The 454451-nt window shown below is 71.0% G+C and carries 428 protein-coding genes, 9 tRNA genes and 1 pseudogene (2 of these 438 running past the window's edge); 274 read left to right on the forward strand and 164 right to left on the reverse strand.

Translation table 11 applies throughout. The annotated features are described in order from the left end of the window. The 3 genes in view from KE274_RS02145 to KE274_RS02155 are tightly spaced (each overlapping or abutting the next) and all read right to left on the reverse strand, a layout consistent with a single transcriptional unit that may run on beyond the window. Positions 1 to 468, reverse strand: partial view of a heme ABC transporter ATP-binding protein gene (locus KE274_RS02145; protein ID WP_211540750.1) — the 5' portion only. 306 nt of this gene lie to the left of the window's left edge; the window shows 468 of its 774 coding nt (coding positions 1-468); its start codon is at positions 466 to 468; its stop codon lies off the left edge, out of view. Beyond that, on the reverse strand, positions 465 to 1538 hold the full coding sequence (locus tag KE274_RS02150; protein WP_211540753.1) for a FecCD family ABC transporter permease: 1074 nt from the start codon (positions 1536 to 1538) through the stop codon (positions 465 to 467). The genes KE274_RS02145 and KE274_RS02150 overlap by 4 nt, the downstream gene beginning before the upstream one ends. Further along, entirely contained in the window at positions 1535 to 2641 is a 1107-nt protein-coding gene (locus tag KE274_RS02155; protein ID WP_211540763.1) for a heme/hemin ABC transporter substrate-binding protein, read from the reverse strand. Before KE274_RS02155 ends, KE274_RS02150 begins: the two co-directional genes overlap by 4 nt. A 161-nt stretch (positions 2642 to 2802) precedes the next feature. Between KE274_RS02155 and KE274_RS16730 the strand changes: the two genes are divergently transcribed. Together KE274_RS16730 and KE274_RS02165 are read left to right on the forward strand one after the other, a co-directional pair. Beyond that, positions 2803 to 6495: an HtaA domain-containing protein gene (locus tag KE274_RS16730; RefSeq protein WP_211540765.1), complete on the forward strand. Its 3693-nt coding sequence runs from the start codon at positions 2803 to 2805 to the stop codon at positions 6493 to 6495. A 67-nt stretch (positions 6496 to 6562) separates the two neighbouring features. Next, positions 6563 to 6880 (forward strand): potassium transporter Trk, encoded by a 318-nt coding sequence (locus tag KE274_RS02165; RefSeq protein WP_211540773.1) that lies wholly within the window; start codon positions 6563 to 6565, stop codon positions 6878 to 6880. 2 nt (positions 6881 to 6882) lie between these two features. Here the strand turns inward: KE274_RS02165 and KE274_RS02170 are convergent, their stop codons facing one another. After that, positions 6883 to 7488: a zinc-binding alcohol dehydrogenase gene (locus KE274_RS02170; RefSeq protein WP_211540776.1), complete on the reverse strand. Its 606-nt coding sequence runs from the start codon at positions 7486 to 7488 to the stop codon at positions 6883 to 6885. 153 nt (positions 7489 to 7641) lie between these two features. On the opposite strand from KE274_RS02170, the gene KE274_RS02175 reads away from it, so the two are divergent. The 8 genes from KE274_RS02175 to KE274_RS02210 all read left to right on the forward strand — a co-directional run bounded on the left by KE274_RS02175 (position 7642) and on the right by KE274_RS02210 (position 14183). Beyond that, positions 7642 to 8484, forward strand: coding sequence for a hypothetical protein (locus KE274_RS02175; protein WP_211540779.1), 843 nt, complete (start codon positions 7642 to 7644; stop codon positions 8482 to 8484). Further along, positions 8481 to 8897, forward strand: coding sequence for a phage holin family protein (locus KE274_RS02180; RefSeq protein ID WP_211540782.1), 417 nt, complete (start codon positions 8481 to 8483; stop codon positions 8895 to 8897). The genes KE274_RS02175 and KE274_RS02180 overlap by 4 nt, the downstream gene beginning before the upstream one ends. Further along, complete coding sequence (locus tag KE274_RS02185) at positions 8894 to 9460, forward strand: DUF3618 domain-containing protein (RefSeq protein ID WP_211540785.1); 567 nt, start codon at positions 8894 to 8896, stop codon at positions 9458 to 9460. The genes KE274_RS02180 and KE274_RS02185 overlap by 4 nt, the downstream gene beginning before the upstream one ends. A gap of 134 nt (positions 9461 to 9594) precedes the next feature. Beyond that, entirely contained in the window at positions 9595 to 9936 is a 342-nt protein-coding gene (locus tag KE274_RS02190) for a hypothetical protein (RefSeq protein ID WP_211540788.1), read from the forward strand. Between the two features lies 1 nt (position 9937). Beyond that, the gene (locus KE274_RS02195) at positions 9938 to 10228 is read left to right on the forward strand and encodes a hypothetical protein (protein WP_211540791.1); all 291 of its coding nucleotides are present in this window, start codon (positions 9938 to 9940) and stop codon (positions 10226 to 10228) included. Positions 10229 to 10278: 50 nt separating this feature from the next. Further along, positions 10279 to 11394 (forward strand): phosphoribosylformylglycinamidine cyclo-ligase, encoded by a 1116-nt coding sequence (gene purM, locus KE274_RS02200; RefSeq protein WP_211540793.1) that lies wholly within the window; start codon positions 10279 to 10281, stop codon positions 11392 to 11394. A gap of 6 nt (positions 11395 to 11400) precedes the next feature. Further along, on the forward strand, positions 11401 to 12873 hold the full coding sequence (gene purF / locus KE274_RS02205) for an amidophosphoribosyltransferase (protein ID WP_211540802.1): 1473 nt from the start codon (positions 11401 to 11403) through the stop codon (positions 12871 to 12873). Further along, complete coding sequence (locus tag KE274_RS02210) at positions 12870 to 14183, forward strand: MFS transporter (RefSeq protein ID WP_211540804.1); 1314 nt, start codon at positions 12870 to 12872, stop codon at positions 14181 to 14183. Before purF ends, KE274_RS02210 begins: the two co-directional genes overlap by 4 nt. 10 nt (positions 14184 to 14193) lie before the next feature. On the opposite strand, the gene KE274_RS02215 is transcribed toward KE274_RS02210, so the two are convergent. Next, positions 14194 to 15228 carry a LacI family DNA-binding transcriptional regulator gene (locus KE274_RS02215; RefSeq protein ID WP_211540806.1) on the reverse strand — a complete coding sequence of 345 codons (1035 nt, stop codon included), beginning with the start codon at positions 15226 to 15228 and terminating at the stop codon, positions 14194 to 14196. 93 nt (positions 15229 to 15321) lie between these two features. Here KE274_RS02215 and KE274_RS02220 point away from each other — a divergent pair, with 93 nt between their 5' ends. The 4 genes from KE274_RS02220 to KE274_RS02235 all read left to right on the forward strand — a co-directional run bounded on the left by KE274_RS02220 (position 15322) and on the right by KE274_RS02235 (position 22900). After that, positions 15322 to 17139: a glycoside hydrolase family 35 protein gene (locus KE274_RS02220; protein ID WP_211540809.1), complete on the forward strand. Its 1818-nt coding sequence runs from the start codon at positions 15322 to 15324 to the stop codon at positions 17137 to 17139. A gap of 181 nt (positions 17140 to 17320) precedes the next feature. Next, entirely contained in the window at positions 17321 to 22117 is a 4797-nt protein-coding gene (locus tag KE274_RS02225) for an endo-alpha-N-acetylgalactosaminidase family protein (protein ID WP_307872123.1), read from the forward strand. Between the two features lie 166 nt (positions 22118 to 22283). After that, positions 22284 to 22517 (forward strand): hypothetical protein, encoded by a 234-nt coding sequence (locus KE274_RS02230; protein WP_211540812.1) that lies wholly within the window; start codon positions 22284 to 22286, stop codon positions 22515 to 22517. Further along, positions 22514 to 22900, forward strand: coding sequence for a type II toxin-antitoxin system VapC family toxin (locus tag KE274_RS02235; RefSeq protein ID WP_211540815.1), 387 nt, complete (start codon positions 22514 to 22516; stop codon positions 22898 to 22900). Before KE274_RS02230 ends, KE274_RS02235 begins: the two co-directional genes overlap by 4 nt. Here the strand turns inward: KE274_RS02235 and KE274_RS02240 are convergent. From KE274_RS02240 to KE274_RS02250, 3 genes are all read right to left on the reverse strand, one after another. Then, positions 22897 to 23820, reverse strand: coding sequence for a carbohydrate ABC transporter permease (locus KE274_RS02240; protein WP_211540818.1), 924 nt, complete (start codon positions 23818 to 23820; stop codon positions 22897 to 22899). The genes KE274_RS02235 and KE274_RS02240 overlap by 4 nt on opposite strands. Beyond that, entirely contained in the window at positions 23817 to 24797 is a 981-nt protein-coding gene (locus KE274_RS02245) for a carbohydrate ABC transporter permease (protein WP_211540821.1), read from the reverse strand. Before KE274_RS02245 ends, KE274_RS02240 begins: the two co-directional genes overlap by 4 nt. A gap of 87 nt (positions 24798 to 24884) precedes the next feature. Then, complete coding sequence (locus KE274_RS02250) at positions 24885 to 26198, reverse strand: ABC transporter substrate-binding protein (protein WP_211540824.1); 1314 nt, start codon at positions 26196 to 26198, stop codon at positions 24885 to 24887. Positions 26199 to 26535: 337 nt separating this feature from the next. Here KE274_RS02250 and KE274_RS02255 point away from each other — a divergent pair, with 337 nt between their 5' ends. Beyond that, positions 26536 to 26841, forward strand: a complete 306-nt coding sequence (locus KE274_RS02255) for a hypothetical protein (protein WP_211540827.1) — start codon at positions 26536 to 26538, stop codon at positions 26839 to 26841. 55 nt (positions 26842 to 26896) lie between these two features. Here KE274_RS02255 and KE274_RS02260 read toward each other — a convergent pair whose 3' ends face one another. Further along, a complete protein-coding gene (locus KE274_RS02260; RefSeq protein ID WP_211540830.1) occupies positions 26897 to 27088 on the reverse strand; it encodes a DUF3073 domain-containing protein in 192 nt (63 codons plus the stop codon). 149 nt (positions 27089 to 27237) lie between these two features. Here KE274_RS02260 and KE274_RS02265 point away from each other — a divergent pair, with 149 nt between their 5' ends. Then, positions 27238 to 27780 carry a universal stress protein gene (locus tag KE274_RS02265; protein ID WP_211540832.1) on the forward strand — a complete coding sequence of 181 codons (543 nt, stop codon included), beginning with the start codon at positions 27238 to 27240 and terminating at the stop codon, positions 27778 to 27780. Between the two features lie 66 nt (positions 27781 to 27846). On the opposite strand, the gene KE274_RS02270 is transcribed toward KE274_RS02265, so the two are convergent. Both KE274_RS02270 and KE274_RS02275 read right to left on the reverse strand, forming a co-directional pair. Next, the gene (locus KE274_RS02270; protein WP_211540835.1) at positions 27847 to 28473 is read right to left on the reverse strand and encodes a PadR family transcriptional regulator; all 627 of its coding nucleotides are present in this window, start codon (positions 28471 to 28473) and stop codon (positions 27847 to 27849) included. Continuing rightward, positions 28470 to 29312, reverse strand: a complete 843-nt coding sequence (locus KE274_RS02275; protein WP_211540838.1) for a DUF4097 family beta strand repeat-containing protein — start codon at positions 29310 to 29312, stop codon at positions 28470 to 28472. Before KE274_RS02275 ends, KE274_RS02270 begins: the two co-directional genes overlap by 4 nt. A gap of 144 nt (positions 29313 to 29456) precedes the next feature. Between KE274_RS02275 and KE274_RS02280 the strand changes: the two genes are divergently transcribed. From KE274_RS02280 to KE274_RS02290, 3 genes are all read left to right on the forward strand, one after another. Beyond that, positions 29457 to 30254, forward strand: a complete 798-nt coding sequence (locus tag KE274_RS02280) for a MerR family transcriptional regulator (protein ID WP_211540852.1) — start codon at positions 29457 to 29459, stop codon at positions 30252 to 30254. A gap of 187 nt (positions 30255 to 30441) precedes the next feature. Continuing rightward, positions 30442 to 30813, forward strand: coding sequence for a hypothetical protein (locus KE274_RS02285; protein ID WP_211540856.1), 372 nt, complete (start codon positions 30442 to 30444; stop codon positions 30811 to 30813). Between the two features lie 4 nt (positions 30814 to 30817). After that, positions 30818 to 31618, forward strand: coding sequence for a nitroreductase family protein (locus tag KE274_RS02290; protein WP_211540858.1), 801 nt, complete (start codon positions 30818 to 30820; stop codon positions 31616 to 31618). 3 nt (positions 31619 to 31621) lie between these two features. On the opposite strand, the gene KE274_RS02295 is transcribed toward KE274_RS02290, so the two are convergent. Then, the gene (locus KE274_RS02295) at positions 31622 to 33148 is read right to left on the reverse strand and encodes an FAD-dependent oxidoreductase (RefSeq protein ID WP_211540861.1); all 1527 of its coding nucleotides are present in this window, start codon (positions 33146 to 33148) and stop codon (positions 31622 to 31624) included. Positions 33149 to 33235: 87 nt separating this feature from the next. Between KE274_RS02295 and KE274_RS02300 the strand changes: the two genes are divergently transcribed. The 9 genes from KE274_RS02300 (at position 33236) to KE274_RS02340 (ending at position 43393) form a co-directional block, all read left to right on the forward strand. Then, positions 33236 to 33610 (forward strand): CrcB family protein, encoded by a 375-nt coding sequence (locus KE274_RS02300; RefSeq protein ID WP_307872124.1) that lies wholly within the window; start codon positions 33236 to 33238, stop codon positions 33608 to 33610. Continuing rightward, the gene (locus KE274_RS02305) at positions 33607 to 33966 is read left to right on the forward strand and encodes a fluoride efflux transporter FluC (protein ID WP_211540867.1); all 360 of its coding nucleotides are present in this window, start codon (positions 33607 to 33609) and stop codon (positions 33964 to 33966) included. Before KE274_RS02300 ends, KE274_RS02305 begins: the two co-directional genes overlap by 4 nt. Before the next feature lie 110 nt (positions 33967 to 34076). Then, a complete protein-coding gene (locus KE274_RS02310; RefSeq protein ID WP_211540870.1) occupies positions 34077 to 35339 on the forward strand; it encodes an ABC transporter substrate-binding protein in 1263 nt (420 codons plus the stop codon). Between the two features lie 4 nt (positions 35340 to 35343). Next, complete coding sequence (locus KE274_RS02315) at positions 35344 to 36306, forward strand: carbohydrate ABC transporter permease (protein WP_211540873.1); 963 nt, start codon at positions 35344 to 35346, stop codon at positions 36304 to 36306. Then, on the forward strand, positions 36299 to 37189 hold the full coding sequence (locus KE274_RS02320) for a carbohydrate ABC transporter permease (RefSeq protein ID WP_211540876.1): 891 nt from the start codon (positions 36299 to 36301) through the stop codon (positions 37187 to 37189). Before KE274_RS02315 ends, KE274_RS02320 begins: the two co-directional genes overlap by 8 nt. Positions 37190 to 37192: 3 nt before the next feature. Continuing rightward, the gene (locus tag KE274_RS02325; protein WP_211540879.1) at positions 37193 to 38248 is read left to right on the forward strand and encodes a LacI family DNA-binding transcriptional regulator; all 1056 of its coding nucleotides are present in this window, start codon (positions 37193 to 37195) and stop codon (positions 38246 to 38248) included. A gap of 40 nt (positions 38249 to 38288) precedes the next feature. Then, on the forward strand, positions 38289 to 39470 hold the full coding sequence (locus tag KE274_RS02330; protein ID WP_211540882.1) for a Gfo/Idh/MocA family protein: 1182 nt from the start codon (positions 38289 to 38291) through the stop codon (positions 39468 to 39470). A gap of 106 nt (positions 39471 to 39576) precedes the next feature. Further along, the gene (locus KE274_RS02335; protein ID WP_211540885.1) at positions 39577 to 40164 is read left to right on the forward strand and encodes a TetR/AcrR family transcriptional regulator; all 588 of its coding nucleotides are present in this window, start codon (positions 39577 to 39579) and stop codon (positions 40162 to 40164) included. A gap of 16 nt (positions 40165 to 40180) precedes the next feature. After that, positions 40181 to 43393 carry an efflux RND transporter permease subunit gene (locus KE274_RS02340; RefSeq protein ID WP_211540895.1) on the forward strand — a complete coding sequence of 1071 codons (3213 nt, stop codon included), beginning with the start codon at positions 40181 to 40183 and terminating at the stop codon, positions 43391 to 43393. Positions 43394 to 43483: 90 nt separating this feature from the next. Here KE274_RS02340 and KE274_RS02345 read toward each other — a convergent pair whose 3' ends face one another. Then, positions 43484 to 44380 carry an aldose 1-epimerase family protein gene (locus KE274_RS02345; RefSeq protein ID WP_211540898.1) on the reverse strand — a complete coding sequence of 299 codons (897 nt, stop codon included), beginning with the start codon at positions 44378 to 44380 and terminating at the stop codon, positions 43484 to 43486. Positions 44381 to 44641: 261 nt separating this feature from the next. Here KE274_RS02345 and KE274_RS02350 point away from each other — a divergent pair, with 261 nt between their 5' ends. Continuing rightward, complete coding sequence (locus KE274_RS02350) at positions 44642 to 46795, forward strand: DEAD/DEAH box helicase (protein ID WP_211540905.1); 2154 nt, start codon at positions 44642 to 44644, stop codon at positions 46793 to 46795. A 76-nt stretch (positions 46796 to 46871) separates the two neighbouring features. Here KE274_RS02350 and KE274_RS02355 read toward each other — a convergent pair whose 3' ends face one another. Next, positions 46872 to 47411 carry a YaeQ family protein gene (locus KE274_RS02355; RefSeq protein ID WP_211540908.1) on the reverse strand — a complete coding sequence of 180 codons (540 nt, stop codon included), beginning with the start codon at positions 47409 to 47411 and terminating at the stop codon, positions 46872 to 46874. Positions 47412 to 47457: 46 nt separating this feature from the next. Continuing rightward, positions 47458 to 48543 carry an Rv2578c family radical SAM protein gene (locus KE274_RS02360; protein ID WP_211540911.1) on the reverse strand — a complete coding sequence of 362 codons (1086 nt, stop codon included), beginning with the start codon at positions 48541 to 48543 and terminating at the stop codon, positions 47458 to 47460. A gap of 74 nt (positions 48544 to 48617) precedes the next feature. Here KE274_RS02360 and KE274_RS02365 point away from each other — a divergent pair, with 74 nt between their 5' ends. The 14 genes from KE274_RS02365 (at position 48618) to KE274_RS02430 (ending at position 62502) form a co-directional block, all read left to right on the forward strand. After that, on the forward strand, positions 48618 to 49550 hold the full coding sequence (locus KE274_RS02365) for a M15 family metallopeptidase (RefSeq protein ID WP_211540914.1): 933 nt from the start codon (positions 48618 to 48620) through the stop codon (positions 49548 to 49550). Positions 49551 to 49701: 151 nt separating this feature from the next. Then, positions 49702 to 50865, forward strand: a complete 1164-nt coding sequence (locus KE274_RS02370; protein WP_211540917.1) for an acyl-CoA dehydrogenase family protein — start codon at positions 49702 to 49704, stop codon at positions 50863 to 50865. Between the two features lie 127 nt (positions 50866 to 50992). Further along, a complete protein-coding gene (locus KE274_RS02375) occupies positions 50993 to 51214 on the forward strand; it encodes a ribbon-helix-helix domain-containing protein (RefSeq protein WP_211540928.1) in 222 nt (73 codons plus the stop codon). Further along, positions 51211 to 51582 carry a type II toxin-antitoxin system PemK/MazF family toxin gene (locus KE274_RS02380; protein WP_307872125.1) on the forward strand — a complete coding sequence of 124 codons (372 nt, stop codon included), beginning with the start codon at positions 51211 to 51213 and terminating at the stop codon, positions 51580 to 51582. The genes KE274_RS02375 and KE274_RS02380 overlap by 4 nt, the downstream gene beginning before the upstream one ends. Positions 51583 to 51848: 266 nt before the next feature. Then, a complete protein-coding gene (locus tag KE274_RS02385; protein WP_211540929.1) occupies positions 51849 to 52664 on the forward strand; it encodes a GntR family transcriptional regulator in 816 nt (271 codons plus the stop codon). Between the two features lie 40 nt (positions 52665 to 52704). Then, complete coding sequence (locus KE274_RS02390; RefSeq protein WP_211540931.1) at positions 52705 to 53724, forward strand: NAD(P)-dependent oxidoreductase; 1020 nt, start codon at positions 52705 to 52707, stop codon at positions 53722 to 53724. Beyond that, entirely contained in the window at positions 53712 to 55316 is a 1605-nt protein-coding gene (locus KE274_RS02395) for an FGGY family carbohydrate kinase (protein ID WP_211540933.1), read from the forward strand. The genes KE274_RS02390 and KE274_RS02395 overlap by 13 nt, the downstream gene beginning before the upstream one ends. Before the next feature lie 41 nt (positions 55317 to 55357). Next, a complete protein-coding gene (gene lsrF / locus KE274_RS02400) occupies positions 55358 to 56248 on the forward strand; it encodes a 3-hydroxy-5-phosphonooxypentane-2,4-dione thiolase (RefSeq protein ID WP_211540935.1) in 891 nt (296 codons plus the stop codon). Next, positions 56245 to 56619 (forward strand): cupin domain-containing protein, encoded by a 375-nt coding sequence (locus tag KE274_RS02405; RefSeq protein ID WP_211540937.1) that lies wholly within the window; start codon positions 56245 to 56247, stop codon positions 56617 to 56619. Before lsrF ends, KE274_RS02405 begins: the two co-directional genes overlap by 4 nt. 72 nt (positions 56620 to 56691) lie before the next feature. Beyond that, positions 56692 to 58017, forward strand: coding sequence for an ABC transporter substrate-binding protein (locus tag KE274_RS02410; RefSeq protein ID WP_211540939.1), 1326 nt, complete (start codon positions 56692 to 56694; stop codon positions 58015 to 58017). A 29-nt stretch (positions 58018 to 58046) separates the two neighbouring features. Then, positions 58047 to 58952, forward strand: a complete 906-nt coding sequence (locus KE274_RS02415; RefSeq protein WP_211540940.1) for a carbohydrate ABC transporter permease — start codon at positions 58047 to 58049, stop codon at positions 58950 to 58952. 2 nt (positions 58953 to 58954) lie between these two features. Then, positions 58955 to 59890 (forward strand): carbohydrate ABC transporter permease, encoded by a 936-nt coding sequence (locus KE274_RS16735; protein WP_211540941.1) that lies wholly within the window; start codon positions 58955 to 58957, stop codon positions 59888 to 59890. A gap of 56 nt (positions 59891 to 59946) precedes the next feature. Next, positions 59947 to 61041 carry a serine hydrolase domain-containing protein gene (locus KE274_RS02425; RefSeq protein ID WP_211540942.1) on the forward strand — a complete coding sequence of 365 codons (1095 nt, stop codon included), beginning with the start codon at positions 59947 to 59949 and terminating at the stop codon, positions 61039 to 61041. A gap of 99 nt (positions 61042 to 61140) precedes the next feature. After that, complete coding sequence (locus KE274_RS02430; RefSeq protein WP_211540943.1) at positions 61141 to 62502, forward strand: HNH endonuclease signature motif containing protein; 1362 nt, start codon at positions 61141 to 61143, stop codon at positions 62500 to 62502. Between the two features lie 85 nt (positions 62503 to 62587). Here KE274_RS02430 and KE274_RS02435 read toward each other — a convergent pair whose 3' ends face one another. The 4 genes from KE274_RS02435 to KE274_RS02450 form a co-directional block, all read right to left on the reverse strand. Continuing rightward, entirely contained in the window at positions 62588 to 63463 is an 876-nt protein-coding gene (locus KE274_RS02435; RefSeq protein WP_211540944.1) for a siderophore-interacting protein, read from the reverse strand. A gap of 12 nt (positions 63464 to 63475) precedes the next feature. Beyond that, positions 63476 to 64297, reverse strand: coding sequence for an energy-coupling factor transporter transmembrane component T (locus tag KE274_RS02440; RefSeq protein ID WP_211540945.1), 822 nt, complete (start codon positions 64295 to 64297; stop codon positions 63476 to 63478). Then, a complete protein-coding gene (locus KE274_RS02445) occupies positions 64294 to 66102 on the reverse strand; it encodes an ABC transporter ATP-binding protein (protein ID WP_211541672.1) in 1809 nt (602 codons plus the stop codon). Before KE274_RS02445 ends, KE274_RS02440 begins: the two co-directional genes overlap by 4 nt. 88 nt (positions 66103 to 66190) lie before the next feature. After that, a complete protein-coding gene (locus KE274_RS02450; RefSeq protein ID WP_211540947.1) occupies positions 66191 to 66736 on the reverse strand; it encodes an ECF transporter S component in 546 nt (181 codons plus the stop codon). Positions 66737 to 66924: 188 nt separating this feature from the next. Here KE274_RS02450 and KE274_RS02455 point away from each other — a divergent pair, with 188 nt between their 5' ends. The 8 genes from KE274_RS02455 (at position 66925) to KE274_RS02490 (ending at position 78010) form a co-directional block, all read left to right on the forward strand. Further along, the gene (locus tag KE274_RS02455; RefSeq protein WP_211540949.1) at positions 66925 to 70095 is read left to right on the forward strand and encodes a S8 family peptidase; all 3171 of its coding nucleotides are present in this window, start codon (positions 66925 to 66927) and stop codon (positions 70093 to 70095) included. A 212-nt stretch (positions 70096 to 70307) separates the two neighbouring features. After that, positions 70308 to 72593 carry a carbon starvation CstA family protein gene (locus KE274_RS02460; protein WP_211540950.1) on the forward strand — a complete coding sequence of 762 codons (2286 nt, stop codon included), beginning with the start codon at positions 70308 to 70310 and terminating at the stop codon, positions 72591 to 72593. Position 72594: 1 nt separating this feature from the next. After that, positions 72595 to 72840, forward strand: a complete 246-nt coding sequence (locus KE274_RS02465; RefSeq protein WP_307872126.1) for a YbdD/YjiX family protein — start codon at positions 72595 to 72597, stop codon at positions 72838 to 72840. Positions 72841 to 73015: 175 nt separating this feature from the next. Further along, on the forward strand, positions 73016 to 74008 hold the full coding sequence (locus KE274_RS02470) for an Abi family protein (RefSeq protein WP_211540951.1): 993 nt from the start codon (positions 73016 to 73018) through the stop codon (positions 74006 to 74008). Positions 74009 to 74274: 266 nt separating this feature from the next. Then, entirely contained in the window at positions 74275 to 75456 is a 1182-nt protein-coding gene (locus KE274_RS02475) for a sensor histidine kinase (protein WP_211540952.1), read from the forward strand. Positions 75457 to 75465: 9 nt separating this feature from the next. After that, entirely contained in the window at positions 75466 to 76185 is a 720-nt protein-coding gene (locus tag KE274_RS02480) for a LytR/AlgR family response regulator transcription factor (protein WP_211540954.1), read from the forward strand. Then, complete coding sequence (locus KE274_RS02485; RefSeq protein ID WP_211540956.1) at positions 76182 to 76556, forward strand: heavy metal transporter; 375 nt, start codon at positions 76182 to 76184, stop codon at positions 76554 to 76556. Before KE274_RS02480 ends, KE274_RS02485 begins: the two co-directional genes overlap by 4 nt. Next, positions 76553 to 78010: a sodium/solute symporter gene (locus tag KE274_RS02490; protein ID WP_211540957.1), complete on the forward strand. Its 1458-nt coding sequence runs from the start codon at positions 76553 to 76555 to the stop codon at positions 78008 to 78010. The genes KE274_RS02485 and KE274_RS02490 overlap by 4 nt, the downstream gene beginning before the upstream one ends. Before the next feature lie 37 nt (positions 78011 to 78047). Here the strand turns inward: KE274_RS02490 and KE274_RS02495 are convergent, their stop codons facing one another. The 3 genes from KE274_RS02495 to KE274_RS02505 all read right to left on the reverse strand — a co-directional run bounded on the left by KE274_RS02495 (position 78048) and on the right by KE274_RS02505 (position 81405). Continuing rightward, positions 78048 to 78965 (reverse strand): pirin family protein, encoded by a 918-nt coding sequence (locus tag KE274_RS02495; RefSeq protein WP_211540958.1) that lies wholly within the window; start codon positions 78963 to 78965, stop codon positions 78048 to 78050. Beyond that, positions 78962 to 79357, reverse strand: coding sequence for a GNAT family N-acetyltransferase (locus tag KE274_RS02500; protein WP_211540959.1), 396 nt, complete (start codon positions 79355 to 79357; stop codon positions 78962 to 78964). The genes KE274_RS02495 and KE274_RS02500 overlap by 4 nt, the downstream gene beginning before the upstream one ends. Before the next feature lie 152 nt (positions 79358 to 79509). Continuing rightward, entirely contained in the window at positions 79510 to 81405 is a 1896-nt protein-coding gene (locus KE274_RS02505; RefSeq protein ID WP_211540960.1) for a hypothetical protein, read from the reverse strand. A gap of 282 nt (positions 81406 to 81687) precedes the next feature. On the opposite strand from KE274_RS02505, the gene recQ reads away from it, so the two are divergent. The 17 genes from recQ to KE274_RS02590 all read left to right on the forward strand — a co-directional run bounded on the left by recQ (position 81688) and on the right by KE274_RS02590 (position 111347). After that, complete coding sequence (gene recQ, locus KE274_RS02510; protein WP_211540961.1) at positions 81688 to 83715, forward strand: DNA helicase RecQ; 2028 nt, start codon at positions 81688 to 81690, stop codon at positions 83713 to 83715. A 138-nt stretch (positions 83716 to 83853) separates the two neighbouring features. Then, positions 83854 to 85920: an acyl-CoA dehydrogenase family protein gene (locus tag KE274_RS02515; protein ID WP_211540962.1), complete on the forward strand. Its 2067-nt coding sequence runs from the start codon at positions 83854 to 83856 to the stop codon at positions 85918 to 85920. A gap of 55 nt (positions 85921 to 85975) precedes the next feature. Next, on the forward strand, positions 85976 to 87022 hold the full coding sequence (locus KE274_RS02520) for an NAD(P)-dependent alcohol dehydrogenase (RefSeq protein WP_211540963.1): 1047 nt from the start codon (positions 85976 to 85978) through the stop codon (positions 87020 to 87022). 28 nt (positions 87023 to 87050) lie between these two features. Beyond that, entirely contained in the window at positions 87051 to 87620 is a 570-nt protein-coding gene (locus tag KE274_RS02525) for a DNA-3-methyladenine glycosylase I (RefSeq protein WP_211540964.1), read from the forward strand. 146 nt (positions 87621 to 87766) lie between these two features. Beyond that, on the forward strand, positions 87767 to 93814 hold the full coding sequence (locus KE274_RS02530) for an Ig-like domain-containing protein (RefSeq protein WP_249185821.1): 6048 nt from the start codon (positions 87767 to 87769) through the stop codon (positions 93812 to 93814). A gap of 37 nt (positions 93815 to 93851) precedes the next feature. After that, on the forward strand, positions 93852 to 94823 hold the full coding sequence (locus KE274_RS02535; RefSeq protein ID WP_211540966.1) for an AAA family ATPase: 972 nt from the start codon (positions 93852 to 93854) through the stop codon (positions 94821 to 94823). Further along, complete coding sequence (locus KE274_RS02540; RefSeq protein ID WP_211540968.1) at positions 94823 to 96085, forward strand: DUF58 domain-containing protein; 1263 nt, start codon at positions 94823 to 94825, stop codon at positions 96083 to 96085. The genes KE274_RS02535 and KE274_RS02540 overlap by 1 nt, the downstream gene beginning before the upstream one ends. Further along, complete coding sequence (locus tag KE274_RS02545; RefSeq protein WP_211540971.1) at positions 96082 to 98502, forward strand: transglutaminase family protein; 2421 nt, start codon at positions 96082 to 96084, stop codon at positions 98500 to 98502. Before KE274_RS02540 ends, KE274_RS02545 begins: the two co-directional genes overlap by 4 nt. Beyond that, positions 98499 to 99773 (forward strand): RDD family protein, encoded by a 1275-nt coding sequence (locus tag KE274_RS02550; RefSeq protein ID WP_211540973.1) that lies wholly within the window; start codon positions 98499 to 98501, stop codon positions 99771 to 99773. The genes KE274_RS02545 and KE274_RS02550 overlap by 4 nt, the downstream gene beginning before the upstream one ends. Continuing rightward, a complete protein-coding gene (locus tag KE274_RS02555) occupies positions 99770 to 100588 on the forward strand; it encodes a PP2C family protein-serine/threonine phosphatase (protein ID WP_211540975.1) in 819 nt (272 codons plus the stop codon). The genes KE274_RS02550 and KE274_RS02555 overlap by 4 nt, the downstream gene beginning before the upstream one ends. Continuing rightward, positions 100588 to 101967, forward strand: a complete 1380-nt coding sequence (locus tag KE274_RS16625) for an FHA domain-containing protein (protein WP_211540976.1) — start codon at positions 100588 to 100590, stop codon at positions 101965 to 101967. The genes KE274_RS02555 and KE274_RS16625 overlap by 1 nt, the downstream gene beginning before the upstream one ends. After that, positions 101964 to 103652, forward strand: a complete 1689-nt coding sequence (locus tag KE274_RS02565; protein ID WP_211540981.1) for a serine/threonine-protein kinase — start codon at positions 101964 to 101966, stop codon at positions 103650 to 103652. The genes KE274_RS16625 and KE274_RS02565 overlap by 4 nt, the downstream gene beginning before the upstream one ends. Beyond that, complete coding sequence (locus KE274_RS02570) at positions 103649 to 104374, forward strand: hypothetical protein (protein ID WP_431806607.1); 726 nt, start codon at positions 103649 to 103651, stop codon at positions 104372 to 104374. The genes KE274_RS02565 and KE274_RS02570 overlap by 4 nt, the downstream gene beginning before the upstream one ends. Continuing rightward, positions 104371 to 108843: an FtsK/SpoIIIE domain-containing protein gene (locus tag KE274_RS02575; protein WP_211540983.1), complete on the forward strand. Its 4473-nt coding sequence runs from the start codon at positions 104371 to 104373 to the stop codon at positions 108841 to 108843. Before KE274_RS02570 ends, KE274_RS02575 begins: the two co-directional genes overlap by 4 nt. Positions 108844 to 108955: 112 nt before the next feature. Further along, complete coding sequence (locus tag KE274_RS02580; RefSeq protein ID WP_210676532.1) at positions 108956 to 109252, forward strand: WXG100 family type VII secretion target; 297 nt, start codon at positions 108956 to 108958, stop codon at positions 109250 to 109252. A gap of 265 nt (positions 109253 to 109517) precedes the next feature. Beyond that, positions 109518 to 110270, forward strand: coding sequence for a hypothetical protein (locus tag KE274_RS02585; RefSeq protein WP_211540985.1), 753 nt, complete (start codon positions 109518 to 109520; stop codon positions 110268 to 110270). A gap of 471 nt (positions 110271 to 110741) precedes the next feature. Further along, the gene (locus tag KE274_RS02590) at positions 110742 to 111347 is read left to right on the forward strand and encodes a hypothetical protein (RefSeq protein ID WP_211540989.1); all 606 of its coding nucleotides are present in this window, start codon (positions 110742 to 110744) and stop codon (positions 111345 to 111347) included. 110 nt (positions 111348 to 111457) lie between these two features. On the opposite strand, the gene KE274_RS02595 is transcribed toward KE274_RS02590, so the two are convergent. The 5 genes from KE274_RS02595 to KE274_RS02615 form a co-directional block, all read right to left on the reverse strand. Next, positions 111458 to 111934: a recombinase family protein gene (locus tag KE274_RS02595; protein WP_211540990.1), complete on the reverse strand. Its 477-nt coding sequence runs from the start codon at positions 111932 to 111934 to the stop codon at positions 111458 to 111460. A gap of 59 nt (positions 111935 to 111993) precedes the next feature. Beyond that, a complete protein-coding gene (locus KE274_RS02600) occupies positions 111994 to 112275 on the reverse strand; it encodes a hypothetical protein (protein ID WP_211540991.1) in 282 nt (93 codons plus the stop codon). Then, entirely contained in the window at positions 112272 to 112871 is a 600-nt protein-coding gene (locus tag KE274_RS02605; RefSeq protein WP_211540993.1) for a hypothetical protein, read from the reverse strand. Before KE274_RS02605 ends, KE274_RS02600 begins: the two co-directional genes overlap by 4 nt. A 2-nt stretch (positions 112872 to 112873) precedes the next feature. Beyond that, positions 112874 to 115165: a hypothetical protein gene (locus tag KE274_RS02610; RefSeq protein ID WP_211540995.1), complete on the reverse strand. Its 2292-nt coding sequence runs from the start codon at positions 115163 to 115165 to the stop codon at positions 112874 to 112876. Between the two features lie 99 nt (positions 115166 to 115264). Beyond that, entirely contained in the window at positions 115265 to 116254 is a 990-nt protein-coding gene (locus tag KE274_RS02615; protein WP_211540997.1) for a malate dehydrogenase, read from the reverse strand. Positions 116255 to 116305: 51 nt separating this feature from the next. On the opposite strand from KE274_RS02615, the gene ypfJ reads away from it, so the two are divergent. Both ypfJ and pip read left to right on the forward strand, forming a co-directional pair. After that, entirely contained in the window at positions 116306 to 117187 is an 882-nt protein-coding gene (gene ypfJ, locus KE274_RS02620; protein ID WP_211540999.1) for a KPN_02809 family neutral zinc metallopeptidase, read from the forward strand. 71 nt (positions 117188 to 117258) lie between these two features. Then, on the forward strand, positions 117259 to 118221 hold the full coding sequence (gene pip, locus KE274_RS02625; RefSeq protein WP_211541001.1) for a prolyl aminopeptidase: 963 nt from the start codon (positions 117259 to 117261) through the stop codon (positions 118219 to 118221). An 18-nt stretch (positions 118222 to 118239) separates the two neighbouring features. On the opposite strand, the gene KE274_RS02630 is transcribed toward pip, so the two are convergent. Genes KE274_RS02630 through KE274_RS02655 form a run of 6 tightly spaced genes read right to left on the reverse strand, consistent with a single transcriptional unit; the run spans position 118240 to position 124125 of the window. Continuing rightward, on the reverse strand, positions 118240 to 120033 hold the full coding sequence (locus tag KE274_RS02630) for an aldehyde dehydrogenase family protein (RefSeq protein WP_211541003.1): 1794 nt from the start codon (positions 120031 to 120033) through the stop codon (positions 118240 to 118242). A gap of 26 nt (positions 120034 to 120059) precedes the next feature. Further along, entirely contained in the window at positions 120060 to 121448 is a 1389-nt protein-coding gene (locus tag KE274_RS02635) for an MFS transporter (RefSeq protein WP_211541005.1), read from the reverse strand. Positions 121449 to 121478: 30 nt separating this feature from the next. After that, positions 121479 to 121742, reverse strand: coding sequence for a glutaredoxin family protein (locus KE274_RS02640; RefSeq protein WP_211541007.1), 264 nt, complete (start codon positions 121740 to 121742; stop codon positions 121479 to 121481). 9 nt (positions 121743 to 121751) lie between these two features. Next, a complete protein-coding gene (locus tag KE274_RS02645) occupies positions 121752 to 122651 on the reverse strand; it encodes an alpha/beta fold hydrolase (RefSeq protein WP_211541009.1) in 900 nt (299 codons plus the stop codon). After that, a complete protein-coding gene (locus KE274_RS02650) occupies positions 122648 to 123625 on the reverse strand; it encodes a cation transporter (RefSeq protein WP_307872127.1) in 978 nt (325 codons plus the stop codon). The genes KE274_RS02645 and KE274_RS02650 overlap by 4 nt, the downstream gene beginning before the upstream one ends. Next, positions 123622 to 124125, reverse strand: a complete 504-nt coding sequence (locus KE274_RS02655) for a hypothetical protein (protein ID WP_249185824.1) — start codon at positions 124123 to 124125, stop codon at positions 123622 to 123624. The genes KE274_RS02650 and KE274_RS02655 overlap by 4 nt, the downstream gene beginning before the upstream one ends. 115 nt (positions 124126 to 124240) lie before the next feature. Here KE274_RS02655 and KE274_RS02660 point away from each other — a divergent pair, with 115 nt between their 5' ends. Then, positions 124241 to 124633, forward strand: coding sequence for an SIP domain-containing protein (locus KE274_RS02660; RefSeq protein ID WP_211541011.1), 393 nt, complete (start codon positions 124241 to 124243; stop codon positions 124631 to 124633). Between the two features lie 76 nt (positions 124634 to 124709). Here the strand turns inward: KE274_RS02660 and KE274_RS02665 are convergent, their stop codons facing one another. The 3 genes from KE274_RS02665 to KE274_RS02675 form a co-directional block, all read right to left on the reverse strand. Next, positions 124710 to 128534 carry a fibrinogen-like YCDxxxxGGGW domain-containing protein gene (locus KE274_RS02665; protein ID WP_211541013.1) on the reverse strand — a complete coding sequence of 1275 codons (3825 nt, stop codon included), beginning with the start codon at positions 128532 to 128534 and terminating at the stop codon, positions 124710 to 124712. A 39-nt stretch (positions 128535 to 128573) separates the two neighbouring features. Continuing rightward, on the reverse strand, positions 128574 to 132185 hold the full coding sequence (locus KE274_RS02670; protein WP_211541015.1) for a fibrinogen-like YCDxxxxGGGW domain-containing protein: 3612 nt from the start codon (positions 132183 to 132185) through the stop codon (positions 128574 to 128576). Between the two features lie 247 nt (positions 132186 to 132432). Next, positions 132433 to 132888, reverse strand: a complete 456-nt coding sequence (locus tag KE274_RS02675) for an adenylyltransferase/cytidyltransferase family protein (RefSeq protein ID WP_211541017.1) — start codon at positions 132886 to 132888, stop codon at positions 132433 to 132435. Positions 132889 to 133055: 167 nt separating this feature from the next. Here KE274_RS02675 and KE274_RS02680 point away from each other — a divergent pair, with 167 nt between their 5' ends. The 3 genes from KE274_RS02680 (at position 133056) to KE274_RS02690 (ending at position 136640) form a co-directional block, all read left to right on the forward strand. Further along, positions 133056 to 134228, forward strand: coding sequence for a glycosyltransferase (locus KE274_RS02680; protein WP_211541019.1), 1173 nt, complete (start codon positions 133056 to 133058; stop codon positions 134226 to 134228). A 125-nt stretch (positions 134229 to 134353) separates the two neighbouring features. Continuing rightward, a complete protein-coding gene (locus KE274_RS02685; protein WP_211541021.1) occupies positions 134354 to 135613 on the forward strand; it encodes a phenylacetate--CoA ligase family protein in 1260 nt (419 codons plus the stop codon). A gap of 100 nt (positions 135614 to 135713) precedes the next feature. Continuing rightward, on the forward strand, positions 135714 to 136640 hold the full coding sequence (locus tag KE274_RS02690; protein WP_307872128.1) for a Wzz/FepE/Etk N-terminal domain-containing protein: 927 nt from the start codon (positions 135714 to 135716) through the stop codon (positions 136638 to 136640). Between the two features lie 66 nt (positions 136641 to 136706). Here the strand turns inward: KE274_RS02690 and KE274_RS02695 are convergent, their stop codons facing one another. The 3 genes from KE274_RS02695 to KE274_RS02705 all read right to left on the reverse strand — a co-directional run bounded on the left by KE274_RS02695 (position 136707) and on the right by KE274_RS02705 (position 140439). Next, positions 136707 to 138299, reverse strand: a complete 1593-nt coding sequence (locus KE274_RS02695) for a glycoside hydrolase family 16 protein (protein ID WP_211541024.1) — start codon at positions 138297 to 138299, stop codon at positions 136707 to 136709. A 119-nt stretch (positions 138300 to 138418) separates the two neighbouring features. Beyond that, positions 138419 to 139315, reverse strand: coding sequence for a hypothetical protein (locus tag KE274_RS02700; protein ID WP_249185826.1), 897 nt, complete (start codon positions 139313 to 139315; stop codon positions 138419 to 138421). Then, a complete protein-coding gene (locus tag KE274_RS02705) occupies positions 139312 to 140439 on the reverse strand; it encodes a Gfo/Idh/MocA family protein (protein WP_307872129.1) in 1128 nt (375 codons plus the stop codon). Before KE274_RS02705 ends, KE274_RS02700 begins: the two co-directional genes overlap by 4 nt. Positions 140440 to 140635: 196 nt before the next feature. Between KE274_RS02705 and KE274_RS02710 the strand changes: the two genes are divergently transcribed. The 3 genes from KE274_RS02710 to KE274_RS02720 are packed head-to-tail and all read left to right on the forward strand — an operon-like array spanning position 140636 to position 142563. Beyond that, the gene (locus KE274_RS02710) at positions 140636 to 141547 is read left to right on the forward strand and encodes a glycosyltransferase family 2 protein (RefSeq protein ID WP_211541029.1); all 912 of its coding nucleotides are present in this window, start codon (positions 140636 to 140638) and stop codon (positions 141545 to 141547) included. Positions 141548 to 141550: 3 nt separating this feature from the next. Next, on the forward strand, positions 141551 to 142000 hold the full coding sequence (locus KE274_RS02715; protein WP_211541031.1) for a UDP-N-acetylglucosamine--LPS N-acetylglucosamine transferase: 450 nt from the start codon (positions 141551 to 141553) through the stop codon (positions 141998 to 142000). Further along, on the forward strand, positions 141997 to 142563 hold the full coding sequence (locus KE274_RS02720) for a glycosyltransferase (protein ID WP_211541038.1): 567 nt from the start codon (positions 141997 to 141999) through the stop codon (positions 142561 to 142563). Before KE274_RS02715 ends, KE274_RS02720 begins: the two co-directional genes overlap by 4 nt. A gap of 21 nt (positions 142564 to 142584) precedes the next feature. On the opposite strand, the gene KE274_RS02725 is transcribed toward KE274_RS02720, so the two are convergent. From KE274_RS02725 to KE274_RS02750, 7 genes and pseudogenes are all read right to left on the reverse strand, one after another. Beyond that, positions 142585 to 144096: a lipopolysaccharide biosynthesis protein gene (locus tag KE274_RS02725; RefSeq protein ID WP_211541040.1), complete on the reverse strand. Its 1512-nt coding sequence runs from the start codon at positions 144094 to 144096 to the stop codon at positions 142585 to 142587. Continuing rightward, a complete protein-coding gene (locus KE274_RS02730; RefSeq protein WP_211541042.1) occupies positions 144086 to 145426 on the reverse strand; it encodes an O-antigen ligase family protein in 1341 nt (446 codons plus the stop codon). The genes KE274_RS02725 and KE274_RS02730 overlap by 11 nt, the downstream gene beginning before the upstream one ends. Before the next feature lie 16 nt (positions 145427 to 145442). Further along, entirely contained in the window at positions 145443 to 145805 is a 363-nt protein-coding gene (locus KE274_RS16450) for a hypothetical protein (protein ID WP_249186108.1), read from the reverse strand. Positions 145806 to 145860: 55 nt separating this feature from the next. Beyond that, positions 145861 to 146148: pseudogene (locus KE274_RS16455) on the reverse strand (CDP-alcohol phosphatidyltransferase family protein); the annotation flags it as partial. After that, on the reverse strand, positions 146145 to 149840 hold the full coding sequence (locus KE274_RS02740; protein ID WP_211541043.1) for a fibrinogen-like YCDxxxxGGGW domain-containing protein: 3696 nt from the start codon (positions 149838 to 149840) through the stop codon (positions 146145 to 146147). The gene KE274_RS02740 and the pseudogene KE274_RS16455, both read right to left, overlap by 4 nt. A 122-nt stretch (positions 149841 to 149962) precedes the next feature. Then, complete coding sequence (locus KE274_RS02745; RefSeq protein ID WP_211541044.1) at positions 149963 to 150649, reverse strand: hypothetical protein; 687 nt, start codon at positions 150647 to 150649, stop codon at positions 149963 to 149965. Beyond that, entirely contained in the window at positions 150649 to 152175 is a 1527-nt protein-coding gene (locus KE274_RS02750; RefSeq protein ID WP_211541045.1) for a sugar transferase, read from the reverse strand. The genes KE274_RS02745 and KE274_RS02750 overlap by 1 nt, the downstream gene beginning before the upstream one ends. Positions 152176 to 152537: 362 nt before the next feature. Here KE274_RS02750 and KE274_RS02755 point away from each other — a divergent pair, with 362 nt between their 5' ends. Further along, positions 152538 to 153686 (forward strand): low temperature requirement protein A, encoded by a 1149-nt coding sequence (locus KE274_RS02755; protein ID WP_211541677.1) that lies wholly within the window; start codon positions 152538 to 152540, stop codon positions 153684 to 153686. A 12-nt stretch (positions 153687 to 153698) separates the two neighbouring features. On the opposite strand, the gene KE274_RS02760 is transcribed toward KE274_RS02755, so the two are convergent. After that, positions 153699 to 154313, reverse strand: a complete 615-nt coding sequence (locus KE274_RS02760; protein WP_211541047.1) for a TetR/AcrR family transcriptional regulator — start codon at positions 154311 to 154313, stop codon at positions 153699 to 153701. A gap of 452 nt (positions 154314 to 154765) precedes the next feature. Here KE274_RS02760 and KE274_RS02765 point away from each other — a divergent pair, with 452 nt between their 5' ends. Continuing rightward, positions 154766 to 155032: a hypothetical protein gene (locus KE274_RS02765; protein ID WP_211541048.1), complete on the forward strand. Its 267-nt coding sequence runs from the start codon at positions 154766 to 154768 to the stop codon at positions 155030 to 155032. Between the two features lie 76 nt (positions 155033 to 155108). Here KE274_RS02765 and KE274_RS02770 read toward each other — a convergent pair whose 3' ends face one another. The 3 genes from KE274_RS02770 to KE274_RS02780 all read right to left on the reverse strand — a co-directional run bounded on the left by KE274_RS02770 (position 155109) and on the right by KE274_RS02780 (position 157569). Further along, positions 155109 to 156518 carry a DivIVA domain-containing protein gene (locus KE274_RS02770; protein ID WP_211541049.1) on the reverse strand — a complete coding sequence of 470 codons (1410 nt, stop codon included), beginning with the start codon at positions 156516 to 156518 and terminating at the stop codon, positions 155109 to 155111. 201 nt (positions 156519 to 156719) lie between these two features. Then, a complete protein-coding gene (locus tag KE274_RS02775) occupies positions 156720 to 157241 on the reverse strand; it encodes a hypothetical protein (RefSeq protein WP_211541050.1) in 522 nt (173 codons plus the stop codon). Between the two features lie 22 nt (positions 157242 to 157263). Continuing rightward, positions 157264 to 157569 (reverse strand): DUF7882 family protein, encoded by a 306-nt coding sequence (locus KE274_RS02780; RefSeq protein WP_211541056.1) that lies wholly within the window; start codon positions 157567 to 157569, stop codon positions 157264 to 157266. Positions 157570 to 157736: 167 nt separating this feature from the next. Here KE274_RS02780 and KE274_RS02785 point away from each other — a divergent pair, with 167 nt between their 5' ends. From KE274_RS02785 to KE274_RS02805, 5 genes are all read left to right on the forward strand, one after another. Further along, on the forward strand, positions 157737 to 157997 hold the full coding sequence (locus tag KE274_RS02785) for a hypothetical protein (RefSeq protein WP_211541057.1): 261 nt from the start codon (positions 157737 to 157739) through the stop codon (positions 157995 to 157997). A gap of 131 nt (positions 157998 to 158128) precedes the next feature. Continuing rightward, entirely contained in the window at positions 158129 to 159454 is a 1326-nt protein-coding gene (locus tag KE274_RS02790) for a VCBS repeat domain-containing M23 family metallopeptidase (protein ID WP_211541058.1), read from the forward strand. Between the two features lie 24 nt (positions 159455 to 159478). After that, entirely contained in the window at positions 159479 to 160324 is an 846-nt protein-coding gene (locus KE274_RS02795) for a transposase (protein ID WP_211541060.1), read from the forward strand. A gap of 73 nt (positions 160325 to 160397) precedes the next feature. Next, positions 160398 to 160802 (forward strand): hypothetical protein, encoded by a 405-nt coding sequence (locus KE274_RS02800; RefSeq protein WP_211541061.1) that lies wholly within the window; start codon positions 160398 to 160400, stop codon positions 160800 to 160802. Between the two features lie 69 nt (positions 160803 to 160871). After that, entirely contained in the window at positions 160872 to 161744 is an 873-nt protein-coding gene (locus tag KE274_RS02805; RefSeq protein WP_211541064.1) for an SDR family oxidoreductase, read from the forward strand. An 85-nt stretch (positions 161745 to 161829) separates the two neighbouring features. On the opposite strand, the gene KE274_RS02810 is transcribed toward KE274_RS02805, so the two are convergent. The 3 genes from KE274_RS02810 to KE274_RS02820 all read right to left on the reverse strand — a co-directional run bounded on the left by KE274_RS02810 (position 161830) and on the right by KE274_RS02820 (position 162148). Beyond that, positions 161830 to 161902: transfer RNA gene (locus tag KE274_RS02810), tRNA-Phe, on the reverse strand. Positions 161903 to 161970: 68 nt separating this feature from the next. After that, positions 161971 to 162044: transfer RNA gene (locus KE274_RS02815), tRNA-Asp, on the reverse strand. Positions 162045 to 162075: 31 nt separating this feature from the next. Continuing rightward, positions 162076 to 162148 (reverse strand) — tRNA-Glu (locus KE274_RS02820). A 229-nt stretch (positions 162149 to 162377) separates the two neighbouring features. On the opposite strand from KE274_RS02820, the gene KE274_RS02825 reads away from it, so the two are divergent. Next, positions 162378 to 163709, forward strand: a complete 1332-nt coding sequence (locus KE274_RS02825; protein ID WP_211541066.1) for a M23 family metallopeptidase — start codon at positions 162378 to 162380, stop codon at positions 163707 to 163709. A gap of 61 nt (positions 163710 to 163770) precedes the next feature. On the opposite strand, the gene ppa is transcribed toward KE274_RS02825, so the two are convergent. Next, complete coding sequence (ppa, locus tag KE274_RS02830; protein ID WP_211541068.1) at positions 163771 to 164262, reverse strand: inorganic diphosphatase; 492 nt, start codon at positions 164260 to 164262, stop codon at positions 163771 to 163773. A 43-nt stretch (positions 164263 to 164305) separates the two neighbouring features. Continuing rightward, positions 164306 to 164962 (reverse strand): TMEM175 family protein, encoded by a 657-nt coding sequence (locus tag KE274_RS02835; protein ID WP_211541070.1) that lies wholly within the window; start codon positions 164960 to 164962, stop codon positions 164306 to 164308. A 74-nt stretch (positions 164963 to 165036) separates the two neighbouring features. Between KE274_RS02835 and tilS the strand changes: the two genes are divergently transcribed. Then, positions 165037 to 166029, forward strand: a complete 993-nt coding sequence (tilS, locus tag KE274_RS02840) for a tRNA lysidine(34) synthetase TilS (protein ID WP_211541072.1) — start codon at positions 165037 to 165039, stop codon at positions 166027 to 166029. 30 nt (positions 166030 to 166059) lie between these two features. Here the strand turns inward: tilS and KE274_RS02845 are convergent, their stop codons facing one another. Continuing rightward, positions 166060 to 166650, reverse strand: a complete 591-nt coding sequence (locus KE274_RS02845; RefSeq protein ID WP_211541074.1) for a DUF937 domain-containing protein — start codon at positions 166648 to 166650, stop codon at positions 166060 to 166062. Positions 166651 to 166785: 135 nt separating this feature from the next. On the opposite strand from KE274_RS02845, the gene KE274_RS02850 reads away from it, so the two are divergent. The 13 genes from KE274_RS02850 (at position 166786) to KE274_RS02910 (ending at position 178093) form a co-directional block, all read left to right on the forward strand. Continuing rightward, complete coding sequence (locus KE274_RS02850; protein ID WP_211541077.1) at positions 166786 to 167052, forward strand: hypothetical protein; 267 nt, start codon at positions 166786 to 166788, stop codon at positions 167050 to 167052. Continuing rightward, a complete protein-coding gene (locus tag KE274_RS02855) occupies positions 167049 to 168950 on the forward strand; it encodes an alpha/beta hydrolase (RefSeq protein ID WP_211541079.1) in 1902 nt (633 codons plus the stop codon). Before KE274_RS02850 ends, KE274_RS02855 begins: the two co-directional genes overlap by 4 nt. An 80-nt stretch (positions 168951 to 169030) precedes the next feature. Then, on the forward strand, positions 169031 to 169453 hold the full coding sequence (locus KE274_RS02860; RefSeq protein WP_211541081.1) for a hypothetical protein: 423 nt from the start codon (positions 169031 to 169033) through the stop codon (positions 169451 to 169453). Positions 169454 to 169507: 54 nt separating this feature from the next. Then, positions 169508 to 170059, forward strand: a complete 552-nt coding sequence (gene hpt / locus KE274_RS02865; protein ID WP_211541082.1) for a hypoxanthine phosphoribosyltransferase — start codon at positions 169508 to 169510, stop codon at positions 170057 to 170059. Between the two features lie 81 nt (positions 170060 to 170140). After that, entirely contained in the window at positions 170141 to 172141 is a 2001-nt protein-coding gene (gene ftsH / locus KE274_RS02870) for an ATP-dependent zinc metalloprotease FtsH (protein ID WP_211541085.1), read from the forward strand. Between the two features lies 1 nt (position 172142). After that, positions 172143 to 172751, forward strand: a complete 609-nt coding sequence (gene folE / locus KE274_RS02875) for a GTP cyclohydrolase I (RefSeq protein ID WP_211541087.1) — start codon at positions 172143 to 172145, stop codon at positions 172749 to 172751. Beyond that, positions 172751 to 173560, forward strand: coding sequence for a dihydropteroate synthase (folP, locus tag KE274_RS02880; RefSeq protein ID WP_211541089.1), 810 nt, complete (start codon positions 172751 to 172753; stop codon positions 173558 to 173560). The genes folE and folP overlap by 1 nt, the downstream gene beginning before the upstream one ends. 33 nt (positions 173561 to 173593) lie before the next feature. Continuing rightward, a complete protein-coding gene (gene folB / locus KE274_RS02885) occupies positions 173594 to 173989 on the forward strand; it encodes a dihydroneopterin aldolase (RefSeq protein ID WP_211541091.1) in 396 nt (131 codons plus the stop codon). Then, the gene (gene folK / locus KE274_RS02890; protein ID WP_211541092.1) at positions 173986 to 174525 is read left to right on the forward strand and encodes a 2-amino-4-hydroxy-6-hydroxymethyldihydropteridine diphosphokinase; all 540 of its coding nucleotides are present in this window, start codon (positions 173986 to 173988) and stop codon (positions 174523 to 174525) included. The genes folB and folK overlap by 4 nt, the downstream gene beginning before the upstream one ends. Beyond that, on the forward strand, positions 174522 to 175004 hold the full coding sequence (locus KE274_RS02895) for a DUF3180 family protein (protein ID WP_211541093.1): 483 nt from the start codon (positions 174522 to 174524) through the stop codon (positions 175002 to 175004). The genes folK and KE274_RS02895 overlap by 4 nt, the downstream gene beginning before the upstream one ends. After that, a complete protein-coding gene (locus tag KE274_RS02900) occupies positions 174955 to 175536 on the forward strand; it encodes a PH domain-containing protein (protein WP_211541094.1) in 582 nt (193 codons plus the stop codon). Before KE274_RS02895 ends, KE274_RS02900 begins: the two co-directional genes overlap by 50 nt. Continuing rightward, entirely contained in the window at positions 175533 to 177398 is a 1866-nt protein-coding gene (locus KE274_RS02905) for a PH domain-containing protein (protein WP_307872131.1), read from the forward strand. The genes KE274_RS02900 and KE274_RS02905 overlap by 4 nt, the downstream gene beginning before the upstream one ends. 5 nt (positions 177399 to 177403) lie before the next feature. Next, on the forward strand, positions 177404 to 178093 hold the full coding sequence (locus KE274_RS02910; RefSeq protein WP_211541678.1) for a DUF2520 domain-containing protein: 690 nt from the start codon (positions 177404 to 177406) through the stop codon (positions 178091 to 178093). 6 nt (positions 178094 to 178099) lie between these two features. On the opposite strand, the gene KE274_RS02915 is transcribed toward KE274_RS02910, so the two are convergent. Then, on the reverse strand, positions 178100 to 180001 hold the full coding sequence (locus tag KE274_RS02915) for a DUF2207 domain-containing protein (RefSeq protein ID WP_211541095.1): 1902 nt from the start codon (positions 179999 to 180001) through the stop codon (positions 178100 to 178102). A gap of 80 nt (positions 180002 to 180081) precedes the next feature. Between KE274_RS02915 and lysS the strand changes: the two genes are divergently transcribed. After that, a complete protein-coding gene (gene lysS, locus KE274_RS02920; RefSeq protein ID WP_211541096.1) occupies positions 180082 to 181614 on the forward strand; it encodes a lysine--tRNA ligase in 1533 nt (510 codons plus the stop codon). 11 nt (positions 181615 to 181625) lie between these two features. On the opposite strand, the gene KE274_RS02925 is transcribed toward lysS, so the two are convergent. Beyond that, entirely contained in the window at positions 181626 to 182738 is a 1113-nt protein-coding gene (locus tag KE274_RS02925; RefSeq protein ID WP_211541097.1) for a DUF4192 family protein, read from the reverse strand. A gap of 109 nt (positions 182739 to 182847) precedes the next feature. On the opposite strand from KE274_RS02925, the gene KE274_RS02930 reads away from it, so the two are divergent. The 3 genes from KE274_RS02930 to KE274_RS02940 all read left to right on the forward strand — a co-directional run bounded on the left by KE274_RS02930 (position 182848) and on the right by KE274_RS02940 (position 185371). Next, positions 182848 to 183021, forward strand: a complete 174-nt coding sequence (locus KE274_RS02930) for a hypothetical protein (protein WP_168387235.1) — start codon at positions 182848 to 182850, stop codon at positions 183019 to 183021. 86 nt (positions 183022 to 183107) lie between these two features. Next, positions 183108 to 184568 carry a cardiolipin synthase gene (gene cls / locus KE274_RS02935; protein ID WP_211541099.1) on the forward strand — a complete coding sequence of 487 codons (1461 nt, stop codon included), beginning with the start codon at positions 183108 to 183110 and terminating at the stop codon, positions 184566 to 184568. A 56-nt stretch (positions 184569 to 184624) separates the two neighbouring features. Then, positions 184625 to 185371: a hypothetical protein gene (locus KE274_RS02940; protein ID WP_211541101.1), complete on the forward strand. Its 747-nt coding sequence runs from the start codon at positions 184625 to 184627 to the stop codon at positions 185369 to 185371. A 16-nt stretch (positions 185372 to 185387) separates the two neighbouring features. Here the strand turns inward: KE274_RS02940 and KE274_RS02945 are convergent, their stop codons facing one another. Continuing rightward, on the reverse strand, positions 185388 to 186386 hold the full coding sequence (locus KE274_RS02945; protein ID WP_211541102.1) for a diacylglycerol/lipid kinase family protein: 999 nt from the start codon (positions 186384 to 186386) through the stop codon (positions 185388 to 185390). 56 nt (positions 186387 to 186442) lie between these two features. Between KE274_RS02945 and serS the strand changes: the two genes are divergently transcribed. The 4 genes from serS to KE274_RS02965 all read left to right on the forward strand — a co-directional run bounded on the left by serS (position 186443) and on the right by KE274_RS02965 (position 189974). Continuing rightward, entirely contained in the window at positions 186443 to 187747 is a 1305-nt protein-coding gene (gene serS / locus KE274_RS02950) for a serine--tRNA ligase (RefSeq protein ID WP_211541110.1), read from the forward strand. Beyond that, entirely contained in the window at positions 187744 to 188565 is an 822-nt protein-coding gene (locus tag KE274_RS02955) for an HAD family hydrolase (RefSeq protein ID WP_211541114.1), read from the forward strand. The genes serS and KE274_RS02955 overlap by 4 nt, the downstream gene beginning before the upstream one ends. Positions 188566 to 188607: 42 nt before the next feature. Continuing rightward, positions 188608 to 188692: transfer RNA gene (locus KE274_RS02960), tRNA-Ser, on the forward strand. A gap of 52 nt (positions 188693 to 188744) precedes the next feature. Then, entirely contained in the window at positions 188745 to 189974 is a 1230-nt protein-coding gene (locus tag KE274_RS02965) for an LCP family protein (RefSeq protein WP_307872132.1), read from the forward strand. 88 nt (positions 189975 to 190062) lie between these two features. Here the strand turns inward: KE274_RS02965 and KE274_RS02970 are convergent, their stop codons facing one another. The 3 genes from KE274_RS02970 to KE274_RS02980 form a co-directional block, all read right to left on the reverse strand. Next, complete coding sequence (locus tag KE274_RS02970; RefSeq protein ID WP_211541117.1) at positions 190063 to 191565, reverse strand: Ig-like domain-containing protein; 1503 nt, start codon at positions 191563 to 191565, stop codon at positions 190063 to 190065. A 325-nt stretch (positions 191566 to 191890) separates the two neighbouring features. Then, positions 191891 to 192805, reverse strand: a complete 915-nt coding sequence (locus tag KE274_RS02975) for an alpha/beta hydrolase fold domain-containing protein (protein ID WP_211541118.1) — start codon at positions 192803 to 192805, stop codon at positions 191891 to 191893. A gap of 96 nt (positions 192806 to 192901) precedes the next feature. Beyond that, complete coding sequence (locus tag KE274_RS02980; protein ID WP_211541122.1) at positions 192902 to 193612, reverse strand: potassium channel family protein; 711 nt, start codon at positions 193610 to 193612, stop codon at positions 192902 to 192904. A 161-nt stretch (positions 193613 to 193773) separates the two neighbouring features. Between KE274_RS02980 and KE274_RS02985 the strand changes: the two genes are divergently transcribed. The 3 genes from KE274_RS02985 to KE274_RS02995 all read left to right on the forward strand — a co-directional run bounded on the left by KE274_RS02985 (position 193774) and on the right by KE274_RS02995 (position 195675). Continuing rightward, positions 193774 to 193862: transfer RNA gene (locus KE274_RS02985), tRNA-Ser, on the forward strand. A 62-nt stretch (positions 193863 to 193924) separates the two neighbouring features. Beyond that, positions 193925 to 195544: a sodium-dependent transporter gene (locus tag KE274_RS02990; RefSeq protein ID WP_211541124.1), complete on the forward strand. Its 1620-nt coding sequence runs from the start codon at positions 193925 to 193927 to the stop codon at positions 195542 to 195544. Next, positions 195541 to 195675 carry a methionine/alanine import family NSS transporter small subunit gene (locus KE274_RS02995; RefSeq protein ID WP_211541129.1) on the forward strand — a complete coding sequence of 45 codons (135 nt, stop codon included), beginning with the start codon at positions 195541 to 195543 and terminating at the stop codon, positions 195673 to 195675. The genes KE274_RS02990 and KE274_RS02995 overlap by 4 nt, the downstream gene beginning before the upstream one ends. A gap of 31 nt (positions 195676 to 195706) precedes the next feature. On the opposite strand, the gene KE274_RS03000 is transcribed toward KE274_RS02995, so the two are convergent. Next, positions 195707 to 196225 (reverse strand): hypothetical protein, encoded by a 519-nt coding sequence (locus KE274_RS03000; protein WP_211541130.1) that lies wholly within the window; start codon positions 196223 to 196225, stop codon positions 195707 to 195709. A gap of 177 nt (positions 196226 to 196402) precedes the next feature. On the opposite strand from KE274_RS03000, the gene KE274_RS03005 reads away from it, so the two are divergent. The 9 genes from KE274_RS03005 (at position 196403) to KE274_RS03045 (ending at position 203301) form a co-directional block, all read left to right on the forward strand. Further along, positions 196403 to 197266 (forward strand): AraC family transcriptional regulator, encoded by an 864-nt coding sequence (locus tag KE274_RS03005; RefSeq protein WP_211541132.1) that lies wholly within the window; start codon positions 196403 to 196405, stop codon positions 197264 to 197266. A 98-nt stretch (positions 197267 to 197364) separates the two neighbouring features. Further along, positions 197365 to 198000: a GyrI-like domain-containing protein gene (locus KE274_RS03010; protein ID WP_211541136.1), complete on the forward strand. Its 636-nt coding sequence runs from the start codon at positions 197365 to 197367 to the stop codon at positions 197998 to 198000. Positions 198001 to 198067: 67 nt separating this feature from the next. Next, positions 198068 to 198871: a DUF1206 domain-containing protein gene (locus KE274_RS03015; protein WP_211541139.1), complete on the forward strand. Its 804-nt coding sequence runs from the start codon at positions 198068 to 198070 to the stop codon at positions 198869 to 198871. 48 nt (positions 198872 to 198919) lie between these two features. Continuing rightward, positions 198920 to 200227, forward strand: coding sequence for an aminotransferase class V-fold PLP-dependent enzyme (locus KE274_RS03020; RefSeq protein WP_211541141.1), 1308 nt, complete (start codon positions 198920 to 198922; stop codon positions 200225 to 200227). Continuing rightward, entirely contained in the window at positions 200224 to 200658 is a 435-nt protein-coding gene (gene sufU, locus KE274_RS03025; protein WP_211541142.1) for a Fe-S cluster assembly sulfur transfer protein SufU, read from the forward strand. The genes KE274_RS03020 and sufU overlap by 4 nt, the downstream gene beginning before the upstream one ends. A 59-nt stretch (positions 200659 to 200717) precedes the next feature. Beyond that, a complete protein-coding gene (locus KE274_RS03030; protein WP_211541143.1) occupies positions 200718 to 201359 on the forward strand; it encodes an NADPH-dependent F420 reductase in 642 nt (213 codons plus the stop codon). 79 nt (positions 201360 to 201438) lie between these two features. Beyond that, positions 201439 to 202101 (forward strand): GntR family transcriptional regulator, encoded by a 663-nt coding sequence (locus KE274_RS03035; RefSeq protein WP_211541144.1) that lies wholly within the window; start codon positions 201439 to 201441, stop codon positions 202099 to 202101. 94 nt (positions 202102 to 202195) lie between these two features. Next, positions 202196 to 202441 (forward strand): hypothetical protein, encoded by a 246-nt coding sequence (locus KE274_RS03040; RefSeq protein ID WP_211541145.1) that lies wholly within the window; start codon positions 202196 to 202198, stop codon positions 202439 to 202441. Then, positions 202438 to 203301 (forward strand): hypothetical protein, encoded by an 864-nt coding sequence (locus KE274_RS03045; RefSeq protein ID WP_211541147.1) that lies wholly within the window; start codon positions 202438 to 202440, stop codon positions 203299 to 203301. Before KE274_RS03040 ends, KE274_RS03045 begins: the two co-directional genes overlap by 4 nt. A gap of 13 nt (positions 203302 to 203314) precedes the next feature. Here the strand turns inward: KE274_RS03045 and KE274_RS03050 are convergent, their stop codons facing one another. Further along, positions 203315 to 204154: an SDR family NAD(P)-dependent oxidoreductase gene (locus KE274_RS03050; protein ID WP_211541150.1), complete on the reverse strand. Its 840-nt coding sequence runs from the start codon at positions 204152 to 204154 to the stop codon at positions 203315 to 203317. 131 nt (positions 204155 to 204285) lie between these two features. Between KE274_RS03050 and KE274_RS03055 the strand changes: the two genes are divergently transcribed. Then, complete coding sequence (locus tag KE274_RS03055; protein WP_211541154.1) at positions 204286 to 204870, forward strand: asparagine synthase; 585 nt, start codon at positions 204286 to 204288, stop codon at positions 204868 to 204870. Positions 204871 to 204934: 64 nt separating this feature from the next. After that, positions 204935 to 205007 (forward strand) — tRNA-Arg (locus KE274_RS03060). 71 nt (positions 205008 to 205078) lie between these two features. On the opposite strand, the gene KE274_RS03065 is transcribed toward KE274_RS03060, so the two are convergent. Further along, positions 205079 to 206023, reverse strand: coding sequence for a LysR family transcriptional regulator (locus KE274_RS03065; protein ID WP_431806685.1), 945 nt, complete (start codon positions 206021 to 206023; stop codon positions 205079 to 205081). A 71-nt stretch (positions 206024 to 206094) separates the two neighbouring features. Here KE274_RS03065 and KE274_RS03070 point away from each other — a divergent pair, with 71 nt between their 5' ends. Beyond that, on the forward strand, positions 206095 to 207825 hold the full coding sequence (locus tag KE274_RS03070) for an L-aspartate oxidase (protein WP_211541158.1): 1731 nt from the start codon (positions 206095 to 206097) through the stop codon (positions 207823 to 207825). Between the two features lie 65 nt (positions 207826 to 207890). On the opposite strand, the gene KE274_RS03075 is transcribed toward KE274_RS03070, so the two are convergent. Then, complete coding sequence (locus tag KE274_RS03075) at positions 207891 to 208259, reverse strand: hypothetical protein (RefSeq protein WP_211541162.1); 369 nt, start codon at positions 208257 to 208259, stop codon at positions 207891 to 207893. 144 nt (positions 208260 to 208403) lie between these two features. Here KE274_RS03075 and KE274_RS03080 point away from each other — a divergent pair, with 144 nt between their 5' ends. From KE274_RS03080 to KE274_RS03095, 4 genes are read left to right on the forward strand one after another with little or no spacing between them, the layout of a single operon-like run. After that, entirely contained in the window at positions 208404 to 209900 is a 1497-nt protein-coding gene (locus KE274_RS03080; protein WP_211541163.1) for an L-serine ammonia-lyase, iron-sulfur-dependent, subunit alpha, read from the forward strand. Between the two features lie 57 nt (positions 209901 to 209957). Then, complete coding sequence (locus KE274_RS03085) at positions 209958 to 210563, forward strand: TetR/AcrR family transcriptional regulator (RefSeq protein ID WP_211541166.1); 606 nt, start codon at positions 209958 to 209960, stop codon at positions 210561 to 210563. Positions 210564 to 210595: 32 nt separating this feature from the next. Continuing rightward, positions 210596 to 211378 carry an ABC transporter ATP-binding protein gene (locus KE274_RS03090; RefSeq protein WP_211541167.1) on the forward strand — a complete coding sequence of 261 codons (783 nt, stop codon included), beginning with the start codon at positions 210596 to 210598 and terminating at the stop codon, positions 211376 to 211378. After that, positions 211375 to 212109 carry an ABC transporter permease gene (locus KE274_RS03095; protein WP_211541169.1) on the forward strand — a complete coding sequence of 245 codons (735 nt, stop codon included), beginning with the start codon at positions 211375 to 211377 and terminating at the stop codon, positions 212107 to 212109. Before KE274_RS03090 ends, KE274_RS03095 begins: the two co-directional genes overlap by 4 nt. A 185-nt stretch (positions 212110 to 212294) precedes the next feature. Here KE274_RS03095 and KE274_RS03100 read toward each other — a convergent pair whose 3' ends face one another. Together KE274_RS03100 and KE274_RS03105 are read right to left on the reverse strand one after the other, a co-directional pair. After that, the gene (locus KE274_RS03100) at positions 212295 to 213902 is read right to left on the reverse strand and encodes an SPFH domain-containing protein (protein WP_211541171.1); all 1608 of its coding nucleotides are present in this window, start codon (positions 213900 to 213902) and stop codon (positions 212295 to 212297) included. Between the two features lie 166 nt (positions 213903 to 214068). After that, positions 214069 to 214497, reverse strand: coding sequence for a MarR family winged helix-turn-helix transcriptional regulator (locus tag KE274_RS03105; RefSeq protein WP_211541173.1), 429 nt, complete (start codon positions 214495 to 214497; stop codon positions 214069 to 214071). A 253-nt stretch (positions 214498 to 214750) separates the two neighbouring features. On the opposite strand from KE274_RS03105, the gene arsB reads away from it, so the two are divergent. From arsB to KE274_RS03125, 4 genes are all read left to right on the forward strand, one after another. Beyond that, entirely contained in the window at positions 214751 to 215854 is a 1104-nt protein-coding gene (gene arsB / locus KE274_RS03110) for an ACR3 family arsenite efflux transporter (RefSeq protein WP_211541175.1), read from the forward strand. After that, entirely contained in the window at positions 215851 to 216843 is a 993-nt protein-coding gene (locus KE274_RS03115; RefSeq protein ID WP_211541178.1) for a metalloregulator ArsR/SmtB family transcription factor, read from the forward strand. Before arsB ends, KE274_RS03115 begins: the two co-directional genes overlap by 4 nt. Positions 216844 to 216863: 20 nt before the next feature. Beyond that, positions 216864 to 217268, forward strand: coding sequence for an arsenate reductase ArsC (locus tag KE274_RS03120; RefSeq protein ID WP_211541179.1), 405 nt, complete (start codon positions 216864 to 216866; stop codon positions 217266 to 217268). A 153-nt stretch (positions 217269 to 217421) separates the two neighbouring features. After that, positions 217422 to 218072, forward strand: coding sequence for a GntR family transcriptional regulator (locus KE274_RS03125; RefSeq protein ID WP_211541180.1), 651 nt, complete (start codon positions 217422 to 217424; stop codon positions 218070 to 218072). Positions 218073 to 218135: 63 nt separating this feature from the next. On the opposite strand, the gene aspS (KE274_RS03130) is transcribed toward KE274_RS03125, so the two are convergent. Further along, the gene (gene aspS, locus KE274_RS03130; protein WP_211541181.1) at positions 218136 to 219437 is read right to left on the reverse strand and encodes an aspartate--tRNA(Asn) ligase; all 1302 of its coding nucleotides are present in this window, start codon (positions 219435 to 219437) and stop codon (positions 218136 to 218138) included. 357 nt (positions 219438 to 219794) lie between these two features. On the opposite strand from aspS (KE274_RS03130), the gene KE274_RS03135 reads away from it, so the two are divergent. Both KE274_RS03135 and KE274_RS03140 read left to right on the forward strand, forming a co-directional pair. Beyond that, a complete protein-coding gene (locus tag KE274_RS03135) occupies positions 219795 to 220808 on the forward strand; it encodes a TerC family protein (RefSeq protein ID WP_211541182.1) in 1014 nt (337 codons plus the stop codon). Between the two features lie 94 nt (positions 220809 to 220902). Further along, positions 220903 to 222186, forward strand: a complete 1284-nt coding sequence (locus tag KE274_RS03140) for a hemolysin family protein (protein WP_211541183.1) — start codon at positions 220903 to 220905, stop codon at positions 222184 to 222186. 27 nt (positions 222187 to 222213) lie between these two features. Here KE274_RS03140 and KE274_RS03145 read toward each other — a convergent pair whose 3' ends face one another. From KE274_RS03145 to KE274_RS03165, 5 genes are all read right to left on the reverse strand, one after another. Continuing rightward, positions 222214 to 223119, reverse strand: coding sequence for an arginase family protein (locus KE274_RS03145; protein ID WP_211541184.1), 906 nt, complete (start codon positions 223117 to 223119; stop codon positions 222214 to 222216). A 39-nt stretch (positions 223120 to 223158) separates the two neighbouring features. Further along, the gene (locus KE274_RS03150) at positions 223159 to 224031 is read right to left on the reverse strand and encodes an SDR family NAD(P)-dependent oxidoreductase (RefSeq protein WP_211541185.1); all 873 of its coding nucleotides are present in this window, start codon (positions 224029 to 224031) and stop codon (positions 223159 to 223161) included. Between the two features lie 25 nt (positions 224032 to 224056). Then, positions 224057 to 224704: a cation transporter gene (locus tag KE274_RS03155; RefSeq protein ID WP_211541186.1), complete on the reverse strand. Its 648-nt coding sequence runs from the start codon at positions 224702 to 224704 to the stop codon at positions 224057 to 224059. Then, entirely contained in the window at positions 224704 to 225039 is a 336-nt protein-coding gene (locus KE274_RS03160) for an ArsR/SmtB family transcription factor (RefSeq protein ID WP_211541187.1), read from the reverse strand. Before KE274_RS03160 ends, KE274_RS03155 begins: the two co-directional genes overlap by 1 nt. Before the next feature lie 84 nt (positions 225040 to 225123). After that, the gene (locus KE274_RS03165) at positions 225124 to 225675 is read right to left on the reverse strand and encodes a small multidrug efflux protein (RefSeq protein WP_211541188.1); all 552 of its coding nucleotides are present in this window, start codon (positions 225673 to 225675) and stop codon (positions 225124 to 225126) included. Positions 225676 to 225831: 156 nt separating this feature from the next. Between KE274_RS03165 and KE274_RS03170 the strand changes: the two genes are divergently transcribed. The 13 genes from KE274_RS03170 (at position 225832) to KE274_RS03230 (ending at position 240587) form a co-directional block, all read left to right on the forward strand. Beyond that, the gene (locus tag KE274_RS03170; RefSeq protein WP_211541189.1) at positions 225832 to 227031 is read left to right on the forward strand and encodes a sensor histidine kinase; all 1200 of its coding nucleotides are present in this window, start codon (positions 225832 to 225834) and stop codon (positions 227029 to 227031) included. Then, positions 227028 to 227630 (forward strand): response regulator transcription factor, encoded by a 603-nt coding sequence (locus KE274_RS03175; RefSeq protein ID WP_211541190.1) that lies wholly within the window; start codon positions 227028 to 227030, stop codon positions 227628 to 227630. The genes KE274_RS03170 and KE274_RS03175 overlap by 4 nt, the downstream gene beginning before the upstream one ends. Before the next feature lie 222 nt (positions 227631 to 227852). Next, the gene (gene erm / locus KE274_RS03180) at positions 227853 to 228629 is read left to right on the forward strand and encodes a 23S ribosomal RNA methyltransferase Erm (protein ID WP_211541191.1); all 777 of its coding nucleotides are present in this window, start codon (positions 227853 to 227855) and stop codon (positions 228627 to 228629) included. A gap of 99 nt (positions 228630 to 228728) precedes the next feature. Then, positions 228729 to 230132 (forward strand): threonine synthase, encoded by a 1404-nt coding sequence (thrC, locus tag KE274_RS03185; protein WP_211541192.1) that lies wholly within the window; start codon positions 228729 to 228731, stop codon positions 230130 to 230132. 56 nt (positions 230133 to 230188) lie between these two features. Further along, positions 230189 to 230908, forward strand: coding sequence for an ABC transporter ATP-binding protein (locus KE274_RS03190; RefSeq protein ID WP_211541193.1), 720 nt, complete (start codon positions 230189 to 230191; stop codon positions 230906 to 230908). Then, complete coding sequence (locus KE274_RS03195) at positions 230905 to 232191, forward strand: ABC transporter permease (RefSeq protein ID WP_211541195.1); 1287 nt, start codon at positions 230905 to 230907, stop codon at positions 232189 to 232191. Before KE274_RS03190 ends, KE274_RS03195 begins: the two co-directional genes overlap by 4 nt. A gap of 3 nt (positions 232192 to 232194) precedes the next feature. Continuing rightward, positions 232195 to 232782, forward strand: a complete 588-nt coding sequence (locus KE274_RS03200) for a TetR/AcrR family transcriptional regulator (RefSeq protein ID WP_211541198.1) — start codon at positions 232195 to 232197, stop codon at positions 232780 to 232782. A 130-nt stretch (positions 232783 to 232912) separates the two neighbouring features. Continuing rightward, on the forward strand, positions 232913 to 234253 hold the full coding sequence (locus KE274_RS03205) for a purine-cytosine permease family protein (RefSeq protein ID WP_211541199.1): 1341 nt from the start codon (positions 232913 to 232915) through the stop codon (positions 234251 to 234253). 34 nt (positions 234254 to 234287) lie between these two features. Next, positions 234288 to 235835 (forward strand): hydantoinase/oxoprolinase N-terminal domain-containing protein, encoded by a 1548-nt coding sequence (locus KE274_RS03210; RefSeq protein WP_211541202.1) that lies wholly within the window; start codon positions 234288 to 234290, stop codon positions 235833 to 235835. Between the two features lies 1 nt (position 235836). Beyond that, complete coding sequence (locus tag KE274_RS03215) at positions 235837 to 236937, forward strand: DUF917 domain-containing protein (RefSeq protein ID WP_211541203.1); 1101 nt, start codon at positions 235837 to 235839, stop codon at positions 236935 to 236937. Then, positions 236934 to 238037: a DUF917 domain-containing protein gene (locus KE274_RS03220; RefSeq protein ID WP_211541208.1), complete on the forward strand. Its 1104-nt coding sequence runs from the start codon at positions 236934 to 236936 to the stop codon at positions 238035 to 238037. Before KE274_RS03215 ends, KE274_RS03220 begins: the two co-directional genes overlap by 4 nt. Positions 238038 to 238047: 10 nt before the next feature. After that, a complete protein-coding gene (locus KE274_RS03225) occupies positions 238048 to 239076 on the forward strand; it encodes an S-methyl thiohydantoin desulfurase domain-containing protein (RefSeq protein ID WP_211541210.1) in 1029 nt (342 codons plus the stop codon). Then, positions 239073 to 240587, forward strand: a complete 1515-nt coding sequence (locus KE274_RS03230) for a helix-turn-helix domain-containing protein (RefSeq protein WP_211541212.1) — start codon at positions 239073 to 239075, stop codon at positions 240585 to 240587. Before KE274_RS03225 ends, KE274_RS03230 begins: the two co-directional genes overlap by 4 nt. A 12-nt stretch (positions 240588 to 240599) precedes the next feature. Here the strand turns inward: KE274_RS03230 and KE274_RS03235 are convergent, their stop codons facing one another. Continuing rightward, positions 240600 to 241010 carry a VOC family protein gene (locus tag KE274_RS03235; RefSeq protein ID WP_211541213.1) on the reverse strand — a complete coding sequence of 137 codons (411 nt, stop codon included), beginning with the start codon at positions 241008 to 241010 and terminating at the stop codon, positions 240600 to 240602. Positions 241011 to 241099: 89 nt separating this feature from the next. Then, a complete protein-coding gene (locus KE274_RS03240; RefSeq protein WP_211541214.1) occupies positions 241100 to 241840 on the reverse strand; it encodes an SDR family oxidoreductase in 741 nt (246 codons plus the stop codon). 123 nt (positions 241841 to 241963) lie between these two features. Here KE274_RS03240 and sigJ point away from each other — a divergent pair, with 123 nt between their 5' ends. From sigJ to KE274_RS03255, 3 genes are read left to right on the forward strand one after another with little or no spacing between them, the layout of a single operon-like run. Next, entirely contained in the window at positions 241964 to 242845 is an 882-nt protein-coding gene (sigJ, locus tag KE274_RS03245; RefSeq protein WP_211541218.1) for an RNA polymerase sigma factor SigJ, read from the forward strand. A gap of 25 nt (positions 242846 to 242870) precedes the next feature. Continuing rightward, a complete protein-coding gene (locus KE274_RS03250; RefSeq protein ID WP_439957706.1) occupies positions 242871 to 244211 on the forward strand; it encodes a M20/M25/M40 family metallo-hydrolase in 1341 nt (446 codons plus the stop codon). A gap of 54 nt (positions 244212 to 244265) precedes the next feature. Further along, a complete protein-coding gene (locus tag KE274_RS03255; RefSeq protein WP_211541220.1) occupies positions 244266 to 245729 on the forward strand; it encodes an MFS transporter in 1464 nt (487 codons plus the stop codon). Positions 245730 to 245756: 27 nt separating this feature from the next. Here KE274_RS03255 and KE274_RS03260 read toward each other — a convergent pair whose 3' ends face one another. From KE274_RS03260 to KE274_RS03270, 3 genes are all read right to left on the reverse strand, one after another. Then, positions 245757 to 246056 carry a hypothetical protein gene (locus tag KE274_RS03260; protein ID WP_211541221.1) on the reverse strand — a complete coding sequence of 100 codons (300 nt, stop codon included), beginning with the start codon at positions 246054 to 246056 and terminating at the stop codon, positions 245757 to 245759. 132 nt (positions 246057 to 246188) lie between these two features. Continuing rightward, positions 246189 to 246590: a VOC family protein gene (locus KE274_RS03265; RefSeq protein ID WP_211541222.1), complete on the reverse strand. Its 402-nt coding sequence runs from the start codon at positions 246588 to 246590 to the stop codon at positions 246189 to 246191. A gap of 31 nt (positions 246591 to 246621) precedes the next feature. Then, positions 246622 to 247389, reverse strand: coding sequence for a siderophore-interacting protein (locus tag KE274_RS03270; protein ID WP_211541224.1), 768 nt, complete (start codon positions 247387 to 247389; stop codon positions 246622 to 246624). Positions 247390 to 247489: 100 nt separating this feature from the next. Here KE274_RS03270 and KE274_RS03275 point away from each other — a divergent pair, with 100 nt between their 5' ends. From KE274_RS03275 to KE274_RS03290, 4 genes are read left to right on the forward strand one after another with little or no spacing between them, the layout of a single operon-like run. After that, entirely contained in the window at positions 247490 to 248485 is a 996-nt protein-coding gene (locus KE274_RS03275; RefSeq protein WP_211541226.1) for a siderophore ABC transporter substrate-binding protein, read from the forward strand. Positions 248486 to 248535: 50 nt separating this feature from the next. Further along, positions 248536 to 249522: an iron chelate uptake ABC transporter family permease subunit gene (locus KE274_RS03280; RefSeq protein WP_211541228.1), complete on the forward strand. Its 987-nt coding sequence runs from the start codon at positions 248536 to 248538 to the stop codon at positions 249520 to 249522. Next, entirely contained in the window at positions 249515 to 250558 is a 1044-nt protein-coding gene (locus KE274_RS03285) for an iron chelate uptake ABC transporter family permease subunit (protein ID WP_307872134.1), read from the forward strand. The genes KE274_RS03280 and KE274_RS03285 overlap by 8 nt, the downstream gene beginning before the upstream one ends. Next, complete coding sequence (locus tag KE274_RS03290) at positions 250555 to 251310, forward strand: iron ABC transporter ATP-binding protein (protein WP_211541230.1); 756 nt, start codon at positions 250555 to 250557, stop codon at positions 251308 to 251310. Before KE274_RS03285 ends, KE274_RS03290 begins: the two co-directional genes overlap by 4 nt. Here the strand turns inward: KE274_RS03290 and KE274_RS03295 are convergent. The 3 genes from KE274_RS03295 to KE274_RS03305 form a co-directional block, all read right to left on the reverse strand. Next, complete coding sequence (locus KE274_RS03295; protein ID WP_211541232.1) at positions 251307 to 251504, reverse strand: hypothetical protein; 198 nt, start codon at positions 251502 to 251504, stop codon at positions 251307 to 251309. The two genes, KE274_RS03290 and KE274_RS03295, sit on opposite strands and share 4 nt — an antisense overlap. Before the next feature lie 50 nt (positions 251505 to 251554). Beyond that, the gene (locus tag KE274_RS03300; RefSeq protein ID WP_211541233.1) at positions 251555 to 252514 is read right to left on the reverse strand and encodes a DNA-3-methyladenine glycosylase family protein; all 960 of its coding nucleotides are present in this window, start codon (positions 252512 to 252514) and stop codon (positions 251555 to 251557) included. Positions 252515 to 252621: 107 nt separating this feature from the next. Next, positions 252622 to 253344 carry a winged helix-turn-helix domain-containing protein gene (locus KE274_RS03305; protein ID WP_211541234.1) on the reverse strand — a complete coding sequence of 241 codons (723 nt, stop codon included), beginning with the start codon at positions 253342 to 253344 and terminating at the stop codon, positions 252622 to 252624. A gap of 331 nt (positions 253345 to 253675) precedes the next feature. Between KE274_RS03305 and KE274_RS03310 the strand changes: the two genes are divergently transcribed. The 3 genes from KE274_RS03310 (at position 253676) to KE274_RS03320 (ending at position 258243) form a co-directional block, all read left to right on the forward strand. Next, positions 253676 to 253984 (forward strand): GNAT family N-acetyltransferase, encoded by a 309-nt coding sequence (locus KE274_RS03310; protein WP_211541235.1) that lies wholly within the window; start codon positions 253676 to 253678, stop codon positions 253982 to 253984. Between the two features lie 110 nt (positions 253985 to 254094). Beyond that, positions 254095 to 255264 (forward strand): exonuclease SbcCD subunit D, encoded by a 1170-nt coding sequence (locus tag KE274_RS03315; RefSeq protein WP_211541236.1) that lies wholly within the window; start codon positions 254095 to 254097, stop codon positions 255262 to 255264. Then, on the forward strand, positions 255265 to 258243 hold the full coding sequence (locus KE274_RS03320) for an AAA family ATPase (RefSeq protein WP_211541237.1): 2979 nt from the start codon (positions 255265 to 255267) through the stop codon (positions 258241 to 258243). A 6-nt stretch (positions 258244 to 258249) separates the two neighbouring features. Here KE274_RS03320 and KE274_RS03325 read toward each other — a convergent pair whose 3' ends face one another. Then, positions 258250 to 258807: a phosphorylase family protein gene (locus tag KE274_RS03325; protein ID WP_211541238.1), complete on the reverse strand. Its 558-nt coding sequence runs from the start codon at positions 258805 to 258807 to the stop codon at positions 258250 to 258252. Positions 258808 to 258917: 110 nt separating this feature from the next. Between KE274_RS03325 and nadE the strand changes: the two genes are divergently transcribed. The 3 genes from nadE to KE274_RS03340 all read left to right on the forward strand — a co-directional run bounded on the left by nadE (position 258918) and on the right by KE274_RS03340 (position 264104). Beyond that, positions 258918 to 259736, forward strand: coding sequence for an ammonia-dependent NAD(+) synthetase (gene nadE / locus KE274_RS03330; protein WP_211541240.1), 819 nt, complete (start codon positions 258918 to 258920; stop codon positions 259734 to 259736). An 88-nt stretch (positions 259737 to 259824) separates the two neighbouring features. Continuing rightward, a complete protein-coding gene (locus tag KE274_RS03335) occupies positions 259825 to 263304 on the forward strand; it encodes a TM0106 family RecB-like putative nuclease (RefSeq protein WP_211541241.1) in 3480 nt (1159 codons plus the stop codon). Next, complete coding sequence (locus tag KE274_RS03340) at positions 263301 to 264104, forward strand: hypothetical protein (protein ID WP_211541242.1); 804 nt, start codon at positions 263301 to 263303, stop codon at positions 264102 to 264104. Before KE274_RS03335 ends, KE274_RS03340 begins: the two co-directional genes overlap by 4 nt. A 34-nt stretch (positions 264105 to 264138) precedes the next feature. Here KE274_RS03340 and upp read toward each other — a convergent pair whose 3' ends face one another. Beyond that, positions 264139 to 264771 carry a uracil phosphoribosyltransferase gene (upp, locus tag KE274_RS03345; protein ID WP_211541243.1) on the reverse strand — a complete coding sequence of 211 codons (633 nt, stop codon included), beginning with the start codon at positions 264769 to 264771 and terminating at the stop codon, positions 264139 to 264141. 80 nt (positions 264772 to 264851) lie between these two features. Here upp and tadA point away from each other — a divergent pair, with 80 nt between their 5' ends. Then, positions 264852 to 265307: a tRNA adenosine(34) deaminase TadA gene (tadA, locus tag KE274_RS03350; RefSeq protein WP_211541244.1), complete on the forward strand. Its 456-nt coding sequence runs from the start codon at positions 264852 to 264854 to the stop codon at positions 265305 to 265307. Between the two features lie 28 nt (positions 265308 to 265335). Here tadA and KE274_RS03355 read toward each other — a convergent pair whose 3' ends face one another. Continuing rightward, positions 265336 to 266307: a cation diffusion facilitator family transporter gene (locus KE274_RS03355; protein ID WP_211541245.1), complete on the reverse strand. Its 972-nt coding sequence runs from the start codon at positions 266305 to 266307 to the stop codon at positions 265336 to 265338. Positions 266308 to 266366: 59 nt separating this feature from the next. Here KE274_RS03355 and proC point away from each other — a divergent pair, with 59 nt between their 5' ends. After that, entirely contained in the window at positions 266367 to 267206 is an 840-nt protein-coding gene (proC, locus tag KE274_RS03360; protein ID WP_211541246.1) for a pyrroline-5-carboxylate reductase, read from the forward strand. Between the two features lie 16 nt (positions 267207 to 267222). Here proC and KE274_RS03365 read toward each other — a convergent pair whose 3' ends face one another. The 4 genes from KE274_RS03365 to KE274_RS03380 form a co-directional block, all read right to left on the reverse strand. Further along, positions 267223 to 268815: a hypothetical protein gene (locus KE274_RS03365; protein ID WP_211541247.1), complete on the reverse strand. Its 1593-nt coding sequence runs from the start codon at positions 268813 to 268815 to the stop codon at positions 267223 to 267225. After that, entirely contained in the window at positions 268797 to 269573 is a 777-nt protein-coding gene (locus tag KE274_RS03370; protein WP_211541248.1) for an ABC transporter ATP-binding protein, read from the reverse strand. The genes KE274_RS03365 and KE274_RS03370 overlap by 19 nt, the downstream gene beginning before the upstream one ends. Before the next feature lie 64 nt (positions 269574 to 269637). Next, the gene (locus KE274_RS03375) at positions 269638 to 270309 is read right to left on the reverse strand and encodes a potassium channel family protein (protein WP_136031985.1); all 672 of its coding nucleotides are present in this window, start codon (positions 270307 to 270309) and stop codon (positions 269638 to 269640) included. Next, complete coding sequence (locus KE274_RS03380; RefSeq protein WP_211541249.1) at positions 270302 to 271732, reverse strand: TrkH family potassium uptake protein; 1431 nt, start codon at positions 271730 to 271732, stop codon at positions 270302 to 270304. Before KE274_RS03380 ends, KE274_RS03375 begins: the two co-directional genes overlap by 8 nt. 92 nt (positions 271733 to 271824) lie before the next feature. Between KE274_RS03380 and KE274_RS03385 the strand changes: the two genes are divergently transcribed. Then, positions 271825 to 272241, forward strand: a complete 417-nt coding sequence (locus KE274_RS03385; RefSeq protein WP_211541250.1) for an ArsR/SmtB family transcription factor — start codon at positions 271825 to 271827, stop codon at positions 272239 to 272241. 189 nt (positions 272242 to 272430) lie between these two features. Here KE274_RS03385 and KE274_RS03390 read toward each other — a convergent pair whose 3' ends face one another. Together KE274_RS03390 and KE274_RS03395 are read right to left on the reverse strand one after the other, a co-directional pair. Then, the gene (locus KE274_RS03390) at positions 272431 to 273255 is read right to left on the reverse strand and encodes an ABC transporter permease (RefSeq protein ID WP_211541251.1); all 825 of its coding nucleotides are present in this window, start codon (positions 273253 to 273255) and stop codon (positions 272431 to 272433) included. Next, a complete protein-coding gene (locus tag KE274_RS03395) occupies positions 273252 to 274157 on the reverse strand; it encodes an ATP-binding cassette domain-containing protein (protein WP_211541252.1) in 906 nt (301 codons plus the stop codon). Before KE274_RS03395 ends, KE274_RS03390 begins: the two co-directional genes overlap by 4 nt. Positions 274158 to 274255: 98 nt before the next feature. On the opposite strand from KE274_RS03395, the gene KE274_RS03400 reads away from it, so the two are divergent. The 11 genes from KE274_RS03400 to KE274_RS16740 all read left to right on the forward strand — a co-directional run bounded on the left by KE274_RS03400 (position 274256) and on the right by KE274_RS16740 (position 281092). Beyond that, positions 274256 to 275188, forward strand: coding sequence for a TetR/AcrR family transcriptional regulator (locus tag KE274_RS03400; protein WP_211541253.1), 933 nt, complete (start codon positions 274256 to 274258; stop codon positions 275186 to 275188). A gap of 38 nt (positions 275189 to 275226) precedes the next feature. Next, a complete protein-coding gene (locus KE274_RS03405; RefSeq protein WP_211541254.1) occupies positions 275227 to 276153 on the forward strand; it encodes a cyclase family protein in 927 nt (308 codons plus the stop codon). A 75-nt stretch (positions 276154 to 276228) separates the two neighbouring features. Continuing rightward, on the forward strand, positions 276229 to 276420 hold the full coding sequence (locus KE274_RS03410) for a helix-turn-helix domain-containing protein (protein ID WP_211541255.1): 192 nt from the start codon (positions 276229 to 276231) through the stop codon (positions 276418 to 276420). A 118-nt stretch (positions 276421 to 276538) separates the two neighbouring features. Continuing rightward, a complete protein-coding gene (locus KE274_RS03415) occupies positions 276539 to 276637 on the forward strand; it encodes a 30S ribosomal protein bS22 (protein WP_003792170.1) in 99 nt (32 codons plus the stop codon). A 75-nt stretch (positions 276638 to 276712) separates the two neighbouring features. Further along, positions 276713 to 277015 carry a rhodanese-like domain-containing protein gene (locus tag KE274_RS03420; RefSeq protein WP_136035875.1) on the forward strand — a complete coding sequence of 101 codons (303 nt, stop codon included), beginning with the start codon at positions 276713 to 276715 and terminating at the stop codon, positions 277013 to 277015. Continuing rightward, complete coding sequence (locus tag KE274_RS03425; RefSeq protein WP_211541256.1) at positions 277012 to 277308, forward strand: glutaredoxin family protein; 297 nt, start codon at positions 277012 to 277014, stop codon at positions 277306 to 277308. The genes KE274_RS03420 and KE274_RS03425 overlap by 4 nt, the downstream gene beginning before the upstream one ends. Next, positions 277305 to 277607 carry a Dabb family protein gene (locus KE274_RS03430; RefSeq protein WP_211541257.1) on the forward strand — a complete coding sequence of 101 codons (303 nt, stop codon included), beginning with the start codon at positions 277305 to 277307 and terminating at the stop codon, positions 277605 to 277607. Before KE274_RS03425 ends, KE274_RS03430 begins: the two co-directional genes overlap by 4 nt. Positions 277608 to 277751: 144 nt before the next feature. Beyond that, on the forward strand, positions 277752 to 278570 hold the full coding sequence (locus KE274_RS03435; RefSeq protein ID WP_211541258.1) for a basic amino acid ABC transporter substrate-binding protein: 819 nt from the start codon (positions 277752 to 277754) through the stop codon (positions 278568 to 278570). Positions 278571 to 278604: 34 nt separating this feature from the next. Then, the gene (locus tag KE274_RS03440; RefSeq protein ID WP_211541259.1) at positions 278605 to 279402 is read left to right on the forward strand and encodes an amino acid ABC transporter permease; all 798 of its coding nucleotides are present in this window, start codon (positions 278605 to 278607) and stop codon (positions 279400 to 279402) included. After that, a complete protein-coding gene (locus KE274_RS03445) occupies positions 279399 to 280154 on the forward strand; it encodes an amino acid ABC transporter ATP-binding protein (RefSeq protein ID WP_211541260.1) in 756 nt (251 codons plus the stop codon). The genes KE274_RS03440 and KE274_RS03445 overlap by 4 nt, the downstream gene beginning before the upstream one ends. Before the next feature lie 305 nt (positions 280155 to 280459). Beyond that, a complete protein-coding gene (locus KE274_RS16740; RefSeq protein WP_307872136.1) occupies positions 280460 to 281092 on the forward strand; it encodes a hypothetical protein in 633 nt (210 codons plus the stop codon). Between the two features lie 65 nt (positions 281093 to 281157). Here KE274_RS16740 and KE274_RS03455 read toward each other — a convergent pair whose 3' ends face one another. The 5 genes from KE274_RS03455 to KE274_RS03475 form a co-directional block, all read right to left on the reverse strand. Next, a complete protein-coding gene (locus KE274_RS03455) occupies positions 281158 to 282249 on the reverse strand; it encodes an ABC transporter ATP-binding protein (RefSeq protein WP_211541261.1) in 1092 nt (363 codons plus the stop codon). Beyond that, entirely contained in the window at positions 282246 to 283037 is a 792-nt protein-coding gene (locus tag KE274_RS03460) for an ABC transporter permease (RefSeq protein WP_211541262.1), read from the reverse strand. The genes KE274_RS03455 and KE274_RS03460 overlap by 4 nt, the downstream gene beginning before the upstream one ends. Next, positions 283034 to 283972 (reverse strand): ABC transporter permease, encoded by a 939-nt coding sequence (locus KE274_RS03465; protein ID WP_439957707.1) that lies wholly within the window; start codon positions 283970 to 283972, stop codon positions 283034 to 283036. Before KE274_RS03465 ends, KE274_RS03460 begins: the two co-directional genes overlap by 4 nt. Continuing rightward, positions 283969 to 285114, reverse strand: coding sequence for an ABC transporter substrate-binding protein (locus KE274_RS03470; protein ID WP_211541264.1), 1146 nt, complete (start codon positions 285112 to 285114; stop codon positions 283969 to 283971). The genes KE274_RS03465 and KE274_RS03470 overlap by 4 nt, the downstream gene beginning before the upstream one ends. A 310-nt stretch (positions 285115 to 285424) precedes the next feature. After that, positions 285425 to 285937 (reverse strand): GNAT family N-acetyltransferase, encoded by a 513-nt coding sequence (locus KE274_RS03475; protein ID WP_211541265.1) that lies wholly within the window; start codon positions 285935 to 285937, stop codon positions 285425 to 285427. A gap of 107 nt (positions 285938 to 286044) precedes the next feature. Here KE274_RS03475 and KE274_RS03480 point away from each other — a divergent pair, with 107 nt between their 5' ends. Beyond that, a complete protein-coding gene (locus KE274_RS03480) occupies positions 286045 to 286830 on the forward strand; it encodes a sulfite exporter TauE/SafE family protein (protein ID WP_211541682.1) in 786 nt (261 codons plus the stop codon). A gap of 21 nt (positions 286831 to 286851) precedes the next feature. On the opposite strand, the gene aspS (KE274_RS03485) is transcribed toward KE274_RS03480, so the two are convergent. After that, the gene (gene aspS, locus KE274_RS03485; protein ID WP_211541266.1) at positions 286852 to 288633 is read right to left on the reverse strand and encodes an aspartate--tRNA ligase; all 1782 of its coding nucleotides are present in this window, start codon (positions 288631 to 288633) and stop codon (positions 286852 to 286854) included. Between the two features lie 132 nt (positions 288634 to 288765). On the opposite strand from aspS (KE274_RS03485), the gene KE274_RS03490 reads away from it, so the two are divergent. Together KE274_RS03490 and KE274_RS03495 are read left to right on the forward strand one after the other, a co-directional pair. After that, positions 288766 to 289155, forward strand: coding sequence for a DUF5684 domain-containing protein (locus KE274_RS03490; RefSeq protein WP_211541267.1), 390 nt, complete (start codon positions 288766 to 288768; stop codon positions 289153 to 289155). A 1-nt stretch (position 289156) separates the two neighbouring features. After that, complete coding sequence (locus KE274_RS03495) at positions 289157 to 289798, forward strand: histidine phosphatase family protein (RefSeq protein ID WP_211541268.1); 642 nt, start codon at positions 289157 to 289159, stop codon at positions 289796 to 289798. 39 nt (positions 289799 to 289837) lie between these two features. Here the strand turns inward: KE274_RS03495 and KE274_RS03500 are convergent, their stop codons facing one another. Next, positions 289838 to 290743: an NAD(P)/FAD-dependent oxidoreductase gene (locus KE274_RS03500; protein ID WP_211541269.1), complete on the reverse strand. Its 906-nt coding sequence runs from the start codon at positions 290741 to 290743 to the stop codon at positions 289838 to 289840. A gap of 53 nt (positions 290744 to 290796) precedes the next feature. Here KE274_RS03500 and KE274_RS03505 point away from each other — a divergent pair, with 53 nt between their 5' ends. Genes KE274_RS03505 through ccsB form a run of 5 tightly spaced genes read left to right on the forward strand, consistent with a single transcriptional unit; the run spans position 290797 to position 295472 of the window. After that, positions 290797 to 291201, forward strand: a complete 405-nt coding sequence (locus KE274_RS03505) for a MerR family transcriptional regulator (RefSeq protein ID WP_211541270.1) — start codon at positions 290797 to 290799, stop codon at positions 291199 to 291201. A gap of 56 nt (positions 291202 to 291257) precedes the next feature. After that, positions 291258 to 291908, forward strand: coding sequence for a TlpA family protein disulfide reductase (locus KE274_RS03510; protein WP_211541271.1), 651 nt, complete (start codon positions 291258 to 291260; stop codon positions 291906 to 291908). 16 nt (positions 291909 to 291924) lie between these two features. Next, positions 291925 to 292683, forward strand: coding sequence for a cytochrome c biogenesis CcdA family protein (locus KE274_RS03515; RefSeq protein ID WP_307872137.1), 759 nt, complete (start codon positions 291925 to 291927; stop codon positions 292681 to 292683). Between the two features lie 37 nt (positions 292684 to 292720). Beyond that, positions 292721 to 294487, forward strand: a complete 1767-nt coding sequence (gene resB, locus KE274_RS03520) for a cytochrome c biogenesis protein ResB (RefSeq protein WP_307872138.1) — start codon at positions 292721 to 292723, stop codon at positions 294485 to 294487. A 4-nt stretch (positions 294488 to 294491) separates the two neighbouring features. After that, positions 294492 to 295472 (forward strand): c-type cytochrome biogenesis protein CcsB, encoded by a 981-nt coding sequence (ccsB, locus tag KE274_RS03525; RefSeq protein ID WP_211541273.1) that lies wholly within the window; start codon positions 294492 to 294494, stop codon positions 295470 to 295472. Positions 295473 to 295571: 99 nt separating this feature from the next. On the opposite strand, the gene KE274_RS03530 is transcribed toward ccsB, so the two are convergent. Further along, on the reverse strand, positions 295572 to 297545 hold the full coding sequence (locus tag KE274_RS03530; RefSeq protein ID WP_211541274.1) for a YhgE/Pip domain-containing protein: 1974 nt from the start codon (positions 297543 to 297545) through the stop codon (positions 295572 to 295574). Beyond that, the gene (locus tag KE274_RS03535; RefSeq protein ID WP_211541275.1) at positions 297542 to 300367 is read right to left on the reverse strand and encodes an MMPL family transporter; all 2826 of its coding nucleotides are present in this window, start codon (positions 300365 to 300367) and stop codon (positions 297542 to 297544) included. The genes KE274_RS03530 and KE274_RS03535 overlap by 4 nt, the downstream gene beginning before the upstream one ends. 135 nt (positions 300368 to 300502) lie before the next feature. Between KE274_RS03535 and KE274_RS03540 the strand changes: the two genes are divergently transcribed. Continuing rightward, positions 300503 to 301126 carry a TetR/AcrR family transcriptional regulator gene (locus KE274_RS03540; protein ID WP_211541276.1) on the forward strand — a complete coding sequence of 208 codons (624 nt, stop codon included), beginning with the start codon at positions 300503 to 300505 and terminating at the stop codon, positions 301124 to 301126. Here the strand turns inward: KE274_RS03540 and KE274_RS03545 are convergent. Then, complete coding sequence (locus tag KE274_RS03545) at positions 301123 to 302118, reverse strand: o-succinylbenzoate synthase (protein ID WP_211541277.1); 996 nt, start codon at positions 302116 to 302118, stop codon at positions 301123 to 301125. The genes KE274_RS03540 and KE274_RS03545 overlap by 4 nt on opposite strands. Before the next feature lie 118 nt (positions 302119 to 302236). On the opposite strand from KE274_RS03545, the gene KE274_RS03550 reads away from it, so the two are divergent. From KE274_RS03550 to KE274_RS16745, 11 genes are all read left to right on the forward strand, one after another. Then, the gene (locus KE274_RS03550; protein WP_211541278.1) at positions 302237 to 302569 is read left to right on the forward strand and encodes a PadR family transcriptional regulator; all 333 of its coding nucleotides are present in this window, start codon (positions 302237 to 302239) and stop codon (positions 302567 to 302569) included. Between the two features lies 1 nt (position 302570). After that, positions 302571 to 303557 carry a permease prefix domain 1-containing protein gene (locus KE274_RS03555; RefSeq protein WP_211541279.1) on the forward strand — a complete coding sequence of 329 codons (987 nt, stop codon included), beginning with the start codon at positions 302571 to 302573 and terminating at the stop codon, positions 303555 to 303557. Between the two features lie 80 nt (positions 303558 to 303637). Beyond that, complete coding sequence (locus KE274_RS03560) at positions 303638 to 304558, forward strand: 1,4-dihydroxy-2-naphthoyl-CoA synthase (protein ID WP_211541280.1); 921 nt, start codon at positions 303638 to 303640, stop codon at positions 304556 to 304558. Between the two features lie 23 nt (positions 304559 to 304581). Further along, positions 304582 to 305736 (forward strand): AMP-binding protein, encoded by a 1155-nt coding sequence (locus KE274_RS03565; RefSeq protein ID WP_211541281.1) that lies wholly within the window; start codon positions 304582 to 304584, stop codon positions 305734 to 305736. Positions 305737 to 305777: 41 nt separating this feature from the next. After that, a complete protein-coding gene (locus KE274_RS03570; RefSeq protein WP_211541282.1) occupies positions 305778 to 306569 on the forward strand; it encodes a methyltransferase domain-containing protein in 792 nt (263 codons plus the stop codon). Between the two features lie 59 nt (positions 306570 to 306628). Further along, positions 306629 to 307810, forward strand: coding sequence for a sensor histidine kinase (locus KE274_RS03575; RefSeq protein ID WP_211541283.1), 1182 nt, complete (start codon positions 306629 to 306631; stop codon positions 307808 to 307810). Beyond that, positions 307807 to 308442, forward strand: a complete 636-nt coding sequence (locus KE274_RS03580) for a response regulator (RefSeq protein WP_211541284.1) — start codon at positions 307807 to 307809, stop codon at positions 308440 to 308442. Before KE274_RS03575 ends, KE274_RS03580 begins: the two co-directional genes overlap by 4 nt. Before the next feature lie 96 nt (positions 308443 to 308538). Then, the gene (locus tag KE274_RS03585) at positions 308539 to 309300 is read left to right on the forward strand and encodes an ABC transporter ATP-binding protein (protein ID WP_211541285.1); all 762 of its coding nucleotides are present in this window, start codon (positions 308539 to 308541) and stop codon (positions 309298 to 309300) included. Further along, complete coding sequence (locus KE274_RS03590; RefSeq protein ID WP_211541286.1) at positions 309297 to 310757, forward strand: ABC transporter permease; 1461 nt, start codon at positions 309297 to 309299, stop codon at positions 310755 to 310757. The genes KE274_RS03585 and KE274_RS03590 overlap by 4 nt, the downstream gene beginning before the upstream one ends. An 18-nt stretch (positions 310758 to 310775) precedes the next feature. Further along, positions 310776 to 311435, forward strand: coding sequence for a 2-phosphosulfolactate phosphatase (locus tag KE274_RS03595; RefSeq protein ID WP_211541287.1), 660 nt, complete (start codon positions 310776 to 310778; stop codon positions 311433 to 311435). A gap of 74 nt (positions 311436 to 311509) precedes the next feature. Further along, a complete protein-coding gene (locus KE274_RS16745; protein ID WP_307872139.1) occupies positions 311510 to 312085 on the forward strand; it encodes a DUF3054 domain-containing protein in 576 nt (191 codons plus the stop codon). Positions 312086 to 312104: 19 nt separating this feature from the next. Here KE274_RS16745 and KE274_RS03605 read toward each other — a convergent pair whose 3' ends face one another. The 4 genes from KE274_RS03605 to KE274_RS03620 form a co-directional block, all read right to left on the reverse strand. Beyond that, positions 312105 to 312593: a SprT-like domain-containing protein gene (locus KE274_RS03605; protein ID WP_211541288.1), complete on the reverse strand. Its 489-nt coding sequence runs from the start codon at positions 312591 to 312593 to the stop codon at positions 312105 to 312107. A gap of 46 nt (positions 312594 to 312639) precedes the next feature. Beyond that, entirely contained in the window at positions 312640 to 313167 is a 528-nt protein-coding gene (locus KE274_RS03610; RefSeq protein ID WP_211541289.1) for a hypothetical protein, read from the reverse strand. Between the two features lie 82 nt (positions 313168 to 313249). Continuing rightward, on the reverse strand, positions 313250 to 314110 hold the full coding sequence (locus tag KE274_RS03615; RefSeq protein WP_211541290.1) for a spermidine synthase: 861 nt from the start codon (positions 314108 to 314110) through the stop codon (positions 313250 to 313252). Positions 314111 to 314139: 29 nt separating this feature from the next. Then, entirely contained in the window at positions 314140 to 315402 is a 1263-nt protein-coding gene (locus KE274_RS03620; RefSeq protein WP_211541291.1) for an LCP family protein, read from the reverse strand. 149 nt (positions 315403 to 315551) lie between these two features. On the opposite strand from KE274_RS03620, the gene KE274_RS03625 reads away from it, so the two are divergent. Genes KE274_RS03625 through KE274_RS03645 form a run of 5 tightly spaced genes read left to right on the forward strand, consistent with a single transcriptional unit; the run spans position 315552 to position 321053 of the window. Continuing rightward, a complete protein-coding gene (locus KE274_RS03625) occupies positions 315552 to 316841 on the forward strand; it encodes a sugar ABC transporter substrate-binding protein (RefSeq protein WP_211541292.1) in 1290 nt (429 codons plus the stop codon). A gap of 15 nt (positions 316842 to 316856) precedes the next feature. Then, positions 316857 to 317831, forward strand: coding sequence for a carbohydrate ABC transporter permease (locus tag KE274_RS03630; protein ID WP_211541293.1), 975 nt, complete (start codon positions 316857 to 316859; stop codon positions 317829 to 317831). Next, on the forward strand, positions 317828 to 318661 hold the full coding sequence (locus tag KE274_RS03635) for a carbohydrate ABC transporter permease (RefSeq protein ID WP_211541294.1): 834 nt from the start codon (positions 317828 to 317830) through the stop codon (positions 318659 to 318661). Before KE274_RS03630 ends, KE274_RS03635 begins: the two co-directional genes overlap by 4 nt. Continuing rightward, a complete protein-coding gene (locus KE274_RS03640) occupies positions 318658 to 320169 on the forward strand; it encodes a glycoside hydrolase family 3 protein (RefSeq protein WP_211541295.1) in 1512 nt (503 codons plus the stop codon). Before KE274_RS03635 ends, KE274_RS03640 begins: the two co-directional genes overlap by 4 nt. 14 nt (positions 320170 to 320183) lie before the next feature. Beyond that, complete coding sequence (locus KE274_RS03645) at positions 320184 to 321053, forward strand: MurR/RpiR family transcriptional regulator (protein WP_211541296.1); 870 nt, start codon at positions 320184 to 320186, stop codon at positions 321051 to 321053. Between the two features lie 19 nt (positions 321054 to 321072). Here KE274_RS03645 and KE274_RS03650 read toward each other — a convergent pair whose 3' ends face one another. After that, complete coding sequence (locus KE274_RS03650) at positions 321073 to 321996, reverse strand: sugar kinase (protein ID WP_211541297.1); 924 nt, start codon at positions 321994 to 321996, stop codon at positions 321073 to 321075. 167 nt (positions 321997 to 322163) lie between these two features. Between KE274_RS03650 and KE274_RS03655 the strand changes: the two genes are divergently transcribed. From KE274_RS03655 to KE274_RS03730, 16 genes are all read left to right on the forward strand, one after another. After that, positions 322164 to 323837: an ABC transporter substrate-binding protein gene (locus KE274_RS03655; RefSeq protein WP_211541298.1), complete on the forward strand. Its 1674-nt coding sequence runs from the start codon at positions 322164 to 322166 to the stop codon at positions 323835 to 323837. Positions 323838 to 323995: 158 nt separating this feature from the next. Continuing rightward, positions 323996 to 325000, forward strand: coding sequence for an ABC transporter permease (locus KE274_RS03660; RefSeq protein ID WP_211541299.1), 1005 nt, complete (start codon positions 323996 to 323998; stop codon positions 324998 to 325000). A 34-nt stretch (positions 325001 to 325034) separates the two neighbouring features. After that, positions 325035 to 326000: an ABC transporter permease gene (locus KE274_RS03665; protein ID WP_211541300.1), complete on the forward strand. Its 966-nt coding sequence runs from the start codon at positions 325035 to 325037 to the stop codon at positions 325998 to 326000. Further along, positions 325997 to 327709 (forward strand): ABC transporter ATP-binding protein, encoded by a 1713-nt coding sequence (locus KE274_RS03670; RefSeq protein ID WP_211541301.1) that lies wholly within the window; start codon positions 325997 to 325999, stop codon positions 327707 to 327709. Before KE274_RS03665 ends, KE274_RS03670 begins: the two co-directional genes overlap by 4 nt. Positions 327710 to 327917: 208 nt before the next feature. Then, entirely contained in the window at positions 327918 to 331421 is a 3504-nt protein-coding gene (gene rpoB / locus KE274_RS03675) for a DNA-directed RNA polymerase subunit beta (RefSeq protein ID WP_211541302.1), read from the forward strand. Between the two features lie 81 nt (positions 331422 to 331502). Further along, positions 331503 to 335378: a DNA-directed RNA polymerase subunit beta' gene (rpoC, locus tag KE274_RS03680; protein ID WP_211541303.1), complete on the forward strand. Its 3876-nt coding sequence runs from the start codon at positions 331503 to 331505 to the stop codon at positions 335376 to 335378. Between the two features lie 82 nt (positions 335379 to 335460). After that, complete coding sequence (locus KE274_RS03685) at positions 335461 to 336390, forward strand: PfkB family carbohydrate kinase (RefSeq protein WP_211541304.1); 930 nt, start codon at positions 335461 to 335463, stop codon at positions 336388 to 336390. Positions 336391 to 336476: 86 nt separating this feature from the next. Beyond that, positions 336477 to 336561, forward strand: a tRNA-Tyr gene (locus KE274_RS03690). A gap of 141 nt (positions 336562 to 336702) precedes the next feature. Continuing rightward, positions 336703 to 337164, forward strand: coding sequence for a hypothetical protein (locus KE274_RS03695; protein WP_211541305.1), 462 nt, complete (start codon positions 336703 to 336705; stop codon positions 337162 to 337164). Positions 337165 to 337231: 67 nt separating this feature from the next. Continuing rightward, positions 337232 to 337723, forward strand: a complete 492-nt coding sequence (locus tag KE274_RS03700) for an FBP domain-containing protein (RefSeq protein WP_211541306.1) — start codon at positions 337232 to 337234, stop codon at positions 337721 to 337723. A gap of 46 nt (positions 337724 to 337769) precedes the next feature. After that, positions 337770 to 338570 carry an enoyl-CoA hydratase/isomerase family protein gene (locus tag KE274_RS03705; protein WP_211541307.1) on the forward strand — a complete coding sequence of 267 codons (801 nt, stop codon included), beginning with the start codon at positions 337770 to 337772 and terminating at the stop codon, positions 338568 to 338570. A gap of 117 nt (positions 338571 to 338687) precedes the next feature. Continuing rightward, the gene (locus KE274_RS03710; protein WP_211541308.1) at positions 338688 to 339671 is read left to right on the forward strand and encodes a hypothetical protein; all 984 of its coding nucleotides are present in this window, start codon (positions 338688 to 338690) and stop codon (positions 339669 to 339671) included. Positions 339672 to 339673: 2 nt separating this feature from the next. Further along, positions 339674 to 340468, forward strand: coding sequence for an inositol monophosphatase family protein (locus tag KE274_RS03715; RefSeq protein WP_211541684.1), 795 nt, complete (start codon positions 339674 to 339676; stop codon positions 340466 to 340468). A gap of 312 nt (positions 340469 to 340780) precedes the next feature. Further along, positions 340781 to 341827, forward strand: coding sequence for a M23 family metallopeptidase (locus KE274_RS03720; protein ID WP_307872140.1), 1047 nt, complete (start codon positions 340781 to 340783; stop codon positions 341825 to 341827). Positions 341828 to 341895: 68 nt separating this feature from the next. Continuing rightward, a tRNA-Thr gene (locus KE274_RS03725) sits at positions 341896 to 341967 on the forward strand. Positions 341968 to 341999: 32 nt separating this feature from the next. Next, positions 342000 to 342076, forward strand: a tRNA-Met gene (locus KE274_RS03730). Positions 342077 to 342257: 181 nt separating this feature from the next. Here KE274_RS03730 and KE274_RS03735 read toward each other — a convergent pair. Continuing rightward, positions 342258 to 343265, reverse strand: a complete 1008-nt coding sequence (locus tag KE274_RS03735; RefSeq protein WP_211541310.1) for a helix-turn-helix domain-containing protein — start codon at positions 343263 to 343265, stop codon at positions 342258 to 342260. Positions 343266 to 343452: 187 nt separating this feature from the next. On the opposite strand from KE274_RS03735, the gene KE274_RS03740 reads away from it, so the two are divergent. From KE274_RS03740 to KE274_RS03750, 3 genes are all read left to right on the forward strand, one after another. Continuing rightward, entirely contained in the window at positions 343453 to 344514 is a 1062-nt protein-coding gene (locus KE274_RS03740) for a protein kinase domain-containing protein (RefSeq protein ID WP_211541311.1), read from the forward strand. Between the two features lie 416 nt (positions 344515 to 344930). Beyond that, positions 344931 to 345992: a hypothetical protein gene (locus tag KE274_RS03745; protein ID WP_211541312.1), complete on the forward strand. Its 1062-nt coding sequence runs from the start codon at positions 344931 to 344933 to the stop codon at positions 345990 to 345992. A 53-nt stretch (positions 345993 to 346045) separates the two neighbouring features. Beyond that, complete coding sequence (locus KE274_RS03750; protein WP_211541313.1) at positions 346046 to 347185, forward strand: hypothetical protein; 1140 nt, start codon at positions 346046 to 346048, stop codon at positions 347183 to 347185. A gap of 41 nt (positions 347186 to 347226) precedes the next feature. Here the strand turns inward: KE274_RS03750 and KE274_RS03755 are convergent, their stop codons facing one another. The 4 genes from KE274_RS03755 to KE274_RS03770 form a co-directional block, all read right to left on the reverse strand. Then, positions 347227 to 347868 (reverse strand): hypothetical protein, encoded by a 642-nt coding sequence (locus KE274_RS03755; RefSeq protein ID WP_211541314.1) that lies wholly within the window; start codon positions 347866 to 347868, stop codon positions 347227 to 347229. A 64-nt stretch (positions 347869 to 347932) separates the two neighbouring features. Continuing rightward, positions 347933 to 348655 (reverse strand): hypothetical protein, encoded by a 723-nt coding sequence (locus KE274_RS03760; RefSeq protein WP_211541315.1) that lies wholly within the window; start codon positions 348653 to 348655, stop codon positions 347933 to 347935. Positions 348656 to 348808: 153 nt separating this feature from the next. Next, on the reverse strand, positions 348809 to 352561 hold the full coding sequence (locus KE274_RS03765) for a YobI family P-loop NTPase (protein WP_211541316.1): 3753 nt from the start codon (positions 352559 to 352561) through the stop codon (positions 348809 to 348811). A gap of 161 nt (positions 352562 to 352722) precedes the next feature. After that, positions 352723 to 353109: a single-stranded DNA-binding protein gene (locus KE274_RS03770; protein ID WP_211541317.1), complete on the reverse strand. Its 387-nt coding sequence runs from the start codon at positions 353107 to 353109 to the stop codon at positions 352723 to 352725. A 735-nt stretch (positions 353110 to 353844) separates the two neighbouring features. On the opposite strand from KE274_RS03770, the gene KE274_RS03775 reads away from it, so the two are divergent. Further along, positions 353845 to 354231 (forward strand): hypothetical protein, encoded by a 387-nt coding sequence (locus KE274_RS03775; RefSeq protein ID WP_211541318.1) that lies wholly within the window; start codon positions 353845 to 353847, stop codon positions 354229 to 354231. A 42-nt stretch (positions 354232 to 354273) separates the two neighbouring features. On the opposite strand, the gene KE274_RS03780 is transcribed toward KE274_RS03775, so the two are convergent. From KE274_RS03780 to KE274_RS03790, 3 genes are all read right to left on the reverse strand, one after another. Then, a complete protein-coding gene (locus KE274_RS03780) occupies positions 354274 to 354528 on the reverse strand; it encodes a hypothetical protein (RefSeq protein ID WP_249185831.1) in 255 nt (84 codons plus the stop codon). Positions 354529 to 354562: 34 nt separating this feature from the next. Then, complete coding sequence (locus tag KE274_RS03785; RefSeq protein ID WP_211541319.1) at positions 354563 to 355474, reverse strand: hypothetical protein; 912 nt, start codon at positions 355472 to 355474, stop codon at positions 354563 to 354565. A gap of 628 nt (positions 355475 to 356102) precedes the next feature. Next, positions 356103 to 356945 (reverse strand): CPBP family glutamic-type intramembrane protease, encoded by an 843-nt coding sequence (locus KE274_RS03790; protein ID WP_211541320.1) that lies wholly within the window; start codon positions 356943 to 356945, stop codon positions 356103 to 356105. A 146-nt stretch (positions 356946 to 357091) separates the two neighbouring features. Between KE274_RS03790 and KE274_RS03795 the strand changes: the two genes are divergently transcribed. Further along, on the forward strand, positions 357092 to 357562 hold the full coding sequence (locus KE274_RS03795) for a hypothetical protein (RefSeq protein WP_211541321.1): 471 nt from the start codon (positions 357092 to 357094) through the stop codon (positions 357560 to 357562). Between the two features lie 164 nt (positions 357563 to 357726). Next, complete coding sequence (locus KE274_RS03800; protein WP_211541322.1) at positions 357727 to 357888, forward strand: hypothetical protein; 162 nt, start codon at positions 357727 to 357729, stop codon at positions 357886 to 357888. 4 nt (positions 357889 to 357892) lie between these two features. On the opposite strand, the gene KE274_RS03805 is transcribed toward KE274_RS03800, so the two are convergent. Both KE274_RS03805 and KE274_RS03810 read right to left on the reverse strand, forming a co-directional pair. After that, positions 357893 to 359554, reverse strand: a complete 1662-nt coding sequence (locus KE274_RS03805) for an MDR family MFS transporter (RefSeq protein ID WP_249185832.1) — start codon at positions 359552 to 359554, stop codon at positions 357893 to 357895. Further along, complete coding sequence (locus KE274_RS03810; protein WP_211541323.1) at positions 359555 to 360166, reverse strand: TetR/AcrR family transcriptional regulator; 612 nt, start codon at positions 360164 to 360166, stop codon at positions 359555 to 359557. 174 nt (positions 360167 to 360340) lie between these two features. Between KE274_RS03810 and KE274_RS03815 the strand changes: the two genes are divergently transcribed. From KE274_RS03815 to KE274_RS03855, 9 genes are all read left to right on the forward strand, one after another. Further along, positions 360341 to 360781, forward strand: coding sequence for an Asp23/Gls24 family envelope stress response protein (locus tag KE274_RS03815; protein WP_211541324.1), 441 nt, complete (start codon positions 360341 to 360343; stop codon positions 360779 to 360781). Next, positions 360778 to 360969 (forward strand): DUF2273 domain-containing protein, encoded by a 192-nt coding sequence (locus KE274_RS03820; protein ID WP_136031662.1) that lies wholly within the window; start codon positions 360778 to 360780, stop codon positions 360967 to 360969. The genes KE274_RS03815 and KE274_RS03820 overlap by 4 nt, the downstream gene beginning before the upstream one ends. Then, complete coding sequence (locus tag KE274_RS03825) at positions 360966 to 361307, forward strand: hypothetical protein (RefSeq protein ID WP_211541325.1); 342 nt, start codon at positions 360966 to 360968, stop codon at positions 361305 to 361307. The genes KE274_RS03820 and KE274_RS03825 overlap by 4 nt, the downstream gene beginning before the upstream one ends. Further along, positions 361304 to 361867, forward strand: a complete 564-nt coding sequence (locus tag KE274_RS03830; protein ID WP_211541326.1) for a DUF6286 domain-containing protein — start codon at positions 361304 to 361306, stop codon at positions 361865 to 361867. Before KE274_RS03825 ends, KE274_RS03830 begins: the two co-directional genes overlap by 4 nt. Continuing rightward, positions 361864 to 362562: a hypothetical protein gene (locus tag KE274_RS03835; protein WP_211541327.1), complete on the forward strand. Its 699-nt coding sequence runs from the start codon at positions 361864 to 361866 to the stop codon at positions 362560 to 362562. The genes KE274_RS03830 and KE274_RS03835 overlap by 4 nt, the downstream gene beginning before the upstream one ends. A 14-nt stretch (positions 362563 to 362576) precedes the next feature. Next, positions 362577 to 362750, forward strand: coding sequence for a CsbD family protein (locus KE274_RS03840; RefSeq protein ID WP_136031698.1), 174 nt, complete (start codon positions 362577 to 362579; stop codon positions 362748 to 362750). Between the two features lie 123 nt (positions 362751 to 362873). Then, the gene (locus tag KE274_RS03845; RefSeq protein ID WP_211541328.1) at positions 362874 to 363440 is read left to right on the forward strand and encodes an RNA polymerase sigma factor; all 567 of its coding nucleotides are present in this window, start codon (positions 362874 to 362876) and stop codon (positions 363438 to 363440) included. Next, positions 363437 to 364039 carry an Asp23/Gls24 family envelope stress response protein gene (locus KE274_RS03850; RefSeq protein ID WP_211541329.1) on the forward strand — a complete coding sequence of 201 codons (603 nt, stop codon included), beginning with the start codon at positions 363437 to 363439 and terminating at the stop codon, positions 364037 to 364039. Before KE274_RS03845 ends, KE274_RS03850 begins: the two co-directional genes overlap by 4 nt. After that, the gene (locus KE274_RS03855; protein ID WP_249185833.1) at positions 364039 to 364446 is read left to right on the forward strand and encodes a hypothetical protein; all 408 of its coding nucleotides are present in this window, start codon (positions 364039 to 364041) and stop codon (positions 364444 to 364446) included. Before KE274_RS03850 ends, KE274_RS03855 begins: the two co-directional genes overlap by 1 nt. 28 nt (positions 364447 to 364474) lie before the next feature. On the opposite strand, the gene KE274_RS03860 is transcribed toward KE274_RS03855, so the two are convergent. Then, entirely contained in the window at positions 364475 to 365323 is an 849-nt protein-coding gene (locus tag KE274_RS03860; protein WP_211541330.1) for an SDR family oxidoreductase, read from the reverse strand. A 96-nt stretch (positions 365324 to 365419) separates the two neighbouring features. Here KE274_RS03860 and KE274_RS03865 point away from each other — a divergent pair, with 96 nt between their 5' ends. From KE274_RS03865 to glmM, 7 genes are all read left to right on the forward strand, one after another. After that, positions 365420 to 365785, forward strand: a complete 366-nt coding sequence (locus KE274_RS03865; protein ID WP_211541331.1) for a winged helix-turn-helix transcriptional regulator — start codon at positions 365420 to 365422, stop codon at positions 365783 to 365785. Positions 365786 to 365883: 98 nt separating this feature from the next. After that, positions 365884 to 367422, forward strand: coding sequence for an APC family permease (locus KE274_RS03870; RefSeq protein ID WP_211541332.1), 1539 nt, complete (start codon positions 365884 to 365886; stop codon positions 367420 to 367422). Between the two features lie 48 nt (positions 367423 to 367470). Beyond that, the gene (gene truA / locus KE274_RS03875; RefSeq protein ID WP_211541333.1) at positions 367471 to 368319 is read left to right on the forward strand and encodes a tRNA pseudouridine(38-40) synthase TruA; all 849 of its coding nucleotides are present in this window, start codon (positions 367471 to 367473) and stop codon (positions 368317 to 368319) included. 44 nt (positions 368320 to 368363) lie between these two features. Next, complete coding sequence (locus KE274_RS03880) at positions 368364 to 369032, forward strand: endonuclease/exonuclease/phosphatase family protein (RefSeq protein ID WP_211541334.1); 669 nt, start codon at positions 368364 to 368366, stop codon at positions 369030 to 369032. Positions 369033 to 369214: 182 nt separating this feature from the next. Beyond that, the gene (gene rplM, locus KE274_RS03885) at positions 369215 to 369661 is read left to right on the forward strand and encodes a 50S ribosomal protein L13 (protein ID WP_211541335.1); all 447 of its coding nucleotides are present in this window, start codon (positions 369215 to 369217) and stop codon (positions 369659 to 369661) included. Positions 369662 to 369687: 26 nt separating this feature from the next. Beyond that, positions 369688 to 370173: a 30S ribosomal protein S9 gene (gene rpsI, locus KE274_RS03890; RefSeq protein ID WP_101847253.1), complete on the forward strand. Its 486-nt coding sequence runs from the start codon at positions 369688 to 369690 to the stop codon at positions 370171 to 370173. A 14-nt stretch (positions 370174 to 370187) separates the two neighbouring features. Beyond that, positions 370188 to 371546 carry a phosphoglucosamine mutase gene (glmM, locus tag KE274_RS03895; protein ID WP_211541336.1) on the forward strand — a complete coding sequence of 453 codons (1359 nt, stop codon included), beginning with the start codon at positions 370188 to 370190 and terminating at the stop codon, positions 371544 to 371546. Positions 371547 to 371633: 87 nt separating this feature from the next. On the opposite strand, the gene KE274_RS03900 is transcribed toward glmM, so the two are convergent. Together KE274_RS03900 and KE274_RS03905 are read right to left on the reverse strand one after the other, a co-directional pair. After that, positions 371634 to 373085, reverse strand: a complete 1452-nt coding sequence (locus KE274_RS03900) for a hypothetical protein (RefSeq protein ID WP_211541337.1) — start codon at positions 373083 to 373085, stop codon at positions 371634 to 371636. Then, positions 373082 to 373867: a glycosyltransferase family 2 protein gene (locus tag KE274_RS03905; protein WP_211541338.1), complete on the reverse strand. Its 786-nt coding sequence runs from the start codon at positions 373865 to 373867 to the stop codon at positions 373082 to 373084. The genes KE274_RS03900 and KE274_RS03905 overlap by 4 nt, the downstream gene beginning before the upstream one ends. A 60-nt stretch (positions 373868 to 373927) precedes the next feature. Between KE274_RS03905 and KE274_RS03910 the strand changes: the two genes are divergently transcribed. Beyond that, positions 373928 to 374371 (forward strand): GtrA family protein, encoded by a 444-nt coding sequence (locus KE274_RS03910; RefSeq protein WP_211541339.1) that lies wholly within the window; start codon positions 373928 to 373930, stop codon positions 374369 to 374371. A 16-nt stretch (positions 374372 to 374387) separates the two neighbouring features. Here the strand turns inward: KE274_RS03910 and KE274_RS03915 are convergent, their stop codons facing one another. Together KE274_RS03915 and KE274_RS03920 are read right to left on the reverse strand one after the other, a co-directional pair. After that, on the reverse strand, positions 374388 to 375851 hold the full coding sequence (locus KE274_RS03915; RefSeq protein WP_211541340.1) for a polysaccharide biosynthesis tyrosine autokinase: 1464 nt from the start codon (positions 375849 to 375851) through the stop codon (positions 374388 to 374390). 104 nt (positions 375852 to 375955) lie between these two features. Then, positions 375956 to 377320 carry a polysaccharide biosynthesis tyrosine autokinase gene (locus tag KE274_RS03920; RefSeq protein ID WP_211541341.1) on the reverse strand — a complete coding sequence of 455 codons (1365 nt, stop codon included), beginning with the start codon at positions 377318 to 377320 and terminating at the stop codon, positions 375956 to 375958. Positions 377321 to 377391: 71 nt separating this feature from the next. On the opposite strand from KE274_RS03920, the gene KE274_RS03925 reads away from it, so the two are divergent. From KE274_RS03925 to wecB, 9 genes are all read left to right on the forward strand, one after another. After that, positions 377392 to 378552 carry a hypothetical protein gene (locus KE274_RS03925; RefSeq protein WP_211541342.1) on the forward strand — a complete coding sequence of 387 codons (1161 nt, stop codon included), beginning with the start codon at positions 377392 to 377394 and terminating at the stop codon, positions 378550 to 378552. 87 nt (positions 378553 to 378639) lie between these two features. Continuing rightward, positions 378640 to 380514 (forward strand): polysaccharide biosynthesis protein, encoded by a 1875-nt coding sequence (locus KE274_RS03930; protein ID WP_307872141.1) that lies wholly within the window; start codon positions 378640 to 378642, stop codon positions 380512 to 380514. Continuing rightward, entirely contained in the window at positions 380511 to 381641 is a 1131-nt protein-coding gene (locus KE274_RS03935; RefSeq protein ID WP_211541343.1) for a DegT/DnrJ/EryC1/StrS family aminotransferase, read from the forward strand. Before KE274_RS03930 ends, KE274_RS03935 begins: the two co-directional genes overlap by 4 nt. Then, entirely contained in the window at positions 381638 to 382258 is a 621-nt protein-coding gene (locus tag KE274_RS03940; RefSeq protein ID WP_211541344.1) for a sugar transferase, read from the forward strand. Before KE274_RS03935 ends, KE274_RS03940 begins: the two co-directional genes overlap by 4 nt. Then, a complete protein-coding gene (locus tag KE274_RS03945) occupies positions 382251 to 382916 on the forward strand; it encodes a NeuD/PglB/VioB family sugar acetyltransferase (RefSeq protein WP_211541345.1) in 666 nt (221 codons plus the stop codon). The genes KE274_RS03940 and KE274_RS03945 overlap by 8 nt, the downstream gene beginning before the upstream one ends. Then, a complete protein-coding gene (locus KE274_RS03950) occupies positions 382913 to 384133 on the forward strand; it encodes a glycosyltransferase family 4 protein (protein ID WP_211541346.1) in 1221 nt (406 codons plus the stop codon). Before KE274_RS03945 ends, KE274_RS03950 begins: the two co-directional genes overlap by 4 nt. After that, complete coding sequence (locus KE274_RS03955) at positions 384130 to 385182, forward strand: polysaccharide biosynthesis protein (RefSeq protein WP_211541347.1); 1053 nt, start codon at positions 384130 to 384132, stop codon at positions 385180 to 385182. The genes KE274_RS03950 and KE274_RS03955 overlap by 4 nt, the downstream gene beginning before the upstream one ends. Next, a complete protein-coding gene (locus tag KE274_RS03960; protein WP_211541348.1) occupies positions 385179 to 386273 on the forward strand; it encodes a polysaccharide biosynthesis C-terminal domain-containing protein in 1095 nt (364 codons plus the stop codon). The genes KE274_RS03955 and KE274_RS03960 overlap by 4 nt, the downstream gene beginning before the upstream one ends. Position 386274: 1 nt before the next feature. Next, the gene (gene wecB / locus KE274_RS03965) at positions 386275 to 387405 is read left to right on the forward strand and encodes a non-hydrolyzing UDP-N-acetylglucosamine 2-epimerase (RefSeq protein ID WP_211541349.1); all 1131 of its coding nucleotides are present in this window, start codon (positions 386275 to 386277) and stop codon (positions 387403 to 387405) included. A gap of 10 nt (positions 387406 to 387415) precedes the next feature. Here the strand turns inward: wecB and KE274_RS03970 are convergent, their stop codons facing one another. The 4 genes from KE274_RS03970 to gmd are packed head-to-tail and all read right to left on the reverse strand — an operon-like array spanning position 387416 to position 391951. Next, positions 387416 to 388639 (reverse strand): hypothetical protein, encoded by a 1224-nt coding sequence (locus tag KE274_RS03970; protein ID WP_211541350.1) that lies wholly within the window; start codon positions 388637 to 388639, stop codon positions 387416 to 387418. Between the two features lie 5 nt (positions 388640 to 388644). After that, positions 388645 to 389757, reverse strand: a complete 1113-nt coding sequence (locus tag KE274_RS03975; RefSeq protein ID WP_211541351.1) for a DegT/DnrJ/EryC1/StrS family aminotransferase — start codon at positions 389755 to 389757, stop codon at positions 388645 to 388647. After that, the gene (locus KE274_RS16750; RefSeq protein WP_211541352.1) at positions 389754 to 390938 is read right to left on the reverse strand and encodes a glycosyltransferase; all 1185 of its coding nucleotides are present in this window, start codon (positions 390936 to 390938) and stop codon (positions 389754 to 389756) included. The genes KE274_RS03975 and KE274_RS16750 overlap by 4 nt, the downstream gene beginning before the upstream one ends. Positions 390939 to 390940: 2 nt before the next feature. Next, on the reverse strand, positions 390941 to 391951 hold the full coding sequence (gene gmd, locus KE274_RS03985; RefSeq protein ID WP_211541353.1) for a GDP-mannose 4,6-dehydratase: 1011 nt from the start codon (positions 391949 to 391951) through the stop codon (positions 390941 to 390943). A 172-nt stretch (positions 391952 to 392123) separates the two neighbouring features. Here gmd and KE274_RS03990 point away from each other — a divergent pair, with 172 nt between their 5' ends. Both KE274_RS03990 and KE274_RS03995 read left to right on the forward strand, forming a co-directional pair. Then, positions 392124 to 393461: a hypothetical protein gene (locus KE274_RS03990; protein ID WP_211541354.1), complete on the forward strand. Its 1338-nt coding sequence runs from the start codon at positions 392124 to 392126 to the stop codon at positions 393459 to 393461. Continuing rightward, the gene (locus KE274_RS03995; RefSeq protein WP_211541355.1) at positions 393458 to 394609 is read left to right on the forward strand and encodes a glycosyltransferase family 4 protein; all 1152 of its coding nucleotides are present in this window, start codon (positions 393458 to 393460) and stop codon (positions 394607 to 394609) included. The genes KE274_RS03990 and KE274_RS03995 overlap by 4 nt, the downstream gene beginning before the upstream one ends. A gap of 20 nt (positions 394610 to 394629) precedes the next feature. Here KE274_RS03995 and KE274_RS04000 read toward each other — a convergent pair whose 3' ends face one another. Next, the gene (locus KE274_RS04000) at positions 394630 to 395910 is read right to left on the reverse strand and encodes a nucleotide sugar dehydrogenase (RefSeq protein WP_211541356.1); all 1281 of its coding nucleotides are present in this window, start codon (positions 395908 to 395910) and stop codon (positions 394630 to 394632) included. Between the two features lie 140 nt (positions 395911 to 396050). Between KE274_RS04000 and KE274_RS04005 the strand changes: the two genes are divergently transcribed. From KE274_RS04005 to KE274_RS04015, 3 genes are all read left to right on the forward strand, one after another. Next, positions 396051 to 397295 carry a PqqD family protein gene (locus KE274_RS04005; protein ID WP_211541357.1) on the forward strand — a complete coding sequence of 415 codons (1245 nt, stop codon included), beginning with the start codon at positions 396051 to 396053 and terminating at the stop codon, positions 397293 to 397295. A 40-nt stretch (positions 397296 to 397335) separates the two neighbouring features. Then, positions 397336 to 398259: a nucleotidyltransferase family protein gene (locus KE274_RS04010; protein ID WP_211541358.1), complete on the forward strand. Its 924-nt coding sequence runs from the start codon at positions 397336 to 397338 to the stop codon at positions 398257 to 398259. Positions 398260 to 398321: 62 nt separating this feature from the next. Beyond that, on the forward strand, positions 398322 to 400178 hold the full coding sequence (locus KE274_RS04015) for a DUF4012 domain-containing protein (RefSeq protein WP_211541359.1): 1857 nt from the start codon (positions 398322 to 398324) through the stop codon (positions 400176 to 400178). A gap of 15 nt (positions 400179 to 400193) precedes the next feature. On the opposite strand, the gene lepB is transcribed toward KE274_RS04015, so the two are convergent. Beyond that, positions 400194 to 400871: a signal peptidase I gene (lepB, locus tag KE274_RS04020; protein WP_211541360.1), complete on the reverse strand. Its 678-nt coding sequence runs from the start codon at positions 400869 to 400871 to the stop codon at positions 400194 to 400196. Between the two features lie 47 nt (positions 400872 to 400918). Here lepB and KE274_RS04025 point away from each other — a divergent pair, with 47 nt between their 5' ends. Next, entirely contained in the window at positions 400919 to 401986 is a 1068-nt protein-coding gene (locus tag KE274_RS04025; RefSeq protein WP_211541361.1) for a heparan-alpha-glucosaminide N-acetyltransferase domain-containing protein, read from the forward strand. 56 nt (positions 401987 to 402042) lie between these two features. On the opposite strand, the gene KE274_RS04030 is transcribed toward KE274_RS04025, so the two are convergent. The 3 genes from KE274_RS04030 to KE274_RS04040 form a co-directional block, all read right to left on the reverse strand. Further along, positions 402043 to 402591, reverse strand: coding sequence for a hypothetical protein (locus KE274_RS04030; RefSeq protein WP_211541721.1), 549 nt, complete (start codon positions 402589 to 402591; stop codon positions 402043 to 402045). 297 nt (positions 402592 to 402888) lie between these two features. Continuing rightward, positions 402889 to 403785, reverse strand: a complete 897-nt coding sequence (locus KE274_RS16755) for an AraC family transcriptional regulator (RefSeq protein WP_211541362.1) — start codon at positions 403783 to 403785, stop codon at positions 402889 to 402891. A 152-nt stretch (positions 403786 to 403937) separates the two neighbouring features. Beyond that, positions 403938 to 404114 (reverse strand): hypothetical protein, encoded by a 177-nt coding sequence (locus tag KE274_RS04040; protein WP_211541363.1) that lies wholly within the window; start codon positions 404112 to 404114, stop codon positions 403938 to 403940. Between the two features lie 255 nt (positions 404115 to 404369). Here KE274_RS04040 and KE274_RS04045 point away from each other — a divergent pair, with 255 nt between their 5' ends. Continuing rightward, positions 404370 to 405461: a hypothetical protein gene (locus tag KE274_RS04045; RefSeq protein ID WP_211541364.1), complete on the forward strand. Its 1092-nt coding sequence runs from the start codon at positions 404370 to 404372 to the stop codon at positions 405459 to 405461. Here the strand turns inward: KE274_RS04045 and KE274_RS04050 are convergent. The 4 genes from KE274_RS04050 to KE274_RS04065 form a co-directional block, all read right to left on the reverse strand. Then, entirely contained in the window at positions 405452 to 406906 is a 1455-nt protein-coding gene (locus KE274_RS04050; protein WP_211541365.1) for a polysaccharide biosynthesis tyrosine autokinase, read from the reverse strand. The two genes, KE274_RS04045 and KE274_RS04050, sit on opposite strands and share 10 nt — an antisense overlap. A gap of 89 nt (positions 406907 to 406995) precedes the next feature. Beyond that, on the reverse strand, positions 406996 to 407769 hold the full coding sequence (locus KE274_RS04055; RefSeq protein ID WP_307872142.1) for an arsenate reductase/protein-tyrosine-phosphatase family protein: 774 nt from the start codon (positions 407767 to 407769) through the stop codon (positions 406996 to 406998). Then, positions 407766 to 408242, reverse strand: a complete 477-nt coding sequence (locus KE274_RS04060; RefSeq protein WP_211541366.1) for a VanZ family protein — start codon at positions 408240 to 408242, stop codon at positions 407766 to 407768. The genes KE274_RS04055 and KE274_RS04060 overlap by 4 nt, the downstream gene beginning before the upstream one ends. A 35-nt stretch (positions 408243 to 408277) precedes the next feature. Further along, positions 408278 to 409216, reverse strand: a complete 939-nt coding sequence (locus KE274_RS04065; protein WP_211541367.1) for a Ppx/GppA phosphatase family protein — start codon at positions 409214 to 409216, stop codon at positions 408278 to 408280. Positions 409217 to 409244: 28 nt separating this feature from the next. Here KE274_RS04065 and coaA point away from each other — a divergent pair, with 28 nt between their 5' ends. The 8 genes from coaA to KE274_RS04105 all read left to right on the forward strand — a co-directional run bounded on the left by coaA (position 409245) and on the right by KE274_RS04105 (position 417869). Then, positions 409245 to 410198, forward strand: a complete 954-nt coding sequence (gene coaA / locus KE274_RS04070) for a type I pantothenate kinase (RefSeq protein ID WP_211541368.1) — start codon at positions 409245 to 409247, stop codon at positions 410196 to 410198. Positions 410199 to 410261: 63 nt separating this feature from the next. Beyond that, positions 410262 to 412109, forward strand: a complete 1848-nt coding sequence (gene glmS / locus KE274_RS04075; protein ID WP_211541369.1) for a glutamine--fructose-6-phosphate transaminase (isomerizing) — start codon at positions 410262 to 410264, stop codon at positions 412107 to 412109. 73 nt (positions 412110 to 412182) lie between these two features. Further along, a complete protein-coding gene (locus tag KE274_RS04080; RefSeq protein WP_211541370.1) occupies positions 412183 to 412542 on the forward strand; it encodes a holo-ACP synthase in 360 nt (119 codons plus the stop codon). Continuing rightward, on the forward strand, positions 412539 to 413645 hold the full coding sequence (alr, locus tag KE274_RS04085) for an alanine racemase (protein ID WP_211541371.1): 1107 nt from the start codon (positions 412539 to 412541) through the stop codon (positions 413643 to 413645). The genes KE274_RS04080 and alr overlap by 4 nt, the downstream gene beginning before the upstream one ends. Continuing rightward, on the forward strand, positions 413642 to 414136 hold the full coding sequence (gene tsaE / locus KE274_RS04090; RefSeq protein ID WP_439957708.1) for a tRNA (adenosine(37)-N6)-threonylcarbamoyltransferase complex ATPase subunit type 1 TsaE: 495 nt from the start codon (positions 413642 to 413644) through the stop codon (positions 414134 to 414136). Before alr ends, tsaE begins: the two co-directional genes overlap by 4 nt. Beyond that, positions 414133 to 414933, forward strand: a complete 801-nt coding sequence (locus KE274_RS04095; protein WP_211541372.1) for a response regulator transcription factor — start codon at positions 414133 to 414135, stop codon at positions 414931 to 414933. Before tsaE ends, KE274_RS04095 begins: the two co-directional genes overlap by 4 nt. Positions 414934 to 415140: 207 nt before the next feature. Continuing rightward, positions 415141 to 416736, forward strand: a complete 1596-nt coding sequence (locus KE274_RS04100; RefSeq protein WP_211541373.1) for a sensor histidine kinase — start codon at positions 415141 to 415143, stop codon at positions 416734 to 416736. After that, entirely contained in the window at positions 416733 to 417869 is a 1137-nt protein-coding gene (locus KE274_RS04105) for a hypothetical protein (protein WP_211541374.1), read from the forward strand. Before KE274_RS04100 ends, KE274_RS04105 begins: the two co-directional genes overlap by 4 nt. Positions 417870 to 417909: 40 nt before the next feature. Here the strand turns inward: KE274_RS04105 and csrA are convergent, their stop codons facing one another. The 12 genes from csrA to KE274_RS04165 are packed head-to-tail and all read right to left on the reverse strand — an operon-like array spanning position 417910 to position 427214. Then, complete coding sequence (gene csrA, locus KE274_RS16630) at positions 417910 to 418167, reverse strand: carbon storage regulator CsrA (RefSeq protein ID WP_211541375.1); 258 nt, start codon at positions 418165 to 418167, stop codon at positions 417910 to 417912. Between the two features lie 4 nt (positions 418168 to 418171). After that, the gene (locus KE274_RS04115; RefSeq protein WP_211541376.1) at positions 418172 to 420235 is read right to left on the reverse strand and encodes a flagellar biosynthesis protein FlhA; all 2064 of its coding nucleotides are present in this window, start codon (positions 420233 to 420235) and stop codon (positions 418172 to 418174) included. Then, the gene (locus tag KE274_RS04120; protein ID WP_211541377.1) at positions 420232 to 421323 is read right to left on the reverse strand and encodes an EscU/YscU/HrcU family type III secretion system export apparatus switch protein; all 1092 of its coding nucleotides are present in this window, start codon (positions 421321 to 421323) and stop codon (positions 420232 to 420234) included. Before KE274_RS04120 ends, KE274_RS04115 begins: the two co-directional genes overlap by 4 nt. Next, positions 421320 to 422081 carry a flagellar biosynthetic protein FliR gene (locus KE274_RS04125; protein WP_211541378.1) on the reverse strand — a complete coding sequence of 254 codons (762 nt, stop codon included), beginning with the start codon at positions 422079 to 422081 and terminating at the stop codon, positions 421320 to 421322. The genes KE274_RS04120 and KE274_RS04125 overlap by 4 nt, the downstream gene beginning before the upstream one ends. 4 nt (positions 422082 to 422085) lie before the next feature. Then, complete coding sequence (fliQ, locus tag KE274_RS04130; protein WP_136029649.1) at positions 422086 to 422358, reverse strand: flagellar biosynthesis protein FliQ; 273 nt, start codon at positions 422356 to 422358, stop codon at positions 422086 to 422088. Continuing rightward, positions 422355 to 423170: a flagellar type III secretion system pore protein FliP gene (gene fliP / locus KE274_RS04135; protein ID WP_211541379.1), complete on the reverse strand. Its 816-nt coding sequence runs from the start codon at positions 423168 to 423170 to the stop codon at positions 422355 to 422357. Before fliP ends, fliQ begins: the two co-directional genes overlap by 4 nt. Continuing rightward, on the reverse strand, positions 423167 to 423652 hold the full coding sequence (locus tag KE274_RS04140; RefSeq protein ID WP_307872143.1) for a flagellar biosynthetic protein FliO: 486 nt from the start codon (positions 423650 to 423652) through the stop codon (positions 423167 to 423169). Before KE274_RS04140 ends, fliP begins: the two co-directional genes overlap by 4 nt. Before the next feature lie 50 nt (positions 423653 to 423702). Next, positions 423703 to 424362, reverse strand: a complete 660-nt coding sequence (gene fliN / locus KE274_RS16760) for a flagellar motor switch protein FliN (protein ID WP_211541380.1) — start codon at positions 424360 to 424362, stop codon at positions 423703 to 423705. Then, complete coding sequence (locus KE274_RS04150; RefSeq protein ID WP_249186058.1) at positions 424359 to 425288, reverse strand: flagellar motor switch protein FliM; 930 nt, start codon at positions 425286 to 425288, stop codon at positions 424359 to 424361. The genes fliN and KE274_RS04150 overlap by 4 nt, the downstream gene beginning before the upstream one ends. A gap of 50 nt (positions 425289 to 425338) precedes the next feature. Then, positions 425339 to 426148, reverse strand: a complete 810-nt coding sequence (locus KE274_RS04155) for an OmpA/MotB family protein (protein WP_211541382.1) — start codon at positions 426146 to 426148, stop codon at positions 425339 to 425341. After that, positions 426145 to 426960 carry a motility protein A gene (locus tag KE274_RS04160; RefSeq protein WP_211541383.1) on the reverse strand — a complete coding sequence of 272 codons (816 nt, stop codon included), beginning with the start codon at positions 426958 to 426960 and terminating at the stop codon, positions 426145 to 426147. Before KE274_RS04160 ends, KE274_RS04155 begins: the two co-directional genes overlap by 4 nt. Then, positions 426960 to 427214, reverse strand: coding sequence for a flagellar FlbD family protein (locus KE274_RS04165; RefSeq protein ID WP_211541384.1), 255 nt, complete (start codon positions 427212 to 427214; stop codon positions 426960 to 426962). The genes KE274_RS04160 and KE274_RS04165 overlap by 1 nt, the downstream gene beginning before the upstream one ends. A 270-nt stretch (positions 427215 to 427484) precedes the next feature. On the opposite strand from KE274_RS04165, the gene KE274_RS04170 reads away from it, so the two are divergent. Further along, entirely contained in the window at positions 427485 to 428840 is a 1356-nt protein-coding gene (locus KE274_RS04170; protein WP_211541691.1) for a M23 family metallopeptidase, read from the forward strand. An 84-nt stretch (positions 428841 to 428924) separates the two neighbouring features. Here KE274_RS04170 and KE274_RS04175 read toward each other — a convergent pair whose 3' ends face one another. Beyond that, positions 428925 to 430232 (reverse strand): FAD-dependent oxidoreductase, encoded by a 1308-nt coding sequence (locus KE274_RS04175; RefSeq protein WP_211541385.1) that lies wholly within the window; start codon positions 430230 to 430232, stop codon positions 428925 to 428927. A gap of 83 nt (positions 430233 to 430315) precedes the next feature. Here KE274_RS04175 and KE274_RS04180 point away from each other — a divergent pair, with 83 nt between their 5' ends. Next, complete coding sequence (locus KE274_RS04180; RefSeq protein WP_211541386.1) at positions 430316 to 430657, forward strand: ArsR/SmtB family transcription factor; 342 nt, start codon at positions 430316 to 430318, stop codon at positions 430655 to 430657. Positions 430658 to 430751: 94 nt separating this feature from the next. Here the strand turns inward: KE274_RS04180 and KE274_RS04185 are convergent, their stop codons facing one another. From KE274_RS04185 to KE274_RS04260, 16 genes are all read right to left on the reverse strand, one after another. Next, the gene (locus KE274_RS04185) at positions 430752 to 431912 is read right to left on the reverse strand and encodes a flagellar hook protein FlgE (RefSeq protein ID WP_211541387.1); all 1161 of its coding nucleotides are present in this window, start codon (positions 431910 to 431912) and stop codon (positions 430752 to 430754) included. A 27-nt stretch (positions 431913 to 431939) separates the two neighbouring features. Beyond that, positions 431940 to 432398: a flagellar hook capping FlgD N-terminal domain-containing protein gene (locus KE274_RS04190; RefSeq protein WP_211541388.1), complete on the reverse strand. Its 459-nt coding sequence runs from the start codon at positions 432396 to 432398 to the stop codon at positions 431940 to 431942. Between the two features lie 14 nt (positions 432399 to 432412). Then, complete coding sequence (locus tag KE274_RS04195) at positions 432413 to 433822, reverse strand: hypothetical protein (protein WP_211541389.1); 1410 nt, start codon at positions 433820 to 433822, stop codon at positions 432413 to 432415. Next, positions 433819 to 434241 (reverse strand): hypothetical protein, encoded by a 423-nt coding sequence (locus tag KE274_RS04200; RefSeq protein ID WP_211541390.1) that lies wholly within the window; start codon positions 434239 to 434241, stop codon positions 433819 to 433821. Before KE274_RS04200 ends, KE274_RS04195 begins: the two co-directional genes overlap by 4 nt. After that, entirely contained in the window at positions 434238 to 435530 is a 1293-nt protein-coding gene (locus KE274_RS04205) for a FliI/YscN family ATPase (RefSeq protein WP_211541391.1), read from the reverse strand. Before KE274_RS04205 ends, KE274_RS04200 begins: the two co-directional genes overlap by 4 nt. Beyond that, positions 435527 to 436135, reverse strand: coding sequence for a FliH/SctL family protein (locus KE274_RS04210; protein ID WP_211541392.1), 609 nt, complete (start codon positions 436133 to 436135; stop codon positions 435527 to 435529). Before KE274_RS04210 ends, KE274_RS04205 begins: the two co-directional genes overlap by 4 nt. Next, a complete protein-coding gene (gene fliG / locus KE274_RS04215; RefSeq protein ID WP_211541393.1) occupies positions 436125 to 437129 on the reverse strand; it encodes a flagellar motor switch protein FliG in 1005 nt (334 codons plus the stop codon). Before fliG ends, KE274_RS04210 begins: the two co-directional genes overlap by 11 nt. Then, positions 437126 to 438754, reverse strand: coding sequence for a flagellar basal-body MS-ring/collar protein FliF (gene fliF, locus KE274_RS04220; RefSeq protein ID WP_211541394.1), 1629 nt, complete (start codon positions 438752 to 438754; stop codon positions 437126 to 437128). The genes fliG and fliF overlap by 4 nt, the downstream gene beginning before the upstream one ends. Further along, positions 438754 to 439059 carry a flagellar hook-basal body complex protein FliE gene (gene fliE / locus KE274_RS04225; RefSeq protein ID WP_211541395.1) on the reverse strand — a complete coding sequence of 102 codons (306 nt, stop codon included), beginning with the start codon at positions 439057 to 439059 and terminating at the stop codon, positions 438754 to 438756. Before fliE ends, fliF begins: the two co-directional genes overlap by 1 nt. Next, complete coding sequence (locus KE274_RS04230; protein WP_211541396.1) at positions 439056 to 439451, reverse strand: flagellar basal body rod protein FlgC; 396 nt, start codon at positions 439449 to 439451, stop codon at positions 439056 to 439058. Before KE274_RS04230 ends, fliE begins: the two co-directional genes overlap by 4 nt. Further along, positions 439448 to 439789, reverse strand: coding sequence for a flagellar basal body rod protein FlgB (locus tag KE274_RS04235; protein WP_211541397.1), 342 nt, complete (start codon positions 439787 to 439789; stop codon positions 439448 to 439450). Before KE274_RS04235 ends, KE274_RS04230 begins: the two co-directional genes overlap by 4 nt. 110 nt (positions 439790 to 439899) lie before the next feature. Then, positions 439900 to 440193, reverse strand: coding sequence for a hypothetical protein (locus KE274_RS04240; RefSeq protein WP_307872144.1), 294 nt, complete (start codon positions 440191 to 440193; stop codon positions 439900 to 439902). Next, positions 440190 to 440576 carry a flagellar export chaperone FliS gene (gene fliS, locus KE274_RS04245; RefSeq protein WP_211541693.1) on the reverse strand — a complete coding sequence of 129 codons (387 nt, stop codon included), beginning with the start codon at positions 440574 to 440576 and terminating at the stop codon, positions 440190 to 440192. The genes KE274_RS04240 and fliS overlap by 4 nt, the downstream gene beginning before the upstream one ends. Positions 440577 to 440578: 2 nt before the next feature. Beyond that, positions 440579 to 441967 (reverse strand): flagellar filament capping protein FliD, encoded by a 1389-nt coding sequence (fliD, locus tag KE274_RS04250; protein ID WP_211541398.1) that lies wholly within the window; start codon positions 441965 to 441967, stop codon positions 440579 to 440581. Positions 441968 to 442055: 88 nt separating this feature from the next. Continuing rightward, a complete protein-coding gene (locus KE274_RS04255; protein WP_211541399.1) occupies positions 442056 to 442886 on the reverse strand; it encodes a flagellin N-terminal helical domain-containing protein in 831 nt (276 codons plus the stop codon). Positions 442887 to 442983: 97 nt separating this feature from the next. After that, complete coding sequence (locus KE274_RS04260) at positions 442984 to 443787, reverse strand: sigma-70 family RNA polymerase sigma factor (protein ID WP_211541400.1); 804 nt, start codon at positions 443785 to 443787, stop codon at positions 442984 to 442986. A 221-nt stretch (positions 443788 to 444008) separates the two neighbouring features. On the opposite strand from KE274_RS04260, the gene flgN reads away from it, so the two are divergent. Genes flgN through KE274_RS04310 form a run of 10 tightly spaced genes read left to right on the forward strand, consistent with a single transcriptional unit; the run spans position 444009 to position 452266 of the window. Then, entirely contained in the window at positions 444009 to 444491 is a 483-nt protein-coding gene (flgN, locus tag KE274_RS04265) for a flagellar export chaperone FlgN (protein WP_211541401.1), read from the forward strand. Between the two features lie 13 nt (positions 444492 to 444504). Then, complete coding sequence (gene flgK, locus KE274_RS04270) at positions 444505 to 445914, forward strand: flagellar hook-associated protein FlgK (RefSeq protein WP_211541402.1); 1410 nt, start codon at positions 444505 to 444507, stop codon at positions 445912 to 445914. A gap of 13 nt (positions 445915 to 445927) precedes the next feature. Beyond that, complete coding sequence (flgL, locus tag KE274_RS04275; protein WP_211541403.1) at positions 445928 to 446809, forward strand: flagellar hook-associated protein FlgL; 882 nt, start codon at positions 445928 to 445930, stop codon at positions 446807 to 446809. Beyond that, positions 446806 to 447177, forward strand: a complete 372-nt coding sequence (locus tag KE274_RS04280) for a flagellar assembly protein FliW (RefSeq protein WP_211541404.1) — start codon at positions 446806 to 446808, stop codon at positions 447175 to 447177. Before flgL ends, KE274_RS04280 begins: the two co-directional genes overlap by 4 nt. A gap of 55 nt (positions 447178 to 447232) precedes the next feature. Further along, positions 447233 to 447850 carry a tRNA (adenosine(37)-N6)-threonylcarbamoyltransferase complex dimerization subunit type 1 TsaB gene (gene tsaB / locus KE274_RS04285; RefSeq protein WP_211541405.1) on the forward strand — a complete coding sequence of 206 codons (618 nt, stop codon included), beginning with the start codon at positions 447233 to 447235 and terminating at the stop codon, positions 447848 to 447850. After that, positions 447847 to 448335 (forward strand): ribosomal protein S18-alanine N-acetyltransferase, encoded by a 489-nt coding sequence (gene rimI, locus KE274_RS04290; protein WP_211541406.1) that lies wholly within the window; start codon positions 447847 to 447849, stop codon positions 448333 to 448335. The genes tsaB and rimI overlap by 4 nt, the downstream gene beginning before the upstream one ends. Next, entirely contained in the window at positions 448332 to 449420 is a 1089-nt protein-coding gene (tsaD, locus tag KE274_RS04295; RefSeq protein ID WP_211541407.1) for a tRNA (adenosine(37)-N6)-threonylcarbamoyltransferase complex transferase subunit TsaD, read from the forward strand. The genes rimI and tsaD overlap by 4 nt, the downstream gene beginning before the upstream one ends. Further along, a complete protein-coding gene (locus KE274_RS04300) occupies positions 449417 to 449902 on the forward strand; it encodes a hypothetical protein (RefSeq protein ID WP_211541408.1) in 486 nt (161 codons plus the stop codon). Before tsaD ends, KE274_RS04300 begins: the two co-directional genes overlap by 4 nt. Positions 449903 to 449904: 2 nt before the next feature. After that, complete coding sequence (locus KE274_RS04305) at positions 449905 to 451053, forward strand: hypothetical protein (protein ID WP_211541409.1); 1149 nt, start codon at positions 449905 to 449907, stop codon at positions 451051 to 451053. Continuing rightward, on the forward strand, positions 451037 to 452266 hold the full coding sequence (locus KE274_RS04310; RefSeq protein WP_211541410.1) for a hypothetical protein: 1230 nt from the start codon (positions 451037 to 451039) through the stop codon (positions 452264 to 452266). Before KE274_RS04305 ends, KE274_RS04310 begins: the two co-directional genes overlap by 17 nt. Before the next feature lie 6 nt (positions 452267 to 452272). On the opposite strand, the gene KE274_RS04315 is transcribed toward KE274_RS04310, so the two are convergent. Beyond that, positions 452273 to 453478 carry a class I SAM-dependent methyltransferase gene (locus KE274_RS04315; protein WP_211541411.1) on the reverse strand — a complete coding sequence of 402 codons (1206 nt, stop codon included), beginning with the start codon at positions 453476 to 453478 and terminating at the stop codon, positions 452273 to 452275. Between the two features lie 151 nt (positions 453479 to 453629). Here KE274_RS04315 and groES point away from each other — a divergent pair, with 151 nt between their 5' ends. Together groES and rarD are read left to right on the forward strand one after the other, a co-directional pair. After that, complete coding sequence (gene groES, locus KE274_RS04320; protein WP_017203655.1) at positions 453630 to 453926, forward strand: co-chaperone GroES; 297 nt, start codon at positions 453630 to 453632, stop codon at positions 453924 to 453926. Between the two features lie 174 nt (positions 453927 to 454100). Continuing rightward, positions 454101 to 454451, forward strand: the 5' portion of a protein-coding gene (rarD, locus tag KE274_RS04325) for an EamA family transporter RarD (protein ID WP_211541412.1). It continues 579 nt past the right edge of the window; the window shows 351 of its 930 coding nt (coding positions 1-351); it begins with the start codon at positions 454101 to 454103; the stop codon falls past the right edge of the window.

The following is a 454451-nucleotide window of genomic DNA, read 5'->3' on the forward strand; positions in this document are numbered from 1 at the left end:
CTGCGCGATCACCCTGGCCAGGGCCACGCGGGCGCGTTCGCCGCCCGACAGCGACGGCACCGTGCGGCCGGCGAGCGCCGACACCTCGGTCTGCGCCATCGCCTCGGCCACGATCTCGTCGTCGGCCTCGGCCACGGGGGTGCGTGCCCACGGGGTGCGACCCATGCGTACGACCTGCTCGGCCGTGAACGGGAACGTGACGGTGTTCTCCTGCAGCAGCACGGCTCGCCGCTGGGCGAGCGTGCGGGGGCGGATGCCCGCGACGGGACGGCCGTCGAGGGAGACGTGGCCGGACTGCGGCGCGACGTCGCCGGACAGCACCCCGAACAGCGTCGACTTGCCCGCGCCGTTCGGCCCCACCAGCGCGTGCACCTCTCCCGCGTGGATGTCGATCGCGGCGTCGGCGAGGATCGTGCGGCCGTCGCCCACGCGCACCGTGAGCCCGGTGCCGCGCAGCCGCGGGGTCATGCCCAGCCTCCGGACCGGCGGCGGGTGCGCACGAGCAGCCACAGGAAGAACGGCCCGCCCACGAGCGAGGTGATCATGCCGATGGGCAGGTCGGCCAGCGGCACGGCCGTGCGGGCGACGAGGTCGGCGAGGGCGATCAGCAGCGCGCCGCCGAGTGCGGAGGCGATCACGAGCGGCAGGTGTGCGGGGCCGATGATCATGCGCATGAGGTGCGGCACGACGAGCCCGGCGAAGCCGATGATGCCGGCGAACGCGACCGCGGCGCACACGAGCAGCGCGACCGTGACGATCACGACCATCCGCAGCAGCTCGACGCGCACGCCGAGGTGCCGGGCGGTGCGCTCGCCGAGGGCGAAGAGGTCGAGGCTGGGGGCCACGAGCAGTGCGACCACCACGCCGACCGCGACCAGCGGGGCCACGAGCTGGATGTTCGACCAGAGGGCCCCGTTGAGCGAGCCGAGCTGCCAGAACACGATCTGCTCGCGCGTGGAGGTCGTGCCGAGGAAGGTGAGGAAGGCCATGCCCGCCCCGGCGATCGCGTTGATGGCGATGCCGGTGAGCAGCAGCGTGACCACCTCGGTGCGCCCGCCGGAGCGGCTGAGCAGATACACCGCGAACACGGCGGCCAGTCCGCCGAGGAACGCGAACACGGGGGTGGTCCACAGCCCGAACGTGGCGAGGCCGAACGTGATGCTGGCGGCCGCGCCGAGCGCCGCACCGGACGAGACGCCGACCACCCCCGCGTCGGCGAGCGGGTTGCCGAAGATCGCCTGCATGAGCACGCCGGAGACCGCGAGGGCCGCGCCGACGAGCAGCCCGAGCACGAGCCGGGGCAGGCGCAGGTTGTAGATCACCCCGTAGTCGGTGGCGGCAGCCGGTGCCCACGCGGTGTCGATGCCGATGCCGCGCAGCAGCACCCCGATCAGGGCGGTCGGCGACAGGTCGTACTGCCCGCTGGTGATCGAGACGACGGTCGTGACGGCGAGGGCTGCCACGAGCGCGAGGACCACGAGTCCGAACCGCAGGCCCCGATGCCGGGTCGGCGTCGGCGTGACGACCTCGCCGGTCACGACGCGGGCTCTGCGGCGTACAGCGCCCGGGCGAGGGCACCGATCACGTCGGCCGACCGCGGTCCGAAGCTCAGGATCTCGGCGTCGGCCATGTCGATCACGCGGCGGTTCGCCCCGGCAGGGGTCTCCGCGACGGCGGGCACGCGCTCGATCAGGCCGTCGATGCCGCCGACCGACTCCAGGCCGTCGGTCATCATCACGAGCACGTCCGGCTGCGCCGCCACGAGGGCTTCCGCGGTCATCGGCTTCATGCCCTCCCAGCCGATCTCGGCCGCGACGTCGACCCCGCCGACCGCGTCGATCAGAGAGTCGGCGCCGGAGTCCTCGCCGAAGATGTAGTACACGTTGGCGCTGCCGCGCACGTAGAGGAAGAGCATGCGGGCGCGGTCCTCCGGTGCGGCGGGGGTGACCTGCGCGATCTCGGCCAGGGTGGCGGCGACGTCGGCGTCGAGGCGCTCGATCAGTTCGGCGCCACGGGTGGGCACGCCCAGGGCGGTGGCGATCTCGGTCACGAGCTCGTCGGTGGTGTCGAGGCGACGGTCGCTCGAGATGACGACCACCGCGATCCCGGCGTCGCGCAACTGCTGGCGCACCTCCTTGGGGCCGATCGTGGTGTCGGTGAGCACGACGGTGGGCGCGAGCTCGAGGATCGCCTCGGGGTTGAGCGTGTGCCCGGTCTTGGTGACCACGGGGAGGTCTTCCGTGCCGGGGAACAGCGTCGAGGAGTCGCGCCCCACCACGCGGTCGCCCAGGCCCAGCGCGAACACGGTGGACGCGATGGTGCCGGAGATGTCGATCGGGAGGATGCGGTCGGCGTCGGTGACCTCGACGGTGCGCCCTTCGCTGTCGGTCACGGTCACGGGCAGCGCGGGAGCGGAGTCGTCGGTGACGGGCTCCACGGCGTGGCTCGCGAGGCAGGCGGTCGCGGGGCCGGTGGCGGTGCGGACGTCGTCGACGAGGTCGAGGTCGGCGAGCGGGACCGACGCCTGCGGGCAGGTGTCGTCGGGAGTCTCCGGGCCGGCGGCGGTGGCTCCGGGGTCGGCGCACGCGGCGAGTCCGAGGGCGAGAGCGCCGGCCAGAAGCAGGGCGGAGAGGCGTCGCATTAGGCAAGGCTATCCTAAAACTTGACGCTGTCGCGGCGCTGCCCCTACGCTCGGGATCGACGGCTTACTTAGCTGAGCCTAACCAACATTCCTCGCACACCCGACTGCATTGCGGCACCCCGATGCGCACGCTCGAACGCGCCAGGGGACCGCGGAGAATCGTGAACGACACAGCCATCGCACCCCCAGAGAGCAGCCGCCTGCGCGTCCTGCTCGCCGCCCTCCTGTCCCTCCTGCTCGTCGCCGCCGGCGCGGTGATCGTGCCGCCGGCGCACGCCGCGAGCGGATCGGTCGCGCCCACGATCGCGTCCGCCGACGCCTCGGGACTCCGCGTCCAGGTGCAGGCGAGCGGACTGCCCGACGTCTCCGGCGTCTACGCGGCCCTGATCGTGAAGGGCACGGAGAGCGGAGTGACCGGGTCCGGCGGGTACGCCGCGTTCGCCCTGCCGTTCCCGTCCGTGCAGGCGGGCGCGACTTCCTTCACGCTCACCGCGCCCGCCGCCACGCTCGACCGCACGCAGGCGTACGAGGTCCTGGTGTGGCAGCAGCACTCCGCCCCGAACGACGCCACCATCTACGGCCGCGGCGACGTGGCGATCTCGGGTGCGCAGTGGGACGCGGTCTTCGGCCCGGCCGCGCCCGAGCCCGGGGAGACCGAGCCGGGTGAGACCGAGCCGGGCGAGACCGAGCCGGGCGAGACCGAGCCGGGTGAGACGGAGCCGCAGCCTGTGGCGGCGGTGTCGGTCGCGGTGGCTTCGGCTGCGGCGGAGTCGGGCCTCACGGTCACGGCCGCCGGCACGAACCTCGGTGCCGTCACGGGCGCGTACGTGGCGCTGATCGAGGCCGGGACTGAGGCCGACGTCACGGCGGGTGGCGGGTTCCTCGCGATGCAATACGTGCGGGGGATCACGGGCGGCGCGTTCACCGTGGACCTGACGGCGGCGGCGGACGCCCTCGTCCGGACCAAGACGTATGAAGTGATCGCGTGGCAGCAGCACACCATGCCGAGCGCCGCGACGATCTACGCCCGCTCGACCGTCGCGATCACCGACGCCGAGTGGGCCGCGCTCCAGCCCGCCCCCGCGTCGCCCGCGCTCGACGTGTTCCTCGCCGACGGCGTGACCCCGGCGACCGGTGTCGCGCTGAAGGCGGGCGACCGCATCGTGGTGAAGGGCACCGGCTACGACCCGACCGCGAACGTCGGCGGCCGCGGCGTGCCCATCCCGTCGCATCTGCCCCAGGGCACCTACGTGGTGTTCGGCAACTTCGGCGCGACCTGGCAGCCGTCCGCAGGAGCCGCCTCCGCCACCCGCTCGGTGGGCGCGCAGGCGTGGGCGCTCGCCGAGGGCGTGCTGAACCAGGTGCCCGCGCAGTACCAGGGCGCGATCCGTGCGCAGTGGGTCGACATCTCGCTCGACGGCTCGTTCCAGGTGACGCTCACGCTGAAGGACGCCCCGGCGACGCCCGGCACCTACGGCGTGTACACGTATGCGGCCGGGGGCGTCTCCAACGCCGACCAGGAGCGCGCGGTGGCGCTGGACTACCGCAGCACCGCCACACTGACCACCGCCGTGAAGACCGCGACCGCGGCGGACGGTCTCACCGTGACCGCGTCGGCCGCGAAGCTCGGCGCGATCACGGGCGCGTACGTGGCGCTGATCGAGGCGGGGACCGAGGCCGACGTCACGGCGGGTGGCGGGTTCCTCGCGATGCAGTACGTGCGGGGCATCACGGGTGGCGTGTTCACCGTGGACCTGACGGCGGCGGCGGACGCCCTCGACCGGACCAAGACGTATGAAGTGATCGCGTGGCAGCAGCACACCCTGCCGAGCGCAGCGACGATCTACGCCCGCTCGACCGTCACGATCACGGACGCGCAGTGGGCCGCGCTCCAGCCCGCCCCCGGCCCGTCGATCACCGCGCCGGTGAAGACGGCCACGGCCACCGACGGCCTCACGGTCACCGCGACCGCGGCGAACCTCGGCGACATCACGGGTGCGTACGTGGCGCTGATCGAGGCGGGGACCGAGGCCGACGTGACCGCGGGCGGCGGGTTCCTCGCGATGCAGTACGTGCGGAACATCGGCTTCGGCGCGTTCGCGGTCGACCTGAACACGGCGGCGCACACGCTCGACCGGACGAAGGCGTACGAGGTGATCGTCTGGCGGCAGCACACCCTGCCCACCGCGGACACGATCTACGCCCGCGGAGCCGTGACCATCACCGAGGAGCAGTGGACGGCGCTGGCGGGGGAGAAGCCGACCGAGCCGAAGCCGCCCGTGACGCCGACGACCCCGCCGGCCAGCGTGCCGGGCGGCTCGCTGCGCTGGGCCATCTCCTCGTCGTTCACGAACTACATCACCGGGCCCATCGCCCAGGGAGCCATCGAGGTGTCGGGCGGTGCCACGCGGTCGGGCGGACAGTTCCAGTTCGGCCAGACCGTCGGCGGCGACTACGACCGGTCGACCGGCCTCGGCAGCGTGGTCTACCGCGGCGCCGTGCGCTTCACGGGCCATCACGGGGTGCTCGACGTCACGGTCGCCAACCCGGTGATCCGCGTGACCTCGGCCGGATCCGCAACGCTCTCGGTCGCCAGCGGCGGCGCGCAGGTGCCGTTCGCGACGCTCGACCTCGCCCGGGCCACCCGCATCGAGGCCAACGGCGCCGTGACCTACACGGCCGCGCCCGCCGCGCTCACCGATGCCGGACGCGACCGCGTGCTCTCCGGCTACTCGACCACGCTCAACCCGGTCACGTTCACGATCGGCTCGGTCGCGGCGGCACCCTCCGGCACCACGGGCACGGTCGCCGCGGCCGCGGTGAAGACCACGCCACGCATCCCCGCGACGCCGCCCGCCACGGACGGCATCGACATCGACGAGGCCGCGCTGGCCGCGCTCGCCGCGGGGCAGCCCGCCACGGTGTCGGCCACGGGCTTCCGGCCGAACGAGGAGGGCATCCGGGTGGTCGTGTACTCCACCCCCGTGCTGCTCGACACGGTCACGGCCGACGCCTCCGGGGTCGCCACCTGGTCGGGCACGCTGCCCGCCTCGCTCGAGGACGGCGAGCACACGCTCACGTTCCAGGGCTCGGTCGACCGCGGGCTGACGTTCACGCTCGCGCGGGCGACCGCGGCGGTCGGTCAGTGCACGGTCGAGGGCGCGACGCTGAAGTGGGGCTACAAGGAGTCGTTCCGCACGTACATCGAGGGCATCGCGAAGGGCGGCTGGACGCTGACCGGCGTGACCTACGAGTACCCCGACTACGTCTGGGCGGGCGGCACCGGTGCACTCGACGACGCGGCGCTCACCGGGCTCGTCACGTTCGGCGGCAGCATCGCCTTCACGGGCCACGACGGCGCGCTGAACACGACCCTCGCGAACGCCAGGGTCGAACTCGCGGGCGACACCGGCTACCTGGTGTTCGACGTGACGGGCACCACGCAGGCCGGGGAGAGCGTCGACCAGCAGGGCGTGCGACTCGCGGAATTCTCGCTCGCGGACGCCGCGATCACGGACGGCGCCCTGTCGCTCGACGCGATCCCGACTCGTCTCACCGAGGCGGGGGCCGCCGCGTTCGGCACCTACGCCGCGGGCGAGGCCCTGGACCCGGTCACCGCGGTGATCCCGGTCGCCGCGGCGTGCGGCACGGCCGTGGAGGAGGAGCCGGAGACGGACGTCGAGGCCAGCGCGTCGGTCACCGCGGTGACCGCACCGGCGGAGGGCGACGGCGCGCCGGTGTGGCCGTGGATCGTGGGCGGCCTGGTGGTCGTGGCACTCGCCGCGACGGGTGGCGTGCTGATCGCGCGCCGCACCCGCTCGACCGAGACCGCGGAGACCACCACCGACGCGTGATCGTCACCGCGACGAGAGCCGCCCTCCACGCCTGGAGGGCGGCTCTCCGTCGTGGGACAATGGAGACATGGCCCCCCACGACTCCCACCAGACCGTCGAAGCGACCGTGCGCCGCGTGCCGCGGTACGGCGTGCTCATGGGCATCGGCGTGGTGCTCGGGGTCATCGTCGCCGGCATCCTCACGATGACCGGCAGCTACGACGAGTCCCAGGCGCTCGACGTGGTCTACCCGCCCGGACAGGTGTTCGGCTTCCTGCTGCTGTGGACCGTGCCGATCGGTCTCGCGCTCGGCGGGGTCGCCGGTCTCGTGCTGGAGCGCCTCGCGCGCCGCCACGACCGCGTGGTGCAGGTCGACCGCGAGACCGTCGTCGACGACGAGGACTGACCTCAGGCCAGCTCGGCGATCACGGGGCGGATGGCCGCATCGAACGCCACCACGTCACGACGCAGCCCATCGGTCACGGCCACCGAGAGCGCCCCGATCCACCAGATGCCCCGCTGCGACAGCGGCAGCACCTGCACGTTCAGCTCGAACGAGTGGGCGCGGCGGCCGATCTCCCGCTCGAACTCGGCGATCGCGCTCGCGTACGCCCGGTAGGCGTCGCCGCCCGTGTTGCTCTTCATCGACCCCACGTAGCGGTCGTGCGCGGCGTACGCGAAGCGCAGGGCGGCCGTGGCGTGCGGCCGGATCGCCGCGGCCAGCTGCTCCGCCCCGGTCGCGGGCAGGGCGACGAGCGTGTCGAAACCGTCGATCAGCTCGAGCGGCACCCCGGAGTGATGGGCGCGCGGCTCGACGGTCATATCCCAGTAGTCGCGCCACTGCGACTCCACCTCGGGGGACGCCTCCACGGCATCCGGAGCGCGCACGGGCAGGTCGCGAAGCGCCGGCAGATCTTCCGGCGGGCGGATGCCCAGGAGCTGTCGGAGCGCGAGCGCGACCAGCACGGGGACGCTCGCGTCTTCGCGGATGAGCCACTGCGGCTTGTCGGCCATGGGCCCATCGTAGGGCGGCCGGGTGCGCCGTTCCGAGTCCCGGCACGGTAAACCCCGCCGAGAGCCGCGTCAACCCTCGCGGTGATCCCGGAGGCCGGGGGTAGACCTGCCTGCACGTCGGCGGTCGTCGGCGGGGAGTGGAGAGGAACAACCATGTCGCAGAACAACGCAGGCGGGGTCCCCGGCGGTGGCGCCGGTGAGTCGCCCGGGGTCGTGAAGACCGCCGCCCACGAAGCAGAGGGCGTGATGGACACGGCCAAGGAGGAAGCGGCCGGGGTCATCGAGACCGCGAAGGCCGAGGCGGGCGCGGTTGCCCACGAGGCCACCGACCAGGTGCGCGAGCTGTACCGCCAGACGACGGCCGAGCTGTCCGAGCAGGCCGCGGTGCAGCAGCGCCGCGTCGCCGACGGGCTCCGCTCGGTCAGCGGCGAGCTCGGCTCGATGGCGGAGAACGCGCAGGGCGGGGTCGCTGCGGATCTCGTCCGGCAGGCGTCCACGCGGCTGCAGGGCATCGCGGGCTGGATCGGCGACCGCGACCCCGGATCGGTGCTGACCGAGGTGAAGTCGTACGCACGGGCCAAGCCGGGCACGTTCATCGCGGTCGCGGCGCTCGCCGGTCTCGTCGTCGGCCGGCTCACGCGGGCGCTGTCCGAGGGCGCAGCCGAGTCGAGCCGCAGCAACGGCAGCGCCGCCACGGGCACGGACGCCACCGCGGCAGCCGTCCCGCCGGCGCCGGTCACGCACACGGACCCCGCGGCGACCACCCCCGGCGCGGTCCAGGGCGGCACGGCGGCGGCCGCGGGCGGCAGCACCACGCTCGGCGAGCCGCCGCTGCCGACCGACGGCACCGTGCCCGGAGCGCCGGACGGACTGAGCGGCATCGACGCGGGGACCGCGCCGTGGGGCGTCACGCGCGACGAGGACCGCGCCGACACGCCCCTGTACGACCGGACGGACGCCGCGACCCGCGGCTCCACGCCCGAGGAGCGACCATGACCGACGCGACGCCGTCCGAGCGGAAGGCCGAGACCACGTCGCTGGGCGACCTGCTCACGGAGGTGACCAGCGACCTGTCCACGCTGATGCGGCAGGAGCTGGAACTGGCGAAGGCCGAGCTCAAGCAGTCGGCGACCCGTGCCGGCCGCGGGGCGGGCATGCTCGGCGGGGCGGGGTACGGCGCGATGATGGCCGTCTTCTTCCTCTCCGTCGCCCTGTGGTGGGGGCTGGGCTACTACGTGACGGGGCTCGGCTGGTCGGCCGTGATCGTCGCGGTCATCTGGGCGGTCGTCGCCCTCGTCCTGTTCGTGGCGGGACGCACGCAGTTGAAGAGCATCGAGGGGGCGCCGCGCACGGTGGACAGCCTGAAGCGCATCCCCGATGCCGTGAAGAGGAATGAGGAGAACCGATGAGCGATTCACCCGACGCGATCCGCGCCGACATCGAGAGGACGAGGGCGGAGTTCGGCAGAGACGTCGACGCGCTCGCCGACAAGGTCACCCCGTCGAAGGTGGTGCACCGGCAGACGCAGAAGATGAAGGGGGCCGCGCGCTCCGTGGTCGACCGCGTGATGGGTGTCGCGGACGACACCGGCGACCGCATCGGGGACGCCACGTCCTCGGTGGCCGACGCCGGAAGGCACGCGGTGACCAAGGCGCAGGGCAACCCGCTGGCGGTCGGGCTCATGGCTTTCGCGGCCGGGCTGGTCGTGGCGGCCGTCATCCCCTCGTCCGCGAAGGAGAAGGAGCTGGCGGGCGAGCTGAAGGAGAAGGCGCAACCGCTGGTCGACGAGGCCGCGCAGGTCGCGAAGACCGTCGGCGAGGATCTGCGGGAGCCCGCTCAGGAGGCCTTCGCCGCAGTGAAGGACGAAGCGACGGGCGCCGCCGAGCACATCCGCGACGAGGCGAGTTCGGCGGTCGACGAGGTCAAGGGCAGCGCGCAGGACGCCCGCGACACCGTCGCCGGCGATCGGTGAACCACGACCCGACGTGGCCGCCCGCACGGGGCCCGGCGCCGATCACCGGCGCCGGGCCCCGTGCTTTACCCGGTCGCGGCGGGCGCGCGCAACCCCGTTCTCGCGTCGGCGTCTGGCGTGACACGCTCGTGACCATGAAACTCGTCTCCTATGCCGGGCAGCAGGTCGTCACGACCGACGACGTGGCGGACGCCCTCGTCAACCTGGCCGCCTCCCTCGCGAGCGAGGGCGAGTCCGCGGCCGTGCAGATCCCCATCGACATCGACGGGCAGAAGGACACCGCCGACCTCATCGTGGGAGTCGGCAACGATCTCCTCGTGGGCCCGAAGGCCACGGACGGGGAGGACCCCGACTTCTCGGCGGACGCGGCCGCGCTGCGCGAGCACCGCTACTACCCCAAGGCATCGGCCGCGGAGGACCCGGTCGACGGCGACGGACTGCCGATCATCGACCTCGACCTGGACCCGCGGGTGTGACATGAGCCACGCGAACACTCTCGACGCCCCCGACGACGGCCCCGCCCCAGAGGCTCCGGCCCCCGCGACCGGCGGGGCGCTGTGGGCCTCGGTCGCCGACGGGTTCTACGTGGGCAGCGACGCCGGTTCGTTCCTCGGCTACGTCGACCGGCAGCCCGACGGCCGCTGGCGGGCGTTCGACGCGGTGTCGCGCGTGGTCGGCGACTTTCCCGACCACCACGCGGCGATCGCGGCGACCACCGAGGCCATGACCGGCGAGGCCGCAGGCTGCGCGTGCGAGAGCGCCGCCTGAGCGGCGACGCTCTGGAGTCCCGGCGGGGTTGCGGGCGGTAGGCTGTTCGGGTGGCTGCCTCCCCCACCAACCCCTATTCCGAAGCCGGCGTCGATACCGCTGCCGGCGATCTCGCGGTCGAACTGATGAAGTCGTCCGTGCGTGCGACCCACGGACCCGAAGTGCTCGGCGGTGTCGGCGGTTTCGCCGGGCTGTTCGACGCCAGCGCGCTGCGCGACTTCCGGCGTCCGCTGCTCGCGACCAGCACCGACGGCGTCGGCACCAAGGTCGCGATCGCGCAGGCCATCGACAAGCACGACACGATCGGGCAGGACCTCGTCGGCATGGTCGTCGACGACATCGTGGTGGTGGGTGCCAAGCCCCTCTTCATGACCGACTACATCGCGTGCGGCAAGGTCGTGCCCGAGCGCATCGCCGACATCGTCCGCGGCATCGCCCAGGCGTGCGCGGCCACCGGCACCGCGCTCGTGGGCGGCGAGACGGCCGAGCACCCCGGGCTGCTCGGCCCGCGCGACTACGACGTGGCGGGAGCGGCGACGGGCGTGGTCGAGGCGGATGCGATCCTCGGTGCCGAGCGCGTGCAGGACGGCGACGCCGTGATCGCGGTGGCCTCCAGCGGCCTGCACTCCAACGGCTACTCGCTCGTGCGGCACATCATCACCGGCGCCGGCATCTCGTACGCCGACACCGCCGCCGACTTCGGCACCACGTGGGGCGAGGCCCTGCTGGAGCCCACCCGCCTGTACACGCTTCCGCTGCTGCGCCTGATCGCGCAGCTCGACGGCGGCGTGCACGCCCTCAGCCACGTGACCGGCGGCGGCATCGCGGCCAATCTCGCGCGCGTGCTGCCGCAGGGCAGCTGGGCCGAGGTCGACCGCGGCACCTGGTCGCCGAGTCCGGTGTTCCGCGTGCTGAGCGACATCGCCGGGTCCACGCTCGAGTCGGCCGAGGGCACCTGGAACCTCGGCATCGGCTTCCTCGCGGTGGTCGCGGGCGATCGGAAGGACGCCGCGATCGCGGCGCTGAACGCCGAGGGCATGCCCGCGTGGCAGGTCGGCACGGTCGGATTCGGCCCGCGCCCCTCGGGCGACTGGGAACAGGGCGCCAAGGGCGTCGACGGTGGAGCGGTGCGCCTGGTCGGCGCCTACGCGGACGGAGCGAAGTAACACCCCATGTGCGGCATCGTCGGAATGGTGGGGACAGCCCCGGTCAATCAGGACATCTACGACGCGCTCCTGCTGCTGCAGCACCGCGGGCAGGACGCGACGGGCATCGCCACGGCGGAGGCCAACGGCGTGATGCACAACGCCAAGGCGCAGGGCATGGTGCGCGAGGCGTTCCGCACCCGCGACATGCGCGCGCTGCTCGGCAACGTCGGTCTCGGTCACGTGCGCTACGCCACCAAGGGCACGGCGTCGAGCGAGGAGGAGATGCAGCCGTTCTACGTGAACGCGCCGTACGGCATCATCCTCATCCACAACGGCAACCTCACGAACACGCGTGAGCTCACGGCCGACATGGCCAAGCGGGACCGCCGTCACCTCAACTCGTCGAGCGACACCGAGCTGCTGCTCAACGTGCTCGCCGGCGAGCTGCAGGCCACCACGTCGACGGTCGACCTCGACCCCGAGCGCATCTTCGAGGCCGTGGCCCGCACGCATCAGCGCATCGAGGGCGCGTACGCCGTGATCGCGGTCATCGCCGGGTACGGGCTGCTCGCGTTCCGCGACCCGTTCGGCATCCGCCCGCTGATCCTGGGCCGCCGTCCGTCCACCGTGCCCGGCGCGGAGGGCCGCGACGAGTGGGTCGTCGCGAGCGAGTCCCTCGTGCTGGAGAACGGCGACTACGAGGTGGTCCGCGAGGTCGAGCCCGGCGAGGCCGTGTTCATCACTAACGACGGCGAGCTGTTCACGCAGCAGTGCGCCACCGAGACGCACCTCGCGCCGTGCGCGTTCGAGTACGTCTACCTCGCCCGCCCCGACTCGATCATGAACGGCATCTCGGTCTACGAGTCGCGTCTGCGCATGGGCGACAAGCTGGCCGACACGATCGCCAAGCACGTGCCGATGGACAAGATCGACGTGGTCATGCCCATCCCCGACTCCTCGCGCCCCGCCGCGATGGAGGTGGCCCGCAAGCTGGGGATCGAGTACCGCGAGGGCTTCTACAAGAACCGCTACGTCGGCCGCACCTTCATCATGCCGGGGCAGGCGGTGCGCAAGAAGAGCGTGCGGCAGAAGCTGAACGCGATGTCGGCCGAGTTCCAGGGCAAGAACGTGCTGCTGATCGACGACTCGATCGTGCGCGGCACCACGTCGAAGGAGATCATCCAGATGGCCCGCGACGCCGGTGCCTCCTCGGTGACGTTCGCTTCGGCGGCCCCTCCCGTGCGGCACCCGCACGTGTACGGCATCAACATGCCCTCGCGTCACGAGCTCATCGCGCACGGCCGCACGATCCCGGAGATCGCGGAGGAGCTGGGCTGCGACCACCTGGTGTACCAGGAGGTCGACGACTTGAAGGCCGCGATCACCGAGGGCTCCGTGCTCGACGACCTCGACATGAGCTGCTTCGACGGCCGGTACGTCACCGGCACCGTGTCCGACGAATACCTCGCCTGGGTGGAGGGGTCGCAGACCTCATGACGGTGCCGAGCGCGCGGCCGCTCTGGCAGGGCCGGGCTCTCGCGCTGATCGGGATCGTGCTGGTCGCGTTCTCGCTGCGGTCGGCCGTGGCGTCGCTGTCGCCCGTGCTCGATCACGTGGCGGAGGACTTCACCGTCTCGCCCGTGATCGTGGGGCTGATCGGGGCGGCGCCGCCGGTGTGCTTCGCCCTGTTCGGGCTGCTGACTCCGCTGTTCGAGCGCCGCTTCGGCCTGGAGCGGATGGCGGTGGTCGCGATCGTGCTGATGGCGGCCGGCATGCTGCTACGGGGTCTGGCCGTGGACTCGTGGAGCCTGCTCGCCGCGACGGCCGTGGTGTTCGCGGGCGTCGGGTCGGGCAACGTGCTGCTGCCGCCGCTGGTGAAGAAGTACTTCGCGGATCGCCTCGGCGTGATGATGACGGCGTACTCGACCACGCTCGCGGTGTCGACGTTCCTGCCCCCGCTGGTGGCCGTGCCGGTGGCCGACTCGCTGGGCTGGCGGATCTCGCTCGGCATGTGGGGCGTGGTGGCCGCCCTGGCCCTGGTGCCCTGGGTCACGCTGCTGGTGCGCTCGCGCGGGGAGGCCGACCGCCCCGTCCCGACCGAGCTGCTGGTGCCGGACCCGACCGACGGCGTGGACGACGTGCGGGACGCGGTCGCCGCGTCGACCGGGCCGATCACGACGCAGTCGGCGAGCCCGCGCGTGTTCGGGCGGCTGTGGCGCCTGCCGCTGGCCTGGGCGCTCGCGCTCGTGTTCGGCACGTCGTCGACCATGGCCTATGTGGCGTTCGCGTGGCTGCCGACCATCCTGGTCGACCTGGGCGGCGTGAGCCCCGCGACGGCCGGGTTCCTGCTGTCGCTGTTCGCGCTGGTGGGGCTGCCGTGCTCGATGCTGGTGCCCGTGCTGGTGGTGCGCTTCCAGGCCACGCGGCCGTTGTTCTTCGTCGCGGTGGTGGCGGGCCTGGTCGGGCTGCTCGGGCTGCTGCTCGTGCCGACCGTGGCGCTGCCGCTGTGGGTGGCGATCTTCGGCCTGACCGCCATCATGTTCCCGCTGAGCCTGGTGCTGCTGAGCATCCGAGCCCGCACGCCGGAGAGCGCGGTCGCGCTGAGCGGCTTCGTGCAGAGCATCGGTTACGCGATCGCGGCGGTGTTCCCGCTGCTGGTCGGGCTGCTGCACGAGACCACCGGCGGCTGGCAGGTGCCGCTGCTCGTGGTGGCCGCGGTGCTCGTGGTGTCGATCCCTGCCGGCATCGTCGCCGGTCGCCGCCGCACGATCGAGGACGAGTGGGAGCGGCGGCACGGACGCTGGTGACCGCCGCGCCTCAGCGCGCGGTGCGCGGTGGGGCGGTCGATGACCGCACGATGAGCTGCGGGTCGGTCGACGGGGCCTCGCCGACGGGATCGTGGCCCTCGATCTGCGCGATCAGCCGCAGGGCGGCGGCGCGACCCATGGCCTCGAACGGCTGACGCACGGTCGTGAGGGCGGGGGAGGCGTAGGCCGCGAGCGCGATGTCGTCGACGCTCACCACCGATACGTCCTCCGGCACGCTGCGTCCCGCCTCGTGCAGCGCCCGGATGAGCCCGAACGCCATCTCGTCGCTGCTGACGAACACCGCGGTCGCCTCGGGGATCGCCGCGATCGTGCGCCCGGCACGGTAGCCCGACTCGGGGGTCCAGTCGGCGGGGATCACGGGGGGCGGCACGATGCCCCGCTCGCGCAGCGTCTGCTCCCAGGCCTCGCTGCGCTGCTGCGTCTCTGTCCAGTAGTCGTCGCCGGAGACGTGCCACACGGTCTGGTGGCCGAGGTCGAGCAGGTGCTCCACGGCCAGGCGGGCGATCGCGTGCTGGTCGACGGCGAGCGGCGCGTCTTCGTCGAGCGAGGTGCGCTCGCTGCGGGTGGCCGGGGTGCGCTCGGTGCGGGCGCGCATGGCGGGGCTGTCGAGCGCGATCGGCACCCCGAGGATGATGCCCTCGGCACCCTGCCGTTCCAGCCGGTCGAACGCCTCCAGGAACGCGTCGTCGGAGGCGTGGTCTGCCACCGCGGCCGTGGTCACGGTGTAGCCGTTGGCGGCTGCGGCCTGCTGGATGCCGACGCCGAGAGCGGCTGAGGAGTAGCGGTCGGTCGAGACCACGATCACGCCGAGCACGCGCGTGCGACCGGATGCGAGGGAGGCGGCGGCCGCATGCACGCGGTATCCGAGCTCTTCGACGGCGGCGAGCACGCGTCGGGCGGTTTCCGGGCGGACGGTGTCCTGCCCCGACATGACGCGCGAGACGGTCTGCGTGGAGACGCCGGCGAGGCGGGCGACATCGACCTGGCTGGGCGCGCGGTCGTCTTTCGGGCGGCGGGGAGACATGGGCCAATGGTAGCGATCCATCGCCGGAAAACCAGGGAGCGCGGCCGATGGCGATGCGATAATGTGAACGCAAACAATGTGACCGGGAGTGCTATGTCCGACCTCTTCGCCGTGCCCAGCGACGGCCCCACCACCACCGTCGGCGCCCGCCCGGTCACCGCCGCGGATGCGACGCCCGCCCTGTCGTGGCGCGGCGGGCAGCTGTGGCGCGACGGCGCGCCGCACCGGATCCTCGCCGGCGCGGTGCACTACTTCCGCGTGCACCCCGATCAGTGGGAGGACCGCCTTCGCCGTCTGGCCGCGATGGGCGCCAACACGGTCGACACCTACGTCGCCTGGAACTTCCACGAGCGCGCGGAGGGCGACGTCCGCTTCGACGGCTGGCGCGACCTGGAGCGCTTCATCCGCCTGGCGGGCGAGGTGGGTCTCGACGTGTTCGTGCGGCCCAGCCCGTACATCTGCGCCGAGTGGTCGAACGGCGGCATCCCGTTCTGGCTCTCCGGACGCGTCGACGCCCTCCGCACGAGCGACCCCGCCTTCCTGGCCGCGGTGGACGCCTGGTACGACGCGCTGCTGCCGCGCCTGGTGCCGCTGCAGGCCGCGTACGGCGGTCCGATCGTCGCGATCCAGGTGGAGAACGAGTACGGCTCGTTCGGCAGCGACGCCGCCTACCTCGCGCACCTCCGTGACGGCCTGCGGCGCCGCGGCATGGTCGAGCTGCTGACCACCGCCGACGGCATCACCCCCGACATGATCGCGCACGGCAGCGTGCCCGGGGCGATGACCACGTTCACGTTCGGCACCGGGGTTCCGGTCGCGGCGTCGCTGCGGCGCGAGGGCGAGGCGCTGATGTGCAGCGAGCTGTGGGGCGGGTGGTTCGACCACTGGGGCGAGCGCCACCACGTGCGCTCCGCCGAGAGCATGGGCGGCACCGTGCGCGAACTGCTCGACGAGGGCGGCTCGCTCAGCCTCTACATGGCGCACGGGGGGACCAACTTCGGGCTGTGGAACGGCGCGAATCACGACCGCGTGCTGCAGCCCACCGTGACCAGCTACGACTCGGACGCCCCGATCGGCGAGGACGGCACGCTGGGGGAGAAGTTCCACGCGCTGCGGTCGATGCTCGCGCCGTTCCACGCGCGCGCGCTGCCGCCCGTGCCGCCGCAGCCGCGCCGCCAGTCCGCGGCCGTCGCGGCGCTGACCCCCGCGGCGTCGCTGCTCGAGGTCGTGCGCCGCACGCCGGCGCGCGGCGGACGGTCACCGCGGCCCCTCACGTTCGAAGAGCTGGGGGTGGAGGACGGCTTCGTGGCGTACGAGGCCGACATCGCGTTCCCCGACGGCGCGACGCTCACGGTCGACGGGCTGCATGACCGCGCCGTGGTGTTCCTCGACGACGAGCGCCTCGGCGTGCTGGAGCGCGACGGGGAGACGTCGCTGGCCCTGCCCTCGGCGGCGGGTCACGGTCGGCTCACGCTCCTGGTGGAGAGCCTGGGGCGCATCAACTACGGGCCGTACACCGGCGAGGGCAAGGGCATCCAGCGCGGGGTGCTGATCGGTCGGAGGTTCGTGAACGGGTGGACGCACCGCCCGCTGCCGCAGACCCCGCCCGTGACCGAGGTCCCGGCGGGTGCGGGAGTCGACGGGGCGGCCGTGGCCTCGTTCGACGTGGCGGAGCCGCTCGATGCCTGGCTCGCCTTCCCTGGCGGCGGCAAGGGCCTGGTGTGGCTGAACGGCTTCCTGCTCGGCCGGTACTGGCGCATCGGGCCGCAGGAGACGCTGTATGCCCCGGCGCCGCTGTGGCGAGTCGGGCGCAACGAGATCGTGGTGCTCGACACCGACGGCCTGGGAGCGAAGGTCGAGATCCGCGAGGCGCCGTCGTTCGGGGAGACCGAGGAGTTCATCGGCTCCTGAGCGGCGGCTGGTGGGGTGACCTTCGGCCAATGTTTGCGCTTGCTTTGATTCAGGCCTTGTCTTAACGGCTGGCGCCGCTCTACGGTGATAGCGCAAACATCGGTGGTCCGCCGATGTCCCCCACCTGCGGCGCACCGGAGCGTCCCCGTCTCCGGCCGTCGCACCGCTCGAGAGGCAAGACGTGTCGACACCCACCCGACCGCCGCGCACCACGGTCGCCGTCAGCTCCCTGCTGGCGACGGCACTCGCGCTCGGCGGAGCCCTCCTCCCCTCGGCCGCCGCATCCGCCGCCGACCTCGTCCCCGTGCCGCAGACCGAGTACCGCCTGCACGCGGTGTCGAGCGAGTCCGACCCCTACCCGGCGCCGCCCTCGCTCGACGGCACCGCGCTCGGCGCCTTCGACGGCGACGTCGGCACGCAGTGGACCTCGCGCTACGCGGCCAACGCCCCGTTCCCGCACTGGATCTCGATCGACCTGCAGCGCTCACTGTCGGTCGCGGCACTCGACTACTCCGTCAAGCGCGGGCAGAGCGTGGCGGCGAAGACCGTCGAGGTCTACGTCACCGACGACGCCGACGCCGCCCGCACCTCGCCCGCGGACGGTGCCTGGGGCGCGGCGTCCGCCACCGCGACGCTGCACGCCCCCACCGCCAACGACGAGAAGCAGCGCATCACGCTCGGCACCGCGAAGGACGGCCGCTACGTGGCGCTGCTCATCCTCGACGCCCAGGGCACCACGGGCGGCGGCGCCGGTGAGCTCCACGTGCTCTCCGACGAGCAGCTGCCGCCCCTCCCGACCGAGCCGGAGAACCCGGAGGGACCGGAGACCGGGGCGACCGTCGACATCGCGGCCGGCGGCACCACGGCCACCGTCGCGACCGGCTTCCCGCAGATCGTCGGCTACCGCGTGGGCGACCAGCGGCTCGGCGGCCAGAAGAGCTCCCCGCAGACCTGGGCGGTGAACGGCACCGCCTACGCCGCGACCACCACGTCCACCGTCACCGCGACCGGGGTCGACTACGTCTCGGCGCTCACCGGCATCGACGTCACGGTCCGCAGCTCCCTCCGCGTGACCGACGAGGGCACCGTCACGTTCGCGGTCACCGGGGTCGATGGCTCCGCGAGCGTGAACACCCTCGCCCTCCCCGACAACGCGTTCCTCTCGGCGACCGCCGCCGACGGGGCCGTGCTGGACCGCACGGTCATCAGCCCCAACAGCACCACCAACGCCGACGAGCACCTCGCCGTGACCGCCGCGACCGGCACGGGTGCGAAGGGCGCGGCGTTCGCGTTCCTCGGCAACGGCGCGCTCGCCGGCAGCGTGATCACCAATGCGACCACGCAGGCGTCGGGCGGCACCGCGTCGTGGAACACGCGGCTCACCACCAGGGTCACCGCGGCCGACGGTCGCACGGCCGAGATCGGCTCCAACGCCTGGCTCATCCACCCGACCACCGCGGTCGACAGCCGCGTGACCACGTACGCGCTGCCCTCCGTGACCGTGCTGCTCACGGCCGACCGCAACGACGACGGCGCGGTCGACTGGCAGGACGCGGCCATCCGCTACCGCGAGGTCGACGCGCCGCGCCTCGGTGCCGACCGCGTGGCCGACCGCGTCGTGAGCCGGATCCCGTTCAACTTCGCCTCCAGCGCCACGAACTACTTCGACCTCGTGCTCGACAACACGAAGCGCATCGCCAACCAGACCGACGGACTGGGCCAGTGGGTGCTCAACAAGGGCTTCGGCAGCGAGGGCCACGACTCGGCCAACACCGACTACGGCGGCAACTACAACGAGCGTGCCGGAGGCCTGGCCGACCTGAACCGGCTGGTCGACGAGGGCGCGAAGCTCAACGCCGACATGAGCGTGCACGTCAACGCGACCGAGATCTACCCGCAGGCGAACGCGTTCGACGCGGCGATCCTCGACGGGGCACCGCCCTACAAGCCGGGCTGGAACTGGCTCGACCAGTCGTACTACCTCAACCAGCAGACCGACCTCGGCACCGGCCGCGTGCTCGACCGCTTCCAGCAGCTGCGCGACGAGGTGCCCGGCCTCAGCGGCGTCTACATCGACGTGTACTACTCCAACGGCTGGGTGGCCGAGGAGCTCGCCGACGAGCTCAACGCGATGAACCTCGAGGTCGCGACCGAGTGGGGCGACAAGTTCGTCGACAGCACGGTGTGGTCGCACTGGCCCAACGACCTCGCCTACGGCGGCAAGGACAACAAGGGCATCAACTCCACGATGGTGCGGTTCATCCAGAACGCTCAGGCCGACGTGTGGAACGACGATGTGCTGCTCGGGCAGCAGCGTCTGGTCGACGCGGAGGGCTGGGTGGGCAACCGCAACTGGGACGGCTTCATCGGCAACATCTGGTCGCAGAGCCTGCCGACGAAGTTCCTGCAGCACTTCGATCTGCGCACCTACGAGGCGGGGGTCGAGGCGACGTTCACCGACGACGTGACCGCGCGCGTCGAGAACGGCACACGCGTGATCACGATGGACGGCGCGACCGTGCTGCGCGGCGACTCCTACCTGCTGCCGTGGCAGTCGCTCGACTCGAACGCCGAGGCGGGCTCGCCCGTCGACGCCGACAAGATGTACTTCTTCACGGCCTCGGGCGGCGAGAAGACGTTCGGGCTCACCGGCGCATTCCGCGGCAACACCGCCTTCGACGTGTTCGCCCTCGGCGACCAGGGCCGCGAGAAGGTGGGCACCGCGACCGCGGTCGATGGGAAGCTCACGCTGACGGGCGACAAGGGCACGGCCTACGTGGTGGTGCCGCAGGGCGGGGCGCAGCGCGCGGCCGTCGAGTACCGCGACGCCGGACTCGCCGACCCCGGGTTCAACTCCGGCTCGCTCGACGTGTGGAACCCGCGCGGCGACGTGAGCATCGAGCGCACCGACCTCGGTGCGGCGAAGAACGCCTCGCGCGGCGACAACATCGCGGTGCTCGGCTCGTCGGCGTCCGGCATCTCGCAGACCGTGACCGGGCTCACGCCGGGTGAACGGTACGCGTTCTCTGCGCAGGTGCAGATCGACAGCACGGCCACGCGGGACGTGAGCGTCGCGGTCGACACCGGTGCGGACGTCGTGAGCCGCACGTGGAACCTGTCCCCGACGTACAACTACATGCGCGCCGACTCCAAGGCCGGGCAGTACTACCAGCGCGGCTCGGTGTCGTTCCTGGCACCCGCGTCCGGCGAGGTCACGGTGTCGGTCTCCGCGGTCGCGGGCGACGCGGCCGTGCGCATCGACAACGCCAGGGTCATGGCCGACACCACGGCGCCGACCGCGGCGGGCACCGTGTACTCGAACGACTTCGAGGGCAACCAGCCCGGCTGGGGGCCGTTCGTGAAGGGCGACGCCAACGGCATCGACGACCCGCGCACGAGCATCTCCCGGCGGCACGACCCGTACACGAGCAGCGACTGGCGCAACACCGCCAAGCCGTTCGACAGCGGTACCCTCGCCGGGCTCGCCGTGGACTCGACGCTCACGGGCGACCACTCCCTGATGTCGCACTCGGAGAACTCGGGTGTCGTCTACCGGACCGATCCGACGCTGGTGCCCCTGCAGCCCGGGCACACGTACCGCATCGCCTTCGACTACCAGGTGGGCGCGAGCGGGGCCTACCGCTGGCTGACCGGCACCGACGCCGTGCGCGACGGGGAGATCTCCACCGTCACGCTCCGCCGCACGCCCGTGGTGCAGGCGCTGGAGACCACCGCGTTCAGCGAGGACGTGATCGTGGGCTGCGGCGACTACACCTGGGTCGGGCTCGAGCGGGTCGGCGGACCGGATGTCGACTTCGTGCTCGATGACTTCACCGTCACCGACCTCGGGCCGACGGTCGGCGGCACTCCGTGCGCGACGGTGTCGGGTGAGGCGGCGACCCTGAGCCCGGGAGCGCAGACGCCCTTCACCACGACCTTCACCAACAGCGAGGACGCGGTGGTGGAGAACGTCGGCGTGCAGCTCGACCTCCCCGCCGGGTACACGGTCGAGGTGGCCGACGGTTCGTCGAACCTGTTCGCGTCCGTGGCGCCGGGCGAGAGCGTGACGACCGCGTGGCTGCTGACGGCTCCGGCCGCGGCGGCGGGATCGACGGTCGGCCTCGGCATCGCCGCGACGTACCTGATCGACTGCGACGTGCGGACCGTGGCCACCACGCAGGAGGCCGCCGTCGCCACGCGTGCCCGCATCCCGAACGCGCAGATCACGGCCACCGCGAACTCCGAGGAGACCGAGGGGGAGGACGGCCGCGCCGCGAACATGCTCGACGGCAACGCCGGTACCTTCTGGCACAGCCGGTGGAGCGCGAACGCGACGTCGTACCCGCACGTGCTGACGTTCGACCTCGGTGCGGTGGAGCAGGTCGACGGCCTGTCGTACCTGCGGCGCGCGGCCAACCAGAACGGTCCGATCAAGGGCTTCGAGGTGGCGGTGTCGACCGACGGGGAGGCGTATACGACGGTGGCGACGGGCGAGTGGAGGAACGTCGCCGAGTGGCAGGACGTGGACTTCGCGCAGACCGATGCCCGGTACGTGCGGGTCACGGCCACCTCGTCGATCTCCGGCACGCCGTTCGCGGCGGTCGCGGAACTGGCGATCTACGGCACCACGACCCCGCAGGCCGGTCATGCGCCCGAGACGCGACCGGACGACGACCTGAGCGGGTGCGCCCCGGAGACCGATCCCCAGTTGTCGCTCGGCGCGAAGAGCGTGCGCGCGGGGGAGTCGGTCGACGCGGTGCTGTCGGGGTTCGCACCAGGGGCCGCGGTCACGTTCTGGCTCGGCGACGTGCGTCTCGCCGATGCGGTGGTGGACGCGCGGGGTGCGCTCACCACGGGCGTGCTGATCCCGGCGGGCGCCACGCTCGGCAAGCACCGGCTGGTCGTGACGGACGCCGGCGGCACCGAGCTCGCGAGCGCTCCGCTGAAGGTCAAGAAGGCGAAGCCCGGGAAGAGCTGACGCGTCGCGCGACGGGGCCCGGAGGAGTCATCCTCCGGGCCCTTCTCTGCGCCGCGCGCCGCCTTCACCTCCTGTCCACGGTTTCCGGGATCCGGGTGCGGGACGTTCATCCCTGCCGTCGATGATCGAATCCCCGACGAAAGGAGAGTGCATGCATACTGTAAGCATGCCGAACGTTCTGATCCGCGACCTCGACCTCACGGTGCACTCCGTGCTCACCGCGCGAGCCAGGGAGCGGGGGCAGTCGCTCCAGCAGTATCTGGCCACGGAGCTCGCGCGCCTCGCCGCGCGACCGACCCTGTCGGAGTTCCTGGCCGCGCGAGCGCGGGAGTCCGAAATCACTCCGATCACACCGGAGACCATCGTCGCGGCTGTCCACGACGGGCGCCGCGAACGATGATCGTCGTCGACGTCTCGATCGTCGTCGATCTGCTCTGCTCCGCGACGTCCACGGGCCCCCTCGCCGCGCGCCTGGCGGATGAGACGCTCCTGGCGCCCGATCTGATGCCGGTGGAGGTCGCCAGTGCTCTGCGCGGACTCGCCCGTGGTGGCGTGCTCGGTGATGCGGCGATGGACGCCGCGGCGACCGGCCTCGCGCTGCTCCCGGTCGACCTGCATTCGACGCTGCCGCTGGTCCCCCGCATTGTGGAGCTGCGCGCGAACCTGACCGCCTACGACGCGTCGTACGTCGCGCTCGCCGCCCTGGCGGGCTGTCCGCTCCTGACCCACGACCGCAGGCTCGCGCGCGCGGCCGCCGGTCAGTGCGCGGTCGAGACGCTTTAGCCCTTCACGGCGCCGGCGGCGAGGCCGGAGCGCCAGTACTTCTGCAGCGTGAAGAACAGCACGATCAGCGGGATCACGCCGAGCAGGGCGCCGAGCATGACCGCGCCCTTGTCGGGGGAGAAGTAGCTCACCATGCCGTACAGCCCGAGTGTCACGGGCTTGAGCTCCGCGCTCGAGATCATCATGAGCGGCAGCAGGAAGTTGTTCCACGTGGCCACGAAGATGAACAGGAAGATGGTGACCATCGCGGGGCCGAGCAGCCGCAGCACGATCGTGAAGAAGATGCGCGCCTCACCGGCACCGTCGATGCGGGCGGCCTCCAGCAGCTCGGTCGGCACCGACGACTGGGCGTAGACCATCCCGAGGAACACGCCGAACGGCGAGACGGCCGAGGGGATGATGATCGCCCACACCGTGTTCGTGAGGCCGAGCGCGTGGAACTCGATGTACAGCGGCACCGTCAGCAGCGCGACGGGCAGCAGTAGGCCCGCCATGATCACGCCGACCGCGATGCGCTTGCCGGGGAAGGCGAACTTCGCGATCGCGTAGCCCGCCATCACCGCGAACAGCGTGCCGATCACGCCCGCACCGATCGAGTAGAACAGCGAGTTGCCGACCCACCGCCAGAAGAGGCCCTGCGTCCAGCCCATCAGGCTGTCGTAGTTGGTGCCGAGGTTCGGGTTCGCGAACCAGAAGCCGAACGTGGAGGTGAGGTCGCTGTTGTTCTTGGTGGAGGCGACCACGAGCCAGTACACCGGCACCAGGAAGTAGAGCGCCGCCACGACGAGGGCGATGATGCCGAAGGTGCGCGCGGCGGGTCCGGGCGCGAGCGAGGGCGGCGGGGCGTCGACCGCGGCGGTGCGGCGGCGTCCGGGGCGGACGGGTCGCGGGGCGACCGTGACGAGGCGCGTGGTGGTCATCGGGCGTCACCCTTCCGGCGCTGCAGCAGCGCGTACGCGATCGCGAGCACGCCAGCGATCAGTGCCATGAGCAGGGAGTAGGCGGAGGCCGGGCCGCTGCCCGAGGGGGAGAGCTCGCCCATCATGGTGTTGTAGGTGAGCATCATGGGGGTGAAGTCCTTGCCCATCCACGAGTTCGCGGCCTCCATGATGACCGGCTCGTTGAACAGCTGGATCGTGCCGATGATCGACAGCAGCACGGCCAGCAGGGCGGCACCGCGCATGAGCGGCACCTTGATGCGCAGGGCGATCTGCCAGCCCGAGGCGCCGTCGATGCGGGCGGCCTCGTACAGGTCCCGCGGCACGGCCTGTAGCGCCGACAGGAAGATGAGCATGTTGTAGCCCGTGTACGTCCAGGTGGTCATGTTGGCCATGGAGAACAGGATCGTCTGCGGCGACATGAGGTCGGTGCCCTCTGGCAGGTACGGCAGGAACGGCGACACCTGCGGGGTGTACAGGTACAGCCACATCATGGCGGCGATGATGCCGGGCACCGCGTACGGCAGGAAGAACGCGAGGCGGAACAGGGCGGGCCGCCGCACGATGAAGGAGTCCAGCAGCAGTGCGAGGGCGAGGGCGGCGATGATCATGACCGGGATCTGCACGGCCGCGTAGAGCACGACGCGCCCCATGCCCGCCCAGAACGCGCCGTTGGTCGCGGCCGTGACGAAGTTGTCCAGGCCGACGAACGTGTCGACCAGTTCGCCGCCGCCGTAGAGGCCACCGCCCGAGGGGACCTGGGCGAAGAACGACGATCGCACCGACACGATGATCGGCACCAGGAAGACGACGGTGAACAGCACCGCGAACGGCGCGAGGAAGAGCCAGCCCGTCACGCCCTCCCGGCGGCCTCTGCCCCGGCGCCGTCGCGCGGCGGGTGCGGGTGCGGGGCGGGGCGGCGGCACGGCGGTGTCGCGCGTCTCGGTCACTGCGGTCATGTGCGTCCTCGCTCTCACGACGACGGCGGAGGACACGATCGCCCGTGCACTCCGCCGTCGTTCATCCGATGATCCCGTGTGTGCCGGTCACTCCGCGACCGGGAGCCCGAGGTCCTTCAGCGAGGCGACCGCGGTGTCCTGCGCGGTGGTGAACACGTCGGCGACCGTGGCGGTGCCCGCGGCGGCTGCGGCGGCCGTCTCGTTCATCTTCGACAGCGTCGAGAAGCCGGGGGCGTAGGGGAAGTCGGGGTTGAGGTTCTCGGTGGCGGTGGCGAGCTCGGCCAGCACGTCCTGTCCGCCGAACTGGCGCAGCATCTTCTCGGGCGTCTCGACCGTGCCCTTCGCGGCCACCACGAGGCCCTGCGACGCGAGGTCGTCGACCTGCGTGTTGAACCAGTCGTTGAACTCCATGGCCTCGGCGGGGTGCTCGCAGCCCTTCATGACCGCGACGCCCGAGCCGCCGTCGGGGCCGGTCATGGCGCCGGCGCCGAAGTCGGGCAGCTGTGCCACGCGCCACTGGCCCTCCGCGGGGGTGCCGTCGAGCGAGTCGAGGAGGAACCCGGCCTCCCACGCGGCGCCGACGTGACCGATCAGGCTGCCGTCGTTGAGTGCCGCGGTGAAGCCCTCGCCCCAGCGCTCGGTGGCGAGGGTCTGCTTTCCGTCGAGCAGGCCCTGCCAGAACGCGGCGACGCGCTGCGACCCTTCCGCCTCGGCGTCGACGCTCCACTCCTCGCCCGCGGTCGAGAACCACGTGTCGCCTGCGGCGGCGGACTGCCCCGCAAGCCAGTTCTGTGCCTCGTCGGGCGTGAACGCGGTGACGTACTTCCCCGCGGCGGCGGCCACGGCCGAGTCGGCGGCGAGGTCGTCGAGGGTGGTGGGGGCGTCGAGTCCGAGCGCGTCGAACGCGGCCTGGTTGTAGAAGTAGACCAGGGGGCCGGTGTCCTGCGGCAGCCCGACGATCGCGTCGCCGACCCGCATGCCGCTGAAGGCGCCGGCCGAGTAGTTGTCCTCGTAGGCCTTCGCTTCGTCGGCGACGTCTTCCAGCAGGCCCTTCACGAACAGCTGGGGCACCTCGGAGTAGCCGGTCTGTGCCAGGCAGGGGCCGTTGCCCGCCTTGATGTCGGTCTCGAGCTTGAGGATCATGTCGCTCGCCTTGCCGTCGAACTTCGTCGCCTTCACCTGGATGTCGGGGTGTTCCTCGTTCCAGCGGTCGACGATCTCCGCGACGGGCGTCATGCCCTCGCCGTCGGGGAGGCGGTGCAGGTACTCGATCGTCACGGCGCCGTCACCGGCGTCGCTACCGCCGGAGGCTGCCGGAGCGCACGCGGCGAGTCCGAAGGCGGACACCGCGCCGAGGGCGACGGCCGCGGCGATGCGGGGGGTGCGAGAGGTGGGTGCCATGCTGTTCTCCTCGTTGAGGTCATGATCGGTCGGGTCGCCCGGTGCGGGGCACTGGCGGACGCGCCGCCGTCCAGCACATCAAATCAGAAAATGTTTGCGCTCACAAGACGAGAATTCGGGCGTTGTGCGCACTCTTCCGTCCGTGCGGAGGGAGCGCTGACATTGCCCGTGGAGACGCGCTGCGTCGCGCGCTGCTCCTCGTCCCAAAGAGGGCGACCACGCGGGCCGGGAGCGCCCGCCGAAGAATGAGGAGGCGAGACGGCGGGTGGGAGGGGTAATCTAACGTGTTACCTCTTGTTGCGTGGCGGTCTGGGGCCGCCGGAAAGCGGTGTGCCCGATGAACACGACACCCACCCCTCGACTCCGCAGCCGCGGCGCGGCTCCTCAGCCGGTCGAGTCCCGGGAGAGGTTCCTCAGCATCTCCAGCGTCGTGATCGCCGTGGTCTCTCTCGTCTGCGGCTTCGCGCTGTTCCCGCCGCTCGTCGGCGTGATCGCCGGGCTGCTCGGGCGGCAGCGCGAACCCCGGGGTCAGGTGATCGCCGCCTGGGGAATCGCGCTCAACCTCGTGGTGCTGCTCGGGTGGGTCGCACTCTTGGCGGTCCTGGTGCTCACCGGCGTCCTCACGCAGCTGCTGCATCCATAAACCCCCGGACACGACGAAACACCCGCACGGCGTGCGGGTGTTTCGAACCGGGAGGCTAGGCCTTCTCTAGTTCGTCTTCGTCTTCGTCCGCGTACTCGTCGGCCCACTTGTCGACGTAGGCGTCTTCCTCGGAGTCACTCGAATGCCCGAGCTCGCGCTCCAGCGCCGAATAGTTCACCGACGGACTGTATGCCTTGAGTTCGCGGGCGATCTTTGTGTGTTTCGCCTTCTGACGGCCACGGCCCATGCCTGAGACCCCCTCACGAGTTAAGCTGCGGGCAGACGGGCGCCCGAGTCATTCACGACACCGGCTCGCGGCCGGTAAGAGTAGCATTCAGAATAGCATGCGGGGAACACGCCCTGGCCGATGCCGGGCCGCCGAAGGGAGCGATCTTCATGACCGACAGCACCTCGAACCCCTCCGATGAGGCCACTCAGAACGCGGCGCTGCAGAAAGCGGTCATCGTGGGCCTGCAGGTCGATCAGGATCCGCGCGTCCTCGACGAGGCGGTCCGCTTCGCCCGGCTGCTGAGTGCGCCGCTCGTGGTCGCGCACGTCGACGTGACCCGCTTCGTGACCTATGAAGACCCGGACGGCTACGTGCACTCGGCGCCGATCGACATCAACTTCGATGCGGGTGCGGCCGAGTTCGAAGCGGTCGAGGCCGCCGCTGCCGCCCAGCTGCGCGACCGGGGCATCACCTGGACCGCGCGTCAGCTCGTGGGCGATCCGGCGCTGGCGATCAAGCAGCTGGCGAACAAGCTCGACGCGCAGATGATCGTGGTCGGCACGCGCAAGCGGGGCATCGGCGAGTCCATCCGTGAGTTCTTCACCGGCTCGGTCGCGGCACGCCTCGCGCACCGGCAGCACCGCCCCGTGCTGGTGGTGCCGCTCGGGGAGCCCGTCCCCGACGAGCAGAAGGAGATCTGGCCGGAGTAGACGCCGGCACGCACGAGGGCCCCGTCGACGGAAGTCGGCGGGGCCCTCGTACGTGCTGCGTGCTGGTCAGGAGCCGGTGCGGCTCAGGCCGACCGTGACCCCGCGGGCCGCATCGTCGAGCGCGGTCTCGAGGTCGCTGACGATCGACGCCGGCAGCTCTCCGCCCTTCGCCACGTGCGTGCGCAGGTCGGTGCGGATGCGTGCGCGGAACGCGTTCACGATCGCGTCCGCGCGGTGCAGTTCCTCGCGACTGCTGAGGCGGGCGTCGTCGGCAGCCGTGCGCGGCCGGTTCTTCGCCGCGGCGCGGTCGTCCTTCGCGGCCGTCGCCAGGTCGGCGCGCAGGCTCTTCATGGCCTCCTGCACGCTCTGGCGCACCTCGTTCGCGATCAGCCGCACCGAGTCGGTGATGCCTGCCTCGATGCCGGCCAGGTCGGCCTCGCGCGAGGCGAGCTCGGCGCGCCCCGCCTCGGTGATCGCGTAGATCGTGGTGCGGCCGTCGACGGTCTTGGTCACCAGGCCCTCCTCCTCGAGCTTGGCGAGGCGGGGATAGATCGTTCCGGCGCTCGGGGTGTAGGTGCCGCCGGTGCGGTCAGTGAGCGACTGGATGATGCCGTACCCGTGCTGCGGTGCCTCGGCCAGCAGCGACAGCAGGTACAGGCGAAGGTCGCCGTGGGAGAACACCGCGGGACTCATGCTTCCTCCCATTCCGCGTCGTCGGCGATCGACGCCGGGGTGCGGCGCAGCACGGTGACCCCGCCGGAGACGGAGTTGGCGCGGAGGTCGACGAAGCGGCCTGCGAGCTCGCCCGTGGTGCCGGTGTAGGTGCTGGGGCCGGACGAGCTGCGCTCCACGCCGTCGATCAGCAGGCGGCCGCTGAGCGAGCGGATCACGTAGTTCGCCGCGAGCGACTCGTCGAGACGCACGGTGGTGCCGCCCGAGACCGAGTTGACGGTGATGGTGTTCACGTCGCCCGCCGCATCGATCGTGGTGGTGCCGGAGACGATGTCGACCGTCGCCTTGCGGACCGTGCCCGTGACGGCGACGTCGCCGGAGACGCTGTTGGCGTTGATCGAGCCGGTCAGGCCGCGCACCTGCACGTCGCCGGACACCGAGTTGACGCTGAGGTCGCCGATGAGGGTGTCGACGATGAGGTCGCCCGACACGGTGTTGAGGCGGGCGTCGGTGCGCAGGCCGGAGACCAGGGCGCCCGCGCTGACCACGCCGAGCGTCAGCGCGATCGAGCGGGGGACGGCGACGCTGACCTCGGCCCGCGGACCGCCGGAGCCGAAGTTGCGGAACACCTCGAGGAAGTTGTCCCAGCCCAGCTGCGGGTGGTCGATCTCGACCTCGCCGTCGTGGGACTCGATGCGCAGGTCCTTGGTGGTGACGCCGTGCACCTCGATGCGGATGCCGGGTTCGTCGTGGGCGATCACATCGACCTGGCCGCCGACCAGCCCGATCTTGAGCCGGGTGGCTGACTCGATGTCGATCACGCGTTCCTCGCCGGGGGCGATGAGCCACTTCTCGGTCATGTCTGCTTCTCCTGTGTCGATGGATCACGATATATCGTGTCTGGCCACCATAACACGATATATCTCGATGGTGTCAAGAACATTCTTGACCTTGACGCAGCGTCAACTTCTACCGTGGAAGCACACGCTACGAAAGGAGGGCTCATGCCGCGGAACGACTGGTCGATCCAAGAGATCGCGCGCCTCGCCGGCACCACGAGCCGCACCCTGCGGCACTACGACGACATCGGGCTGCTGCCGCCGTCGCGCATCGCCCCCAACGGGTACCGGCACTACGACACGGCCGCGCTCGTGCGACTGCAGCGCATCCTGCTGCTGCGCGACCTCGGGCTCGGCCTGCCGCAGATCGCGGAGGTGCTGCGCGCCTCCTCGGGCGGCGGGGCAGCGGAGACCGAGGTCACCGCGCTCGAGAACCACCTCGCGCTGCTGCGCGAGGAGCAGAACCGACTGACGCGGCAGATCGCGTCGGTCGCGTCCACCATCACGGCACTGAAAGGAGGTGAGAACCTCATGGCAGAGAACATGTTCGACGGTTTCGACCACACGCAGCACAAGCGCGAGGTCGAGGAGCGCTGGGGTCGCCAGGCCTACGCCGACGGCGACCGCTGGTGGCGCGGCATGACCGACGCGCAGCGCGCCGAGTGGCAGCAGCGCGTGTCCGACCTCGGGCGCGACTGGGTCGCCGCCGCCGAGAGCGGCATCGAGCCGTCGTCGGCCGAGGCGCAGGAGCTCGCACGACGCCACGTGGAGTGGCTCACGGGCATCCCCGGCACGCCGGCGGCGGCGCCCGGAGGCGACGTCAAGGCGTACGTGATCGGGCTCGGCGAGATGTACGTCGCCGACCCGCGCTTCGGCGCCAACTACGCGACGTCCGACGGCGGCACCCGCGGCGCCGAGTTCGTGCGCGACGCCCTCCGCGCCTACGCGGACGGCAACCTCTAGCGCGCGGTCCGTCGTCCCGCCCGCCTCGCGCGAGCGCGACGACGGACCCGTACGCCCCGGGTCACCCCCGCCGGACGCCCGCGTGCGGTCGAGGACCGGCCCGGGCTGTGCTCGGGCGCCGTACCGAATCCGGAGGACGCCGCGCAAGGGTCGACCGCGGGAACGGGCGCGGGCGTAGGGTCGGGTCATGCTCCACCGACGCCGGCGCTCGACCGCCGCGCCGCTCTTCGCCGCCGCGGCCACCGCCTATGCGGCCAACTGTGCCCTGGGCACCGCCGTCGCCGTCCGGCTGATCGACACCCGCGGCTTCCGGTGGGTCCACCACGCGCTCTACATCGCCACGTGCACGACGACCGCGCTCGCGCTCAGTGGGGGCCTGTGGGGCGAGCCGCGCCGCCCGAGCCGCCGCGCTGCCCTCGGACTGCTGCCCGCCGCCGCGCCGCTCGCCGCGATCCCCTTCCTCGGCACGCACACCCGCCGCCACCCGCTCGTCGCGCTCGCCGCGGCTCCGTTCTTCCTCGCGGGACTGCTGCTGTCCCGTTCCACCGACCGGAAGTGACCGTATGGAACTCCTCGACGCCATCCGCCGCCGCAAGACCACGAACGGCGCCTTCCTCCCCGACCCCGTGTCGGAGGAGCATCAGCGCATCCTGCTGGAGGCGGCAGGGCGCGCGCCGTCGCAGCTGAACAGCCAGCCGTGGCGCTTCGTCGTGATCGAGAACCGCGACACGATCGAGCAGATCGCCCGCATCTCCGGCGAGAGCATGACCGAGGCCATGTCGAACGGCACGTTCTTCGAGCGCTACAAGCCCTACTTCCGCTTCAGCGAGGAGGAGATGGAGCAGAAGCGCAGCGGCATGCTGTTCGACAAGCTCCCCGCACCGCTGCGGCCCTTCACCTCGCAGGTGTTCACCAAGCGGGGACAGACGCTCATGAACACGTTCGGCGTGCCCAAGACGCTCGGCTCGGAGAACCGCAAGCTCGTCGCGGGATCACCGCTGCTGCTCGGCGTGATGCTCGACCGCAGCGAGTACCGGCCGGGACAGCTGTCGTCGTTCTACTCCGTGTTCAGCATGGGCGCGGCGATGGAGAACGTGTGGCTCACCACGGTCGAGCTCGGCATGGGCATCCAGTTCATCTCGTTCCCGATGGAGGTGCCCGGCCGGTGGGACGAGATCGTGCGGCTGCTGCGCGTGCCGGACGACCTGGAGCTCATGGCCGTGTACCGGCTCGGCTACCTGCCGCCCGAGCAGCGGCGTCCGGCGATCGACTGGTCGAGCAGCCAGCGCAAGCTCGCGTCGCAGTACGTGTTCCGCGAGAACTGCGACACCCCGCAGCAGGGGTGGGACGAGCCGCTGCGCTGACGCTCAGGGCTCGATCGTGCGGGGCAGCGACCGCAGATCCTCCAGCGCCGGCCCTTCGATGCGCGTGCCGTCGGCCCGGAACCGGGAGGCGTGCAGCGGGCAGTCCCACGTGCACTCGGCGTCGTTCCAGTCGAGCACGCCGCCCATGTGCGGGCACACCGCGCTGACCGCGCGCGTTACGCCGTCGACGGTCGAGACGCCCACGGGCCGTCCGCCGCGGTTCGCCACCACGCCCTCCCCCTCGGCGGGTCGCGGCACCGGGGTGGGCCTGGTCTCCGCATCGACCCAGCCCTTGGTCGCCGCGGCCGCGACCTTGGTCCCCTCGACGGCGCCGCGGGCGAGATCGGCGGGGACGGTCAGCCGTGTGCCGATGCGGATCATCCACGACGGCCGGTCGCGGAGCTTCGTGCCGATGATCTCCTCGGTGAGCCGGAGGGCCGCGGCCGGTGCGTTCGACAGGCCCCACTTGGCGTAGCCCGTCGCGAAGCGGATGCGGCCGAGCCCGCGGGGCAGTGCTCCGACGAACGGGATGAGGTTGTGCGACTGGTAGTCCTGCGCGGACCAGCGGTGCGTCTCCTCCGCGTCGGGGAAGTGCAGGCGCGTCCACGCCACGAGGTCGTCGATCGCGGCGGTCTCGCCGTCGGAGCGGCCGACCGGGTGCCCGTTGCCGCCCACCACGAGCTGCGCCGTGCCCGCGGGGCCGTCGGCGTCGGAGACGGGGCGGATCGATCGGGTGGGGCCGTCGGCCGACAGGAACGTGCCCTGCGGCACCCCGCCGGAGACGCGGAAGGAGACGCAGGAGGAGCGGAGGCCGGCGACCTTCGAGAAGTACAGGCCGCGGTCGAGGATCGGGGTGCCGGTGGCGAGCACGATGTGCTCCGCGAACATCGGTCCGGCGGTGGTCTCCACGCGCGGGTCGTTCCGCGCGTGCGCCCCGGTCACGCGGACGCCGGTGTGCAGCGTGCCGCCGCCGCGGACGAACTCCGCCGCGAGCGCATCGGCCACTGCGACCGGGTCGATCGTGACCTGCTCGGCCAGGGCGACCGCGCCGGCCACCGGGAAGGGCGTGGAGAGCTCGTGCGGCGTCAGCAGCCGGGTGGGCAGCCCGGCCTCGCGTGCCGCGGCGTGCTGGTCGCGCACCGACTCCATGCCGTCGGGGCTCTGCGCGTAGGTGTGGTCGGTGCGCATCGTGTACGACACGGCCGCGCTGTCGGCGAAGCCCAGCAACCACTGCATCCCGGCACGGTTCGCGTCGACGTAGGCCTGTACGAGCGAGGCGCTGTGGTGGCGGCGGATGGTGGCCAGCTGCGCGCCCTGCAGCAGCGACAGCTTGCCGGTGTTCCCGCCCGAGGCCAGCTCGGCGATGGACCCCGACTCGAGCACCGCGACGTCGAGTCCGGCCCTCGTGAGCATCACCGCGGTGCTCAGGCCCGTGAGCCCGGCGCCGACCACGATCACGTCGTGCCGGGAGCCGGGGTCGAACGCGGTGCCGAGGGGCGCGGCCTGGTCGACCTTCCAGAGAGGCATCATGCGGACAGTCAACGACGGCGGCTCGGCGCACCCCAGCCGCTTGACAACGGGCGGTCGCGCTGTCATGCGGCCAGTACAGTGGCGAACGTGAACCTCCGCCGCGTCCTGCTCGTCGCCCTGGGCGGCACGGCGGGGACGGCCGCCCGGCTCGCTCTCGGGCTGGCGCTGCCCGACCCCGGCGGCCTCCCCCTCGCGGTGCTGCTGGCCAATGTCGTCGGCGCGTTCCTGATCGGCGTGGTCGCGGCACGGCTGGCGGCCTCGTCGGAGCTGCGGCTGCTGCTGGGCACGGGCGTGCTCGGCGGTTTCACGACGTACAGCGCCTTCATGACGGGCACGGTCGCCCTGTGGGGCACGGCCCCGCTGCTCGCGGTCGCCTACGTCGCCGGCAGCCTGATGCTCGGGCTCGGCGCGGCGGCACTCGGCCTGCGCCTGGGCCGACCGCGACGAGGGGCGGTCGCGTGAGTCCGCTGCTGTTCCTTGCGGCGGCGCTCGCGGGCGGCGTCGGCGCGGTGCTGCGCTATCTGCTCGACCTCGGGGTGGCCCGGTGGGTGGGGCGCCGGTTCCCGTGGGGCATCCTGGCGGTGAACCTGAGCGGCTCGTTCGCGTTGGGCCTCGTGACGACCGCGCTGCCCGAGCAGGCGTTCGTGCTGGGGGCGGGGCTGCTGGGCGGGTACACCACGTTCAGCACGGCGATGCTCGACGCGGTGGCGCTGTGGCGTGACGGTGCGAGGCCCGCCGCGGTGTTCGATGCGGTCGGCATGCTGCTGCTCGGCCTGCTCGCGGCGGTGCTCGGGATGGGCGTCGGCAGCCTGCTCTGATTCGTCCTTGCGGAGCGGCGGTGCGTCGGGCTACCCTCGTGCTAATCGTTTAACGCTAAACGGTTAACATCGCCCGCCACCCGCTCGTGCACCCGTCAAAGGAGACTTCGATGCCCCGCACCACCCACCGCGCCCTCGGTGCGCTCGCCGCCTCGGCGGCCGCCGTCCTCGCGCTGTCCGCGTGCTCCTCCTCCGCCACCGGAGAGTCGTCCGACGGCGACATCACCCTCAGCTACGCCATCTGGGACGAGAACCAGAAGCCGGCCATGGAGGACATCGCCGCCGCCTACACCGAAGAGCACCCGAACGTCACGATCGAGATCCAGGTCACGCCGTACAAGGAGTACTTCACCAAGCTCCAGACCGCCGTCACCGGTGGATCCGCCGCCGATGTCTTCTGGATGAACGGTCCCAACTTCCAGCTCTACGCCTCCAACGGCCAGCTCGCCCCGCTCGACGGCGTCGAGACCTCCGACTACCCCCAGGGTCTCGTCGACCTGTACACCTACGACGGCACGCTCTACGGCGCCCCGAAGGACTTCGACACCGTCGCCCTCTGGTACAACAAGGCGCTGTTCGACGCCGCAGGCGTGGCCTACCCGAGCGCCGGGTGGACGTGGGACGACTTCACGGCCGCCGCCGCGAAGCTCACCGACCCCGCGAAGGGCCAGTACGGCATCGCCGCCAGCCAGTACGGCCAGGAGAACTACTACAACTCGATCGCGCAGGCCGGGGGCGAGGTCATCTCCGCCGACGGCACCGAAAGCGGCTACGGCTCCCCCGAGGCCCTGAAGGGCATCGAGCTGTGGACCGACCTCATCGCGGACGGCTCCTCGCCCACCGCCCAGCAGATGACCGACACCAACCCCGAGGACTTCTTCCTCTCCGGCAAGGTCGCCATGTTCCAGAACGGCTCCTGGGCGGCCATCGCCTACGCCGACAACGCCGACATCGGCGGAACGGTCGACGTCGCCCCGCTGCCCGCCGGGCCCGAGGGTAACCAGAGCGTGATCCACGGCGTCGGCAACGTCGCCAACGCCAAGAGCCCGCACCTCGACGTCGCCACGGACTTCGCCGCCTTCGCCAGCGGCGAGCAGGCCGCGAAGATCCAGGCCGAGACCGGCACCGTGATCCCCGCGTTCAACGGCACGCAGCAGGCGTGGGTCGACGCCCTCCCGCAGTACGACCTCCAGGTGTACATCGACGCGCTCGACACCGCCGTGCCCTACCCCGTGTCGAAGAACACCTCCGCCTGGACCAGCATCGAGAGCGAGGTGCTGTCGCAGGTGTGGTCCGGAGCCGTGTCGCCCGCGGACGGCCTGAAGGACCTGGCCGCGCAGATGCAGACCGCGCTGGACGCCGAGCAGGAGTGACCGCATGACCGTCATCGCGCCCCGCGCGGTCGCGCCGACGGCCGAGCGGACACCGGAGGCCCGCCCCTCCGGTGTCCGCCGCCGGCGCCGCACCCCCGGCGCCTCGCCGTGGTGGGCCCTGGTGTTCCTCGGCCCCACCGCGCTCGGCCTCGCCGTGTTCTACCTGTGGCCGACCGTGCGCACGCTCATCATCTCGTTCACGAAGTCCGGCCCGTTCGGCGGCTCCGAGTGGATCGGCTTCGCCAACTACGCCCGGCTGATCCAGGACCCCGAGCTGCTCGGCGCGCTGCGCAACACCGCCATCTACACGGTGATCGCACTGATCGGCATCCCCATCGCGGTGGCCATCGCCGCCCTGCTGAACACCACCGGGCTCAAGGGACGCAGTGCCTACCGCACGCTCTACTTCATCCCCGTCGTGACCATGCCCGCCGCGATCGCGCTGGTGTGGCGCATGATCTACAACGGCGACTACGGCGTGCTCAACGCCGCGCTCTCCACGGTGGGCATCGAGGGGCGCAGCTGGCTGACCGACCCGAACACCGCCCTGGTCGCGATCGCGGTGGTCGGCATCTGGGCCGGACTCGGCACCAACATCGTGATCTTCCTCGCCGGGCTCCAGGGCATCCCCGACACGATCATGGAAGCCGCCGACCTCGACGGCGCCGGCCCCGTGCGGAAGTTCTTCTCGATCACGATCCCGCTGCTGTCCCCGTCGATCTTCTTCGTCAGCGTGATCAGCGTGATCGGCGCGCTCCAGGTGTTCGACCTCGTGTACATGATGCTCGGTCGCAGCAACCCGGCGATGCCGAACACCCGCACCGTGGTGTACCTGTTCTACGAAGCGGGCTTCCTCGACAACGACCGCGGCTACGCGGCCGCCGTCGCCTTCCTGCTGCTGCTCATCATCCTGGTGCTGACGATCGTGCAGTTCCGGCTCCAGAAGAAGTGGGTGCACTATGAGTGACGTCTCGCTCGACACCCGCGCCGTCGTCGGCGCCCCGTCCGCCCGCTCCCGCGCCGCCGGGAAGCCGAGGAACCGCGGACTGTGGGCGGTGCACGCCGTGCTCCTCGTCGGCGCCGTGCTGATGGTGTTCCCGTTCGTGTGGCAGCTGCTGACATCGTTCAAGACGCTGTCCGACTCGGTGCAGGTGCCCCCGTCGTTCCTGCCGCGCGAGTGGGTGTTCACGAACTTCGCCGAGGTGTTCGACTCGATGCCGTTCGGGCAGATGTTCCTCAACTCGGTGCTCCTCACGGTCGGCCGCACGGTCGGTCAGGTCGTCCTGTGCACCATGGCGGGCTACGCCTTCGCGCGCATCCCGTTCCCCGGGCGCAACGTCCTGTTCGTGGTGTTCCTGTCGGTGCTGATGGTGCCGTCGCAGCTGTACCTGCTGCCGCAGTACGAGATCATCCAGTCGCTGGGCTGGCTCAACACGCTCCAGGCGCTCATCGTGCCCGGCATCTTCAGCGCCTTCGGGACCTTCCTGATGCGGCAGTTCTTCCTGTCGATGCCGGCCGAGCTGGAGGAAGCGGCCCGCATCGACGGCGCGAATCCGTGGCAGACCTTCTGGCGGATCATGGTTCCGCTCGCGAAGCCTGGCATCATCGCACTTGTGGTGTTCACCGTGCTGTGGTCCTGGAACGATCTGCTGTGGCCGCTCATCGTGACCACCGACCCCGCGAAGATGCCGTTGTCGGTGGGGCTCTCGCAGCTCGTCGGCATCCACGGCACCGACTACCCGGTGCTGATGGCCGGCGCGCTGCTGGCGACCCTGCCGATGCTCGTGACGTTCATGATCCTGCAGCGGCAGTTCATCCAGGGCATCGCGTTCAGCGGGACGAAGGGCTGACCGATGGCACAGCGTGAGCACGCCCCCGCCCGCCGCCCCACCCTGCGGATGGTGGCCGAACGGGCCGGAGTGTCGACGGCGACCGTGTCGTACGTGTTCTCCGGCCGCGCCGGGGCGAGCGGCGCCGGGGTCGCGGAAGCCACCGCGGCCAGGGTGATGGCCGCCGCGGAGGAACTCAACTACCGCCCGAACACGGCCGCCCGCGCGATCCGCACCGGCCGCAGCGGCATGGTGCAGCTCTCCCTGCACATGCTGAGCGACCCGTGGTCGCTCGCGGTGGCGGACGCCGTCAACGCGGAAGCCAACAGGCACGGCCTCACCACGTTGATCCTCGCGGACGGCGACTGGCACGCGGCGCTCGACCGGGTGGAGAGCGACGTGGCCTACCTCGACGGCGTCGGACTGGACGAGGAGGACGCGCGGCGGCTGGGCGATCTGGTCAAGCGCGGGCAGCGGCTCGTGGTGTTCTCCGAGCACCTGGAGCCGGACGGGTTCGATGTGATCCGCTCCGACGCGATCCCCGGGTGCGAGCTCGCGATGGACCACTTGTTGGAACGGCACACCGCGATCGGGTGCATCGCCGCCGAGGGGGCGGTGCGCCTCGCCGGGCGGCAGGTCACCCGGTACACGCCCTACCTGCAGAAGCTCGCGGCCGCGGGCATCGAGCCGGACCCGGCGTGGACCGTGACCTATGCGGACACCCAGGCCAGCGCGTTCACGGCCGCGATCGAGCTGCTGTCGCGGGAGGACCGGCCGGACGCCGTGTACGCCACGACCGACTTCGCCGCGATCGCCGCGATCAACGCCGCGCACATGCTCGGCCTCCGGGTGCCGCACGACGTGGCGGTGATCGGCGTCGGCAACACCCCGGATGCCCGGCTCGTCGCGCCCACGCTGACGACGGTCGGCCCCACCGACTTCTACGAGCGGCAGGCGCGCATCATCGTCGACCGCGCTCTCGAGAGCGACCCGTCGCCGGGAACCCTGCACGAGTTCCCGTGGTCGCTCGTCCCCGGCGGCTCCACCGACCTCGACGCCCCCGCCCCGCGCGACCGCTGAGCCGCGCCCTCCCTGCATCGACTTTCACGAAGGACTTCTGTTGGACCTCCACATCGGCATCATCGGCTTCGGCGCGCGCTCCACCCTCCACGAGGAGGTGCACCGCCCCGGGCACGGCTCGCGCATCACGGCCGTGTGCGACCTCTCGCCCCGCGCCCGCGACGACGCGAGGGCACTCGTGCCGGACGCGCTCGTCACCGACTCCCTCGACGAGCTGCTCGCCTCGGGGGTCGATGCGGTCATGGTGCTCACGCCGGACGACACGCACGCCGCGCTGACCATCCGGGCGCTCGAGGCCGGCGTGCCCGTGTTCTGCGAGAAGCCCCTGGCGATCGACCTCGCCGACGCCGACCGGATGCTGGAGACCGCGCGGCGCACCGGCACCCGGCTGTACATCGGGCACAACATGCGGCACATGCCCGTGATCACCCTCATGCGCGGGCTCATCCAGGCCGGGCGCATCGGGCAGGTGAAGGCCGTGTGGGTGCGGCACTTCGTCGGTCACGGCGGCGACTTCTATTTCAAGGACTGGCACGCCGACCGCAGCCGCACCACCGGGCTGCTGCTGCAGAAGGGCGCGCACGACCTCGACATCATCCACTGGCTCGCGGGCGCCTACACGGAGCGGGTGGCGGCGATGGGCGGACTGAGCGTGTACGGCGACATCACCGACCGGCGCGATCGTTCGGGGGAGCGCATGCCGGACTGGTTCAGCATGGACAACTGGCCGCCGACGGCGCTGACCGGCCTGCACCCCGTGATCGACGTCGAGGACATCTCGATGGTGAACCTGCAGCTGGAGGGCGGGATCTTCGCGTCGTACCAGCAGTGCCACTTCACGCCGGACTACTGGCGCAACTACACGGTGATCGGCACCGAGGGGCGCATCGAGAACGTCGGCGACGTGGCCGGCAGCGAGGTGCGGCTGTGGAACCGACGTCATGCGGGGGCTGCCGAGGCCGACGAGACCTTCATCGTGCCGGAGGTGCCGGACGCGGGACACGACGGGGCCGACGCGCTCCTGGTCGCCGAGTTCCTGCGGTTCGTGCGGCACGGCGGGCTCACCGCGACCTCGCCCGTGGCGGCGCGGGAGGCCGTGGCCGCGGGGATCCTCGCGACCGCGTCGCTGCGCGGGGACGGCTCCGCGGTGAGCGTTCCGCCGCTCGACCCGGGGCTCGTGGCCTACTTCGAGCGCGGGCAGGTCGAGACCGCGGCCGCCTGAGTCCGCCGCCTCCGCGGGCGGCTCCGCGGGGGGCGTCGCGGCTCTCAGCGTCTTCACACCGAGGCGAATGTACAAACGTACATGTACAGGTGTTCGGAGGTGCGGGATGGCGGAGAGCGCGCGTCGGCGTCGCGACCCCGAAGCGCGCCGCCGTGAGATCGTGACCGCCGCGGCCGAACTGATCGTCGAGGTCGGGGCCGAGGCCATCACCCACCGCATGGTCGCCGCCCGCGCCGGGGTGCCGCTCGGGGCCACCACGCAGTACTTCGCCACGCTCGACGACCTCCGCGGCGCCGCCTTCCGTGCGCTCGCCGACGAGATCGAGGCCCGGCTCGACGGCGTGCGGCAGACCCTCGCCGAGCAGGGGGCGGGGCCAGACGTGATCGCGGCCCTCGTGTGCCGGAGCGCGGAGGACGGGCACGCCGTGCGGGCCGACCGCGCCGTGGTCACCGCCGCCGTGCACGACCCCCGCCTGCGCGAACTCGCCAGGCACCTGTCCGACCGCCTGGTCGACCTGCTCGAGCCGACCTATGGCGCCGACCGTGCCAAAGCGGCGATGATCTTCATCGACGGTGTCATGTGGAGCACGCACATCCGCGACGACCGCCTCGATCAGTCCTTCATCGAGACCGCACTGGCGCGGATCCTCGGAGACCCTCTCTCCACCCCTTCCGCAGCGACAGCCACCCCCTGACACCGAGGACCACGCCTTGTCGAAACTCGCCATCCTCAGCCTGAAGAACCGCGCGCTCATCGCGCTCGTGACCATCGTCGCGGCCGTGTTCGGCGGGCTCGCCCTCACCAACCTCAAGCAGGAGCTGATCCCGTCACTCGAGCTGCCGGCGCTCGTGGTCATGACCACGTACCCCGGCGCCTCGCCCGAGGTGGTCGAGAACGACGTGTCCACCCCGATCGAGTCGGCGATCCAGGGCGTGCCCGATCTGGAGTCAACCACCGCGACCAGCACCACCAACGCCTCCATCGTGCAGGCGATGTTCTCCTACGGCACGAACCTCGCGACCGCGGAGCAGAAGATCCAGCAGGCGATCAACCGCATCTCCTCGCAGCTGCCCGAGGACGTCACGCCGCAGGTGCTGTCGGTGTCGATCGACGACTTCCCGGTGATCCAGGTGGCCGTGACCGGGTTCGACGACGCCGACAACGCGCAGGCGCAGCTGGAGAGCGTCGCCATCCCCGACCTGGAGGACGTGGACGGCGTCAACGCGGCCGAGATCGTCGGCGGCGTCGGCCAGCGCATCACCATCACCCCCGACGTGGCACGCCTGGCGGCCGAGGGGCAGAGCACGCAGGCGATCAGCTCGGCGCTGCAGCAGAACGGCACGCTGTTCCCGGGCGGTGACATCACGGAGAACGGGGAGACCCTGACCGTGCAGACCGGCGCCAAGATCACCTCGGTCGATGAGATCGCCGCGCTCCCGCTCGTCGGCACCTCCCTCACGATCGGCGATGTCGCGACGGTCGCGCAGGTCTCCGACCCCGTCACCTCGATCTCGCGCGTGGACGGCAAGGACGCCCTGTCGATCTCGATCACCAAGCTCCCCGCGGCCAACACCGTCGAGGTGTCGCAGGGGGTGATCGCGGCGCTCGACGAGATCGGCGACGCACTGCCCGACGCCGAGTTCACGGTCGTGTTCGACCAGGCCCCGTTCATCGTGCAGTCGATCGACACGCTCGCCACGGAGGGTCTCCTCGGCCTCGTGATGGCGGTGCTGGTGATCCTGGTGTTCCTGCTGTCGGTGCGCTCGACGCTCGTGACCGCGATCTCGATCCCCACGTCGGTGCTCATCACGTTCATCGGGCTGCAGGCCTTCGGCTACTCGCTCAACGTGCTGACGCTCGGCGCGCTCACGATCGCGATCGGCCGCGTCGTGGACGACTCGATCGTGGTCATCGAGAACATCAAACGGCACTACGTGGGCGACGCCGACAAGGGCGACGCGATCCGGCTCGCGGTGCGCGAGGTCGCCGCGGCGATCACGGCCTCCACCATCACGACCGTCGCGGTGTTCCTGCCCATCGTGTTCGTGGGCGACATGGTGGGCGAGCTGTTCCGGCCGTTCGCGATGACCGTGACGATCGCGATGGTCGCGTCGCTGCTGGTCGCGCTCACGATCGTGCCCGTCCTGGCGTACTGGTTCCTCAAGCCGGGCAAGCCGCTGCTCGACGAGCGCGGCAACGCGATCGACCCGGAGGACCCGGACGCCCCGCCCACCGCGCTGCAGCGCGGCTACCGGCCGATCCTCGGCTGGACGCTCAAGCACTCGGGCCTCACGGTGGTGCTCGCGGTGGTGGTGCTCGGCGCGACGCTGGCCGCCGCCCCGCTCATGAAGGTCAACTTCCTCAGCGACTCCGGTCAGAACACCATGACCGTGACGCAGGACCTCGGGCCTACCGCGAGCCTGCAGGCGAAGTCCGACGCGGCGGAGCCCGTGGAGGAGGCGCTGCTCGGCATCGACGGCATCCAGCACGTGCAGGCCTCGATCGGGTCGAGCGGCTCCGCCCTGCGCGATGCGTTCTCCGGCGGCGCCGGCATCACCTACTCGGTGCTCACCGACGGCGACGCCGACCAGGAGAAGCTGCGCGCCGAGGTGCAGGACGCGATCGACGGCCTCGGCGACGACGTGGGCGAGGTCAGCGTGGCCGCCTCGGCCGGCTTCGGCTCCAGCGACATCGAGATCACGGTCAGCGCGTCGAACGGCGAGGACCTCGCCACCGCCACCTCGACCCTGGTGAAGGAGCTCGACGGCCGCGACGGCGTCGGCCAGGTGACCGACAACCTCGCCGAGGCGCTGCCCTACATCGCGGTCGTGGTGAACCGGGAGGCCGCGGCGCAGGTCGGGCTGTCGGAGGTCGCGGTGGGCTCGATCGTGTCGAACACGATGCGCCCGCAGCAGATCGGTTCGGTCGAGATCGACGACACCGCCCTGACCGTGTACCTCGTGAACCCGGAGCCCCCGACGACCGTCGAGGCGCTGCAGCAGCTGGCGATCCCGACCGCCGCGGGCATCGTGCCGCTGCAGGACATCGCGACGGTCGAGCAGCGCAACGGCCCCACCTCGATCACGACCGAGCAGGGCCGCCGCACGGCCACCATCACGGTGCCGCCCGCCTCGGACAACCTCGCCGTGGCCACGCAGTCGGTGAGCGCCGCGATCGCCGCGGCCGACCTGCCCGACGGTGCCTCGGCCGAGGTCGGCGGCGTCGCCTCGCAGCAGGCCGACTCGTTCTCGCAGCTGGGCCTCGCGATGCTCGCGGCCATCCTGATCGTGTACGTGGTGATGGTGGCGACGTTCAAGTCGCTGCGTCAGCCGCTGCTGCTGCTGGTCTCGGTGCCGTTCGCGGCGACCGGCGCCATCCTGCTGCAGATCGTGACGGGCGTGCCGCTGGGGGTGGCCTCGCTGATCGGTGTGCTGATGCTGATCGGCATCGTGGTGACGAACGCGATCGTGCTGGTCGACCTCGTCAACCAGTACCGCGAGAAGGGGCTGTCCACGGCCGACGCGGTGATGGCGGGCGGCGAGAAGCGTCTGCGCCCGATCCTGATGACCGCGCTCGCGACGATCCTCGCGCTCACCCCGATGGCGCTCGGCATCACCGGGCACGGCGGGTTCATCTCGCAGCCGCTCGCGATCGTGGTGATCGGCGGGCTCATCTCCTCGACCGTGCTCACGCTGATCGTGCTGCCGACGCTGTACAACCTCGTCGAAGGGGCGAAGGAGCGGCGCCGGGCCCGCAAGGGCGACGGCGGGACGGGCGATGACGGCCCGGGCACCGGCGCCCCGGAGCGGCCGGACGCGCCCACCGGAACGGCCGCCGCGGAGCCCGTCGCCGCGGGGGCCACGGTGCACGCGGACGGCTCACCCGTCAGCCGACGAGAGCTGCGCGGACAGTCGGGCACCTGACGCGGGAGCGGCCTCGGCGCGAGAGCGGCCCCTGACCGACGCGGGTGCGTCGGTCAGGGGCCGTTCTGCGGATCGGAGGCGGCCGGCGGGTCAGCCGAACGTGATGCCCCACTCCAGCGTCCACGTCTCGCCCTGGGCCAGCCGGCGCAGGCCGCGGCCGCTGTTGAAGGCGTCCGCCGGGGCGGTCATCGGCTCGATCGCGACCGCGAGCGGCGTGCCCGGATAGTTCCTGGCCGTGTACACCTGGGCGACGTCGAAGCCCTCGCCCTGCCACAGCGTGACCGTGCGGCCGTCCGGCGCGGTGAGGGTGTGCCGCACCCGGCCGTCGGCGTCGCGGTCGAGGTCGGTGAAGCCGGTGTCGAGCGTCGCGTCGCCGAGGCGCAGCCCCGCACGCAGCGCCGGATCCGCGGGGCGGGTGCCCACCGGGAGCAGACGCTCGTCGGTCTCGAACGCGGTCTGCGCGGGAACCCGCAGCACCAGCTCGTGCGGGTCGACGTCGCCGATCGTGACGAACGGGTGCGTGCCGACGGCCACCGGCGCGGCCGCTTCCGACCAGTTCGTGATCGTGTGCGTGACCTCGATCCCGTCGGCCGTGAGCACGTAGGCCACCGAGGTCTCGAGCAGGTACGGGTAGCCCGTCTGCGGGAACACCGTGGCGCGCAGCGTGGCGGCGGCCTCGGTCTGCTCCACCTCGTAGGGCGCGAAGCGCAGGAGTCCGTGGCTGGCGTTGCCCGTCTTCGGCTCGGACACCGTGAGCTGCCGCACCGTGCCCTGGTCGTCCCAGCGGCCGTCGCGCACGCGGTTGGGCCAGGGCACCAGCACCACGCCGGAGCACGAGGGCGTCGGAAGGTCGAGGGGGTACGGGGGCACGAGGTCGACGTCGCCGATGCGCAGCGAGCGCAGAGACGCGCCGACCTGGGCGATCTGGGCGGTCACCTCGCCGAGGGCGAGCTGCACCTGGAGGCCGGTGGGGGAGGCGGGGGTCACCCCGTCATCGTAGTGGGGTGCGGGTCGCTCCCAGGGTCCGCCGGTACACTGGCATGGTCGGCTTCGGACACCCGCGCAGGGCGCGGACGTTTTTCAGTGTGTGAAGTGTGAGTCCAGGGGCCGATGGTGAACGTCGATCGACGTGAATCAACCATCACAGGAATGGCCCCGGCCGCAGATCGTCCGGACTCCGCATCCGTCGGAGTGCTCGCGCGTGCGCGCAGCGCTGTTCTCGTGCGAGAACGCAGAAGGACACCCCGAATGCCCAAGAACAAGAAGCCCCGCGGCGGTCGCGCCGCCGCGAACTTCGAGCCGCGCTACGGCGCCAAGAAGACCTCGTTCCACGAGCGTCACCGCACCGCCCCCGCCCGCGACGGCGCTCGCGACGAGCGCAGCACCCGGGCCGACGCGGGCGACCGCCGCTCGACCGCGGGCTACGACCGCCGCCCGGGCAGCCGCAGCCCCGGCCACCGCGGCTACCGCCCGGAGGAGGCCGAGTCCGGTGCTCCCAAGCGCCGCTGGACCTCGCAGGAGCGCGCGGGTCGCGACGAAGCCCGCGGCATCCGCAACCGCGCCGAGTCGGGACGCCGTGAGGCCCCGCACCACCGCGACGACCGCGGCGCACAGCGCCCCACCGGTCCCGGCACCTACCGCGACGACCGTCCGCGCCGTGACGACCGCGGGGCCGGGCGGTTCGACGACCGCCGCAACGACCGCGGGGCACAGCAGCGCCAGGGCTTCCGCGACAACGACCACCGTGACGGCGGACGGCCGCGGTTCGACGACCGCCGCACCGAGCGTCCGCGGTTCGACCGCGACGACCGGCCGCGCCGCGACGACCGCGGGGCCGGGCGCTTCGACGACCGCCGTGACGACCGCGGCGGACAGCAGCGCCAGGGCTTCCGCGACGACCGGCCGCGCCGCGACGACCGCGACGACCGCGGCCGCGTGAACGACCGCGGCACCTCGCGTCCCGAGCGCTCGTACGACGCCGACCGTGCCCGCCGCGCCTTCGACCGCGACCGCACGCAGCGCTCGTTCGACGGCGAGCGGGAGCGCCCCCGCGCGTCGACCGGTGGCGCCTACCGCACCGAGCGTCCGCGTCGCGAGGAGCGCCCCACGCGCAGCGACTGGAACGCCAAGCCCAAGGACGCGTTCACGCCGGGCGACGACGTGGTGCACGAGCGCTTGGAGGCGCAGGCCGTGCAGGCCGTCGAGGTCGAGGGTGTCACCTTCGCCGACCTCGGCCTGGGGTCCAACATCACCGAGACGTTGAACAACCTCGGCGCCCAGACGCCGTTCCCGATCCAGGCCGCCAGCATCCCCGCCGTGCTCGAGGGGCGCGACGTGCTCGCCCGCGGCCGCACCGGCTCGGGCAAGACCATCGCCTTCGGCGCGCCGCTCGTCGAGCGCGTGCTGCAGTCGCAGGCCGGCAAGCGCCGCGAGTTCGGCCGTGCCCCGCGCGCCATCATCCTCGCGCCGACACGCGAGCTGGCGTTGCAGATCGACCGCACCATCCAGCCGATCGCCCGCAGCGTGGGACTGTTCACCACGCAGATCTACGGCGGCGTGCCGCAGGGCCGTCAGGTGGGCGCGCTCAAGAAGGGCGTCGACATCGTGATCGGCACGCCCGGACGCGTCGAAGACCTGATGAACCAGGGCAAGCTCGATCTGTCCGACTGCCGCATCGCGGTGCTCGACGAGGCCGACCACATGTGCGAGCTCGGGTTCGTCGAGCCGGTGCAGCGCATTCTCCGCCGCACCGCCGACGGCAGCCAGAAGCTGCTGTTCTCCGCGACGCTCGACCGGGAGGTCGCCGCGCTCGTCGACGAGTTCCTGGTGGAGCCGGCCGTGTTCGAGGTGGCCGGAGAAGACCAGGAGTCGAGCACGATCGAGCACCGGGTGCTCGTGATCGAGCACCGCGACAAGGCGGACATCCTCACGTCGCTCGTCGACCGCGAGGGGAAGACGCTCGTGTTCGCCCGCACCCGCGCCTACGCCGAGATGCTCGCGGAGCAGTTCGACGACGCGGGCATCCCCGCGGTGTCGCTGCACGGCGACCTGAACCAGGCCAAGCGCACGCGCAACCTGGAGAAGCTCACCTCGGGTCGCGTGAACGTGCTCGTGGCGACCGACGTCGCGGCGCGCGGCATCCACGTCGACGACATCGACCTGGTCGTGCAGGCCGACGCCCCGGACGAGTACAAGACGTATCTGCACCGTTCGGGTCGCACGGGTCGCGCCGGTCGCTCCGGCCGCGTCGTCACGCTCATCACGCGTCAGCGCCAGCGCCGCATGACCGAGCTGCTGGACCGCGCCGAGATCGAGGCGCCGTTCGAGCAGGCCCGGCTCGACGACGACGTGATCGAGGAGATCGCCGGACGTCTGCCCTCGGCCGCGGAGCTCACCGCCTGAGCCCGGGCGGGATCGGAAGGGCCCCGGAGACGACTGTCTTCGGGGCCCTTCCGTGTGTCGCGCGGGCTGCGGGCGCTCAGCCGAGCTCGTGCTCGTGCACCGCGGTCGTCAGGCTCGTGCCGTTGAGGTCGAGGTAGAGCACGCGCTCGGTCACCGTCAGGGTGAGGGTGTTGCGACGCTCCAGGTGCGGCGTGGCGGTGTCGATGAAACCGGGGTCGAAGCTGAACACGCGCACGTCCTCGGCGCGGTGGATGCGCTTGTCCGCCCACGGCGCCATGACCTTCACCGGGTCGCGATGCGTGTACACGACCGTGCGCTCGGCGAGCCGGGTCGCGTGGTGGAGGCGCTCCGCGTCGGGGGCGCCGACCTCCACCCACGCCAGGATCTTCCCGGTGAGGTCGCGCACGAGCACCGCGGGCTCCTCGGTGTCGGAGACGCTGCCGCCGAACGTGACGCCCTCCGCGAACTCGAGCCCGTACGCCAGCACGCGCGTGAGCATGTACGCGTCGGTCTCGGAAGGGTGCCGCGCGACCCGCAGCGAGTAGTCGTCGTAGACCCCGCGATCGGTGTCGGCGAGCTGCACGTCGAACGTGTGGAGGGTGGAACCGATCGCCATGATCACCGAGCCTACGCGGCTCCGCCGTCCGCGCCGGTCGGCCGGGTCAGAACAGCATCGGCTGCGCGGGGGTCGCGGCGGGTCCGGTCGGCGTGAACGACACCGCGCCGCCGGGTGTGTTCGGCTGCACGTGACCCTGACCGGGGCGCATGCCGCGGCGGGGGTAGTCGTCTTCGTGCCGGGCGTCGAGGCCGTACAGGCGGATGAGCGGTCGCACCCGCCGCGCCAGCCACTGCCGGTAGGCCTTGGGAGCTTCGGCCGAGGCGCCAGGGTAGAGGCCGCGGTACGACGACACGAGGTCGGGGCGGTTGCGCTCGAGCCACTCGAAGAACCACGGCTTGACCCCCGGCCGCAGGTGCAGCGCCCCGTAGATGACCGTGCGGGCCCCGGAGTCCTTGATGCGCCGCAGCGCGGTGTCGATCGCCTCCACCGAGTCGGTGAGGTGCGGCAGGATCGGCATCAGGAACACCGTGACGGGGAATCCGGCGTCGGCCAGGGCGCGCACGGTGTCGAGTCGTGCCTGCGTGGTCGGGGCTCCGGGCTCGATGGCCTTCTGCAGCGCATCGTCGTACATCGCGATCGACATCTGCACGTCGACCGGCACCCGCTCGGCCGCCTTCACCAGCAGCGGGATGTCCCGGCGGATCAGCGTGCCCTTGGTGAGGATCGAGATCGGCGTGCCCGACGCGGCGAGTGCCTGGATGATGCCCGGCATGAGCGCGTAGCGGCCCTCCGCACGCTGGTACGGGTCGGTGTTGGTGCCGAGCGCCACGGTCTCGTGGTTCCAGCTGCCGCGCCGCAGCTCGCGCTCCAGCACCTCGACCACGTTGACCTTCACCACGATCTGCGAGTCGAAGTCGGCGCCGCCGTCGAGGTCGAGGTACTCGTGCGTGCCCCGGGCGAAACAGTAGACGCAGGCGTGGGAGCAGCCGCGATACGGGTTGATCGTCCAGGCGAACGGCATGCGCGAGGCGCCGGGCACGTGGTTGAGCGCCGACTTCGACAGCACCTCGTGGAAGGTCATGCCCTCGAACGCCGGGGTCTTCACGGTGCGCAGCACCCCGCTGCGCGCCTCCAGCCCTGGCAGCGCCGCCTCGTCGACGTCGCCCAGCTTCTGCCCCTGCCACCGCATTGCACCATTCGAACAGAAAGACGAACAATCCACAAGCGGAAGTCGCAGAGATTTTCGAATGAGAGAATGAGGCAATGACCGTTCCGCCGCTTGCCCAGCACGCGGCTCGGCGCTCCCCGATCTTCGGTCCCGCGCTGCCTGTGGGGCTCGCCGTCACCGCGCTCGGGGTGCTCTTCTCCCTCGCGGCGACGCCCGTCACGGCGTCGTCGGCGTCGGATGCGCTGCCGCGGCCCGTCGCGGTCGCCCAGGTGCCGGCGGTGCGGGTCGCGGCCACCCCCGCGGCCGACCCGTGCGGCGAGCCTGCCGTGCAGCAGGCCATCGCGAACGGCGACGATGCGGCCACGATCGCGGGCTTCGGCGGTGGTGCGGCGTTCCGGGACGCAGTGGTCGCCGGCAACGCCCCCTGCATCTCGCTGACCGACCCCGCCCGCATCTGGGTGGTCGTGAACAAGAGCCTCCCGCTGAACCCGGCCGACTACGAGCCGGCCGCGCTCGACGCGGTGCCGCTGCAGATGACCACCCCCTCCGGCCTCGTGCGCCCCGATGTCGCCGCCGCGGTGGGGGCCATGGCCGATGCCGCGCAGGCTGCGGGGGTCGGTCGTCTCGGCGCCAACAACGGCTACCGCTCCTACGGGCTGCAGGTCTCCACGTACGACTCGCACGTGCGCGCGCAGGGGCAGGCCGAGGCCGACGCGGGGTCGGCGCGGCCGGGGCACAGCGAGCACCAGACCGGCCTCGCGCTCGACGTGGTGGCATGCACCTCGGGCTGCGGCGGCCTCGACGGCTTCGGTGCGACGAGCCAGAGTGCCTGGGTGGCCGAGCACGCCTGGGAGTACGGGTTCGTCGTGCGCTACGAGAGTGTCGGCACCCCGGTGACCGGCTACGCGCCCGAACCGTGGCACCTGCGGTACGTCGGCGTCGACCTCGCCGCCGCCTACCACGAGGGCGGCTACCACACGCTCGAGGAGTTCTTCGGCCTCCCCGCCGCCCCCGACTACGGCCACTGAGCCCGCCGGCCGACCCCGGTTGAGGCTTCCCACAACCGCGGTACCGAGTGCCAGCATCCGTGGGATGCATTCTCACAACGTCCTTCGCGTCGTCGGCGCCCGCCCATAGAATCACCGGAGCAACGACGCACGACACGTTCGGGAGGACGGCATGGAACGCGACATCTACGAAGAGGACCACGAGGCTTTCCGGGACCTCGTCAAGGATTTCGTCAAGCGCCACGTGACGGGTGAGGCGATCGAGAAGTGGGACGCCGACGGCGAGGTCGACCGCGCCACGATGCGTGCCGCCGGTGAGGCCGGGATCATCGGTCTCTCCGTGCCCGAGGAGTTCGGCGGTGCGGGCATGCTGCAGGACTACCGCTTCCGCGCGATCGTCAACGAAGAGGTCATCGCCGCCGGGGCCGGCTCGCTCGCCGGGGCCTTCGGCATCCAGGACGATCTGGCCGTGCCGTACCTCGTGCACATGGGCACGCAGGAGCAGAAGGAGAAGTGGCTGCCGCGCATGGCCACCGGCGAGGTGATCGGCGCTCTCGCGATGACCGAGCCCGGCGCCGGATCCGACCTGCGCGGCATCAAGACCACCGCCAAGAAGGTCGACGGCGGCTACCTCGTCAACGGGGCGAAGACGTTCATCTCCTCGGGCGCCACGGCCGACCTGGTCGTCACGTTCGTCAAGACCGGCGAGGGCAACCGGCCCGACGCGTTCAGCCTCGTGCTGATCGAAGACGGCATGGAGGGCTTCGAGCACGGCAAGAAGCTCAGCAAGATGGGCTTCCACGGCCACGACACCGCCGAGCTCTCGTTCAGCGACGTGTTCGTGCCGGAGGAGAACCTGATCGGCGGCGTCGAGGGCAAGGGCTTCATCCAGCTGATGATGAACCTCCCGCTCGAGCGCCTGTCGATCGGTGTCGCCGGAGCCGCCGCCGCCCAGGCCGCGCTCGACTGGACGGTCGCCTACACGCGCGACCGCGAAGCGTTCGGCGAACGGATCATCGACTTCCAGAACAGCCGCTTCCAGATCGCCGACATGGCCACCACGGTCGACGCGCTGTGGGCGTACATCGACCGCGCGCTGCTCGCCTACAAGGACGGCAAGCTCTCGGCCGAGGAGGCCGCGAAGGTCAAGTTCTGGGCCACCGAGCGCGAGTGGGAGGTGCTCGATGCCGGGGTGCAGCTGCACGGCGGCTACGGGTACATCACCGAGTACCCGATCGCGCGGGCCTTCCTCGACGCCCGCGTGCACCGCATCTACGGCGGGACGAATGAGATCATGCGCGAGATCGTCGGACGGCAGATCGCCGGTAAGCGCTGAGTCGCGCCCGCGCCGCCGGGCGCGGGATCGGAAACGCACCCCTGGAGCTCTCCGGGGGTGCGTTTCCGCGTGTCGGCCGGGTGCAGCGCCGGTGGTACCCGCGGTGGCACCGCAGTAGGATGGCCGGGTGAGCACCGCGAAGATCAGCCTGAGCCTGCCAGACGGCGACCTGGCGTTCCTCGACGCGCAGACGCTCGAGGGGCGCTACCCGTCGCGGTCGGCGGCGATCCAGGACGCGGTGCGGCTCCTCCGCGAGAGCCGCCTCGCCGACGCCTACGCCGAGGCCTATGGCGAGGGCTACGACGAGGAGTGGGACTCCGCGGTCGACGACGGCCTGGCCTCCGCGTGAGCGACACCGCGATCGCGCTGCTCCGCCGTGGACAGATCGTGCTCGCCTCGTTCGACTCGGGGGTCGGCTCGGAGGCGCGGAAGACGCGTCCGGCGGTCGTGGTGAGCAACAACACCGCCAACGCGGTGGCGATCCGCCACGCGGGTGCCACCGTCACGGTCGTGCCGCTCACGACGGCCACCGATCGCGTGTGGCCGTTCCAGGTGCTGCTTCCCGCTGCGGCGACCGGCCTGGACCGGGACAGCAAGGCGCGGGCCGAGCAGGTGCGCACCATCGCGGTGGCCCGGATCGTACGACCGGTGGGCTGGGTGCCCGCAGAGCTGATGGCCGCCCTCGACGAAGCGCTGCGTCTGCACCTCGCGCTCTGACGGGCGTCACCGGGGCGCACTTGTATGGGCGCTGCGGGCCGAGTGCGCGCGCGCGTCCGCAGATGACGCAGCTCCAATGTGTGTGAACGATGAGGAAATCCCTGTTCACACGCACGTAATCGGATGAGCGCAGAAGAGCAGGACGAAGTTCCGACTTGTCTCTTCAGGGGATACATGTGCTCCGGGATGATCGATACATGTCCGGACAGGAGTCGTCCGGCTCGGAGACACAGACGTCTCCGCACCCGCTCACCGAAGAGGCCGGAATGTCCCCGCTCACCCTGCCGCCGCTCGACCGTACGTCGACGGCCCCCATCTGGTTCCAGATCATGCGCGCCGTGGAGGCCGAGATCGCCCAGGGCACATGGGCTCCCGGCGACCGCCTGCCCAGCGAGAACGAGCTGCGCGCCCACTTCGCGGCCTCCCGCACCTCGGTCCGCGATGCGCTGTCGCGGCTCGAGAGCGCCGGGATCATCTCGCGACAGCAGGGCAAGGGGGCCTTCGTCGAACGCGCGCAGGGCCCGTCCGCATGGACGCTGCCCTCCGCCCCCAGCCTGCTCGGCGAGTACAGCGAGGACGGTCGTAGCGCGCTGAGCTCACAGATCCTCCGCGCGGGCATCGAGCCGCTGCCGTCCTGGGCGGCCGCGGTCGTCGGACGCGACTCCGCCGACGGCATGGGCTTCGTGCTGGAGCGCGTGCGCGCGGTCGGAGCCCGCACAGCCGTGCACGTGATCAACTACCTCCCGACCCGGTTCGCCGGGGTGCTGCCCGACCTCCGGGATCCGCGCGCGAGCCTGTACGCCGCGATCACCCGGGTCACCGGCGTGCGCATCGCCCGTATGCACCGCACGATCGAGGCCGTGTCCGCCGACCGCATGCTCGCCGGACTGTTGGAGGTGGAGCCTGGCCACCCGATCGTCGTGGTCGAGGCCGTCGCCTACGACCAGGGCGGTCAGCCCATCGACTTCTCCCGCGCCTCCGTGCGCACCGACCGCCTGCGCGTGAGCGTCGACACCGGGTTCGACGCCGGCGGCATCTCGAACGAGACCGCATCCGGCCGCTACCCCGCCGCACTCCGCTGACCCCGCATCCGCCCCACCGACCCCACCGGGAGACCCGCACATGACCGACCACCGCATCCTCGTCATCGGCGACAGCTACATGACCGCCGAGGTGTTCACCCGCGCGTTCGCGCAGCGGGGGATCCCCGTGGACACGGCCACCATGACGATCGCGGAGCCGACGTGGGACGCGTCGACGATCCACGAGTTCGAGGGCGACCCGGCCGAGGTCGCGCGGGTCGCCGAGGGGTACGACGTCGTGGCGTTCCACGCCGCGCCGTTCACCGCCGAGGTGCTCGCCGCCCTCCCCGGGCTGCGGCTGCTCGGCTGCGCACGCGGCGGCCCCGTGAACGTCGACCTCGCCGCGGCCCGCGAGCGCGGCGTGCGCGTGACGACCACGCCCGGCAAGAACGCCGACGCGGTGGCCGACCTCACGATCGGCTTCCTCATCTCGATCGTGCGGAACGTTCCGGCATCGCTGCGCGACGTGGACGAGCGCGTGGCCGAGGGGCGGCCGCTCGCGGAGTCGACCTTCGAGGGCGCACGGTGGTTCGGCCGCGAGGTGAAGGGCCTGCGCCTCGGGCTGATCGGCTACGGCAACGTCGCCCGGCTCGTCGCTGCCAGGGCCAGGGCGCTCGGGGCCACCATCTCCGCATACGACCCCTACGTCGACCCGGCGACCGTGACCGACGCGACCATCGTGTCCGACCTCGATGCACTCCTCTCCGGCAGCGACGTGGTGAGCGTGCACGCGAGGGCCACCGCGGACAACCGGCACCTGATCGGCGCGGCGCAGATCGCCCGCATGCCGCAGGGGTCGTTCCTCATCAACACCGCCCGCGAGTCGCTCGTCGACGAACAGGCGCTGCTCGACGCGCTGCGCAGCGGGCACCTCGCGGGCGTCGCGCTCGACGTGAACGAGCCGGACGGCCCGTGGCGCGAGCTCGTCGCACAGCCGAACCTCATCCTCACGCCGCACCTCGCCGGAGCCACCGCCGAGACCCTGGCCCGCGGCGCCGACATGCTCGCCTCCGAGGTGGCGGCGTTCCTCGCGGGAGGGGAGCTGAGATGGGAGCGCTGACCGACGTCTTCCTCGCGATCGACGCGGGTACCGGTTCCGCGCGCGCCCTCGCGTTCGACATCGAGGGGCGGCTGGTGACGCAGGCCGCCCGTGAGTGGACGCACGTGGCGGTGCCGGGTCACCCCGGCGGCACCGTGTTCGACACCGACGGCGGCTGGACGGCCATCGCGGGCGCGGTGTCCGAGGTGGTCGCGCGGCTGGGGGAGCGCCGGGTGGCTGCGGTCGCCGCGTCGAGCATGCGCGAGGGCTTCGTGCTGTCCGACGCCGACGGCCGTGAGCTGTGGGCCTGCCCCAACACCGACGGTCGTGCCCGCGCCGAGGCCGAGGAGCTGGTGGCCGAGGGCGTCGCCGCCGAGGTGTACCGCACGGCGGGCGACTGGGTGTCGATCACGGCACCCGCGCGACTGCGGTGGATCGCCCGTCACCAGCCCGACGTGCTCGCCGCCGCCCGCCACCTCGGGATGCTCAGCGACTGGGTCACCACGAAGCTCACCGGGGTGTTCGTGACCGAGCCGACGAGCGGCTCCAGCTCCGCCCTGTTCGACCTCCGCGCCAGGGACTGGTCGGACGAGCTCGCCGGGCTCGTCGGCATCGACCGTCGCATCCTGCCGCCCGTGGTGGAATGCGGCGAGGTGGTGGGTGCCGTGACCGCGGAGGCCTCGGCGGCCACCGGCCTTCCCGCCGGAACGCCCGTGGTCGCGGGCGGCGCGGACACCCAGCTCGCGCTGCACGGGATCGCGGCGCACGAGGGTCTGCCGACGATCGTCGCCGGAACCTTCTGGCAGACCACGGCCGTGACCGGCGAGCCGCTGATCGACCCGGAGCGTCGCCTGCGCACGCTGTGCCACGTCGACCCCGGCACCTGGATGGTGGAGGGCATCGGCTTCCTCTCGGGCCTCGCGATGCGGTGGTTCCGCGACGCGATGTGCCCCGACGCGGCCGAGCTCGGTCGCGCGGCAGGCACCTCCGCGTTCACCGTGATGGAGCAGTGGGCCGCTGAGATCCCCGCCGGCGCGAACGGCGTCGTGGCGACCATGGCGAACGTGATGCAGGCCGACGCGTGGCATCACGCCGTCCCGGCCTTCGTGGGGTTCGACATCAACGACGCGGCACGCTCCTCGCGCGGCGCGTTCATCCGGGCGATCGAGGAGTCCGCGGCCATCGTCGCGAGCGCCCACCTGGAGATCCTGTCCTCGCTCACCGCGGGGCGCGCCGTGGCGGAGGGGGCCGTGACGTTCACCGGTGGCTCCAGCGCCGGTGCCCTGTGGCCGCGCGTGATCGCCGGGGTCACGGGACTCGACACCCGGGTCACGCCCGCACCGGAGGCGACCTCGTACGGTGCCGCCCGACTCGCCGCGCGCGGTGTCGGCGCCCACCTGCCGCCCATGGGCGAGCCGGACCGCGTCGTGCGCGTCGACCCCGACGAGCACGAGCGGTACCGCGCCGTGACCGCGCGCTGGCACCGCGTCTACCGCGACGTGATGTCGATCTCGAACGCCGATCTGCCTCCGCTGTTCACGCCGCCGGGCGCCGCCCGCGGCCCCCTCGACCCTCCCCCCACCCGACTCTCGACCGCCGGTCACGCCGGCTGACGACCACGACGACCCCTCGACACCACAAGGAGACACACACCATGGCAGACCTCGAAGGCAACGCCGCCGCCAAGAAGTTCCATGCCGGAACCCCGGCCGTGCGGTTCACGCAGAACATCCGCGGCGCGGCGAACCTCGACTGGGGCATGCAGAACCGCCTGTCCCGCATCCTCGACCCCGAGACCGGTCGCACGGTCATGCTGGCGTTCGACCACGGCTACTTCCAGGGGCCCACGTCGGGCCTGGAGCGCATCGACCTGAACATCGCGCCGCTCGCCGCGCACGCCGACGCGCTCATGGGCACCCGCGGGGCGCTGCGCACCTCCATCCCGCCCGCCACCCGCGCGGGACTCGTGCTGCGCGCCTCGGGCGGCCCCTCGATCCTGAAGGACCTGTCCGACGAGTACACCGCGATGGCCATGCAGGACGCGGTGCGGATCAACGCCGACGCCGTGGCCGTGCAGGTGTTCGTCGGCGGCGAGCACGAGAGCCGCAGCATCCGCAACCTCACCACGCTCGTCGACCAGGGCTACGACGCGGGCATCCCGGTGCTCGGTGTGACCGCGGTGGGCAAGGAGCTCGTGCGCGACGCCCGGTACCTCGGCCTCGCGACCCGCATCATCGCGGAGCTCGGCGCCCAGCTCGTCAAGACGTACTACTGCGAGGAGGGCTTCGAGGACGTGGTGGCGGGCTGCCCGGTGCCGGTCATCATGGCCGGGGGCAAGAAGCTGCCCGAGCTGGACGCCCTCACGATGGCCTCGAACGCCGTGCGCGCGGGGGCTGCCGGTGTCGACATGGGCCGCAACATCTTCCAGAGCGCCGACCCCGCGGCCATGATGCGGGCCGTGCGCGCGGTCGTGCACGACGACCTCGACCCCGCCGACGCCTACGAGCTGTTCCGCGAGGCCACCCAGACGCGGGTGCTCGCATGAGCTCCGACGTGCTGCGCAGCGCCGACGCCGCGCTGCGGTTCGGCGACTGGGGCCCCGGCTACCTGGCGCAGGGCGAGGACGCCGCGTTCGGCGTGGTCGTGCTGCGACCGGGCGACGAGTTCGCCAACCACCTGCACGAGCACCACACGGAGTCGTTCGTCGTGATCGAGGGTCGCGCCGAGATCTGGCTCGACCGCGACACCCGGCGGGTCGTGGCGACCGGCGACGTGCTGCGCGCCCAGCCGCACGAGGAGCACTTCGTGCGCAACCCGTTCGACGAGACCTTCCGCGCCGTCTTCGTGAAGACCCCCTGGGTGGACGGCGACAAGGTCGACCGCCCGTGGACACCGGACGCCCCCGCGGCGTCCTGAACCCGCACCACCGCACCACCCGAGCACGAACCCTCACCCGAACCCGAGTACGACCATCGAAAGGACAGCACCATGAGTGTGCAACGACGCTCCTCATCCTCCGCGCGCCTGACGCGCCGTGCCCTTCCCGTCATCGCCCTGGCCTCCGTCGCCGGTCTCGTCCTCTCCGGCTGCTCCGGCGACGCGGGCGGCGCCGGCGGCGACGGCGGCGACAAGACCCTCAAGGTCCTGATCGCCGCGCCGCAGGAGGGCGCAGGCAAGATCCTCGAGGCCGACTTCGAAGCCGAAACCGGCGTCGAGGTCGAGGTCGAGGTGGTCCCCTACGACCAGATCCAGACCAAGGCGATCCTCGACGCGCAGTCCGGCACGAACAACTACGACGTCATCCAGTACTGGTACACCTCGGTGGGCGCGCTCGCCGACGCCGGTGCTCTCGCCGACATCACCGACTGGGTGGAGTCCGACGAGGACATCGACTCGGGGGACTTCATCGAGGCGATCTTCGGGCCCTACACGCAGTACGAAGGCGCCACGTATGGCCTGCCCATCGACGGCGACACGCACGTGCTCTTCTACAACAAGGCGATCTTCGAGCGGAACGGCGTGGAGGTGCCCACCACGTGGGACGAGTACGTCGAGGTGTCGCAGAAGATCACCGACGCCGAGAAGGCGAACGGCGTGTACGGCAACGCGCTGCTCGGCTCCAAGAGCGCGTTCAACATCGGCTCGACGTTCTTCAACCGCCTGGCCACGATGTCGCCCGACCCGATCGACCCGCAGATGCCGCAGCTCGACACCGAGTATGCGGTGGCTGCGGCGCAGTCGATGCTCGACGCCGCCCCGTCGGCGCTGCCCAGCCCGCTGGAGATCGGGTTCGAGCAGGCGCTGCCGCAGTTCCTGTCCGGCTCGGTCGGCATGATCGAGTTCTGGACCGACCTGGGCGTGTTCGCGCAGGACCCCGAGCAGTCGAAGATCGTGGACGGCTGGGGTGTCGCGCCGCTGCCGGTGGGGCCCGAAGGCAAGGTCTCGGGGGCTCTCAACGCAGGCTGGGCGATGGGCATCAGCCCGAACGCCAGCGACGAGGACCTCGCGAAGCAGTTCGTGGCGTTCGCCTCGTCGAAGGAGACGAACGAGAAGCTCATCACCACGACCGGCTCGGGCGTCGACCCGACCCGCACCTCCACGCTGGAGAGCCCGGAGTACATCGAGTTCGCCCCGGAGGTCTCCGCGGTCGCGGCGCAGGTGCTGCCCAACGCGCAGTCCTGGCCGACGTCCCCGCAGGCGCCCGAGATGATCCAGGCGCTCAGCGACAACCTGGCGCTGATGCTGCAGGGCAGCCTCACCGCCGAAGAGGCGATGCAGCAGACCTGGGACTCCTGGCAGTCCCTGACCGACTGACCGCCGCGTCGAACCCGAAAGGACCGCTCATGTCGCACCCCGTCACCGCCCGGCGCCGCACCCGACGCGCGTCGTGGACGGGCCGCGCGCTGTTGGCGCCCGCCGTTCTCGCGATCGTGATCATCGCGATCTACCCGCTCGCGTACATCATCGCCGCCTCCTTCTCGGAGTCGTCGCTGGGACGGCCGTTCTCGGAATGGGTCGGGTTCGACAATTTCGCGGCACTGCTGGGGGACGGGGTCACGCTCCCGTCCCTCGGCAGGTCGCTCCTGTTCGCCGTCCCCTCCGCGCTCATCGCGCTGGTGGCTGGTCTCGTGGTGGCGCTGTCGCTCGACGCGGCCGTCAAGGGCGGGCGGGTCATCCGCGTGCTGCTGCTGCTGCCGCTGATGACGCCGCCCGTGATGGCCGGGGTGATCTGGAAGCTCATGCTCGCCCCCACCGGCGGCCTGCTCAACAACATCGGGCAGTCGTTCGCGCCCGGCTCCGAGCCGTTCCTGTTCCTGGGGTCGAGCCCGGCCGCCATGGTGTCGCTGATCGTGGTGGACGCGTGGCAGTGGACGCCGTTCTGCGTGCTGCTCGTGTTCGCCGCCCTCCAGACCCTCCCCACGGAGGTGTACGAGGCGTCGCAGGTGGACGGCGCGGGCGTGTGGCAGACGTTCTGGCGCATCACCTTCCCGCTCGTGCTGCCGAGCCTCGTGACCGTGCTGCTGCTCAAGCTCGTGGTGTCGTTCAAGGTGTTCGACCTGGTGTTCATCATGACCAGCGGCGGGCCGGGCTTCGACACCACGGTGAGCAGCTTCCAGATCTACCGCACCGGGCTCCAGACCTTCGACGTGGGCGCCGCGGCGGCGCAGACCATCGCGTTCCTGGTGCTGGTCACCATCGTCATCCTGCCGCTCAACGCCGTGCGGCAGCGTCTGCAGAAGGAGAGCTGACCGTGTCGCTCACGCTCCGCACCGCCGATCACGCCACCGACAGTGCAACCGCCACGCTGGTCGTGCCCGACGCCCGTCGTCGTCGCCGTCGCAGCCGCACGTCGAGCATCTCCCGGCCTGGACGGCCATCGGTCGCGGTCACCGCGCTCAAGTGGGTCGTGATCGTGGTGGCCATCGCGCTCGCGCTGCTGCCCGTGCTGTACATGGTGGGCATGTCGTTCAAGAGCCCGGACGACATCCTCTCCACCCGCATCCTGCCGTCGCGCCTCGCGTTCGAGAACTGGGTGTCGGCGTTCGAGAACTGGCCCATCCTGACGTATCTGCGCAACTCGCTGGGCGCCGCGATCGTCGCCGTGCTGGTGTCGCTGCTGGTCTCGATCCCCGCGAACTACGCCATGGCGCGGTTGCGCGCCGGCGGGAAGCAGACGCTCGGCCTGATCGTCTCGGCGTACGTCGCGCCACCGATCGTGGCGATCATCCCGCTGTTCGTGCTGGTGCGCACCGCGGGACTCATGGACTCCGTGGTCGGGCTCGGCATCGTGGAGGGCCTGCTGCTGACGCCCGTCGCGGTGTGGCTGCTCGACGGGTTCTTCCGGGCGATCCCGTTCGAGGTGGACGAGGCCGCGCAGATCGACGGCTGCGGACCGCTGCGCACCCTGTGGGCGGTGATCCTCCCGCTCACGGCCCCCGGGATCGTGGCGGTGTCGATCATCGTGTTCATCCTCGCGTACAACGACTTCCTCATCCCGCTGCTGCTCACGCAGAGCATCGACTCGCAGACCCTCCCGGTCGGCATCGCCCTGATGCAGGGCGGCCGTGAGGTGATGTTCGGGCAGATGGCCGCGGCCAGCCTGGCCGGCCTCATCCCGATCTACCTGCTGGCGCTGTTCCTGCAGAAGTGGCTGGTGGGCGGGCTCACGCAGGGGAGCGTGAAGTAGGGGGCGTCGTGCGGGCCCGGTAGACACGGCGATGTCCGCCGGGCTTGAATCGGGCCATGCAGACGCTCTCCCGGATTCTGGACGACCACGTCGCGCGCGGCACCGCCCCCGGCATCGTCGGCGTGCTCGGCACTGCCGACGGCCGGGTGGAGACCGTGACGGCGGGCGACCTGGCAGCCGATGCGATCTTCCGCATCCAGTCGATGACCAAGCCGATCCTCGCCGTGGCCGCGCTGCGCCTCGTGCACGACGGGCGCCTGAACCTCGACGACCCCGTCGACGAGTGGCTGCCCGAACTCGCGAAGAGACGGGTGCTGCGGTCGCCCGGCGCTCCCCTCGACGAGGTGGAGCCCGCGAACGGCCCGATCCGGGTCCGCCATCTGCTCACCAACACCTCCGGGTACGGCGTCATGGTCACGCCGAGTCCGCTGGCCGCCGCCATGGTCGCGAACAGGACCGCCGCGGGACAGGAGCCCATCGCGCTCGGCGCTCAGGAGTGGCTGGACGCGCTCGCCGCGCTCCCGCTGGCATTCCATCCCGGAACCGGGTGGCGTTACCACCACTCGTTCGGGCTGCTCGGGATCCTGCTCTCGCGCCTGGTCGACGGGCCGTGGGAGGACCATCTGCGGCGCGACCTCTTCGACCCGCTCGGCATGGTCGACACGGGCTACACCGTGCCCCGCGATCAGGCGCATCGGCTTCCGGCCGCGTACCGCCACGAAGAGGGGCGGCTGGTGGAGGTCGAGCCCGCCGCGGGCGGCTTCTCCGTCGCTCCGGCACCGTTCGACCTCAGCCACGCGGAACTGGTGTCGACGGCGGCCGACTACGCGGCCTTCGCCAGGATGCTCGCCTCCGGTGGCCGGCACGAGGGCAAGGTGATCGTGGACCCCGGACTGCGCGCCGCCATGCGCACGGATCAGGTGCCCGCGTCCGCGAAGACGGAGGACAGCTTCTATCCCGGCTTCTGGGTGGGCACGGGCTGGGGCTTTGGGGTCGCAATGTCCACCGAGGGGCCGCACGCCGGGCGCTTCGGCTGGTCGGGAGGGCAGGGCACGGATTTCTCGGTGGATCCCGACGGCTCGTTCCGCATCGTCCTGACGCAGGTGGAGATGGGGCCCGAGGTGATGGGGCTCTTCGCCGACACGCGCTGAGCGTACGGGGTTTGCCGCGCTCCGTCAGCCCTCGCGATATGCCGGAACGGGTTCGAAAGTATGTTCGAAACTCGGGGTCGACGCCGGTAAAATCGAGGCATGTCCACACTCTCCGGTCTGCACGAGGCGCTGAGCCGTCTCGATGCCGTGTGGGCGGGCGCGGGCGAGGCGGAGGAGCTCTCGCGCGTGCAGTTGGTGGCGGTGAACGAGGCGATCGGGCTGCTGCGTCGACGGGTGGAGGCGGTGCAGGTCGCGGTGGCCGCGGGTATTGCGTACGAGTCTCGAGCCGAGCTGGGGGCGGGGAGTCTGGCGAAGCAGCAGGGGTACCGCACGCCGGCGAGGCTGATCGCCGCGGTGACGGGGGTGTCCGCGGGCGAAGCGGCGCGGCTGGTCGCGGTGGGCGAGGCGACGGCGCCGCGCGCGGATCTGCTCGGGCAGCCGCTTCCGGCGCGATACCCGGCGGTGCGTGCGGCGCTCGCGCGGGGCGAACTGGGAGCGCAGGCCGCCGGTGTGATCGTGGGCCTGCTGGAGCGGTGCCGGGTGGCGGCGGGGATCGAGCGGATCGCGGAGGCGGAGCGGGTGCTGGTGGGCCAGGCCGTGGGGTTGTCCGTGGACGACGTGCGCCGCCTGGTGGTGCGAGCGGAGGCGTGGCTGGACCCCGACGGTGTGGAGCCGCGGGCGGAGGAGCAACGGGCACGGCGGTCGCTGACGCTGCACGAACGCGGCGGGATGGTGCACCTGAACGCGGTGCTCGATGCCGAGACCGCAGCACCCGTGGTGGCCGCGATCCGCGGGTACGTGTCGGCGGTGTTCGCGGCCAGGAAAGACGCGACCGACCCGAACGGCCCCGACGCGGATCGGCGCACGGTGGCGATGCTGCAGGCGGATGCGCTGGCCGTGTTCGCTGGGCATGTGCTGGGGTGTGCGTCGCGGGTTCCGCTCGCGGGTGCGACCGTGGTGGTGCGGGTGAACCTGAGCGACCTGGAGACAGGGATCGGATCGGCGCAGATCGATGGGATCGATCAGCCGGTGAGCGTGCGGGCGGTGCGGCGGATGGCGGCGGGCGGCGGGGTGATCCCGTGCGTGCTCGGAGGGGACAGCGAGATCCTCGACTGGGGTCGGGAGAGACGGTTGTTCACCAGGGCGCAGCGCCTCGCCCTGGTGGAACGCGATGGCGGGTGTGCGATGTGCGGGTTGTCGCCGCAGCTGACCAGGGCGCATCACCTCCGGTGGTGGACGCGCGACCGGGGACCGACGGACCTGTCCAACGGGGTGCTGCTGTGCGAGACCTGTCACCACCGCATCCACGACAACGGGTGGGGAATCCGCATCGAGCCGTGCAGTGGATCGGGAGGCGCGCGGGGGCGTCGGGGGCGCGTGTGGTTCGTGCCACCCCCGACCGTCGACCCTGCCCGCACACCCCGACTCGGCGGACGGGCCCGCTTCGACGTCGCCGCCTGAGACCCGCGGGCGAGGGTACGGGTGATGTGAGGGTGCGGCCGTTGTGAGGGTGCGGGCGATGAGGGTGGGGTGCGGGCGAGCCGATCTAGGCGGACGACTCCGCTGCGGCACCCCGGGCGGCCTTCGACGCGGGAGACGCGGCGCCGAACTTCCAGTAGCCGCAGAAGCTCACGGCACCCTTGTCGACTCCGCGCTCGCCGACGAGCAGTTTGCGGGCGCCCGAGGCCAGCGACTGCTCGCCCGCCGCATACGCGTGGAACGGCGCAACCGGGAGGGCGACGCGGCCCAGCTCGGCCAGCGCGAGCGCGCCGGGGGCGGAGCCGTCCGGACGCACGAGCCAGGTCACCTCGAGTCCGTCCGGCCGCGGGAACTCCAGCGCATCCTCCGCCGACGGCACCTCGACGATCGCGGTGCCGCTCGCCGTCGCCGGGAGCGAAGAGCTGATCGCGGCGATCGCGGGCAGTGCCGTCTCATCGCCCACCAGCAGCACCCGATCGGTGCCGCGCTGCGGGTTGAACGCCAGGCCCTCGTCGATGATCAGCACGTGCTCACCCGGCGCGCACGTCTCCGCCCAGCGCGACGCCGGACCCGCCGTGCCGTCCGCCGCCGACCCGTGCAGCACGAAGTCCACGTCGAGTTCCGCCCCCGTATCCGCCGTGGCGGGGCGATACGCGCGCACCGTGTAGTTGCGCATCACCGGCCGCTCCCCGTCGGGGATGCGCAAGAACTTCAGGTAGCCGAACAGCTTGTTCGCCTTCGCCGGCACCCGCTTCAGCCCTTCCTCGCCCCCGATCGGCAGGAACAGGCGGAACCACTGGTCGAAGCCCATCGGGCGAAACCGGTCGATCTCGCCACCGCCCAGGGTCACGCGCATCCAGTGCGGGGCGAGCCGTTCGGTGCGCAGCACCGTGAGATGCAGAAGCTCGGCGGTCTCCGGCTTGACCATGGTGCTGTAGGCCACGAAGGGCTCCTTTCAGGGAAGCTGCCAGGGGAAGAAGACGACGAAGATCACGGCCGAAACGGCCAGCATCGCCACCAGGAACACGGCGTCGCGGCGCCGGAACGGCACCCGGTGCCGCTCGGTACGCGTCGGATGCGCGCCGAACGCCCGGGAGTCCATCGCCAGCGCCACGCGTTCCGCATGCCGGATCGCCCCCGCGAGCAACGGCACGATGTACCCCCACCCGCGTGCGATCCGGGCGAACGGCCCGCGCCCGCCGTGGTACCCGCGCACCCGGTGCGCCGCCCGGATCACCGCCAGCTCCTGCCCGAACCGCGGCACGAAACGGAACGCCGCCAGGGCCGTGTACCCGATGCGATACGGCACGCGCAGCTGCTGCACACTCGCGCGCACCAGATCGGAGCCGCTCGTGGTGAGCCCGCCCACGAGCGCCAGCGCCACGATCGCCCCCAGTCGCAGCGCCGTCGCCGCGCCGATCACCAGAGCCCCGCCGTGCAGCGTCCAACCGCCCACCGAGAACACCGCCGGAGTTCCCTCGACCAGCGCCGCATCCACCCACAGCGAGAACCCGACCGTGACCGCGAGCATGCCCAGCGGCAACCCCAGCAGCAGCAGCGCGAACAGCCGTCCGGTCAGCCGGGCGCCGCACAGGATCAGCACGTACGCGAGCACCAGGAACGCCGCCGGGGTCGCGAGGTCGCGCACGAACACGAGCAGCACCATCGCGGGGGCGAAGCCCGCGACCTTCGCGAGCGGATTGAGCCCGTACAGGAACTGGTGCCGCGCGGTCGCCACCAGGGGCGCGTACGGGTCGGCGACCGGACCGACGCTCACGACTCCGCCTCCGAGCCGGAGCCGGAGGCGGAGAGACCCGCGGCGGCGAGCACGCGCTGCACCGCCGGCAGACGCAGCCCCGCTTCCGCGAACACCGCGGCATCGGCGAACAGCGTGGCCGTCGGGCCCGCGGCTCGCACCCGCCCGTCGGCCAGCACGACCGTGTGCGTGGTGTGCTCGGCCACGAGCGACAGGTCGTGCGTCACGATCACCACCGTGGTGCCGTCCGCGCGCAGGCTCTCCAGCAGGGCGAGCAGCTCGGTCGCACGGGCGCGATCCTGCCCGAAGGTCGGCTCGTCGAGCGCCAGCACGCGCGGCCGCGTGATCAGGGCGGTGCCGACCGACAGCCGCCGCTTCTCGCCGCCCGACAGCAGGAACGGGTGCACGTCGGCCTTGTGCGTCAGACCGAACCGGTCGAGTATCTCCGCCACCCGCTCCGCGATCTCCTCGTCCGGCACGCGCCGCAGCCGCAGCCCGTGCGCGAGCTCGTCGAACACGGTCGGCGCGATGAACTGGTGCTCCGGGTTCTGGAACACGAAGCCGATACGGGCGGCGAGCTCCCGGGGAGACGCCGTCGCCGGATCGAGGCCGTCCACGCGCACCTGGCCCCTCGGCGGCGGCACCACCCCGGCGATCGCCTGGATCAGCGTGGTCTTCCCCGCGCCGTTCGCGCCGACGATCGCCGTCAGGCTGCCCGCGTCCAGGTCGAGGTCGACCCCGTGCAGGATCTCGGTGCGCCGCCGCTGCACGGTCAGCCCGCGCACCCGCACGATCGGCTCCGCACGCCGGTCGTCCCGCGCCCGGTCTTCGTCGTGCAGAGACCCGGATTCGGCGGTCTCGGGATCTGCGCGCCCTTCGCCCGAGGGCTGGCGCGGCTCGCTCAGGGCCCCCGGCTCCCCGGTCCCCGAGCGAGCGGAGCGAGACGAAGGGTCGCCGGTGCCCGCCGGAGACGCCGAGTCCAGCACCGCCGCGAGCTCCTCCGGAGTCAGCGGCAGCGGATCGACCGGCACCCCGCGGGCGCGCAGCCGCAGTGCCGCGAGCGTCGCCCCCGGCAGCCACACCCCCAGGTCGAGCAGGGCCTCCGCGTGCGCCCGGATCGTCTCCGTGGCGGGACCGTCGAACGCCACCCGCCCCTCCCGGTCGAGCACGATCGTGCGCGTGACGAACGCCATCGCGGCGTCGAGGTTGTGCTCCACCAGCAGGATCGCCCGGTCTCCCGCGGCCACCACCTCCGCGAGCGCGGCGTACACGTCGTCGATGCCCTGCGGGTCGAGGTTGGCGGTCGGCTCGTCCAGCACGATCAGCGGCGAGCCCATCGCCAGGGCGCAGGCGATCGCGAGGCGCTGCCGCCCACCGCCGGACAGGTGATCGGGGTTGTCGTCGCGCCGCGCCCACAGCCCCACCCGGCGCAGCGCCGCCTCCACGCGCCCCCGCACGTCCTCGACCGGGAGCAGCAGATTCTCCGGGCCGAACGCCACCTCGTCGTACACGGTGCCGGTCACGATCTGCGCGTCCGGGTCCTGGAACACCATGGCCACGTGCGTGCTCAGGGTCGCGGTCGGCGCATGCGCGGTGTCGACCCCGCCGGCCTCGACCGTGCCGGTCATGGTCGCGGGGAGCGCGTGCGGGATGAGCCCGTTCAGCGCCAACGTGAGCGTGGACTTCCCGGAGCCGGACGGGCCGAGCAGCAGCACGACCTCGCCGGGGCGGATGTCGAAGGACACGTCGCGCGGGGAGGGGTGCGCGGCACCCGCGTGGGTGAGCGACAGCTCGTGCACGCGGAGGAGGGGCGCGGATGGGCGCACGGCGGGTCCCGGGTTCGACGACGGAGGTGACTCCAACTTAGCTGAGCCTAACCTGGCTCCGCCAATGCGCGTCGGGTGGCCCCGAGTCTCAGCGGCGCGCGACCCCGGCCCGCCGCAGCGAGGCGCCGACCGCGAGGCCGACCGCGGTCCACGCCACCGGCCCCAGCACCGAGATCGCGAGGTACAGCACCTGCGCCCACAGCGGCATCACCGACAGGTGCGCGGCGAAGAACACCACCACCGCCACGATCACGCCGATCACCGCCGCCGACACGAAGAACCGCCAGGCCCCCCAGGCACGGTAGCGCGTGAGCGCCGCGACCCCCTCCTGGATCAGGCCGAACAGGAGCGCCGTGCCGAGGAAGCGCAGCGCCCACGCCGGGTTGAAGGCGCTCGCGATGAGGGCGGCGAACACGTGCGTCACGAGAGCGACGAACGGCAGCCGCAGCACCTCCTGAGCGATGATCCCCGGCAGCACGTGCGACCCCAGCACGAGGCCGTACAGGAACAGCAGCGGGCTCGCGAGCAGCACCGGCGTGACCCAGCCGGCGATCCCGCCGAGAAGGCCCGTGGCGACGCCGATCGCGGCGCAGATGAGCAGCACGCGGGTCGTCAGGACGGGGGTTCGGGCCACCCCTCCAGCTTACTGGCGACCTTCGCCAGCCCCGGCCGCGGTGCACCCTGACCGATCGGCACGACCGGATGCGACCATCGTTCAGTTCTCGATCCGCCGGCCCGCAGCGGGGCTATGTTGATCCGCGGTGCGGCAACGACGCCGCACGTGATCATCGGGAGCGAGATATGGGTCGAACACCCCTCCGGATGGCAGCGGCCACCACCCTGGCCACGCTGTTCATCGCATCGACGGCAACCACCGGCTACGCAGCGACCGGGGAGGTGACGCACCCCGTCCCGGTCGCGGGCACCCCCGGGCACTACATCGTGGTCATGAAGGCCGATCCGCTCGCCAGCTACGAAGGCGACGTGAAGGGCCTGAAGGCGACGAAGCCCGCCGAGGGCGAGCAGCTCGAGACGCAGTCGCAGGACGCGCAGCGGTACGTCAAGCACCTCGAGCGCCAGCAGTCCACCCTCATCAACGACGTCGGCGTCACGCCCGACACGACCTACCAGGTCGTGCTCAACGGGTTCAGTGCCGATCTCTCGGGCGAGCAGGTGGACCAGCTGCGTGCCTCCAAGGAGGTCCTCGGGGTGTTCCCCGACGAGATCCGCCACCCCGATGCGCTGACCTCCACCGACTACCTCGGCCTCGGCGACGACCGCAGGGGCCGCGGCGGCGTGTGGCAGCAGACCGGCGGCGTGAACAAGGCCGGCGAGGGCGTCGTGGTCGGCGTGATCGACACCGGCATCGCCCCCGAACATCCGTCGTTCGAGGGCAAGAAGCTCAAGCAGCAGAAGAAGCAGAACAGCCGGCACAAGGGCCAGCAGCCCTACACCGACGGCACTTACGTGTACTTCGACAAGTCCGACGGCGGGCAGTTCCGCGGCGCGATGGTCGAGGGGCAGGACTGGGACACGAGCGACTACTCCTCGAAGCTCATCGGCGGGCAGTACTTCTTCACGGGAGCCCAGGCCGCCGGCTTCGACTTCCAGTACGACTACCTCTCGCCGCGTGACGGCGACGGCCACGGCTCGCACACCGCCAGCACGGCCGCGGGCAACTTCGGGGTGGACGCCGCGATCGAGAACGTCGACTTCGGCACGATCTCGGGTGTCGCGCCCGGGGCGAAGGTCGCCGCGTACAAGGCCTGCTACGTCGGGCCGGACACCAGCGTGACCACGGACGACATCTGCGCGCTGAGCGACCTCGTCGCCGCGATCGACCAGGCCGTCGCCGACGGTGTCGACGTGATCAACTACTCGATCGGCGGCGGCGCCGCGAGCACCGTGATGGCCCCGGAGGACCTGGCGTTCCTCAACGCCGCGGCCGCCGGCGTGTTCGTCGCGACCAGCGCCGGCAACGACGGCCCCGACCCGGTCACCGCCGACCACGCGTCGCCCTGGTACACCACGGTCGCCGCGTCCACCATCCCGACGTGGGAGGGCACCGTGCAGTTCGACGGCTTCGCGCAGGCGGGTGCGTCGGTGACGGTGCCGTTCGGCCAGAGCGTCACCGGTCCCGCCATCGCCGCCCAGGACGCCGCGGCGGCGGGGGCGGTCGATCCGCAGCTGTGCGGTGTCGGCACGCTCGACCCCGCGAAGGTCGCCGGGCACATCGTCGTGTGCGACCGCGGCGGCAACGCGCGTGCCGAGAAGTCGCAGGTCGTGAAGGACGCGGGCGGCATCGGCATGGTCCTGGTGAACGTGCCGGGCGGCGCCGACTCGCTCGACAACGACTTCCACGCGGTACCGACCGTGCACCTGAACGCGGTGCACCGCGAGGCCGTGCTCGCCTACGTGCGCGGCGGCGTCGATCGCCCGATCACCCTCGTCGGCGAGAACACCACGGGCGTGACCACGCCGACGCCGCAGATCGCGGGCTTCTCCAGCCGCGGACCGGTCATCGCCGACGGCAACGACGTGCTCAAGCCCGACATTGCGGCACCGGGCGTCGCGATCCTCGCCGCCACGCACAACGCGCCCGGCGAGCAGCCGACCTTCGGCATCCTCTCCGGGACGTCGATGGCCTCCCCGCACATCGCGGGACTCGGTGCGCTGTACCTCGGCGAGCACCCGCGGGCGACCCCGGGGGAGATCCGCTCGGCGATGATGACCACCGCGTCCGACACCGTGCTCCCGGACGGTTCGAAGAACACGAACCCGTTCGAGCAGGGCGCGGGTCAGGTCGACGCGCGGCGGTACCTCAACCCCGGCCTGCTGTACCTCAACGGCTTCGCGGACTGGGCGGCGTTCCTCGACGGGAAGGGGCTGTCGGACTTCCCCGGCATCGACCCCATCGACGGCAGCGACCTGAACCAGGCCTCGATCTCGATCGGTTCGCTGGCCAGCGCGCAGACCGTCACCCGCACCGTCACCTCGACCGAGAAGGGCGTGTTCACCGCGAAGGCCTCGGTGCCGGGCGTGAACGTCACGGTGACGCCGTCGCAGCTCACGTTCGACAAGCCGGGGCAGTCGAAGACCTTCACGGTCACGTTCGACAGCACCACCGCCCCGGTCGAGCAGTGGGCCACGGGCTCGCTCACGTGGACGAGTGCGAAGAACACCGTGCGCTCGCCGATCGCGGTGTTCCCGGTCACGGCCGACGCCCCGCTCGAGGTCACCGGCAGCGGTGCCGACGGCAGCACCTCGGTGGACATCATCCCCGGCCTCGACGGCGACCTCGCGCTCGGCCTCTCGGGTCTCACCCCGTTCCAGCTGCTCACCGACCCGGACAACCCGGTCGAGGGGCACTCGGGCGACGAGAACTCGGGCGACGCGAACAAGGACGTGGCCTGGATCGTGGATGTGCCGGAGGGGGCCACGCTCTCCCGGTTCGACCTCGACTCCTCCGACGACGACGGCAGCGACCTCGACCTCACCGTGTACCGGGTGGTGAGCCCCGACGATCTGCGCTACTACGAGCGGTGGCAGTCGGCCACGGGCTCGGCCGACGAACAGGTGACGGTGCCCACGCCGACCGCCGGCACCTACCTCGTGGTCGCGAACGTGTACTCGACCACCGGGCCGATGACGTGGGACATGACCTACGCCAGCGTGCTCCCCGGTGACCAGGGCGCGTTCACCGCGACGCCGAACCCGATCGCCGCGGTGCGCGGGGAGAAGACGAGCTACGAGCTGAGGTGGACCGGTCTGACCGCCGGCACGCGCTACCTCGGGGTCGTCCGGTACGGCGACTCGGACGTGCGCACCGTGGTGACGGTCACGGTGCCGGCGGACGCCGCCCCGGCACCGACTCCGACCCCGGAGCCCACGCCGGAGCCGACCCCGGAGCCCACGCCGACCCCGGAGCCGACGCCGACACCGGACCCGACGCCGGAGCCCACGCAGCCCCCGGAGACCGACGCCCCCGGGTGAGTCGGAGAGCGCCGGACGCCGGCGCGACCCCGCACGGCCGCACGACGGATCCCGTCGTGCGGCCGTGCCGTCGTCTCCCCGGTGGACGGACGGGGCTCCGTTCATCGCGCGATCGGCACCGCTCGTCGCACCGTCCATCGGTCCGCATGCGACCGCGTGACGGGCTTCCTAGCGTGGGAAGACGCAATGATGCGTCCACCGAGGAGAACCCCATGACCGCACCTTCGTCGCGCCGTCGCGACGGCGCCGGGCTCGTCGACGACGACCCCGTCATCGAGACCGATCCGAACCTCCCACCCGTCGCCCTCTCCGCCGAGCACGAGGCGAAGAGCCGCCGCTGGACCCTGCCGAAGATCCTGCTCTGGACCGCGATCGCCCTGCTGGGCGGTGTCGCCTGGGTGATGCTGGCGATCGTCCGCGGCGAGACCGTGAACGCGATCTGGTTCGTGTTCGCGGCCGTCTGCACCTACCTGATCGGCTACCGCTTCTACTCCAAGGTCATCGAGCGCTACATCACGCGCCCCGACGACCGCCGCGCCACCCCCGCCGAGGTCAAGCAGGACGGCAAGGACTACGTCCCCACCGACCGCCGCGTGCTCTACGGCCACCACTTCGCCGCGATCGCGGGCGCGGGCCCCCTCGTCGGTCCCGTGCTCGCGGCGCAGATGGGCTACCTCCCCGGCACGATCTGGATCATCGTGGGCGTCGTGCTCGCGGGTGCCGTGCAGGACTACACGGTGCTGTTCTTCTCGATGCGGCGCGGCGGACGCACGATCGGCCAGATGGCGCGGCAGGAGCTCGGCAAGATCGGCGGGACCGCGGCGATCGTCGCGTCGCTGCTGATCATGCTGATCATCGTCGCGATCCTCGCGCTGGTCGTGGTCAACGCGCTCGGCGAGAGCCCCTGGGGCGTGTTCTCCGTCGCGATGACCATCCCGATCGCGCTGTTCATGGGCGTGTACCTGCGCTACCTTCGTCCCGGCAAGGTCACCGAGGTGTCGATCATCGGCTTCGTGCTGCTCATGTTCGCCATCATCGGCGGCGGCTGGGTGGCCGGCACCGAGTGGGGTCAGGCGATCTTCCACCTCGACCGCACCACGATCGCGTGGGGCATCATCGTCTACGGCTTCATCGCCGCGGTGCTGCCGGTATGGCTGCTGCTCGCGCCTCGCGACTACCTTTCCACGTTCATGAAGATCGGCGTGATCGTCATGCTTGCGGGTGCCATCGTGCTGGTGCGCCCGGAGATCTCGGTCCCCGCGATCAGCATCTTCGGCGAGAACGGCATGGGTCCGGTGTTCGCCGGACCGCTGTTCCCCTTCCTGTTCGTCACGATCGCGTGCGGGGCGCTGTCGGGCTTCCACGCCCTGATCGCCTCCGGCACCACGCCCAAGCTCGTGGAGAAGGAGCGGCAGACGCGCTTCATCGGCTACGGCGGCATGCTCATGGAGTCGTTCGTGGCGATCATGGCGCTCGTGGCCGCCATCTCGATCGACCAGGGCATCTACTTCGCCATGAACGCCCCGACCGCGGCGACCGGCGGCACGGTCGAGGGCGCGGTCGCCTTCGTGAACTCGCTCGGGCTGACCGGGGTGAACCTCACGCCCGAGATGCTCACCGGCACCGCGACGCTCGTCGGCGAGGAGTCCATCGTGTCGCGCACGGGCGGCGCCCCGACCCTCGCGCTCGGCCTGGCGCACATCATGCAGCAGGCGCTCGGCGGGCAGGCGCTCATGGCGTTCTGGTACCACTTCGCGATCATGTTCGAGGCGCTGTTCATCCTCACCGCGGTCGACGCCGGTACCCGCGTGGCCCGGTTCATGCTGCAGGACTCGATCGGCGCGTGGTTCCCGAAGTTCCGCGACGTGTCGTGGCGCCCGGGCGTGTGGATCTGCACCGCGATCATGGTGGCCGGGTGGGGCGCGATCCTCATCCTCGGCGTGACCGATCCGCTGGGCGGCATCAACACGTTCTTCCCGCTGTTCGGCATCGCCAATCAGCTGCTCGCCGCGATCGCGCTCGCCGTGGTGCTCGCGATCGTCGCCAAGCGCGGTCGCAGCTACTTCCGGTGGCTGTGGATCATCGCGCTGCCGCTCGCGTTCACGGCCGTCGTCACGATCACCGCCTCGCTGTACAAGATCTTCTCGCCGGTGCCGGCGATCGGATACTGGGCGAACCACTTCCGCTACCGGGAGGCGCTGAGTTCGGGCGACACCGCGCTCGGCGAGCCGCAGGTGCTCGAGGCGGTCATCCGCAACACGGCCGTGCAGGGGACCCTGTCGATCGTGTTCGTGACGCTCGCGATCATCGTGATCATCGCGGCGCTGGTCGCGACGGTCAGGGCGATCCGCAACGGCGGCGGCGAGAACACCGAGGACGCCCCGGTGCCCTCCCGGCGCTTCGCCCCGGCCGGGTTCCTTCCCGACGCGGAGGAGCGCGAGCTGGAGAAGCGGTGGGAGCCGATCCTGGCCGACGAGCGCGCGGCGTCGCGGCACTGACGTGACCGACACCGTGCCTCGGACGGATGCCGCGACCACCCGGCTGCGGGCGCTCTGGAGCGCTCTCGGCCGGGCCGGTCGCGGCATCCGCTGGTACGTGACGACGCTGATGGGCGACACCGCATATGCCACGTACGTCGCGCATCACCGTCGTCACCATCCGGGCGAGGAGCCGCTGACCGAGCGGCAGTTCTGGCGTCAGCGCATGGACGACCAGGACCGCAACCCCGGCGCCCGCTGCTGCTGACCCGCCCGTTCGTGATGCGGCATTGGCTGGACGGGGAATAGGCTCATCTGTCGCACCTTGAGCATCTATCCCGAGCTCGGTCCAGCTCCGTGCTACATTCGTATCACTACACCTCCCACGCCTCTCCTGGATGCGCACTTGGGAGGTTTTTCTTTCGCAGCTCGAGGAGCCACCGATGTCCCGACAACCGCGGCCTCGTGGCTCTCTGATTTACGAAAAGCCGGCACTCAACCATGATGACCTGGTCGATCGAATGGCTGAGCGCGGGCTCGAGATCCCGGATCGCGAACGCGCCCTGCGGTACTTGCGTCACATCGGGTATTTCCGACTCTCGCCATACACGATCCCGTTTCAACAGGGCCAGCCCGACCATGCGTTCCGCGCGGGGGTTGGCTTCGATGACGTGCTGGATCTCTACGTCTTTGATCGGGCGCTCAGGCTGCTGGTGATGGATGCACTGGAACGCGTCGAAGTCGCCGTGCGCGCAGCGTTGACGGATCACATGTCCACGGCATACGAGAACCCTCACTGGTACGTCGACGGCACGCATTTCAGCAACCGGGAGAAGCACACGGGTCTCCTAGAGATCGTGCGACGCACCTCGAGGGACAGACTTACCGGAGCCCCGGAACCAGTGAGTGAGTCCTCCAGCGTTGCTTATCGTTCCGCTCTTGAGCACTATCTCCTCACATACGGGGAGCCTGAGCTGCCACCTTCCTGGCTGATGGTGGAGACTCTCACCCTGGGACAGCTGGACAACCTGATCAGCAACCTGAGCCGTCGTGCCGACCGGACCGCCATCGCCAGGCGTCTTGGCCTTAACGATCCGGTGCTGACGTCGTGGCTTCGCACGTACGTGCGGGTTCGGAATATCTGTGCCCACCACGGTCGACTCTGGAACGTGGGTATCGGTGTGTACCCCGCGATTCCAGCCGCGCGCGAGATCTCGTGGCTGAGGCGCGACACTTCACTTCCGGCACGCTCAGAGAAACGCCTCTACCCGGTGCTGGTGTCGCTCCAATCCGTGCTGGATGTGGTGTCGCCTCGGAGCACCTGGTCACGGCGACTTCATCAACTGCTCAGTACGCGGCCACCGATGAATCTCGCTGGCATGGGCATTCCTGCAGGCTGGGCGGAAGACGAGTTCTGGGCGAGACATTTGCGCTAGTCGGTGGTGCCGGCGCTGCACCGTATCGACGGTGGCGCGGTTCCTGGATAGCACTGAACATCGCATCCTTTACGGGCGTGTTCGCTCTTGCATGAAACTTCGCGGGAGCCGGAGGCCCTTTGCGCTCAGGGAGCGGGCGACTGAGCGACTCCACGTGATTCTTCGGCACCGGGATTGGCCCTGTGAGGGAGGAGCCCTTCGTCCCGCTGGCTCTCGCTCACGAACCGCGCCAGCGATGAGACGAAGGACATCCCTAGGCTGAACGCATGAACGACGTCGTCCTGGCCGCGGTGCTCGGCGTGCTCGGCGGGGTCGCGCTCACGGTGCTGCTGCTGCTCGCTCGCCGGTTCGCCCGGGGTGCCGCCGACCTCGGCAGCGATGCCGACCAGGGGGCGCTGCGGGCGCTGCACCAGGCGAGCCTCGCGGCCCCGCACCTGCGCGCGGGGCTCGCCGGGCCCGACGTGGTCAAGGCGGCCCGGCACCTGCGGGTGCTGCTCGGCAGCGCGGCCGTGGCGATCGTGAGCGCCGACGACACGGTGTCCTTCGACGGGGCGTCGGACGGGCTGGAGTCCGCCGCGCTGCGCATCGCCGAGCGGGTGCGGGCGAGCGGCCGTCGCCAGGTGTTCCCCGCGCCGTCGAAGACCGACGACCTGGAGGCGGTCGGTGCACCGATCCTCGTCGACGGGCGCGCGGTCGGCGTGATCGTCGCGTTCGCCGCCCCGGTGCGCGCGGCGCTCGTGCGCGCGGCCGAGGAGGTGGCGGACTGGTGTGCCGCGCAGGTCGAGCTCGGCGGGCTCGACGCCTCCCGCGCGCAACTGGCCGAGGCCGAGCTGCGGTCGCTGCGCGCGCAGATCTCCCCGCACTTCATCTACAACGCCCTCACCGCGATCGCGTCGTTCATCACGACCGACCCCGACCGTGCCCGCGACCTCGTGCTCGAGTTCGCCGACTTCACGCGCTACTCGTTCCGGCGGCAGGGCGAGTTCACCACGCTCGCGGACGAGCTCGGCAGCATCCACTCGTATCTGGAGCTGGAGCGGGCCCGCTTCGGCGACCGGCTGCGCGTCACCCTGCAGATCGCCCCGGAGACCCTCGCCACGGTCATCCCGTTCCTGTCGGTGCAGCCGCTGGTGGAGAACGCGGTGCGGCACGGGCTCGAGCCCGGCGAGGGCGGCGGGGAGATCCGCATCGCCTCGCGCGACGACGGCACGCACACCGAGATCACGGTGGAGGACGACGGCGTCGGCATGGATCCGGACGGACTGCGGTCGCTGCTCACGGCACGCGAGGACGGCGGCCACGTCGGCCTCCGCAACGTCGACACGCGACTGCGTCAGCTGTACGGCAGCACCGGCGGACTGGTCGTGGAGACCAACACGGGCGCGGGTACCCTGGTGCGCATGCGAGTCCCGAAATCGCAGCCCCTGCACGACCCGGACGACGACTGAGGAGCCCGGATGATCGACGTCCTCGTCGCCGACGACGAGCAGCCCGCCCTCGACGAGCTGGTGCACCTGCTGCGCGCCGACCCGCGCATCGGGGAGGTGCTCACGGCGTCGAGCGGGGCCGATGCGCTGCGGCAGCTGTCGCAGCGGGCCGTGCGCATCGCGTTCCTCGACATCCACATGCCCGGTCTGCTCGGCACCGACCTGGCTCGCGCGCTGCTCGGCCTGGCGGAGCCCCCGGCGGTCGTGTTCGTCACCGCCGACGAGGCCCGTGCGGTCGAGGCGTTCGAGCTGCGCGCGGTCGACTACCTCCTCAAGCCGGTGCGGCGGGAGCGGCTGCGCAGCGCGATCGACCGCGTGCACGAGGCCGCCGACGCGACCAGAGGCGACGACGAGGTGCTGTCGGTCACGGTGGGCTCGAGCGTGCGGTTCGTGCGCCGCAGCGAGGTGCGGTGGGTGCGGGCGCAGGGCGACTACGCGCGACTGCACACCGACGACGACACCCCGGGTCACCTGGTGCGCATCCCGATCTCGGAGCTGGAGGCGCGGTGGGGAGAGGCGGGGTTCCTGCGCATCCATCGCTCGACGCTCGTGCGCACGGCCGCCGTGACCGAGGCGCGGTTGTCCGGCCCGGAGCCCGCCCTGGTCGTGGGGCGCACGGTGCTCCCGGTGAGCCGTCGCCTCGTGCCCGCCGTGCGCGAGGCGCTCGTGCGCGGTGAGGGTCCGGCATGACCGAGTCGCCGAAGCGCGTGCGGGTCACGGCCGACCTTCCGGTGCGAGGACCGGCGGCCCTCACGCGCGGCATCGCCCTGCCCGGTGCACCCGTGGACGAGGCGGAGGCCGTGTATGCGCGGGCCCTCCGGCGCAGTCAGCTGCGGCTCGCGCTCGGGACGATCGCCGGGTTCGTGGTGGTCGTGGTGGCGATGGCCCTCGCGATCGCCCTGGTGCCGGAGATCGACCGCGTGGTGCTGTGGGGGCTGCCGCTGTCGTGGCTGCTGCAGGCGTTCGCGTTCTACCCGGTGATCCTCGTGTTCGCGGTGCTGTATCTGCGCACGGCCGTCCGCAACGAGCGCCGCTACCGGGCGCTGCGGGACCGCGAATGAACGCGCTGCTCGACCTGCTGGGCGTGGCGCTGGTGGTGATCGCCACGCTCCTGATCGGCGTGTACGGCCTGCGGGTGTCGCGCACCACGAGCGACTTCTTCGTGGCGTCGCGCACCGTGCGGCCGGTGTGGAACGCCTCCGCCATCAGCGGCGAGTACCTGTCGGCCGGCACGTTCCTCGGACTCTCCGGGCTCGTGCTGCTCGACGGTGCGCGCGGTTTCTGGTTCCCGATCGGCTACGCGGCCGGCTACCTGCTGGTGCTGGTGTTCGTGGCGGCGCCGCTGCGGCGGAGCGGGGCGTACACGATCCCGGACTTCGTGGAGGCGCGGCTCGGGTCGGCCTCTGCGCGGCGCGTCACGAGCCTCGCGGTGCTGGTGATCGGGTGGCTGTACATCGTGCCGCAGCTGCACGGTGCGGGCATCACGCTGGTCGTGGTGGCGGGGATGCCCGAGTGGGTCGGTGCCGTGACGGTGGCGGTGCTGGTGGCGGCGGCGGTCGCGGCGGGCGGCATGCGTGCGATCACGTTCGTGCAGGCGTTCCAGTACTGGCTCAAGCTGACGGCGCTGCTCGTGCCGTTAGTGTGCATCGCGTTCGCCCTCGGCGGCGGCCCGCACGAGTTCGACCCGGCGCTGGTGTTCCCGAGCGAGGCGGGGCCGTCGGGCTTCGACGCGTACGAGTCGGCGTCGCTGCTGCTTGCGCTGCTGTTGGGCACGATGGGCCTGCCGCACGTGCTGGTGCGGTTCTACACCAGCCCGACCGGGGCCTCGGCGCGGCGCACGACCGTGATCGTGATCGCGATGGTCAGCGCCTTCTACGCGGTGTCGAGCGGCATGGGGCTGCTGGCCCGCATCGCCGCGCCCGACCTCGCGGTGCCGGGCGTGGCCGACACGGTCGTGCTGCAGTTGCCGTCGCGCGTGTTCCCGGGTCTTGCGGGCGAACTGCTCACGGCGCTCATCGTGTCGGGTGCCTTCGCGGCGTTCCTGGCGACCTCGGCCGGGCTGGTCGTGTCGCTCGCCGGTGTGATCAGCCAGGACGTGTTCTCCGGTTCGGTCCGGTCGTTCCGTCTCTCGGCGGTGCTGTGCGCGCTGGTGCCGCTGGCCGTGGCGCTGCTGACCGTGCCGGCCGGTCTCGTCGCGAGCGTCGGCGTGGTGTTCGTCGTGGCGGCGTCGACGCTGTCTCCCGTGGTGCTGCTGGGCGTGTGGTGGCGCGGGCTCACGGCGCGCGGTGCCGTGGCGGGCATGGTGTCAGGCGGTGTCGCCACCGGGCTCGCGCTGCTCGTGCACGCCGTGATCGACGGGGTCGGGGTCGCGGCGCCCTACCTGGCGCAGCCCGCGGCCTGGACCATCCCGCTGGCGACGGCCGTGACCGTGGCGGTGTCGCTGCTCGATCCGCGGGGCCCGTCGCCGCGCACCGAGCGGTTCCTCGCCCGCGTGCACACGCCGGAGCGCGCCTGAGCCCCCTCGGACCCGCAGCGCGCGGTTCGAGCGCGACTCAGAGCGTGCGGCTGCGGGGCAGGAGCCGCACGGGCGGCAGGGGCGGGGCGGGGATGCGCACGTCGTGCCCCTCGACCACCCCGAACCGCGGCGACGCGGCTTCCCAGTCTTCGCGGGCGGCGGCGATCTCGTCGTGCGTGCGACCGGCGAAGTTCCACCACATGACGATGTCCGACTCGAACGGCTCCCCGCCGAGCAGGAACAGCAGTGCGCCCTCGGTGCTGGTGACCTCGACCTCCGTGCGGGAGTCGCCGAGGTACACCATGGCGTTGCGCTCCATGGCGTGATCGGCCAGCGCGGCATCGCCCTCCACGAGCAGCAGGGCGTGCTCCCACTCGGGGCGCAGCGGCAGACGCACGACCGCGCCGGCGGGCACCGCGACCTCGGCGCCCACGATCGGGGTGTGCACCGTGGCGGGGGAGCGGACACCGGCGAACTCCCCCAGCACGACCGTCGCGGTGGCCGCAGCGCCTTCGTCGGCGCGGAGCGTCACGGTGGGCAAATCGGTGTGGCGCTCGAAGCCGCCCTCGCCGTGGCGGGCCGATTCGGGCAGCACGACCCAGAACTGCAGGGCGTCGAGCGGGATCGGGTCGTCGCCGATGGAGTACTCGGAATGGGAGATGCCATTGCCCGCGGTCATCAGGTTGAGCTGTCCGCGGCGCAGGTCGGCGTCGCTGCCGAGAGAGTCGCGGTGGCGGATCTCGCCGACGAGCGGCCAGGTGACCGTCTGGAGTCCGATGTGCGGGTGGGGCTCGACCCGCATGCGGGTATCGGCGGGGCCGAAGCGGTCGAGGAAGCACCAGGCGCCGATGGTCGGGAGGTTGCGGTGGGGGAGCACGCGCAGCACGTTCATGCCGCGCACGCCCCCGAGCGGCACGTCGCGCGGCTCCAGGACGATGCGGCGCTGCCCGATCATTCCGCCCGTCCGGTGGGGTCGTCCTCGGCGTCGGACCCGGCGGCGCCCGACTCTTTCTGCACGGCGGCGTCCTGTGCGGCGCTGCCCTGCACCTCGCCGGGGCGCTGGGGCCAGCGGATCTCGGCGCCGGGCACCTCGTGCGTCTGCAGGTACTTCGCGATGTAGGGGCACAGCGGCACGATCGCGTCGCCGCGGCCCGCGGCGTCGGCCAGGGCGGCGGAGGCGAGCTTCCCGGCCAGGCCCTGTCCCTGGAACGCGGGATCGATCTCGGTGTGGATGAAACGGATGGCGCCCGGCCGCAGCTGGAATTCGGCGAATCCGGCGAGCACGTCGTCGGAGCGGATCTCGTAGCGGGAGGCCTCGTCGTTGCGCGTGACGGTGATGTCGGTCATCGGATGCTCCTTCGGGGTGTGGGTCCAACCTATCCCCGGCCGCGGACGGCGGGGCGGTGGAGTCGGGAGCGCGGGAGACCCCGCGGCCGGTGGAGGCGGCCGCGGGGTCTCGGGCGTGCGGAGCGTCGATGTCGCTTCTGCGCCGGGCGTCGCTACTCCGAGGGGGTCGGCGTATCGCGTACGTCTGCGGAGCGGTCGGGGCTGGAGGCGTGCGAGGGGGAGCTTTCCGGCGAGGAGTGAGGCGACGACCCGCTCGACGAGGAGAGCCACGGCACGTCGACGGGCGAGGAGGCCGATGACGATCCGTCGGGCGAGAACAGGGGTGAGGGCGTGTTCTCGGCCGAGCGTTCCGGCGTGGGCGGGAGGGGCGAGCTTCCCTGGGCGGAGGGCACCGAGTAGCCGCCGGGAGAGGAGGGTGCGGATGGAGTGCCTGGCGTGGACGGCGGAGAGATGTCCTCGACACCGGACGGCACGTACCGCTCTCGGGCGGGCTGCGGCGATCCACCGGGGGTGGAGGGCCGGGAGCTCTCCGGGGAGGAAGGGAGAACGAACTCGCTGGGTGAGGCGGGAACGGAATCGGTCCGCGGTGAAGAGGGGAGCGACACGTCTCCCAGCGACAGCCGGGGCGAGTTGCCCGGGGTGGACGGCGCGTTCCCTTCGCTGTCCGACCCCGCGGCGGTTCGCTTGGGGGCAGGGAGGGAGTCGTCGTCGGGCGCCGGTCGCTTCGAGGTGGACGGCTGCGGGTCGGCGGGGTTCTGCCCGGCGGACGGCTCGCCCGTGCCCCCGCCCTTCAGGCCACCGGCGGCGGGATCGGTCTGCACGCTCTGGTCCTGCGTGGCGACGCCCGCGGCACCGTCGGGTGCGTCCGCTCGCGGGGTGCTCGGCTGCGGGGCCGATTCCTGCGTTCCGGACGCCGCGGTGCGCGGGGTCTGGGTCTGGGTGGCCGAGTCGGTGGTCGTCGACTCGGGTGCCTTCCCCGCGGCGGCGGGGAGTTCGTGGATGGACAGCTGGCCGCTGCCGTCCGAGGTGAGCGCGTAGCTGCTGCCATCGTCTCCCCGGACGAGGGTGTTGCCGTTGCCCGCTTCGACGTAGTCGTACGTGATGGGCTTCCCGGATGCCGTGGCGTCGGGAAGCAGCGGCCTGCCGGACACCTCGTTGCGGAAGGGCGTGCGGGGATGCTGCGGATCGGCGGCGGTCTTCTGTGCGAAGTCGGCGAGCTTCGCGGGCACCTGATCGGCGGAGTACGTGTCGAAGACGGCGACGGGAGCGCTGCCGGTGCCGGTGGCGGACGCGGCACTCGCCTCGTCGTACTTCGCCCCGACCTCGTCCAGCGTCTGCCGCAGCGCGCGGACGTCGCCACCCGCCTGTTCGTACGCGCGCACTTCCTTGCTCGTACGGAGGAATCGGTCGATCTGGGGAGCGAGTTTCACGCCCGTGCGCACGAGCGCCTCCGGGCCGATGAACCCGGCGAAGGCGTTCAGCAGAGGCTTGATGTCCTCGGACACCGGCAGTGCCCGCACGCCCTCGCTCAGGCCGAGAGTGAGGGCACCGTCGACGACGCGATCGACGGTGGCATTTCGCGCCATTTCGTCGGCCGAGGGATAGGACTCATATCCGGGTTCGCAGGATTCTTCACCGGCATAGCTGGTGCAATGGTCGGCGCGCTCTTTCTCCGTTGTCCATTTGGCGGGCGTATAACTGATGGGCTTTCCATCCCACGACTGCGTCTTCCAGGCGAGGTATTGCTGCTGCTGGCGCTGGAGAAGCTGCACCGATCTGGGCTGGCTGGGCGCGTCACCCGCGGTCTCGACGGGGCGGCCTCCCGACGGCGGCTCCGGTGCGGGCTTCCGGGCGGCGCTGTCCGTGGTGCCGAAGATGTTGCCGTAGATGTTGCCGTAGCCGTAAGGGGAGATGCCGCCGTTGCCGTCGGCTGCGGCGGGGGAGGAGATGGCGATCGCGCAGGCCGCGGCCACGAGGCCGGTGGTCGCCGACAGCTTCATCGAGTGGGCCGCTCGCGCGGAGCGTTGTCTGTCATCGTTTCGCATCATTGTTCATCGTTCTTTCGCATTGTCATTTCCGTGTGCGTCGACATGCGGCGGGGCGCCCGGCGAAATCGCCATTGTGTGCGGGGGGAAATGCGCGCGGCCACCGCGGTCGGCGCGTGTGCGAATGTCACGCTATGAATGTCGAATAGGCATGGCAATATGCCGAATCGGCACGGAGCGGCGATTGCAGGAATGTCACAAACGGCAATTCGCCGGTGACCACAATGCGAAAGGGTGCGAGCGCGGCCCGCGACCGGTGTCGCACGGGGTCGTTACGCTGGAGGCATGCCGCAGACTCCCCGTGACCCGTACGAGGATCTGCCCTACGCCGACGAGCCCTGGGGAGACGGCTGGGAGCCGTCCGAGCCGCCGGAGCCGATGGACTGGGAGCCGCAGGGCGCGGGCTTCGAGCCGCCGCTCGACTGGGGCCCCGGACCCGCCACGTCGGTCACGGCCACGCGCACTTCCGCCGCCCCGGCCGTCCGCCGGGCGACGCCCAGCCGCTATCGCACCGCGCGCGAGGCGCTGCACACGGTGTTCGGCTACGACGACTTCCGCGGCGATCAGGCCGCCATCGTGGAGCAGGTGATCGGCGGCGGCGACGCGGTCGTGCTCATGCCGACCGGCGGCGGCAAGAGCATCACGTACCAGGTGCCCGCGCTCGTGCGGGAGGGAACGGGCCTGGTGATCAGCCCGCTCATCGCGCTCATGCACGACCAGGTCGACGCGCTGCGGGGGAACGGCGTGCAGGCCGCGTACCTCAACTCCACGCAGTCGATCGAGGAGCGCCGCGAGGTGGAGCGCGCGTACGTCGCCGGCGAGCTCGATCTGCTCTACGTCGCGCCGGAGCGCCTGTCCGCCCCGCAGACCACGACCCTCCTGCAGCGCGGAACCCTGAGCGTGATCGCGATCGACGAGGCGCACTGCGTGTCGCAGTGGGGCCATGACTTCCGGCCCGACTACCTCGCGCTCGGCGACCTGGGCGAGCGTTTCCCCGGCGTGCCGCGCATGGCGCTGACCGCCACGGCCACGCGGGCCACGCACAAGGAGCTCACCGAGCGCCTGCACCTCGACCACGCGCAGCACTTCGTCGCGAGCTTCGACCGGCCCAACATCCAGTACCGCATCGTGCCGAAGGTCGATCCGCGCAAGCAGCTGGTGCAGTTCATCCGCTCGCAGCCCGAGGGCGCGGCGGGCATCGTGTACGCGCTGAGCCGCAAGTCGGTCGAGCAGACGGCGACCTATCTCGCCGCGCAGGGGCTCGACGCGCTGCCGTACCACGCGGGGCTCCCCGCGGAGGTGCGGTCGGCGAACCAGTCGCGCTTCCTCCGGGAAGACGGGGTGGTGATGGTGGCGACCATCGCGTTCGGCATGGGCATCGACAAGCCGGACGTGCGGTTCGTGGCCCACATCGACCTGCCGAAGTCGGTCGAGGGGTACTACCAGGAGACGGGCCGCGCCGGCCGTGACGGCGAGCCGTCGGTGGCGTGGATGGCGTACGGCCTGGGCGACGTGGTGCAGCAGCGCCGCCTGATCGACCAGAGCCCCGGCGACCGCACGTTCAAGATGCGCATGGGCCAGCACCTCGACGCGATGCTGGCGCTGTGCGAGACGGTCGAGTGCCGTCGGCAGAACCTCCTCGGCTACTTCGGGCAGGAGTCGCAGCCGTGCGGCAACTGCGACACGTGCCTCGACGACACCGCGACGTTCGACGGCCTGATCCCGGCGCAGAAGCTGCTGTCGACGATCGTGCGGCTCAAGCGCGAGCGCAATCAGGCGTTCGGCGCCGGGCACCTGATCGACATCCTCCGTGGCGCGTCCACCGAGCGCATCCGCCAGCAGGGGCACGAGAAGCTCGCCACGTACGGCATCGGCAACGACCTGTCCGACCAGGACTGGCGGAGCGTCGTGCGGCAGCTGCTCGCCCGCGGCATCCTCGTGGCGCAGGGCGACTACGGCACGCTGGCGCCGGGGGAGGCCGCGGCCGGGGTGCTGCGCGGGGAGACCGCGGTGCCGCTGCGAAAGGACACGATCGGCCGCGCGACCTCGCCGTCGCGGGCGCGTAAGGCCAGTGCTGCCGACGCGCTCGACGCGGGCGACCGTGAGCTGTTCGAGGCGCTGCGGGCCTGGCGTGCCGAGACCGCGCGGGAGCAGGGGGTGCCGGCGTACATCGTGTTCGGCGACGCCACCCTGCGCGCGCTCGCCGAGCACCGCCCAGCGTCGCACGCCGACCTCGAGGGGATCACCGGCATCGGGGCGAAGAAGCGCGAGGCCTACGGCGACGGCGTGCTGGCGGTCATCGCCGCGTCCTGAGCCCGGGCTGTCGCGAGCCGACAAGCCGGGCCGGGCACGACCCCCGGGGCGCTTGGAGGAAGCGGACAGCGGAGTTCTCCCGGGTTTGTGGCAGACCTACCATGGAGGCACCGTCACTTCTCCCGAGGAGGAACCCCCATGGTCGACGCTGCCGTCCGTCCTTCCACCGCCCCCGACGAGCCCCGTCGCGAGACGGAAGCTCCCCGTATCGATGTCGCCGCCGTCAACGACGCCCTGATGGGCACGTGGGCCGACGTGCGCCGCGAGGCGCGCGAGATGATCAAGGACCCGGCGTTCTGGCGTCAGGACGAGCTCGGCAAGGACGAGCACCGCGAACGCGTGCTCAGCCAGCTGCACCTGCTGGTGGAGAACAAGGCCGTGCACCGCGCGTTCCCGAAGCGCTTCGGCGGCGAGGAGAACAACGGCGGCAACATCGCCGGGTTCGAGGAGCTCGTCGCGGCCGACCCCAGCCTGCAGATCAAGTCGGGCGTGCAGTGGGGTCTGTTCGGCTCGGCGATCCTCCAGCTCGGCACGAAGGAGCACCACGACAAGTGGCTGCCCGGCGTGATGGACCTGTCGATCCCCGGCGCGTTCGCGATGACCGAGATCGGCCACGGCTCCGACGTCGCGGCCGTGGGCACCACGGCCACCTACGACCCGGAGACGGAGGAGTTCGTCATCCACACGCCGTTCCGCGGCGCGACCAAGGAGTACCTCGGCAATGCCGCGCTGCACGGCGTCGCGGCGACCGTGTTCGCGCAGCTCATCACGAACGGCGTCAATCACGGCGTGCACTGCTTCTACGTGCCCCTGCGCGGCGAGGACGGCGTGGATCTTCCCGGGATCGGCCGCGAGGACGACGGCCTCAAGGGCGGCCTCAACGGCATCGACAACGGCCGGCTGTCGTTCGACCAGGTGCGCATCCCGCGCACGAACCTGCTGAACCGCTACGGGGACGTGGCCGCCGACGGCACGTACTCCAGTGCCATCGACAGCCCCGGCCGCCGGTTCTTCACGATGCTCGGCACGCTCGTGCAGGGACGGGTGTCGCTCGACGGCGCCTCGTCGTGGGCGTCCGCGCTCGGACTGTACATCGCGGTCACGTACGCCACGCAGCGCCGCCAGTTCGACGGGGCGGACGGCCAGGAGGTCGTGCTGCTCGACTACGGCAAGCACCAGCGCCGGCTGCTGCCGCGCCTGGCGACCACGTACGCGCAGATCTTCGCGCACGACGAGTTCCTCCAGAAGTTCGACGGCGTGTTCTCCGGGCGCACCGACACCCCGGCCGACCGCGAAGACCTGGAGACCCTGGCCGCGGCGCTCAAGCCGCTGTCGACGTGGCACGCGCTGGACACGCTGCAGGAGGCCCGTGAGGCGTGCGGCGGTGCCGGGTTCATGTTCGAGAACCGTCTGGTGGGGCTGCGGGCCGACCTCGACATCTACGTCACGTTCGAGGGCGACAACAACGTGCTGCTCCAGCTCGTCGGCAAGCGGCTGCTGACCGACTATGCCAAGCAGTTCCAGGGCAAGGACGCGGCGGCGCTCGCCCGGTACGCGGTGGGCATGACCGCCGGCAAGGTCTTCCACGGCGCGGGGCTGCGTCAGCTCGGACAGGCCGTGAGCGACTTCGGTCAGGTGGCGCGGTCGGTGGAGCGCGGGCTGCGCGAGGAGCAGCAGCACGACCTGCTCGCCGGGCGCGTGCAGCAGATGGTCGCCGACATCGCCGGGCGCCTGCGCGCCGCGGGCAAGGACAAGGTGCGCGGTGCCGAGCTGTTCAACCAGAACCAGACCGAGCTGATCGAGGCCGCCAGGGCGCACGGCGAGCTGCTGCAGTGGGAGGCGTTCACCGATGCGGTGCACGGCATCGACGACCCGGAGACCAAGAAGGTGCTCACGTGGCTGCGGGACCTGTTCGGCCTGCAGCTGATCGAGAAGCACCTGGCGTGGCACCTCATCCACGGGCGGCTGTCGACGCAGCGCGCCGCGGCGGTGTCGAGCTACATCGACCGGCTGTGCGCTCGCCTGCGTCCGCACGCCCTCGACCTGGTGAACGCGTTCGGCTACGAGCCCGAGCACGTGCGGGCGCCGATCGCGAGCGGCGCGGAGAAGAAGCGTCAGGACGAGGCCCGCGCCTACTACGCGGCGCTCGCGGCGTCCGGCGAGGCCCCGGTGCAGGAGAAGGCGCTCAAGAAGCAGAAGCGCTGACCCGGTTTCCCCTCGGGGGCGGATAGTCTCGGCGGGTACCGACCCGAGGAGCACCATGTCGTCCGTCATCGCCTACGCCGCCCCCGCCGAAGCCGCCCCGCTTGAGAAGACCGTGATCGAGCGGCGTGCGCTGGGTCCGCACGACGTGCTGATCGACATCGCGTTCGCGGGCATCTGCCACTCCGACATCCACACCGTCCGCGGTGACTGGGGTCCGCAGCAGTACCCGCTCGCGCCGGGGCACGAGATCACCGGCACGGTCGCTGCCGTGGGGTCGGAGGTCACGCGGCACGGCGTGGGCGACCGCGTCGGCGTGGGCTGCCTGGTGAACTCGTGCCGCGAGTGCGCCCCCTGCCTGCGCGGCGAGGAGCAGTACTGCGCCAGGGGTGCGGTCGGCACGTACGGCGCGGTGGACCGCGACGGTTCGATCACGCAGGGCGGCTATTCCGAGCAGGTGGTGGTGACGGAGGACTTCGTGCTGCGCATCCCCGACGCGCTGCCGCTGGATGCCGCGGCGCCGCTGCTGTGCGCCGGCATCACCACGTACTCGCCGCTGCGGCACTGGAACGTCGGCCCCGGCACGCGCGTCGCGGTGGTGGGTCTCGGCGGCCTCGGGCACATGGGCGTGCAGATCGCGCATGCCCTGGGTGCGGAGGTGACCGTGCTGTCGCAGACCCTGTCGAAGAAGGACGAGGGGCTGCGGCTCGGCGCCGATCGCTACCTCGCCACCGGCGACCGCGAGACGTTCCGCGAGCTGCGCGGCTCGTTCGACGTGATCCTCAACACCGTCAGCGCTCCGATCGACCTGCGCGCGTACCTGGGGCTGCTCGACGTGAACGGCACGTTGGTGTGCGTGGGTGCGCCCCCGGAGCCGCTGGCGCTGAACACGGGCTCGCTGATCGCGGGGCGGCGGTCGATCGCCGGGTCGAACATCGGCGGGATCGCGGAGACGCAGGAGATGCTCGACTTCTGCGCCGAGCACGGCATCACGGCGCAGATCGAGGTGATCCCGGCGTCGGCGATCAACGAGGCGTACGAGCGGGTGCTCGCGTCGGACGTGCGCTTCCGCTTCGTGATCGACGCCGCGACCTTCGCCGACTGACGTCGGTGGCCGCCGGTAGCGTCGAGCCATGACCTCTCTCCTCACGGGCCCGGACGCCCGCGCCCGCTGCGCCTGGGTGGGCGACGACCCCGAGTACCGCCGCTACCACGACGAGGAGTGGGGCACGCCGCTGCACGGCGACCGGGCGCTGTTCGAGAAGATGGCCCTGGAGGGGTTCCAGGCCGGGCTGTCGTGGATCACCATCCTGCGCAAGCGACCGCGGTTCCGCGAGGTGTTCGCGGGGTTCGAGCCGGAGGCGGTGGCCGCGTTCGACGAGGCCGACGTCGAGCGCCTCCTGGCCGACCCCAGCATCGTGCGCAACCGCGCCAAGATCGAGGCGACGATCGGCAATGCCCGCGTCGTCCGCACGATGGCGGAGGGGGAGCTCGACGCGCTCATGTGGTCGTTCGCGCCCGGGGCGACGCGGGCCCGCCCGTCGTCGTTCGCGGAGGTGCCGGCGGTCACGGCGGAGTCGACCGCGCTGAGCAAGGAGCTGCGGCGTCGCGGCTTCCGGTTCGTCGGGCCGACGACGATGTACGCGCTGATGCAGTCGGCGGGCATGGTCGACGACCACATCGCGGGGTGCTGGCGCGCATAGCACGGGCGGCGTGGGGAGATCTCCCCATCGAGGGATATTCTGCGACGTGGTTAGGATGTAGCAGTGTTCCGCGGGCCGTCGTGCCGCGGTTGGAGTCCGTGTGAGACGACCCTGGGGGGGAACCGGGTATGAAGGCGCTGTCGTGGATGCGAGCGCGACCCAAGACGCTGGCGTCCGCCGCGGGCGTCACCGTGGGTGTGATCGCCCTCACCACGATGGCCTTCACGTATGAGGGCTTCCCCACCACCAAGGTCGACCTGAACGACGGCGGCGTGTGGATCACCAAGACGTCGAGCCTGCTCGTCGGGCACTTCAACCACGAGTCGACGATCCTCGACGGCGGACTGCGCACCACCGGCGAGGACTACGACATCCTGCAGGACGCCTCGAACGTGCTGGTGGTGGACGAGAGCGCGTCCACCGTGACCGCGGTCGATCCGGCGCGCGTCTCGCTCGGCGACTCCACCCTCATCCCGTCGACCGCCAAGGTGGCGCTGGGCGCGAACACGGCCGCGATCCTCGACCAGGACTCGGGCGACCTGTGGGTCGTGCCGGTGAAGGCCATCAACGCGTTCGAGATCGAGGCCGCGGAGCCCGTGGTGGAGCTCGGCGACGACGCCGACGTCACCGTGGCGCAGGACGGCACCGTGTTCGGCCTGTCGGGCGAACGCGGCGAGGTCGTCACGGTCCCCGTCGACCCCGAGGGTGCGCCGCTCGACCCGTCCGCCGCCTCCGTGGGAGAGCTCGACCTGTCCGAGCGCCCGTCGATCACGGCGGTCGGCCGCACCCCGGTGGTGCTCGACGCGGCGGCCGGTGTCGTGACAAGCCCCGGCGGTTTCCGCACCGAGGTGCCGGAGGCGGCCGACGCCGTGCTGCAGCACGCCTCCGCCGAGACCGACGCGGTCGCCCTGGCCACGCCGTCGGCGCTCGTGCGGGTGCCGTTCGACGGCGGCGAGCCGGTCGAGACCTCGGCCGGTGCCGACGGCACCGCCGCGGCGCCGGTGTGGCTGCGCGGCTGCACCTATGGCGCGTGGGCGGGGTCGGCCACGTTCATCCGCGAGTGCCCCGGTGACGCGAACGACGTCAACGCCCCGATCGACGGCGCGGAGGACTCCTCGAGCCTCACGTTCCGCGTGAACCGCGACGTGATCATCCTCAACGACGCGGTCGGCGGGGCCGCGTGGCTGGCGAACGAGAGCCTGCAGCGCGTCGACAACTGGAACGACCTCACGCCGCCCGAGGGCGAGACCGAGAACCAGGACGACTCCACGGAGGAGACGGTCGAGACCACGCTGCCGGAGCGCAGTGAGGAGAACACCCCGCCGATCGCGGAGGACGACTCGTACGGCGTGCGGCCAGGCGCGACGACGCTGCTGCCGGTGCTCGACAACGACAACGACCCGGACGGCGACGTGCTCGTGGCCGCGCTCGCCGAAGCCCAGCCGTCGATCGGCACGGTGCAGCCCATCAACAACGGCGGGGCCCTGCAGATCGCGGTCGACGAGAAGGCGTCGGGAACCGCGAGCTTCACGTACGAGGTCGACGACGGCCGCAAGGGCAAGGACACCGCTGTCGTCACCCTGACCGTGCGCGACTGGAGCGAGAACGCCGCTCCCGAGCCCAAGCGCAAGACCTCGCTGGCGGTCGAGACCGGCGGCACCATCTCGTACAACATCCTCCCCGACTGGATCGACCCCGACGGCGACGACATCTACCTGAAGGAGGTCGTGCCGGCGCCGGGCGACGAGGTGGACTTCAGTCGCGACGGGCAGATGACGTACAAGGCCACGGCGAGCCTCCAGGGCCGGAAAGACGTGATGGTCACGGTCGCCGACGCGAGCGGGGAGTCCACGTCCGCCACGATCGCGCTCGACGTGCGGCCGCAGGGCTCGACCAATCCCAAGACCAACGCCGACCACGTGGTGACCCGCGCGGGGGAGCAGATCACGGTCGCCCCGCTCACGAACGACACCAGCACGAGCCGTGAGCAGCTGCGCCTGAGCCGCGTGCTCGACACCGCGGGCGCCACCATCCAGCCCGACTTCCCCAACAAGACCTTCACGTTCCTGGCCGAGGCGCCGGGCGTGTACTACGTGCAGTACCAGGTGACGACCGGGCCGAAGAACGGCGAAGGGCTCGTGCGCGTCGACGTGATGCCGGAGTCGGAGACCGACCTGCCGCCGGTCGCGGTGCGCGACGTCGCCCTGCTGCCCACGGGCGGCGACGTGCTGCTGGGCGTGCTCAACAACGACACCGATCCCGCGGGCGGCATCCTCGTGGTGCAGTCCGTGACCATGGACCCCAGCACGGGAATCTCGGTGTCGGTGCTGAACCACGAGACCCTGCGCATCACCGACCAGGGGGCGCTCGACGAGCCGGTGCGCATCGGCTACCGGATCTCGAACGGCTCGAAGTCGGCCGACGGCGAGGTCGTGGTCATCCCGATCCCCGCGCCGGACGAGATCCTGCCGCCGATCGCGAACCCCGACACCGCGACCGTCCGAGTGGGCGACGTCGTAACGATCCCGGTGCTCGACAACGACTCGCACCCCAGCGACGACGTGATGCACGTCGAGCCGGAGCTGGTGGAGACGGTCGACCCGGAGGACGGCGAGGCGTTCGTCTCACAGGACGAGGTGCGCTTCAAGGCCGGGCCCGAGGCGAAGACCGTGTACCTCACGTATGAGGTCTCCGACTCGCGCCAGCAGAAGGCCGCCGGCTACGTCACGATCCAGATCCTCCCGGTGGACGAAGAGAAGAACGCCGCCCCGCGCCCGCAGGATCTCACGGCCCGGGCGCTCGCCGGCAGCGAGGTGAACATCGCGGTGCCGCTGGACGGCATCGACGCGGATGGCGACTCGGTCGAGCTGCTCGGCATCGACTCCAGCCCGAGCAAGGGCCGCATCACCACGGTCGGACCGAACTACTTCACCTACGAGGCGGGCTCCGACTCGGCGGGCGTCGACACGTTCACCTACCGGGTGCGCGACCGGCTGGGCAAGGAGGGCGTCGCCACCATCCGGGTGGGCGTCGCGCCGGCCGAGCAGATCAACCAGCCGCCGTACGCCGTGAAGGACGCCGTGGTCGTGCGACCCGGCCGCGAGATCGCGGTGCCTGTGCTCGCGAACGACTCCGACCCCGAGGGCGACAAGCTCTCGCTCGTGAAGGACGGGCTCGAGGTGCCGGAGGGCCTGGAGGGCCGCGTCTCCGGCGACCGCGTGATCGTGAAGGTGCCCGACCGCGAGATGGAGACCTCGCTGCAGTACACCGTGAGCGACGCCCGGGGCGCCACGGCCACCGCGACCCTGCAGATCACGGTCGACGAGGACGTGCCGCTGCAGGCACCCGTCGCCCGCGACGACCGGCTCCAGCCCTCCGACCTGAAGGACGGCGGACTCTCGGCCGACCTGGAGATCCTCAAGAACGACGAGGACCCGGACGGCACGAAGGACCGGCTCGACGTGGAGGTGGGTGCGGGCGGCACGCTGCTCGACAACGGCAAGGTGCGCGTCACCGTGACCGACGAGCTGCAGCTGATCCGCTACACACTGACCGACCCGGACGGCCTGCAGGCCTCCGCGTTCATCTTCGTGCCGTCGCGCGACGGCCTGCGACCGACCCTCACCTCCACCAAGCCGGTCGAGGTCGTGAGCGGCGAGACCAAGGACCTGCCGCTGTCGGAGTACGTGACGGTCGCGGGCGGCGGCGAGGTGCGCATCACCGAGAAGGCGAAGATCAGCGCCAACAACGCCGACGGCTCCGATCTGCTGAAGGACGCGAGCACGCTCGTCTACACCTCGGCCCCGGGCTACTTCGGCCCGGATGCGCTGACGTTCGAGGTGACCGACGGCGACGGCCCGGACGACCCGGAGGGGCGCAAGGCCACGCTGAGCATCCCGATCAACGTGCTGCCGCCGGAGAACCAGCAGCCCACGTTCGTCGGCGGGCAGGTGAACGTCGCCCCGGGCGAGGACGCGTCGCCGCTCGACCTCGCCGCGCTCACCGACGACCCCGACCCCGAGGACGAGGGCAAGCACGAGTACTCGCTCGTCGGCGGCGAGGGCAAGGGCATCACGGCGCGCGTCGACGGCGACAAGCTGCTGGTCGAGGCGTCGTCGAACGCCAAGAAGGGCACCAGCGCGTCGCTCACGATCCGGGTGTCGGACGGCGAGACAGAGCCGATCGAGGGCACGGTCACCGCGACCGTCACCGCCTCCACCCGGGCGATGCCTGCGGCCAACACCGACACGATCTCCGAGGCCGACGCCGGGAAGACCATCACGGTGCCGGCGCTCGCGAACGACTTCAACCCGTTCCCGGAGACCCCGCTGAAGATCGTCGGCGCGGTGACCGAGTCGGGCCGCGGCGAGACCTCGTTCACGGAGGACGAGGTGCGCGTGACCCCGGCGGAGGGCTTCGTCGGCACGCTCGTGGTGCGCTACCGCGTGCAGGACGCCACGGAGGACGTGGACCGCGAGGTGAACGGCCAGATCGTGGTGACCGTGCAGGACGTGCCGGCGGCTCCGGGCGTCCCGGTCGTGACCAGCGTGCAGGACCGCACCGTGGTGGTGTCGTACTCGGCGCCGTCGAACAACGGTGCCGAGATCACGAAGTACACCGTGAAGTCGGTCGGCGGCAGCGCCTACTCGAAGGAGTGCGCCTCCACCACGTGCACGCTCGACGGTCTGACCAACAACGTCGAGTACACGTTCCAGGTGACCGCGACCAACCGCGTCGGCGAGTCCGAGCCGTCCGGGGTGTCCGAGGTCGCGCGTCCCGACGCCCGTCCCGACACCCCGAACCCGCCGACCCTCGTGTTCGGCGACAAGTCGCTCAAGGTCGCGTGGGCGACCCCGACCACGCCCGGCTCCCCGGTCGAGCGATACACGCTCGAGATCTCGCCCGCGCCGCCCTCCGGCATCACGCAGAAGGAGGCCACGGGCAACTCGCTCACGTGGGAGGGGCTGGAGAACGGCTCGAACTACCAGGTGCGCGTGCAGGCCCACAACCGTGCGCCGGACCCGTCGAGCTGGAGCGGCTGGTCGGCCTCCGAGATCCCGGCGGGGCCCCCGCTCGCGGCGGGTGCCCCCAGCACCAAGGAGCTCGAGCCGGTAGACGGTCAGGCGCAGATGCTGGTGAGCTGGAACCCGCCGGACAAGAACGGCGACGCGATCCGCGGCTACGAGTTGCAGGTGCTGTCGGGTGGCAGGACGATCCGCACCCTGACGCCCGGCGCGCAGGCGAACAGCCAGGCCGTGACCGTGCCCACCTCGGAGTCCGCCTACACGTACCGCATCCGCGCCTACAACAAGGCCGGCTGGGGCGACTGGAGCGCGGAGTCGGCGCCGCGCCGCGGGGTGATCGCGCCCGGTGCGCCGACCAGCCTCACGGTGACGGCCGAGCTCGACAGGGCGCTCGACATCTCCTACCGCCAGGGCTCGCGCAACGGCGCCAAGGAGACCGAGGTCACGTACCAGTACCGGCTCAACGGCGGCGGCTGGAACAACCTCTCCGGCACCCGCATCGGCGGCCTCAACAACGGCCAGAACTACCGCATCGAGGTGCGGGCGGTCGCGACCGTGGACGGTGTCACCTACGCCGGGGCCGTGTCGAACTCCGCCACCGGCAACCCCTACGGCGCGCCGCGCCAACCGGCCGTGGACGCGATCGGTCGCGCGACCCAGGTGGAGCTGCGGTGGGACGCCAGCGGCTCCCCGAACGGCCGCGACATCAAGGTCGTGCAGATCAGCATCGACGGCGGCGGCTGGGAGAACGTGGGCATCTCGGGCTCGCGCACGGTCGGCAACGGCTACAACGAGGGCCACAGCATCCGCGTGCGCGCGCAGGACGCCGCGAACCAGTGGACGCCGGAGAACTCCGCGTCGGCTCGCTCCGGTCCACCGCCCGCGCCTCGCGCCTGGGTCAGCCGGGGCACCCCCGTCAACAACAGCCAGTGCAGCGACGGCACGTGCGCGAAGTTCGTCGTGAACACGCAGAACTTCCCGGCCGGCACCTACCAGGTGTGGTGCAACAGCAACGCGCCGCTCGGCGGCACCCGCTTCGCCGGCGGGGCCAGCTGGAGCATCCCGGCCAACGGCGCCATCGAGATCGGCTGCTACCACGGCTCCGGTGGCCGCGGCTACGAGGTGTGGGTCACGATCGGCGGCACCGACTACGAACGACGACCCTGGTGACGGGCATCCCTTCCATCGAGAGAGCACAGGACAACCCATGACAATGACCCCCGAGCAGGCCGCCTGGTTCCACGGCACCTTCCAGCGCCTCGTGGAGAACGTCGACAAGGCGGTGCAGGGCAAGCGCGAGATCGTCGGCCTCGTGCTCGCCTCCATGCTGGCGGAGGGCCACGTGCTCCTCGAGGACGCCCCCGGCACGGGCAAGACGAGCCTCGCGAAGGCACTCGCGGCGACCGTGCAGGGCACGAGCGCGCGCATCCAGTTCACGCCCGACCTGCTGCCGTCCGACGTGACGGGCGTGACGATCTACGACCAGCAGTCGCACCGCTTCGAGTTCCACAAGGGACCGATCTTCGCGTCGATCGTGCTCGCCGACGAGATCAACCGTGCCTCGCCGAAGACGCAGTCGGCGCTGCTGGAGGTCATGGAGGAGTCGCGCGTGACGGTCGACGGCGTGACGCACGAGACGGGCCGCCCGTTCCTCGTGATCGCCACGCAGAACCCGATCGAGCAGGCGGGAACGTACAAGCTGCCCGAGGCGCAGCTCGACCGCTTCCTGATCAAGACGTCGATCGGCTACCCCGACCTGGCAGTGACCGAGAGCATCCTCGCCGGGGCATCCGACCGCAACCCCTCGGCCGGGTTGTCGGCGATCATCACCACGAGCGCGGTCGCCGATATGGCCGACCTCGCCGCGACCGTGCACGTGGAGCCCGCGGTGCTGCGCTACGTGGCCGAGCTCGCCGAGGCGACCCGTGCCGACAGCGCCATCCGCCTCGGCGTCTCGGTGCGCGGTGCGATCGCGATGGTCCGCATCGCCAAGGTGTGGGCGGCGGCGCAGGGCCGGCACTACGTGCTGCCCGACGACATCAAGGCGCTCGCGCGGCCCGTGTGGCAGCACCGTCTGCTGCTCGACGCGGAGGCCGAGTTCGCCGGCACGAGCAGCGACACCGTGATCGCCCGCGTGCTCGACGGCGTCGCAGCCCCCCAGGCCCGAGCGGCGGCCTGATGACGACGGAGGCCCTGCAGGCGCCGGCCGCGCCGACCGATCGCGACGCCGGCTGGCGGGACATCGCGGCGGTCCTCGGCGCGCGCGCCCTGTCGCGCCTCCGACTCATGGCCGCGGCCGTCCGCCCGCTCGCGTGGGTGCTGATGGCGCTCGCGGTGGGCTTCTGGATCCTGGGGCAGCTCGCCGGCTGGGCGGAGTTCACGATCGCCGCGGTCGTGATCGCGATGGCCGTCGCCGTGTGCGCGCTGTTCCTGATCGGCCGCACGGCCTACGACGTGTCGCTCGACCTCGCCCGCACGCGCGTGGTGGTGGGCGAGCGGGCGGTGGGCGCCCTGACCCTGGCGAACCGCGGCTCGCGGGCGATCCTCCCCTCGCGGGTGGTGCTGCCGGTCGGCTCCGGTCGCGGTGAGTTCGGCATCCAGCGCCTCGCACCGGGTGAGGAGGCGGAGGAGCTGTTCGCGATCCCCACGCACAGGCGCGGCGTGGTCAAGGTCGGACCGGTCAGCGTGGTGCGCGGTGACCCGCTGGGCCTGTTCGAGCGGGCGCACCGCCGCGACGAGCCGGTCGACCTGTTCGTGCACCCCCGCACGGTGCTGTTCGACGGACAGTCGCTCGGCTACCTGCGCGACCTGGAGGGTCTGCCCGCGGCCGACCTCTCGCGCGACGACGTGTCGTTCCACGCGCTGCTGGAGTATCAGCCGGGCGACGACCTGCGCCACGTGCACTGGCGCTCCACCGCGCGCACCGGCACCATGATGGTCCGCCAGTACGAGGAGACGCGGCGCTCGCACTTCGTGATCGGCCTGTCGCGCTCGCTCGCGGAGTACGCCACCGACGACGACTTCGAGCTGGCGATCTCGGCGGCGGGATCGATCGGCCTGCGGGCGCTGCGCGATTCCCAGCGCGTCGACATGCGCGTGCAGGGGCGGGAGCTGCCGTCCGGCACGGGCAAGCAGCTGCTCGACTCGCTGTCGGCGGTCGAGGGGAGCAGGCCGAAGGAGGGCGGCATCGCCGAGCTCGCCGGGGTGGTCGCCGCGACCATGCCGCTCGCGAGCGTGGTGGTGCTGGTGTGCGGCTCGCGCGTGCGGCCGGATGACCTGCGCCTCGCGTGCTCGCGCCTGCCGTTCGGTGCCCGCGTGCTGACGGTGGTCGCCGACACCTCGGTGGCCACGCCCGCGCTGCGCCGCACCGGCGACGCCGACGTGGTGACGGTCGGCGCGCTGGAGCAGATCCCGCTCGCGCTGCAGAAGGTGCTCGCATGACCGCGCCCGCCACGACCCCCGCGACCATGGCCCCCGCGTCCGCGCTGCCCGTGCGCCGCTGGGTCCTCGACCTCGGGGCGACCGCGCTGCTGTCGCTCACGGCGCTCGTCGGCTTCTGGCCCACGTTCGCCGGACCCTCGTTCCTTCCCGCCGTGGTCGGCGGCATCGTGCTGGGCCTCGCGATCGCGGCCGTGTCGGCGTGGCGCCGCTGGGGCATCCTGATCGTCGCGGGGCTCACGGTCGCGGCGTACTTCGTGTTCGGCGGGGCGCTCGCCCTCCCGCAGACCGCCCTGCTCGGTTTCGTGCCGTCGCTGGAGACGCTGCAGAAGCTCGCGCTCGGCACCGTCACGTCGTGGAAGCAGCTGCTGACGACCGTGGCCCCGGTCGCGGCGGCCGACGGGCACCTCGTGGCGCCGTTCCTGCTGGCGCTCGTGGTGACGGTGCTCACGGCGTCGCTCGCGCTGCGGCTGCGGTCGGTCGCGTGGGCGCTGATCCCCGCGGGCGTGCTCCTCATGCTGGTGATCGCGCTCGGCACGCCGGAGCCTGCGTTCCCGCTGGTGCAGGGCCTCGTGTTCGCGCTGGTCAGCATGGCCTGGCTCGCGCTGCGGCAGCTGTGGGCGCCGCAGAACATGGCGGTGTCGGTGAGCGAGGTCGATCCCTCCCGCGCGGCGCACATGCGGATGCGGCGGCTGCTGGCCGGGGTGGCCGTGCTCGCGGTGGCCGGGGGCGCCGGGGTCGCGACGAGTGCGATCGCCTCGCCCGCGCAGCCGCGGCACGTGTTCCGCGACGTGATCATCCCGCCGTTCGACATCCGCGACTATCCGAGCCCGCTGCAGGCGTTCCGCAAGAACGTGCGCGACGAGGCCGACGAGACGCTGTTCACGGTGCAGGGGCTGCCCAAGGGCGCCCGCATCCGCACGGCCGTGATGGATCAGTTCGACGGCATGGTCTACAACGTCACCGACGGCGGTCCCACGTCGTCGAGCGCGTTCGCACCGCTGCGGTCGGCCATGGCGCCGGAGGCGGAGGGCGTGCCCGTGACGCTCAAGATCGCGATCGACGGCTACCGCGGGGTGTGGATGCCCACGGCGGGGCAGCTCGACGAGATCCGTTTCGCCGGGGATCGCGCGGAGGAGCTCCGCCGCGGCACGTACGTGAACACCTCGACCGGGACCGCGGTCGCGACGCCGTCGCTCGGCAAGGGCGACCAGTTCACGGTCGACGCGATCATTCCCGAGCAGCCCGACGACGAGCAGCTCGCCGAGGTGCCGTTCGGCCGGGTCACGATGCCGAAGCCGAGCAACGTGCCGGAGGAGCTCACGTCGCTCGCGGCCGAGACCGTGTCGGGCGCGGAGAGCCCGATCGAGCAGGTGCGGGCGCTCGAGAACTTCCTCTCGGAGGGCGGCTTCTTCAGCCACGGCCTGGAGGGGGAGGTGCTGTCGCGCGCGGGTCACACGGCCGAGCGCATCTCGACCCTCGTCGGCGGGGAGCAGATGATCGGCGACGACGAGCAGTACGCGGTGGCGATGGCGCTGCTGGCCGGTCAGCTCGACATCCCCGCGCGCGTCGTGATGGGCTACTACCCCGACGAGGAGCAGGCCGGTGAGGCCGTGTTCGAGGCGACCGGCGACAACGTGCACGCGTGGGTCGAGGTGAACTTCGACGGCATCGGCTGGGTCACGTTCAACCCCACGCCGCCCGAGGATCAGGTGCCGAACGACCAGAACACCAAGCCCCGGGTGGACCCGAAGCCGCAGGTGCTGCAGCCGCCGCCTCCGCCTCAGGAGCCGGTGGATCTGCCGCCGACCCTGCCGGACGACCGCGAGTCGGAGGATGAGAGCCTGAACCTGGCGGGCATCATCGGGGCGATCCTGCTGATCGGCGGGATCTCGCTCGCGGTGATCGCGCTGCTGATGTCGCCGTTCATCGTGATCGGGGCGTGGAAGGCCGCGCGGCGTCGTGCGCGTCGGTCGGCCGCGCGCACGGCCGACCGCATCAGCGGCGGCTGGGACGAGCTGACCGACCGTGCGGTCGACTACGGTGCCCGGCTGGCCCCGGGCGGCACGCGCGGCGAGGAGGCGGCCGCGGTGGCCTCGGCGCTCACGGTGCCGCAGGTCACGGCCCTGGCCGAGCGCGCCGACGCGGAGGTGTTCGGGCCGACGGAGCCGACGCCGCAGGACGTGGACGCCTTCTGGAACGAGGTCGACGAGATCGTCGGCGGCCTCGGCGCGGAGGCCGGCTTCTGGAAGCGCATCAGGGCACGGCTGAGCGTGCGCTCGCTGCTGGGCGGTTCCGCGGTGTCGCAGGGCTTGCAGAATCTGAAGGATGCGGCGGCCGCGCGCGTACGCCGCGAACCTGGCACCATCGAGAGCAACGACGAGACGCCCCCGCCGTCGACCGAGAGGGAGACCCCATGACGCCGCCCGCGCTCGCGCAGATCGCGCCGATCTCCCGCCGGGTGATCGCCTACGTCATCGATGCCGCGATCGCGGCGGGCCTCGGCGTTCTGCTGGGCGGCGGGCTGCTGGTGGCGACGTCGCTGTCCGGCGGCCTGGAGGCGTCGTTGATGACGCTGCTGATCGGCGGTCCGATCGTGAGCCTCGTGCTGCTGGCGTGGTTCGTGGTCTACACCGTGATGCAGGCGGGTACCGGGTCGATCGGCATGCGCGCGCAGGGGCTGCGGCTCGTGACGGCGGCCGACGGGGAGCCGCTGGGCTTCGGGCGGGCGCTGCTGCGCAACATCGTGTTCGGTCTGGCCGGGGCGATCGTGGTGGGCTACTTCAGCCCGCTGTTCGACGGCTCCGGCCGGTTCCAGGGCTGGCACGACAAGGCGGCCGGGTCGCTGATGCTCGACGCGCGGGTTGCAGCCCCCGAGCCCGAGCCGGAGCCCGAGCCCGTGGTGGAGGCTCCGCCGCTGCTGCCCGCACCGTCGTTCGAGCGGCTGCCACCCGCGCCGATGCCCGGGTTCGCTCCCGCCGGAGCCCCCGCGGCTGCGGCGGCGCCCGACGCGACGCCGGCCACGCCGGGGCCCGCGACGCCCGCGGCTCCGACCCCCGCGGCTCCTGCCGCGGTTCCCGCGCAGGACTCGGGGATGATCGCGTACGTTCCCGGCATCACGCAGGACTCCCGCCCCGCGGCTCCCGCGGCTCCGGCTCCCGCTGCTCCGGCTCCCGCTGCTCCGGCTCCCGCGGCTCCTCCGGCTCCCGCTGCTCCGGCTCCCGCGGCTCCGGCTGCTCCGGCCCACGCGGCTCCGGCTCCGGCTCCCGCTGCTCCGGCTCCGGCGGCTCCGGCTCCCGCTGCTCCGGTCGCCGCGACGCCCGCGGCCGAGGCGGACGACCTGGAGGAGACGCGCATCAGCATCCCCGGGCACCGGCTGGTGTTCACGTGGGACGACGGCACGCGCGTCCCGGTCTCGCGGCGCACGGTGTTCGGCCGCAATCCCGCGGTCGAGGAGGGTGCCGTGATCGTGCCCGTGCGCGACGAGACGCTGTCGCTGTCGAAGACCCACTTCGAGGCCGCGTCGGAGGCGTCGGGCGGCTGGGTGCTCGACCGGCACTCCACGAACGGCCTCACGATCGTGCGGGACGGCCAGCGCCTCGCGTGCCCGCCCGGTCAGCGCGTGCCGATCCGCCTCGGCGACGTGATCGAGATCGGCGACCGCGTCGTGATGGTGGGAGGCTACGCATGACCGCCCCGCTCGTGGTGTCCACGGGAGCCGCGACCCATTCGGGCCTGCGCCGCCCGCTCAACGAAGACGCGTACATGGCCAGTGCGCCGCTGTTCCTGGTCGCCGACGGCATGGGCGGCCACGAGGCGGGGGAGCGCGCGAGCGCCGCCGTGATTGACGAGTTCGCCCGGTTCATCGGCCGCGCCGACCTCGAGCTCGACGACCTGCTCGACGCGCTCGCCAGGGCCAGGGCGGCCGTGGAGGATCTGTCCACCGCGGGCAACGGCCGTGCGGGCACCACGCTGAGCGGCGTGGTCGTGGCCTCGGTCGAGGGCATGGGCTACTGGCTCACGGTGAACATCGGCGACTCCCGCACCTACCGCTTCGCGGACGGCGAGCTGGAGCAGATCAGCGTCGACCACTCGGTGGTGCAGGAGCTCATCGAGTCGGGCGAGCTGACGGTCGAGGAGGCCGCGCACGACCGCCGCCGCAACATCATCACGCGGGCGATCGGCGCGAGCAGCACGGGTGACGCCGACTACTGGCTGTTCCCCGCCGAGCTCGGCGATCGCATGCTGATCTGCTCCGACGGGCTCACCACCGAGGTGTCCGATGCCCGCATCACGCAGATCCTCGGTGCCGAGCCCGACCCGCAGCGCGCCGCCGACCTCCTGGTCGACGAGGCCGTGCAGGCGGGCGGCCGGGACAACATCACCGTGGTCGTCGTCGACGCCGTGTCGGTCGCCTCGCGGCCGGGCACGCTGCTGCTGTCCGACGACACCGACATCGACGCCGACACGCGCCCGCGCGAGGCCGCAGCAGGAGGGGTTCGCTGATGCAGACGATCTACCGACCGGGACCGTGGTACCTGATCGTGATCCCCGGTGCCCTGGTGGCGCTGCCGCCGGATGTGCCGGGTGCGACGGTCACGGCGCTGTGGGAGCGGCTGCCCGCGGAGCGCAGCCTGGCGACCGTGATCGACGTGCTCACGACGCAGGCGGGCGGGTCGTTCTCGACCATGCCGTCGTTCGTCGCGGCGGTGCTGGAGGGGACCGATGCGCGCGTGGCCGTGCGCGGACCGCTCACGGTGCGCGTGACCGGTGCCGACGACGAGACCGCGACGTTCTCCGGGGCTGACGTGACCACGTGGAGCGAGCGGTTCGTGCCCGGTGCGTCGTCGGTCGAGATCACCGTGGACGACGACGACGCGGGCACCGCGCTCCCCGTGCACACCGGGATCGTGCTGGCCGCGGCGGTGAGCGCCGAGCTGGAGCCGACCGACGCCGAGGCGCTCGAGGGCTCTGCGGGCCCCGCGCCCGTGCTGGCCGAGACCCCGCGCCCCGCCCCGTCCGCCTCGGTCGCCCCTGCTGCTCCCGTCGCGCCGCCCGCCCCGCCCGTGGTTCCGGCCGCCCCGGTCGCGGGCACCTCGGTTCCGCTCCCGCCACCGCCGTCGGGTCTTGCGGCCCCCGGCGGTTTCGCGTCGGAGGACGACGCGGCCGCTGCGGCTGCCGCGGCCGCTGCCGACGAGGCCCCGACCGCTGCCGACGAGCCCGCGGAGGCCGAAGAGCCCGCCGCGAGCTCCGCGGACGCCGTGCCCGACGCGACGCTCGTGCCCACCGAGGCCACGCTCGCACCGCCCGTGGACGAGTTCGACCACCTGTGGGGCGAGACCGTGCACACGCCGATCGAAGCCGCCGCGGTGCGTCCGAGCGAGGAGCCCGAGTCCGCGCCGGCCGAGCCCGAGGCGGCGTCGGCCGGTGACCACGACGGCTCGACCATCTCCGCTGCGGAGCTGCGCGACCTGCGACAGCAGCCCGCCGTCGCACCGGACGCCCCCACCGAGGTCATCCCGGTCGCTGCGCCCGCGGCGGCCTCGACCGGGCGCATCCGCGTCTCGACGGGGCAGGTGGTCACGCTCGACCGCACCGTCATCATCGGTCGTCGTCCGCGCTCGACCAGGGCGAGCGGCGCGAACATGCCGCACCTGATCGCGGTGGAGAGCCCGCAGCAGGACATCTCGCGCAGCCACCTCGAGGTGCGTCCGGAGGGCGACACCGTGGTGGTGATCGACCTGCACACCACGAACGGCTCGACGCTGCTGCGTCCCGGTGCCGACCCCGTGCGCCTGCACCCCGGCGAGCAGACGCTCGTGCTGTCGGGTGACGTGGTGGACCTCGGCGACGGCGTGACCGTCGCGTTCGAGGACCTGCCGTGAGTCGTCGCCCCTCCCCGCCGCCCGCACTGCCCGGCTTCACGTACGTGGAGCCGCTGGGCACGGGCGGCTTCGCGGACGTCTTCCTGTACGAGCAGGAGATGCCGCGGCGACGCGTCGCGGTGAAGGTGCTGCTCGCGGACCGCATCTCCAGCGGTGCGGCGCAGGAGTTCGCCGACGAGGCGAACGTGATGGCGATGCTGTCCACGCACCCCGCGATCGTCACGATCTACCAGGCGGGGGTCGCGGGCGACGGCCGCCCGTACCTGGTGATGGAGTACTGCCCCCGGCCGAACCTGCAGCTGCGCTCGCGCAAGGAGCCGTTCTCGGTGGCCGAGGCGCTGCGCGTGGGCATCCAGGTCGCGGGCGCGGTGGAGACCGCCCACCGCGCCGGCGTGCTGCACCGCGATATCAAGCCGGCGAACATCCTCGTCACGGAGTACAACCGGCCCGCACTGACCGACTTCGGCATCGCGTCCACCACGGGTGCGACGGGCGAGGCGTCGGGCATGTCGATCCCGTGGTCGCCGCCGGAGTCGTTCGCCGAGCCGCCGCAGAGCGGTCCGCGCACCGACGTGTGGGCGCTGGGCGCCACGCTCTACACGCTGCTCGCCGGGCGGTCGCCGTTCGAGCGGCCGGGGGAGCGCAACTCGAGCGCCGACCTGATCGAGCGCATCGAGCGGGCGGCCCTTCCGCCCCTCGGTCGCCCGGACTCGCCCGAGAGCCTGCAGCGGCTGCTGGAGCGGGCGATGGCGAAGAACCCCGACGACCGGTTCCCCAGTGCCGTCGCGTTCGCCCGTGCGCTGCAGAAGGTGCAGATCGAGCTGTCGCACTCGGTCACCCCGATCGACATCGTCGACGACCACCCGCCCGCGGAAGACCTGGACGACGATAACGACGGTCTCACCCGGGTGCGCGAGATCGTCAGCATCGACCCGGGCATGTCCACGTCCACGCGGCCGTCCGCGGCGACGCAGCCCAAGGGCCCGTCGGTCGTGGCGCCCGACGCCCCGCGGTTCGACTCCCCGCCGCGCCCGGCACCGGACGTGGAGCAGACGCAGCGCCGCGACAGCGCCGGCCCCGCGGCGGCCGCCACCCCGGTCGCTCCGGCGACCCCCGCCGCTCCCGCCGCCCCCGGCCCCGACCGCGACGACCGCACGATCCTCCGCCCGCCGCAGGTCGTGCAGCCCGAGGCTCCCGCGCCCGTGCGCGCCCCGGAGCCGGTCGTCCCCGCCCCGGAGGCCCCGGTCGCCGCGGAGTCTCCCGCCCCGAGGTCGCGCCGCGGACTGTGGATCGGGCTCGCCGCGGCCGCCGTGGTCGTGGTGGTCGGCGGCATCGTCGGCCTCAACGTGCTGGTGTCCGGCCTCACACCCGCTCCGGCCCCGGAGAGCACCGAGTCCGCGGTGGACCCGCAGGACCCGGTGTCCGACGCGGTGCCCAAGGTCACCGAGCTCACCGGAACCCGGGCGGGGGAGCAGGTCACGTTCACGTGGCAGAACCCCGACCCGCAGGAGGACGACAGCTTCATCTGGAGTGAGACCGGCAGCGCGGCCGACGGTGCCGTGAAGCAGACGGCCGAGCCGACCGTCACCTTCACGCCCGCGTCCGCGGGCGAGGTGTGCGTCGAGGTCATGCTGCGCCGCGGCGACGGCCGGGCGTCCGAGCCCGTGACGGGGTGCGTGCCGTGAGCGCGGTAGCGGGGGTCACGGTCGAGTTCGCCGGCGAGTACTACCCGATCGACCGCGGGAACCGGTTCGTGGTGGGACGCGAGGGGGATCTCGCGCTCGACGACAACCTGTTCCTCCACCGGCACTTCCTCGAGATCAGCGAGGGCGACGGGCTGTGGTGGCTGAGCAACATCGGCACCCGGCTCACCGCCACCGTCACCGACTCGGCGGGCGGGGTGCAGGCGTGGCTCGCGCCGGGTGCGCGACTGCCGCTGGTGTTCGAGACCACCACGGTCGTGTTCAGTGCGGGTCCCACCACGTACGAGCTGGTGCTGCACGCCGCCGAACCCGCGTTCCGCGCCACCAAGCGCGACTACGACGACGACGGCATGTCGACCATCGGCGACGTGCCGTTGACCCTCAGCCAGAAGCTGCTCATCCTGGCGCTCGCCGAGCCGCAGCTGCGCCGCGACGGCACGGGCATGAGCGAGATCCCGTCGTCGGCGAAGGCGGCCGAGCGGCTGGGGTGGACGGTCACCCGGTTCAACCGCAAACTCGACAACGTGTGCGACAAGTTCGATCGCGTGGGCGTGCCCGGGATGCGCGGCGGTCAGCGCAGTTTCGCCACCAACCGTCGTGCCCGGCTGGTGGAGCACGTGATCGCGTCGCGACTCGTCACGAAGGACGACCTCCCGCTGCTGGACGCCCCGCAGCCGAGTGAGGCAGAGGGAGACAACGAGTGAAGGTACGGCTGACCCTGCTGCGTCAGGGAGCGGCATCCAGCGACATCGAGGTCACGGCGGAGAGCACGGCGACGATCGGCGAGATCGCGGCGATGATCGTGCGGGCCGACCCCCTGGGCTCGTTCGCGCACGCCGACCCGACGGCCGTGACGCTGGAGGCGTACAGCTCGGTCGTGTCCGGTGCGGGCGACCTGCTCGCCCCGGAGTCCACGTTCGCGCACGTGGGCCTCGCGCACGGCGCGACCGTCCGCGTGGTCCCCGCGTCGTACGAGCAGCGTCCGGTGGTCGGTCGCATGGAGGTGGGCTCCGGCCCGGGGGCGCGGTCGATCGCCCTCACCCGCGGCACGATCGTGCTGGGTCGCGACGAGTCGTGCGACGTGGTGATCGACGACCCGCTGGTGTCCAAGAAGCACGCGCGGCTCGAGATCGGCGACCGCGTCGAGCTGATCGACCTGAACTCCGCGAACGGCATCCTCGTCGACGGCGCCTCGGTCGTGCGCCTCGTGGCGGCCGAGGGGGAGTTGTCGGTCGTGCTCGGCGACACCGCGGTGCGCGTGAAGGTCGAGGCGGGAGCGACGAAGCCCTCCCCGGCGGAGGCCTCGATCCGCCAGGTGGAGTTCGTGCGCTCGCCGCGCGTGGAGGAGCGCTACCTGGGCGAGGAGGTCGACGGCACCGACCTGCCGGTCCCGCCGCGCAAGCAGCCGTTCCCGCTGCTCACGCTCGTCGCTCCGCTGCTCATGGGCGGCGCGATGTACGCGTTCACGCAGAACCTGCTGTCGATCATGTTCGTGGCGCTGTCGCCGCTGCTGATGATCGGCACGTGGCTCACCACGAAGAACCAGCAGAAGCGTGAGCTGGAAGACGACAAGAAGCGCTTTGAGGAGCAGCTCGAACGTCTGGATGCGCGACTGCAGAGCGAGCGCGACCGCGAGATCGACGTGCGCCGCCGCGAGGTGCCGCTGCTGCGGGAGATCAGCGACGCCGCGCTCACCGCCGGTCCGCTGGTGTGGACGCGCCGCACGGAGCACTGGTCGTTCCTGCACGTGCGACTGGGCATCGGTGACACCGCCTCGCGCAGCTCCGTCAAAGACTCGAACGGCCGCGATCGCGCGATCCCGGAGTACGTCGACCGGCTCGACGCCGTGGTCGACGCGACCAGGGTCGTGCCGCAGGTGCCGATCCTGGAGGATCTGACCGACGTCGGCGCGCTCGGCATCGCGGGGCTCGGCGGCCGGTCGACCGGCTACGCGCGGGCGCTGCTCGCCCAGGTCACGGGACTGCACGCTCCGGCCGACCTCGGCGTCGTGGGCCTGTGGGGTCCGCGGTGGGGTGCGCAGCTGGCCGACGCCAAGTGGCTGCCGCACGCGTGGTCGGCTCAGGCCGTGCTGGGCGTGCAGCCGATCGGCGACGGGCCCACGTCGGCGGGGCAGATCGTCGCCCGCCTGGAGGAGCTGATCGCGCAGCGCTCGACCCGCAGCGGCGACGCGGTCGAGCTCGGGGCGCTGGAGGCGGAGAAGGCGGCGACCAACAGCGGCTCGAAGGTGGGCGAGGACTCCCGCAGCCGGCACGACGCGGTGCCCAAGCCGGCCATCGTGGTGCTGATCGCGCCGGACGCCCCGGTGGACCGCGGGCGGCTCATCCAGCTCTCGGAGCGCGCGGCCACCCGCGGCATCTTCCCGGTGTGGCTCACGGAGGACGCGGCCGCGCTTCCCGCGTCCTGCCGGACGTTCGTGGAGCTCGGTGCGACCGACAGCGCGCACTTCGTCCGCCTGGGCGAGGTCGTCGACGATCTCTCCGTCGACGAGCTCACGCGCGAGCAGTTCGCGGTGTTCGCCCGCGCCCTGGCCCGCCTGACCGATGCGGGCGAGGTGGCGCTGGACCGCAGCGACGTGCCCCGCACGATCTCGATGCTGCACCTGCTCGGCCGCGACATGGCGACGCAGCCGGAGAGCGTGATCGACCGGTGGACGCAGAACGACTCGCTGCACGCGCGGCGCAAGAGCGGCTCGGCCCGCCGGTATCAGCCCAAGCTCCGTGCCCTGGTCGGCGCGGGGGCCGAGGGGGCGCTGCAGCTCGACCTGCGGCAGCAGGGCCCGCACGCGCTGGTGGGTGGCACGACCGGGTCGGGCAAGAGCGAGTTCCTGCAGGCGTGGGTGCTGGGCATGGCGACCGAGTACAGCCCGGAGCGGCTGACGTTCCTGTTCGTGGACTACAAGGGCGGCTCGGCGTTCGCGGATTGCGTGAGCCTGCCGCACTGCGTGGGCATCGTGACCGACCTGAACGAGCACCTGGTGCGCCGGGTTCTCGTGAGCCTGCGCGCCGAGCTGCACTACCGGGAGCACCTGTTCAACCGCAAGAAGGCGAAGGACATCCTGGAGCTGGAGCGTGCGGGCGACCCGCAGGCCCCTCCCGCGCTCGTGCTGGTGATCGACGAGTTCGCGGCGCTCGCGAAGGAGGTCCCGGAGTTCGTCGACGGCGTGATCGACATCGCCCAGCGGGGTCGCTCGCTCGGCATCCACCTGATCATGGCGACGCAGCGTCCGGCGGGCGTGATCAAGGACAACCTGCGGGCGAACACCAACCTGCGCGTGGCGCTGCGCATGGCCGACGAGACCGACAGCAACGACGTGATCGGCACGAAGGACGCGGCGTTGTTCGATCCGGGCACGCCCGGCCGCGGTATCGCCAAGACGGGGCCCGGGCGCATGACGCTGTTCCAGTCGGCGTACTCGGGCGGCTGGAGCCTGGGTGAGGACGAGGGCACCGAGGTGGCGATCGCGGCGTTCGGCTCGACGGACCAGGGCCCGTGGGAGCTGCCGATCGATGAGAGCGCGGTCGTGGTCGATGAAGACCTGGGGCCGAACGACCAGCAGCGCCTGGTGAGCACGATGGTGCTGGCGGCGCAGGCCGCCGAGGTCGCGCCGCCGCGGCGGCCGTGGCTCGACGAGCTCGCGCCCACGTTCGACCAGCTCAAGCTGCCGCAGCGCACGGACGCGGCGCTGCTGCTCGGGGTGATCGACGAGCCGGAGCGTCAGGAGCAGGTGCCGTTCCACTTCCTGCCCGACACCGAGGGTCACATGGTGATCTACGGCACCAGCGGTTCCGGCAAGAGCGCGGCGCTGCGCACGCTCGCGGTGTCGGCGGGCATCACTCCGCGCGGCGGACCCGTGCAGGTGTACGGGCTCGACTTCGGGTCTGGCGCGCTGCGCATGCTCGAGCCGCTGCCGCACGTGGGGTCGGTCATCTCGGGCGACGACGCCGAGCGGGTCGCGCGGCTGTTCGCCACGCTGCGCCAGGAGCTCGACCGCCGCGGCGACGCCTATTCCGCGGTGGGGGCGGCGACGCTCACGGAGTACCGGCAGCTGTCCGGCAAGACCGACGAGCCGCGCATCCTGGTGCTGATCGACGGGTTCGCGGCGTTCCGCAACGACTACGAGGCCGTGATCGGACGCACCGACACGTACAACGCGCTGCAGGAGGTGCTGTCGGACGGCCGTTCGGTGGGTATCCACGTGGTGCTGTCGGCCGACCGGTTCCAGAGCATCCCGAGCGCGCTGAACGCGATGCTGCAGCGCCGGGTGGTGCTGCGCATGGCCGATGCCGACGCGTACAACATCCTCAACGTGCCGAAGGACGTGCTGACGCCCGAGTCGGTGCCCGGCCGGGCGATCGTGGGCGAGAACGAGGCGCAGATCGCGATCATCGGCGGCACGCGCAGCATGAAGGAGCAGTCGCTGGCGATCGAGCGGATGGCCGCGTCGATGTCGCGCCGCGGGGTGCCCGATGCGCCGCCGGTGCGGGCGCTGCCGCTCAGCTACGGGGTGGAGGAGCTTCCGGCGACCGTGGGCGATCAGCTCGTGGTGGGCCTGGCGGACAGCGACCTCGGGCCGTTCGGGATCGAGCCCACCGGCACGTTCGTGATCGCGGGGCCGCCCGCGAGCGGCAAGAGCAACGCGCTCGCGGCGATCACGCAGCAGGTGCTGCGGGCACGGCCGGGCACGCCGACGCTGTTCCTCGGCTCCACCCGCTCTCCGGCCCGCAACGCCGTGTCGTGGAGTGCGACCGCGGCCGACGGCATCAGCGGCACGGCGGCCGTGGCCGAGATCGTGGAGAAGGCGGAACAGGGGCTGAAGCCCGTGGTGGCGGTGGAGGGCGTGGCCGAGTTCGCGTCGTCGCTGCTGGAGATGCCGCTGTCCGACCTGGTCAAGCGCGCGACCCGCGGTGAGCTGCTGCTGATGTTCACGGGCGACACGAGCGAGTGGACGAGCAACTTCGGGCTCCTCGGGGAGATCAAGCAGGCGCGGCGCGGCGTGGTGCTGCAGCCGGAGACGATCGACGGCGAGCTGGTGCTCAAGGCCCCGCTGCCGCGCATCGGCCGCGGCGAGTTCCCGGTGGGGCGGGCGGTGCTGGCGCAGCGCGGCAAGATCGTGCGCGTGCAGTTCCCGCTCGTGATCCCGGAGACCGTGTGAGCCGCGGCGGATTCATGGGGACTTCTCCCCATAGGCAGGGCTCATCGCCTTCGTTACTCTCGAAGAACAAGAACACCTCCGGCACCGGCCGGGGCGACCGGAAGGTAACACCATGACGAACCTCAAAGTCAGCTACGCCGACATGAAGGACGCTGCTGGCCGTCTCCGCACGGGCCAGCAGGAGATCGAGACCCAGCTCAAGAACCTGCGTGCGTACGTGTCGCAGCTCGTCTCGGGCGGCTTCGTGACCACGTCCGCGTCGGGTGCGTTCGACGCGTCGTACGCGCAGTTCAACCAGGGCGCGACCGCGACCATCGCGGGCATCGAGGGCATGGCCCGCTTCCTCGACGTGGCGGCCCAGTCGCTGCAGTCGACCGACGAGCAGCTCGCCGCGCAGATCCGCCAGTAAAGCCTCAGCGAGAAGAGGGGATGCCGATACGGCATCCCCTCTTCTGCATGTGCGACCGGATATGGCGGCAGCACTTCGCCCTCATCTGTCGACGAAGAAGGGCGAAGTATCGTCGAGCTCTCTAAAATATTGATCTCTTCCGACGGTATTCCTAGCGTGGTTCACCAATAGATAAATGCGCAAGAGATGTTTCCGCTATGCGCCGCGGTATCTGGGGGGAGGCCGCGCGCGAGAAATGTCTCTTCCGAAAAGAAAGGGATGAATTATGCAGTCGAAGACGATCGCGGAGGGGCGCCGTGCGGGAGGCCGGTCGCGCTGGGGTGCGATGTCGCTGGTCTCCGGAGTCGCGGCTCTTCTGATCGCGGCCACCGTCGCCACGCCGGCGTCGGCCGACGAGATCGGCACGGGCTACGGCCGCACCGATTGTTCGAACGGTGCGGCGGCGCGGTTCACGACGCTGCCGCTGTGTCCGCAGCAGCCGTGGGAGAAGACGTTCAAGCGGGTCACCGACGGCCTCCTCAGCGGCGGCACGTCGGAGATCGCGAACAACATGCTGCGGGAGAACTGCGCGCCCGGTCAGGTGAGTCACATCGCTGCCCGGTTCTCCACCGCGCCGACGTGCACCGTGAGGGAGCCCACCGACGGGGAGAAGCTCGGCGCGCGCCTGGGTATGGCCCTGGGCGGCCTCGGCTTCAAGGTCCCCGCTGTCCCGCTCGGAGAGGGGGTGGAGGGCGCGGAGTCCTTCGTCGGCTCCCTGCCCCTCGACGCCGAGACGGTGGCGACGCGGACGGCCTCGCTCACGGCCTCGGGCCTCAAGGCGGGCGCTCAGGCCGTCCCGGGTTCCACCGCCGCGGGCGGTGCGGGTGCGCCGGCGGACGCTCCGCAGGAGAGCCAGGGGCAGGGCGCGGGCGTCGATCAGAGCCAGGGTGCGTCGAACCAGCCGGAGAGCGTCTGGGGACAGCAGGGCTGGAATGACCAGGGGGAGTGGGTCGATCAGCCGCAGACCAGCGGCTTCTGACCCCCCGGCGCGTCAGCGCCGTTGAACCGTCGGCCCCCGGTCATCGCCTCGCCAGGATGCCCGGGGGCCGACCCTTGCTCGCGCACGTGCAGTGGCGGCACGGTGTCTCGGTCTGCGGTCGATTCCTGCGGATGATCCGCCGGTGTCTTTCTGGCCGCTCGGGCCGCGACAATTGTGCGCGGCGATTTCCGTCCGGATCGCCGCAATGGACCAGTGAATCGCGCCCTCGGGGTGGGCATATTGCCATTCACAATGGTGCGGAATAGCGTGTGAGCGAAACGCGCCGTCGATAGTCCGAATTGCGCATGATCTGACCCCCGCGCTTGTTGCCGATGGTCACTTTATGCGCAGATTCCGTGCTGTCGCGGCCGGAAAGGAATGATGATGATGATGAAGAAGAAGACGACAATGCGCAGTGGGGACTGGCGGGAATGTGCACCGCGGTGGGGTGCGATTTCCGCGGCGGCAGGGGTGGCAGCGCTGGCCTGTGCCGTCGCCGTCGGATCCCCGGCTCTCGCTGACGCGGGTGACGACTCGGGGTACGGGTCGAGTTCGTTCAGCGGCGACGGCTGGGGCACGTCCTGGCAGTGGCCTTCCGCCCCGCAGGGCGGCGGCGATCAGCAGGGGTCGCAGCCGGCGCAGCCGCAGCAGTCCTCGCCGCAGCAGTTTGCCCCGCAGCCGTTCGCGCCGCAGCAGACCTCGCCGCAGCAGGCCCCGGCCAGCCCGATGGACCGCGAGGACTACCTTCGGAGCACGGCGCACTTCCAGGGTGTTCCGTTCCAGGAGTATGTGCAGAACAAGGCGCAGTGGGACCAGCGGGATCAGCAGGAGCTGCTGCGGCTGGCACAGGAGGACGCCGCTCCGCAGCAGCAGCAGGCGCAGCCGCAGGATGTTCCGCAGACGCAGCAGCAGCCACTCTCGGAGCGGGAATACTGGAGGCAGAACCGCATCGCGCCCTGGGACAAGGATGTGATGGCCCCGGAGGCCTACTGGTGGAGCCCGGAGAAGTGGCGGCAGGGCATGACCTTCGAGCAGTTCATGCTGAACAGGCGCCAGCAGCAGGCCGCGAACCAGTAGTGCGCCGTCTCTCCCAGACCCGGCAGTCAGCGTCGTCTTGAGCGGCGCGCCCTCGCCCCCTGAACGTCCAACCCCCGGGCGCTCAGGGGGCGAACCTCATCCGTCGGCGTCTATCCCTGCGCCGTCGTGACGTCGGCGAGGTGACGGGCGTTGTGATTCAGCACCTTCACGATGATGCCGCGGCGGCGCAGCTCGGCGACCGTGCGGGCGCCCTCGTCGCTGTCGCGGCCGAGGGCGGCGATCGTCGCGACCACGAGCACGTCACCGGCCTGGAGGGTGCCGATGAGGCGGGCGATGCGGTCGCTCCAGCTCTCGAGGATGTCGGGCGCCGGGTGGCGGAAGCCCTCGATGGGCACCCCGAAGCGCGTCAGGTCGGCGCGCTGCTCCACGACGGACGGCATGTCGTCGCGGGCGACCACCAGACCCACCAGGCGGGAGCCGTCCGGGCGGGCGAGCCAGAAGTTGCGGTTCTCCTGCAGCTCCGTGAAGCACTTCGGGCACTCGGCAGCCGCGTGCGGCAGGTGCAGCGGGCTCGTCAGCGCCTCATCCACCGATGCCGTGGTCGTGGGTTCGATCGTCTCGCTCATCGCGCACCTCCGAGTCCATTGTGCCCTGTCCGCAACCCGACCGGTGCCCCTCGGGTGTCCTACGGAGTGCCGCCGTTCGCGGCGCTGGTGATCTCGGCCTCCTGCGTCTCGAACGCGGTCGCGGCATCGCGAGCGACCACGCCCGCACCGGCCGTCATGCTCTGCAGCTGCAGCAGCGTGCCCTTGGCCCACATCGCCCAGGTGTCGGCGGCCGCGGAGACGGCGGAGCTGCCGCACGCCCCGAGCGCGAGGTCCACGTCGAGGCTCATGGCCCAGGCCGTGCTCTGCAGCGTGCTGCCGGTGGAACCGACGGCGTCGGAGTCGAACTGGAGATCGGTCATGACGGCTCCTTCACATCATCCGGCGAGTACGTCTCGGTGGGATCGGGCTGGGGGTCGAACAGGCCGATGCTCGCGTCGGAGAGGTCGCACTCCTCGGCCGTGGGGGCGCCCCCGCCAGCCTTGCGATGCTCGCCTCCTGCCGTGACCCTGTACTCCTTGATCTCCCCCACGAGATCGTCGGGGACGTCGGGCTGGTCCGCGGTGAGGAACCAGTTGGTCGCCTCGCACACCCGCACGACTGCTTGCGTGCCGCTCTCTTCGTCGACGGAGAGCGGGATCATCGGCGTCGGCCCGGGGAAGACCCCGAACTCCTCACGCCCGGCTTGGCCGATCTGCGCGTTGTACACCTGCTGGGCGACCAACGCCTGCGTGGTGGACTGCAGCTCCTTTGCGGTGTAATCCCGCGTCACCCAGGCGGTGTTCAGCGCGAGATCGGAGGCGCGAACGGCCTGCACCCACGGGCTGTCTTCGAGCTCGCCCGACGGCGCACCGTCCTGCCAGGCGACCTCTGGCGCTTCCACGCCCGGGGTCGGGGTGCATCCCGCCAGGGCGATGCCGGAGACGACGAGCGCCGCCCACGCGTACTTCCGCTGCATTCTCAATGTCCTTCTGCCCACGAGGTGTTCGCCTCGACGCCGCGCTGATAGTCGCGGAACAACTCGCCGGTGAGTTCTTCGACCTGCGACGGCGTGAGCCCCTCGGTCATCCCGAGCTGCTCCAGCATCTGCCCGAACGTCTCACGGGCCGCGCTCTCGCGACCCTCGGCGCTGTTCTCCTGCTCCTGCAACAGTACTTCGTGCGTGTTGGCCCAGGCGGCCGTGGCCTGGCCCGAGCCCCAGTCGCTGATGCCGCCGACGACCGCGCTCTGGGCCACGTCGATCGCGACGCTGCCGCCTGCGACCAGGACGTCGCCCACGGCGGGGATCGGGATGAGTCCGACGACCGTTCCCACCCCGTCGATCGCCGCCTGCACGGCCTCGTCGTGGCGGGTGGCTTCGGCGAGGGCGGAGCCCGCGGGGGACCCGTCGAGCCAGCCCTGCAGCTCGACCACGCGCTCCAGCAGGTCGGCCTTGACGTCGCTTCCGGCGGGCGCGAGGTCGGCGATCGCGATCAGTGCGTCCTGATACTGACCGACCGACTGCGCCATGACCACGGCGCCCGCAGACGGGGTCTCGCCGTCGCTCCAGGTCGCGGTGCCGAGGAGCTGGGCCAGCATGTTCGGCTCCAGGTTCGGGATCGCCCGGGAGACGTCGTCTGTGCCCACCATGATGTTCATCGAGAACGGCCCGTCGGCGGCGGTCGCATTGCTGTCGCTGATGGCCTCGGAGAAGTACGGCATCGACAGCGAGATGCCCTCGGCGAGCCGGACCTGGCCGATGCTGGTCAGGTTCTCCGGCAGGAAGGCATCGTTCCCGATCAGCGCGGTGACCACGTGCGTCGTGAGGCTCGCGACGCGCTCCCAGGTCTCGGGGTTGTAGGTGTGCGCAGCGTCGGCCGGGCCGCCCGCGGCCTGCTGGGCTCCGGCCCACAGCGCGCTCGGGCCCTCGAAGCCGTCGCCCGAGGTCTCCGCGCCCCAGTCGCGCTCCCCGAACCAGTACTCGATGCGGCCCTCGCCGAGGACCCCGTCGCCGAACGGGTCGTCCTCGGTCGAGGTGAGCCAGTCGAGCGCGGCATCGGGGTAGGTGCCGAGGGTGGAGAAGATGCGCCCCGCGAGGTCATCGACCCGGTTGCCGTCGAGGCCGGTCTGCTCGCCCTCGAGGAACGCCAGCGTGCGGCCGCCCGCGTTCGGCGAGAAGTCGGTCCAGCCGCCGTAGAGCATGCTCGACGGGTCGCGCTCGATGCGGTCGATCTCGTCGGCCATCGCCACGGTCAGGTTCACGCCGAGCGGGTGGTTCTTCTCGTCGGAGAACAGGAAGCCGATCGCGGCGACCGCGCCGCCCACGCTCGACGAGGCGCCGGTGAGCATGCTCTCGGCGAAGTCGCTCGACGTCGACTCGGTCCAGATCTGCGAGCCCGTCGACAGGCCGCCCCGGATCGAGGTGGCCAGCGCGAGAGCGGTCGCTCCGGCGAGTCCGTCGACCATGACCGCGTCGCCGAGGTTGTCGATCATCGAGACGGTGTTCTCGCCGCCGACCTCCAGGAAGAACTGCGACATGACGAACGTGTCGTCACCCCACACGTCGAAGAAGTCCTGCATCGCCTGCAGATTCTCGTCGGTGATGTCGCCCTCGGCGATCTCGTCGGCGACGTTCGCGAACGCGTCGCCGAGGTTGTCGTAGTTCAGGTCGTCGATGTCGTCGATACCCGCGAAGCTCAGGGCCGACTGCATCGCGTCCCAGCGGGCCGAGGCGGGTGGGGCCAGCGCCGCGACCAGGGTGCTGTCGGCGGTCTCGCGCTGCGTGGCGAGCGCCTTGAGCTGGTTCGCCGCCTGGCGCATGTCCGCGAGGCCCGCCGTGGTGCCGCTGGGCACCCACAGTCCGGGCTGCAGCGTGGGGCTGGGCGCGTTGAAGGTGTAGGTCGACAGCGGGAAAAGGCTCTCCTCCTGCTCCGCGGCCTTCCACGTGGCATAGCCGCTCGCGTACGCCTGGTGGGCGGCGGCGGTCGCGGTGCGGATGCGGTCCACCTCGGCCGCATAAGCGGTGAGGGCGGACTGCACCGCGGCGAACTCGGTCGTCAGCTCCGAGCAGAGGGTCTGCGGCTTGGTGAGCGACGAACGGAAGGCGGCGCCGGCGTCTCCGGCCCACACCTCGTCGGTGGTGCTGGTCGCCGCGTTCGCCAGCGCCGAGCGCACGGTCTCGGTCCCGGTGCTGCGGTTGCTCACGCGTGTCGCCGCGTCGTTCACCGCGCCGGTCGCCCCGCGCCCCGGATGAAGATCGTCCCACTGTGCCATGTCGTCGCCCCTCCTCGACGGTGTCCCGTCCGCAGCAAATCTACCGGGGTGGCACAAGCGCGGCGATGGGCAGAACTCCCCATGCGCCGCGAGGATTCGTCAGAGGAGGCCGAGCGCCCGGACGGCGTCGCGCTCCTCCTGCAGCTCGGCCACCGAGGCGTCGATCCGGGCGCGTGCCCCGTGGCTCAGCTCCAGCCCCTCCACGATCCGCCACTCGCCATCGACCGACCGTACAGGGAACGACGACACGAGCCCCTCGGGAACGCCGTACTCGCCGTGCGACACCACGGCCGCCGAGGTCCAGTCGTCGGTGCCGTGTACCCAGTCGCGCACGTGGTCGATGGTCGCGCTCGCCGCCGAGGCCACCGACGAGGAGCCGCGCACCTGGATGATCTCCGCGCCGCGCTTCGCGACCCGGGGAATGAACGTCTGGTCGAGCCATGCCGGCACGTCGCCCACGATCTTCTCCAGCGCCTCCTGCGCGGGCTCCCCGCCGACCGTCGCATGAGACACGTCGGGGAACTGGGTCGCGGAGTGGTTGCCCCAGATCGGCACGCGCCGCACGGTGCGCACGGGGACCCCCAGCGTCTGCGCGAGCTGGGCACGCGCGCGGTTCTCGTCGAGGCGGGTGAGCGCGGTGAAGCGCTCGGCGGGCACGCCGTCTGCTGCGGCCGCGGCGATCAGGGCGTTGGTGTTGGCCGGATTGCCCACCACGGTCACCCGCACATCGGGCGAGGCGTTCGCCGCGATGGCCGCGCCCTGCGGGCCGAAGATGCCGCCGTTCGCCGCGAGCAGGTCGCCGCGCTCCATGCCGGGACCGCGGGGCCGCGCGCCGACGAGCAGCGCGAGGTCGCAGCCATCGAATCCGACAGCGGCGTCGTCCGTCACTTCCACGTGGTCGAGCAGATCGAACGCGCCGTCCTGCAGTTCGAGCGCCGCGCCCTCCGCGGCGCCGAGACCCTGCGGGATCTCCAGCAGCCGCAGTCGCACGTGCTCGTCGGGCCCCAGGAGGTCGCCCGCCGCAATGCGGAACAGCAGCGCGTATCCGATCTGTCCGCCCGCGCCCGTGATGGTGATCGTCGTGGTCATGATCCGAGCCTACGACCGTCGGCGCGGGGGCGCGCGGAGTACCCTCGACGCATGACGTTCAATCCCGATGCGGACCTCTCCGGCAACACCACGCGCCGTCGCGGACGCACGGCGGCGATCGCCGGTGGCACCGGGGTCGGCGTGCTCGGTCTGCTCGCTTTGATCGCCGGCCCGCTGCTGGGCATCGACCTGTCCGGGCTGATCGGCGGGGGCGCTCCGAGCGGCGGTGGCAGCTCCGAGGGTTCGGTGATCGAGAACTGCGACACGGGCGCCGATGCCAACGCCGACGTGGACTGCCGCATGGCGGGCGCGCAGCTCGCCCTCGACACGTTCTGGGAGGACCACGTGGAGGGGTACCGGGCGCCGCAGCTGGTCGTCGTGGACGGTTCCACGCCCACCGCGTGCGGCACCGCGTCGAACGCCGTCGGGCCATTCTTCTGCCCGGGTGACGAGACGGTCTACATCGACCCGACGTTCTTCTCGCTCATGCAACAGCAGTTCGGGGCCACCGCGGGCAACCTCGCGCAGCTCTACATCGTGGGACACGAGTGGGGGCACCACATCCAGTACATCACCGGGGTCATGGAGCGGTACCCCGACAACGGTACGGGCCCGGGAAGCAACGGCGTGCGCACCGAACTGCAGGCCGACTGCTACGCGGGTGCCTGGATCGGACGGATGTCGTCGAGCACGGACCCCAACGGGGTGCCGTACCTGCAGCCGTCCACCGAGGAGCAACGCATCGACGCGCTCAACGCGGCGTCCACGGTCGGCGACGACCACATCCAGGAGCAGTCCGGCTTCGTGAACCCGGAGACCTGGACGCACGGTTCGAGCGAGCAGCGCCAGCGCTGGTTCGCAGAGGGTTATGCCAACGGGCTCGAGGCGTGCGGGCAGGTGTTCACGCTCCCCGCCGAGCAGCTCGATCCGTAGATCCCCGGTCGCGCGAGACCGCTCCGCTACCGTGGAGATCGCACGACCGCACGACCGGCTGGGGGCCGACGATGACCAAGACCGAGGGACTGTACCCGCCCATCGAGCCGTATGACGCGGGCGAGCTGCTCGTGGGCGACGGTCACCGCGTGTACTGGGAGGTCAGCGGCAACCCCGAGGGCAAGCCCGTGGTGTTCCTGCACGGGGGCCCCGGCAGCGGCACGTCCCCGTGGCAGCGCCGGTTCTTCGACCCGCAGGCGTACCGCATCGTGCTGCTCGACCAGCGGGGGTGCGGACGCAGCACCCCGTCGGCGGGCGAACCGGATGCCGACCTGCGTCACATCACCACGGCGCACCTGATCGCCGATCTGGAGCTGCTGCGCAAGAACCTCGGCATCGCGCGGTGGCAGGTGTTCGGCGGATCCTGGGGCAGCGCCCTCGCTCTCGCGTACGCCCAGGCGCACCCCGGGGTGGTGACGGAGCTCGTGCTGCGCGGCATCTTCACGCTCCGCCGCGCCGAGCTGGAGTGGTTCTACGAGGGAGGAGCCGCAGCGCTCTTCCCCGACCTGTGGGAGCAGTTCATCGCCCCGATCCCGGTGTTGGAGCGGTCGCGGCTGATCGAGGCGTACCACCGGCGCCTGTTCGACCCCGACCCGGAGGTGCACGTGCCCGCCGCGATCGCATGGTCGACCTGGGAGGCCGCGACGGTGACGTTGCGCCCCGATCCCGAGCAGATCGCGGCGATGTCCGACCCACGGCGTGCCACGGCTTTCGCCCGGATCGAGAACCACTTCTTCGTACACGGCGGCTGGTGGGACGAGGGGCAGCTGATCGCCGGGGTGGATGCGATCCGGCACATCCCCGCGGTCATCGTGCAGGGCCGACACGACGTGGCGACCCCCATGATGACGGCGTGGGATCTGCACCGCGCGTGGCCGGAGGCCGAGTTCGTCGTGGTCGACGATGCGGGTCATGCCGCCACGGAGCCCGGCATCCGTGCCGCCCTCCGCGCCGCGACCGACCGCTTCCGCTGAGCGCGGGCTGTCGCGGCGTCAGGCGCGCAGCGCCTTCGTCAGGGTCGCGAGGAGTCCGCCGATGCCGCCGCCGGCCCGATGCCGCGTGAGGCCCTCGCTGACCTCCGCGCCCGTGCGCGCCGACACGAACCACGGCGGCTTCGGCAGGATCGTCAGGCGCCCACCACCGTTCACGAGGGGCAGGGAGCGCGGGAACGGCCGGAACGGGCCGCGCAGCACCGAGCGCTCCACGTCGTCGAGCAGCAGCGCGTTGTGCACCACGCCGATGCCGCTGCCCACCTCGCCGATCGTGCTGCCGGGGAAGGCACCCCACGTGAGCGTCGGGGTGATGAAGCCGAACGCGGTCCAGCCGTTGATCGCGATGGAGCCGTAGTGCAGCGCGGTGAGGGCGCGGTCGAAGCCGCTGCCGAGCGCCTTCTCGGTCACCGGGTCGATCAGCAGGTTGGCGCCGAGCGTGCCCTGCAGCTTCTCGTTGGCGTGGGCGACGGCCGCGTCGAGGAAGGCCTGGCCCGTGCCGGGCAGGCTCACCACGCCGAGCACGGGGGCGAAGTACTCGGTGGTCTCGAGTGCTGTGGCGTCGTCGTCGCCGTCGAGCTCCACCAGCAGGCGGTCGCCGAGCACGAGCGCATCGGGGTAGGCGTCGGTGGCGGTCTGCATGCGCGCGGGCGAGCCCGGGTACCACGTGGGGCGCTCCGGGGCGTTGGCGTAGGCCCGGCGCAGGGCGGCGCGGAACGCATCGGCACGGTCCCAGTCGGCGGAGAGGATCACGACCTGCCCCGCGATGCAGTTGTGCCCGCTGTTCTGCAGCCGCATGGTGGCGATGTGCTCGGCCTGATACGCGATGTCGGCGTCGGTCCACGGGCCGGGGACGACGATGATCGGGGAGACGCCGCCGAGCTCCGCCGTGATGGGCTTCTTCAGCAGGGGGCGGTTCTCCCGCCGCCGCCGCTTGGTGGCCGCGGCCCCCTCGCCCGACGACGGTCCCCACACGATCGTGTCGAACGTGGCAGCCGAGCCGGTGATGTGCACGTGCGCGATGCCGGGGTGCTGCGTGAGGTAGGCGCCCGCGGCGGGCCCGCCCCGCATGATCCGCAGGAACCCGGGCTCGATGAGTGGCGCGAGTGCCCGCTTGTACACGGGCACCAGCGGGTCCTGCGTGGGATTCACCTTGAGCAGCGCGGTGCGGTTGTGCGCCAGCAGCTCGTAGAGCACGTCGAGCACGGGGATCGAGGTCACGTTGCCGGCGCCCAGCACCAGTCCCACGCCGCCGGATTGCGTCGGGGTGCGCTGGGCCAGTCCCGCCCTGGCGCGCGCGGTGTTCGGCGTGGTTCCCGGCGTGAGCCACACCTCTCCCGTGAAGCCCGACAGGAGGAAGCGGTCGATGCCCGTGAGGGGGAACGCGTGCACGCGGGCGCGGCCACCCGGGGCGCGGTCGACCTTCACGCCGTCGAGCGGGTTGCGGCCCTCGGCCATCCGGGTGAGCGTGGCGATGGAGGCGTCGAGCGCGCCGAGCACGCTGTACGGTCCGCTGAGCCACTCCTCGCCCCGCAGCGGGTGCCGGGCGTCCAGGCCCTTGGAGGCGGCCGCGGTCCGTGCCCAGTCCTCCGCGGTCGCCGCGACGCTCGTCCGCACCTGTCGCAGCAGGGTCGCGCGCTGGGCCAGGGTGAGCGCGGCCCATAGCTGCGTGCCCGTGTGCAGTTCCTCGATCGCCGTGTCGAAGCGCTCCTGCTCGCCCTCGCCCAGCGGGGGAGCGGTCGGGGTCTTCGCGGCGGTGGCGTCGGAGTCGGGCGTTGTCGTGCTCGCAGGGGTCATCGGCGTCTCCTTCGGACGGTCCCAGCTTAGGCGTCGGCGGTCTGCACGGCCTCGATGTCTGCACGTCGCAGGCGGTACCGGCGGAGCGTCGCGAGGCTCGCCGCCATGAGCGCGGCCGGCAGCACGCTGAAGCTCAGCACGATACCGGCGATCGCGGCGGGCGGCTGCTCGACGGCTTCGCCCGCGACCGTCGAGACGTATCCGGTCGCGGCGAGGGTCAGCGACACCGCGGTGGCTCCGAGTGCGAAGCCCACGGTCTCGCCCGCGGTCCAGATGCCGGTGAACGTACCGGCCTGTCCGGGTCCGCTCGAGCGTTCGTCGTGCGAGATCACGTCGGGGAGCATCGCCATCGGCAACGACTGCAGGCCGGCGTAGGCGATGCCGGCGACCGCGACGGCGGCGTACATCCACGCCCCGGGCGACCACACCGCGGCGACGAGGGACGACGCGGCCAGCAGGAACAGCACGCTCGCGATCGCGAAGGCCCGCTCCTTGCCGAGGCGTCGCGCGACCACGGTCCACGCGGGCGTGGCCAGCAGTGCGGGGCCGACCAGGGCGACGAACACGAGCGTCACGGCGTCCTCCGAGCGCAGCACCCACGTCGCCACGTACTGTGCTCCGGCCAGCATCGTCCCCGTCGCGAGGGCCTGCAGCAGGAAAGTGCCGAGCAGGGCGCGGAACGGCTGGCTGCGGCGCAGAGCCCGGAACCCGGAGAGGTACTGGTCGCGCCACGTGGTCGCTGCGGCATCGGGCATGCGGGCGACGTTGCGGGCCGCTGCGGTGGCGGTGCGCGAGGCGACGAACATGCCGACGCCGATCGCGATTCCCGCCGCGACGCCCATCAGCAGGTATCCGGTCACCGGGTCGGGGCCCGCGGTACGGAGCGCGGGGCCGCCGGCGCCGAACAGCAGGATCGCGGCGGTGAGCACGACCACGCGCCAGCCGAGCAGCCGTGTGCGTTCGTCGTAGCCGGACGTGAGCTCGGCGGGCAGAGCGACGTAGGGCACCTGGAACAGACTGAACGCGGTGGCCGTGGCCAGGAACGCCAGCAGCACGCAGATCGCCCCGGTCACCGGACCCCAGGCGGGCGGCACCGCGAAGGTGAGCGCGAAGAACAGCGGCAGCGTCACGGCACCGAGCACCATGAACCCGCGGCGGGAGCCGGTGCGCGCGAGCTGCCGGTCGGACGCGGCCCCGATCAGCGGATCGATCAGCACGTCCCACACCTTGGCGAGCGTGACGATGAGCCCGGCCGCGAGCGCGGCGACCCCGAGGTTGTCCGTGAGGAAGTAGGTGAGCACCAGACCGGGAAGCGTGGCGTAGCCGCCGGTGCCGACGGAGCCGACCGCGTACAGCGCGATCGTGCGGGGGGACAGCCGGGCGGGGGCGCGGTCGGGTCGAGCCTCGATGCTCATCGCGCCAGTGTAGCGGCGCGATCGGACGGGTCAGATGAGCGAGAGCTCGCGCAGTTTCGACTCCACGTCGGCGTTCGACGGCTCGACGTGGTGGCTCGAGTCGGGGTACACCACGACGGGGATGTTGGTGCGGCCCGAGATGTCCTTCGCGATGTCCGCGGCGGCGGGGTCAGCGACCAGGTCGACGTACGTGTATGCGACGCCGAGCTCGTCGAGCTGCTTCTTGGTGCGGATGCAGTCGCGGCACCAGTCGGCGCCGAACATGGTGATGGTGTCGGAGACGGGTGAGGTCATGCCTCCAGCCTACGTCCGCTCTCGGGGAGCGGCTCCGAAGAAGGCTGCCAGCGCCTCGGCGAGCGGACCAGGCGCTTCTTCGGCCATGTGGTGCCCGCTTTCGATGCCGTGCCCGCGCACGTCGTCGGCCCAGTCCTTCCAGATCTGCACCGGGTCGCCGTAGAGATCCTCCAAGTCGTCGCGGGTCGACCACAGCACGAGCGCCGGCATCCGCAGACGACGCCCCGCCGCGATGTCCGCCTCCTCGTGCGCGCGGTCGATCGTGACGCCGGCGCGGTAGTCCTCCAGCATGGCGCGGATGACGCACGGGTCCTGCACGGCCTGCGTGAACTCCGCGTGGTTCGCGGCGCCCATCGTCGACGGATCCGCCTTCGGCGCGTACCACGCCTCCGGGTCGGCGCCGATCACTCGTTCGGGGATCTCGGGCTGGGCGAAGAAGAACCAGTGCCACCATCGCAGTGCGAACCGTGCGTCCGCTCGTCGGAGGTGCTCGGTGATCGGGAGGCAGTCCAGCAGGGCGACCCGCTCGACGGCATCGGGGGTGTCCAGGGCGAGTCGGAGGGCGACGTAGCTGCCGCGGTCGTGCCCGGCGAGGTGGAAACGCTCGTGGCCGAGGTGGCGGGCCACGTTCCGGATGTCGTCCGCGACCGCGCGTTTGGAGTGGGCGGAGTGGTCGGGCGTGGGAGAGGGCCCGCGCGAGCGCCCGTACCCGCGGAGATCGGGGCAGATGACCGTGAAGCCGCGCGCGGCGAGCAGCGGCGCGACCCGGTGCCACGTGGCGGAGGTGCGCGGATGGCCGTGGAGCAGCACGACCGGAGGGCCGGAGCCGCCGTGCCGCACGAAGATGTCGGAGGTGCCGGTGGCGACGACCTCTGCCGCGAATCCGGGGAACAGCTCGTCGTCGGTCATCGCCCGGGGTCCGCCTCTTCCGGCAGCTCCTCGACCGGGGCGACCACGACGTCCTGCACCTTCCAGTCGAGGTCGGCGATGCCCGCAGCCGCGGCGGACAGCTCGGCCGTGGCGACCTTCCCTCGTCGCGGCACCACGAACGCCTCGATGTGGAACACCTGACCCTGGTCGCGCATGCGCACCGCGGCCTGGGACACCCACGGCCGACTGCGCAGATACGACACGATGTCGGCCGCGAGCGGATGGGGGTTCTTGCTGTCGTACGTGCGGGCGCGCTGGTCCATCAGGTCGACGATCGCGGTGCGGGTGTTGCGGAAACCGTCCCAGATGATGCCGAGCGAGATGAAGAGGGCCGCCGCGCCGTCGAGCCACCAGATGCCGACGCCCACGCCGACCACGCCCACGATCGAGGCGACCGTGGTCTGCCAGTCGGCTTTGGCCATGTCGGCGTCGGCGTAGAGGAGCTTGTTGTGCAGCACGGGCGCGAGCTTCGACTTCGCGGGGCCGTAGAAGAAGACCGGGCCGATGATGACCACCGCCATGACGGCGACCATGAGCCAGCCGAGCCAGATCGTCTGCCCGAACAGCTGCACCGTGCCGATCGTCGGGTGCTCCCCGGCGAGGAGCCCCGTCACCGCCTCGATGGCGAGGTTCAGCCCGACCGCGAGCAGGGCGACTCCGGCCACGAGGTGCCCGACGCCCATGGCTCGATGCAGTCCGTACGGGTGCTTCCGGGTGGGTCGGCGTCGGACGAAGATCAGCGCGGTGAGAAAGGCCACCTGCGGGATGAGCGAGAGCATGTCCTCGATCCATGCCGTGCGCATGGCCTGGGACTCGCCCACCACGAGAGCGATCACCGCGATCGTCACCGAGGTGTAGACGATCGTGAAGACCTCCCACCGCACGGCCTTCCGGATCGCCTGCTGCTGTTCGGCCGGGAGGGTCGTGCGGCCGAACTGGCCGGTTGTCGTCACGATGACCCCACCTTCCGGTCCAGGTACGACTCGAGGGCGGACAGGAACGCGTTCTCACCGAGCGGCACGAGCATCACCAGCTCGCGGTCGCCGGCGCCGTCGATGCCCGGGTAGCCGCGCGTCACCCCGGCCTTGTCGATCCACGGCGTGTCCGGCGTGAGGGCACCCGCGATGAGGTCGAGGTCGCCGCGCTCCAGCATCCGCACGAGGGTCTCTTCCGACGCGACGGTCCACGTGGGGTCGGCGTCGAGGTCGTCGGCGAAGCCTTCCACGAGGTCGACCACGGGTCCGCGCGGTTCGTCACCGGACACATCGACGAGGTCTCCGTCCGGCGAGGTTCCGACGCGCAGCTCCCCGCCCGTGACGGTGTTGAGGGTCCCGTCCGGGTCGGTGGGGACCGTGATCCCGCATCCAGACACGAGTGCGGCGACGAGGAGTCCCGCGATCGCCGCCGCGGCGCGGGCGGCGCGGGGGAGCCGAGATGTGGACGACCTGCTCACGGTGCCCAGCCTGGCGGCGCACCCGGCGGTGGGCAACACTGTTGACGCTGGTCGCCGCGGACGCTAGCCAGACCGGGTCTTGATAGGTAAGGGTAACCTTACCTAGGCTGGAGTCATGAGCAGCGCGTGCGAGCACCGGGACGACCCCCACTGGGATGACATCGAGGGTGCGGTGCTCGTCGCCGGTGATGCGGCCGACGCGAGCGTCATCGCCGAGATCGCGTCGCGGTTGCCGTGGGACGCGCAGGGCGTGATCCTCCTCGAGGCCGCGGCCCGCCTCCAGCTCCGGCACATCGACGCCCCCGCCGGAGTCTCGGTGCGCTGGCTGATCCGCGACGACGGCGTGAGGGCGCACGCACGCGGCGAACGCCTGGCGAACGCCGTGCACGCGTGGTGTGTGGAGTGGACGTGTAGTGAGCCGCCCGAGCACTGGACGGTGTGGCTCGGCCCGCATACCCCTCCGCACGTGGCGCGGATGGCGAGGAGCCTCCTCGGCATCGCGAACTGAGCAGGCGATCGAGCACGGCGCAGACGGAGGGCGCCCTCCCCGAGTGGATCGGGAAGGGCGCCCTCGCGTCGTGAGCTCAGCCTTGCGGCATGGTCAACCCGAGCTCGAAACTCAGGTCCGGTGTCAGGCGGTAGTTCGCGTGCACGGACGCCGCCAGGACGTTCTCGCCCTTCACCAGCAGTTTCGCCGGCACCGTGAACGTGACCCGGTGCGCCGCCGCTCCCGTGGCCCGGGGCGAGGCCGTGGCATACGTGTCTGCCGTGATCGCGCCGTCGGGGAGGTTGCTGCGCCCGAGCTCGACGCCGTTGAGGTAGAGCACCACGCCGTCGTCTGCGATCACTGTGACCGTGCCGTCGTGCACGGCCGCGGGGTCGTCCACCGTGAACGAGTGACGGAACTGCGCGCTCAACGGCGGGGTGTCGCCGTCCGTGGCGAGGTCGGTGGTCGCGGAGGTGACGCCGCGACCGAACAGCGCCGCGCCGCTGTTCCAGCCCGCGTCGTCGTACCCGGGGGTGTTCCAGTCCGCCGGCAACGGATCGTTCGCGGAGCGCCACGACCACGTCGAGCCTTCCGGCACGCTCACCGCCTCCCCCGCCGGATCCGCGCCGTCGTCCGGGCGCGCGTCGGCGTCGGGCTGCGGCGCAGCACCCTGGTCGGGGTCGTCAGCGGGGTCCTCTTCCGGCTTCTGCTCGGCAGCGCGGGCCGCCGTCGTGGTCGCCGTCGCCGTGACGGCTGGCGAGGTCGCGCCGTCCGCACCGACCGCCGTCACGCCGTACTCGTAGGCCGTCGCCGCTGTGAGACCGGTGTCCGTGAACGTCGTCTCCGGTGCGGTGACGGTCCCGACCTTCTCGCCGTCGCGGGTGATGACGTACGTTGCCGCCGCATTCATGCTCGACGGTGCTTTCCACGACAACGTCGCCGAATCGGCCGTCGCCGTGGCCTCCAGGGCGGTCACTGCGCCCGGCGCCGTGGAGCGCTGCGCCGTGAACGCCAGATCGAAGCCGAGGTCCGGCGTCGCGCGGTAGTTCGCGTGCACCGAGGCCGCCAGCACGTTGGTGCCGTCGACGAGGGCACCCGCCGGCACCGTGAACACGGTCCTCGACCCCGATGCGGTGTTCTGCGAGACGACGGCGGTGGCGGTCGTGTTCTGCGTCGGCGTGCCGTCCGGCATCCGCACGCGCCCCAGCTCCTTTCCGTTCAGGTAGAGGATCACTCCGTCGTTCGCGACGACCGAGATCGTGCCGTCCACCACCGAGGCGGCGTCCTGCACCGCGAAGCGCTTCCGGAACTGCGCGCTGATCGGCTTCGTCTCCGCGTCGGACGGATCGAGGTCCGTCGCCGCGCCGCTGACACCGCGGCCGAACAGCGCCTTCCCGACCGCCCAGTCCGCGTCGTCGAAGTCGGTCGCCGCCCAGTCGGACGGGAGGGGATTCGTGGACGATCGCCACGACCAGGAGTCACCGTTGCCGATGAGGGTCAGCATCGACTCCGGAGCGGGCTCGACCGTGAAGGCGGCCGTGCTCGCGGAGCGGTTGCCGACGGCATCCCTCGCGCGCACGTACCAGTCCGTCGGGTGGTCCGTGACCGGCGCCGTGTACGTCGCCGCCGTCGTGGTCGCGACCACGCGGTTGCCCCGCAGCACCTCGTAGACGACCCGGCCGCTGTCGTCGGTGGAGCCACCCCACGTGAGCACCTGCTGGTCGCCGCTCGCCGAGGGCGTCGATGAGATCGCCCCCGGTGTCGTGGGGGCGGTGCTGTCGCGCGGGGCGAAGCGGATGAAGCCGCCCGACCACTGGTTGACGCTGCCCGCGCGCACCGAGTCGGTGAGATCGCCGCCGACCCACAGCGTGCCGGTGCTGTCGAAGAACGAGCCCCAGACTCCCTGACCGGCGCGCGACCTCACCACCGGCGACCAGTCGGGGATGTAGTGGCCGGTCGCGGCATCCCAGGCGCCGGCGAGATTGATCTTGTCGACCTCGGTCCACGGTTCGGTGATCTCGCGCTTGAGGTATTTGTCCTGGTAGACCTCGTCGCCGCAGTGGCACCCGGCGATCACCACGGAGCCGTTGGTCTCCACCGTCTGCATGTCGCCTCCCTCGTGCGCGATCGAGCCGCTGAGGAGCTGGAACGTGGCACGGTCGTAGGAGAACAGCGAGTGCTGCGAGCCGCCCAAGTACACCCGGTCGCCGACCTCGGCCACACCGTTCTGCCAGATGCTCCCGAGGTAGTTGCCGTTCGCGTCGATCGTGGCTTCGCTGAACGTCGGCACCCACAGGGGCGAGACCAGCGGGGCGCCGGGGACGGTCTGCAGGGCGACGGCGCTCGGAGTCGAGGTCGCCTGCTTCCGCGTGAAGTAGCCCGAGAAGTACGTCCGGTCGCCGCGATCCGAGGCGTCGACCGCGACGGCCGTGCCATTGAGGTTCGCGTTCCAGTTCGCGTCCGGTGTGCTCGTCGCGAGCACGATCCTCCCGCCGTTCCACGCGCTCGCGCTGCGTCCGGATCCCACGGCCGTGAGGTGCGTCATCGCGCCGGCCACATACAGGTAGCCGTCCTGTACGTCGAGGTCGTGCACGGAGGGGACGGCGCCGGTGACCCGGCTCTGCACGGCGACCTGGGGGCCCGACAGCTGCCCGGTCGCCGGGTCGAGGAAGGCGAGTCCGACCTGCGGGGTGCCGTCCACCACGGTGAACTGACCGCCCACGGCCACACGCCCGTCGGGCAGCGCGGCGATGGCCTTGACCTGACCGTTCAGCTGCGGGCGGAACGTCGACACCCATTGACCGGTGTTCACGTCGAAGCCGGCGAGGTACGGCTGTTCGACGCGACCGGCGCCGTCTCGGGACTGCTGCACGTCCCGGAAGTTGCCGCCCGCGAACACCGTGTTGCCGACCTGACCGAACTCAGCCACCTCGACATTGAGCTCCCCGTCTCTGCCGTTTGCGAGACCGGAGACGCCCCAGACGGTGCGCTGCGCATTGCTGTCCGGGATGGGGCGGAGCGTCGAGGCATGCGTTCCGGCCGTGGAGACCGTGCCGAAATCGAGGTCGGCGAGCCGCAGCTGCGGACGCACGAACATCTGGGCGAACGGGATGGCGAAACCGGCCCCCGCCGGTGCCCACAGGTACGACGTCGGGTCGTCCTGCCCGGTGACCTCGGCGCCGTACGACCAGCCCATCAGGAACCGGTGCGACTGGCGCTGCGCGAAGTAGGAACCGTTCCATCCCGTGTCGTGCCCGAAGCCCGACTGCGACGTTCCGCCCCACCCGACCGAGCCGGTCCATCCGCCCGTTCCGGAGAACTCCCCGATGATCCAGTCCTTGATCGGGTTGCCTCCGGCCATGGTCCAGTTCCAGCGGTCGCGCCGCGCGAGGCTGAAGCGGACCTCCTGCCACCGGCTGCCGTCGACCGATGCGGCCCGGTGCACGCGGATGCTGTCCGGCGGGAGCTGGTCCGGCCGTCCACCGTTGAGCAAACCGTCGACGGTCTTCGCCGGCAGCTGCGCGGGCTTGAACGCGGCCGTTCCCGAGGGCGTCGTGACGATCTCCCGCGGTGTGCCGAGGCCGTTGTAGTTCTCCTTCCACCCCTCGCGTCCGCGACCGATCATCGCCCACCCGCCGCCCAGCGTGGTCTGATCGCAGTAGAACTGCTGGGGGTAGACGAGGGCGGGAGTGACGAGCCAGTAGACCCCGTCCTCGGAAGCGGGGTCGTTCTGCTTGATCTCCCAGCAGGAGGCGGCGGCCGTCTCCTGAGTGAGACCGTCTGGCGCGCCCGTGCGGGCCGGTACCTCCTCGGCCGCGGATGCGCCGAGCGGTGTGAGGAGCGCGCCCGCCAGGACCGCGATCGTCGCGATCCCCACGAGGGCGCCCGCGCGCGCGGAGCCCCTGTGCGTGCTGATGGTCATCGATGTTCCTTTCTGATGGGGGAGGGGTGCGGCCTCGTGTCAGCCGCGTGCCATGGTCATGGCGAGGTCGAAGCTCAGGTCGGGTGTGGTCCGGTAGTTCGCGTGCACCGACGCGGCGAGCACGTTCGTGCCTTTCACGAGCAGCCGAGCGGGTACGAGGAACGAGACGCGCCGGTCCGAGGCGCCCCGCGAGCCTGCCGACGCGGAGGCGAACGTGTTCTGGCTGATCGCGCCACCCGGCATGCGCGCGCGGCCGAGCTCGACGCCGTTCAGGTACACGACCACACCGTCGTCGGCGATGACCGTGACCATGCCATCGCGCACGGTGTCGGGGTGGGTCACCGTGAACTCGTGGCGGAACTGCGCGCTGACCGGCGGGGGAGCCTGGTGGGCGGGGTCGATGTTGGTGGCCGCACGGACTCCGCGGCCGAGGAGGGCGGTGCCTGTGGCCCAGCCGGACGCGTCGTATCCGAGGGCGTTCCAGCTGGCGGGAAGTGCGTCGTTCGTATACCGCCATGACCAGGAGGAGCCGTTTGCGATCGCGATCGGTGCGTCCGCGGTGGTGCTGGCCTGGAGTTCTGCGGCCGTCGACGCCTGTCCATCGGCCGCGACGGCAACCACGGTGTAGCGGTGTCCGGTCGAGGCGGGAAGGTCGCCGTCGGAGAAGGCCGCGGTCGGCGCGGCGACGACACCCACTTGCCGCCCATCACGACGGATCACGTACGAGGCGGGAGGCGTCCCCCCTGCGGGCGCCCGCCAGGCGAGCGCAATCGTGTCGGCGGTGGCCGTCGCCGCGAGTCCCGTCACGGGTTGGGGCGGTGCGGCGCGCTCGCCGACGAGGGCGAGGTCGAATCCGAGCGCGGGTCGCGCCCGGTCGGCCGTGTGGACGGAGACGGCGAGGACATTCGTGCCCTCGACCAGCGCCCCCGGAGGGATCGGTATGACGACCCTGCCACTGACCGCGTCGGACGGTGAGACGGCCTCGGTTGCGAGAGTGTCGTCCGCGATCGGCCCGTCGGGCATGCGGACGCGGCCGAGCTCCCGACCGTTGAGCGTGAGCACGGCGCCGTCGTCGGCGATCACGGAGGCGATCGCGTTCGTCACGGTGGCGGCGTTGCGTACCTCGAACGACTTGCGGAACTGTGCGCTCGGCGCACGGCCTCCACCACGGCTCAGCGTGGTGGCGGCCTCACGCACCCCGGCGCCGAACAGCCCGGGACCGGTACGCCAGGACGAGTCGTCGAACCCCGGACGTGTCCAATCGGAGGGAGCCGCGGTCGCGGAGTAACGCCACGCCCACGTATCCCGATCGGCGATGAACGTGAGGTCGGCGGCCGACGGCGGCTGGACGATGAAAGCCGAGGTGCCGGCCGAACGGTTGCCGGCGGTGTCCCGCGCCCTCACCTGATATGCGGTGGGATCGGCGGTGATCGGCACGCTGTAGGTCGTTGCCGTCGTGGTGGCGATCACGCGGTTGCCGCGCATGACCTCGTACCGCACGGTGGCGGCATCGGTGGACGGCCCCCAGGTCAGCACGGCCTGCTCGCCCCCGGCGACCGGCGTCGAGGTGATCGGGCCGGGGGTGCTGGGCGGCGTGCTGTCGCCCGGAGCGAACCGGGCGAAGCCGCCGGACCACTGCGTCCGGTCGCCGGCGCGCACTGAGCGTTCCAGGTCACCGCCGACCCACAGGGCGCCAGAACTGTCGACGAACGTGCGCTGCACACCGAAGCCGCCGGCGAATCCGAGCCGCGGTGCCCACTCGGGAAGGAAGACGCCGGTGGCCGCGTCCCAGGCGCCGAGGTACTCGAGCCGATCGACCTGGAGCGCCGTCGCGTGCCTCTTGCGCGTCTTCCGCTTCAGTGTCTCGCCCTGGTATTGGTACGTGTAGCGCCCGCACGCGCAACCTCCGATCACCACGGAGCCCGCAGTGATGGCGTTCTGGAAGTCGGAGCCGGCGCCGGCGGTCGACCCGGTCAGAACGCGGAGCGTCGTGCGGTCGTACGCGGCGAGCGATCGGCGGGTCGAGCCGACGTACACGCGCCCACCCGCCTCCACCACCGTGTGCGCTGGCGTGCCGGCGGCGCTGAACGCCGGCGCCCATAGCGGGGTCACCGGAGCCGCCCCGGGCGTGGTCTGCACGGCTGCGGCGCTCTTGGACGCGCTCCGGTGCGTGGCGCTGAAGTATCCCGAGAAATAGGTGCGGTCACCCTGGTCGGACGCGTCGACCGCCAGGGCGGTCCCGTTCAGGTCGGGGTTCCAATCCGGGTCGGGGAGGCCGGTGGCGAGGTCGACGCGTCCACCGTTGCCCGCCGCTGCCCCGGTGCCGGAGGACGGAGCGGATAACCGCGTGAACGACCCGGCCATGTAGAGGTACCCGCCCTGCACATCGAGTGCCATCACCGCAGGAGTCCGCGCCGCCTCCTGCTGTTCCACCGTTACCTGGGCGCCGGACAACCGACCGGTCGTCGGGTCGACCAAGGCGAGTCCGGGCTGATGCGCGCCGTCGACCGTCGTGAACCGTCCGCCGATCGCCAGGCGGCCGTCGGGCAGCGCGGCGAGGGCGTCGACCTCCCCGTCGAGCTCGGGCCGGAACCGCGGAAGCCACTCTCCGGTCGTCACGTCGAACGCGGCGAGGTACGGCTGCTCCCCACGCCCGATGCCGGATTCGGTGTGCTGGACATACCGGAAGTCCCCACCCGCGAACACGCTCGGCCCGACCTGGGTGAAGGCGTGGACGACGGCGCTCGCATCCTCATCCTCCGCGGCCTGCGTGACGCCCCACTGCGTCTTCATCGCGGTACTGCGCGGAAGGGCCCGCACCGGTGAGGCGGGCGCGCCCGTATCCGCTGCCGCCGGGAACGCCAGGTCCGAGAGGCGAAGCGTCGGGCGAAGGAACACCTGAGCGAACGGGATCGCGGAGCCCTCACCCGCCGGCGCCCAGAGATACGAGGAGGCGTCGCTCGTGCCGGTCACGGTGCGGCCATACGCCCACCCGGCCTTCTTCTTGTGCGACGCTCGCCGAACGAACGACGAGGAGTGCCAGCCGTCGCCCTCGCCGAAACGGCGGGTGCTGCCGCCCCTCCCGCTGGTGCCGTCGAACACCCAGTTGCGCAGCGGGTTGGCGCCGCCCATGGCCCAGTTCCAGCGGTCGCGCTGCTGGAAACGGAACCGTACCTCCTGGCGGTAGGTCCCGTCGATCGAGGACGAACGTCGTACCCGCACGCCGTCGGGCAGCTTGTCGACGCGGCCGCCGTTCAGGAGGCCGTCGACGGACTTCGCGGGGAGCTGCACGGGAGTGAAGGCGCCCGGGCCGTCGGGTGTCTCGGCGAGCTGCGCTGCCGTGCCCTTTCCGGCGTAGTCTTCCGTCCACCCCTCCCGGCCGCGGCCGATCAGTACCCAGCCGCCGCCGTACTCTTCCTGGGCGCAATAGAACTGCTGCGGGGCGACGAGTGCCGGTGTCACGAGCCAGTAGACGCCGTCCTTCGAGTCCGGGAAGTTCTGCTTGATCTCCCAGCACGATGCGGCCGCGGTCTCGGACGAGCGCCCATCCGGCGAGACGTCGGCAGCACCGGCGGCTGTGATGGCCGTGGCCGCGTCGGCCGTCGGCGTCAGCAGTGAGCCGATCACGGCGACCGCAGCGCTTAGTGCCACGAGCGCACGTACTGCTCCATTCCCCCACCGAGTCGCGTCGGTTCGCATGTTTCCTTCCGGAGTGATCCGCGGCGAAACGCCGTTCGGCGTCGTTCCCGGGTGGGGGTTCCCGGTGCTCGGATGGCGCCTCAGGCGCTGCGTCGGAGCGTGCTGGCAAGCAACGCTCGGAAAGCTGCGCGCACCCTCGGTTCATGGCACGAGTAGCGCGCTTCGGGGCGGACGCCGGTGTCCGCCCCGAAGGGTTGCGTCAGCGGGTCGACGCTGCGGTGGCGCCGGCCGCGTTCGCGGTGATGGCGTCGAGTGCGCGGCGGAGCGCAGAGCTGGACGTGTGTGCGGTGTACGGGAAGTACACGACCTCCACGCCGACCTCGGCGAACTCCCGCTCGAGGCGCAGACCCTTCTCCGTGCCGCGCCAGTCGTCCCCCTTGAAGAAGTGCGTGAATCGCACGTCTTTCCAGGAGTCCATCTTCGATGGCGTGGTCTCGATGTAGACGTCGTCGACGAACGAGATGTGCTTGACGATCTCCGCTCGTTCAGCGGTCGGGATGACGGGCTCGATGCCCTTGACCTCCCGCAGCATCTCGTCGCTCACGACGCCCGCGATCAAGATGTCGCAGTGCTGCTTGGCATGCCGGAGCAGATTCAGATGCCCCACATGGAAAAGGTCGAAAGCTCCGACGGCATAGCCGATTCGCGTCCCCATGATCTCCCCAGATCACTAAATCCCCAGTTAAGCGGATCCCCACCCACTTAATGCGACTCCCACAGCCGCGCTGCCAGAGTCTAGCAGACCCCGGTTTCCCTGCCCATAGGAAGGCGTGAAACGATGGAGCCCGCAGGCGCGGTGCCTGCCGAGCGAAGGGGACCCGAGTGGGGGCAGCCGTCACGGTCATCGTGCCGACGTTCAACGAGCGCGACAACGTCGCCGAACTCGTGGCGCGCACCGCTGCGGCGCTCGAAGGACGACAGGCCGAGATCCTGTTCGTGGACGACAGCTCCGATGACACCGCCGCGCAGGTCGAGCGGGTGGCCGCGGAGGCGCCGATCCCGGTGCGGGTCATCCACCGCGCTGAGAACACCGGCGGACTCGGCGGCGCGGTGGTCGTGGGGCTGAAAGCCGCGGCCGCGGACCTGTGCGTCGTGATGGACGGTGACCTCCAGCACCCGCCGGAGCTCCTCCCCGCGCTGCTCGACCGGTACGACGAGGGCGGCGCGGATGTCGTCGCGGCGTCGCGCTACATCGGCGGCGGTGACACCAGCGGACTGGGCACGGCGCTGCGCTTCGGCGTCTCGCGTGCGGCGACGTGGCTGACGCGGGCCATGTTCCCGATCCGGCTGTCCCGTAGCACCGACCCCATGACGGGTTTCTTCCTGGTCGACCGCTCGCGCCTCGACCTCGACGGCCTCAAGCCGCAGGGGTTCAAGATCCTGCTGGAGATCCTCGCGCGCAACGACCTGCGCATCGCCGAAGTGCCGATGGAGTTCGCGGAGCGGCGGCACGGAACCTCGAAGGCGAGCATTCGTCAGGGTGCCACATTCATCGCTCACCTGGCCCGCCTGCGGTTCGGGAAGATGTCGCTCTTCGCGCTCATCGGAGTGATCGGTGCCGTCGCGAACCTGGGCATCATGTGGGCGCTCACCGCCGCTGGAGTGCCGTACGTGTGGGCGGCGATCATCGGTGCCGAGGTGACCATCATCGGCAACTTCCTGCTGCAGGAGCGCTTCGTGTTCGCGGACATGCGCACGGACGCCAGGGCGCTCGGCGTCCGGTTCGCCAGCTCGTTCGCGTTCAACAACGTCGAGGCGGCCCTGCGCATCCCGGTCATGGCGCTCATGGTCGAGACGTGGCACATCTCGAGCGTGCTGGCCACGGCGCTGTCGCTGATCGTCGCGTTCTTCGCCCGATTCCTCTTCCACTCCCTGGTCGTCTACGCGCCGCAGCGCCGACGCCGTGGTGAGAGCGCGGAGCCGGCGACGGACACCGCGGCTCAGCGGGTGATCCGTGCGATCGACGTCGAGGCGATGAAACCGGGCGAGCTCTGAGCTCGGCGCTCTACCATGGACACGACCGGCAGGGGGCCGGGACTACTGGGGGAGTGGTGAAAAGAGCGATCTTCGACGCCAAGACGCGTCTGCTGATGCGGAACGACCGACGCGCATTCGAGGGGATGGTCCGTAACGAGCGCCTGGGGGAGGCTGCTTTCGACGAGCTGTCGAGCGGTGCGGCGACGCGCATCGCCCTGCACGCCTTCGATTCGTCTCCGTTCTACCGCGAGCTGTACGGCGGTGCGGGGTTCGAGCGCGACGACATCGCGGAGCCGCGCAACTTCGCCTCGCTACCGGTCGTGACCAAGGCCGCTCTGCGCGACGCGGGCGACGCCGTGCTGTCCACGACGGTGTTCGCACAGCGCGCCCTGGTGTCGCAGACCGGTGGCAGCACGGGCTCGCCGTTGCGGGTGCGGAACGACGCGGCGGCGCCCACCGCGGCGATGTGGTGGCGGATCTATCGCTGGTGGGGTGTCCATCCCGCGGACGACATGGCCTTCATCTACCGCCGTCTGCGGCAGGGCAGGGAGGCCCTGGTGTACGCGGCGCAGTGGTGGCCGAGCCGTCACCTCCACCTGGACGCCCGAGCGATCACCGATGAGGCGATCGAGACGTTCGTCCGTGAGTGGCAGCGCGTGCACCCGCGGCTCCTCGTCGCGTACGTCGAGGGAGCGACCGCCGTGGCGACCCACCTCGCGCGCACCGGACGCACCCTGCCGACCGCCGCCGTCTCGGTGACGGCGGCGATGCTGCAACCCGGGCAGCGCGCCCTGCTCGAGTCGGTCTTCCGCGCGCCGGTGTACGACACGTACCGCTCGGCGGAGATCCCGTGGATCGCGGCGGAATGCGAGCAGCACGAAGGGCTGCACGTGGCCGGCGACCAGCGCTTGGTGGAGATCGTCGACGACGCAGGCCGCGCGCTGGAAGCCGGTGCGGAGGGCTCGGTGGTCGTCACCGACTTCAGCAACGAGGTCTTCCCGCTCGTGCGCTATGAGATGGGGGATCGATCGCGACGACTCGACGGCCGGTGCGGGTGCGGGCGGGTCTTCCCGCGCATCACGCCCGTGCAGGGGCGCCTGGCCGACGTCGTGCGGACTCCGTCTGGTCGTCGGATCACGGGCGGACTGAGTGGTCTGTTCCTCGGGGATCCCGGTGCGATCCGACAGATGCAGGTCGTGCAGGCGGCCGACTACGCGATCACCATTCGCTATGTCCCGTCGACGCCGGGTGGGGCGCGGGACGCGGCGGACGCGGCGGTGCGCACACTGCGCACCCTGCTGGGCGACGACGCGGTCGAGGTATCGGCGGTGGAGGTCGCGAGCATCGAGAGCCAGGGCGGCAAGGCGCGCCTCGTGATCTCGCACGCTCCGGACGCCGCCTGAACGGCGACATCGCTCACGGCTCGTCAACAGGACCGAGTACTAGACTTACGCCGTTCTGCGCCCGATGACGTGTCGGGCGCCGCATTGGGGGAGTGCATAAGTGGCAACACACTGGACTTTGGAAGACCTCTATCGAGGGGTCATGCAGTCGTGGATGGTCCTGGTGGGGACGATCGTCGCGTTCGCGCTGATCGGTTTCGGGATCTTCCTCATCTATCCGCAGAAGTACACCGCGGAAGCGCAGCACACGGTCGAGCCGATCAGCGTGCTCTCGACCGGGTCGAGCTTCAACACGGTGAACATGGAGACCGAGAAGGTCGTGGCGACCTCGACCGCCGTGCTCAAGCGTGCCGTCGAGGACCTGGAGGACACGTCGATCGAGGCGCTGCGCAACAACACCGTGATCGATGTGCCGCGCAACTCGCAGGTGCTGAGCTTCCAGGTCACCGCGAACACACCACAGGCGGCCGCCGACCGGGCGAACGCGCTCGCGGAGGCTTACGGCGCTCAGCGCACCGACAACGCGCGCGCCGTGGTGGAGCAGACCACGGCGGAGTTGGGGGACTCCATCGCGCAGCTGCAGGCCGTCGTCGATTCGCAGCCCATCGACAGCAGCGAGCGCGCTGCCACGCAGCTGCAGCTCCAGGGCCTTCTCGACCAGCAGGCGCGGATCACGGCGACACCGTTCTACTCGGGCACGCTCGTGACGCCGGCCGATCCGCCGCAGAAGTCGAACCGACCGTCCGTACTGGTCTTCATCGCCGCTGGGCTCTTCCTCGGCATCCTGGTGGGAGCGATCGCCGCGCTCATCGTGTCGCGAGTTCGCAACGGCCCCGGCGCGACCTACAAGCGCAGCGCCGCCGAAGAGCCCAAGGGCGACGACGGCGACAGCGCCGGTGAGTCGCTCACGCACGACGACGTCGCCCTCGACGAGGACGACCGGTTGCTCGAGCCGGAGGACGCGGGTCTTCCGGTGGCCCGTCCGATCGGCGCACCCAAGCGCGGGCACACGGCATCGCGCCGCTGACGAGACGCACGGCAGAAGGGCACCGGGGTCATGACGGCCCCGGTGCCCTTCTGTCCTCTCGCGGCTTCAGCCCTTGTAGCTCCAGACCCGGACGTAGTCGACCTGGAAGTCAAGGTTCTGGGTCGCGGACTTGTCCGCCGGGTTGGGCAGACCCCAGTACGTCGCCGACGGTCCGACGTGCAGGTTCAGCCGCATGTGCAGTGGTGACCCGAAGTAGTTCGGGTTCCACAGGTTGGGATGCGTGGCGGGGGTCGCGCGCAGCAGCTGCTTGCCGTCGACGATCACGGCCGCATACGTCGGGGTGAACTCGAACGCGTACGTGTGGAAGTCCTTCCACACGGGCGTCGACGCGCCGTAGTCGGCGTGGTGCCAGATGTACCGCTGGTTGGCGGAGGGCGTCGACGTGTGGGTGTGGATCGTGGTGGTGGCGGTGTCGATCCGCTGGTCGCGCACCGCCGTCTCGTCGTAGCCCCACGCCTCCATGATGTCGATCTCGCCGGACTGGTTGTTGCGCAGCCAGAAAGCGGCGAGGGAGCCGAATGTGTGGGGTCCGCTCGGTGTCTTGGCGCGGATCTCCCAGCGGCCGTACTGCTGGCTCATGCTCACGTCGTCCGACTGAAGACGACGCTGGTCGAGATAGCCGGTGTCGTGCCACAGTTCGCGCGGACCGCTCTGGCTGGACGGGCGGATGGCCGGCGTGCTCCGCCAGTCGGCACGGATATGGAGGATGCCGCTGCCATCCACCGTCACCTGGTCACGGTCGACGACGGCCGCATCGAACAGCAGGCCGAGGTCGTCCTGCCCGCGGACGTTCCACTTCGCGGGGTCGACAGCAGGGCTGCCGGAGGCGTCCCGATAGGTGAACTCGTCGCGCCAGGTGGGGGCGCCCCAGCCGGGGACGCTGCCGTCGGTGGCGGGGGGAGTCGTCGGCTGCTGCGGCTGTGCCGGCGGTGTGGTCGGCTTCGGTGTCGGGGTGGGCGTGGGCTTCGGCGTCGGGGTGGGCTTGGGGGCGGGAGCGGTGACGGCGGGCTTGTCTTCGCGGACGAGGTGCGCGTCGAAGCTGATGTTGTGGGTCTCGCGCCAGTTGGAGAGCACCTGCACCGCGATCGTGTTGCTTCCGGCGCGGAACAGGCGGGCGGGGATCGAGAACGACACCGGGCTGTTGCGGGCGGCGGTCGACGATGGGGCGGCGGTCGCGTAGCTCTTGTCGGTGATGCGTCCGGTCGGTGCGTTCTTGCGACCGACCTCGACGCCGTTGACCCAGACGACGATGCCGTCGTCCGCCCAGGTGTTCACCCACGCCCATTCCGGCATATCGGAAGTGAGCGTGAAGGTCTTGGTGAAGTACGTGGCGAGCGGCTGCTGACCGGAGGTGCGCGGAATGAGGGTGCCGACCGTGCCGGTGCCGGTTCCGGCGCCGAGTGGTGCCTTGCCGGTCTTCCAGGTGTTCGCGGCCGTCTGCCACCCGGTGGGTGGGGGCGTCGCCGCGCGGTGGTAGGACCAGCCGGCGGAGCCACGAGGGATCACGGATGTGATCGTGCTGTCAGCGGCCACGGCCGGCGCGCTGGCGGCGAACGATGCCCCGACGACAGCGAGTGCGGCGACGAGGGCGAAAAGGATGCGATGGATGGGGGTTCGGGTGTGTGTCTTCAGCTTCATCTCGAGGGGGAGCAAAACGGTGCTGTGCAAACCGGTCGCTCACACAGCACCGTCCGGGTTGCGGATGCGGGCCGAGCATTCCCCCTCGATGCATCCTATGGACGGGTGTTGTCCGCCTACTATACGGCGTCGCTGCCCCAAAGCTCCCTGACAATACCCGTGGTGCTTTCGATCGACGATCGCGACGAGGCCCCGAACACGATCGACTCGACGTTCGCGTGGTCGTGGATCCACTCCAGTGCGCGGCGGGGCGGGATGGCTCCGGATGCGAACACCGACATGGCGACCGGGCGGAACGGACGCTCTCGGAGTGCCTTCTCGTACGCCTCGATACCGCCGGACATGCGGAAGCCGATCTCATTGATATTGGCGCAGACGATCGGGTTCTTCACGCCCACGCGGTCGAGCGTGTCGAGGAGCATCGGCAGGTTCATCGTGATGAAACCGGGCTCGGCGTTGTACCGCTCGCGTACATGACGGTCGAAGATCGCGAAGGCTTCGTCGAAGCCCAGCCCGAGCATCAGATCGACAACGACGTTCTGCAGGAAGATCACCGGGGTGCTGAGCCCCTGGAACATCTTCATCTCCGCATCGACGAGCAGGGTGATGATGCCCTCGATGTCCTTCTTCACGAAGGACTTGCCCCCGCGCATCGCGGCGTTGAGCAGACCCTCCTCCGGAAGGAACTGCTTCAGCGCACCGAGCATGCCGTTGTCGGTCACGGCATTGGCGTACTTGTGCGCGTACGGCATGCAGGGATAGAAGCGATAGTCGGCGTAGCGCTCCGGGTTCGCCCTCATGTGGTCGCACACCTCGGCGATGCGCTCGTGCGTGGTGCACATGAGCGTACGAATCCCGTTGTCGAGGGCGATGTCGACCACGTCGATGATCGCCTGGGTGTCTTGGAACCGGATGGCCTGGGCGCGCGCCTTCTCCTCGGACATGTGGTTGATGCCGAAGAACTGGTTGTCTCCCAGCAGCAGCCGGTCCATCGTGGTCGTCGTCATCTCGCTCATGCCTTCCTCCCACGCCCGAACAGTCCGCGCTTCGACGCGGGAGCCGCGGCAACCGCGGCAGGAGCCGGTGCGGAAGCCGCAGCGGCAGCGGAGTCCTGAAGGATCCACTCGATCACACGGTCGGTTTCGGCCGCCCCGGCGAAGCCGTTCTCGCGTGCCTCCGTCTCGCCCGCCGCGATGGCATCGACGAAGGACGCCAGCTGTGCGCTGTACTCCTCGCCGCGGAGATAGAAGGCGACCTGCTCGGTGAGGTCGGTCGTATAGGAGATGTTCCACCCGGCACGATAGCCCGGGGGAATCGTGGCGCCCTCACGAAGGTAGACGCGCAGTTCCTGGCGGTCGGCGATGATCCGGCCCTGCGATCCCGAGATCGTGACCGACGTGGACATCTTCCGGAAGGACTCGTCCGACCAGTTCACCGACAGCTGCACGCTCAGCCCATCCGGGTAGTCGAGCGTCGAGTAGACCTCGTCGTCGATGTCGGCGGAGAAGATGCTGTTGAGCACCGAACCGCGCACGCGCTCCGGTGTGCCCAGGTACCAGTTGACGAGATTGAGCGGGTGCGCCGCGTAGTCGTAGACGCAGCCGCCGCCCGTCGACCGCTTGGTGCGCCAGGTCGAGCCCTTCGGCTTGAGCACCACGGGGCCGTAGGCCTCGGCGAGCACGTGCGTCACGCGTCCGAGCGCCCCGGCGTCGAGGAGGCGCTTGACCTCCTGGAACGTGGCGATGAAGCGGTTGTGGAAGCCCACCTGTGCGATGAGCCCCCGCTCGGCGGCCAGGGCGGCGAGCTCGAGCGATTCGGCGGCGCTCAGCGTGAGCGGCTTCTCGCAGAAGACGTGCACCCCGCGCTCGAGAGCACTGCGGACGAGAGTGGCGTGCGAGGCGTTCGGCGTGGCGATGATCACCGCCTCCGGCGCCGCATCGTCGAGCATCTTGTCGAGCGTCGAGTAGGTCGGCGCCCCCGTGTACTTGTTGAGCACGTCGAGCAGGTAGTCCGTGGCGTCGACGACGCCCACCAGCTCGACGTTGTGCAGAGCTCGCACGATGGACAAATGGGAAAGCCCCATCTTCCCCACGCCGACGACTCCGACTCGTACACGTCGTGTGTCAGTGTTTTCTGGCACGACGAAATCCCCTTCCCCAGTTGGTTTCCCCTTCAGAAGACATCCCTCCCCGTAGGGACGCCAGCCGCTATACTAACCCGAAGTTCGCGTTGTGTCATCGCGAATATCGCGACGGGATGGGGCCCGATGCGATCTAGGGGAATCTTCCGGCCGCGGCGGCGACGTCGACCGGATGCGTCACATAAGGGGAGTGACCATGCAGTACGAAGTGTCTGTCGTCGTGCCTACGCACAACCGTCCCGAGTTGATGAAACTCGCGGTCGAGAGCGTGCTCGCACAGAAGTCGTCCGTCCGCGGCGAGGTCGTGATCGTGTTCGACGCCTGTCCGATCGAGGTGCCGAACGTCGAGGTGCCCGACGGCTGGACCGTCCGGGGCATCTCCAACTCACGCACCCGCGGGCTCGCGGGTGCGCGCAACTCGGGGATCATCGCCGCGGAAGGGCGGCTCGTGGCCTTCCTCGACGACGACGACGAATGGCTGCCGGGCAAGCTGGCGGCCCAGCTGCGGCGGTTCGAGGAGAGGCCAGAGGCGATCATCGTCGGTACCGCCATGGTCGTCGATGACGGCAGCAACCGCATCGTCCGCCGTGTGCCGTCGGACGACCTCACCCACGAAGACTTCCTGCGCAACCGCAACCCCGGGCTGCACTCGTCGAGCCTCATGTTCCGGCGCGAGGTGCTGCTCGGCGAACTGGGCCTGATCGACGAGGAACTGCCGCGGAGCTACGGCGAGGACTACGACATCCTCCTGCGCGGCTCCGCGATCGGGCTGGTGACCGTGGTGAACGAGCCGCTGGTCCGCGTGCTGTGGACCGGGCAGTCGTACTACTTCGGAAAGTGGGCCGCATACGCCGAAGCGCTGCAGTACCTGCTGCGCAAACACCCCGACTTCGCGACGATCCCGGCGGCCCTCGGGCGCATCGAGGCCCAGGTCGCGTTCTCGCTCGCGTCGGCAGGTCAGTCCAAGGAAGCGCGGACCTGGGCGTGGCGGGCCCTGCGCCACAACCCGAAGCAGGTGAAGGCGGCACTCGCGATCGCGATCTCATGGAAGCTCGTCACCCCGCAGGCGATCACGAAGGTCGTCCAGAAGCTCGGCCGGGGGATCTGAGCCATGAAGATCCTGATCGCGTGCTCGTCGGGAGGGCATCTCACCCAGGCGCTCGCTCTCCGCGACTGGTGGGGTGAGCACGAACGGTGCTGGGCCACGTTCCCGGTCGAGGACGCACGCTCACGGCTCGCCGATGAGAAGGTGTACGAGATCCACTACCCGACCGTGCGCAACATGCCCAACCTGATGCGCAACTTCGGGCTCGCCCGACGCGTGCTGGCCGAGGAGCGACCCGACATCGTGTTCTCCACCGGCGCGGCCATCGCGCTGCCCTTCTTCACGCAGGCGCGGTTCTTCGGTGTCCGCACCGTGTACCTGGAGCCGGTCGATCGCATCACTTCGCCCGGCTTGAGCGGACGGCTCGTCTACCCGTTCGCGGACGAGTTCCTCGTGCAGTGGGAGCGGATGCGCCGCTTCTACCCCGGCTCGCGCAACGTGGGGGTCGTGCTGTGAACGCGCCGCTCGTCGTGGTCTCCGCCGGGACGTACCACCTGCCCTTCGACCGGCTCTCCGGCTGGGTGGAGGAATGGCTGCGTCAGAACCCGGGTGTCCGGCTCGTGATGCAGCACGGCCCCTCCGCACCCGTCACCGGAGCGGAGAACGTGGAGATCCTGCCCTACGCCGAGCTGCTGGACCTGTGCCGGACGGCCGACGCCGTCGTGCTGCAGGGGGGCGCCGGCGGTGTCATGGACATGCGAGCCCTGGGAATCGTGCCCATCGTCGTGCCACGGGTTCCCGGCGGGGGCGAGGTGGTCGACGATCACCAGCTCGTGTTCAGCGCCGAGATGGCGCAGCTCGGCATCATCCGTCGCGCACTGTCGTCCGCCGAGCTCGCGGCGCAGCTGGACAGCGCGCTCACCGGCGACGCCGCAGCCCCTGGCACCATCGCGACGCCCGGTGCCGACACCGTGCGCGCCCTGCTGGAACAGCCCGTCCGCCGCGCGCCCTGGTTCGCGTTCGTTCCGCGACTGTTCCGCAGCGGCACGGCGATCATCGCCACCAAGCTGCGACGCTGACAGCCTGTGCGCCGGATCCCGTCAGGCCCAACGGCCCAGGAACGGGATCCGCCGCCACAGCGTCTCGATGTGCAGGGCGTGCCGGAAGAGCCACAGCACCGCGGCGTACACCGCGCACAGCACGACGCCGGCCACCAGCAGCACGAGCAGACTCGACCCGGCGAACCACGTGAACAGGAAACCGCCGCCGCCGAAGATCAGTACGGGCGGCAGCATGGGGACGAGCAGCTTCGAGGGCTGCAGGTCGACGTGCATCAGACGATGCACCTGCACTGCGGCGATGAGGTTGTCGGCGAGCATCACGATGACCCAGGTGATCGCCGCGCCCCAGACGCCCAGGAACGGCACCAGAGCGAGGTTGCCACCGATGCTCACGGCCAGAGCGATCGCCTTGTTGTACATCTGCCAGGTGCTCTTGCCTCCCTGCAACAGAATGCTCTGGAGCATGCCGCACGCGGTCTGGAACATCATCGCCAGCGCCAGCAGCACCATGGGACCCCAGCCGGAGCGGAACTCGGAGCCGAAGATTCCCAGGACGGCCGGGCCCATCGAGATGAGCAGCATGTAGAACGGCCAGTTCATCAGGATCATCGCCCGGACGACCTTGGTGTGCAGTCGCGTCGACTCGACGTAGTTCTCGCGGGCGAGCAGCGCCGAGATCGTCGGCGACACCGCCACGCGCATCGCCTTGTCGACGACACCGCCCGCGCGCACGGCCCGCGTGATGACCGCGTACACCCCCGCAGCGGAAGGCGAGGCGAGGGCGGCGATGATGAGCACGTCGGACCACTCGAGCGCCGTCTCCAGCCCCGAGCTGACGGTGCGCGGGGCGTTGAAGCGCCAGAACGCGCCCAGCGTCGGACGGGTGCCGGGCGTGCTCTCGCGGCGACGCCGGAAGTCTCGCACGAACGGTGGTGCGATCACGACGATCGTCACGATCAGCCAGAACGGCTGCGGCAGGAGCCACGCCTCGAACGCACCCCACGCCCCCACACCGGCCACCGACACCGCGAGCAGCACGGTCAGCAGCCGGCTCGCCGGCAGCAGGATGCTCTGCAGCAGCGTGAACGCCGTGACCCCGCGCAGCATGCGGGCCGCGATCTGCAACACCCCGATCAGCGCGCCCACCACGATGTAGGGCACCATCGCGCGCATCAGATCGGCCATCGCGGCGGCATCCCTCGGGGCGGCGAGCCAGTCCCCGAGCGCATCCGCCAGCAGCCAGATCCCCAGGGACACGAGTGCCGAGACCACGGCCACGGGGCCGAGAGCGAACACGACGATGCGCCACTCCGCTCCGGCCCGGTGGAAGGCGCGCTGCTCCGCGATGTAGCGCACGATGCCGCTGTTTGTTCCCAGGCGCAGAACCTGCGTGAGGATCGTGAAGATACCCATCGCCTGGAAGAACAGACCCGTGCCGTCGGCTCCGAGGGTGTTACCGACGATCGCGGTGAGCAGCAGTGCGGCGAGGGCGGCGAAAGCGGAGCCGAACAGGCTGATCACACCGCTCTTCGCCAGCCCCTCACTCTTCATTCGCCGCCTTCGCGAAAGGCGTCGGCTGCGGCGTCCAGTACGACGAGTTGCCGAGATACTTCTCCCGGAGCAGCACCGCGAGGGCGATGCCGACGAACACCAGCTGACGATCCAGGCCGTAGAAGATCGACAGGCCGACCGTCACCACCACGCTCGCGTGAATCCACACGGCGGACAGGTTCGGGGCGTCGAACGTGCGCACCGCGCCCATCACGATCATCCCCAGGAACAAGACGAGGCCGACCAGTCCGAAGCAGAACATGGCGTTCCAGATCGCGCCCTGGGTGCCCACGTAGATCTCGCTCCAGGTGCTCGGCCGTGGCGCCCCCCACCCGATGACCGGGGACTGCAGGGTTCTCTCCCACGTCTCGGCGTAGAGGTTGCCGCGCCCCTCGGTCGTGTCGACCGTCTCCTGGCGGGCGGTGATGCCGTCGAGGAAGCCGGAGAGCAACAGAATCACCGCCGCGGCGATGCCGAGCACGGTGACCCAGAAGAAGGCCAGGAAACGACCGCGGATCAGGAGGCAGAACAGGACGTAGACGATCGCGCCCGCGATGCCGAGGAACAGGCCCCGGTTCGTGGTCGCGATCGCCGGCGGGATCGCGGCGACCATGGCGATCACCAGGAACCACATGGCGCGAGCGGTGCGGTGACCGATCGCCGTCCCGATCGCGATGGGCGTGAGCACGGCCATCGCGGCACCCCAGCCGTTCGTGTAGGAGAACGGGGCGGACGGGCGCACGAACGGTTCGGCGGCGCCCCACGGCGTCTGGATCTCGGCCAGAGTCGGGAACACGAGCTCCGACACGTAGTCGTTGCTCGAGATCGCGTCGGGCAGCAGCCGTCCGATCGTCATGGTGAGCTGCACCTCGGGGAACAGCATGCCCAGGTAGCCGCCGACGATCACGAACAGCCAGATGAACGTCAGCCCGTTGAAGATCCGTTTCGGGCTGAGCGAGCTGCGCGCGTTGACGATGTACACCATGATGATCGCCAGCGAGAGGAACTGGCTGATGCGCACCCCGAGACCGACGCCCCGACCGAGCTGGTCGATCATGAGGGCGCACGGGATCATCCACAGCACGAACCCGATCCACGGCAGGATGCCGGGCACGATGAGGATGCGTCGCCGCATGATCAGCAGAGCCACCATCGGAATCGACATGATCACCGAGGCGAACGGGAGCATCCCGACGAGCCAGAACAGCGGGTAGCCCCACAGCACGGTCAGCACCGGCCAGGCGGGCAGCGTCCGCGGCTCGACCTCCAGGCTGGGATCTTGGCCGGTCGCTGCGATCAGCGAACGGCTCGGCGAAGAGATGAGTGCCATGCGGATGCGTCCAGGGTCAGAGTGCGGTCAGCTGCGTGTACTTGCGGCGGAGCGAGCCGGCGAAGATCAGCACGTGCCAGGCGAACAGCACGGTGTAGAGCACCGCGAACGCGAACGGCAGTCCGATGAACGCCAGGACGACATACGTCGTGGAGGGATCCTGAGGCTGCTTGACGAACGACTCCAGGATGCCACGGCGTCCGTCGTCCGGGGAAGGGGGAGTCTTGGGGAGGAGCTTCTCGGCGAGGAGCTGGGAGAGGAACCAGCCCGACACCAGCACCGAGAAGAGGCCGGCGACGAGGACGAGCCACGGCCAGGCGTCGGTGCGCAGGAGGTGAACCGCGATCGCGATGTGCACGAGGGGGGGCGCGGACACCATCGACCACATGGTCGAGCCACTCTCCGGCCGGGCCGCCGCGCTTCTGGATGCGCGCGAGCTGGCCGTCGGCGGAGTCCAGGATGTAGCCGATCAGCAGCAGGACGGCGGCGACGGGTCCCGCCCACCAGGACGGGAAGCCGGCCAGCACGGCGACGGCTGCGAGCCCGAACAGGGCACTGACCGCCGTGACCCCGTTGGGGCTGCCGCCCCAGGTGGCGGCGATCACGGCGGCCCTGCCACCGAGCGGTCGATTGATCCAGCGCAGGTACGCGGGAACGCCCGCCCCCGCTTTCTGTGCGGAGGCGAGCGCTCGTCGCGCGTCTGCGTAGGGGATTTTCGTCATTCGCGAGGCATGTCCAATGCGAGGTCGAAGCTCAGGTCGGGAGTTCCGCGATAGTTGGCGTGCACAGACGCCGCGATCACGTTCGTCCCTTCCACGAGCAGGTTCGCCGGCACCGTGAAGGTGACCTTGTTGGCCGCAGCCGTGGTCGCCCGAGGTGCCGCCGTGGCGTAAGAATTCTGCGTCAGGGTCCCCGCCCCGAGGTTCGCCCGCCCGAGCTCCACCCCGTTGAGGTATACCACAACACCGTCGTCCGCCGTAACCGTGACCGTGCCGTTCGCGACGCTCGCCACGTCGGTCACGGTGACCGCGTGCCGGAACTGTGCGCTGAGCGGCTTGGTCGCCAGGTTCGTCGGATCGATGTTCGTCGCCGCGGAGGCGACGCCACGGGCGAGCACCGCCGAGCCGGTGGCCCAGCTCGACGCGTCGAACGCCAGAGCGTTCCAGTCGGCGGGCAGCGGGTCGGACGAGTACCGCCACGACCACGCCGATCCGCTCGGCACGCTCACCGGCAGCTCGTTGTCCGCCGGAGGAGTCGCCGTCGTCACCTGCACGGTGGCGGGGGTGGAGGTGAGGCCACCGATACCGACCGCGCTCACGCTGTACTCGTACGCCGTGCCGGCGGTCAGACCGCTCTCCGTGAACGTCGTCGTCGCGGCATCCGTCGTGCCCACCTGCTGGCCGCCCCGGCTGATCACATAGGACTGCGGGGTGGTGCCGCTCGCGGGAGCGGTCCAGGTGAGAGTGGCGGAGTCGAGAGTCGTCGTCCCCGAGAGGCCCGTGACCGGGTTCGGTGCCGCCGGTGCCTGGCCGCGCTCCGCCGTGAAGGCGAGGTCGAAGCTCAGGTCCGGAGTGGTGCGGTAGTTCGCGTGGACCGAGGCGGCCAGCACGTTCGTGCCGTCGACCAGCACACCCTGCGGGACCTCGAACACGACCCGGTTCGCCGCGGCCGTCGTGTGGGTCACGACACCGTTCGCGTAGGTGTTCTGGCCGATCGTGCCCGCTGGCATCCGCACCCGTCCGAGCTCGACGCCGTTGAGGTACAGCACCACGCCGTCGTTCGCGATGACGGAGATGCTGCCGTTCACGACGCTCAGCGCGTTCGTCACCTGGAATTCGTTGCGGAACTGCGCGCTCAGCGGCTTCGTCGCGAGGTTCGTCGGGTCGATGTTGGTCGTCGCCGATGCCACGCCGCGGGCGAAGAGGCCCTTGCCCGTGTTCCACGACGCGTCATCGAACGCGAGCGTGTTCCAGTCGGACGGCAGAGCGTCGGACGAGTACCGCCACGACCACGTCGAGCCGTTCTCGATGAACGTGAGTGCGGTCTCCGGCGCAGGCTGGGCGACGTAGGCCGCCGTGCTCGCGGAGCGGTTGCCCGCGGCGTCACGTGCCCGCACGAAGTAGTTCGTGGGGGTCTCGGTGATCGGCACGGTGTAGGTGGCCGACGTCGTCGACGCGATCACCCGGTTGCCGCGCAGCACCTCGTAGGTCACGCCGCCGGTGTCGGTCGAGGCCGCCCAGGTCAGCGTCGCCTGCGTCCCGCCGTTGCCGGGGGTCGCGGTGATCGCTCCCGGAGTGGTCGGAGCGGTGGTGTCGCGCGGGGCGAAGCGGATGTACCCGCCCGACCACTGGTTGACCTCGCCCGCCCTGACGGAACGACTGAAGTCGCCGCCCGCCCACAGCACACCGGTGCTGTCGAAGAACGTGCCCCACGCGCCGTAGCCGGCGCGGGCCTGCACGACCGGGGACCACGCGGCCACGAACTTGCCGGTCTGCGCGTCCCACGCACCCATCAGGTTCATCTTGTCGGCCTGCGTCCAGCCGGTGCCGACGTCGCTCCACGAGTACGCCTCCTGGTAGACCCAGTGACCGCAGTGGCAGCCGCCGATCACGAGGTTCGCGTTGTGCTCGACCGTCTGGAAGTCACCACCGGCCTTCGTGATCGATCCGCCGACGCGCTCGAACGTGTTCCGGTCGTAGGCGAAGAGCGAGTGCTCGGAGCCGCCGAGCCAGACCTTGCCGCCCGCCTCGGTGACGCCCAGCTGCCAGATGTTGCCCGAGTAGGTGCCATCGGCGTTGAGCGTGGCCTTGCTGAACTTGGGCACCCACAGCGGGTCGACCAGCGGTGCGCCCGCGGCCGTCTGGATCGCGGCGGCGCTCGGGGTCGAGGTGTTCTGCTTCATCCGGAAGTAGCCGGAGAAGTAGGTGCGGTCGCCCTGGTCGGACGCGTCGACCGCGATCGAGGCGCCGTTAAGGAACGCGTTCCAGCCGGTGTCCGGCCGCCCGGTCGTGAGGTTGATGCGGCCACCGTTCCAGGTGCTCGCGCTGATGGTCGAGCCGACCGCGGTGAGGTGCGTCATGGCACCGGCGACGTAGAGGAAGCCGCTCTGCACGTCGAGGTCGCGCACGTACGGCACGCTGCCCGTGGCGCGATGCTCCGCGTTGACCTGCCAGCCCGAGAGCTGCCCGGTCGTGGGGTCGAGGAAGGCGAGTCCCACCTGCGGCGTGCCGTTGACCGTGGAGAACTGTCCGCCGATCGCGACGCGGCCGTCGGGCAGACCGGCGATGGCCTTGACCTGGCCGTTGAGCTGCGGACGGAAGGTCGAGACCCACTCGCCCGTGTTCACATCGAAGGCAGCGAGGTACGGCTGCTCGACCTGGTCGGTGCCGCCCTCGGTGCGCTGCACGTACCGGAAGTTGCCGCCGACGAAGACCTTGCCGGCGACCTCGCCGAACTCGGCCACCTCGGTGTTCAGCTCTCCGCTGCTGCCGTTGGCGAAGCCGGAGACACCCCACACCGTGTTCATGGCGTTGCTCTCCGGAATGGCCGCGACCGTGGAGGCCGGGGTGCCGGACGCGGGCACGGTGCCGAAGTCGAGGGACGCGAGCTTGAGCTGCGGCCGCAGGAACACCTGGGTGAACGGCCGCGCGTAGCCCTGGCCCGAGGGGGCCCACAGGTACGAGGTGGCCGCCGTGCTGCCGCCGATGCTGGAGCCGAACGCCCACCCGTTGATGTAGTTGTGCGACGCCTGCTCACTGAACACGACGCGGCGCTGCTGGTTGTTGTTGCCGAAGTTGTTCGTCTGGCCGCCGGTGCCGGTGGAACCGTCGAAGTTGTAGTTCTTGACGCGGTGCTCCGCGCCGAACGTCCACACCCAGCGATCGCGCTGCGTGAACGTGAACCGCGCCTCCTGCCAGGTCGACCCGGCGGTGTTGGTGGCGCGGCGGAGACGGATGCCGTCGGCGAGCGCGTCGACACGGCCGTTGTTCAGCAGGCCGTCGATGGTCGCAGCGGGCAGCTGCGCCGGCTGGAACGCGTCGGTGCCGGACGGGGTGTTGCGGATCTGGGCTGCCGTGCGCAAACCGTTGTACCCCTCCTTCCATCCTTCGCGGCCTCGGCCGATGAGCACCCAGCCGCCGCCGGACGTGGTCTGGTCGCAGTAGAACTGCTCCGGTGCGACGAGCGCCGGGGTGACCAGCCAGTACACGCCGTCGGTGGACTGCGGGTAGTTCTGCTTGATCTCCCAGCACGACGCGGCGGCGGTCTCCTGCGAGAGTCCGTCGGGCAGTGCCGGGGTTGCGGCGTTCGCCGCCGATGGGGTGAGCAGTGAGCCCACCAGGACGGCCGCGGCGATCATGGCGCCGGCGGCTGCGCGGGTTGCCTTCACTCTCCGCGCGGGTGCTGCAGTGTTCATGGAGTCCTTCTTCGGGTGATGCGGCTCCCCTGGAGCGACTCGGGGGTGAGTCGTCCAGGGGCGGGTGAGCCGCGGTCGGGTGTTCGAGAGATCGGCGATCCCCCGGAGGGTTGGGGGGAGGGTCAGGCTGCGGGGCAGTCCTGAACATCGGGGATCTCGTGCGACGAGATCTTCCAGGTGTCGTCCTCGAAGACGGCTCCGTAGATGTGGGCCACGGGGTGGCCGGGGTTGTACAGCGAGTCCTTGAGCGAGTTGCCCGCCGCGTCCTTCACGTCGATGCCGGAGACGTCGACGCACACCTTGAGGGTGATGGTCGCGGGGGAGGCGGTCAGGTCGACCGCCGTCGGGGTGACGCTCGTGACGACCGCCTTGCCCGTCTGCTTGTAGCCGAGGTCCATCTGCTCCCGTGCATGGGACTGCACTTCGCCGAGCACCCAGCCGGTGGCGACGGCGTCGACCCCGACGGCCGAACCGTCGCCGCGCTGGCTGACCTCGTCGAGCGCGGCGACCACCGCGTCTGCGGCAGCGGTCGCCCGGTCCACCTCGGCGTCCTGGTTGTCGCTCAGGGGGCCGTCGGCCACCGTGGGGACGGACTTCAGCGGCTTGTCGGACGCCGCCTTGTCCGCGTCTCCGTCGTCGACCGGCTTGTGCGTGGACGAGGCCGACGGTGCGCCGCCGTTGTTCGTCACCAGGGCGACGCCAACCCCTGCGGCGCCCACCGCGAGCAGTGCGACAGCACCGATCGCGATCCATCTCGTGCGGTGCGAGGGTGCCTTCTCACCCTCCACCACCTGTCCTTCATCGTTCATCAGTAAGCCCCCTTCGGCTGGATCATCACCTTCGCGGTCCGCCACATGATCTGCAGATCGTTCATGACCGACCAGTTCTCGACGTACCGCAGGTCGAGGCGCACGCTCTCGTCCCACGACAGGTCGCTGCGTCCGGACACCTGCCACAGACCGGTGATCCCGGGCTTGATGTACAGGCGGCGGAACACGGTGCCGTCGTACGCCGTGACCTCACTGGGCAGCGGCGGACGAGGCCCGACGACACTCATGTCGCCGGTGAGGACGTTCCAGAACTGCGGCAGTTCGTCGAGCGACAGCTTGCGCAGCACCTTGCCCACGCGGGTGACGCGGGGGTCGTCCTTCATCTTGAACAGAAGACCGGCGCCGTCGTTCTGCGCCTTGAGGGCGGCGAGCTGCTGCTCGGCGTCGGTCTTCATCGAGCGGAACTTCACCATCTTGAACCGGCGTCCGTCACGGCCGACGCGCTCCTGGAAGAAGAACGCGGGACCGGGCGAGTCGAGCTTGATCAGCGCCATCAGCACCGGGGTGATGAGAGCGATCGGGATCAGCGCGACCGTCGCGACGAGGATGTCGAGCGCGCGCTTGAGCACGTGCACTCCGCCCTCGTAGGTCGGGATCTTCACCTGGATCAGCGGCAGGCCGTCGACCTGCCGCAGCGAGATGCGCGGACCCGCGACGTCCGTCAGTCGACTCGAGAGCACGAGCTCGGCGGCCGTGCCCTCGAGCTGCCAGCTGAGCTGCTTGACGAAGTCGGGGTCCCCGTCGGGGCGGCTCGCCACGATGATGGTGTCCGCCCCGAGCTGGGTCGCCGCATCGGCGACGGTGTCGAGGTCCCCGACGACCGGGTAGATGCTCTCGCCGATCGCGAACGCGCCGGCCTTGCGATCCGCCAACGTCGTCCCCACGACGTGGTAGCCGTTCTCTGCGCCCTTCTGCAGAGACGTGATCACATATTCGACGTCCTCGGTGGCGCCGACCACCAGGGTGCGCGACGCGTACTGGCCCCGGATGCGGCGGCGCTGCAGCCACCTCCGCCAGGCCCAGCGCGCGCCGAGCAGTCCGAACGTGCCCACTGGGAGCGCGATGAGGAACAGCGGCTGCAGTTCCTCCCACGTCAGCAGGACGCCCGCGATTGCGGTGATGCCGAATGCCAGACCGCTGGCGTGCGCCACGCGGCGGTATTCCATGGCCCCGGACCCGAAGATGGCGGCCTCGCGGGTGTTGAGCGCCGACAGCGTCAGGTACCAGGCGAGGCCGAGCAGAGCGGCGTTGCGCACTGCCTCGATCGCCACGACGCCGGAGGCCAGCTGGACGGCCACGGTCAGAGCGAGAGCGGTCAGGATGACAGCCGCATCCGTGATCCGCAGCCGCATCCGATAGTGGCGTTCCCACTGCCGACGCCGTTCCAGCGTCGCCGAAGCTCGCGGCGTGCTCGCCGGTCGCGTGGACGACGTGGTGGCCCGCGGAGCGGCGGACGGAACGAACCCCGTGCGAGAGATGCTCAGCGCATCCTCGACGGACGTCATGCCGAGGCCCCTTGAGCCGTGAATGTACGCAGAATTCCCCAGTGCGCCATTGATTTCCCCAGTTTGATATCCCCAGACCGTGAACCCCACGTTCACGGCAGTCGTCTGCGTCCCGACCCCTCGGGTCCTGCTGGAACTCCGTGATCCCACATCTCGGAGTCGATTCCGCCGTCCCAACCGGCGGATTCGTGCAGCAGGCGCTGCAGACCTGGAACACTGTAGCCGATCCGGCTATGGAACGGAAGACAAATCCGGGGAATGGATGAATCCGCGCCGGGCCGCGGCGATCTCCGTCACGGGCAGAGCGCTATCCTGGCGCCGTGACCGCGCCCCCACCCGCCACACGACTCCGTCTGCGCACCATGCTGCCGCGCGATCCCGCTCAACCGCATCGCGCGGCGAGCCCGCTCGAGCTGTTCTTCGATCTCGTGTTCGTGGTCGCCGTCAGCATCGCCTCGTCCCAGCTCCACCACGCGCTCTCGCACGCGGACTTCGTGCACGGGATCACGTCGTACGCCATGGTTTTCTTCGCCATCTGGTGGGCGTGGATGAACTTTACGTGGTTCGCGACCTCGTTCGACACCGACGACTGGCTCTACCGCGTCACCACCTTCGTGCAGATGGGTGGCGTGCTCATTCTCGCGGCGGGTGTCCCGCGGGCTTTCGACGACGGCGACTTCACGGTGCCGGTCATCGGCTACGTCGTGATGCGCGTGGCAATCGTCGCCCAGTGGCTCCGGGCCTCCAGGTCGGCGGGCCCCTTGCGCTCCGCGACCCGTCGCTACGCCGCGGGCATCGCCGGGGTGCAGGTGCTGTGGGTGCTGTTCCTCTTGATCCCGCAGGGCCCGGCGCAGCTCGTGGCATTCATCGCGTGCGCCCTGATCGAGATCGCCGTGCCGGTGTTCGCCGAGTACCGTCACCAGACGCCGTGGCATCCGCACCACGTCACGGAGCGATACGGGCTGTTCACGCTGATCGTGCTGGGGGAGAGCCTGCTCGCCTCCGCGAATGCGATCATCGACGCCCTCGACGAGGTAGAGGCGCTCGGGCCGCTGATCGCGATCTCGGTGCTCACGCTCGTCGTCACGGCGTCACTGTGGTGGATCTACTTCTGGCCGCCGCATCACCGCGCGATCACGTCGTTCCGGCGTTCGCTCCGCTACGGATACGCGCACTACTTCGTGTTCGCGGCGGCCGCGGCCTTCTCGGCAGGCATCGAGGTGGAGCTGGACGTGCTCACCGGGCAGAGCGAGCTGTCGAGCATGACGGCCTCGTTCACCGTGACGGTGCCCATCGCCGTCTTCCTCGTCGGCATCTGGTGGATCGCGATCAAGGACAACGCCGACCGCGTCGTCAACACGGTCGTGCCCGTCGGTGCGGCACTCGTGCTGCTCGATCCCGTGCTCCCGGTCCCGGTCACCCTCACGGCCCTGATCCTCGCGGGAATCGTGGTCGTGCTGGTGCTGCGCCCGCCGGTCGCCCGGAGCGAGGGCGGGTCGTCCGCGCGGTGACGCGCGGGGCGATCAGACGCAGACGGCGAACAACGCCAGGCACTCCTCGCGCAGGCGCCGGATCGCGTCGTCGTCGCCGCGCAGATGGCGGATCAGCGCGTTCTGGAGCATTCCGTCGGTGAGCGCGTAGACCAGCGCGGCGTCGAAGCGGCACGGCTTGCCGGCGAGCTCCGCGTAGCGCTCGAGGACGCCGCCGATCGCCGTCTGCAGAGCCTCTTCGATCTGCTCGATGGTGTCGCCGAACCCCGACTCGAAGAGCGCCTGGTTTCGCAGGTCGTACCACAGGCGGTGGCCGTGGGCATCGTCGCGCAGGCTCCTAGCCATCTCGTCGGCGACCCGTTCGGCGAGCTCCTTCGGGGTGGCGGCGGTCGCCACGATCTCGGCGTAGCGTTCGGCCGGGTCGCCGCGCGAGATCCGCACAGCCTCGGCGATCAGGTCGTTCTTGTCGGTGAAGTAGTAGTGGAGCGAGCCGTGCGAGAGCTCGGAGTGCTGGGCGATCTCGCGCAGTCCCGTCCTCGCGAATCCCCGCTCCGCGATGGCTTCGAGGGCGGCCTCCGCCAGGCTGCGGCGGCGCAATGCGAACTTGTCGGTCCCGGCGCGCTCGGCCCTCTTCATCGCTGTGGTCATGTCTCGTCCTCGACTCGTCCGCCCGCCCGGGTATCGGTCATGCTAGTGCGTCGTCGCGCACATTTGAACAGTCGTCAAGGAAAAACTTGACAACTGACCAACACCGTGTTGCACTGGATGCATCGTTGCCGTGCGCATCCCCAGTGCCCGGCCATCGACGACGCCGAGCGAGCGATTCCCCGTCGCCCCGGCATCCGCTGCCCGACGAACTCTCGATGGGCAGCACGCGCGGCGGAGCGGTGTCCCCACATCCTCCGTCGCGCCCCCGAGCCGTCGTCCGGCGCATATCTGCTATACTGACGATGCAACGTGTGCGTTTCGCCCCTCTCGGCCGCCGCGTCGCCACTGATCAGGGCCATCCACGGACCGCGCACATCGACGCGCGCGGCGCCGCCCTCGATCTCTCGACTCGCGGGCCCGACTGCGCCCGCCACACAGCAATGAGCATGACCATGAGCACTACCACCGTCCCCCCGTCCGATCCCCTGACCTGGAAGCAGGCAGACGTCGACGTGCACGTCGCGACCCGCGCCGGCGAGTTCGCCGGGTTCGTCGAGTTCGACGGCAGCGCGCACGTCGTGCGCGATGCCCGCGGCGCCGACCTCGGCGCCTTCGACTCGCTCGACGCGGCCTTCCGAGCCCTCGACGACGCGCAGCAGCCCGCACCGCGCCCCGAGCTCCGCGCCTGGCGGCGCCGGATGCGCCGGGCGCGAGCCTGAACCGCACGTCTCCGCACGACACGACGAAGGCGCGAGCAGCTCGGCTGCTCGCGCCTTCGTCTGTGTGAACGATCGGTCAGCGCGTCGACCGGTCGTCGGTCTCCACCACGTCGATCGTGATCTTCTCGAGCGGGCTGTCGTCATCGAGCTCGTCGTCGAGCACCTCGTCGCCCAGGAACGTCTCCACGACCGTCTCCTCGGCCGAGTCCGAACCCGACTCGTCGTCGTCCTCGTCGATCGTGGCCTCCGTCACTCCGAGCGAGGCGGGCACCGCATCGTCGCTGAAGATGCCGTCAGGGCGGATGAGCTCGCGCACCTCGGCCATGAAGCTCGACAGCTGCTGCTGCTGCCACCGCAGCTGCCGCGTCCGGTCCTCCGCGTCGTGCAGCACCGCGGTGGTGTGACCCGTGACCGCATCGACGATCTTCTGCGACTTCAGACGGGCCCTGTCGAGGATCTCGCGCGCCCGCACCTGGGCATCGGCCTCGATCGCCTGCGCCTGCGAACGCATGAGCCGCTCGTAGTCGTCCGCCTTCGCGGAGATACGCTGCGCGTGCTCGAGCGACGCCGTGACCTGCTCGTTGGCGTCGGTCGTGATGCGCTCGGCGTGCGCCACGGCCTGGTTGTGCAGCACCAGGAACTCCTGCTGCGCGTCGTCCTGACGGCGGGTCAGCGTCTCCTCGAACTCCAGCACACGGGCGTTCATCTCGCGGACCTCGCGCTCGGCGTCGGCGCGCAGCTGCGTGGTCTCCCGGGTGACGAGCGAACGCAGCGCCGCCGCGCCCTTCTCCGCCTCGGTGCGGATCGCGGTGGCCTCCTGCGACGCCTGGTTCACCTTCTCCGCCGCGTGCGACGCCTCGCGCTCGATGCGCGCCTCGTGGGCCGTGTACTCGGTCTCCATCTTCAAGCGCACCTGGTCGGCGTCACGCTGCGCCTGGGACGTGATGCGGTCGGCGTCGGCCTCGGCCTCGGCCCGCTGGGCGGCGACCTCTTCGCGCGCCGCCGCCATGAGCCGGTCGGCCTGCACCGCCGCGTTCTGGATGAGGACGTTCGCCTGCTCCTCCGCGACGCGCAGGATCGCCTCGAACTGCTGACGCGAGGGAGCCTCTTCGCCGTCGGGCTGCGGGGCGTCGACGAGCTCGGAGGTCAGCGTGGCCACCTGCTGCTCGGCGTCGGCGACCTTGGCGTTCGCGGCGGCGAGCTCGGCCTCCAGCGCCTCGCGCGCCGCACGCTCCTCCGCGCGGATCGCCTCGACCGACTCGGTCTCCCTGGTCTGCGTCTCGGCCAGCTGGTCCGACAGCTGCTGAACCTGCGCGCGCAGCGACGCCAGCGCTGCGTCGACCTCGCCCTTGTCGTAGCCGCGGAAGCCGATCGTGAACGCGGCGTTGGACGTCGGCGACTGCTGGTCGCGCGGTGCCGTCTCGATCAACTGGTCGAAGAAGTCGGGCGACCGCTCGTCGCGGGGGCTGTCCGAGGATTCGCTCATGGTTGAAGCCTTTCTGGCGTGTCCGGGACGCGGAGCGGGGGCTCCGACCGGCGGACGGGATCGCACGCACGGGCGAGGAGGCCGCCCGGCGCACGTCGCGACCGTGTCCTCAGCGGACGCTGTGCCGGGCGCGACGCGGTCCTAGCCTAGTTGCGTCGGCTGAGGATCGTGAGCCCCTCTTCACAGCGCGACGGCCGCTCCTCAACCGGTGCGCGACCAGCGGGCGTTCCGGTCGTCGAGCAGCGGCCCGCGCACGTACGAGACCGGCGGCCCGTCCGAGACGGTGAGACCGCGCGCGCCCGCGACCGCCCGGATGCGCGAGCGCAGGTCGGTCCACAGCGCTGTGGTCTGCGGGAACCCCATGTACTCGCGGAACGTCTCGACGCGCACCAGGGCGCCCTCGGGATCCGGGGCCACCCGCACCACGGTGTCGTCGGGCTCGACGAAACGGATCCCGATGTCCCCATCAGGAAGCGGGAGGAAGTCCTTGCCGTTCGCGGCCGCCTGCGCCAGGAGCCCCCGTGCCTCCGACACGGGCACGGGGATTCGCAGCGTGATGCCGAACTCTGCGAGAGCACGGTCGAGCTGGGCGCGGGCGAAGCGCTCGCCGGCTCGCCGCCCTGAGGCCGCGGCGCTGCGGTTCAGCCACGGGCGCAGGAACGCCGCCCCGACGATGATCGCCAGGATGAGCAGTCCGAACAGGAGGGCGAGAACGGGGTCCACGAGACGTCCGTGAGCGGCCCGTTCAGTGCGGTGTGGTGAGCTTGTCCAGGACGAGCTCACCCGACGCGTTGAGCGCCTGCATGATCTCCTGCACCGTGTGCGGATCAATGGGGGGAGGCTCTGCCGCATCGAAGCCGAACTGCAGCGGGATCGCCGGGTGGATCCAGATCGTCGCCCGTTTGTCGGGGCCCGCCCCGACGGGCAGCCAGGTCATCATGAAGCTCTCCTGGCGGCGGAGTTTCGTCGAGATCACGATCTTCAGGTGCGCCAGGGTCTGGTCCTCGATGAGGATCGGGTCGGAATGCCCGTCGTACCGGAGTCTGCCCATAGTGCTGACCGTACACCCCGGCGCGACGTGCTGCCTCTCATCCCCTCTCGATGCAACCCCCTTGGCGTCGAGCCGCGACGAGCCTACTGTCGCCGGACAGGCGGGCCACGGAATCGCGCAGGGAGCAGGTGACGGCAGTGGTGGGTGAGGCGAAGAGAGTGGCACGCGTGAGGATCGTCGTGAACGACGTGGGGTTCGTCCTCGCTCCTGGCCAGTCCGCCGACGAACTGAAGGCGGAGATCGACGGCGCCGTGCGGGGCGGCGGTGGCTTCGTCACCTTCACCGTGGCGGACGGGGCGACCGTGAACGTGCTCGTCTCGCCGATGAGCCACGTCGTGATCTCGGTGGACCCGGACGAGCCGGAGTCGGACCAGCCGCCGATCGACATCGCCCCACGCGGAACATCCATCGACCACGACCTCCTCTGACGCCGCAGAAGACGATCACACGGATCGTGCGCCCTCGGGGTGGCGTTCCCGGCCGCGGAGCCCCGCGCTTGGTACGGTGACCGCGGTGGACATCATGTCCCTGGGGCCGCCGAGCAAGAGAGAACTTCGAGATGAAGCGCACGTCCCGCTTGCGCCTTGGCCGCATCGGGATCGTCACCGTGCTCGCGGTGATACTCGGCACGCTGGCTCCCGCCCTCACCTCCGGCGATCCGGCCGAGGCCGCCGCGCCCGACGGCTACATGGTCTATCCGGCGTCGGGGAACATCCAGTCCAAGGTCGGCGACGGCTGCCTGGGCAACTACCGCGCACACGACGGCATCGACATCTCGCGCAACGGCGGCACCCCGATCCTGGCCGCCTACGACGGGGTCGTCCGCACGCGCACGTCGAACGCCGGGTACGGGAACTACACCGACATCGAGCACCCCGGAGGCTACGTCACGCGCTACGCGCATATGGCGGCGACCGCCTGGTACCCGCCGGGCACCCGCGTCCTCCGAGGCCAGCAGATCGGGGTGGTCGGCAACACCGGCAACTCCGCCGCCTACCACCTGCACTTCGAGGTGTGGCTCAACGGCCGGGTCTACACGCAGATCAACAACGGTTTCACCTGCCTCTCGAACGTCACCCGTGGCGCCACCATCCCGCTGTTCTTCCCGGGCCTCGGCACGGGGTCGGGCACCGTGGCCTCCGCGGACTACACCGGTGACAGCAACGCCGACGTGCTCGTGGTCGCGGGCAACGGTGATCTGCGACTGCGCACGGGCAATGGGAAGGGGTCGTTCGCCGCGGCGACCACGGCTCTCGGACTCTGGGGCGGCACGCGTCGCCACGTGACCCACGCCGACTTCAACGGCGACACCAAGGCCGACCTGATAGCCGCGAGGTCCGACGGCGCGCTCGAGTTCTACGCCGGCAACGGCGGTGGCGGTTTCGCGGCCGCCACCACCATCGGCAACGGCTGGTACGGCCTCCTGCACATCGTCTCGGGCGCGGACTACACCGGCGACGGCAGGCAGGACGTGATCGGCGTCGCTCCCAACGGGGTGATGACGCTGTATGAGGGGAGCGGTTCGGGCACCTTCAGCGGACGTACGACGACCCTCGGCAGCGGCTGGGAGGGGTTTCATTTCCTCGTCGGCGGCGACTTCGACAACGACGGCAAGGGCGATCTGATCGCCGCGGCCGACAACGGCGCCCTGTACTTCTACCGCGGTGCGAACTACGGCTTCGACACCGCGCGGATCGTCGGTGAGGGCTGGATCGAGTTCACGGCCCTCACGGGCGGCGTCGACTACAACGGCGATCGCCGAGCGGACCTCCTCGGCCGCACGCCCGCGGGCGACGTCTATCTGTACAGCGGTCTGGGCGACGGCACGTTCGGGACCATGACCCTGGTGGGTTCCGACTGGGGCGGCTACCTCACGATCGAGTAGCACCGCCGCGCGTATCGTTGGCGCATGGCGGCACGCACGTTCGACGAGATCGCGGCGCAGCTGTACGCGGGGCCGCTCGACGACTTCGTGTCGGCGCGCAACGCGCTGGCGAAGGAATCGGGGGATGCCGACCTCGCCGCGTCCGCGCGAGCCCTGCGCAAGCCCTCGGTCGCGGCGTGGGTCGTGAACGTGTTCGCCCAGGAGCGGGCGGCGCAGCTGGGGGAGGCGTTGAGCTTGGCGGCGGAGCTCCGCGAGGCGCAGGAGGATCTCGACGCCGCGGCGCTGGCGAAGCTCGGACGGGAGCGGCGTGCTCTCACTCGACGGTTGGCGCAGGCGGCGGCTCAGTTGGCGCAGTCGCGAGGGGAACGCGTGACGACGGCGACGCTCGACGCGGTGGAGCAGACCATCTCGGCCGCGTTCTTCGACCCCGAGGCGGCAGCGGCGGTGGCGTCGGGACGATTGGTGCGGGCACTGGAGCCGAACGCATCGGGCGACGACGTCCGCCAGGCCGTGGCGGGGGAGGTGCCGGCCCTCGCGCCGTCCGCGCCGCGCCGGGCGGACGAGCTCTCCGCCCGGCGGGCACGACGGGAGGCCGAGCGGCGTGTGACCGCGGCGGAGAAGGAGCTCGCGGCGGCCGAGCGCGCGGTGACGAAACAGGACGAGGTGCTGCGGACGCTTCGTGCCCGCGCCGAGGAGCTCGACGACGACATCGGGGAGCTCGAGGCGCAGCTGGCACAGTTGCGCGCGGAAGCCGAGCGCATCGCGGGGCAGCTGCCGGCGGAGACCGCGCGGCAGGAGGAGACGGTGGCGGCGCGCGACGACGCGGAGCGGGCACGCGAGGAGGCGCGGCGCGCGCTCGACGCACTGTGACCTCGGCCTGTGCGCGCTTCTGTGCCAGGATGGCTGACACATCGACGGGCGAGGGGGCACCGTGAGGCGGAGGGTGAGAGTCGGCGCTGTCGGCGTGGCCGTGGTGGCCGTGGCCGCGTTGTCCGGGTGCATGAGCGAGAGCGACTTCGCCGTGCTCGACAGGGAGCCTCGGGCGGCGGACGCCCCGCCGCAAGCGGTCTTCGAGGACACCGAGGGCACCGTCGACCAGGACACGGCCCGATTCGTCGGGAAGGACGGCGAGGTGTCTCTGTGGCTCGCGCGACCGGCGGGGGGCAACGGGATCTGCCTGATCGCGTACAAGAGCGATGACAGGTACCTCACGGGCTGCGCCGACGGAGGCTCCTGGATCCGCATCGAAGGGCAGGACGTCGGCGAGTACGAGGTGGCACCGGACGGTTCGCCCGCCCCAGAGGGGACCGAGCGACTGTTCGACAACGTGTTCGTTCCGGCCGGCTGATCTCGTCCGTGTCGCGCGCTCGTCAGGGGGGCGTGGTCGATGACGGCGGACTGTTTGTATCGTGCCTGTATGAGCGGTGAGCAGGCGCCAGGAGTCTTCGTCACGGGCGCGAGCGGGTCTGTGGGGGCGGCCGTCGTCGCCGGGCTGAGGGAGCGCGGCGAGCACGCGGTGGCCGCGGTCCGCGACGCGGAGTCCGCAGCACGACTCCCCACGGGGGTGGAGGCGCGGATGTTCGAGTTCGCGAACGACCCCGGTGCGATGCGTGCCGCCCTGGAGGGCTGCGATCGGCTGTTCCTGATGCGGCCGCCGCCGATCGAGGACGTGGAGCAGTACCTGTTCCCGCTGATCGACGCCGCGATGGTGTCCGGCGTCCGGCAGATCGCGTTCCTGTCGCTGCAGGGCGTGCAGCACAACAAGGGCGTACCGCACTACCGGGTGGAGAAGTACCTGGAGCGCGTGGGGGCGCCGTTCACGTTCCTCCGCCCGAACTTCTTCATGCAGAACCTGTCGACCACGTATCGCCGCGGCATCCGCGATCACGACGAGATCTTCCTCCCCGCCGGACGCGCTTTCACGGCCTTCATCGATGCCCACGACATCGGGGCTGTCGCGGCCGCGGTCTTGACCTCGCCGGGGCACCTCGGTCGGAAGTACACGCTCAATGGGGAGCAGTCGCTCACGTACCGCAATGTCGCACGGATCCTCACGGAGGTGCTCGGCCGGCCAATCCGCTACGCGCGGCCCTCCGAGGACGAATACCTGGCGAGACTCGCCGACGAGGGGTGGCCGCAGGACTACATCGACGTGCAGCGCATGATCTATCGCGTGGTGCGTCTGAACATCTCCGCGCTGCCGAACCGTGCCGTGCGGAAGCTCACCGGGCGGCCGGCCACCACGTTCCGTCAGTTCGCGGAGCGGGAGCGCGCCGTGTGGGAGCGGTGACGGCGCCCTCGCCAGGGCAAAGCAAAACCCCCGCGATGTAGAAGCTACGCGAGGGTTTCTGGGCTGATTGTAATGATCAGCCGTGTGGCTCCGACCGGCATCGATCCGGTGACCTTTCGATTTTCAGTCGAACGCTCTACCAACTGAGCTACAGAGCCGCGCGACGATGGTGCTGTCGCGTCCTAGACGAAGAGCCCTCTCCGAAGAAAGAGCTCATCGCACGGAGCGACCCTGACGGGACTTGAACCCGCGACCTCCGCCGTGACAGGGCGGCACGCTAACCAACTGCGCTACAGGGCCATACTTGTGTTTTCAATTGTATCGGATGGAGTGACCCCAACGGGATTCGAACCCGTGCTACCGCCGTGAAAGGGCGGCGTCCTAGGCCGCTAAACGATGGGGCCGAGTCAGTCCCGGGAGGACTTCCTTGCCGACGCTCAAGCATAAGGGATGACGCGAGCAAATCGCGAATCGAGGGGCGAGGCGTCTTCCCCCGGGCGTGTTTCGGGAGGACGATGGAGTCACGATGGTGCTGCGGGGGCCGTGCCATTTCGCTGGTGCGGATGTGAAAGTTGTTGTTAGTGTGGCATCTGTGAAACCGGCGGAAGGGGCCGTGTGAACGAGAAGAACCCGATGGATGCTGCCTCCGCGGCGTCCGCAGAGTGCGGGTGCGCGCCCAGCCCGGCCGAGAGCCACGCGTTCTGGAAGGCCGGCATCAGTCGTCGCGGGGCTATCGGCCTCGGCGCGCTCAGCGTGGTCGCCCTCAGCGCCTTCGGAATCTCGTCCGGGGTCTCCGCCGCCTACGCCGCCTCGTACCCCAGCTGGGATGACGTGCAGCGCGCCAAGCAGAATGAAGCCGCCAAGGCCGCCGAGGTCGCGCGCATCGAAGGCCTCATCCAGTCGCTGACGCAGAAGGTCGCCGAGACCCAGGCTGCCGCCGAGGCCGCGTCGACCGAGTTCTACAACGCGCAGCAGGCCTACTTCGCCGCGATCGCGGAAGCCGATGCGCTGCAGGAGAAGGCCGACGCTCAGGCCGCGGCGGCCGACGAGTCCGCACGCAAGGCCGGTCAGGTCGCCGCGCAGCTCTACCGCAACGGGGGCGACAACACGTCGCTTGAACTCTTCTTCGCCGGCTCCGCCAGCAACGCCGACGAACTGCTCGCGCGCCTGGGCTCGATGGACAAGCTGCTCGAGTACAACCGTTCCGTCTACGACGACGCCGTGGCCGCCCGCAACGCGGCGCAGTCGCTCAGCGACCAGGCCGTGGTCGCCCGCGACGAGCGCGACCGGCTGCAGAAGATCGCCGAGGAGAAGATGGTGGCCGCGCAGCAGGCGGCAGACGCGGCGCAGGCAGCGCTCGACGAGCAGTCCGCCAACCTCGCGACGATGCAGGCGCAGCTCGCCGCGCTCAAGGACACCACCGCCACCACCGTCGCGCAGTACCAGGCCGGTGTGGAGGCCGCCCGCAAGGAGGCAGAGCGCCGGGCCGCCGAGGAGGCGGCCGCGAACGCCGGAGGCAACAGCGGCGGCGGCGGGACCCCGGGCTCGGGCGGCTGGGTCCGCCCTCACGGCGGTCACCGCAGCTCCGGCTACGGCCCCCGCTCGCAGCAGTGCAACTCGAACGGCTGCTCCTCCCGCTGGCATTACGGCGTCGACCTCGCGAACGGCTGCGGTGCGGCGATCTACGCGGCCCACTCCGGCACCGTCGACGCGGCGTTCTACAACGGCGGCTACGGCAACTACGTGCGCATCCAGCACGGCGGCGGCGTCGCCACCGGTTACGCGCACATCAAGCCGGGCGGGTTCGCGGTGCGCAACGGCCAGTGGGTCGAGGCCGGACAGGTGATCGCCTACGCCGGCAACACGGGCGGCTCGTTCGGCTGCCACCTGCACTTCGAGGTCTACATCAACGGCCGCTACACGAATCCCATCACCTTCATGGCCGACCGGGGCATCTCCGTCTGACACCGGCCGCGGACAGCAGAAGACCCCCGGAGCTCCGTGCTCCGGGGGTCTTTGCGTCAGCTCAGTGGCCCTGCTCGCCGAACCGGACGATGGCCTCGTCGAGGATGCGCTGCGCCTCGGCGGCGTTTCCCCACTCGTCGACCTTGACCCACTTGTTGGGCTCCAGGTCCTTATAGTGCTCGAAGAAGTGCGCGATCTCCTTCTTCGTGTACTCGGGGATGTCGTCGATGTCCTGCACGTGGGCCCAGCGCGGGTCCTTCGACAGCACGGCGACCAGCTTGTCGTCGCCGCCCGCCTCGTCGCTCATCTTGAGCACGGCGACCGGGCGCACCTCGACGACGACGCCGGGGTAGATCGCGTGGTCGAGCAGCACCAGCACGTCGAGCGGGTCGCCGTCTTCGCCGAGCGTGTTGTCGAAGTAGCCGTAGTCGGCCGGGTAGCCGAAGGTCGTGTACAGCACGCGGTCGAGGTGCACTCGCCCGGTCTCGTGGTCGACCTCGTACTTCACGCGGCTGCCGCGCGGGATCTCGATGACGGCGTCGTGTGCGCCCATGCGTGTGCTCCTCAGAAAGTTCGGTTGGATGCCGCCGACCAGCCTACTCGCGGGCCGGCGGCTCCGAAGCCCGGCGGTCCCGGCGCACACCCCGGTTGAGCAGGCGCGCGAGCGGCCCGTTCAGCAGCAGGAGCAGCAGGGCCCAATAGCCGTTCGGGGCTGTGAGGACGGCGATCACCAGGGCGGCGGCGAACAGGATGATCGCGGCGACGTCCCCCACCGCGCCCGCGCGCAGCGCCGAGCGCGGGGCCGTCGTGAGCTGCGGATGGCGGAGCAGGTAGAGCCAGCCGCCCAGCGTGGTGATCTGCGTGCCGATCAGGGTGCCGATGTAGACCACCGCCTGCAGCGGGTCGGAGTCGAGTTGACCGAGCATCGCCGTCGGCACCGGGAGCCACACGATCGTGGCCATCCACCCGACGTTGATCCACAGCAGCGCCGGGGTGATCCCCTCCACGTCGCGGTACTGACTGTGGTGACCCATCCAGAACACCGCGATCAGGACGAAGCTCAGCGCGAAGCTCAGCAGCTGCCCTGCGTGCTCGGTGAAGAACTCGGCGGTGGTGAGCGTGCCGGAGGCGGCATCGGAGACGGCTTCCAGCAGCGGCAGGATCAGCAGCGTCATGGCGATCGCCACGACCGCGTCGACGAAGGCCGTGAAGCGCTCCGTGCGGAACACCTGCGGGCGCGCGGTCTCGGTCACCGCGCCAGAATATCGGCGGCCGAGGGCGGGAACCAGGGGAACGCGGCAGGACGACCGTGCCCTAGCGTGGAGTGATGCCGTCGCTCGATCCCGCCATCGCCGAGGTCCGTCTCGCCGTGCGCACCGCGCTCGCCGATCTCCCCGAAGGGAGCACCGTGATCGTCGCGCTCTCCGGCGGCGCGGACTCGCTCGCGCTCGCCGCGGCCACGGAGTTCGAGGCGCCCAAGCTCGGGCTGAGCGCCGCCGCGGTCACGGTTGACCACGGCCTCCAGCACGACTCCGACGCTGTCGCCGAACGTGCCGCCCGCGCCGCCGCCGGGCTCGGCCTCGACCCCCTGGTCGTGCGGGTCGAGGTGTCGGGCCAGGGCGGACCGGAGGCCGCCGCTCGTGACGCGAGGTACCGCGTGCTGAGGGACGCCGCGAGCGATGTGCGGGCCGCCGCGGTGCTGCTCGGGCACACGCTCGACGACCAGGCCGAGACCGTGCTGCTCGGGCTCGCCCGTGGTTCCGGTGCAGCGAGCCTGCAGGGTATGGCGGTCGAGCGTGCCGACGACGACGGGGTGCGGTGGCTGCGTCCGCTGCTGGGCGTGCGTCGCGCGACCACCCGGGCGTTCTGCGCGGCGTCCGGGCTCGACGCCTGGGATGACCCGCACAACAGCGACGACCGGTACAGCCGGGTCCGGGTGCGCGAGCGCGTGCTGCCGGTGCTCGAGGCGGAGCTCGGCCCCGGGATCGCGGAGGCCCTGGCCCGCACCGCCGAGCAGCTGCGCGAAGACGCCGAGGCGTTCGACGAGATGATCCACGAGACCATCGAGGACATCGTCGAGCACGCCGAGGCGGGCATCTCCGTGAGTGTCGCCGCTCTTGCCGCCAACCCGGCCGCGCTGCGCAATCGCATCATCCGGCTCGTGGTGGACAGCGAGTTCGGCGCGAGCCTGACGCGGACACAGACGGTCGAGGTGGCACGCCTGGTCACCGACTGGAACGGCCAGGGGCCGATCGACCTGCCCGGCTGCGCGGTGCGACGCCAGGGCGGTCGTCTCGTGTTCACCGCCGCCGCCCGCTGAGGCTCAGCCCCGCGGGCGACAGCCGGGGCGCTACTTCTTGCCGTCGAACAGCCCGCCGAGGATCCCGCCGAGGTCGATCCCGCCGCCGGATCCGCTGCCTCCTCCGCCGAGCAGGCCGCCGAGCACATCACCCAGACCGCCGCCCGAGCCCTGGCCCCCGCCGCCGAGGATCCCGCCGATCACGTCGCCGATGCCGCCCGAGCCCTCGGCCGTGGGCTCCGCCTTCGCGGTCTTGTCCTTGGTCGCGTTCGCGATCAGGCCCATCACGATGGGGGCGAGGATCGGGAGCAGCTTTCCGAAGTCGATGCCGGGGGTCGCCTTCGACTCGGTGAGCTGCGTGGTGACCTCCTTCTCCTTCGACCCGAGGATGTGCGCCACGATCTTTCCGCCGTCGGCCTGATCGATGTCATCGACCGACGCGGCGCCCGTGGTGCCCTCGTGCTTCTTGAGCGCCTTCTGGATCGCGTCGGAACCCTCGGGGGTCTCCGCGTTCTTCGCCAGGCCGCCGAGCAGCACCGCGCCGCCCTGCTCCACCGCGACCTTCGCTTCGTCGCGGGAGACGCCGAGCTTCTTCGCGATGTCGTCGATCGGAACCTGGCTGAGGATGTCGTCGAGGGCCATGGGAGTCCTTCCGTCGGGGGCGTCCGCCCGTCTCCCGCTCACAGTAGTGCGCCGACGGAGGGATGGGGAGATGTCCCCATCGACCCCGGCGCGGGCGCGCTCCTATCGTGGAGGCACCGGGGGGAAGGAGCATCGATGACGGACCTCGATGTGCAGGGCGAGACGCTGGAGGCAGCTCGGGCACGATTGACCGCGGCCGGAGCGCCGGTCGTCACCTCGTGCCTGTCGTTCGCCGGCGTCGGGTCGCCGACCGTGGAGGCCGCCCTCGGCGAGATCGAGTCGCTGGTCTCGCAGGCCCTGTCCGCGCTCGCGCAGACGGCGACGAACTCCGCGTCCGACGCCGCAGCCGCGGCGAGCACCTTCACCGCCTCCGACGACACGCTCGCGCAGGCGGCACGATGAGCCTCCCCGGACTGATCGACGACCCCGCCCGTGGCGACGTGGGAGCCGTCACGGCCGCCGCGACGGCCTTCTCGACCCGTGCCACCTCCGCTCGCACCCGCAAGGGGGCCGCGGACAGCGCGCTCGCGAGCCTCACGTCGATGACCGCCTCCGCCGCCGACGCCCTCGGCACGCGCGTGCTGCTGCTGGCCCAGCGGTTCGGGGAGGCGGCCGAGGGCCTCGACGGGATCTCCACCGCGATCACGACGTACGCGACCGAGCTGGAGACGCTCAAGAGCGAGGCCGCCCGGCGGCTCAGGGCCGCACAGCACGCCTACGACCACATCTTCGTCCGCCGCGCGGAGGCGCTCAACGCCGCGAGCGAGTTCGTCACGGGGTGGGCCCTGCCGTGGGACGCGGTGCTGCCCTCCTGGATGTACCTCGACGACCCGGGCTACCTGCACCGCTGGCAGGCCGCGATCGACGCGTACCTCGCCGCCCGGTCCTCGTACAACGCGCTCGCCGGCGAGCGGGAGACGATCGACCAGCGCGCCGTGACCGCGCTCGCCGCGGTTCCCCTCGTCGTCGCCGTGACGCAAGGCGGGAAGGTCGGCCCCGGCGGCTTCTCGGCGGCGGGGCTCATCTGGGCGGGCGACGTGAACGGCATCACGGCCGAGTCGCTGGCCGGCCTCGGCGACCCCGACATCATCCGCGAGACCTGGAACGCGATGGACGAGGAGACCCGCACGGCGCTGCTCGCCGCGTCCTCGCTGCTCCTCGGCAACCTCAACGGGATCCCGATCCGCGACCGCGTGACCGCGAACCACAAGAACATCCGCGACGAGATCGCCAGGCGTGAGGCCGAGATCGCACGGCTCCAGGCGCTCGTGGACAGCCTCAAGACGGGCGACCGCGCCGACGCGTGGGAGGCGAAGGGCTACCTCGACGAGATCGCCAAGCTGCGCGAGCCGATCGACTACTGGCAGAGCCTTCTCGACCAGGACTACACGTGGTGGGACCAGTCGAACCAGAAGCACACGGACAAGGGGGCCGGCGCGCGGGTCGTGGCGTTCGATGCCCAGGCCGATGCCATCGCGACGTATCACGGAGCCATCGACCCCGTCACGGGCGACATCCCGGCGTGGATCCGGAACGTCGCGGTGTCGGTCCCGGGGACGACGACGACCATGACCAACTTCGGTGACGGTACGGGCTCCTCTCTCTACAGCGCAGCCGTGCGGGAGCATGGCCCGTCCACGGCCGTGTTCCAGTGGGCCGGCGGCACCTTCCCTCAGCTGGAGCTCCCCGGTCCGACCGACGCGTCCTACTCGCGGGACCTCGCTCCGAAGCTCGTGGACTTCGTGGCAGGGATCGATCGCGCCCCGGATTCCACACTCACGGTGCTCGGGCACAGCTACGGCGGCGCCACGGTCGGGCTCGCGGAACAGGCCGGGCTGAAGGCGGATCGCGTGCTCTACGTCTCGGCGGCCGGAATGGGGAAGGACGTCGCGGGGCTCAGCGACTTCCCGTACACGGCCGACGTGCCCCACTACTCGATGATGGCCAGGAACGACGCCGTCGTGGGGCTCATCCAGGGCAAGGAGGGGGACTGGCATGCGATCCACGGGCAGTCTCCGTTGACCGCCGAGGGGGTCACGCGGCTTGAGACGGGCTGGATGGATCACAACGATCCCGACAGCACCGATCTGGAGGATCACGGCTTCCCGAGCGGGATCGAGAGTCACAGCTCGGTGATGAAGCCGGGAACCACCGCGTTCCACAACATCGTCGAGGTGATCACCGGCGGCGAGGCGATCGTCTGGGCCCCGAACGAGTACGTGCGAGGGGGGTACTCCACCATCGTCGTCGATGGCATCGATGCCGCGGGGTACGAACCGCAGTATGTGAAGATCGACTGATGCGGAGATCGGTGAAGTTCGTCGCGCTGTTCGCAGTCGCGGCCCTTTTGGGAGGATGCGCTGTGTCGGTGGAGAGCCGCTTGGACGATTTTCGCAGCGAGGGCGAGGCCATCGCGGACCAGATCGTGACGTCGATCCCGGAAACCCTCGTCGCGCAGGGAGGGTCCGACCTCGGTTCGAAGGGCCGTCTGGCACCGAGCAGCGGCAACACCCCGCAGACCCCCGCGTGGTGGGAGGTCGAGACGACCGTCGATCTCGTGGAGGAGCCGACCACCTCGGAGCAGGCAGCGGCGGCGGTCGCGGACGCGCTGATGTCGGACGGATGGACCAAGGCCGAGAAGGGGTCCTCCGACCCGGTCTATCAGACGGACGAGTATCGGCGCGACGGGTGGTACGTGTCGGTCTCCTGGGTGCGCTCGCAGCCCGACATCGTCGAGGACCTGGGGGTTCTCGTGGTCAGTCCGGACACCGTGCGCGGCGACCACGACGAGATCTCCTCCTGACGCGTCGGGCGGCCTCGGGGCGGAGCATCGCCCGTCGTCGCCTAAAATCGATCCATGCGCGCCGCGGAGATCCAGGACGACCTTGCACAGATCCTCGTCACCGAGGAGGAGATCCACGCCAAGCTCGACGAGCTCGCGCAGCGGGTCGCGGCGGACTACGCGGGCAAGGACCTCCTGCTCGTCGGTGTGCTGAAGGGCGCGGTCATGGTCATGGCCGACTTCGCCAGGGCGCTGCCGTTCCACGCGCCGATGGACTGGATGGCGGTGTCGAGTTACGGCGCCAGCACGAAGTCGAGCGGTGTCGTGCAGATCCGCAAGGACCTCGACTCCGATCTGCACGGCAAGCACGTGCTCATCGTCGAGGACATCATCGACTCGGGCCTCACGCTGAGCTGGCTGCTGGAGAACTTCGAGTCGCGGGGAGCGGAGTCGATCGAGGTGCTCGCACTGCTGCGCAAGCCCGAGGCCGCCAAGGTCGAGATCGACTGCAAGTACGTCGGCTTCGACATCCCGGTCGAGTTCGTGGTCGGCTACGGCCTCGACTACGCCGAGCGGTACCGCAACCTGCGCGACGTCGCGGTGCTCGCGCCCCACGTCTACAGCTGAGTCCTGGCGCGCTTCTGCGGCGTACGCCGTGGGTGAACGCACAGCGGCCCCCTAGCGGGGAGGCGATACGCTGATCCGACCATGGATGTGAAGAAGCTCACCCGAAACCCGCTGATCTACGTCGCACTGATCGGCGTGCTGCTCTTCGGCGGGTTCCTGCTGATCTCGAACCTCGGTGCGCCGAAGCAGATCACGACGCAGCAGGGCCTCGAGCTCCTCTCGGGCAAGACCGTCACCGAGGTCGTCACGACCGACGGCGACCAGCGCGTCGACATGACCCTGTCGAAGCCGTTCGAGGGTTCCGAGAACGTGCAGTTCTACTACGTCGAGGCCCGCGCCGACGAGGTGGTCTCGGCGATCGACGCCGCCGCCCCGAAGGACGGCTTCAACGACGCGGTGCCGCGCGCGACGTGGTTCGACGGCTTCCTCTCCCTCCTGCTTCCGCTCGTGCTGCTCGGCCTGCTGTTCTGGTGGCTGCTGTCGTCGATGCAGGGCGGTGGCGGCAAGGTCATGCAGTTCGGCAAGTCCAAGGCCAAGCTCGTCAACAAGGAGACGCCGACCGTCACGTTCGCGGACGTCGCCGGTGCCGACGAGGCGATCGAGGAGCTCCACGAGATCAAGGAGTTCCTGCAGGACCCGGCCAAGTTCCAGGCGATCGGCGCCCGCATCCCGAAGGGCGTGTTGCTGTACGGCCCTCCCGGAACCGGTAAGACGCTGCTGGCCCGCGCGGTCGCCGGTGAGGCCGGTGCCCCGTTCTACTCGATCTCCGGTTCGGACTTCGTGGAGATGTTCGTCGGTGTCGGAGCCTCGCGCGTGCGCGACCTCTTCAGCCAGGCGAAGGAGAACGCCCCGGCGATCATCTTCATCGACGAGATCGACGCCGTCGGCCGTCACCGCGGTGCCGGCATGGGCGGCGGCAACGACGAGCGCGAGCAGACGCTGAACCAGATGCTCGTCGAGATGGACGGCTTCGACCCGAACGCGAACGTGATCGTGATCGCGGCGACCAACCGTCCAGACATCCTCGACCCCGCGCTGCTGCGTCCCGGTCGCTTCGACCGCCAGATCGGCGTCGACGCGCCCGACCTCAAGGGCCGCCAGAAGATCCTCGAGGTGCACAGCAAGGGCAAGCCGCTGTCGAAGAGCGTCGACCTCGAGGTCGTCGCCCGCAAGACGCCCGGATTCACGGGTGCCGACCTCGCCAACGTGCTCAACGAGGCCGCTCTCCTCACCGCGCGCTCGAACGCGCAGCTCATCGACAACCGTGCCCTGGATGAGGCGATCGACCGTGTGATCGCCGGTCCGCAGCGCCGCACGCGCGTCATGAAGGACAAGGAGAAGCTCATCACGGCGTACCACGAGGGTGGTCACGCGCTCGCCGCCGCAGCGATGAACTACACCGACCCGGTGACCAAGATCACGATCCTCCCGCGCGGCAAAGCGCTCGGCTACACGATGGTGCTGCCGATCGACGACAAGTACTCCGTCACGCGCAACGAGCTGCAGGACCAGCTCACGTACGCGATGGGTGGCCGCGTCGCGGAGGAGATCGTGTTCCACGACCCGACGACCGGTGCCTCGAACGACATCGAGAAGGCCACCTCGATCGCGCGCAAGATGGTCATCGAGTACGGCATGACCACGCAGGTCGGCCCGGTGAAGCTCGGGACCGAGGGCGGCGACATGTTCGTCGCGCGCGACATGGGCCGGGGCCGCGAGTACTCGGAGAAGGTCGCCGAGCGCGTCGACGCCGAGGTGCGCGCGCTGATCGAGCAGGCGCACAACGAGGCGTACGCGGTGATCAGCGAGAACCGCGACATCCTCGACCGCCTGGCCCTGGCGCTCCTGGAGGAGGAGACGCTCGACCACAACCGCATCGCCGAGATCTTCACCGAGGTGAAGAAGCTGCCGGAGCGCCCGCTGTGGCTGTCGAGCGAAGACCGGCCGGTGTCGGAACGTCCGCCGATCGAGGTCCCGAAGAAGGACGTGTCGCTCGCGGCGTCCGTCGAGGCTCCGTCCGCTGCCCCTCGTACGCAGCAGGGATCGGCAGGAGCAGGCAACCCCCGCCCCGCGACGGCGTGACGTGACGGTCGACAGGGAACGCGTCGAGAAGCTCACCCGCGAGCTCCTCGAGGCGATCGGTGAAGACCCGGACCGCCCGGGGATCAAGCAGACGCCGGCACGCATGGCGGAGCTCTACGCGGAGTTCTTCTCCGGCGTGGGGGAGGACCCGGCAGCACCGCTCGCGCACACCATCAGCGTGACGCGCGGCCCCGCTCCGGACACGCTGCCGTCGGGCGCGGTGCTGCTGCGCGACATCCGGTTCCGTTCGGTGTGCGAGCACCACCTACTGCCGTTCGCCGGGCACGCGCACATCGCGTACCTTCCGGGCGAGCAGGTCGTGGGGCTCGGGGCGCTCGTGCGCGTGGTCGAGATCCTCGCGGCGCGACCGCAGGTGCAGGAGCGACTCGGCGAGCAGATCGCCGACACGATCGCCGAGCACCTCGACACCCGCGGAGTGCTGGTGGTGCTGGACGCGAGCCACGGCTGCGTCACGATGCGGGGCGGCCGCCAGACCGAGGCGTCGACGCTCACGATCGCGGCGCGCGGCGTCTACACCGACCCCGTGGCCAGGGCGGAGCTCGTGACCCTGATCGGCATGTCGGTTCCCGCGGTCGGCGGCGGGCGCTGATGACCGGCATCTGGGGCATCGTCAACGTCACACCCGACTCGTTCAGCGACGGCGGCCGCTACTTCGACGCGGATCGCGCGGTGGCGCACGGCCTGCGCTTGCGCGCGGAGGGCGCGTCGGTCCTCGATGTCGGCGGTGAGTCGACCAGGCCGGGCGCGGAGCGTGTCGGCGCGGCGGAGGAGCAGCGCCGCGTGCTGCCGGTGATCGAACAGCTCGCGGCGGCCGGGGTCCCGGTGAGCGTGGACACGCTGAACGCCGCCACTGCGTCGGCGGCCGTGCGCGCGGGGGCCCGTATCGTCAACGACGTGTCGGGTGGCCTCGCCGACCCGGAGATGCGCGCGGCGGTGGCGGAGTCGGGCGCGGACTACGCGATCGGCCATTGGCGTGGCTTCTCGGACGACATGTATGCCAGGGCGGAGTACCGCCGGGTGGCGCGCGAGGTGGCCGGGGAGCTGCAGGAGCGGATGGGAGAGGCGGCCGCGGCCGGGATCGCCCCCTCGCGCGTGATCCTCGACCCCGGGATCGGATTCGCGAAGGCCGGCGCGCAGAACTGGGACGTGCTCCGCGGGCTCGACGAGATCGTCGCGCTCGGGCCGCGCGTGCTCCTCGGAACCTCGCGCAAGCGGTTCCTCGCGGAGGTCCTGCACGACGCTCGTCCGGAAGACGGCGACGTGACCCAGGAGCGGCGCGACCTGGCGACCGCCGTGACGAGCGCCCTCGCAGCGCAGGCCGGGGTCTGGGCGGTGCGCGTGCACGACGTCGCCGCCACACGGGATGCCCTCGCGATCGCGAAGGCGTGGCACGGCTGAGGCGGCGTCGGAGCCGCCCCGTACGCTAGAGGCATGGACTTCCTCGACGAGATCGTGCTGACAGGGCTGAGGGTGTTCGGCCGCCATGGCGTCTACGCGCACGAGCGCGAGGAGGGCCAGGAGTTCACGATCGACCTGCGCCTCCGTCTTTCGCTCGAGCAGGCCGCGGGGTCGGACGACGTGGCCGACACGGTCCACTACGGCGAGCTGGCCGAGCGGGTGGCCGCGGTGGTCGCCGGGGAGCCGGTGAACCTGATCGAGACGCTCGCGGAGCGGATCGCCGCCGTCGCCCTCGACGACCGCCGCGTGCAGGGCGTCACGGTCACGGTGCACAAGCCGCACGCGCCCATTCCGCTCGAGTTCGCCGATGTGGCTGTCACGGTGTACCGCACGCGTGCGCCGGAGAGCCTGGAGGACATCACCGTATGAGCCGCAATCTCACGCAGCCGCCGGAGCTTCCCGCTCCGCGGCCCGGGCGGCCGGAGGCCGTTGCGGTCGTCGCGCTGGGGGCCAACCTCGGCGACCGGCAGGCCACGATCCGCGCGGCGGTCGAGCGCATCCGCCGGCTTCCCCTTGTGAGTGATGTGCGGGTGTCGCGGCTGTTCGAGACCGTGGCCGTGCGGCTCGACGGGCCCGACCCCGACGCCCCGGGCTACGTCAACGCGGTCGCTCTCGTGACCACGCGCCTCGCCCCGGAGATCCTGCTCGGCATGCTGCACGCGATCGAGGACGAGAACGGTCGCGTGCGGGAGGAACGGTGGGGGGACCGCACGCTCGACCTCGATCTCATCGCGTACGGAGAGGTCGAGTCGGACGATCCGCGGCTGGAGCTGCCGCACCCTCGTGCGGCGGAGCGCCTGTTCGTGCTGGAGCCCTGGCTCGACGTCGACCCCGACGCGGAGCTGCTCGGACACGGGCGGGTCGACGAGCTCGCGGCGGAGCTTCGCGCGCGAGGCGAGGGATGAAGCGCACGTCCGCTGGACTGCTCGCCGTGCTGGCGCTTCTCGGCGCGGCGGCGGGATTCTCGCTCGACCAGCTGCTCACGGCGGGAGGGCGGGCCACCTTCACGCCGTCGCTTCTGCTCCCGGTGCTGCTCGTGCTCATCGCGGTCGCCGCTCTCGGGGTGGCCTGGCCGGTCCGCCGCAGCGTCCGCTCCGGCACGCGCATCGATCCGTTCCGCGCGTTGCGCGCGGCAACCCTGGCGCGGGCGTCGAGCTTGCTGGGTGCGATCATGGCGGGTTTCGGCGCCGGGCTGCTGATCTTCCTTCTCACGAGGCCGATCGATCCGCCGGTAGGGTCGACAGTGGCGATGGCCGCGTTGATCGCGAGTGCAGTCGTGCTGGTCGTGGCCGCCCTCATCGCCGAACAGTTCTGCACCCTCCCGAAGGATCCTGATGACTCAGAACCCAGAGACCGCGCCCCTGAACCCGGCGGAGGGCACTGACCTCGACGCGCTCGATCGCGGCACGTACACGCAACTTCGCACGGCACGCAACGAGGCGCGGCTCGAGCTCGACGGCACGTGGCACCAGATCTCGCCGCGGTACGTCGTGTCGCAGTTCGTGCAGAACGCGATCTTCATCGTGATCGTCGTGGTTGCGGCGGTGGTGCTCAACGTGGTGCTGCAGCAGGACTGGGTGTGGATCCCCGCGGGCGTGATCCTGCTGATCACCGTGCTCACCCTCATCGTGCTCCCGCGCCAGGCCAGGGCGATCGGCTACATGCTGCGCGCGGACGACATCGTGTTCCGCAAGGGCATCCTGTGGCAGCGCATGATCGCCGTGCCGTACGGTCGCATGCAGCTGGTGGACATCACGCAGGGGCCGCTCGACCGCGCGTTCGGCGTGTCCCAGCTGAAGATGGTGACGGCCGCGGCGACGACGGGCGTGCAGATCCCCGGGCTGACGCAGGCGGCGGCCGAGGCGCTCCGCGACACACTCATCCAGGTGGCCGAGACCCGTCGGACCGGCCTGTGAGCGAGCCGCAGCACCCCGGACCCGTGGTCGGGCAGGCCCCGCCGCCGTCGACGAACCTGGCCGACGGCGAGTGGCACCGGATGCATCCGCTGACGCCGCTGTTCAAGGGCGGCCTGGCGCTGATCATCGTCGCGGGCATCGTGATCGCCAACATGCGCGATCGCGTGATCGCCTGGCTGGTCGGCATGTTCGCGCCAGAGGAGGCGCACTACGGCGACTACACCGGCGGAGACCCGGTGGACTGGGTGCTCTCGAACAACCTGGCCCTCGTGGTGCTGCTCGGCGTGCTGGGACTCGTGGTCGTGCTCGTGGCGATCTTCTGGTTCGTGTGGCGCTTCCAGCAGTTCCGCATCACGGGGGATCACGTCGAGGTGCGCAAGGGCATCATCTTCCGGTCGCATCGCCGCGCGCCGCTGGACCGCGTGCAGGGGGTGAACCTGACGCGTCCCTTCCCCGCGCGCATCATCGGCCTCGCGAAGCTCGAGGTGGTCGGGGCGGGAAACGACGCCAACGTCGAGCTCGAGTACCTGGCCACACCGCGTGCGGAGGGTGTGCGGGCCGAGATCCTCCGCCTCGCCTCCGGCGCGCGAGCGGCGCGGCACGCGGCACTGAACCCCGGAGCGGCTCCGGGCGAGCAGGTGTCGGCGCGGGCGCAGCTGGTCGGCTCGATGAACCAGGGCGTCACCGGACTCCTCACGGGAGTCGACCTGGAGGACGTGGTTCCGGAGAGCGTCGTGAAGATCCCGGCCGGGCGCCTGATCGGCTCGCAAGTGATCTCGGGTCTGCTGTGGCTCGTGTTCTTCGGGGCGATCTTCGCGATCGCGCTCGGCAGCACCATCATCGGCATCCTCGCCGACGGCGACCCCGACGGCGGCATCGTGATCCTGGGTATCGGTCTGGGTATGGGTGTGCCGATGGTGGTGGCCGTCGTCGGTATCACCTGGGCGCAGATCTCCAAGTCGCTGCGCTACTCGATCGCTCCGACGCCGGATGGCGTCCGCATCACCTACGGCCTGTTGACGACGGTGACCGAGACCCTTCCTCCCGGTCGCATCTTCGCGGTCGAGGTGTCGCAGTCGCTGCTGTGGCGTCCGTTCGGCTGGTGGACCATCAAGATCAACCGGATGAGCGGCAAGAGCGCCGCGCAGCAGTCCTCCGGCAGCGGGCAGCAGTTCAACGTGGTGCTCCCGGTGGGCAAGCGCGCCGATGTGGAGCGGGTGCTCGCGCTGGTGCTCCCCGACCTGCCTGCCGCGAGCATTCCCGCGCTGTGGGAGCAGGGCGTGGTCGGTCCGGCCGGGGACGACCCGTACCGCACGATGCCCCGGCGAGCGTGGTGGCGGCGCCCCTTCTCGTGGAGGCGGCACGGGTACGCGGTGACCTCGGACGGACTGCTGCTGCGCCGAGGGATCGTCTGGCGCAAGCTCGCGGTGTTCCCCCTGGCGAGGTTGCAGGGGGTGTCGCTGAACCAGGGCCCGATCGACCGAGCACAGCGAGTGTCGGGCGCACAGGTGCATACCGTGCCGGGGCCGATCACCGGCATCCTCTCCGGACTCGAACGGGCGGACGCCCTCGCCCTGTTGAACGACCTGAGCCGCGCTGCCGCGGAGGCCGCCTCCCGCGACCGCACCCATCGGTGGAGTGAGCACGCGCCCGTGCCCGAGGCGCCGGCGTTCACCGGTCCGCCTCCACCTCCGGGCGCGCAGCCCGCGCCGTTCGCGCCGCCGGCGCCTCCGGTGGGCGCGCCCGTGGTTGCTCCGCCTCCCGTGCCTCCGGTGGGTGCGCCTGTGGTTGCGCCTCCGCCGGTGCCTCCGGCAGCACCGCCGACCCGTCGGTCTTCGAGGCCGGCGCCGACCGACGAGTGAGCGCCATGCGCGACGGCCGGTTGGGTGTCGGCATCATCGGTGCGGGTCGCGTCGGTCCGGTGCTCGGCGCTGCGCTCGCAGGGGCGGGGCACGCCGTGGTCGGGATCACGAGCGGGTCCGATGATGAGCGTGTGTCGGCCGTGCTTCCGGATGTGCCCCTGCTCGAGACGCAGGAGGTGGTCCGCCGCGCGGAGCTCGTGATCCTCGCGGTGCCCTCGGATCAGCTGGCGGCTCTGGTGGCGGGGATCGCCGAGGTCGGCGGCTGGCAGGTCGGACAGCTAGTGCTGCACACGGATGCGGCGCACGGCATCGAGGTGCTCCGGCCCGCCGCGGAGCGGGGCGCGATCCCGCTGGCGGTGCATCCCGCAATCACGTTCACCGGCACCTCGATGGATCTGCGGCAGATGCAGGCGGGGTATGCGGCGGTCACCGCTCCCGCCGCCGTCCTCCCCATCGCCCAGGCGCTGGCCGTCGAGATGGGCTGCGAGCCCGTGGTGATCGCCGAAGCCGATCGTGCCGCCTACGCGGACGCGATCGAGACCGTGACTGAGTTCTCGCGGTCGATCATCGGGCAGTCCACGTCACGACTGCGAGAGATCGGGGTGGAGAACCCCGGAGGCTATCTGTCCGCTCTCGTGCAGTCGACCGTCGAGCGAGCGCTCCGGGAAGCGTCCGACCCACCGCCCCTGATTTGACCTCGGTCAGCGGCCGCCCGAGAAGCCGCCTCCGCCTCCCCCGCCGGAGAAGCCTCCGCCGAACGATCCGCCGCTCGACGAGGATCCGGTGGTGGGCGCCGTGTAGGTCGCCGCCGACTGTGACGACGACATGAACGCCGCCAGCGGCGCGCGCAGCGCGAGGGAGGTGGGGTCGCCGATCCAGCTCGCGCCGTGCTGCTCACGCGTGTAGGCGCGTTCGAGCACGTCGCCCCACTCGTCCTCCATCCCGAAGAGCATCGCGTACGGCAGCAGCCGTTCGTACAGGTGAATCACTTCGGCGCCGTCGATCTCGCGGCGCTCCGCACCCCGGTAGGACTGCAGCATCCGCAGGCGGTCTTCCTCGGCCACGCGGATGAACTCGCGCACACCCTCGAGATACTCGAGCGTGCGGGCGCCCTCAGGGGTCAGCACCGTGTGCTTCGAGAAGGAGTAGAAGGCGGCGATGCCGACCAGCACCACGCCGAAAGCGGCGGCGACGAGTGCGGGGATCGCGGCGAGACGTCCGGACGCCGCCGCCCAGATGCCGACGCCGAGCCCTGCCAGCGCGATCACGATCGCACACCACTGCAGGATGATGGCCGCGCGGCTTCGGGCCTTGTCCGTGAAGCCGCGTTCGGCAGCGGCCGTGGTGCCCGCGGCGGTCAGGGCGGACATACGCGCGGCGAAGGTCTCGCTCGCAGACGGCAGATCGACGATGCCGTCCGCGTCAGCGCCCTCGAACAGCGCGTCGAGCGCCGCGGCATCGAGCTCGTCCGGTGCGGGCACGCCGGGAAGCCGTCGGAGCCGCGGCTGCTCCGGGTTGTCTCCCTCCTCGATGCGCAGCAGTCCGCGCACCGCGAGATGAACGATCTCCGCCGGGATCACGTCCTTCGCCTTCGGGATGATCGCGGCGGCGACGAGCGGCGGCAGGGAGTCGGGCACGTCGTACTGGGCGATCACGACCCCGGTGGCTCGGCGGCGCCGACGGACGAACGTCCCGACCGCGAGCCACGACGCGACCGAGACGGCGACCGCACCGATTGCCGCCACGAGTGGGCCGACATCGGCGACGGGATCGGGGGTGCGGGCCGACGGCTGCAGCACCGTCCCGGACTCGAAGCCGATCGCGACGGTCACGCCGTCCCCGGCGGGCAGGCCCGCAGCCGAGACCTGGAATGAGGCGCCGCCGTCCGCGGGTTGCGGGCCGTCGAGCGTGCACGCGGTCGTGGATCCGGCCGGTCCCTGGTAGCAGCGCGTGGAGCCGGTGAGCCGATCGGCGAGCGCATCGTCGACACGGATCTCGGCGTCGAACCGCTCGATCGGCTGGGTGCTGTCGAGCGGGAGGAGGTTCCAGTAGAACTCGTCGACCGCGGGTGTCGAGGTGTTCTTCGGCGCGGTCGCCAGGATCACGTCGTCCATCTCGTACTCGATCACGTAGGTCGTGAGCCCGCGCACGAAGTCGTCGTCGCCGGTGAGCACCAGGAGCAGGCCGTCCTCTTCATCCGTCTCGTACGGCACGTCGTGCCCTTCGCCGTCCGTCACCGACAGCACGCGGGTGTCGATGCGGGCGTTCTCATACGAGGTTGCGAGGCCGCGGACGATTCCGCGGTTCTGGTCGAACTCCGGAAACCGCGCTACGAGGGTCTCGGTCACGTGCAGGCGCGCGCGACCATCGACCAGGCTCAGGTCGTACGTGGCATCCCACGACGCGTACGAGAAGTCGTCAACGTCGGCGGTGGCCGCGTGCCCCGCGGCGACCGAGGCGGTGGCAGCGGGAGCCAGCCGCGCGGCGTGTGCCGCAGGTGCGATCGGCGAGGGCGCGGCGGATGCCGACACCCCGGGGAGGACGGAGGCCGCCGTGGCGAGGACGAGGGCGGGGCAGGCGCGGACGATCCTGGAGAGGGCCATGCATCGAGGCTACCCAGCAGCGGCCGCTGGTCCTCCGCGCGCCTCGGTAAACTGGGGGAGACTTCCAAGGAGCCCCGCACATGACTGACGCGTCCGCCGCGCCCGAATCGGCCACGACCGACTCTTCCCCCGAGGACGACGTCCACGAGCAGAAGGCCGTGCGACTCGCGAAGCGCGAACGGCTGATCGCCCGGCGTGCGGATGCCGGAGGAGGCGCCTTCCCGGTGGGTGTACCGGTGACCCACTCGATCCCCGCCCTGCGAGCGCAGTACGGCGAGCTGGAGGCCGGCGCGGAGACCGGCGTCGTGGTGGGCGTGGCCGGTCGCGTCGTGTTCAGCCGCAACACCGGCAAGCTGTGCTTCGCGACGCTCCAGGCCGGCGACGGCAGCCGCATCCAGGCGATGATCTCGCTGGCGAACGTGGGTGAGGAGTCGCTCGCCGACTGGAAGGAATACGTCGACCTCGGCGATCACGTGTTCGTGCACGGCGAGGTCATCTCGAGCCGCCGCGGCGAGCTGTCGATCATGGCGGACGACTGGGCGATCGCGTCGAAGGCCATCCTGCCGTTGCCGAACGCCTACGCCGAGCTGAGCGAGGAGGGCCGCGTGCGCAGCCGATACCTCGATCTGATCGTGCGCGAGCAGGCACGCACGACCGTCCGTGCGCGCGCTGCCGTGAACGCGAGCCTGCGGGCGACGTTCGCAAGCCACGACTACCTCGAGGTCGAGACGCCGATGCTGCAGGTGCAGCACGGTGGGGCCTCGGCGCGTCCCTTCATCACGCACTCGAACGCGTTCGACACCGAGCTGTACCTGCGCATCGCTCCCGAGCTGTATCTGAAGCGGGCCGTGGTCGGCGGGATCGAGCGCGTGTTCGAGATCAACCGCAACTTCCGCAACGAGGGCGCCGACTCCACGCACAGCCCCGAGTTCGCGATGCTCGAGGCGTACCAGGCCTACGGCGACTACAACCAGATGGCGGCGCTCACGCAGGAGCTCGTGCAGCAGGCGGCGATCGCCGTCGCAGGCTCGACGACCGTGACCTGGGCGGACGGCACCGAGTACGACCTGGGTGGCGAGTGGGACCGCATCTCCATGTACGAGTCGCTGTCGGCGGCTTCGGGGCGGACGGTCACTCCCCAGGACGCGGTGGAGGACCTGATCGCGTTCGCGGAGGCCAACGGCGTGGATGTGCCGCCGCAGGCCACGCACGGGAAACTGGTCGAGGAGCTCTGGGAGCACTTCGTGAAGGGCGACCTGGTGCGCCCGACCTTCGTGATGGACTTCCCCGTCGACACCTCTCCGCTCGTCCGTGAGCACCGCTCGATCGCCGGCGTGGTGGAGAAGTGGGACCTCTACATCCGCGGGTTCGAGCTGGCGACGGGATACTCCGAGCTGGTGGACCCGGTCATCCAGCGCGAACGATTCGAGGAGCAGGCGAAGCTCGCGGCGCGCGGCGACGTCGAGGCGATGCCGATCGACCAGGAGTTCCTGCGGGCGCTCGAGCACGGCATGCCGCCGTCCGGGGGCATGGGGATGGGGATCGACCGTCTCCTGATGGCCATCACGGGTCTGGGCATCCGCGAGACCATCCTTTTCCCGCTCGTGAAGTGACCCGCCCGGGCTCAACGACGCTGCCTTCCGCGGAAGGCCCACTCCGGTAGCGCGGTCTCGGCGAGGAGTCTGTCGAGGATCACGGCGAGGCCGTACCCGGGGTCGATCTCCCGCGCGAGGTCGAGGTAGCGACCGGCGTGCGTGGCACGGCCGAGAGCCCATGACAACCACGCGGCTGCCGTGAGCGGTGCGGGCCGTGCGTTCCGGGGCGCTCTGGCTGCGGCGTGACGCACCACGCTCAGAGCGCTGCGGAGTCGGTCCGGGTCGGGCGTGGGGCCGTGTCCGAGGAACACCCGACCGATGTCGTCGGGGATCGGGCTGGCCGAGGTGGTGAACGCGAGCTGCGCCTGGAGTGTGCGGATGCCGCCGTCTCGATCGCTCGCCCACTGTGCGAGTGCGGTGTCGCGGAGGGGAGGCCGCTGGAGGCACCACAGCAGTGCCGCCCAGGCGAAGGGCGGGATCGCGCCCGGCTTCTGGAGCACCTCGTCGAGGAATCCGGTGAGGTCGTCCAGCAGAGCGAGTGCGGCGAGCGCCTGGGGGTCTTCCCGCCCGGACAGCCGACCCTCCCCGTCCAAGGCGCCGCTGAGCAGGTCGAGCGCGCGCTCGACCTGCCGGCACTCGGACGCCTCCACTCGAGGGATCCCGGCGCCGGCGAGCTGGTCGCCGGATACGTCCCCGATCGAGGGGTGCGCGGGCGTGGGACCTATCTCGTCGAGCGGATGGAGCGTCGGCTCGCGATCGAGGTAGCTGCTCCACCCGCTCGGCGTCACGCAGAGGGCGTCCATGATGCGCAGGCCCGCGGAGCGGAGGGCGCCGAGAAGGTGCTCCACGACGACGGCGCAGGGGAGCACGAGGCCGTCCGGAGTGGCGACGCCGTGGTCGTCCGTGTACACGACCACGGCCGCGGCGGTCGTGCCGCGCACGCGCTGCAGGAGCTGCACCGCCGCGGCGGCGTAGCGGGCGGGCGGCAGGGAGGTGTCGGGAGGATCGAGGCGCATGGCGCCCTCGGCCCGCGAGTCGTGGAACGGAAGGAGCACGATGCTCCTGCGCGGTGTGAAGCCGGCGAGGGTCGGCACGATGCCGAGGAACTCGGCGGAGTCGGAGGCATGCAGCACGGTGGTCATCCCGAGAGCTTGGCGCGGCCCGCGGGGGCGGGGGAGCCACGGGAGCGGGGTCGGGGGACCGTTCGGCGAAACCGGGCGCTGTGCAGACACCCTCGCGTACCATGGAGGTATGGACAACTTCTGGCTCGCCGCGGCATGGTCGCTCCTGCCGACCATCGGAGTCAGCATCGTGTTCGTCGTCGTGCTCCGCGGCATCCTCCGCTTCGACCGCACGGAGCGGAAGGTGCACGCGCAGATCGAGGCCGAGGAGCGCGCCGCCCGCGGGCTCCCGCCGCGCACCTGAGTCCGACCCATCCGCTACTGTGAAGCGAGCGCGCCGGGTCCGGCGCGCATCGGGGCGATGACCCCCGACGCGGGCGAGGGGGTGCGATGACAGCCGGTACCTGGGGCTGGTGGTTCGCGGTCTTCCTGCTGCTGCTCGACATCACCATCCGCGTCACCGCGATCATCGTGATCCCCCGCAACCGACGCCCCACGGCGGCGATGGCATGGCTGCTGGCCGTCTTCTTCATCCCCTTCGTCGGGGTGTTCCTCTTCCTCCTGATCGGCAATCCCCGGCTGCCCCGCGCGCGGCGTCGCAAGCAGGACCAGATCAACGAGTACATCGCCGAGACCAGCGAGCATCTGCACTTCGGCACGCTGCGCCCCAACGCCCCGGCCTGGTTCGGGCCCATCGTGCAGATGAACCAGAGCCTGGGCGCCCTCCCGCTCTCGGGCGACAACGGCGCACATCTGATCTCCGACTATCAGGAGTCGCTCGACGAGATGGCCGAGGCCATCCGCACGGCTCAGGACTACGTGCACGTCGAGTTCTACATCCTGCAGTCCGACGAGTCGACCGACAACTTCTTCCGCGCACTGGAAGAAGTCGCGGCGCGCGGAGTCGCGGTGCGTGTGCTGCTCGACCACTGGGCCAACCGGGGCAAGCCCCGCTACCGCCAGACCATCGCGCGGCTCAACGCGATGGGGGCCGACTGGCACCTGATGCTGCCGGTCCAGCCGCTCAAGGGGAAGATGCAGCGACCCGACCTGCGCAACCACCGCAAACTCCTCGTCGTCGACGGCAACATCGCCTTCCTCGGGTCGCAGAACATCACCGACTCCACCTACAACCTGCGCAAGAACATCCGCCGCGGGCTGCACTGGGTCGACCTCATGGTGCGCCTGGACGGCCCGGTGGTGCTGAGCGTGAACGCCATCTTCTTGAGCGACTGGTACAGCGAGACCGACGTGGTGCTGCAGGAGATCGACATCGCGCACGCCAACATCGGCTCGGGCGACCTGGACTGCCAGGTCGTGCCGTCCGGGCCGGGGTTCGAGGTCGAGAACAACCTGCGGCTGTTCCTCGCGCTGCTGTACGCGGCGAAGAAGCAGATCATGATCGTGAGCCCCTACTTCGTCCCGGACGAGGCGCTGCTGCTGGCGGTCACGGCGGCCGTCGACCGCGGCGTGCAGGTCGAGCTGTTCGTCTCCGAGGAGGGCGATCAGGCGATGGTGTACCACGCGCAGCGCAGCTACTACGAGGTGCTGCTGCGCGCCGGCGTGCGCATCTGGATGTACCGCAAGCCGTACATCCTGCACACCAAGAGCCTCACGATCGACGACGAGGTCGCGGTGATCGGCTCCAGCAACATGGACATGCGGTCGTTCGGCCTCAACCTCGAGGTGTCGATGCTCGTGCGGGGCGAAGAGTTCGTCGCCGAGATGCGCGAGGTGGAGGACAAGTACCGCTCGCTCAGCCGGGAGCTGACGCTCGAGGAGTGGATGCAGCAGCCGCTGCGGTCGACCGTGCTCGACAACCTCGCACGCCTCACGTCGGCGTTGCAGTGACCGGAGCGGCGCGCAACCCCGTGGGAAGCGCAGGTCCCCGCGAGTACCCTGGGGCCATGACTCCCCGCAGACTCCTCCTCGTGGCCTCCTCGGCGCTCGCCGCGGCACTCCTCCTCGCCGGCTGCACGGTGGGGCCCGGCAACACCGCCCCGAATTCGACGTCGGATCCGTCGAGCGGTCCCGGCAGCGCCGGTGAGACCGACGATCAGGGCGAGCTGGAGGGCACGCTGCTCGATGAGGGCCGCGCGTTCGCGGTCGTCAGCTGGGGCTCGTCCACCTGCGTTCCCCAGGTCGACCAGGTCTCTGCGGAGGGCCAGACCGTGATGGTCACGCTCGTGGAGCCCGAGGGTGACGGCGCGACGGAGAAGGCGTGCACGGCCGATCTCGCTCCGCGCGCCAGCATCGGCACGCTGCCGGAAGGCGTCGATCCCACGAAGGACATCACGCTGCAGGTGACCTACGGCGACCTGACCGACGACATCGACCTCGAGGGCGACCCCGAGGCCTCTGGCACCCCGGGCTCCTCCACCGAGTACCTGCCCTCGGCCGGCTGGTACGACGACAGCGCCCTGGTGCTGCTCACGTGGGGCTCCTCCAGTTGTCCGCCCGCGGTCGAGTCGGCGGAGGCGTCCGGTTCCACGGGCACCGTGACGTTCGCCACCGACGACGCGCAGGTCTGCACGATGGACATGGCCCCTCGCGCCACCGTCATCGAGTTCCCCTCGGACGATGTGGACGACGACGCACCGTTCACCCTCACGCTCGTGGGCGGCGGGCTCGACGGCACGGTGCAGGTGCGCTGACCCGAGCGCCACCCCGTCAGAGGATGTGGACGGGGTGGCCGGCAGGAAGCGCGAGCAGCAGGGCCCCGGGATCGGCACGGCACACCACGCGAACGGCTTCGCCGAACTCGTCACCGTCGAGCTCGACCGGTGTGGGAGCGGGTGCTGCCGCCTCGGCCGCAGGGCCACGGAAGTAGTGCACGGAGGCGTTTTTGCCGCGGCGCTCGAGCACGAAGCGCCCCGCGCGGAAACGACGCAGCACCGAGTTGTCCCACCAGATCTTGCGCCAGACACCGAGCCAGCCGAGCACGCCGGTCGGCTGGATGACGGCCACGTCGAGCGTGGCATCGGTGATCGAGGCATCGGGGATGAGCGAGATGCCCGCCGGGAGGGTGCCGCAGTTGGCGAACAGGATGCTGTGGACCTTGGTGGAGTGCAGCCGTCCCTCGCCGATCTGATAGACCGCACGGAACGGCTTGGCGCGCGGGAGGGAGCGGGCGGCACCGTCGACGTAGGCGATCCACCCGACGGAGCGCTTGAGGTCGGAGCGGGTGTTGGCGATCATGTCGGCGTCCAGCCCGATCCCCGCGAGCACCACGAACGCATGCTCGGCCTCTTCGCCGTCGGCGCGGGTGAGTCGTGCCCAGCCGATGTCGATCGGGTGGCGGAAGTCGCCCAGGGCCGCGCGGATCATCTCGGCGGGGTCGGTCAGCGGCAGCCCGAGGTTGCGCGCGAGCAGATTCCCGGTACCGCTCGGCAAGATCGCCAGGGGGACCCCTGTGCCCGCGATCGCCTCGGCGACCGCACGCACCGTGCCGTCGCCGCCCGCCACCAGCACCACGTCGACCCCGCGGGCGAGTGCCTCGGCCGTGGCGCCCTGCCCGGCGTCGTCGACGGTGGTGGGGTAGAAGGCCGGGTGCTCCCAGCCGGCATCCCGGCACAGGTCCCGCACCAGTGCCCGCAGATGCTTCCCGTCCACTTTCACGGGGTTGTACACCAGCGCCGCCTGCCGGGTCACAGGGGGGCTGGTGCGCATGGCGCTACTCTAGACCGGCATCCGAGGGGGTCAGTCGCACCTCGTAGACTTGCGGGATGATCGACCTCGCACTCCTCCGCGAAAACCCGGAGATCGTCCGCCGTTCGCAGGCTGCCCGTGGCAACGACCAGAGCACCGTCGACGTCGCGCTCGAGGCCGATCGATCGCGCAGGGCCGCGCTCGCCGCGTTCGAGGAGCTGCGCGCGGAGCAGAATGCGTTCGGCAAGCAGGTCGCGAAGGCGCCCAAGGAGGAGAAGGCGGCCCTCGTCGCGCAGGCGAAGGATCTCGCCGAGCGCGTCAAGCAGGCGCAGCACGCCGCGAACGAGGCGTCCGAGCGGGCGGCGGCCGCGCTCGCTCGCATCGAGAACGTCGTGATCGACGGGGTTCCTGCGGGCGGCGAGGAGGACTTCGTCGAGCTGCGGCGGGTGGGCGACGTCCCGGCGTTCGACTTCGAGCCGCGCGACCACCTAGAGCTCGGGGAGCTGCTGGGCGCGATCGACATGGAGCGCGGAGCGAAAGTCTCCGGCGCACGCTTCTACTTCCTGCGCGGGATCGGTGCTCGCCTCGAGATCGCGCTGATGAACCTCGCGCTCGACAAGGCGCTGCAGAACGGTTTCGTGCCGATGATCACCCCGACGCTCGTCCGGCCGGAGATCATGCAGGGCACCGGCTTCCTCGGGGAGCACGCGGACGAGGTGTACCACCTCGACAAGGACGACGACCTGTATCTGGTCGGCACCAGCGAGGTCGCGCTCGCCGGCTACCACAAGGACGAGATCGTCGACCTGTCGGACGGCGCCCTGCGCTACGCGGGCTGGTCGACGTGTTACCGCCGTGAGGCCGGATCGCACGGCAAGGACACCCGCGGGATCATCCGCGTGCACCAGTTCAACAAGCTCGAGATGTTCGTGTACACCTCGGCCGAGGAGGCGGAGGCGGAGCACCTTCGGCTGGTGGCGCTGCAGGAGGAGATGCTCACGGCGCTCGGGCTCGCGTACCGCGTGATCGATGTCGCCGCGGGCGACCTGGGGTCGAGCGCGGCGCGCAAGTACGACATCGAGGCGTGGGTACCGACCCAGGGCGCGTTCCGCGAGCTGACGTCGACCTCGAACTGCACCACGTATCAGGCCCGTCGCCTCGACGTGCGATACCGCCCGCAGGCCGAGGAGGGGGCGCCCGCGGCGAAGACGCAGCACGTCGCCACGCTCAATGGCACGCTCGCCACCACGCGATGGATCGTCGCGCTTCTGGAGACGCATCAGCAAGCCGACGGCTCCGTCCTCGTGCCCGAGGTGCTGCGTCCGTATCTCGGCGGTCTCGAGGTGATCCGCCCGCTCGCCGACGCGCAGGCCGCCCGGTGAGCGCGCCCTGGCTGGTCGGCCTCGACGTCGACGGCACGATCCTGCTGCAGGACGAGACGATGAGCCCCGGGGTGCCGGAGGCGATCGCCCGCGTGCGCGATGCCGGCCACCTCGTCACGATCGCCACGGGGCGCAGCTGGATGGGCACGCGGCGCTATGTGGAAGAGCTGGGACTCACCGCGGATCTCGTGGTCTGCTCGAACGGTGCCGTGACCATGCGTCGCGTGGCGGACGGGTGGGAGCGCTGGCACGTGGAGACGTTCGACCCCACGCCGGCGCTCGCGCTGCTCCGCGACCGCCTGCCGGATGCGCGGTACATGGTCGAGCTGGGTTCGGGGCAGCGGCTCTACACCGAGCAGCTGGACGACTGGACCCTCGACGGCGGGCGGCAGGTCGACTTCGATCAGCTCGGCGATCTTCCTGTCTCGCGCATCGTTGTCGTCTCGCCGGATCACGACGAAGACGACTTCCACCGCCTGGTGGCCGACGCCGGGCTCAACGAGGTCTCGTACGCCATCGGCTGGACCGCGTGGCTGGACATCGCCCCGCAGGGTGTCGACAAGGGTACGGCTCTGGAGCGCGTGCGCGAAGAGCTCGGCCTGCAGCGTGACCGCGTGCTGGTGGCGGGCGATGGACGCAACGACATCGGCATGTTCGGCTGGGCGCTCGCAGGCGGCGGCCGTGCGGTCGCGATGGGGCAGGCGCCCGCCGAGGTGAAGGACGCGGCGGGGGAGGTCACGAGCGAGGTGGAGGCGGGCGGTCTCGCCGCCGCTCTCGACACGCTTCCAGCGCCCGCCCAGGTCGACGCCCGAGAATAGAGTTCGGCTAGACTCACGCCTGGTCGGCAGACGTATCTGTCGGGAGGGTTGTCCGAGCGGCCGATGGAGCTGGTCTTGAAAACCAGTGGGCAGAGATGTCTCGTGGGTTCGAATCCCACACCCTCCGCATACCGAGCGCGGCGCCCCCGTCATGCCGCGCTGAACTTGAAAGGGCCCGAGTGAGCGACAAGCGACGCCGTCATACCCTCGCGCGACACGGCCAGCAGCACACCCCCGGCCCCCTGGGTCAGCTGATGAAGTTCATCGCGATCGGCCTGGCGGTGGTGCTCGTCAGCGGCATCGGTGTCGGTACCTACTTCTTCTACGACTTTTCCAGCACGGTGTCCGCGAACGCCGTCGACCTCGACGGTCAGGAAGACCTTCCGCCGGACATCGGCGAGTACAAGGATGGCTTCAACCTGGTTCTCACGGGCGTCGACACCTGCGAGGAGAAGTACAAGGACCTGTTCGGGGACCGCTGCACGGGGCGCGATGCGGGCGGCACGCTGAATGACGTGAACCTACTCGTGCACGTGTCGCAGGAGCCGCGCCGGGTCACGGTGGTCAGCTTCCCCCGCGACCTGATGGTGCCGATCCCCGAGTGCGAGGACAAGGACGGCAACGTCCACTCCGCGATGAGCAAGCAGGCCCTCAACACGGCTTACACCGACGGCGGTCTGAACTGCGTCGTCCAGACGATCTCGCAGCTGACCGATCAGGAGATCCAGTTCGCCGCGTCCGTGACGTTCGGCGGCGTGATCGAGATCACCAACGCGATCGGTGGCGTCGAGGTGTGCCTGGCGAATCCGATCAAGGACCGCTACACCGGGCTCGACCTGGCCGAGGGCACGCACTGGCTGCAGGGCCTCGAGGCGCTCCAGTTCCTGCGCACCCGGCACGGCGTCGGCGACGGAAGCGACCTGGGGCGCATCGGCAATCAGCAGCAGTACATGTCGAGTCTCGCCCGTGCGCTGATCAGCAGCGACACCCTGGGCAACGTCCCGGTGATGCTCAAGCTCGCGAACATCGGCCTCCAGAACCTCGAGACCAGCACGTCGCTGGCCGACCCGGTGCGGATCGCGCAGATCGCGCTTGCCCTGAAGTCCGTGCCGTTCGAGGACATCGTCTTCCTGCAGTACCCGACCAACGCTGACAGCGCCGACCCCAACAAGGTCGTTCCGAACAAGGAGGCGGCCGACGTGATGTGGGAGGCGATCGAGAAGAACGCGCAGTTGCAGGTGACGCATCAGAACACCAGCAACGACGGCGTGATCGTGCAGGAGCCGACCACGCCGACCGAGGCCACGCCCGACCCCAACGCGACGCCGAGCGATGTGGTGGCGCTGCCCGACACCATCAAGGGAAACTCGGCGGCACAGCAGACCTGCTCCAACGGCAACGTGCGCTGAGCTGCCGCCGCAGCGCAGACAAAACGAAGGGCGGGGCGAGGTCGAACGACCTCGCCCCGCCCTCGTGTCCACGCAGGCGTTCGAGCGCTCAGTGACTGCGGCGAGCCCGCACGATGTGCGCGGCGACCAGCCCACTGCCGACGAGCGCGAGCAGTGTTCCACCGGCCAGGAGCAAGGGCGACACGCTGCCGCCGGTCGTCGCGAGAGCGCCGGTGCCGGGGTCGGCGGGCGCGGCCTGCGCGGGGACGTTCGGCGTGCCGGGGTCGGCCGGCGTGCCGGGGTCGGCCGGGGCGTTCGGGTCGGCGGGGGTGCCGGGGTCGGCCGGGGCGTTCGGGGCGGCGGGGAAAGTGTTGGTGACCACGATCTCCGCCGTAGGCTCTGCCGCATCGGCGACGGTGGCGGCCGGACTGACGGTGACGTCGGCGGCGCCGCCGTTCTCGGTCTCGGTGGCGGTGCAGACACTGGAGACCGGCGCCGTAAGCGTCTTCGTCTCCGCACCCGTGAACGTCAGCGTGCGCGGATAGTCCGGCGCTGATCCGCCTGCCCACTGGCAGTCGACCACGATCGTGAACGGGCTGGCGGGCGTGGCGTCTCCCTGCACGGCCTTGGTGATCGCCAGCTGGCCCAGGCCGGTGCCGGCCCCGTCGCCGCCGGCGCTCAGGCGGCGGACCGAACCCGGCGTGTTCCAGGATCGGCCGTCCGCCGTCACCGACAGGGTGTTGCGGTACACGTCGAGGGACGGATCGGTGACCGTGTTCTGGAACTTGACCTGCACGATCTCGCCGTCGGCGACCGGGCGGCCCATCGAGACCGTGAGTTTCTGGGCCGTGCAGTCGACCGTGTAGTCGTTCGCGTCCACCGGGGTGAGGTCGGTGAGGAAGCCATCGCCGTCGGTCGTGGAGGTGTGACGGACGAGAATGGGCGACGTGCAGTCGACCTCCTGCCCTGGCTGCGCCGGGTCGTCGAAGACCAGGGAGGCGAGGGGGCCGCGCGGTGAGGCGACGGTCCACTGGAGTGCCCCCTGGGGATGGCTCTTCCCTTGGTCGGCCGGGTCGGTCCAGGCGCCCGCCTTGCTGGGCGCGCTGCGGTCGATTCCGGGGATGCCGGTCGCCGTGATGCCGTCGTCGAACGCGGTCCCCGCGTCGCCCGTGAACGTGATCGGCACGGTGGTGCCGATCTGCGTGGTCTGGAACTCCGCCCAGAAGTGCGCGGTGCCGTGCACGGAGAGCGGGTGCGTGGTCACGTAGTCGGTAAGGGTGAACGTGGCCAGGCCCTCGGGGGAGATGGCCGCCTCCGCGACGGTGGTTCCGTTCGCGTCGGTCAGAGAGAAGCCCGAGGTGAGGGCGAGCAGCTCGGGCGGGAGCTGCAGGGTGAAGGTGTCGCCCGCGTGTGAACCGTTCGGCACGCTCCACGCGAGATCGATCTGCACGTCCGAGCCGGCGGACGCGGTCTCCTGGACTACCTCGACGCTCGTGATGGCGCCGTCGATCGTCTCCGCCGTCGCGGGTGGAGCCGCGGCGAGAGAACAGGCGAGAAGCGTGGTGAGGACGCCGGCGGGGGCGAGTGCGCGAGAGTATCTGGTCTTCGTCATTGATTGTCCTTTGTGAGCGCTGCCCGCGAACCGGGCGAGTGGTGACACTAACCGGTAGCATGTTACACTACAAGTGGGAGGGTCGAGCCCGCCGAGCTTGCGGAGGGGCAGAGCTCGGCAGGCGCTCACAGCACCCAGCGGTGCGACGAACGAGGGGCGGAGCCGGTCCGACGGGGCCGGGTCCGTCCCTTTTCGCCACCCATGGCCGCGGACCTCGTCTCGGTCGCTGCGGATCGCCCCGCGAACCGGGGTCAGCGCGCCTCTCGGGCTCGTCGCATCGCCGGTCGTTCGATCCGCGAGCGAGCCGCCCGGTGGAGCCGACGGATCAGGGGAGCTGCAGGATCCGCGACGCGAACCGCTCGATCGTGGCGTCGAACGCGGGCTCCTCCGGCCGGTTGAGATGGCCGTGCGTGGTGCCCGGTTCGACGACCGTCGTCACCTCGACGCCCGCGGTGCGCAGCGCCTCCGCGAAAGCCTCTCCGGAGACGCGCAGCTCGTCGGTCTCGTCGTTGACCATGATCGTGGGAGGGAACGCGGTGAGCGTGTCGGGCGTCGCAGTGCCGGGGACGGCGTACACCTCGGCGTTGGCGATGTCGCCGCCCAGGTAGTTCTCGTACATCCCGCGCACGAACTCCGGCGGGAACACGTCGGCGGCCGGGGTCGCGTCGAGGAGCGCCCGCAGCTCTGCGCCGGGGGCGTCCTGCACCGCCTGCAGCGTCGGATAGGCGAGGACCGCGAGCGCGGGCGCGCCGTTGCCGTCGTGGGCCAGCCGGAGCGCCGCCCCGGTGGCCAGGTTGCCCCCCGCGCTGGCACCGCCGATCGCCCAGTCTCCGGACGCGAGCCTCGACGATCGCGCCCACTGGAACGCGGCCACCACCTCGTCGTGGGCGACGGGGTAGTGCACGCCCGGTCGTTCCGGGGCGCCGAGGCGCGCAGTCCAGTCGGCCGTCATCGGGGCGAGCGCATAGTCCACGCTCACCACGACGATCCCGTGGTCGCACAGTGCCCGGGCGACGGCGTCGGCCTCGGGCATGTCGATGTCGCCACCCGCGAAGCCACCGCCGTGCGCCCATACCAGTCCATGCCCGTTCGGCGACGCCGGGGCGTACACCCTCACCCGGAGCGGTCCGTGCGGTCCGTCGATCGTGTGATCGGTGATGCGCGGGGCGTGGTGGTCCTCTCCTGCGCGTCGAGTGCGGAGCGGCTCCGTCCGGGAATCCTGGCTGCGAGGTTGTGGCACCGATCCAGCATGACCGCGTCGGCGACGTTATCGAGGCCGCCGCTCCGCGCGACCCCGTACGGGATGCAGAACGGGGGAGGGGGCGGGGCTGTTCGGTCAGACCGGCGTCGGGGTGGCGCGTTGTGCGCTCGCCCCGCGCATGATGCGGGCGACGGCCGTGATCAGGAACAGCTGTCCGGTGATGCCCTCCGCGACCGCGACCGCCTGCATGCCAGGGCCGTCCGGGATCAGGTTGCCGTAGCCGGTGGTGGTGAGAGCAGTGAACGAGAAGAACAGCTGGTCGCCCAGCGAGTCCTTATCGGTGCCGGTGAACAGCGGCTCCGAGAGGAACTGCGAGGCGAGGTTGTACACGAAGGCGAAGAACATCCCCACGAGGATGTAGGCGGTGATCGCCGCGAGCAGGGCCTCGACGTCGAGCCCCCGCCGCGTCACCTGGTGCGCGATGATCGCCCAGGGCGCCACCAGCAGAGCGACCATCGAGGCGGCCGACAGCGCGACGGCGAGGGCGGGGGTCCCCGTGCCGAGGAACGTCGCCACGAGGGCGGCCGCGCCGGCCGTGGACAGCACGACCCAGACCACCCGCTGCACCAGCGCCCGCGCGCGGGTGACCCGGAACACGATCGCCACGGTGACGAGCATGGCGAGGAAGGCCCAGGGGCTCGGATCGGAGCTCGGCTGCGCGGCACACAGGCCGTAGGAGAGACCGAGGAGCAGGAGGACGACCGCGTAGCCCACCGCCCGGGAGGTCCAGGCGCTGTCGGCCGTGTCGAGCGAGGCGCCCAGGGGCGGATGGGGTGACCGGTTCATCGTGCGCTCCTCTCCGCCACGGACGGCACCGTCCGCGGATGCGGACAGTATCCCAGCCGGTCGCCGCCGGACGGGCAGGCGCGGCGGAGGGCGCGGTTCGTCACGGCTCCCCGAACCCGTTACACTGGTCGAGTGCATCCGTACGTTCGCGTCGGATGCCTGGAGACGTCGCATAGTCCGGCCTAGTGCACCACCCTGCTAAGGTGGAGTCCCCTTACGGGGACCAGGGGTTCAAATCCCCTCGTCTCCGCAGATCCGAAGCCCCGACGAGTCCGCTCGCCGGGGCTTCGTCGTTCCGGTATCGTCGCCCGCATGTCCGCTCCCACCCAGCCCCCGCAGCGCGAGGCCTTCGGCTCGCGGAACGTGTTCATCCTGTCGGCCATCGGCTCCGCCGTCGGTCTCGGGAACATCTGGCGCTTCCCGTACGTGGCGTACGAGGGCGGCGGGGGTGCGTTCCTCATCCCCTACCTCTGCGCGTTGCTGACCGCGGGTATCCCGCTGCTCTTCCTCGACTACGCCATCGGGCACCGTTTCCGTGGCTCCGCGCCGCTCGCGTTCCGGCGGCTGCACCGGGCCGCCGAGCCGCTGGGGTGGTGGCAGGTGCTGATCTGCGTCGTGATCGCGGTGTACTACGCGGTGATCGTGGCGTGGGCTGCCATGTACACCTGGTTCTCGGCCCAGCTCACCTGGGGGGCGGGCAACGAGAACGACTTCTTCTTCGTCGACTTCCTCCGCTCGGCCGACGTCGCCGAGGCGGGGCTCTCCGGCGAGTTCGTCCCGGGCGTCGGCGTGCCGCTGATCGGCGTGTGGGTGGTCGTGATCGCGATCATGGCGCTCGGGGTCAAGCGCGGCATCGGCCGCGCGAACATGATCCTGATGCCGCTGCTCACGCTCATGTTCGCGGTGCTGGTGGTGCAGGCGCTGTTCCTGCCCGGCGCCTTCGACGGCCTCAACGCCTTCTTCACGCCGAACTGGGAGGCGCTCGCCGATCCCGGTGTGTGGGCCTCGGCGTACGGGCACATCTTCTTCTCGCTGTCGGTCGCGTTCGGGATCATGGTCACGTACGCGTCGTACCTCAAGCGCAAGACCGATCTGACCGGGTCCGGGCTCGTGGTGGCTTTCGCGAACTCCGGGTTCGAGATCCTCGCGGGCATCGGAGTGTTCGCGGCGCTCGGATTCATGGCGCACGCGCAGTCGACCGACGTGGCCGGTGTCGCGACCTCCGGTATCGGGCTCGCGTTCGTGGCATTCCCCACGATCGTCTCCCAGGCGACGGGCGGCTCGATCATCGGCGTGCTGTTCTTCGGGGCGCTCGTGTTCGCCGGGGTCACGTCGATGATCTCGATCCTGGAGGTGATCGTCGCCGCGCTCCAGGACAAGCTCGGCTGGGGCCGGGTGCGCACGACCCTCATCGTGTCGATCCCGCTGGCCGTCATCTCGATGGCGCTGTTCTCCACCACGACCGCCCTCGCCGTACTCGACACGACCGACGCGTTCGTGAACGCCTTCGGCATCATGGCGGTGGCCCTGGTCGCTGTGATCGTGGTCGCGTGGGTGCTCCACCGCCTGCCCGAGCTGCAGGACCACCTGAACCGCCGGTCGAGCTTCCGCGTCGGCATCGTCTGGCGCCTTGCGGTGGGCGTGCTCGCTCCGGTCGTGCTCGGCTACCTGCTGATCAGCGAGCTCGTGAGCAAGGTGTCCGAGCCGTACAGCGGCTATCCGGCGTGGTTCCTGGCGGTGTTCGGCTGGGGCATGGTCGTCGCCCTGATGGTGGGCGGCGTGCTGCTCTCGCTCGTGCCGTGGAGCCGGCGGTCGCGCGCGAAGGACGACTCCGGCTACGACGAGTTCCTCGAGGACGAGGAGTACGCCGCGGATCCGGAGACGACGGCCATCCGGGTTGCCGCGGTCGAGGCGAAGGGAGCGGGCGCATGACCACGACAGCGATCGTGATGATGATCATCGCGATGGTCACGGTGTGGGGCGGCCTCATCGCCGCGATCGTGAACCTCGCCAAGCATCCGGAGGTCGACGACGCCGAGCCCGCGGTGCCGACCGAGCTGTGAACCGCAGCGCATCAGCGGCCCCGATGGCTCCTCAACGGCGAGGGAACGGGGCCGAGGTGCGCAGGTGCGCGGCAGCGAGCGGGTCGGCCGCGGCGGACTCGTCCACCTCTCCGAAGCGGCGCAACGCTTCCGGGTCGTTCGGGGGAGGCGGGGTGAGATCGGGCCTGGCGGCGAGCAGCACGAAGTCGGCCGTGCTGCCCGTGACGTGCAGCGACCCGGCGGGCAGACAGTGCAGGTCGATGCGGATATCGGTGAGATCGCGCTCGATGACGGCGTCGGTGATCGTCCAGGCGGTGAAGTGGTTCGCGGCGGCGGAACCCGTCCATTCCTGACGCACGACACCGGCCACCCGGAGAAGCCCGGTCGTACCCCGTAGTCGCGGGGCCTGGCGCAGTTCCAGCAGGATGCCGACTGTGCCGCCCAGTACGTCGACGACGACCCTGGTGACCTGGGTGTCCACGAGAGCGAGCGCGTCGACGAACGGATTCTCGGCGTCCGCGAGGCCGGGCAGGCCGGAAGGGACGCCAAGGAGGAGGTCCTTCACCTGCATGCCGACTCGCTCCCCGTGATCCCCCAGAGACTCCGACGATACGGGATGCGCGTTCACACTGCATCGGAACGGGGTGTGAACGCTCTCGCTCGCGGACCCGCCTGATCGGATCAGACCAGAATGATCGGGTGACGCCTCCGGCCCGGCGGTCACGATGGTGGGGAAAAGGAGGAACCCATGATCGGCACGCTCAACGCCCTGGTGGATCGCGTCGAGTCCGCGCCGGCCGAGGAACTCGACGTGAAGGCGGTGGCTCGCGCGCACGGCACGACCGAGTACCACCTGCGCCGGATGTTCTCGGCGCTCGCCGGCATGCCCGTCTCGGAGTACGTGCGTCGTCGCCGGATGACGCTCGCCGGGGCGGAGCTCGTCGGCGGCGCACCGAGTCTGCTCGACGTGGCCGTGCGCCACGGCTATGGCTCGGTCGAGGCGTTCAGCAGGGCGTTCCGCGCCGTGCACGGCATCGGTCCGGCCGAAGCGCGCCGTGACGGGGGTCCTCTCCGCACACAACCCACGCTCCGGTTCCGCCTGAGCGTCGAAGGGAGCACCCCGATGGACGTCACCATCACGCCACTACCCGCCCTCCACCTGGTCGGCCACGCCGCGCAGGTCCCCCTGATCCACCGCGGCGTGAACCCCCACATCCAGCAGCACATCGCGGCGATACCGGCCGAGGAGCACGTGCGGCTCAAGGAGCTCAACGACGCGGAGCCTTCGGGAATCCTCGCGGTGACCGCCGACGTGGAGCCGGACGCGCCGGAGGGAACGCCTCTGACGTATCTGCACGGCGTCGCGCTGCGTGAGCGCACACCGGTGTCGGAGGGCCTCGACGTGCTGCGGCTCGACGCGGGCGATTGGGCGGTGTTCGCCGCCGACGGCCCGTTCGCGCAGACTCTGCAGGACCTGTGGGCCGCCACCGCGACCGAGTGGTTCCCGTCGAACCCCTGGCGGCTGCGGCCGGGGCCGTCGATCGTGCGGTACCGCGAGTTCCGCGGGGACACGGCGGCGTGCGAGCTGTGGTTGCCCGTGGAAGCGCAGTGAGCCGCAGGGGCGGGGCGTGCGACTCGCCCCGCCCCGATGTCGGACGCCCCTGGCACACTGGCTCGCACACACCGCGTCCGTACTCCGAGAGGCTGGCGATGGCTGCCATCGACCCCAAGAAGACCCTCGACTCCTATCGAGCGAAGCGCGGAGAGTTCCGCGTGCTCGAGGTGCCGCCGTTGCAGTACCTCATGATCGACGGTGCGGGAGACCCGAACACCTCGCCCGTGTACGCGGAGGCCGTGTCCGCGCTGTTCCCCGTGGCGTACACGCTCAAGTTCTCGAGCCGGGCCGAGCTCGGGATCGACACGGTCGTGATGCCGCTGGAGGGGCTGTGGCACGCGGAGGACATGGCGTCGTTCACGTCGCGCAGGGACAAGTCGGCCTGGCAGTGGACGCTGCTGCTGATGGTGGGCGACCACGTGACCCCCGACCTGTTCGCGCGGGCCGTCGATGCGGTCGAGGCCAAGAGCGCGAAGAAGCGCGAGCCGCTCCCCGCCCTGCGATCGGTGCGACTGGAGACGCTGCAGGAGGGGTTGTGCGTGCAGACGCTGCACGTCGGTCCGTTCGACGACGAGGCCCCCGTGCTCGAGGAGCTGCACGACCGCTTCATCCCCGACAACGGACTGCGTATGACCGGCCGTCACCACGAGGTGTACCTGAGCGACATCCGGCGCACCGACCCCGCGAAGCTCCGCACGATCCTGCGGCAGCCGGTCGCGCGCATCGCGTGACCACACCACGCACGCGGGCGAATGCAACCCCCTCTCCGCCGCGGCATCCGAGCGATACCCTTCCCGCATGAGCAGCGTGAAGCATGCGGCGCGCGCGGCGAAGGACTCGACCGCGTTCCGGAGAACCGCCCGTGTCGGCTTCGTCGTGCTGGGGCTCATCCACGTGGTGATCGGGTCGATCGCGCTCAGCATCGCCTTCGGCGGTTCGGGAGACGCCGACCAGGACGGCGCGATGGAGCGCATCCGGGACAATCCCATCGGCGGGCTGCTGCTGCTCTCGGTCGCGGTCGGGCTGCTCGCGCTCGCCGCGTGGCAGATCGCCAGCGCCTTCCTCGCGGCCGACCCTGCGGAGACCAAGAAGTGGGGACGGCGCGTCAAGCTCGGCGGCATCGCGGGGGCCTACCTCGTGGTCGCGGTCCTCGCGCTCATCTACGCGCTGGGCGGTCGTGCCGAGTCGGAGGACGCGTCGCGCACGCTCAGCGAGATCGTCCTGTCCGCGCCCGGCGGCGTCGCGCTGCTGGTGATCCTCGGCCTGTCGGTGGTGGGCGTCGGCCTCGGCTTCATCGGCAGCGGCATCACGCGGTCGTTCGAGAAGCTGATCGACCTGCCCACCGGGGCGGGGCGCGCGGGCATCGTGACGCTCGGCGTGGTCGGCTACATCGGCAAGGGCATCGCCGTGGCGGTCACGGGGGTGCTGTTCGTGGTCGCCGCGGTCACGCAGGACCCGGAGAAGGCGGCCGGTCTCGATGCCGCGTTGCACAGTCTGCTCGCGCTGCCCCTCGGCGGGCTCGTGCTCGGCGCAGTCGGGGTCGGGTTCGCCGTCTACGGGGTGTTCTGCATCGCGAGAGCACGGCTGGCGCGCATGTCGTAGCCGCGGAACGCCGCGCCTGCGGTGCTCGGGAGATGGGAGACTGGAACGATGAGCGCTTCTCCCGGAGTCGACGTGATGGCCCCGCTGACCGAGACCGAGGTGCAGCGGATTCGGGCCGACTTCCCGATCCTGCGTACGAACGTGAACGGTCACCCTCTGGTGTACCTCGACTCGGGCGCGACCTCGCAGCGACCGGACGCCGTGCTCGACGCAGAACGCGATTATGCGACCACGATGAATGCAGCCGTGCACCGCGGGGCGCACACGCTCGCCGCCGAGGCCACCGAGCTGTTCGAGGACGCCCGCTCCGCCGTCGCCCGCTTCGTCGGTGCCGACCACGACGAGATCGTCTGGACCTCGAACGCCACCGAGGCCATCAACCTGGTCGCCTACTCGATCTCGAACGCCTCGCTCGGCCGCGGGGGAGCCGCCGCCGAGCGCCTGCGGCTCCGCGAGGGCGACGAGATCGTCACGACCGAGATGGAGCATCACGCCAATCTCATCCCGTGGCAGGAGCTCGCGGCACGCACCGGGGCCACGCTCCGGGTCATCCCGCTCGACGACGACGGTGCGCTCCGTCTCGACGTGGCAGCGGAGCTCGTGACCGAGCGGACGAGGCTGCTCGCGTTCACGCACGTGTCCAACGTGCTGGGCGTGATCAACCCGGTGGAGGAGCTGGTCGCGCTCGCCCGCGGGGTGGGCGCCCTCACGCTGCTCGATGCCTGCCAGTCGGCGCCGCACCTGCCGCTCGACGTGCGGGCTCTGGGCGTCGACTTCGCGGTGCTGTCCGGTCACAAGATGCTCGGCCCGACCGGGATCGGGGCGCTGTACGGCCGACGCGAGGTGCTGGCCGCGATGCCTCCGTTCCTGACGGGCGGGTCGATGATCACGACCGTCACGACGACCGAGGCCGAGTACCTTCCGCCGCCGCAGCGCTTCGAGGCGGGCACACAGCGTGTGTCGCAGGCGATCGCGCTCGCCGCGGCCGTCGGCTACCTGGACGGGGTCGGGATGGCGCGCATCGCCGCGCACGAGGCCGCGTTCGGTCGGCGTCTGGTGGACGGGTTGCGCGAGATCGACGGCGTGCGCGTGCTCGGGGCCGACATCGCCCTGCCGCGCGTGGGCCTGGCGAGCTTCGACGTGGCCGGGATCCACGCGCATGACGTCGGTCAGTTCCTCGACGACCAGGGCATCGCGGTGCGCGTGGGGCATCACTGTGCGCAGCCGCTGCACCGTCGGCTCGGGGTCACGTCGTCGACCAGGGCCAGCACGTACCTGTATACGACCGAGGCCGAGGTGGACGCCGTGATCGCGGGTGTCGCCGGGGCGATCGACTTCTTCCGGAGGGGCGCATGAGCGACCTGCAGGGCCTGTACCAGGAGCTGATCCTCGACCACTCGCGCACGCCCCACGGTTATGGGCTGCGCGAGGAGGTTCCGGCACAGTCGCATCAGCTCAACCCGACCTGCGGCGACGAGATCACCCTGCAGGTGCACCGCGGCGCCGACGGCACCATCGAGGCGATCGCGTGGGAGGGTCACGGGTGTGCGATCTCGCAGGCATCCGCGTCGCTGCTGGCCGAGCTCGCCGAGGGGCTGAGCGTGCCGGAGCTCGAGGTGCGCATCGCGGCGTTCCGCGACGCCATGCGCTCGCGCGGCACGATCGCCCCGGACGAGGAGCTGCTCGGCGACGCCGCCGCCCTCGGCGGGGTCTCGAAGTATGTCGCTCGGGTGAAGTGCGCGATGCTCGCGTGGGTGGCGACGGAGGACGCACTGACCCGCCTTTGAGTCGGCTCCGCATGACCGATTCACGGGAATAGAGCAGGCGTCCGGGCGTTGGGCCGAACATGACTACTCTCGGAATCATCGGTGCAGGAAACATCGGCAGCCAGGTCGCGCGCGTCGCGGTGGCGAACGGGTACGACGTGGTGATCGCGAACTCGCGCGGCCCGGAGACGCTGGCCGATCTCGTCGCGGAGCTGGGTCCGAAGGCACGGGCGGCGACCGCGGAGGATGCCGCGGCGGCCGCGGACGTCGCGGTGGTGACGGTTCCCCTGCACGCGATCGACCAGCTCCCGACCGAGCAGCTGGCGGGCAAGATCGTGCTCGACACGAACAACTACTACTTCGAGCGCGACGGTCACATCGAAGCTCTCGACAAGGGCGAGACGACCACCTCGGAGCTGCTGCAGCAGAAGCTGCCGACCTCGAAGATCGCCAAGGCGTTCAACCACATCATGGCCCACGACATCACCACCGACGGTGCCCCGGCCGGCACGCCGAACCGTCGCGCGCTCGCGACGGCGGGGGACGACGCCGAGGCCGTCGAGTTCGTCACCCGGTTCTACGACCTGGCCGGCTTCGACACGGTGAACATCGGTCCGCTCAGCGAGTCGTGGCGGGTGGAGCGGGATCGCCCCGCGTACGTCACGCGGCAGAACGCCGAGGAGCTGAAGGCCAACCTGGCGAAGGCGAACCGCCTTCCCTGAGCCCGAACCGGCCCTCGCGCCCACCCTGGCTGGGATACCAAAAGTTGAGGAACCCCGGCCGGGGTGGGACAATGCCCGGATGGCGGGGGCTATGGGGGCGGGCAATGAGCTCGAGTCGGTCAGGGTCACGAGGATCCTGCGCGACGACATCGTGCTGGGCCGGCGGCCGCCCGGTTCCCGGCTCGTGGAACGCGACATCGCAGCCGAGTTGAACGTCTCACGCCTGCCCGTCCGGGAGGCCATCCGCACGCTCGTGGCGGAAGGGGTCGTGACCGCTCGTCCGCGCACGTGGGCCGTGGTGCGCGAGTTCACGCACGAGGACATCCGCGCCTTCGCCGAGGTGCGGGAGGCCATCGAGACCCTGATCTTCGTGTTCGCGGCGGAACGTCACGACGAGCTCGGTATCGCCCGGCTGCGCCACACGTATGAGCGAGAACTCACGGCGGCCCGAGCCGGAGATGCGGAGACCGCCCGTCGCGCGGCAGCCGAGTTCCACGAGGTCGCGGTCGACCTCGCCGCGAACGAGATGCTGGGCGAGCTGATCGCGGTGTTCCTGACCCGGCTGCGGTGGCTGTTCGGCCAGCACGACGACCTGGTCGCGATGGCCGAGGAGCACCGGGTGATCTTGGAGGCTGTCGCCGCGCGCGACACGGAGCGGCTGCGCACCCTCATCCCCGAGCACCTGGCGAGCGGGCAGGCGGCGGCCGAGCGGCGCCTGGCTCGTAACGACCTGGCGCTCTGATCACGCGGTAGATCCGCCCCCGGTGCGGAGAGCCCCGGCTGTATATTGGTGCGGTCGGAATCGGTCCGGTCACTGTCGCTGTCTGGGGAGCGAGATGCGCCGTCTTGCTGTCGTCGTCGGGAGTCTGCTGCTGCTGGGCGGCGCCGCGCTCGTGGTGATCGCCGATCAGGAGCGGGCTGCCGCGGTGGCGGCGATCAGGGCGGAGATCGATCGCGTCGAGGACGCTCTGGACGCATCGCGCGGAGACAACCGCGAGCTGGCTGCGCGGCTCACCGCGCTGCGCTCGCAGATCGCGGAGCAGGATGCGAAGCTCGCCGACACGACGGGGTTCCTGAAGTGATCCGTCGCGTGCTGGTGATCGCGCTCTCGGTCGCCGTGCTGCTCGCCGGCGGGGTGCTCGCGCGCGCCGATGCGCTGGAGCACGAGCGGTCGGAGGCGCTCGCCGAGCTGCGGGCTCTCACCGCGCAGTACCGCGACGCGGGTCAGCGCACCGACTATCTCGCGGCGTCGATCGAGGGCGCCGAGCAGACGACTGCCGACCGGGCGGCGGTGCTGGAGGTGCGGCCGGCCTTCCTGACCGAGCTCGCGGCGCTGGCGACCGCGCTGCAGGGGGCAGAGGGCAAGGTCGATACGGCCACCCACCGGGCGTCCGCGCTGTCGGCGCAGCAGACCGTGCTCGCCGAAGACGACGACGCGGCGACGGTGGTCGCGGCCACCGCCACGATCCACGCGATCACCGCGAAGCTCGGCACCGAGGTCGCATCGTGGCAGGCAGCGCAGGTCGCCGGTCCCGGCGGTCCCGCCTGGACCACCAGCGGGCCGGACGGCTATGCGCGCGTGCGGGCCGCGCTCGACCGTGTGGGCGGCGGCGGCGTCGGACTGTACGAGTCGTCGTCGTGCGCGGGAGGGAACGCGCCCGCGTGCGCCAACAGCAACGGGTACATCAAGTACCGCGCGGACATCGCGAACTGGAGCGCCGGACGGCTGAACTGGGCGATGGCGCACGAGCTCGCCCACATCTATCAGTTCCGGGTGTGGGGCGCCCTCACGTCGTCGGGGTCGTACGCCGCGCTGTTCGGCAACGACCCGGAGTTCCTCGCCAACTGCATGGCCGTGGTGCGCGGCTTCCCCGGATCGGTGGGCTGCAACGGCGAACAGCAGGCGTGGGCCTCGGGGATCTGGGTGGGCGCGGTGCGCTGAGGCCGCACGAGATTCAGGCGACCGGGGTCCTGGTGTCGGTCGCGGCGCGCAGGGGCCGGCGCATGACCCGCCAGTATGCGGTGGGCGCGAGACGCACGAGCAGGTCGATCAGGCGCGCCTCCCGGCCGACCATGGTGCGGGCGGCACGGCGCTCGGTGGCGCGGATGATGCGGGCGGCGGCGTCGGCCGGGTCGGTGTGGTACATCGCGGCCTGCGCGGCGGCCGCTCGGGCGGCGACCGCGGGGTCGATCGCCGCGGCGTACCGTCCGTGCAGGATGATGCCGGTGCGCACGCCGGCCGGGTAGACCGCGCCGACCGAGACCGTGGTCCCCTCGAGCTCGTGGCGCAGTCCTTCCGAGAACCCTCGGACGGCGAACTTGCTCAGCGCGTAGGGGAGGCGGCCGGCGGGAGCGGCGAGGGCGTACACGCTCGCCAGGTGCGTGATGTGGGCGGCGGGGGCGGCTCGAAGGGCGGGCAGCAGCGCCTTGGTGATCGACACGGTGCCCCACAGGTTCACGTCGGTCAGCCAGCGCATCTCCTCCATGGTCAGCTGGTCGAGGTCGCCGAGCATGGAGGAACCGGCGCACGTGATCAGCGCCGTGATGCGCGGGTGCGCGGCGCTGAGCTGTGCGGCGGCGGCGAACACCGCGTCGTCGTCGCGGAGGTCCACCACGTGGGTGGTCACGGGGGCGCCGGTGAGCTCGGCCGCGAGGGCATCGAGTGCAGCGCCGTCGTGGTCGACGAGGGCCAGGTGCACGCCGCGGGGCGCGAGCTGTCGGGCGATCTCGGCGCCCATGCCGTTCGCGGCGCCCGTGATCACGGTGGTGCTGCCGACCAGGTCGAGATGCTTCATCGCGCCTCCCTGCGGGTGCGATCCGGGCCGGCGCCGCGCGATGTCGGACGCCTGCGAGATGCTGGTGCTGAACCATTCTGGCCGAGACCGGGCCGCATCGATACCGGTACGCTCGTGGGAAGGAGGTGCCGGTGGGACGGACTGCGGATGCCATCGCCGAAGGCGTCGCGATCGCGACGGCCGCCGCGCGCCTCGCCGTGAAGAACCACATCCTCATCGGCACGATCGCGGAGGGCGGCGTGTTCGATCTCGACCGCTACGTCGACGACGCCCGTGAGGCTCTGCGCGCGATGGCCGAGGAGTCGGAGGAGGCCGCGGCCACCGTCACGGCGCTGCGCAAGCGGGCCAGGGGGCGCCACTCCGATCCGGTCGGCACGCACGACTACCGCGACCGCGACGTGCGCAACCTCCGCCGCCGCGCGAAGCAGTCGACCGGGGTGGCGCAGCGGCTGCGGGAGATGATGGACGATCGCGAGCAGCTGGAGGCGATCGTCGAGGAGGCCAGGGCGGCCGCGTGGGCCGATGTGCGGCACAACCTCGACCGGCGGTTGCGCGTGGAGGGGATGCGCCCGGAGCAGGATCCCGACTACGCACGGATGCGGGAGGCCCGCATGCAGGCGCTGCGTCTGGTCGATCTGCAGGCGCTGTCGTCGGCGCAGCGGGCCAAGGAGAAGCGTCGGAAGAAGCAGGAGAAGGCGGCGGCGAAGGCCGACTGAGCGCTCGTTTCGCTTTCGTCTCGCGACTGTTGTAGGCTGTTCTACGGCCCGCTGAGCGGGCTGGGCGCCCGTAGCTCAATGGATAGAGCATCTGACTACGGATCAGAAGGTTAGGGGTTCGAGTCCCTTCGGGCGCACACTGTGTTGAGACAGTGACGTAACGGCCTCCGCTTCGGCGGGGGCCGTTTCTGCATCCCCGTACGGCGCGTCACACGGCGTCGAGCAGGCTGGTGATAGCGGGGTCGCGACGGGCGACCTCGGCAGCGGTCGCGAGGATGACCTGGCGCATGGCGGCGACGGCGATGGCGGGACTCACGTCGGACCGGTGCGCGAGGCTGACCGTGCGGGCCATCGCCGGATGGGACAGGCGCACGGACCGCAGGGTCGGCCGGTCGAACAGCACCATGGCGGGCACCACGGCGACGCCGAGACCCCGCTCGACGAACCGGAGCACGGAGTCCATCTCGCCGCCCTCCAGCACGAGGTCCGGGGTGAGGTCGGCGGCGCGGAAGGCGGCGTCGGTGGTGGCACGCAGCTCGTAGCTCTCGTCGAACGCGATGAGGGGCAGGGTGGCGAGGTGGCTGAGCGGGATCGCGGGCGTGCGGGCGACGGGAGGGCGTGCGGCGGACGAGACCACGACCAGTTCCTCCGCGAGCAGCGGCGTTCGGGTGAGGCTCACGCCGGCGGGTGCCGGACTGTCGGACTGGGTGATGAGCGCCATGTCGACCGCGCCGACCGCGAGTTGTTCGACCAGGAAGCGGGAGCCGCCCTCGATGAGGTGCAGGTCGACATCGGGGTAGGAGGCGTGGAACGAGCTGAGGGCCTCGGCGACGAGGCTGATGCAGAGCGTGGGTGGTGCGCCGAGCCGCACGCGTCCGCGCCGGAGCCCTGCGAGCTCGCCCATCTCGTCGCGGATGGCGTCGGCTTCGGCGAGCATGCGCTGTGCACGGGGGAGCAGCGTCTCCCCGGCGGCCGTGAGCGTGATGTGGCCGCGCGCGCGGTGGAACAGCTCGGCTCCGAGTTCGCGCTCGAGCGTGGAGATCTGGCGGCTCAGCGAGGGCTGCGCGAGGTGCAGGTGCTCGGAAGCGCGGGTGAAGTGTCCGAGGCGGGCGACTTCGACGAACCCGCGGAGTTGCTCGAGGTTCATGGCCATAGCCTACCCGCATGGTTTCAACTCGAACTATGCATTGGAGTTATTAGGCTGCCCTAACTAGCGTCGAAGGCATGACTGCACCCGAACGACAGATCTCCACCACGGTCCTCGTGATCGGCACCGGCGGCTCCGGCCTGCGGGCGGCGATCGAGGTCGCCGAACACGGCGTCGACGTGCTCGCGGTCGGCAAACGCCCCCGTCACGACGCCCACACCGCGCTCGCCGCCGGCGGCATCAACGCCGCCCTCGGCACCATGGACGCCGACGACAGCTGGCAGCAGCACGCCGCCGACACCATCAAGGAGAGCTACCTCCTGGCCAACCCCCACACCGTCGAAGTCGTCACGCGCGGTGCCGAACGCGGCATCCGCGACCTGGAGCGCTGGGGCATGGACTTCGCCCGCGAGGACGACGGCCGCATCTCGCAGCGGTTCTTCGGCGCGCACACCTACCGTCGCACCGCGTTCTCCGGCGACTACACCGGGCTCGAGATCCAGCGCACCCTGGTGCGCAAGGCCGAGCAGCTCGACGTCCCGATCCTCGACAACGTCTACATCACGCGACTGCTCGTGCGCGACAACGTGGTGTTCGGCGCCTACGGCTTCGACCAGGCCGATGGCACCCGCTACCTGATCCACGCCGACGCCGTGATCCTCGCCGCCGGCGGGCACAACCGCATCTGGCGCCGCACGTCCTCGCGGCGCGACGAGAACACCGGCGACTCCTTCCGGCTTGCGGTCGACGCCGGCGCACGGCTGCGCGACCCCGAACTCGTGCAGTTCCACCCGTCCGGCATCATCGAGCCGGAGAACGCGGCGGGCACGCTCATCTCCGAGGCCGCGCGGGGCGAGGGCGGCATCCTCCGCAACGCGCTCGGCGAGCGGTTCATGGCGAAGTACGACCCGGAGCGGATGGAGCTGTCCACGCGTGACCGGGTGGCCCTCGCCGCGTACACCGAGATCCAGGAGGGGCGCGGCACGGAGAACGGCGGAGTGTGGCTCGACGTCTCGCACCTGCCCCGCGAGACCATCATGACCCGCCTGCCGCGCGTGTATCAGACGATGATGGAGCTGCAGATGCTCGACATCACGACCGACCCGATCGAGATCGCGCCCACGGCGCACTATTCGATGGGCGGCGTCTGGGTGCGGTCGGAGGACCACCAGACCGACGTCGAGGGCCTGTACGCGATCGGCGAGGCGTCGAGCGGCCTGCACGGCGCGAACCGCCTCGGCGGCAACTCCCTCATCGAGCTGCTCGTGTACGGCCGCATCGTCGGTCAGGCGGCGATGGCGCACGCGGCCGGTCTCGACGCGCAGCGACGGTCGGCGGAGGCGGTCGCGGCGGCGCGGGCCGAGATCGACGGGCTCCTCGCGGCCGAGGGACGGGAGAACGTGCGGGCGCTGCAGCGGGCGATCCGCAACCTCATGACCGAGTTCGCGGGCGTCGTGCGCTCCGAGGACGGCCTGCGGGCGGGTCTCGCCGACCTCGACATGATCGAGGGTCGGATGGAGGACATCGGGATCCATCCCGACATCGCCGGGTTCCAGGACCTCGCGCACGCCTTCGACCTGAAGGCCTCCGCGCTCGCCGCCCGGGCGACGCTCGAGGCCGCGCTCGAACGGCGCGAGACGCGCGGCTGCCACAACCGCAGCGACTATCCCGACACCGATCCCACGCTGCAGGTGAACCTGGTGTGGTCGCCGTCGACCGGGGTCACGCGTGAGGAGATCCCGCCCGTCCCGGCCGAGATCGCCGAGCTCATGCGCGACGTGGACACCACCGGGAAGCTCGTCGAGTAGCCGGCGCGCCGCCACGGCCCCGACCACGCCGCTCGTGGTCCGGGGCCGTGTCGCGCACGCGCGTCCTACTCCGAGGCGTCGCCGTTCTCGCCGACCTGGGGCTGCCCGATCACGCCGATGCCGACGGCCTCGTGGTCGGGCTCCGGCTCGTCGCGGCGCTGAGGTGCCGTCGGCTCCTGACCCGGATCCTTCTCGGTGCTCGGCTCTTCGAGCTCGTCGGTGCTCGGAACCTCCGCGGGGTCCGCGTCCTCGGGCGACTCCGCCTCTTCCGGCGTGGTCGCCTGCCCCTGGCTCGAGTCCGGCGAGGGGGTGTGCGTGGTCTGCCCCTCCGTCGTGTCCGAGGCGGGCGTCGGGGTCGGCGTCTGTGCCTCGGCCGAGAGCTCGTCCGTCGGGGTGGGCTCTGCGGCTTCGGGTTCGGGAGTGCTGGTGGTCATGATCGTCCCTTCCTGCGCTGTCGTGCCTCCAGCGTGCCGCGGGCTGCGGCGGGGGTGAAGGGGCTTGACGGAGGGCGGCCGGCGTCTGCGGGTCCGGGTTAACCCCGGTGAACCGGAGGGGTCAACCCGGCGTAGCCTGGAGGGGTGACTGCGTACGTCTCGGCCTTCGATCTGTTCTCCATCGGAGTGGGGCCGTCGAGCTCGCACACCGTCGGTCCCATGCGGGCCGCTCTCGACTTCGCACAGCGCCTCGCGGCATCGGGCGAGCTCGCCCGCGTCGCCCGCGTCGGGTGCACGCTGTACGGCTCCCTCGGTGCGACGGGCATCGGTCACGGCACCCCGGATGCGGTGGTCGCCGGGCTCCGTGGACTCCGCCCCGAGACGTGCGACCCGGCGGCCGTGCGCGCGGCGTGGCAGGACTACCCGGCGGGAGCGCCGCTGCGCGTCGACGGCACTCACGACGTAGTGTTCGCGAAGGACGACATCGTGTTCGCGCCGCGCACGCGCCTCCCTGGTCACCCCAACGCGATGACGCTCACCGCGACGGGCGAGGACGGCGCCGTCGTGGCCGAGGAGACCTACTACTCGGTCGGGGGCGGGTTCATCCGGCGCGACGGCGAGGAGGCGCGGATCTCCACCGGCGCCTTCCCCTACCCGTACGCCGATGCCGCGTCGCTGCTGGCGCTGTGCGACGAGGAGGGCCTGTCGATCGCGGAGGTCGCACGGCGCAACGAGATGGCGCTGCGCAGCGAGGAAGACGTGGCGGCCGGGTTGGACGCGATCTGGGATGCGATGTCGGGGTGTGTGGACGCGGGCCTCCACGCCGACGGTGTGCTGCCCGGGATTCTGAAGGTCAAGCGGCGCGCCGGCACGATCCGCGGTCAGCTCGAAGCCGTCGAGGCCGAAGGTCATCGCGAATTGCCCGGTGAGTGGCTGGGGGCGTTCGCGCTCGCCGTGAACGAGGAGAACGCGGCGGGTGGGCGCGTCGTGACGGCTCCCACGAACGGTGCCGCGGGGATCCTCCCGGCGGTGGCGATGTACTGGTGGCGCTTCCTGGCCGACTCCGGTCTCGGCGCGGGAAATGCGGTCACCCCGTATGGCGAGCTCGTCGGCAGCGCACTGCTCGGTTTCGACGGGACGCCGCCGCTCGAGGCAGCGGCGGTCGATCGCGAGGACCCGGCGATCGCCGAGGCGAATCGGCGGCGCGGCATCCGTCGCTTCCTGCTCACCGCGACCGCGCTCGGGTCGTTGTTCAAGGCCAACGCGTCGATCTCCGGCGCCGAAGGCGGATGTCAGGCCGAGGTCGGCTCGGCGTGCGCGATGGCCGCCGGCGGGCTGACGGCCGTGATGGGCGGCACGAACCGGCAGATCGAGAACGCGGCCGAGATCGCGATGGAACACCACCTCGGCCTCACGTGCGACCCGATCGGCGGACTCGTGCAGATCCCATGCATCGAGCGCAACGCGATCGCCGCCTCGACGGCCGTGACGGCGGCCCGCCTGGCGCTGCGCGGCGACGGCAGCCACTACGTTTCGCTGGACGCGGTCGTCGAGACGATGCGCCAGACCGGCGTCGACATGTCGACGAAGTACAAGGAGACGAGCGAGGGCGGTCTCGCGGTCAACGTGATCGAGTGTTGATCATCCCGGTGTCCGCGCCCGCACGGCCGCGAGCGGACGGGTCGTAGGCTGGCGGGCATGACCGAGCACGCCGCGCCCCGCCGACGCGGTCGTCCGCGCGGGGGCTCGGACTCGCGGGAGCGCATCCTCGCTGCCGCGGTCGACGAGTTCGGTGAACACGGGTACGACGGCTCGACTGTGCGCTCGATCGCGGGTCGCGCGGGAGTGGACTCGGCGCTCGTGCACCACTACTTCGGCACCAAGGCCGACCTCTTCGCGGAGGCGGTGGGGATTCCCCTGCGGCCCGACATCGACGTGCCCGGCATCGTCGCCGGACCGCGTGACGAGGTGGGCGAGCGGCTGGTGCGGTACGTCCTGGAGTCGTTCGAGCGGCCCGAGGTGCGCCGGCGCGGGGTCATGCTCATCCGGACGGCGATCGGCAGCCGGGTGACGTCTCCGCTGCTGGCGGGCTTCCTTTCGCGCGAACTGATCGGCCGCATCGCCTCGGAGCTCGGTGTCGCGGACGCGGAGCTGCGGGCGACCCTCGTGGCCTCGCAGATCGCGGGGCTCCTGGTGACGCGATACGTGCTGAAGCTCGGGCCCATCGCGGCTGCTCCGGCGGACGAGCTGGTGGCGTGGATCGGGCCCACGGTGCAGCGGTACCTGTTCGACGGGGGTCATTGACCGCCGAGGGCCCCGGGCGCATAATTCATCACATGATGAATAACTCGGTGGTCGCGATCGCGGACCTCCAGGTCACGCGCGGGCGCACCCGTGTATTCGAGGGGCTGGACCTCACGATCCCGCGCGGGCAGATCACGGGTCTCCTCGGGCCGTCCGGCTGCGGCAAGACCACGCTCCTGCGGTCGATCGTCGGCGTGCAGCGCATCGCCTCGGGGGACGTGACGGTGCTCGGCGAGCCGGGCGGCTCGCGGCGGCTGCGGCATCGCGTGGCCTACGGCACGCAGGGCGCTGCCGTGTACGGCGACCTGACCGTGCGGCAGAACCTGGCGTATGTCGCGGCGCTGCTCACGGCACCGAAGGGCGATGTGGAGCGGGTGATCGACGAGGTCGGCCTCGAGGCGCAGGCCGGACAGCTCGTGGGCTCGCTCAGCGGCGGACAGTCCACGCGCGTGTCGCTGGCGATGGCGCTGCTCGGGTCGCCGGAGCTCATCGTGCTGGACGAGCCGACCGTGGGCCTGGATCCGGTGCTGCGCGTCGAGCTGTGGACGCTGTTCCGCGGGCTCGCCGACCGCGGGGTGACCATGATCGTGTCGAGTCATGTGATGGACGAGGCGCTGCGCTGCGACCGACTGGTGCTCATGCGCGACGGTCGGATCATCGCGGACACGACACCCGCGTCGCTGCTGAGCGACACGGGAACCGACGACCCGGAGGCGGCGTTCCTCGCCCTGATCGAGCGCGACCGAGCGGGCGAACCCGGGGCGCGGCGATCGCGACGCGGCTCGCGCGGACGGCGCGAGGGGGTGGCGGAGTGAACGCGCGACGGACGTTCGCGACCGCGGGACGCGTGCTCGCGCAGCTGCGGCACGATCCGCGCTCGATCGCGCTGATGCTGGTGGCGCCGAGCCTCCTGGTCGGACTGTTCGCGTGGCTCTTCACGGATCAGGAGGGCGTGTTCGACCAGTTCGGAGGCGCGATCCTCGCGCTGTTCCCGTTCATCGTGATGTTCCTCATCACGTCGATCACGACACTTCGGGAGCGCCGCTCGGGAACTCTGGAGCGTCTGATGACGACGCCGCTGGAGAAGACGGACTTCATCGTGGGGTACGCGCTGGCGTTCGGGTTGATGGCGGTGCTGCAGGCGTTGATCACCGTGTCATTCGCGGTGGGGGTGTGCGGGCTCGACGTGGACGGGCCGCTGTGGCAGCTGGGTCTGGTCGCGGTCGTCGATGCGCTGCTGGGCACGGCGTTGGGCCTGCTCGCCAGCGCGTTCGCGCAGACGGAGTTCCAGGCGGTGCAGTTCATGCCGCTGCTGGTGTTCCCGCAGATCATCCTGGGCGGGCTGTTCATGCCACGCGATCAGATGCCCGATGTGCTGTACGCGATCTCGGACTGGCTGCCGTTGAGCTACGCGATCGACACCATCAACGCGGTCGCCGCAGGGGACGAGGGCTGGGACGTGTTCGGTCCGCTGCTGGTGGTGCTGGCGTTCGCGGTCGGTGCGCTCGTGCTCGCCTCGCTCACTCTTCGTCGTCGCACACGCTGAGGTCGCGGCACGGGCTGAGGTCGTCGCACGGGCTCAGGTCGTCGCACGAGCTGAGGCGGAGACGACGGATGCCGCGACCTGTGTGGTCGCGGCATCCGATGCGGAGCGTGTGTTCCGTGCCGCCGGCGGTGTGCCGGACGGCTAGGCGGTGCACCTCGTGGCGGTACCCATGACGCTGGCCGTGGTCACTCCGCGGCAGCCGGGGGTGCAGGCGGCGGCGGGGTGGTGGGCGTCGGAGTGCGCGGTGCTGCCGCGGGTGCCGCGGGTGCGGACGCCTCCGCGACCCCGGCGCCGAAGCCGCGTCCGACCGCCTGTCCCTGGATGATCCCGGCGAGGTCGAGCCCGGTCGCGGAGTGCACGCTGTCGAACACCGACCGGAGTGCCTTGGCGCTGTCGGCGCCGACCACGGTCGAGGCGCCGTCGTCGCCGGAACCGCCCACGATCGAGACGTTGCCGATCGCGGCATAGCCCTTGGCGAACTCGGCCATGATCGACGGCAGCACCTCCAGCACGCGCTGCGACAGGAACGCGTCCTGGTTGGAGGCGATGGCCTTGGCCTCCGCCTCGACAGCGGCCGCGCGGGCCTCACCCTCGGCCCGGATGGCCTCGGCCTCGGCGTTGGCACGGAGTCGGCGGGCTTCGGCTTCGGCCTCGGCCTGCGCTCGCAGCGCGTCGGCCTCACCGGTGGCCTTCGCGATGGCGGCCGCGGCCTCACCGTCGGCGCGCGCCTTGTCGGCCTGCGCCTGCTGCTCGGCGATGCGCGTGCGGGCCTCGGCCTGCTTGACCTGCTCGATCGCGGCGGCCTCGGCGGCGCGCTCACGCGTGTACAGCTCGGCCTGCGCTCGCGTCTCGGCCTCGTAGCGCTGGGCGTCGGCAACGCGCTTCACGTCGGCGTCGAGCTGCGCCTGCTTGTTCTCCGCCTGCTGCTGCAGGACGGCCTGCTCGGCCTGCGCACGCGCGAGCTGCTCGGCCTGCTCGGCCTCGGCACGGGCACGGCCGATCCCGGCGTTGGCGTTCGCCGTGTTGGTGTCGAGCGCGGTCTGCTCGACGAGGTTCGCCTCCTGGTTGGCGATGTTCTTCTGGTTGATCGCACGGTCGGCGTTGGTCTGCGAGATCTCGGCGGCCTGACGCTTCGCCTGGATCTCCGGCGCTCCGAGCGACTGGATGTAGCCGACCTTGTCGGTGATGCCCTTGATCTGGAAGGAGTCGAGGATGAGACCCTGCTCCGCGAGCTCCTGCGACACATCGGCCGCGATCTGGTCGGAGAACTTCTTCCGCTCCCGCATCAGCTCGACGACCGACAGCGTGGCGACGATGCCGCGCAGCGCGCCCTCGAGCTGCTCCGTGGTGAACTGTTCGATCGCCTTGTCCTGAGAGGCGAAGCGCTCCGCGGCGCGGCGCACGAGCAGCGGGTCGGAGCCGATCTTGACGATCGCGACGCCGTCGACGTTGAGGGTGACGTTGTCGAGCGACTGCGCCTCGGCGTTGAGCGAGACCTGACGCGAGCGCAGCGAGATGATCTCGTGGCGCTGCGTGATCGGATTGACGAGCGACTTGCCGTTGACGATCACCGTGACCGGCGACTCGGACAGCTCGGAGCGGCTGGTGCCGTCGGCGGCGACGACCGCGCGCTGCACCTTCTGCTTGCGTCCCGAGATGACGAGCGCCTCGTCGGCCCTGGCCACCTTGATCCAGCTGCGCGCGAACAGCAGCAGGATCAGCAGCAGGACGACGGCCGCGACGACCGCGATGCCGATGATGATGAGGATGCCGACGATTCCGGCGATCTCCATGGATGACCTCCCTTGGTCCCCCCGCGGGGGCGGTCCGATGTGCCCGCGCGGTGTGCCGGGACTCGGTTCCACCCTGCCAGAAACGCCGTGACGGCCGCTCGCTGCGTGGTCCGTGGTCCCCGCATCCGGGAGAAGAGGTCGCTCGGCTGCCGCGGGGGAGGACCGGTCAGCGGTTCCGGAGCTTCTCCGCGAGATCGCGCAGCTGGCGCAGCTCGTCGTCGTCGAGGCGCGACATGCGGGCGGCGATCGAGCGGCCGTGCACGGTGGCGAGTGACCGGAAGGCGCGGGCGCCGGCGTCGGTCGCGCGGATCAGCGCGCCGCGGCCGTCGTCCGGGTCCGGGCACTTGGCCACGAGGCCGCGCGCGACCATGCGGTCGACCAGCCGGGAGACGCTGGGCTGACTGATCAGCATGTTCGCCGTGATGTCGCGCAGGCGCGCGGTCATGTCGGGGGCGCGCGTGACGGTGAGCAGCACGTCGTACTCGGCCTGTGCGAGCTCGTTGTGATCGAAGTCGGCCATCATGTCCGTGAACAGCTCGTGCTGCGCGCGGAAGAGGCTCTCCCAGGCCTCCAGGGCGAGCTTGCGATCGGTCATTCTCACAGCGTAGCGGCCACAGTAAAGGGCCGGTCGGAGAGGCTCCCGACCGGCCCTTGTCCCTTGCACCAAGAGTGTCCTGCAATCACATGCGGTGGATGCCACAGCAAACATTCACCGTGCGATCACTGTATAACGACGAGATAACGAATGCAACGGTTTGATCACGGAATCTTGGCCGGGGCCCACCGTGGCGGTTCTCGACGCGGAGCGCGGGCTTGTTCTCTATATCGATGTGTATCAATATAAGAGCATGACCTCCACGGCCACCGCCTCACTCCCCGTCGCCGCGCCACCGCGCCGGCTCTCGCCGCTCGATCGGTGGCTGGCGCTGTGGATCGCGCTCGCGATGATCGGCGGCGTCCTGCTCGGGCGCCTGGTGCCGGGACTCTCCGGGCTCCTCGCCGAGCTCGAGGTGGGCGGACTCTCGATCCCGATCGCCCTCGGGCTCCTCGTGATGATGTACCCCGTGCTCGCCGCGGTTCGCTACGACCGGGTCGTCGCGGTCACCGGCGACAAGCGTCTCCTGGTGTCGTCGCTGCTGCTCAACTGGGTCGCCGGTCCTGCCGTGATGTTCGCGCTCGCGTGGCTGCTCCTGCCCGACCTGCCGGAGTACCGCACCGGGCTCATCATCGTCGGCCTCGCACGCTGCATCGCGATGGTCGTGATCTGGAACGACCTGGCCTGCGGCGACCGGGAAGCGGCCGCGGTGCTCGTCGCGATCAACTCCGTCTTCCAGGTGGTGGCGTTCTCGCTGCTCGGCTGGTTCTACCTCACGGTCCTCCCGGGGTGGCTCGGGCTCGACGCGGCAGGACTCGACGTCTCGGTGGTCCAGATCGCGCTGAACGTGCTGATCTTCCTCGGCGTCCCGCTCCTCGCCGGCTTCGCGTCCCGATTCATCGGCGAACGCCGCCGGGGACGCGCCTGGTACGAGGAGCGGTTCCTCCCTGCGGTGGGGCCGTGGGCGCTGTACGGGCTGCTGTTCACGATCGTGCTGCTGTTCGCGCTGCAGGGCGAGCAGGTCACCTCGCGCCCGTGGGATGTCGCTCGCATCGCTCTTCCGCTCCTGGCCTACTTCGCGATCATGTGGTTCGCCGGGCTGCTCACCGGGAAGGCCCTCGGCCTGGGGTACGCGCGGTCGTCGACGCTCGCGTTCACCGCGGCCGGCAACAACTTCGAGCTCGCGATCGCGGTGGCCATCGGCACGTTCGGCGCCGCATCGGGACAGGCCCTTGCCGGCGTCGTGGGTCCGCTCATCGAGGTGCCCGTGCTCGTGGGCCTCGTCTACGTCTCGCTGTGGGCGGCGCGCGCCTGGTTCCACACCGACCCGTTCGCCACCGAGAGGACGACGCCATGACCACCGCGCCGAGCACGACCGACGACACCTGCTCGCCCGTCGCCACGCACGCGATCGGGCAGGAAGCCGCAGCCTCCGTCGCCACCACGCTGAAAGCGCTCGCGGAGCCCCTGCGGCTGCGGATGCTGTCCGCGATCGCCTCGGACCCCCGCGGGGAGTCGTGCGTGTGCGACCTCGCGGCGCTCGCCGACGTGTCGCAGCCCACCGTCTCGCACCACCTGAAGGTGCTGAAAGAGGTCGAGGTGCTGACGTCGGAACGACGCGGCACGTGGGTCTGGTACCGGATCAACCCCGATCGACGGGGTGCCGTCACGGCCCTGCTGGACTCCTTCGCCCCCGCCACCGTCGCGCCCTCCGGCGTCGCCGCCGACGACGACGCGCACCGCCCCGACTTCGACGGCCGCATCACCCGCCTCGCCCACGAACTCGCAGCCGAGACTCCGGAGATCACCGAGGACGCCGTGCTCAGCATCGTGCGCGAGTCGTACACGGCGCTCGCCCGGACGGCCAGGGTCACGTCGGCCCTCGTGCCGCTCACGGAGCGGTTCGCCCGGCAGCGCCTGGCCGACCTCACGCGCGACCGCGCCAGCGGCGTACCGCAGGTGCTGTTCGTGTGCGTCGCGAACGCCGGCCGGTCGCAGCTCGCGGCGGCGCTCGTCAACCAGTTCGGCGGCGGGCGGATCGTCGCGCGATCCGCCGGCTCCCGCCCCGCCGACGTGATCCACCCGCACGTGCGTTCCCTCCTCGCCGAGATCGAGGGCGACGACGCCGCACAGCGCTTCCCCAAGCCGCTCACCGACGATGCCGTGCGCGCCGCCGACGTCGTCATCACGATGGGCTGCGGCGACGTGTGCCCCGTCATCCCCGGTGTCCGTTACGAGGACTGGGCGGTCGGGGACCCCGCGCTCGCATCCGCGGAGGGTGTCGAAGCCATCCGCGACGACATCGCCGCTCGTGCCCGCATCCTCGTCGACGACCTCCTCCACTGACCCACCTCCCAGGAGCCACCATGTCCGAAAACCACACTCCGTCCGTCCTCTTCGTCTGCGTGCACAACGCGGGTCGCTCGCAGATGGCCGCCGGCTTCCTGCGCGACATCGCCGGCGACCGCATCGAGGTGCGCTCCGCGGGGTCGATGCCCGCGGAACAGATCAACCCCGTCGCCGTCGCGGCGATGAGCGAGGTCGGCATCGACATCACCGCCGAACAGCCGAAGGTGCTCACCGTGGAAGCGGTGCAGAGCTCCGACGTGGTCATCACGATGGGGTGCGGCGACGCCTGCCCGATCTTCCCCGGCAAGCGTTACGAGGACTGGGAGCTCGACGACCCGGCCGGTCAGGGGATCGAGGCGGTGCGCCCGATTCGCGATGACATCCGCGCGCGCATCGAGCAGCTCGTGAGTGAGCTGGTCTGAGCGCCGGACGTCTCCGGGCGTCATCCGCGAGTGTTCCTGCCCCCATTTTTCCCGGAAGTGGGATATATTGCTGAAAGGTAGAACTTCACTCTCCAATACTCCCCAACTGGAGGACGCGTGACACTCTCAGGTGGTCCGCTCGAGCGTCGGTCGATGAGCGACGAGGCCTTCGTGCGGCTACAGGACGCCATCATCAGCGGAGAGCTGCCCCCGGGGGAGCGACTCCGTGACTACGAGCTCGCGGAGCGTCTCGGCACGTCCAAGACCCCCATCCGCCACGCGCTCGACCGCCTGGCCGACAACGGACTCGTCGAGATGCAGCGCAACCGCTACACCCGCGTCGCGCCGATCGACCTCGACCGGGTGCGCAACGCCGTCGACCTGTTCGGCGACATCTGGATCGGTTCGGTACGGCACGTGCTGCCCGTGATCCAGAAGGACGACGTGTCGTACCTGGTCGAACTCGCCGACGACATGGGTGCTGCGGTCAAGTCGCGCGACGTCATCGCGTTCGGCACCGCCCTGCGCGGCGCCGCCACGGGCTTCGCCCGCATCGAGGGCAACGCGGCGCGTGCGACCGTGATCGAGCGCCTCGGTCCGCAGATCCGCCGGTTCAGCCAGCACTCGAAGGACGCCTTCGACTGGTCGGCCGTCGACGACGTCGTGACCGCGCTCCGTGAGGCGATGAAGGAACGCGACGCCGTCAAGATCCGCGCCGTGCTCGTCACGCTCTTCGACGAGGTGTTCCCGGCGATCATCGATCGCGCAGAGGCGGAGGGACTGACCGTCACCTCCGTCGAGTGATCCGCGATCCGCGATCGAGGGCGGCCGCCGTGCGCGGCCGCCCTCGACGCGTATCCGGTCCCGCTACGGCGTCAGGCGGTGCAGGTCGCGCGGGAACAGCGTGACCTCGCGGATGTTGGGCGCCTCGACGAGTCGAGCGATCCAGCGCTCCAGTCCGATCGCGAAGCCGCCGTGCGGCGGCATCCCGTGGGCGAACGCCTCCAGGTAGCCGCGATACGCCTCGGGAGACTCGCCACGGGCCTCGATCGCGCCGACCAGGTCGGAGTGCCGATGTCGGCGCTGCCCCCCGGTCACCAGTTCCAGGCCGCGGAAGAGCAGGTCGAAGCTGTTGCTCCACCGCTCGTCGCCGGGCTGCGGGTGCGTGTAGAACGGGCGCTTGCTCATCGGGTATCCCTCCACCGCGAGCACGTCGCTGCCGAACTCGGCCTTGGCCCAGTCGCCCAACGCCCGCTCGTGCGCGGGCGCCAGGTCGGGCTCGTCGTCGGGCGCACCCACCAGGCGCAGCGCCTCGCGGAAGTGCACGACCGGGATCTCCTCGGGGATCGCGGGCAGCGGCACCGCGAGCTGCGCCACTGCCGGCGCGGCCTCGGTGCGGATGCCGTCGAGCATGCCCCGCAGCACCTCGCCCAGCAGCGCCAGCACGTCGCGGTGGTGCCGCACGAAGCCGAACTCCACGTCGAGCGACACGTACTCCGACAGGTGCCGCACGGTGTCGTGCGGCTCGGCGCGGAACACCGGTCCGACCTCGTACACCCGCTCGAACACGCCGACGAGCTGTTGCTTGTAGAACTGCGGGCTCTGCGCCAGGTACGCGGAGCGGCCGAAGTAGTCCACCGGGAACACGTCGGCCCCCGACTCGGTCGCGGTGGCCACGATCTTGGGAGTGTGCACCTCGGTGAACCCGGCCGCATCCAGCGTGCGACGGAAGCCCCGCAGGCTCGCGGCCGCCAGCGCCCACGTCGCTCGGCGGGCGGGGTGACGCCACAGGACCGGCGCGTGGTCGAGCAGGGTCGGCAGCGTGGCCTCCAGGGTCGGCCGCCACAGGTCCACCACGGGGGTCTCCGCGGGCTCGGACAGCAGCTCGATCAGCGGCGACACGACCTCGACGCCCTCGGGCGCCTGCGGGTTCGCCGACACGGTTCCCGTGACGCGCACCACGGTCTCCTCCGGCGGGAGCCCGGTGTCGGGGAACTCGCTCGGACGCAGCACGACCTGCGCCAGTCCGGAGCGGTCGCGCAGGATCAGGAAGGCCACGGCGGCGAGCTCGCGGCGGCGGTGCACGTGGCCGAGGAGCGTGACGCTCTCTCCGGGTGCGGTGCGGGACAGGTCGGTCGCGAGTGTGCGACCGGGGTCGGGTGATCTCATTCTTCCTCCAGGTTGCGGAAGCCCTGGAGGTGCGGGCGGGGGCTAGATCGCGGTGCCACCACACCTTCGCCGGTGAGACACCGGCCTCTCGTCGATACGCCGGACGCGCGGGGACCGCCTGCCGTGAGGCCGGGGGTCGTCACGCCCCGCGGTCGCCACGGTCAGTCTAAGGGACGGCGTTCTCGGCAGATCCACAGCATTCCGATATGAGCGTCTCGTACTCTGGGAGCCCCAAGGGGAGTACTCCGACACGGTCGGGTCGTCATTACGGATGCATCGCATCCCGGCCCACCGGTCCCGCGCAAGGGATGGAGAAGACTTTGGCGCTGTTCAGCCACGCCGAATCTGGAGAATCCCTTGGACGTCACCCCCCTCATCTGGGCCATCACCATCGCGGTCACCATCGCGTTCTTCGTGTACGAGTTCTTCGCCCACGTGCGCACGCCGCACGAGCCCACCATCGGTGAGTCCGCCCGCTGGTCGGTCTTCTACATCAGCCTCGCGCTGCTCTTCGGCGTCGGCATCGGCGTGGTGTCGGGCTGGACCTACGGCGGCGAGTACTTCGCCGGCTACCTCACCGAGAAGGCCCTGTCGATCGACAACCTCTTCGTGTTCCTGATCGTCATGACCGGGTTCGCCGTGCCGAAGATCTACCAGCAGAAGGTGCTGATGATCGGCATCGTCATCGCCCTGATCCTCCGCGGCGTCTTCATCGCGGTCGGCGCGACGCTGATCGAGAACTTCTCCTGGATCTTCTACGTGTTCGGTGCGCTCCTGCTGTTCCTCGCCTACCGGCAGGCGTTCAGCAACCACGAGAGCAACCCCGCGAACGGCCGCTTCATGACCTTCGTGCGCCGCCACCTCCCCGTCAGCGAGGAGTACAACGAGGACCGGCTGACCGTCGTCAAGAACGGCAAGCGCTTCGTCACCCCGATGCTGCTCACGATCATCGCGATCGGATTCATCGACCTCGTCTTCGCGGTCGACTCGATCCCCGCGATCTACGGCCTCACCGACCAGGCGTACATCGTGTTCACCGCCAACGCCTTCGCGCTCATGGGTCTGCGCCAGCTGTACTTCCTCATCGGCGGACTGCTGGAGCGCCTGGTCTACCTGGCCCAGGGCCTCGCCGTGATCCTCGCGTTCATCGGCGTCAAGCTCGTGCTGCACGCCCTGCACGTCAACGAGGTCCCCTTCATCAACAACGGCGAGCCGATGCTCTGGGCGCCGGAGATCCCGATCTGGTTCTCGCTGCTCTTCATCGCCGCGACCATCGCCGTCGCCACCGTCGCGAGCCTGCTCAAGACCCGCAGGACCGCTGCCCTCCCGGCCACGACCGGCACCACCCCCATCGACAAGGAGCACTCTTGAGCGCCCAGCGCTGTTCTGACTCTTCGGACTCTGACAGTACGAGCGCCCGGTTCACCCCGGGCGCTCACCCCGCACCCGGAGAGGGCGCCCGCTGATGGGTGACCTGCTCCTGAACATCGCTCTCGTCCTCCTGTTCGTGCTGATCGGCGGTGTCTTCGCCGCGACGGAGATGGCCCTCGTCACGCTGCGCGAGAGTCAGATCAATGCGATCGGCCAGCGCGGCAAGCGCGGCGCGAAGGTCGCCGGCCTCGCCCGCAACCCGAACACGTTCCTGTCGGCCGTGCAGATCGGCGTGACCGTGGCGGGCTTCGCGTCCGCCGCGTACGGTGCCACGTCGATCGCGCCGTCGCTCGCCCCCGTCTTCGAGAGCTGGGGCCTCGCCCCGTCCGTGGCCCTGACGGTCGCGACCCTCGTGCTCACGCTCGTGATCGCCTACCTGTCGCTCGTGCTCGGCGAGCTCGTGCCGAAGCGCCTCGCGATCCAGCGCAACGCGCAGTTCGCGTACGCGGTCGCGCCGGCGCTCAACGGCTTCGCGACCGTCATGCGTCCCGTCATCTGGCTGCTGTCGGTCTCCACGAACGCGCTCGTGCGGCTGCTCGGCGGCGACCCCCACAAGACCAGCGACGAGCTCACCGACGAGGAGGTGCGCGACATCGTCGCCACCCACCAGGGGCTGCCCGACGACGAGCGCCGCATCCTCGACGACGTGCTGTCGCTGCGCGGCCGCCAGGTGAGCGAGGTCATGCGACCCCGGCCCGAAGTCGTGGCCCTCGACCAGACGGCCACGATCGGCGCCGCCATACAGCAGGTGCGCGAGCTGCCGTTCTCGCGCTACCCCGTGTCGGACACCTCGATCGACGACCTCACCGGGTTCGTGCACGTGCGCGACCTGTTCGAGGCCGCCGCCGACGACCCGGAGCGCCCGCTCGCGGCCCTCGTGCGCGACATCCCCTACATCCCCTCGACCGCCCGGGTGCTGCCGACGCTGACCCGCATGCGCGCCGAGGGCCACCACATCGCGGTCGTCGTCGACGAGTACGGCGGCACCGACGGACTCGTCACGCTGGAAGACCTCGTGGAGGAGGTCGTCGGGGAGATCTTCGACGAGTACGACGCCGAGGTGTTCATCTCCGACGACGGGCTCGACGGGCGCCTCAACCTGCAGGACTTCGAGGAGGCCACGGGGCTCGCGATGCCGCGCGGCTCGTCCGACACGATCGCCGGCTTCGTGACGGAACAGCTCGGACGCCTGGCCGTGGTGGGCGACACCGTCGAGGTGCCCGGCGCGACGATCCAGGTGACGGAGGTCGATCGCCGACGGATCGCACGCGTGCGGGTCACCCGGCACGCGGAGCCCGAGGTGGCTGCGGTGGAGTGAGCCGTGCCGCGGGCGCCCGGCCGGTCGTCAGGCCGGGCGCACCGCGCTGCCGAGGTCGGCGAGGCCCTCGCCGAGGATCTCGGTCAGCAGTCGCGCGTAGCGGCCGTCGGGGTCGAGATCGGGGTCGAACACCGTGACGCTCGCGCCGACGGCCCGGGGCGCGAGCTCCCTCAGCAGCACGGTGAGCTCGTCGGCGGTGAGGCCTCCCGGATCGGGACTGTCGACCGCGGGCATGACGCTCGGGTCGAGCACGTCGACGTCGAGCTGCAGCCAGTAGGCGGAGCCCGCCGCCGCAGCCGTCTCCGCCGCGACCGCCCGCGGCCCCCGCGCGGACACCTCGGCCGAGGGGGTGACCCGGGCCAGGAGCGCGCGGACCTCCTCCTGCTCCTCGTCGTCGTCGCGATGCCCGATGTGCGCGGTGTGCTCAGCCGCGAAGTACGGCCCGAGCCCGTCGATGTCGGAGATGGCCGGCCAGTGCAGCCCGACCGCCGCCGCCAAGGCCTCGCCCGCGACCGCCGCGCACGCCTCACTGTTGCCCGGGTGGCGGAAGTCGGTGTGCCCGTCGACGTGCACGAGCCCGACGTCGCCGCGCCTCCGGACCGCGATGCCCGCAGCCACCAGCACGCTGCAGTCGCCCCCGACGACCACTGGGGAGCGACCCGCATCGAGCGCCGCGCCGATACGCGACGCGAGGCGCCGCGAGTGATCCACGAACGCGGCCTCATTGCGCACCCGCCCAGGAGGGCGCACCGCATCGTCGGCCACGTAGCGCCCCGGCAGCACGACCCCGGAGTCGGTGGCACCCCGCGCGAGGAACCGCTCGTACAGGCCGGCCTCGCGCAGCGCCTCGGGTGCCTTGGCAGCACCGGGCACGCTGCCCGGCTCGGGGGGACGGAGGCCGAGGTTGGTGGGCGCCGACAGGAGGGTGATCATGCGCACATCCTGCCGCGGGGGTCGGACATCGCCGCGGGGTCAGGCGGGGAAGCGCACGCCCGTGAGCGCCTCGGCCGACGCCCACAGCGCGGCGCCCGTCTCCGCCGCGCGCACCTCATCGGTCGCCGCGACCCGCGACGGCGCGCCGCGGAACTCCAGCAGGCCGCCGGGACCCCAGTAGTCGCCGTTCGCGACGTCGGGTGCGGTGGCGGCGTGCACGATCGGCAGGGCACCGCCGTCCTTGCCCTGCACCAGCACGCGCGTGGGGATCGCGAGGGCCCGCAGCCATCCGGGAACGGGAGCCAGGCCGTCCCGCCGCGGTGTGAGCGGGTCGACCGCGTATCCCGGATGCGCGCACACGGCGAGCCGCCCCGAGCCGGACCAGCGGCGGGCGAGCTCGAACGTGAACGCCATGAGCGCGGCCTTCGAGCGCCCGTACTGGCGCAGCGACGAGCCCGTCCAGGCGGCATCGAGCCGCTCGGGCTGCAGGCGGGCGAAGCGGTGCGCGAGCGACCCGACCGTCACCACCCGCGCGTCCGCGGTGAGCAGCGGTGCGAGCTGCGCGACCAGCGCGAAGTGTCCGAGCACGTTCGTGCCCACCATCAGGTCGTGACCGTCGGCGGTGCGCGCCGCGGGATCGGCCGCCTTGACCCCCGCGTTGCAGACCACCGCGTCGAGGGGCTCGTCGACGGCTGCGGCCGCGGCCGCCACGCTGTCGAGCGCGCCGAGGTCGAGCGGCAGCACCCGCACGTCGGCGTCCGGCACCCGCTCGCGGATCGCGGAGGCCGCGGTGGCCGCGCGCTCGGGGGAGCGGCACCCCAGCAGCACCCGGGCGCCGCGGGCGGCGAGCTGTTCGGCGCACCAGTAGCCGATGCCCGCGTTGGCTCCGGTGACGAGGATCGTGCGGCTCATCGTTTCACCCTACGGGCAGGCGCGGTCACTCCTCCTCGCCCTCGAGGAGCATGCCCACCGAGGTCGCGCATGCGTCGCCGCGCCAGGCCTCGACGCCCTCGCGCACCGCGAAGCCCGCGATGACGAGCCCGGCGACGGCGTCCGCCCACCACCATCCGAGGAGCGAGTTGGCGATCAGCCCGAGCAGCACGGCGGCGGACAGATAGGTGCACAGGAGGGTCTGCAGGGAGTCGGCGACCGCGGTGGCCGAGCCCAGCGCGCGTCCGGCGCGACGCTCGATCGCAGACAGGAAGGGCATCACGGCGACGCTGACCGCGGTGAGCACGATGCCGATGGTGCTGTGCTCTGGCCGCTCGGCGGTGACGAGCGCGGCGATCGACGTCGCGGTGACGTAGCCGGCCAGCGCGAAGAACGCCACCGCGATCACCCGCAGCGTCGGCTTCTCCCAGCGCTCGGGGTCGCGGCGGGTGAACTGCCACGCGACCGCGGCGGCGGACAGCACCTCGATCGTGGAGTCGAGCCCGAACCCGACCAGCGCGGCGGAGGAGGCGACGGAGCCCGCGGCGATCGCGATGACCGCTTCGACGAGGTTGTACCCGATCGTGAGGCCGACGATGAGCCGGATGCGACGCTGCAGAGTCTCGCGGCGCGCGGGGGTGAGCGTCGTGGACATCAGCAGGTGCAGCCCTCACCCGTGCAGCAGTCGGGTTCGACGATGAGGGTCACGCGCATCAGCATGTCGAGGGCGGGGGCCAGGTGCCGGTCGGCCAAGCGGTAGGAGCTGCGGCGGCCGTCGGGCACGCTCTCCACGAGTCCGCAGCCGCGGAGGCACGCGAGGTGGTTGGACATGACCTGGCGTGACACGTCGAGGGCCTCGGCGAGTTCGGCCGGATAGCGCGGGGACTCCCGCAACGCGAGGAGGATGCCGGCGCGGGTGGGATCGGAGAGCGCGTGACCGAGGCGGGCGACGGCGGCCGTGTGGCTGAGGGAGGCGAGCGCGGTGGTCATGACTCGACAGTACAGCGAGTCCTGAATTCAGGAAAGAGTGAACGATGGAGGGGCGCAGCGGACTGCGCCCCTCCATCGGCCGGATCAGCGGATCGCGTAGACCGCGCTGCCCACGATCACCGCCACGACCGTGGTCCAGCCGATGATCGCGACGGCCTGCCACACGAGGATCCGGGCTTTGCCGACCCCCGAGGCTGCGAGCATCGTCGCGGTGAAGTGCGTCGGCAGCAGCAGCGGCCCCAGCAGGCTCACCCCGGGGACGCCGTAGCGCTCGAACGCCCGCTGGAACTTCTCGCGCCGGGCAGAGCCGCGCCCCTGGTCGACCGCCGGCACGGGCGCCGCGTCGCCCTCCAGGCTGCTGCCGCCGCCCGCGAGCGCCGCCTGCCGTGCCTTCGACCGGTCCACGATCGCCTGCCGCGCCCCCGAGCTGGCGAGCACCAGCACCGCCACGCACACGAAGTTGCCCACCATGGCCGCGACCGCCGCGATCACCGGGGGGATGCCGCCGATGATCCCGATGCCCGCCGCCCCCTCGCCCTCGATGAACGGCACCGCGCCCGCGAGCGCGACGATGAGGGGCTGCACCAGGTCGGGCACCTGGGCGACGAGGTTCTGGAACGTCTCGACGAGGTTCATGGGACGGGCCTCCGGGGGTTTCCGCGACGGACTCTCCGCCGCGATGACCCCAGTCCACCCGAGGCGCCCGGTCGCCGACAGTGCCGCGGCGTCACGCGTCTCCGGGTGGTTCGCCCGTCCATCCCGTGACAGATGTCACGGCCCTATCGTGGGAGCGTGACCCGCATCCCCCCGGCCTCCACGCTCGAACCAGCGCCCGGCTCCCGTCAGCTCGCCCGCGGCATCACCGCCACCTGGTGGTACACCGTCACCGCGGTGCTGTTCATCGAGCTGATGCTCGTGGGCGCCTGGACCGGGGTGGCCGCGGCGTACGACCTGCGCGGCGGGGTCGTGGCCGTGGTGGGGCTCGGCGGTGTCGTGTGGTGCGCGTCGACCATGCTGCTGCTCGTGGACTACCGCCACGGCCTCACGGTCGGCGCCGGGGTGGAGTGGCGGCGGCTGGTGCTGCCGATCGTGATCGCGGTGGCCTACGGGGTCGCGGCGGGGGTGCTGGTGGGCAGCTGGCAGCTCGGGGCCATGCCGATCGTGCAGGTGTTCGTGCTGCTGCGCTGGCCTCGGGGTGTGCGCGTGCGCGTGGTGGCCACCGGCACGCTCGTGCTGGTCGCGCTCGCCGTGGTGGATTCGGCGGGCGACGGCCTCGGCCTCGGCATCCCGTGGTGGCTGCCGATCGTGTACGCCGCGATGCTGCCCGGCATGAGCGTGAGCTCGCTGTGGTGGTGGGACGTCCTGGTGACGCTCGACCGCGCTCGTGCCTCCGAGGCCCGGCTCGCCGCCACGCAGGAGCGGCTGCGGGTGGCCACCGACGTGCACGACCTGCAGGGCCACCACCTGCAGGTGATCGCGCTGCAGCTCGAGCTCGCGGAACGGCTGCTGCCGGTCGACCCCGCGGCAGGCATGGAGCAGCTGCGGGCGGCGCGGGTGAGCGTGGACGAGGCGCGGCAGGGGACGCGGGACCTCGCGACCCGGTTCCGTTCGGTGCCTCTGGGCGACGAGCTGGCCAACGCGCGCGACCTGCTGAGCGCGGCCGGACTCGACGTGGACGCGCGTATCGCCCCCGACGCGGATGCGGCCCCCGCGGCCGATCTCGGCCCGGTGATCCGCGAGACCACGACGAACGTGCTGCGCCACGGCGGAGGGCGGACGGCACGCCTGGTGCTGGAGCGGGCGGGCGACGGGTGGCGCTACGAGATCGCCAACGGCCTCGCCGACGGCGCGGACGACGGCCACGGCGGCTCCGGCCTGGAGGGCGTACGGCGGCGGATCGCGGACGCGGGTGGCACGCTCGACGTGCGGCGCGAGGCGGACGAGTTCGTGGTCGTGGTGACCGTGCCGTCGGCGGGGGAGGCGGCGCGATGATCCGGGTGCTGCTCGCGGACGACGAGGGAATGATCCGCTCGGCGCTCGCCGCACTGCTGCGACTGGAGGACGACATCGAGGTCGTCGCGGAGTGCGCGGACGGGGAGCAGGCCGTGGCGGAGGCGCTGCGGCTGAAGCCGGACGTGTGCCTGCTCGACCTGGAGATGCCGGGGCTCGACGGGGTGCAGGTCGCGGAGCGTCTCGGTCGGGCGATCTCGACCCGCTGCGTGGTCGTCACCCGCCACGCGCGACCGGGGGTGCTGCGGAGGGCGCTGTCGTCGGGGGTGTCGGGCTTCCTGCCGAAGTCGCGCGGGGCGGACGAGGTCGCTGCGGTGATCCGCCGAGTGGCCGCGGGGGCGCGCTACGTCGACCCGGAGATCGCGGCGGATGCGCTGAGCGATGAGCGCTCGCCGCTGACGGACCGCGAGCTGGACGTGCTGCGTGCGGGGCGCCGCGGGGAGACGACGGGGCAGATCGCACGGGCGCTGTCGCTCGCGCCGGGAACCGTGCGGAACCATATCTCGGTGATCCTCGGCAAGCTGTCGGTCGGCACGCGTCAACAGGCCGTGCTGATCGCGGAGGAGCGCGGCTGGATCTGAGCCCGATATGCTGGCTCGCATGGGAACCATATGCGCCGCGCCCGTGATGGGGCGCACTCTCGTGTTCCGCGACCGCCGCGCCTGACGGCGCGCTCGCTCCTCGCACGCCTCTGCGCGCCGTCCACCGAGATGTCCTCGCACCTCGGGACGGGCTCTCTTCGCTGACCCTGCTCGCGCTTTGCCTCTCCGAGGTGCTCCGATCCTCTTCTCCGGAGCGCACCCATGCCTCGCAACCGACCCCGCTCGATCCACGGCGGCCGCCATGAACTCGGCCAGAACTTCCTGCACCACGACCCGACTCTCGACCGCATCGTCTCTCTCGTCGCCCGCACCTCCGGCTCGCTGATCGAGCTCGGGTGCGGAGACGGCGCCCTCACCCGCCCGCTTGCCCGCCTCGGCCGCCCGCTCACCGCGATCGACGTGGACGAGCACCGCGTGCGCGGCCTGCGCTCCGCTCTGCCCGGCGTGCGCATCGAGGTCGCCGATGCCACGCGCCACCCGTTCGATGCGGACGTGGTGGTCGGCAACGTGCCCTTCCACCTGACGACCCCGATCCTCCGCCGGCTGCTGTCCTCTTCGCGCTGGAACGACGCCGTGCTGCTCACTCAATGGGAGGTCGCCCGCAAGCGAGCGGGGGTGGGCGGCGGCACGCTGATGACGGCGCAGTCGGCGCCGTGGTTCGCCTTCGCGCTCGAGGGCCGTGTGCCGGCGTGGGGCTTCCGGCCGCAACCGAGCGTGGACGGGGGCCTGCTCACCATCACGCGCCGAGGGTCGCCGCTCGTGCCGTGGGCGCAGCGGCGCGCGTACGAGGCCTTCGTGCGGCGGGTGTTCACCGGCCGCGGCGGCACCCTGCCCGCGATCGTGGCCTCTGCGTGCGGACTCCCGATGCCGCACGCGCGCCGGGCGGTGGGGGTGGCGGGGGCGCAGGGCCGCCGCCTCCCGCGCGACCTCGGCCCCGAGCAGTGGGCCGCCCTGTGGCGCGAGGTGGGGCGGGAGTGATGAGGCCGCGGCGGGTTCCTCGTCCCTCCGTCATGCGTCCGGCGTCGCGGCCGCGGCCTGCGAGAATGGAGGCGCCGAGTCCCGAGCCGAGGAGCCACCGTGCCGTTCATCTCCACCCGTGGCGGCATGCAGCCGCAGTCCTTCAGCGAGACGCTGCTCGAGGGGCTCGCGCCCGACGGGGGCCTGGCGGTGCCGGAGACGATGCCGGAGGTGGACGGAGAGACGCTCGAGCGCTGGCGGGCCCTGACCTACCCGCAGCTCGCGACCGAGGTGCTGGGGCTGTTCGCGAACGACATCCCCCGCGAGGACCTCGCGCGCATGACCGCCGCGGCCTACGCGGACTTCCCGGACGGCGTGGTGCCGCTGCGCCGCATCGACGACGACCTCACCCTCGTCGGGCTCTCCGAGGGGCCGACGCTGGCGTTCAAGGACATGGCGATGCAGTTCCTCGGCCAGGTGCTGGAGTACACGCTGGAGCGGCAGGGCTCCGTGCTGAACATCCTCGGCGCGACGTCGGGCGACACGGGGTCCGCGGCCGAGCACGCGCTGCGCGGCAAGGAGCGCGTGGCCGTGTTCATGCTGTCGCCGCAGGGGCGCATGAGCGCGTTCCAGCGGGCGCAGATGTTCTCCCTCGACGACGCGAACGTGCACAACATCGCGGTGGAGGGTGTGTTCGACGACTGCCAGAACCTGGTGAAGCGGCTGGCCGGCGACCTCGACTTCAAGCGGGCGCAGCACCTCGGCGCCGTCAACTCGATCAACCTCGCCCGCATCACCGCGCAGACCGTGTACTACTTCTGGGCGTGGCTGCGCGCGACCGACGCGGGCGGCTGGGCCGAGGTGTCGTTCACGGTGCCGTCGGGCAACTTCGGCAACATCCTGTCGGGGTTCTTCGCGAAGCAGATGGGACTGCCGATCCGGCGCCTGGTGCTCGCGGCGAACGAGAACAACGTGCTGGACGAGTTCTTCCGCACGGGGGTGTACCGGCCCCGCAGCGCCGCGCAGACCCTGGCCACGTCGAGCCCGTCGATGGACATCTCGAAGGCGTCGAACCTGGAGCGGTTCATCTTCGAGCTGGTCGACCGCGACCCGGCCCGCGTCGTGGGGGCCTGGGACGACCTGGAGGCCCAGGGCTTCTTCGACTTCTCGGGGGAGCAGGAGCGGTTCGCGGAGGAGTTCGGCATCGTCAGCGGCACCTCGACGCACGAGGACCGGCTGGCGACCATCCGCACGGTGTACGAGGCGTCGGGCGAGGTGATCGATCCGCACACGGCCGATGGCGTGAAGGTCGCGCGCGAGTACGTGGAGCCCGGCGTGCCGATGCTGGTGCTGGAGACCGCCAAGCCGGAGAAGTTCGCCGAGACGATCCACGAGGCGATCGGCGTGGAGCTGGCGTACGCCCCCGAGCTGCGGGCGATGCTCGACGCTCCCCAGAACGTGACCGAGATGGCCGACGACGAGCGGGCTTTGCGGGCTTTCATCGAGGAGAACGCGCTGCACTGATCCGGCGCCTTCACAAGTTTTAGGCAGTTACTGCCATTTGTTGCTACCATGTCTGCATGGAAGCATCTCGTCCGGCGACCCCGCCACCCCTCGCGATCGACGCGCGCCATCTGACCAAGTCGTACGGGAAGGGCAGCGGGCGGTTCCGCGCTCTCGACGACGTCTCCGTGCAGGTCGTGCGCGGGGAATCCCTCGCGATCGTGGGCAAGAGCGGGTCAGGCAAGTCCACCCTCATGCACCTGCTGGCGCTGCTCGACCGTCCGGACGAGGGCGAGGTCCTCGTCGACGGGACAGCGGCCTCGGCACTGCCCACGCGCGCCGTGAACCGGATCCGCAACCGGCGATTCGGCTTCGTGTTCCAGCAGTTCTTCGTGATGCCGAACGCCTCGGTGCTGGAGAACGTGATGCTGCCGCTGAAGATCGCGGGTGTCCCGAGTGCGGAGCGCCGCCGGCGCGCACTCGACGCGCTGCGCCGCTTCGGCCTGGAGGACAAGGCGCGCAACCGGGCGAACGACCTCTCGGGCGGCCAGAAGCAGCGAGTCGTGCTGGCCAGGGCACTCGTCGCGGAGCCCGAGGTGATCTTCGCCGATGAGCCGACCGGCAACCTCGACAGCAGCACCGGTGCGGTCGTCGAGGAGGAGTTGTTCGCGCTCCAGCGGGAGCACGGGATCACGCTCGTGATCGTGACGCACGACGAGGACCTCGCCGCCCGGTGCGACCGGCGGGTGCTGGTGCGCGACGGCAGGGTCTGGGACGCGACGGAGGTGGCGGCATGAGCGCGCTCGATCTGATCCGCACGGCCATCGCCCAGACGTTCCGCAGCAAGCTGCGCACGACCCTGACCGTGCTCGCACTGTTCGTCGGCGCGTTCACGCTCTCCCTCACCACCGCCCTCGGTGCCGGCGTCTCGGACTACGTGGCGAAGCAGGTCGCGGCGCTCGGAGCCGACGACGTGCTGCTCGTCTCGGCGGGCACCTCGGCGGCGAGCACCGACTCGGGGCCGCAGCCGTACGACCCCGACACCTCGACCGCCGCCAGCGGCACGGCCAACCCGCTCACGGGAGGAGGCGCCCTCACTCCCGCCGACATCTCCGCACTGGAGCGCATCGACGGGCTCTCGGCCGTGACCCCGCTGTCCGCCGTCGCGATCGACTGGATCCAGGCGCCCGGCGGAGACCGCTACGAGTTCGCGATCGCCCCGACCTCGTCGATCGCCAGGGCGGACCTCGCGGCAGGAGCGCAGCTCGACCCGGAGTCGTCGGAGCGCCAGATCACCCTGCCGCTCGACTACGTGGAGCCGCTCGGACTGGAGGATGCCCAGGACGCGGTCGGCCGCGAGGTCGAACTCGGGTTCACCGACGTGCTGGGCGGAGCCCACACCCTCGAGGCCACCATCGTCGGCGTCTCCAACACCAGCCTCCTGAACGCGGGCGCCGGGGCGAACGCGGCCCTCGTCGACGAGGTGGCCGCGCAGCAGCGGGCGGGCTCGACGGCACCCGAGCGGTACCACGCCGCGGTCGCCACATTCGACCCCGCCGCCGGTGAGGGCGCGGTGGACGACCTGAAGGCGGAGATCGCCGCGGCGGGCATGACCGCCCAGACCGTGCAGGATCAGCTCGGGCTCGTGCAGACCGTCATCGGCGGCATCACGGGAGTCCTCAACGCGTTCGCGGTGATCGCCCTGCTCGCCGCGGCCTTCGGCATCGTCAACACGCTGCTGATGAGCGTGCAGGAGCGGACCCGCGAGATCGGGCTCATGAAGGCGATGGGCGAGAGCGACGGGCGGGTGTTCGCCCTGTTCAGCATCGAGGCGGCCGTCATCGGGCTGCTCGGGAGCGTTCTGGGTGTCGCGGTCGCGGTGCTCGTGGGGCTTCCGCTGAACGCCGCCCTCGCGCAGGGGCCGCTGTCCGGGCTGGCGGGGCTCGATCTGCTGCTGTTCCAGCCGCAGGGCATGCTCGGCGTCGTGGCGCTCATCGTCGTCCTGGCGTTCCTCGCTGGGACCCTCCCGGCACGGCGCGCGTCGCTCAAGACCCCGATCGACGCGCTGCGCTACGAATAGAACATGCCCGCGTCGTCTCCCACGAACAGCAATGCCCGCGGCCGGGCCACCGCCCGCGCGATCGAAGCGGCGGCCGTGCGACTCGCTGCGGAGAAGGGCGTTGCCGCGCTGACGGTCGATGAGATCTGCGCGGCGGCGGGTGTCAAGCAGCGCACGTTCTTCAACCACTTCCCGACCAAGGAGGATGCGCTGCTGGGGACCGCGCAGCCGCGGCTGAACGAGCAGCGGGTGCGGGAGTACCTCAGCGACGGCGGCGTCGGCGTCCTCACGGGAGTGCTGGGGCTGGTGGAACTCCCGGCGGCGGGCGACGGGCAGGAGGATCTCCTCGAGGTGCGGCTACGCGTGCTCTCGGCCTCCCCGGCGCTGGCAGAGCGGCAGGCGGCCCGGCTGCTGCCGCTCGCTCAGGAGGTGCGGGAGATCATCCGGCTCAAGCTGCGCGCGCTCGACCGGGAGCGACCCGCGTCCCAGGTGGATGCCGCGGCGGACGTGCTCACGCGCCTCGCGAGCGCACTGATGCTGCAGTCCGGCCGGGTCGGCGGGGCTGGCGCCGGGCTGGACGACCTCCGGTGGGTGTGGGACCGCTTGCTCTAGACCCCTCGCCCGGTGCTTGTGCAGGTTGCACAGCGGCGGGACATGTTCGTGCAGAACGCACATGTCGGGCGGGGAGGGGCGGTGGCTACTGTGGCCGCAACCCGTTCCCTCCTCCTCCCGAAGGATCCTCATGGCACGCACGGCGCACGCAGACGACTTCGCGCTCTCCCGAGTCACCCCCGAGGCCCGCCGCCCCTGGTTCGGTATCGCGGTGCAGCGATTCGGTCAGGTCTCTGCCCTCTCGCAGTTCCTCCTCGGCGCGACCCTCGGCTACAGCATGACGTTCGGCGAGGCCGTCCTCGCCTTCCTGTTCGGTTCGATCATCCTCGAGGTGATCATGTGCGTGGTCGGCTTCATCGGCCAGCGCGAGGGCCTGAACACCGCCCTCCTCGCCCGCTGGACCGGCTTCGGCGAGATCGGCGCCTCCCTGGTCGGCCTCGCGATCGGCATCAGCCTGATCGGCTGGTTCGGCATCCAGTCGGCGATCTCGGCCCAGTCGCTCGACGCCCTGATGCCCGGCGCCCTGCCGGTGTGGGCGTGGAGCCTGATCTTCGGGCTCGCCGTCACCGCCATCGTCGCGTTCGGCTTCGTGGGCATGCAGTGGCTCGCGAACATCACCGTGCCGCTGTTCCTCATCCTCGTCGGCTGGTCGGTCATCTCCGAGCTGAGCCGTCACGACATCGGCGAGCTGCTGACGGGACCTGCCCCCGGCCCCACCATGAGCGTGTGGGCGGGCACCGGCATCGTCGCGGGCGGCCTGATCGTCGGCGCGATCATCACCGGCGACATGACGCGGTTCAACCGCTCGCGCGCCGACGTGGTCAAGCAGACCGTGCTCGGCGTCTCGCTCGGCGAGTTCGTGATCGGCCTGGCGGGCGTGCTGCTCGCCCACGCCGCGGCCACGGGCGACATCGTCGCGATCGTCACCTCCTCGGTCGGGTTCATCGGCCTGTTCATCGTGCTGACCGGCACGCTCAAGATCAACGACTGGAACCTGTACTCCTCCACGCTCGGCCTGGTGAACTTCATCTCCACCGCGTTCGGCAAGAACCTGCACCGCGTGAGCACCACGATCGTGCTCGGCGTGGTCGGCTCGGTGCTCGCCGCGGTCGGCATCCTCGGACAGTTCACCGAGTTCCTGATCGTGCTGAGCGTCGCCTTCCCGCCCATCGCCGGCATCATGGTCGCCGAGTACTACGTGGTGCGCCGCTGGCGGCCCGAGCTCGACGCCACGCGCGAGGTCGGCACGCTCCCCGCGACCGCCCCGCGCATCGTCCCGGCGACCATCGTCGTCTGGCTCGTGTCGTCGCTGGTCGGCTACTTCGTCACCTGGGGGATCCCGTCCCTGCTCAGCCTGTTCCTCTCCATGGTGCTGTACATCGTGGCGGGCAAGCTCGGCTGGGTCCGCGGCGTCGGCGTCGCGACCACGCGCCAGTCCAGCCCGGCCGACAGCGCCCCCGCCGCGGTCTGACCCGGCACCGAACCACCACACGAAAGCGAGAATCATGCACATCGGCATCGACGTCGGCGGCACCAACACCGACGCCGTCCTCATGGACGGCACGCGCACCCTGGCGGGGGTGAAGCACTCCACGACGCCCGACGTGACCAGCGGGATCGTCCAGGCGATCGAGGAGCTGCGCGCGGGGCACTCCTTCGAGGGCGCCGACATCGACGCCGTCATGATCGGCACGACGCACTTCATCAACGCGCTCGTGCAGGCCAGCCGGCTCGCCCCGGTCGCGGCGCTCCGGCTCGGGCTCCCCGCGACGCGGGCACTGCCGCCGCTGATCGACTGGCCGGAGGTGCTGGTGGAGGCGACGCAGGCGCGCAGCTACCTCGCCCACGGCGGCTACGAGTTCGACGGCCGCCCCATCTCGCCGCTCGACCCGGACGAGATCCGTGCGCACGCCGAGGACATGAAGGCGCACGGCATCCGCTCCGTCGCCATCTCCTCCGTGTTCAGCCCGGTCAACCACGACCTCGAGGTGCAGGCCGCCGAGATCGTCGCGTCGGTGCTCGGTGCCGACGCGGCGATCTCCCTCTCGCACGAGATCGGCCGGATCGGCCTGCTGGAGCGCGAGAACGCCACGATCATCAACGCGGCGCTGCGCGAGCTCGCGTCCGAGATCGTCGACGGTCTCACCTCGGCCGTGCGTGCGCAGGGCATCGAGGCGCCGATCTTCCTCAGCCAGAACGACGGCACGCTCATGGACGAGGACTACGTGCGCCGCTACCCGGTCGCCACGTTCGCCTCCGGTCCGACCAACTCGATGCGCGGGGCCGCCGCGACCAGCGGGCTGGACGACTGCGCCGTGATCGACGTGGGTGGGACAACGGCCGACATCGGGCTGCTGCTCAACGGCTTCCCGCGCGAGACGGCCAATGAGGTCAAGGTGGCCGGGATCCGCACGAACTTCCGCATGCCCGACGTGCTGTCGCTGGGCATCGGCGGCGGCAGCATCGTCGACGAGGAGACCGCCGAGGTCGGCCCGGCGTCGGTGGGCTACAAGCTCACGACCGAGGCGCTCGTGTTCGGCGGCTCGACCCTCACCGCGACGGACATCGCGGTGGCGGCCGGTCGCGCGCACGTGGGCGACCCGAGTCGCGTGGCGCACCTCGACCCCGCGTTCGTGGAGCGCGTGCTCGCGCGCATCGCCGAGCGCGTGTCCGAAGCGGTCGACCGCATGCGCACGTCCCCGGAGCCCATCGCGGTCGTCGCGGTCGGCGGCGGCTCCATCCTGCTGCCCGACGAGCTGCCGCTGTTCGGCACCGTGCACCGTCCGGAGAACTACGCGGTCGCGAACGCCATCGGCGCCTCGATCGCCCAGGTCGGCGGTGAGATCGACAAGGTGTACGCGATCGAGCCCGGTCGCCGCGAGGAGACGCTCGCCGAGGTGCGCGCGGAGGCCGTCGACAAGGCCATCGCCGCGGGCGCCAAGCCGTCCACCGTGTCGATCATCGACTTCGACGAGGTGCCGATCCCGTATCTGCCCGGCAACGCCACGCGCATCCGCGTCAAGGCCGTCGGCGACCTCGACATGGGGGCGTGACATGAGCTGGACCATCACCCCCGACCACATCGACGGACTCGCGCGCGGGGCCGCCGTGCTCGGCACCGGCGGCGGCGGCGACCCGTACATCGGCGCGCTGCTCGCCCGTCAGGCCCTCGCCTCCGGTGACGTCACCGTGGTGGGCCTCGACGAGGTGCCCGACGAAGCCCTGGTGCTGTTCGTCGCGATGATGGGCGCGCCCACCGTCATGGTGGAGAAGCTGCCGAGCCTGGCCGAGGTCATCGAGCCGGTCAAGGCCCTCGGCATCCACCTCGGCCGCCCGGTCACGCACATCGCGTGCGCCGAGGTCGGCGGCGTCAACTCCACCATCCCGATCGCCGCGGCTGCCGCGCTCGGACTGCCCCTGGTCGACGCCGACGGCATGGGCCGCGCGTTCCCCGAGCTGCAGATGGTGCTGCCGACGCTGTACGGCGTGACCGCGTCACCGCTCGCGTTCAGCGACGAGAAGGGCAACACGGGCGTGCTGCAGACCGCCGACAACTCGTGGACCGAGCGCATCGCCCGCGTCGCGTGCGTCGAGATGGGCTGCTCCGTCATGATCTCGGGCTTCTCGATGTCGGGCAGCGCCGCGCGCGAGTCGCTCGTGTCCGGGTCGCTGTCGCGCTGCATCGAGATCGGCCGGAGCATCGCCACGGCGCGGGACGAGAAGACCGACCCGGTCGCCGCGGTCGTGGAGCTGCTCGGCGGGCGCGAGCTGTTCGGCGGCAAGGTGGTCGACGTCAACCGCGCCACCACGACCGGGTTCGCCCGCGGTCGTGCGCGCATCGACGGCGACGGCGGCACCACGCTCACGCTCCAGTTCCAGAACGAGCACCTGGTGGCCGAGGCCGACGGCGCGATCCTCGCGACCACACCCGACCTCATCATGGTGCTCGACGGCGAGTCGGGCGAGCCGATCACGACCGAGGGGCTGCGCTACGGCCAGCGCGTGCGGGTGATCGCGGCTCCGGCCGACGAGCGCTGGCACTCCGCGGAGGCGCTGGCCATGGTGGGCCCCGGGTACTTCGGCTACGACCTCCCGGCGCACCGCTTCGACGGCTCGGTGTCCGCCGCCGACGCCACCGCGGGGGCGGCCGCATGAGCTGGCAGCTCACGGCCGCCGACCTTCCCGACCTCGCCCGCGGCGCGACGCTGCTCGGCACGGGCGGCGGCGGCGACCCCTACATCGGCAAGATGCTCGTGGAGCGGGTGCTCGGCGACGGCAGCATCACGATCCTCGACCCGGACGAGCTGGCGGACGACCTGTTCGTGATCCCCACCGCGCAGATGGGCGCCCCGACGGTCATGGTGGAGAAGATCCCCGCCGGCACCGAGCCCACGCTGGCCCTGCGCACGCTCGAGGAGCACCTCGGGCGCACGGCCGATGCGACCATGCCGATCGAGTGCGGCGGCATCAACTCGATGATCCCGCTGATCGTGGCCGCCGAGACCGGGTTGCCGGTGGTGGACGCCGACGGCATGGGCCGCGCGTTCCCCGAGCTGTCGATGGAGACCTTCGCGGTGTACGGCGTGCACGGTTCGCCGCTCGCGCTCGCCGGGGAGCGTGGCGAACGGGTCGTGATCGACACGGGAGACGACGACCGGCAGATGGAGTGGCTCGCGCGCGGCATCACGATCCGTCTGGGCGGGGTCGGCCACATCGCCGAGTACGCCATGACGGGGGCGGACGTGCGCCGCACGGCCGTGCCGCGCACGATCTCGATGGCCCTCGCGCTGGGCAGGGCGATCCGGCTCGCACGCGAACAGCACCGCTCGCCGTTCGAGGCGATCGCCGACACGCTCGCGACCACGCTCTACCCGCACGTGCGGGAGCTGTGCGTCGGCAAGGTCGTCGACGTCGAACGCCGGACCACCGAGGGTTTCGCGAAGGGCCGCGCGGTCATCGCCCCGCTTGGTGCCGACGAGGGCGACGCGGTCGAGATCGCCTTCCAGAACGAGAACCTCACGGCCCGCCGCGGGGACGCACTGCTGGCCATCGTGCCCGACCTGATCTGCGTGGTCGATCACGAGACCGCGGAGCCGATCACGACCGAGGGGCTGCGCTACGGCCAGCGCGTGCGGGTGCTCGGCATCTCCACGCCCGACATGATGCGCACGCCAGAGGCCCTGGCCGCGTTCGGCCCGGCGGCCTTCGGGCTGACGGAGCCGTTCCGCCCTGTCGAGGGGGCGGGCGCGTCCTAGGCTGGTCGGCATGAGGCTGGAGCGGGAGGACGTGGTGGCGCTCGCCCGCGGCTACGCCCTCCTCGGCTCGGGCGGGGGCGGCTCCACCACGATGCTCGAGCTCATGCTGGCCGCCGCCGAGGACTGGCCGATCGATATCGCCCCGGTGTCGGCGCTCGACCCGGCGACCCCGTGCCTCGGCGTCGCGTTCGTCGGCTCCACCATGCTCCTGAGCGAGCGGATGCCCGGGGCCGAGCCGTTCGGGGCGCTGCTGCGGGCGGCCGAGCGCTGGCTCGGTCATCCGGTGCCGGCGGTGTGCTCGCTCGAGGGCGGTGGCATGAACGGACTGGCACCCCTGACGCTCGCGGGCTCGCACACCGTGGTGGACGCCGACTGCACGGGTCGCGCGGTGCCGGGGCTCGACCAGATGTCGCTGTTCGTCGACCGCGTGCCGGGCCTCGTGTTCGCGTGCGAGACCGGCGCGGACGGCGTGGCGCTCGTCGAGGCGACCAGGGCCATCGACGCGGAACGGGTCGTGCGGTCGGCGATCATCCAGGCCGGGGGAGTGGGCTGCGCGGTGCTCGCCGGGTTCACGGTGGGCGACCTGCGGGAGCACGCGATCGAGGGGCATCTGGCCAGGGCGCTCGAGCTCGGGCGGTCGTTCCTGGCGCACGCGCGGCTCGCGCCCCCGCTGCTCGCGGAGGCCCTGGGCGGCGAGCTGCTCGCGGAGGGGCGGATCCTGTCGGTCGCGCCCTCGGCGACCGACCCGCACGTGAGCGCGATCGAGGTGGCGGGCATCGGCGGCACGGTGCACCGCGTGGTCGCGCGGTCCGAGACCCTCGCCGTGCTCACCGACGGGATGCTGGTGGCTGCGGCCCCCGAAGTGATCGTGGTCCTCGACGCGGTGTCGCGCGAGATCCTCGAGGTCACCGAGCTGAGCCTGGCGCGGCACGTCGTGGTGCTCGCGCTGCCCGCCCCCGACTGGTGGAGCGCGCGACCGGAGCGCCGCGCCCGCATCGTGCCGTCGGCGTACGGACTCGACGGGCTGGACGCCGCATGAGCGCCGCCCTGCCCCTGGCCGCGCTGCTCGTGCAGGACGAGAACGGGGCGCTGCGCCACGTCGCCGGGCCCGCCGACGCCGTCTGGGACACCGTGTCGGTGGAGGCCGAGGAGACCGATCTTCCGACGCCGGGCCCGGGCGGCCTCGCGATCCTCACGGCCGCCGCTCCGCGCACCACCTGGCAGCAGGACGCGATGCTGCGCCGGGTGCGCGACCGCGGCTTCACCGGACTCGCGCTGCCCGGGGCGGCCGGCATCGACCGCGGTGCCGTGCGGCTTGCGGCCCGGCTCGGTCTCACGCTGCTCGACGTGGAGCGGCCGGTACAGCTCTCCAAGGCCTGCTGGATGCTGATCGAGGCGCGCGACGCGCTCACGCTCACCCGGGTGCGCAAGGTCGCGCAGTCGTTCGAATATGCCGCCGACGACCTGAGCGACCTGCTCGGGCATCTCGCGGCGAACCTGGGACTCGGCGTCGCGCTGATCGACGGCGCGGGGGTGCTGCGGGAGGCCGGGGGACACCTGAGCGAGGCGCTGCACCGGGAGATCCGGTTCGACGCGTGGACCGATGCCGCACGTGCGGACGGCGACGCCGCGGCCTCGGTACGCGTGGACAGTCCCGGGCGCTCCGGGCTGCGGCTCGCGCTGTTCGGTCACGGTCTCGGCGAGGCGCAGCTGCAGTCGCTCACGGTCGCGGCGGAGGTGGCGATGCCGGCCGTCGCGGCGCGGATCCTGATCGACGAGATCGCCGCGGTCAACGACGTCGCCGCATCGTCCGGTCTGCTCCGCGACTTCGTGGAACTGCGCGGCGCTCCGGACCCGGACGTGGAACGGCGGATGGCAGAGCGCGGGTGGCGCACCGGCGGACACCACCTCGGGTTCCGCACGGTCGCCCGCGGCCGGCTCGACCCGCTGGCGCTGCTGCGGTCGATCAGCCCCGCCCTCAGCGCGATCGACGCCGAGGCCCACGCGACCACGGCGGGCCGTGGCATCAGCGGCTGGCTGTCGTTCGCCGAGGCCCCAGGGCCCGACCGGGTGGAGCGTGCGGTCGGGGCGCTGCGCGACGTGCACCTCGGCGCCCTGCGCGACTTCGCGGTCGCGACCGGTGTCGGGTCGTTGCAGAGCGGTGCGGAGGGGCTGGCCGCCACGCTCGACGAGGCGGGGGACGCGGCACGCATCGCCGCCGATCGCTCGGCCACGGGCTGGTTCGTGCGCGTGGACAGCCTCGGGCTGGAGCAACTGCTGCTCGCGTGGACGGGGAACGACACGTTCGTGCCGGCGGCGCAGTCGCTGCTCGCGCCGCTCGCGGACGGCGGCGGGGAACTGCTCACCACGCTGTCGGCCTATCTGGACCACGAGTCGGGGATCGCGGCGACCGCGGCCGCGCTGGGCCTGCACCGCAACACGGTCATGGTGCGGATCCGCCGGGTGCAGGAGCTGCTCGGGATCGACATGAGCGATCCGGAGGCGCGGCTGGCCCTGCACCTGGCGTGCCGGGCGGTGCTGCCGCGCTGAGCTCGGCGGGGTCTACTCGGGGTCGCCGTGCAGCATCCAGGCGATGCCGAACCGGTCGACGAGCATGCCGAACGTCCCGCCCCACGGCGGAACGTCGAGCGGCATCGTGATCGTGGCGCCCTCGGCGAGCCCGTCCCACACCCGCTGCGTCTCCTCCTGTGTGTTGCCGCTCAGCGACACGGAGATGCCCTGCGGCTTCTCGTAGGGCATGCCGTCGGGGGTGTCCGAGGCCATCAGCACGAGCCCGTCCGGCGTGGTGAGCTGCGCGTGCATCACGAGGTCGCGCTGGTCGGGGTCCTGCACCATGTCGGGGAAATCGCCGAACACGCTGATGTCGAGCTCGCCGCCGAGCACGCTCTGGTAGAACTCCATCGCCGCACGCGCCTCGGTGCGGAAGGACAGGTAGGGGTTGAGGTTCGCCATGGTCGCTCCTGGTCGTGGTGGGTGCCCCGCACGCTCAGTGTGCGCCCGGGCCACCCCCGCCGCAAGAGTCCGTCCGTGGTGCGCCGGCCTCAGCGGGCCGCGAGCCACTCCGCGAAGGTCTGCGTGCCGCGGTCCGCGTCGGGCCCCGGCAGCGCGTCGCCGGCCCGCATGCCCTTCATCTGCGGACCGGGCACGTCGAGCGCGGGAACCCACCCGCGATAGCCTTCGTGCCGGGCGAATGCGCGGATCATGTCGGCCAGCTGCTCCTCCCGTGGCCCGGCGAAATCGGTCGCGCGACCCCGCGGCTCCCCGGCGGCGAGCACCGCGAGACGCCGGCCCACCTCGCGGGCGGCCACCGGTTGCGTGCGCGCACGCGGCGCGACGTGCAGCGGGCCGAGCTTCGCGCGGGCGAACATCTGTTCCGCGAACTCGTGGAACTGGGTGGCGCGCTGGATGGTCCACGGCACGCGGGACGCGGCGACCACCTTCTCCTGCGCGACCTTGCCGGCGTAGTAGTCGTAGGGGATGCGGTCGATGCCGACGATCGACAGCAACACCACGTGCCGCACGCGCGCGTCCGCCGCGGCCGCGACGAGGTTGCCGGTCGCGGCGGTGAAGAACTCGATCGCCGCGCTCGCCTTCAGCGTCTCGATGCTCGCGACGTCGATCACCGCGTCCGCGCCGTCCAGCGCCTCCGCCAGGCCGACCCCGCTCACCAGGTCGACGCCGGTCGAGCGGCTGAGCACCACGGCGTCGTGTCCCACCGCCCGCACCGCGTCCACGGTGTGCCTGCCCACGACCCCGGTGCCACCGGCGACAGCGATTCTCATGCGTGCGTTCTCCTTCGTCTCGGGATGGTCCTGCCTCTTCGACGATGCAGCCCGCCGGAATGTGAGGCGATCGGTGAGATCCGCGGTGTCGGTCCGTGCGCCGCAGGGCCAGGATAGGAGGCGATGGACGATCTCGACCCCACCGGATCCGAACGCCGCACCCTCTTGGCGCTCGCATACCGCATGCTCGGGACGGTCGCCGACGCCGAGGACGCGGTGCAGGAGACGTACGCGCGCTGGTACCGCCTGGCGCCCGCGGAGCGCGCGGCGATCGTCAACCCGGCGGCGTGGATGACCAGGGTCGCGGGGCGCATCTGCCTCGACGTGCTCGGATCCGCACGGGCGCGCCGCGAGACGTATGTCGGCCCCTGGCTTCCGGAGCCCGTGCCGCACGGCTCTCCGTTCGCGGCACCCCCGCACCCGGACCCGCTCGACCGGGTGACGCTCGACGAGTCCGTTGGCCTGGCCCTGCTCGTGGTGCTCGAGTCGCTCACGCCGGCCGAGCGCGTGGCCTTCGTGCTGCACGACGTGTTCGGCGTGCCGTTCGCGGAGATCGCCGAGACGGTCGGTCGCACGCCCGCCGCCGTGCGACAGCTCGCCTCGCAGGGGCGTCGTCGCGTGCGGGCGGGTCGGGCCGGGGTGGCCGACCGGGGGCAGCACGATGCGGTAGTGCGGGCGTTCCTCGGAGCCGCGGACACGGGCGACCTCGACCGGCTCGTAGCGCTGCTGGACCCGGACGTGGTGCTCCGCTCCGACGCCGGTGGCAGGAAGAGCGCGGCGCTGCGTCCCGTGGCGGGCGCCGACCACGTGGCACGGTTCGTGCTCGGCATCGCGCGCCGCAACCCGGAGGCCGAGGTCGCCCTCGCCCCTGCGCCCGACGGCCTCGCACTGCTCGCGACGCTCGACGGGGAGGCGGATGCGGTGTTCTCGTTCGTCGTGCGCGGCGGACGGATCGCCGAGGTGTTCGCGGTGCGCAACCCCGAGAAGCTGACGCAGTGGCGATGACCGCGCGGTCGCTAGCATGACGAGGGTGTCGACCCCCACCGTGCGTCCCGGCATCGCCGAGCGCCTCGCCCGCATGATCCGCGTTCCCACCGTCTCGGCGGAGCTGGAGGAGCGCGGGCTCGCGCCGTTCGACGAGTTCGCCGCCCTGATCGCCGAGCTGTATCCGCGCACGCACGCAGAGCTCACGCTCGAGCGCCATACCGACCTCGGTCTGCTGTTCCACTGGGCGGGCACGGGAGCCGCCGCCGACGGTCCCGTCGTGCTCATGGCGCACTACGACGTGGTCCCGGTCGACGAGAGTGACGCCTGGACGCACCCGCCCTTCGCGGGCGTGATCGCCGACGGGTCGGTGCACGGTCGCGGCGCCCTCGACGACAAGGGACCCCTGATCGTGGTGCTGGAGGCGGTGGAGAACCTCCTGGCCGACGGTTTCCGTCCGCCCCGCGACGTGTATCTGTCGTTCGGCGGCAACGAGGAGACGTACGGCCGGGCGGCCGAGGAGATCGCACGGGTGCTGCGCGACCGCGGCATCGTGCCGTGGCTCGTGATCGACGAGGGCGGGGCCGTGGTGGCTGCGCCTCTGCCCTTCGTGCCCGGCCGTGCCGCCGTGATCGGGGTCGGCGAGAAGGGCGTCATGACGCTGCGGCTGACGGCGCGCGGCGACGGCGGGCACGCGTCCGCCCCGCCGGCGCTCACCGCCGTGCGTCGCGTGGCCCGCGCGGTCGACCGCCTCGGGCCTGGCACGTTCCGGCCGCGCGCCTCGACCGCGGTGCTGCGGATGCTCGGGGTCCTCGCGACGCAGACGCCCGGGCCCGCGCGTCACCTCCTGCGGCTGCTCGCCGCCGCGCCCCCGCTCACTGCACGGCTCTTCGCGGCGCTCGGCGGGGAGCCCGCGGCACTCGTCCGCACCACGGTCGCGCCCACCATGCAGTCGGGCGGGACCGCCGCGAACGTGCTTCCCTCGCAGGCGTCGGCCACGGTGAACCTGCGCATCGCGCTCGGGGAGACCACGCAGCAGACCGTGTACCGCGTGCGTCGGCGGGTGCGCGACCCGCTCGTGTCGGTCGAGGTGCTGGAGGCCAGCGAGCCGTCGCCGGAGTCATCGACCGGCAACGCGCAGTTCGCCCTGCTGGCGGCCGCACTCGAGGTCTCGCATCCCGGTGTCCCCGCGGTGCCCTACGTGATGATGGCGGCGACGGACTCGCGCCACTTCCACCGCTTCGCGCCCGCCGTGTACCGCTTCGCGCCGCTCGACATGTCGAACGCCCAGCGGGCGTCGATCCACGGCGTCGACGAGAGCGTGGAGATCGCCGCGCTGGAGCGGGGGGAGCGATTCCATCGCGCGCTGCTGGAACGGCTAGGGTGATCTCACCCCACCGGGGACTCGTCCCCGCACCCGACATCTGAAGCAGGAGACGCGATGACGCGCACCGGCACTCTGGGCACCCTGGCCGTGGTCGTCGGCTTCCTCGCCTTCGTCGAGTTCACCAGCGGCGTCCTGCAGGGCTACTACACGCCGATGCTCAGCGACATCGCCCGCCACCTGGGCATCCACGACGCAGACGTGAACTGGCTCGAGGGGTCGCAGCTGATGCTGTCGGCGCTGGTCGTCCCGGCGTTCGCGAAGCTGGGCGACATGCTCGGCCACAAGCGGATGCTCCTGATCTCGACCGCCGTGACCGCCGCCGCCGCGCTCGTCCTGCCCTTCACCGACTCGTTCGCGGTGTTCCTGCTCGCGTGGTCGCTCATGGGCTTCTACGTGGTGTGGCTCCCGCTGGAGATCGCGCTCATCTGGTCGCGCTCGCGGCGTCTGGCCGGGCGATCGGCGGTCACGGCGAAGGCCGCGGGCCTGCTGGTCGCGGCGCTCGAGGGCGGTGCGATCATCGGTGCGCTCGTCGGTGGCGCGCTGATCGACGTGCTGCCGCTGACCGTGGTGCTGCTGGTGCCCGCCGTGCTCATCGTGGTGTGCTTCTTCGTGATCCTGTTCGGTGTGCGGGAGTCGCCGGAGCCGACCGGCGGCGTGTTCGACACGGTCGGACTGGTGCTGATCTCGCTCGCGCTGCTGTGCTTCACGGGCGGGCTGAGCCTGCTGCGCCTCGAGGGCGGCCTCGTCAACCCGTGGTCGTGGGCGGTCGTGGTGCTGGGGCTGCTGCTGGTGCTGCCGTTCGTGCGGTGGGAGCTGCGCTGCGAGGATCCCCTGATCGACGTGCGCATGTTCCGTTCGCCGGCACTCGGGCCCGTGTTCCTCACGGCGGGACTGTTCGGCGTGAGCGTGCTGGGGGCGCAGGCGCCGCTGTCGACCTTCGCTCGCACCGACCCCGAGGTGTACGGCTACGGCCTGGGCACGAGCGGGTTCGCGACCTCGCTGATCATCGGGGTGTACCTGATCGCGATGATCGCGGGCGCGCTGCTGTTCCCCGTCGTGGCGCGGTGGGCGTCTCCGCGGCTCACGCTGATGGGAGCCTCGGTGCTGGTCGGCATCGGATTCCTGCTGTTCCTGCCGTTCCACGACGCCTACGGCCAGGTGATCGCCAACATGGTGGTGGTCGGTGTCGGGTCGGGGGCCCTGGTGGCCGCGCTCCCGGCGGCGGCGGCCTCGGCGGCTCCCGCCACGCAGACCGGAGTCGCGACCGGGCTCACCAACTCCGTGAAGACCGTGGGCGGCGCGATCGCCTCGTGCGTCTTCGGCATCGCGCTGCTGCACGGCGTCGCGAGCGGCGCGGGTGGTGTGGCCGAGGGCACGGCGGGGTCGCTCGCGGGCTACGTCACGGTGTGGGTCGTGTGCGGTGTGACCGCGCTCGCCGCGGCCGCCCTGCTCGTGTTCGTTCCGAAGGCGGCGTTCACCGATCGTGCGGTCGAGACGGAGGCGGCACCGGTCGTCTGAGCATCGGACGCGGCGCGATCGCGTGGGTCAGGCGTCGCGGTCGAGTCCGAACGTGCGCTTCACGAGCGCCTGCACGTCGCGGTCGAGTCCGTCGATGCGGGTGTGCACGGCGTCGAACCGGGCATCGACCGCGTCGAACCGGGCGTCGACCGTCGCGAAGCGGGCGTCGACCGCGTCGAAGCGGCCGTTCATCTCGTTGCGGAGCCCGCCCACCTCGCTGCGGAGCACGCGGACGAACATCGTCGAGACCACGGTAAGCGTGCCGCACATCAGGGCCGTGAACGCGCCGATCATCGTCCAGATCTGTGCCGCATCCATCGATTCCATCTCCTCATCGTCGCACCGGAGCCTTCACCCTGCCAGCATCCTGGTGCCGCGGCCGGCCAGGTCCGCGGGAACCGCGGATCGCTTACTGCGGCGCCCGGCGGTGCAGGGGGGAGTGGCTGCGCGACGTCGAGGTCAGGCGTCCTTGGGCGGGTTGTACATGAACTCGACCCGGATGCCGTCGGCGTCCTCGACGAACGAGGCGTAATAGCGCGCGGAGTAGCGCGGATACTCCTTGGGTTCGCGCACCGCGGTCCACCCGGCGTCGAGCGCGAGCGCGTGGAAGCGGTCGACCTCGGCGCGCGACGGCATCGCGAACGCGAGGTGCTGCCACCCGATGCGTCCGTGCCGGTGCGGCTCGGAGTCCTCGTCCCATGTGTAGAGGATGATTTCGGTCTCGTCGCCGTTGTGCCACGAGACGGAGTGGTCGTCCTCGCCGCCGGGCTCGTAGCCGAGTGCGGTCAGGACGGGGTGGAACTGCGCCCGTCCGCGTTCGAGGTCGCCGACGGTGATGCCGAGGTGATCGAGAAGCGCCATGGCCCCAGTCTGTCAGTGCGGCCCGGGCGTGTCAGTGCGGCGCGTGGTACTCGGCCTCGCCGCGCTTCCAGTAGCCCTTCACGACCGCGTTCGCGGTGTCGACGCCCCAGCGCTCCAGCAGTGCCCGCCCCGGCTTGACGATCGACTGCTCGGCGGCGATGAACACGAAGGGGTCGGCGCCCACGAGGTCGTCGGCCGCGAGGGACTCGAGGAAGGCGATCAGCGCCGATCCGGATGGTTCGTCGCCGCGGTGGAGCCACTGCACCGGGACGGGGGCGGCGATGTCGACCTCGCCGCTGGAGGCGACGGTCTCGACCACGATGCGGGCCGGTGCGCCGGTCGGGATCAGCGCGGCGAAGCGGCGGATCGCCGGGATCGCGGTCTCGTCACCCACCAGCAGCCAGGACCCGGGGGTGCCGGTGACGACGGCGGCGCCGCGCGGTCCCCCCACGCCGATCTCGGATCCGAGCGGCGCGTGGGCGGCCCACGGCGCCGCGACCCCCTGGTCGCCGTGCACCGCGAACTCGACGTCGAGCCAGTCCTCGCCCCAGGCGAGCGGCGTGTACTCGCGGCTGGGTGCGGCGCGCAGCTCCTCGACGGAACCCACAGGGCCGTCCGGGAAGAACAGGCGCATGTGGTCGTCGGCGCCGGGGGAGTCGAAGCCGGCGAGGTCGGGGCCGCTGAGGCGCACGCGCACGTAGTCCGGAGCCAGCCATTCGCGCGCGGTCAGGGTGACGGTGCGGAAGCGCAGCTCGAGGCCGCGACGCTCGATCGTGAAGCCGGATTTCGTCTCGCTCATAAAGTAAGGCTAACCTAAAAACCGAGGCGGTCGGTTCGTCCTGATCCGCCTGACCGGCGCCCTCGAGTGCGCGACCATCCCGCAGAACAGGAGTCTCTCCATGTCCGTGCCCAGAACCCTCACCGTCACCAGCGTCGCCCTGGTCGGCCTGCTCGCGCTCTCCGGCTGCGCCACCGGCGCCGACGCCGAACCCGAGGAAACCACCGCCTCGTCCGGCACCGTGACCATCGAGGACAACACGGGCGAACACGAGATCTCCACGCCGCCCGCATCGGTCGTCGCCCTCGACAACCGCACGTTCCAGACCCTGTCCGACTGGGGTGTCGAGCTCTCCGCCGGCGCGGTCTCGCTCATGCCGGAGACCGTGGGTTACGCCACCGACGACAGCATCGTCGACATCGGCCTGCACACCGAGCCCGACCTGGAGGCCATCGTCGCGGCCGACCCCGACCTCATCATCAGCGGTCAGCGCTTCACACAGCACAACGCCGCGATCGCCGAGCTCGTCCCCGACGCCACGATCATCGACCTCGAGCCCCGCGAGGGCGAGGCGTTCGACGCCGAGCTCAAGCGTCAGACCACGGTCCTCGGCGAGATCTTCGGCAAGCAGGACGAGGCGCAGAAGCTGGTCGACGAGTTCGATGCCGCGGTCGAGCGGGCGAAGGCCGCGTACGACGACACCGACACCGTCATGGCCGTCAACACCTCGGGTGGTCAGATCGGCTACCTCGCCCCGACCGTCGGCCGCTCCCTCGGCCCGATCTACGACATCCTCGGCCTCACGCCGGCGCTCGAGGTCGACGACGCGACCGACGACCACCAGGGCGATGAGATCTCGGTCGAGGCGATCGCCGCGTCCAACCCCCACTGGATCCTGGTGCTCGACCGCGACGCCGTGTTCGCGGCCGAGACGCCCGACTACGTGCAGGCCGCCGAGATCCTGGAGAGCTCCGAGGCGCTCGCCGGCGTCACCGCGGTCAAGGACGGGCAGATCGTCTACATGCCCACCGACACGTACCTGAACGAGAGCATCCAGACGTACACCGCGTTCCTGAACGACCTCGCCGACGCGCTCGAGAAGAGCGCAGACAAGTAAGGGCTGCGCGGCGGCACCCGTCCGGACGGGTGCCGCCGCCGGCATTCCCCATGACACGTATGCTCCCCGCTCGGACGGCACGCTCCTCCGGCCGCCTGTTCGACCCGAAGCTCCTCCTCGGCGTGCTCGCCGTCGCCGTACTCCTCGCGATCTCGCTCGTCACGGGCGTGTACGACATCGCGGGAGCCGACGACGGCGCCCAGATGTTCCAGATCACCCGCGTGCCGCGCACGATCGCCCTCGTGCTGGCCGGTGCCGCGATGGCCATGGCGGGCCTGGTCATGCAGCTGCTCACCCAGAACCGCTTCGTCGAGCCGACCACCACCGGGACCACCGAGTGGGCCGGGCTGGGCCTGCTCGCGGTGATGGTGCTGGTGCCGCAGCCCTCGCTGCCGCTGCGCATGGCGGGCGCGGTGATCGCGGCGTTCATCGGCACCATGGTGTTCTTCGCGTTCCTGCGCCGCGTCGCGCTGAAGTCGTCGCTCATCGTGCCCATCGTCGGCATCATGCTCGGCGCGGTCGTCGGAGCGATCACCACCTACTTCGCGCTCGTCACGAACTCCCTCCAGATCATCGGAGTGTGGTTCGCGGGCAGCTTCACCTCGGTCATGCGCGGACAGTACGAGATGCTGTGGATCGTCGCGATCATCGGCGTGATCGTGTTCCTCGTGGCCGATCGGCTGACGATCGCCGGGCTGGGCGAGGAGATCGCGACCAACGTCGGCGTCGGCTACAACCGGATGATCCTGCTCGGCACGGCGCTGATCGCGGTCACGACCGGCGTGGTCACCGTCGTCGTCGGGAATCTGCCGTTCCTCGGGCTGATCGTGCCGAACATCGTGTCGATGGTGCGCGGCGACGACCTGCGCAGCAACCTGCCGTGGGTGTGCCTGCTCGGGATCGCGATCGTCACGGTGTGCGACATCATCGGACGCACGATCATCATGCCGTTCGAGGTGCCGGTGTCGCTCATCCTCGGGGTCGTCGGCGCCGTGGTGTTCGTGTTCCTCCTGCTGAGGCAGCGTCGTCGTGGCTGAGCGGACGGCGGCGGTGACGCAGCCGCGTGAGACGACGAGGTCGGCCGGGTCGTTCACGTCACCGCGCGCACGACGCCGCTACGCGGTGGTGCTGGTCGTGCTGGCCGTGATCGCGGCCGGATCGGCGTTCGGCCTCCTCGCGTGGGACAACCCGATGCCGGTGGGCACGCCGGGGTTCTGGCGCATCGCGCAGCACCGCGCGACCTCCGTGGTGGTGATGGCGGTCGTCGCGGTCGCGCAGGCCGTGGCGACCGTGAGTTTCCAGACCGTCACGAACAACCGCATCATCACGCCGTCGATCATGGGCTTCGAGTCGCTCTACCGCGTGGTGCAGACCACCACGGTGTACCTCTTCGGCGTCGCGGGGCTCGTGGCGATCCAGGGCATCGGGCAGTTCGCACTGCAGGTGGTGATCATGGTGGGGCTCGCCGTGGTGCTGTACGGGTGGCTGCTGTCGGGGCGCTACGGCAACCTGCAGATCATGCTGCTCGTGGGCATCGTGATCGGGGGAGGGCTCGGCGCGGTCGCCACGTTCATGCAACGGCTGCTCACCCCGAGCGAGTTCGACGTGCTCGCGGCCCGGTTGTTCGGCAACGTGTCGAACGCCGACCCCGCGTACCTTCCGCTCGCGATCCCGCTGGTCGCCGGAGCATCCGTGCTGCTGTGGCTGCGCTCGCGCCGGCTCAACGTGCTCGCGCTCGGCCCCGACGCGGCCCGCTCGCTGGGGCTCGACCATCGCCGCGAGCAGTTCCTGGTGCTGACGCTGGTGGCCGTGCTGATGGCCACCTCGACCGCGCTGGTCGGGCCGATGACCTTCCTGGGGTTCCTCGTGGCGACGCTCGCCTACCAGTTCGCCGACACGCACGACCATCGGCTGATCTTCCCGGTGGCGGTGCTCACGGCCTTCTCGATCCTCGCCGGCGCGTACTTCGTGATGAAGAACGTCTTCTATGCGCAGGGCATGGTGTCGATCCTGATCGAGATCGTCGGCGGCACCGTGTTCCTCCTCGTCATCCTCCGAAAGGGCAGACTGTGATCGCACTCGACGGCGTGCGCCGTGACTACAGCAGCGAGGTCGGGATCGGCCCCGTCGATCTCCGCATCCCCGCGGGCGGCATCACGGCCCTGATCGGACCCAACGGCGCCGGGAAGTCGACGCTGCTGACGATGATCGGGCGGCTGAACGGCATGGACGCGGGCGCGATCGAGATCGCGGGGCTGGACGTGGCGTCCACGAAGTCGAAGGACCTCGCCAAGGTCGTGTCGATCCTGCGGCAGGAGAACCACTTCGTCACGCGCCTCACCGTGCGCCAGCTCGTCGGGTTCGGCCGCTTCCCCCACTCGCAGGGGCGGTTGAACCGGGGGGACGAGGAGATCATCAGTCGCGCGATCGACTTCCTCGACCTCGGCGCCCTCGAGAACCGCTACCTCGACGAGCTCTCCGGCGGACAGCGCCAGCGCGCGTACGTGGCCATGGTGCTCGCCCAGGACACCGAGTTCGTGCTGCTCGACGAGCCCCTCAACAACCTCGACATGCGGCACGCCGTGCAGATGATGAAGCACCTGCGGCGGGCGGCCGAGGAGCTGGGGCGCACGATCGTGATCGTGCTCCACGACATCAACTTCGCGGGCCACTACGCCGACCACATCTGCGCCATGAAGGACGGGCGGGTCGTGGAGTTCGGGCCTCCGGCGGAGATCATGACCGGCGAGGTGCTGACCCGCGTGTTCGATACCGAGGTGCGGGTGGTCGACGGGCCGTCCGGCCCCCTCGCGGTGTACTACTAGAGCTCGATGCCGTGGTCTTCGTCGTTCACCCCGGCGTTGTGGCCGCGGCGCGACTCGTAGCCGAGGAACCAGCCGAGCCAGACGATCGCCGCGAGCAGCACGCCGAGCCACACGTTCTGGAAGATGAGGCCGACGAGCACTCCGACGATCAGCAGGCCGAGAGTGATGGAGATCCGGAGCGCGGCGCGGGACATGGCCTCAGCATACGACGCGCGGCCCCCGGCGCCGGGAGCCGGGGTGAGGCTCAGCGCCGGCGGTGGTCTTCGGGGGCCAGCCGCGGTCCGCGTCGCGGTTCGACCAGACCGCTCGCGAAGATGAGTCTGATCACCCGCTGACGGTGGCCGGACCACGGTTCGAGCAGCGCGATCATGCCGGCGTCGTCGGTGCGATGCCCCGTGAGCGCGTGGCCGACTTCGTGCGCGAGGTGGAAGTCTCCCACGCTCACCGCGTCCGGGTCGCCCAGCGCACGGATGCGTGTCTCGGCCGCGGTCCAGACGCCCACCCCGGGCAGACTCGTGAGCACGCGGTCGCGCTCGGCCCCGGTGGGCGCCGACTGCACGGCCCGCGCGATGCGGTCTCCGCGCTCGGCGGCGCGCACGATCGTCCTGGACTGCGGCGGTTCCACACCGGCCCGATGCCACGCCCAGGACGGGATGCGCCGCCACTGCTCCGCGGTCGGCGCGACGGCCATCGGCCGAGGGGTCGGACCGGGAGCGGGGTCGCCGTAGCGCGCGACCAGGAAGCGCCAGGCCCCGAACGCCTGCATCGAGGTGACCTTCTGCTCGAGGATCGCGCAGGCGAGAGCGTCGAACACCTCGTCGGTGCGCGCGAGGCGCACGCCCGGGTTGCGTCGCGCTGCCTCGGCGATGAGCGGGTGGTGCGAGGGGTCGAAGCCCGTGGGATCGTCGGTCGCGCCGCACAGTGCGGGGACGAGGGAGAGGGCGTGGTCGGCGCCGGGGCCCCACGCGCTCGCCTTCACGTCATTCCCGACCATGCGCAGCGCGAGCGTGGACGGTCCCTGTGGCGTGCGCACCGCGCGCCAGATGACCGGACCGTCGAACAGCATCGTCGGGTCGGTGCCGCCGCGGCGCAGCATCCCGACGGTGCGACGGAGATCGAGCGGGTGCGATGGCCGGTAGGTGGTCTCGCGTGGCGCACCCGTCGTCGCGGTCCCGGTGGGCGCGGACGGGGCGGTGAGGGTCATGCCGCCCACCCTACGCGGCGCTCCTGACATCGGCTCCCCGCATGCGGTGCGCTGGCGAAGGCCGGGCCGGCGTCGGGGACCGATCCCGCGAGCGCGACCGCGGGCGCTCAGAAGCGGTCGGGCGAGGGGGTGCCGTGTCCGTAGCGGATCACGACGTCGGCGTGACGGTCGAAGCGGTAGCCGATACCGCGGACCGTCCGCACGATGTCCTCGTAGCGGCCGAGCTTGGCGCGGAGCCGGCGCACGTGCACGTCGATCGTGCGCTCGCCCGGAGCCTCGTCGTCCTGGGCCTGCCACAGGGCGGAGACCAGCTCACTGCGCTCGATCGTGCGGCCCTCGCGGAGGACGAGGTACTGCAGCAGCTCGAACTCCTTGTACGTGAAGGCCGCGGACTCGCCGTCGATCAGCACGCGCTTGCGCGAGATGTCCACCGTCACCCCGGTCTCCTCCGGGGTCGTCTCCTCCTCGGCGGCGGCCTTGGTCCTGGCGATGGCGCCGGGCTCCTGCAGGGCGAGGCGGACCACGTCCAAGTCGCGACCGCCGGAGCCGTGCGGTGCGAGGGCGACGGTCGCGTGGGTCTCGGCGCCCGGTGCGAGCTCGGCGAGCGTGCGGCGGAGAGCATCGACCAGGAGCGGGAGGCTGACGCCGGCTTCCGCAGCCTTGATCTCGTCGAGGCCGACGTAGAGGGCGAAGCCGCGGGGCGAGCGGACGGCCGGGAGGTCGGCACCGGCGGCCGCGGCCGAGTCGCTGCCCGGGTGGGCGGCGCGGACGGGGGCGGTGCGGACGGGGGAGGTGGTGGAGGGACGCTCGAGAAGGGCGGAGTTCGACATGATGATGGAGTCCTCAAGACATGAGCCCGAAGCGACGGGGGCTCGGATGCGTTGCATGAATGACCGGCGGAGCCGGGGAGCGAGCAAGGGTGGATGCTCGAGACGCTGCTCTCGCAGATGGCGACGAGTCAGGTCAGGCGGGGTGGCTGTTCGTTCAGCGACACATTCGGCAACACATGCCAACGCGACCGGGCATCATCATCCCGGCAGTCCCGTTCGCCTCCTGGGCGGACAAAGGGCGTGCGTTGGTGGTCATGGGGGGATTATGTCCGATCGTGACGGGGCATGTCAAAACGCCCGGGCGTGGCGGAGGGGGCGTAACGTGGCACGGATGACGATCTCGCACACCGTCGGAGGGTTCATCCTGACCGACGAGAAGGACGCATCGCGGTACACGCTCACGCGCGACGGGAAGCTCGTCAGCGTGCTCGACTATCGGGACGACGGTCACACGATCGCCCTGACGAGGGCCTTCACCGTCCCGACTTTCCGGGGCCACGGCTACGCGGGAGTCGTGGTCGAGGGGGCGGTGGCCGATATCGAGGAGCGGGGCGACCGCAAGGTCGACGCGGTCTGCTGGTACGTGGCCGAGTGGTTCGCGGCGCACCCCGAGCGCGCCGGTCTGCTGCGCCGTCACTGACCACGGAAGTGTGACGCCGTGTTACGTACGCGGCTGTCCTTCCGCGGCGAGCTGGGCTACCAGCGGCGGGCCTCTGACCGAATGTCCGAGGTGGTTCGTACGGTGTGAGTATGCGGATCCTGCACACCTCGGACTGGCACGTCGGCCGGACCTTCCACGGCAACTCCACGCTGGAGGCGCTCGCCGAGGTGCTCGCCGCTCTGACGGCTCAGGTCGAGCGGGAGAGGGTCGACGTGGTGATCGTCGCGGGCGACGTCTTCGATTCCGCGACCCCCTCCGCGGATGCATACACCCTGCTCGGCGACGCGCTGGTGGCGCTGCACGCGACGGGTGCGCGGGTCATCGTGACGAGCGGCAACCACGACTCTGCGGCTCGGCTGGGCTTCCAGTCGCGGCTGCTGCGCGACGGCATCCACGTGCTCACCGATCCGCTCGCGATCGGCCGGCCGGTCACCATCGCCGACGAGCACGGTCCGGTCCACTTCTTCGGTATCCCGTACCTCGAGCCGGCGATCGTGCGCCAGCACTGGCCGGACGGCGACGCCGACGGGCAGCCGCTGCGTATGCAGGCGCAGACCATGGCTCACGCGATGCGGCTCGTGCGAGCGGGCATGGAGGAGCACGCGGGGCGCTCGGTCGCGATCGCCCACTGCTTCGCGGCGGGTGTCGAGCCCACGGAGGGCCTGGAGCGGGAAGTGCGTCAGGGCGGGCTCGACGTCGTGCCGCTGAGTGCATTCGACGGCCCGGATTACGTCGCCCTCGGGCACATCCACGGACGGCAGCAGGTGAGCGAGCGCGTGCGGTATGCGGGAGCACCGCTGCACTACAGCTTCGGCGAGCAGCACAAGCCCCGAGGGTCTTGGGTGGTGGAGCTCGATGCCGAGGGCCTGGGTACGGTCGAGTGGCTCGAGCTGCCGGTGCCGCGGCCGCTGGTCACGCTCACCGGGAGCCTCGACGAGATCCTGTCCCCCGAGAACGTCCGTGCGCACGCGGGTCACTGGGTGTGTGCGGTCTATACCGACCCCGTGCCCCAGTCGGAGCCCATGCGACGGCTGCGCGAGGTCTACCCTCACTGCGCGATGGTGCAGCACCAGCCGGTCACGGCGGAGCAGGCGCCGGAGCGCTCCTACGCGCAGCGACTGCGCTCGGCGGTCACCGATGCCGACCGAATCGTCGCGTTCCTCGAGCACGTACGGGCCGGTCAGGGCCCGAGCGAGGTCGAGCGCGAGCTGATCCGCGACGTGCTCGACGACCGCGTACGGGCGGAGGCTCTCGTCTAGATGCGTCTCCATCGGCTGGAGGTCGAGGGGTTCGGGCCCTTCCGTGCACGTCAGATCGTCGACTTCGACGCGTTCGCCGACGACGGCATCTTCCTGATCGCCGGTCGAACGGGAGCCGGGAAGTCGAGCATCCTCGACGCCGTCTGCTTCGGCCTCTACGGGGGAGTGCCGCGGTACGCGGGCGGTGAAAAGCGGCTCCGCAGCGACCACTGCGAGCCGGACGACCCGTCGGAGGTGGTCGTCGAGTTCAGCACGCCGTCCGGTCGCTATCGCGTGACCCGCTCGCCGGAGTACCTGCGGCCCGCGCGGCGCGGCGGCGGCATGACGAAGCAGGCGGCCGCCGTCGCGCTGGAGGAGCACACGGGGTCGGGGTGGATCGGCCGTGCCGCAAGGGCGGTCGACGTGGCGCATGAGCTCGATGCGATCCTGCAGTTGAGTCGCGAGCAGTTCCTGCAGGTCATCCTCCTGGCGCAGAACCGGTTCTCCGAGTTCCTCCTTGCGGGGAGCAGGGATCGTCAGGCGCTGCTGCGACGATTGTTCGGCACCGAGCGTTTCGAGGATGTGCAGTCACGCTTCGACGAGCGCCGCCGTCAGGCAGAGCAGGCGCTGGGGTCGCGGCTGGCCACGGTCTCGGCGCGGCTCGACGAGGCCGAGCGGCTGGTGGCGGAGGCCGGGCTCGGCGGCGACGCCCCCGAGACGGAAGAGACCGAGCCGGGCGCCCGCACCACGGGTGATCGGCTCGCCGAGCTCGAGCGGGCGCTCGCCCGTGCCGAGTACCGAGCCGAGCGCCGGGCCTCGGAGCGCGTCGACGCAGAGAAGCGGTCGACGGAAGCCGATACCGCTCTGGCCGCGCGGAGGGACGAGCAGCGGGCACAGGCGGAACGCGATCGGGCGCGCGCGGCTCTTGCACGCCTCGACGCGGAAGAACCCGGCATCGCGGAGGCCAGGGCGGAACTCGCCAACGCGCGCGCGGCCGAGGCGCTCCGATCGACCATCGCGGCGGCCGCCCGCGCACGCGTCGCCCTCGAGGAGTCGCTCGGGAAGGAGGCGGACGCCGCCGCGGCGTGGGCCGCCCACGACCTCGACGTGGACGATCTCGATGCCTGGGTCGCCGAACGTCTCCGGGAGGTCGGCGGCTGGGAACGGGCTGCGGCGCTGGAGCGGCAGGCGGCCGAGCGCGCCGTGGAGCAGCAGGCCGCGGAGGTGGAGGCTTCCTCCGCGCAGCACCGCGTCGAGACGGCCGAGGCTGAGCGCGACGCTCTTCCGGCACTGGTTGCGGCCGTGGAGGCGGAGCGCGCGACCGCGAGAGACCTGGCTGCACGGCAGCCGGGGCTCGAGAACGCGCTGCGCGCCGCCAAGGAGCGGTGTGGCGCCGCCGGAGAGGTCGAGCGTCTCGAGGCCGCGTGCGCCACGGCCGAGGCCGAGCTCGCCAGGGCGACCACCGAACACGCGGCCGCCCAGTCACAGCTCGCATGGTTGCGCCAACGTCGCATGGACGGGATGGCGGGCGAGCTCGCGTCGTCGCTGGTGGACGGGGAACCGTGTGCGGTCTGCGGCTCGAGGTCGCACCCGGCGCCGGCATCGCACACCGACCCCGTGTCCGCTGACGACATCGCCGATGCGGAGTCCGTGCGCGATGCGGCGGCGGCGGCGGAGCGCAAGGCCAGTGATGCGTGCGCCGCGCTGCGTGCAGAACGGGCCGCGGCCGCAGCGAAGGCCGACGGGCGTGACCCCGTGCGCGCCGAGCGCGAACTCCGAGCGGCGGAGGAGGAGCATGCGGCAGCGGTCGAGGCGACGACGCGAGCAGCGGAACTCGACGCCCAGCTCGCGGACCTGACGGCGCGGAGGGAACAGCAGGAGGCCGAGGTCGCGACGGCTGTCGCGGCGCTCGCCGCGGCCCGGGAGCGCCTGGCGCTCATCGTGCAGCGCAATCGGGACGCCGACGCACAGGTGGCGAACGCACGCGGCGACTTCGCATCGGTGGCCGAGCGGATCGCCACGGTCGCCGACCGCACGGAGGTGGCGCGGCGCCTGTCGGAGGCCCGCGCGGAACGCGTGCGCCGGGAGGAGGCGACGACGGAGGCGGAGCGGGAGCGCGACGCCGCGCTGGTTGCGTCCGTGTTCTCGGACACCGCGGAAGCCGAGGAGGCGCTACGGCCGACGGCGGAGCAGGAGGCGCTCGATGCCCGTATCGCCCGCCACGCGGTGCAGCGGGAGAAGGAGCGCGCGATCCTGTTCGATCTCGAGCTGCGCACGCTGCCCGAGGAGCCGATCGACACCGAGGCGGCGGAGCGGGCGTCGAGCGAGGCGAGGGCCACGTGGTCGGCGGCGGTCGATGCGGCGACCCTGGCAGCGGGAGACGCCACGCGGCTGTCCGGCCTTCTCGCCGCGGCCGCAGAGGAGCAGGCGCGGACGGCCGAAGACGCCGAGGCGTTCGAGGTGCTGCAGAACCTCGCCGACACGATCGCCGGGCGCGGGGCGAACACCCGCAAGATGACCCTCGAGACCTTCGTGCTGGCCGCCGAGCTGGAGGAGATCGTGGAGGCGGCCAACCGGCGCCTGCACGACATGTCGGAGGGGCGTTACCGGCTGCAGCACTCCGATGCGCTGGCGGCTCGCGGTGCAGCGTCCGGCCTGGGCATCGTGGTCGCCGACGCCTTCACCGGCCAGACCCGTCCGCCGCAGTCGCTGTCCGGGGGCGAGACGTTCCTCACGTCGCTCGCCCTGGCGCTGGGCCTCGCCGAAGTCGTCACGGCGCGCGCGGGCGGGATCCGGCTCGACACGCTCTTCATCGACGAGGGCTTCGGGTCACTCGACGGCGACACACTCGACATCGCCATGCGCACGCTCGACGAGCTGCGGCAGGGTGGGCGCACGGTCGGCGTCATCAGCCACGTGGAGGCGATGCAGGAGCAGATTCCCGCGCAGTTGACGGTGCGAGCGCTGGCGAACGGGCCGAGCGTGATCGAGGCGCGCTGACGCGGTTCAGACCCCGTACTCGGCGCGGATCACATCGCGCAGCTGCACGCTGCAGCGCGCGACCGCGGCTCGCCAGTCGGTGAGGGCGCCGTCCTCGGCCTGGTCCGAAACGGCCCGGAACGCACGGATGGGCACGCCGAACTGGCCGGCCACCCAGATGTACGCATAGGTCTCCATGTCGACCAGGGCAGCGCCGGTCGGGCGGATCACGGCGGTCACCTCGGCATCCTCCACGAAGTGGTCTCCCGTGGCGATCAGTACGCCGTCGCGACCCGTGCTCACGCGAGCGGGCAGGGAGACGTGCTGTCCGGAGACGCCGTCGAGGTCGGTCACGTCGTGCTGGAAGGCGGAGCCGATCTCGTGCACCGTGGCCTCGAGACCCGGGTCGATGGCTCCGGCCGTGCCGACGACGACGATCTCGTCGTAGCGCCGGGCGTCGAGGGCGCGGGTGAGTGCGTAGGTGGCCTGCAGCTTGCCGGGGCCGGTGACGAGCCGGTCGAAGCCGTCGAGCTCCTCGGGGAAGGCGGACAGTTCGGACGCGAGCGCGGCGACGAGGAGTTTCACTGCCTCATTCTCTCAGGTCTCGGCTGGATGCCGCGTGCGAGCGCCGCGCCGTCGCCCCGGTGCCGCGCGGAGGGAGGATACTGGGGGCCAGGCGAAGAGCGGAGGATCACGTGTCGTTGCAGCAGCAGATCGCGGAAGACCTGGGCGTCCGGCCCGACATCGACCCCGAGGCGGAGGTGGAGCGGAGGGTCGGCTTCCTCGCGGACTACCTGCGCACGACCGGAGCCAAGGGCTACGTGCTCGGCATCTCCGGCGGACAGGACTCGACCCTCGCCGGACGGCTGGCGCAGCTCGCGGTCGAGCGCGTGCGGGCCGAGGGCGGCGAGGCCTCGTTCCTGGCGGTGCGGCTGCCGTACCGCGTGCAGCACGACGCGGACGATGCGCAGGCCGCGCTGGAGTTCATCGCGCCGGACTCCTCGGTCGAGGTCAACATCCAGAACGGCGTCGACGGGGTGGAGCGCGACATCGAGGCGGCCGTCTCCGGCGACATCACGGATTTCAACCGCGGCAACATCAAGGCACGGCTGCGCATGGTCACGCAGTATGCCCTCGCGGGCCACGACGGTCTGATCGTGATCGGCACCGACCACGCGGCCGAGGCGGTCACGGGCTTCTACACGAAGTTCGGTGACGGCGCCGCGGACGTGCTGCCGCTGTCCGGCCTGACCAAGCGTCAGGGGCGTTCGCTGCTGCAGTATCTCGACGCCCCGGACCGGCTGGCGTTCAAGGTGCCGACGGCCGACCTGCTGGACGGGCAGCCGGGGCGCGCGGATGAGGACGAACTGGGTCTCACGTACGAGCAGATCGACGCGTTCCTGGAGGGTGAGGAGGTCGACCCGGACGTGGCGGGACGTATCGAGTCGCGCTACCTGGCGACCCAGCACAAGCGCCATCTCCCGGTGACGCCCGACGACACCTGGTGGCGCTGAGCCGCGAGGAGAGCGCGTCGCCGCGCCCGCTTTCGCCCGTGTCGGATGCCGCGGATAGTGTCGAAGCATCCGAGAGAACGGGAGAATTGTGCGGATCGACACGGAGGCGCAGCGGGTCATCTGGAGCGCGAGCGACCTCAAGGCGGCCGCGGAGTGCGAGTTCGCCTGGTGTCGCGCGATCGACGCGAAGCTCGGCCGGGTGCCGGCCGTCGAGGAGCCCGAAGATCCGACGCTGCAGCGGGCGGCCCAGCTGGGCGACGTGCACGAGCAGAACGTGCTCGACCGGTACCTGAGCGAGCTCGGACCGGAGCGGGTGCACCGCGTGGAGAAGATCCGGTCGAACGACCCCGAGGCTCTGGCGGCGGCTGTCGCCGAGACGATCGAGGCGCTGCGGTCCGATGCGCTGGTGGTGTTCCAGGCGGCGTTCGCGACGGAAGACTTCGTCGGTTTCGCGGACTTCCTCCGGAAAGATGCCGACGGCCGCTGGCGTGTGCAGGACTCCAAGCTGGCGCGCAAGGCGCGCGTCACGGCGCTCATGCAGCTCGCGGCATATGTCGATCAGCTCGACCGGGTGGGGATCCCGCGCTCCGACGAGGTCGACCTCATCCTCGGTGACCACAGCGTCAGCACGCACGCGGTGGACGACCTCCTTCCGCTGTTCCGGGTGCGCCGAGCGCGCCTGCGGGCGCTGATCGCCGATCGGTCGGTGGCATCGGGACCGCAGGGCGAGCCGCTCGCGTGGGGTGACGATCGCGGCGACCTCCGTGTCGTCGCGTGCGGGCGGTGCGCGACCTGCGAGGAGCAGGTGATCGCCCACCGCGACCTGCTCATGGTGGCGCGGATGCGACCGGTGCAGCGGGCTCGGCTTCGGGCGGCGGGCATCGTCACGATCGACGACCTGGCGGCCTCGTCGGAGGTGCCGGAGGGCATGAACGTCGACACGTTCGAGAACCTCCGGTCGCAGGCGCGGTTGCAGTTGCGGGCTGATGCCGACGGTGCGCCGACCTACGACGTGCACTACGCGGCGGCGATCCACACCCTGCCGGTGCCGAGCCACGGGGATATCTTCTTCGATTTCGAGGGCGACCCGCTCTACACCGAGCCTGCGCCCGACGGCGAGTCGGAGTGGGGCATCGACTACCTGTTCGGCTGGGTCGACAACGCGGACCAGTACACGGCGCTGTGGGCGCACACGTTCGCGGAGGAGCGCCGGGCGCTGGAGACCTTCCTCGATTTCGTGAAACTCCGCCGGGCAGCCCATCCCGGTATGCACATCTACCACTACGCGCCGTACGAGACCTCGCACCTGGTGGCGATGGCCGCCAGGCACGGCGTGCGTGAGGGGGAGGTCGACCGGCTGCTGCGGGAGGGCGTGTTCGTCGATCTGTACCCCGTGGTCCTGCGCACGGTGCGCGTGGGGTCGCGCTCCTATTCCATCAAGAAGCTCGAGCCGCTCTATATGGGCGACGACGTCCGGACGAGCGACGTGCAGAAGGGCGACGACTCGATCGTGCAGTACGTGGCGGCGCGCGAGCTGGCGGCGGCGGGCGCGCAGGCCGAGGCCGACGCGGTGTTCGCCGACCTCGCCGACTACAACCGCTACGACTGCGTCTCGACGCGGCGGCTGCGCAACTGGCTCATCGAGATCGCGCGGCGCGAGGGCGTGACGCCGGCTCCGCCGGACGACGCCGACGAGGTGATCTACGAGCCTTCACCGCGCTCGCTCGCCCTGCTGGCGGATGCCGAGCGAGACGTGGAGGCCGGGGGCGACGGCCTCGTGCACCGGATCGCGGCGGCCGCGATCGACTACTTCCCGCGTGAGGCGAAGAGCTTCTGGGTGTCGCACTTCCAGCGCCTGCGCGAACCCGTCACGATGTGGGACGGCACGCGCGACGTGGTCAAGGTCGACGCGCCGTCCTCGCGGGTGCGCAGCGACTGGGGCATCGGCGAGGGCCGGCGGGTCATGTCGCGTGAGGTGGAGATCCGTGGCGAGGTGTCACCCGGCACGACGCTCGGCCCGGGGTCGCAGCCGTTCGCGTTGTACGACGCTCCCGCGCCGTTCGACACGGAGGTGCCGTCGCGCGCGGTGCACGTGCCGCACACCGTCACGGTGCGCGAAGTGCTCGACGACGGCTACCTGATCGTCGAGTCCGCCGTGCAGGGGCAGACCTGGGACGAGCTTCCGGTCGCGCTCACCCCGCCCGCCCCGCCGCGCGTGGTGTCGCTGCAGCAGGCGATCGACGAGTGGGCCGACACGGTGCACGCGGCCGCTCCCGGATTCCCGGACGACGCGGCGACCGACATCCTTCGGCGACGCCCGCCCCGCACCGTGTCCGGGGGGTCGTTGCCCGACGCGGGCGCCGACACGATCGACGCGATCGTGCGTGGAATCCTCGACCTCGACCGCAGCTACCTCGCGGTGCAGGGTCCTCCGGGCACCGGCAAGACCTACACCGGATCGCAGGTCATCGCGCGATTGGTGAAGGAGCACGGGTTCCGGGTCGGCGTGGTCGCGCAGTCGCACGCGATCATCGAAACGCTGCTGGAGCGGATCGTCTCCGATGGGGTTCCGCCCGCGCAGGTCGCGAAGGCCCCGAAAGACGAGGGGGGCGAGCCGTCGTACACCGTGATCCCCAAGAACGGGATGGCATCGTTCCTGGCCGAGCACGAGCATGAGGGTGCCGTGGTGGGCGGAACGGCGTGGGACTTCAGCAATACGCAGCGCGTGGCGCGGGGCGGGCTCGACCTGCTCGTGATCGACGAGGCGGGGCAGTTCTCGCTCGCGTCGACCATCGCGGTGGCCGCCGGCGCGCAGCGGCTGCTGCTCCTCGGCGATCCGCAGCAGCTGCCTCAGGTGAGCCAGGGGGCGCACCCGGAGCCGGTCGACACGTCTGCGCTCGGGTGGGTGATGGACGGCGACCCCGTCGTGCGGCCGGAGTACGGCTACTTCCTGGCGCAGTCGTGGCGGATGCACCCGTTCGTGGCCGCTCCGGTGTCGAAGCTGGCGTATGCCGGCAAGCTGGCGTCGGCGCCGGGCACGGAGCGGCGGTCGATCGAGGGCATCGAGCCCGGGCTCCACGTCGTCCCGCTGCGGCACCGCGGCAATGCCACGCAGTCGCCGGAGGAAGCCGCGGAGGTGGTGCGCATCGTGCGCGACCTCGTCGGTCGCCCGTTCCATGACAACGACGCGGTGGGCACCGTGCGGCCTCTGACCCCGGAGGACATTATCGTCGTCGCCCCGTACAACGCGCAGCGGCAGCTGGTGCACGAGGCGCTGACGGCTGCCGGCTTCGCGCAGGTGCCCGTGGGAACGGTGGACAACTTCCAGGGCAAGGAAGCCGTGGTGTCGATCACGTCTCTCGCGGCGTCGAGCGGTCGGGACGCGCCACGCGGACCGGAGTTCCTGCTGCTGCAGAACCGTCTGAACGTGGCGATCTCCCGTGCCCAGGTGCTGGCCTACCTCATCCACTCGCCGGCCCTGCTCGACGATCTGCCGTACACACCGGAGGGCGTCGCACGGCTGAGCGCCTTCGCGCGCCTGGTGGGTGCCGCGGAGAACGAATCATGACGTCGACCGCGCCCGGAGTCACCGCTGGCGGCACGCCGACGGTCGAGGAGATCCTCCGCGCCGCCGCCGCGTGGGCGTGGCTTCCCCGCGACAGCGAGCACGTGCGCGACGATCTGCTCCTGGTGCGGTACCCGGCGAGATTCGGGGGCGGGGTACGCGGCTCGCAGGTCTGTTCCGCGCGCCCCGCGGACGAGGTGGTGGAACGCGCGCTGGAGCGGGTCACAGCGTGGGGTGAGTCCGTGTTCACGTTCTGGACGAATCCGGCCGACGGCCCCGACCTGGAGGAGGAGCTGCGGCGCCGCGGTGCCGAGCACATCGACACCGTCACGGTGTTCGCCCGTCCCACGACTACAGGGAGGGTCGACGTGCCGCGCGGTGTCACCGCGGAGGTCGTGCGCACGGTCGAGCAGCTGCGCGAGGTCGATGCGATCAATGTGCCCGTCTGGGATCAGCAGCCGCTCGACGACGACGGTCTGCGCGCCGAGTTCCGGGAGCTGACGGCCGCCCTCGACGCGGGCACCGGCTTCCGGGTGCTCGGCCGCGTCGACGGGCGCGCCGTGAGCACCGGCGGGTGCACGATCGTCGACGGGTTCACGCGACTGTGGGGCGCGGCGACGCTCGAGGCCGACCGGGGTCGCGGTGCGTATCGGGCCGCGCTGGCGGAGCGCCTGCGGGAGAGCGCTGTGCGCGGTGCGGGAACCGCGCTGGTGAAGGGGCGCGTGGCGACGTCGGCGCCCATCCTCGCCAGGGCGGGGTTCACGCGGTACGGCGACGAGCGCGGCTACCGGCTCACGCTCTGACACGACACGACGACACCCGTCGCGCCGTGAGCGATCAGACCGTGCCGTAGAGGCGGTCGCCCGCGTCGCCGAGACCGGGAACGATGTAGCCCTTGTCGTTCAGTCGCTCGTCGAGGGCGCCCAGCACGAGGGTCACGTCGCGGTCGCCGGCCATGGCCTCGATGGCGGCCACGCCCTCGGGGGTGCCGAGGAGGCAGATTGCCGTGACGTCCTTCGCGCCGCGGTCGAACAGGAACTGGATCGCGGCCGCGAGAGATCCGCCCGTCGCGAGCATCGGGTCGATCGCGAAGCACTGCCGGTCGCTCAGGTCGTCGGGGAGCCGCTCGGCGTAGGTCGTCGGCTCGAACGTCTCCTCGTTGCGCACCATGCCGAGGAACCCGACCTCGGCGGTCGGCAGCAGCTTGACGAGCCCCTCGAGCATGCCGAGGCCGGCGCGCAGGATGGGCACCACGATCGGGCGCGGCTCGGAGATCTTCACGCCCGTGGTGGTGGTGACCGGGGTGGTGATCTCGACGGGGCTGACCTTCACGTTGCGCGTCGCCTCGTACGCCAGGAGGGTCACGAGCTCCTCCGTCAGCTGCCGGAAAACGGGCGACGGGGTGCGCGCGTCGCGCAGCACCGAGAGCTTGTGGGTGATGAGGGGGTGGTCGGCGACGTGAACACGCATGAGTACAGGCTAATGCGCCGCGCCTCCGCGCACGACATCGGCCCCTCGGGCGCGGGGTGGCGCTGCCGTAGGCTCGACGCATGACCGCCGCCGACCGCACCGCGATGCTCCGCGCGCTCGGGCTGGCGAGGGAGGCCGCCGCGGCGGCGGAGATCCCCGTGGGAGCGGTCGTCGTCGACGCCGACGGACGCGTGCTCGGCGAGGGGCGCAACGCCCGGGAGGCCACGCACGACCCGACCGCGCACGCCGAGGTGGTCGCGCTGCGGGCGGCCGCGGTGACGCTCGGTTCCTGGAACCTGGAGGGGTGCACGCTCGTGGTCACCCTGGAGCCGTGCATCATGTGCGCGGGCGCGATCCTGCAGGCGCGCATCGGCCGCGTCGTGTTCGGCGCCTGGGACGACAAGGCAGGCGCCGCCGGGTCGATGTACGACGTGCTGCGCGACCGGCGCCTGCCCTACCGAGCCGAGGTGGTCGGCGGGGTCGAGGAGGAGGCCGCGACCGCCCTGCTGCGCGACTTCTTCCAGCAGCGCCGCTGAGTCACGGCTCGGGCTCGCGCGTGCCGCCTCAGTCTGACGACTTGAGCACGAACACGTCGGTCGAGGGCTCCGGGTCGATCGCCGGACGGTACACGTCGGGTTCGAGGTAGACGACGCGCGCGACCGGGACGGCCTCGCGGATCCGGGCCTCGATGGCGTCGATGTCGTCGGCGACCTCGCGCAGCGGCTTGTCGGCGTTGAGCGCGATCTTGGCGGCGACCATCAGCTCGTCCGGGCCGAGGTACAGGGTCTTCAGGTGGATGATCTTCTCGATCTCGGGCCCGTCCGTGATCGCGTCGACGATGCGGTCCTCATCGGCCTGTGTCGCCCCTTCGCCCACCAGCAGGCTCTTGGTCTCGACACCGAGCACGATGGCGATCAGCACCAGCAGGACACCGATCATGACGGTTCCGAGTGCGTCGAACAGGGGGTTGCCGGTGATCAGGGTGAGCCCCACGCCGAGCAGCGCGAACGTCAGTCCGGTCAGGGCGCCGATGTCCTCCAGCAGCACGACGGGCAGCTCGGGCGCCTTTGCGCGTCGTACGAAAGAGGTCCACGACTGACCCTTGTCGCGCACCAGGTTGCTCTCCTTCACGGCGGTGCGCAGCGAGAACGACTCCAGGCCGATGGCGATCAGCAGCACGACGAGCGGCAGCCACCACCAGGTCTGGTCGAGCTCGTGCGGGTTCGTGAGCTTCTCGACGCCCTCGTAGATCGCGAACAGACCGCCGACGGAGAACAGGATGATCGAGACCACGAACGCGTACACGTACCGTTCGCGACCGTAGCCGAAGGGGTGTGCACGGTCCGCGCGCCGCTTGGCCTTGCGACCGCCGAGCATGAGCAGCAGCTGGTTGCCCGAGTCGGCCACCGAGTGAATGGCCTCGGCGAGCATGGAGGCGGAGCCGGAGAGTGCCCAGGCGAGGAACTTCGCGAGGGCGATGCCCAGGTTCGCCAGGAACGCCGCGACGATGGCCTTGCTGCCTCCGGATGCACTCATGCGTCGAGTCTAGAACCGCCCGACGGGGGATGCGGGGGAGCCCGCCGTAGGATGACCACATGGCTGATTCGCTTCCCTCCCTCGCGTTCCTCGGTGCCGGTTCGATGGGCGGGGCGATCCTTCGTGGCGTGCTCGCCTCGGGCGTCGCCGTCGACGGGGGCATCACCGCGACCAACCGCACGGCGGAGAAGGCGGCGGCTCTCGACGGGCTCGACGGGGTGACCAGCATCGCGCTGTCCGAGCGGCCGGAGGGCAACGTGGAGGCCGTGGGCGGTGCACGGATCGTGCTGGTGGGGGTGAAACCCGCGATGGTGCCCGATCTGCTCCGCGAGATCGCGCCGAGCCTCGGGGCTGACACGATCGTGGTGAGCCTCGCGGCCGGGGTGACGCTGCAGACGTTCGCCGATGCCCTGGGCGCCGAAGCCCGCGTGATCCGGTCGATGCCGAACACCCCCTCGACGGTGCGCAAGGGCGTGACGGGTCTCGCGGCCGGTGTCGCCGCGACCGCCGACGACCTCGCGCTCGTGCGTCGCCTGTTCGAGACGGTCGGCGCGGTGGTGGAGGTGCCGGAGTCGCAGATCGACGCGCTGTCCACGATCTCCGGCTCGGGTCCCGCCTACGTCTTCCTGCTGATCGAGGAGTTCACGAAGGCGGCCGTCGGGATGGGGTTCGACGAGGCCGACGCGCGGCTCATGGTGGAGCAGACCTTCATCGGGGCGACTGCTCTGCTCGACGCGTCAGGCGAAGACCCGGCCGAGCTGCGACGCCGTGTCACCAGCCCGAAGGGCACGACCGAGCGCGCCGTCGCCGTGCTGCAGGACGCGCATCTCGACCGGACGTTCGCCGATGCCGCGGCCGCCGCGCTCGCACGTGCGAAGGAACTCGCCGCGGGGGCGTGACGCGCGGCTGCGGGGGTCAGCCCTCGCTGGACACCTCGGCGAGCACCTCGGGCCAGCGCCGCTCGAGCGTCCTCCCGCCCAGTACCGTCCCGCCCCACACGGCTCCCGCGCCGATCACGACCGCGCACAGCAGGCTGACCCAGCCGAGCGGGGGCATCCAGATCGCGGCGATCGCAAAACCCAGCGCCGGGGCGCCGAGGATCAGCGTGATCGGCGACATGATCAGCATCGCGAGGAACGACTGCGCGCCGCCCGCCGACCCGCGACCGAACGGGCTGGCCTCGGGAGCCGGAGCACGACCGGGGAGGAAGGCCCCCACCCACGCGCCCGCTCCCGCCGACACCGCCATCAGCCCGAGCGCCGCCCCGAGGCTCGCCGGCAGCAGATCCGGCCGCTGGGCGACCAGGCACGTCGCGACGCACAGGACGACCGTGACCGGAAGGCCGATGAGCCCGAAGCCGAGCAGCCGTCCCGCGCGGTCGGCGGTGCCGCTCACGCCGGTGAGGATGTGCAGTGCGACCGCGTCGTTGTCGTAGGCGACCGCGAGTTGCACGATGCTGCCCGCGAGGAGGGCGTTGATGGCGGGGATCAGGATGACAGCGGGACCGAAGCCCACGGAGTCCTCCCGCAGACCGTTCATCAGGGCGAGCCCGAGGAAGATCGCGGGGAGAAGGAGCAACATCACCACGTTGATGACCTGACGCGGGTCGCGGCGGAAGTAGCGGAGCGTGCGACCCGCGATCGCCCCCGCGGGGCCGGACGGCAGCATCCGGTCGAGCACGCCACCGGAACGCACGCGACCGCCGCCGCTGGAGACGATCGGGGCGGTGAGTCGTGCATCGAGCAGGGCCCGCGCGGCCATCCACAGCGCAGCGACGGTGGCGAGCGCGACGAGCAGGCGGAGCAGTGCGACCCCCACTGCCCCCTGGGCGAGCGCCGCCGGCACGCCGAACACCGCGGCGACCGGGGTCCACGCCGCGATCTCCGCGACCGTCGCGAACGCTCCGCGGATGTCCTGCACGCTCGTGAGCGCCTGGAGGCCGAGGTTGAGCAGCAGGCCGGACGACGCGAGCAGCGCCACGCCCAGCGTGAGCACCAGGTCGCGGATGCGTCGACGGGCGAGCCACCGCCCGAGCAGGCCGCTCACGACACGGGCGCCCAGCACGCAGGTCGCCAGGACCACCGGGATCAGCACGAGCGCCGCGAGCAGGGCGGGCACCGTGACCGACCAGCCGAGGAGCATCAGCACGAGCGCCAGCGCGGTGCCGATGCCGCCGATCGTGGTCGCGCCCGCCACCACGAGCCCGGGCAGCATCCGGCTCGCCGTGACCGGGAGCAGCGCGAAGCGCTCGGGTGCGAGGGCGTCGTCGCCGCTCACGAGGATCGACCCGACCCACCAGCCCAGCACGATCACGCCGCCCGTCAGCACCAGGACCGTCGCGGCGGCATCGGGTGCGCCGACCCGCAGAAGCACGAGCCCGACGGTCAGGACCGCGAGGAAGCTGACCGCGAAGAGCCCGACCACAACGAGCGTCACGATCATCCACGGGTTGCGCGCGAGCTGGTGACCGAGCTGGCGCAGCCGCAGGCTTACGAGGAGCGCAACCACGCGAGGGTCTCCGTTCCCAGTTCGTGAGCGCCGACGAGCGACAGGAACCGCTGCTGCAGCGACATGCCCGCCCGCACCTCGTCGAGCTCTCCGTGGGCGAGCAGGCGACCCTCCGCGACGATCGCGACGCGGTCGCACATCGACTCCACCAGCTCCATCACGTGGCTGGACAGGACGACCGTGCCCCCGCTGTCGACGAAGGCGCGCAGGATCTGCCGGATGGTCTGACCGGACACCGGGTCGACCGCCTCCAGGGGTTCGTCGAGCAGCAGCAGTCGCGGTGCGTGGATCAGCGCGCACGCCAACCCGATCTTCTTGCGCATGCCGGCCGAGTAGTCCACCACCAGGGTGTCGCGGGCGTCGGTCAGGCCGAGGGCGTCGAGCAGGTCCGCCGTGCGGGCGTGCACCTCGGGCTCCGGCATTCCCCGCAGCAGCCCTGTGTAGCGCAGCAGCTCGGCACCGGTCAGGCGGTCGAGCATGCGGATGCCGTCGGGCAGCACGCCCATGAGCGCCTTGGCTCCCGCCGGGTCCTGCCACACGTCGCGGCCGAGCACCCACGCGGTTCCCGCGTCCGGGCGCAGCAGTCCCGTCGTCATCGCGAGCGTGGTGGTCTTGCCTGCGCCGTTCGGCCCGAGCAGGCCGAGCATCGATCCGGCCGGCACGTCGAGGGAGAGGCCGTCGACGGCCACCTTCTGTCCGAACTGCTTACGCAGTCCGCGGAGGGCGAGCACGGGCGGGGCCGGGGCGTGGTCGGTCATGGCCCCATCCCATCACGCGTGTGGCGGCGAGGGCATCCGTCGCGCGGGGGAGTCGCGCTCCCGGTCAGCGGTCGAGGGCGGCGAAGCGTTCGATGTCGCTGTTGGTGCCCGACACGATGATGAGGTCGTGGTTGGTCACGATCGTGTTCGCCTCGGCGTAGCGGAACGGTTTGCCGGGACTCTTCACTCCGACGACCGTGACCTTGTACTTCGACCGCACGCCGGACTCGTTCAGGCCGACGCCACGGATGAACTTCGGCGGGTACATCTTGGCGAGCACGAAGTCGTCGTCGAAGCGGATGAAGTCGAGCATGCGACCGCTGACCAGGTGGGCGACGCGCTCGCCGGCCTCGCGCTCGGGGTAGATCACGTGGTTGGCGCCGACACGGGCGAGGATCTTGCCGTGCGACTGCGACACGGCCTTGGCCCAGATCTGCGGCACCTTCAGGTCGACGAGGTTCGCGGTGATGAGCACTGACGCCTCGATCGAGGAGCCGACGGCGACGACGGCGACCTGGAAGTCCTGGGCGCCGATCTGGCGCAGCGCATCGATGTTCCTGGCGTCGGCCTGCACGGTGTGCGTGACGCGCTCCGACCACTTCTGCACGAGCTCGAGGTTGTCGTCGATCGCGAGCACCTCGCGGTCGAGGCGGTCGAGCTCTCCGGCGCAGGCCGCACCGAACCGGCCGAGGCCGATGACGAGGACGGGAGCGTCGCCCCGCAGGACTTCAACCAACGATCGGCCTTTCCACCGGCAGTGAGTAGTACTGCGTTCGGGATGTCGCGGCGACTGCCGCGGCGAGAGTCACTGTACCAACGCGGCCCATGAAGATGGTCGCGGCGAGCACGTAGGAGCCGGCGTCGGGCAGGTCGGCGGTGAGCCCGGTGGACAGGCCGACCGTGGCGAACGCCGAGATCACGTCGAACAGCACATGGCTGATGTCGGCCTTGGTGATCTGGGCGATCACGATGGTCGACAGGGCCACGATGGTGGCGCCCCACGCGACGACGCTGAGAGCCACGCGCTGCACGTCGCTCGGGATGCGGCGGCCGAACGCCTCGACCGACTGCCGCCCCTTCGCCTCCGACCACACCGCGATCGCGAGCACCGCCAGCGTGGTCACCTTGATTCCGCCCGCGGTGGAGGCGGAGCCGCCGCCCACGAACATGAGCATGCTCGCCGCGAGCAGGGACGAGCCGTTGAGGTCGTCCATCTCGATCACGTTGAACCCGCCGGAGCGCGTCATGGCCGAGAGGAAGAACGCCTGGAAGGTGGTGTCCGCGGCGTCCATCGAACCGAAGGTCCGCGGGTTGTCGTACTCGAGGATCAGGAACGCGGCCGCACCGAGCACGAACAGCAGCACCGTGGTGACGATGGTCAGCTTGGAGTGCAGCGACCACCGCTTCACATGCCATACGTGCTTGGCGAGCGTGTAGATCACGGGGAAGCCGATGCTGCCGAGGAAGACGCCCACCATGAGCAGGAACAGCACGAGATAATCGTCGGCGAACACCGCGACGCCGCCGTCGTTGGGCGCGAAGCCGGTGTTGGTGAACGCCATGGCGGCGAAGTACGGCGCTTCCCAGAGCGCGGCGATGGGATCGACCTTCGCCATCACGAGCGCCGGGTAGAGGAGAGCGGCGAGCGAGGCCTCGATGATGAGGGCGGAGAGGGCGACGGTGGTCAGCAGCTGTCCGACCTCGCCGAGCCGCACGGTCTGGCTCTCGTTCACGACGCCACCGTGCGCGCGCAGGGGGTTCGTGTCGCCCGCCGCCATGAGCTTGGCCCGCAGACCGAGACGTTTGGAGATGAGCATGCCCATCAGCGAGGCGAGTGTGAGCACGCCCAGTGCGCCGATGTTGACCCCGATGAACACCAGGACGTGGCCGAACGGCGACCAGTGGTTGGCCATGTCGACGGTCGCCAGACCCGTGACGCAGATCGTGGAGACGGCGGTGAAGAGCGCGTCGCTCAGCGGGGTGACGGTGCGGTCGGCCGACGCGATCGGCAGCGAGAAGAGGACGGTGAAGACGAGGATCAGCAGTGCGAACACCGCGATCGCGAACCGCGAGGGCGATGAGGTGATGAGGTGCTTGAAGCGTCCGCCCGAGCCGGGGAACCGCTGCCGGGGTGACGACGCCGAAACGATGCCCGACATCGCTGCCCCCTCGTTCGAATCCATCCGCGCGCGACGCCTCCCGCCGAGCCCTCGTCATGGTACTCCGTGCCGGGGGCGACTACCCTGAACCCATGACGGACATCTTCGACGTGATCGCAGACGGTACGAGGCGCGACATCCTCCAGCTCCTGCTCCGACGCACGTCCGAAGGCGAGACCGGCACCAGCGTGAGCCAGATCGTGGCCGACCTGGGGATCAGCCAGCCCACCGTCTCCAAGCACCTCAAGGTGCTGCGCGATGCCGAGCTCGTGACCGTGCGCGAGGATGGCCAGCGCCGGTTCTACAGCCTCGCGGTCGAGCCGCTCGAGGTCGTCGACGACTGGCTCGTCCCGTTCCTCGTCGATGCCTACGGCGACACGGCTCCCGACGTGGCCTACCCCGGCGTGGGCCTTCCGGACGGGGCTGCCCACGCCGCGGAAGTGGTCGGGCGCGCGGCGGCCTCGGCCAAGCACGTCGTGACGTCGGCGCTCAAGCGGCTCGGGGCCTGACGCCCTCGGCACGTCGGCGCCGGAACGGACATCGCCCCTGACGACAGGGGGGCATGTCGTCAGGGGCGATCCACGGACCCCAGCTCCGCGATGGACTCGGCGGTGCCGGCACAAGTCCTCCATCGAGAGTGGCAGCGCTGTCTGGGCGATCGGCGAGCGGCGGCTATGCGCCGGCTGGGATCGGCGGGGTCAGCGCCGTCCAGCCTTCCGCCGGAACAGCCACGCGCCCCAGACGGCGGCGACGCTGAGGATCACGACGCACCAGCCCACCGCCCACCAGGGTTGCGTGCCGGCGTCGGTGTCCATGAGCAGCGCGCGGATGGTCTCCACGATCGGCGTGATGGGCTGGTGCGCGGCGACCGGCTGCAGCCACTCGGGCATGCTCGCGACCGGCACGAACGCGCTGGACAGGTAGGGCAGGAAGAGCAGCACGAACCCGTAGCCGTTCGCTCCCTCGGGGCTTCCGGCGGCGAGCCCGATCGCGGCGAACAGATACGTGATGGCGAGGATGTAGAGCGTGATCAGTCCGGCGAGGGCGATCCACTCGACCGCGGATGCCGTGGGGCGGAAGCCGACCAGGACCCCGACACCGATCACGATCGCCGTGGCCACGAGGTTGCGGAGCACGCTCGCCACCACGTGGCCCGTGAGCACGGCTCCGGAGCGGAGGGGCATCGTGCGGAACCGGTCGATGATGCCCGAGCGCATGTCGTTCGCGACGTACACCGCGGTGGAGGATGCGCCGAAGCCCGCGCACGTGAGGATGATGCCGGGCACGACGTAGTCGACGTACGCGCCGGTGGGATCGATCGCCCCGCCGAACACCCACGTGAACATGAGCATGAGCATCACCGGGAGCAGGATCGCCATGAGGAGCGATTCGCCGTCGCGCAGCGAGTGGCGCAGGCTGCGGCCGACGAAGACGGTCTCGGCGGTCAGGCCGCGCAGCCGAGGACGCGGCTGCGGGTTCGCGGGGGACAGGGGCCGCGCGGGGGCGGCGACGGCGGTGTTCATGCGGGCTCCTTCAGGGGGACGGTGTCGGTCGCGGTGTGGTCTCCTGCCGCCGTGACCGCGAGGAACACGTCGTCGAGGGTGGGGCGGCGGAGGGTGACGACGCCGTGGTCGCCGCCGTCGTCGAGCAGATCCAGGGCGCGACGGAGACCCGCGACCGTGCCGTCCGTCGGGATCTCGCGGCGCAGCCGGCCGTCCGCGTCGTGGAGCTCGACCGTGTCGCCGCCCACGCGCGCCTTGAGCTCCGCGGCGGTGCCGAGGGCGGCGATGCGGCCGTCGTACAGCACGGCGATGCGATCCGCGAGCTGATCGGCCTCTTCCAGATACTGCGTCGTGAGGAAGACCGTGGTCCCCGCGCCGGCCAGGGCGCGGATGGTGTCCCACAGGTCTCGGCGGCTGCGCGTGTCGAGTCCGGTGGTCGGCTCGTCGAGGAACAGCACCTCGGGCGTGACGACGAAGCTGAGCGCCAGGTCGAGTCGCCGGCGCATGCCCCCGGAGAAGGTGCGGACGGCCCGGGACGCGGCGTCCGCGAGGTCGAACTGCGCGATGAGGTCGGCCGCGCGTCGCCGCGCAGCGACGCGTCCGAGTCCGGAGAGCCGCGCGAACATGACGACGTTCTCGGTGGCGGTGAGCGCGTCGTCGACGGCGGCGGACTGGCCGGTGAGACTGATCCGCCGCTGCACCTCGGTGGGGTGCGACCGCACGTCCCATCCGGCGACCGTGGCCGAGCCGCTGTCCGCGGTGGTGAGGGTGGTGAGGATGTTGATGGTCGTCGTCTTCCCGGCGCCGTTCGGGCCGAGGAGGGCGAAGACCTCGCCGCGGGCGACGTCGAGGCTCAATCCGTCGAGCACCGTCCTCCCGCCGAACGACGTGCGCAGGTCGCGCACGGTGATGGCTGTCTCCATCGTGGGTCCTTTCCGAGGGGCAAACTGTGTATGGGCAACGCAATTGTGTATGACCGTAACACACTGTTTATGAAATAAACAGAACTACGATGGATGTCATGACCGAGATCGAGCCGCCCGAGCTGCCGCGCGGGATCGCGCTCGCCTGGGGAGTGGCAGCCGACCCGCAGCGCGGCCCCAAGCGGGAGATGAGCGTGGAGAAGATCGTCGAGGCCGCCGTCGACCTCGCCGACACCGAGGGGATCGGTGCCGTGTCCATGGCGGCGGTCGCGGCCCGTCTCGGATTCACCCCCATGTCGCTCTACCGCTACGTGTCGGCGAAGGACGACCTGCTGCTGCTGATGCAGGAGGAGGCGACGGGCCTTCCGCCCGAGAGTCATCTCGAGGCCGAGGGCTGGCGCGACCGGCTTCTGGCGTTGTACGAGGCGCAGGTCCTCCTCTACCTGCGTCATCCGTGGATGCTGTCGCTGCCGATCCAGGGCTCGCCGATCACTCCCAACAGCTCCGCATGGCTCGACGCGAGCCTCGCCGCACTCGACGAGACTCCGCTGACGGCCGAGGAGCGCATGGCCGTCGCGCTCGCCGTCACCGGCCACGCGCGGTGGTGCGGCATCGTCCAGGCCGGGTACACCCTCCAGTCCCGGTCGTCCGGTCTGACGGCGGAGCAGGTGGCGGTGCGCGAGGCATCGCTGTACGACCGGGTCATCACCGCCGAGGAGTTCCCCGCGCTGCGTCGCGCGATCGACGACGGCGTGTTCCTGTCGCCCGCCGATCCCTTCCGGTTCGCGGTCGAGCGCACCCTCGACGGCGCTGCCGCGTACATGGCCGGTCTGGAGCGCGGTGAGCCGCACCGTGCCGACGAGCAGTGGGTCGCCCTCGATGCGGCCGAGCTCGCCGGGGACAAGCGACTCAAGGAGGCGCAGAAGGCGAGCCGCGACGCCGAGAAGGCCTTGCGCGCCGCGCGCAAGGCCGAGCGGCAGGCGCTGCGCGAGGCGAGGGAGCGCGTGGCGAAGGCGAAGAAGTCCGGCTGAACGACCCGAGGGTGCCTCTGGGTCGGCAGGATGGGGGGATGACGGCACCCCATCGCGCCCACTTCGACTTCACGATCGCGTTCGCCAACGGCGGCGGCATGCACGGGGAGGGCTTCCGGCTCGACTTGCCCCGGCCCGACCTCACGGCAGAGGAGATCGCCACCCTGCTCGTGCGGCACCTGGGACTGGCGCTGGTGTCCGACGTGGAGCTGCGCGACCTGCGCATCGTGGAAGAAGCGCATCGCGGCAGCCGTGGCGTGGAGGTGCCGTCCGAGCCCGGTGCCGAGGAGCGCGTGATCGACCTCAGTCACCCGATCGAGGCGGGCATGGTCACCTACCCCGGACTGCCGGCGCCGACGATCACGCCGTTCCTCACCCGCGAGGCGTCGCGGGAGAGGTACGCGCCGGGCACCGAGTTCGCCATGGACACCCTGACGATGATCGGGAACACCGGCACCTACCTCGATGCTCCCGCGCATCGCTACGCCGACGGCGCCGACCTGGCCGGGCTCGACCTGGGCACGCTCGTCGGTCTCCCGGCCGAGGTGTTCCACCTCCGTGATGCGTGGACGGCCGAGCAGCGGGGGATCCGCGCCGCGACCCTGGCCGACCGCGACCTCCGCGGGGCCGCGGTGCTGCTCGACACGGGATGGAGCCGTCACTTCGGCACGCCGCAGTACGCGGAGGGGAGTCCGTTCCTCACCGGGGACGGTGCCCGCTTCCTGGTCGATTCGGGCGTGCGCCTGGTGGGCATCGACGCCATCAACATCGACGACATCGAGAGCGGCGGCGAGCGTCCGGCGCACAGCATCCTGCTCGCGGCGGGCGTGCATGTGGTCGAGCATCTGACGGGGCTGGACGCGGTGCCGTCCCGCGGGGCGCGGTTCACGGCGGCACCTCCGGCGATCCGCGGCTTCGCCACGTTCCCGGTGCGGGCGTTCGCGACGGTTCCCCCGTCTCATTGATCACACGAGTCACGCGGGTTTACACGTGTCCCAGCCACCCCATAGAGTGTGCTCATCGAGAAAGGGGTACGTGGGATGCCCGAGGTTCCAGATGTCCGATTCCTGACGGTGGCCGAGGTCGCCGAGCTGATGCGCGTGTCCAAGATGACCGTGTACCGGCTCGTGCACGCCGGGGAGCTGCCCGCCATTCGCTTCGGCCGCAGCTATCGCGTGCCGGAGTCGGCGGTGGCCGAAGCGTTGCAGCGACCGATCGCCGACGTCGGCTGATCCGCCGGGCGGCGCGAGGCGCTCCGCGGGTTTGCTAGGATGATCCGAGGCATTTTTTCGTGCCCGTACCCGGGTGTCCGATTCGGCGACACCCAGCCCCTGACTTAGTGAGGTTTCCGTGGGTTCTGTCATCAAGAAGCGCCGCAAGCGCATGGCGAAGAAGAAGCACCGCAAGCTGCTTCGCAAGACTCGCCACCAGCGCCGCAACAAGAAGTAAGCGGCCAGACACCGAGCGCCTGTCTTCGGACGGGCGCTTTGTGTCTCTGCCGCGCCGCACCGCCGAGAGGATGTCATGAAGTCGATCACCGTCGCCGAACTCGCCGAGCGCTCCGGCACCCCGCTCATCGATGTGCGGGAGGTGCACGAGTTCGCGGCCGGCCACGTGCCGGGGGCGGTGAACATCCCGATGTCGGAGATCGGCAATCGACTCGACGAGCTCCCCGCGGAGTCCTTCGACGTGATCTGCCAGGCCGGCGGGCGTTCGGCCCGGGTGGTCGAGGCGCTCGAGGCGCGCGGGTACGACGCCACCAACGTCGAGGGCGGAACGGGCGAATGGATCGCCCAGGGCCGCGAGGTCGAGGTTCCGTCGGCGTGACCACGCTCACCCTGATCGGCAAGCCCGACTGCCACCTGTGCGACGTGGCCTCCGAGGTCGTCGACGCCGTGGTCGCCGAGCTGCCCGATGCCGCCGCCGAGCGGATCCAGATCGTCGAGGCGTCGATCGCCGAAGACCCCGCGCTGTACGAGCAGTGGTGGGAGAAGATCCCGGTCGTGCTGATCGACGGGCACCTGCACGCCCACTGGCGCGTCTCGCCGGACCGCCTGCGTGCGGCGCTGGAGGAAGCCGTGAGCGCCGACGCGCGCGCCGACCAGAAGGAGGCGCGATGACCATCCGCCATGTCGTGGCCTGGAAGCTCGCGGCCGAAGACGCGGCCACCCGCGCAGACCAGGCGGCCGAGGTCGCCCGCCGGCTGAATGCGCTCGACGGCGTCGTGCCGCAGCTGCGCAGCATCTGGGCGGGCGCGAACGACGTGTATCCCGACACCAACTGGGACGTCACGCTCGTCGCGGAGTTCGAGTCGGTGGAGGCCCTGGAGCAGTATCAGGTGCACCCCGCGCACGAGGAGGTCGCCGGCTACATCCGTTCCGTCGTCTCCGGCCGCGTGGCCGTCGACGTCGAGGTGTGACACCCGGTGCCGCGAGACGAGGCACCGAAACACAAACGTAATGCGGTCGCGTGCCGATGTCATTGGTCACGCGACGAGCCGCATGTTTAGATGATCTCCTACCCGTCCGCGGGCGCACCCCGCCCCCGAACCCCTGGAGCCGACATGCCCCGTCGTACCCTCTTCGCCGGCCTCGCACTCGCGGCCACCGCCACCCTCGCACTCGCCGGCTGCGCCACCGGATCATCCGATGCGGGCAGCGGCGGAGAGCCGGCGGCCGGCGACGAGTACGGCCTGATCGAGCCCGGCACGCTCACCGTCTGCTCCGACGTCCCCTACCCTCCGTTCGAGGTGGAGGACGCGAACGCCGAGAGCGGGTACTCCGGCTTCGACATCGACCTGCTGGGCGCCATCGCGAAGCAGCTCGACCTCAAGCTCTCGGTGCAGGACGTGGGCTTCGACGCACTGCAGTCGGGCACCACGCTGGCGGCGGGCCAGTGCGACATCGGCGCCTCGGCCATGACCATCACCGATGAGCGCAAGGCGAACATCGACTTCTCCGACCCGTACTACGACTCGCTGCAGTCGCTCCTCGTGCGCACCGACTCGGGCATCGAGTCGATCGACGACCTGTCCGGCAAGAACGTCGGCGTGCAGCAGGGCACCACGGGCGAGAGCTACGCGAGGGAGAACGCCAAGGGCGCGCAGCTCGTGCAGTACCCCTCCGACGGCGAGCTGTGGCCGGCCATGCAGGCGGGGCAGATCGACGCGATCCTGCAGGACCAGCCGGTGAACCTCGAGCACGAGAAGGCCGACTCCGCCTACAAGATCGTCGAGACGTACGAGACCGACGAGTCGTACGGCTTCGCCTTCGCGAAGGGGGAGAAGGACGCCCTGCTCGAGGCCGTCAACGGGGCGCTGAAGGACCTGCGCGACAACGGCGAGTACCAGAAGATCTACGACGAGTACTTCACGGCCAACTGAAGACGGAACTGAGTCGGTCGGGAGGACCTTGACAATGGCGTTGAGGCGCACCACCAAGAGCAAGCTGTACCGCTACACCGTCTATGCGGTGCTGATCGCCATCGTGCTGTGGGCGGCGATCAGCACCGACTGGTCGCGGATCGCGAAGCTCTACTTCAACCCGGAGATCGCCGCGAAGATGCTTCCGGGCATCATCACGACGGGACTCGTGAACACCCTCTGGTTCACGGCCGTGGCGTTCGTCGGCGGACTGCTGCTCGGCGTCCTGCTGGCGCTCATGAAGCTCTCGACCATCGGCCCGTTCCGGTGGATCGCGACGGCGTGGATCGAGCTGTTCCGGGGACTCCCGGCGATCCTGACGATCTTCGCGATCGCGTTCATCATCCCCATCGGCCTCGGGGTGCCGGCCACCAAGCTGGGAGGCCCGGTGGTCCTCGGCCTGATCGGCCTCATCCTGGTGGCCTCGGCGTACATGGCCGAGACGATCAGGGCCGGCCTCCAGGCGGTGCCGAAGGGGCAGACCGAGGCCGCGCGGTCGCTGGGCATGTCGCCCATGAAGACCACGTTCTGGATCGTGGTGCCGCAGGGCTTCCGCATCATCATCCCGCCGCTCACGAACGAGTTCGTGCTGCTCCTCAAGGACACGTCGCTGTTGTTCATCGCCGGGTCGTTCATCTGGTCGAAGGAGCTCACGAACTTCGCCCGGGACGCTGCGACGCAGAACGCGAACGGGACGCCGCTGATCATGGCGGCGATCCTGTACCTGATCGTGACGATCCCCCTCACGCGCTTCAGCGCGTGGCTGGAGCGACGGATGGCGAGGAGCCGATGACCACCGACCTGATCGACGTCCACGCGCCCGCGATCGACATCCAGGGGCTCGTGAAGACCTTCGGCGACAACGAGGTGCTCAAGGGCATCGACCTGACCGTCACCGCCGGCGAGGTGGTGTGCGTGATCGGGCCGTCTGGCTCGGGCAAGTCCACGCTGCTGCGCTCGGTGAACCTGCTCGAGGAGCCGACCGGCGGCAAGGTGCTGATCGAGGGCATCGACATCACCGACCCCGACATCGACATCGATCGCGTCCGCACGCGCATCGGCATGGTGTTCCAGAGCTTCAACCTGTTCCCGCACCTGAGCGTGCTGGGCAACCTCACGATCGCGCAGCAGCGGGTGAAGAAGCGGTCGAAGGCGGAGTCGGAGAAGGTCGCCCACGCGATGCTCGAGCGCGTGGGGCTCGCCCAGAAGGCCGACGCGTATCCGGGCCACCTCTCGGGCGGGCAGCAGCAGCGCGTCGCGATCGCCAGGGCCCTGTGCATGAACCCCGACATGATGCTGTTCGACGAGCCCACGTCGGCGCTCGACCCGGAGCTGGTCGGCGAGGTGCTGTCGGTCATGCGGTCGCTCGCGGACGAGGGGATGACCATGCTCGTCGTGACCCACGAGATGGGCTTCGCGCGCGAGGTCGGGTCGCGGCTGATCTTCATGGACGGCGGGCACATCGTCGAGGAGGGCGACCCGCGCGAGGTGCTGGGGAACCCGCAGCACCAGCGCACCAAGGACTTCCTCTCGCGCGTTCTCTGACCTCGCGCGTGCCCGGGCCCCCTGCCACCGCCGGTGGCGGCAGGGGGCTCGTGCATGTGCGGAGCGGTCGGCCGGTGCCGATGATCGCTCGCCCCCGGCGGTGCCGGCCACGATGATCGGGAGGCGCGCGGACGCGGAAGAACCCGGACCCCACCCGATATACAGCACTTGTCCGGCGCGGGAATCCGCGCGCCCGCCGGGTAACGTGGGCGTGTCGGTCGGCGGGGCGATCGACGTTCTGGGGATTGTCGTCGCACCGGTCCGTGGGGGACCGCTGCGGCGGCGTGTGCGAAAAGGGGGAGCCGATGGGGATGTTCGGCCGCCGTCGACAGGGCATCGCAGCGAGGAGCGCGCAGGAGGGACCGGCGTCCGCGCCGATCCTGCACGCCGACGAGGCGCTGCAGGCGCTCGAGGACCTGTTCATCCCGCCACCCCCGCCGCGCCCCCTGCTTCGGCCCCCAGCGTCCATCGGCGACGACCCGATCGCGCGCCTCCTGGACGCGCCCGTTCCCGAGCGAGGACCCTCGCTCGACAGCACGCTCGTCGATCACGACGAACACGAGGGAGTAGAGATGACACATCTGCAAGACGCGGTACAGCAGCTGCTGGCGATCGACGGCGTGATCGGCGTCGCCATCGTCGACTCGGCATCGGGCATGGCGCTCGCCGAGGGCGGACACCCCGCCTTCGACCTGAGCGTCGCCGCGGCCGGGAACTCGAACGTCGTGCGGGCCAAGCTGCAGACCATGAAGGAGCTCGGCATCACGAGCGCTCTCGACGACATCCTCATCACGCTCGACGATCAGTACCACCTGATCAACGTGCTCGGGGGCGGGAACGCAGGGCTGTTCGTCTACCTCGTGCTCGACAGGGCCAAGGCGAACCTGGCACTCGCGCGTCACAAACTCGCGGGCATCGCGGCCGACATCACCATCTGACGCCGCAGCGACGACGAAGGCCTCCCGTCCACCCGACGGGAGGTCTTCGCGTGCCCGGGTGCGGCTCAGCCGCGCGGGTGCACCACGACCGGCTCCGGGGCGACCGCGATACGGACGCGGTCGCCATAGGCAGGATGCACACCGGGGGCGTGCTGCACGCGCACGAGCTCGCCCGACTCCGTGCGCACCAGGGTGCGGCGCATGCTGCCGAGGAACGTGCTCTCCTCGACCAGGGCGTCGGTCGCCCCGTCGGCCTCCGACGCGAAGTGCACGTTCTCCGGCCGCAGGTACACGTCGACCGGGCCGTCCGCCGGGGACTGCAACGGCAGGCGCTGTCCCCACACCATCACGTGGTCGCCGTCCGCGACACCCGACACCACGCTCGACAGCCCCACGAACGCGGCGACGCCCGCCGTGGACGGAGCCGTGTAGAGCTCCTCGGGAGTCCCGATCTGCTCGATGCGCCCGGAGTTCATCACGGCGATGCGGTCCGACACCGCCAGCGCCTCCTCCTGGTCGTGCGTGACGAACACCGTGGTGATGCCGAGCCGGAGCTGGATGCGGCGGATCTCGTCGCGCAGCTGCACGCGTACCTTGGCGTCGAGCGCCGACAGCGGCTCGTCCAGCAGCAGCACGCGCGGCTCCGTGACCAGCGCGCGGGCGAGGGCGACGCGCTGCTGCTGGCCGCCGGAGAGCTGATGCGGGAACCGGTCGGCGAGCTCGGCGAGTCCCACGAGTGCGAGCGCGTCGAGCGACCGCCGCCCCGCCTCCGCCTTCCCGACCCCGCGACGACGCAACCCGAACGCCGTGTTGTCCGCCACGCGCAGGTGCGGGAACAGCGAATACGACTGGAACACCATGCCGATGTCGCGCTTGTTGGTCGGCACGCGCGAGACGTCTGCGCCGCCGAGCAGCACCGCGCCGCCCTCGGCGCCCTCCAGCCCCGCGAGCACCCGCAGCAGCGTGGTCTTGCCGCACCCGGACGGGCCGAGCAGCGACACGAACTCACCCGGGGCGATGTCGAGGTCGACGCCGTGCAGCACGGTCGTGCTCCCGTAGCGCTTCACGATGCCCTGGAGCTGTACGCGGGTGCCCTCGCCGGCACGCGCGAGCAGCAGGTTGTCCTTCGTGCGGGGGAGGGCGTGGTCGAGGGTCATGAGTGGGCCTTTCGAGTGCCGCGGGCGACGCGGCCGATCAGGAGGAGCAGGAGGAACACGAGGAGCAGGGCCAGCAGGGTGAAGATCGCCGGCGCGTACGGATCCTGCTTCTGCACCACGAGCATGGCCGTCTGGAACACCGGACGGTTGAGGAGGGACGCGATCGTGAACTCGCCGAGGACCACGGCGATCGACAGGAGCGACGCGGCCAGCAGTCCCTGCCGGAGGTTCGGCGCGAGCACGCGGAGCACCACGGTCGGCCAGCTCGCCCCCAGGGAGCGGGCCGCCTCGGTCAGCGTGCGCAGGTCGGCCGCGTCGATCGCGGCCTGGATCGAACGGAACGCGAACGGCAGCACCGTGATGCCATAGGCGAACGCCAGCGTCCAGGTGCCGGTGCCCAGCGAGCGGCCGATCTGCAGGTAGAGGGGTGCGAGTCCTACGACCAGCACGATCGCGGGGATCGAGATCGGCAGCAGAGCGACGAACTCGAATGCGGGCCTGAGCCGCGGGAAGCGCAGGTTCACCAGGATCATCGTCGGGGCGAGCACCAGCAGGACGATCGCGACCGTGACCACGGCGAGGATCAGCGAGTTGCCGAGACCCGTCCAGATCGGTTTCAGCGACGACGCGGACGCCGGGTCGAACAGGGAGGCCCACCGCTCGAACGACGGGCCGTCGGCACCGCGGAGGGTGAACAGGAACGTCGACACGAGCGGTACCGCGAAGAAGGCGCCGACGATCACGCCGATCACCCAGCGCGTGGCCCGGGAGGGGGCGAGCCGGTTCACGACTGCCACCGTGCGGCTCGGCGCTGCACCAGCGAGTAGAGCGCCATGACCACCCCGACCACCACGATCATGCCGAGCGCGAGCGCGCCCGCGAGGTTCTCCCTGCCCAGCAGCGTCTCGCTCGTGAGAGCCGTACGGATCTGCAGCGGCACGATCTGCGAGCCCTGGCTGGCGAGGGCCGCCGCGGTCGCGTACGACGAGAAGGCGTTCGCGAACAGCAGCAGCAGGCTGGCGAGGAACGACGGCGCCAGCACCGGAAGGCCGATACGCAGCCAGAAGCTGGCTCGCGTGCCGCCGAGCGTGAGGTTGGCCTCGGCCCACTGCGGCTGGAGGGCGGCGAGAGCGGGCATGAACGTGATGACCATGAGCGGCACCTGGAAGTAGATGTAGGGGAGGACGAGGCCCGGCAGCTCGTACAGCCACGTGCCGTTCGCGAAGATGTCGAGGCCGAACGTGTCGCGCAGGAACACCGTGACGACGCCCTGGATGCCGATCGTGGCGATGAACGCGAACGCCAGCATCACCCCGCCGAACTGGGCGAGGACGCCGGCCGCGGCGTCGACGGCCTGGCGCACGGCCCCCTCCGGGTTCGCACCGAGCAGCGCGTAGCAGACCAGGGCGCCCAGCACCGCGCCGACCAGGGCCGTGAGCAGCGACAGCCCGGCCGAGTTCGCGAAGGTCCGGAGCACGACCGGGTCGCCGAGCGCCGCGACGTTCGTCCACGTGAAGGCGCCGTCGCCGTCGAAGAATCCGGAGCCCACCGCCAGCACGGTCGGGACGGCGAGGAACAGCAGCACATACGCGGCGAAGGGAACGAGGCCCAGCCACGCGACCGAGGGTGCGGACCGCCGGGCCCTCGCGTCGTGCGAGGACCCGGCGGGGGCGGCGGGGGCGGACGCCGCGACGTCCGCCCCCGGTGCGACGACGGTGGTCACTGGACCGCCGCGGCCCACTTCTCACCGAGCAGCGTGCCGGCGCTCGTCGACTGCTCCTCGGTCGGCACCACGGTCTTCTCCGGTGCCTCCGGCAGCGCGGCCGCGAGGTCGGCGTCGATCGTGCCCGCCTCCGTCATGGCCTCCATGCGCACCGGGCGGGCGCCACCCTTCAGCCAGAGGTTCTGCACCTCGTCGCTGTACAGGAACTCCTGCCACAGGCGTGCGGCGGCCGGGTGCGGGGCATCGACGTTGATGGCCTGGTTGTAGTAGCCCGCGTAACCGGTGCCGTCGAGCACGACGACCTTCCAGTCGGGGTTGTCCGCGGTGTGCGCGGCGTTCAGGTAGTCCCAGTCGAACACGACCGGGGTCTCCCCGCTCGCGATCGTCGCCGTGGTGACGTCGACCTTCAGCAGGTTGCCCGCCTTCTGCAGCTCGGAGAAGAAGTCGATGCCCGGCTGGAAGTCGTCGAGCGTGCCGTCCGACTGGACGGTGGCGAGTCCGACCGCGGCGAACGCGGCCCCGGCCTGCGTGGGGTCGCCGTTGATCGCGACCGCGCCCTTGTAGTCGGCCGACAGCAGGTCGGAGAGCTCGGACGGAGCGTCGTACTTCGACGAGTCGTAGCCGATCGACATGTACCCGCCGTAGTCGCCCACGAACAGCCCGGACGGTTCCTTGAGCTCGTCGGGGATGTCGTCCCACGTCTGCACGGTGTACGGCGCGAAGGCGTCGGTGTTCTGCAGGGCCACCGTCAGGCCGAGGTCGAACACGTCGGGCGCCGTGTCGAGGCCCTTGTTGGTCTCGGCGGCCTGGATCTCCTCCGCGCTGGAGACGTCGGGCGAGGCCTCGTTGATCGTGATCTCCGGGTACTTCTCCGCGAACAGGTCGAGGATCTCTCCGTAGTTCGCCCAGTCCCGCGGAAGCGCGATGACATTGAGCTGCCCCTCGGCCTTGGCCGCGGCCTCCAGATCGGCGAACGTGCCGAAGTCGGCGACCGACGTCGCGGTCGCGGCGTCGACGTCGGAGTCGCCGGCGCCGGAGCCCGACGCGTCGGCGGCGCCGGAGCAGGCGCTCAGTGCGAGCGCGGCCGAGGTGGCGAGGGCGATGCCGGCGCCGATGCGCGCGCGGCGGGTGAAGCGTGCCATGAGTGTCCTCTCGATGTCCGGCGCGGGTTCGCCGGGGTCGGGTTGCGAGAGGACACTACGAGTCGGAGGTTGCCGCTCGTGGCGGCGCGGGTGAACGGACGGTGTCCGCTCGGTGGCGGACGGGTCTCGCGGCAGGGGCGCCCCCCGTACCCCCCGGACGGGAGGACGCCCCGCCGGGTGCGCGCCGAGGGGGAGGATGGAAAGGCGGCACCCGTCTGGGAGTCCGCCGACCCCCGCGATCGACAGCTCAATCCGCAGGACAGCATGTCACGCGGGGTGCGGAGCGGGCAAGAGGGGCGCGGTTCGCCGATCAGCGGGGGACGGCGAGCTTGAAACCGCGGTGCGAGCCGACGTAGCCGAGGCGCTCGTAGAAGCGGTGCGCATCGGTGCGGGCGGCATCGGAGGTCAGTTGCACCATTGCGGCGCCGAGCGCGGGCGCAGCCTGCTCGCCGACCCAGCGCATCCCGGCCGAGCCGATGCCCGCCGAGCGCAGGTCGGTGCGCACGCGCACGGCCTCGACCAGCAGGCGCCGGGCACCGCGACGCGCCATGCCGGGGATCGACGTGAGCTGCAGCGTGCCCACCACGGCACCGCCGAGCTCGACCACGAGCAGGTCGTTCGACGGTTCGGCCAGGATCTCGCGCAGACCGCGCTCATACGCCGGGCGGTCCTCCTCGGAGGCCACGTCGCCGCGGGCCGCACTGATGGGGTCGTCGGCGAGCAACGCGATCACCGCATCCGCGTCGTCGAGGGTGGCCCGGCGCAGCACGGCCTCACCAGCGCGGGACGGGAACGGGAAGGGCAGCGGGAGCGCGTCGAGCATGCCACCAGTCTGCCAGCGGGGCGGATTCCAGAGCGGGGCGGGGTCTCTGGAATCATGGCCGGGTGGATATCGGCACCGTGCTCGGGCTCGAGCAGCTCACCTGGGGGATGCTGATCCTCGTGATCGTCGCGGCGTTCGGCGCCGGCTGGATCGATGCGGTCGTGGGCGGTGGCGGACTGCTGCAGCTGCCCGTGCTGCTGCTCATCCCCGGCATCGCCCCCGTGCAGGCCCTCGCGACCAACAAGCTCGCGTCGGTGTTCGGTACCGCCACGAGCAGCATCACCTACTACCGCCGAGCGAGACCCGACATCCGCACGGCGCTGCCCATGGCTGCCGTCGCGTTGCTCGGCTCGTTCGGCGGAGCCGCGGTCGCCACGGTCCTGCCGCCCGCCGCGTTCAAGCCCATCATCGTGGTCGCGCTGCTCGCGGTCGCCCTGTTCACGGCCCTCCGCCCGCAGCTCGGTGCGGCGACGCAGCTGCGGTTCCACGGCCACAAGCACCACCTCATGGCGGGTCTCGCGGGCCTCGGCATCGGGTTCTACGACGGCATGATCGGTCCGGGCACCGGGACGTTCCTCGTGATCACCCTCGTCGCGCTGCTCGGCTACGACTTCCTGCAGGCGAGCGCGAAGGCGAAGATCGTGAACCTCGCCACGAACCTCGGCGCGCTGCTGCTGTTCATCCCGCACGGCTCGGTGCTGTGGCTGCTGGGCGGCATCCTCGCGGTCGCCAACGTCGCGGGCAGCTACCTCGGGTCGCGCATGGCGATCTCGCGCGGCACGACCTTCATCCGCGTGGTGTTCCTCGTGGTCGTGGTGGCGCTGATCGCCAAGCTCGGCGTGGACGTGTGGAACGAGAACATCGTCCCCGCGCTGGCCGCGCTCGGGCTCTGAGGAAGGGCGGGGCCGGGCGGCTCAGGCCGCGTCGTCGTCGGGCTCGTAGTCGACCCCGGCCTCGGCGCGCTGCTCCGGCGTGATCGGTGCGGGCGCGGAGGTGAGCGGGTCGTAGCCGTTGCCCGACTTCGGGAACGCGATGACATCGCGGATCGACTCGGTCTTCGACAGGTGCTGCAGCACGCGGTCCATGCCGAGCGCGATGCCGCCGTGCGGGGGAGCACCGAACTTGAACGCGTCGAGCAGGAACCCGAACTGCTCCTGCGCCACCTCGTCGCTGATGCCCATGACCTCGAACACCCGCTTCTGCACGTCTTCGCGGTGGATGCGGATCGAGCCGCCGCCGAGCTCGGAGCCGTTGCACACGATGTCGTACGCGTAGGCGAGCGCCGAGCCCGGGTCGGTGTCGAACGTGTCCTCGAACTCGGGCTTCGGGCCGGTGAACGCGTGGTGCACGGCCGTCCACGCCCCCGCGCCGACGGCGACGTCGCCCGAGGCCACCGCGTCGGCGGCCGGCTCGAACATCGGCGCGTCGACCACCCAGGTGAACGCGAACTCGTCCGGGTTCAGGTAGCCCAGGCGGCGGCCGATCTCCACACGGGCGGCGCCGAGCAGTGCCCGGCTCTCCTTGGTGGAGCCGGCGGCGAAGAACACGCAGTCCCCGGGCTCCGCGCCCACGAGCTCGGCGAGCCCGGACTGCTCCGCCTCGGACAGGTTCTTCGCGGCGGGGCCGCCCAGCGTCCCGTCCTCGTTGAACAGCACGTAGGCGAGGCCGCGCGCGCCGCGCTGCTTGGCCCAGTCCTGCCACGCGTCGAGCACCTTGCGCGGCTGCGAGGCGCCGCCGGGCATGCGCACCGCGCCCACGTACTCGGCCTGGAACACGCGGAACGGGGTGTTCGCGAAGTACTCGGTCGCCTCGACCAGCTCGAGCCCGAAGCGCAGGTCGGGCTTGTCGGAGCCGTACTTCGCCATCGCGTCGGCGTAGGTGATGCGCGGCAGCGGCGTCTGCACCTCCACGCCGATCGTCTGCCACATCGCCACGATGAGCGACTCCATCAGGGCGATCACGTCTTCCTGGTCGACGAAGCTCATCTCGATGTCGAGCTGCGTGAACTCGGGCTGACGGTCGGCGCGGAAGTCTTCGTCGCGGTAGCAGCGCGCGATCTGGAAGTACTTCTCCACGCCGCCCACCATCAGCAGCTGCTTGAACAGCTGCGGCGACTGGGGCAGCGCGTACCAGCTGCCCGGGTGCAGTCGCGCCGGAACCACGAAGTCGCGCGCACCCTCCGGCGTGGAGCGGGTGAGGGTCGGCGTCTCGACCTCGGTGAAGCCGTCGGCGTGCAGCACGTCGCGGATGGCCTTGTACACGTCGGAGCGCAGGCGCAGCGCGGACGCCGCGGCCGGACGGCGCAGGTCGAGGTAGCGGTACTTGAGACGCGCCTCCTCGCCCACGGTCTCGGTGTCGGCGAGGGCCGTGGACACCTGGAAGGGCAGCGGGGCCGACTCGTTCAGCACCTCGACCTCGGCCGCGATGACCTCGATCTCCCCGGACGGCAGGTTGGGGTTGGCGTTGCCCTCGGGGCGCTGCGCGACCTCGCCCGTGACCTTGAGCACGAACTCGTTGCGCAGCGGGTGCGCGACCTCCTCGTCGCGGATGACCACCTGCGCGATGCCCGAGGCATCCCGCAGATCGATGAACGCGACGCCTCCGTGGTCACGACGACGATCGACCCACCCGGTGAGGGTGACGGTCTGACCGATGTTCTCGGCGCGCAGGGAGCCTGCGGAGTGGGTGCGCAGCACGGAGGATTCCTCCTGATCCGGGGAAAGATGAACCCGCCCAGTCTACGCGGGCGTCCCGGCCCTCCCCGGCCCGGTCGCCCCGCCGCGGAGCCGAACGGTCAGTAGGATCGCGAGGACGAAAGGCGAACCCCCATGAACCTCTCCATCTCCGACGGCAACGGACTGCCCGATCTGTTCGGCGCCATCTTCTCCGGTACCACGGGCCTCATCGCCCTGATCTTCTACATCCTCGTCGTCGTCGGACTGTGGAAGGTGTTCACGAAGGCGGGCTACCCGGGCATCCTCGCGATCATCCCGATCGTGAACGTGGTGTTCCTGGTGAAGATCGCCGGTCTGTCGGGCTGGTTCGCGCTGCTCTACCTCGTCCCGATCGCCAACTTCATCCTCGGCGTGATCGTGGCGTTCAAGCTCGGCGCGCGCTTCGGCAAGGGCGGCGTCTTCTCCTTCTTCCTGCTGTTCCTCTTCCCCTACATCGGCTACCTGATCCTCGGCTTCGGCGAGTCCCGCTACCGCGAGGTCTGACGTGACGGCGTCGCGACTGCACCTCGTGCGGCACGGCGAGGTGCACAACCCCGCTCGCGTGCTGTACGGCCGGCTGCCCGACTACCACCTGAGCCGCGCGGGTCGCGGCATGGCGGCGTCGGCGGCCGCGCACGTGGCGCAGCTCGGCGACCCCGTCGCGGCGCTGTACGCCTCGCCGCTGGAACGCGCGCAGGAGTCGGCCGAGCCGTTCGCCGAGCGCTTCGACCTCGTGCCGGAGATCGACATCCGGCTGATCGAGCCCACGAACGTGTTCGAGGGAACGCGCATGCGGCGCTCGCTGATGAACCCGCTCAACTGGTGGCATCTGCGGCAGCCGTCGCTGCCGAGCTGGGGCGAGCCGTACGCCTCGATCGCGGAGCGCATGCTCGGCGTGATGGACGAGGCGTGGACAGCCGCGGCCGAGGGCACGACCGACGGCGACATCGTGATGGTGTCGCACCAGGCGCCGATCTGGATCACGCACCTGCGCGTGGCGGGACTGCCGCTGCAGCACGACCCCCGCACGCGGCGCTGCGCCCTGTCGAGCGTCACCTCGTTCGAGCGCGTGGGCGACGTGTGGCGCGAGGTCGCGTACGCCGAGCCGGCGGCCACGGGCGACGCGGTCGACGTCGGCGCGGTCTGACCCGCACCGCCGTCCCCGCGCGCACCCTCGGCCCCGGGCTCAGTGCGCGTCCTCCAGGAGCGACCGGATGATGCCGATCGCCGCGAGCTGACCGGCTGCGGCGGCGAGGAGCACCGCGGCCATGGGGCCGGGGAGGGTCGCCCGATGCGCGAGGTCGCCCGCCGCATATACCCCGGGAACCGACGTGCGGCCGAGCTCGTCGATCTCGACGGACCCCGACTCGAGCATCCGCAGCCCCAGGTCGGCTGCGAACGGCGCGCGCTGGCGCATCGAGACCGCCGCCACGAACACCCCGGCCACGTCGAGGTCGCCGTCCGCCGTGCGCACCCGCACCCCGGCGTCATGCTCCGAGACCTCGACCGCGGGGCCGGTGATCCGCACGCCGAGGCCCTCCAGCAGCGCGCGGTCGTCGTCGCCGAAGGGTGCATCCGCCGGGACCACCGTGATCTCGCCGACGATGGGGCCGAGCATCCCGATCAGGTGCTGCGCGCGCGGCGCCGCGCCGAGGATCGCGATGGGGCGGCCCGCGTGCTCGTGACCGTCGCAGAACGGGCAGCTGAAGGCGCGCAGCCCCCACAGCGGCGCGAGGCCCGGCACCGCGGGGAGATCGTCGGCGATCCCGGTCGCGAGCACCACACGCCGACCGTGCTCGACCGTGCCGTCGGCGAGCGTCACCCGGAAGCCCTCGTCCGCCGATCCGTCGATGCGCTGGGCCGCGGTGTCGCGGACGGCCACGGTGTCGTACGCCGCGAGTTCGGCCCTGGCCCGGCGGCGCAGCTCGGCGGGGGGAGTGCCGTCCTCTCCGATCATGTTGTGCATGTGCTGCACCGTGCCGTTGCGGTACTCGCCCGAGTCGAGTAGCAGCGCGCTGCGGTGCATGCGTCCGAGGGTCAGTGCCGCCTGGAGCCCGGCCGGTCCCGCCCCGATCACGATCGCGTCGTGCATGGTTTTCGTCCTCTCGTGTTGCCTTCCCGGCCAGTGTGTGACTTCATGTCAACATGAAGTCAAGCGACAGCCACCCCTGGTCCGTCGGCGAGGTCGCCGCCCGCTTCGAGCTGCCCACCCACGTGCTGCGGCACTGGGAATCGGTGGGGCTGCTGCGTCCGGCCCGCGACGCGGCGGGGCGGCGGCGCTACGGCGAGGGCGAGGTCGTGCGGATCGCGGTCATCCAGCGCAGCAAGGCGGCGGGCATGAGCCTCGAGCAGATCGCCGTGCTGCTCGACGACAGCAGCGCCGGCCGGCACCAGGTGCTGCAACAGCACCTCGACGACCTCGACCGGCGCATGAACGAGATGCGGCGGTCGAAAGAGATGACGGAGCACGCGATGGACTGCCGCGCGCACGACATCGCCACCTGTCCGCGATTCCGCGCGAGCGTCGCCGACGTGCTCGCGCGGCTCTGATTCCCCCCGGGGGGTACCCGGCCGATGCATAGGATGCTCTGCGTAAACTCGGAGCCGTGCCCCTCGCCTCCAGAATCCACCCGATTCGCCGCGGCCGCACCTCCCACCCCCGGCATGCCCGCCGTGCGGTCGGAGCCGCGTTCGCCGCGGTGCTCGCCGTCGGCCTGACCGCCTGTGCCCCCGACGCGGTCAGCGAGTCCTTCCTCAACGGGGAGAACACCGGCTACGTCGCCGCGGACGGCGCGATCGTCGAGATCCCGGTCGCCGAACGCGGCGAGCCGGTCCAGTTCGGCGGGGTCACCGAATCCGGCGACGACTTCGACAGCGCCGACGTCGCCGGCGACGTCACGGTGGTCAACTTCTGGTACGCCGGCTGTGCGCCGTGCCGCCTCGAGGCCGCCGATCTGGAGAGCGTCTGGAAGACCTACGAAGACCAGGGCGTCTCCTTCATCGGCATCAACACCCGCGACCAGGCCGACACGGCCACCGCGTTCGCGCAGGAATACGGCGTCACCTACCCGAGCCTGATCGATGTCGACACCGCCGAGGCCAAGCTCGCGTTCGCCGAGGCCGTGCCGATCTCGGCCACCCCCACCACGCTCGTGCTCGACAAGCAGGGCCGGGTCGCCGCGAAGATCATCGGCCCGATCGACGGCACCTCCGTGCTCTCCACGCTCGTCAAGGACGCGCTCGCGGAGGACTCGTGACCCGCGCGGAGGCGCCGTGAACCCCGACGTCATCATCGGCTCCGGCGCTCTCTGGCTCGCGCTGCCCGTGGCGATGCTCGCCGGGCTCGTGTCGTTCCTGTCGCCGTGCGTGCTGCCGCTCGTGCCCGGCTACCTCGGGTTTCTCGGCGGAGCCGTCACTCCGCGCGGCGCGGCCGACGGCACTGCGCAGACCGCGACCCGCAGTCGCCTCGTCCTGGGCGTGCTGCTGTTCATCCTCGGCTTCACGCTCGTCTTCATCCTGTTCACCGTGCTCGGGGGCACCGCCGGGGCCTTCCTGCTGCGCTGGGGCGACCTCATCACGCGCATCCTCGGCGTCGTGATCATCGCCATGGGCCTGGTGTTCCTCGGCCTGTTCGGCTTCGCGCAGCGCGAATACCGCTTCCACGTCGACTCCAAGGCCGGCATCATCGGGGCACCGCTCCTGGGCGTCGCACTCGGCATCGGCTGGGCGCCCTGCATGGGCCCCACGCTCGCCGCGATCCTGGCGCTGTCCTTCAACGCGGGCGACCCCGTGCGCGCGGGGTTCCTCGGCCTGGCGTACTCGCTCGGCCTCGGGATCCCGTTCCTGCTGGTCGCGCTCGGCTTCGGCTGGGCGACCAGGGCCATCGGCTTCCTGCGCCGTCACGTGCGCGTGGTCAACGTCGTGGGCGGGGTCATGCTCATCCTGCTCGGTCTGCTGATGGTGACCGGACTGTGGACCGACATCATGTCCCGGCTGACGGCGGTGATCGGCAGTGTCATCCTCCCGCTCTGACCGCGCAGAGCACACCACGACGAAGAACAAGGGTGCCGTGAACAGCGACTCCAGCGATCCGCTCCGTCCGTCCGACCACGTCGACGGCGACGACTCGATCACCCAGCCGCGCCTCGGCGTCGTCGGCTGGCTGCGGTGGGGGTGGCGTCAGCTCACGTCGATGCGCACCGCGCTGATCCTGCTGCTCGTGCTGGCGATCGCGGCGATCCCCGGCTCGATCTTCCCGCAGCGCATGGCCGACCCGAACGGCGTCACGCAGTGGGAGCGGGACAACCCCGACCTGTTCCCGATCCTCGACAACCTGAAGCTGTTCGACGTCTACCTGTCGCCGTGGTTCTCCGCCATCTACCTGCTGCTGTTCACGTCGCTCGTGGGCTGCGTGATCCCGCGCATCAAGCACCACGCCAAGGCGCTCCGGGCACGGCCGCCGCGCACCCCCGCCCGGCTGCAGCGGCTGGAGGACTACCGCTCGGTCACCCGCGAGCCGGTCGCCGGCACGGGCACGGGCACGGGGGACGCGCAGGCGGAGGCGGCCGCCGCGGTCGACGTCGCGACGAAGCAGCTCAAGGCGCTCGGCTACCGCGTGGAGCGCTACGACCGCGGCCGCACGTTCTCGGTGTCGGCCGAGCGGGGCTACTGGCGTGAGACGGGCAACCTGCTGTTCCACCTCGCGCTGGTCGGCGTGCTCGTGACGATCGGCGTGGGCGGCGGCTTCGCGTACACGGGTCAGCGCGTGCTGGTCGAGGGCGAGACGTTCGCGAACACCCTGCTCGACTACGACTCCATGAACCGCGGTCGCTTCGTCGGCGACGACGCGTTCGCGCCCTACTCCATGCGCCTCGACTCGTTCGACGTGACCTACCAGCCGTTCGGCGAGCCCGGCTCCGGCCAGGCGGGCGACTTCTCCGCCAACATGACCATCCTGGAGAACGGGAAGGAGCGCGAGGGCGCCGTCAAGGTGAACGAGCCGCTCGGTGTCGCCGACGACGACGTGTTCCTGCTCGGCAACGGCTACGCGCCGACCGTGACCGTGCGCGACCCCGAGGGCAACGTGGTGTTCACGGGCAGCACCCCGTTCCTCCCGCAGGACAACAACATGACGTCGCTCGGCGTGCTCAAGGTGCCGGACGGCCTCGCGGAGCAGGTGGGCCTCGTCGGGTTCTTCTACCCCACGACCGGCGTGCTGGAGTCCGGCGCGTTCTTCTCCGCCTACCCCGACCTGACCAACCCCACCCTGACGCTCGACGTGTACACGGGCGACCTCGGCATCAACGACGGTGTGCCGCGGTCGGTGTACGTGCTCGACACGTCCGACATGACCAAGCTCACGGGCCGCTCGACCGATGTCGAGTCGATCGAGCTCGCACCGGGAGAGACCGCGCAGTTGCCGAACGGGCTCGGCTCGGTCACCTTCGAGGACGAGTCCCCGGAGGGCGCGACCGACGTGTCGCAGTCGGTGAAGCGCTTCGCCTCGCTGCAGATCCACCGCGACGAGTCGGGCGTGTTCGTGCTGGGCTTCGCGATCCTCGCGCTGGCGGGACTCATGCTCGCGCTGTTCGTGCCGCGGCGACGGGTGTGGGTCAAGGCCACGGCCGCCGACGGTGCGGTCGAGCTCGAGTACGCGGCGCTCGCTCGCGGCGAGGATCCGACGCTCGCCAGGGCCGTGGACGACCTCCGCGACGGTCACGCCCGGCTGCTCGACGCCGCGGGCGGCACCGTCGCCCGCACCCCCGCCGACGCGGAGACCGAGACCGCGTCCGCGGAAACCGCACCCCCGGCCGCCGACACCCCGAAAGTAGACTGACACCATGCTCGAGCTCAACGTGATCTCGCCTGTCCTGCTGTGGACTGCGATCGCGATCTACGCCGCGGCCTTCGTGGCCTACGCCTTCGATCTCGCGCGTCGCTCCCAGGCCTCGGCCGACGCCGTCGCGGTGCGCGAGGGTGAGCTGGTGGCTGCGGGCGGCGTCCGCGGCACGACGGCTTCCGCGACCGGGACGCCCGCCGCGACCGGCGCGCCGCAGCGCTTCGTGATGGCGCGCATCGGCACCTCGCTCACGGTGCTCGGCTTCGTGTTCCACCTCGCGGCCACCGTGACCCGCAGCATCGCCGCCGGCCGGGTGCCCTGGGCCAACCTGTACGAGTTCGCGATGGTCGGCACGCTGCTCATCATCGCGGTGTACCTCGTGGTGCTCACGCGACTCGACCTGCGGTTCCTCGGCACGTTCATCACCGGGCTCGTGGTGGTGCTCCTCGGCCTCGGGGCCACGAACTTCTACGTCGAGGTCTCGCCGCTGATGGACCCGCTCAAGAGCGTGTGGCTCATCATCCACGTGTTCGTGGCGTCGCTCGCGACCGCGTTCTTCGCCCTCGCGTTCGCGCTGTCGGTGATCCAGCTGATGCAGTCGCGCCGCGAGCGCCTGCTCGGCGAGGGCGCCGCCAAGACGGGTCCCGGCTTCCTCCGTACGTTCCCCACCGCGGAGCGCCTGGAGAGCCTGGCGTACATGTTCTCCATCATCGGGTTCATCCTGTGGACCTTCACGCTCATCGCCGGATCCATCTGGGCGTACTACGCGTGGAGCCGCTTCTGGGGCTTCGACGTGAAGGAGACCTGGACGTTCGTGATCTGGGTGCTGTACGCGGGCTACATCCACGCTCGGGCCACGCGCGGCTGGCGCGGCAACCCCTCGGCGTGGCTGTCGATCGTGGGCTTCACCGCGGTGATCTTCAACTTCACCATCGTCAACGTGTTCTTCAAGGGACTGCACGCGTACTCCGGCCTGAGCTGACCGGCGCCTCACCCGCGGCGGACCTCGACCGGACGCGAACGCCCCGGCCCCTGAGCGGGCCGGGGCGTTCGCCTGTCCGGGGCGACGCGTCGCCGCGGGTCAGGCGGGGGAGAGCACCGCGCTGGCCGTGGTGGTGCGGCGGACCGCCACCACCACGGTCGTGGCGACGAGAGCGAGCACGCCCCACACCACGAGGGCCGCCACCGCCGCGCCGCTCGCGCCGATGAGACCCGTGAACGCGGGAGCCGTCGGCAGGGCCGCGCCGATCGCGGCCAGCCAGTCGGGCACGGTCGAGATGAGACCTGTCGCGACCGCGAGCACGCCCACGAGCGCGGCGATCCAGCGACCGGCGCCGCCGAACACCGCCACGAGGGCTTGGTTGACCGCCGCGAACACGACCCCGGCGAGCACGGCCGTGCCGGCGAAGGCCCACCACTGCGCGGCGTCGTAGCTCGCCACGACCTGCACGATGAGCGACACCAGCACGCCCTGCGCCGCACCGAGGGCCGCGGCGGGCCAGAACCCGCGCAGGGCCAGGGCGACGGAGGAGCGCCGCGACGTGAGCGTGCGGGCGGTGTGGGCGCGCAGCACCAGGAACGATGCGAGCCCGCCGAACCACAGCACTACCGCAGTCAGCAGCGGGATCGCGGTGGGCCCGAAGATCGCGTTCTCCGGGGCGTCCGCGGCGACCGGGTCGGCGATCACCGACGCGAGCGAGGTGGACTCGTCGTCGCTGAACGACGGGAGCGAATCGGCTGCGGTGCGCAGACCGCCCGCGAGGTCGCCCGTGCCGGTGGCGAGCGTGTCGAGGCCGGTGGCGAGCTCGGTGGAGCCCTCCGCGAGCTGGGTCGCACCGTCCGCGAGCTGCGTCGCGCCGGTCGTGAGGGCCCGGGCTCCCGCGGCGGACGGGGCGATGCCCTCGCTCGCGAGCTGGTTCAGGCCGTCCGCGAGCTGGGTCGCCCCGCCGCCGGCCTGCCCCATGCTCGACGCGAGGGTGCTCAGGGTGCCGGGGAGCGCCGCGACGCCGCCCGACACCTCGGGGCTGTTGAGGATGCCGGCCGCCGTGCCCGCGGACCGCGCCACCGACCCCGCCTGGCTTGCGAGCGCCGTGAGCTGGTCGCACTGCGCCTGGTCGGTCACGGGCGGCGTGCACGCGCTCGCGGCCAGGGCACCCAGGCTCTGTGCGAGAGCTGCCGCATCGGTTCCTGCCGCCTGCGCCGACCCGGCAGCGGACTGGATGCCGCCGACGAGCTGCTGCGTGGGTCCGACGCTGCCCTGGAGCTGCGCGGCCCCCGCGGTGAGTCCGCTGCCGATCTGTGCCGCTCCGGCCGCGGCCTCCCGCGTCTTGCCCGTGATCGTGTCGAGCCCCGACGCGAGCGACGAGGCGCCGGTGCCGAGCTGCGTCGCCCCGGAAGCGAGCTGTGTCGCTCCGTCCGGGATCTCCGCCGCGCCGGTCGCGGCGTCGCGGGCACCCGTCGCGAGTTGCAGCGCACCGTCGGCCGCGTCGCCGATCTGGTCGCCGATCGTGGTGAAGCCAACCAGGATGTTCTCGGTCGTGGCTTCCGACAGCCTGGTGCCGAGCGTGGATGCCGCGACGTTCGCGATCTGGCTCGTGATCAGGTCGTCCGCGACGAGACCGTCGTCGGGGGTCGTCACGCGGATGGTCGCCTGCTCGGCGTCGCCCCCGCCGTCCGCGACCGCCTGCCCGCCGGAGGTCGCGGCGGCCGAGAAGTCCTCGGGGATCGTGATGACGGCCTGGTACGAGCCGTCCGCCAGGCCGTCCGCCGCGTCGTCCTCGTTGGAGATGACCCAGGTGAGGTTCGAGTCGAGGTCGTCCGAGCCCTCGACCAGCCCGGAGGCCAGCTGCCGTCCGAGCGGGGTGACCTGTCCGTCGATCTCGACCGGTTCGTCGAGGTTCACGATCGCGGCGGTCATCGACTCCAGCCGCTCCGTGGGGTTGTACAGCGCCGCCATCAGGATGCCGCCGATCGCGGCGGGCAGCAGCAGCACGCCGAGGATCGTCAGCCAGGTGATGGGCTTGCGCGAGCGTGCGCGCTCGAGAGGGAGGGTCATGCGGTCACCTCGGTGGTGTCGGCGGCGGCCCGCTGCGGGTCGCGGAGGTCGAGAGTGTCGGCGGACGGCCAGCCGGCGTCCGTGAGGAAGGAGCGTGCCGCGGCCGCGTCGACCGCGGTGGCGAACACGGCGAGCGGGCGGCGGGCCGCGGCGTCGCGCAGTCGGGCGGCGAGCTGGTCGCGGGCGGCGCCGCCGAGGCGGTCGATGCCGTCGACCACCACGAGCTCCGTGCGTCCGCGCAGTGCTTCGGCGAGATCCGGCGCCGCGGCGTCCGGGTCGCCCACGAGCACGCAGCCGACGTGGGCGCGCACCCACGCGGCGCGTCCGGGGAGGAGGTGCCCCGCGACGCGCAGTCGTCCGTCGCCCGGAGTGAGGCGTCCGGCCACCGTGAGCGCGAGCATCCGCAGCGCCCGGGGATCGGTGTCCGTCGCCACCAGGGCTCCGCCGAGAGGAAGGCGCAGCGTGACGGGGTGCGCCGCGATGCCCAGGTCGAGGTCGTCGGCGGCCACCACCGACCCGTCGCCGGGCCACGCGGCGAGTTGCCGCTCGCGCTCCACGGCCTCCCCCTCGATGTCGACGCTCGGCAGGATGCGCTCGAGCCAGGCCGGGATCTCCCACGCACGCTCGCCGAGGATCGCCATGAGCGCGGGGATGAGGGTCATGCGCACCAGGAACGCGTCGATCGCGATGCCCGCCGCGAGTCCGAGTGCGATGGGTTTGAGGGAGGAGTCGCCCTCGGGCACGAACGCCACGAACACCGCGAACATGATGAGGCCGGCGGCCGTGACCACCTTCGCGGATCCGGAGAACCCGCTCCGCACGGCCCGCAGCGCGGCGGCGCGACGGATCGCCCGGTTCTCCGCGCCCGGTCCCTGAGCCTGACGAAGGGCGGGGTCGTGCACGTAGTCCTCGCGCATGCGCGAGACCAGGAACACCTGGTAGTCCATCGCGAGGCCGAACAGGACACCCATCAAGATGATCGGCATGAAGCTGATGATGGGGCCGACCTTGGCCACGTGCAGCGCGTCGGCGAACCAACCCCACTCGAACACGGCTCCGACCACGCCGAACGCGGCCACGATCGACAGCAGGTAGCCCGCGGCGGCGGTGATCGGCACCCACAGTGAGCGGAACACGATCGTGAGGAGGATCAGCGACAGGCCGATCACGAAGATGCCGAACGGCAGCAGCGCCGCTCCGAGCTGATCGGAGATGTCGATGCCGACGGCCGTGAAGCCGGTGACCTTGAGGTCGATGCCGAACTCGTCGAGCCACTCGTCGTGGTGGCTGCGCAGTTCGCGCACGAGGTCGGCGGTGGCGGGGTCGTCGGGTGCCGTCTCGGGGATGATCTGCACGATGCCGGTGTCGGCGGTCTCGTTGGGCGTCGCGAGGGCGACCTCCTTGACGCCGGGAACCTGGGCGACCGCGTCGCCCAGGTCGTCCATGAGGCCGAGCGGGTCGGTCGAGGTGACGATGGTGCCGGTGAGGATGAGCGGTCCGTTGAACCCGGGACCGAACTGCTCGCCCACGAGATCGTAGGTCTGTCGTGCCTCGGAGTCCTTGGGCAGCACGCCCGCGTTGGGCAGGGCGAGGTCGAGGCTGAGGGCGGGCACGGCGACGACACCGAGCCCGAGCACGATCGCGATCGACACCAGTACGGGGCGTCGGGTGACCCCGGCGACCCAGCGGCGGCTGCCCCGCAGCCGGGGCTCGGGCGCGGCCGCGTCGTCGCCCTCGGTGTCGGAGGCGGCGGGGGCCTTCGCCGGGCGGGGCTTCTTGTCGGCCCGGGGCTTCCTCGGGCGTCCGGCGACCCTGGCGCCGAGGAACCCGAGCAGCGCGGGGGTGAGGGTCACGGCGATCGCCACGGCCACGGCGACCGCGACCGAGGCGGCGATACCCATGGTGGTCAGGAAGGGGATGCCGGCGAAGCCGAGGCCGATCAGGGCGATCAGCACCGTGACCCCGGCGAACACGACGGCGGACCCCGCGGTGCCGACGGCGCGGGCGGTGGACTCCTCCGGGTCGACGCCGTCTCGCACCTGGTCCTGATGCCGCGCGACGATGAAGAGCGCGTAGTCGATCCCCACCGCGAGCCCGAGCATGAGCGCGAGCAGCGGCGTGGTGGACGACACCGTGGCGAACGCGGTGGCGGTGAAGATGCCCGCCATGGAGATGCCGACGCCGAGGATCGCGGTGAGCAGCGGGAGCCCGGCGACCACGAAGGAACGGAACGTCACGATCAGTACGAGCAGGGCGATCAGCAGCCCGACCGCCTCGGTGAGCGTGACGCCGGGGATGGAGATCGCGAACAGGTCGCCGCCGAGCGAGGTCTGGGCGCCGTCGGGGAGCTCGGCGCCGAGGTCGGCGACCACGTCGCGCAGCGCGTCCTTCGTGTCGTCGGACACGTCGGTGGCCTCGCCGTCGAACTGCACGCGCACGATGGCCGCGGTGTCGTCGTCGTTGATCATGCCGTCGACCATCTCGTCGTACGGGGAGGTGGCGGCGAGCACCTGGTCGAGGTCGCCGAGGGCGGCCACGGCGTCGTCGATCGGCTCGCGGTAGGCGTCGTCCTCGATGCTGTCGCCGTCGGCGGCGACCACGATGAACTGCGCGTTGGTGCCGCTCACCTGCGGGAAGGAGCGCGAGAGCTGCTCGAGCCCCGCCTGCGACTCGGTGCCGGGGATGGAGAACGTGTTGTCGGTGCCGGCGCCGAGCACGACCGCTCCCGCCCCGGCGATGCCGAGGGCCAGGAGCCAGGAGACGAGCACGCGCCAGGGGTGCCGGAACGACCAGCGTCCGAGCGACGACAGGAGTGTGGACACGGGCTCTCCTCGGGTGGGGGGTCCAGTTGGATACACAGGTGTATCCAATACATACCTGTATCGTAAGGTGATCCGGCACCGTGATTCTGTGTGCCGGGTGTGAACACGAGGCGAACAGCCATCGGGAGGAAACGCATGTCGGCACCGGCCACGCGCAGTCGCGAGAACACGAGGGCGCGCCTGCTCGACGCGGCGGCCCAGGTGTTCGCCGAGGTGGGACTCGAGGGGGCCTCGGTCGAGGCCGTGTGCGAGCGCGCGGGCTTCACGCGCGGTGCGTTCTATTCCAACTTCGACTCCAAGGACGAGCTGTTCCTGATGCTCGCGGCCCGGGTGGCCGACGGTCGCGTCGCCGCCGTGCGCACGCGCGTGGAGCAGATGCGCGCGGAGGGCGAGCTCGGCGACGGCTGCGACCCCACCGATCTGGTGCAGCAGATCATGGAGCTCGGCAGCGACGACCGGCTCGGAGTCATGCTCATGAGCGAGATCCGCATCCGGGCGCTGCGCGATCCCGCGTTCGGCGAGGCCTACCTGGCGCAGGAGAGGGAGATGGTCGCCAGCATCGCTCGCATCGTGGAGGACATCGTCGAGGCGGGGTCGCTGCGGCTCCGGCTCCCGGCGACCGACGCCGCGCGCATGCTCATGATCATCTGGGAGGGCATGACCGTGCGCGGAGCCATGGCCGGGCGCGACGACGCGGAGCTCCGCCACTCGGGCGGCGAAGAGCTCGGGCGGCTGGTGGAACTCCTCGTCGAGTCCTAGGCGTCCGCGGCGCGCTCGGCGCTCACGAGCTCGTGGTGGCACCGCGCCAGCCGCGCCAGCCACCACTCGCGGCGCTCGTCCGCCGCGGCCAGGCGGGCGAGGGCGGCGTCGTCCGGGGTCACGCGACCGGCGGGGATCGCGCCGCCGATCGGACGGAGGTCGGCCACGTCGTCGAGGAACAGGGAGCCGGTGCCCAGCCCGCAGTCGAAGTCGAGCGACGGAAGGGCGACGGCCAGCGCGGCCCCCTGTGACAGGCCGACCGCGGTGTCGAGCGCGCTGGACACGACGGCGGGCAGCCCGGCCGCCGTGACGATCTGCAGGGCGTGCGTGACCCCGCCGAGCGGCTGTGCCTTGATCACGACGATGTCGGCGGCGCCGGCGCGGGCAACGGCGAGCGGGTCGTCGGACTTGCGGATGCTCTCGTCGGCGGCCACCGGGATTCCCATGTACGTCACGCGCGACCGCAGTTCCGCGAGCTCCGGCACGCTCGCGCACGGCTGCTCGACGTATTCGAGGTCGAACTCCGCGAGCGCGTGCACGGCGTGCTCGGCCTCGTCCACGTTCCACAGGCCGTTGGCGTCGATGCGGACGCGGCCCTCCGGTCCCATCACCTCGCGGACCGCGCGGACCCTGGCGACATCGTCGGCCAGCACCTGTCCCGGCTCGGCCACCTTGACCTTGGCCGTGCGGCAGCCGGGGAAGCGCGCGAGCACCTCGGGCACCCGGGCGGGCTCGACCGCGGGCACGGTGGCGTTCACCGCCACGCGGTCGCGCAGGGGTGCAGGCTGGGCGCGCCAGGCGTAGTCGATCGCGGCGGAGAGCCAGGTGGCGGCCTCGGCGTCGTCGTACTCCACGAACGGCGAGAACTCCGCCCACCCCTCCGGCCCCTGGAACAGCAGCGCCTCGCGGGTGTCGACGCCGCGGAACCGGGTGTGCATCGGGAGCGCGACGACCCGGGCGGTGTCGAGCAGTTCTGCCAGCGGAGGGATCATCTGCCCATTGTGCGGCACGGCTGCGACAGGGGCGGGTGCCCGCGCCGGGAGGCGGGACGTAGGACGCACGGACACGTGTCATTGACAATGGTGTGTGACACACAGTACTGTGGCGGACATGAACGAGACGCTGGACACGCACCTGCAGGAACTACGGCGCGGCACCGTGGTGCTCGCCTGCCTGCAGCTGCTGCGCACCGCGGGCTACGGCTACGGGCTGCTCGAGGAGCTCGAGCGCCGCGGCTTCGCGACCGATGCGAACACGCTGTACCCCCTGCTGCGCCGGCTCGAGAAGCAGGAGTACCTCACGAGCGAGTGGAACACCGACGAGGCGCGGCCCCGCAAGTTCTACCGCACCTCCGCGGCCGGCATCCGTCTGGCCGAGACCCTCACCGACGAATGGCGAGCGCTCACCGCCGCGATCGCCTCCCTCACGAACGAGGAGAACTGACATGACCGCCACCCTCACCGAGCGCTACATCAGCGCCACCATCCGCAGCCTCCCGCCCGAGACGCAGAACGACGTGCGCGCCGAACTGGAGGCCTCCATCGCCGACGCCGTCGAGTCGCGCGTGGAGCAGGGCGAGGACCCGCGCGACGCCGAGCGCGCCGCCCTCACCGCCCTGGGCGACCCCGGCGTGCTCGCCGCGGGCTACGCCGACCGCCCGCTGCACCTCATCGGCCCGCGCTACTACCTGGCGTGGTGGCGGCTGCTGAAGCTGCTGCTGATCATCGTCCCGGTGTGTGCGCTGGGCGGAGTGGCGCTCGGGCAGACGATCGCGGGCGCCCCCGTGGGCGAGGTGATCTCCAGCGCCGTGCTGGCGGCTGGCGCGTCCATCCTGCACGTCTGCTTCTGGACCACGCTGGTGTTCGTGATCCTGGAACGGTCGGGAACCGACGCCGGGGTGAAGTGGGACGTCGACCAGCTCCCCGAGGTGACGGACGACGGGGTCGGCCGCAATGAGCTGATCGCGTCGCTCGTGTTCCTCGGGCTCGCCGTCGGCGCCCTCCTCTGGGATCGGTTCCGCGGCTTCGTCGTGATCGACGGCGACGCGCTGCCCATCCTCGACCCGCAGCTGTGGCCGTGGGGGATCGGGGCGCTGCTCCTGCTCATCCTCGCCGAGGCGGTCTTCGCGATCGTGCTGTACCGCCGACGCGGCTGGACCACCGCCCTGGCCGTGGTGAACACCGTGCTCGCGGTGGCGTTCCTGGCGTGGACGCTCGTCCTGCTCCTGCGCGGCGAGCTCGTGAACCCCGACTTCCTCGCGCACCTCGTGGCGGCGGGCGGGGAGGGGTTCGCCGCCGGTGATGCCGAGGCGGCGGGCGAGGGCGGGATCTTCCGCATCCTCGCGGTCCTGCTCGGGTTCGGCGTCGCGTGCGGCGTCGGCTGGGACATCGTCGACGGCTGGATCAAGACCGCCCGCGCTCGCCGCGGCTGACCGCACGCGCCTCGCGCGCCGCTCTCCCAACGGGGGTGGCGCGCGAGGGCGTCCGCGAGGGGGAGGAATAGTCTGGAGAGGTGACCGATGCCTTCGTCTCCGACCTGTTCGACCCGGCCGAATGGGTGCTCGCGCCCGGTGCCGAGGACTACACCGACATCACCGCGCACGTCTCGCATGACGGAGGCGTCGCCCGCATCGCGTTCAACCGGCCGGAGGTGCGCAACGCGTTCCGTCCGCACACGGTCGACGAGCTGTACCGGGCGCTGGACATCGCCCGGCAGGACGCCCGCATCGGCGCCGTGCTCCTCACGGGCAACGGCCCGAGCCCGAAGGACGGCGGCTGGGCGTTCTGCTCCGGTGGCGACCAGCGCATCCGGGGCCGCGACGGCTACCAGTACTCCGACTCCGAGACCGCCCTGGTCGACGGGCCGTCGCGCGCCGCGGTCGGACGCCTGCACATCCTCGAGGTGCAGCGCCTGATCCGCTTCATGCCCAAGGTGGTCATCGCCGTCGTGCCGGGGTGGGCGGCCGGCGGCGGGCACTCTCTGCACGTCGTGTGCGACCTGACGATCGCGTCGGCCGAGGAGGCGCGCTTCAAGCAGACCGACGCCGACGTGGGCAGCTTCGACGCGGGCTACGGCTCCGCGTACATGGCGAGGCAGACGGGGCAGAAGTTCGCACGAGAGGTGTTCTTCCTCGCCGAGGAGTATTCCGCGCAGCGCGCGTACGAGGCGGGGGCCGTGAACCGGGTCGTGCCGCACGCCGAGCTCGAACGCGAGGCGCTGAAGATGGCGCGCACCGTGCTCACCAAATCGCCCACCGCGATCCGCATGCTCAAGTTCGCCTTCAACGCGGTCGACGACGGACTGGTCGGCCAGCAGGTGTTCGCGGGCGAGGCCACGCGTCTCGCGTACGGCACGGACGAGGCGGTCGAGGGCCGCGACTCGTTCCTGGAGAAGCGCGCGCCCGACTGGTCCTCCTTCCCCTGGCACTACTGACCGATCACACCCCGGAGACGCGCATGACCGCCCTGATCCCGACCGACGCGGAAGACACGGGACAGCTGCGGGACGCACTGCGACGAGCACTCGACGGCGGCCCCGCCCTCGGGTTCGGCATGCTCGGCGGCGCGCCGGAGCACGTGGCGGACGGGATCGCCGCGGTCATCGCGACGTCGGGGTCGAGCGGCATCCCGAAGCGCGTGGCCCTGAGCGCGGAGGCCCTGCGGGCGAGCGCCGAGGCCACGGCGGCGCGCATCGGCGAGGGGCGGTGGCTGCTGGCGCTCCCGGCGGGCTACGTGGCGGGACTGCAGGTCATGGTGAGATCGCTGCTCGCGGGCACGGAGCCGCGGCAGATCGAGGGGCGCTTCTCCCCGGTGTCGTTCGCCGAGGCCACGCTCGAGATGCTGCGGCCCACCGGTGCAGGCGGCGTCCCCGAGCTGTTCACCTCGCTCGTGCCCGCGCAGATCGCGACGCTGCTCGACGCCGCGGACGACACCGCGGTGCGTGCGGCGCTCCAGGCATACCGCGCGATCCTCGTGGGCGGGCAGGCGCTGCCGGAGCCGCTGCGCGACCGCGCGGCCGACCTGGGCGTGCGGATCGTGCGCACGTACGGCTCGACCGAGACGAGCGGCGGGTGCGTGTACGACGGCGTCCCGCTCGACACGGTCGCGGTACGCGTGGTCGACGGGGAGCTCCGCATCGCCGGGCCCATGCTCGCCGAGGGGTATCTGGGCGACGGCTCGCTCACGGCACGCACGTTCCTGCACGACGAGCACGGCATCCGGTGGTACCGCACCGGCGACCTCGGGCTCGTGGAAGACGGGGTCGTGCGCGTACACGGCCGCGCGGACAACGTGATCGTGTCGGGCGGCATCAACATCTCGCTCGACCGGGTGGAGCGCATCGTGCGGCGCGTGCCCGGGCTGCACGAGGCCGTGGTGGTGCCGGTGCCGGACGAGCGGTGGGGCGAGGCCTCGGTGATCGTCGCGCCGCGCGGGGAGGTGCTGCGCCGCAGCGAGTCGGAGCAGCTGTCCCAGGCGCGCGAGGCCGTGGCGGAGGAGATCGGCGCGCACGCGCGGCCCTCACGGCTCATCCTGGTCGACGAGCTCGCGGTGCTGTCGTCCGGCAAGCCCGACCGCGAGGCCATCCGCCGCTCGGTCGTCGAGCTGCACTGACGCGGACGGCACGTGCGGCGCCGCCTGGCAGACTGAGGCGCATGGCCACGTACACGCACGGACACCACGAATCCGTCCTCCGCTCGCACAACGTGCGCGACATCGCCAACTCGGCCGCGTACCTCCGCCCGCACCTCACCCCGGAGACGCGACTGCTCGACGTGGGGGCGGGGCCGGGCAGCATCACGGTCGACTTCGCCGGAGTGGTGGCGCACGTCACCGCGACCGAGATCGACGAGTCGGCACTGTCGCTCTCGCGCGACCTTGCGGCCCAGCGCGGCCTGGACAACCTCGACTTCTCGGTGGAGGACGTGCACGCGCTGAGCTTCGCCGACGACACGTTCGACGTGGTGCACGCACATCAGGTGCTGCAGCATGTGGCCGATCCCGTGCAGGCACTGCGGGAGATGCGCCGCGTGACCGTGCCCGGGGGGCTCGTGGCCGCGCGCGACGCCGACTACGACGGATTCCTGTGGTTCCCGGTGCTGCCGGAGCTCGACCGGTGGCTCGACCTGTACCGCCGGGCGGCCAGGGCGAACGGCGGCGAGCCGGACGCGGGGCGGCGACTGCTGGCGTGGGCGCGCGCGGCCGGGTTCGACGACGTCACCGCCTCGGCCTCGACGTGGTGCTACGCCACCCCGGAGGAGCGCGAGTGGTGGGGCGGCATGTGGGCCGACCGCATCCTGGAGTCGGCGCTGGCGCGGCAGCTCGTGGACGACGGCCTGGCGCCCCTGGGCGACCTGCGCGGCATCAGCGAGGCGTGGAAGCGCTGGGCGGGCGACGGCGACGGCTGGTTCCTGGTGCCGCACGGCGAGATCCTCGCGCGGGCGTGACCGCGGGATACATCGGCAGGCGGATGCCCCGCGCGGATGCGCTCGCGTAGCGTGGGGGAGTGATCCGCCCGCTCTCTCGCACGGCGCTCATCCTCGACATCGTCGGGGCGGCGCTGCTGTTCCTCGTGCTCGCGCCGATGTCGGTGGTGTTCTACGCGCCCCCGATCAGCGGTGAGCCGATCGCGGGCGCCGCGGCGGCCGCGGTCGTCGTGGCGGGTCTGCTGATGTTCGGCGGCGTCGCGATCGGGCGGTTGTCTCCCGGGCTCGCGCTGGTCGCGGCGTGGGCGGGCGCGATCGTGCAGATGCTCGCCGGGTTCGGGCCGCTGCCGATCGACCTCGCCATCCTCCTCGTGCTGTACGCGACCTCGGCGTGGGGGACGCGGCGCGTGCTGTGGTGGGGCTTCGCGTCGGTGATCGTCGGCGGGGTGACCGCGGCCCTGTTCCTCGTGTTCGTCAGCGGTGTCGCGTTCGGCGCGGGCACCGGGTGGGAGCAGGTGACCGGCGGGACGCTGCTGCTGGCGGCGTCGATCATGGCGCTCGGCTTCGCGTGGGTGTGCGGCCTGCTGTGGCGCGTCGTGCTGCGGTCGCGGCGCACCAGAGCGGCGCAGCTGCAGGCGGAGGCGCTCGCGGCCGAGGAACAGGAGCGGGTGCGCATCGCGCGGGACATGCACGACATCGTGGCGCACTCGCTCGCGGTCGTGATCGCGCAGGCCGACGGCGCCCGGTACGCCGCGGCCGTGAAGCCGGAGATGGCGACCGAGGCCCTCGGCACGATCGCGCAGACGGCCCGCGGCGCGCTGAGCGACGTGCGCATGCTGCTGACGCAGCTGCGCCACCGGCAGGGCGACGGTCCGCAGCCCACCCTGGCCGACCTGGAGACCCTGTTCGCGCAGGTGCGCCAGGCCGGGATCGAGCCGCGCGTCACGGTCGACCCGATGCCGCCGGGGGAGCCGCCCGGGGCGATCCAGCTCGCGGTGTACCGCATCCTGCAGGAAGCGCTGACGAACGCGATCCGGCACGGCGACGGCGCGGTCGACGTGCACCTCGCGTGGCTTCCCGAACGCGTGGACATCCAGGTGCGCAACACGGTGGCCGCCGACGCCCCGCCGCCGACGCCCGGCGGTCACGGGCTCATCGGCATGCGCGAGCGCGCGCAGCTGGTCGGCGGTAGTCTGCACACCGAGCGCCGTGGTGCGCAGTTCGTCGTCCAGAGCAGCCTGCCGATCGGAGCCCCCCAGTGATCAGAGTCGTGCTCGTCGACGACCAGGCCCTGTTCCGCGCGGGAATCCGCATGCTGGTCGCTTCGCAGCCCGACCTCGAGGTCGTTGGGGAGGCGGGTGACGGCCGGGAGGCTCTCGCGGTGGTCGCCACGACACGGCCCGACGTGGTGCTGATGGACATCCGCATGCCGGTCATGGACGGGCTCAGCGCGACCGCCGAGATCCTCGCCCGCCCCGAGCCGCCGCGGATCGTGATGCTCACGACGTTCGACCTCGACGAGGCCGCGGCCAGGGCGATCCGGCAGGGCGCGAGCGGGTTCCTCCTCAAGGACGCGGATCCGGAGTTCCTGCTCGCGGCGATCCGCACGGTGCACGCGGGGTCGAGCGTGATCGCGGCCTCGGCGACGCGTGAGCTGTTCGCGCACTTCGCCGAGGCCCCCAAGCCGGTGCCGCCGCAGTACGCCGAGCTGACGGAGCGCGAGCGGGAGATCTTCGCGCTCGCCGCGCGGGGGCTGTCGAACGCGGAGATCGCGGCGAGGGAGTTCCTGAGCGAGGCGACCGTGAAGACGCACATCAGCCGCATCCTCACGAAGCTGGCGCTGCGCGACCGCGTGCAGCTGGTGGTGTTTGCGTTCGAGCACGGCCTCGCCTGACGCGACATCCGCCGCCGCGAGATCATCCTTCCGATGTATCGGGATGCTCCCGGCGACCGACGCGGTGCCCCTGGCGCCGGAAATAGCGTCGAAGGCATGGAGATCACGACCAGCGACCTCGGGCTCGCCGCCCGCGTCCAGCACCTGAAGAAGACCTACGGCTCGGGCGAGGGCACGGTCCACGCGCTCGACGACGTGAGCGTCGGCATCCGCCGCGGCCAGTTCACCGCGATCATGGGGCCGTCCGGCTCCGGCAAGTCCACGCTCATGCACATCATGGCCGGGCTCGACAGCCCCACCGAGGGGCGCGCGTGGATCGGCGACACCGAGATCACCGGGCTGAGCGACCTCGACCTGACGCTGCTGCGCCGTCGCCGCGTCGGCTTCATCTTCCAGGCGTTCAACCTCGTGCCCACGCTCGACGCGCTCGGCAACATCCTGCTGCCGTTCGAGCTCGACGGCCGCCGCCCGAGCGCCATCGAGCGGGCCCGCATCGACGGCCTGATCGAGACGCTCGGCCTCGGTCCCCGGCTCGGCCACCGTCCGCACCAGCTGTCCGGCGGCCAGCAGCAGCGCGTCGCGATCGCCCGCGCTCTCGCCACGGCGCCCGATCTCGTGTTCGCCGACGAGCCCACCGGCAACCTCGACTCCAAGACCGGCCGCGAGGTGCTGCGCCTGCTGGCCTCCGCGAGCCGGGAGCACGGGCAGTCCATCGCCATGGTCACGCACGACGCGATCGCCGCGAGCCACGCCGACCGCGTGCTGTACCTGGGCGACGGCCGCATCGTCGCCGACCACCCGCGCCAGACCGCCGAGCAGATCTCCGCCTACATGCTGGCCGCCGAGGTGACGGCATGACCGCCGTGGCGACGGTCGTCCCCGAGACCCGGGCCACCGGTCCCCGCCTGGGCTGGCTGCGCGACCGCGGCATGGGTGCGAGCATCCTGGTCGCGGCGCTGTCGGCCGCCTTCGGCGTGTTCCTGGTCGAGATCACGGCCTACATCGGCGCGGTGCTCCAGGCCGATCCGTTCATCGGCGACAGCGGCACGCTCGCGGTGGTCGTCGCGATCCTTTCCGTGCTGCTGACGGCGGTGGCGATGTACGTCGCCGCGATCGTCACGGCCAACACGTTCTCCACCATCATCGCCGGCCGGACGCGCCAGATCGCCCTGCTGCGTCTGATCGGCGCGACCGCGCGCTCGCAGCGCGCCCAGGTCGGGCGGCAGGGCCTCATGGTGGGGCTGCTCGGCGCGGCCATCGGCCTCCTCGCCGGTCTGACCCTCTCCGCCGCGGCCGTCGCGATCGGCGGACAGCTCGTGACGCACTCCCCGAGCGACTTCTCGCTCGCGCAGCCGGCCCTGGCGCTGCCGGCGATCGGGGTCGCGCTGACGACCTGGGCGGCCGCGTGGGTGGGCTCGCGCCGCGTCCTCGCGGTCACGCCGCTGCAGGCGCTGGGCGGCTCGGTCGAGCGCACGCACGACGAGGTCTCCGGCCGCACGGGCCGCCACGTGGGGGCGTGGGTGCTGCTGATCTCGGGGGCCGCGCTGCTCGCGGGGGGTGTCGTGCTCGGACTCGTCACCCCGCTGGGCGTGGTCGTGGCCTTCTTCGGGGGCATCCTGTCGTTCACGGGACTGGCGCTGGGGTCGGTGCTGTTCATGCCGCCCGTGCTGCGGCTGGTCGGCCGCCTGTTCGGGTCGAGCGCGACCGCTCGGCTCGCGGCCGAGAACGCGCACCGCTACCCGGAGCGCTCATCGCGCATGGCGATCGGCGTGGTGATGGGCGTGACGCTCGTGACCATGTTCGCTGTGGCCCTGGAGTCGGCGAAGCGTCTCATGATGAGCCAGACCACCGAGGAGATCCCGCCGGAGTTCTTCGCCCCGTTCGACGCGTTCGCGGCCATCATGATGGTGCTCGTCGCGGTGTCCGCCGTGATCGCCGCGGTCGGCCTGGTCAACCTCCTCACGATCGGGGTGGTGCAGCGTCGGCGCGAGCTCGGGCTGCTGCGCTCGATCGGCCTGTCCAACGGGCAGGTGCGCCGCATGGTGCTGCTGGAGGCGACGCACATCACGGTCGCCGCGACCCTCACCGGTCTCGTGCTCGGCGTGGCCTACGGCTGGATCGCGGCGCAGTCGCTGCTCGGCTCGGTGCCCACGCTGCCCGACTTCACCCCGGCCGGCATGGTCGCCCCGCAGGTGCCGTGGCTGCCAGTCGTGATCATCGTGGGCGCGACCGCGGTGCTGACGCTCGTGGCGGCTGCGACGCCCACGCGGCTGGCGACGCGGGTGGCCCCGGTCGAAGCGCTCGCCGCGGACTGACGCCTCTAGGCTGGACGGGTGCCGTCGCCGTTCGATCAGTCCACGTATCAGGTCCGCCTCGACTGGGGGGTCGCCGGTCTCCGCCGCCTCGCTCCCTCCGACGTGATCGTCGTGGTCGACGTGCTGCGGTTCTCGTCCACCGTGACCGACGCGGTGGCGTCGGGCGCCGAGGTCTCCCTGGCCGACGCGCTGGAGTGGTCGCGCAACGGGGCGGCGGTCGCGGCCGCCGCCCCGGCCGAGGCCACGGTGCTGCTCGGATCGCTCCGCAACGCGGGCGCCGTGGCGGCAGCCGTCCAGGCCGAGCAGGAGCGCCGGCAGGGGCGCACCTCGGTCGCGATCATCCCGGCGGGCGAGCTCGACGACGCGGGGGAGCTGCGCTTCGCGGCGGAGGACCTCCTGGGGGCCGGTGCCGTCGCGGCGGCGCTCACCGACCGCGGCATCGACCACACGGCACCCGATGCGGCCGTCGCGGCGGAGGGCTTCCGGGCGCTGCGCCGGGCGCTGCGGCACCTCGTGGGGGCCACCGGTTCCGGTCGGGAGCTGGCCGCGGGGGTGGCCGCGACGGAGCGGATGACCGCAGCGGGACTCACCCCGACCGCACCGCTCGAGGCCGCGGCGCTCGACGCGATCGACGCGGTGCCGGTGCTGCGCGACGGGCGGTTCGTCCGCCACGCGTGACCCGTCGCTGCCGGGAACCCCGGGCCTCGCCGCGCCGAAGACCCGATGACGGAGGCCCGGCGTAGGGTCGGGGCATGAGATACCTCCCCGCTCTCATCGTCGACGCCGTGCTCGTGCTGGTCTTCGCCGCCATCGGCCGGGCCTCCCATCAGGAAGACCCCGCCGGGTTCCTGCTCACCGCGTGGCCGTTCCTGGTCGCGCTGCTGCTCGGCTATGCGGTGGCGCTGCTGCTTCCCGGGCGACCGCGACGGCCGTGGTCGCTCGCGTGGGGTGCCGTGGTGTGGGTCGTCACGGTCGTGGGCGGCATGCTGCTGCGGGTGCTGAGCGGCGACACCGCGGAGGTGCCGTTCATCGTGGTCGCCGCGATCGTCCTCGGGCTGTTCCTGGTGGGCTGGCGCGCGCTCGCGGCGCTGCTGCGGCGAGTGCGCGCGTCCTCCGGCCGGGCGACGGCTGCCACGGAGCGGGCTCGCCCGTCCGCGGCGTCGTTCCCCGCGGCCGTGCCGGAGCCGGGCGCCGCAGCCACCCGCGCCGCGGTCGGCGAGAGCGCGGACGAGGTCTCCCCGGCGGAGCCGCCATCCCCGGACGCCGATCCGGACGAGACCCCTGCCGAGACGCGGAGGCCGCGTACGACCGACGCCGACCCCGCCTGATCCGGCTGCCGCGGTGCCGTCAGCGCGGCAGCTGCGCCGCGAGACGGGCGTCCGTGGTGATCTCGCGGCGGGTCCACGAGAACAGGTGTCGCGCGTCGAACGTGCGCGAGCACCGCGCGCACGACGTGGCCCGCGTGGGGCGGCGGTGGCGGTAGGTCACGTGCCCGGCGGGGCAGTGCCCCACCCACGGCGCCAGTTCGACCGCCGTCTCGCCGTGGTGCGTGGTGCCGCCCACGTATCCCAGGTCGCGGGCGATGCTCTTCCACGCGGGGCCGTGCGCCGCCTTGTGACCGGCGAGCGCGTGGGCCACCTCGTGCAGCAGCACCTGGTGGATCTCGTCGTCGTCGAAGCGGGCGGCGAGGTAGCGCGACACCGTGATGCGCTTGTTGGTGTAGTCGCACTGACCGGCGCGGCGTTTGGCATGGTCGAAGCCGAAGGTCCAGCTGTCGTCGAGATGCAGCCGGATCAGTGCCTCGCCCCAGACGCGCACTCGGGTAAGTTCCGCCATGGGCTCAGGGTAATCCACGGCGGGGACATCGGGGTGCTGCGGCGGCTCAGCCCGCGATGAGCTGGGGCGGGCGGCGGCGTTCGGCGGCCTCGATCGCGAGCAGCACGGTCTCCAGCTCGCTGTCCGCGGCACCGGACTCGCGTCGCAGGAACAACGACTGCTTGAAGCTCTCGCGCGCGGTGTCGAAGTCGCCGGCCTCGTAGGCGTTCTTGCCGTGGTGCTGGTAGGCGAACGCGGCGATCGACAGCCAGCGCTGCCCTTCGGCCTCGGTCGCGCACGTGGCCAGCTCCTGCTCGGCGGCCGCGTGGGCTCCGCGGTACTGGAGGATCGTGGCGTGCAGCACTCGGGCCCGCAGCACGTCCCGGCGGGTGCCGGCCATGCGGGCCTGCCGCACGGTCTCCTCGGCGAGCACGAGGGCGTCGTCGAGACGGTCGAGCACCTTCAGCAGCCACACGCGTTCGAGCAGTGCGGGCAGGGAGCGCTGCTCCTCGATCTCGGTCAGGCGGGCAGCGCACTCGTCGAGATCGACCAGTTCGCGGAGGGTCTCCCGGTCGTAGCCCCGGATCAAACTCATTGCTCTCCTTCTGTGCGTCCCCGCCGCGTCCCCCGTCCAGTGTGCCTGTCGTCCGCGCGGTCTCGAAGACGGCGCGCCCTGGTCAGCGCAGGAACAGCGAGGCGTCGGGTCGCGGGGAGGCCACGGCGTCCGCGTCCGTCACGACGCGTGCGCCCTGGAGGAAGGACTGCGCCTCCGCGCCCTGGGCGATCTTGGCCGGGTGGGGTCCGGCGGCGAGCAGGCGCGGCAGCCATTCCGTGGGCAGCGGTGCCGCGGATGCGGCGATCACCAGGTTGCCGAACCGCCGCCCTTTGAGCACCTGGGTGTCGGCGAGGATGCCGATCTCGGGAAGGACGGCGGCGATGGTCGCGGCCTGGCGCCGCGCGAAGGCGAGGCCGGGCCCGTCGGCGACGTTCACGAGCAGCACGCCCCCGGGAGCGAGCAGTCCGGACAGCTCTTGGTAGAACTCGACGCTCGTGAGGTGCGCGGGGGTCTGCGCGCCGGAGTACACGTCGGACACCACGAGGTCGCACGCGTGGTGCAGTGCCGCGGGCAGGCGGGCCACGCCGTCCCGCGCGTCGCCGATGCGGATCCGGATGGCCGCGCCCTTCGGGAGCGGGAGGTGCTCGCGCACGAGCTGTGCGAGCGGGGCCTCGAGTTCGATCACCTGCTGTCGCGAGCCCGGACGCGTCGCCTCGATGTAGCGCGGGATCGTGAGTGCGCCCGCGCCCAGGTGCACGGCGGTCAGCGGGCCGGCGGGCAGCTGGTCGAGGACGGCGCCCATGCGCACGATGTACTCGAAGTGCAGGTGCGTCGGGTCGTCGAGGTCGACGTGCGACTGCGGGGTGTCGTCGACGATCAGCTCGAAGCCGCTCGTGAATTCCGAGGGGACGATGCGGGCGATCCCGCCGTGGTCGAGCCGGGTCTGCGGGTGCTCGGTGTCTCGCGCTCGCGTCCGGCCCATGCTGCGAGCCTACGCGGTGGGGGTGGCGTTCAGCGCTGGTTGCCGACCGCGCACGTCTCCTGCTCGAGCGTCTGCCCGGAGATGTCGGGCGGGAGCGTGGCCCGCGGGTCGGGCGTCTCGGTCGCCGGCGGCGCGGTCGCCTCGGTGGTCCCGTCGGTCGCGGGCGGCGGGGTGACGAGCTCGACGCCGCGGCGGGTGGCGACGTCGCCGGTGAGCTGCAGCGGCTGCCCGGCACGGATGGCCGCCCACAGCTGCTCGGCCGCGGCCTCGTTGGGCACCACGCGGTCGTCGTCCTCCGGATCGACCACGTTGGGGTATTGCACGAACACGAAGTCGCTGAACTTCACGTCCTTGAGAGCCAGCGCGAGCTGCGCGAGCCGGAGCGGGTCGTTGAGCGACTCGCTGGGGTCGATGTTGTCGGCCACGGCGTTCGCGATGCGCAGGACCGTGGGGACGTCGGAGAGGGTCTCCTCGCTCAGCACCTTCTTCGCGAGACGCGACATGTACTGCTGCTGGTTGGAGATGCGCGCCAGGTCGCTCTCGTCGCCCACGCCGTGGCGGGTGCGGATGAACTGCAGCGCCTCGACGCCCGAGACGGTGCGCATCCCGGGCGGCCAGTCGATGCCGGTGTGCCGGTCGCGGATGCCCTCACCCGCGATGCAGACCTCCACGCCGCCGATCGCGTCGGTGACGGCCATCACGCCGTCGAAGCTGATGGCGGCGGCGAACTCGATCGGGAGGTCGCCGAGCTCGCTCACGGTCTTCGCCACGCAGGACAGCCCCGCGTGCTCGAAGAGCGAGTTCATGCGCGCCTTCCGCATGGCCGGGGCGACGGTGCCGTCGGGGCGGGTGCATTCGGGAACCTCGACGCCCAGGTCGCGGGGGAGCGAGACCACGGTGACGTTGCGGGGTTCGGCGGAGACGTGCACCAGGAGGGTGACGTCGTTCCGGCGCAGTCCGTCCGCTTCCTCGCACCGCTCCGCGAAGAGGGCGGTCGCGCGTTCGCCGCACTCGTCGGTCCCCGCGATGAGGATGCTGAACGGCTGATCGGCCGGGTAGGCGCCGATGGTGGGCGGGTCGACCTCCGGTGCGCCCTCCAGCACGACGGCGCCGTCGCCGATCCGGTTGAACAGGTCGACGATCAGGAAGGTGCCGACGCCGATGGCGGAGACGAGCACGACGGCGAGGGAGATGCCGAGGAAGCGGAACACGCGTCCGGCGGTGCTGCGCGTGCGCTGCGGTGCGTGGCGGGCGATGGTGGGGCGATCGGCGTCCGGTCCGCGGCGTGGCATAGGCGCGAGCCTACCGGTGGGGCCGGATGTTACGGGGGTGTGACGATTCTGGGAGGAACTTGCAGCGAATTAGTTAGTCGTGGATACTTTTTCCTAACCCCCGGTCTGCACCCGATGCCTACCTGGACTTTCAAAGAGGAGATCCCTTCATGCACAAGCGCATTCTTCCGGCAGTGGCGCTCGGCGCCGCCGCCACGATCGCCCTGGCCGGCTGTGCCGGCGGCAGCGGCGACAACGGCTCGGCCGACGGTGAGGGCAAGGAGCTCACCGTCTGGATCATGAAGGGGACCAACCCCGACGCGACCGCGTTCTACGACAAGGTCTCCGAGGCCTTCGAAGAGGAGACCGGCGCGACCGTCAAGATCGAGGAGATCCAGTGGGCCGACGCCCACGACCGGTTCGTGACCTCGATCGCCGGTGGCACCACCCCCGACATCGCCGAGACCGGCACCACCTGGACCGCCGAGTTCGCCGACGCCGGTGCGCTCCTCCCGATCGACGAGTACGTCGACGGTGAGAAGGGCCTGCGCGACGACCTCGTCGAGGGTCTCGAGGTCGCCGGCACCTACGAGGACGAGCTCTACGGCATGCCGTGGTACGCGGGCGTCCGCTCGATCGTCTACCGCACCGACGTGTTCGAGGAGCTCGGGCTCGAGGCTCCGAAGACGTGGGACGACATCGTCGCCGCGGGTGAGGCCATCAAGGCCGCCAAGCCCGACATGCTGCCCTTCCCGGTCGCGGGCGACGCCGAGTTCCAGGTCTACCCCTGGGTCTGGGGCGCGGGCGGCGAGATCGCCACCAAGGACGGCGACACCTGGACCAGCGAGCTGGACAGCAAGGAGTCGCAGGCCGGCATCGAGTTCTACACCGGACTGGCCACGCAGCACGGCTTCTCCTCCGCAGGCGCGACCACGTGGAAGGAGACCGACCTCCGCGACGCCTTCACGCAGGGCAACGTCGCGATGATGCTCTCCGGCTCGTGGACCCCGAACGCGCTCGTCGAGGCCAACCCGGAGCTCGAGGGCAAGATCGGCGCCGCGGTCATCCCCGGCCAGGACGGCGGCATCGCTCCGTCCGTGCTCGGCGGCTCGCACCTGTCGATCTTCAACACCACGAAGAACGCCGACCTCGCGTGGGAGTTCGTCAAGCTCATGACCACCGGTGAGTTCGCCGAGCAGTGGTCGAACGAGACCGGCTACTTCCCCGGCGTGCAGTCCGCGATGGAGGAGGCCCTGGCCTCGACCGACCCGCTCGTCGCCCCGTTCGCGGAGCAGATGGTCGACGGCGGCGCGTCCGTCCCGGTCACCCCGAACTTCGGTGCCGTGCAGGCGAAGAAGACGACCAACGCCATGATCCAGGCCATCCTCAGCGGGCAGAAGGACGTCGCGACCGCGACGAAGGACGCCGCTGCGGAGATGACCGAACTGCTCAACCAGTAAGGAACCACTCCTTCCATGTCGATGGTGCAAGCGCCACTGCCGGCCACGAAGGCGGAGTCCACCTCCGCCTCCGTGGCCGGCGGCCGGAAGAAGCGAGGACTCTCGCTCGTCACGGCCCGTCCCTGGCTTCTCCTCGCGCCCGGGCTGATCATCCTCGCGGTGCTCATGCTCTGGCCGCTCATCCAGGTGTTCATCTACTCGCTGCAGGACTACGGGCTGCGTGAGATCAACACGGGCGAGAGCAACTGGATCGGCCTGGACAACTACGTCGAGGCGCTCACCAACCCGACCCTGTGGACGGTGGTGCTCCCCAACACGGTCGGCTTCGCGGCCGTCGCGGTGTTCACCACCGTCGCACTCGGAACCCTGGTCGCGCTGCTGCTCGCGCGCCTGGGCACCGTGTGGCGCACCATCGTGTCCAGCTGCATCATGGTCGCGTGGGCGATGCCCGCCGTGACCGGCACCTACGTCTGGACGTTCATCTTCGATGCCGACCGCGGCATCTTCAACTCGGTGCTCCAGGACCTCGGCCTGATCGACGGCCAGGTCAACTGGTTCACCAACCAGTGGTCGTTCTACGCGATCGTGCTGCTGAACGTCGTGCACCACGGCTTCCCGTTCGTGGCGATCACGGTCCTCGCCGGGCTCCTCGGCGTCTCCAAGGAGATGCTGGAGGCCGCGGCCCTCGACGGCGCCGGTGCGTGGCGCCGCTTCTGGAAGATCATCTTCCCCACGCTCAAGCCCGTGTTCTCGGTCGTCATCATCCTGTCGACCATCTGGGACTTCAAGGTCTTCGCGCAGGTGTACCTGATGCCCGGCGGAAGCGGCGGCAACCGCCAGGTGCTCAACCTCGGCGTGTGGTCGTACGTGGAGTCGTTCGGGCAGAACCGCTACGGCTTCGGCGCCGCCCTCGCCGTGCTGCTCACCCTCGTGCTGATCGGCATCACGATCGTGTACATCCGGTCGCTCATGAAGGAGGACGAGCTGTGAACCCGCGCCCCAGGCTCCGCTCCCGCATCGGTCTCGGGATCGGTGTCGCCGCCGTCCTGATCTTCACGCTGTTCCCCGTCTACTGGATGGTCTCCAGCGCGCTCGACGGCAAGGCCTCCAGTGGCGGGCAGTCGCTGCTGCCGCAGGAGTTCACGTTCGACAACTTCGCGTTCGTGCTCACGGAGGGCGGTTTCGGCACCTACCTGCGCAACTCCGCGATCGTGGCCCTGGTCACGGTGCTGGTCAGCGCCCTCGTGTGCCTGCTCGCGGCGGTGGCCGTCGCGCGCTTCCGCTTCAAGTTCCGCACCACGATCCTGATGATGATCCTGGTCGTGCAGATGGTGCCGCTCGAGGCGCTCGTGATCCCGCTGTTCCTGCAGGTCAAGAGCCTCGGCCTGCTCAACAGCATCATCGGCCTCATGGTCGTGTACGTGGCGTTGTCGCTCGCGTTCGGCATCTGGATGCTGCGCGGCTTCGTCGCGGCCGTGCCGGTCGAGCTGGAGGAGGCCGCGTACATCGACGGCGCCAGCTGGTGGCGCATGTTCCGCTCCATCCTGCTGCCGCTGGTGATGCCCGGCCTCGTCGCGACCAGCATCTTCAGCTTCATCACGGCCTGGAACGAGTTCATCTTCGCGATGACGATCCTCGGCGCTCAGACCGACCAGTACACGGTGTCGATCGGCCTCAAGTCGTTCTTCGGCCTGTACTCCAACGACTGGGGCAGCATCATGGCGGCCTCGACCATCATCACCGTGCCCGTCATGATCTTCTTCGTGATCGTGCAGCGCCGGCTCTCGGCCGGCATGGTCGCCGGGGCGGTGAAGGGATGACCGACGATCTCGAACGCCTCGCGAACGGCGTGCTGTGGCCGGGCTTCTTCGGCACGGAGGCGCCGGACTGGCTGCTCGACGAGCTGCGCGACGGGCTCGCCGGTGTCGTGTACTTCGGTCAGAACGTGAGCGAGGGGCTGCCCGCCCTGAGCGCCCAGATCCTCGACGCGAACCCCGCGGCGCTGATCGGCGTCGACGAGGAGGGCGGCAGCGTCACGCGCCTGGAGTCGGCCACCGGCTCGACGCTTCCTGGCGCGGCGCAGCTCGGCACGCTCGACGACCTCGTGGCGTCGGAGCGCACCGGTGCCGAACTGGCGCGGCGCGTGCGGGCGGTGGGCGCCAACGTGGTGCTCGGGCCGGTCGCCGACGTCAACACCGACCCCCGCAACCCCGTGATCGGCGTGCGGTCGTTCGGGTCGGACACCGAGCTCGTGTCGCGGCACGCCGTCGCGATGCTCGACGGCATCCAGGACGGCGGGGCGGCCGCGTGCGTCAAGCACTTCCCCGGTCACGGCGACACCCACGTCGACTCGCATCACGCGCTGCCGGAGATCACGCTCGACCTCGACGAGTACGAGCGCGCGCACCTCGAGCCGTTCCGCGCCGCCGTGGAGGCCGGTGTGGATGCGGTCATGACCGCGCACATCGTGGTTCCCGCGTGGGGCGAGGCCCCGGCGACCCTGAACCCCCGCGTGCTCGGCATCCTGCGGGGCTGGGGTTTCGACGGCGTCATCATCACGGACGCGCTCGACATGGCCGCGATCCGCGAGACGGTCGGCCTGGGCGGTGGCGCGGCTCGCGCTCTCGCGGCCGGCGCCGATCTGCTGTGCATCGGCAACCCGACCAACCCCGGTGAGGCGGCGCTGCCCGACCAGGACCTCCGCGACTTCCGCGCTGCCCGCGACGGGATCGTGGCGGCGCTGCGCGATGGCTCCCTGCCGCGCGAACGCGTGGAGGAGGCCGCGGGTCGTGTGGCCGCCCTCGCCGCCACGCTGCGGGCGCAGGCCGCGCGCGAGCAGGACGAGGCCGACGTGTTCGACGCCGGCGACATCGCGCGCCGCGCGGTGGCTCTCGTGGGCGAGGCCCCGGAGTCGGCCGAGACGCTCGCGGTGATCGATGCCCGGCGCCGTTCGACTCTCGCGGTCGACAGCGCCTCGTCCTACGTGGCGAGCGCTCTCGCGGGCGACGGTGTGCGCGTGCGGCTCGACGTCGCCTCGCGCCCCGTGCCGGAGCAGGATGACGTGATCGCCGAGGCGGTGGCGGCTCCTGGCACCACCGTGGTGCTGGTGGACCGGCCGGATGCGGAGCCGGCGCAGCGGGCCCTCGTGGAGCGCACGGCCGCTCGCGACCCGCACGCCGTCGTCGTGAACGTGGGGCTGCCCGCTCGTACCCCTCTGGCGTTGCCGACCGTCGAGGTCGGCGCGGCCAGTAGGCTCGGCGCACAGACCGCACGGGAGGCGCTGCTGGGCCGCTTCACGCCGCGACAGAGGTCGACCACCACCGGTTGAGACGGGATCAGCGCATGGACGACGACGTTCTCGCCACGGTGCGGCGCTCCCTGCCGAAGCTGAGCGCGGCGGAGGGCCGCGTCGCGGAGACCATCCTGGGCGATCCCACCCTCGTCGTCGATCTCGCGATCAACGATCTGGCGCAGCTGTGCCGGACGTCGCTGTCGACCGTGGCGCGGTTCGCGCAGTCGCTGGGGTTCAGCGGCTACCGCGAGCTGCGGGTCGCGGTCGCCCGGTCGGTCACGCTGGCGCAGGCGCAGCAGGCCCGCTTCGGTCTGGACACCACGGCGATCGACCCGGACGACGGGCCGAGCGCGATCGCGGCGAAGCTCGCGGCGCAGGAGATCGACGCGATCGAGAAGACGGCGCTGGCGCTCGACGAAGCGGCTCTCGACCGGGTGGCGCGGGCCGTGGTCGCCGCGCGCCATATCGACCTGTTCGGGCAGGCGGCGTCGTCCCTCACGGCGCAGGATCTGCAGTTGAAGCTGTCGCGCATCGGCTGCTCGGTGTCGCACTCCGCCGATCCGCACCTCGCCATCACGACCGCTTCCCTCCGCTCGACGCAGGACGTCGCGATCGCGTTCTCGCACGGCGGGGAGACGACGGAGACCGTGCGGGCGCTGGAGGTGGCGCGCGACACCGGGGCCCTCGCGGTCGCGGTCACGAGCGCGGCGGACTCCCCGCTCGCCGCGGTGGCCGATGTGGTGCTGCTGAGCCAGGCGCAGGAGTCGCCGTATCGCATGGCGGCGATGTCGAGCCGGATCGCCCAGCTCGCGCTGATCGATGTGCTGTTCGTGCGCGTGGTGCAGCATCGAGGCGAGCCGGTGGCGGTGTCGCTGCAGCGCACGCACGATGCGGTGCTGCCGCGGCGCCCGCACGCCTAGGGTGCAGCGGAGGGCGGGCTCAGTCCACGTGGTCGCGCGTGCTGGCGATCGCCCGCGTCGCGATGCGGTGCGCGCGGGCCAGGCTGCCGCTGAGTGAGAGGCCAGCGAGCACCCCGGCGAGGAAGCCGCCGGCGAAGGCGTCTCCGGCTCCGATGGTCTCCACCACGGGCACGTCGAGGGCGTCGCTCTGCGCCCGCTCCCGGCCGTCGAAGGCGACGGCGCCGCCCGGGTCGGTGACCACCAGGAACCGCGGCTCGGGGAACCGGGCGCGCAGCGCGTCGGGGTCGCTCGTGCCGAACACGGCCTCGGCGTCCGGCCTGGTGCAGAACAGCACGTCCGCACGGCGGGCGAACCCGCTCAGCAGTTCGGCGGCGTGCGCCTCCTTGCCCCGCCACAGTGCGGGACGCCAGTTGAGGTCGAAGCTGAGCAGCGCGGCGGCGGGGCGGCGGTCGGCGAACAGCGATTCCTGCGCGGCCGCGGCCGAGTCGGACAGCGCGGGCGTGATGCCCGAGGTGTGCACGAGGGCGGCGCGGGCGAGGAGGGCGGAGGCGGCGGGCGACGCGAGCGTGTGCGGGGACAGTGCCGCGGCGGCCGACCCTGCCCGGTAGTAGTGCATGGTGCCGTCGACCGCGCCGTCCGGTCGCGGCGACAGCTCCTTGACGTACAGGCCGGTCGGCGCGTCCTGGTCGACCTCGACCCCGCTGTCTTCCACGCCGTGGCCGCGGAGCTCCGCGGTCAGGAACCGTCCGAACCCGTCGTCTCCGACGCGGGAGATCACGGCCGTGTCGACCCCGGCCGAGGCGAGCGCGATCGCCGTGTTCCATTCGGCTCCCGCGAGCGAGCGCTCGAACGTGCGGCACGACTCCAGGGCGCCGGCGGTGGCGGGGACGAGGGCGACCATGCCCTCGCCGAAGCAGACGGCGAGCGGGGTGGACTCTGGCACGTTCTCGACGGTACCCGATCCGCAGTCCCGCGCGTGTCGATACCGGATCGCAACCTCCGGGTATTTTGCATCCGGGATTCCGCTGGGTACGGTCGAGGAATCACCGTCTCCGGGGCGACGACGCCCCGGGTACGCGCACCGAAGCGCCCGACAGGGAAGGTCACACAATGCACCAGTCAGCCATGCGTCGGCGAGGGATCGTCGCCGTCACCGGAGCGGCCATCGCGGCTCTCGCTCTCGCCGGATGCGTCGCGAGCGAGCGCGGCGACAACGGCTCGGAGGGCTCGGGCGAGGTCGACGGCACGTTCGTCTTCGCCGCGTCGTCCGACCCGGCGAGCCTCGACCCCGCGTTCGCCCAAGACGGCGAGACGTTCCGCGTCTCCCGCCAGATCTTCGAGGGCCTCGTCGGCACCGAGCCGGGCACCGCCGACCCCGCTCCGCTCCTGGCCGAGTCGTGGGAGTCGTCCGAGGACGGCATGTCGCACACGTTCCAGCTGAAGGAGGGCGTGACCTTCCAGGACGGCACCCCGTTCAACGCCGAGGCCGTCTGCTACAACTTCGACCGCTGGTACAACTGGACCGGCCTGGCCGCGTCCGAGGCGTTCGGCTACTACTACAACAAGCTGTTCAAGGGGTACGCCTCGAACGCTGCCGACGCGGTGTACAAGTCGTGCACCCCGGATGGCGAGAACTCCGTCACGATCGAGCTCAACAAGCCGTTCGCGGGATTCATCGCCTCGCTGTCGCTGCCGGCGTTCGCGATGCAGAGCCCGTCCGCGATGCAGGAGTTCGGTGCGGACGAGGTCGGCGGTTCCGCCGAGGCGCCGCAGCTGTCCGAGTACGCCATGGGTCACCCGGTCGGCACGGGGCCGTACCAGTTCGAGGAGTGGGCACCGGGCGAGCAGGTCACGCTCAAGGCCTACGACGACTACTGGGGTGAGGCCGGCCAGGTCGACGAGATCATCTTCCGCACGATCGACGACCCGACGGCTCGCCGTCAGGCGCTCGAGTCCGGCTCGATCGACGGCTACGACCTCGTGGGCCCCGCCGACACGAAGGCGCTCGAGGACGACGGCTTCACGATGGTGTCGCGTCCGCCGTTCACGATCCTGTACCTCGCGTTCAACCAGGCCGTGCCGGAGCTGCAGGACCCGAAGGTGCGCGAGGCGCTGTCGTACGCGGTCGACAAGGACGCCCTGATCAGCCAGGTGCTGCCCGAGGGCACGCAGAAGGCCACGCAGTTCGTGCCCGAGGTCGTCAACGGCTACAACCCCGACGTCACGACGTACGACTACGACCCGGAGAAGGCCAAGGCCCTGCTCGCCGAGGCCGGCTTCGACGAGTCGAACCCGCTGAAGCTCACGTTCAACTACCCGGTGAACGTCTCGCGCCCCTACATGCCGGACCCCGAGCAGATCTTCACGGTGCTGTCGTCGCAGCTGGCGGAGGTCGGCGTGGAGACCACCCCGGTGTCGGAGGAGTGGGTCGAGTACCTCGACCGCACGACGGGCACGGCCGACCACGGCATCCACCTCCTCGGGTGGACGGGCGACTACAACGACACCGACAACTTCGTCGGCGTGTTCTTCGGCCAGCCGAGCTCGGAGTGGGGCTTCGACAACCCGGAGCTGTTCCAGAAGCTCACCGAGGCCCGCGGCGTCTCCAACCTGGAGGAGCAGACCGCGCTGTACGAGGACATCAACGAGATGGTCGCCGAGTTCATCCCCGGTGTCCCGCTCGCGCACCCGGCTCCCACGCTCGCGTTCGACCCGCGTGTGAAGAGCTACCCCGCCAGCCCGGTGAACGACGAGGTCTTCACGGACATCGTCCTCACCAAGTGACCGCCTGACCGACTGAGACGTCCGTCGTCTCGTCGCTGCGCTCCTCACTCGGGAGCCGGTGCGGATGACCGCCCGGCTCCTGAGTGGGCCGGTGCGGATGACCGCCCGGCTCCTGAGCGAGCGAAGCGAGACGAAGGACCAGATCGACGGAGATCTTCGTGCTGCGCACCATCGGCAGGCGACTGCTGTTCCTCATCCCCACCCTGTTCGGGCTCAGCATCCTGCTGTTCGCCTGGGTCAGGGCCCTTCCCGGCGGCCCCGCGGTCGCCCTCCTCGGCGAGAAGGCCACTCCCGAGGCGATCGCCAGGGTCAACGAGCTCTACGGTTTCAACAAGCCCCTCATCGAGCAGTACTTCATCTGGGTCACGCGGCTGCTGCAGGGCGACTTCGGCACCTCGATCCAGACCAACCGCCCGGTGGTGGAGGAGTTCTTCCGCCGGTTCCCCGCCACGATCGAGCTGAGCGTCATGGCGCTGATCTTCGCCGTGGGCGTCGGCATCCCGCTCGGCTACTGGGCGGCTCGTCGGCACGGCAAGTTCACCGACCACGCCTCGGTCGTGCTGAGCCTGGTCGGCATCACGATCCCGGTGTTCTTCCTGGCGTTCATCCTCAAGTACGTCTTCGCGGTGCAGCTGGGCTGGCTGCCGTCGGACGGGAGGCAGAACCCCCGCATCGACGCGACCCATCCCACGGGCTTCTATGTGTGGGACGGCATCATCACGGGGGAGTTCGACGCCGCGTGGGATGCGATCCTGCATCTCATCCTCCCGGCGCTCGCGCTCGGCACGATCCCGTTGGCGATCATCGTGCGCATCACGAGGGCGAGTGTGCTGGAGGTGCAGAACGCCGACTACGTGCGCACCGGTCGCGCCAAGGGCGTCGGTTCGTCCACGCTGCGCAGCCGCTTCATCCTGCGCAACGCCATGCTGCCCGTCATCACCACGATCGGCCTGCAGACGGGGCTGCTGATCTCGGGGGCGGTGCTCACCGAGACGGTGTTCGCGTTCCCCGGCATCGGCTCGTTCCTGGCGAGGGCGATCTTCACGCGGGACTTCCCCGTGCTCCAGGGATTCATCATCTTCATCGCGATCGCGTACGCGCTGATCAACCTCGCGGTGGATGTCTCCTACAGCTTCATCGACCCGAGAGTGAGGGTGCAGTGATGTCCCCGCTCCTCGCCCGAAAGGAGGCGGTCGCATGAGCATCGCCCTCCCGCCCGCCCAGGGACCCTCCGCCGAGAGCGGGGGGAGCATCGACACCGTCGCGATCGCGCAGGCGGACCTGAAGGACGGCGGCGGCGGCTTCTGGCGCGACGTGTTCCGTCGCCTCCGCCGCAACCCGACCGCGTGGATCGGCGCGGCCATCGTGCTGATCTTCCTGCTGATCGCGCTGCTGGCGCCGATCCTGGCGCCCTACCCGGAGACCGCGCTGCCCGGCGCGAAGTTCATCACCCCGACGCACATCCCCGGGCCGGGCGAGCTGCCGGAGTTCCCGCTCGGGCTCGACCGCTTCGGCGGCGACGTGCTGTCGAAGCTGATCTGGGGTGCGCAGGCCTCGCTGCTGATCGGCGTCGTGTCCACCGCGATGGGTCTGCTCGGCGGCATGCTGCTCGGGCTCATCGCCGGCACGTTCGGCGGCTGGGTCGACACGGTGATCATGCGCGTGGTCGACATCATCCTCTCGGTGCCGAACCTGCTGCTCGCGGTGTCGATCGCGGCGATCCTCGGTCAGACGCCGTTCGCGGTGATGATCGCGATCGGTGCCTCGCAGGTGCCGATCTTCGCGCGGCTGCTGCGGGCGTCCATGCTGCAGCAGCGGTCGAGCGACTACGTGCTGTCGGCGCAGACGCTCGGTCTCGGCCGCGGCCGGATCACGATGTCGCACGTGCTGCCCAACGCGATCGGGCCCGTGATCGTGCAGGGCACACTGACCCTGGCGACCGCGGTGATCGATGCGGCGGCCCTGTCGTTCCTCGGTCTCGGCGGCGGCCGCCCGGAGACGGCGGAGTGGGGACGCATGCTCACCTACGCCCAGGCAGAGCTGGCGATCGCGCCGTGGCTGGCGTTCCTGCCCGGCATCTGCATCGCGGTCACCGCGCTCGGCTTCACCCTGTTGGGTGAGGCGCTGCGCGAGGCCATGGACCCGAGGACGAGGGCACGATGAACGCGCGAGACGAGGGCGCCGTGCGCGCCGCGAGGGAGAACCGCATGTCGGACGAGCCGCTGCTGTCGGTCGAGGGACTGGCGGTCGACTTCGCCACCATGGACGGCGTCGTGCACGCGGTCGAGGGCGTGGACCTGGAGATCCGGCCGGGGGAGACCGTCGCGATCGTCGGCGAGTCCGGTTCGGGCAAGTCGACCACGGCGATGGCCATCATCGGGCTGCTCGCCGGCGGTGGCAAGGTCGCCGCCGGCAGCATCCGCCTGGACGGGCGCGAGATCGCGCACGCCTCGGAGAGCGAGCTGCGCACGATCCGCGGGCGCGACATCGGCCTCGTGCCGCAGGATCCGATGTCGAACCTGAACCCGGTGGCGAAGATCGGCACGCAGGTCGCCGAGACACTGCTCGCGCACGGCCTCGCCACGCGGCAGAACGTGCAGGGCAAGGTGGTCGAGGCGCTCACGGCGGCGGGGCTGCCGGACCCGGAGCGTCGCGCGAAGCAGTATCCGCACGAGCTCTCGGGTGGCATGCGGCAGCGCGCGCTGATCGCGATCGGCCTGGCGTGCAAGCCGCGGCTGCTGATCGCGGACGAGCCGACGAGCGCGCTGGACGTGACGGTGCAGCAGACCATCCTCGACCAGATCGGCGAGATGACGCGTGAGCTCGGCACGGCCGTGCTCCTCATCACGCACGACCTCGGTCTCGCGGCCGAGCGCGCGGAGCGCGTCGTGGTGATGCACCGCGGCAAGGTCGTCGAGCAGGGGCCGGCACGGCAGATCCTGGAGGATCCGCAGCACCCGTACACGCAGTCGCTCGTGAAGGCGGCGCCGTCGGTCGCGGTCGCACGGCTGCGCCCGGAGGCGTTCCGGCCCGCGGAGACCGAGGCGGATGCGGCGCCCGCGGCGGCGGAGGAGCCGCGGTCGCGCGACCACATCGTCGAGATCGAGGGTCTGACGAAGGTGTATCCGGTGCGCGGCAAGCACGAGGACTTCGTGGCGGTCGACGACGTGTCCCTCGCGATCCCGCGCGGCGAGACGGTCGCGATCGTGGGGGAGTCCGGTTCGGGCAAGACCACCACGGCGCGCATGCTGCTGAAGCTGATCGAGCCGACGAGCGGACTGATCCGCTACGAGGGCAAGGACATCTCGACGCTGAGCCGTGCGGAGACGAAGGACTTCCGCCAGCGCGTGCAGCCGATCTTCCAGGACCCGTACTCGAGCCTGAACCCGATGTTCACGATCGAGCGGCTGATCGCGGAGCCGCTGGAGTTCTACCGGCGGGGCAGCGGGGCGGATCGGCGCAAGCGCGTGCGGCAGCTGCTCGACGACGTGGCGCTGCCGCAGTCGATGCTGCGCCGGTACCCGTCCGAGCTGTCGGGCGGCCAGCGGCAGCGCGTGGCGATCGCGAGGGCCCTGGCGCTGTCGCCCGATCTGATCGTGTGCGATGAGCCGGTGTCGGCGCTCGACGTGCTGGTGCAGGACCAGATCCTGCGGCTGCTGGGCGACCTGCAGCGCGAGTACGGCCTGAGCTACCTGTTCATCTCGCACGACCTCGCGGTGGTGCGCCTCATCAGCGACTACGTGTGCGTGATGAAGGACGGGAAGCTGGTGGAGGCGGCGTCGTCGGAGGAGATCTTCACGAATCCGCGCGACCGGTACACGCGCCGGCTGCTGGCGTCGATCCCGGGCAACGAGCTCGGCATCGCGTCCTGACCGGGAGGAGCGAGCGCCAATACCGCAGGTTCTGAGATTGGTCAAGGACTCTGCTTGCCATGTCGCAGAATCGTAGGTATAGTTGGTAGTTGCGCTCGCTCCTCCCTGCCCTCATATGGTGGTCGGCATCCGTTGAGCTCTCGAGCGCGAACTCCACCTGACGACAAAGGAATCGAGAAGCCCCGCGGGGCTCACGGAGGTTATTCCCTTGGCTGCTGCTCCCAACGCATCCACATCCACCACCACCAAGAACGGACGCGGAGCTTCCCGTCTCTCGTTCGCCAAGATCTCCGACACGCTGACGGTCCCCGACCTTCTCGCTCTGCAGACCGAGTCCTTCGGTTGGCTCGTCGGCAACGACGCCTGGAAGGCGCGCGTGGCCGAGGCCAAGGCGGCGGGTCGCACCGACGTGAACGAGAACAGCGGTCTGGGCGAGATCTTCGAGGAGATCTCCCCGATCGAGGACCTCGGCGAGACGATGCAGCTGTCGTTCACGAACCCCTACCTCGAGCCGGAGAAGTACTCGATCGAGGAGTGCAAGGAGCGCGGCAAGACCTACGCCGCCCCGCTGTACGTCGAGGCCGAGTTCATGAACCACCTCACGGGTGAGATCAAGACCCAGACGGTCTTCATGGGCGACTTCCCGCTCCAGACCGACAAGGGCACGTTCATCATCAACGGCTCCGAGCGCGTCGTCGTGTCGCAGCTCGTCCGCTCGCCCGGTGTCTACTTCGACAAGACCCCCGACAAGACGAGCGACAAGGACATCGTGTCGGCGCGCGTCATCCCGAGCCGCGGTGCGTGGCTCGAGTTCGAGATCGACAAGCGCGACCAGGTCGGCGTGCGCGTCGACCGCAAGCGCAAGCAGTCCGTCACGGTCTTCCTCAAGGCACTGGGCATGACCAGCGAGGAGATCCTGGCCGAGTTCGCCGGCTACACCTCGATCGAGGAGACGCTCGCGAAGGACACGATCGTCACCAAGGAAGATGCGCTGCGCGACATCTACCGCAAGCTGCGTCCGGGCGAGCAGGTGGCCGCCGAGGCCGCTCGCGCGCTGCTCGACAACTTCTACTTCAACCCGAAGCGCTACGACCTCGCCAAGGTCGGCCGGTACAAGATCAACCACAAGCTGGGTCTCGACACCCCGCTGACGGAGTCGGTGCTGACGGTGCAGGACATCGTCGCGACGATCAAGTACCTCGTGCGTCTGCACGCGGGCACCGAGGAGACCTTCGAGGGCATCCGCGGCGGCAAGAAGACCGAGATCCGTCTCGCGACCGACGACATCGACAACTTCGGCAACCGTCGCATCCGCGCGGTCGGCGAGCTGATCCAGAACCAGGTCCGCACGGGTCTGTCCCGCATGGAGCGCGTCGTCCGCGAGCGCATGACCACGCAGGACATCGAGGCCATCACGCCGCAGACCCTGATCAACGTGCGCCCCGTCGTCGCCGCGATCAAGGAGTTCTTCGGAACCTCGCAGCTGTCGCAGTTCATGGACCAGAACAACCCGCTGGCCGGTCTGACCAACAAGCGCCGTCTGTCGGCTCTCGGCCCCGGTGGTCTGAGCCGTGACCGCGCGGGTGTCGAGGTCCGTGACGTGCACCCCTCGCACTACGGCCGCATGTGCCCGATCGAGACCCCGGAAGGCCCGAACATCGGCCTGATCGGTGCGCTCGCGACCTTCGCGCGCATCAACTCCTTCGGTTTCATCGAGACCCCGTACCGCAAGGTCGTCGACGGTGTCGTGACCGAGCAGATCGACTACCTGACCGCCTCCGAGGAGGTCGACTTCAACATCGCGCAGGCCAACGCGCCGCTCGATGCCAAGGGTCGCTTCCGTGAGAGCCACGTGCTCGCGCGCCCCAAGGGCGGCAGCGGTGAGGTCGACCTGTTCCTCCCGGAGGAGATCGGCTACATCGACGTCTCGCCGCGCCAGATGGTGTCGGTCGCGACCTCGCTCGTGCCCTTCCTCGAGCACGACGACGCGCAGCGCGCGCTCATGGGCGCCAACATGCAGCGTCAGGCCGTGCCGCTGCTGCGCAGCGACTCGCCGCTCGTCGGCACCGGTATGGAGGGCTACACCGCCATCGACGCGGGTGACGTGATCACCGCCGAGAAGGCCGGTGTCGTCTCCGAGGTGTCCGCCGACCGCGTCGTGGTCATGCTCGACGAGGGCGGCACGCAGGAGTACCACCTGCGCAAGTTCGACCGCTCGAACCAGGGCACGTCCTACAACCAGAAGGTCGTCGTGTCGGCCGGTGAGCGCGTGGAGGCCGGCGAGGTCATCGCCGACGGCCCCGCCACCGAGAACGGCGAGCTGGCCCTCGGCAAGAACCTCCTCGTCGCGTTCATGACGTGGGAGGGCTACAACTTCGAGGACGCCATCATCCTGAGCCAGGACCTGGTGAAGGACGACACCCTCTCGTCGATCCACATCGAGGAGTACGAGGTCGACGCCCGCGACACGAAGCTCGGCAAGGAGGAGATCACGCGTGACCTCCCCAACGTCAGCCCCGAGCTGCTGAAGGACCTCGACGAGCGCGGCATCATCCGCATCGGCGCCGAGGTCCGCCCCGGCGACATCCTCGTCGGCAAGGTCACGCCGAAGGGTGAGACCGAGCTGTCGGCCGAGGAGCGCCTGCTCCGCGCGATCTTCAACGAGAAGAGCCGCGAGGTCCGTGACACCTCCCTGAAGGTGCCGCACGGTGAGCAGGGCACGATCATCGCCGTCAAGGAGTTCAACGCCGAGGACGGCGACGACGAGCTCGGCTCCGGCGTGAACCGCCGCGTCGTGGTCTACATCGCCCAGAAGCGCAAGATCACCGAGGGTGACAAGCTCGCCGGCCGTCACGGCAACAAGGGTGTCATCGCCAAGATCCTGCCCGTCGAGGACATGCCGTTCCTCGCGGACGGCACCCCGGTCGACATCGTCCTCAACCCGCTCGGTATCCCGGGTCGAATGAACTTCGGTCAGGTGCTCGAGACCCACCTCGGGTGGATCGCGAAGCAGGGCTGGAAGGTCGAGGGCACTCCGGAGTGGGCCGCGAAGCTCCCGAAGGAGGCCTTCGAGGCCGCCCCGGGCACCAAGGTCGCGACCCCGGTGTTCGACGGTGCGAGCGAGGAGGAGATCTCGGGTCTGCTCGACTCGACGCTCCCCACCCGCGACGGACTGCGCCTGATCGACTCGAGCGGCAAGACGCAGCTGTTCGACGGTCGCTCCGGCGAGCCGTTCCCGGCTCCGATCTCGGTGGGCTACATGTACATCCTGAAGCTCCACCACCTGGTGGACGACAAGATCCACGCCCGCTCCACCGGTCCGTACTCGATGATCACCCAGCAGCCGCTCGGTGGTAAGGCGCAGTTCGGTGGACAGCGCTTCGGTGAGATGGAGGTGTGGGCCCTCGAGGCCTACGGTGCGGCGTACGCCCTCCAGGAGCTCCTCACGATCAAGTCCGACGACATCCTCGGCCGCGTCAAGGTGTACGAGGCGATCGTCAAGGGCGAGAACATCCAGGAGCCCGGCATCCCGGAGTCGTTCAAGGTGCTCATGAAGGAGATGCAGTCGCTCTGCCTGAACGTCGAGGTCCTCTCGGCCGACGGCACGCTGGTCAACCTCCGCGACACCGACGACGAGGCGTTCCGCGCCGCAGAGGAACTCGGTATCAACATCTCCAGCCGCTTCGAGGCCGCCTCGATCGACGAGATCTAATCCTTCGGGGGCTCGGGGACCACGGTTCCCGAGCCCGCCGAAGCAGACTTCTCAAACAGAATTTCCGACACAGGAGAACTAGTGCTCGAGTCCACAACCTTCGATGAGCTTCGCATCGGCCTGGCGACCGCAGACCACATCCGCGCGTGGTCCTACGGCGAGGTCAAGAAGCCCGAAACCATCAACTACCGCACCCTCAAGCCGGAGAAGGACGGTCTCTTCGGAGAGCAGATCTTCGGCCCGTCCCGCGACTGGGAGTGCGCCTGCGGCAAGTACAAGCGCGTCCGCTTCAAGGGCATCGTCTGTGAGCGCTGTGGCGTGGAGGTCACCAAGAGCTCCGTCCGCCGTGAGCGCATGGGTCACATCGAGCTCGCCGCTCCCGTCACCCACATCTGGTACTTCAAGGGCGTGCCCTCGCGCCTGGGCTACCTGCTCGACATGGCGCCGAAGGACCTCGAGAAGGTCATCTACTTCGCCGCCTACATGGTCATCTCGGTCGACGAGGAGGCTCGTCACCGCGACCTGGGCACGCAGGAGAACAACATCCGCCTCGAGCTGAAGACGCTCGGCGACCGCCGCGACGCCAAGATTGCGGAGCGCCTGGCCAAGCTGGAGGAAGAGCTCGCGGCTCTCGAGGCCGAGGGCGCCAAGGCCGACGCCAAGAAGAAGGTCAAGGACGCCGCCGAGAAGGAGATGTCGCTCATCCGCAAGGGTGCCGACGAAGCGATCCTGAAGCTGGAGCGCGTGTGGGAGGACTTCCGCACGCTCGAGGTCGGTGCCCTGCGCCCGGAGGACGACGTCTTCCACGAGCTGCAGGACCGCTTCGGCCAGTACTTCGAGGCGTACATGGGTGCCGAGGCGATCCAGCGTCGCCTGGCCGCGTTCGACCTGACCGCCGAGGCCGAGAGCCTGCACCTGCAGATCTCGGAGGGCAAGGGTCAGCGCAAGATCCGTGCGATCAAGCGCCTCAAGGTCGTCAACTCGTTCCTCGAGACCGGCATGAGCCCGGCCGCGATGGTGCTCGACGTCGTCCCGGTGATCCCGCCGGAGCTGCGTCCGATGGTGCAGCTCGACGGTGGCCGCTTCGCGACCTCCGACCTGAACGACCTGTACCGCCGCGTGATCAACCGCAACAACCGTCTCCGTCGCCTGATCGACCTCGGTGCTCCCGAGATCATCGTCAACAACGAGAAGCGGATGCTGCAGGAGGCCGTCGACGCGCTGTTCGACAACGGCCGTCGTGGTCGCCCCGTCACGGGTACCGGCAACCGCGCCCTGAAGTCCCTGAGCGACATGCTCAAGGGAAAGCAGGGTCGTTTCCGCCAGAACCTGCTCGGCAAGCGCGTCGACTACTCGGGCCGTTCGGTCATCGTGGTCGGCCCGCAGCTCAAGCTGCACCAGTGCGGTCTGCCCAAGCAGATGGCGCTCGAGCTGTTCAAGCCGTTCGTCATCAAGCGCCTGATCGACCTGGGCCACTCGCAGAACATCAAGGCGGCCAAGCGCGCCGTCGAGCGCACGCGTCCCGAGGTGTGGGATGTGCTCGAGGAGATCATCCGCGAGCGCCCCGTGCTGCTGAACCGTGCACCCACCCTGCACCGTCTGGGCATCCAGGCGTTCGAGCCGCAGCTCGTGGAGGGCAAGGCCATCCAGCTGCACCCGCTCGTCTGCGCGGCGTTCAACGCCGACTTCGACGGTGACCAGATGGCCGTGCACCTGCCGCTGTCGGTCGAGGCTCAGGCCGAGGCCCGCGTGCTCATGCTCGCGTCGAACAACATCCTGAAGCCGTCCGACGGCCGCCCGGTGACCCTGCCCTCGCAGGACATGATCATCGGTCTGCACCACCTGACCACGGTCAAGGCGGGCGCCAAGGGTGAGGGCCGTGCGTTCGGCTCCGTCGGCGAGGCGCAGCTGGCCTACGACGAGGGCACCCTCGACCTGCAGGCGAAGGTCCGCATCCGCATCCCGGGTCTGGCCTTCCTGGAGGGCGAGGCTCCCGAGGGTTACGAGAAGCACGGTCTGGTCGACGCCTCGCTCGGTCAGGCGATCTTCAACGACGCGCTGCCGAAGGGCTACCCCTTCGTGCGCGAGCAGGCCGACAAGGGCAAGCTGTCGCAGATCGTCAACAAGCTGGCCGAGGAGTACCCCAAGGTCGAGACGGCTGCCACGCTGGACCGCATCAAGGATGCCGGTTTCTACTGGGCGACCCGTTCGGGTGTGACCGTCGCGCTGAGCGACATCCTCACCCCGCCGAACAAGGCGGAGATCGTCGCGGGCTACGAGAAGCAGGCCGCGAAGGTCCAGTCGCAGTACGAGAAGGGTCTCACGACCGACGCCGAGCGTCGTCAGGAGCTCATCAAGATCTGGACCGAGGCGACCGACGAGGTGCAGGCCGCGATGAAGGCGCACTTCCCGGAGGACAACACCATCAACCGCATGGTGTCCTCGGGCGCCCGTGGTAACTGGCTGCAGATCCGCAACATCGCGGGTATGCGTGGGCTGGTGAACAACCCGAAGGGTGAGATCATCCCGCGTCCGATCATCTCCTCGTACCGCGAGGGTCTGTCGGTGGCGGAGTACTTCATCGCGACGCACGGTACCCGTAAGGGTCTGGCCGACACCGCTCTGCGTACCGCCGACTCGGGTTACCTGACCCGTCGTCTGGTGGATGTGTCGCAGGACGTCATCATCCGCGAAGAGGACTGTGGCACGTCGAAGGGCCTCGAGCTCCCGATCGCCGCCCCGAACTCGCAGGGTGAGCTGGTGCGCGACGCGAACGTCGAGAACTCGGTGTTCGCCCGTACGCTGGCGTCCGACGTGGTCGACAGCAAGGGCGAGGTCCTCGCCTCGGCCGGCGACGACGTGGGCGACGTGCTCATCGACAAGCTGGTCGCCGCGGGCGTCGAGACCATCAAGGTCCGCTCGGTCCTGACCTGCGACTCCGCCGTCGGCGTGTGCGCGCAGTGCTACGGCCGTTCGCTCGCGACCGGCAAGACGGTGGACATCGGCGAGGCCGTCGGCATCATCGCGGCCCAGTCGATCGGTGAGCCCGGTACCCAGCTGACGATGCGTACCTTCCACACCGGTGGTTCGGCGTCGGCGGACGACATCACGCAGGGTCTGCCCCGCGTGCAGGAGCTGTTCGAGGCGCGTACCCCCAAGGGTGCATCGCCGATTGCGGAGGCCGATGGCCGCATCACGATCGACGAGACCGAGAAGGCCAAGAAGGTCATCCTCACGCCCGACAACGGCGACGAGCCGGTCGTGTACCCGGTGCTGAAGCGTGCGACCCTCCTCGTCGAGGACGGGCAGCACGTGTCGGTCGGTCAGCCCCTGCAGGTCGGCACGCTCGACCCCAAGGAGGTCATGCGCGTCATGGGTGCCCGCGAGGTGCAGAAGTACCTCGTCGGCGGCGTCCAGGGCGTCTACCGCTCGCAGGGTGTGCCGATCCACGACAAGCACATCGAAGTCATCGTCCGCCAGATGCTCCGCAAGGTCACGGTCGTCGACCACGCCGACACGACCCTGCTGCCGGGTGAGATGGTCGACCTGAAGCGCTACCAGCAGATCAACCGCGAGGCCGTGGCCGAGGGCAAGCGCCCCGCGTCGGGCCGTCCGGAGCTGATGGGTATCACCAAGGCGTCGCTCGCGACCGAGTCGTGGCTGTCCGCTGCGTCCTTCCAGGAGACGACCCGCGTGCTCACGCAGGCCGCCATGGAGGGCAAGCGCGACCCGCTGGTCGGTCTCAAGGAGAACGTCATCATCGGAAAGCTCATCCCCGCCGGAACCGGTCTCTCGAAGTACCGCGACGTCACGGTCGAGGCCACCGAGGAAGCCAAGAGCGAGCGCTACCCGAACCGGATCTTCGCATCCGACGGTGCGTACGCCGACGGCGACTTCGGCTACGTCGACTTCGACGCGTTCTCGACGGACGACATCACCCCCGGTACCTACAACTGAGGTGTGAGTGAGTGAACGAAGGCCCCGGGCATTCGCCCGGGGCCTTCGTCGTGCCCGCGCGGGTTCGCGGTACTGTCGGCAGGTGAGCATCGAGACTTCCCCCTCCCGTTCTGCCGTGGTGATCGGCGACGCCCTGATCGACGAGATCCGCGATGAGGCGGGTGTGCGCGAGTTCGTGGGAGGCGCCGCGCTGAACGTGGCCGTGGGGCTGCGGCGGCTGGGCGTGCCGACCACCCTGATCGCGATGGTGGGGGACGACGTGGCGGGGGCCCACATCCGCGAGTATCTGGCCGACCACGGCGTGCGCCTGATCGCGAGCCCCGCCCCGCGCGGTTCGTCGCGGGCCGTCGTGACGCGGTCGGCGGGCGGGGAACCGTCGTACGTGTTCAACCGCGCCGCGCAGCAGCGCACGATCCGCTACGGCGAGGAGGCACGAGAGGCCCTGGCCGACGCGGGGCTGGCCGTGGTGAGCTGTTTCCCGTTCGACGTGCCGGCCGAGGCGGAAGCGCTCGCGGCGGCTGTGGCTGGCGTGCGCCTCGCGATCGACCCGAACCCCCGCACGGGGATGCTGAGCGACCGGGAGGAGTTCGTCCGCGGCTTCGAGCGCCTGGCGGCGGCGGCCGAGGTCGTGAAGGTGGGCGCGGACGATGCGGCCGTGCTGTACGACGGCGACCTCGACGCGCTGCGCGCGCGCCTGCGGGCACTCGGGGTGCACGCGGTGCTGGCCACCGCGGGCGCGGACGGGGCCGTGCTGGAATCCGACGCGGGGATCGTTGCGGCTCCGATCGCCCAGCTGCCCGGACGGCTCGTCGACACCGTGGGGGCGGGCGATGCGACCCTCGCCGCGGTCGCCGCGGGTCTGGTCGACGGTACCCCGGAGACGTCGGGGGAGTGGGAGCGGCTGCTGCAGCGGGCCATGGAGATCGCGGCGGCCACGTGCCGTGCGGAGGGCGGTCTGCTGCGCACGCCGGAGTCGCTCGCGGAGTCCGACCGCGGGGTGCACGGCAGCTGACGCCTCGATTTCTCGACCCCGCGTCGTGCGGGTATGATGGATCTTCGTGCCCCCGGTTGGCTGTTCAAGTCGGACGGGTGCGCTCTGGCGAGTTACCCAAGTGGCCAAAGGGATCTGACTGTAAATCAGCCGTCTTCGACTTCGGGGGTTCGAATCCCTCACTCGCCACCACCGAGAAGGGCCTGAGCGATCATCGCTCAGGCCCTTCGGCGTCCCGGCCTCCGGGCACTCGCGAGATGTACCTCGGGAGATGTACACGGACTCGACCTGCCGGACGATGTGGCGGATGCCGCAGCCCGGAAGTCTGGAGGCATGACACGGATCAAGACCCTCCCCCTTCTCGCCGGTGCCGCCACGCTCGTGCTCGGCGGCGCGCTGTTGACGGGGTGCGGTGCCATCGACGGCCTCGTCCACGGGTACTCGACGTCGACCTACGACACCGCCGACGCCATGGCCGAGGCGATGGACGATCGTGTCGCCTGGCTCCCCGGTGATGCCACCGACGTCGTCGTGGTGAAGTCCGCCAGCGCGGACGCGCCCCATGTGGTGATCTCGGTCGCCAGCGAGGAGGAGCTCGACGAGGAGCACTGCGTCGAGGTCGAACGCAGGTCGGCGCCGGTGTGGGAGGTCGACGGTGCGCCGGACGTCTACGCGATGGATCGCGTGTTCGCCTGCGGCGACTGGTCGGTCGTCCCGAGCGACACCGGCTGGCTCGGATGGACCCCCAACTCCCCCGGGGAGCGCGACGCGGCGGCGGCGGGCGCGACGCCGTGACCTACGGCGGACACGTTCGCGTCGGGCCGACCGCGCCCGCGCCCAGGGCGTTTCCTAGACTGGAGTGATGCGAGCCCTCACCGAAGCCGACGTCCGGGCCTCGTTCGTGAACGCGGACGCCGACGAGTTGCGCGTCATGGAGATGCCGCACGACTTCCTCCTGGTCGACTGGGACTACCTCGACTTCTTCGCGTGGCGCGATCCGAGCGCGGGCAAGCGCGGTTACGTGCTGATCCAGCACGAGGGGCGCGTGGTCGGCGTGGTGCTGCGGGCGTCGGAGCCCGGGCGCGGGCGTTCCGGGATGTGCAATATCTGCCACACGATGCAGCCGGGAACCCAGGTGGCGCTGTTCTCCGCGCGACGGGCGGGCGAGGCGGGAGCACGCGGCGACTCGGTCGGAACGTACATGTGCGCCGACCTCTCGTGCCACGAGAACGTGCGACTCGCGCATCCGCTCGCCCCGAACGAGGTCCGTGCCGCGGGGCAGGCCGACTTCCGGCTCGACGGCACCCGCCGCCGGATGGAGGGCTTCGTCTCGCGCGTGTGGGAGCAGGCCTGAGTCCGGTTAGCCTGGAGGCACACGTCCTGTGCTCGAGGGAGACGCCATGAGTGATGCCATCCTGTTCGCGGTCGACGAGGGGATGGCGCGGCTGACGCTGAACCGCCCGGCTCGCCTCAACGCCTTCAACGCCGATCTGGCGCACGCCTGGAGGGACGCGACGGCCGAAGCCACTTCGCGCAGCGACGTCAAGGCCATCCTCGTGGATGCGGCGGGCCCGGCCTTCTGTGCGGGCGGCGACGTGATCGACATGGCGACCACGATGGGCGCCTCCGGTGCGGAGATCACTGCGCTCGCAGAGGTGATCAACCAGGGCATCCGTTCGCTGACGGAGTCGAGCATCCCGGTGGTCGCCGCTGCACACGGCACCACGGCCGGCGGTGGCCTGGGCATCCTGCTCGCCACCGACTACGCCGTGGTCGGGTCGCGGTCGAAGCTCGGCAGCCTGTACGCCAACATCGGCCTCACCCCCGACCTGTCGGTGTCGGCGCAGCTGGCCCGCGCGGTCGGGCAGCGGCGGGCGCTGCAGCTGGTGCTGCAGGATCGCCTGCTGAGCGCGGCGGAGGCGCTCGACTGGGGGCTGGTCGCCGAGGTCGTCGAGGGAGAGGACTCTGCGGGTGAGGCGGCCGCGGTGCGCTCGCGCGCCGAGGAGATCGCGCGGTTCTGGCTGGCCGGCGCGGCCGACGCCTACGGGCAGGCCAAGCGGTTGGTGCGGTCGCAGCCCGAGCGCACGTTCGCGGAGCAGCTGTCGGAGGAGGCGCGGTCGATCGGGGCCGCGCTCGAGACCCCGGACGCGCAGGCGCGGGTGGCCGCGTTCGCTGCGGCGTCGGCGCGCAAGCCGAGCTGACTCCTCCTCCCCAGCCGTCGGTTCGCGACGTGTCGGTCCGGAACGCGCGAAGATCCCCGAACCGGGACCGAGGAGCGTGGGAGGATGTGGACATCGCCACTCGACGAGAGGACCCCCATGTCCCATTCGGACATCAGCACGCCGCCCCAGGCGGAGAAGAAGAACATGTCGCTGCTCATCCGCGGATCGATCTGGGTGGCGATCGGGGCTCTGATCGCGGCCGCGCTCGTCTGCGTCGTGTGGGTGCTCATCGGCGACCAGAACGGCCTGATCGGTCGCGCCTTCCTCACGATCCTGCTGCTGGCGGCGTTCGCGGGCATCGCGATCCTGGAGGCGGGGCTCGCGCCCAACCGGCCCGACTGGCTGCAGCTCGCGAGCATGGTCAGCTGGGTCGTGGCACTCCTGGTGGGCCTGGTCAAGATCTGGCTTCCGGAAGACGGCATCTACTTCGGGGCTGAGCGCTTCTTCCAGCTGCTGCTCGTGATCGGCGTGCTCCAGCTCGCGCTGCTGCACGTGCGGCTGTTCACGCGGGCGGCGCAGCGGCACGTGACCACGTTCACGCGCATCATCTTCATCGTCACCGTGGTGTTCCTCGGAGCCCTCGTCGCGATGCTCGTCTTCTTCCTCGCGTTCCCCAACACCTTCGACTACAGTGAGCTCTACTGGCGCATCGTCGTCGCCCTCACGATCCTGGTCGCGGTCGGCACCACGCTCATCCCGCTCCTCAACGCCCTGTTCGCACCGCGCAAGGCCGCCGCGCCGGCACCGCAGGCCGCCGCCCCTGCGTGGCCCACGTTCGCCGACGGTCTCACCCCACTGCCGGTCCTCCCCGACGGCTCGCCCGACTGGAACGCGTACTACACCGGCTACCCCACCGCGCCGCAGCAGCAGGCGCTCCCGCAGCCGCAGGCCACCGCGTTCCCCGTCGTCCCGGAGGCCGCGGTCGCTCAGCCCACGCCACCGGTCGCGCAGCCTGCGCCAGCCGTGCCCGAGCCTCCGGTGCCGCCCCGGCCGGCCGTGCCCGAGCCGCCGGCTCCCCACGGGGGCGAGCCTCCCGCGTTCCCGCCGCCTCCGCCCGCGCCGCGGAACCCGGCGTCGTGACGATGGCGCTGGAGCAGGAGCTCGGCGCGCTCGCGGCCGAGGTCGCGCGCGAGGCGGGGGAACTCGCCAAGATGCGTCGACGGCAGGGGGTCACGCTCGCCGCGACCAAGTCGACGCTGGCCGACATCGTGACCGAAGCCGACCGCGAGGTCGAGGCGCTCATCCGAGACCGCCTGCTGCAGGCCCGGCCACACGACGGCTTCCTCGGAGAGGAGTCCGGCACCGCGGCGGGCGACAGCGGCATCACCTGGGTGGTCGACCCGATCGACGGGACCGTCAACTACGCGTATGGGATCCCCGCGTACAACGTGAGCATCGCGGCCGTGCGGGGCGAGCCCGACCCGAGCCGGTGGGAGGGTCTCGCTGCGGCGGTGCACGCGCCCGCGGTGGGGGAGACCTTCACCGCTGCCCTGGGCCACGGCGCGTGGCTCGACGGCAGGCGTCTCGCGGTCACGGAGGAGACCCCGGCGGGCGCGCTCCTGGCCACGGGGTTCGGCTACGACCCCGCAACGCACGACGGCGATCTCGCGACCGTGCGCCGCGTGATGCCCATGGCGCGAGACCTCCGGCGGATGGGCTCGGCCGCGCTCGACCTCGCCTACGTCGCAGCGGGCCGGCTCGACGGATACTTCGAGCGCGGGCTCGCTCCGTGGGATCTCGCCGCGGGCGCGCTGCTCGTGAGCGAGGCCGGTGGCGTCGTGACCCGCGTGGACACCGACTCCGCGCGACCTCTGCTGATCGCCGCGGGGTCTGCCGTGCACGCTCGGCTCAGCGAGATCCTGTGCGGAGAAAGCTGAAACGACTCATGGCTTTCCCAGGCGGATCGGGGTAGTGTTTACCCGATCGTTACTTTCACCACCCGAAGGTGAAAGCTGTCATTGCGCCCCCGAGCAACACGAACGACCGAGAGATTAGTTTTGCCCTTCGAGAACCCCCAGGCTGCCGCTGCGCCCACCCGCCGCTCCAGCCGTCATCGCCCTGCGGCCACCGAGCCCGCGGCGACCGGGACGACGGCACCCCTCGCTCATGCGGAGACCGTGGTCGCGCTCGCCGCCGTTGCACCCCTTTCCCGACGCGCCGCGCGCCAGCGGTCGCACGAGGTTCCGCCCGTGCCGCAGGCTCCCGCCGAGCCGTTCATCGCGGCGACGCCCGCGCCTGCGGTGGCCGCGGTGCCCGCGGTGCCCGTCATCGCGACCGATGAGGTTCCCGCCGACACCGCCAAGGCCGACGAGATCCCGCCCGCATCCGAGCCGTTCGTGGCGGAGGCCGACCCCGAGGGCGACGCCTTCGAGCGTGCCTCGCGTGCCTTCCGCAACACCGGCACCGTGCGCACCGTTCCGGCGTCGTCCGCGGGAGCGCGGTCGTTCGCCGCAGCAGACGACGCCCAGCCCGCGGCCCACGCGGTGTCGTCGCGTCCCCGCAGCATCCGCCGGTTCGTCACGGTCGGCGCGACCGTGGGCGTCATGGGTCTGGCGGGGTTGCTCGCCGTCTCGATGACGCTTCCCGCCGAGGCCGTCGCCGCCGCGCGCGGGGGATCGGTGGCTTCCACTTCTCTCGTCACCGCCGCTGCCGCGGATGCCGCGGGGTCGTCCAAGGACGAGATCCAGGCCTTCGTCGCGCCCTCCGACGTACAGAGCGCGCCGCTCACCCGCAACGACGACTACAGCACGGTCTCGCTGGTCGAGGTCGCGGCCGAGCAGGGCATCAACTACTCGGGCGAGGTCTTCACGAACGACCCCGACGCCGCGATTCAGTGGCCGTTCATGGTCGGTGTCGGCATGTCGTACGGCTACGGCATGCGCAGCGGACGCCTGCACGAGGGCATCGACTTCACGCCGGGCAACGGCGCGCCCATCCAGGCGATCGCCGACGGCGTGGTCCGCACCGCGACCGAGCAGGGCGGCGCCTACGGCGTCACGGTGTACATCGACCACGTGATCGACGGCCAGACCATCACGAGCCACTACGCGCACATGCAGTATGGCTCGCTGCAGGTCAAGGCGGGCGACCGGGTCACGGTCGGCACCGTGATCGGGAAGACCGGGAACACGGGTCGCTCCTACGGCGCCCACCTGCACTTCGAGCTCATCGTCAACGGATCCACCATCGACCCGATGCCGTGGCTCCGCGCCAACGCCGGACGTACCTCGTACTGACCTGCCTGATTTCATGAGGACGCCACAGGGATGGTATTCTCGTGTGGTTGCCCCGCGAGGGGCAGCACGCCCCGATAGCTCAGTGGCAGAGCACTTCCATGGTAAGGAAGGGGTCGTCAGTTCAATCCTGACTCGGGGCTCGGAGTTCGCATCTGCGATGCGGATGCCGTGCGGCAGGGTAGCTCAGTTGGTGAGAGCGCACGACTCATAATCGTGAGGTCGCGGGTTCAAGCCCCGCTCCTGCTACCAGATTCTGTTGAGCCGTGCTGACCTTGGGTGATATTTATCCCAGGTCAGCACGGCTTTTGCGTTGGTGCGCGATGGTGATCGTGGCGGCGTCGAGCGGTGCGTGACGGTGAATCGGATGATCGAGAGACGCCTGAGGTCGTGATCGAAGGTCGCGGATGTCATTGTCGCCAGCGACGCGGTGCTACCTCTGCAGGTTGACGCCACGGTGGATCAGTTGCGTGCGCACCTTGCTCGGTGTCAGGCCGAAGCGTTTGCCTATCGTGGCAAGGCTGTCGCCTTGCTCGTAGAGTCGCTCGATTTCGGGGGCCCGCTCGTGGACCTGCACCCGTTCGCGCGGGTCTACCCCGTTTGTCCGCAGCTTTGCGCGCACCGTCGCCCGGTGGATGCCGTACTTCTTGGCAAGCTCGGACGTCGGCATGCCTTCCTCGTATTCGTGCACGAGGTGGGAGATCTCAGCCGCGGACAGCGGGGTTCCAGCCTTGTGCGTTGCTGTCGCGACAGGACCACGGACGTCGGATACGTCCGAGGCGCGTAGACCTTCGTGAACGTTCCGTGCGTTCGACATGGTCCGGGGATCGCGTTCATCCTTGGTGAGTCTCTCGAGGCCCGTGGAAGTGTGAACGGGCCGTAATCGTGTGTTCGGCGCAACGGTGACTTCGGTGGTGTCGGGAGAGCAAAGAAGACGTCGGATGGTCGTGTGCGCGACTCCGAGGTGTCTTCCGATCTCGCGGGCACTGTGGCCGGCGGCGTGGCGGGCTCGGGCGTCCGTCTGCTCCTCTGGCGAGAGTGTCATGCTCTGATCGCGGAGAAGGACACCGGCCTCCAGAAGTCGTCGCCGCACGGTCTGCACGTGCATTCCGTGTGCAGCGGCGATCTCTGCCTGGGTTGCTCCGTTGCCGTACGCGACGACCATCGCCAGCGTCCCGCCCGGCGCCGCGTCCTCGTGTACGACGTCGACGTGCGCCGCGGTGTGTGCAACTGTCCTCGTCGTCCTGCGCTGGGGAGTTTGCGCCACACAGCGACCGTCAGTGTTGGCTTCGTTCAGGAGCGATCCGTTTCGGAACTTCTCCATGAGCAGCTTGTACGCCGGGTTCGCGGTGCGGAGCGCCTGCGCGAAGTTCTCCAATAAGCCGGGCTCGCGGTCCGGTGCAGCTGGTTCTGGGGTATCAGGACTGGGGTGTGGATTCATGTCACCAGTCTCGTCACCGTCAGTCGACTGGTCGTGCCGCCGATCTCGACGTGGAGCGTGTTGGCCCGGCGTCGGAGCATCGTGTCTGACTACAAGTCCTGAGCAGAAGTGACCCTGCCGTCTGTGTCTGACCCCCACGATACGATCAATAGCTACACCAGCTGTGAGAACAAACAAGGGACCTCGAGTGGACTCGTCCGCGAACGCCGCGTTGCATCTTGAAGGCAGAAGCCTGCCCAACGGCTGGGTTGTCGGTCCTCTTCGGGTCCCTGACGACGATGCAACTGGGGGCATGTTTAGCGTCTCGTATCCGGTTGAGAGGGCTGACGGAACCAAGGGGTTCCTCAAAGTGCTCAACCTGGCCGTAGCGCTGCGCTCCCCAAGCTTTGTCGATGCTTTGCAATCGCTCACCACACAGTTCGCAGCCGAACGGGACCTCTGCATCATGTGCGGAGAGCGCCGACTCTCAAACGTTGTTGTTGCAATCGACCATGGGGAGATTCAGCTTCCGGAGTTCGCCCTTGGGTCAGTGTCTTACATTGTCTTCGAGTTGGCTACTCATGATGTCCGGCGGGCGCTCGCGATCGGAGCCACCGTTGACGATGTAATCAAGCTTGAGTATCTGCACAGCATGGCGCTGGGCCTGCGGCAGCTTCATTCGGCTCGCGTCTCCCATCAGGATCTCAAGCCGTCGAACTTCCTTGTGTTTCCGGACCTGCCGAGCGGGAGAGCGACCGGCAAGCTTGGTGATCTCGGTCGAGCATTCCGGGCCGACGCACCCAGCGCTCTCGACCTCCTTCCGGTGCCTGGTGATCGAAACTACGCGCCTCCTGAGCAGCAGTACGGACACGTGTATCCAGATGAGAAAACCCGTCGGTATGCGGCTGATCTCTATCAGCTCGGGAGCCTCGCCGCGTTCATGTTTACTGGTCGGACGATCAATGCGTGGCTCAGCGAGCATCTGGATTCCGCACATCATTGGAATGCGTGGGGCGACGAGTTCGAAGCGGTCCTCCCTTACCTTGACGATGCGTTCGGTGACGTGCTCGACGGCATCGAGGCGGTGCGTCCTGGGCGTTTCGGAGCGGAGCTGCGACAGATGATCAGCTACCTGTGTGAACCGGACGCTACTCGACGAGGTCACCCAAGCGCGCGCCGCCAGTTGCATGGGAATCCTTACGCGCTGGATCGAGTGATCACGGCTATCGATCTCTCTGCACGACGCTTGAGCCGGAGCGCCGCGGCGTGAGTACGAACCCGCTGAGCGAGGAGCGACAGGTCGTTCCCCGGTGGCGCTCGTTCCATCGCTCTAGTAGTCACGGTCACGACCTTCGCTCACTTCGAACCCCAATCGATCGCCCCCGGCCAAACCTCAGTTCGCTACGCGCAGAAGCTGAGAAGAGCGGCAATGAGTGGGTGCTTGCAGACTTCTTGAGCGCTCTTGTCAGCGCAGGCAGTTACGGTGACGAACTTGCTGAGGTCGCTGTGCGGTTGCGGGACGCCGCGCATGATCAAGTGCTCCTCGACTGGGCACAGGATCTGTCTGATCCAACAGGCAGCGCGGCGGCTCCTGTCCAACTAAACGATGGAAAGCAACGCGCGCTATCAGGCGTGCCTCGGCTCCGTCGTCGCCTAATCGAGCGTCCGCGAGACGTAGTAGCCCGCGTGGATCTAGCTCTTGCGCACATCGTTCTCGGCAACCTTGGACAGGCGCGGCGCCAGATGTTTGGAGCCCTGCAACTGGGCCGCGGGAATCGCTTCGTCGTGCGCGGTGCGGCGACGTTGTTCGTGACGTTGGACGAGCCGGACCTCGGATACTGGGCACTTACATCGACAGACCTTCACCACCGGGACCCTTGGGTCATGGCGTCTGCTCTGGCGCTCGCGGATCTTTCCGATCAGAAGACGGACGTGCGGTCTGCGCGGGAGCTTCTCACACTTGGGCAGTTCGGCCCTGCGGACACTTCGGAGCTAACGAGCGAGCTAGGCACGCTCGAAGGGCTCTCGGGTAAGCGCTCACGCGCACAGCAGCTGTTTCTTGAATCGTTGCGTGCGCCAAACGACAACACGCTTGCTCAGGCGACATGGGCCACCGATGAGCTCGATCTCGATCTCGACCTCGGTAGCGTACCCGTCGACAACGCGCATGAGGCGCAGTTGCGTGCTCTCGTCAAGGACGGTGCCTGGAGCGAAGCGCATCATGCTGGTGAGCTGTGGCAAGCGGACCAGTCCTTCTCGCAGGAGGCTGCTCTCGCTACATCTTTTGTAGCCGCGGTCGGACTCGAAGACTACGAAGCAGCGTTGAGTGCGGCCGAGGTGGGGATGCGCGCCAATCCCAACGATGGTGGACTGCGAAACAACGCTGCTTTCGCGGCAGCCCACCTCGGGCGTCTGGACGAAGCTGAAGCTCATCTCGCGTTCGCGGGTACGACGTCAGATGAGGACCAGGCTCACACAGTGGAGGCGACTAGAGGCCTGATTGCCTTCCGGCGTGGCGATCTTCTGGCCGGACGTCGTCTCTACCAAGAAGCAGTCGAGGGATTCCGGGAAGCACGTACTCCCTATCAGGTAGTCATGGCGCTCCTCCACTGGGCTCTGGAAGAAGCTCGAGTTAGTCCGGGATCCTCACAGTCGCTAGCGGCAGCGGCACGGCAATGGGTCGAGCGCTATCCCACGGCGGAAGGTCGACTGCTGCTTGAAAGGTTGGAATCGCGCCTGAGCCGGTAGCGTCGCGCGGATAGCAGCAGAGTTTGCGATGCCCGCCGATCTAGGCTGGGTTCATGGTTGACGCTCGCTATGCCCTCGTCTGGCCACGCGAGCTATTCGACTGGGAAGCTCGTCGAGTGGTGCAGCTTCCCGATGAGGTCATCCTCGATGCCATCGGGCATCTCTTGCGGGAGGCCTTCCAAGACTCAGCCGTGGTCGACACCTACACGCATGAGAGCGGAGCCAACGCTGGGCCTTGGGCAGCCGAAGCCGAGTACGACCGCGCGCGGGCCTGGCTCAGGAAGCTGCTCGCGAACGAAAGCAAGCTCATGCCCTACGTGCCACCGCGTTATTTCGCGCAGCGCGAGGGACCTACTTCGGTCTCCGAAGCTGAGCCGACCAAGCTCTTATCGTTGGCGTTCGCCGAGCTTCTGCTCGATCTCCAGGATCATGGTTACTTCCCGGAAGTTCTGCCACGCGACTGCGTGGACAACCGCACAAGCTGGGAGTACGTGTCTTCGCGCGCCGCTCGTGCTATGCATCTGCCATTCGACTGGGATGGGGAAGCTCGTGATGCCCTGACCTGGGATGAGTCGACTCTGTACTCACTTATCGAGTACTTCCATGATGGTGCTCAGCGTCCACGCACCCCGGGCTCCTTCCACGACTACGGCGACTGCGGTAACCACTACGCCGAGCACAGCGCCGAGTCTGGCGGGGTGGTCTACCGCTGGCGTGTGAACACGCTCCTCGAGACATACGGCGTCGAATTGCGCCTTGGGACTCGTGGGGACGAGCGCGGACGCCTCATACGACACTTTGGGACGGCGCTCGATGCCGCCGCCGACTCCCGTGCGACGGCCGGCGCCGACAACACCGAAGACGAGGTCGCCCACGCGATCCGAATGTTCCGTGAGCGAGGAGCAACGCTGATCCAGCGTCGTCAGTCCCTCGCGCTCCTTGCCGGTGCCCTGGAGACTCGGCGCAAGGACGCGAAGCTCGTGCTGGGCAAGGACGAGTCCGACCTGTTCAACATCGCCAACAACTTCGGTATCCGTCACCGCAACGACCAGCAGCGGATGGCGTATGGCGACGAGTTCCTCGACTACATGTTCGCCACGATGCTTGCCGCGGTGACGCTGCTCGAAGAGCTGGAGCAGCGCGCAGGTGACCTCAGCTTTGGAAGGGCTCCCACGCGGTTAGCTACAAGCTGATTTGGACGACAAGCGGTGCGGTAGACGAGTCGGGTTATTAGTCAGGTCATGAGCTGCGTGATCAGAGCGGATGCTGCGGCGCCGGCCCCCGAGTTGGCTGCCGAGGTAAGCACGCCCCTCAGAGGTAGCAAGAGCTTCTTGAGCACGCGTTGGTTCGGCTCGGTCTTGGCTGCCTCTTCGACCACGAGCGTTGCCGCTTCGCGGGCGGCGTCTACTTCGTCAGGGTCGATGCCCGGAGTGGCCTCGATCAGCGCCAATGCGCGGCCGACCGCATCAGCCAGTTGCTCGTATCCGGCGGCGACGGGTACTTGCTGTGTGATGGTGCTGCCTTCAAGGGCGATGTTCACGTTGCTGCCGTTGACGACGATGACGTGACCGTTGCCTGATGGCGAGGCAGGAACAGGCGGGGTCTTGGCCCACTTGACCGAGATATGACGCATGTTGCGGCTTCCGGCGTCGAGCACGTCGACGTGCGTCGCGTACACGTGCTGTTGCCCGCCGCGCGGGTCATCCCACGTCAGCTGGTCGCCCTCGTAGATCGGGGTGTCGACGTTGAAGTCGACGGACTTGGACTGCACCAGGCCGTCGAAGACCTCAACGCTCCGACCGGGAGCTTCAGCCCCGGGCGTGACGGTGACCCTCTTCGTTCCGAATGTCCTGCCGAACGTCTGGATGAACGTCATTTCGTCTTCCTCTCCGGGGCGACTGAGAGCCATCATTGCCTCCGGTCCATTTGCCGTTTGCTGGTCACGGCGTCGAGTCGATCTCAACGAACTGAAGAAGTTCAGCGCCCAGGGGCTTCGTGCGCTGCTGGAGGGGTCCGCTTGGAGTCATGATCGTGTTCAAGGGTGCGTTGTCGAGCAGACCAGCGTTCTGCAGCTCATCGAGCACCGGTGTCACCAGCTGCTGCCAGCCGGCGACGCTCGGGAAGACGTATCTCTCGAGGAGTGCCCCGATCGACGATGCGCCCCACTGATCGGGCTCGTGCCAGTCGGCCGTGTTCGCTTTGATCCATGCTCGCGGGTCGCGGAAGAAGCTGAGCATCGCGAAGTGCAGGTCGTCGTAGCGCGCCACGAGAGTCAGGAACTGTGCCCGTTTCGACTCATCGATGGCGCTCCACGGGCCAGCGTGCCGAATGGCTGCCGCGAGCCGAGTGCGCTTCTCCGCACTGGAGGCCTCGGCGGCAGCCCTGGATGCACGCTCATATGCAGCCATGAACTCGTCGGACTCCAGCACGGCCTCGGGCGTGAGCCCGTCGACACGCGTCAAGACGTCTTCCACGACACGGGCGACCGCCACGTTGAACTCGTGTTGCCGTGCGGCCTGGCGTTCGGCGAGCAGCCCTGAGGTGAACTGCGCCACGACGCCACCAACCAGGGGAACTGCCGACACCCCAGCCAGGCCGGCATTGATCATAGTGTCCTTGATCGGTGAATGAGCTGGCACATGATCGTCGAGCGAGTCCGTCATAGCTCCGATTCTCGCGTAGGCCACCGACATGTGCGGCTCTGCTGCGCCACACATTCGACGGGAACTTGTCGAATGCCGCCAGGGCTCATGGCGTCTAGCCGGTTCCATCGTTGTGGTCTCGTCCCACTGCGTGGCTGCATCCAGGAGCAATGATCACGCGATTCGCACCTTTCGTCGTCCCGAGGGTCGACCGCGAGGAAACTCGATCGCCCCATCAGTTCTCAACCGGTCCAAGACCGAGGCGAGTGATGCGCTATCGGATATCTCAAATTCGTAACCGGAGGATTCACCGAATCCCACGAAGTCCCCGGGCAGGAAGCTCAGGATCTCAAGGACGGTCCTCGTTGACAGCGCTCGTCCGTGTTGGCTCAACTGCCAGAGGATGTCTTCAGGGTTCTGAGCTGTCGGTGCGACCGTTCTGAGATCAGATTCGTTCAGCTTCGTGCGCAGAGATCGAGCGGCCCCCGCCACAGCTTGCAGGAAGGCAGGACTTTCTGTTGGGGCGACCTCGCTCATTCGTTCGACCACCGCACGTCGCGTCGCGTCTGGGACACGACTGTCGGTGACGACCTCCGCAGCATGACCAGAGATGAGCGCCGGCGTGATGAACTCCGCGGCTTTGGTCGATACATAGAGCGCCGGTCCAATCGAAGACCACGACGCGCTTGTGAAGTGCGCGAACGTTTCTTGGCTGTCTTGAACCAGGCCCGCGCGAAGGAGCTCGGCGAACATTGCGTCTGGGGTTGCCTCGATTTCGGTGAGCTCCAGGCCGGGGTGTGCCGGCGACGCCATCAGTTGATCGACAAGCGAGACTCTCTGTGCAGGGGTGAGTACAGCTTTGGCGTTGAGGAGGCGGGGGATCAACGGCTCCATCTGCTCACATGTCGCGTCCTCAAGGTCCTCGATAGAGACGACCTCCCCATCAGGGCTCACGAGGAACGTGGCCAGTGCCGAGTCGACGCCCACCTCGGTTGCGTAGGCTGCGATGTTCGCCACATTCGGGACCGCCCTGCGCTTCCCAACGACCAGAGGCCACGTGTCCTGCGCGACGACGGCGATGTGATGCAAGGCGGCGTCAGGAGAACTCGCTGCGATGAAGTCGCCCAGCAGCTCGGGAGTCCAAGTCTCGTGCTCAGCGTTGACGACGTCGCTGAGGACTTCCGAGGAGCTACAGCTTGAGAGCGTCCGGTCGTCGCTGTCAACGAGGCTGAGGTAGGCGGCCACGTTCTCGGCGCAGTATTTCCACACGGCCGGCTGATGGATGATGTTCTCGGCGGAGATCGGGCAATCGTCTTCCAGCGCCGCAGCGGCGCGGATGTTGTCGATGCTCAGGTCGTAGCGCTTGGAGGACACGGCCAGTCTCTGGAGCTGCGGTGACAACACCCGCAGGCTCGGGAGACTGGGCTGCGCGGTAATGAGGAATGAGAACAGCATGTCCGGCGACACGTCTGACTGGTCCTCGGAGAATGCGTCTAGCTCTGGATGCAAACGGGCGATGACAGCTCGGGCATTCTCGTCGAGGTCGTACGAGTCGACCGCGTCTGCGTTTACCAGGCCGGTGCTCAGTAGACGCTTCCGTGTCTCGTCGTCGTCAAGCGTGTCATCGCGTGCCAGGAAGTTGAAGAGGCCAGGCCAGGGCTTGGCTGCAAGGAGCGCAACCAGCTCTTCGCGACGACTCGTGGGCGTGTTGAAGTAGCTCTTCAGGAACGCACGCGTGTCATTGTTCTGATGCGTAAGGAAATCGACCAGATCGCTGGCCCAATCGGGGCCGGTATCCACCGCATGATCAACGATCTCGATGTTCAGGGCGCTACGCGTGCGCAGGAAGTGAGCAGGGGCCTGCTCCATGACGTTCTTCACCGCGTTCTCGGTCGTGAACGTGAAGTGGATGTTCATCTCGTTGGGCCACACGCTGTTACGGAAAAAGTTGGCGACGTCCACGCCGAGGAACTTCCCATAGAAGACGGTCGCGTACTCCGCGTAGTAGCGGTCGAGGTGGCCCTGTTTCACGAGATCGCGGGCGAGGTCGGACAGCAAGATCCGATCAACGCTCGCTCCGAAGACCTCGGCCTTGTACTTGTAGCGATCATCTTTGGCGAGGGTGGCGAAGCTCACGCCCCGAAGCTCAGATATCTGCTCGTCGATTGCCATCAGTTGGTCAGCTTCGAGAGAGGACAGCTTGTCGAGCCAGTCATTCGGATCCGAGGCTTCGATGAAGAGCAACTTGAGCTTGGCGCGGTCGAAGTTTGTGGCAGTCTCGTGCCCCGAACGATGCCTAAGGGTGAGTGTAAGTTGACCGTTCTTGCCGACAGGTCGCCAGAACGAGGCTTCGCTAATCGCGTCGATGCTCAGCTGAGACTCACCCGCAGTCGCTTCCCGAAGGGTCGCCCCCGTTGCTTTCAGCATGATGGCTAGGCGTTCACCGAGAAGCGCTGCCTGTTGCGCCTGCCGGCGTTGACGATCAAGACCGCGAAGTATGTCTGCCCGTTTCGTCTGAAGTGTCTCGATTGATGCGTTTATTAGATCACGGCGGCGCTGCTCGAGCGTGTCGAGGACGCTTCCGCGATGGGGGAGTGCTTCGAAGTCCGCGAGGTGGAAGTTCTTGTAGACGACGAGCGCGAACAAGCGATCCGCGTCGAGGCCCGGTGCCGGTCGATCTACCCAGAGCAGTCGCTCTGCGTAGACGACGAACTCGTTGCCGATGTTGGTCATCAGGCGCATGTCGGTGGTGTGACGGGCCACGACATCGATGAGTCCTCTATCGATCGTGGTGTCTGCCGGGAGTCGTAGTTTCTTGAGTACGTCGAGGAAGTGATCGCGAGCGTTGCTGTGCGACAGGAACGGGACGACGGGAATGACGATCTCGAAGAACTTCGTGCGGTTCGCCCGCTGTACCGCTATCTCCGCCGCGTCCCTCCTATTGTCAGGAACAGTCTGGGTTCGCGGAACATCGTCGGGAGTGCCCGGCGAACTCTTAGCCAGCGCGGCGGTCCCCGTGGTACCGCCGCCGGGTGACGTGCTTGCAGCGTCGTCCGCAGGCTTACCTGCTGCGTCCTTTTGTTGCTGGCCCTCTCCGAGCTTCTCGAAGAGGCTGTCCTTGATCGCGTAGACGAATCGCACTGGTTTTCTCGGGCGGTCGTTCCAATGAGATGAGGCGTTCAGCAGCGTGTTCAGCTCGCGGAGCGAGTCGAAAATCTGGGGGTCGTCGAAACGGTCCAGATCCTCGAACACGACGATCTCTGGTTCGGTTGCCTCGAAAAAGGCAACTAGTTCGTCTAGGTACTTGTCGAAGTAGGAATCTGTGTTCTCTTCAAAGGTGATCGATGCGCCGCCCGTCGAGAACTGCGACACGGTGCGTCGCCCGAGGTACCACCGGACACCCCACAGAACAAGGAAAGCCAGCGCGAAGAAGGCGGTCATCGGGAGCAGATAGCTCTCGGTCCCCAATGCGTTCTGTTCGGGTCGCACCCCGAACAGCCAGAGCAGGCCAACAAGCGCCGCTGCGACGATGAATGCGTCAATCGCTGCACGCCACCACGTGAGAGCGGGCAGTCGGGCGAATCTCGACGTACGAAGCGAGCCTGGCTTGGCTCTGTAAACGAGCTGTTTGACCAACTCCTTCTGAATCCGATTCGTCAGATCCTCACCGTCGTCCGGGCCAAGCGTGTTGATGCTAATCCGGAGCGTCTTCCTGGAACGATGGCCGTTGTCCCCCTTCGACGGCTTGGTCCCCTGATGCTTGAGGAACTGATCAAGGATGCTCGACTTCCCCGAACCATACCGACCTGTAAGAGCGATGTTCCTGTTTCGCGGATCCTCGACTGCCGCGTTGAGGCGCGCGACGTAAGTCCCGTGATCATCAGCGTTGTATTCCGGAGCGAGGGTTTGTAACTCGACGTCAGCCACGGGGCTCAACTTTCCGCTTGGCGCGTTTGAGACACGCGGGTGAAGGATGAGCTCGTCGCGAGTCATCTGACGATCCGGCGGCATCTGGGCAACGCTGCCTTCTCACGAGTTTAGAAGTGCTACATGACAGCACCTTGGTCCGACGCACCAGCTGACCTATGTCAGTTCGAGAGCGCTGGAGGCCGGCCTGCTCCGCCGTCGCGGTCTCGTACGACTGCATAGTTGGTCCGTGCAGCGTCGTGGCCGAGCTTCTTCGCGACGAACTCTGACCGCTGCGTACCGTCGGCAGCCGTGTAGGTCTTCACGTAGCCTTCGGCGAGGAACCAGTCAGACCTGCGGAACTTCGAGTACGACTCCTCCGCAGCGCTCCGGTATTGCACCAGATCGTGGAACGTGGTGTTGACCTTGATGGTCGATCCGTCCTTCTCGCGTCGATAGTGCTCTTGGCCGATCTTCGCGTAGAAGCGGGCATCGCCGGTGCGGGTGAAGCTGAGCATGGGCTCTGACGCGATGAAACCGGACAGGGACCGCTGAGTATGGAGTGTCACGCGCTCTCCTCGTGAGATTCGGCACTGCTATGTCGCCGCTTCTACGTTGTTCCGCGGCTCACGGGGCGAACCTGGCGCTCCTCGGCGACCAGGCCGGAGCCCAACACCCCGGTGCAGTAACTGAGTCCGTACCCGGCTCGGTCCGATGCCGTACCTCTTGCCGATGGCGGCGAGGCTGTGCCCCTGTTCATATAGTTCCACGAACGCGTCGGCCTCGTTGACCTGGGGGACTCGGTCTCGTGCTTCAACGTCGTGGCGGCGTAGGTGCGCGCGAACGCTCGACCGGTGCAAGTCGTATCGCTGCGCCAGCTCCGATACGCGGGCACCCTGGCGGTACTGGCTGACGAGCGCCTCGATCTCTGTCGCGTCCAGGCGTGTTCCAGCCATCTCAATCGATGTCGCCACAGGGCCGCGCATGTCACTTCTGGGTGAAGTCGAGGTGCGCCTGGGGAGGAGGAGATTCCCGTCCTTGGCCCGTTCTATCAGGGTTTTCAGCGCCCGCCGGGTGTTCCAGGACCCTCTCATTTGGACTACAGATCCCCTCTCCTCGTGATCACTGGGAAGAGGGGTCTTCTGCATCACGGCCCGTTCGGAGGGTGCCGCCGAGGAGTTCTCGCAGCGGGGACGGGCCCGTCGCTCGTGTGTGACAGGATCGATCGGATGAAGCGGTATGGACCACTGCACGTCGGCGAGAGCGGCCTCCTCATCGGTGATCCTGGGAGGAAGCACCTGCGGGTGACGTCAGGAGCTCTCGTCTACGTCGATGGCGGCATGGAGCGTGAGTCGTTCCCCTGGGAGGACACCGATGAGGTCGTGCTGCGGCTGCAGACGACGAGGTTTCGTTTCCCGGGCGTGCTCTCTGGTCTGGCGACGGCGACCTTCGTCGCGGTGACGTCGGAGAGCCCCGACTTCGGGCCCGAAGACGGTGAGGTGGTTGTGCGCCGCGGTGACACGTCGATCCGGCGGTCGCTCAGCCGGCACCATCTGGGCGGCTACTGGGCGAAGGGCGTCGATGCGACGCAACGGATGCTGGACCAGCTCGTGGCGGATGCTCCCAGCCGCGCCCTGGCCGCCCGGCCCGACGCCCTGCTCAACCTCGTGGTGCGGACGGCGAGACGGTAGGGCGCCGCGCTGGAGGGTGATCGAGCGCGGCGCCCCGTCGTACTAGCGCGCGCGGCGCTCGATCTTCCTCAGGATTTTCTTTCGCTCACGGCGGAGACGCCACCAGCTTGACGTGGTCTGCACCTGGATCCGCCCCAACTCCTCCAGAGTGGGCAGGCCTCGCGCCGCCAGCTCGCCGCTCAGGGCATCCTTGTCCCGTTCGCCGGTCGACTCGATGAGTGCGTGTGCCTCACGTACGCTGTCCTGCGCCAACGGGTGCGCTGCGATCAGCTTGTCCACCTCGGCGAGCCGCTGCATCAGCTGTTCTGCTGATTCTCGATGAAACACTCTCTTACCTCCCCAGGATGCAACGGAACGCCCCATAGCCGAATGCCGCGAGCACCGCACCCGGGCTTCCAGAACTGGCGATCCGCGTGATGGTGGCGCCGTTGATCCCGATGCCGATGAGGCAGCGAACCACCCACGGGGCGAGCCAGATCGGGTCGGCGAGAACGGGGTACGTGAAGTTGCCGTCCGCGTGATCCACGATCTGCGTCAGTGTGCTGCCGTGGACCTCATAGTGCGTCGGCACGTCAACGCCTTTGGCGTCCTTCGCCCAGGCCTTGCCGATCGCGACAGCGATCGTGCCGTCGGCGTTGAGGATCGCGGCACCGCCCTCTGTCGACTCGAGGGCTTGTCCCTCTTCCAGGCTGACGCGGTACTCATATGCCGTCGGAGAGTCCTGTCCGGCGATCGTCGTCAGCATCTGAACACCGGCGTCACCCACGATCACCGAGTTGGAGAAATCTGCGCCGGGGTACACCACGGTGCCGCCACCCAGCACCGCAGCCGGGGCGGCCTCGGGAGACGATTCGGTCGGCAGATGGATGTCGAGCTGCGCTCCGTCCTCTCCTGTGAGGCTGACGGGGACGTCGGCTGTCGCCGGAACAGCGGCCGTGCCCTCACCGACCTGGGTGATGCCGGTTCCGGGTCCCGTCGCTGGTGAGAGGAGGAGTGAGGCGTCTTCGGCGGCGACGTTCTCCAGTGCGGCCCCCGACGTCTCAGGGCCAGCCGTGTCTGCCGCCCACGCGCCGGTCGGTGCGATGACACCTCCGATGGTGCACAGAAGCGCCGCGGCCGAAAGTGCGGCCAGTCGTACTGCGCGGGAATGCGCCGTCTTTCTTAACATGTAACCTCCAGTGTGAAACGTGATACCTCTGATCCCCGCCCCGGCCACCCTCACGAAACCGATCAGGGGAATCAACAGCAGACGTGCACGTCGTGACCCGAATGTGATCCCTTGTCCGCCGATCGGGGGACACCCGTGCACGCGCCGCGCGGACGTGAGTCGCTCAGCGCTCTCGCCCGGACGAACGACGTGCTCCGCGAAAGAGGGCCGCGGGGTCGGCTCGCGCACTCTCGGTTGCCGTCTCCGCTGAGGGGCGCCGGGCGTGGATGGTTGGCGGGACCGAGCACACCGGGTCGCCTCCGCGACGGGCCCGGCATGACGGGAGGGGCTCAGGCCGGAACCTCCGAGGTCCGGGGGTTCGTCGTATCCGGGGTGCGCTCAGCCGTGCACGCACTCGCGCCAGCTCGCTGGACGACGCAGCACGGAGTCAAGCTCGAGGACCTCCCCGCGGAGATCCAACCGCGGATCATGAGCGTCGATCAGGCCCGAGAACCGGCAACGGCATGGCCCCGCACGTGAACCCGGACTGTCGCAACGGGAAACACCCTGCCTGCCGCGGCGACGCATGGATGACACCACCGACACCGAGACCACCTGCAAGTGCCCCTGCCACGTACCACGGAGAAGCCGCATGACCCACACGCACCAACGGTGACCAGACCCCGCCTGGCTGCCGCGACCTTCGCTGTAGGGGGTGGGGGGGTCACCCCTCGGGGCGCGATCGCTCCGTACCGGCGGGGGGCGTCGCCGCGGGCTCGGTCACACGACCGCGGATGAAGAACAGCAGCACGAGACCGGTGGCGATCACGGCGAGGTTGCCCAGTCCGGCGAACGCCGTGAGCGCGCCGTCGGCCGGGTACTGCGTCTGCACGAAGATGCTCGGGTCGGTGCTGGCGTGCAGCAGGATCGGGGCGAGGATCGTGCCCGTCACCCGCATCGCCAGGTACATGCAGATCCCGAACGCGAACGTGTAGACGACCTGGAGCACGGTCGCGAACGGCGACTGGCCCGACAGCAGGTTGCCGGAGTGCAGCCCGGCGAAGATCGCGGCCGACACCGCGGCCACCACGACCTCCCGCGCGCCCGCCTTGCGCATCAGGTTCACCACCAGGCCGCGCGTGAGCACCTCCTCCGCGAAGCCGATCAGCAGGCCGGCCAGCAGCCAGGTCGCCACGACATCGAAGCCCGCCTCGGCATAGTCGATCGTCGCGAAGCGCAGCAGGTTGAACACCAGCACCACCGCGATCGCGATCCACATCCAGCCGCGGCCGCGGAGGGGCTGCGGGCCGAAGATCTCCCGCCACCAGCCGACCGAGGCGATGAACCCGACCAGCAGAAGTGCGCCGACGACCAGCGGCAGCACGTACAGCACGAACACCCCGGCAGCGCTGGCGGGGTCGTCGATCTGCCGCGCGAGGGGCGTGAAGGCGAGGACCGACAGCCCCTGGTACAGCACGAAGTACACCACGGCGAGCACGAGCGCGCGCCACCAGCCACCCTTCTCCCAGAACGCGGTCCACGGGTTGCGAGCGGCGGGTGAGGACACGGGGACTCCTGGGGGTCGGGAAGGGGTCAGGATCAGTGTGGCGCACTGAGACTGGCGACCTCAACATCCCGCGCGCGGATTAGAGTGAGAGCCATCCGCGCCCTCGCGCGGACGAGCGAGGCGGGCTCCCCGGAAAGAGGACCGCCGTGTCGTCCCCCGCTCCCTCCGCGACCGCGGTCTACCGCGACGCGCACCGCGCGCTGATGGCCGCTGTGACCGACCGCGCCGGCGTCGCTTTCGGGCTGGACGACGTCGCCGTCTCGGCATCGTGGGACGAACTGATCGCCGCGGGCTACGGACTCGCGATCGCCGCTGGCGCGCTCTCCGGCGCGATCGCCGGACTCCGTCGCCGCGGGGTCTCCGTCGCCGACGTGCTCGCCGAAACGGGCGACGACCGCCATGGCACGATCGAGCGCGCCGACCTGCGCCGTGCGGCCGCGTGGCTCGCCGACGGCCTCGCCCGCGACGACGAGCAGACGCTCGACGACGTGACGGTGGAGGTGATCGGCACCGATGTGCTGTGGGACTCCAGCGCCCATGCGGACGACGACAGGATCGCTGGGGTCGTGTTCGCGATCGCCGCCGTCAGCGCGCACGCCGTGCGAAACCGGGGCTGACCGTGGCGACCGGTCACGCCTGCACGGGCCTGACCGATCGCCGAGTGCACGGCCGCGCCGGCCGCGACACCGATCCGTCGGTCGCCTACCGTGTCAAGCCCCTCCGCCTCGGCCCGGATGCGCGGGAGACTGGCGCTTCACGACCCCGAGGAACGGAGACCCCCATGTCCGACCCGAACAGCAGCAGCGCTGACGATGCCCCCGAGGTCGACGCGGTCGGCGTGGACGCCGACATCGTCACGAACGATCACGACCCGGAGCCCGACGACCTTCCGGCCGGTGAGGAGGACGGCGACGACGACATCGACGTCGCCGACCTCCCCTGACCGCTCAGCCGTTCGCGGGCGACGACCCGGAGCCGTCCGGTCGCTCGTCCGCGACGGTCGTGCGCCCACCGGCGCGCTGCGCGGCCTCCAGACGCTCCGCCTCTTCGCCGCTGATCGCCTCGCCGCGGGCGACGAGCCCGGCCTGATCCGACAGCGGGATCTGCTTCAGGAACAGCGACAGCAGCAGCGCGAGCGCCACGAACGGCACGAGGTACCAGAACACGGGGGCGAGCGCGTCGGCGTAGGCGGTGACGATGCCGTCGCGCACCTCGTCCGGCAGGGTGCCGAGCGTCGCCGGGTCGATGGTCGATGCGGCCTGCGACGCCTGGTCGGGCGAGGCTCCGGCTCCGGCGAACACCCCGAGCAGGTTCTCGGTCAGCCGCGTGGTGAAGATCGTGCCGAACACCGCGACGCCGAGCGAGGCGCCCACCTCGCGGAAGTAGTTGTTGGTGCTGGTCGCGGTGCCGATCTCGTCCGCGGGGACCGCGTTCTGCACCACCAGCACCACGACCTGCATGATGAGGCCGAGACCCGCGCCGAACACGAACAGGAACACGCAGATCAGCCAGATGGGCGTGTCGGCCGACAGCGTCGTCATCGCGATCATCGAGAGGCCGGTGACGATCGTCCCGACGATCGGGTACACCTTGTACTTCCCGGTCTTCGAGATCGCGATGCCCGAGAAGATCGAGGTGCCCATGAGGCCCACCATCATCGGGATCATCAGCAGGCCGGACGCGGCGGCCGAGGTGCCGGACGACATCTGCAGGAACGTCGGCACGAAGCCGATCGCCGCGAACATGCCGATGCCGAGCACCAGGCCGATCGCGGTGGCATTCACGAAGATCGGATTGCGGAACAGGCTCAGCGGAATGATCGGGTCCTGCGCCCTGGACTCGGTGATCACGAACGCGGTCGCGGCGACCACGAGCCCGGCGCCCCACGCCCAGGTGGCGAGGGAGTCCCAGCCGAACTCCTTGTCGCCGCCGAAGTCGGTGAAGAAGATCAGGCACGTGGTGGCGACGGACAGGAAGATCACGCCGAGCACATCGATCCGCTTCTCTGCTCTCTTGCTCGGCAGCTGCAGTGCGACCAGTGCGATCACGAACGCCGCGATCCCGACTGGGATGTTGATGTAGAACGCCCACTGCCACGTCAGGTGGTCGACGAAGAACCCGCCGAGCAGCGGACCGGCCACGGCGGAGAGCCCGAACACGGCACCGAGCGGCCCCATGTACTTGCCGCGCTCGTTGGCGGGCACGATGTCGGCGATGATCGCCTGCGACAGGATCATCAGGCCGCCGCCGCCCAGGCCCTGCAGGGCGCGGAACACGACGAACATCCAGAAGTCGGTCGCCAGCGCGCAGCCGACCGACGCGAGCGTGAACAGCGCGATCGCGACGAGGAACAGTCGGCGTCGGCCCAGCACGTCGCCGAACTTGCCGTAGATGGGCATCACGATGGTCGTGGCGAGCAGGTAGGCGGTCGTGATCCACACCTGGTGGTCGACGCCGCCGAGCTGTCCGACGATGGTGGGCATCGCGGTCGACACGATGGTCTGGTCGAGGCTCGCGAGGAGCATGCCGGCGATCAGGGCGCTGAAGATGATCCAGATGCGGCGCTTGGTGAGCAGGAACGGCGCATCGGCGATGGCGGTGGCGGACATTCAGTGTGCTTTCTGTGCGGGGGAGTACAGGTCGCGCGCGAGCCGGAGGCGGCGTCGGATCAGCTCGGCGAACGGATCGGTGGAGTGATGGTGCAGGAGCTGCTCCAAACACAGCCGCACGAGGGCGCCGACCGACTGGACGAGCACCTGCGCGCGCAGCTCGGCCTCGGCGGTGTCGTCGAGGCGGCGGGCGATGAGGGCGACATCGCGACGCTCGTGCTTTTCCTGCTGCTCGAACGCGGCCTTGAGCAGACGCGGTTCCTTCTCGATCACGGCGAACAGTTCGCTGGCGTGCTCGACGGGGTTGAACAGCGCGAAGCGGCCGATCGTGAGCTCGACGAAGTCGTCGAGCAGGTCCCCGTCGGCGGTGGCGAAGGCCTCCTCGAGCTCCTCGTGCCGGGAGTCCGTCACGGCGATGCCGAAGACCGCGTTCTCCTTGCTCTCGAAGTAGTTGAAGAACGTGCGGCGCGACACCCCGGCCTCGGCGCACAGCTCTTCGATCGTGAAGCCGGCGAAACCCCGCTCTATGGTCCAGCGTCTCGCTGCGGAGGTCAGCGCGCGGGAGGTCTCGCGCTTGCGCTGCTCGCGTGGGGAATCTGCACTCGGATCCATAGAGTGCAACTTTGCACTTTCAAGCTGAGAGTGCACTGTGAGGCCCGACTGTCCGCCTCCGGAAAAAAGTGCAGACGAATTCGTGACATCCGGGCCACCGCGTGCGTCTTAGGAGTGTCGTCAGAAAAACGGCCCGCGTTCACCGACGCGGAAACACGGATGAAGGAGCTTGAGATGGCGAACGTGACTGGGGGCACCCAGCCCAAGGCTCAGGTCGTCCCGACGTCGCAGACCGCGGCGGTCGGCAAGACCACGATCGAAGACGCGGTGGTCGCGAAGATCGCCGGCATCGCGGCCCGCGAGGTCAGCGGCGTCCATGCGCTCGGCGGTGGGGCCGCCCGCATGATGGGCGCGATCCGCGACGCCCTGAACACGACCGATCTGTCGCAGGGCGTGAGCGTGGAGGTCGGCGAGACGCAGGTCGCCGTCGACGTCACGATCGTCGCCGAGTACCCCGTGTCGCTGCAGAAGGTGGCCGACGACGTGCGCGCCGCCATCCACCGGGCCATGGTCGAACTGGTCGGCATGGAGGTCGCCGAGATCAACGTGAGCGTCAACGACGTGCACATCCCCTCGGACGACGACGCCGACGCCGAGGAGGCGCGAGTCCAGTGAACGCCTCGGTGATCGGCGGAGCTGCGGCCGCGGTCCTCGCACTGACCTGGATCGTGCTGGGCTTCTGGGCGTTCCTGCTCGTGCTCCTCGCGATGCTCGTCGGCGCGGCCGCCGGGCGCATCGCCGACGGTCGCCTGGACGTGCGGGCGCTCGCCGAGGTGGTCCGCGGACGGCGGTCCTCCTCGTGAGCGTCGAGCAGACCGGGGCCTCGACGGCCGTGGCGGGGGCCACGGCCGTCGAGGCCCGCGCGCTGCACCGGCTCGCCCTCGGGATCGCCAGGGACGCGGCGAGCGTGGAGCTCGACGACGTCTCTGTCGCGCTCGGGGACCGGCGCGGCGACCTCCGGGTCACGGTGGCCGTGCCCGTCACGCTGACGGGCACGGATGATGCGACCCTCGCCGAACGCGGTGAGGCTCTGCGCGCGGCCCTCGTGCGCCGGCTCGGGGAGCTGGCGTCGCGACGGGTCGGCGCGGTCGACGTGCGGTTCACCGGAGTGCGCCGCCCGCAGGAGAGGAGAGTCGCATGACGGCGCCCGCCTCCACCCGCCGACTGCTGCGCCGGGAGACACGGTCTTCGCGCACGGCCCCGGCGACCGTGCTCGCCGCGCTCCTGGCGGTCGTGCTGCTCGGACTCCTGGGGGTCGGAGTCGCCGCGGCCGTGGATGCGGGGTTCCGCGCGGACGCGACGGCGCTGCTGGCGGACGTCGCGGAGGCGCTGCGCGTCCCGGCTGTCGCGATCGCCACGGGAGCCGTGCTGGTCGTGCTCGCCGTGCTGCTGCTGGCGCTCGCGGTCCTTCCGGGGCGCCGCGCCCGTCGCGCGCGGCTGTCGGGACGCACCGCGCTCGTGGTGGACGACGGCGTGCTGGCGGACGCGATCGCCGACGGCGTGGCCCGGCGCACGGGCGTGCCGCGGTCGCGCGTCTCGGTCACGGTGGGGCGCCGGTCGGCCACGGTGCGCCTCACCCCGACGAGCGGGGTGCCCGTGGATCGCGAAGCCGCGCAGACGGCCGCGGCCGACGTGCTGAGCGAGGTGGGCTTCGCGCTGACCCCGCGCGTGCACGTGGAGACGGAAGGAGTGGTCGGATGAGACTCACGGGATCGGTGGGGAACCGGATCGTGCTGCTCGGCGGCGGACTCGTCCTGCTCGCCGCGGGCGTCGCGCTGCTCGCGGCCGGTCTGGACGCGGCGCGGCTGCTGCCCGTCGGTGCGGCGGGGGCCGTGTCGGCGGTGGAGCGGGCGTCCGCGGAGGCTACGGCCGCGACGGTCGACCTCGGCGGAACCTGGGCGCTGCCGGTCGCGGTCGTGATCGCCGCGGTGGCGGCGCTCATCGCGGTGGTCCTGCTGCTCGCGTTCCTGTTCACGCGCGGCCGCGGCCGGGTGCGGGACGTCCTCGCGGTGCCAGGGCCGCGCGGGGCGACCACGGTGGACCGCAGTGTGGCCGATGGGGTGCTCGGGGAGACCCTGGCCGCGCGGCCCGATGTGGTGTCGGCACGGACGGTCGCGCGTCGAGCGGGCCGCCGTACCGCGATCGGACTCGTCGTGACGCCGCGGAAGGGGGCGGCTCTGGGGGCCGTCGTCGCCGCGGCCGAGTCGGCGGTGGAGGAGTGGGACCGGTTGCTCGGCACCGCGGTGCCGGTGGTCGTGCACGTCGCGGATCGCGGCTGGCGCGAGCTGTTCCGGTCCCGGCAGAGGATGCGCCGGTCGCTGGCCGGCGCGGGCGACGCGGGACAGCCTTCCCGCAGCGCCCGGACGTCGTCGGCCCCGAGAGCCGGGGTCGCGTGAGGAAAGGAGCCGCCATGAGCGGAGAGAACAAGATCAAGGCCGCCGCGGAGAAGATCGCCGGCAAGGCGAAGGAGGTCGTCGGTGAGGTCACCGACAACGACCGTCTCGTCGCCGAGGGCAAGGCCGAGCAGGCGAAGGGCGATGTGCGGAACGCCGCCGAGGATGTCAAGGACGCGTTCAAGAAGTAACCGCGCCCGCGCGGGGAGCGCCCCCGAGTGGGGCGCTTCCCGCGGCGGAGCCGTGCGCACGCTTCCGATCCGGTGGCGTGCCCGCTCCGAATCTGCAGGGGAAGCGGAACGAAGGGTGGGGGAATGGCAGCGGATCGCTCGCGCGGCGCGCTGGAACAGGCGGGCGACCACATCGTCGCCGGCCGCGCCATGGACGGCGACGTCGAGGCGTTCGCGGTGCTGGTGCGGAGGTACACGCCGATGATGCGCGCGTACACGCAGCGCATGCTGAACGCGTCGGCCGAGGTGGACGACACGGTGCAGGAGGCGTTCGTGACCGCGTGGCAGCGGTTCGGGGAGCTCGACGACCCGGCGAAGGTCAAGAGCTGGCTGATGCGGATCGTGAGCCGCAAGGCCGTCGACCGTCTCCGTCGCCACCGCCCGTCGGTCGACGTGACCGAGATCGACCGGCCGGCTCCGCTGCACGCGTCGCCGTCGGCCGTGGTGGAGGTGCGCGAGGGCGTCGCGGCGCTGGGGGCCGCGTTGCGCGAACTGCCGGAGGCGCAGCGCGAATGCTGGGTGCTGCGCGAGATGGGCGGGTACAGCTACGACGAGATCGCCGAGGAGCTCGGCGTTCCCGTCAGCACGGTGCGCGGGCTGCTGGCCCGCGCACGCGGATTCCTGATCACCCGGATGGAGGCGTGGCGATGAACGACGACCACGAGAACCCGGACCTGCGCGGACTCGGTCTGGACCCGGCCGACCTCGACGGCCACACGATCGAGGAGCTCGACGACTACCTCGAGGCGGGACGCGAGCCGCGCATCGCCTCGATCGAGGAGTCGCCGGGGTGCCAGCTCGCGCTCGACGCCCTGGAGCGGCTGCGCGGGCTCGGTGGCGCGCTGATGGCGGCCGACACGGCCGCGGAGCCCGAGGTCGAGGAGGGCTGGGTGGACCGCATCCTGAACGGGATCGCGCTGGACGCCAGAGCCGGACGGCGCATCCCTTTCACGTCGGACGACCCCGCCGTGGAACTGGCCATCACCGAGGGGGCCGTGCGGGGCCTGGTGCGCGCAGCCGAGGAGGCGGTGCCCGGCGTGCTCGTCGGACGCTGCCGGCTGGAGGGCGACGTCACGACGCCCGGGGCGCCGGTGCGCGTGGAGATCGATGCGAGCGTGTTGCACGGGCAGCCGATCCGCGGGCTCGCGGATCGGTTGCGCACCGAGGTGGCCGCGCGGCTGCGCCAGCACACCGAACTGGCGGTCGCCGCGATCGACGTGACCGTCAAGGACATCAGGGAGGTGTCGTGATGACGCAGGATCCGGCCATGGACGGCGAGGCCCGTCGGGAGCTGTCGGCGCGCATCGAGCAGGCCCTCCGCGCTCAGGAGGGCGTCCGCGGGGTGTACCGCTCCGGTTCGCTGATCTCGAACCTGATCAGGGCCGGAGCAGCGGCGCTCAGCGGGACGCGCGAGGGCGAGCCGATCGTCTCGGTGGCCTCCGGGCCGGGCGGGGTCGCGGTCGAGGCCTCGCTCGGGGTGGACGCGGGCGCGGCGTCGGGAGAGGTGCTGCGGGACGCCTACGCCGCGGTGGACGCGGTGCTCGCGGCGCACGGGCGCGAACGAGAGAGCATCACGCTCGTGGTGGCCTACGTGCAGGCGCCCCGTGCCGTGGAGGGACGGGGCGCCGCGGAGCCCGTGGGCGTGGAGCCCCGCTGACCGTCGGGTCGGCGGGGCTCCGGCGGACTCACGCGATCGCGCGCAGCCCCTCCACGAGCGGCGTGGTCGGGCGGCCGATCAGCCGCGCGAGCGTGCCGTCGGTCTCGGCCAGCGCGCCCCCGCGGATGCCGGCGTCGAGCGCGACCACGAAGCCCGCCGTGCCCTCGTCGAGCCCGGCCTCCCGCAGCGCCGCGAGCTGCTGCTCCTCGGTCAGCGACACGAAGGTGACCTCGCGCCCGGTGACCTCGGCGATCGCGGCGGCGAGCTCGGCGTAGTCCCAGGCGACGTCGCCGCCGAGCTCGTACACCGCGCCCGTGTGTCCGTCCTCCAGGGCGACCACGGCGGCGGCTTCGGCGAAGTCGGCACGGTTGGCGGAGGCCACGCGGCCGTCGCCGGTACCCGAGGCGAGCACGCCGGTCTCGGCCGCGCGGGCCAGGTCGGCGGCGTAGTTCTCCGTGTACCAGTTGTTGCGCAGGATCACGGCGGGAATGCCGGACGCCGCGATCAGCTCCTCCGTGGCCTTGTGCTCGGGGGCGAGGACGAGGTCGCTCGTGGTGGCCCTCGGGGCGCTCGTGTACACGAGCTTCGAGACGCCGGCGGCCGCGGCGGCGTCGATCACGGCGCGGTGCTGCTCGACGCGGCGGCCGACCTCGGAGCCCGACACGAGCACGACCGTGTCGATGCCGTCGAGGGCGGCGGCGACCGTGGCCGGGTCGTCGTAGTCGAGCGGCACGACGCGCACGCCGAGGTCGGCGGCCTTGGCCACGTCGCGCGCGCCGGCGACGATCGATTCCGGGTCGGCGCCGCGGGCGAGGAGGGCGGCGATGATGAGGCGTCCGAGGTGTCCCGTGGCTCCGGCGACGAGGGTGGTGGTCATGTGGCGGTCCTTCCGTAGGTGAACACCTGGCCCAACCCGCGCGGGCCCCTGGCGCATTCCGCCCAACCGGTACCCACTTTGGCGTAAGGTACCTACATGTCGGTGAGTTTTGCGGAAATCCGGGAGTCTTCGCCCACGGTGTTCGACCAGGGTTGCGGGACCCGCGTGGTGCTCGACCACATCATGAGCAAGTGGGGCGTGCTGGTGCTGTCGTGTCTGTCGGACGGCACGCGGCGCTGGGGCGAGCTGCGGCGGGAGGTCGACGGCATCAGCGAGAAGATGCTGGCCACCACGCTGCGCACGCTGTCGGCCGACGGCCTGGTGCACCGCGAATCGCTGCCGACCGTGCCGCCGCACGTGGAGTACAGCCTCACCCCGCTGGGGCGCGATCTGATGGAGCGGATGCTGCCGTTGATGGAGTGGGTCGCGACGCACGCCGACGGGATGCTCGGTCGGGACTGATCCCACGGATTCCGTTGTGAGATGACGGGGCTTGGTCGGAATCCGTCGTCCAAAGAAAAGGATTGACGGGATACCGCAGGTCGTCGTACTGTCTCAGCATGGCAACGACGCCCATCCACCTTGAACGACCCGACGGCAAGGGGCTGGCCGCAGGCACCCTCGGCCTGTGGGGATCCACCGTCATCGGTCTCGCCTCCACGGCACCCGTCTACTCCCTCGTCGCGACGCTCGGCTTCGTGGTGCTCGCAGTGGGGGCGCAGGCGCCGATCGCGTTCGTGATCGCCTTCGTGCCGATGCTGCTGATCGCCTTCGCCTACCGCGAGCTCAACAACGCCGTGCCCGACTGCGGAACCACCTTCACCTGGGGCACCAAGGCGTTCGGGCCGTGGGTGGGCTGGATGGGCGGCTGGGGCGTCGCGGTGGCCGGCATGGTCGTGCTCGCCAACCTCGCCCAGATCGCCTCCGTCTACTTCTGGTCGCTGCTCGGCCAGGACCTGGAGAACAACGACTGGCGGATCATCGTGGTCGCGGTGCTCTTCATCGCGGCCATGACCTGGGTCAGCTGGCGCGGTGTCGAGATCGGCGAGCGCATCCAGAACATCCTGCTGGCCGTGCAGTACCTGGCCCTGGCGATCTTCGTGGTCGCCGCCCTGTGGCAGTTCTTCACCGGCGATGCACCGGACGCGACCCCGTTCTCGTGGGAGTGGCTGAACCCGTTCGGCTTCACCGACTGGTCGGGCTTCACCGAGGCGATCCTGCTGGCCCTGTTCATCTACTGGGGCTGGGACACGTGCCTGGCGCTCAACGAGGAGACCAAGGACCCCAAGCGCATCCCCGGCCGCGCGGCCGTGCTCACCTGCGTGATCCTGCTCGTCACCTACGTGTCGGTGACGATCGCGGCCATGATGTACGCCGGTCTCGGCGCCGACGGCACGGGCCTGGGCAACGAGGCCAACGCGGACGACTTCTTCCTCGCCATCAAGGACGGCCTGCTGGGTCCATTCGGCTGGGTGCTCGTGGTCTCGGTGATCATCTCCGCGATCTCGTCGACGCAGACGACCATCCTCCCGACCGCCCGCGGCACGCTCGCGATGGGCGTGTACCGTGCCCTGCCGGCGAAGTTCAAGGAGGTGCACCCCGTCTACAAGACGCCGTCGTTCTCGACCATCGTGATGGGCGTGGTCGCCTCGGCGTACTACGTGGGCATGACGCTCATCAGCGACAACATCCTGCAGGACTCGATCCTGTCGCTCGGCCTCGCCATCGCGTTCTACTACGCCATCACCGGGTTCGCGTGCGTCTGGTACTTCCGTGCCGACCTGTTCCGCTCGGCGCGCGACTTCTTCTTCAAGGGGCTGTTCCCGCTCGTCGGGGCCGTGCTGCTGACCGGCGCGTTCGTGCAGTCGGCGATCGACATGTGGGACGTCGACTACGGCTACACCGTGCTGTTCGGTATCGGCGGCACGTTCGTGATCGGCATCGGCTCGCTCGCGATCGGCCTGGTGCTGATGTTCCTGTGGTTCCTGTTCCCGCGGTCGAAGCGCTTCTTCCGCGGCGAGAGCCTCAACCGCGACACCGAGGTGATGGTGCCCGACGAGCCGGGAGCGACGATCCGCTCGGTCGACGGCGGCATCTGAGGGGCGTCCGGCCGCGGGCGCGCGCGGGGCTTGTCCTAGGCTGGCCTCGTGCGCATCCGGCTCGACATCGCCTACGACGGCACCCATTTCCGCGGCTGGGCGAAGCAGCCGACGCTCCGCACCGTGCAGGGCACGCTGGAGGCGGCGCTCGCCCGGATCGTCGGCTCGGACGTGCAGTTCGTGGTGGCCGGACGCACCGACGCCGGCGTGCACGCGAGCGGACAGGTCGCGCACGTCGACCTGGACGAGCGGCAGTGGTCGCGCATCGAGGCCAGGCATGGCCGGGCGGCGGAGGATCCGGCCGGTTCGATCGCCGGTCGCATGCGGGGCGTGCTCGGGGCCTACTCCGACGTGACCGTCACCCGGTCCTCCGCGGCGCCCGAGGGGTTCGACGCCCGGTTCTCGGCGGTGTGGCGGCGCTACCGGTACCGCCTCGCCGACGGTGCGGCGGGCTACGACCCCCTGCGCCGCGCCGACACCACGAGCATCCGCGGCCGGCTCGACGAGGGCGCGATGGACGCGGCGGCGCGCACCCTGATCGGGCTGCACGACTTCGCCGCCTACTGCAAGCCGCGCGAGGAGGCCACGACCATCCGGACCCTGCTCGACTACCGCTGGGCCCGCGACGCGGACGGCGTGCTGGTGGCGGAGGTCAAGGCCGACGCGTTCTGCCACAGCATGGTGCGCGCGCTCGTCGGCGCGTGCGCGGCCGTGGGGGAGGGGCGCCTGGGCGTGGACGACCTGGTGATCCTGCGCGACGCCCTGACCAGGACCAGCGAGTTCAAGGTGCTCGCGGCGCGCGGGCTCACGCTCACCGAGGTCGGCTACCCCGCGGACGAGCAGCTGGCCGCCAGGGCGGCGCAGACCCGTGCGCGCCGCGACCGCGAGTCGGACTGATCCGGATCCCGGTCACAGCAGGGGCGGGTAGCGTTGGCACGGTCATGAAGGTCATCTCCTACAACCTGCGCAAGCACCGGGCGGCCGGGGAGCTGGCGACGCTCGTCGGCGACCACGACCCCGACATCCTGTGCCTGCAGGAGTGCGACGTGCCCGAGCTGCCCGACCGCATCGGCGGACTCGTGCTGGCCGACGCCACGCAGGGCAATCGCCTCGGTCTCGCGCTGTTCTACCGCGAGAGCACGTACCGGCTGCAGGGCATCCGCACGCTCGGGCTGAAGAAGTCGTTGCACGACCGCATCGCCAAGCCCGCGCACGAGCGGGTGCTCGGGGCGCGGCTGCGCGACATCGACGACGGCGGCGAGTTCATCGTGGCGTCGTTCCACGCGGCGCCCCTGACCGCTCTGAACTCGCTGCGACGCCACCAGATCCGGGCGGCGCTGACCGAGCTCGCGAGCCTGGGCGACGGCCTGCCGCAGCTGATGGTCGGCGACTACAACTACCCCGTGTTCAAGGAGAACCTGGGCCAGGCGGTGCGCGACCACGGCTACGCGCTGTCCCTCAGCGACGACCACACGTACACGCGCTACCGCGTGTTCCGCGGGCACTACGACTTCGCCACCTCCACGGGCTTCGAGATCGAGCGGATCACCACGCTGCCGCAGGGGTCGAGCGACCATCGTCCGATCCTGGTGACGGTGCGCCCCGACTGACCGCCGGTTTGGCCGCGGGGCCGTCCGTGGCGTATGCTGACTCTTTGGTGCCCTTCCCTGTACTGCGAGGAAGACGCACATCCGAACGTGAGCCCTCCACTGGCGTGTTCCTCCCTGTCGGGAAGAACCACCCCGGAGTGGGATTCACGAACACCTCCGTTCGACAAGAAAGCAGCACTATCGTGACGCGCACTTACACCCCCAAGGCTGGCGAAGTCCAGCGCGACTGGGTCGTCATCGACGCCACCGACGTCGTCCTCGGCCGTCTGGCTTCGCACGCCGCTACGCTCCTGCGTGGCAAGCACAAGCCGACCTTCGCCAACCACATCGACTCGGGTGACTTCGTCATCATCGTGAACGCCGACAAGGTCGCGCTCACGGGTCAGAAGCTCCAGAAGAAGATCGCCTACCGTCACTCGGGCTACCCGGGTGGTCTGAAGGCCGTCAACTACGCCGAGCTGCTCGAGAAGAACCCGGTCCGCGCCGTGGAGAAGGCCATCCGTGGCATGCTCCCGAAGAACAGCCTGGGCCGCCAGCAGCTGTCGAAGCTGAAGGTGTACGCCGGTGCCGAGCACCCGCACGCCGCTCAGCAGCCCCAGCCGTACACCCTCGACCAGGTCGCCCAGTAAGCGCCGTACAGACTAAGGACATACTCGTGGCTGACATCCAGGACACCACCGAAAACCTCCAGAACTTCTCGACCTCGACCCCCGAGACCGACGCAGTCGAGGCGGCTCCCCGCCCCGTGCTGAGCGTTCCGGGCGCCGCTGTCGGCCGTCGCAAGCAGGCCATCGCCCGCGTGCGTCTGGTTCCCGGCTCGGGCACCATCACGGTCAACGGCCGCACGCTCGAGGACTACTTCCCGAACAAGCTGCACCAGCAGCTGATCAACGACCCGTTCACCGCGCTGAACCTCGCCGGTGCCTACGACGTGATCGCCCGCATCTCGGGTGGTGGCGACTCCGGCCAGGCCGGCGCGCTGCGTCTCGGCATCGCGCGTGCCCTCAACGGCATCGACGCGGAGAACAACCGTCCGACCCTGAAGAAGGCCGGCTTCCTGTCGCGCGACGCTCGCGTCAAGGAGCGCAAGAAGGCCGGACTCAAGAAGGCCCGTAAGGCGCCTCAGTACTCGAAGCGTTAAGGTCCACTGCTCCGATGCCGATCTTTGGCACGGACGGCGTGCGAGGACTCGCCAATGGCATCCTCACCGCCGACCTGGCGCTCACCCTGGCCCAGGCGACTGCTGTCGTCCTGGGCCAGGGGCGTACCGCGGAGGCTCGCAAAGCCGAAGGCAAGCGACTCACCGCCGTGGTCGCCCGCGACCCTCGGGTCTCCGGGCACTTCCTCACCGCAGCCGTCTCGGCGGGGCTCGCGTCCTCGGGCGTCGACGTGCTCGAGGCCGGGGTCATCCCGACGCCCGCGCTCGCGTTCCTGGTGGCCGACCGCGACGCCGACTTCGGGGTGATGATCTCCGCATCGCACAACGCGGCGCCCGACAACGGCATCAAGATCTTCGCCCGCGGCGGCCGCAAGCTGCCCGACATCGTCGAGCAGCGCATCGAGGAGGCCATGCACGGCGAGAAGCTGCGCCCCACCGGCGCGGGCGTCGGTCGCATCGACCGCTTCTCCGACGCCGAGGACCGCTACGTCGTGCACCTGCTCGGCTCGCTGCCGCACCGCCTGGAGGGCATCCACGTGGTGCTCGACTGCGCGCACGGCGCCGCGTCCGGCGTCTCCCCGGAGACGTTCCGCGATGCGGGGGCCGAGGTGACCGTGATCGGCGCCGACCCCGACGGCTGGAACATCAACGACGGCGTCGGCTCCACGCACCTGGAGAACCTCGCCGAGGCCGTGGTGCGGCTGGGCGCCGACGTGGGTATCGCGCACGACGGCGACGCCGATCGCTGCCTCGCGGTCGACGCGAACGGCACGGTCGTCGACGGCGACCAGATCATGGCGATCCTCGCGCTGTCCATGAAGGAGCGGGGCGTCCTCACCGACGACACGCTCGTGGCCACGGTCATGAGCAACCTGGGCCTGCACGTCGCGATGCGCGAACACGGCATCACCGTGCGCCAGACCGCCGTGGGCGACCGGTACGTGCTCGAAGACATGAATGAGGGCGGTTACGCGCTCGGCGGCGAGCAGTCCGGTCATGTGATCATGAGCGAGTACGCGACCACCGGCGACGGGCTCCTCACAGGACTGCACCTGGTGTCGGAGATGGCGCGTCAGGGCAAGTCCCTCGCCGAGCTCGCCTCGGTCATGACGGTGTATCCGCAGCTGCTGATCAACGTGCGCGACGTCGACAAGGATCGCGTCGCCGACGACGAGGTCGTGCAGCAGGCGGTGCGTGACGTCGAGGCCGAGCTGGGTGACACCGGGCGCGTGCTGCTGCGCAAGTCCGGGACCGAGCCGCTCGTGCGTGTCATGGTCGAGGCCGCCGACTCGGAGTCCGCTCGCGTCTACGCGGAGCGTCTCGCCGCCGTGGTGCAGGAGCGCCTCGCGCTCTGATCCTGCTCTCGTGCAACGGCCGGTCGCCCTGTGGCGGCCGGCCGTTCGCGTTCCCGTGACCCGGAGCTCTCGCGACCCGAAACCGGATCAGGGGGCGGCGCAGATACGGAAGTAGCCGCTGTCGGCGAGGGTCTCGGTGGTGCAGGCTCCGCCCGTGAGACGTGGGACCTGCGCCATGGCCGGGGCATCCGCGAGGCCCAGGTGTGCGCCCGTGAGCACGATCGGCGCGACCGCCGCCCCCCACGGGTCCGCGGCGAGCCACTCCACGTCGTTGTCCGCCACCCACGCCGTGAGCGGGGCGACCGCGGCGCGCTGTCCCTCCAGGGTCACGTCGCGCGGGGAGAAGCACGACGCCACATGCGTGACCGCCCCGCCCGCGACGATCGCGGCCAGGACCGCCGCCCCCGCGATGCCCGCGAGGCGCACGAACCCGCGGCGCGGCAGCAGCGGCACAGCCCAGAGCGCGACCGCGGCGAGCACCGGGAAGAACGCCAGCACCCCGGGCGCCGGATGCCGCACCCACAGCGGCAGCCGCGACGCCGTGGCCCACCATCCCACGAAGGCGAGCGCGCCGATGAGAGCAGCGAGCGCGTAGGCGATCACGATGCGCTCGGCGTCGGTGGCCGTGCGCCAGCGTCGCACCACCCCTGTCACGACGAGCGCGAGCGCGATCACCGCTGCGACCACGGCGAGCACGCCCGGCAGCGACCACGAGTCGGCCAGCGTGCCGAGCTTCTGCAGCACCGAGGTGGCGGCGTCCCCCTGGCCGCCGCTGCGCACGAACTGCACGAGCGCGCGCAGGTGCTCCACGAACCCTGCCGGCCCGAGTGACAGCAGCGCCGCGAGCTCCACGAGCGCGGTCGGCACCGCCACGAGCAGCAGCGGCAGCCAGGAGCGTCGCAGGGTGTCGCGCAGCCGCGCCCAGCCGGTGCCGTCCGACAGCACCCACAGCGCGACCGCGAACGCGGGCAGCACGAGCAGCGCGATGAGCTTCGCCTGCACCGCGAGGCCCACCAGCAGCCCGGCCAGCCAGGCGCGACGCGGCAGCACGACCAGCGCCCACACGATCAGGGCGGCGGCGGGGATCTCGCCGAGCAGATCCGCGGGGCCCTGGATGGGGGAGACACCGGCGCTCGCGGTGAACGCCAGCGGCACCGTGACCGCGAGGAGCGCACCCCATCGGCCGGCGATGCGGCGGCCGAGCAGCCACAGCCCCGCCAGGAGCAGCACCCAGAACGCGAGCGGCACCAGTCGCGCCGCCAGTACCGGGTCCATCCCGGTCGCGAGGGTCGCGGCGACCGGCAGCAGCACGACCGGTCCGGTGGAGATCCGCGGATCGAACGGCGTGATGACCGAGCCGGACAGGGCGCCGTCGCTCGCGTAGCCGAGGCCGGCGAGCAGATTGCGCGGCACGGTCAGGTTGAACGCCTCGTCCTCCCAGAACCGCCACACGGTGAGGCTGTGCCAGGCGAGGATCGCGTGTCCTGCCAGCAGGGCGGCCGCGGCCGCCCAGAACAGGATCGTGCGCGTCCGCGTCATCGCGCGACGGGCTCCGGGCGCCGCACGGCGCGCAGCGGGGCGGACGGCCGCAGCGACAGCTCCCACGCCTCGCCGAGCGCGGCGCGGACGAACAGGCGAAGGCGCTTCGGGGGCAGCGTCACGCCCGCACCGCGACCCCACATGGTGCCCGTGGAGGACTCACCCCGGCGCGGGATGCTGGCGACGCGGAGGTAGCGCACGCGGAACCCGGCCCTGGCCTCGGCGAGCGAGAAGTGCACGTGCGGCACGGTCGCGTCGGCCGGGACGGCGTCGAGCAGCACCCGCAGCGCCTCGGGACGGTAGGCGCGCAGAGGGGTGTTCACGTCGGGGATGCGGCGCCCGGCGGCGAGAGCGATCAGGAGCCCGACGGCCCCGGTGAGGCTCTTGCGGTACCAGGGGTCGGTGCGGCCGTCGCGCACGCCGTGCACCACGTCGGCCTCCTCGGCCACGAGCGCGCCGATCAGCCGGGGGAAGTCGCTGCCGAGGAACTGCCCGTCGCCGTCGACGTGCACCAGCACCTCGGGCTCGGCGGCGAGCCCGGCGCGGTAGGCGGCCAGCGCGGTGGGGCCGTGCCCGCGATTGGCCGGCTGCACCACGACCGTCGTGTCGGCCACCTCGTCGAACGTGCTCGCGGTGGCATCGGTCGACCGGTCGTCGGCGATGTGGAAGGACACGGTGTCGGCGAGCGGCGCCACCGCGGCGCGGATCTCGTCGACGAATCCCTCGATGCCCTCCGCCTCGTTGTAGGCGGGCATGACGATGGCGAGATGGCGGAGAGTCACGGAGTCCTCGGATGGGGGTGGCGGGGCGCGGGCGCGTTCAGGAAGTAGCCTAGTTGAGCCATGAATCCTCCCTCACGACTGCGCCGCCTCGCCGGTGTCGGAAGCCGGTTCCTCGTCGTCGGTGCCGTGAGCACCCTGATCGAGGTCGGCGTGTTCAACCTTCTCGTGTACGTGTGGGGCTGGGACGTGGTCGCCGCGAAGATCGTCGCGTCCCTCGTCGCGCTCATCAACGCCTACATCGGCAACCGCGAGTGGACGTTCCGGCACCGCGACCGTCGCGGCCGCGTGTCCGAGGTGGTCCTGTTCCTCGCGACGAACGCCGCGTGCACCGCGCTCGGCGCCGCCCTGGTGTGGGTGGGCGTGGAAGCCGCGACGGGCATCCTCGGCCGCGCCCCGGGCGCCATCGCGGTCAACGCCGTGAACCTCACCAGCATCGTGATCGTGGTGCTGCTGCGCTTCGTGCTCTACCACGGCGTGGTGTTCCGGGTCGCGCCCAAGGCCTGAACGGCCCGCGCCCGGATCAGGCGCGGACCCTGGCCGGCTTCGCCGTGCGGGACTTCCGCGTGCGACCGCGCTTCGACGCGTGCCGCCCCGAGTGGATCGGGGTGCCGTCGGCGTCGTGCGTGGCACCGTACGTGTACGCGCCGTAGCCGTAGCTGTCCGGTCCCTTGGTGGGCAGCATGGTCACGACGATGCCGAGCAGCCCGACGCCCGCGGTCTCGAGAGCGCGCACCGCGCCAGAGAGCTCCTGCTTCCTGGTCTTGCCCGAGGCGGCGGCGAGGATCACGCCGCGCGTCTTGGCGCCCACGACCGCGGCATCCGTCACGAGCAGCAGCGGCGGTGCATCGATCAGGACGTAGTCGAAGTACTCGCCGAGCGAGGCGAGCACCTGGTCCATCGCGGCCGAGCCGAGCAGCTCGCTCGGGTTCGGCGGCACCTGGCCGCTGGGCAGGAGGTACAGGTCGGTGGTGCCCCACTTCTGCAGGGCGTCGGCCATGTCCATGCGCCCGATCAGCACGTCGGTGAGGCCAGCCCCGCCCTCGATGCCCATGTAGTCCGCGACCCGGGGGAGGCGCAGATCGCCGTCGACGAGCGCGACCCTCGCCCCGGTCTCCGCGAGCGCGATGGCGAGGTTGGCGGTGGTCGTGGACTTCCCCTCGCCGGGGCCGGCGCTGGAGACGACGAAGATCCGCGGCCCCGCGTCGAGGTTCAGGAACTGAAGGTTGGTGCGCAGGCTGCGGAAGGACTCCGCGCGGGGGCTGCGCGGGTCGGCGTGCACGATCAGCGGACGCTTGGTGGCCTCGGGGTCGTACGCGATGCCGCCGAGCACGGGACGCTCGGTGAGGGCTTCGATGTCGTGGAGGGTGTGGATACGGTTGTCGAGCACGGTGCGCAGCATCGCCACGGCAACGCCCAGGGCCAGCCCGATGATGCCGCCGAGGATGACCAGCAGTCGCACGTTCGGGCTGGTGGGGGCCGTGGGCACCTCTGCCGGCTCGGTCACGGTGATGCGCACGGGGCTCACCGCGTCCTCCACGGCGGGCTGCTCGAGCGTGTTCTGCACGGCGTCCTGGAAGCTGACGGCGACCGCGTTGGCGATGTCGGCCGCGCGCTGCGCATCGCCGTCCGTGGCGGTCACGTCGATCAGCACGGTGTTCAGCGGCGTGGTCGCGGTGACGCGGCTGCTGAGCTCGGCGACCGTGTCGTCCAGGCCCAGTTCCTCGATCACGGGCTCGAGCACGAGGGCGGTGCCGACCACGTCGACGTAGCTGGTCACCATCTGCCGAGCGAACGTCGTGCCCTGCACCAGGTCTCCCGTCGCGGCACCCTCGGTGCGCACCGACACGTACAGCTGCGTGGAGGCGACGTACTTGGGCTGCTGGAGCGCCGCGTACCCGGCACCGCCCGCGAGGCCGAGGAGGAGCAGGACCAGGATCAGGATCCAGTTCCGGTGCAGGATGCGCACATAGTCGCGAAGTTCCACGCGGCAGATTCCTTCTGTTGCTGGGCGGCTCCCCCACTTCGGTGAACCGCAGAGTCAAATCCCGTCATTGTCCCACAGGGTGGGCGCCGCGCCGGACGGGTCGATCAGCGTGGCGCGGCGGCGGCGTACGAGGCCTGGGCGGTGTGCTCCCGGCGGCCCAGCGGGGCCTTCGTGAGCACGGTGCCGAGCACGCGGGCGTCGACCGCCTCGATGCTCTTCGCGGCCGCCGCGAGCCGCCCCGCCTGCGTCGCTCCGGCGGCCGCGATCAGCAGGGCCCCCGTGGTCACGCGTGCGATCACGGCGGCGTCGGTCACGAGCAGCAGCGGAGGGGCGTCGATCACGACCACGTCGAACGCCTCGCTCGTCGCGTCGACCAGGTGCTGCATGGCGGGGGAGCCGAGCAGTTCCGCCGGGTTGGGCGGCACGGTGCCGGCGGGGAGCAGGAACAGCGAGCTGCGGCCCCAGCGCTGCACCACGTCGTTCAGCCGCACGCGTCCGGCGAGCACGTCGCTCAGCCCGATGCCGCCCTCGATGCCGAAGTACTCCGCCACGCGCGGCAGCCGCAGGTCGGCGTCGATCAGGGCGACCCGGTGCCCGGCGTCCGCGAACGCGAGGGCGAGGTTCGCGGCGGTCGTGGACTTGCCCTCGCCGGGCCCGGAGCTGGTGACGACGAACACGCCCTTCCCGTTCTCGAACAGGAAACGGACGTTCGTGCGGAGACTCCGGTAGGCCTCGGCTCGCGCGCTCTGCGGAGCCGAGCTGACGGCCAGCGGGCGGTCGACCGTGTCCGGGTCGAGGGGGATCTGCCCCAGCAGCGGAACCGACACGGCGGCCTGCACATCGGCGGCCGTCCGCACGCGCTGATCGAGCAGCGAGCGCAGGAGGGCCACGGCGAGACCGGCCGCCAGACCGACGATCCCGCCGACCACGAGCATCAGCTGGGTGTTGGGCGCGACCGGGGCGGTGGGCACCTGGGCGGCCTGCAGGGTGACGATGTGGATCGAGTAGGAGGTCTCCTGCTCGCGCAGCTCGAGCGTGTCGGACACGACGGCGGAGAAGCTGTCGGCGATGCCGTTCGCGACCCGGGCCGCCTGACCGGGGTTCGTGTCGTTCACGCGGATCGAGAGGATCGCGCTGTTGAGCTGTGTGGACGCGTCGGCGGACGCGGCGAGCTCGGCGCGGTCGACGTCGAGCCCGAGGTCGTCGATCACACGGTCGAGCACGATCGAGCTGGTGACGATGTCGCGGTACGTCTGCACGACCTGGTTGGCGTAGCTCGTCGCGAGGGCGCGCTCGGTGGGGCTCGCGGTCTCGCCGAGCTGCACCGTGACCATCACCTCGGTGGTGGCCTGGTAGCGCTGCGGCGTGAGCATCGCGATCAGGGCTCCGACGGACAGCCCGATCACGGCGCCGGCCAGGATGATGACGAGCTGGCGGCGCAGGACCCGGAGGTAGTCCTGGAACTGCATGGTTCTCCCGTGCTCGGTCGTGCGGATCGGGGGTATCGTCTCCTGAGACTACCCACTCCCCGAAGGGCAGCATGACGGCACTCCGCGATCTCTTCCCCGATGGTCCGCGCTCGGATCACCGTGCGGACGTCGTGCTCGACGACACGCGCACCCGGTCGCGTCTGCGCGAACTGGTCGGTGAGCCGCGCCGGGCAGGATCGGCGCCCGCGCCGCTGGCCGACACGCGGGAGCTCGCGCGCATGGCGGAGGCCGCGGCGCGCACGGCCGTGCCGTTCACGGCGGAGGCAGCCCGGCCGACCCGCGGGCCCCGGCGTCCTCGTCGCCGTCCCGACCTGCTGACCTCGTCCGCCGTCGCGCTCGCGGTGCTCGCGGTCGCGGCGGCCCTCACGGTGGGCGGCATCCAGGCGGCGACCGCGAGTCCGGCGGCGAGCGCCCTCGAATCGCTGCAGGCCGACGAGGCGGCCATCCAGAACGCGCATCAGGCTCTCACCTCCGCGCGCGACGCGCTCGTGGCCGATCTGGGGGCGCAGACCGCGGAGGCGACCGCGCTGCGCACGGCGATCGTGGACACCGCCACAGTGCGGGATCCCGCGTCCTCCGACGACGAGGATGTGCTGCCGGTGGCCGATCAGGCCCTCGAGCAGGGTGCCGTCGCGGCGCTCGATACCTACCTCGCGGGGCTGGCGGCGGTGGCCGTGCCCGAGCTGCCCGCCGAGTATCGCCGCGCCGACATCGACGAGGACTCGCTCGTGGACGTGGGGCGGGCGATCGACGAGGCGCAGGACGACCTGGACGTGCTCGACCAGGCGACGGCGGAGATGCGCACGATCCGCACGGCGTTCGATGCGCTGCGACCCGCCGCGACCCCGCCCGTGACGGCCTACCTCGCCTCGTTCGTGCCGGCGGCGGCGGAGGCGACGGCCGAACAGCAGCGGGCGGAGGAGTCGTTCCGCACCGCCGTGACCGATGCCGCTGCGGCGGTCGCGGCCGCCGACCCGTGGACGACCGCGGGGCAGGCCGCGCTGGCGACGTACCGCGACGCGTTCGCCGCGCTGCTCGACGATCAACTCCGCGCCGAGATCGACCAGCAGCGCGCCGACACGCAGCGCCGGCAGGGCGGACAGTCCGACGGGCAGCAGGACCAGCCCTCGGACGGCGCCACCCCGCCCCCGACCGACCCGGGCACGGGCGGAGAGACCCCGCCCGAAGGAACAGACCCGCCGGCCGGCTGAACGCGCCAATAACGCACGGACCTGCTCGTTCCCTGTGAGAGCATATGTCCAGGGGAGTGAAGAAAGTCCGGAGGGGGCGAAACACTCGTGAGCAAGAAGGACGCGGGGCTCGACGTGTCCGCCGGCGAGATCTCGATTCTGGCCGAGGGCTCCGTCACGCAGCGCCGACGACGGCGGCTGGCCGCGGTCGTCGACGGCCTGGCGTGGAGCTTCGGCGTGGTGATCGCGATCGCGCTGCGGTTCGAGCTCCGGATGGATGCCGACTCCTGGATCGCGACCATGGTGCTCGCGATCGTCGCCGGTGCGATCCAGATCGTGGTCGGTTACGTCACGGCCCTGTACCGCGGCCGCTTCACGTACGGCTCGTTCGACGAGGTCAGGACCCTGGCACTCATCGTGGTCATCGAGGCGCTGCTGCTCTCGGTGGCCCTCATCCCGATCGGGCCGGTCGTGGGGATCCCCCGCGGAACCCTGATGCTCGCCTTCCCGTTCGTGCTGCTGCTGATGTTCGGCGTGCGCTACGCCGCTCGCCTGCTGATCGAACGCTCCCGCAAGCCGGGCGCCGACGCCGAACCCGCGCTCATCATCGGCGCCGGTTTCATCGGCGACAAGCTGCTCGCCAACATGACCACCGACCCCAACTCGCCGATCCGCCCGGTGGGGCTGCTGGACGACGATCCCGACAAGCGCAACCTGCGCCTGCGCGGCGTCTCGGTCGTGGGAACCACGCGCGAACTCGCCGAGGCGGCGCAGCGCACCGGGGCCAAGCTGGCGGTCATCGCGATCGCCCGCGCCGACAGCACCCTGCTGCGCACCCTCGCCGACCGCGCCGAGGCGGCCGGGCTGCGCGTGGCGGTCACGCCGACGCTGGAGATGATGACCTCGGGCGAGAAGGCCCTGACCGACGTCCGCGACATCAGCATCGAGGACCTGATCGGCCGGCACCCCGTCGACACCAACGTCGAGCTGATCGCCGGCTACATCACCGGCCGGCGCGTGCTGGTCACCGGGGCGGGCGGCTCGATCGGCTCGGAACTGTGCCGGCAGATCGCCAAGTACGGCCCGCGGGAACTGATCATGGTCGACCGCGACGAGACCGGCCTCCAGGTCGCCCAGCTCGGCACCGCGGGGCACGGTCTGCTCGACACGAACGACGTGGTGCTGGCCGACATCCGCGACACCGCCACGCTCGACCGCATCTTCCTCGAACGGCAGCCCGAGGTCGTGTTCCACGCCGCGGCGCTCAAGCACCTGCCGATGCTGGAGCAGTACCCCGACGAGGCATGGAAGACCAACGTCATCGGCACGCTCAACGTCATCAACGCGGCGCGCCGGGTGGGCGTCTCCACCTTCGTCAACATCTCCACCGACAAGGCTGCGAACCCCACGAGCGTGCTGGGTCACTCCAAGCGCGTCGCCGAGAAGCTCACGGCGTGGGCGGGGGAGGAGACCGGCATGCGGTACCTTTCGGTGCGGTTCGGGAACGTGATCGGCAGCCGCGGGTCGATGCTTCCCACGTTCCAGCGCCTGATCGCGGAGGGGCGGCCCATCACGGTCACGCACCCGCAGGCCACGCGGTACTTCATGACCATCCCCGAGGCGTGCCAGCTCGTGGTGCAGGCGGGCGGCATCGGACGTGCGGGCGAGGTGCTCATCCTCGACATGGGCGAGCCGGTGTCGATCCTCGAGGTCGCCAAGCGCATGATCGCGATGTCGGGCAAGAACATCGAGATCGTCTTCACCGGTCTGCGGCCCGGCGAGAAGCTCCACGAGGAGCTCGTCGGCTCCCGCGAGAACCTGGAGCGTCCGTTCCATCCCAAGGTGTCGCACACCCGCGCCGACACCATCACCCCCGAGCGGCTCGACAAGGACGGGTGGATGCAGCGGATGTTCTCGACGCCGCGCGTCAACGACACCGTGACGATCGAGCCCGTGCACATCGGAAAGGCATCCCAGGAGTGAGCGAGCGGATCTACATGTCGTCGCCGGACGTCGGCGAGGCGGAGGAGCAGGCCGTGGTCGCGGCCATGCGATCGGGGTGGATCGCCCCGCTCGGCCCCGACGTGGACGCGTTCGAGCGCGAGCTCGCCGACCGCGTGGGCGTGGCGCACGGGGTGGCACTCAGCTCGGGCACCGCGGCGCTGCACCTCGGGCTGCTGGCGCTGGGGGTGCAGCGGGGCGACGTCGTGCTCACGTCGTCGATGACCTTCGCCGCGACCGCCAACGCGATCGTCTACACCGGCGCCGAGCCGTACTTCATCGACGCGGATCCGCGCACCGGCAACATGGACGTGGCGCTGCTGCGCGAGGCCCTGGCCGAACTGCGTGACGCGGGAGAGCGGGTGGCGGCGATCGTGCCGGTCGACCTGCTGGGCAAGGCCGTGGACTACACCGGGATCCTCGCGGCCGCGGAGGAGTACGGCGTGCCCGTGCTGGCCGACGCGGCGGAGTCGCTGGGGGCCAGCCACGCGGGTCGCGCGACCGGCAGCTTCGGCCGCGCCTCGGTCGTGTCGTTCAACGGCAACAAGATCATGACCACGTCGGGCGGCGGCATGCTGCTGACCGACGACGCCGAGCTGGCCCAGCACGTCCGCTACCTGGCGACGCAGGCGAGGCAGCCGGTGGTGCACTACGAGCACACCGACATCGGCTACAACTACCGCATGAGCAACCTGCTCGCGGCCCTCGGTCGCGCCCAGCTCGCCCGGCTCGACGCGATGATCGCCCGCCGCCGCGAGATGCGCGAGCTGTACAAGCAGCTGTTCGCCGAGGTGGACGGCGTCGAGGTGTTCGGCGCCGAGGGCGACGAGCACGACAACGTGTGGCTCACGTCGATCCTGGTCGACCCCGCCGTGACTGGCTGGGAGCCGTCCGAGCTGGCCGCGGCCCTGACCGCCGACAGCATCGAGAGCCGCCCGCTGTGGAAGCCCATGCACGCCCAGCCCGTGTTCGCGCAGGCGCGGCGCAAGAGCAGCGGCGCCTCGGAGTCGCTGTTCGCACGCGGTCTCACGCTGCCCAGCGGCTCGGCCCTGACCGACCAGCAGCGCGAGCGCGTGGTCACGGCGATCCGCGGCTTCCTGGACCGATGAGCGCCCGCTTCCGCCCGTACGACGCGGTCAAGCGCGCACTCGACATCGTGGTCTCCGCGGTCGCCCTCGTGCTGCTCTCCCCGGTGATCGCGGCGACCGCGGTGCTCGTGGCCGTGCGGCTCGGGCGGCCCGTGGTGTTCGCGCAGCCGCGCCCTGGACGCGACGGCCGCATCTTCACGCTCTACAAGTTCCGCTCCATGCGCCCCGTCGACCCCGCCCGCGGGTGGGTGACCGACGCCGAGCGGCTCACGCCCTTCGGCGCCCGGCTGCGCTCGACCAGCCTGGACGAGCTGCCGAGCCTGTGGAACGTGCTCCGCGGCGACATGAGCATCGTGGGTCCGCGGCCGCTGCTGGTGGAGTATCTCGACCGGTACACGCCGGAGCAGGCCCGGCGGCACGAGGTACGACCGGGCATCACGGGGCTCGCGCAGGTGACGGGGCGCAATGCCGTCACGTGGGAGAGCCGTTTCGCGCAGGACGTGCGGTACGTCGATCGGCGCAGCGTCGGTCTGGACCTGCGGATCGTGATCGCCACGGTCGGTTCGGTCGTGCGGCGCGACGGCATCTCCGCCGACGGGCACGCGACCATGAGCAGGTTCGGAGAGGCGCATGGCTGAGCGGATCGTGGTGCTGGGCGCGGGCGGCTTCGGCCGCGAGACGCTCGACGTGGTGGCGGCGCTGATCGCGGAGGGGGAGGCGCTCGAGCTCCTCGGGGTGGTCGACGCGGGCCCGCGCGCCGTGGACCTGGAACGCCTCGCCGCGCGGGGCGTGCGGTTCCTCGGCGGCGAGGACGAATGGCTGCCCCACGCGGTCGGCGACGAGCGGTTCGTCGTGGCGATCGGCGCACCGCACGTGCGGCGCCGGGTCGCGGAGCGCCTGCGTGCGTCGGGTCTGCGGGCCGCGACGCTGATCCACCCGCGTGCCGTGATCGGCACGCAGACGCGGATCGGGGAGGGCGTGGTGATCGCGGCGGGCGTGCAGGTGTCGACCAACGTGACCCTGGGCGACCACGTGCACCTCAACCCCGCGAGCATCATCGGGCACGACGCGGTGCTCGCCGACCACGTGTCGGTCAACCCGGGGGCGATCGTATCGGGCACCGTGACCGTCGAGACCGGCACCCTGCTCGGGGCCGGATCCGTGGTGCTGCAGGGGCTCACGGTGGGCGCCGGTGCCACGGTCGGTGCGGCCGCGTGCGTCACGAGAGACGTCGCCGCGGGAACCACGGTCGTCGGCGTCCCGGCGCGGGTGCTGGCGAAGGAGCCCGGCGCGTGAGGGTCCTGATCGTCTCGCAGTACTATCCGCCGGAGGCCGTGCCGCTGCCGGCCGATCTGGCGCACGGGCTCGCGCAGCGCGGGCATCAGGTGAAGGTGCTCACGGGCTATCCCAACTACCCGACCGGGCGGGTGTTCCCCGGCTACCGGCAGCGGTGGCGCTCCACGGAGGACGACGGCGGCGTGCAGGTGTGGCGGGTGCCGCTGTTCGCGGACCATTCGCAGAGCGCCGTGCGCCGGCTGCTGAACTACGCCTCGTTCGCGCTCAGCTCGGCCACCGCACGGCGCCTGTCCCGCGGGGCCGACGTCGTGTACGTGTACGCCACGCAGATGACGGCGGGGTTCGGCCCGTGGCTGTGGCGCGTGACCGGAGGACGCCCGTACGTGCTGCACGTGCAGGACCTGTGGCCCGACTCCATCGTCGGCTCCTCGATGATGACGGGCGGCACGAAGGCGAAGGTCGTGTCCGGTGTGCTGGGGCCCTGGCTGCGCAGCGCCTACCGCCGGGCGGGTGCCGTGATCGGGATCGCGCCGACCATGGTGAGCACGCTCGTGTCGCGCGGTGCCCCTGCCGAACGCACCCACCTCGTGTACAACTGGGCCGACGCGGGCGAGCCCGTGTCCCCGGCGCTTCCCCCGGCGGAGCGTGACCGCGCGGTCGTGGTCTATGCCGGCAACGTGGGCGACATGCAGGATCTCGCGACCGCCGTGCACGCCGCTCATGCCGCCGCCGATGCGGGCGTGGAGCTGACGATCGTGGGAGACGGCGTGCTCAAGCCCGAGCTCCAGGCCCTCGCGACCCGCCTCGGCGCCCACAACGTGCGCTTCCTCGACCCGGTGCCGCGCGAGCGCATGGCGGAGGTCTACGCCGCCGCCGACTACGCGCTGGTGTCGCTCAAGGACATGCCGGTCTTCCGCGGCACGATCCCGTCCAAGCTGCAGGCCGTGCTGTCCGCGGGCCTTCCCGTCATCACGACCGTGCAGGGCGACGTGCGCGGGCTCGTGGAGGGGGCTGCGGCCGGGCTCACCGCGGACGCGGAGGACGTAGGCTCGATGGCGGACGCCTTCCGTGCCGCCGCCGCCCTCCCCGCCGAGGAGCGGGCCGCCATGGGCCGCCGCGGCCGCGACCTGTACGACACCAGCTTCTCCCGCGACTCCGGGATATCCACGATCGAACGGCTGCTCACGGCGGCCGCGAAGGGAACGGGCACACGATGAGCGACTCCTACAACGGCGCGCGGGTCCTGGTCACGGGCGGTACCGGCTCGTTCGGGCACACCGTGGCGCGCAAGCTGCTCGAGCGCGATGTCGCCGAGATCCGCATCTTCAGCCGCGACGAGGCCAAGCAGGACCTCATGCGGCACGAGGTGCGCGACTCCCGGCTGCGGTTCTACGTGGGTGACGTGCGCGACTACGACAGCGTGGAGCGGGCGACGCGCGACGTGGACTTCATCTTCCACGCGGCCGCGCTCAAGCAGGTGCCCTCGTGCGAGTTCTTCCCGATGGAGGCCGTGCGCACCAACGTGCACGGCAGCGAGAACGTGGTGCGCGCCGCCGACCGCAACGGGGTGTCCTCGGTCGTCGCGCTCAGCACCGACAAGGCCGTGTACCCGGTGAACGCGATGGGCATGTCGAAGGCGCTGATGGAGAAGGTGGCGCAGTCGCACGGCCTGAACAACCCGAACACCGCCACCACGGTGTCGTGCGTGCGGTACGGCAACGTGATGTACTCGCGCGGCTCCGTCATCCCGCTGTTCATCCGCCAGCTCAAGTCGGGCGGGAACATCACGGTCACGAACCCCGAGATGACCCGGTTCATGATGTCGCTCGCGCACTCGGTCGACCTGGTCGAGTTCGCGTTCCGCAACGCGCAGCAGGGCGACCTGTTCGTGCGCAAGGCGAAGGCCACGTCGATCGGCACGCTCGCGCAGGCGGTGCTGAACCTGTTCCGCTCCGACGCGACGATCGAGGTGATCGGCACCCGGCACGCGGAGAAGCTGTCCGAGGCGCTCGCGACGCGCGAGGAGCTGTCGCGCGCGCGGGACATGGGCGACTACTTCCGCGTGGTGGCCGACAACCGCGACCTGAACTACAGCGTGTACTTCGAGGAGGGCGACGTCGCCCAGAGCCGCTTCGAGGACTACGACTCGCACACCGTCGAGCAGATGGCGGTGGAGGAGGTCGAGGAGCTGCTGCTGACGCTGCCGGAGGTGCGCGCCGAGCTGCGGGCGGCCGGACTCCCGGAGACCCGCGGGACGCAGGCGTGACCCGGTTCGCGGTCACCGGGGCCGGCGGGTTCCTGGGCTGGCACCTGCGCGGCGCGCTGCAGGAAGCGGGCGTCGAGGTCTCGCCGATCGCGCTCGGCTCCGGGTTCGACGCGGCCGCCGCGACCGCCGCGCTCGACGGCGCCGACCGCGTGATCCACATCGCGGGCGTCAACCGCGGCACCGACGAGGAGGTCGGCGACGGCAACCGGGTGTTCGCGGAGCAGCTCGCGGAGGCGCTGCGTGCCGCGCCACAGCCGCCGAGCGTCGTCGTGTTCGCCAACTCGATCCAGGCCGGCAACGGCTCGGTGTACGGCGAGGCCAAGGCCGCCGCGGCCGGTGTGCTCGCGGACGCGGCGGAGGCGATCGGCGCGGAGTTCGTCGACGTGCGGCTGCCGAACCTGTTCGGTGAGCACGGACGGCCGTTCTACAACGCGGTCACCGCGACCTTCAGCCACCTGATCGCGGCCGGCGAGCAGCCCGCGGTCGAGCAGGACAGGGAGCTCACGCTGCTGCACGCGCAGGACGCGGCCGACGTGCTGCGCGGGGTCGTGCCGGTCGCGGCGATGGCCGAGCGGGAGCGCCACGAGACCGTCACGGGACTGCTGGCGCGACTCCAGGGCTACGCGCAGCTGTACGGCCGCGGCGAGATCCCGAGCGTGGCGGACGACTTCGACCGCGACCTGTTCAACACCTACCGCTCGTACACGTTCCCGGCGCAGTCGCCCATCGACCTGACCCGGCACGCCGATGCGCGCGGCTCCTTCTTCGAGATCATCCGGTCGCACGGAGGACCGGGCCAGTCGTCGTTCTCCACGACCGTGCCCGGCGTGACGCGCGGCGACCACTTCCACCGCCGCAAGATCGAACGGTTCACGGTGCTGCAGGGGCGGGCCCGCATCTCGCTGCGCCGCCTGTACTCTGAGGAGGTCGTGTCGTTCGAGGTCTCGGGCGAGGCGCCCGGCGCGGTCGACATGCCGACCCTGTGGGCGCACAACATCACGAACATCGGTGACGACGTGCTCTACACGTCGTTCTGGACGAACGACATCTTCGACCCCGCGAACCCCGACACGATTGCCGAGGCAGTGTGACATGGCCGACAAGCTCAAGGTGATGACGGTGGTCGGTACCCGCCCCGAGATCATCCGTCTCTCCGCCACGATCAAGCTGCTCGACGAGCACACCGACCAGGTGCTGGTGCACACGGGGCAGAACTACGACTACGAGCTCAACGAGGTGTTCTTCGAAGACCTCGGCCTACGCCGCCCCGATCACTTCCTGGAGGCCGACACGTCGTCGCTCGGCGCCGCGCTGGGGTCCATCCTCACCAAGACCGAGGAGGTGCTGCGCGCCGAGCAGCCCGACGCGTTCGTCGTGCTGGGCGACACCAACAGCTGCATCTCGGCCGTGATCGCCAAGCGGCTCAAGGTGCCCGTGTTCCACATGGAGGCGGGCAACCGTTCCTTCGACGAGAACGTGCCGGAGGAGACCAACCGCCGCCTGGTCGACCACGTCGCCGACTACAACCTCGTCTACACCGAGCATGCCCGGCGCAACCTGCTCGCGGAGGGACTCCACCCCTCGCGGATACTGCTCACCGGCTCGCCCATGCGCGAGGTGCTGGAGCAGAACCGCGCGCAGATCGACGCGAGCGACGCCGTGTCCCGCGCGGGACTCGAGCCGGGAGAGTACTTCCTGGTGAGCCTGCACCGCGAGGAGAACGTCGACAACCCGGAACGCCTGCGTGCCGCCGTCGACGCCCTGCACGCGCTGAGCGCCGAGTACGAACTGCCCGTCCTGGTCTCCACTCACCCCCGCACGCGCAAGCGCTTGGAGGCACTGGGCATCGCGGAGAGCGACGACGTGCGCTTCCACCCGCCGTTCGGGTTCCACGACTACGTCAAGCTGCAGCAGGAAGCGAAGCTCGTGCTGTCCGACAGCGGCACGATCAGCGAGGAGTCGAGTCTGCTCGGGTTCCCGGCGGTCACGCTGCGCGACTTCATCGAGCGCCCGGAAGCGGTCGACACCGGTGCCATCGTCACCGCGGGCATCGAGCCCGAGCGCGTGCTCGCCGCGGTGCGCCTGGTGCTGGGCAGGTCCCGGCGCCCGGAGACACCCGCCGACTACCGCATCGACGACACGGCACAGCGCGTCGTGAGCTTCATCCACGGCACGGTGGCGTCGCACCGACGACGCCTCGGACTGCTGAACACCGACGCCTGAGGCATACGCGTCAGGCGACCGGCGGGCCCTCGGGACGCGGTCGCCGCGACAGGTGGTAGTAGCTCGCCCACCACACCACGGCGTTGAGTGCGGCGATCGCCGCCATCGACCACGTCGCGCCCGGGATGCCCCACACCTGCGCGCAGGCGAGCACCACGAACGGCCGGGGGATGCCCACGGCGAGGCGCAGCGTGAGGCTGCGACCGCCCGCGAAGGCCACGCGGTGACCGGAGTTCGCGACCGCGCCGATCAGCGCGAACACGGCCTCCAGGCTCAGCGGCAGCAGGGCGAGGCTCGCGAGCTGCCACGTGTCGCCGAGCAGCTGCTCGCCCCACGCGTCCGGAAGGAACTGCAGCGCGATCAGGAACGGTGCGAGCACGGCGACCTGCAGCAGGGCGACCCGCAGTGCCGCCCTGATCTGCCGCCCTTGCACGTCGTCGCGCCGGGACAGGAACGGCAGCAGCAGTGAGCGCACCGTGGTCGCGATCAGGTTCAGCGGACCGAGGAGCGTGCCGGCACCGCGCACGGCGCCCAGCACTCGCCCGTCGGAGACGAGCCCGAGCAGGCCCGTGGTGAACAGTGCTCCGCCCGAGCCGACCGCGTAGTCGAGGGCGAACAGGCCGCTCACCCTGGTGTCGTCGCGGTGACGGGACCAGCGGGGGAGCACCGGCGTGCGGGCGACCGCCATCAGCACGTAGCCCGCCAGCGCTCCGCTCGCAGCCCAGGTGAGGTACACGACCCGTGCGTCCAGGTGCCCCGCGATCGACAGCGCCGCGGCGGCGATCGTAAGCACCGACCACGCGGTCGTGGCGACCATGGCCCGACCGGCGGCTCCCGCGGCGGAGTCGAACGTGCGCAGGAAGTCGAACACGATCAGGCCGTGGAACGCGATGCCCAGCACGACCAGGAAGTCGTTCGCCGTCGCCAGGCCCCAGACCACCACGACCGCGGCGCCGGCGAGCGCCACGAGGGAGGCGCGCCGGAAGCTGCGGTCGAACGTGTCGCGGTCACCGGGCCGGGAGAGCGCGGAGTCGGTCAGGGCGGAGCGGATGAGCCCCGACCCGAACAGGTACGCGACCATCGCGAGGGAGAACGCCGCGAACACCGCGACCGACGACGCCCGCGCGACCGTGATCGACAGAGCGAGGCTCGCCAGGCTCACCATCCCGTTGCCGCCGACCGCGAAGATCACGCGGCGGCTGCCCGAGAACCCGGGGATCAGACGCGCGGCCACGGTGCCTAGCCGTCGCGCAGGGCGGTCAACGCGTCCTGCAGGGCCGTGCACACCTCGCCGACGGCCGCATCGTCGAGTCGCGGGAAGGTCGGCAGGCTGATGCCCTCGCGCGAGATCGCCGCGCCGACCGGGGTCTGCGTGCGCTGGGCCTCCGGCACGAACGGCATGTCCTGCACGAGCGGGAATACGGGGCGCGACTCGATCCCCCGCGCAGCGAGGGCCGCGATCACGGCGTCGCGCTCGGCGGCGGAGCGGCCCACCAGGCGCACGGAGTAGATCCACGGGGTCGGCGAGGCGCCGGGCGCGGTGTCCTGCGCACGCACGCGCTCATCGCCCCCGAGCAGGTGCTCGTACTGCTCGACCACGCGGCGCCGCTGCGCGATCAGCTCGGGCGCGCGCTCGAGCTGCGCGGTGAGGATGGCCGCAGCGACGTTGGTCATGCGGTAGTTGTAGCCCACCATGTCGTGGAAGTAGCGACGGGTCGGGTGATTGCCCTGGTTGCGCAGCTGGAGCACGGCCGCGTGCAGGTCGGCGTGGGGGGTCGTGACCGCGCCACCCTCGCCGCTCGTGATGACCTTGTTGCCGAAGAACGAGAACGTGCTGATGTCGGCCAGCGACCCTGCCGCCCGTCCGCCCAGCGTGGCGCCCAACGACTCGGCCGCGTCGGCGATGAGCACGAGGTCGTGTGCGTCGGCGATCCGGCGCAGGGCGTCGTAGTCGGCGGTCTGCCCGTAGAGGTCGACCGCGAGGATCGCCCTGGTGCGGGGAGTGATCGCCCGCTCCACCGCGGCGGGATCGATGCACCACGTCCCGTCGAGCACATCCACGACCACGGGGGTGGCCTGCACGTAGTACACGGCGTTGAGCGTGGCCACGTAGGTGAGCCCGGGGATCACGACCTCGTCGCCCTGACCGATCCCGGCCGCGAGCAGCGCCAGGTGCAGCGCCGTCGTTCCGTTGTTGCACACCGCCGCGTGGGGGGCGCCCGTGAGCGCCGTCAGCAGCTCCTCCGCGCGTTCGACGTACGCGCCGCGGGACGAGATCCATCCGCTGTCGAACGCATCCAGCAGGTACCGGCGCTCGAGCTCGCCGAGGTCGGGTTCCGAGACCGGGATCATGCGTGGTCGCCTCTCATCAGGTGCTGCGGCTTGTCCCCGCGTCCGCCCGCCCAGGCGAACACCTGGTCGTACTCCTCGGCCATCTGCTGCCAGGTGCGGTCGCGCAGCTCCGCGCCGAGCGGGCGAAGCCGGTCGACGAATGCCGCGTGGTCGCCGGTGGCCGTCCGGATCGCCGCGACCAGCTCGTCGGGTGCGTCGGGGTCGAACGTGGGAGCGGGGAGCCCGAGCGTGTCGAGCTGCGCGGTGATCGGGGGGATCCGGCTGGCCACGAACGGCAGGCCACGCACGATCGCCTCGAACACCGGGCCGCTCGCGGCCTCCCACCGCGTCGGCATCACGAGCAGGTCGGCCGCCGCGTACTCGGCCTCCAGCCGCTCGGCGTCGACGAAGCCCAGCCACTCGATGCGGTCGGCCACGCCCAGCTCGGCGGCGAGAGCGCGGAGGTGCTCGCCCTGCTTGCCGTCTTCCGCGCCGGTGAACACGGCGGTCGCACCGGGCAGCTGCGGCAGCGCCCTCACGAGGACCTCATGGTTCTTGTGCGGCGTGACGAACCCGGGCAGCAGCAGGCGGAGGGTGCCGTCCTCGGGCAGGGTGCGGTCGGTCCAGGGGCCGGTGTTGAGCACGGGCAGCGGGATGAGGAAGGTCTTGTCCGCCGCGGCGGGGAACCGCTCGACCAGGCTGCCGTAGGGGTGCGCCCAGCTGCAGATCACGGCCGCCGCGCCCTCGACGTTGCGCGCGATGATCTCCTGGTCCATCGGCGAGGCCAGACCGGGCTCGAACACGCGCAGGTCGTGCACCGTCACCACGGAGCGCCCGCCGCCCAGGGGGACGCGGTGGAACGGCTGCCACACCACGCCGTCGCCGAGCGCGTCCGTCGTGGAGCGCGCCCGTACGGCGCGCACGCGACCGATCAGCAATTGCGCGATCTTCGACGACCGCGGGACGAGCCGGCGCAGAGCCTGCTGCCACCGGCTGGTCGCGCTCAGCGCCACGGTCACGGGGACGATGGCCGAGGTCAGCGCGGGAAGGCGCTCAGCCCAGGCATCGGCGGCCTCGGCGTTCACGAGGCAGCGGAACGGGACCCCGGCCGCGGCGAGGCCCTCGGCGACCCCCGCCGCCACCACGCCGACTCCGCCCGAGCTCGGGCTGACGGAGGTGAAGTCGAGGGTGAGCTCCGGCACGCTCAGATGTCCACCCGGACGTGCTTGCCGGCCTTCTCGTCGCGCACCTGCTGCAGGTCGTCGTCGACCATGCGCTGCACGAGTCCGGCGAACGTCGTGGTCGGCTTCCAGCCCAGCTGCCGCTCGGCCTTCGAGTAGTCGCCGATCAGGGCGTCGACCTCGGAGGGGCGCTCGTAGCGGGGGTCGGTGCTGACGTAGTCCTCCCAGTTGAGGTTGACGTGGTCGAACGCCGCCTGCACGAACTCGCGCACCGTGTGCGCCTCACCCGTGGCGACCACATAGTCGTCGGGCGTGTCCTGCTGCAGCATGAGCCACATCGCCTCGACGTACTCGGGTGCGTAGCCCCAGTCGCGCACGGCGTCGAGGTTGCCCAGCACCAGGCGGTCCTGCACGCCCTCGACGATGCGGGCGACCGCACGAGTGATCTTGCGCGTCACGAAGGTCTCGCCGCGACGGGGGCTCTCGTGGTTGAACAGGATCCCGTTCGAGGCGTGCAGGCCGTATGCCTCGCGGTAGTTCACGGTGGCCCAGTAGCTGAACACCTTCGCCACGCCGTACGGGCTGCGCGGGTGGAACGGGGTCTCCTCGTTCTGCGGCGGCGGAGTGGAACCGAACATCTCGGACGACGACGCCTGATAGAAGCGCGAGTCGACGCCGCTCGCGCGGATGGCCTCCAGCAGGCGGATCGTGGAGACACCGGTCACGTCGGCGGTGTACTCGGGGATCTCGAACGACACCGCCACGTGGCTCTGCGCGCCGAGGTTGTAGATCTCGTCGGGCTGCACGTCGCGGATGAGGTTGGTCAGCGAGCCGGAGTCGGACAGGTCGGCGTAGTGGAGGATGAGGTCGGACGGCCGGTGGCCCTCGGTCCTGGCGACCTCCTCCAGCCGGGAGGTGTTGAAGGAGGAGGAGCGGCGCTTGGTGCCGTGGACCTCGTATCCCTTGCTGAGCAGGAGTTCGACGAGGTAGCTGCCGTCCTGTCCGGTGGTGCCTGTTACGAGCGCCTTCTTCATCTCTGCCCTTTGTGCGTGCTAGCTGCGATTTGTCTGCCGGCGGTTCCGGATCGTGACTATCCTAGGGCGTCGGGGGATTCGTCCGTTCTGCCCGCCGGCGGCCGGACGGCTGCCGGCTTCACCGCGTCCCTCTCCCGGATCCGAACCGCACGAAGGGCGAGCTGGCTTCTCGATGGACACACTCTCCGGCGCGCGGGAGTCGCACACCTCCCCGTCGCTGGGCGTGGACGCCGGTGACGATGCGACCACGCCTCCGCCCGCCGAGCGTGCACCACGGTTCCAGCGTCTGTTCCGCGCGTTCCCGATCTCGGTCGCTCTCGCCCTGCCCTACGTGGTGCTGATCCTGCCGCAGGCCGTGTGGAATGACAACGAGCACCTCGGGTTCATCGTCGGCGTGTTCGCGATCGCGCTCGCCGCCACGCTCTTCGTCGAGCTGCTGATCGCCATCGCCCGCTCGTCGCGCATCGAGAGGCAGCGCGAGCGTGGGCAGCTCCGGCTCGACACCACGCTCGCCCGGCTCAACGAGTACGGCCCCGCGCTGCGGCGCGCGGCCTACATCGTGACCGCGGTCGGCGTGGCGGTCGGGGTGCTGTCCGCGGCGGCCGGCATCGGGTCCATCCAGTCGCAGATCGGGCTCGTCGCCGTCTCGGCCCCGCTCGCGATGGCCTCCGCGCTGGTCGGCGGGTGGCCCACGATCGGTGTCGCGCTGCTGATCGCGGCCCGGCTCGCGGGACAGCTCTCGGTGCGGGCCTTCTGGATCTGGATCGCCGCCGTCGTCGTCGGGCAGGCGATCGAGGCCTACCTGACGGCGCTCACGGCCTCCCTCATGGCGTTCACGACCAGCCTCATGATGATGCTGCTGCTGTTCGGCGTGATCCGCATCCGCTATGCCGTGATCGCGCTGCTGGTGGTGCTGGTCGCATGGCCCCTCGCGTTCGAGATCCGCAACGAGCTGCGTCAGTCCACGGGTGTCGCCGTCAGCACCCAGGTCGGTGCGTTCGATCGCCTGCGGTTCGACGAGCAGATCGCACGCGCGACCGAAGTGACGGAGGTGCCGCTCGAGCTCGGCCAGCCGGGGCCCATCGAGATGCTGCGCTACGGTCTGGTGCCGCGGGTGCTCGACCCCGACCGACCGACGATCTCGACCGGTATCCGGATCAACATGTACCTGGGCGGCAGCGCCACCTCGACGTACTCGTTCCTGCCCGTCACGACCACGTACGTGCTGGGCGGCCCGGTGTATCTGCTGCTCTGGTATGCGTTCTGGGCGCTGATCGGCGCCGTGGTGCTGCGGGGCGGCCGCGATCTCACCGTGCTGCGCATCGTCCTGATGGGGTTGATCTTCAGCGGTCCGCTCGGATGGTTCTCGACGTTCCCCGACCGCACGATCGGCGTGCTGCAGTTCTTCGTGTCGTTCCTGCCCGTGATGCTGTTCCTGCTGCTGGAGAAGACCGCGGTCAAGCGCCGCGCGGCCCGGCGCGAGGCGAAGGCAGCGGAGGAGCGGCCATGACGCCGCCGACGCGCGTGGCGGTGTTCGCGCCGTACTACCCTCCCGCGTTCCGCGGCGGGGGACCGGTCCGGTCGATCGCCGCGCTCGTCGACAGCGCCCCGGAGGGCTTCGCCCCGCTCGTGCTCACCGCCGACCGCGACCTGGGCGAGACGGAGCGGCTGCCCGTGCCCGCCGGCCGGTGGACCCGCCGCGACGGTGCCGAGGTGTACTACGCCGCGCTCGGCTCCCCCCTCGGCTACGTGCGTGCCCTGCGTGCCGTACGCCGCCGGCGGCCCGCGCTCATCCACCTCAACAGCTTCATGAACCCGCGCCTCTCGATCGCACCGCTCCTGCTGTGGCGGCTGGGTTTCTGGGGGCGCGCGCGGGTGCTGCTGGCGCCGCGGGGCGAGTTCGGCGACGGCGCGCTCTCGCGGCGCGCGCTGAAGAAGCGCGTGTACCTGCGCCTGTTCCGCCTGCTCGGCCTGCCGCGGCGCGTGGTGTGGCACTCCACCGCGCCGCACGAGACCGCGGACATCCGCCGCCTGTGGGGAGAAGGCGCCGTCATCGTCGAACGCGAGAACGACACGCTGCTGCCCGCGACGGCCCTGACCCCCGAGCCCGTGGACGGGCCGCTGCGGGCGGTGTTCCTCGGCCGCATCGTCGAGCACAAGGGGCTGCACCTCGCGCTGGAGGCCCTCGCATCGGTCACCGCTCCGGTGCACCTCGGTGTGTACGGCTCACGCGAGGACGCGGCCTACTTCCGGCGCTGCGAAGAGCTCGTGCGGCGTCTCCCCGCGCACGTCACGGTGACCTTCCACGGTCCGGTCTCGCCGGAGAATGTGGTCTCCACGCTCGCGCCGCACGAACTGCTGGTCATGCCAACGGCGGGAGAGAACTTCGGCCACGTGATCGCGGAGGCGCTGTCGGCGTCGTGCGTGGTGGCCGTCTCCCCGCACACCCCGTGGACCGAGGTGCTGTCGGAGGGCGGGGGCGTGGTGGTGGCACGCGAGGTGGGCGCGTGGGCTCACGCGCTGCAGGAGCAGGCGTCGGCGGCCCCCGAGGATCGGCTGCGCCAGCGCCGGGCGGCCGGGGAGACCTACGAGCGGTGGCGCGCCAGGCCCAGGCCGCCGCACGTGTGGGTGTCGGCGCTCGACGTCGAGCTGCGCTGACCGGTGCAGCGAGCGCCGACTCAGAGCCGGTGCACGCTCGCGCTGCCCAGACGGTTGCGGGTGTCGAACACGGTCACGTCGCCCGCCTCCGCGTGGCGCTCGAGCAGCGCGAAGTCGAAACGGTCGTGGTCGGTCACCAGGATCACCAGGTCGGCCTCGGCGATGGTCTCCGCGGTGAGTTCGCGCCGCTCGGCCGTCTGCGGCCACCGCGCCTCCACCACGTGCGGGTCGGCCGCCAGGACGGTCGCGCCGAAGTCGGCGAGCAGGTCGATGATGCGCAGGGCCGGAGACTCGCGGCTGTCGCCCGAGTTCTTCTTGTACGCCACCCCCGCCAGCAGCACCGTGGAGCCGTTCAGCGCCTTGCGGTCGGCGTTGAGCAGCTCGATCACGCGCTGCACCACGTACGCCGGCATGTTCTCGTTCACGTCGTTCGCGAGCTCGACGAAGCGGAAGCTCTTGCCGAGTGTGCGCCGCACCTGCCACGACAGGTAGCTGGGGTCGACCGGCAGGCAGTGTCCGCCGACGCCGGGGCCCGGGGTGAACTTCATGAAGCCGAAGGGCTTGGTGGCCGCGGCGTCGATCGACTCCCACACGTTCACGTCGAGTTCGTCCGCGAAGACCGCGAGCTCGTTGACGAGGGCGATGTTGACGTGGCGGAACGTGTTCTCCAGCAGCTTCGTGAGCTCGGCCTCCTTCGGCGTGGACACCGGTACGGTGCGCTCGACCAGTGAGGAGTAGAAGGCGTCCACGTGCGCGAGAGAGCCGGCGTCGATGCCGGAGACCACCTTGGGCGTGTTCACGAAGTTCCAGCGCGGGTTGCCCGGGTCGATGCGCTCGGGGCTGTAGCCCACGAAGAAGTCGGTGCCGGCGGTCAGGCCGGAGCCCTTCTCCAGCAGGGGCACCATGAGCTCCTCCGTGGTGCCCGGGTACGTGGTGGACTCGAGCACCACGGTCGCGCCCTGCGTGACGAACGGCGCCAGCGACGCGGCGGCCGATTCGATGAAGGACAGGTCGGGCAGCGTCTCCTTGAGCGGCGTCGGCACCGTGATGACCGCGACCCCGAAGTCGCGCGCTGTGCCGTAGTCGGCACTCGCGCGATAGCGTCCCGAGTCGAGCGCCGCGCGCACGGTCTGGTCGGAGATGTCCTCCACGAACGACCGGCCGTCGCTGAGCGCCTCGATGCGCACGCGGTCGAGATCGAGTCCGACCACCTCATAGCCGACCTCCACGGCGCGCATCGCGAGCGGCAGCCCGACGTACCCCTGTCCGATGACGACGACGGGGCGGGAACGGTCGAGCATGGAGGACTCCATTCGGTGGGGCGACGCGGGCGCGCCGAGACGAACCTAGTCTGTCATGCGGCATTCCGGCCTCTTCGGAGGTCGAGACACGACGTCGCCGGCGGCCGACGGGCACCCGCTTCTGCGGTTGAATGAACCCGATGAACACTGCCCACGAACGACCGGCGTCACCGCGGCGCCGGGTCCTCGACGTCGCGGGGGCGGTGATCGCGATCGAGGCCGATCGCGGGGACGCGGCCCGCATGGCGGCGTTCGCGCGCGGATGGGCGGACGCGGGTGCGCCGGAGAACGCTGCCGTCGACCGCACGCTCTTCGTCGCCGAACACCTCACGACGCAGGACCCGGGACTGCGCGCAGCCGTGTTCGACGCCGCGCGAGAGGTGCTCGCCGACCGCGACGTGTGGGCACCGGAGGCGGCGCTCCTGGTCGACGGCGACCGTGCGGTGCTCGTGCTCGGGGGCGCCGCAGACGCCTTCTCGCCTGGAGCCAGGCACGGGGACCACGTGAGTCTCGGCCGCACGCTCGTGGCGGTCGATCCGCTGGGTACGGTGCGTCCCTGCGCGGCACCCGTCCCGACGCCGGACGGCATCGCCGCACCCTCCGAGATCGCGGGGGTGCCCGAGGCCCCGGCCCGGTTGCGCCTCGCGGGCATCCTGGTGCCGGGGGAGCAGGCGACGCCGGTCGCGCTCGAAACGGCGCTGCCGATCCTCGCGGAGGCGGCCGCGCCGTTCCCCGCGGCGCGCGACCCGTTGCGCTCGCTCGCGCGGCTGATCGAGCGCGTGGGTGTCGTGAGTGTGCGCTCGCCGGAGGAGGAGCACGTGCGCATCGCCGCGCGGAGAGACGCGTCGCCGCGACCCGGACACCGGGAGCCTCCCGCCGCGGAACCGCTGCCGGGTGGACCCGGCGAGGACAGGCTCCACCGGTCCGGCGTGACCGACGCGCTCGTGACGGAGGGCGGGCATGTGATCGTGCTCATGGCGGAGGGCGGACGGTGTGCGGTGCTCGACACCGCGGAGTCCGCCGTCTGGACCGGGGTGCGCGGGGCCGTGCCGGAGCCGGAGATCTCGGCGGCACGGGCGCGGCTGCTCGAGCGCGGACTGCTGTCGACCGACGGGAGCTGGCGCATCGCGGACGACGTGGCCTGGGCCGACCACGGCGCATCGACCGTTGCGCTCGATCTCCGCACGCCGGGCGCCGCCCCTCTCGCCCTGCGCGACTCCGCGCAGTCGGTGTGGCACGTGCTGGTGCGGGGCCGCACCGTCCGACGGCAGTCGCTGCTGGCGGAGCTCTCGGCGCAGTACGGCGTGGAGCCGGAGGTCGTGGCGGACGACGTCGACGCGCTGCTGGCCTCGCTCGAACGGGCGCGACTGGTGGTGCGACCGTGAATCGGTGCCGACGGATGACCGGGGAGCGGGGGAGGAGCCGATGACCGTGGAACGACAGGCCGCGGCGGCAGGATCCAGCGCGCTGCCGATCGACGCCGCTGGTCGGCTCGCCCACGCCCTGGTCGCGCACACTGCAGCGTCCGCGGGGGTGCGGGCCCTGTCGCTCAAAGGCCCCTATGCCGCCGAGTACGGGCTGCGCGACCGCCGGCCGTCCGCCGACGCCGACGTGCTCGTCGACCCCGCCGCCCTGCCCGCGTTGCGCGACCACCTGGAGCGGCGCGGCTGGCACACCCGCGCCGGTCGTGTGCCCCCGACCTTCATCGACCTGCACTCGGTGACGCTGATCCACGACGACTGGCCGTGCGACCTCGACCTGCACCGCTTCTTCCCCGGCTTCCTCGCCGCGCCCGAGGTCGTGTTCGAGCTGCTGTGGCAGGGGCGGGAGGTGCACCGCGACGGCGGGGGCGCCGTGCTCACGCCGTCGCGCGCGGGGATGGCGGCCGTGGTGGCGCTGCACGCCGCCCGCGACCCGCACGTCGCCAAGAACCGCCGCGACGCGGAGTCCGTGCGCCGGGCGCTCGCGACAGGCTTCACGACGGCCGAGGTGCGCGAGTTCTGCGACATCGTGCGCGGCGGCCGCGCCCAGTGGGTCCTGCGCGAGCTGATCGCGGAGCTGGGCCTGCCGCTCACCGCAGACGACGCCACCGCCGACGAGAAGGCGCTGTGGCTGAAGAACCAGCAGCCCGCGCCCGCGAAGGCCGCGTCGCTGTGGATCAGGGAGGTCGCCGACGCCCCGCTGCGCGACAAGCCCCGCGTCGTGCTGCACGCGCTGTGGGTGCCGCGGGACGACATCCCCCGCAACGACCCGCACCGCCGTCCGAGCCGTCGCGAGGCCCTGGCGTTCCAGCGGCGACGGTGGGCTCGCGGCTTCCGGTCCCTGCTGGGCTATCTGCGTCGTCGCTGAACCGCGGCCGGTCGGGGCGGCCACCGGCGTTCTCCCGGGGAACTGCGCTTGAATAGGTCGCGATGTCTTCCTCCGCTCCCACCCGTGCCCAGCTGCGTGCCGAGGCGCGTCGCGAACCTCCGCGTCGTGCCCCGTGGCGTCGCATCGTCTGGATCACCCTCGGCGTCGTCGCTCTCGTGCTCGTGGCCGCCGCGGTGGTCGGCGGCATCGCGGTGTCGAAGGCCCTGACCGTGCGGGACGCGCTGACTCGTGCGATCCCGGTCGCCAGCGGCTTGCCGGCGAAGATCGTCGCCGGCGACACGGAGGGCGCGACTGCCGACGCCGCCGCGTTGCAGAAGTCCGCGGCCGCCGCCGTCGCTCAGACGCAGGACGGCGTGTGGACGGTCGCGGAGTGGATCCCGTTCCTCGGCCCGAACCTCGTCGCGATCCGCACCGCGGCGGAGGGCGTGGACGACCTGGCCGATTTCGGGGTCTCGGCCGTCCCCACGCTCGACCTCGCCGCCTTCCGCCCCGTCGGCGGCGCCGTGGATTTGGCCGCCGTGCACAGCCTGGAGAAGGTGGTGTCGAGCGGTGCCGCGGTGTTCTCCGCCGTCAACAAGAGCATCGACGACACGGATCGCTCGTTCCTCCTGCCGCAGGTGACCGGGGCGCTGGGCACGCTCGACGACGCGGTCTCCCGCGTGGACGACACGCTCGGCACCCTCGCTCCGATCCTGCGCGTGCTGCCCGCGGCCCTGGGCGAGGGCACCCCGCGCACGTACCTGCTCATGTTCCAGGGCAACTCCGAGCTGCGCGCGTCGGGAGGCAACCCGGCGGCGCTGGCGCTGGTGACCGCGACCGACGGCCGCATCGAGCTGACGACCCAGGCCACGAGCGTGCAGTTCGACAACGCGCGCCCGGAGAGCATCACCCCGCTCGACCCCGAGACGCAGAGCCTGTACTCCGACATCATCGGCCGCTGGATCCCGAACATGACCGCGACGCCGGACTTCCCGACCACGGTCGAGATCATGCGCGCGTGGTGGGCCGACGAGGGACTCCCGCCGTTCGACGACGTGATCTCGACCGACCCGGTGGCGCTGAGCTACATGCTCAAGGCCACGGGGCCGATCCCGCTGGCGACGGGGGAGACCCTCACGAGCGACAACGCCGTGGCGCTGCTGCTGAACGAGGTGTACTTCTCCTACGGCGAGTACGTCCCGGGGAAGGTGCTCGACGCGTCGGCCCAGGACGAGTTCTTCGCCGCGGCCGCCGCGCAGATCTTCTCGGCCCTGACCACCGGCATCCAGAGCCCTCTCGGCTTCCTCGACGCGCTGAGCCAGGCCTCGGACGAGGGGCGCATGAAGGTGTGGTCGTCGAACCCCGACATCGAGGCGATGCTCACGGGAAGCAAGCTCGCCGGGACGCTCCCCGCCTCGAACGACGACCAGACGGTCGCCGGTGTGTACTTCAACGACACCACGGGCGCGAAGACCGACTACTACGCCGACGCGAGCGTCGTCTCGTCGAGCGACCAGTGCACCGCGACGGGGGCGCCGACGTTCCGCCAGACCATCACGTTCGCCAACAACATCACGCCGGAGCAAGCCGACGCCCTTCCGTACTTCATCACCGGGCCGCACTTCGAGCCCGGCTACATCGCCACGGACGTGGTGGTGTACGCCCCCGTCGGTGCCACGATCACGGGCTGGGGCGTGGAGGGCGCGGAGAGCTACGAACTGGTCTCCGAGGGCACGCACCTGGGCCGGACGGCGGTGCGCATCAACGTGATCACGCCGCCGCAGACCGCTGCCGTGATCACGGTCGACATGAAGGGCGCCGACGGCACGACCGGCGCCGACTACGGGCCGTACGACGTGTGGACCACGCCCATGGTGCGTCAGACTCCGGTCACGCTTGAGACTCCCGGCTGCGGCTGACCCCCGGCGCTCGCGTCAGGGACCGCCCCAGCGGCTGAACGGCCACACGATGGCCCCCGCCTGCCCCACGACCTCATCGCGCGTCATCCACCGGGCGCAGTCGTCACCCTCGGTCCTGCCGCGGCACGGGTAGACGGAGTCCGCCGAGTTCGCCCGGTTGTCGCCCAGCACGAGGTACGAGCCCTCCGGCACGGTCAGCGCGGGGAAGCAGCGCGTCGAGGCAGGGGTCGTGTCGCAGTCGAGCTCGCCCGCGGTGAAGGGCAGGTCGTGCGTCACGTAGGGCTCGTCGAGCGGTTCGCCGTCTACCAGCACCGCGCCGTCGGCGTCGCAGCACTCGACGGTCTGCCCCGGGCCGGCGATCACCCGCTTCACCAGCACATAGGGGCGGAGCCCGGTGGCTTCGCCCGCCGCGTCTAGGGCGTCGCGCAGGGGGTTTCCGGTCGGCGCGGGGCGCTCCCATCCGCCCCCGGGGCGGAACACCACGATGTCGCCCGGCTGGGGGTCCGCGGCGACATAGGCGAGGCGGTTCACGATCAGGCGGTCGCCCGGCTCGAGCGTCGGCGCCATCGAGTTCGACGACGGCTGCCCCACGAATGCCACGATCAGCAGCGCGAGCACGAGGGCGAGCGCGATGTGCACCCACACGCTCACGCGCAGCCGGCGTCGTGGCGGGGACGGCTCGGTCGTCGTCATGCTCTCTCCGGTCGCGCGGTCGGTGGTGCACCCAATAGTGTCAGGGAATGCGAGGAGGAACCGAGGCCGAGGCCGTGTCCACCGGAGTGTCGCGGAGTGTGCGCGCGACCGACCGGCAGCTGATCCCCGACGTCCTGCGCGGCATCGCGATCGTGGCGATGCTGGTCGCCCACGCGGCCGTCTTCCTGCCGGCGAAGCCGCTGGCGGTCACGTTCGTGAGCTCGATGCTGAACGAGCTGGCGTCTCCGCTGTTCGCGCTGGTCATGGGCATGTCCGCGCAGCTGCTGTGGACCAGGGGCCCGCGCGTGCCGCTCACGCTGCTGCAGCAGGTGGTGCGCGGACTGTTCCTGATCGCGCTCGGGGTGTGGATGTCGACGTGGGGCTCGTGGGTGGCGATCATCCTGGGTCACCTCGGCGTGCTCCTCATCGTGGGCGCGCCGCTGCTGCTCGCCCGCACGCCCTGGGTGATCGCGATCGCCGCGACGCTGTTGCTGCTCAGCGACCCGCTGGTGCGCCTGACCCGCGGGTGGCTGTGGGCGTACACGGCGCCGAGCCCGCTGCACGAACTGCTGGAGTGGGTCGCGCTGAGCCCGTCGTACCGGCTGCTGAACCTGCTGCCGTTCTTCCTGGCCGGTGCGCTGCTGATCCGGCACGGCCTGCGGCGGGACGGGCTGCTGTGGGCGCTCGCGGGCGTCGCGGTCGTGGCCTACCTGTCGTGGGGCGTCGCGGCGGTGACCGAGTTCGGCGGGACGGACTCCGGGCTCCTGTTCGACACCCTCCGCGACGTGGGGCTCGTGGCGGCCACGTACGTCGTGGTGGTGCTCGCGGCCACGGCGCGCGGTGGGGCCGGTCGTTTCTGGAACGCGGTGTTCGTTCCCCTCGTGGCGTGCGGACAGGTCGCGCTGTCGCTCTACCTGCTGCATGTGGGCCTCATCGCGCTGTGGAACGGGGCGTACGGGCGGCCGGAGGAGAACGCCTGGCTCGGCTGGCTGGTGATCGTGCCCGGCATGATCCTGGTGGGCTGGCTGTGGTGGCGCTTCGTCGGCACGGGACCGGTCGAGTGGGCCATGGGCTGGGTGACGGGGCGACGCAAGCCGCTGCGTCGCGCGCGCTGACCCGGAGCACGCGCGAGGGGTGCGGCGTCGACACCGCACCCCTCGTGGCCGACCCGTCAGAGGAGCGTGATGCCCACGTTCGAGCTGGTCGTGTTGTTGCCGGTCACGTCGTCGCCGGCGACGGTGGCCGTCATGGTCTGCTGCGGACCGCCGAGCAGGCCGGTGAGGACGCTCAGGTTCAGCAGCGAATCCAGCGTCGTGCCCAGGTTGATCACGATGTTGCCGCCCGCCGGGATCGACGGGAGCGTGAGGGTGTAGTTGCCGTCCGAGCCGCCCACCGTCACACCGGCGACCGGGCCGATGTTCAGCGTCAGCAGCGACGGCGTGTACTGGATGGTGGTGGTGGCGCCGGCGGGGGAGGCGGCCGGGCCGTTGTTGGTGATCGTGAGCGTGTTGACCGTGTTGATGCTCGCGACCGACAGGGGCGGCACGCCGAGCGTCAGGGTGACCGGACCGCTGAACGCGGGCACCAGGTCGCTGTCGGTGATGGATGCGGCGGCCAGCGGCGTCGCGACGGCGGCCGCGATGACGGGGACCGACCAGGCCGCGCCCTTGACGACCGTGCGGCGCGAGATGCCCGTGTTCTTCTGGATTTCCTCGGTCACGTGAGTGTCCTCCCTCGTAGATGCAGATGCGGTTTCCCGCGGTGTCGCGAAGCGGCGACACGTTGTCTGCATCCCCCAGGAGCCCCTTCGTGGACCTCAAGCTAGGGCGGCGGAGGACGGCGTTTCGGGGCTTCTCACGAAACACGCGCAGGGTGCGCCGAACCTGCGCGGAGTGTGCGCTGGGCGGCGCGCGAGGACGACGCGGCGGGGCGCGGAAAACACAGGTCGACGGCACGCCGAGGTGCGCGAAGCCCCCGGGACGGGCGCGGTCAGCCGCGCCGGAAACGGTTGCGCACGCTATGCGCGGCGGGCGGAGCGCAGGGCGCGCGGGGTCGCGGAGTACGACTCGTCGAGCGCGCGGCGCAGGCTCATGGGCGACTGGAAGCCGGCGCGCTGCGCGATCTGATCGATGCTCAGCACGTCGTAGCGGCTGTCCATCAGCAGCGAGTGGGCCAGGCGGGCGCGCTGCCGCCGGATCTCGCCCGCGACGCTGTTGCGCACCTCGGAGAACACCAGCTGCAGCTGCCGCAGCGACGACTGCACCTCGCGGGCGACGCGCGCCGGGTTGAGCGACGGATCACCGCACTGCTGCGCGATCACCGCGATGGCCCGCTCACGCAGCACCTCGTGCGGCGTGCCCTGCCCGGTCACGCCGCCCACGCGGTCGAGCACGAGGGCGCCGCTCATCTCCATCACCAGCTGTTCGATGGCGTACTGCTCGATTGCGGACGCATGGGCATCGGTGTCGAGGAGACCGGCGATGAATCGCTGCAGGGAGGCATCCAGGAGTCTCCGCTCCGGGTAGACGCTCACGCCCGGCGGGAGCGAGGGCACGAACGACGCGATGGCGGAGCGCGGCACGAGCGCGGCCACGCAGCGCCACGCGCCCGCCGCCCGCAGCCGCCGCGTGATGCCGTGCGGGGCGATCACGAGGCCGCCCTCCGTCTCGACCCAGGGTTCGCCGTCGGCGCGCGACCACAGGGCGTGCGCCTCCACGAAGGCGAACACCGAGTGATCGGGGTAGGCATCGAGCGTGTCGATGCTGAGCTCCGAGGTGGCGCCGCCCAGTCCGAGCAGGAGCACCCCGCCCGACGACCGCACGCGGGAGCGGAGTCCTGGCCGGTCGCCGACCCTCCGGATCCCATGCTGGGAGAGCTCGTGGTCGTCGATCGAGTGGGCGGCCTTGGTGTTCACGAGGTCCTCCTCAGAGGGTCATGTTCCGCGGGGGGATCGCGGCGGAGGATCGCTCCGCCCCGATCGCTCGAGGGTCTGGGCGGCACCGCCGGTGGACGACACTGCCCGATTGAACAAGTATTCAGTGCAGCGCGCGGAAGTACAGGTTTTGGTCAGAGAATTCCGACGCCGACGGGAACGACGACGGTCGCGGTGGCGGACGCGGCGATGCCGCGGACGTCCGACGAGGGCGGATCGGCGAGCGGTGCGGCGCCGGCCGGCGCGCGCCGTGGCCCGCGCAGGAAGGCCCGTCGTGAGGGGCGGGGCGGGGGATGGTCGTCGTCGATCATGGGGCTCTCTCCCGTGGGTGCAGAAGCGTTCCGTGCTGTCGCCGAGAGGCGACACGAACCGTCTGCATCCCCCAGGAGCCCCTCGTGGAAGAGACGGTAGGGGCGGCGGCGTGCGCACGGGTGCGGCGCCGGGGAAAAGCGCGCTCTGCGCGTTTTATCTGCGCGGAGTGTGCGTTCCGGGCGCGGTGGCCGAAAACGCCGGGGGTCGCGATGGCGCGCCGCGGAGGGGGCTCGGCCCGCGGATAGGCTGGCGCCATGTCCGACCGCATCCGGGTCGCCGCGATCGGCGCCGTCATCGACATCGACGCCTCGAGCAGGGGCCAGGGGTTCGCCGGTCGGGTGCGTGCCGCGTGGGCGGATGCACTGACCCCGCACGACGCCCCGCAGCGCGCGGTCGTGCGCGCCAGGGAGCACGGCGACGACGACGCCGCCCTCGCCGCCCTGTCCAGCGACGTCACGCTCGCCGCGCTGGCCCTGCGTCGCGGCGATGCGCTGTGGATGATGCACGCGGCCGGGCTCGCCGACGCCGACGGCAGGGTCGTCGTGCTGAGCGCGCCATCGGGAACCGGCAAGACCACGGCCGCGCGCCGGCTCTCCCGCCGCTACGCCTATGTGAGTGACGAGACGGTCGGGGTCGCGGCGGACGGGACGGTCGTGGCGTATCGGAAGCCGCTGTCGGTGATCGAGGCCGCGAGTCCCCACAAGGTGCAGGTGGCGCCGTCGTCGCTGCACCCCGGGGCACCGCTCGCCGGGGCGCTGAGGGTGGCGGCGGTCGTGGTGCTCGATCGGCGTCCGGACGGGCCGGACTCACCCGTGGTGGAGCGCCTCGATCTCGCGCAGGCCCTCGAGCTCCTCGCGCCGCAGACGAGCTACCTGAGTGACGCCCCTCACCCGCTGCACCTGATCCGGGACGTGCTCGACCGGGTCGGAGGGGCGGTGCGGGTGCGCTACCGGGAGGCGGAGACCCTCGACGGGGTGGTGGCCGCGCTGCTGGACGGAGCGGAGACGGGCGCGGTCCCGCATCGTGCCGCTGCGTCGCCCGTGCCAGACGCGCGGGAGGGGGCGCCGGGAACCCTCGTGCGCACTCCCGTTGTCGATGCCCTCGACCTGGGGGACGGGCGGCTGGCTCTGCTGCGCCGTGCAGCGGACGGCAGCAGCGTGCACGTCCTCGACGGCATCGGCCCGGCCGTGTGGCGTGCCGCCGACGGCCGACCGCTCGACGCCGTCACCGCGGATGTCGTGGCGGCACACGGCCGACCGGACGGCGCCGACGCGGCGGTGCTGGTCGCTGCGGCCGCGGAGGCACTGCGCGCGGACGGCCTGCTGCGTCGCGTCGCTCAGACCTGAGCGGTCCCGCGGCGGCGCACGCCCGGAGCCTGTTCGCTCTCCGCCGGAGCATCGTCCTCGGCGTACCGCTCGTACGATCCGTAATACTCGCGGCCGTAGTAGGCCGACTCGGCACCCTTGCGGGGGACGCGGTTCAGCACGACGCCGAGCACGCGGCCCGTGGTGCGGGTGATGTTGGCGATCGCGCGCTGCAGCATGTCGAACGTGGTCTTGCCCGACGACACCACGATCAGCACGCCGTCCGCGCCCGCGGCGAGCACGGCGGCGTCGGTCACGGGCAGCACGGGCGGGGAGTCGAGGATCACGATGGCGGACGAGCTGATCTCGGCCAGGAAGTCGCGCATGCGCTGCGAGCCGAGCAGCTCGCTCGGGTTCGGCGGGATGCGCCCGGCACCGACCACAGCCAGCGGCACCTCGCGCGAGGGGCGGTGCGCCACGTCCTGCAGCTCGGCTCGCCCGGCCAGCACGTCGGTCAGCCCGACATCGCGGGACATGCCGAAGATGTCGGCGATCACGGGACGCCGCAGGTCGCAGTCGATCAGGATTGCCCATTGCCCGGCCGCCGCGAGGCTCGACGCGAGATTGACCGACACGGTCGACTTGCCGTCGCCGGGCACCGAGCTGGTCACGACGATCACGCGCGGCGGGTTGTCGACGTCGATGAACTGCAGGTTCGTGCGCAGCTCGCGCATCGACTCGATCGTGTGGTGAGAGACACCGTGCTGCGATTCGAGCGAGAAGTCGATCACCTGCCGCTCGGCCGACATCGACTTCTCCAGCGGAAGAGTCCCGATGACGGAGACGCCGGTCTCGCGCTCGATGTCGCGCGGGTGACGCACCCGGCGGTCGACCGTGTGCCGCACGAACGCGTAGACGAGGCCGAGCGCGAGGCCGGCGAGTGCGCCGATGAGCACCGCGATCCGGGTGTTGGGGGAGGAGGGTTCGGTGGGCAGCCGTGCGGAGTCGCCGACGACGAGCGAGATCGCGGCGGGGGTCGACGCCGTGCCGCCCTCGAGCTTCTCGATCTCGATCGCCATGCCGTCGAGCCACGCCTGCGCCAGTGCCTGCGCCTCCTCCGGCGTCGGTCCCTTCGCGGTGACCTGCAGCGCGGTGGTGTCGAGCGGGTTGGTGACGGTCACGCGGTTCACCAGCACGTCGGGCGACGTGTCGAGCCCGAGCTCGTCGATCGCGTGCTCGGCGACCGCGCGCCACGATCCGATGTTCAGGTACGACTTCACCCTGCTCTGCGCGAGCTGGTTGCCCACCAGGGCGGAGCCGCTCGACCCGTCGCCGCCCGCGGCCGTGACGATGCCGGTCGTGTCGGCGGAGTAGACGCGCGGCTGCAGCGCCGTCCATCCGAACGCCGCGGCGGCACCGACCAGGGTGGCCACCACGATCACGATCCAGTGCGCGCGCACGATGCGCACGTAGTCTCTCAGTTCCACGCTTTCCACCCCTCGCGCATCCCTCGGGGAGCCCGGGATGCCTGCATGAAGATGAGCATACGGGGATCGTCCGCGCGGACGCGTGCGTCTCAGCCGATGGCGTCGCGCACGATCCGCTCGACCTCGGCCAGTGCCGGGGTGAGCTGCGACGCCGACAGCGCGTAGGTCTCGTGCGAGCGGCGGTAGGGGTCGATCACGTCGTCGTCTTCCGGCAGCGAGGGGGTGAGCCCCCGCTGGTCGTTGACCGCGCGCAGGACCGCGGCGAACCGTGCGGCCGGGTCATCGCCGGCGGCGTCGGCGGCCGCGCGGGCGTCGGCACTGCTCAGCGTGGACGCGAGCCGGGCGAACTCGCGCACGGTGAACGTGCGCCGCAGCACGCTCGGCATCATCTTCACGGCGTGGGAGCGGTGCTCGCGCGCCATGGTCAGCACCAGGTCGGCGTCGCCGAGGATCGGCTCCACGAGGTAGCGCGCCCGGTGCGCCGTCGCGACCGTGGCCTCGACGCCCGCGTTCGCGGCGAGTTCGAGGGCCGGCTCCGGCATGCCGTGACCGACGAGAGCGTGCGTGCCGGCGCTGTGCACGCGTACGCCGAGCGGCTCGAGCGAGCGACGGAGCATGACCTCGGCCAGGGGCGAGCGGCAGATGTTGCCGGTGCACACCGTGAGGATCGTGAGACGCGGTGCGGCCTCGCCCTTCGGGTCGTCCCCGTCGGGCCGGAGCAGCGCGTCGAGGGGGCCGGGGGCGGAGGGTTCGCGGGGCGAGGTCGAGGTCTCGGGGGTGCCGGAGGGCGTCGTCGCCCGGAGTTCGCGCCATTCCTTGCGGCTCATGCCGGCAGGGGGTCCGTCGGGGTGGGGCGTGGTCACGACACCAGCCTACGGCGGGCCGCCGCCGGACGATCGCCCGCCACGAGCCAGACCATCACGAGTGCCAGCACCGCGCCGATCAGCGTGCCGGAGGTGTTGGCGATCACGTCGCTGAGGGTCGGCACGCGCGAGGGCATGAGGCCCTGGACGCCCTCGATGACGACGCTCATCAGGCCGCCGGTCAGCACGACCTGCCACAGCCGCAGGCGCGGCAGCGCGAACGACAGCAGCAGGCCCACCGGCACGAACAGCGCGACGTTGGCGAGCACCTCCAGCACCACGGCGCTGCGCTCGTAGGAGGCGATGCCCGCGTCCGCGACCCAGGTCGCCATGACGCCCACGAGCCCCGTGACCTTCGCCGAGACCGAGGCGGGGAGCCACACCGTGAAGCCGACGAACAGCAGGTAGCCGACGAGGGCGATGCGTGCCGTCACCGCGCCCGCGCGTGAGGGGGCCAGGGCGGTGGAGGTCATGCGGTCATGCTAGCGACGGAGGGTGTGCGCGGCTCTCAGGTTCGGGCGCCGCTGTGCTGCTCGATGTAGCGCAGCAGCACGCCCTCCCGCAGCGCCCACGGCGACACCTCCAGCTCGTCCACCTCGAGCGCCGTCATGGCGGCGTGCAGGGCGACCGCCGCCGCCACGATCTGGAACGTGCGGTCGGGCGTGATGCCGGGCAGCTCCTGCCGTGCCGAGGCGGGAAGGCGGGCGAGACGGGGGATCCAGGAGCCGAGTGCGGCGCGCGGCAGCAGCATGCGGTCGCTGCCCGACCACCCCGGCGCCGGATACCCCACCAGACGGGCGAGCGAGCGGATGGCCTTGGACGAGCCGACGACGTGGTCGGGGCGGGGGAGAGCCCGAAATCGCGGGAGCACCGGGGCGAGGGTCTCCTCGGCGTGCGCGCGCAACCGCTCCACGTCGGCCTCGCCGGGCGGGTCAGCGGGAAGGAACTGCACGGTCATGCGTCCGGCGCCCAGCGGGACGGAGGCCGCGGCGTCGGGCAGCTCCTCTGCGCCGGCGGCGATCTCGAGCGACCCGCCCCCGATGTCGAGCAGGAGCAGCTGTCCGGCCGACCACCCGAACCAGCGCCGGACCGCGAGGAACGTCAGCTCGGCCTCGGTCTCGCCGTCGAGCACCTGCAGCGGCTGCCCGAGCGCGGCCTCGATGCGGGAGATCACCTCGGCGCCGTTGCGGGCGTCCCGCACCGCACTGGTCGCCGTGGCGAGCAGTTCGTCCACGCGCTCGGCCTCCGCGACGCGGCGCGCCTGGGCGACCGCGGCCTCGAGGGCGACGACGCCCTCCTCCGAGATCGAGCCGTCGGGCGTGAGGTACCGCATGAGACGCAGGACCGTGCGGTCGCTCGTGGTCGCGAGGGGCCGACCGCCCGCGCGCACGTCGGCCGCGAGCATGTGGACGGTGTTGGATCCGATGTCGAGGACTCCCAGGCGCACGGGAAGAGACTACTCGCGCGCCGTTACGATGGACGACGTGACCCCCGCCGACCCCACGCTGCCGTTGTCGCCGTACCGGGAGATCGGCCGTGCCGAGTGGGCGCGTCTGGCTGCCGGGCTCGATCAGCCGCTGACCGAGACGGAGGTCGTGGAGCTGCGCGGCATCGGCGACCGGCTCGACCTCACCGAGGTGCGCGAGGTGTACCTGCCGCTGAGCCGGTTGCTGAGCCTGTACGCCTCGGCCACGAAGCAGCTCGGCGCCGCGACCTCGGCGTTCCTGCAGGAGGACGACACCACCACGCCGTTCGTGGTCGGGGTCGCCGGCTCGGTCGCGGTGGGCAAGTCGACGATCGCCCGCCTGCTGCGCGAGCTCATGAGCCGGTGGCCGGGCACGCCCCGCGTCGAGCTGGTCACGACGGACGGCTTCCTCTACCCCAACGCAGAGCTGGAACGCCGCGGGCTGATGGACCGCAAGGGCTTCCCGGAGTCGTACGACCGCCGTGCCCTGATCGAGTTCCTCACCGAGGTCAAGAGCGGCGCGCCCGAGGTGCGCGCTCCCTTCTACTCCCATATGCGCTACGACATCGTGCCGGACGCGCACGTGGTGGTGCGGCGTCCCGACGTCGTGATCGTGGAGGGGCTGAACGTGCTGCAGCCGCCGCCCGCTCCGAACGACGTGGCGGTGAGCGACCTGTTCGACTTCTCGATCTTCGTGGACGCCGACACCTCGCACATCGAGAAGTGGTACGTCGACCGCTTCCTGGCGCTGCGCCAGGGGGCGTTCAGCAACCCCTCGTCCTACTTCAACGTGTTCGCCCACCTCACCGACGAAGAGGCGATCACGACGGCGCTCGGGTACTGGAACGAGATCAACATGCCCAACCTCGTCGAGAACGTGATGCCCACGCGGCACCGCGCCCGGCTCGTGCTGCGCAAGGGGCCCGACCACGACGTGGAGAGCGTGCTGCTGCGCAAGCTCTGACGCGCGCGGGCGCCGCTCTATTGTTCGGACGACTCGCAAAAATCGCGTCTTACCCTGTATCTCATGTGTGGAATCGTCGGATACGTGGGCCCGCGGCCCAGCCAGGACATCCTTCTCGCCGGCCTGGCCCGGCTCGAGTACCGCGGCTATGACTCCGCGGGCATCGCCGTGATCGACGGCGACGGTGCGCTCGGGATGCGCAAGAAGGCGGGCAAGCTCGCCGTGCTGCGCGACTCCCTCGGCGACGCCCCGCTCGCCGATGGCACGACCGGCATCGGGCACACCCGCTGGGCCACGCACGGCGGCCCGACCGACGGCAACGCGCACCCGCACCTCGCCGATGACGACAAGCTCGCCGTGATCCACAACGGCATCATCGAGAACTTCGCGGCGCTGCGCGACGAGCTCCTCGCCGACGGCGTGGTGTTCCGCAGCGAGACCGACACCGAGGTGGCCGCGGCGCTGCTCGGCCGCGAGTACGCCGGCAACGGCGGCGACCTGGAGCTGGCGTTCCGCTCGGTCGTCAACCGCCTCGAGGGCGCGTTCACGCTGCTCGCGATGCACCAGGACCACCCCGGCCTCGTGGTCGGCGCCCGTCGCAACTCCCCGCTCGTGATCGGGCTCGGCGACGGCGAGAACTTCCTCGGCTCCGACGTCGCGGCCTTCGTCGAGCACACCCGCAAGGCGCTCGCGATCGGACAAGACCAGATCGTCTCCATCACGCCCGACGCCGTGACCGTGATCGACTTCGCCGGCACCCCGGTCACCCCCGAGCCGTTCGACGTGTCGTGGGACGCCGCGGCGGCCGAGAAGGGCGGCTGGTCCAGCTTCATGGCCAAGGAGGTCGCGGAGCAGCCCGAGGCCGTCGCCAACACCATCCGCGGTCGCATCCAGGACGGGCAGGTCGTGATCCCCGAGCTCGACGGGCTCGACGAGCTGTTCACCGGCATCAACCGCGTGATCATCACGGCGTGCGGCACGGCGTCGTACGCGGCCCTCGTGGGCAAGTACGCGATCGAGCAGTGGGCCCGCGTGGCCGTCGACGTCGAGCTCGCGCACGAGTTCCGCTACCGCGACCCCGTGATCGGCGCCGACACCCTCGTGGTGTCGATCAGCCAGTCCGGCGAGACCATGGACACGCTCATGGCCGTCAAGTACGCCCGCGAGCGCGGCGCCCGCACCCTGTCGGTGTGCAACACGCAGGGCGCGACGATCCCGCGCGAGTCTGACGCGGTCGTCTACACGCACGCGGGCCCCGAGGTCGCCGTCGCGTCGACCAAGGCGTTCTCGGCGCAGATCACGGCACTGCTGCTGCTCGGCCTGCACATGGGGCGCGTGCGCGGTGCGGTCGCCGACGCCTCCACCGACGTCGCGGAGCTGCTGGCTCTGCCGGAGAAGGTCGCCGCGGTGCTCGAGAGCGAGCAGGAGCACGTCACGCAGCTCGCCGGCTGGATGGCCGACACCCGTTCCGTGCTGTTCCTCGGCCGCCACGTGGGGTACCCGATCGCGCTCGAGGGCGCGCTCAAGCTCAAGGAGATCTCCTACATCCACGCCGAGGGCTTCGCGGCCGGCGAGCTCAAGCACGGCCCGATCGCGCTGATCGAGCCGGGGCAGCCGGTGTTCGTGCTGGTGCCGTCGCCCCGCCACTCCGCGCTGGTGCACTCCAAGGTGGTCTCCAACATCCAGGAGATCCGCGCGCGCGGCGCCCGCGTGATCGTGATCGCGGAGGAGGGCGACGCCGCGGTGCTGCCCTTCGCCGACGAGGTCATCCACATCCCGCTGGCCGGCCCGATGTTCGAGCCGCTGCTGGCCGTGGTGCCGCTGCAGATCTTCGCGATGGCGCTCGCCACCGCCAAGGGCCTCGATGTGGACCAGCCGCGCAACCTGGCCAAGTCCGTCACGGTGGAGTGAGCCGTCCTCACCCCGGTCCAATGGCCCCGTCCCGCTCCGGGGCGGGGCCATTGCGCGCGAGTAGGCTGAACGGGTGATCATCGGCACCGGCATCGACCTCGTGGACATCCCCAGGTTCGAGCGCACGATGACCCGCACGCCGCGGCTGCGCGAGCGGCTGTTCGCGCCGTCGGAGCAGGGGCTGCGGCTGCCGTCCCTGGCCGCGCGCTACGCCGCGAAGGAGGCGCTCATCAAGACCCTCGGCGGGTCGGACGGCGTGCACTGGACCGAGATCGAGATCGCCTCCGAGCCCTCGGGGCGGCCGTACTTCGTGCTGTCCGGTTCGACGGCCGCGGTCGTCGCGGAGCGCGGCATCGTGACGCTGCACCTCACCCTCACCCACGACGCAGGTCTCGCGGCCGCGTTCGTCGTCGCCGAAGGAGCACCGCTGTGACCGTCCCCTTCCGTGAGGCCACGATCGACCTCGACGCGATCGCCGACAACGTGCGGCACTTCCGCCGGCTCACCGGCGTCGAGGTGATCGCGGTGGTGAAGGCGAACGCGTACGGCCACGGCGCCGCGTCCGCCGCGGTCGCCGCGCTGTCGGCCGGGGCCACCCGGCTCGGGGTCGCCGAGATCGCGGAGGCACGGGAACTGCGGCGGCAGGGCGTGCACGCACCGATCCTCGCCTGGCTGCACGCGCCGGGCGAGCGCTTCACGCAGGCCGCGGCCGAGAACATCGAGCTAGGCATCTCCTCGTTCGACCAACTCGAGGCCGCCGCGGCCGCGGCCGCGGTCGACAGTCCCGTCGCGGTGCATCTCAAGTTCGAGACGGGGCTCTCGCGCAACGGCATCGCCCCGGGCGACTGGGGTCGCGTGCTCGCCGAGGCCGCGCGGCTCGAACGCATCGGACGGGTGCGCGTGGTGGGCCTGTTCAGTCACCTGTCCAACACCTCGCCCGAAGACGACAGGGCGGCGCTGGCGAAGTTCGAGGAGGGCGTGGCCGCCGCGGCCTCGTTCGGCATTCGCCCAGAGATCCGCCACCTCGCCGCGACCGCTGCGGCCATCGACCTGCCGGAGACGCGGCTCGACGCGGTGCGCATCGGCATCGGCCTGTACGGGCAGTCGCCGTTCGACGACCGCACCCCCGCCGAGCTGGGCCTGCGCCCAGCCATGACGCTGCGCGGTGCGGTCGCGGCCGTGCGGCGCGTGCCCGCCGGCACCGGCGTCTCCTACGGATACGACCATCGCACCGACCGCGACACCACGCTCGTGCTGGTGCCGCTGGGCTACGCCGACGGCGTGCCGCGCAGCGCCTCCGGACGCCTGCCCGTGTCGATCGGCGGACGCCGCTTCGTGAACGTCGGCCGCATCGCGATGGACCAGTTCGTGGTGGACGTGGGCGACACCCCCGTGTCGATCGGCGACGAGGTGGTGCTGTTCGGCGACCCGACGCTCGGCGTCCCCTCCGCGCGGGAGTGGGCGGACGCCGCGGGCACGATCGACTACGAGATCGTCACGCGCATCGGCCACCGGGTGCCGCGGAGGGCGTCGTGAGCGTCGACCCGGCGTTCCTCGGCCGCCGGGAGATCGCGACCGCCGAGGAGATGGAGCAGCTCGGCCTGCGGATCGGCGAGCAGCTGGAGGCGGGCGACCTGCTGATCCTCACCGGGCCGCTCGGGGCGGGCAAGACCACCTTCACCCGCGGACTCGCGGAGGGCCTCGGCGTACGCGGGCCCGTGCAGAGCCCCACGTTCGTGATCGCCCGCACGCACCCCTCGCTCGTGGGCGGCGCACCGCTCGTCCACGTCGACGCGTACCGCCTCGGCTCGGCCGCCGAGCTCGACGACCTCGACCTCGACCTGGAGCGCTCCGTGGTCGTGGTGGAGTGGGGGCGCGGCATGGCGGAAGAGCTGGCCGACGCGTGGTGGGACATCGAGCTGGAGCGGCCCGTGGGCGCGGCCGGAGCCGACAACGATCTCGACCCGTCCGAGCTCGACGCCGACGCCCCGCGTGTCGTCACGATCAGCAGGGAGCGGCGCGCATGACCGCCCGCAGCGCCGACGACCTGGTCGCCGTCATCATCGAGGACGACCCCGGCGTGCAGTCGCTGCTGGAGGAGGTGTTCCTCGCCGCAGGCTTCGAGGTCGCGGTCACGGGCTCGGGGCCGGAGGGGCTCGCGGCGGTCGAGCGGCATCAGCCGGTGATCACCACGCTCGACGTCAACCTGCCCGGCATCGACGGGTTCGAGGTGGCCCGCCGCATCCGGCGCGTGAGCGACACGTTCATCATCATGCTGTCCGCGCTCGCCGAGGAGTCCGACGTGGTGCTCGGCCTCACCTCGGGTGCCGACGAGTACCTGGTGAAGCCGTTCCGGCCGCGGGAGCTGCGCGCCAGGATCGAGGCGCTGCTGCGGCGACCGCGGCTCCCGGTGCCCACGGCGGCGACCCCCACGGCCGACCCCGTGCTGCCCGCCGGTCCCGCCGACACGACGGTCTCCACGTGGCGCGGGCGCGTACACCGCGACCTCAGCCTCGACCTCGACACCCGCCTGGTGCTCGTGGCGCAGCGCCCGGTCGAGCTCACCCCCACCGAGTTCGACCTGCTCGCCGCGCTGCTGGAGTCGCAGCGCCGTGTGTGCAGCAAGGCGGAGCTCGCCCGCGGTCTGCGCGGCGCGCCGTCCGGCGCCGCCGAGCCCGTCAGCGAACCGGACAAGCGGGCCATCGAGACCCACATGGCCAACCTGCGCCGCAAGCTCGGCGACAGCCCCACCGAGCCGCGCTACATCGAGACCGTGCGCGGCGTCGGCTATCGGCTGACCCCAGCCGGCGATCAACCCGGCTGACGGGGGTTCGAGGCCGCGGCTCCCCGACCGCGGCCCCGGATGCCTGCGAATCCCCACTCGCGCGGCCCCAGCGTCTGCGAAATCCCCAGTCGCAGTGTCGGCCCCCACTCAGAATCGTAGGGTGCGGATGTCGCCTGAAGAGCGCAGAAGCGCAATCTTTGAGTAATCTTGCGACAAAGCTGAGGATCGACCAGGGGCGGGGGCTTCATGATCCGCACAGTGTCGATCTGGCGTTGGCAATTGGTGTTCGCGGGCAGCATCGTGGCGATCGTGGTGATGGTCGCGGGCTTCAAGCCGCACACGCTCGCCATCCCGCTGTTCGTCGTGGGGATCGGCCTGGTCGTGGTGACCACCCTGATCGCCCTGATCGTGCCGTGGCAGCGGCTCCCGCGCTCCGCCGTGACGGCGCTGCCGCTGCTCGACGTGCTCGCGGTCGGCTTCACCACCAATGCGCCCGACCTGCGCCTCGGCTTCCTGTGGGTGTTCCCGGTGGTGTGGCTGGCCACCTACTTCTCGATGCCGTGGGTGTTCACCGGCATCGCGTTCAGCAGCCTGTGCCTCGTGGCGTTCGCCGACCGCTCCGGTGAGCCGGCCGACGTGCTGCTGCGCGTGCTCACCGTCGTGGTGACCCTGAGCTTCCTCGGCGTGACGGTGCGGATCGGCGCGCAGCGCTCGGGAGCGGCGCGGCGCCTGCTGGAGCGACGCTCCGAGCAGGTGAACCGCGCCGCCGAGCGGGCCGAGACGAACCAGCAGCGGGTGACCCAGATCATCGACGCGCTCGGAATCGCACTGGTCGTCGTCACCGCGCACGGGCGCATCCTGCAGATGAACGACGCCTACCGCACGCTGTACGGGCGGGACCGGTACGGCGCGGCGCTGCCCTCGGCCTCCGTCGAGTACGACGCGCGGCGCGGGAGGGCCCTCGCCCCCGACCGCACGACCCTCGCCAGGGCCGCCGCGGGGGAGGAGCTGCACGCCGAACGGGTGTGGCTGTTCGACGGGGCGGGACAGTGGCGCGCCCTCGAGGTGACCACGCAGGAGATGGCGGCGACCGGTGCCGGCGAGCGCATCGCCCTGGTGGTGATCGACGACGTCACCGCGCTCCTGGAAGCCGCCGAGGAGCGCAGGGCCCTGGCCGCGATCGTGTCGCACGAGCTGCGCAACCCGCTAACCGCGATCATCGGGCACATCGAGCTGCTGCGCGAGCGCGACGACCTCCCCGGCCGGGTGCCCGCGCAGATCGAGGTGATCGCGAACGCGGGCGAGCGGATGCAGGACCTGGTCACGAGCATGCAGACCCACAACGGCCGCCCCACCCAGGACCCGTTCGAGCCCGTGGACCTGCGGCAGGTGGTGCAGGCGTCCGCGGCCTCGTTCGCGCCGCAGATCACCGCCGCCCGCCAGGAGCTCACCCTGGAGGGCGCCGAGCGGCTGCTCATCACGGGCGACGCGTTCCGGCTGCGGCAGGTGGTGGACAACCTCGTCGGCAACGCCGTGAAGTACACCCCGACGGGCGGCCACATCGCGGTGCGGCTCGGCGAGAACGACGGGCAGGCCGAGGTCACCGTGGCCGACACGGGCATGGGCATCGCCGAGGACGAGCTCCCGCGTTTGTTCGAGCCCTACTTCCGCACCGACCGTGCCGTCCGCGGCGGGATCTCCGGCACCGGGCTCGGCATGGGCATCGCCCGAGACATCGTGGTCGCACACGACGGCGCCATCCTGGTCGCCAGCGAGGTGGGCGTCGGCACCACCGTCACCCTGCGGTTCCCCCGCCGCTCATCGAAGGAGGACAAGGCATGACCCCGCTCGTGCCCGTCAGCGTCGACGTCACCACCAGCATGGTCGCCGTCGTGACCGTGCTCACCGCGGTGGTGATCGGTCTCGCCACTCTCGCGCGCCCCACCCCGGCCACGATCGTGTGGGGCGTCGCGTTCGGCGTCGGGATGCTCGGCGCCTACCTGTGGCTCGCCGGGCACCACACCGGTCTCCCGGTGCTGCGGGCCGCATCGTCGGCACTGGTCGTGGTGTTCGTGCCCCTCGTATGGCTCGGGGTGCGCCTGCACTTCGGCCGCCGGGCGCCGTGGCTTCCGGTGATCCTGTCGTTGATCGGGGTGCCCGCCGCACTGCTGCTCACGGCGGGGACCACGTGGTACCTGCCGGTGTTCCACGTGGTGTTCCTCTCGATGGCGGTGTTCGCCGGGCTGCTGGCGTGGGAGCTGCTGCGCGGCCAGCCCCCGGCGCGGGACATCGTGATGCCGCTCGCGCTGGCCGCGTGCGGGTTCGTCGTGGTGGCGGTGGTCAGCGGCGCCTCGGCCCTCGTGTCGGGCGGCGTGAGCACGGAGGCGCAGCTGAGCGCGCTGCGCGGCATGAACGCGGTGGGGACGATCGTGGTGAGCACGTGCGCCGCGTTCACCCTCGTGCTGCTGGTGCGCGTGGAGAGCGCGGCCGGTCGCGAGACGGGGGCGGCGGACCGCGCCAGGGCGCGGCTGCGGAAGGCCGAGGCGCAGAACGACAGCGTGTGGTCGGTGCTCGACGTGCGACTGGACGACCCCGCGGACCTGCGCGAGGCGTCGAGCAGCGCCAGCTTCCGCCGGATCGCCGACCGGTTCCACGCGGACGTGCAGGAGGCGCTCCCCGCGTCGGCCGACGCCGAACGGGTGGCCGACGACCGCGCCATCGTGCTCATCCGCGGCAGCGACGAGGCCGTGCGCTTCCACCTGCGTGACATGCTGACGCGCGTGTCCGTGATCGACGCCGACGCCCCGGTCAGCGGCATCCGCTCCTCCGCGAGCATCGGCTGGGCGACGGTCTCCGTCGCGGGCTTCGACTACGACGCGCTTGCCGCGGCCGCCGCAGCCGCTGCCGTGCGCGCCCGCGAGGCCGGTGGCGACCAGTGGAAGCGGGCGACCGCGAACGACCTCGCCGCGGTGTGACCCGGCGCCCCGCGAGCCCCGGACGCCGGAGCCGCCGGACCTAGGCCGAGCGGTTCTCCCGGCCACGGGCGAGCGCGGCGGTGATGGCGCTCTCCGCCTCGGTCGCGGCGCCCGAGTCGGCCGCGGCGGAGACGTTCTCCGCACCGACCGCCTCGATGATCTCGGTGCGCTGGATGCGGGTCTCGCGCGGGGCCTTCACGCCGATGCGCACGCTGTCGCCCTTGATGTCGAGCAGCGTGACCTCGATCTCGCCGTCGATGCGTACGCTCTCACCGATCCGCCTCGTCAACACCAGCATTCGATCAGCCTACTGGTGCGACGGGGGCGGGCCCCAGCGACGCGGTCGAGGCGTCGCGCACCACGCCGATGGTCTCGATCGTCAGCTGCGCCGCGGTGGCCTCGCTGTACGACAGCACGGGCAGCCCATCGGTCTGCGCCGACACCAGCCGCCGCACCGCGGGGCGCAGCGACGGCGCGCACACCAGCACCGGCTCGGGGCCGTCCGTCTGCACGGCGACGGCCTGCTTGACCGACTCGATCACCGCCTCCAGGCGCTGCGGCTCGAACACGATCTGCGTGCCCTCGTCGCCCGGCCGCAGGCTCTCCAGCATCGCCTGCTCCAGCAGCGGGGCGATCATGACCACCCGCAGCACCCCGTTCTCCGCGAAGCGCGCCGCGATCGCGGGGCCCAGCGCCGCCCTGGCGGCCTCGATCAGCCCCTCCGGATCGGTCGACGTCTTGGCGCGTAGCGCGAGCGCCTCGTAGATGCGGCTGAGGTCGTTGATCGGCACGCGCTCCGCGAGCAGTCCCTGCAGCACGCGCTGGATCTCGGCGAGCGACAGCTGCGCCGGCGTGAGCTCCTCGACCGCCGAGGGCGACACCTGCTTGAGCGCGTCCGTGAGCTGCCGCACGTCCTCGCGCGACAGCAGCCGTGCGGCGTGCGTCTGGATCACGCTCGACAGGTGCGTCACGATCACGCTGGCCCTGTCGATCACGGTCGCCCCGGCGTACTCGGCGCTGTGGCGCATCTCCATCGGGATCCACTTGCCCTCCAGCCCGAACACGGGGTCGAGGGCCGCGGTGCCCGGCAGCGAGTCGAGCCCGGAGCCGAGCGCGAGCACCGACCCGCCCGGCGCGGTCCCGCGGCCCGTCTCGACCCCCGCGATGCGGATCACGTACGTGGCCTGCGGCAGCTCGATGCTGTCGCGCGTGCGCACGGGAGGGGTGACCAGCCCCAGGTCGAGCGCGATGCGCCGCCGCAGCGCCTTCACGCGGGCGAGCAGGTCGTCGGGGCCGCCCGTGACGAGATCCACGATGTCGGGCGACAGGAGGATCTCGAGCGGGTGTACGCGCATGCGCTCGATGAGCTCCTCCGGCTGCTCGGCCGGCGGCGTGGCCGGCGCCTTCGCGGCCTCGGCCTCCTCGCGCTTCCTCGTCGCCGTGATCCGCTGCGCGACGAGCAGCAGCAGCGCCCCGATCGCGACGAACGGCAGCATCGGCATGTGCGGGATGAGCGACATGATGATGGCCGCGCACCCGGCGATCAGCAGCGCGTTGCGGGACTGCCCGAGCTGGGTGGACGCGGCCGTGCCCATCTCGGTCTCCGCGGTCGAACGGGTCACGATCATGCCCGTCGAGACCGCCATGAGCAGCGCGGGGATCTGGGTGACGAGGCCGTCGCCGATCGTGAGCAGGCTGTACGTGCTCACGGCCTGATCGATGCTCATGCCGTGCTGCACGAGCCCGATCGCGATGCCGCCCACGATGTTGATGATGATGATCACGAGTCCCGCGATCGCGTCGCCCTTGACGAACTTCGACGCACCGTCCATGGCGCCGTAGAAGTCGGCCTCGGCGGCCACCTCGGCGCGCCGCTGCCTGGCCTCGGTGTCGGTGATGAGCCCCGCGTTGAGGTCGGCGTCGATCGCCATCTGCTTGCCGGGCATCGCGTCGAGCGTGAACCGCGCACCCACCTCGGCCACCCGCTCGGCACCCTTGGTCACCACCACGAACTGGATCACCACGAGGATGAGGAACACGACCGCGCCGATGATGAGCGAGCCGCCGACCGCGATCGCGCCGAACGCCTCGATCACCTGGCCCGCGTATGCCTCGCCCAGCACGAGCCGCGTGGAGGCGACGTTGAGGCCGAGACGGAACAGCGTCGCCACGAGCAGCAGCGAGGGGAACACGGAGAAGTCGAGCGGCTTCTTCACGAACATCGACGTCAGCAGTATCACCAGCGCGAACATGATGTTGAGGATGATGAGCACGTCGAGCAGGAACGGCGGCACGGGAACGACGAGCAGCATGATGATGCCGACGACCCCGATCGGCACCATCAGCGTGGTGAGCAGCTTCTTCATGCGGTCCTCCGGTAGGGGAGAGAGTGGATGCCGCGGGCGGCGCCGCGACGCCGCAGGGCGTCGACGAACACGAGCACGCGCGCCACGGCGTTGTACAGGTCTTCGGGGATCTCGTGGCCCAGCTCGCACGCGGCGTGCAGCGAGCGCGCGAGGGCGATGTCGCGCACGAGCGGCACCCCCGCCTCCAGGGCCTTCTCACGGATGCGCTCGGCGATCACCCCGCTGCCCTTCGCGACCACGCGCGGTGCGGACGTCCCGGCCTCGTAGCTCAGGGCGATCGCGATGTGCGTGGGGTTGACCACCACGACGTCGGAGTTCCCGACCGCCGCGATCATGCGGTTGCGGCTCATCGCGAGCTGCCGCGAGCGGCGCTGCTGGCGGATCAGCGGGTCGCCCTCGGAGTTCTTGTTCTCGTCGCGCACTTCCTTCTTCGTCATGCGCGTGTGCTTGCGGTTGCGGCGCATCACCACGAACAGGTCGATCGCCGCGAGCACCAGGCCCACGCCGATCGCGGTCTGCAGCAGCGCCGCGGTGCCGTCGCTCGCCGTGCCCAGCAGCCGCGACACCGAGTAGGCGCCGCTGCCCGTGAGCACCGGCATGAGCCCGGCGACCACGATCCACAGGGCCAGGCCGATCGCAGCGGTCTTGAGCAGGGCCTTCGCGCCCTCCCACAGCGCCTGCAGGCCGAACACCCGCCGCATGCCGGACACCAGGTTGAACTGCTCGAAGCGCCCGGAGAGCGTGCGCAGGTGCACGCCGCCCTGCACGACCGCGCCGAGCAGGGTCACGATCGCGACCGCCGCGAGCAGCGCGCCGAGCGTGGGGAGGACCGAGGCGAGTCCGCGGCCCAGTGCCCCGAGCGCCGCCTCGGGCGACGGCGCCTGCATGAGGGAGTTGAGCGAGATGAGCTGCTCCGTGCCCGCCGCGGTCCCGGCGTCGATCGCGGCGGGCATCATGACGGCGGCCGCGCCGATGCCCAGCCATGCGGTCAGGTCCTGGCTGCGGGCGAGGCGTCCCTTCTGGCGCGCTTCGCGGAGGTGCTTGTCCGTCGCCTTCTCGCTGCGCTCTCCGCTGTCCGATCCGCTCACGGCATCACCCCCTGCATCAGCCGGAAGGCCTGCGAGGCGAGCGCGTCGACGATGCCGGGGAAGGCCACGTACACGGCACCGGCGAGCAGCAGCGTCAGCAGGATCTTCACCGGGAAGCCCATCGCGAAGGCGTTCAGCGCGGGGGCGACGCGCGTGATGAGCCCGAGCCCGACGTCGGCGAGGAACAGCACCAGGACGAGCGGACCGGCGATCTGCACGGCCGCGAGCACCAGCTGCGAGACCCCCTCGACCAGCAGTTCGGTGGGACCGGCGACCGCGAAGATGCCGTCGACGGGCACGGCGTCGAAGCTGCGGGCGAGCCCGGCGAGGATGAGCTGGTACCCGCCGGACGCGAACAGCAGCGTGAGCGCCGTGAGGTGGAACAGGCGCGTGAACTGGGCGCCGTTCACCATGGCCGCCGGGTCGAACGCCTGCGCGAGCTGGAACCCGCCGAACACGTCGATCAGGCTGCCCGCGGCCTGCAGCGCCGCGAAGCACATCATCACCAGGAAGCCGAGCAGCGCACCCGTCAGGATCTGCAGCACCAGCGCGCCGAGGAACGGCCCGGTGCCGAGCGGCTCGTAGCCGGGGGCGACGGCTGCGCCCACCGCGAGCGACAGCCCGATCGACAGCATGGCCTTCACGCGCACCGGGATCGCACCGTAGGAGAACGGCGGGGCGATCATGATGAACGCGGTGATGCGCACGGCGGCGAGCATGGTGGCCTCGAGCCACGCGAAGTCGATCGGGATGAACACGCGCTCACCCGCTCAGCAGGGCGGGGATGCGGGCGAACATCTCGTTCGTGAAGGCGATGATCTCGGCGATCATCCAGTTCCCGGCGATGAGCAGGGCGATGCCGACCGCGACGATCTTCGGCACGAACGACAGCGTCACCTCCTGCACCTGGGTGATGGACTGCAGGAGCGAGATCGCGAAGCCCACCACGAGCGCGGTGACGAGCATGGGGGCGGCGAGCTTGGCCGCGATGAGCAGTCCCTGCGCGCCGATGTCGAGCACGGCCTCCGGGCTCATCCGACACCTCCGTAGCTCTCCAGGAGGGCCTTGATGATGAGCCCCCAGCCGTCGACGAGGATGAACAGCAGGATCTTGAACGGCAGCGAGATCATCACCGGCGGGAGCATCATCATGCCCATCGACATCAGCGCGGCCGCCACGACGAGGTCGATCACCAGGAACGGCACGAAGATCACGAAGCCGATGATGAACGCCGCCCGCAGCTCGGAGATCATGAACGCCGGGATGAGCGTGTACATCGGCACGCTCGCCGGGTCGTCCGGGTTGTCCTGCCCGGCCATGCGGGTCATCAGCGCGAGGTCCTCCTCGCGCGTGTAGTGCAGCATCCACTCGCGCAGCGGGCCCTGGCCGATGTCGACCGCCTGCGTGAACGTGAGCGCGCCATCGATGTAGGGCTGCACCGCGAGCGTGTTGATCTCGGTGAGCACGGGCCACATGATGAACAGCGACAGGAACAGCGACAGCCCCGCCAGCACCTGGTTCGGCGGGATCGTGGGCAGCGACAGGGCGTTGCGGGTCATCGCCAGCACCACGAAGATCTTCGTGAACGACGACATCATCAGCAGTAGCGCGGGCGCGACCGACAGCAGCGTGATGCCCAGCAGCGTGAGGATCGAGCCGGACGGGGTGCCGTCGACCCCGTTGATGTCGATCGAGACGCCCTCGCCCTGGTCGTCCGGCAGCACTTCGGCGTGCGCGGCCGCGCCGTTCCACAGCACCAGCACCGCGACCACGAGCAGCACGGCGGCCGTGAGGGCGAGCAGCCGCCACGGCGCACGGCGACGCGGGGCGGCCAGGGGTGGCGTCATCGTGCGCGCCGGAGGGCCTCGGCGGTCTGCCGCCAGGTGTCGGGGGAGAGGATGGAGCCGCGCAGGGGGTCGTTGCGGTGGCGCACGCGGCGGCGCAGTTCGGGGGCGTCGGCCCCGCCGCCCTGGGGTGCGGTGCCCGGGGTCGCCGGGGTCGCGGTGCCGGAGAACGAGGGCGTGCCGGTGAGCGCGGCGGCCGCCAGGATGCGGTCGAACTCCGCGGCGTCGGCGGCGGCGTCGCGCGGGGCGGGCCCCGACGCGGGGGCGGACGACGGCGGCTCGGGGCGCACCGGGAGGCGGTCCACCACGCTCACGCCGTGCTCCGTGACGCCGAGCACGTAGCGGGCGTCCTCGGTCTGCACGACCACGAGCTGCGCCTTCGCCCCGATGCCCTGGCGGCCGAGGACCGTGATCGGCTCGGCGTCGCGCTTGCGGGCCTGGGTCTTCGCGACCCGGCGCTGCAGGAACCAGAGCAGGCCGAGCACCGCCGCCAGGGAGAGCCCGACCCGCAGGGCGAGCAGCAGGTCGTCCAGGGTCAGGCCTCGACGTTCTCGAGGATGCGGGTGATCCGCACCGCGTAGTCCTGATCGACCACCACGACCTCGCCGTGCGCGATCGTGCGGCCGTTGAGCTTCACGTCCGCGGGGGCGCCGGCCGAGCGGTCCAGCTCCACGATGCGACCGGGCTCCAGGTCGAGCACGTCGCGCACCGCCATGCGCGTGCGGCCGATCTCGACCGTCAGCTCCATCTCCACACCCGCGATGCGGTGCAGGCGCCCGTCGCTGCCCGCGGGCCGTGCCGGGCGGTGGGTGATGCGCACCGCGAGGCGGCCGATCGTGCGCTCGCCCTCGTCGACCAGGTCGAACAGCTGTGCGTGCGGGTCGGCGAACAGCGCCGAGGCGTCGCCGGTGGCGGCCTCGCCCAGCACGCCGGGGCCGAGCGCGGTCACGGCGGCCTCCAGCGCGTCGAGCAGCCGGTCGGCGACCGGTCGCCCGGCCAGGCCGTCGATCAGCGCATCCGGGTCGAGCAGCTGCACCGCGAGCTGGGCTCCCGCCTCGCCCACGAACTGCACCACGACCGCGTCACCGGTGTCGCCCGAGGCCTGCGATGCGCGCGCGGTGACGGGCGCTGCGGTGGGGAGCCGGGCGGCGAAGGCGGCGGCGACGGCGGATTCGTATGCGGTGGTGCTGGTCACGCGGACTCCTGGGCGGCGGGGGCGGATGCGGGGACGGTGGCCGTGACGACGCACGCGAGACGGGCGCCGGAGCTGCCCACCGCGGCCGTCGCGACGGTCTGATCGCCGACCGTGAGCAGCAGCGGCCGGTCGGCGGAGTGAGGGAGCGCGAGGAGGTCGCCGACCGCGAGGTCGAGCACCTCCCGCGGCAGGACCGCGCGCGGTGCGAGGCGCAGCGCGACCTCGACCGGCGACGCCTCGACCTGGCGCCGCACGAGGCCGGGGGCCTCCGAGCGATCGGTGAGGGCCTCGCGCACGGCGAACCCGGACAGGATCGACGAGGGCAGCATGATGCTCGCCGGCACCGTGCGCCCGCCGTGCCGCATCGACAGCCGCGCCACGATCACCGGCTCCCCGGCGGCCGCGACCTGCGCGAACTGCGAACTGTACTGGATCCCGGCGACCGTGACCCCGGTGGGCAGCAGTCCGTCGAGCGCGGTGGCGAGGTGGTCGGTGGCCTCCGTCACGAGGGAGCGCAGCAGCGCCTGCTCGATCGGCGTGAAGGTGCGGTCCTCCACGGTGACGGCGGAGCGCCCGCCCACCATCTGCACGATCCACGAAGTGGCGGTGGAGGTCGGCACCTGCAGGATCATCCGCTCGTCCGAGTCGGGCAGGGCGCACACGATCATGGTCGTGGTGGTCGGCAGCGACTGGGCATACTCGCCGTAGGTGAGCATGCCGACGTGCTCGACGGCGATCGTGGCACGCACGTGGATGCGGCCGGACAGCTGCGCCGACCACTGCCTGGCGAACGTCTCGAACGCGAGCTCGAGCGTGCGCGCGTGCTCGCGCGACAGCGTCGCCGCACGGCCGAAGTCGTACACCTCGACCTCGGCGGTCGCCGTCGCCGCGTGTGCGCGCACCGCGGAGCGCACACCGTCATCCATCACCACGTACCCGACTATCGGGCGGCGGACGGCGTGCGTTAGGGGAGGGTTCAGGGGGAGGTCTGCGCCGCACCCGCGGCGGGGAGCAGCGCTCGCACCTCCTCGCTCGCATCGGAGAGGACCACGATGTCCACGCGACGGTTCTCGGCCAGCTCCTCCGGGGTGCTGCCGGCGACCACGGGGCGCGTGTCGCCGAAGCCCACCGACTTCAGGTGCGCGGGCGGCAGACCGGCGGACTCCACCAGGTAGCGCAGCACCTGCGTCGACCGCCCGGCCGAGAGCTCCCAGTTGGTGGGGAACGGCGCGACCGAGCCGCGGGCGTCCGCGTGACCCTCGACCGAGATCTCGTTCGGTGTGGTGACCAGCACGGACCCGAGCGCGTCGAGCACCTGCGTGGCGGCGGGGCTCAGCGCGGTGCTGTTGGTGGTGAAGAAGGTCTCGGCGCTCACGAGCCCGATCGTGAGGCCCCGCTCGTCGATCGTGAACGTCACGTCGGCCTCGAGCCCGCGGTCGGCGAGCACCTGGCGCAGCCGGTCCCGCAGCGCCGACAGCTCGTCGAACTCCTGCTGCGCCGCCGCGACCTCGGTGTCGGCGAAGTCCTCGCCGTTCTCGTCCACCAGCTCCGGCGGCACCACCACACCCGTGGTCGCGTCGATGTCGTCGCTGGGCTCCTGGCCGAATCCGGTGGCGAGCGACGCGCTCAGCGCCTCGAACTTCTCCTGATCCACGGTCGACATCGCGAACAGCACGATGAACATGCACATCAGCACCGTGACCATGTCGAGGTACGACGCCATCCAGCGCTCGTCCGGTCCGCTGTGCTCGGACTCGGTGACGCGGCGGCGTGCGCGCACGCTCATGAGAACAGGTCCTCGGCGTCCTCCGCGGGGGCGGACTGCGGCGTGCTGCGGCGGGAGCGGCCGCCGGACCGGTCGGACACCAGCGCGCCCAGGCGTTCGCGCACGAGCTGCGGCGCGGCACCGGCCTGGATCGCGAGCATGCCCTCCATCAGCACGGTCATGCGCTCCAGCTCGAGCTCGCCGAGCCGCTGCAGGCGTCCGCCGATCGGCAGCCAGATGAAGTTGGCCGACAGCAGGCCCCACAGCGTCGCGACGAATGCGGCGGCAATCATGGGCCCGAGCGTGTCCGGCTTGTCGAGCTTCTCCAGCACGTGCGTGAGCGAGACGACCGTGCCGATGATGCCGACCGTCGGCGCGAAGCCGCCCAGCGTCATGTAGAAGCGCGAGGCCGTGCGGTTGCGGGCCGCGGTGGAGGTGAGCTCGTCCTCCAGCAGCACGCGCAGGTCTTCCGCGTCGGTGCCGTCCGCGATGCTCTGCAGCGCCTGCCGCAGGAACGGGTCCTTCTCCTCGTCGAGGCCCTGCTCGAGCGCCAGCAGCCCCTCCGACCTGGCCTTCTCGGCGTACCCGACGACCGTGTCGATCATGCTCTGCGCCGTACGGCGCTCGCCGCGGAACGCCCGCGGCAGCGACTTCACGGCGTGCAGGGCGTCGCGCAGCGTACCGCTCGCGAGGCCGACGGCGATCGTCGCGCCGAACACGAGCACCATCGGAGCGGGGAGGAGCAGCGAGCCGATGGTCGCGCCCTCGAGGTTGATCATGGCGATCAGGGCCCCGAACGCGAGGACCAGGCCGAGGATGAGCGACGGGTCCATCAGGCCTCCGTCCCGGCGGGGGCGGGCGTCTCGGCGACGGGGGCGGCGTCCGCGGCGGCGAGGGCAGCGGCGGTGGCGAGCACGCCGGCACGGAAGCGGGTGATGCGAGCGATCACGTCGTCCATCGTCTCCGTGACGACGAAGGTCGCGCCGTCGACCATGATCAGCGTCGTGTCGGGCGTGGCCTGCACACGTTCGATCAGGTCGGGGTTCACCGCGAACCGGGTGCGGTTCAGGCGCGTGAGGACGATCATGGGCTCCATCCTGGAAGGCTCGCCCCGTCCGGAGACGGGGAACAGACGGCCCGTCCTGGGCTGTCGGGAGGGACTGTCGGCCGCGCGGGCCGCCGCGTTAGGGCCCGGGGCGAGCGACGCCCCATCCAGCTCCCGACCTGACGCGGGCGCCGTGTCGCAGGCGCCCGGGCGCGGCGGGCGGGGTCAGCATGGAGGGGACCGGACCCGACCGAGCCCGCGCCGAGGCGCGCCTCCACGGGGCAGCCCGGAGAACCAGGAGACGCACCCGTGATGCAGCGCACCCCCGAGACCGCGGCCGAGACGGCAGCGGAGGACTGCGGGTGCGCCCCGTCCCCCGCGGAGCGCGAGTCGCTGTGGCGGGTGAACGTCAGCCGCCGCGGGGCTTTCGGGCTCGGCGCGCTCGGCGTGGTCGCACTCGCCGCGTTCGGCGTGGGGACGGGCGTGTCCGCCGCCTACGCCGCGACCTACCCCAGCTGGGACGACGTGCAGCGGGCCAAGAACAACGAGGCGGCCAAGGCGGCCGAGGTGTCGCGCATCGAGGGTCTGATCCAGTCGCTCACCCGCAAGGTCGCGGAGACGCAGGCCGCGGCGCAGGTCGCGTCCGACGAGTTCTACGCGGCGCAGCAGGCCTACTTCGCGGCGATCACCGAGGCGGACAACCTGCAGGCCGAGGCCGACGAGCAGTCCGCGCTGGCGGAGTCGTCCGCCAAGAAGGCCGGGCAGGTCGCGGCGCAGCTGTACCGCAGCGGCGGGGACGACACCTCGCTGCAGCTGTTCTTCGCCGGTTCGGGCGCGAGCGCCGACGAGCTGCTGTCGCGGCTCGGCACGATGGACAAGTTCCTGCAGTACAACCAGTCGGTGTACGACAACGCCGTCGCGGCGCGCAACGCCGCCCAGTCGCTGAGCGATCAGGCCGCGGTCGCCCGTGACGAGCGCGACCGGCTGCAGCAGGTCGCCGAGCAGAAGATGGAGGCGGCGCAGCAGGCGGCGGAGGCCGCGCAGGCCGCGCTCGACGAGCAGTCCGCGAACCTGGAGACCATGAAGGCGCAGCTCGCGGCCCTCAAGGACACCACGGCCACCACGGTCGCGCAGTACCAGGCGGGTGTCGCGGCGCGCGAGGCCGAGGAGCGGGCGAGGCGCGAGCGCGAGGCGGCTGCGGCGGCGGCCGCGGGCGGCGGCAACGGCGGCGGGGGAGGTCAGGCGGGCTCCGGCGGCTGGGTGCGCCCGCACGGCGGTGCCCGCAGCTCCAGCTACGGCCCCCGCACCTCGATCTGCGGTCCGCGCGGGTGCTCCTCGAGCTTCCACTACGGCGCCGACCTGGCCAACGGCTGCGGTGCCGCGATCTACGCCGCGAACTCCGGCACGGTGGACTACGCCGGAGCGAACGGCAACTACGGCAACTACGTGCGCATCCAGCACGGCGGCGGGGTGAGCACGGGCTACGCGCACATCAAGAACGGCGGCATCATCGTGCGCCGCGGCCAGTGGGTCAACGCGGGCCAGGTCATCGCGTACGCGGGGGACACCGGCCGGTCGTTCGGCTGCCACCTGCACTTCGAGGTGTACATCAACGGCGGCTACACCAACCCGGTGCGCTTCATGGAGGACCGCGGCGTCTACGTCTGACCCCGCCCGAAACCCTCATTAGTGCGCCGCTTGCTGAGCTTTAGGACGGCGAAGGCGGGGTAACGCACCGGTGACGGCCCCGGGTCAGCCGACGGTGACCGGGCGGGTGCCCAGCTGAATCAGCGACGGCGCGGCACAGCAGCCACCACCGCCGGCCTCGGCGTCGAACCCGCCCGAACCGCCGCACACGCCCGTGGCGGGCAGCACCAGCTCGTCGCGCGCGGCCGCCTCGTGGTCGCCCGCGAGGTGGGCGACCACGCTGCGCACCTGCTCGAAGCCGGTCAGTGCGAGGAACGTCGGGGCGCGGCCGTACGACTTGGCGCCCACGATGAACAGGTTCCGCTCCGGCTGCGCGAGCTGACGCGCTCCGGTCGCGGAGACGGAGCCGCACGAGTGGATGTTCGGGTCGATGTCGGCGGCGATGCCCGCGACCGCGTCGAGCGCGGGGTCGAGGGCGATGCGCACCTCGCGCAGGATGCTCGTGTCGGGGCGGAAACCGGTGAGCGCGAACACGTGCTCGACCCCGGCGACCTCGCGGCCGTCCTCCGCCCGCACCGTGAGCGTGTCGCCGTCGGAGGCGAGCTCGGCGACCCGGAAGCCGGTGACGAGCTCGACCGCTCCGGCGTCGACCACCTCGCGGGCGCGGCGGCCCAGGGCGGCGCGCTCGGGAAGGCCGTCGCCGTCGCCGCCGCCGAACGTCGGGGCGGCGGTGCCGCGCCGCAGCAGCCAGGTGACGCGGGTCCCGGGGGCGCGCCGGGCGAGGTCGGCGAGGCGGAGGACCGCGTGGGTCGCGGAGTGCCCGGCACCGACGATCGCGACGTGGCTCCCGGCGAACGCGGACACGTCGTCGGGGATGCGGTACGAGACCCGGTCGGCGGCCGCGGTCTCGCCCACCGCCGGGAACCCGTCGGCACCGGCCGGGTTGGGCTGGCTCCACGTGCCGCTCGCGTCGATGACGGCGCGGGCGAGCAGGCGGCCCTCGACGCCGTGGGCGTCGCGCGTGTGCACGACGAACGGCTGGGCGTCGCGCCCGCTGTCGACGACCCGGTCCCGCCCCTGTCGCGCGACGCCGGTGACGGTGGTCGCATAGTGCACCCGGTCGCCCAGCGCGGCGGCAAGGGGGCTGAGGTAGCGTTCGACCCACTCGGCGCCGGTGGGGTACCCGCTGGTCGGTGCGGCCCATCCGGTCGGCTCGAGGAGGCGGCGCGCGGCCCCGTCGGTCAGCTCGGGCCAGGCGGAGAACAGGCGCACGTGGCCCCATTCCGCCACGGCGGCTCCGGCCGTGTCACCGCGTTCGACGACGATCGCGTCGAGGCCGCGTTCGGTGAGGTGGGCGGCGGCGGCGAGCCCCTGGGGGCCGGCTCCGATGACGACGACGGGCAGTGCGGACATCAGTTCTCCTCGTATCGATGAACGTCAATATGATCACCCTCCGGCATCTATCGAAGAATGTCAATACGTGAGAGACTGAGGGTGTGAGCCTCCCCACCGTGATCGACCAGACCGCGTGCTGCGTGCCGCGCGTCACCTCCGCCCTCACGCCGCAGGACGCCGAGCGCGCCGCGCGCGTGTTCAAGGCCATGGGCGATCCCACCCGCGTGCAGCTGCTGTCGCTCATCGCGGGAAGCCCGGAGGGCGAGGCGTGCATCTGCGACCTCACCGATCCCGTCGGGCTGTCGCAGGCGACCGTCTCGCACCACATGAAGCTGCTCGCCGAGGCGGGGCTCGTCACGCGCGAGCAGCGCGGTCGGTGGGCGTACTTCGCCGTGAACGACACTGTGCTCGGCGCCGCCGCCGACGCGCTCCGCCCCGCCTGACCCCCGGCGTACGGCACCCCCGGCGTACGCGGCACACACGCGAAGGGAGGGCTCCCGCGTCGTGCGGCGAGCCCTCCCGTGTGCGTGATCCGGGTCAGCGCTTGAGGTTCGTCAGCTCCTGCAGCACCTCGTCGCTCGTGGTGATGATGCGGGCGTTCGCCTGGAAGCCGCGCTGCGCCACGATCAGGTTCGTGAACTCCTGCGATAGGTCGACGTTCGACATCTCCAGCGCGCCGCTGATGATGCCGCCCAGCCCCGCGCTCCCGGCCTGGCCGAGCTCGGGCTGACCCGAGTTGCCGCTCGGACGGAACTGCGAGGAGCCGACCTTCTCCAGCCCACCGGGGTTCACGAAGCCCGCGAGCGCGATGCGCGCGAGCACCTGGGTGTCGCCGTTGCTGAACGTGCCGACCAGGCTGCCGTCGTTGGTCAGCGCGTAGGAGGCGAGCGTGCCGGCGGGCTTGCCGTTCTGCTCCTTCAGGGCGAGGTCGCTGACGTCGGCGAAGCCGGTGACGGCGGACAGGTCGACTGTGATGCCGCCCGACACGATGCTGCCCGCGCCGTTCTGCACGCCGTCGGTGAAGGAGAGCGAGGTGGTGGCACCGGCGCCGTCGGCCACGTCCCATCCGGTGGCGGTGCGCGTGAACGTGAGGCGCAGCGTGGAGGCCGTGCCGTCCGCGTCGTAGGTCTTGATGTCGCGCACGAGCTGGTCGCCCACCGCGGCGCCCGAGGGGAGGTTGCCGGTCGCGCGGGCGGTCGTGGTGGCCGCGGCGGGGCTGAGCGCACCCACCGGGAGGGTGATGTCGCCGATGCCCTGGCCGGGCACGATCACGCCGTTCTGCGCGGTCCAGCCCTGCACGAGCGCTCCGCCCGCGCCGACCAGCCGGCCGCTCGCGTCGAACGTGAAACCGCCGTTGCGGGTGTAGAGCGTCTCGCCGCCCGAGCGCACGACGAAGAAGCCGTCGCCCGAGATCATCAGGTCGGTGGGCACGCCGGTGGGCTGGGGCGCGCCACCGGCGAAGTTGGTGCTGATGCCGGCGACCTGCACGCCGAGGCCGACCTGGGCGGGGTTCTGTCCGCCTGCGGCCTGCTGCGGCAGCATCGAGTTGCGCAGCAGCTGCGACAGCGAGTCCTGGAACTGCACGGACGACGCCTTGAAGCCGGTGGTGTTGACGTTGGCGATGTTGTTGCCGGTGACGTCGAGCATGGTCTGGTGCGAGCGGAGTCCGGAGATGCCGGAGAAGAGCGAGCGGAGCATGGGGATGCCTTTCTGGGGAGACGGGGGTCAGGCAGCAGTGCCGGGGGCGAGGGAGACGCCGGAGACGGCGTCGAGGGGGATGGAGGCGTCGCCGATCGTGACGAGCGGGATCGCCCCCTTGTAGGACACCGAGGTGACGATGCCCTTCTTGGTGGTGCCGTCGGCGTCGACGTACTGCGCTTCGCGCCCGATCAGCGCGGCGGCGGTCTGCCGCATGCTGAGCGCGAAGTTCTCGGTGGTGGTGGTCGACAGCGCCGTGAGCTGCTCCATCGAGGCGAGCTGCGTGGTCTGCGAGATCATCTCGTTGGTGTTCATGGGCGAGCTGGGGTCCTGGTTGGTGAGCTGGGTCACCAGCAGCTTGAGGAACACCTCCGAGTCGAGGGTCTTCTTGCGCTCGGACGCCGGGGTGGTGCTGCCCGTCTGCACGCCGGACGTGGGGGTGGTGCCCGGGGGGATCGTGCCGGGGATGGAGTCGACCGTGGTCATGGGGTCCTCTCTGATCAGGCGAAGATGTCGATGCCGCCGAGCGGCGTGGCGGTCGGGACGGGCGGGGGCGGCGGATCCGGGGCGGGCGGGGCGGGGGCGGGGGAACGGTGTGCGGCCTGCCGCTCGGCGCCCGGCCCCGCGCCGCCGTGCTGACCGCTCGCCGTGGCCCCGTGCTGCGGGGAGGGGGAGGAGCCGTCGGAGGCGGCGAGGCTGAGGGTCGCGTGCGGGGCGGCGATCGCGAGGTCGCGGCGGAGATCGACGAGGATGGCGCGCAGGGCGTCCCGTCCGAGCTCGCCGGGGGCCTGCAGCTCGATGCGGATGGCGGGTCCGGCGATGTGGGCGCGCACGGTGATCGGGCCGAGGTTCTCCGGCGACACGGTGAGCGTGATCCGGTGCTCACCGTCGGGGGCCTGCGCGAGCGCGACCACGGGCGTCGCCACCTGCGGGAGCAGGGGAGGCCGGGCCGCGGCCGACGGGGCGACCGGCGGCGTGGCGGCCGGGGCGGTGGCGGCGACCGGGGTGGGTGCCGGGGTGCCGGCGGCGGCGGCGACGGGGTCGACGGCCGGAGGAGCGGGTGCGGCGGCGGGCGCAGGTGCGGGGCTCGGGGCGGTGGCGGTGGTCGGCGTGTCCGCGGCGGTGGCCGCTGCGGGCGCGGAGCCGGGGGCCGACGGCGGGGAGAGGCGCGGGAGGGCGCGGTCGGGACCGGTGTCCGTGTCGGCGGTCGCGCTCGCGGGGGCGGTGGTGCCGGAGGCGGTGGAGGTGAGGACGGTGGCCGTGGAGGCGGTGCCGGTGGCCGTGTCGGGGGCGGTCGTGGCGGCGGTCTCGGTGGTCGGGGTGGCCGGTGTCGCGGCGGGGGAGACGGTGGTGGCGGCGGCGGGCTCGGCAGCGGTGGCGGCGGTCGCGGCGTTGGCGAAGGGCGTCGCCGCGGGTGGCGAACCGGCGGACGACGGGGAGGGACCGGTCGCGGCGGTTGAGCCCGGGGGGAGGGAGTCCTGCTCGGCGGTCGCCACGGTGGCGGCGGCAGCCCCAAGCGATGCGGAGCCGAGCGCGATCGCGGCGGTCGCGGATGTCGCGGAGTCCGAGGCGACCCCGGCCACGACGGCGGCTTCTCCCGCGGCCGCGGCGGGGACAGCGGGGAGGGGGGTCGCGACGGGTCCCGCGGGGACGGCGGGCACGACCGCAGCCGCGGTCGCGACGGCGGCCTCGGTGCCCGGGCCCTGCGCGTCGGTGCCCGGTTCCGCCCCCGGCGAGACGGCGGCCTCCCCGGCCTCGGGCGCCCCGAGACGGGAGGGCGTGGTCTCGCGCACCGCATCCCGCACGGCATCCGCGAACGCGGCGGCTCCGGGCGACGGGGTCTTTCCGGGCGACGGGGTCGGGCGGACGGGCCGGGCGTCGAGCGCGGTGAGGAGGTCGACGGGGGTCATGCGGGTCCCTCCAGCGGCGGGCGACCGGCGATCTCGTCGAGCTCGGCCTGCTCGGCGTGCAGGTCGGCGGCGCGGAGCTCGGCCGCGTGGGTGCCGGCCAGCCGCTCCAGGCCGCGCAGCGTGCGGCGCGCGTCCGCGTGCTCGGCCCGCGCCTCGGCGACGGTCTCCTCCTGCAGCTCCGACAGCGTCCGGAGGTCGGCGAGCATGGCACGCCCTGCCACGCGGGCGGCGGCGAGCGCGGCGAGCGAGCGGACGTCGACGGCCTCGGTGTCGGCGGCGGACAGGTGCGCACGCAGGGCCCGGTCGCGCGCCTCGGTGTGCTGCGCGTCGATCACCGCCCGGGAGAGACGTTGCGCCGCCGCGCGCTCCTGGATCTCCCGCACGCGCAGCAGCCCGGCCAGCGAGAACGAACGACTCATGCGACCCCCTCGAAGGCGCCGACCAGGGCGTCCAGCCGGCGCCATGACTCCTCGATGTCGCTGGTCTCGTCGAGCGACTGCGTGAGGAAGGCCGAGATCGCCCGCTCGTGCGCGATGGCCGCGTCGATGCGCGGGTCGGCGCCCGCGTGGTACGCGCCGATGTCGATCAGGTCGGTCGCGCGGCGGCGGGCGGCCAGCACGGCCCGCAGGGTGGCGGCATGCCGGCGGCGTTCGGCCTCGGTGATCTTGCCCGCCACGCGCGACACCGAACCGAGCACGTCGATCGCGGGGTGGTGGCCCGACAGGGCCAGAGCGCGGTCGAGCACCACGTGGCCGTCGAGGATCGAGCGGACGGCGTCGGCGATCGGCTCGTTGTGGTCGTCGCCGTCGACCAGCACGGTGTAGATGCCGGTGATGGAGCCGACGCGGTCGGTGCCGGCACGCTCGAGCAGCCCGGCGAGCACCGAGAACGTGGAGGGCGGGTAGCCGCGCGTGGCCGGGGGCTCCCCGGCCGAGAGGCCGATCTCGCGCTGCGCCATCGCCACGCGCGTGAGCGAGTCCATCATGAGGATCGCGTGGGCGCCGTCGTCGCGGAACGCCTCGGCGATGCGCGTGGCCGTGAAGGCCGCCCGGATGCGGGCCATCGCGGGCTGGTCCGAGGTGGACACCACCACGACGGAGCGGGCGAGCCCCTCGGGTCCGAGGTCGTCCTCGATGAACTCGCGCACCTCGCGGCCGCGCTCGCCGACCAGCGCGATCACGGTGACCTCGGCCTCGGTGCCGCGCGCGATCATCGACAGCAGCGACGATTTGCCCACCCCGGAGCCCGCGAACAGGCCGACGCGCTGGCCGCGGCCGACGCTCACGAGGGTGTCCAGGGCCCGCACGCCCAACGGGAGCGGGGTGGTGATGCGGTCGCGCTCCATGAGGGAGGGCGTCGCGTGGTCGAGGCTCACGGTGGGGGCGCCGAGCGGCCCCTTGCCGTCGATGGGGCGACCGAGCCCGTCGAGGATCCGTCCGAGGAGGGCTCGCCCCGTGGGCACCCGCACCGGACCCCCGCTGCCGCGCACCGGGGCGCCGACCGTGAGCCCGGCGACCGGGGCGAGGGGCATGCACCGCAGCCCGTCCTCGCCCGTGGCCACGACCTCCGCGTCGATGCCGTCGAGCGTCACGACGTCTCCGACGGCGCCGTCGAGTCCGCGCACGTGCACGCTGAGCCCGCGCACCCTGGTCACCTCGCCGATGCGCTCGGGGCGCACGGCCTCGCGCACGGCGGCCCAGGCGCTCATGTCACGCTCCCGTCCAGCACGCGGCGGGCACGGTCGAGGGCGGCCGACACGCGGGCGTCGATCACCCCGTGCTCCGGCACCGCGACGGCGTCACCGCGGTCGAGGGTGGCATCGGCGACGAGGGTGAAGCCGTGTCCGGTCGCGGCGGGGTCGTGCTCCAGCACGCGCAGGTCGTCGGGGTGCACGCGCACGGTGCGGGCGCCGGCGGCCTCCGGAACCGCGAGCACGCGGCGCAGGGCGGCGGCCGCGGCGGCGCCGGGGTCGCTGAGCTCGGCGGCGAGGATCAGCTCGGCCAGCTCGATCGCGTGGCGCAGCACCTGCTCGTGCGCGACGGCGGCGAGCTCCTGCTCGCGGGCGGTGAGGGAGGCGGCGGCCGCGTGGAGGGCGGCGACCGCGGTGGCCGTCTCGTGCGCACGGGCCGCCTCGCGCCGCGTCCGGTTCTCTTCGGCCGCCCTGGCCTCGGCCTCGGCCTGCGCTGCTCCCGCGCGGTAGCCCTCCGCGTGCCCCTCCGCGTAGCCGCGACGGCGAGCGCGCTCCTGCTCGGCGCGGTGGTCGGGGCCGCCGAGCCGCGGGAAGGCCGCGGGGGCGAACGCGTCAGTAGACATATTCGTCCTCGTCGGCGCGCTGCACCGTGATGTCGCCCGCGGCCTCCAGCTCGCGGATCGTGCGGACGATCTCGGCGCGTGCCTCCTCGACCTGCGACATGCGCACGGGCCCGAGCGTGCGGGCCTCCTCGTCGAGGTTCTCCCGGTTGCGCTCCGAGACGTTGCGGCGGATCAGGTCGACGATGGGCTGCGGGGCGCCCTTGAGCGCCAGGGCGAGCGAGCGGATGTCCATGCCGCGCAGCACGCGCTGGGTATCGCGGTCGTCGAGCTTGACGATGTCGACGAACGTGAACATGCGCGAGCGGATGTCCTCCGCGAGCGCGCTGTCGCGGTCTTCGATGCTCGCCAGCAGCGCCTTCTCGATCGTGGCCCCCGAGCGGCCGATGATCTCCACGAGCGGTTCGACGCCGCCCAGCACCTCCGGGGCGTCGCGCGAGGCGAAGCTGCCGGTGCGGGACTTGAGGGCGTCGGCGACGATCGCGATCGCCTCCTGCGACGCGGTGCCCATGGTCGCGATGGCCTGGGCCACGTCGGTGCGTGCCGGGTCGGGGAACGCCGCGAGCACCGCGGCGGCCTGATCCGCGGAGAGGTGGGCGAGCACGAGCGCGACGGTCTGCGGCAGCTCGCCGTCGAGCAGCGTGGCCAGTTGCGCGGGGTCGGCCGAGGCGAGGAACTCGAACGAGGCGCTCATCGACGTGGAGCCCACGCGGCCCAGCACGGCGGCGGCGCGCTCGGCCCCGAACGAGGCCTCCAGGAGTCCGGCCGCGATGTCGCGTCCGCCGCGCGCGGGCGGCAGGTGGCCGGCGGCGATGCGGTGGAACTGTCCCAGCGCCTGTGCCGTGGTGGCCGCGTCGAGGTCCTGCAGTCCGATGATCTCGGCGGCGACCGCCTCCGCCTCGGCCTCGGACAGGTGCTTCATGACCTCGACCGCCTGGGCGCGGTCGAGGTTCATCAGCACCACGGCGGCGGTCTGCCGGTCGGTCAGCCCGGTCACGCGTGCGACCGATCGTCGATGAGGGTGCGCAGCAGTTCGGCCGTGCGCTGCGGGTCCTGGCGGGTGAGGGCGCCGATCTCGGCCCGGCGGCGCTCGAGGCTGACCTGCGCGGGCTCGGGCTCCGGGTCGGGCTCGGGGTCGAGGTCGGGTGCGGGCTCCAGGAACGCGAGCGGCGTGGTGGGTGCCTCCAGCGCGGCGGTGGGGGCCTCGGCGGAGAGGGCGGACAGCGCGGGCGGGCGCTCGCCGAACAGCTGGTCGAACTCCTCCACGCGGCCGGCCTTGCGGCGCGCGCGGATGATGTACGCGGCGATCGCGGCGATCAGGGGGATCGCGATGGCCGCGGCGATGATGATCGTGTTGAGCAGCGCGGCCTGCCGTTCCGCGTTCTCGGCGTCCTTCGCCGCCTGCAGCGCGGCCTGGGCGGACTCGGCGTCGGTCTTGCTGAACGCGACCAGCTCGACCGTGAGGTCGTCGCCGCGGGAGCGGTCGATGCCGGCGGCGGTGGCCACGAGGTCGCTGAGCTGCGCGGAGCTGAGGTCGCCGCCCGCACCCGCGTCGACCGCGACGGACACCGACTGGCGCAGCAGCGTGCCCGCCGGGGTCGAGGTGCTCTCGGTGGCCTTGTTGACCGCGTTGGTGCGGCTCTCCTCGGTGGCGGTGTAGGTGCCGTCGCCGTTGCCGTTGGGCACCGCGATGTTGTCGGGGCCGAGCACGCCCGCCTCGGACGTGGAGCCGTTGCTGTTCTGCTCGCGGACCTCCTCGGTCAGCGGCGGGGCGCCCTCGGCGGGGGTGTAGGTCTCCTCGATGCGCTCGTTCACGGAACGGTCGATCTCGGCGACGACCGTGACGGTGGCGTTGCCCGGCCCGACCACGGTGTCGAGCATCTGCTGCACGCTCGCGGTCACGCGCGCCTCGTAGTCGCCCGCCTGCTGGTCGAGGCCGCCCGTGGCTCCCACGCCGACGGCCGACAGCGTGCGCCCGGTCTGGTCGACCACCGCGACGTTCTCCGGCTTCATGCCGCTGACCGCCGCGGAGGTGAGGTGCACGATCGCCTCGACCTGCTTCTGGTCGAGCGTGCTGTTCCCCGCGGTCTCCACGAACACGGAGGCGGTCGCGTCGACGGTCTCCGACACGAACACGCTCTCCTCGGGGATGGCCAGCTGCACGGATGCGGCGGAGACGCCGTCGATCGCGGAGATGGTGGCGGCGAGCTCGCCCTCGATCGCGCGCTTGTAGGTGACGGACTGCTGGAACTCGGAGGTCGTGACGCCCATGTCGTCGAGCAGCGAGTACCCGGCGCTGTTGGCGCTGGGCAGCCCGGCGGACGCGGCCGCGAGGCGCTGGTCGTACACGTCCTTCTCCGGCACGAGCACGGTGGCCCCGCCGTCGGCGAGCTCGTAGGGCACGGACGCGGAGCGCAGCTGCTCGACCACGGCGTTGGCGTCGCTCGCGCTCAGTCCGGAGAACAGCGGGGTGTAGGTGGGGCGGCTGAGCCAGCTCGACAGGGCGATGATGCCGAGGGCGAGCACGGCGACACCGATGATGGCGATGGTGCGCTGGGCGAGCGAGAACCCCGCGATGACACGGCGGATGCGCTGGAACGCGCCGGCGACGGCCGGGGGCATCAGGCCTGCATCCGCATGATCTCGTTGAACGCGTCGACGCCCTTGTTGCGGACGGCGGCGACGAGTTCGAGGGTGACGGCGGCGCGCGACGACGCGATCATGGCCGCGTGGATGTCGTCGAGGTCGCCCGTGACGGCGGCGACCTTGAGCGCGTCGGAGTCGGACTGCAGCGCGCGCAGCTCGTCGATCGCGCCCGTGATGCTCGTGCCGAACGCGGAGCCGTCCGTGGTCTTCGCGCCGGTGACGGGCGACGTCGTGAGGCCGAGGGAGGAGGCGACGGCCTCGATGCCGGAGATCGCGCTCATGCGTTGCGTCCGATCTGCAGTGCCGACTCGTAGGTCGTGCGGGCGCGGTCGACGATGCCTGCGCTGGCCTGGTAGCCGCGCTGGGCGAGGATCAGCTGGCTCATCTGGTCGCCGAGGTCGATGTCGGGGTAGCGCACGTAGCCGGCGGCGTCGGCGAGCGGGTGGTCGGGCTGGTGCACGAGGCGGCCTTCCGCGCTGCCCTGCACGGTGCCGGCGACGTAGACGCCGGGCGACTGGGCGCTGGTCTGCGCCAGGATGTAGCGCGCACGGAACGCGGCGCCGTCGGTCGAGGTGACCGTGTTGATGTTGGAGATGTTGTCGCTGATGGCGTCGAGCCACTTGCGGTGCACGGTCAGGCCGGTGCCGGCGATGCCGATCGCGTCGAAGGTCATGAGGTCCTCATCGCGGTGCGCATCGACGAGAACGACCCGTTCACGGCCTGCGTCGCGAACTGGTAGCGCAGCATCGTGTCGATGCTGGAGAGCGTCTCGGTATCGAGGTTGACGTTGTTGCCGTTCAGCCGGGTGGGCTCGAGCGACGTGCCGACCGTGGCGGACGCGCGTCCGTCGCCGCGGGCGATCGAGTCGGCGAGGGCCTCCTCGAACTTCACGCGCTTGGCGTGGTAGTCGGGGGTGTTGATGTTGGCGATGTTGTCGGCGATGGCCCGCTGGCGCAGCGAGAGCCCATCGAGCGCACTCGTGAGTGCGGTGATGGTGACAGAGTCGAACACGAACCGGCTCCCCGTGTGTGGTGGAAATGGCCGATCCCTGGCCGAGTCTTGCGAGCCATCCGTGCTCACGGTGCACTGTCGGCCGGTGTGACCGGTTCGTTAGGCGTCCGTCAGCCGTCCACGTCGAGGTAGGCAGGCGCGTCGGGTTCGCGCGGGGCCGGCACCCGGTTCACGGCGCCGAGGTGCTGGCGGAGCCCGTCGCGCTCGCCGCGGACGCGCTCCATGGCGGCGCGCTGCCGGTCGATCAGGCGGCGGGCGCGTTCGGCGAGGTGCGGGGGCAGCGGCGTGGCCGGCGGCGTCCACGGCGGCAGCTGGTGCGCGTCGAGAGTGCCGTCCGGGGCGGCGAGGATGCGCTCGGCGTCCTCTTCCATCCGGTCGAGCAGCTCGTCCCACTCCGCGCTCACGCGCGGTTCTCCGCGAGCGACCGCGAGGCCTCGTGCCACGCGTCGCGCAGGGGGGCGACGATGCCGCGGCAGGCGTGGGTGCGCTCGGGGTCGCGGCCGATGTTGGCGCCGATGAGCGTCTGGCTGAGGAAGACGTAGATCGAGCGGAGCCCGGCGCTGCCGTTCCAGTCGTCGGTGAGCGATGAGGTCAGCTCGGCGACGATGGCCTGCGCGTGCTGCAGCTGCACGTTCGCCTCGGCCCAGTCGCCCGCGCGCTGGGCGGTCTCCCCGCGTTCGATGTCGAGCAGCAGGCGGTCGTACAGCATCGTGACGAGGCGCTCCGGCGGGGCGGACAGGATGGCGTCCTCGCGGTAGCGCTGCTGGGCGCGCAGGGCGGCGTTCATGCTCACGATCCCGATCCCGAGCGGCTGCTGGGCAGGGCGCTGATCTGCGAGGCGAGGTACGACGACTGCGACTGCATCTCCGACAGCATCACCTCGAGCCGGGCGTAGGTGCGCTCGAGCGACGCCTTGCGCTGCGCGAGTCGCACGTCCCACCGTTCCATCTGCTCGCCGAGGCTCTTGACCTCGCTCTCCTGTCCGGTGATGCGGGAGGTGAGCAGCCCGTCGTACTTGTCGGAGAACGAGGTGGCGGTCTCCTCGATGCGCGCGGCGACCGCGGAGAACAGGGAGCCGACCGCGTCGGGGTCCTTCGCGAGCGCCTCGGCGAACTTCTCCTCGTCGAACGTGAGCTTGCCGTACATGTCGGTCGAGATGCCGATGCTCGACGGGGAGACCCCGTTCACGGGGTGCTGCACGGCGTCGGCGAGCGCGGTGCGCATGCCGCGGATGGTGCTGTCGCCGGTGAAGACGCCGAGGGTGGTCTTGCCGCCCTGGGTGGAGGCGACGGTGGCCTTGGAGCCGTTGTCGATGCGCGTGAAGATGTCGGTGAGGAGGGCGATGAACTCCCCGGAGGCCTTGGTGCGCGCCTCGGTGTCGACCGCGACCGACAGGGTGACGGGGGTCGTGGAGGCGGCGGACACGGTCACGTCGACACCGGGGAACAGGTCGGTGAAGGTGTTGTTCGCGGAGGTGAGCACCTGCTCGGCGCCGGTCCCGGCCCACAGGCGCACCTGCGCGTCGGTGCCGGTGGCGATCACGGCGGCCCCGGTCTCGGTGGCGAGGTCGGTCGCCGTCCCGTTCTGCACGGAGGCGAGGTCTCCGCGGTAGACGCGGAAGCGGCCGGCCTCGCCGGACTCCTCGGCGCGCAGCTGCAGGCGGAAGAGCGCGTTGCCGTCGGCGTCGCGCCCGGCGGGGACCGCGGTGGCCACGATGCCGGTGTCGGCGTCGTTGATGGCCTGGGCGATGTCCTGCATCGAGGTGGTGTCGGCCTGCACCTGCACGCGTTCGCCCGCCGCGTTCTCGAGCGTGAGCACGGGCGGGTCGGCGGGCCAGGCGCGTGCGGCGGCGGAGACGACGGTGTGGGTCTGGGCGACGCGGTCGACGACGACGTCGGTGGTGAGCGGGGCGGCTCCCGCGCGCAGGGCGATCTTGACCGATTCGGACGACGAGGTCCCGGTGAACCGGTCGAGCCCGCCGGGGGCGGCGGCCTTCTCCGCGGCGCTGGCGAGGTTCTGCACCGCGGTGTTGAGGGTGCGCAGCTGCGCCATGATCGCGTTCTTGTCGTCGATCTTGGCCTTGAGCAGCGTGCGCGGGATCGCGTGCACGTCCATGAGCGCCTTGATGACCTCGGTGGTCTTCAGGCCGGACACGAGGCCGTCGAGCGAGAGCGACATGCGCGTTCCCTTCCGTGTGGTGCAGGGTCCGGGTGACGGACGACGCCGTCACCCGGACCCCTGGTGCGATTCAGTGCTGCGGTGCGGATCAGCGCAGCAGCTGGAGCACGCCCTGGTTGGCCTGGTTGGCCTGCGCGAGCATCGCGGTACCCGCCTGCGACAGGATGTTCGCCGACGTGAACTTGACCATCTCGGACGCCATGTCGGTGTCGCGGATGCGGCTCTCGGCGGCGGCGAGGTTCTCGGCCGACACGTTGAGGCTGTTGATGGTCGACTCGAAGCGGTTCTGCAGCGCACCGTAGCCGGCACGTGCGGTCGAGACCGCCTGGATCTGCGTGTCGATGCCTGCCAGAGCGGCACCGTACGTCGCGGCGTCCGTCATGGTCGCCGCGAGCGTCTTGATGTCCGCACCGAGGGTGTCGAAGTCGGTCAGGGCGACCGAGATCTGGTCCTCGGCGGCGACCGCGCCCGCACCCACCTGGAACGTCAGCGTCGTGCCGCCCGAGAGCAGCTTGATGCCGTTGAAGTTCGTGCTGTCGGCGATCCGGGTGAGCTCGTCACCGAGGGTGTTGATCTCCTTCTGGATCGCGTCGCGCGACTTCGCGTTGTTCGAGTCGTTCGCACCCTGAGCGGTCAGGTCGCGAACGCGCTGCAGGATGGAGTGGACCTCGGTCAGGGCGCCTTCCGCGGTCTGGATGACCGAGATGCCGTCCTGAGCGTTGCGGGCCGCGACGTTCAGGCCGTTGACCTGCGAACGCAGGCCCTCGGAGATCGCGAGGCCGGCGGCGTCGTCCGCTGCACGGTTGATGCGCAGACCGCTCGAGAGCTTCTCGAGCGACTTCGACAGGTCGTTCTGCGTGCTGGACAGGTTGCGGTAGGCGTTGAGCGCCGACACGTTGGTGTTGATCTGCATACCCATGAGGGTTTCCTCCGTGATTGATGTACAGGGGACCGTCCGTGGTCTCCTGCACTCACCTATCGGCGGGGGAGGGGCGTGCGTTAGGGGTGAGGCGCGCTCAGGCGGGGGCTGCGGTGCGGAACACCTCGCCGATGCGGGCGCCGGCGGCCTCGGCGATGCGGGCGAAGTAGGCGTCGCGCGCGGCGGGCGAGATGCGGGTGGAGGCGACGGGTTCTGCGGTGCCCTCCGCGAAGTAGCGGTCGAGTGCGTCGCGCAGCAGGCGCACGGCTTCCGATCGCTGCTGCGACACGGCGGAGTGGGTGACGCCGAGTTCTTCGGCGATCTCCTTCACGGGGCGCTCGTCGATGTACACGGCCTGCACGATGCGGCGCATGCGCTCGGGCAGGGCGGCGACCGCGTGCTCCAGCACCTCGCGGCGCTCTCCGACGAGCGCGGATTCCTCGGGCAGGGGCACGTCGGCGACGAGGTCGCGGGCGGCCGGGTCGTCGATGGTCGACACGGTGCGGGCGGCGTCGGCGAGCGCTTCGGCCACGGCTTCCCGTGACGAGCCCATGGCGGTGGCGATCTCGGTCACGGTGGCGGTGCGGCCCAGGGCGGCGGTGAGGGTGTCGCGCACGGCGACCGTCTCCTTGATGCGCTTGCGGATCCCGCGCGACGCCCAGTCCATGGCGCGCATCTCGTCGGCGAACGCGCCGAGGATGCGGCGCCGGGCGTAGGCGCCGAAGGGCACGCCGAGGGCGGGGTCGTACGCGTCGGCGGCGGTCACGAGGGCGAGCGCGCCGACGGCGGCGAGTTCTTCGCGGGGGATGTGGGTTGCCCGAGCATGGGTGTCCGCAGCGAGATAGCCGACCAGGGGGAGGTTGGCCTCGACGAGGCGGTTGCGCTCAGCGCGCGACGACATGGGGGATGATCCACCTCTCTGGATGCACTCCGAAAGCTCCGTGGCGAGGGGTAGATGCACATATCACATAATTCGCGATATGTACATGGGGAGAACTAACCACCGCCGTTCCACATAGTAACCTTATGGGCGCGGCGGCCGATAGGGATTAATGAACCGTTAACAGGCGGGTCGATCGCACCGGCGTTGGGGCGGGGGATCGCTGGGGGAACAAGGGGATCATGGGAGCCAACGAACTATCGATGCAGCTATGGCGTGAACGCGAGCTGCTCGAGATGCTGCTTTTCAAGCTCGACGAGCAGCAATTGCTGCTCGCGGCAGGACGCTCGCACTGGATACAGTTTGCGGCACGCGAGATCGATCAGGTCCTCGATCGGCTCCGCAGCGCCGGGCTGGCCAGGGCGGTCGAGGTCGCCGGAGTGGCGGAGGAGTGGGGGGTCTCCGAGGAGGCCACCATCAAAGAGCTGATCGAGCACGCGCCCGAGGGGGCGTGGGCCGACGTGCTCACCGACCACATGCGCGCGCTCGTGCGGCTCACGGCGGAGGTCGAGCAGATGCGCGACTCCACCGCCGAGCAGCTCAGCGGCGTGCTGCGGGCGACGCAGGAGACCATCGCCGCCCTCGGCCTGGAGAGCGGCGAGTACACCACCCGTGGAGACCGCGCTCGCGAGGACTCCGCCCGCATCATCGACACAGAGATGTGACCGAGAGGGGACCATGTCGACCTTCAGTGGACTGACCACCGCCGCGAGCGGCCTCGCCGCGGCACGCCGCGGCATGGACGTCGTCGGACAGAACATCGCCAACCAGAAGACGGAGGGGTACACCCGCCAGCGCGTCGAGACCTCGTCGATCGCCGCGGTCGCCCAGACCGGGCGCTTCAGCATGGGCGCGCTGCCCGGCCACGGCGTGTCGATCGACGGCGTCGCCCGCCTCGGCGACGCCCTGCTCGACGCCAGGGTGCGCGACACCCTCGGCACGTCGGGCTACTGGTCGGCGCGCGCACTCGCGGCCACCACGGCCGAAGCCGCTCTCGGCGAGCCGACCGACAAGGGCCTCGCCAACCGTCTCACCTCGTTCTGGGCGGGCTGGCAAGAGCTGGCGAACACGCCGGACTCCGGTGCGGCGGCCGCGAGCATCCTGGAGTCGGCGAAGGAGCTGGCCTCGCACATCGCCGGCGGCTACCGCACGGTGGCCGCGCAGTGGACCGACGCGCGTGAGTCCGCCGGTCGCGCGGTCGACCAGGTCAACGCCGCGGCCGAGCAGATCGCCGTGCTCAACCGAGAGATCCGCGATGCGCTGGCGTCCGGGCGCTCGGCGAACGAGCTGACGGATCGCCGCAACGCTCTCGCGGAGGATGTCGCCCGGCTCGCGGGCGGCACCGGCACCCTGGAGAGCGACGGCACGCTCACGCTGCGGATCGGTGGCAACGCGCTCGTGTCCGGGGGCGACGCCCGGCGTCTCGCTCTCACCGGCCCCACCGCGATCGATGCGGGGCAGCGCGTCGGGGTCATCTGGGAGTCCGCGCCCGACCTTCCGGTCTCGGTCGACGGTGGCGAGCTGGGCGGCACGCTGTCGGTGCTGGCGCCGGCCGCCGACGGGGGCACGCTCGCGCAGCTCGCGGCCACCTACGACCGCGTGGCCACCGCGCTGGCCGAGTCGCTCAACGCGCAGCACCGGGCCGGGGTCACGGCGTCCGGGCAGCCCGGTGGCGACTTCTTCACTCTCCCGGCCACGGGTTCCGCGGCCCTCGGGCTCCGCGTGGCCGTGACGAGCGCCGACCAGCTGGCGCTGGCCGCTCCGGGTGCCGGCGCGAAGGACGCGAGCAATGCCGATCTCATCTCGCAGATCGGGCGGCGCGCCACCTCGCCCGATGCGCTGTGGACCGATCAGGTCACCCGGTTCGGGGTGGCGACGGCCGCCGACGTGCAGCGCGCGAAGGTGTCCGAGTCCGCCGCGAGCGGGGCCATCGGCGCGCAGCAGTCGGTCGCCGCGGTCGACGGCGACGAGGAGACCATCAGCCTCCTCACCTACCAGACCGCGTATCAGGCGGCCGCCCGCGTGCTGACAGCCGTGGACGAGGCCCTCGACGTCCTGATCAACCGCACGGGCGTCGTCGGACGCTGACCGGAGGAGCATCGTGATCTCTCGCGTGACGCAGTCCACCATGACGCAGACGGCCATGCGCCAGCTGCAGTCCAATCTCTCCGAGCTCGCCCGGCTGCAGGATCAGGCGACGTCGCAGAAGGCGTTCGCCGCGCCCTCCGACGACCCGACGGCGGCGGCCGCGGCGCTGGCGCTGCACGCCGAGCAGCGCCGCACGGAGCAGTACGCCCGCAACATCGACGACGGACTGGCGTGGGTCACCGCGGCCGACAGTGCCATCACCGCCAGTACCGCGCTGCTGTCGCGTGTGCGCGACCTCACGGCGCAGGGGGCCAACGACGGGGCGCTCGACGCGGCAGCCAAGGAGGCCCTGGCCGTCGAGCTCGAGGGCATCAGGGGCGAGCTGCTCGCGCAGGCGAACACCCGGCTGCTCGGTCGCTCGGTGTTCGCGGGCACGTCCGACACGGCTGCCTTCGCGGCCGACTACTCGTACAGCGGCGCGGCGGGCTCCGAGGTCACGCGACGGGTGTCGGACGCCGCCTCGGTGCGCGTCGACACCGACGGCGCCGCGGTGTTCGGCACGGGTGAAGACTCGGTGTTCGCCCTGGTCGACCGCATCGTCGCGGATCTCCGCTCCGGCACCAACGTCGGGCCGCGGCTCGCCGAGATCGACGACCGCCGCACGGCGATGCTCGGGGTGCAGGGCTCGGTCGGCACCCGTCAGTCCCAGATCGAACGCGCCAAGGAGGCGGCAGTGCAGAATTCCGTGTCCCTCGAGTCCCGCCGCGCGGCGGTCGAGGACGTCGACTCGGTGGAGGTCCTGATCCGCCTCCAGGCCCAGGAGCTGGTCTACCGGTCGGCGCTCGCGGTCAACGCCCGCGTGCTGCAGCCCTCGCTGATGGACTTCCTGCGATGACCGCGGCGCTCACCTTCACGGCTCCGCCTCCCGGGCTCGCCCCGCACGTCGACTTCTCGCTCGCGCCGATCGACGGCGCCGACGGGCTGTTCGCGCTGCGGGCCGTGGCCGACGAGGCGCTGCGGCTGTATCTGGTCGACCCGAGCACGGTGCTGTCCGAGTACGCGCCGACGCTGAGCGATGCCCAGGTCGACGACCTGGCGCTGGGCTCGCCCGACGATGCGCTGGTGCTCGTGGTGGCGCACCCCTCGGCCGAGGGCGTGAGCGTGAACCTGCTGGCCCCCGTGGTCGTGAACCGGACGACGGGTGCCGCGGCGCAGGTCATCCTGGAGGATCAGGACTATCCGGTCAGGGCGCCCCTGGGCTGACGCGCACGGCCGTCGGCCGGGGCTTTCCGGCGCGGTCGACGACTACCCTGGAGGGGTGATCCTCGCCGTCGACACGTCCCTTGGCACCGCCGTCGCTCTCATCGACCCCGACGGGACGCCGCGCGCCGAGGCCGGTACCGCCGATCCGCTCGGTCATGCGGAGGTGATCGGCGATCTGCTGGCCGAGGTGCTCCGCGACGGAGGATCGGACGGCATCACGCACGTCGTGTCCGGAATGGGTCCAGGCCCCTTCACCGGGCTGCGCATCGGGATCGCGGCCGCCCGCGCCTTCGCTCTCGGCCGCGGACTCCCGGTCGTGCCCGTCCCGAGCCACACGGCCGCGGCGCTCACGGCGATGCCCGCGCAGTCGGGACCGTTCGCGATCGTCACGGATGCCCGGCGCCGCGAGGTCGCGATCACGGTGTTCGACGGGCTCGACGACGCCGGTCTGCCCGTAGTGGTGACCGACACGGTGCTGGTGCGCGCCGCCGACGCGGACGCCCACCTCGACGGGATCCCGCGCGTCGACACGACCGTGCTCTCCGCGGTCGATCTGGCCAGGGCGGGCGCACGGGCGGTGGCCGCCGGCCGCACGCTCGCGGATGCGGAGCCGCTGTACCTCCGTCACCCCGACGTGACGCTGCCCGGGGCCCCGAAGAAGGTGGGATCGTGACGCTGCGGGACGCGGTGCCGGGCGACCTCGACGCGATCATGGCGATCGAGGAGCGCTCGTTCCCCACCGACGCGTGGAGCCGCGAGACCATGGCGAGCGAGCTGTCCAGTCCGCACGGCCGCTACCTGGTCGACGAGCACGAGGGCGAGATCGTGGGCTACGGCGGGGTGAGGGCCCTGCAGGGCGGCGCCGACGCCGACATCCAGACCATCGCGTTGCTCGCGGAGCACCGTGGCCGCGGACGGGGTCGTGCGCTGTTGCACGCGCTGCTCCGCGCGGCGGCCGCCCGCGGGGCCAGAGAGATGTTCCTCGAGGTGCGGGCCGACAACCCGCCCGCCGAGGGGCTGTACCGGGCGGAGGGCTTCGAGGAGATCGGCAGACGGCCCCGCTACTATCAGCCCGACGACGTCGACGCGATCGTGATGCGTCTGGACCTGCGCCGCCACCCCGCGGTCGCCGATACGCCGGAGGAGGCGAACGCATGAGCGAGCCCCTGGTGCTCGGCATCGAGACGAGCTGCGACGAGACCGGGATCGGCATCGTGCGCGGCCGCACGCTGCTGTCCAACACGATCGCGTCGAGCATGGACGAGCACGCCCGCTACGGCGGCGTGGTGCCCGAGGTCGCTGCGCGCGCTCACCTGGAGGCGCTGCAGCCGGCGATCGATGCCGCGCTCGCCGAGGCGGGGGTGCGCCTGGATCAGCTCGACGCGGTCGCGGTCACGAGCGGTCCCGGACTCGCCGGCGCCCTCATGGTGGGGGTCGGTGCGGCGAAGGGGCTCGCGGTGTCGCTGGACAAGCCGCTGTACGCCGTGAACCACCTGGTCGGGCACATCGCGGCCGACATCCTCACGCCGGAGTCGGAGCCGCTGGAGTACCCCACCATCGCGCTGCTCGTGTCGGGCGGGCACACGTCGCTGCTGCACGTGCGCGACCTCACGACCGACGTCGAACTGCTCGGCGAGACCGTCGACGATGCGGCGGGTGAGGCGTTCGACAAGGTCGCCCGGCTGCTGTCGCTGCCGTACCCCGGCGGCCCGGAGATCGACAGGGCCGCGGTGGGCGGAGACCCCGACGCGATCCGGTTCCCGCGCGGCCTGTCCCGGGCGTCCGACCTCGCGAAGCACCGCTACGACTTCTCGTTCTCGGGGCTCAAGACCGCGGTGGCCCGGTGGGTGGAGCGGTTCGAGGCCGAGGCCGCGGCGGCGGGCACGGAGGCGCCGTCGCTGCCGATCGCGGACGTCGCCGCGAGCTTCCGCGAGGCGGTGGTCGACGTGCTCGTCACGAAGGCGCTCGCGGCCTGCGCCGACCTGGGCGTGCCGCGGCTGCTGCTGGGCGGCGGGGTGATCGCGAACCGCCGCCTGCGGGAGGTGGCGCTGGCTCGCGCGGCCGAGGCGGGCGTGACGGTCCGCATCCCCCCGCTGTCGCTGTGCACCGACAACGGCGCGATGATCGCGGCGCTCGCGGCGGAGCTGATCTCGTCGGGCCGCCCGCCGTCGACGCTGGCGTTCGGCGCGGACTCGACTCTGCCGGTGACCGAGATCCAGGTCGCGGAGGCGGTGGCGGTATGAGCGACGTGCCGCGACCGGCGGGCGATGCCACCCCCGCACCGCCCGCACGACTGGAACGGGCGAGCGAGCAGGTGGAGCGCTCGGCGGCCACGGCACGCATCCCGGGCGCGCGTCGGGACGGGTACACCAAGCTGCCCACCGGTCCGGTCGGCATCGAGCCCGTCGTGGTGAGCGGTCCCGACCTCGATCGTCATGACCGGACGGACTGGGAGCCGACCGCCGCGGAGCCCGCGGCCGTCGACGACACCCGGCTCGCGCCGTGGGCGCTGCTGGCGGCGATCGTGGCGCTGGTGGCGTCGTTCTTCGTCGGGTGGGGGATTCCGGTCGCGGTGGTCGCGGTGATCGCGGCGATCATGTCGCTTCGCCGCCCGCAGGAGAGCCGCGCGATCGCGCGGTGGGCTCTCGCGCTCGGCCTGTGCGCGACGGTGTACAGCCTGGCCTGGCTCGTGTGGGCCGGCATGCAGTTCGAGAGGCTCGGGTAGCGATGGTCACGGCGGGCGGGGACGACGAGCTGCGGGTGCTGCAGCGCAAGGCCTACGCCCGCGACGGCGCGCTCACGCCGGCCGAGGCCGACCGTCTGCGCGAGCTCGAGGAGCAGCGGCGGTTCGCCACCGCGGCAGCGTCTCCGGTCTCCCACGCCGCCGCCCCGGCCGACGCGCGCGCAGGGTCCGCCCCGGCCTCGGCCCGGTCCTCCGACGTCCGCCCTGGCGCCGACGCGTCGACCGATGCCGGTGACGCCCCCGAAGCGTCGATCGATCCCGATGGAGACACGCAGAACGCGCCCGATGCCGCCGGGGATTCCCGCGAGACCGCCACGACGCGGCACCGGCTCGTCGGCCCGCTGCGGAGCCGTCGAGGAGCGGTGGCTGTCGTCGCCGCGCTGGCCCTGATAGCCGTGGGGGTCGGTATCGGCTGGTCCGTGTTCGGTCGCCCCCCGGGCCCCGCGGTCGCGCTGACGGCCGAGCAGCGGGCATGGCAGGAGGACGTGGTCGCGTCCGACGCGTACGACCCCGGATCGGTGCGGGCGCTGGCCGTGGAGGAGGGCGTCGTGCTGTGGACGGCCACGCAGCAGCAGGGCGAGCGCACGTGCCTCATCCTCGGGGCCGGCGCCTCGACCATGCCGAGCTGCGACCGTACGGAGATCGTCCAGCGGTCCGGGCTCTACGGGTCCTTCACGCTCAGTTCCGACGACGACGGTCAGCGGCAGGTGTCGGCGCAACTGCTCCTCGGCCCGAACGGGGAGGCCGTGGTCGCCGCGAGCACGGGCGAGTACTCGACGGCCATTCAGTACGCGAACGACGAGGAGTCCGCGACCGCGCGACGCCTGGCGGAGGCGGGTTTCGACCCCGGTTCCATCTGGGTGACCGGCTACGACGGCGACGTTCCGCTGTGGTCGGCCACGCAGGTCGAGACCGGTCGGCAGTGCCTGATCTACGACGGGTCGACGGCCGATGCGCCGGTCGCGTGCGAGACACCGGAGACCCTCGCCGAGTACGGACCGGGGCTGTTCCTGCAGGTGACCGACGCCGAGACGGGCGCGGTGACGAACTACGAGCTGCCCGGGAACGTCGCCGGCCCCTCGGTGCTCGTCATCACCCGGGAGGGGAGTGTGGCGGGTGCCGGCGGGGACTGACGCATCGCCGTCCGATGCGGAGACCTGGTCGCGCGAGCTGCGCGATCTGGAACGGCGTGCGTACGGCAGGTGCGGCGGCCTGACGAGCGCCGAGGCGCAGCGGCTGCGCGAGCTGCAGGACGCGCGTCGGTCCGCGGCCGCCGAACCAGGCTCGCCCACCTCCGCTTCGCGTCACGACAACAGTGTCGACGCGGACCCGGACTCCGCCGCGGATTCGGACTCCACCGCACGACCTACGGACGCCACCGCCTCGGAACCGCGCGGTGGCGACGGTCACCGCTCCCCGGACCCGCATCCCGCGTCAGCGTCCGACGCCGCGACCGTACGGTCGGTGCTGCGGCGGCACCTCGTCGGGTCGATCGCGGCCGTGGTCGCCCTGGTCGCGATCGGCGTGACGGCGGGCTGGGCGCTGTTCGCCCCGCGGGATGCCACGCTGCCCCTCACGGCCGCGCAGGAGGAGCGTCGGGCGGAGCTCATCGCCGGGGACTACGACCCGGGCTCCGTGCGCGCGGTGGCTCAGAGTGACGACGCGCTCGCCTGGTACGCGACGCAGGACGAGGGGGAGCGACGGTGCCTGGTGCTCGACGTCGGCGAGAGTTCGCAGTCCGCGTGCCGCCCCGCGGGGGAGATCGCCGAGGGGCTCAACGTCATGGTCCCGCTCTCGTTCGATGCTCCCGACGAGGACGGACGGGGCATCGAGCAGGTCGTGGCGACCCTGCTGCTGTCCACCGAGGGCGAGCCGATGGTGAGCATCGATCGCTGGAACATGAGCACGTCGATGCTGTCGCAGTTCGACGAGCCGCAGCGCGACAGGGCGAAGGAACTGCTGGCGGACGGGTACGACCTCGGCCTGACGATCGTCGGCCTGTTCCGCGAGCAGCCGGTGTGGATCGGCGAGCGCCAGTCCGCCACGGACGTCCTGCTCACCTGCCTGATCGTGGACGCCGACGACTCGCGGCAGTGTCTGCCGAGGACGGAGGCGCTGGAGTCGGGGCTCGGCATGCAGGTCGTCGACGTGGATCAGCAGTCGGGGGACGTGGTGGCGGTCTCGGCCGTCGACGTCCGGTTCACGTCCTGGCAGATCCCCTACCTCTCCGTCACGACGGGGGCGGTGCTGACCGAGCCACCGGCCGGCGACTCGTACCTGGTCACGACGGGCCCGCCCGGCGACCCGATCCGCGTGGAGATCCCCGACCGCGATCCGGACGGCTGAGGCCGGTCAGTCGGCCGCGGACACGCGATCGGCGAGGATCGCGTGACGCTTGTCGCCGATCCGCACCAGCAGCAGCGTCGCCTCGGCGTCGCCGCGAAGCGTGAGCGTGCGGCGGAATGCGGCCGGGTCGACGTCGACCCCGCGCTTCTTGATCTCGAGCCGCCCGATGCCGCTCGCGCGGAGGGCCGCGTTGATGCGCTTGGCGTTCAGCGGCAGGGTCTCGCGCACCCGGAACGACTGCACGAACGGGCTGGTCACCGCCGCGTCCGAGGTGAGGTACGCGATGCGGGGGTCGAGCATGCCCGCGTCGAGGCTGCGTGCCACGTCGCCGATCAGGCGCGCTCGGATCACGGCGCCGTCCGGTTCGTGGAGGTACTCGCCGAGGTCGCGCACGGGGGCGTCGTCCGCGTCGGCCGCCGCGGTGAGCTCGTGGGAGCGGTCGCCGCGGATCACCAGGGCCGAGCGTCGCACGCCGTCGCGGGCGAGTTCCCGCGTCCACACCACGAGCTCGACCACGCTGCCGTCGGCGCTGACCCACTGCGTCTCCGCGTCGTCGGGCAGCGCGTCGCGGTCGTGCGCCGGGCCAAGCTTGATCCCGGTGGGCTGCTGGGCGGCGACCGCGAACGCCCAGTCGAGCGAGGGGGAGTAGTCGTCGGCCGACACGCGGCGGGTCTCGCTGTGACCCGAGGTGCGGCGCGCGGGGTCCATCCACACGGCGCGTCCCGGCGCGGGCTCGCCCAGCGCCTCCTCCGCGGTGCTGTGCCGCACGGTGATGCTCTCCCCGAACGGCGCGAGGTTGTAGGCCGCGATGGCCGCTGTGACCTCGTCGGCGTCGACCGCCAGGACCTCCAGGCCTGCGCCCGCGAAGGCGAGGGCGTCGCCGCCGATGCCGCAGCCGAGGTCGGCGACACTCGTCATGCCTGCGCTGCGCAGTCGCTGCGCGTGCCGTGCCGCGACCGCCAGCCGGGTCGCCTGCTCGAGTCCGGCTCGGGTGAAGAGCATGCGGGTGGCGAACGGTCCGAACTTCGCGGTGGCCCTGGCCCGCAGATGCGCCTGGCCGACCACGGCCGAGACGAGGTCGGGGGAGTGGCCGGCCGCCCGCAGCCGCGACACGGCGGCGGCGGCCTCCGCGGTGCTCGTCACCTCCCCGGTGCCGTCGAGCAGCTCGAGGCCGGCGGGGGTGAGCAGGGCGCGCAGCTCGGACATCTCCACCACCTCAGCCTAGGCGCGTCGGGGCGCACGTCCCCGGGCTGGCACTCGCATTGCATGAGTGCCAGCCGACCGCCTACACTGGCATTAGCACTCTCGGGTTGAGAGTGCGAACGAGTCTTTCGTGTCAGCGTCAAGAAAGAAGAGGTAGACCGTGTCGGTTTCCATCAAGCCGCTCGAGGACCGCATCGTCATCAAGCAGGTCGAGGCCGAGCAGACCACCGCGAGTGGCCTGGTCATCCCCGACACCGCCAAGGAGAAGCCCCAGGAGGGCGAGGTCGTGGCGGTCGGCCCCGGCCGCATCGATGACAACGGCAACCGCGTTCCGCTCGACGTCGCCGTCGGCGACCGCGTGCTCTACAGCAAGTACGGCGGCACCGAGGTGAAGTTCGGCGCCGACGAGTTCCTCGTCCTGTCGGCTCGCGACGTCCTCGCGGTCGTCGTCCGCTGATCAGCTGAATCCCGCTCCGCGCGAGGCGCGGAGCACGGATCCCGAGGGGGTCCGGATGCTCAGGCATCCGGGCCCCCTCCTGCTTTCCGCCAATCCTCGATCACATCCCGCCGTTGTCGCCCGGCAGCCCCGCGACCGGCGGAGTGCGCCGCACCGCGGGCATAGGGTTGTGCGGTGACTCCCGAGACCGCCCGCGCCACGCAGACCGCGGGTGTCGCCTACGCCACGTCCGCCTACGTCCTGTGGGGCGTCCTCCCGCTCTACTTCCTCCTGCTGGCGCCGACCGGCCCGTGGGAGGTGGTCGCGTGGCGGGTGGTGCTGTCCTTCGTGTTCTGCCTGCTGCTGCTCACGGTCACGCGAGGGTGGGCGGCGATCGGCGGCGTCCTCCGCACCCCGCGACTACTGGGCTGGACCGCGCTCGCCGGACTGCTCATCTACATCAACTGGCAGGTGTTCCTGCTGGGCACCCTCAGCGGCAACGTGGTCGAGACGGCACTGGGCTATTTCATCAACCCGATCACGACC

Source organism: Microbacterium paraoxydans, from assembly GCF_018224615.1.
Taxonomy (GTDB): domain Bacteria; phylum Actinomycetota; class Actinomycetes; order Actinomycetales; family Microbacteriaceae; genus Microbacterium; species Microbacterium paraoxydans_B.

Excerpts from the sequence above, each read along its gene's own strand:
- sigJ (WP_211541218.1), top strand. The coding sequence starts at position 241,964 with ATGGACGATCTCGACCCCACCGGATCCGAACGCCGCACCCTCTTGGCG.
- KE274_RS03845 (WP_211541328.1), top strand. The coding sequence starts at position 362,874 with ATGGCAGCGGATCGCTCGCGCGGCGCGCTGGAACAGGCGGGCGACCAC.
- KE274_RS03320 (WP_211541237.1), top strand. The coding sequence starts at position 255,265 with ATGCGTCTCCATCGGCTGGAGGTCGAGGGGTTCGGGCCCTTCCGTGCA.
- fliF (WP_211541394.1), bottom strand. The coding sequence starts at position 438,754 with ATGCCCCCGGCCGTCGCCGGCGCGTTCCAGCGCATCCGCCGTGTCATC.
- KE274_RS04190 (WP_211541388.1), bottom strand. The coding sequence starts at position 432,398 with ATGACCACGGTCGACTCCATCCCCGGCACGATCCCCCCGGGCACCACC.
- KE274_RS03640 (WP_211541295.1), top strand. The coding sequence starts at position 318,658 with ATGACCGACGATCTCGAACGCCTCGCGAACGGCGTGCTGTGGCCGGGC.
- KE274_RS03620 (WP_211541291.1), bottom strand. The coding sequence starts at position 315,402 with ATGCCACGCCGCGGACCGGACGCCGATCGCCCCACCATCGCCCGCCAC.
- KE274_RS03870 (WP_211541332.1), top strand. The coding sequence starts at position 365,884 with ATGGCAACGACGCCCATCCACCTTGAACGACCCGACGGCAAGGGGCTG.
- KE274_RS02335 (WP_211540885.1), top strand. The coding sequence starts at position 39,577 with ATGGCGGAGAGCGCGCGTCGGCGTCGCGACCCCGAAGCGCGCCGCCGT.
- KE274_RS02930 (WP_168387235.1), top strand. The coding sequence starts at position 182,848 with ATGGACAACTTCTGGCTCGCCGCGGCATGGTCGCTCCTGCCGACCATC.
- tilS (WP_211541072.1), top strand. The coding sequence starts at position 165,037 with ATGCCGTCGCTCGATCCCGCCATCGCCGAGGTCCGTCTCGCCGTGCGC.
- KE274_RS02645 (WP_211541009.1), bottom strand. The coding sequence starts at position 122,651 with ATGACCGACGACGAGCTGTTCCCCGGATTCGCGGCAGAGGTCGTCGCC.
- KE274_RS03695 (WP_211541305.1), top strand. The coding sequence starts at position 336,703 with ATGACACGGATCAAGACCCTCCCCCTTCTCGCCGGTGCCGCCACGCTC.
- KE274_RS02430 (WP_211540943.1), top strand. The coding sequence starts at position 61,141 with ATGTCCACACTCTCCGGTCTGCACGAGGCGCTGAGCCGTCTCGATGCC.
- KE274_RS04175 (WP_211541385.1), bottom strand. The coding sequence starts at position 430,232 with ATGTCCGCACTGCCCGTCGTCGTCATCGGAGCCGGCCCCCAGGGGCTC.
- KE274_RS02615 (WP_211540997.1), bottom strand. The coding sequence starts at position 116,254 with ATGACCACGACGATCACCATCACGGGCGCGGGCGGACAGATCGGATAC.
- KE274_RS03370 (WP_211541248.1), bottom strand. The coding sequence starts at position 269,573 with ATGACCGACCACGCCCCGGCCCCGCCCGTGCTCGCCCTCCGCGGACTG.
- KE274_RS02640 (WP_211541007.1), bottom strand. The coding sequence starts at position 121,742 with ATGACCTCACCCGTCTCCGACACCATCACCATGTTCGGCGCCGACTGG.
- folB (WP_211541091.1), top strand. The coding sequence starts at position 173,594 with ATGGACTTCCTCGACGAGATCGTGCTGACAGGGCTGAGGGTGTTCGGC.
- KE274_RS04155 (WP_211541382.1), bottom strand. The coding sequence starts at position 426,148 with ATGAGCGTGCGCGCACGCCGCCGCGTCACCGAGTCCGAGCACAGCGGA.
- proC (WP_211541246.1), top strand. The coding sequence starts at position 266,367 with ATGGCTGATTCGCTTCCCTCCCTCGCGTTCCTCGGTGCCGGTTCGATG.
- KE274_RS02240 (WP_211540818.1), bottom strand. The coding sequence starts at position 23,820 with ATGACCACCACGCGCCTCGTCACGGTCGCCCCGCGACCCGTCCGCCCC.
- KE274_RS03005 (WP_211541132.1), top strand. The coding sequence starts at position 196,403 with ATGATCGGCACGCTCAACGCCCTGGTGGATCGCGTCGAGTCCGCGCCG.
- KE274_RS02790 (WP_211541058.1), top strand. The coding sequence starts at position 158,129 with ATGAAGCGCACGTCCCGCTTGCGCCTTGGCCGCATCGGGATCGTCACC.
- KE274_RS02155 (WP_211540763.1), bottom strand. The coding sequence starts at position 2,641 with ATGCGACGCCTCTCCGCCCTGCTTCTGGCCGGCGCTCTCGCCCTCGGA.
- KE274_RS03225 (WP_211541210.1), top strand. The coding sequence starts at position 238,048 with ATGAGGCTGGAGCGGGAGGACGTGGTGGCGCTCGCCCGCGGCTACGCC.
- coaA (WP_211541368.1), top strand. The coding sequence starts at position 409,245 with ATGGACGACGTGACCCCCGCCGACCCCACGCTGCCGTTGTCGCCGTAC.
- KE274_RS02760 (WP_211541047.1), bottom strand. The coding sequence starts at position 154,313 with ATGACCACAGCGATGAAGAGGGCCGAGCGCGCCGGGACCGACAAGTTC.
- KE274_RS04210 (WP_211541392.1), bottom strand. The coding sequence starts at position 436,135 with ATGTCTACTGACGCGTTCGCCCCCGCGGCCTTCCCGCGGCTCGGCGGC.
- KE274_RS03120 (WP_211541179.1), top strand. The coding sequence starts at position 216,864 with ATGTCCGAAAACCACACTCCGTCCGTCCTCTTCGTCTGCGTGCACAAC.
- KE274_RS03175 (WP_211541190.1), top strand. The coding sequence starts at position 227,028 with ATGATCCGGGTGCTGCTCGCGGACGACGAGGGAATGATCCGCTCGGCG.
- KE274_RS03550 (WP_211541278.1), top strand. The coding sequence starts at position 302,237 with ATGAACGAGACGCTGGACACGCACCTGCAGGAACTACGGCGCGGCACC.
- KE274_RS04160 (WP_211541383.1), bottom strand. The coding sequence starts at position 426,960 with ATGGACCCGTCGCTCATCCTCGGCCTGGTCCTCGCGTTCGGGGCCCTG.
- KE274_RS03220 (WP_211541208.1), top strand. The coding sequence starts at position 236,934 with ATGAGCTGGCAGCTCACGGCCGCCGACCTTCCCGACCTCGCCCGCGGC.
- KE274_RS03050 (WP_211541150.1), bottom strand. The coding sequence starts at position 204,154 with ATGAAGCATCTCGACCTGGTCGGCAGCACCACCGTGATCACGGGCGCC.
- KE274_RS03455 (WP_211541261.1), bottom strand. The coding sequence starts at position 282,249 with ATGACCCTCGACCACGCCCTCCCCCGCACGAAGGACAACCTGCTGCTC.
- KE274_RS03735 (WP_211541310.1), bottom strand. The coding sequence starts at position 343,265 with ATGAATCCACACCCCAGTCCTGATACCCCAGAACCAGCTGCACCGGAC.
- KE274_RS02700 (WP_249185826.1), bottom strand. The coding sequence starts at position 139,315 with ATGAGCGAGATGACGACGACCACGATGGACCGGCTGCTGCTGGGAGAC.
- KE274_RS03670 (WP_211541301.1), top strand. The coding sequence starts at position 325,997 with ATGAACGCGCGAGACGAGGGCGCCGTGCGCGCCGCGAGGGAGAACCGC.
- KE274_RS02180 (WP_211540782.1), top strand. The coding sequence starts at position 8,481 with ATGACCGACGCGACGCCGTCCGAGCGGAAGGCCGAGACCACGTCGCTG.
- KE274_RS03440 (WP_211541259.1), top strand. The coding sequence starts at position 278,605 with ATGGCGTTGAGGCGCACCACCAAGAGCAAGCTGTACCGCTACACCGTC.
- KE274_RS03705 (WP_211541307.1), top strand. The coding sequence starts at position 337,770 with ATGAGTGATGCCATCCTGTTCGCGGTCGACGAGGGGATGGCGCGGCTG.
- KE274_RS04045 (WP_211541364.1), top strand. The coding sequence starts at position 404,370 with ATGTCCGACCGCATCCGGGTCGCCGCGATCGGCGCCGTCATCGACATC.
- KE274_RS03505 (WP_211541270.1), top strand. The coding sequence starts at position 290,797 with ATGAAGTCAAGCGACAGCCACCCCTGGTCCGTCGGCGAGGTCGCCGCC.
- KE274_RS03475 (WP_211541265.1), bottom strand. The coding sequence starts at position 285,937 with ATGCTCGACGCGCTCCCGCTGCCCTTCCCGTTCCCGTCCCGCGCTGGT.
- KE274_RS02270 (WP_211540835.1), bottom strand. The coding sequence starts at position 28,473 with ATGAGTCCCGCGGTGTTCTCCCACGGCGACCTTCGCCTGTACCTGCTG.
- KE274_RS02460 (WP_211540950.1), top strand. The coding sequence starts at position 70,308 with ATGACCGCACCTTCGTCGCGCCGTCGCGACGGCGCCGGGCTCGTCGAC.
- wecB (WP_211541349.1), top strand. The coding sequence starts at position 386,275 with ATGGCCGACAAGCTCAAGGTGATGACGGTGGTCGGTACCCGCCCCGAG.
- KE274_RS02485 (WP_211540956.1), top strand. The coding sequence starts at position 76,182 with ATGACCGAGTCGCCGAAGCGCGTGCGGGTCACGGCCGACCTTCCGGTG.
- KE274_RS04095 (WP_211541372.1), top strand. The coding sequence starts at position 414,133 with ATGACCGCCCGCAGCGCCGACGACCTGGTCGCCGTCATCATCGAGGAC.
- KE274_RS03230 (WP_211541212.1), top strand. The coding sequence starts at position 239,073 with ATGAGCGCCGCCCTGCCCCTGGCCGCGCTGCTCGTGCAGGACGAGAAC.
- KE274_RS03240 (WP_211541214.1), bottom strand. The coding sequence starts at position 241,840 with ATGAGAATCGCTGTCGCCGGTGGCACCGGGGTCGTGGGCAGGCACACC.
- KE274_RS03275 (WP_211541226.1), top strand. The coding sequence starts at position 247,490 with ATGTCCGTGCCCAGAACCCTCACCGTCACCAGCGTCGCCCTGGTCGGC.
- fliS (WP_211541693.1), bottom strand. The coding sequence starts at position 440,576 with ATGAACGCCGCCCTGCGCGCCCAGCAGCGCTACCGCGAGGACGCCATC.
- KE274_RS02210 (WP_211540804.1), top strand. The coding sequence starts at position 12,870 with ATGACGGTGCCGAGCGCGCGGCCGCTCTGGCAGGGCCGGGCTCTCGCG.
- KE274_RS03255 (WP_211541220.1), top strand. The coding sequence starts at position 244,266 with ATGACGCGCACCGGCACTCTGGGCACCCTGGCCGTGGTCGTCGGCTTC.
- KE274_RS02490 (WP_211540957.1), top strand. The coding sequence starts at position 76,553 with ATGAACGCGCTGCTCGACCTGCTGGGCGTGGCGCTGGTGGTGATCGCC.
- glmS (WP_211541369.1), top strand. The coding sequence starts at position 410,262 with ATGTGTGGAATCGTCGGATACGTGGGCCCGCGGCCCAGCCAGGACATC.
- KE274_RS02600 (WP_211540991.1), bottom strand. The coding sequence starts at position 112,275 with ATGACCGATCTCCAGTTCGACTCCGACGCCGTCGGTTCCACCGGCAGC.
- KE274_RS02535 (WP_211540966.1), top strand. The coding sequence starts at position 93,852 with ATGACAATGACCCCCGAGCAGGCCGCCTGGTTCCACGGCACCTTCCAG.
- KE274_RS03865 (WP_211541331.1), top strand. The coding sequence starts at position 365,420 with ATGTCGGTGAGTTTTGCGGAAATCCGGGAGTCTTCGCCCACGGTGTTC.
- KE274_RS16745 (WP_307872139.1), top strand. The coding sequence starts at position 311,510 with ATGAGATACCTCCCCGCTCTCATCGTCGACGCCGTGCTCGTGCTGGTC.
- KE274_RS03585 (WP_211541285.1), top strand. The coding sequence starts at position 308,539 with ATGGAGATCACGACCAGCGACCTCGGGCTCGCCGCCCGCGTCCAGCAC.
- KE274_RS03910 (WP_211541339.1), top strand. The coding sequence starts at position 373,928 with ATGAATCCTCCCTCACGACTGCGCCGCCTCGCCGGTGTCGGAAGCCGG.
- KE274_RS03540 (WP_211541276.1), top strand. The coding sequence starts at position 300,503 with ATGTCGGCACCGGCCACGCGCAGTCGCGAGAACACGAGGGCGCGCCTG.
- KE274_RS03265 (WP_211541222.1), bottom strand. The coding sequence starts at position 246,590 with ATGGCGCTTCTCGATCACCTCGGCATCACCGTCGGCGACCTCGAACGC.
- KE274_RS03210 (WP_211541202.1), top strand. The coding sequence starts at position 234,288 with ATGCACATCGGCATCGACGTCGGCGGCACCAACACCGACGCCGTCCTC.
- KE274_RS03655 (WP_211541298.1), top strand. The coding sequence starts at position 322,164 with ATGCACCAGTCAGCCATGCGTCGGCGAGGGATCGTCGCCGTCACCGGA.
- KE274_RS02925 (WP_211541097.1), bottom strand. The coding sequence starts at position 182,738 with ATGACCACCGTGCTGCATGCCTCCGACTCCGCCGAGTTCCTCGGCATC.
- KE274_RS16625 (WP_211540976.1), top strand. The coding sequence starts at position 100,588 with ATGCAGACGATCTACCGACCGGGACCGTGGTACCTGATCGTGATCCCC.
- KE274_RS02780 (WP_211541056.1), bottom strand. The coding sequence starts at position 157,569 with ATGGGCAGACTCCGGTACGACGGGCATTCCGACCCGATCCTCATCGAG.
- KE274_RS04200 (WP_211541390.1), bottom strand. The coding sequence starts at position 434,241 with ATGAGTCGTTCGTTCTCGCTGGCCGGGCTGCTGCGCGTGCGGGAGATC.
- KE274_RS02350 (WP_211540905.1), top strand. The coding sequence starts at position 44,642 with ATGCCCAAGAACAAGAAGCCCCGCGGCGGTCGCGCCGCCGCGAACTTC.
- KE274_RS02540 (WP_211540968.1), top strand. The coding sequence starts at position 94,823 with ATGACGACGGAGGCCCTGCAGGCGCCGGCCGCGCCGACCGATCGCGAC.
- KE274_RS04205 (WP_211541391.1), bottom strand. The coding sequence starts at position 435,530 with ATGAGCGCCTGGGCCGCCGTGCGCGAGGCCGTGCGCCCCGAGCGCATC.
- KE274_RS03395 (WP_211541252.1), bottom strand. The coding sequence starts at position 274,157 with ATGGAGACAGCCATCACCGTGCGCGACCTGCGCACGTCGTTCGGCGGG.
- pip (WP_211541001.1), top strand. The coding sequence starts at position 117,259 with ATGACCAAGACCGAGGGACTGTACCCGCCCATCGAGCCGTATGACGCG.
- KE274_RS03405 (WP_211541254.1), top strand. The coding sequence starts at position 275,227 with ATGACGGCACCCCATCGCGCCCACTTCGACTTCACGATCGCGTTCGCC.
- KE274_RS02475 (WP_211540952.1), top strand. The coding sequence starts at position 74,275 with ATGAACGACGTCGTCCTGGCCGCGGTGCTCGGCGTGCTCGGCGGGGTC.
- KE274_RS02660 (WP_211541011.1), top strand. The coding sequence starts at position 124,241 with ATGAGCAGCGCGTGCGAGCACCGGGACGACCCCCACTGGGATGACATC.
- KE274_RS16740 (WP_307872136.1), top strand. The coding sequence starts at position 280,460 with ATGGGGATGTTCGGCCGCCGTCGACAGGGCATCGCAGCGAGGAGCGCG.
- KE274_RS03385 (WP_211541250.1), top strand. The coding sequence starts at position 271,825 with ATGACGGACATCTTCGACGTGATCGCAGACGGTACGAGGCGCGACATC.
- KE274_RS03430 (WP_211541257.1), top strand. The coding sequence starts at position 277,305 with ATGACCATCCGCCATGTCGTGGCCTGGAAGCTCGCGGCCGAAGACGCG.
- KE274_RS02910 (WP_211541678.1), top strand. The coding sequence starts at position 177,404 with ATGCGCGACGGCCGGTTGGGTGTCGGCATCATCGGTGCGGGTCGCGTC.
- KE274_RS03030 (WP_211541143.1), top strand. The coding sequence starts at position 200,718 with ATGACTACTCTCGGAATCATCGGTGCAGGAAACATCGGCAGCCAGGTC.
- KE274_RS03860 (WP_211541330.1), bottom strand. The coding sequence starts at position 365,323 with ATGACCACCACCCTCGTCGCCGGAGCCACGGGACACCTCGGACGCCTC.
- KE274_RS02990 (WP_211541124.1), top strand. The coding sequence starts at position 193,925 with ATGTCCGCTCCCACCCAGCCCCCGCAGCGCGAGGCCTTCGGCTCGCGG.
- KE274_RS02280 (WP_211540852.1), top strand. The coding sequence starts at position 29,457 with ATGCCGCGGAACGACTGGTCGATCCAAGAGATCGCGCGCCTCGCCGGC.
- KE274_RS02385 (WP_211540929.1), top strand. The coding sequence starts at position 51,849 with ATGTCCCCGCTCACCCTGCCGCCGCTCGACCGTACGTCGACGGCCCCC.
- KE274_RS03830 (WP_211541326.1), top strand. The coding sequence starts at position 361,304 with ATGACGGCGCCCGCCTCCACCCGCCGACTGCTGCGCCGGGAGACACGG.
- KE274_RS02755 (WP_211541677.1), top strand. The coding sequence starts at position 152,538 with ATGCTGCCGCGCGATCCCGCTCAACCGCATCGCGCGGCGAGCCCGCTC.
- KE274_RS02310 (WP_211540870.1), top strand. The coding sequence starts at position 34,077 with ATGCCCCGCACCACCCACCGCGCCCTCGGTGCGCTCGCCGCCTCGGCG.
- KE274_RS03480 (WP_211541682.1), top strand. The coding sequence starts at position 286,045 with ATGCTGATCCTCGTGATCGTCGCGGCGTTCGGCGCCGGCTGGATCGAT.
- KE274_RS02515 (WP_211540962.1), top strand. The coding sequence starts at position 83,854 with ATGGTCGACGCTGCCGTCCGTCCTTCCACCGCCCCCGACGAGCCCCGT.
- KE274_RS02395 (WP_211540933.1), top strand. The coding sequence starts at position 53,712 with ATGGGAGCGCTGACCGACGTCTTCCTCGCGATCGACGCGGGTACCGGT.
- KE274_RS02895 (WP_211541093.1), top strand. The coding sequence starts at position 174,522 with ATGAAGCGCACGTCCGCTGGACTGCTCGCCGTGCTGGCGCTTCTCGGC.
- KE274_RS03605 (WP_211541288.1), bottom strand. The coding sequence starts at position 312,593 with ATGGCGGAACTTACCCGAGTGCGCGTCTGGGGCGAGGCACTGATCCGG.
- KE274_RS02165 (WP_211540773.1), top strand. The coding sequence starts at position 6,563 with ATGGCCCCCCACGACTCCCACCAGACCGTCGAAGCGACCGTGCGCCGC.
- KE274_RS03810 (WP_211541323.1), bottom strand. The coding sequence starts at position 360,166 with ATGGATCCGAGTGCAGATTCCCCACGCGAGCAGCGCAAGCGCGAGACC.
- KE274_RS03435 (WP_211541258.1), top strand. The coding sequence starts at position 277,752 with ATGCCCCGTCGTACCCTCTTCGCCGGCCTCGCACTCGCGGCCACCGCC.
- KE274_RS03105 (WP_211541173.1), bottom strand. The coding sequence starts at position 214,497 with ATGACCGATCGCAAGCTCGCCCTGGAGGCCTGGGAGAGCCTCTTCCGC.
- KE274_RS03125 (WP_211541180.1), top strand. The coding sequence starts at position 217,422 with ATGAGCGACGAGGCCTTCGTGCGGCTACAGGACGCCATCATCAGCGGA.
- KE274_RS02425 (WP_211540942.1), top strand. The coding sequence starts at position 59,947 with ATGCAGACGCTCTCCCGGATTCTGGACGACCACGTCGCGCGCGGCACC.
- KE274_RS03555 (WP_211541279.1), top strand. The coding sequence starts at position 302,571 with ATGACCGCCACCCTCACCGAGCGCTACATCAGCGCCACCATCCGCAGC.
- KE274_RS02175 (WP_211540779.1), top strand. The coding sequence starts at position 7,642 with ATGTCGCAGAACAACGCAGGCGGGGTCCCCGGCGGTGGCGCCGGTGAG.
- cls (WP_211541099.1), top strand. The coding sequence starts at position 183,108 with ATGACAGCCGGTACCTGGGGCTGGTGGTTCGCGGTCTTCCTGCTGCTG.
- KE274_RS03000 (WP_211541130.1), bottom strand. The coding sequence starts at position 196,225 with ATGCAGGTGAAGGACCTCCTCCTTGGCGTCCCTTCCGGCCTGCCCGGC.
- KE274_RS02495 (WP_211540958.1), bottom strand. The coding sequence starts at position 78,965 with ATGATCGGGCAGCGCCGCATCGTCCTGGAGCCGCGCGACGTGCCGCTC.
- KE274_RS02825 (WP_211541066.1), top strand. The coding sequence starts at position 162,378 with ATGGATGCTGCCTCCGCGGCGTCCGCAGAGTGCGGGTGCGCGCCCAGC.
- KE274_RS03305 (WP_211541234.1), bottom strand. The coding sequence starts at position 253,344 with ATGTCGAACTCCGCCCTTCTCGAGCGTCCCTCCACCACCTCCCCCGTC.
- KE274_RS02275 (WP_211540838.1), bottom strand. The coding sequence starts at position 29,312 with ATGACCGAGAAGTGGCTCATCGCCCCCGGCGAGGAACGCGTGATCGAC.
- KE274_RS04000 (WP_211541356.1), bottom strand. The coding sequence starts at position 395,910 with ATGCTCGACCGTTCCCGCCCCGTCGTCGTCATCGGACAGGGGTACGTC.
- KE274_RS03040 (WP_211541145.1), top strand. The coding sequence starts at position 202,196 with ATGCGCCGTCTTGCTGTCGTCGTCGGGAGTCTGCTGCTGCTGGGCGGC.
- KE274_RS02390 (WP_211540931.1), top strand. The coding sequence starts at position 52,705 with ATGACCGACCACCGCATCCTCGTCATCGGCGACAGCTACATGACCGCC.
- KE274_RS03280 (WP_211541228.1), top strand. The coding sequence starts at position 248,536 with ATGACACGTATGCTCCCCGCTCGGACGGCACGCTCCTCCGGCCGCCTG.
- ftsH (WP_211541085.1), top strand. The coding sequence starts at position 170,141 with ATGGATGTGAAGAAGCTCACCCGAAACCCGCTGATCTACGTCGCACTG.
- KE274_RS02265 (WP_211540832.1), top strand. The coding sequence starts at position 27,238 with ATGACCGACAGCACCTCGAACCCCTCCGATGAGGCCACTCAGAACGCG.
- KE274_RS03995 (WP_211541355.1), top strand. The coding sequence starts at position 393,458 with ATGACGCCGCCGACGCGCGTGGCGGTGTTCGCGCCGTACTACCCTCCC.
- KE274_RS02770 (WP_211541049.1), bottom strand. The coding sequence starts at position 156,518 with ATGAGCGAATCCTCGGACAGCCCCCGCGACGAGCGGTCGCCCGACTTC.
- KE274_RS03190 (WP_211541193.1), top strand. The coding sequence starts at position 230,189 with ATGGAAGCATCTCGTCCGGCGACCCCGCCACCCCTCGCGATCGACGCG.
- KE274_RS04005 (WP_211541357.1), top strand. The coding sequence starts at position 396,051 with ATGAACACTGCCCACGAACGACCGGCGTCACCGCGGCGCCGGGTCCTC.
- recQ (WP_211540961.1), top strand. The coding sequence starts at position 81,688 with ATGCCGCAGACTCCCCGTGACCCGTACGAGGATCTGCCCTACGCCGAC.
- sufU (WP_211541142.1), top strand. The coding sequence starts at position 200,224 with ATGAGCGACCTGCAGGGCCTGTACCAGGAGCTGATCCTCGACCACTCG.
- KE274_RS04150 (WP_249186058.1), bottom strand. The coding sequence starts at position 425,288 with ATGGATGACGGTGTGCGCTCCGCGGTGCGCGCACACGCGGCGACGGCG.
- KE274_RS02170 (WP_211540776.1), bottom strand. The coding sequence starts at position 7,488 with ATGGCCGACAAGCCGCAGTGGCTCATCCGCGAAGACGCGAGCGTCCCC.
- KE274_RS03645 (WP_211541296.1), top strand. The coding sequence starts at position 320,184 with ATGGACGACGACGTTCTCGCCACGGTGCGGCGCTCCCTGCCGAAGCTG.
- KE274_RS03755 (WP_211541314.1), bottom strand. The coding sequence starts at position 347,868 with ATGACGTTCATCCAGACGTTCGGCAGGACATTCGGAACGAAGAGGGTC.
- KE274_RS02980 (WP_211541122.1), bottom strand. The coding sequence starts at position 193,612 with ATGAACCGGTCACCCCATCCGCCCCTGGGCGCCTCGCTCGACACGGCC.
- KE274_RS02290 (WP_211540858.1), top strand. The coding sequence starts at position 30,818 with ATGGAACTCCTCGACGCCATCCGCCGCCGCAAGACCACGAACGGCGCC.
- KE274_RS02970 (WP_211541117.1), bottom strand. The coding sequence starts at position 191,565 with ATGACGAAGACCAGATACTCTCGCGCACTCGCCCCCGCCGGCGTCCTC.
- KE274_RS03270 (WP_211541224.1), bottom strand. The coding sequence starts at position 247,389 with ATGAGCGAGACGAAATCCGGCTTCACGATCGAGCGTCGCGGCCTCGAG.
- KE274_RS04260 (WP_211541400.1), bottom strand. The coding sequence starts at position 443,787 with ATGTCGTCGCGCGCTGAGCGCAACCGCCTCGTCGAGGCCAACCTCCCC.
- KE274_RS03015 (WP_211541139.1), top strand. The coding sequence starts at position 198,068 with ATGAGCAGCGTGAAGCATGCGGCGCGCGCGGCGAAGGACTCGACCGCG.
- KE274_RS02525 (WP_211540964.1), top strand. The coding sequence starts at position 87,051 with ATGACCTCTCTCCTCACGGGCCCGGACGCCCGCGCCCGCTGCGCCTGG.
- KE274_RS02675 (WP_211541017.1), bottom strand. The coding sequence starts at position 132,888 with ATGGGGACGCGAATCGGCTATGCCGTCGGAGCTTTCGACCTTTTCCAT.
- KE274_RS03090 (WP_211541167.1), top strand. The coding sequence starts at position 210,596 with ATGATGAATAACTCGGTGGTCGCGATCGCGGACCTCCAGGTCACGCGC.
- fliD (WP_211541398.1), bottom strand. The coding sequence starts at position 441,967 with ATGTCGCTCTCGCTCGACGGCCTCGTGTCCGGCCTGAAGACCACCGAG.
- KE274_RS04105 (WP_211541374.1), top strand. The coding sequence starts at position 416,733 with ATGACCCCGCTCGTGCCCGTCAGCGTCGACGTCACCACCAGCATGGTC.
- KE274_RS03920 (WP_211541341.1), bottom strand. The coding sequence starts at position 377,320 with ATGCAGTTCCAGGACTACCTCCGGGTCCTGCGCCGCCAGCTCGTCATC.
- KE274_RS03990 (WP_211541354.1), top strand. The coding sequence starts at position 392,124 with ATGGACACACTCTCCGGCGCGCGGGAGTCGCACACCTCCCCGTCGCTG.
- KE274_RS02255 (WP_211540827.1), top strand. The coding sequence starts at position 26,536 with ATGAACACGACACCCACCCCTCGACTCCGCAGCCGCGGCGCGGCTCCT.
- KE274_RS03400 (WP_211541253.1), top strand. The coding sequence starts at position 274,256 with ATGACCGAGATCGAGCCGCCCGAGCTGCCGCGCGGGATCGCGCTCGCC.
- KE274_RS04280 (WP_211541404.1), top strand. The coding sequence starts at position 446,806 with ATGACCGCGGCGCTCACCTTCACGGCTCCGCCTCCCGGGCTCGCCCCG.
- KE274_RS03085 (WP_211541166.1), top strand. The coding sequence starts at position 209,958 with ATGACCGAGCACGCCGCGCCCCGCCGACGCGGTCGTCCGCGCGGGGGC.
- KE274_RS03065 (WP_431806685.1), bottom strand. The coding sequence starts at position 206,023 with ATGGCCATGAACCTCGAGCAACTCCGCGGGTTCGTCGAAGTCGCCCGC.
- KE274_RS02805 (WP_211541064.1), top strand. The coding sequence starts at position 160,872 with ATGAGCGGTGAGCAGGCGCCAGGAGTCTTCGTCACGGGCGCGAGCGGG.
- KE274_RS03925 (WP_211541342.1), top strand. The coding sequence starts at position 377,392 with ATGACGGCACTCCGCGATCTCTTCCCCGATGGTCCGCGCTCGGATCAC.
- KE274_RS03850 (WP_211541329.1), top strand. The coding sequence starts at position 363,437 with ATGAACGACGACCACGAGAACCCGGACCTGCGCGGACTCGGTCTGGAC.
- KE274_RS03235 (WP_211541213.1), bottom strand. The coding sequence starts at position 241,010 with ATGGCGAACCTCAACCCCTACCTGTCCTTCCGCACCGAGGCGCGTGCG.
- KE274_RS03075 (WP_211541162.1), bottom strand. The coding sequence starts at position 208,259 with ATGACCACCAGCACTCCCGAACCCGAAGCCGCAGAGCCCACCCCGACG.
- KE274_RS02250 (WP_211540824.1), bottom strand. The coding sequence starts at position 26,198 with ATGGCACCCACCTCTCGCACCCCCCGCATCGCCGCGGCCGTCGCCCTC.
- KE274_RS02220 (WP_211540809.1), top strand. The coding sequence starts at position 15,322 with ATGTCCGACCTCTTCGCCGTGCCCAGCGACGGCCCCACCACCACCGTC.
- KE274_RS03500 (WP_211541269.1), bottom strand. The coding sequence starts at position 290,743 with ATGCACGACGCGATCGTGATCGGGGCGGGACCGGCCGGGCTCCAGGCG.
- KE274_RS03315 (WP_211541236.1), top strand. The coding sequence starts at position 254,095 with ATGCGGATCCTGCACACCTCGGACTGGCACGTCGGCCGGACCTTCCAC.
- KE274_RS02295 (WP_211540861.1), bottom strand. The coding sequence starts at position 33,148 with ATGATGCCTCTCTGGAAGGTCGACCAGGCCGCGCCCCTCGGCACCGCG.
- KE274_RS04170 (WP_211541691.1), top strand. The coding sequence starts at position 427,485 with ATGCAGCGCACCCCCGAGACCGCGGCCGAGACGGCAGCGGAGGACTGC.
- KE274_RS02605 (WP_211540993.1), bottom strand. The coding sequence starts at position 112,871 with ATGCAGCGGAAGTACGCGTGGGCGGCGCTCGTCGTCTCCGGCATCGCC.
- KE274_RS02370 (WP_211540917.1), top strand. The coding sequence starts at position 49,702 with ATGGAACGCGACATCTACGAAGAGGACCACGAGGCTTTCCGGGACCTC.
- KE274_RS04010 (WP_211541358.1), top strand. The coding sequence starts at position 397,336 with ATGACCGTGGAACGACAGGCCGCGGCGGCAGGATCCAGCGCGCTGCCG.
- KE274_RS03940 (WP_211541344.1), top strand. The coding sequence starts at position 381,638 with ATGAGCGCCCGCTTCCGCCCGTACGACGCGGTCAAGCGCGCACTCGAC.
- KE274_RS03355 (WP_211541245.1), bottom strand. The coding sequence starts at position 266,307 with ATGAGTGCATCCGGAGGCAGCAAGGCCATCGTCGCGGCGTTCCTGGCG.
- KE274_RS03565 (WP_211541281.1), top strand. The coding sequence starts at position 304,582 with ATGACCGCCCTGATCCCGACCGACGCGGAAGACACGGGACAGCTGCGG.
- KE274_RS02245 (WP_211540821.1), bottom strand. The coding sequence starts at position 24,797 with ATGACCGCAGTGACCGAGACGCGCGACACCGCCGTGCCGCCGCCCCGC.
- ypfJ (WP_211540999.1), top strand. The coding sequence starts at position 116,306 with ATGACGTTCAATCCCGATGCGGACCTCTCCGGCAACACCACGCGCCGT.
- KE274_RS03835 (WP_211541327.1), top strand. The coding sequence starts at position 361,864 with ATGAGACTCACGGGATCGGTGGGGAACCGGATCGTGCTGCTCGGCGGC.
- KE274_RS02260 (WP_211540830.1), bottom strand. The coding sequence starts at position 27,088 with ATGGGCCGTGGCCGTCAGAAGGCGAAACACACAAAGATCGCCCGCGAA.
- upp (WP_211541243.1), bottom strand. The coding sequence starts at position 264,771 with ATGCGTGTTCACGTCGCCGACCACCCCCTCATCACCCACAAGCTCTCG.
- ccsB (WP_211541273.1), top strand. The coding sequence starts at position 294,492 with ATGCTCGAGCTCAACGTGATCTCGCCTGTCCTGCTGTGGACTGCGATC.
- KE274_RS02750 (WP_211541045.1), bottom strand. The coding sequence starts at position 152,175 with ATGACGTCCGTCGAGGATGCGCTGAGCATCTCTCGCACGGGGTTCGTT.
- KE274_RS02520 (WP_211540963.1), top strand. The coding sequence starts at position 85,976 with ATGTCGTCCGTCATCGCCTACGCCGCCCCCGCCGAAGCCGCCCCGCTT.
- KE274_RS03205 (WP_211541199.1), top strand. The coding sequence starts at position 232,913 with ATGGCACGCACGGCGCACGCAGACGACTTCGCGCTCTCCCGAGTCACC.
- KE274_RS03420 (WP_136035875.1), top strand. The coding sequence starts at position 276,713 with ATGAAGTCGATCACCGTCGCCGAACTCGCCGAGCGCTCCGGCACCCCG.
- KE274_RS03805 (WP_249185832.1), bottom strand. The coding sequence starts at position 359,554 with ATGTCCGCCACCGCCATCGCCGATGCGCCGTTCCTGCTCACCAAGCGC.
- KE274_RS02230 (WP_211540812.1), top strand. The coding sequence starts at position 22,284 with ATGCCGAACGTTCTGATCCGCGACCTCGACCTCACGGTGCACTCCGTG.
- KE274_RS02415 (WP_211540940.1), top strand. The coding sequence starts at position 58,047 with ATGTCGCACCCCGTCACCGCCCGGCGCCGCACCCGACGCGCGTCGTGG.
- KE274_RS02795 (WP_211541060.1), top strand. The coding sequence starts at position 159,479 with ATGGCGGCACGCACGTTCGACGAGATCGCGGCGCAGCTGTACGCGGGG.
- KE274_RS03150 (WP_211541185.1), bottom strand. The coding sequence starts at position 224,031 with ATGAGCCGCACGATCCTCGTCACCGGAGCCAACGCGGGCATCGGCTAC.
- KE274_RS02945 (WP_211541102.1), bottom strand. The coding sequence starts at position 186,386 with ATGCGCACCAGCCCCCCTGTGACCCGGCAGGCGGCGCTGGTGTACAAC.
- KE274_RS02185 (WP_211540785.1), top strand. The coding sequence starts at position 8,894 with ATGAGCGATTCACCCGACGCGATCCGCGCCGACATCGAGAGGACGAGG.
- KE274_RS02505 (WP_211540960.1), bottom strand. The coding sequence starts at position 81,405 with ATGATGCGAAACGATGACAGACAACGCTCCGCGCGAGCGGCCCACTCG.
- KE274_RS02940 (WP_211541101.1), top strand. The coding sequence starts at position 184,625 with ATGACTCCCCGCAGACTCCTCCTCGTGGCCTCCTCGGCGCTCGCCGCG.
- KE274_RS03445 (WP_211541260.1), top strand. The coding sequence starts at position 279,399 with ATGACCACCGACCTGATCGACGTCCACGCGCCCGCGATCGACATCCAG.
- KE274_RS02545 (WP_211540971.1), top strand. The coding sequence starts at position 96,082 with ATGACCGCGCCCGCCACGACCCCCGCGACCATGGCCCCCGCGTCCGCG.
- KE274_RS02235 (WP_211540815.1), top strand. The coding sequence starts at position 22,514 with ATGATCGTCGTCGACGTCTCGATCGTCGTCGATCTGCTCTGCTCCGCG.
- KE274_RS04305 (WP_211541409.1), top strand. The coding sequence starts at position 449,905 with ATGGTCACGGCGGGCGGGGACGACGAGCTGCGGGTGCTGCAGCGCAAG.
- hpt (WP_211541082.1), top strand. The coding sequence starts at position 169,508 with ATGCGCGCCGCGGAGATCCAGGACGACCTTGCACAGATCCTCGTCACC.
- tsaD (WP_211541407.1), top strand. The coding sequence starts at position 448,332 with ATGAGCGAGCCCCTGGTGCTCGGCATCGAGACGAGCTGCGACGAGACC.
- KE274_RS03140 (WP_211541183.1), top strand. The coding sequence starts at position 220,903 with ATGGGTGACCTGCTCCTGAACATCGCTCTCGTCCTCCTGTTCGTGCTG.
- KE274_RS03380 (WP_211541249.1), bottom strand. The coding sequence starts at position 271,732 with ATGTCGGGCATCGTTTCGGCGTCGTCACCCCGGCAGCGGTTCCCCGGC.
- KE274_RS03780 (WP_249185831.1), bottom strand. The coding sequence starts at position 354,528 with ATGCAGCGGCTCGCCGAGGTGGACAAGCTGATCGCAGCGCACCCGTTG.
- KE274_RS02355 (WP_211540908.1), bottom strand. The coding sequence starts at position 47,411 with ATGGCGATCGGTTCCACCCTCCACACGTTCGACGTGCAGCTCGCCGAC.
- KE274_RS03410 (WP_211541255.1), top strand. The coding sequence starts at position 276,229 with ATGCCCGAGGTTCCAGATGTCCGATTCCTGACGGTGGCCGAGGTCGCC.
- KE274_RS02190 (WP_211540788.1), top strand. The coding sequence starts at position 9,595 with ATGAAACTCGTCTCCTATGCCGGGCAGCAGGTCGTCACGACCGACGAC.
- KE274_RS02765 (WP_211541048.1), top strand. The coding sequence starts at position 154,766 with ATGAGCACTACCACCGTCCCCCCGTCCGATCCCCTGACCTGGAAGCAG.
- KE274_RS03200 (WP_211541198.1), top strand. The coding sequence starts at position 232,195 with ATGCCCGCGTCGTCTCCCACGAACAGCAATGCCCGCGGCCGGGCCACC.
- KE274_RS02470 (WP_211540951.1), top strand. The coding sequence starts at position 73,016 with ATGTCCCGACAACCGCGGCCTCGTGGCTCTCTGATTTACGAAAAGCCG.
- purF (WP_211540802.1), top strand. The coding sequence starts at position 11,401 with ATGTGCGGCATCGTCGGAATGGTGGGGACAGCCCCGGTCAATCAGGAC.
- ppa (WP_211541068.1), bottom strand. The coding sequence starts at position 164,262 with ATGGGCGCACACGACGCCGTCATCGAGATCCCGCGCGGCAGCCGCGTG.
- KE274_RS03945 (WP_211541345.1), top strand. The coding sequence starts at position 382,251 with ATGGCTGAGCGGATCGTGGTGCTGGGCGCGGGCGGCTTCGGCCGCGAG.
- folP (WP_211541089.1), top strand. The coding sequence starts at position 172,751 with ATGACCGGCATCTGGGGCATCGTCAACGTCACACCCGACTCGTTCAGC.
- KE274_RS03490 (WP_211541267.1), top strand. The coding sequence starts at position 288,766 with ATGAACCTCTCCATCTCCGACGGCAACGGACTGCCCGATCTGTTCGGC.
- KE274_RS03800 (WP_211541322.1), top strand. The coding sequence starts at position 357,727 with ATGTCCGACCCGAACAGCAGCAGCGCTGACGATGCCCCCGAGGTCGAC.
- KE274_RS03300 (WP_211541233.1), bottom strand. The coding sequence starts at position 252,514 with ATGACCCTCACCGCCCCGTCCGCGCCCACCGGGACCGCGACGACGGGT.
- KE274_RS03570 (WP_211541282.1), top strand. The coding sequence starts at position 305,778 with ATGGCCACGTACACGCACGGACACCACGAATCCGTCCTCCGCTCGCAC.
- KE274_RS04025 (WP_211541361.1), top strand. The coding sequence starts at position 400,919 with ATGCGAGGAGGAACCGAGGCCGAGGCCGTGTCCACCGGAGTGTCGCGG.
- KE274_RS02915 (WP_211541095.1), bottom strand. The coding sequence starts at position 180,001 with ATGGCCCTCTCCAGGATCGTCCGCGCCTGCCCCGCCCTCGTCCTCGCC.
- KE274_RS02745 (WP_211541044.1), bottom strand. The coding sequence starts at position 150,649 with ATGAACGATGAAGGACAGGTGGTGGAGGGTGAGAAGGCACCCTCGCAC.
- KE274_RS02900 (WP_211541094.1), top strand. The coding sequence starts at position 174,955 with ATGACTCAGAACCCAGAGACCGCGCCCCTGAACCCGGCGGAGGGCACT.
- KE274_RS03590 (WP_211541286.1), top strand. The coding sequence starts at position 309,297 with ATGACCGCCGTGGCGACGGTCGTCCCCGAGACCCGGGCCACCGGTCCC.
- KE274_RS03070 (WP_211541158.1), top strand. The coding sequence starts at position 206,095 with ATGACTGCACCCGAACGACAGATCTCCACCACGGTCCTCGTGATCGGC.
- KE274_RS02610 (WP_211540995.1), bottom strand. The coding sequence starts at position 115,165 with ATGGCACAGTGGGACGATCTTCATCCGGGGCGCGGGGCGACCGGCGCG.
- KE274_RS03470 (WP_211541264.1), bottom strand. The coding sequence starts at position 285,114 with ATGGCACGCTTCACCCGCCGCGCGCGCATCGGCGCCGGCATCGCCCTC.
- KE274_RS02215 (WP_211540806.1), bottom strand. The coding sequence starts at position 15,228 with ATGTCTCCCCGCCGCCCGAAAGACGACCGCGCGCCCAGCCAGGTCGAT.
- KE274_RS03195 (WP_211541195.1), top strand. The coding sequence starts at position 230,905 with ATGAGCGCGCTCGATCTGATCCGCACGGCCATCGCCCAGACGTTCCGC.
- KE274_RS03700 (WP_211541306.1), top strand. The coding sequence starts at position 337,232 with ATGCGAGCCCTCACCGAAGCCGACGTCCGGGCCTCGTTCGTGAACGCG.
- KE274_RS03900 (WP_211541337.1), bottom strand. The coding sequence starts at position 373,085 with ATGACGCGGACGCGCACGATCCTGTTCTGGGCGGCCGCGGCCGCCCTG.
- KE274_RS03035 (WP_211541144.1), top strand. The coding sequence starts at position 201,439 with ATGGCGGGGGCTATGGGGGCGGGCAATGAGCTCGAGTCGGTCAGGGTC.
- KE274_RS02710 (WP_211541029.1), top strand. The coding sequence starts at position 140,636 with ATGCAGTACGAAGTGTCTGTCGTCGTGCCTACGCACAACCGTCCCGAG.
- KE274_RS02725 (WP_211541040.1), bottom strand. The coding sequence starts at position 144,096 with ATGAAGAGTGAGGGGCTGGCGAAGAGCGGTGTGATCAGCCTGTTCGGC.
- KE274_RS02405 (WP_211540937.1), top strand. The coding sequence starts at position 56,245 with ATGAGCTCCGACGTGCTGCGCAGCGCCGACGCCGCGCTGCGGTTCGGC.
- KE274_RS02315 (WP_211540873.1), top strand. The coding sequence starts at position 35,344 with ATGACCGTCATCGCGCCCCGCGCGGTCGCGCCGACGGCCGAGCGGACA.
- KE274_RS03115 (WP_211541178.1), top strand. The coding sequence starts at position 215,851 with ATGACCACCGCGCCGAGCACGACCGACGACACCTGCTCGCCCGTCGCC.
- KE274_RS02685 (WP_211541021.1), top strand. The coding sequence starts at position 134,354 with ATGGTCCGTAACGAGCGCCTGGGGGAGGCTGCTTTCGACGAGCTGTCG.
- fliP (WP_211541379.1), bottom strand. The coding sequence starts at position 423,170 with ATGACGCCACCCCTGGCCGCCCCGCGTCGCCGTGCGCCGTGGCGGCTG.
- KE274_RS02365 (WP_211540914.1), top strand. The coding sequence starts at position 48,618 with ATGACCGTTCCGCCGCTTGCCCAGCACGCGGCTCGGCGCTCCCCGATC.
- KE274_RS02855 (WP_211541079.1), top strand. The coding sequence starts at position 167,049 with ATGAGCCTCCCCGGACTGATCGACGACCCCGCCCGTGGCGACGTGGGA.
- KE274_RS03760 (WP_211541315.1), bottom strand. The coding sequence starts at position 348,655 with ATGACGGACTCGCTCGACGATCATGTGCCAGCTCATTCACCGATCAAG.
- KE274_RS04230 (WP_211541396.1), bottom strand. The coding sequence starts at position 439,451 with ATGACCTTCGACGCGATCGGCATCGCCGGCACCGGCCTGACCGTGCAC.
- KE274_RS16450 (WP_249186108.1), bottom strand. The coding sequence starts at position 145,805 with ATGGTGTCCGCGCCCCCCCTCGTGCACATCGCGATCGCGGTTCACCTC.
- KE274_RS03840 (WP_136031698.1), top strand. The coding sequence starts at position 362,577 with ATGAGCGGAGAGAACAAGATCAAGGCCGCCGCGGAGAAGATCGCCGGC.
- KE274_RS03880 (WP_211541334.1), top strand. The coding sequence starts at position 368,364 with ATGAAGGTCATCTCCTACAACCTGCGCAAGCACCGGGCGGCCGGGGAG.
- KE274_RS02715 (WP_211541031.1), top strand. The coding sequence starts at position 141,551 with ATGAAGATCCTGATCGCGTGCTCGTCGGGAGGGCATCTCACCCAGGCG.
- KE274_RS03545 (WP_211541277.1), bottom strand. The coding sequence starts at position 302,118 with ATGATCCCTCCGCTGGCAGAACTGCTCGACACCGCCCGGGTCGTCGCG.
- KE274_RS02455 (WP_211540949.1), top strand. The coding sequence starts at position 66,925 with ATGGCAGCGGCCACCACCCTGGCCACGCTGTTCATCGCATCGACGGCA.
- KE274_RS03145 (WP_211541184.1), bottom strand. The coding sequence starts at position 223,119 with ATGATCACCCTCCTGTCGGCGCCCACCAACCTCGGCCTCCGTCCCCCC.
- lepB (WP_211541360.1), bottom strand. The coding sequence starts at position 400,871 with ATGACGACGACCGAGCCGTCCCCGCCACGACGCCGGCTGCGCGTGAGC.
- KE274_RS03390 (WP_211541251.1), bottom strand. The coding sequence starts at position 273,255 with ATGAACACCGCCGTCGCCGCCCCCGCGCGGCCCCTGTCCCCCGCGAAC.
- KE274_RS03855 (WP_249185833.1), top strand. The coding sequence starts at position 364,039 with ATGACGCAGGATCCGGCCATGGACGGCGAGGCCCGTCGGGAGCTGTCG.
- KE274_RS04015 (WP_211541359.1), top strand. The coding sequence starts at position 398,322 with ATGTCTTCCTCCGCTCCCACCCGTGCCCAGCTGCGTGCCGAGGCGCGT.
- KE274_RS02850 (WP_211541077.1), top strand. The coding sequence starts at position 166,786 with ATGACGGACCTCGATGTGCAGGGCGAGACGCTGGAGGCAGCTCGGGCA.
- KE274_RS03160 (WP_211541187.1), bottom strand. The coding sequence starts at position 225,039 with ATGACCACCGCGCTCGCCTCCCTCAGCCACACGGCCGCCGTCGCCCGC.
- KE274_RS04195 (WP_211541389.1), bottom strand. The coding sequence starts at position 433,822 with ATGACCCCCGTCGACCTCCTCACCGCGCTCGACGCCCGGCCCGTCCGC.
- KE274_RS02325 (WP_211540879.1), top strand. The coding sequence starts at position 37,193 with ATGGCACAGCGTGAGCACGCCCCCGCCCGCCGCCCCACCCTGCGGATG.
- lsrF (WP_211540935.1), top strand. The coding sequence starts at position 55,358 with ATGGCAGACCTCGAAGGCAACGCCGCCGCCAAGAAGTTCCATGCCGGA.
- KE274_RS02360 (WP_211540911.1), bottom strand. The coding sequence starts at position 48,543 with ATGCGGTGGCAGGGGCAGAAGCTGGGCGACGTCGACGAGGCGGCGCTG.
- KE274_RS04300 (WP_211541408.1), top strand. The coding sequence starts at position 449,417 with ATGAGCGACGTGCCGCGACCGGCGGGCGATGCCACCCCCGCACCGCCC.
- fliE (WP_211541395.1), bottom strand. The coding sequence starts at position 439,059 with ATGAGCGCGATCTCCGGCATCGAGGCCGTCGCCTCCTCCCTCGGCCTC.
- KE274_RS04100 (WP_211541373.1), top strand. The coding sequence starts at position 415,141 with ATGATCCGCACAGTGTCGATCTGGCGTTGGCAATTGGTGTTCGCGGGC.
- KE274_RS02595 (WP_211540990.1), bottom strand. The coding sequence starts at position 111,934 with ATGAGCGAGACGATCGAACCCACGACCACGGCATCGGTGGATGAGGCG.
- KE274_RS02730 (WP_211541042.1), bottom strand. The coding sequence starts at position 145,426 with ATGGCACTCATCTCTTCGCCGAGCCGTTCGCTGATCGCAGCGACCGGC.
- KE274_RS03710 (WP_211541308.1), top strand. The coding sequence starts at position 338,688 with ATGTCCCATTCGGACATCAGCACGCCGCCCCAGGCGGAGAAGAAGAAC.
- KE274_RS03625 (WP_211541292.1), top strand. The coding sequence starts at position 315,552 with ATGCACAAGCGCATTCTTCCGGCAGTGGCGCTCGGCGCCGCCGCCACG.
- KE274_RS02410 (WP_211540939.1), top strand. The coding sequence starts at position 56,692 with ATGAGTGTGCAACGACGCTCCTCATCCTCCGCGCGCCTGACGCGCCGT.
- KE274_RS02500 (WP_211540959.1), bottom strand. The coding sequence starts at position 79,357 with ATGACCGACATCACCGTCACGCGCAACGACGAGGCCTCCCGCTACGAG.
- fliQ (WP_136029649.1), bottom strand. The coding sequence starts at position 422,358 with ATGAGCCCGGAGGCCGTGCTCGACATCGGCGCGCAGGGACTGCTCATC.
- KE274_RS03750 (WP_211541313.1), top strand. The coding sequence starts at position 346,046 with ATGGTTGACGCTCGCTATGCCCTCGTCTGGCCACGCGAGCTATTCGAC.
- KE274_RS02635 (WP_211541005.1), bottom strand. The coding sequence starts at position 121,448 with ATGAGCATCGAGGCTCGACCCGACCGCGCCCCCGCCCGGCTGTCCCCC.
- KE274_RS02695 (WP_211541024.1), bottom strand. The coding sequence starts at position 138,299 with ATGAAGCTGAAGACACACACCCGAACCCCCATCCATCGCATCCTTTTC.
- KE274_RS02195 (WP_211540791.1), top strand. The coding sequence starts at position 9,938 with ATGAGCCACGCGAACACTCTCGACGCCCCCGACGACGGCCCCGCCCCA.
- gmd (WP_211541353.1), bottom strand. The coding sequence starts at position 391,951 with ATGAAGAAGGCGCTCGTAACAGGCACCACCGGACAGGACGGCAGCTAC.
- KE274_RS03010 (WP_211541136.1), top strand. The coding sequence starts at position 197,365 with ATGGCTGCCATCGACCCCAAGAAGACCCTCGACTCCTATCGAGCGAAG.
- KE274_RS04165 (WP_211541384.1), bottom strand. The coding sequence starts at position 427,214 with ATGATCGTCCTCACGCGCCTGAACCGCACCCGGTTCGCGGTGAACCCC.
- KE274_RS03340 (WP_211541242.1), top strand. The coding sequence starts at position 263,301 with ATGACGTCGACCGCGCCCGGAGTCACCGCTGGCGGCACGCCGACGGTC.
- KE274_RS03610 (WP_211541289.1), bottom strand. The coding sequence starts at position 313,167 with ATGAGTTTGATCCGGGGCTACGACCGGGAGACCCTCCGCGAACTGGTC.
- folK (WP_211541092.1), top strand. The coding sequence starts at position 173,986 with ATGAGCCGCAATCTCACGCAGCCGCCGGAGCTTCCCGCTCCGCGGCCC.
- KE274_RS02555 (WP_211540975.1), top strand. The coding sequence starts at position 99,770 with ATGACCGCCCCGCTCGTGGTGTCCACGGGAGCCGCGACCCATTCGGGC.
- csrA (WP_211541375.1), bottom strand. The coding sequence starts at position 418,167 with ATGCTGGTGTTGACGAGGCGGATCGGTGAGAGCGTACGCATCGACGGC.
- KE274_RS03615 (WP_211541290.1), bottom strand. The coding sequence starts at position 314,110 with ATGGGCCGGACGCGAGCGCGAGACACCGAGCACCCGCAGACCCGGCTC.
- KE274_RS03715 (WP_211541684.1), top strand. The coding sequence starts at position 339,674 with ATGGCGCTGGAGCAGGAGCTCGGCGCGCTCGCGGCCGAGGTCGCGCGC.
- KE274_RS03215 (WP_211541203.1), top strand. The coding sequence starts at position 235,837 with ATGAGCTGGACCATCACCCCCGACCACATCGACGGACTCGCGCGCGGG.
- KE274_RS02630 (WP_211541003.1), bottom strand. The coding sequence starts at position 120,033 with ATGACCCCTGCGAGCACGACAACGCCCGACTCCGACGCCACCGCCGCG.
- lysS (WP_211541096.1), top strand. The coding sequence starts at position 180,082 with ATGACTGACGCGTCCGCCGCGCCCGAATCGGCCACGACCGACTCTTCC.
- KE274_RS02550 (WP_211540973.1), top strand. The coding sequence starts at position 98,499 with ATGACGCCGCCCGCGCTCGCGCAGATCGCGCCGATCTCCCGCCGGGTG.
- glmM (WP_211541336.1), top strand. The coding sequence starts at position 370,188 with ATGCCGATCTTTGGCACGGACGGCGTGCGAGGACTCGCCAATGGCATC.
- serS (WP_211541110.1), top strand. The coding sequence starts at position 186,443 with ATGATCGACCTCGCACTCCTCCGCGAAAACCCGGAGATCGTCCGCCGT.
- KE274_RS03260 (WP_211541221.1), bottom strand. The coding sequence starts at position 246,056 with ATGGAATCGATGGATGCGGCACAGATCTGGACGATGATCGGCGCGTTC.
- KE274_RS04255 (WP_211541399.1), bottom strand. The coding sequence starts at position 442,886 with ATGGGTATGCAGATCAACACCAACGTGTCGGCGCTCAACGCCTACCGC.
- KE274_RS02580 (WP_210676532.1), top strand. The coding sequence starts at position 108,956 with ATGACGAACCTCAAAGTCAGCTACGCCGACATGAAGGACGCTGCTGGC.
- KE274_RS03955 (WP_211541347.1), top strand. The coding sequence starts at position 384,130 with ATGAGCGACTCCTACAACGGCGCGCGGGTCCTGGTCACGGGCGGTACC.
- erm (WP_211541191.1), top strand. The coding sequence starts at position 227,853 with ATGCCTCGCAACCGACCCCGCTCGATCCACGGCGGCCGCCATGAACTC.
- KE274_RS03630 (WP_211541293.1), top strand. The coding sequence starts at position 316,857 with ATGTCGATGGTGCAAGCGCCACTGCCGGCCACGAAGGCGGAGTCCACC.
- flgN (WP_211541401.1), top strand. The coding sequence starts at position 444,009 with ATGGGAGCCAACGAACTATCGATGCAGCTATGGCGTGAACGCGAGCTG.
- KE274_RS04115 (WP_211541376.1), bottom strand. The coding sequence starts at position 420,235 with ATGAAGAAGCTGCTCACCACGCTGATGGTGCCGATCGGGGTCGTCGGC.
- KE274_RS03815 (WP_211541324.1), top strand. The coding sequence starts at position 360,341 with ATGGCGAACGTGACTGGGGGCACCCAGCCCAAGGCTCAGGTCGTCCCG.
- KE274_RS03020 (WP_211541141.1), top strand. The coding sequence starts at position 198,920 with ATGAGCGCTTCTCCCGGAGTCGACGTGATGGCCCCGCTGACCGAGACC.
- KE274_RS02285 (WP_211540856.1), top strand. The coding sequence starts at position 30,442 with ATGCTCCACCGACGCCGGCGCTCGACCGCCGCGCCGCTCTTCGCCGCC.
- KE274_RS02845 (WP_211541074.1), bottom strand. The coding sequence starts at position 166,650 with ATGGCCCTCGACGACATCCTCAGCCAGGTTCCGATCGACGACATCGCG.
- KE274_RS03310 (WP_211541235.1), top strand. The coding sequence starts at position 253,676 with ATGACGATCTCGCACACCGTCGGAGGGTTCATCCTGACCGACGAGAAG.
- tadA (WP_211541244.1), top strand. The coding sequence starts at position 264,852 with ATGACCGCCGCCGACCGCACCGCGATGCTCCGCGCGCTCGGGCTGGCG.
- KE274_RS03155 (WP_211541186.1), bottom strand. The coding sequence starts at position 224,704 with ATGTCCACGACGCTCACCCCCGCGCGCCGCGAGACTCTGCAGCGTCGC.
- aspS (WP_211541181.1), bottom strand. The coding sequence starts at position 219,437 with ATGAGATCACCCGACCCCGGTCGCACACTCGCGACCGACCTGTCCCGC.
- KE274_RS04060 (WP_211541366.1), bottom strand. The coding sequence starts at position 408,242 with ATGACCTCCACCGCCCTGGCCCCCTCACGCGCGGGCGCGGTGACGGCA.
- KE274_RS04040 (WP_211541363.1), bottom strand. The coding sequence starts at position 404,114 with ATGATCGACGACGACCATCCCCCGCCCCGCCCCTCACGACGGGCCTTC.
- flgK (WP_211541402.1), top strand. The coding sequence starts at position 444,505 with ATGTCGACCTTCAGTGGACTGACCACCGCCGCGAGCGGCCTCGCCGCG.
- KE274_RS03975 (WP_211541351.1), bottom strand. The coding sequence starts at position 389,757 with ATGATCCCGGTCTCGGAACCCGACCTCGGCGAGCTCGAGCGCCGGTAC.
- KE274_RS02320 (WP_211540876.1), top strand. The coding sequence starts at position 36,299 with ATGAGTGACGTCTCGCTCGACACCCGCGCCGTCGTCGGCGCCCCGTCC.
- KE274_RS02665 (WP_211541013.1), bottom strand. The coding sequence starts at position 128,534 with ATGACCATCAGCACGCACAGGGGCTCCGCGCGCGCGGGCGCCCTCGTG.
- KE274_RS03165 (WP_211541188.1), bottom strand. The coding sequence starts at position 225,675 with ATGAACCTCGTCGAGACGTTCCAGAACCTCGTCGCCCAGGTGCCCGAC.
- KE274_RS02740 (WP_211541043.1), bottom strand. The coding sequence starts at position 149,840 with ATGAACACTGCAGCACCCGCGCGGAGAGTGAAGGCAACCCGCGCAGCC.
- KE274_RS03665 (WP_211541300.1), top strand. The coding sequence starts at position 325,035 with ATGAGCATCGCCCTCCCGCCCGCCCAGGGACCCTCCGCCGAGAGCGGG.
- arsB (WP_211541175.1), top strand. The coding sequence starts at position 214,751 with ATGACCTCCACGGCCACCGCCTCACTCCCCGTCGCCGCGCCACCGCGC.
- KE274_RS03530 (WP_211541274.1), bottom strand. The coding sequence starts at position 297,545 with ATGACCCTCCCTCTCGAGCGCGCACGCTCGCGCAAGCCCATCACCTGG.
- KE274_RS02530 (WP_249185821.1), top strand. The coding sequence starts at position 87,767 with ATGCGAGCGCGACCCAAGACGCTGGCGTCCGCCGCGGGCGTCACCGTG.
- KE274_RS02480 (WP_211540954.1), top strand. The coding sequence starts at position 75,466 with ATGATCGACGTCCTCGTCGCCGACGACGAGCAGCCCGCCCTCGACGAG.
- KE274_RS04185 (WP_211541387.1), bottom strand. The coding sequence starts at position 431,912 with ATGCTCCGCTCGCTCTTCTCCGGCATCTCCGGACTCCGCTCGCACCAG.
- KE274_RS02585 (WP_211540985.1), top strand. The coding sequence starts at position 109,518 with ATGCAGTCGAAGACGATCGCGGAGGGGCGCCGTGCGGGAGGCCGGTCG.
- KE274_RS03295 (WP_211541232.1), bottom strand. The coding sequence starts at position 251,504 with ATGTCCCGCGCCGCGCTCCGGATCTCCATCACTCTCGGCCTGCTGATC.
- KE274_RS02995 (WP_211541129.1), top strand. The coding sequence starts at position 195,541 with ATGACCACGACAGCGATCGTGATGATGATCATCGCGATGGTCACGGTG.
- KE274_RS03100 (WP_211541171.1), bottom strand. The coding sequence starts at position 213,902 with ATGGAGATCGCCGGAATCGTCGGCATCCTCATCATCATCGGCATCGCG.